The sequence below is a fragment of the Streptomyces sp. DSM 106670 genome (assembly GCF_055792845.1).
Map to the genome: position 1 here is coordinate 3,804,932 of NZ_CM147704.1, position 461,373 is coordinate 4,266,304.

The 461,373-nt window shown below is 71.2% G+C and carries 375 protein-coding genes, 17 tRNA genes, 3 rRNA genes, 1 other RNA gene, 3 pseudogenes and 2 riboswitches (2 of these 401 only partly in view); of the genes and pseudogenes, 201 read left to right on the plus strand and 198 right to left on the minus strand.

Annotated elements, in window-relative coordinates; translation table 11 throughout:
* The 4 genes in view from ACSMXR_RS16895 to ACSMXR_RS16910 are tightly spaced (at most 59 nt apart) and all read left to right on the plus strand, a layout consistent with a single transcriptional unit that may run on beyond the window.
* A protein-coding gene (locus ACSMXR_RS16895) for a hypothetical protein (RefSeq protein WP_473172240.1) crosses the window boundary here: on the plus strand, positions 1-985 show its 3' portion. The gene continues 392 nt to the left of window position 1, outside the view; 985 of the gene's 1,377 nt are visible here — the last part of the coding sequence; its start codon lies off the left edge, out of view; it ends in the stop codon at positions 983-985.
* The gene (locus ACSMXR_RS16900; protein ID WP_137235540.1) at positions 982-2,532 is read left to right on the plus strand and encodes an SCO6880 family protein; all 1,551 of its coding nucleotides are present in this window, start codon (positions 982-984) and stop codon (positions 2,530-2,532) included. Before ACSMXR_RS16895 ends, ACSMXR_RS16900 begins: the two co-directional genes overlap by 4 nt.
* Positions 2,533-2,591: 59 nt before the next feature.
* The gene (locus ACSMXR_RS16905; RefSeq protein WP_103512599.1) at positions 2,592-4,010 is read left to right on the plus strand and encodes an ATP-binding protein; all 1,419 of its coding nucleotides are present in this window, start codon (positions 2,592-2,594) and stop codon (positions 4,008-4,010) included.
* Position 4,011: 1 nt separating this feature from the next.
* Positions 4,012-5,574: a type IV secretory system conjugative DNA transfer family protein gene (locus ACSMXR_RS16910; RefSeq protein ID WP_473172241.1), complete on the plus strand. Its 1,563-nt coding sequence runs from the start codon at positions 4,012-4,014 to the stop codon at positions 5,572-5,574.
* A 93-nt stretch (positions 5,575-5,667) separates the two neighbouring features.
* Here the strand turns inward: ACSMXR_RS16910 and ACSMXR_RS16915 are convergent, their stop codons facing one another.
* A complete protein-coding gene (locus ACSMXR_RS16915) occupies positions 5,668-6,228 on the minus strand; it encodes a GNAT family N-acetyltransferase (RefSeq protein WP_473172242.1) in 561 nt (186 codons plus the stop codon).
* 153 nt (positions 6,229-6,381) lie between these two features.
* Between ACSMXR_RS16915 and ACSMXR_RS16920 the strand changes: the two genes are divergently transcribed.
* From ACSMXR_RS16920 to ACSMXR_RS16935, 4 genes are read left to right on the plus strand one after another with little or no spacing between them, the layout of a single operon-like run.
* Positions 6,382-7,329 carry an ABC transporter ATP-binding protein gene (locus ACSMXR_RS16920; protein ID WP_473172243.1) on the plus strand — a complete coding sequence of 316 codons (948 nt, stop codon included), beginning with the start codon at positions 6,382-6,384 and terminating at the stop codon, positions 7,327-7,329.
* Positions 7,326-8,138 (plus strand): ABC transporter permease, encoded by an 813-nt coding sequence (locus ACSMXR_RS16925; protein ID WP_473172244.1) that lies wholly within the window; start codon positions 7,326-7,328, stop codon positions 8,136-8,138. The genes ACSMXR_RS16920 and ACSMXR_RS16925 overlap by 4 nt, the downstream gene beginning before the upstream one ends.
* A 21-nt stretch (positions 8,139-8,159) precedes the next feature.
* Positions 8,160-9,467, plus strand: coding sequence for a sensor histidine kinase (locus ACSMXR_RS16930; RefSeq protein ID WP_473172245.1), 1,308 nt, complete (start codon positions 8,160-8,162; stop codon positions 9,465-9,467).
* Complete coding sequence (locus tag ACSMXR_RS16935; protein ID WP_473172246.1) at positions 9,464-10,129, plus strand: response regulator; 666 nt, start codon at positions 9,464-9,466, stop codon at positions 10,127-10,129. The genes ACSMXR_RS16930 and ACSMXR_RS16935 overlap by 4 nt, the downstream gene beginning before the upstream one ends.
* 69 nt (positions 10,130-10,198) lie before the next feature.
* Here the strand turns inward: ACSMXR_RS16935 and rrf are convergent.
* The 4 genes from rrf to ACSMXR_RS16955 all read right to left on the minus strand — a co-directional run bounded on the left by rrf (position 10,199) and on the right by ACSMXR_RS16955 (position 16,582).
* Positions 10,199-10,315 (minus strand): 5S ribosomal RNA (gene rrf, locus ACSMXR_RS16940).
* 78 nt (positions 10,316-10,393) lie between these two features.
* Positions 10,394-13,518: ribosomal RNA gene (locus ACSMXR_RS16945) — 23S ribosomal RNA — on the minus strand.
* Positions 13,519-13,816: 298 nt separating this feature from the next.
* Positions 13,817-15,342: ribosomal RNA gene (locus ACSMXR_RS16950) — 16S ribosomal RNA — on the minus strand.
* Together the 16S, 23S and 5S rRNA genes form the textbook arrangement of a ribosomal RNA operon.
* 682 nt (positions 15,343-16,024) lie before the next feature.
* Positions 16,025-16,582 (minus strand): MarR family winged helix-turn-helix transcriptional regulator, encoded by a 558-nt coding sequence (locus ACSMXR_RS16955; RefSeq protein ID WP_007456156.1) that lies wholly within the window; start codon positions 16,580-16,582, stop codon positions 16,025-16,027.
* A gap of 132 nt (positions 16,583-16,714) precedes the next feature.
* Between ACSMXR_RS16955 and ACSMXR_RS16960 the strand changes: the two genes are divergently transcribed.
* Positions 16,715-18,049, plus strand: coding sequence for an MFS transporter (locus ACSMXR_RS16960; RefSeq protein WP_137235439.1), 1,335 nt, complete (start codon positions 16,715-16,717; stop codon positions 18,047-18,049).
* Positions 18,050-18,087: 38 nt separating this feature from the next.
* On the opposite strand, the gene ACSMXR_RS16965 is transcribed toward ACSMXR_RS16960, so the two are convergent.
* Together ACSMXR_RS16965 and ACSMXR_RS16970 are read right to left on the minus strand one after the other, a co-directional pair.
* On the minus strand, positions 18,088-19,839 hold the full coding sequence (locus ACSMXR_RS16965) for an ATP-binding SpoIIE family protein phosphatase (protein WP_473172247.1): 1,752 nt from the start codon (positions 19,837-19,839) through the stop codon (positions 18,088-18,090).
* A 276-nt stretch (positions 19,840-20,115) separates the two neighbouring features.
* Entirely contained in the window at positions 20,116-21,564 is a 1,449-nt protein-coding gene (locus tag ACSMXR_RS16970) for an NAD(P)/FAD-dependent oxidoreductase (protein ID WP_218525807.1), read from the minus strand.
* 343 nt (positions 21,565-21,907) lie between these two features.
* Between ACSMXR_RS16970 and ACSMXR_RS16975 the strand changes: the two genes are divergently transcribed.
* Both ACSMXR_RS16975 and ACSMXR_RS16980 read left to right on the plus strand, forming a co-directional pair.
* Positions 21,908-22,843, plus strand: coding sequence for a TetR/AcrR family transcriptional regulator (locus ACSMXR_RS16975; RefSeq protein WP_137235436.1), 936 nt, complete (start codon positions 21,908-21,910; stop codon positions 22,841-22,843).
* A gap of 271 nt (positions 22,844-23,114) precedes the next feature.
* Entirely contained in the window at positions 23,115-25,103 is a 1,989-nt protein-coding gene (locus ACSMXR_RS16980; protein ID WP_473172248.1) for a sigma-70 family RNA polymerase sigma factor, read from the plus strand.
* Between the two features lie 25 nt (positions 25,104-25,128).
* Here ACSMXR_RS16980 and ACSMXR_RS16985 read toward each other — a convergent pair whose 3' ends face one another.
* Positions 25,129-27,240 carry an asparagine synthase-related protein gene (locus ACSMXR_RS16985; protein WP_137235434.1) on the minus strand — a complete coding sequence of 704 codons (2,112 nt, stop codon included), beginning with the start codon at positions 27,238-27,240 and terminating at the stop codon, positions 25,129-25,131.
* An 854-nt stretch (positions 27,241-28,094) separates the two neighbouring features.
* Between ACSMXR_RS16985 and ACSMXR_RS16990 the strand changes: the two genes are divergently transcribed.
* From ACSMXR_RS16990 to ACSMXR_RS17005, 4 genes are all read left to right on the plus strand, one after another.
* The gene (locus tag ACSMXR_RS16990) at positions 28,095-29,672 is read left to right on the plus strand and encodes a sporulation protein (RefSeq protein WP_137235433.1); all 1,578 of its coding nucleotides are present in this window, start codon (positions 28,095-28,097) and stop codon (positions 29,670-29,672) included.
* A gap of 123 nt (positions 29,673-29,795) precedes the next feature.
* Positions 29,796-31,052, plus strand: a complete 1,257-nt coding sequence (lhgO, locus tag ACSMXR_RS16995) for an L-2-hydroxyglutarate oxidase (RefSeq protein ID WP_473172249.1) — start codon at positions 29,796-29,798, stop codon at positions 31,050-31,052.
* Complete coding sequence (trmB, locus tag ACSMXR_RS17000) at positions 31,045-31,971, plus strand: tRNA (guanosine(46)-N7)-methyltransferase TrmB (protein ID WP_473172250.1); 927 nt, start codon at positions 31,045-31,047, stop codon at positions 31,969-31,971. Before lhgO ends, trmB begins: the two co-directional genes overlap by 8 nt.
* An 86-nt stretch (positions 31,972-32,057) precedes the next feature.
* Positions 32,058-33,509: a PrsW family intramembrane metalloprotease gene (locus ACSMXR_RS17005; protein ID WP_473172251.1), complete on the plus strand. Its 1,452-nt coding sequence runs from the start codon at positions 32,058-32,060 to the stop codon at positions 33,507-33,509.
* Between the two features lie 8 nt (positions 33,510-33,517).
* Here ACSMXR_RS17005 and ACSMXR_RS17010 read toward each other — a convergent pair whose 3' ends face one another.
* The 9 genes from ACSMXR_RS17010 to ACSMXR_RS17050 all read right to left on the minus strand — a co-directional run bounded on the left by ACSMXR_RS17010 (position 33,518) and on the right by ACSMXR_RS17050 (position 42,662).
* Positions 33,518-34,462, minus strand: a complete 945-nt coding sequence (locus ACSMXR_RS17010; protein ID WP_473172252.1) for an aldo/keto reductase — start codon at positions 34,460-34,462, stop codon at positions 33,518-33,520.
* Between the two features lie 188 nt (positions 34,463-34,650).
* On the minus strand, positions 34,651-35,685 hold the full coding sequence (locus ACSMXR_RS17015; protein WP_098024326.1) for a M23 family metallopeptidase: 1,035 nt from the start codon (positions 35,683-35,685) through the stop codon (positions 34,651-34,653).
* Positions 35,686-35,697: 12 nt separating this feature from the next.
* Positions 35,698-35,849: riboswitch (cyclic di-AMP (ydaO/yuaA leader) on the minus strand.
* 210 nt (positions 35,850-36,059) lie between these two features.
* Positions 36,060-37,283 carry a PP2C family protein-serine/threonine phosphatase gene (locus ACSMXR_RS17020; RefSeq protein WP_381792055.1) on the minus strand — a complete coding sequence of 408 codons (1,224 nt, stop codon included), beginning with the start codon at positions 37,281-37,283 and terminating at the stop codon, positions 36,060-36,062.
* A gap of 142 nt (positions 37,284-37,425) precedes the next feature.
* On the minus strand, positions 37,426-38,172 hold the full coding sequence (locus ACSMXR_RS17025; RefSeq protein WP_473172253.1) for a MerR family transcriptional regulator: 747 nt from the start codon (positions 38,170-38,172) through the stop codon (positions 37,426-37,428).
* A 107-nt stretch (positions 38,173-38,279) separates the two neighbouring features.
* Positions 38,280-38,353: transfer RNA gene (locus ACSMXR_RS17030), tRNA-Met, on the minus strand.
* 266 nt (positions 38,354-38,619) lie between these two features.
* Positions 38,620-38,693, minus strand: a tRNA-Lys gene (locus ACSMXR_RS17035).
* Positions 38,694-38,900: 207 nt separating this feature from the next.
* The gene (locus ACSMXR_RS17040) at positions 38,901-41,180 is read right to left on the minus strand and encodes a DEAD/DEAH box helicase (RefSeq protein ID WP_473172254.1); all 2,280 of its coding nucleotides are present in this window, start codon (positions 41,178-41,180) and stop codon (positions 38,901-38,903) included.
* Positions 41,181-41,419: 239 nt separating this feature from the next.
* The gene (locus tag ACSMXR_RS17045; RefSeq protein WP_137235425.1) at positions 41,420-41,992 is read right to left on the minus strand and encodes a hypothetical protein; all 573 of its coding nucleotides are present in this window, start codon (positions 41,990-41,992) and stop codon (positions 41,420-41,422) included.
* 319 nt (positions 41,993-42,311) lie between these two features.
* Complete coding sequence (locus ACSMXR_RS17050; protein WP_181010935.1) at positions 42,312-42,662, minus strand: metallopeptidase family protein; 351 nt, start codon at positions 42,660-42,662, stop codon at positions 42,312-42,314.
* A gap of 112 nt (positions 42,663-42,774) precedes the next feature.
* On the opposite strand from ACSMXR_RS17050, the gene ACSMXR_RS17055 reads away from it, so the two are divergent.
* The 4 genes from ACSMXR_RS17055 to ACSMXR_RS17070 all read left to right on the plus strand — a co-directional run bounded on the left by ACSMXR_RS17055 (position 42,775) and on the right by ACSMXR_RS17070 (position 44,763).
* Positions 42,775-44,394 carry a metallophosphoesterase family protein gene (locus ACSMXR_RS17055; RefSeq protein ID WP_473172255.1) on the plus strand — a complete coding sequence of 540 codons (1,620 nt, stop codon included), beginning with the start codon at positions 42,775-42,777 and terminating at the stop codon, positions 44,392-44,394.
* 80 nt (positions 44,395-44,474) lie between these two features.
* Positions 44,475-44,547 (plus strand) — tRNA-Glu (locus ACSMXR_RS17060).
* Positions 44,548-44,585: 38 nt separating this feature from the next.
* A tRNA-Asp gene (locus tag ACSMXR_RS17065) sits at positions 44,586-44,660 on the plus strand.
* A gap of 26 nt (positions 44,661-44,686) precedes the next feature.
* Positions 44,687-44,763, plus strand: a tRNA-Phe gene (locus tag ACSMXR_RS17070).
* 38 nt (positions 44,764-44,801) lie between these two features.
* Here ACSMXR_RS17070 and ACSMXR_RS17075 read toward each other — a convergent pair.
* From ACSMXR_RS17075 to ACSMXR_RS17085, 3 genes are all read right to left on the minus strand, one after another.
* Positions 44,802-45,680: a cytochrome c biogenesis CcdA family protein gene (locus ACSMXR_RS17075; protein ID WP_473172256.1), complete on the minus strand. Its 879-nt coding sequence runs from the start codon at positions 45,678-45,680 to the stop codon at positions 44,802-44,804.
* The gene (locus ACSMXR_RS17080) at positions 45,677-46,474 is read right to left on the minus strand and encodes a DsbA family protein (RefSeq protein WP_359148200.1); all 798 of its coding nucleotides are present in this window, start codon (positions 46,472-46,474) and stop codon (positions 45,677-45,679) included. Before ACSMXR_RS17080 ends, ACSMXR_RS17075 begins: the two co-directional genes overlap by 4 nt.
* A 63-nt stretch (positions 46,475-46,537) precedes the next feature.
* Positions 46,538-46,987, minus strand: coding sequence for a hypothetical protein (locus ACSMXR_RS17085; protein ID WP_137235421.1), 450 nt, complete (start codon positions 46,985-46,987; stop codon positions 46,538-46,540).
* Positions 46,988-47,118: 131 nt separating this feature from the next.
* Here ACSMXR_RS17085 and hrpA point away from each other — a divergent pair, with 131 nt between their 5' ends.
* From hrpA to ACSMXR_RS17100, 3 genes are all read left to right on the plus strand, one after another.
* The gene (gene hrpA / locus ACSMXR_RS17090; RefSeq protein ID WP_473172257.1) at positions 47,119-51,066 is read left to right on the plus strand and encodes an ATP-dependent RNA helicase HrpA; all 3,948 of its coding nucleotides are present in this window, start codon (positions 47,119-47,121) and stop codon (positions 51,064-51,066) included.
* A gap of 127 nt (positions 51,067-51,193) precedes the next feature.
* Positions 51,194-51,268 (plus strand) — tRNA-Asp (locus tag ACSMXR_RS17095).
* 218 nt (positions 51,269-51,486) lie between these two features.
* Positions 51,487-51,750: a DUF6274 family protein gene (locus tag ACSMXR_RS17100; protein WP_381792034.1), complete on the plus strand. Its 264-nt coding sequence runs from the start codon at positions 51,487-51,489 to the stop codon at positions 51,748-51,750.
* 582 nt (positions 51,751-52,332) lie between these two features.
* Here the strand turns inward: ACSMXR_RS17100 and bldC are convergent.
* Complete coding sequence (bldC, locus tag ACSMXR_RS17105; protein ID WP_003949541.1) at positions 52,333-52,539, minus strand: developmental transcriptional regulator BldC; 207 nt, start codon at positions 52,537-52,539, stop codon at positions 52,333-52,335.
* A gap of 635 nt (positions 52,540-53,174) precedes the next feature.
* On the minus strand, positions 53,175-54,020 hold the full coding sequence (locus tag ACSMXR_RS17110; RefSeq protein ID WP_473172258.1) for a DUF8083 family protein: 846 nt from the start codon (positions 54,018-54,020) through the stop codon (positions 53,175-53,177).
* Between the two features lie 175 nt (positions 54,021-54,195).
* Between ACSMXR_RS17110 and ACSMXR_RS17115 the strand changes: the two genes are divergently transcribed.
* Positions 54,196-55,287, plus strand: a complete 1,092-nt coding sequence (locus ACSMXR_RS17115; protein WP_364889300.1) for a Leu/Phe/Val dehydrogenase — start codon at positions 54,196-54,198, stop codon at positions 55,285-55,287.
* 282 nt (positions 55,288-55,569) lie between these two features.
* On the plus strand, positions 55,570-55,827 hold the full coding sequence (locus ACSMXR_RS17120; RefSeq protein ID WP_007447468.1) for a DUF3073 domain-containing protein: 258 nt from the start codon (positions 55,570-55,572) through the stop codon (positions 55,825-55,827).
* A gap of 142 nt (positions 55,828-55,969) precedes the next feature.
* Here ACSMXR_RS17120 and purM read toward each other — a convergent pair whose 3' ends face one another.
* The 9 genes from purM to purS form a co-directional block, all read right to left on the minus strand.
* Positions 55,970-57,043, minus strand: coding sequence for a phosphoribosylformylglycinamidine cyclo-ligase (gene purM / locus ACSMXR_RS17125; protein WP_218525795.1), 1,074 nt, complete (start codon positions 57,041-57,043; stop codon positions 55,970-55,972).
* Between the two features lie 60 nt (positions 57,044-57,103).
* A complete protein-coding gene (gene purF / locus ACSMXR_RS17130; RefSeq protein WP_030076797.1) occupies positions 57,104-58,630 on the minus strand; it encodes an amidophosphoribosyltransferase in 1,527 nt (508 codons plus the stop codon).
* A gap of 331 nt (positions 58,631-58,961) precedes the next feature.
* Complete coding sequence (locus tag ACSMXR_RS17135) at positions 58,962-59,816, minus strand: META domain-containing protein (protein WP_473172259.1); 855 nt, start codon at positions 59,814-59,816, stop codon at positions 58,962-58,964.
* Positions 59,817-59,925: 109 nt separating this feature from the next.
* Positions 59,926-60,723, minus strand: coding sequence for a maleylpyruvate isomerase family mycothiol-dependent enzyme (locus ACSMXR_RS17140; RefSeq protein WP_364889296.1), 798 nt, complete (start codon positions 60,721-60,723; stop codon positions 59,926-59,928).
* A gap of 37 nt (positions 60,724-60,760) precedes the next feature.
* A complete protein-coding gene (locus ACSMXR_RS17145; RefSeq protein ID WP_137235414.1) occupies positions 60,761-61,600 on the minus strand; it encodes a M23 family metallopeptidase in 840 nt (279 codons plus the stop codon).
* A 27-nt stretch (positions 61,601-61,627) separates the two neighbouring features.
* Positions 61,628-62,134, minus strand: coding sequence for an ArsR/SmtB family transcription factor (locus ACSMXR_RS17150; RefSeq protein WP_364889294.1), 507 nt, complete (start codon positions 62,132-62,134; stop codon positions 61,628-61,630).
* Between the two features lie 121 nt (positions 62,135-62,255).
* Positions 62,256-64,505 (minus strand): phosphoribosylformylglycinamidine synthase subunit PurL, encoded by a 2,250-nt coding sequence (gene purL / locus ACSMXR_RS17155; protein WP_218525790.1) that lies wholly within the window; start codon positions 64,503-64,505, stop codon positions 62,256-62,258.
* Positions 64,502-65,182, minus strand: coding sequence for a phosphoribosylformylglycinamidine synthase subunit PurQ (gene purQ / locus ACSMXR_RS17160; protein ID WP_103508874.1), 681 nt, complete (start codon positions 65,180-65,182; stop codon positions 64,502-64,504). Before purQ ends, purL begins: the two co-directional genes overlap by 4 nt.
* On the minus strand, positions 65,179-65,430 hold the full coding sequence (purS, locus tag ACSMXR_RS17165; protein WP_010056446.1) for a phosphoribosylformylglycinamidine synthase subunit PurS: 252 nt from the start codon (positions 65,428-65,430) through the stop codon (positions 65,179-65,181). The genes purQ and purS overlap by 4 nt, the downstream gene beginning before the upstream one ends.
* 420 nt (positions 65,431-65,850) lie before the next feature.
* On the opposite strand from purS, the gene ACSMXR_RS17170 reads away from it, so the two are divergent.
* The 8 genes from ACSMXR_RS17170 to ACSMXR_RS17205 all read left to right on the plus strand — a co-directional run bounded on the left by ACSMXR_RS17170 (position 65,851) and on the right by ACSMXR_RS17205 (position 70,741).
* Complete coding sequence (locus tag ACSMXR_RS17170; protein ID WP_086778324.1) at positions 65,851-66,186, plus strand: histone-like nucleoid-structuring protein Lsr2; 336 nt, start codon at positions 65,851-65,853, stop codon at positions 66,184-66,186.
* Positions 66,187-66,411: 225 nt separating this feature from the next.
* Positions 66,412-66,483: transfer RNA gene (locus ACSMXR_RS17175), tRNA-Gly, on the plus strand.
* A gap of 79 nt (positions 66,484-66,562) precedes the next feature.
* Positions 66,563-66,635, plus strand: a tRNA-Gly gene (locus ACSMXR_RS17180).
* Positions 66,636-66,764: 129 nt separating this feature from the next.
* Positions 66,765-67,844, plus strand: a complete 1,080-nt coding sequence (locus ACSMXR_RS17185) for an ABC transporter ATP-binding protein (RefSeq protein WP_473172260.1) — start codon at positions 66,765-66,767, stop codon at positions 67,842-67,844.
* Entirely contained in the window at positions 67,841-68,671 is an 831-nt protein-coding gene (locus ACSMXR_RS17190; protein ID WP_137235410.1) for an ABC transporter permease, read from the plus strand. The genes ACSMXR_RS17185 and ACSMXR_RS17190 overlap by 4 nt, the downstream gene beginning before the upstream one ends.
* 19 nt (positions 68,672-68,690) lie before the next feature.
* A complete protein-coding gene (locus tag ACSMXR_RS17195) occupies positions 68,691-70,028 on the plus strand; it encodes a sensor histidine kinase (RefSeq protein ID WP_473172261.1) in 1,338 nt (445 codons plus the stop codon).
* Positions 70,025-70,645, plus strand: a complete 621-nt coding sequence (locus ACSMXR_RS17200; protein WP_003968028.1) for a response regulator transcription factor — start codon at positions 70,025-70,027, stop codon at positions 70,643-70,645. Before ACSMXR_RS17195 ends, ACSMXR_RS17200 begins: the two co-directional genes overlap by 4 nt.
* Before the next feature lie 23 nt (positions 70,646-70,668).
* Positions 70,669-70,741, plus strand: a tRNA-Gly gene (locus ACSMXR_RS17205).
* A 57-nt stretch (positions 70,742-70,798) separates the two neighbouring features.
* On the opposite strand, the gene ACSMXR_RS17210 is transcribed toward ACSMXR_RS17205, so the two are convergent.
* The 6 genes from ACSMXR_RS17210 to ffs all read right to left on the minus strand — a co-directional run bounded on the left by ACSMXR_RS17210 (position 70,799) and on the right by ffs (position 79,559).
* On the minus strand, positions 70,799-71,713 hold the full coding sequence (locus tag ACSMXR_RS17210; protein WP_137235408.1) for a phosphoribosylaminoimidazolesuccinocarboxamide synthase: 915 nt from the start codon (positions 71,711-71,713) through the stop codon (positions 70,799-70,801).
* Between the two features lie 97 nt (positions 71,714-71,810).
* On the minus strand, positions 71,811-73,265 hold the full coding sequence (locus ACSMXR_RS17215; protein WP_137235407.1) for a N,N-dimethylformamidase beta subunit family domain-containing protein: 1,455 nt from the start codon (positions 73,263-73,265) through the stop codon (positions 71,811-71,813).
* 238 nt (positions 73,266-73,503) lie between these two features.
* Positions 73,504-75,234 carry a hypothetical protein gene (locus tag ACSMXR_RS17220; RefSeq protein ID WP_473172262.1) on the minus strand — a complete coding sequence of 577 codons (1,731 nt, stop codon included), beginning with the start codon at positions 75,232-75,234 and terminating at the stop codon, positions 73,504-73,506.
* Between the two features lie 326 nt (positions 75,235-75,560).
* Positions 75,561-76,811: a phosphoribosylamine--glycine ligase gene (gene purD, locus ACSMXR_RS17225; protein WP_381792013.1), complete on the minus strand. Its 1,251-nt coding sequence runs from the start codon at positions 76,809-76,811 to the stop codon at positions 75,561-75,563.
* 316 nt (positions 76,812-77,127) lie between these two features.
* A complete protein-coding gene (locus ACSMXR_RS17230) occupies positions 77,128-79,386 on the minus strand; it encodes a DNA polymerase III subunit gamma and tau (RefSeq protein ID WP_473172263.1) in 2,259 nt (752 codons plus the stop codon).
* 78 nt (positions 79,387-79,464) lie between these two features.
* An RNA gene (gene ffs / locus ACSMXR_RS17235) (signal recognition particle sRNA small type) lies at positions 79,465-79,559 on the minus strand.
* A 133-nt stretch (positions 79,560-79,692) separates the two neighbouring features.
* On the opposite strand from ffs, the gene ACSMXR_RS17240 reads away from it, so the two are divergent.
* Positions 79,693-79,780: transfer RNA gene (locus ACSMXR_RS17240), tRNA-Ser, on the plus strand.
* 117 nt (positions 79,781-79,897) lie between these two features.
* Here ACSMXR_RS17240 and ACSMXR_RS17245 read toward each other — a convergent pair.
* Positions 79,898-80,812: a helix-turn-helix domain-containing protein gene (locus tag ACSMXR_RS17245; RefSeq protein ID WP_473172264.1), complete on the minus strand. Its 915-nt coding sequence runs from the start codon at positions 80,810-80,812 to the stop codon at positions 79,898-79,900.
* On the minus strand, positions 80,809-81,606 hold the full coding sequence (locus tag ACSMXR_RS17250; RefSeq protein WP_381847201.1) for a peptidoglycan-binding protein: 798 nt from the start codon (positions 81,604-81,606) through the stop codon (positions 80,809-80,811). The genes ACSMXR_RS17245 and ACSMXR_RS17250 overlap by 4 nt, the downstream gene beginning before the upstream one ends.
* 371 nt (positions 81,607-81,977) lie before the next feature.
* Here ACSMXR_RS17250 and ACSMXR_RS17255 point away from each other — a divergent pair, with 371 nt between their 5' ends.
* Together ACSMXR_RS17255 and ACSMXR_RS17260 are read left to right on the plus strand one after the other, a co-directional pair.
* On the plus strand, positions 81,978-82,487 hold the full coding sequence (locus ACSMXR_RS17255) for a peptidoglycan-binding domain-containing protein (protein ID WP_381792001.1): 510 nt from the start codon (positions 81,978-81,980) through the stop codon (positions 82,485-82,487).
* A 136-nt stretch (positions 82,488-82,623) separates the two neighbouring features.
* Positions 82,624-83,265 (plus strand): hypothetical protein, encoded by a 642-nt coding sequence (locus ACSMXR_RS17260; RefSeq protein WP_473172265.1) that lies wholly within the window; start codon positions 82,624-82,626, stop codon positions 83,263-83,265.
* A gap of 364 nt (positions 83,266-83,629) precedes the next feature.
* On the opposite strand, the gene ACSMXR_RS17265 is transcribed toward ACSMXR_RS17260, so the two are convergent.
* On the minus strand, positions 83,630-84,811 hold the full coding sequence (locus ACSMXR_RS17265) for an aminotransferase class V-fold PLP-dependent enzyme (protein ID WP_473172392.1): 1,182 nt from the start codon (positions 84,809-84,811) through the stop codon (positions 83,630-83,632).
* A gap of 52 nt (positions 84,812-84,863) precedes the next feature.
* On the opposite strand from ACSMXR_RS17265, the gene ACSMXR_RS17270 reads away from it, so the two are divergent.
* Positions 84,864-86,282 (plus strand): aminotransferase-like domain-containing protein, encoded by a 1,419-nt coding sequence (locus tag ACSMXR_RS17270; RefSeq protein ID WP_473172266.1) that lies wholly within the window; start codon positions 84,864-84,866, stop codon positions 86,280-86,282.
* 131 nt (positions 86,283-86,413) lie between these two features.
* On the opposite strand, the gene ACSMXR_RS17275 is transcribed toward ACSMXR_RS17270, so the two are convergent.
* Positions 86,414-87,013 carry a TetR-like C-terminal domain-containing protein gene (locus tag ACSMXR_RS17275; RefSeq protein WP_473172267.1) on the minus strand — a complete coding sequence of 200 codons (600 nt, stop codon included), beginning with the start codon at positions 87,011-87,013 and terminating at the stop codon, positions 86,414-86,416.
* Positions 87,014-87,133: 120 nt separating this feature from the next.
* On the opposite strand from ACSMXR_RS17275, the gene ACSMXR_RS17280 reads away from it, so the two are divergent.
* Positions 87,134-88,474, plus strand: coding sequence for an alpha/beta fold hydrolase (locus tag ACSMXR_RS17280; RefSeq protein ID WP_473172268.1), 1,341 nt, complete (start codon positions 87,134-87,136; stop codon positions 88,472-88,474).
* 23 nt (positions 88,475-88,497) lie between these two features.
* On the opposite strand, the gene ACSMXR_RS17285 is transcribed toward ACSMXR_RS17280, so the two are convergent.
* A complete protein-coding gene (locus tag ACSMXR_RS17285) occupies positions 88,498-89,055 on the minus strand; it encodes a hypothetical protein (protein WP_381907593.1) in 558 nt (185 codons plus the stop codon).
* 169 nt (positions 89,056-89,224) lie between these two features.
* Between ACSMXR_RS17285 and ACSMXR_RS17290 the strand changes: the two genes are divergently transcribed.
* The 12 genes from ACSMXR_RS17290 to ACSMXR_RS17345 all read left to right on the plus strand — a co-directional run bounded on the left by ACSMXR_RS17290 (position 89,225) and on the right by ACSMXR_RS17345 (position 111,496).
* Positions 89,225-89,809 (plus strand): TetR/AcrR family transcriptional regulator, encoded by a 585-nt coding sequence (locus ACSMXR_RS17290; protein ID WP_218525748.1) that lies wholly within the window; start codon positions 89,225-89,227, stop codon positions 89,807-89,809.
* Positions 89,810-90,188: 379 nt separating this feature from the next.
* Complete coding sequence (locus ACSMXR_RS17295) at positions 90,189-92,024, plus strand: lysyl oxidase family protein (RefSeq protein ID WP_473172269.1); 1,836 nt, start codon at positions 90,189-90,191, stop codon at positions 92,022-92,024.
* A 430-nt stretch (positions 92,025-92,454) separates the two neighbouring features.
* On the plus strand, positions 92,455-93,165 hold the full coding sequence (locus ACSMXR_RS17300) for a Crp/Fnr family transcriptional regulator (RefSeq protein ID WP_473172270.1): 711 nt from the start codon (positions 92,455-92,457) through the stop codon (positions 93,163-93,165).
* Positions 93,166-93,261: 96 nt separating this feature from the next.
* On the plus strand, positions 93,262-94,092 hold the full coding sequence (locus tag ACSMXR_RS17305) for a hypothetical protein (RefSeq protein ID WP_473172271.1): 831 nt from the start codon (positions 93,262-93,264) through the stop codon (positions 94,090-94,092).
* Positions 94,093-94,094: 2 nt separating this feature from the next.
* Positions 94,095-96,797, plus strand: a complete 2,703-nt coding sequence (locus ACSMXR_RS17310) for a hypothetical protein (protein WP_473172272.1) — start codon at positions 94,095-94,097, stop codon at positions 96,795-96,797.
* Positions 96,790-97,911 carry a hypothetical protein gene (locus tag ACSMXR_RS17315; RefSeq protein ID WP_473172273.1) on the plus strand — a complete coding sequence of 374 codons (1,122 nt, stop codon included), beginning with the start codon at positions 96,790-96,792 and terminating at the stop codon, positions 97,909-97,911. The genes ACSMXR_RS17310 and ACSMXR_RS17315 overlap by 8 nt, the downstream gene beginning before the upstream one ends.
* Entirely contained in the window at positions 97,908-98,459 is a 552-nt protein-coding gene (locus tag ACSMXR_RS17320; RefSeq protein ID WP_381791968.1) for a Pycsar system effector family protein, read from the plus strand. Before ACSMXR_RS17315 ends, ACSMXR_RS17320 begins: the two co-directional genes overlap by 4 nt.
* Positions 98,460-98,598: 139 nt before the next feature.
* Complete coding sequence (locus ACSMXR_RS17325) at positions 98,599-100,869, plus strand: VWA domain-containing protein (protein ID WP_473172274.1); 2,271 nt, start codon at positions 98,599-98,601, stop codon at positions 100,867-100,869.
* A 49-nt stretch (positions 100,870-100,918) separates the two neighbouring features.
* Positions 100,919-104,728 (plus strand): tubulin-like doman-containing protein, encoded by a 3,810-nt coding sequence (locus ACSMXR_RS17330; protein WP_473172275.1) that lies wholly within the window; start codon positions 100,919-100,921, stop codon positions 104,726-104,728.
* A complete protein-coding gene (locus ACSMXR_RS17335; protein WP_473172276.1) occupies positions 104,725-107,472 on the plus strand; it encodes a hypothetical protein in 2,748 nt (915 codons plus the stop codon). Before ACSMXR_RS17330 ends, ACSMXR_RS17335 begins: the two co-directional genes overlap by 4 nt.
* Entirely contained in the window at positions 107,469-109,523 is a 2,055-nt protein-coding gene (locus ACSMXR_RS17340) for a protein kinase family protein (RefSeq protein ID WP_473172277.1), read from the plus strand. Before ACSMXR_RS17335 ends, ACSMXR_RS17340 begins: the two co-directional genes overlap by 4 nt.
* The gene (locus tag ACSMXR_RS17345) at positions 109,520-111,496 is read left to right on the plus strand and encodes a hypothetical protein (protein ID WP_473172278.1); all 1,977 of its coding nucleotides are present in this window, start codon (positions 109,520-109,522) and stop codon (positions 111,494-111,496) included. The genes ACSMXR_RS17340 and ACSMXR_RS17345 overlap by 4 nt, the downstream gene beginning before the upstream one ends.
* Here the strand turns inward: ACSMXR_RS17345 and ACSMXR_RS17350 are convergent.
* Together ACSMXR_RS17350 and cobN are read right to left on the minus strand one after the other, a co-directional pair.
* Positions 111,489-112,646 (minus strand): hypothetical protein, encoded by a 1,158-nt coding sequence (locus ACSMXR_RS17350; RefSeq protein ID WP_473172279.1) that lies wholly within the window; start codon positions 112,644-112,646, stop codon positions 111,489-111,491. The genes ACSMXR_RS17345 and ACSMXR_RS17350 overlap by 8 nt on opposite strands.
* Positions 112,647-112,728: 82 nt before the next feature.
* Positions 112,729-116,334 (minus strand): cobaltochelatase subunit CobN, encoded by a 3,606-nt coding sequence (gene cobN, locus ACSMXR_RS17355; protein WP_473172280.1) that lies wholly within the window; start codon positions 116,332-116,334, stop codon positions 112,729-112,731.
* A 117-nt stretch (positions 116,335-116,451) separates the two neighbouring features.
* A riboswitch (cobalamin riboswitch) is annotated at positions 116,452-116,531 on the minus strand.
* A gap of 456 nt (positions 116,532-116,987) precedes the next feature.
* On the opposite strand from cobN, the gene ACSMXR_RS17360 reads away from it, so the two are divergent.
* Genes ACSMXR_RS17360 through ACSMXR_RS17370 form a run of 3 tightly spaced genes read left to right on the plus strand, consistent with a single transcriptional unit; the run spans position 116,988 to position 120,554 of the window.
* Positions 116,988-118,352, plus strand: a complete 1,365-nt coding sequence (locus ACSMXR_RS17360; RefSeq protein WP_473172281.1) for a cobalamin biosynthesis protein CobG — start codon at positions 116,988-116,990, stop codon at positions 118,350-118,352.
* Between the two features lie 49 nt (positions 118,353-118,401).
* A complete protein-coding gene (locus ACSMXR_RS17365) occupies positions 118,402-119,028 on the plus strand; it encodes a precorrin-8X methylmutase (protein WP_137229202.1) in 627 nt (208 codons plus the stop codon).
* A 14-nt stretch (positions 119,029-119,042) separates the two neighbouring features.
* Positions 119,043-120,554: a precorrin-2 C(20)-methyltransferase gene (locus tag ACSMXR_RS17370; protein ID WP_218526539.1), complete on the plus strand. Its 1,512-nt coding sequence runs from the start codon at positions 119,043-119,045 to the stop codon at positions 120,552-120,554.
* Between the two features lie 11 nt (positions 120,555-120,565).
* On the opposite strand, the gene ACSMXR_RS17375 is transcribed toward ACSMXR_RS17370, so the two are convergent.
* Entirely contained in the window at positions 120,566-121,336 is a 771-nt protein-coding gene (locus ACSMXR_RS17375) for a cobalt-precorrin-6A reductase (protein WP_473172282.1), read from the minus strand.
* A gap of 17 nt (positions 121,337-121,353) precedes the next feature.
* On the opposite strand from ACSMXR_RS17375, the gene ACSMXR_RS17380 reads away from it, so the two are divergent.
* Together ACSMXR_RS17380 and ACSMXR_RS17385 are read left to right on the plus strand one after the other, a co-directional pair.
* Positions 121,354-122,466: a cobalt-precorrin-5B (C(1))-methyltransferase gene (locus ACSMXR_RS17380; protein ID WP_473172283.1), complete on the plus strand. Its 1,113-nt coding sequence runs from the start codon at positions 121,354-121,356 to the stop codon at positions 122,464-122,466.
* A gap of 84 nt (positions 122,467-122,550) precedes the next feature.
* A complete protein-coding gene (locus tag ACSMXR_RS17385; protein WP_473172284.1) occupies positions 122,551-123,120 on the plus strand; it encodes an HAD domain-containing protein in 570 nt (189 codons plus the stop codon).
* 44 nt (positions 123,121-123,164) lie between these two features.
* On the opposite strand, the gene ACSMXR_RS17390 is transcribed toward ACSMXR_RS17385, so the two are convergent.
* The 3 genes from ACSMXR_RS17390 to ACSMXR_RS17400 all read right to left on the minus strand — a co-directional run bounded on the left by ACSMXR_RS17390 (position 123,165) and on the right by ACSMXR_RS17400 (position 124,974).
* Entirely contained in the window at positions 123,165-123,617 is a 453-nt protein-coding gene (locus ACSMXR_RS17390; protein ID WP_473172285.1) for an NUDIX hydrolase, read from the minus strand.
* A 20-nt stretch (positions 123,618-123,637) separates the two neighbouring features.
* On the minus strand, positions 123,638-124,123 hold the full coding sequence (locus ACSMXR_RS17395) for a hypothetical protein (RefSeq protein ID WP_473172393.1): 486 nt from the start codon (positions 124,121-124,123) through the stop codon (positions 123,638-123,640).
* A gap of 206 nt (positions 124,124-124,329) precedes the next feature.
* Positions 124,330-124,974 (minus strand): dihydrofolate reductase family protein, encoded by a 645-nt coding sequence (locus ACSMXR_RS17400; RefSeq protein WP_137229216.1) that lies wholly within the window; start codon positions 124,972-124,974, stop codon positions 124,330-124,332.
* Between the two features lie 157 nt (positions 124,975-125,131).
* Between ACSMXR_RS17400 and ACSMXR_RS17405 the strand changes: the two genes are divergently transcribed.
* The 3 genes from ACSMXR_RS17405 to ACSMXR_RS17415 are packed head-to-tail and all read left to right on the plus strand — an operon-like array spanning position 125,132 to position 127,503.
* Positions 125,132-125,707 carry a flavoprotein gene (locus ACSMXR_RS17405; RefSeq protein WP_218525727.1) on the plus strand — a complete coding sequence of 192 codons (576 nt, stop codon included), beginning with the start codon at positions 125,132-125,134 and terminating at the stop codon, positions 125,705-125,707.
* A gap of 48 nt (positions 125,708-125,755) precedes the next feature.
* The gene (locus ACSMXR_RS17410) at positions 125,756-126,226 is read left to right on the plus strand and encodes a cation:proton antiporter regulatory subunit (RefSeq protein ID WP_030076978.1); all 471 of its coding nucleotides are present in this window, start codon (positions 125,756-125,758) and stop codon (positions 126,224-126,226) included.
* A 2-nt stretch (positions 126,227-126,228) separates the two neighbouring features.
* Entirely contained in the window at positions 126,229-127,503 is a 1,275-nt protein-coding gene (locus ACSMXR_RS17415) for a cation:proton antiporter (protein WP_473172286.1), read from the plus strand.
* A gap of 101 nt (positions 127,504-127,604) precedes the next feature.
* Here ACSMXR_RS17415 and hemC read toward each other — a convergent pair whose 3' ends face one another.
* Complete coding sequence (gene hemC / locus ACSMXR_RS17420) at positions 127,605-128,537, minus strand: hydroxymethylbilane synthase (protein ID WP_103513320.1); 933 nt, start codon at positions 128,535-128,537, stop codon at positions 127,605-127,607.
* 225 nt (positions 128,538-128,762) lie between these two features.
* Between hemC and ACSMXR_RS17425 the strand changes: the two genes are divergently transcribed.
* Positions 128,763-129,218, plus strand: a complete 456-nt coding sequence (locus tag ACSMXR_RS17425; RefSeq protein ID WP_006125865.1) for a tellurite resistance TerB family protein — start codon at positions 128,763-128,765, stop codon at positions 129,216-129,218.
* A 30-nt stretch (positions 129,219-129,248) separates the two neighbouring features.
* Here the strand turns inward: ACSMXR_RS17425 and ACSMXR_RS17430 are convergent, their stop codons facing one another.
* On the minus strand, positions 129,249-130,322 hold the full coding sequence (locus ACSMXR_RS17430; RefSeq protein ID WP_137229222.1) for a PucR family transcriptional regulator: 1,074 nt from the start codon (positions 130,320-130,322) through the stop codon (positions 129,249-129,251).
* A 432-nt stretch (positions 130,323-130,754) separates the two neighbouring features.
* On the opposite strand from ACSMXR_RS17430, the gene ACSMXR_RS17435 reads away from it, so the two are divergent.
* The 4 genes from ACSMXR_RS17435 to ACSMXR_RS17450 all read left to right on the plus strand — a co-directional run bounded on the left by ACSMXR_RS17435 (position 130,755) and on the right by ACSMXR_RS17450 (position 141,141).
* On the plus strand, positions 130,755-131,429 hold the full coding sequence (locus ACSMXR_RS17435) for a hypothetical protein (RefSeq protein ID WP_473172287.1): 675 nt from the start codon (positions 130,755-130,757) through the stop codon (positions 131,427-131,429).
* A 249-nt stretch (positions 131,430-131,678) separates the two neighbouring features.
* Complete coding sequence (locus ACSMXR_RS17440; RefSeq protein ID WP_473172288.1) at positions 131,679-133,790, plus strand: flotillin family protein; 2,112 nt, start codon at positions 131,679-131,681, stop codon at positions 133,788-133,790.
* Positions 133,791-134,096: 306 nt separating this feature from the next.
* Positions 134,097-139,097, plus strand: coding sequence for a DNA repair ATPase (locus ACSMXR_RS17445; RefSeq protein ID WP_473172289.1), 5,001 nt, complete (start codon positions 134,097-134,099; stop codon positions 139,095-139,097).
* A 40-nt stretch (positions 139,098-139,137) separates the two neighbouring features.
* Positions 139,138-141,141 (plus strand): NAD-binding protein, encoded by a 2,004-nt coding sequence (locus ACSMXR_RS17450; RefSeq protein WP_218525722.1) that lies wholly within the window; start codon positions 139,138-139,140, stop codon positions 141,139-141,141.
* A 35-nt stretch (positions 141,142-141,176) separates the two neighbouring features.
* Here ACSMXR_RS17450 and trpS read toward each other — a convergent pair whose 3' ends face one another.
* Both trpS and ACSMXR_RS17460 read right to left on the minus strand, forming a co-directional pair.
* Complete coding sequence (gene trpS, locus ACSMXR_RS17455) at positions 141,177-142,268, minus strand: tryptophan--tRNA ligase (protein WP_473172290.1); 1,092 nt, start codon at positions 142,266-142,268, stop codon at positions 141,177-141,179.
* Between the two features lie 289 nt (positions 142,269-142,557).
* Positions 142,558-142,698, minus strand: coding sequence for a DUF6126 family protein (locus tag ACSMXR_RS17460; protein ID WP_167396279.1), 141 nt, complete (start codon positions 142,696-142,698; stop codon positions 142,558-142,560).
* 153 nt (positions 142,699-142,851) lie between these two features.
* Between ACSMXR_RS17460 and ACSMXR_RS17465 the strand changes: the two genes are divergently transcribed.
* From ACSMXR_RS17465 to ACSMXR_RS17480, 4 genes are all read left to right on the plus strand, one after another.
* On the plus strand, positions 142,852-143,943 hold the full coding sequence (locus ACSMXR_RS17465; protein WP_473172291.1) for an LLM class flavin-dependent oxidoreductase: 1,092 nt from the start codon (positions 142,852-142,854) through the stop codon (positions 143,941-143,943).
* Between the two features lie 5 nt (positions 143,944-143,948).
* The gene (locus tag ACSMXR_RS17470; RefSeq protein WP_473172292.1) at positions 143,949-144,608 is read left to right on the plus strand and encodes an FMN reductase; all 660 of its coding nucleotides are present in this window, start codon (positions 143,949-143,951) and stop codon (positions 144,606-144,608) included.
* Between the two features lie 137 nt (positions 144,609-144,745).
* Positions 144,746-145,168 carry a universal stress protein gene (locus tag ACSMXR_RS17475; protein WP_137229238.1) on the plus strand — a complete coding sequence of 141 codons (423 nt, stop codon included), beginning with the start codon at positions 144,746-144,748 and terminating at the stop codon, positions 145,166-145,168.
* Positions 145,169-145,259: 91 nt separating this feature from the next.
* A complete protein-coding gene (locus ACSMXR_RS17480; protein WP_473172293.1) occupies positions 145,260-148,709 on the plus strand; it encodes an ATP-binding protein in 3,450 nt (1,149 codons plus the stop codon).
* Positions 148,710-148,736: 27 nt separating this feature from the next.
* On the opposite strand, the gene ACSMXR_RS17485 is transcribed toward ACSMXR_RS17480, so the two are convergent.
* From ACSMXR_RS17485 to ACSMXR_RS17505, 5 genes are all read right to left on the minus strand, one after another.
* Positions 148,737-150,011 carry a MerR family transcriptional regulator gene (locus tag ACSMXR_RS17485; RefSeq protein WP_473172294.1) on the minus strand — a complete coding sequence of 425 codons (1,275 nt, stop codon included), beginning with the start codon at positions 150,009-150,011 and terminating at the stop codon, positions 148,737-148,739.
* Positions 150,012-150,115: 104 nt separating this feature from the next.
* Positions 150,116-150,973 carry an ABC transporter permease gene (locus ACSMXR_RS17490; RefSeq protein ID WP_137229244.1) on the minus strand — a complete coding sequence of 286 codons (858 nt, stop codon included), beginning with the start codon at positions 150,971-150,973 and terminating at the stop codon, positions 150,116-150,118.
* Complete coding sequence (locus ACSMXR_RS17495; protein ID WP_137229246.1) at positions 150,970-151,941, minus strand: ATP-binding cassette domain-containing protein; 972 nt, start codon at positions 151,939-151,941, stop codon at positions 150,970-150,972. Before ACSMXR_RS17495 ends, ACSMXR_RS17490 begins: the two co-directional genes overlap by 4 nt.
* Before the next feature lie 57 nt (positions 151,942-151,998).
* Entirely contained in the window at positions 151,999-152,568 is a 570-nt protein-coding gene (locus tag ACSMXR_RS17500) for an NADPH-dependent FMN reductase (protein ID WP_218525714.1), read from the minus strand.
* Positions 152,569-152,701: 133 nt separating this feature from the next.
* The gene (locus tag ACSMXR_RS17505; protein ID WP_137229249.1) at positions 152,702-153,109 is read right to left on the minus strand and encodes a hypothetical protein; all 408 of its coding nucleotides are present in this window, start codon (positions 153,107-153,109) and stop codon (positions 152,702-152,704) included.
* Positions 153,110-153,240: 131 nt separating this feature from the next.
* On the opposite strand from ACSMXR_RS17505, the gene ACSMXR_RS17510 reads away from it, so the two are divergent.
* Positions 153,241-154,143, plus strand: a complete 903-nt coding sequence (locus ACSMXR_RS17510; protein ID WP_473172295.1) for a hypothetical protein — start codon at positions 153,241-153,243, stop codon at positions 154,141-154,143.
* Between the two features lie 92 nt (positions 154,144-154,235).
* A complete protein-coding gene (locus ACSMXR_RS17515) occupies positions 154,236-154,481 on the plus strand; it encodes a DUF2630 family protein (RefSeq protein WP_030077015.1) in 246 nt (81 codons plus the stop codon).
* A gap of 104 nt (positions 154,482-154,585) precedes the next feature.
* Here the strand turns inward: ACSMXR_RS17515 and ACSMXR_RS17520 are convergent, their stop codons facing one another.
* Entirely contained in the window at positions 154,586-154,987 is a 402-nt protein-coding gene (locus ACSMXR_RS17520) for an RNA-binding S4 domain-containing protein (protein WP_103507849.1), read from the minus strand.
* A gap of 78 nt (positions 154,988-155,065) precedes the next feature.
* Positions 155,066-157,135, minus strand: coding sequence for a PhoX family protein (locus ACSMXR_RS17525; protein WP_364889163.1), 2,070 nt, complete (start codon positions 157,133-157,135; stop codon positions 155,066-155,068).
* A gap of 293 nt (positions 157,136-157,428) precedes the next feature.
* On the opposite strand from ACSMXR_RS17525, the gene ACSMXR_RS17530 reads away from it, so the two are divergent.
* Positions 157,429-159,042: a VWA domain-containing protein gene (locus ACSMXR_RS17530; protein ID WP_473172296.1), complete on the plus strand. Its 1,614-nt coding sequence runs from the start codon at positions 157,429-157,431 to the stop codon at positions 159,040-159,042.
* On the opposite strand, the gene ACSMXR_RS17535 is transcribed toward ACSMXR_RS17530, so the two are convergent.
* Both ACSMXR_RS17535 and ACSMXR_RS17540 read right to left on the minus strand, forming a co-directional pair.
* Positions 158,976-160,301 (minus strand): sensor histidine kinase, encoded by a 1,326-nt coding sequence (locus ACSMXR_RS17535; RefSeq protein WP_218525711.1) that lies wholly within the window; start codon positions 160,299-160,301, stop codon positions 158,976-158,978. The genes ACSMXR_RS17530 and ACSMXR_RS17535 overlap by 67 nt on opposite strands.
* Complete coding sequence (locus ACSMXR_RS17540; protein WP_024263690.1) at positions 160,298-160,951, minus strand: response regulator transcription factor; 654 nt, start codon at positions 160,949-160,951, stop codon at positions 160,298-160,300. Before ACSMXR_RS17540 ends, ACSMXR_RS17535 begins: the two co-directional genes overlap by 4 nt.
* A gap of 183 nt (positions 160,952-161,134) precedes the next feature.
* Between ACSMXR_RS17540 and metG the strand changes: the two genes are divergently transcribed.
* On the plus strand, positions 161,135-162,748 hold the full coding sequence (metG, locus tag ACSMXR_RS17545) for a methionine--tRNA ligase (protein WP_473172297.1): 1,614 nt from the start codon (positions 161,135-161,137) through the stop codon (positions 162,746-162,748).
* An 84-nt stretch (positions 162,749-162,832) separates the two neighbouring features.
* On the opposite strand, the gene ACSMXR_RS17550 is transcribed toward metG, so the two are convergent.
* Together ACSMXR_RS17550 and aspS are read right to left on the minus strand one after the other, a co-directional pair.
* Complete coding sequence (locus tag ACSMXR_RS17550; protein WP_473172298.1) at positions 162,833-163,624, minus strand: L,D-transpeptidase family protein; 792 nt, start codon at positions 163,622-163,624, stop codon at positions 162,833-162,835.
* A gap of 256 nt (positions 163,625-163,880) precedes the next feature.
* On the minus strand, positions 163,881-165,677 hold the full coding sequence (gene aspS / locus ACSMXR_RS17555) for an aspartate--tRNA ligase (RefSeq protein WP_137229263.1): 1,797 nt from the start codon (positions 165,675-165,677) through the stop codon (positions 163,881-163,883).
* A 166-nt stretch (positions 165,678-165,843) separates the two neighbouring features.
* On the opposite strand from aspS, the gene ACSMXR_RS17560 reads away from it, so the two are divergent.
* The gene (locus ACSMXR_RS17560) at positions 165,844-167,955 is read left to right on the plus strand and encodes an ATP-binding SpoIIE family protein phosphatase (protein WP_137229265.1); all 2,112 of its coding nucleotides are present in this window, start codon (positions 165,844-165,846) and stop codon (positions 167,953-167,955) included.
* Between the two features lie 138 nt (positions 167,956-168,093).
* Here the strand turns inward: ACSMXR_RS17560 and ACSMXR_RS17565 are convergent, their stop codons facing one another.
* The 3 genes from ACSMXR_RS17565 to ACSMXR_RS17575 all read right to left on the minus strand — a co-directional run bounded on the left by ACSMXR_RS17565 (position 168,094) and on the right by ACSMXR_RS17575 (position 170,852).
* Positions 168,094-169,158: an AI-2E family transporter gene (locus ACSMXR_RS17565; RefSeq protein WP_381907536.1), complete on the minus strand. Its 1,065-nt coding sequence runs from the start codon at positions 169,156-169,158 to the stop codon at positions 168,094-168,096.
* A 91-nt stretch (positions 169,159-169,249) separates the two neighbouring features.
* The gene (locus tag ACSMXR_RS17570) at positions 169,250-170,206 is read right to left on the minus strand and encodes a pirin family protein (RefSeq protein WP_218525707.1); all 957 of its coding nucleotides are present in this window, start codon (positions 170,204-170,206) and stop codon (positions 169,250-169,252) included.
* 187 nt (positions 170,207-170,393) lie between these two features.
* Entirely contained in the window at positions 170,394-170,852 is a 459-nt protein-coding gene (locus ACSMXR_RS17575) for an SseB family protein (RefSeq protein ID WP_073822341.1), read from the minus strand.
* Between the two features lie 167 nt (positions 170,853-171,019).
* Between ACSMXR_RS17575 and ACSMXR_RS17580 the strand changes: the two genes are divergently transcribed.
* From ACSMXR_RS17580 to ACSMXR_RS17600, 5 genes are all read left to right on the plus strand, one after another.
* Positions 171,020-172,846, plus strand: coding sequence for an acyl-CoA dehydrogenase (locus ACSMXR_RS17580; protein WP_473172299.1), 1,827 nt, complete (start codon positions 171,020-171,022; stop codon positions 172,844-172,846).
* A gap of 140 nt (positions 172,847-172,986) precedes the next feature.
* On the plus strand, positions 172,987-174,285 hold the full coding sequence (locus tag ACSMXR_RS17585; protein ID WP_218525706.1) for a M18 family aminopeptidase: 1,299 nt from the start codon (positions 172,987-172,989) through the stop codon (positions 174,283-174,285).
* 100 nt (positions 174,286-174,385) lie between these two features.
* A complete protein-coding gene (locus ACSMXR_RS17590; RefSeq protein WP_103507836.1) occupies positions 174,386-174,607 on the plus strand; it encodes a DUF6458 family protein in 222 nt (73 codons plus the stop codon).
* A gap of 103 nt (positions 174,608-174,710) precedes the next feature.
* Positions 174,711-177,533, plus strand: a complete 2,823-nt coding sequence (locus tag ACSMXR_RS17595) for an AfsR/SARP family transcriptional regulator (RefSeq protein ID WP_473172300.1) — start codon at positions 174,711-174,713, stop codon at positions 177,531-177,533.
* A gap of 162 nt (positions 177,534-177,695) precedes the next feature.
* Positions 177,696-178,436, plus strand: coding sequence for a DUF4232 domain-containing protein (locus ACSMXR_RS17600; protein ID WP_473172301.1), 741 nt, complete (start codon positions 177,696-177,698; stop codon positions 178,434-178,436).
* Between the two features lie 12 nt (positions 178,437-178,448).
* On the opposite strand, the gene ACSMXR_RS17605 is transcribed toward ACSMXR_RS17600, so the two are convergent.
* Entirely contained in the window at positions 178,449-180,266 is a 1,818-nt protein-coding gene (locus ACSMXR_RS17605; protein WP_473172302.1) for an NHL domain-containing thioredoxin family protein, read from the minus strand.
* Between the two features lie 64 nt (positions 180,267-180,330).
* Between ACSMXR_RS17605 and ACSMXR_RS17610 the strand changes: the two genes are divergently transcribed.
* Positions 180,331-180,822 carry an LURP-one-related/scramblase family protein gene (locus ACSMXR_RS17610; protein ID WP_137229277.1) on the plus strand — a complete coding sequence of 164 codons (492 nt, stop codon included), beginning with the start codon at positions 180,331-180,333 and terminating at the stop codon, positions 180,820-180,822.
* An 85-nt stretch (positions 180,823-180,907) separates the two neighbouring features.
* Here the strand turns inward: ACSMXR_RS17610 and ACSMXR_RS17615 are convergent, their stop codons facing one another.
* Positions 180,908-181,708, minus strand: a complete 801-nt coding sequence (locus ACSMXR_RS17615; RefSeq protein WP_473172303.1) for a carbon-nitrogen family hydrolase — start codon at positions 181,706-181,708, stop codon at positions 180,908-180,910.
* A gap of 199 nt (positions 181,709-181,907) precedes the next feature.
* Here ACSMXR_RS17615 and ACSMXR_RS17620 point away from each other — a divergent pair, with 199 nt between their 5' ends.
* Positions 181,908-182,732 carry a maleylpyruvate isomerase family mycothiol-dependent enzyme gene (locus tag ACSMXR_RS17620; protein ID WP_473172304.1) on the plus strand — a complete coding sequence of 275 codons (825 nt, stop codon included), beginning with the start codon at positions 181,908-181,910 and terminating at the stop codon, positions 182,730-182,732.
* A 68-nt stretch (positions 182,733-182,800) separates the two neighbouring features.
* On the opposite strand, the gene ACSMXR_RS17625 is transcribed toward ACSMXR_RS17620, so the two are convergent.
* A complete protein-coding gene (locus tag ACSMXR_RS17625; RefSeq protein ID WP_030077060.1) occupies positions 182,801-184,108 on the minus strand; it encodes an MFS transporter in 1,308 nt (435 codons plus the stop codon).
* Complete coding sequence (locus ACSMXR_RS17630) at positions 184,105-184,788, minus strand: GntR family transcriptional regulator (RefSeq protein ID WP_137229282.1); 684 nt, start codon at positions 184,786-184,788, stop codon at positions 184,105-184,107. The genes ACSMXR_RS17625 and ACSMXR_RS17630 overlap by 4 nt, the downstream gene beginning before the upstream one ends.
* A 127-nt stretch (positions 184,789-184,915) precedes the next feature.
* Here ACSMXR_RS17630 and ACSMXR_RS17635 point away from each other — a divergent pair, with 127 nt between their 5' ends.
* The 3 genes from ACSMXR_RS17635 (at position 184,916) to ACSMXR_RS17645 (ending at position 186,944) form a co-directional block, all read left to right on the plus strand.
* The gene (locus ACSMXR_RS17635) at positions 184,916-185,251 is read left to right on the plus strand and encodes an ArsR/SmtB family transcription factor (protein WP_103507320.1); all 336 of its coding nucleotides are present in this window, start codon (positions 184,916-184,918) and stop codon (positions 185,249-185,251) included.
* On the plus strand, positions 185,251-185,913 hold the full coding sequence (locus ACSMXR_RS17640) for a cation efflux transmembrane domain-containing protein (RefSeq protein WP_218525699.1): 663 nt from the start codon (positions 185,251-185,253) through the stop codon (positions 185,911-185,913). The genes ACSMXR_RS17635 and ACSMXR_RS17640 overlap by 1 nt, the downstream gene beginning before the upstream one ends.
* A 131-nt stretch (positions 185,914-186,044) precedes the next feature.
* Entirely contained in the window at positions 186,045-186,944 is a 900-nt protein-coding gene (locus tag ACSMXR_RS17645; RefSeq protein ID WP_218525698.1) for a D-alanyl-D-alanine carboxypeptidase family protein, read from the plus strand.
* Between the two features lie 87 nt (positions 186,945-187,031).
* Here the strand turns inward: ACSMXR_RS17645 and ACSMXR_RS17650 are convergent, their stop codons facing one another.
* From ACSMXR_RS17650 to pdhA (ACSMXR_RS17660), 3 genes are read right to left on the minus strand one after another with little or no spacing between them, the layout of a single operon-like run.
* A complete protein-coding gene (locus ACSMXR_RS17650; RefSeq protein WP_137229289.1) occupies positions 187,032-188,483 on the minus strand; it encodes a dihydrolipoamide acetyltransferase family protein in 1,452 nt (483 codons plus the stop codon).
* Positions 188,484-188,494: 11 nt separating this feature from the next.
* A complete protein-coding gene (locus ACSMXR_RS17655; RefSeq protein WP_473172305.1) occupies positions 188,495-189,475 on the minus strand; it encodes an alpha-ketoacid dehydrogenase subunit beta in 981 nt (326 codons plus the stop codon).
* Between the two features lie 2 nt (positions 189,476-189,477).
* Positions 189,478-190,638 (minus strand): pyruvate dehydrogenase (acetyl-transferring) E1 component subunit alpha, encoded by a 1,161-nt coding sequence (gene pdhA, locus ACSMXR_RS17660; RefSeq protein WP_137229293.1) that lies wholly within the window; start codon positions 190,636-190,638, stop codon positions 189,478-189,480.
* 349 nt (positions 190,639-190,987) lie between these two features.
* Here pdhA (ACSMXR_RS17660) and ACSMXR_RS17665 point away from each other — a divergent pair, with 349 nt between their 5' ends.
* The 3 genes from ACSMXR_RS17665 (at position 190,988) to ACSMXR_RS17675 (ending at position 193,363) form a co-directional block, all read left to right on the plus strand.
* A complete protein-coding gene (locus tag ACSMXR_RS17665; protein WP_137229295.1) occupies positions 190,988-191,647 on the plus strand; it encodes a response regulator in 660 nt (219 codons plus the stop codon).
* Positions 191,648-191,750: 103 nt separating this feature from the next.
* On the plus strand, positions 191,751-192,194 hold the full coding sequence (locus ACSMXR_RS17670) for a pyridoxamine 5'-phosphate oxidase family protein (RefSeq protein WP_137229297.1): 444 nt from the start codon (positions 191,751-191,753) through the stop codon (positions 192,192-192,194).
* A 137-nt stretch (positions 192,195-192,331) separates the two neighbouring features.
* Positions 192,332-193,363 (plus strand): phosphotransferase, encoded by a 1,032-nt coding sequence (locus ACSMXR_RS17675; protein ID WP_376185522.1) that lies wholly within the window; start codon positions 192,332-192,334, stop codon positions 193,361-193,363.
* Positions 193,364-193,443: 80 nt separating this feature from the next.
* Here the strand turns inward: ACSMXR_RS17675 and ACSMXR_RS17680 are convergent, their stop codons facing one another.
* Positions 193,444-195,039 carry a protein kinase domain-containing protein gene (locus tag ACSMXR_RS17680; protein ID WP_137229299.1) on the minus strand — a complete coding sequence of 532 codons (1,596 nt, stop codon included), beginning with the start codon at positions 195,037-195,039 and terminating at the stop codon, positions 193,444-193,446.
* A 360-nt stretch (positions 195,040-195,399) separates the two neighbouring features.
* On the opposite strand from ACSMXR_RS17680, the gene ACSMXR_RS17685 reads away from it, so the two are divergent.
* The 6 genes from ACSMXR_RS17685 (at position 195,400) to ACSMXR_RS17710 (ending at position 203,013) form a co-directional block, all read left to right on the plus strand.
* Positions 195,400-197,034: a protein kinase domain-containing protein gene (locus tag ACSMXR_RS17685; protein WP_473172306.1), complete on the plus strand. Its 1,635-nt coding sequence runs from the start codon at positions 195,400-195,402 to the stop codon at positions 197,032-197,034.
* Positions 197,035-197,212: 178 nt separating this feature from the next.
* A complete protein-coding gene (locus tag ACSMXR_RS17690) occupies positions 197,213-197,950 on the plus strand; it encodes a hypothetical protein (RefSeq protein WP_137229303.1) in 738 nt (245 codons plus the stop codon).
* Between the two features lie 82 nt (positions 197,951-198,032).
* Entirely contained in the window at positions 198,033-198,656 is a 624-nt protein-coding gene (locus ACSMXR_RS17695; RefSeq protein WP_137229305.1) for a PadR family transcriptional regulator, read from the plus strand.
* 51 nt (positions 198,657-198,707) lie between these two features.
* The gene (locus ACSMXR_RS17700) at positions 198,708-199,490 is read left to right on the plus strand and encodes an ABC transporter ATP-binding protein (protein ID WP_137229306.1); all 783 of its coding nucleotides are present in this window, start codon (positions 198,708-198,710) and stop codon (positions 199,488-199,490) included.
* Positions 199,487-202,354 carry an FtsX-like permease family protein gene (locus ACSMXR_RS17705; RefSeq protein WP_473172307.1) on the plus strand — a complete coding sequence of 956 codons (2,868 nt, stop codon included), beginning with the start codon at positions 199,487-199,489 and terminating at the stop codon, positions 202,352-202,354. The genes ACSMXR_RS17700 and ACSMXR_RS17705 overlap by 4 nt, the downstream gene beginning before the upstream one ends.
* Before the next feature lie 110 nt (positions 202,355-202,464).
* Positions 202,465-203,013: a bacterial proteasome activator family protein gene (locus ACSMXR_RS17710; protein ID WP_073776059.1), complete on the plus strand. Its 549-nt coding sequence runs from the start codon at positions 202,465-202,467 to the stop codon at positions 203,011-203,013.
* A gap of 147 nt (positions 203,014-203,160) precedes the next feature.
* Here the strand turns inward: ACSMXR_RS17710 and ACSMXR_RS17715 are convergent, their stop codons facing one another.
* From ACSMXR_RS17715 to pdhA (ACSMXR_RS17745), 7 genes are all read right to left on the minus strand, one after another.
* Positions 203,161-204,153 (minus strand): NAD(P)H-quinone oxidoreductase, encoded by a 993-nt coding sequence (locus tag ACSMXR_RS17715; RefSeq protein ID WP_473172308.1) that lies wholly within the window; start codon positions 204,151-204,153, stop codon positions 203,161-203,163.
* A 31-nt stretch (positions 204,154-204,184) separates the two neighbouring features.
* Positions 204,185-205,321 carry a potassium channel family protein gene (locus ACSMXR_RS17720; RefSeq protein ID WP_137229312.1) on the minus strand — a complete coding sequence of 379 codons (1,137 nt, stop codon included), beginning with the start codon at positions 205,319-205,321 and terminating at the stop codon, positions 204,185-204,187.
* Positions 205,279-207,027 carry a molybdopterin molybdotransferase MoeA gene (locus ACSMXR_RS17725; protein ID WP_473172309.1) on the minus strand — a complete coding sequence of 583 codons (1,749 nt, stop codon included), beginning with the start codon at positions 207,025-207,027 and terminating at the stop codon, positions 205,279-205,281. The genes ACSMXR_RS17720 and ACSMXR_RS17725 overlap by 43 nt, the downstream gene beginning before the upstream one ends.
* Positions 207,024-207,944, minus strand: coding sequence for an NTP transferase domain-containing protein (locus ACSMXR_RS17730; RefSeq protein WP_473172310.1), 921 nt, complete (start codon positions 207,942-207,944; stop codon positions 207,024-207,026). Before ACSMXR_RS17730 ends, ACSMXR_RS17725 begins: the two co-directional genes overlap by 4 nt.
* A 100-nt stretch (positions 207,945-208,044) precedes the next feature.
* Positions 208,045-209,469 (minus strand): dihydrolipoamide acetyltransferase family protein, encoded by a 1,425-nt coding sequence (locus ACSMXR_RS17735; RefSeq protein WP_473172311.1) that lies wholly within the window; start codon positions 209,467-209,469, stop codon positions 208,045-208,047.
* A complete protein-coding gene (locus tag ACSMXR_RS17740) occupies positions 209,469-210,500 on the minus strand; it encodes an alpha-ketoacid dehydrogenase subunit beta (RefSeq protein WP_030626651.1) in 1,032 nt (343 codons plus the stop codon). Before ACSMXR_RS17740 ends, ACSMXR_RS17735 begins: the two co-directional genes overlap by 1 nt.
* On the minus strand, positions 210,497-211,657 hold the full coding sequence (gene pdhA / locus ACSMXR_RS17745) for a pyruvate dehydrogenase (acetyl-transferring) E1 component subunit alpha (RefSeq protein WP_218525687.1): 1,161 nt from the start codon (positions 211,655-211,657) through the stop codon (positions 210,497-210,499). Before pdhA (ACSMXR_RS17745) ends, ACSMXR_RS17740 begins: the two co-directional genes overlap by 4 nt.
* 276 nt (positions 211,658-211,933) lie before the next feature.
* On the opposite strand from pdhA (ACSMXR_RS17745), the gene ACSMXR_RS17750 reads away from it, so the two are divergent.
* Complete coding sequence (locus tag ACSMXR_RS17750; protein WP_473172394.1) at positions 211,934-212,527, plus strand: Lrp/AsnC family transcriptional regulator; 594 nt, start codon at positions 211,934-211,936, stop codon at positions 212,525-212,527.
* A gap of 33 nt (positions 212,528-212,560) precedes the next feature.
* Here ACSMXR_RS17750 and ACSMXR_RS17755 read toward each other — a convergent pair whose 3' ends face one another.
* Positions 212,561-213,157 (minus strand): TetR/AcrR family transcriptional regulator, encoded by a 597-nt coding sequence (locus ACSMXR_RS17755; protein WP_103511969.1) that lies wholly within the window; start codon positions 213,155-213,157, stop codon positions 212,561-212,563.
* Positions 213,158-213,313: 156 nt separating this feature from the next.
* Between ACSMXR_RS17755 and paaN the strand changes: the two genes are divergently transcribed.
* Entirely contained in the window at positions 213,314-215,014 is a 1,701-nt protein-coding gene (paaN, locus tag ACSMXR_RS17760) for a phenylacetic acid degradation protein PaaN (protein WP_137229322.1), read from the plus strand.
* Here paaN and ACSMXR_RS17765 read toward each other — a convergent pair whose 3' ends face one another.
* From ACSMXR_RS17765 to ACSMXR_RS17775, 3 genes are read right to left on the minus strand one after another with little or no spacing between them, the layout of a single operon-like run.
* A complete protein-coding gene (locus ACSMXR_RS17765; protein WP_473172312.1) occupies positions 215,015-215,734 on the minus strand; it encodes a TrmH family RNA methyltransferase in 720 nt (239 codons plus the stop codon).
* Positions 215,731-217,104, minus strand: a complete 1,374-nt coding sequence (locus ACSMXR_RS17770; RefSeq protein ID WP_473172313.1) for an HTTM domain-containing protein — start codon at positions 217,102-217,104, stop codon at positions 215,731-215,733. Before ACSMXR_RS17770 ends, ACSMXR_RS17765 begins: the two co-directional genes overlap by 4 nt.
* Positions 217,101-217,919, minus strand: a complete 819-nt coding sequence (locus ACSMXR_RS17775; RefSeq protein ID WP_473172395.1) for a DUF5819 family protein — start codon at positions 217,917-217,919, stop codon at positions 217,101-217,103. The genes ACSMXR_RS17770 and ACSMXR_RS17775 overlap by 4 nt, the downstream gene beginning before the upstream one ends.
* Before the next feature lie 115 nt (positions 217,920-218,034).
* On the opposite strand from ACSMXR_RS17775, the gene paaA reads away from it, so the two are divergent.
* The 6 genes from paaA to ACSMXR_RS17805 all read left to right on the plus strand — a co-directional run bounded on the left by paaA (position 218,035) and on the right by ACSMXR_RS17805 (position 223,004).
* Positions 218,035-219,144, plus strand: coding sequence for a 1,2-phenylacetyl-CoA epoxidase subunit PaaA (paaA, locus tag ACSMXR_RS17780; protein WP_473172314.1), 1,110 nt, complete (start codon positions 218,035-218,037; stop codon positions 219,142-219,144).
* Positions 219,141-219,431, plus strand: a complete 291-nt coding sequence (gene paaB / locus ACSMXR_RS17785) for a 1,2-phenylacetyl-CoA epoxidase subunit PaaB (protein WP_018489793.1) — start codon at positions 219,141-219,143, stop codon at positions 219,429-219,431. The genes paaA and paaB overlap by 4 nt, the downstream gene beginning before the upstream one ends.
* Positions 219,428-220,144: a 1,2-phenylacetyl-CoA epoxidase subunit PaaC gene (gene paaC / locus ACSMXR_RS17790; protein ID WP_473172315.1), complete on the plus strand. Its 717-nt coding sequence runs from the start codon at positions 219,428-219,430 to the stop codon at positions 220,142-220,144. Before paaB ends, paaC begins: the two co-directional genes overlap by 4 nt.
* A complete protein-coding gene (gene paaD, locus ACSMXR_RS17795) occupies positions 220,138-220,635 on the plus strand; it encodes a 1,2-phenylacetyl-CoA epoxidase subunit PaaD (RefSeq protein ID WP_030077129.1) in 498 nt (165 codons plus the stop codon). The genes paaC and paaD overlap by 7 nt, the downstream gene beginning before the upstream one ends.
* Positions 220,636-221,694, plus strand: coding sequence for a 2Fe-2S iron-sulfur cluster-binding protein (locus tag ACSMXR_RS17800; RefSeq protein WP_381791825.1), 1,059 nt, complete (start codon positions 220,636-220,638; stop codon positions 221,692-221,694).
* A 116-nt stretch (positions 221,695-221,810) separates the two neighbouring features.
* On the plus strand, positions 221,811-223,004 hold the full coding sequence (locus tag ACSMXR_RS17805) for an acyl-CoA dehydrogenase family protein (protein WP_473172396.1): 1,194 nt from the start codon (positions 221,811-221,813) through the stop codon (positions 223,002-223,004).
* Between the two features lie 21 nt (positions 223,005-223,025).
* Here ACSMXR_RS17805 and ACSMXR_RS17810 read toward each other — a convergent pair whose 3' ends face one another.
* The 4 genes from ACSMXR_RS17810 to ACSMXR_RS17825 form a co-directional block, all read right to left on the minus strand.
* Positions 223,026-223,370, minus strand: coding sequence for a rhodanese-like domain-containing protein (locus ACSMXR_RS17810; protein ID WP_010071374.1), 345 nt, complete (start codon positions 223,368-223,370; stop codon positions 223,026-223,028).
* Positions 223,371-223,472: 102 nt separating this feature from the next.
* Complete coding sequence (locus tag ACSMXR_RS17815; protein WP_473172316.1) at positions 223,473-224,438, minus strand: J domain-containing protein; 966 nt, start codon at positions 224,436-224,438, stop codon at positions 223,473-223,475.
* 81 nt (positions 224,439-224,519) lie between these two features.
* Positions 224,520-225,932: a DUF2252 domain-containing protein gene (locus tag ACSMXR_RS17820; protein WP_374202265.1), complete on the minus strand. Its 1,413-nt coding sequence runs from the start codon at positions 225,930-225,932 to the stop codon at positions 224,520-224,522.
* A 138-nt stretch (positions 225,933-226,070) separates the two neighbouring features.
* Positions 226,071-226,421: a winged helix-turn-helix transcriptional regulator gene (locus ACSMXR_RS17825; protein WP_137229338.1), complete on the minus strand. Its 351-nt coding sequence runs from the start codon at positions 226,419-226,421 to the stop codon at positions 226,071-226,073.
* 148 nt (positions 226,422-226,569) lie between these two features.
* Here ACSMXR_RS17825 and ACSMXR_RS17830 point away from each other — a divergent pair, with 148 nt between their 5' ends.
* Complete coding sequence (locus ACSMXR_RS17830) at positions 226,570-227,181, plus strand: FMN-dependent NADH-azoreductase (protein ID WP_137229340.1); 612 nt, start codon at positions 226,570-226,572, stop codon at positions 227,179-227,181.
* Positions 227,182-227,334: 153 nt separating this feature from the next.
* Here ACSMXR_RS17830 and ACSMXR_RS17835 read toward each other — a convergent pair whose 3' ends face one another.
* Entirely contained in the window at positions 227,335-228,147 is an 813-nt protein-coding gene (locus ACSMXR_RS17835) for a ScbR family autoregulator-binding transcription factor (RefSeq protein WP_364888304.1), read from the minus strand.
* A gap of 314 nt (positions 228,148-228,461) precedes the next feature.
* Positions 228,462-228,544: transfer RNA gene (locus tag ACSMXR_RS17840), tRNA-Leu, on the minus strand.
* 310 nt (positions 228,545-228,854) lie between these two features.
* Here ACSMXR_RS17840 and ACSMXR_RS17845 point away from each other — a divergent pair.
* The 6 genes from ACSMXR_RS17845 to pknB all read left to right on the plus strand — a co-directional run bounded on the left by ACSMXR_RS17845 (position 228,855) and on the right by pknB (position 236,892).
* The gene (locus ACSMXR_RS17845) at positions 228,855-229,709 is read left to right on the plus strand and encodes an FhaA domain-containing protein (RefSeq protein ID WP_137229344.1); all 855 of its coding nucleotides are present in this window, start codon (positions 228,855-228,857) and stop codon (positions 229,707-229,709) included.
* A gap of 10 nt (positions 229,710-229,719) precedes the next feature.
* Entirely contained in the window at positions 229,720-230,238 is a 519-nt protein-coding gene (locus ACSMXR_RS17850) for an FHA domain-containing protein FhaB/FipA (protein ID WP_006125955.1), read from the plus strand.
* Positions 230,239-230,367: 129 nt separating this feature from the next.
* Positions 230,368-231,867 carry a PP2C family protein-serine/threonine phosphatase gene (locus ACSMXR_RS17855; RefSeq protein ID WP_473172397.1) on the plus strand — a complete coding sequence of 500 codons (1,500 nt, stop codon included), beginning with the start codon at positions 230,368-230,370 and terminating at the stop codon, positions 231,865-231,867.
* Positions 231,868-231,889: 22 nt separating this feature from the next.
* Positions 231,890-233,290: an FtsW/RodA/SpoVE family cell cycle protein gene (locus tag ACSMXR_RS17860; RefSeq protein ID WP_376185426.1), complete on the plus strand. Its 1,401-nt coding sequence runs from the start codon at positions 231,890-231,892 to the stop codon at positions 233,288-233,290.
* A complete protein-coding gene (locus tag ACSMXR_RS17865) occupies positions 233,287-234,744 on the plus strand; it encodes a peptidoglycan D,D-transpeptidase FtsI family protein (protein WP_376185425.1) in 1,458 nt (485 codons plus the stop codon). The genes ACSMXR_RS17860 and ACSMXR_RS17865 overlap by 4 nt, the downstream gene beginning before the upstream one ends.
* Positions 234,745-234,915: 171 nt before the next feature.
* Positions 234,916-236,892: a Stk1 family PASTA domain-containing Ser/Thr kinase gene (gene pknB / locus ACSMXR_RS17870; protein WP_137229350.1), complete on the plus strand. Its 1,977-nt coding sequence runs from the start codon at positions 234,916-234,918 to the stop codon at positions 236,890-236,892.
* Positions 236,893-237,006: 114 nt separating this feature from the next.
* Here the strand turns inward: pknB and ACSMXR_RS17875 are convergent, their stop codons facing one another.
* From ACSMXR_RS17875 to ACSMXR_RS17900, 6 genes are all read right to left on the minus strand, one after another.
* Positions 237,007-237,741 (minus strand): class E sortase, encoded by a 735-nt coding sequence (locus ACSMXR_RS17875; protein WP_137229352.1) that lies wholly within the window; start codon positions 237,739-237,741, stop codon positions 237,007-237,009.
* Between the two features lie 25 nt (positions 237,742-237,766).
* Positions 237,767-239,188, minus strand: coding sequence for a class E sortase (locus ACSMXR_RS17880; protein WP_473172317.1), 1,422 nt, complete (start codon positions 239,186-239,188; stop codon positions 237,767-237,769).
* Entirely contained in the window at positions 239,185-239,823 is a 639-nt protein-coding gene (locus ACSMXR_RS17885; RefSeq protein WP_030077162.1) for an aminodeoxychorismate/anthranilate synthase component II, read from the minus strand. The genes ACSMXR_RS17880 and ACSMXR_RS17885 overlap by 4 nt, the downstream gene beginning before the upstream one ends.
* On the minus strand, positions 239,820-240,008 hold the full coding sequence (locus tag ACSMXR_RS17890; RefSeq protein WP_030077164.1) for a hypothetical protein: 189 nt from the start codon (positions 240,006-240,008) through the stop codon (positions 239,820-239,822). The genes ACSMXR_RS17885 and ACSMXR_RS17890 overlap by 4 nt, the downstream gene beginning before the upstream one ends.
* 89 nt (positions 240,009-240,097) lie before the next feature.
* Positions 240,098-240,832 carry a class E sortase gene (locus ACSMXR_RS17895; protein WP_473172318.1) on the minus strand — a complete coding sequence of 245 codons (735 nt, stop codon included), beginning with the start codon at positions 240,830-240,832 and terminating at the stop codon, positions 240,098-240,100.
* Between the two features lie 30 nt (positions 240,833-240,862).
* On the minus strand, positions 240,863-241,630 hold the full coding sequence (locus ACSMXR_RS17900; protein WP_170994420.1) for a DUF881 domain-containing protein: 768 nt from the start codon (positions 241,628-241,630) through the stop codon (positions 240,863-240,865).
* Between the two features lie 142 nt (positions 241,631-241,772).
* Here ACSMXR_RS17900 and crgA point away from each other — a divergent pair, with 142 nt between their 5' ends.
* Complete coding sequence (gene crgA, locus ACSMXR_RS17905) at positions 241,773-242,027, plus strand: cell division protein CrgA (RefSeq protein ID WP_003967902.1); 255 nt, start codon at positions 241,773-241,775, stop codon at positions 242,025-242,027.
* Positions 242,028-242,317: 290 nt separating this feature from the next.
* Here crgA and ACSMXR_RS17910 read toward each other — a convergent pair whose 3' ends face one another.
* Entirely contained in the window at positions 242,318-243,220 is a 903-nt protein-coding gene (locus ACSMXR_RS17910) for a rhomboid family intramembrane serine protease (RefSeq protein ID WP_137229358.1), read from the minus strand.
* A gap of 155 nt (positions 243,221-243,375) precedes the next feature.
* The gene (locus ACSMXR_RS17915) at positions 243,376-243,903 is read right to left on the minus strand and encodes a peptidylprolyl isomerase (RefSeq protein ID WP_030626686.1); all 528 of its coding nucleotides are present in this window, start codon (positions 243,901-243,903) and stop codon (positions 243,376-243,378) included.
* 281 nt (positions 243,904-244,184) lie between these two features.
* Here ACSMXR_RS17915 and ACSMXR_RS17920 point away from each other — a divergent pair, with 281 nt between their 5' ends.
* Positions 244,185-244,904 (plus strand): DUF5324 family protein, encoded by a 720-nt coding sequence (locus ACSMXR_RS17920; protein ID WP_137229360.1) that lies wholly within the window; start codon positions 244,185-244,187, stop codon positions 244,902-244,904.
* 163 nt (positions 244,905-245,067) lie between these two features.
* On the opposite strand, the gene ACSMXR_RS17925 is transcribed toward ACSMXR_RS17920, so the two are convergent.
* Complete coding sequence (locus ACSMXR_RS17925; protein WP_030077175.1) at positions 245,068-245,652, minus strand: TerD family protein; 585 nt, start codon at positions 245,650-245,652, stop codon at positions 245,068-245,070.
* Between the two features lie 235 nt (positions 245,653-245,887).
* Here ACSMXR_RS17925 and hemA point away from each other — a divergent pair, with 235 nt between their 5' ends.
* From hemA to ACSMXR_RS17975, 10 genes are all read left to right on the plus strand, one after another.
* Entirely contained in the window at positions 245,888-247,102 is a 1,215-nt protein-coding gene (hemA, locus tag ACSMXR_RS17930; protein WP_218525672.1) for a 5-aminolevulinate synthase, read from the plus strand.
* A 32-nt stretch (positions 247,103-247,134) separates the two neighbouring features.
* Positions 247,135-248,007, plus strand: coding sequence for a TauD/TfdA dioxygenase family protein (locus ACSMXR_RS17935; RefSeq protein WP_098023786.1), 873 nt, complete (start codon positions 247,135-247,137; stop codon positions 248,005-248,007).
* Positions 247,995-248,963: a 3-oxoacyl-ACP synthase III family protein gene (locus ACSMXR_RS17940; RefSeq protein WP_030077200.1), complete on the plus strand. Its 969-nt coding sequence runs from the start codon at positions 247,995-247,997 to the stop codon at positions 248,961-248,963. The genes ACSMXR_RS17935 and ACSMXR_RS17940 overlap by 13 nt, the downstream gene beginning before the upstream one ends.
* A 13-nt stretch (positions 248,964-248,976) precedes the next feature.
* On the plus strand, positions 248,977-250,203 hold the full coding sequence (locus ACSMXR_RS17945) for an ATP-grasp domain-containing protein (protein ID WP_473172319.1): 1,227 nt from the start codon (positions 248,977-248,979) through the stop codon (positions 250,201-250,203).
* A complete protein-coding gene (locus ACSMXR_RS17950) occupies positions 250,200-252,152 on the plus strand; it encodes a phenylacetate--CoA ligase family protein (protein ID WP_473172320.1) in 1,953 nt (650 codons plus the stop codon). The genes ACSMXR_RS17945 and ACSMXR_RS17950 overlap by 4 nt, the downstream gene beginning before the upstream one ends.
* Positions 252,149-253,555: a hypothetical protein gene (locus ACSMXR_RS17955; protein WP_473172321.1), complete on the plus strand. Its 1,407-nt coding sequence runs from the start codon at positions 252,149-252,151 to the stop codon at positions 253,553-253,555. The genes ACSMXR_RS17950 and ACSMXR_RS17955 overlap by 4 nt, the downstream gene beginning before the upstream one ends.
* Entirely contained in the window at positions 253,552-254,907 is a 1,356-nt protein-coding gene (locus ACSMXR_RS17960) for an MFS transporter (RefSeq protein WP_137229368.1), read from the plus strand. The genes ACSMXR_RS17955 and ACSMXR_RS17960 overlap by 4 nt, the downstream gene beginning before the upstream one ends.
* Positions 254,908-254,999: 92 nt before the next feature.
* A complete protein-coding gene (locus ACSMXR_RS17965; protein WP_473172322.1) occupies positions 255,000-255,641 on the plus strand; it encodes a hypothetical protein in 642 nt (213 codons plus the stop codon).
* 131 nt (positions 255,642-255,772) lie between these two features.
* Positions 255,773-255,952 (plus strand): hypothetical protein, encoded by a 180-nt coding sequence (locus tag ACSMXR_RS17970; protein ID WP_137229372.1) that lies wholly within the window; start codon positions 255,773-255,775, stop codon positions 255,950-255,952.
* Between the two features lie 141 nt (positions 255,953-256,093).
* Positions 256,094-259,237, plus strand: coding sequence for an AfsR/SARP family transcriptional regulator (locus tag ACSMXR_RS17975; RefSeq protein ID WP_381847072.1), 3,144 nt, complete (start codon positions 256,094-256,096; stop codon positions 259,235-259,237).
* A 49-nt stretch (positions 259,238-259,286) separates the two neighbouring features.
* Here ACSMXR_RS17975 and ACSMXR_RS17980 read toward each other — a convergent pair.
* Positions 259,287-259,359, minus strand: a tRNA-Ala gene (locus tag ACSMXR_RS17980).
* A 178-nt stretch (positions 259,360-259,537) separates the two neighbouring features.
* Here ACSMXR_RS17980 and ACSMXR_RS17985 point away from each other — a divergent pair.
* Together ACSMXR_RS17985 and ACSMXR_RS17990 are read left to right on the plus strand one after the other, a co-directional pair.
* Positions 259,538-260,086: a helix-turn-helix domain-containing protein gene (locus tag ACSMXR_RS17985; RefSeq protein WP_103509445.1), complete on the plus strand. Its 549-nt coding sequence runs from the start codon at positions 259,538-259,540 to the stop codon at positions 260,084-260,086.
* Between the two features lie 145 nt (positions 260,087-260,231).
* Complete coding sequence (locus tag ACSMXR_RS17990) at positions 260,232-261,584, plus strand: serine/threonine protein kinase (protein ID WP_473172323.1); 1,353 nt, start codon at positions 260,232-260,234, stop codon at positions 261,582-261,584.
* 55 nt (positions 261,585-261,639) lie between these two features.
* Here the strand turns inward: ACSMXR_RS17990 and ACSMXR_RS17995 are convergent, their stop codons facing one another.
* A complete protein-coding gene (locus ACSMXR_RS17995; RefSeq protein ID WP_381791791.1) occupies positions 261,640-262,983 on the minus strand; it encodes a hypothetical protein in 1,344 nt (447 codons plus the stop codon).
* Positions 262,984-263,243: 260 nt separating this feature from the next.
* Complete coding sequence (locus ACSMXR_RS18000) at positions 263,244-263,378, minus strand: DLW-39 family protein (RefSeq protein WP_003958712.1); 135 nt, start codon at positions 263,376-263,378, stop codon at positions 263,244-263,246.
* 291 nt (positions 263,379-263,669) lie between these two features.
* Here ACSMXR_RS18000 and ACSMXR_RS18005 point away from each other — a divergent pair, with 291 nt between their 5' ends.
* Positions 263,670-264,047, plus strand: coding sequence for a DUF6344 domain-containing protein (locus ACSMXR_RS18005; protein ID WP_030077222.1), 378 nt, complete (start codon positions 263,670-263,672; stop codon positions 264,045-264,047).
* Positions 264,048-264,119: 72 nt separating this feature from the next.
* On the opposite strand, the gene ACSMXR_RS18010 is transcribed toward ACSMXR_RS18005, so the two are convergent.
* The 10 genes from ACSMXR_RS18010 to dnaA all read right to left on the minus strand — a co-directional run bounded on the left by ACSMXR_RS18010 (position 264,120) and on the right by dnaA (position 277,767).
* The gene (locus ACSMXR_RS18010) at positions 264,120-264,473 is read right to left on the minus strand and encodes a hypothetical protein (RefSeq protein WP_381791788.1); all 354 of its coding nucleotides are present in this window, start codon (positions 264,471-264,473) and stop codon (positions 264,120-264,122) included.
* A 247-nt stretch (positions 264,474-264,720) separates the two neighbouring features.
* Positions 264,721-264,794, minus strand: a tRNA-Ile gene (locus tag ACSMXR_RS18015).
* 78 nt (positions 264,795-264,872) lie between these two features.
* On the minus strand, positions 264,873-265,493 hold the full coding sequence (locus ACSMXR_RS18020; protein WP_030077224.1) for a DUF3566 domain-containing protein: 621 nt from the start codon (positions 265,491-265,493) through the stop codon (positions 264,873-264,875).
* 93 nt (positions 265,494-265,586) lie between these two features.
* Positions 265,587-268,226, minus strand: a complete 2,640-nt coding sequence (gene gyrA / locus ACSMXR_RS18025; RefSeq protein ID WP_137229412.1) for a DNA gyrase subunit A — start codon at positions 268,224-268,226, stop codon at positions 265,587-265,589.
* 47 nt (positions 268,227-268,273) lie between these two features.
* Positions 268,274-270,343, minus strand: a complete 2,070-nt coding sequence (gyrB, locus tag ACSMXR_RS18030) for a DNA topoisomerase (ATP-hydrolyzing) subunit B (protein ID WP_137229414.1) — start codon at positions 270,341-270,343, stop codon at positions 268,274-268,276.
* A 471-nt stretch (positions 270,344-270,814) separates the two neighbouring features.
* The gene (locus ACSMXR_RS18035) at positions 270,815-271,318 is read right to left on the minus strand and encodes a DciA family protein (RefSeq protein ID WP_030077230.1); all 504 of its coding nucleotides are present in this window, start codon (positions 271,316-271,318) and stop codon (positions 270,815-270,817) included.
* 113 nt (positions 271,319-271,431) lie between these two features.
* Complete coding sequence (gene recF / locus ACSMXR_RS18040) at positions 271,432-272,562, minus strand: DNA replication/repair protein RecF (RefSeq protein WP_030077232.1); 1,131 nt, start codon at positions 272,560-272,562, stop codon at positions 271,432-271,434.
* Positions 272,563-272,635: 73 nt separating this feature from the next.
* Positions 272,636-273,514 carry a phosphogluconate dehydrogenase (NAD(+)-dependent, decarboxylating) gene (gene gnd, locus ACSMXR_RS18045; protein WP_103509458.1) on the minus strand — a complete coding sequence of 293 codons (879 nt, stop codon included), beginning with the start codon at positions 273,512-273,514 and terminating at the stop codon, positions 272,636-272,638.
* 160 nt (positions 273,515-273,674) lie between these two features.
* On the minus strand, positions 273,675-274,805 hold the full coding sequence (gene dnaN, locus ACSMXR_RS18050; protein WP_003967886.1) for a DNA polymerase III subunit beta: 1,131 nt from the start codon (positions 274,803-274,805) through the stop codon (positions 273,675-273,677).
* A 952-nt stretch (positions 274,806-275,757) separates the two neighbouring features.
* Entirely contained in the window at positions 275,758-277,767 is a 2,010-nt protein-coding gene (gene dnaA / locus ACSMXR_RS18055) for a chromosomal replication initiator protein DnaA (protein ID WP_473172324.1), read from the minus strand.
* Positions 277,768-278,040: 273 nt separating this feature from the next.
* Between dnaA and rpmH the strand changes: the two genes are divergently transcribed.
* The 9 genes from rpmH to ACSMXR_RS18100 all read left to right on the plus strand — a co-directional run bounded on the left by rpmH (position 278,041) and on the right by ACSMXR_RS18100 (position 284,896).
* The gene (gene rpmH / locus ACSMXR_RS18060) at positions 278,041-278,178 is read left to right on the plus strand and encodes a 50S ribosomal protein L34 (protein ID WP_003967884.1); all 138 of its coding nucleotides are present in this window, start codon (positions 278,041-278,043) and stop codon (positions 278,176-278,178) included.
* A gap of 19 nt (positions 278,179-278,197) precedes the next feature.
* The gene (gene rnpA / locus ACSMXR_RS18065; protein ID WP_078611057.1) at positions 278,198-278,569 is read left to right on the plus strand and encodes a ribonuclease P protein component; all 372 of its coding nucleotides are present in this window, start codon (positions 278,198-278,200) and stop codon (positions 278,567-278,569) included.
* Positions 278,566-278,925: a membrane protein insertion efficiency factor YidD gene (yidD, locus tag ACSMXR_RS18070; protein WP_006125986.1), complete on the plus strand. Its 360-nt coding sequence runs from the start codon at positions 278,566-278,568 to the stop codon at positions 278,923-278,925. The genes rnpA and yidD overlap by 4 nt, the downstream gene beginning before the upstream one ends.
* Before the next feature lie 3 nt (positions 278,926-278,928).
* Positions 278,929-280,194 carry a membrane protein insertase YidC gene (gene yidC / locus ACSMXR_RS18075; RefSeq protein ID WP_473172325.1) on the plus strand — a complete coding sequence of 422 codons (1,266 nt, stop codon included), beginning with the start codon at positions 278,929-278,931 and terminating at the stop codon, positions 280,192-280,194.
* Positions 280,195-280,208: 14 nt separating this feature from the next.
* On the plus strand, positions 280,209-280,724 hold the full coding sequence (locus tag ACSMXR_RS18080; protein WP_010060419.1) for a Jag family protein: 516 nt from the start codon (positions 280,209-280,211) through the stop codon (positions 280,722-280,724).
* A gap of 109 nt (positions 280,725-280,833) precedes the next feature.
* A complete protein-coding gene (gene rsmG, locus ACSMXR_RS18085) occupies positions 280,834-281,550 on the plus strand; it encodes a 16S rRNA (guanine(527)-N(7))-methyltransferase RsmG (RefSeq protein ID WP_030077245.1) in 717 nt (238 codons plus the stop codon).
* A 256-nt stretch (positions 281,551-281,806) separates the two neighbouring features.
* Positions 281,807-282,883: a ParA family protein gene (locus ACSMXR_RS18090; protein ID WP_078585112.1), complete on the plus strand. Its 1,077-nt coding sequence runs from the start codon at positions 281,807-281,809 to the stop codon at positions 282,881-282,883.
* Complete coding sequence (locus ACSMXR_RS18095) at positions 282,880-283,974, plus strand: ParB/RepB/Spo0J family partition protein (protein WP_381791780.1); 1,095 nt, start codon at positions 282,880-282,882, stop codon at positions 283,972-283,974. The genes ACSMXR_RS18090 and ACSMXR_RS18095 overlap by 4 nt, the downstream gene beginning before the upstream one ends.
* A 304-nt stretch (positions 283,975-284,278) precedes the next feature.
* Positions 284,279-284,896, plus strand: a complete 618-nt coding sequence (locus ACSMXR_RS18100; protein ID WP_473172326.1) for a GNAT family N-acetyltransferase — start codon at positions 284,279-284,281, stop codon at positions 284,894-284,896.
* A 97-nt stretch (positions 284,897-284,993) separates the two neighbouring features.
* On the opposite strand, the gene trxA is transcribed toward ACSMXR_RS18100, so the two are convergent.
* The 7 genes and pseudogenes from trxA to ACSMXR_RS18135 form a co-directional block, all read right to left on the minus strand.
* Entirely contained in the window at positions 284,994-285,326 is a 333-nt protein-coding gene (trxA, locus tag ACSMXR_RS18105; RefSeq protein ID WP_030077252.1) for a thioredoxin, read from the minus strand.
* Positions 285,327-285,373: 47 nt separating this feature from the next.
* Positions 285,374-286,345, minus strand: a complete 972-nt coding sequence (gene trxB, locus ACSMXR_RS18110; RefSeq protein ID WP_137229424.1) for a thioredoxin-disulfide reductase — start codon at positions 286,343-286,345, stop codon at positions 285,374-285,376.
* 125 nt (positions 286,346-286,470) lie between these two features.
* Positions 286,471-287,436, minus strand: coding sequence for a hypothetical protein (locus ACSMXR_RS18115; protein WP_473169406.1), 966 nt, complete (start codon positions 287,434-287,436; stop codon positions 286,471-286,473).
* Positions 287,433-288,149 carry an RNA polymerase sigma factor SigM gene (sigM, locus tag ACSMXR_RS18120; protein WP_473169407.1) on the minus strand — a complete coding sequence of 239 codons (717 nt, stop codon included), beginning with the start codon at positions 288,147-288,149 and terminating at the stop codon, positions 287,433-287,435. Before sigM ends, ACSMXR_RS18115 begins: the two co-directional genes overlap by 4 nt.
* A gap of 160 nt (positions 288,150-288,309) precedes the next feature.
* Positions 288,310-290,039, minus strand: a pseudogene (locus ACSMXR_RS18125) (protein kinase family protein).
* A 129-nt stretch (positions 290,040-290,168) separates the two neighbouring features.
* Positions 290,169-292,331, minus strand: coding sequence for a murein biosynthesis integral membrane protein MurJ (gene murJ / locus ACSMXR_RS18130; protein ID WP_376185870.1), 2,163 nt, complete (start codon positions 292,329-292,331; stop codon positions 290,169-290,171).
* A gap of 50 nt (positions 292,332-292,381) precedes the next feature.
* The gene (locus ACSMXR_RS18135) at positions 292,382-294,676 is read right to left on the minus strand and encodes a DUF6049 family protein (RefSeq protein ID WP_137229434.1); all 2,295 of its coding nucleotides are present in this window, start codon (positions 294,674-294,676) and stop codon (positions 292,382-292,384) included.
* Between the two features lie 180 nt (positions 294,677-294,856).
* Here ACSMXR_RS18135 and ACSMXR_RS18140 point away from each other — a divergent pair, with 180 nt between their 5' ends.
* The gene (locus tag ACSMXR_RS18140; protein ID WP_473169408.1) at positions 294,857-296,299 is read left to right on the plus strand and encodes a CCA tRNA nucleotidyltransferase; all 1,443 of its coding nucleotides are present in this window, start codon (positions 294,857-294,859) and stop codon (positions 296,297-296,299) included.
* Positions 296,300-296,398: 99 nt separating this feature from the next.
* Here ACSMXR_RS18140 and ACSMXR_RS18145 read toward each other — a convergent pair whose 3' ends face one another.
* The 3 genes from ACSMXR_RS18145 to ACSMXR_RS18155 all read right to left on the minus strand — a co-directional run bounded on the left by ACSMXR_RS18145 (position 296,399) and on the right by ACSMXR_RS18155 (position 299,642).
* Positions 296,399-297,667, minus strand: a complete 1,269-nt coding sequence (locus ACSMXR_RS18145; protein WP_473169409.1) for an MFS transporter — start codon at positions 297,665-297,667, stop codon at positions 296,399-296,401.
* Between the two features lie 125 nt (positions 297,668-297,792).
* Entirely contained in the window at positions 297,793-298,875 is a 1,083-nt protein-coding gene (locus ACSMXR_RS18150; RefSeq protein ID WP_137229440.1) for an inositol-3-phosphate synthase, read from the minus strand.
* A 59-nt stretch (positions 298,876-298,934) separates the two neighbouring features.
* Positions 298,935-299,642, minus strand: a complete 708-nt coding sequence (locus tag ACSMXR_RS18155) for a PadR family transcriptional regulator (RefSeq protein WP_473169410.1) — start codon at positions 299,640-299,642, stop codon at positions 298,935-298,937.
* A 400-nt stretch (positions 299,643-300,042) separates the two neighbouring features.
* Between ACSMXR_RS18155 and ACSMXR_RS18160 the strand changes: the two genes are divergently transcribed.
* Together ACSMXR_RS18160 and ACSMXR_RS18165 are read left to right on the plus strand one after the other, a co-directional pair.
* Entirely contained in the window at positions 300,043-302,802 is a 2,760-nt protein-coding gene (locus tag ACSMXR_RS18160) for a transglycosylase domain-containing protein (RefSeq protein WP_473169411.1), read from the plus strand.
* 146 nt (positions 302,803-302,948) lie between these two features.
* The gene (locus ACSMXR_RS18165) at positions 302,949-304,463 is read left to right on the plus strand and encodes a glycosyltransferase family 87 protein (RefSeq protein WP_170994423.1); all 1,515 of its coding nucleotides are present in this window, start codon (positions 302,949-302,951) and stop codon (positions 304,461-304,463) included.
* 39 nt (positions 304,464-304,502) lie between these two features.
* On the opposite strand, the gene ACSMXR_RS18170 is transcribed toward ACSMXR_RS18165, so the two are convergent.
* From ACSMXR_RS18170 to ACSMXR_RS18180, 3 genes are all read right to left on the minus strand, one after another.
* The gene (locus ACSMXR_RS18170) at positions 304,503-305,534 is read right to left on the minus strand and encodes an alanine racemase (RefSeq protein WP_473169412.1); all 1,032 of its coding nucleotides are present in this window, start codon (positions 305,532-305,534) and stop codon (positions 304,503-304,505) included.
* Between the two features lie 76 nt (positions 305,535-305,610).
* Complete coding sequence (locus ACSMXR_RS18175) at positions 305,611-306,729, minus strand: lipid II:glycine glycyltransferase FemX (protein WP_030077277.1); 1,119 nt, start codon at positions 306,727-306,729, stop codon at positions 305,611-305,613.
* A gap of 172 nt (positions 306,730-306,901) precedes the next feature.
* Positions 306,902-307,213: a hypothetical protein gene (locus ACSMXR_RS18180; protein ID WP_103508848.1), complete on the minus strand. Its 312-nt coding sequence runs from the start codon at positions 307,211-307,213 to the stop codon at positions 306,902-306,904.
* Between the two features lie 331 nt (positions 307,214-307,544).
* Between ACSMXR_RS18180 and rpsF the strand changes: the two genes are divergently transcribed.
* From rpsF to rplI, 4 genes are all read left to right on the plus strand, one after another.
* Positions 307,545-307,835, plus strand: coding sequence for a 30S ribosomal protein S6 (rpsF, locus tag ACSMXR_RS18185; protein WP_018957345.1), 291 nt, complete (start codon positions 307,545-307,547; stop codon positions 307,833-307,835).
* Between the two features lie 75 nt (positions 307,836-307,910).
* Positions 307,911-308,528, plus strand: coding sequence for a single-stranded DNA-binding protein (locus ACSMXR_RS18190; RefSeq protein ID WP_137229452.1), 618 nt, complete (start codon positions 307,911-307,913; stop codon positions 308,526-308,528).
* 43 nt (positions 308,529-308,571) lie between these two features.
* Complete coding sequence (gene rpsR, locus ACSMXR_RS18195; RefSeq protein WP_003967857.1) at positions 308,572-308,808, plus strand: 30S ribosomal protein S18; 237 nt, start codon at positions 308,572-308,574, stop codon at positions 308,806-308,808.
* Between the two features lie 18 nt (positions 308,809-308,826).
* Complete coding sequence (rplI, locus tag ACSMXR_RS18200) at positions 308,827-309,273, plus strand: 50S ribosomal protein L9 (protein WP_030707409.1); 447 nt, start codon at positions 308,827-308,829, stop codon at positions 309,271-309,273.
* 164 nt (positions 309,274-309,437) lie between these two features.
* Here rplI and ACSMXR_RS18205 read toward each other — a convergent pair whose 3' ends face one another.
* A complete protein-coding gene (locus ACSMXR_RS18205; RefSeq protein WP_137229454.1) occupies positions 309,438-310,775 on the minus strand; it encodes an MATE family efflux transporter in 1,338 nt (445 codons plus the stop codon).
* A 458-nt stretch (positions 310,776-311,233) separates the two neighbouring features.
* Here ACSMXR_RS18205 and dnaB point away from each other — a divergent pair, with 458 nt between their 5' ends.
* Positions 311,234-312,709: a replicative DNA helicase gene (gene dnaB, locus ACSMXR_RS18210; protein ID WP_026290418.1), complete on the plus strand. Its 1,476-nt coding sequence runs from the start codon at positions 311,234-311,236 to the stop codon at positions 312,707-312,709.
* A 54-nt stretch (positions 312,710-312,763) separates the two neighbouring features.
* On the opposite strand, the gene ACSMXR_RS18215 is transcribed toward dnaB, so the two are convergent.
* Positions 312,764-313,483 carry a dienelactone hydrolase family protein gene (locus tag ACSMXR_RS18215; RefSeq protein ID WP_473169413.1) on the minus strand — a complete coding sequence of 240 codons (720 nt, stop codon included), beginning with the start codon at positions 313,481-313,483 and terminating at the stop codon, positions 312,764-312,766.
* 157 nt (positions 313,484-313,640) lie between these two features.
* On the opposite strand from ACSMXR_RS18215, the gene ACSMXR_RS18220 reads away from it, so the two are divergent.
* The 3 genes from ACSMXR_RS18220 to ACSMXR_RS18230 all read left to right on the plus strand — a co-directional run bounded on the left by ACSMXR_RS18220 (position 313,641) and on the right by ACSMXR_RS18230 (position 316,428).
* Positions 313,641-314,123, plus strand: a complete 483-nt coding sequence (locus ACSMXR_RS18220) for a MarR family winged helix-turn-helix transcriptional regulator (protein WP_473169414.1) — start codon at positions 313,641-313,643, stop codon at positions 314,121-314,123.
* 32 nt (positions 314,124-314,155) lie between these two features.
* A complete protein-coding gene (locus ACSMXR_RS18225; protein WP_473169415.1) occupies positions 314,156-314,941 on the plus strand; it encodes an alpha/beta fold hydrolase in 786 nt (261 codons plus the stop codon).
* Positions 314,942-315,051: 110 nt separating this feature from the next.
* Positions 315,052-316,428, plus strand: a complete 1,377-nt coding sequence (locus ACSMXR_RS18230; protein WP_473169416.1) for a serine hydrolase domain-containing protein — start codon at positions 315,052-315,054, stop codon at positions 316,426-316,428.
* A 96-nt stretch (positions 316,429-316,524) separates the two neighbouring features.
* Here ACSMXR_RS18230 and ACSMXR_RS18235 read toward each other — a convergent pair whose 3' ends face one another.
* Together ACSMXR_RS18235 and ACSMXR_RS18240 are read right to left on the minus strand one after the other, a co-directional pair.
* Positions 316,525-316,977: a GNAT family N-acetyltransferase gene (locus ACSMXR_RS18235; protein ID WP_473169417.1), complete on the minus strand. Its 453-nt coding sequence runs from the start codon at positions 316,975-316,977 to the stop codon at positions 316,525-316,527.
* 53 nt (positions 316,978-317,030) lie between these two features.
* The gene (locus ACSMXR_RS18240; protein WP_103508842.1) at positions 317,031-317,489 is read right to left on the minus strand and encodes a MarR family winged helix-turn-helix transcriptional regulator; all 459 of its coding nucleotides are present in this window, start codon (positions 317,487-317,489) and stop codon (positions 317,031-317,033) included.
* A 139-nt stretch (positions 317,490-317,628) separates the two neighbouring features.
* Here ACSMXR_RS18240 and ACSMXR_RS18245 point away from each other — a divergent pair, with 139 nt between their 5' ends.
* Positions 317,629-318,840, plus strand: a complete 1,212-nt coding sequence (locus tag ACSMXR_RS18245) for an MFS transporter (protein ID WP_473169418.1) — start codon at positions 317,629-317,631, stop codon at positions 318,838-318,840.
* A 58-nt stretch (positions 318,841-318,898) separates the two neighbouring features.
* Here ACSMXR_RS18245 and ACSMXR_RS18250 read toward each other — a convergent pair whose 3' ends face one another.
* The 5 genes from ACSMXR_RS18250 to ACSMXR_RS18270 form a co-directional block, all read right to left on the minus strand.
* Positions 318,899-319,792 carry a GNAT family N-acetyltransferase gene (locus ACSMXR_RS18250; RefSeq protein ID WP_473169419.1) on the minus strand — a complete coding sequence of 298 codons (894 nt, stop codon included), beginning with the start codon at positions 319,790-319,792 and terminating at the stop codon, positions 318,899-318,901.
* A gap of 4 nt (positions 319,793-319,796) precedes the next feature.
* Positions 319,797-320,324 (minus strand): hypothetical protein, encoded by a 528-nt coding sequence (locus tag ACSMXR_RS18255; RefSeq protein ID WP_030077300.1) that lies wholly within the window; start codon positions 320,322-320,324, stop codon positions 319,797-319,799.
* 119 nt (positions 320,325-320,443) lie between these two features.
* Positions 320,444-320,923, minus strand: a complete 480-nt coding sequence (locus ACSMXR_RS18260; protein WP_010060465.1) for an NUDIX domain-containing protein — start codon at positions 320,921-320,923, stop codon at positions 320,444-320,446.
* Positions 320,924-320,967: 44 nt separating this feature from the next.
* A complete protein-coding gene (locus tag ACSMXR_RS18265; protein WP_473169420.1) occupies positions 320,968-322,092 on the minus strand; it encodes a cystathionine gamma-lyase in 1,125 nt (374 codons plus the stop codon).
* A 109-nt stretch (positions 322,093-322,201) separates the two neighbouring features.
* Positions 322,202-322,579, minus strand: a complete 378-nt coding sequence (locus tag ACSMXR_RS18270) for a phage holin family protein (protein ID WP_030077304.1) — start codon at positions 322,577-322,579, stop codon at positions 322,202-322,204.
* An 87-nt stretch (positions 322,580-322,666) separates the two neighbouring features.
* Here ACSMXR_RS18270 and ACSMXR_RS18275 point away from each other — a divergent pair, with 87 nt between their 5' ends.
* The 4 genes from ACSMXR_RS18275 (at position 322,667) to ACSMXR_RS18290 (ending at position 325,028) form a co-directional block, all read left to right on the plus strand.
* Positions 322,667-322,984, plus strand: a complete 318-nt coding sequence (locus ACSMXR_RS18275) for a cupin domain-containing protein (protein ID WP_030077305.1) — start codon at positions 322,667-322,669, stop codon at positions 322,982-322,984.
* Positions 322,985-323,129: 145 nt separating this feature from the next.
* On the plus strand, positions 323,130-323,342 hold the full coding sequence (locus ACSMXR_RS18280; RefSeq protein ID WP_030077306.1) for a DUF5326 family protein: 213 nt from the start codon (positions 323,130-323,132) through the stop codon (positions 323,340-323,342).
* 370 nt (positions 323,343-323,712) lie between these two features.
* The gene (locus ACSMXR_RS18285; RefSeq protein WP_473169421.1) at positions 323,713-324,489 is read left to right on the plus strand and encodes an IclR family transcriptional regulator; all 777 of its coding nucleotides are present in this window, start codon (positions 323,713-323,715) and stop codon (positions 324,487-324,489) included.
* 101 nt (positions 324,490-324,590) lie between these two features.
* A complete protein-coding gene (locus tag ACSMXR_RS18290) occupies positions 324,591-325,028 on the plus strand; it encodes an SsgA family sporulation/cell division regulator (RefSeq protein ID WP_030077310.1) in 438 nt (145 codons plus the stop codon).
* 54 nt (positions 325,029-325,082) lie between these two features.
* Here ACSMXR_RS18290 and ACSMXR_RS18295 read toward each other — a convergent pair whose 3' ends face one another.
* Positions 325,083-326,429 (minus strand): YibE/F family protein, encoded by a 1,347-nt coding sequence (locus ACSMXR_RS18295; RefSeq protein ID WP_473169422.1) that lies wholly within the window; start codon positions 326,427-326,429, stop codon positions 325,083-325,085.
* 196 nt (positions 326,430-326,625) lie between these two features.
* Here ACSMXR_RS18295 and thiC point away from each other — a divergent pair, with 196 nt between their 5' ends.
* Together thiC and ACSMXR_RS18305 are read left to right on the plus strand one after the other, a co-directional pair.
* Positions 326,626-328,416, plus strand: a complete 1,791-nt coding sequence (gene thiC / locus ACSMXR_RS18300) for a phosphomethylpyrimidine synthase ThiC (protein WP_137229471.1) — start codon at positions 326,626-326,628, stop codon at positions 328,414-328,416.
* A 319-nt stretch (positions 328,417-328,735) separates the two neighbouring features.
* Positions 328,736-329,092 (plus strand): DUF805 domain-containing protein, encoded by a 357-nt coding sequence (locus tag ACSMXR_RS18305; protein WP_137229473.1) that lies wholly within the window; start codon positions 328,736-328,738, stop codon positions 329,090-329,092.
* A 166-nt stretch (positions 329,093-329,258) separates the two neighbouring features.
* Here the strand turns inward: ACSMXR_RS18305 and ACSMXR_RS18310 are convergent, their stop codons facing one another.
* The 3 genes from ACSMXR_RS18310 to ACSMXR_RS18320 form a co-directional block, all read right to left on the minus strand.
* A complete protein-coding gene (locus ACSMXR_RS18310) occupies positions 329,259-330,089 on the minus strand; it encodes a hypothetical protein (protein ID WP_137229475.1) in 831 nt (276 codons plus the stop codon).
* A gap of 203 nt (positions 330,090-330,292) precedes the next feature.
* The gene (locus tag ACSMXR_RS18315) at positions 330,293-331,402 is read right to left on the minus strand and encodes a metallophosphoesterase (protein ID WP_374202290.1); all 1,110 of its coding nucleotides are present in this window, start codon (positions 331,400-331,402) and stop codon (positions 330,293-330,295) included.
* Between the two features lie 159 nt (positions 331,403-331,561).
* Complete coding sequence (locus ACSMXR_RS18320; protein ID WP_006126041.1) at positions 331,562-332,674, minus strand: LacI family DNA-binding transcriptional regulator; 1,113 nt, start codon at positions 332,672-332,674, stop codon at positions 331,562-331,564.
* Positions 332,675-333,079: 405 nt separating this feature from the next.
* Here ACSMXR_RS18320 and hisC point away from each other — a divergent pair, with 405 nt between their 5' ends.
* The 5 genes from hisC (at position 333,080) to ACSMXR_RS18345 (ending at position 342,393) form a co-directional block, all read left to right on the plus strand.
* Entirely contained in the window at positions 333,080-334,159 is a 1,080-nt protein-coding gene (hisC, locus tag ACSMXR_RS18325; protein ID WP_473169423.1) for a histidinol-phosphate transaminase, read from the plus strand.
* Positions 334,160-334,445: 286 nt separating this feature from the next.
* On the plus strand, positions 334,446-335,957 hold the full coding sequence (locus ACSMXR_RS18330; protein WP_030077325.1) for a cytochrome ubiquinol oxidase subunit I: 1,512 nt from the start codon (positions 334,446-334,448) through the stop codon (positions 335,955-335,957).
* 16 nt (positions 335,958-335,973) lie between these two features.
* Positions 335,974-336,975 carry a cytochrome d ubiquinol oxidase subunit II gene (gene cydB / locus ACSMXR_RS18335; RefSeq protein WP_359138756.1) on the plus strand — a complete coding sequence of 334 codons (1,002 nt, stop codon included), beginning with the start codon at positions 335,974-335,976 and terminating at the stop codon, positions 336,973-336,975.
* A gap of 85 nt (positions 336,976-337,060) precedes the next feature.
* On the plus strand, positions 337,061-340,585 hold the full coding sequence (gene cydD / locus ACSMXR_RS18340) for a thiol reductant ABC exporter subunit CydD (protein WP_473169424.1): 3,525 nt from the start codon (positions 337,061-337,063) through the stop codon (positions 340,583-340,585).
* Positions 340,586-340,686: 101 nt separating this feature from the next.
* Positions 340,687-342,393, plus strand: a complete 1,707-nt coding sequence (locus ACSMXR_RS18345) for a GAF domain-containing sensor histidine kinase (protein ID WP_473169425.1) — start codon at positions 340,687-340,689, stop codon at positions 342,391-342,393.
* Positions 342,394-342,442: 49 nt separating this feature from the next.
* On the opposite strand, the gene ACSMXR_RS18350 is transcribed toward ACSMXR_RS18345, so the two are convergent.
* A complete protein-coding gene (locus ACSMXR_RS18350; RefSeq protein WP_381791730.1) occupies positions 342,443-343,300 on the minus strand; it encodes an HAD family hydrolase in 858 nt (285 codons plus the stop codon).
* 149 nt (positions 343,301-343,449) lie between these two features.
* Here ACSMXR_RS18350 and ACSMXR_RS18355 point away from each other — a divergent pair, with 149 nt between their 5' ends.
* Entirely contained in the window at positions 343,450-344,352 is a 903-nt protein-coding gene (locus ACSMXR_RS18355; protein WP_030077335.1) for an LLM class flavin-dependent oxidoreductase, read from the plus strand.
* 27 nt (positions 344,353-344,379) lie between these two features.
* Here the strand turns inward: ACSMXR_RS18355 and ACSMXR_RS18360 are convergent, their stop codons facing one another.
* From ACSMXR_RS18360 to ACSMXR_RS18375, 4 genes are all read right to left on the minus strand, one after another.
* Entirely contained in the window at positions 344,380-344,946 is a 567-nt protein-coding gene (locus ACSMXR_RS18360) for an RNA 2'-phosphotransferase (protein ID WP_473169426.1), read from the minus strand.
* Positions 344,947-345,137: 191 nt separating this feature from the next.
* Positions 345,138-346,085, minus strand: coding sequence for a MerR family transcriptional regulator (locus ACSMXR_RS18365; RefSeq protein WP_473169427.1), 948 nt, complete (start codon positions 346,083-346,085; stop codon positions 345,138-345,140).
* The gene (locus ACSMXR_RS18370) at positions 346,082-347,854 is read right to left on the minus strand and encodes an SDR family oxidoreductase (protein WP_473169428.1); all 1,773 of its coding nucleotides are present in this window, start codon (positions 347,852-347,854) and stop codon (positions 346,082-346,084) included. The genes ACSMXR_RS18365 and ACSMXR_RS18370 overlap by 4 nt, the downstream gene beginning before the upstream one ends.
* Entirely contained in the window at positions 347,851-348,720 is an 870-nt protein-coding gene (locus tag ACSMXR_RS18375) for a M24 family metallopeptidase (protein WP_381792224.1), read from the minus strand. The genes ACSMXR_RS18370 and ACSMXR_RS18375 overlap by 4 nt, the downstream gene beginning before the upstream one ends.
* Positions 348,721-349,012: 292 nt before the next feature.
* Here ACSMXR_RS18375 and ACSMXR_RS18380 point away from each other — a divergent pair, with 292 nt between their 5' ends.
* The 5 genes from ACSMXR_RS18380 (at position 349,013) to ACSMXR_RS18400 (ending at position 353,631) form a co-directional block, all read left to right on the plus strand.
* On the plus strand, positions 349,013-350,053 hold the full coding sequence (locus ACSMXR_RS18380; RefSeq protein WP_364890827.1) for an ABC transporter ATP-binding protein: 1,041 nt from the start codon (positions 349,013-349,015) through the stop codon (positions 350,051-350,053).
* Positions 350,043-350,951: an ABC transporter permease gene (locus ACSMXR_RS18385; protein ID WP_030077346.1), complete on the plus strand. Its 909-nt coding sequence runs from the start codon at positions 350,043-350,045 to the stop codon at positions 350,949-350,951. The genes ACSMXR_RS18380 and ACSMXR_RS18385 overlap by 11 nt, the downstream gene beginning before the upstream one ends.
* A complete protein-coding gene (locus ACSMXR_RS18390) occupies positions 350,948-351,859 on the plus strand; it encodes an ABC transporter ATP-binding protein (protein ID WP_030077348.1) in 912 nt (303 codons plus the stop codon). Before ACSMXR_RS18385 ends, ACSMXR_RS18390 begins: the two co-directional genes overlap by 4 nt.
* A gap of 30 nt (positions 351,860-351,889) precedes the next feature.
* Positions 351,890-352,609 (plus strand): ABC transporter permease, encoded by a 720-nt coding sequence (locus ACSMXR_RS18395; RefSeq protein WP_218525615.1) that lies wholly within the window; start codon positions 351,890-351,892, stop codon positions 352,607-352,609.
* 317 nt (positions 352,610-352,926) lie between these two features.
* Positions 352,927-353,631 (plus strand): hypothetical protein, encoded by a 705-nt coding sequence (locus ACSMXR_RS18400; RefSeq protein WP_473169429.1) that lies wholly within the window; start codon positions 352,927-352,929, stop codon positions 353,629-353,631.
* A 67-nt stretch (positions 353,632-353,698) separates the two neighbouring features.
* Here the strand turns inward: ACSMXR_RS18400 and ACSMXR_RS18405 are convergent, their stop codons facing one another.
* From ACSMXR_RS18405 to ACSMXR_RS18445, 9 genes are all read right to left on the minus strand, one after another.
* Entirely contained in the window at positions 353,699-354,514 is an 816-nt protein-coding gene (locus ACSMXR_RS18405; protein WP_137229501.1) for an HAD family hydrolase, read from the minus strand.
* Positions 354,511-355,788, minus strand: a complete 1,278-nt coding sequence (serS, locus tag ACSMXR_RS18410; RefSeq protein ID WP_137229503.1) for a serine--tRNA ligase — start codon at positions 355,786-355,788, stop codon at positions 354,511-354,513. Before serS ends, ACSMXR_RS18405 begins: the two co-directional genes overlap by 4 nt.
* Before the next feature lie 634 nt (positions 355,789-356,422).
* Positions 356,423-357,358: a prephenate dehydratase gene (pheA, locus tag ACSMXR_RS18415; RefSeq protein WP_473169430.1), complete on the minus strand. Its 936-nt coding sequence runs from the start codon at positions 357,356-357,358 to the stop codon at positions 356,423-356,425.
* Between the two features lie 128 nt (positions 357,359-357,486).
* Complete coding sequence (gene efeB / locus ACSMXR_RS18420; protein ID WP_473169431.1) at positions 357,487-358,812, minus strand: iron uptake transporter deferrochelatase/peroxidase subunit; 1,326 nt, start codon at positions 358,810-358,812, stop codon at positions 357,487-357,489.
* A 5-nt stretch (positions 358,813-358,817) separates the two neighbouring features.
* Positions 358,818-360,746 (minus strand): copper resistance CopC/CopD family protein, encoded by a 1,929-nt coding sequence (locus tag ACSMXR_RS18425; protein WP_473169432.1) that lies wholly within the window; start codon positions 360,744-360,746, stop codon positions 358,818-358,820.
* A 12-nt stretch (positions 360,747-360,758) separates the two neighbouring features.
* On the minus strand, positions 360,759-361,220 hold the full coding sequence (locus ACSMXR_RS18430; protein ID WP_364890786.1) for a copper chaperone PCu(A)C: 462 nt from the start codon (positions 361,218-361,220) through the stop codon (positions 360,759-360,761).
* Positions 361,217-361,876, minus strand: coding sequence for an SCO family protein (locus tag ACSMXR_RS18435; protein ID WP_218525609.1), 660 nt, complete (start codon positions 361,874-361,876; stop codon positions 361,217-361,219). The genes ACSMXR_RS18430 and ACSMXR_RS18435 overlap by 4 nt, the downstream gene beginning before the upstream one ends.
* 44 nt (positions 361,877-361,920) lie before the next feature.
* Positions 361,921-362,667 (minus strand): YcnI family copper-binding membrane protein, encoded by a 747-nt coding sequence (locus ACSMXR_RS18440; RefSeq protein ID WP_473169433.1) that lies wholly within the window; start codon positions 362,665-362,667, stop codon positions 361,921-361,923.
* Between the two features lie 151 nt (positions 362,668-362,818).
* A complete protein-coding gene (locus tag ACSMXR_RS18445) occupies positions 362,819-363,685 on the minus strand; it encodes a hypothetical protein (RefSeq protein ID WP_473169434.1) in 867 nt (288 codons plus the stop codon).
* Positions 363,686-364,002: 317 nt separating this feature from the next.
* Between ACSMXR_RS18445 and ACSMXR_RS18450 the strand changes: the two genes are divergently transcribed.
* Positions 364,003-364,491, plus strand: coding sequence for an ATP-binding protein (locus tag ACSMXR_RS18450; RefSeq protein ID WP_086778177.1), 489 nt, complete (start codon positions 364,003-364,005; stop codon positions 364,489-364,491).
* A 49-nt stretch (positions 364,492-364,540) separates the two neighbouring features.
* On the opposite strand, the gene ACSMXR_RS18455 is transcribed toward ACSMXR_RS18450, so the two are convergent.
* Positions 364,541-366,022 carry an aminopeptidase P family protein gene (locus ACSMXR_RS18455; RefSeq protein ID WP_381846996.1) on the minus strand — a complete coding sequence of 494 codons (1,482 nt, stop codon included), beginning with the start codon at positions 366,020-366,022 and terminating at the stop codon, positions 364,541-364,543.
* 145 nt (positions 366,023-366,167) lie between these two features.
* Complete coding sequence (locus ACSMXR_RS18460; RefSeq protein ID WP_170994426.1) at positions 366,168-367,655, minus strand: PP2C family protein-serine/threonine phosphatase; 1,488 nt, start codon at positions 367,653-367,655, stop codon at positions 366,168-366,170.
* Between the two features lie 649 nt (positions 367,656-368,304).
* Here ACSMXR_RS18460 and ACSMXR_RS18465 point away from each other — a divergent pair.
* Both ACSMXR_RS18465 and ACSMXR_RS18470 read left to right on the plus strand, forming a co-directional pair.
* A complete protein-coding gene (locus ACSMXR_RS18465) occupies positions 368,305-369,048 on the plus strand; it encodes a bifunctional DNA primase/polymerase (protein WP_364890794.1) in 744 nt (247 codons plus the stop codon).
* A 417-nt stretch (positions 369,049-369,465) separates the two neighbouring features.
* Positions 369,466-369,861: a hypothetical protein gene (locus ACSMXR_RS18470; RefSeq protein ID WP_473169435.1), complete on the plus strand. Its 396-nt coding sequence runs from the start codon at positions 369,466-369,468 to the stop codon at positions 369,859-369,861.
* 252 nt (positions 369,862-370,113) lie between these two features.
* Here ACSMXR_RS18470 and ACSMXR_RS18475 read toward each other — a convergent pair whose 3' ends face one another.
* The 3 genes from ACSMXR_RS18475 to ACSMXR_RS18485 form a co-directional block, all read right to left on the minus strand.
* On the minus strand, positions 370,114-371,079 hold the full coding sequence (locus tag ACSMXR_RS18475; protein WP_473169436.1) for a DUF5926 family protein: 966 nt from the start codon (positions 371,077-371,079) through the stop codon (positions 370,114-370,116).
* A 116-nt stretch (positions 371,080-371,195) separates the two neighbouring features.
* Positions 371,196-371,858 (minus strand): ATP-binding protein, encoded by a 663-nt coding sequence (locus tag ACSMXR_RS18480; protein ID WP_218525603.1) that lies wholly within the window; start codon positions 371,856-371,858, stop codon positions 371,196-371,198.
* A gap of 84 nt (positions 371,859-371,942) precedes the next feature.
* Positions 371,943-372,785 (minus strand): glycerophosphodiester phosphodiesterase, encoded by an 843-nt coding sequence (locus ACSMXR_RS18485; protein WP_473172398.1) that lies wholly within the window; start codon positions 372,783-372,785, stop codon positions 371,943-371,945.
* A gap of 201 nt (positions 372,786-372,986) precedes the next feature.
* Between ACSMXR_RS18485 and ACSMXR_RS18490 the strand changes: the two genes are divergently transcribed.
* Positions 372,987-374,720 carry a S1C family serine protease gene (locus ACSMXR_RS18490; protein WP_473169437.1) on the plus strand — a complete coding sequence of 578 codons (1,734 nt, stop codon included), beginning with the start codon at positions 372,987-372,989 and terminating at the stop codon, positions 374,718-374,720.
* An 85-nt stretch (positions 374,721-374,805) separates the two neighbouring features.
* Positions 374,806-374,892, plus strand: a tRNA-Ser gene (locus ACSMXR_RS18495).
* 157 nt (positions 374,893-375,049) lie between these two features.
* On the opposite strand, the gene ACSMXR_RS18500 is transcribed toward ACSMXR_RS18495, so the two are convergent.
* The gene (locus tag ACSMXR_RS18500) at positions 375,050-375,490 is read right to left on the minus strand and encodes a hypothetical protein (protein ID WP_137229530.1); all 441 of its coding nucleotides are present in this window, start codon (positions 375,488-375,490) and stop codon (positions 375,050-375,052) included.
* A 138-nt stretch (positions 375,491-375,628) separates the two neighbouring features.
* On the opposite strand from ACSMXR_RS18500, the gene ACSMXR_RS18505 reads away from it, so the two are divergent.
* Positions 375,629-376,018, plus strand: a complete 390-nt coding sequence (locus ACSMXR_RS18505) for a hypothetical protein (RefSeq protein ID WP_473169438.1) — start codon at positions 375,629-375,631, stop codon at positions 376,016-376,018.
* Between the two features lie 64 nt (positions 376,019-376,082).
* Here ACSMXR_RS18505 and ACSMXR_RS18510 read toward each other — a convergent pair whose 3' ends face one another.
* Both ACSMXR_RS18510 and ACSMXR_RS18515 read right to left on the minus strand, forming a co-directional pair.
* On the minus strand, positions 376,083-377,168 hold the full coding sequence (locus ACSMXR_RS18510; RefSeq protein WP_473169439.1) for a hypothetical protein: 1,086 nt from the start codon (positions 377,166-377,168) through the stop codon (positions 376,083-376,085).
* Between the two features lie 117 nt (positions 377,169-377,285).
* Positions 377,286-378,206 carry a bifunctional DNA primase/polymerase gene (locus ACSMXR_RS18515; protein WP_381846943.1) on the minus strand — a complete coding sequence of 307 codons (921 nt, stop codon included), beginning with the start codon at positions 378,204-378,206 and terminating at the stop codon, positions 377,286-377,288.
* A gap of 335 nt (positions 378,207-378,541) precedes the next feature.
* Between ACSMXR_RS18515 and ACSMXR_RS18520 the strand changes: the two genes are divergently transcribed.
* From ACSMXR_RS18520 to ACSMXR_RS18555, 8 genes are all read left to right on the plus strand, one after another.
* Positions 378,542-378,856 (plus strand): hypothetical protein, encoded by a 315-nt coding sequence (locus ACSMXR_RS18520; RefSeq protein ID WP_473169440.1) that lies wholly within the window; start codon positions 378,542-378,544, stop codon positions 378,854-378,856.
* A gap of 274 nt (positions 378,857-379,130) precedes the next feature.
* On the plus strand, positions 379,131-380,303 hold the full coding sequence (locus tag ACSMXR_RS18525; RefSeq protein WP_473169441.1) for an acyl-CoA dehydrogenase family protein: 1,173 nt from the start codon (positions 379,131-379,133) through the stop codon (positions 380,301-380,303).
* Positions 380,300-381,253: a bifunctional MaoC family dehydratase N-terminal/OB-fold nucleic acid binding domain-containing protein gene (locus ACSMXR_RS18530; RefSeq protein ID WP_473169442.1), complete on the plus strand. Its 954-nt coding sequence runs from the start codon at positions 380,300-380,302 to the stop codon at positions 381,251-381,253. The genes ACSMXR_RS18525 and ACSMXR_RS18530 overlap by 4 nt, the downstream gene beginning before the upstream one ends.
* A gap of 1 nt (position 381,254) precedes the next feature.
* Entirely contained in the window at positions 381,255-382,301 is a 1,047-nt protein-coding gene (locus tag ACSMXR_RS18535; protein WP_473169443.1) for an acyl-CoA dehydrogenase family protein, read from the plus strand.
* Positions 382,298-382,735: a MaoC family dehydratase gene (locus ACSMXR_RS18540; RefSeq protein ID WP_473169444.1), complete on the plus strand. Its 438-nt coding sequence runs from the start codon at positions 382,298-382,300 to the stop codon at positions 382,733-382,735. The genes ACSMXR_RS18535 and ACSMXR_RS18540 overlap by 4 nt, the downstream gene beginning before the upstream one ends.
* Positions 382,732-383,898 carry a lipid-transfer protein gene (locus tag ACSMXR_RS18545; RefSeq protein ID WP_473169445.1) on the plus strand — a complete coding sequence of 389 codons (1,167 nt, stop codon included), beginning with the start codon at positions 382,732-382,734 and terminating at the stop codon, positions 383,896-383,898. Before ACSMXR_RS18540 ends, ACSMXR_RS18545 begins: the two co-directional genes overlap by 4 nt.
* A gap of 169 nt (positions 383,899-384,067) precedes the next feature.
* Positions 384,068-384,631 (plus strand): SigE family RNA polymerase sigma factor, encoded by a 564-nt coding sequence (locus ACSMXR_RS18550; RefSeq protein ID WP_030077401.1) that lies wholly within the window; start codon positions 384,068-384,070, stop codon positions 384,629-384,631.
* A gap of 143 nt (positions 384,632-384,774) precedes the next feature.
* Positions 384,775-386,427 (plus strand): long-chain fatty acid--CoA ligase, encoded by a 1,653-nt coding sequence (locus ACSMXR_RS18555; RefSeq protein ID WP_381846934.1) that lies wholly within the window; start codon positions 384,775-384,777, stop codon positions 386,425-386,427.
* A gap of 80 nt (positions 386,428-386,507) precedes the next feature.
* Here ACSMXR_RS18555 and ACSMXR_RS18560 read toward each other — a convergent pair whose 3' ends face one another.
* Together ACSMXR_RS18560 and ACSMXR_RS18565 are read right to left on the minus strand one after the other, a co-directional pair.
* On the minus strand, positions 386,508-390,701 hold the full coding sequence (locus ACSMXR_RS18560; RefSeq protein WP_473169446.1) for a hybrid sensor histidine kinase/response regulator: 4,194 nt from the start codon (positions 390,699-390,701) through the stop codon (positions 386,508-386,510).
* A 293-nt stretch (positions 390,702-390,994) separates the two neighbouring features.
* Positions 390,995-391,579 (minus strand): SSI family serine proteinase inhibitor, encoded by a 585-nt coding sequence (locus ACSMXR_RS18565; RefSeq protein ID WP_137229557.1) that lies wholly within the window; start codon positions 391,577-391,579, stop codon positions 390,995-390,997.
* Between the two features lie 328 nt (positions 391,580-391,907).
* Between ACSMXR_RS18565 and ACSMXR_RS18570 the strand changes: the two genes are divergently transcribed.
* A tRNA-Ser gene (locus ACSMXR_RS18570) sits at positions 391,908-391,998 on the plus strand.
* Positions 391,999-392,225: 227 nt separating this feature from the next.
* A tRNA-Arg gene (locus tag ACSMXR_RS18575) sits at positions 392,226-392,298 on the plus strand.
* 172 nt (positions 392,299-392,470) lie between these two features.
* Here ACSMXR_RS18575 and ACSMXR_RS18580 read toward each other — a convergent pair.
* On the minus strand, positions 392,471-393,004 hold the full coding sequence (locus ACSMXR_RS18580) for an NUDIX hydrolase (RefSeq protein WP_381791649.1): 534 nt from the start codon (positions 393,002-393,004) through the stop codon (positions 392,471-392,473).
* A 784-nt stretch (positions 393,005-393,788) separates the two neighbouring features.
* Between ACSMXR_RS18580 and ACSMXR_RS18585 the strand changes: the two genes are divergently transcribed.
* Complete coding sequence (locus ACSMXR_RS18585; protein WP_473169447.1) at positions 393,789-394,715, plus strand: hypothetical protein; 927 nt, start codon at positions 393,789-393,791, stop codon at positions 394,713-394,715.
* A gap of 368 nt (positions 394,716-395,083) precedes the next feature.
* Here ACSMXR_RS18585 and ACSMXR_RS18590 read toward each other — a convergent pair whose 3' ends face one another.
* On the minus strand, positions 395,084-395,656 hold the full coding sequence (locus tag ACSMXR_RS18590) for an ArsR/SmtB family transcription factor (RefSeq protein WP_381791643.1): 573 nt from the start codon (positions 395,654-395,656) through the stop codon (positions 395,084-395,086).
* Between the two features lie 196 nt (positions 395,657-395,852).
* On the opposite strand from ACSMXR_RS18590, the gene ACSMXR_RS18595 reads away from it, so the two are divergent.
* On the plus strand, positions 395,853-396,467 hold the full coding sequence (locus tag ACSMXR_RS18595) for a hypothetical protein (protein WP_473169448.1): 615 nt from the start codon (positions 395,853-395,855) through the stop codon (positions 396,465-396,467).
* A gap of 123 nt (positions 396,468-396,590) precedes the next feature.
* Positions 396,591-397,178 (plus strand): hypothetical protein, encoded by a 588-nt coding sequence (locus ACSMXR_RS18600; protein WP_473169449.1) that lies wholly within the window; start codon positions 396,591-396,593, stop codon positions 397,176-397,178.
* Here ACSMXR_RS18600 and ACSMXR_RS18605 read toward each other — a convergent pair.
* From ACSMXR_RS18605 to ACSMXR_RS18620, 4 genes are all read right to left on the minus strand, one after another.
* Positions 397,147-398,373 (minus strand): NAD(P)/FAD-dependent oxidoreductase, encoded by a 1,227-nt coding sequence (locus ACSMXR_RS18605; protein WP_381792218.1) that lies wholly within the window; start codon positions 398,371-398,373, stop codon positions 397,147-397,149. The two genes, ACSMXR_RS18600 and ACSMXR_RS18605, sit on opposite strands and share 32 nt — an antisense overlap.
* A gap of 93 nt (positions 398,374-398,466) precedes the next feature.
* The gene (gene sigJ, locus ACSMXR_RS18610; RefSeq protein ID WP_364886091.1) at positions 398,467-399,420 is read right to left on the minus strand and encodes an RNA polymerase sigma factor SigJ; all 954 of its coding nucleotides are present in this window, start codon (positions 399,418-399,420) and stop codon (positions 398,467-398,469) included.
* A gap of 27 nt (positions 399,421-399,447) precedes the next feature.
* Positions 399,448-401,739 carry a 2Fe-2S iron-sulfur cluster-binding protein gene (locus ACSMXR_RS18615; RefSeq protein ID WP_473169450.1) on the minus strand — a complete coding sequence of 764 codons (2,292 nt, stop codon included), beginning with the start codon at positions 401,737-401,739 and terminating at the stop codon, positions 399,448-399,450.
* Positions 401,740-401,839: 100 nt separating this feature from the next.
* The gene (locus ACSMXR_RS18620) at positions 401,840-402,604 is read right to left on the minus strand and encodes a siderophore-interacting protein (RefSeq protein ID WP_137229582.1); all 765 of its coding nucleotides are present in this window, start codon (positions 402,602-402,604) and stop codon (positions 401,840-401,842) included.
* Positions 402,605-402,750: 146 nt separating this feature from the next.
* On the opposite strand from ACSMXR_RS18620, the gene ACSMXR_RS18625 reads away from it, so the two are divergent.
* The 7 genes from ACSMXR_RS18625 to ACSMXR_RS18655 all read left to right on the plus strand — a co-directional run bounded on the left by ACSMXR_RS18625 (position 402,751) and on the right by ACSMXR_RS18655 (position 411,405).
* Positions 402,751-403,371: a TetR/AcrR family transcriptional regulator gene (locus ACSMXR_RS18625; RefSeq protein ID WP_137229584.1), complete on the plus strand. Its 621-nt coding sequence runs from the start codon at positions 402,751-402,753 to the stop codon at positions 403,369-403,371.
* A gap of 58 nt (positions 403,372-403,429) precedes the next feature.
* On the plus strand, positions 403,430-404,344 hold the full coding sequence (locus ACSMXR_RS18630) for a DUF2797 domain-containing protein (RefSeq protein WP_473169451.1): 915 nt from the start codon (positions 403,430-403,432) through the stop codon (positions 404,342-404,344).
* 23 nt (positions 404,345-404,367) lie between these two features.
* Positions 404,368-405,249, plus strand: a complete 882-nt coding sequence (locus tag ACSMXR_RS18635; protein ID WP_381907392.1) for an amidohydrolase family protein — start codon at positions 404,368-404,370, stop codon at positions 405,247-405,249.
* A gap of 146 nt (positions 405,250-405,395) precedes the next feature.
* Positions 405,396-406,142 carry a response regulator transcription factor gene (locus ACSMXR_RS18640; protein WP_086778419.1) on the plus strand — a complete coding sequence of 249 codons (747 nt, stop codon included), beginning with the start codon at positions 405,396-405,398 and terminating at the stop codon, positions 406,140-406,142.
* 10 nt (positions 406,143-406,152) lie between these two features.
* Positions 406,153-407,820, plus strand: a complete 1,668-nt coding sequence (locus ACSMXR_RS18645) for a sensor histidine kinase (RefSeq protein ID WP_473169452.1) — start codon at positions 406,153-406,155, stop codon at positions 407,818-407,820.
* Between the two features lie 25 nt (positions 407,821-407,845).
* Complete coding sequence (locus tag ACSMXR_RS18650; protein WP_473169453.1) at positions 407,846-409,186, plus strand: bifunctional glycosyltransferase family 2/GtrA family protein; 1,341 nt, start codon at positions 407,846-407,848, stop codon at positions 409,184-409,186.
* A complete protein-coding gene (locus tag ACSMXR_RS18655) occupies positions 409,183-411,405 on the plus strand; it encodes a glycosyltransferase family 39 protein (protein ID WP_473169454.1) in 2,223 nt (740 codons plus the stop codon). Before ACSMXR_RS18650 ends, ACSMXR_RS18655 begins: the two co-directional genes overlap by 4 nt.
* Before the next feature lie 25 nt (positions 411,406-411,430).
* Here the strand turns inward: ACSMXR_RS18655 and ACSMXR_RS18660 are convergent, their stop codons facing one another.
* Together ACSMXR_RS18660 and ACSMXR_RS18665 are read right to left on the minus strand one after the other, a co-directional pair.
* A complete protein-coding gene (locus ACSMXR_RS18660; protein WP_473169455.1) occupies positions 411,431-412,597 on the minus strand; it encodes a serine hydrolase domain-containing protein in 1,167 nt (388 codons plus the stop codon).
* 249 nt (positions 412,598-412,846) lie between these two features.
* Complete coding sequence (locus tag ACSMXR_RS18665) at positions 412,847-413,734, minus strand: endonuclease/exonuclease/phosphatase family protein (RefSeq protein WP_473169456.1); 888 nt, start codon at positions 413,732-413,734, stop codon at positions 412,847-412,849.
* Between the two features lie 235 nt (positions 413,735-413,969).
* Here ACSMXR_RS18665 and ACSMXR_RS18670 point away from each other — a divergent pair, with 235 nt between their 5' ends.
* Positions 413,970-415,625 (plus strand): MFS transporter, encoded by a 1,656-nt coding sequence (locus ACSMXR_RS18670; protein ID WP_473169457.1) that lies wholly within the window; start codon positions 413,970-413,972, stop codon positions 415,623-415,625.
* A gap of 102 nt (positions 415,626-415,727) precedes the next feature.
* Entirely contained in the window at positions 415,728-416,615 is an 888-nt protein-coding gene (locus ACSMXR_RS18675; protein ID WP_473169458.1) for a TetR/AcrR family transcriptional regulator C-terminal domain-containing protein, read from the plus strand.
* 16 nt (positions 416,616-416,631) lie between these two features.
* Here ACSMXR_RS18675 and ACSMXR_RS18680 read toward each other — a convergent pair whose 3' ends face one another.
* From ACSMXR_RS18680 to ACSMXR_RS18700, 5 genes are all read right to left on the minus strand, one after another.
* Positions 416,632-417,699: an NAD(P)-dependent oxidoreductase gene (locus tag ACSMXR_RS18680; protein ID WP_473169459.1), complete on the minus strand. Its 1,068-nt coding sequence runs from the start codon at positions 417,697-417,699 to the stop codon at positions 416,632-416,634.
* A 7-nt stretch (positions 417,700-417,706) separates the two neighbouring features.
* Positions 417,707-418,177 (minus strand): PPOX class F420-dependent oxidoreductase, encoded by a 471-nt coding sequence (locus tag ACSMXR_RS18685; protein ID WP_137229598.1) that lies wholly within the window; start codon positions 418,175-418,177, stop codon positions 417,707-417,709.
* Positions 418,178-418,253: 76 nt separating this feature from the next.
* Positions 418,254-419,072, minus strand: a complete 819-nt coding sequence (locus tag ACSMXR_RS18690) for a YceI family protein (protein WP_103510854.1) — start codon at positions 419,070-419,072, stop codon at positions 418,254-418,256.
* Positions 419,073-419,316: 244 nt separating this feature from the next.
* Positions 419,317-421,803 (minus strand): MFS transporter, encoded by a 2,487-nt coding sequence (locus tag ACSMXR_RS18695; protein WP_473172399.1) that lies wholly within the window; start codon positions 421,801-421,803, stop codon positions 419,317-419,319.
* A gap of 127 nt (positions 421,804-421,930) precedes the next feature.
* Positions 421,931-422,443 (minus strand): MarR family winged helix-turn-helix transcriptional regulator, encoded by a 513-nt coding sequence (locus ACSMXR_RS18700; RefSeq protein ID WP_030077454.1) that lies wholly within the window; start codon positions 422,441-422,443, stop codon positions 421,931-421,933.
* Positions 422,444-422,736: 293 nt separating this feature from the next.
* Here ACSMXR_RS18700 and ACSMXR_RS18705 point away from each other — a divergent pair, with 293 nt between their 5' ends.
* Positions 422,737-422,952 (plus strand): hypothetical protein, encoded by a 216-nt coding sequence (locus ACSMXR_RS18705; protein WP_030077455.1) that lies wholly within the window; start codon positions 422,737-422,739, stop codon positions 422,950-422,952.
* 245 nt (positions 422,953-423,197) lie between these two features.
* Here the strand turns inward: ACSMXR_RS18705 and ACSMXR_RS18710 are convergent, their stop codons facing one another.
* From ACSMXR_RS18710 to ACSMXR_RS18740, 7 genes are all read right to left on the minus strand, one after another.
* Complete coding sequence (locus ACSMXR_RS18710) at positions 423,198-424,082, minus strand: hypothetical protein (RefSeq protein ID WP_473169460.1); 885 nt, start codon at positions 424,080-424,082, stop codon at positions 423,198-423,200.
* Positions 424,083-424,173: 91 nt separating this feature from the next.
* Positions 424,174-425,040 carry an RNA polymerase sigma factor SigF gene (locus tag ACSMXR_RS18715; protein ID WP_018958648.1) on the minus strand — a complete coding sequence of 289 codons (867 nt, stop codon included), beginning with the start codon at positions 425,038-425,040 and terminating at the stop codon, positions 424,174-424,176.
* A gap of 234 nt (positions 425,041-425,274) precedes the next feature.
* Positions 425,275-426,129: an RNA polymerase sigma factor SigF gene (locus ACSMXR_RS18720; protein WP_376184979.1), complete on the minus strand. Its 855-nt coding sequence runs from the start codon at positions 426,127-426,129 to the stop codon at positions 425,275-425,277.
* Between the two features lie 235 nt (positions 426,130-426,364).
* Positions 426,365-426,658: a Dabb family protein gene (locus ACSMXR_RS18725; protein ID WP_015610041.1), complete on the minus strand. Its 294-nt coding sequence runs from the start codon at positions 426,656-426,658 to the stop codon at positions 426,365-426,367.
* A 10-nt stretch (positions 426,659-426,668) separates the two neighbouring features.
* Entirely contained in the window at positions 426,669-426,833 is a 165-nt protein-coding gene (locus ACSMXR_RS18730) for a hypothetical protein (protein ID WP_007446295.1), read from the minus strand.
* A 442-nt stretch (positions 426,834-427,275) separates the two neighbouring features.
* Positions 427,276-428,277: a phosphotransferase family protein gene (locus ACSMXR_RS18735; RefSeq protein WP_473169461.1), complete on the minus strand. Its 1,002-nt coding sequence runs from the start codon at positions 428,275-428,277 to the stop codon at positions 427,276-427,278.
* A gap of 70 nt (positions 428,278-428,347) precedes the next feature.
* Complete coding sequence (locus ACSMXR_RS18740; RefSeq protein WP_473169462.1) at positions 428,348-429,319, minus strand: MarR family transcriptional regulator; 972 nt, start codon at positions 429,317-429,319, stop codon at positions 428,348-428,350.
* A 496-nt stretch (positions 429,320-429,815) separates the two neighbouring features.
* Here ACSMXR_RS18740 and ACSMXR_RS18745 point away from each other — a divergent pair, with 496 nt between their 5' ends.
* On the plus strand, positions 429,816-430,478 hold the full coding sequence (locus tag ACSMXR_RS18745; RefSeq protein WP_473169463.1) for an HAD family hydrolase: 663 nt from the start codon (positions 429,816-429,818) through the stop codon (positions 430,476-430,478).
* A 13-nt stretch (positions 430,479-430,491) separates the two neighbouring features.
* Here the strand turns inward: ACSMXR_RS18745 and ACSMXR_RS18750 are convergent, their stop codons facing one another.
* Entirely contained in the window at positions 430,492-431,823 is a 1,332-nt protein-coding gene (locus tag ACSMXR_RS18750) for a hypothetical protein (protein ID WP_473169464.1), read from the minus strand.
* 35 nt (positions 431,824-431,858) lie between these two features.
* The gene (locus ACSMXR_RS18755) at positions 431,859-432,308 is read right to left on the minus strand and encodes a DNA-processing protein DprA (protein ID WP_073867347.1); all 450 of its coding nucleotides are present in this window, start codon (positions 432,306-432,308) and stop codon (positions 431,859-431,861) included.
* 63 nt (positions 432,309-432,371) lie between these two features.
* Here ACSMXR_RS18755 and ACSMXR_RS18760 point away from each other — a divergent pair, with 63 nt between their 5' ends.
* Both ACSMXR_RS18760 and ACSMXR_RS18765 read left to right on the plus strand, forming a co-directional pair.
* Positions 432,372-432,632, plus strand: coding sequence for a hypothetical protein (locus ACSMXR_RS18760; protein ID WP_364890636.1), 261 nt, complete (start codon positions 432,372-432,374; stop codon positions 432,630-432,632).
* Between the two features lie 802 nt (positions 432,633-433,434).
* Positions 433,435-434,537: pseudogene (locus ACSMXR_RS18765) on the plus strand (methyltransferase domain-containing protein).
* A gap of 87 nt (positions 434,538-434,624) precedes the next feature.
* Here ACSMXR_RS18765 and ACSMXR_RS18770 read toward each other — a convergent pair.
* Entirely contained in the window at positions 434,625-434,828 is a 204-nt protein-coding gene (locus ACSMXR_RS18770; RefSeq protein WP_473169465.1) for a hypothetical protein, read from the minus strand.
* Between the two features lie 791 nt (positions 434,829-435,619).
* Here ACSMXR_RS18770 and ACSMXR_RS18775 point away from each other — a divergent pair.
* The 3 genes and pseudogenes from ACSMXR_RS18775 to ACSMXR_RS18785 all read left to right on the plus strand — a co-directional run.
* The gene (locus tag ACSMXR_RS18775) at positions 435,620-436,891 is read left to right on the plus strand and encodes an AAA family ATPase (protein WP_473169466.1); all 1,272 of its coding nucleotides are present in this window, start codon (positions 435,620-435,622) and stop codon (positions 436,889-436,891) included.
* A 3-nt stretch (positions 436,892-436,894) separates the two neighbouring features.
* On the plus strand, positions 436,895-437,731 hold the full coding sequence (locus ACSMXR_RS18780; protein WP_473169467.1) for a hypothetical protein: 837 nt from the start codon (positions 436,895-436,897) through the stop codon (positions 437,729-437,731).
* 54 nt (positions 437,732-437,785) lie between these two features.
* Positions 437,786-438,153: pseudogene (locus ACSMXR_RS18785) on the plus strand (site-specific integrase); the annotation flags it as partial.
* A 76-nt stretch (positions 438,154-438,229) separates the two neighbouring features.
* Here ACSMXR_RS18785 and ACSMXR_RS18790 read toward each other — a convergent pair.
* From ACSMXR_RS18790 to ACSMXR_RS18810, 5 genes are all read right to left on the minus strand, one after another.
* Positions 438,230-438,943, minus strand: coding sequence for a DUF4145 domain-containing protein (locus tag ACSMXR_RS18790; protein ID WP_473169468.1), 714 nt, complete (start codon positions 438,941-438,943; stop codon positions 438,230-438,232).
* Positions 438,944-439,130: 187 nt separating this feature from the next.
* Positions 439,131-439,218, minus strand: a tRNA-Ser gene (locus ACSMXR_RS18795).
* Positions 439,219-439,285: 67 nt separating this feature from the next.
* A complete protein-coding gene (tadA, locus tag ACSMXR_RS18800) occupies positions 439,286-439,714 on the minus strand; it encodes a tRNA adenosine(34) deaminase TadA (RefSeq protein ID WP_364886127.1) in 429 nt (142 codons plus the stop codon).
* A gap of 163 nt (positions 439,715-439,877) precedes the next feature.
* Positions 439,878-440,432, minus strand: coding sequence for a tRNA adenosine deaminase-associated protein (locus ACSMXR_RS18805; protein ID WP_137230006.1), 555 nt, complete (start codon positions 440,430-440,432; stop codon positions 439,878-439,880).
* Between the two features lie 241 nt (positions 440,433-440,673).
* On the minus strand, positions 440,674-440,925 hold the full coding sequence (locus ACSMXR_RS18810) for a hypothetical protein (protein ID WP_137229632.1): 252 nt from the start codon (positions 440,923-440,925) through the stop codon (positions 440,674-440,676).
* A gap of 102 nt (positions 440,926-441,027) precedes the next feature.
* Here ACSMXR_RS18810 and upp point away from each other — a divergent pair, with 102 nt between their 5' ends.
* A complete protein-coding gene (upp, locus tag ACSMXR_RS18815) occupies positions 441,028-441,663 on the plus strand; it encodes a uracil phosphoribosyltransferase (RefSeq protein WP_030075862.1) in 636 nt (211 codons plus the stop codon).
* 124 nt (positions 441,664-441,787) lie between these two features.
* On the opposite strand, the gene ACSMXR_RS18820 is transcribed toward upp, so the two are convergent.
* The 4 genes from ACSMXR_RS18820 to ACSMXR_RS18835 form a co-directional block, all read right to left on the minus strand.
* Positions 441,788-442,396: a LytR C-terminal domain-containing protein gene (locus tag ACSMXR_RS18820; RefSeq protein WP_218526519.1), complete on the minus strand. Its 609-nt coding sequence runs from the start codon at positions 442,394-442,396 to the stop codon at positions 441,788-441,790.
* A 263-nt stretch (positions 442,397-442,659) separates the two neighbouring features.
* Positions 442,660-442,956, minus strand: coding sequence for a type II toxin-antitoxin system VapB family antitoxin (locus ACSMXR_RS18825; RefSeq protein ID WP_003967677.1), 297 nt, complete (start codon positions 442,954-442,956; stop codon positions 442,660-442,662).
* A 249-nt stretch (positions 442,957-443,205) separates the two neighbouring features.
* A complete protein-coding gene (locus ACSMXR_RS18830) occupies positions 443,206-444,738 on the minus strand; it encodes a M28 family metallopeptidase (protein WP_473169469.1) in 1,533 nt (510 codons plus the stop codon).
* A 159-nt stretch (positions 444,739-444,897) separates the two neighbouring features.
* Complete coding sequence (locus ACSMXR_RS18835; protein ID WP_473169470.1) at positions 444,898-445,542, minus strand: HhH-GPD-type base excision DNA repair protein; 645 nt, start codon at positions 445,540-445,542, stop codon at positions 444,898-444,900.
* A 306-nt stretch (positions 445,543-445,848) separates the two neighbouring features.
* Here ACSMXR_RS18835 and ACSMXR_RS18840 point away from each other — a divergent pair, with 306 nt between their 5' ends.
* Positions 445,849-446,724 (plus strand): eCIS core domain-containing protein, encoded by an 876-nt coding sequence (locus tag ACSMXR_RS18840; RefSeq protein WP_473169471.1) that lies wholly within the window; start codon positions 445,849-445,851, stop codon positions 446,722-446,724.
* Between the two features lie 92 nt (positions 446,725-446,816).
* Here ACSMXR_RS18840 and ACSMXR_RS18845 read toward each other — a convergent pair whose 3' ends face one another.
* Positions 446,817-448,157, minus strand: a complete 1,341-nt coding sequence (locus ACSMXR_RS18845) for a COG1470 family protein (protein WP_473169472.1) — start codon at positions 448,155-448,157, stop codon at positions 446,817-446,819.
* Between the two features lie 213 nt (positions 448,158-448,370).
* Between ACSMXR_RS18845 and ACSMXR_RS18850 the strand changes: the two genes are divergently transcribed.
* The 4 genes from ACSMXR_RS18850 (at position 448,371) to ACSMXR_RS18865 (ending at position 454,409) form a co-directional block, all read left to right on the plus strand.
* Positions 448,371-448,997 carry a helix-turn-helix transcriptional regulator gene (locus ACSMXR_RS18850; RefSeq protein ID WP_381791579.1) on the plus strand — a complete coding sequence of 209 codons (627 nt, stop codon included), beginning with the start codon at positions 448,371-448,373 and terminating at the stop codon, positions 448,995-448,997.
* A gap of 306 nt (positions 448,998-449,303) precedes the next feature.
* Positions 449,304-451,307: an HYR domain-containing protein gene (locus ACSMXR_RS18855; RefSeq protein ID WP_473172400.1), complete on the plus strand. Its 2,004-nt coding sequence runs from the start codon at positions 449,304-449,306 to the stop codon at positions 451,305-451,307.
* A 118-nt stretch (positions 451,308-451,425) separates the two neighbouring features.
* Positions 451,426-452,205, plus strand: a complete 780-nt coding sequence (locus tag ACSMXR_RS18860; protein WP_473169473.1) for a Pvc16 family protein — start codon at positions 451,426-451,428, stop codon at positions 452,203-452,205.
* Positions 452,202-454,409, plus strand: a complete 2,208-nt coding sequence (locus ACSMXR_RS18865) for an AAA family ATPase (RefSeq protein ID WP_473169474.1) — start codon at positions 452,202-452,204, stop codon at positions 454,407-454,409. The genes ACSMXR_RS18860 and ACSMXR_RS18865 overlap by 4 nt, the downstream gene beginning before the upstream one ends.
* Positions 454,410-454,556: 147 nt before the next feature.
* Here the strand turns inward: ACSMXR_RS18865 and ACSMXR_RS18870 are convergent, their stop codons facing one another.
* Both ACSMXR_RS18870 and ACSMXR_RS18875 read right to left on the minus strand, forming a co-directional pair.
* A complete protein-coding gene (locus tag ACSMXR_RS18870) occupies positions 454,557-455,207 on the minus strand; it encodes a hypothetical protein (protein ID WP_381846887.1) in 651 nt (216 codons plus the stop codon).
* 57 nt (positions 455,208-455,264) lie between these two features.
* Positions 455,265-458,951 carry a phage tail protein gene (locus ACSMXR_RS18875; RefSeq protein WP_473169475.1) on the minus strand — a complete coding sequence of 1,229 codons (3,687 nt, stop codon included), beginning with the start codon at positions 458,949-458,951 and terminating at the stop codon, positions 455,265-455,267.
* A 349-nt stretch (positions 458,952-459,300) separates the two neighbouring features.
* Between ACSMXR_RS18875 and ACSMXR_RS18880 the strand changes: the two genes are divergently transcribed.
* Positions 459,301-460,887 (plus strand): phage tail sheath family protein, encoded by a 1,587-nt coding sequence (locus ACSMXR_RS18880; protein ID WP_473169476.1) that lies wholly within the window; start codon positions 459,301-459,303, stop codon positions 460,885-460,887.
* Positions 460,888-461,012: 125 nt separating this feature from the next.
* On the plus strand, positions 461,013-461,373 hold the 5' portion of the coding sequence (locus ACSMXR_RS18885) for a phage tail protein (protein ID WP_030075899.1). The gene runs 83 nt beyond the window's last position; 361 of the gene's 444 nt are visible here — the first part of the coding sequence; the start codon lies at positions 461,013-461,015; the stop codon falls past the right edge of the window.

Consider the following 461,373-nt stretch of genomic DNA (forward strand, 5'->3'; position numbering starts at 1 on the left):
CTCCACCGTCCTCACCCTGGTCCTCTGGCTCCTCGCCGTGGCCAAGCGCGCCATCCGCGGCGTCCCCCTCACCACCGCGATCTCCGAGGCCGTCGGCTTCCTCTGGCTCACCGTCCTCGCCTCGGCCTTCACCCCGCTGATCCTCTACACGATCGTCTCCGCCACCGACGGCGTCACCGAGGTCATCTCCTCCGCCACCGGCGGCCAGACCGACGTCTTCTTCGGCTCGTTCGCCGAGGCCCTCAAGAAGGGCGAGGACATCGGCGGCGGACCGATCATGCTGATCGTCGTCTCGCTCGTCTCGATCCTCGCCGCCGGCATCCTGTGGCTGGAGCTCGTGATCCGCGCCGCCCTGCTCTACGTCGGCGCGCTCCTCGGCATCGTCGTCTACGCCGGCCTCGTCGACAAGAACATGTGGGGCCACGTCCGCCGCTGGGCCGGCATCATGATCGCGGTGATCATGGTCAAGCCGGTCATCGTCATCGTCCTCGGCCTCGCCGGAGCACTCTCCGCGGGCGACGGCCCCGACGCCTTCTCCGCCGTCGTCTCCGGCCTCTCCATCATCCTGCTCGCCATCTTCGCCTCCGCCATGATCTACCGCTTCGTCCCCGGCTTCGGCGACGAGATCCAGGGCGCCCGCACCAACCGCAAGCAGGCCACCGACGGCGCCCAGGCCGCCGCCCTGATCAGCTCCCCGGCCGCCCTCGTCTCCCAGGGCATCAAGACCCACAGCGGCCGCAACGACCAGAACAGCGGCGGAGGCGGAGGCGCCCGCCCCGCCAACCCGGCCAGCGGCGGCGTCGCCGCCCACAGCTCCCGTACCTCCGGCGGAGGCGGAGGCGGCGGATCCGTCCCCTCCGCCGCACCCTCCCCCCGCAGCGGGTCCGCACCCACCTCCGGGACCCCCCACAGCGGCCGCTCCCCCCGAGGCGGAGGCGGCTTCGGCACCACAGGTAACTCGAGCACAGGAGGTGGCGGGCGTTGACGACCCAGTCCCACACGATGGCGCCCCGCCGCACGTATCTCATCGGCCGCGCCCGGCCGAACGCGATCGTCGGCAAGAACCGCGAGACCGGCGAGATCGCCCTGATCATCGTCGGCGCGTTCCTCGGCATGATGAGCGGACTCCTCGTCCCGGTCCTCTCCCTGCGCATCGTCTGCCTCGTGGGCTTCCCCATGCTGGCCCTCGCCATCGTGTACGTCCCGTACAAGGGCCGGACCTTCTACAAGTGGTTCGAGATCAACCGCAGCTTCAAGCGCTCCCTGCGCCGCGGCACCGCCTACCGCTCCGGCGCCATGGAAGCGGGCGTCAGCGCCGACGGCCGTGAGGTCGAGATCGGCCCGCCCCCCGGCATCGGCCGGATCAGCTGGCTCGCCGCCCCCTTCGGCCCCGACGAGATCGCCGTACTCCTCCACGCCGACCGGCGCACCGTCACCGCCGCCATCGAGATCGAGGGCCCCGGCGTCGGCCTCCGCGACAGCGAGGACCAGGAAGCGCTCGTCGACCGCTTCGGCACCCTCCTCAAGCACGTGGCCAACGGCGACGGCTTCGTCACCCGCCTCCAGATGCTCGCCCGTACCCTCCCCGCCGACCCCGACGCCCACGCCAAGGACGTCGCCCAGCGCGGCGACAAGACGGCCCCCGGCTGGCTCCAGGACTCCTACGACCAGCTCCAGTCCATGGTCTCCACCTCCAGCGAGCAGCACCGCGCCTACCTCGTCGCCTGCATGCACTACAGCCGCGAACTGGCCGCCGAGGCCAACGCCATGGCCCGCGCCGCCCGCCCCCACGGCGGCCGCAAGCTCGACCGCGACGCCGGCCTCGCCGTCGTCATGGCCCGCGAGCTCACCGACATCTGCGCCCGCCTCGCCGAGGCCGACATCCGCGTCCGCCAGCCGCTCGGCCAGAGCCGCCTGGCCTCCCTCGTGCACTCCATGTACGACCCCGACCACCCCATCGACCACATCCAGGCCATGACCAAGCGCAACGCCTGGCCCGCCGAACTGGACGCCGTCGAGCCCACGTTCCTCCAGGCCAAGACCCGCGAGTCCACCACCCGCGCCCCCTGGTGCCACGCCACCGCCTGGGTGAAGGAATGGCCGATGACCCCCGTCGGCGTCAACTTCCTCGCCCCGCTCCTCGTCCACACCCCCGACGTCATCCGTACGGTCGCCGTCTGCATGGACCTCGAACCCACCGAGGTCGCCATCGAACGCATGCTGACCGAGAAGACCAACGACGACGCCGAGGCCAGCCGCCAGGCCAAGATGAACCGCACGGTCGACCCCCGCGACATCGCCGCCCACGGCCGGCTCGACCAGCGGGGTGAAGATCTCGCCAGCGGCGCGGCCGGAGTGAACCTGGTGGGGTACATCACGGTGTCGTCCCGTTCACCCGAGGCACTCGCCCGCGACAAGCGCACGATCCGCGCCTCGGCCGGCAAGTCGTACCTCAAGCTGGAATGGTGCGACCGCGAGCACCACCGGGCCTTCGTGAACACGCTCCCGTTCGCCACCGGCATCCGCCGCTGACACCGGCACCACCCGCAAGATCAACACAGCCACCCGCGACAAGAGAGGGCACCCACGCCATGCGAGACCCCCTGTCCGCATTGTCGGATGCCTTCACCTCCTTCCTCTTCGGCAAGGTGGAGACCACCCGCCTCCCCGTCCGTACGTCCACGGGCCAGGCCCAGGCCGTCTACCTCCCCACCGCCGCCCCCGGCCTCGGCGACAGCGGCGTGATCATCGGCCGCGAGGTCTACAGCGGCAAGGGCTACATCTACGACCCCTTCCAGCTGTACGGACAACAGCTCCCCGCCCCCCACTGGCTCGTCCTCGGCGAGTCCGGCAACGGCAAGTCCGCGCTGGAGAAGACGTACGTCCTGCGCCAGCTCCGCTTCCGCGACCGTCAGGTCGTCGTCTTGGACGCCCAGGGCGAGGACGGCGTCGGCGAATGGAACCTCATCGCCCAGGAGCTGGGCATAACCCCCATCCGCCTGGACCCCACCGCAGCGCTCAACGGCGGCATCCGCCTCAACCCCCTCGACCCCTCCATCACCACCACCGGCCAGCTCGCCCTGCTCCGGACGATCATCGAAGTCGCCATGGGCCACGGCCTCGACGAACGTTCCGGCTTCGCGCTCAAGGTCGCCCACGCCTACGTCACCGCGACCATCACCGACCGCCAGCCGGTCCTGATGGACATCGTGGAGCAACTGCGCCACCCGGAGCCCGAGTCCGCCGAGGCGATGAACGTCGACATAGACGATGTACGGGCCTGGGGCCTGGACGTCGCCCTCGTCCTGGACCGGCTCGTCGACGGTGACCTGCGCGGCATGTTCGACGGCCCGACCACCGTCGGCATCGACCTCGACGCACCCCTCATCGTCTTCGACCTCTCGCACATCGACCGCAACTCGATCGCGATGCCGATCCTCATGGCCATCGTGGGCGTCTGGCTGGAACACACCTGGATCAGGCCCGACCGCAAGAAGCGCATCTTCCTGGTCGAGGAGGCGTGGCACATCATCAACTCGCCCTTCGTCGCCCAGCTCTTCCAGCGCCTGCTGAAGTTCGGACGCCGCCTCGGCCTCTCCTTCGTCGCCGTCGTCCACCACCTCAGCGACGTGGTGGACGGAGCCGCGGCGAAGGAAGCGGCGGCCATCCTCAAGATGGCCTCCACCCGCACGATCTACGCCCAGAAGTCGGACGAGGCCAGAGCGACCGGCCGGGTCATCGGCCTGCCCCGCTGGGCCGTCGAGATCATCCCGACCCTCACCCCCGGCATCGCCGTCTGGGACGTCAACGGCAACGTCCAGGTCGTCAAACACCTGATCACCGAGGCCGAACGCCCCCTGGTCTTCACCGACCGCGCCATGACCGAGGGCTCGACGGACGACCTGCTCCCCGAGGACATCCGCGCCGCCGAACTGGAGGCGGAGCAACGGGCGGCCCGGATCGAGAACCAGCAACGGATCAACGAGTCGTCAGAGTCAACGGTGGCATGACATGGCACGCCGACCACCGCGGGGCCGGGACAACGGCCGCGCGCATCACGACGGTTACGACGGCCGACCCCAGGGCAGCGGCGGCATCCCGGACGGCCTGCTGATCGGCCTCCTGGCCCTCTTCCTCGCGGCCACCCTGGTCGCCTGGACGGCCACCGGCCTGGCCGGGCTCTTCTCCCACGGGGCCTGGCCGGACGGCGTGACATTCACCCGCTCCCCGCTCGCCCTGCGCGAACTGGCCACCGCCCCTCAGGACCTCCCCGCCGCCTGGCCGCAGACACCTCCGGCCCAGCTCTCCGGATACGGGCTGTTCTGGGGCCTGTTCATCGGCGGACTGATGGTGCTGGTGGTCCTCACGGTGTTCACGCTCGGAGTCGTGGCCCGTGGCCGGGCGGTACGGGAACGGCGCCGCGAGGAACGGTCGTTCACGCCACACAAGCCGACACCGCCCCCAGCACAAACAAAAGCCCCACAGGCACCGGCGCAAGCACCAGCACCGGCGACACCCGCAGCGACACCAGCACCACCACCAGCAACACCCCACCCCCCAGCCGCAACCCCGCCCGCGACCGAAGACACCCGCCCTCTCCCCGGAACAGGCGCGGCTCTCCTCCCCTCCCCCCGCACCCCTCTCCTCGTCTACGCCCCCGCCTCCGACCGGCGCCCCACCGTCGTCCAGGCGATCCACGACGCCGAAGGCCCCGCACTCGTCGTCACCTCGGACCCCACCGTCTGGGCCGAGACGAAGGACGCACGCGGCAAGCTCGGCCCGGTCCTCGTCTACGACCCGGGCCACCTCTGCGACACCCCGGCCCGCCTCCACTGGTCGCCCACCGCGGGCTGCGAGCTCCCCGACGTCGCCGCCGCACGCGCGGCCGCCCTGCTCGCCCCGGTACGCCCGCAGGCCCGGATCGACGCGGCGGTGGCCGACACGGCGCAGACGCTCCTTCAGTGCTGGCTGCACGCCGCCGCGGTGGACGGCCGCCCCTTCCGCCAGGTCCTGCGCTGGGCCTCCGGAGCCGGCGCCCACGAACCGGTACGCCTCCTCCGTACGCACCCCAAGGCCGCGTCCGGACTCGCCGGGCTGCTGGAGTCCGCGCTCACGGCCTATCCGGAACGGCGGGAAGTGGCCCAGGAACTGACGGTACGGGCGTTCGCCGCACTGTCCACGGTGCACATCCGCGAGGCCTGCACGGCGAACCGAGCGGATTCCCTCGCGCTGGAATCTTTTGCGGACGAAGGGGGAACGCTCTACCTGGTGGGCGAACCCATCGAGGATCCCCGTGCCCGCCCCGGCGCGATGCCCCTCCTCACCGCGCTCGCCGCAGACGTGGTCGAGCACGGCCGCCGCATGGCCGCACGGTCATCCGCCGGTCGGCTCGACCCACCAATGACGCTCGTCCTCGACGACGTCGCGGCCGTGGCCCCGCTGCCCCAGCTCCCGGAACTCCTGGCGACCGGCCAGACCCGGGGCATGCCCGCCCTGGTACTGCTCCGCTCCCGGGAACAGGGCCGCGCCCGCTGGCAGGAAGCCCTGCACGCCCCGGCCCCGGGCATCGGCTAGGCAAGCCCCACAGGCCCCGCCCCGAGCCCCGGCCGGGCAACACCCCCAGCACACCGCACCGAAACTCCCGCCAAGCCCCCGCCGCGCCTCCCCTTACGCCTCCCGCCCCAGGACGTACTCCAGCTCCTGCTCGCCCCGCCCGCCCGGGGCCGGAATCCGCTGCCCGGAGGGGACGAATCCGAACCGCCGGTAGAAGGCGGCGGCCCGAGGGTTCTTCTCGTGCACATGGAGGCGCACCCGCTCCATCCGGGGCGCGGACAGCGACCAGGCCCACGCGACGGCCTCGCGGAACAGCGCGTCCGTCACCCCGGTCCCCCGCACCTCGGGGCGGACGAACACACCGACCAGGTGCGCCTGATCCACCGCCGAAGCCTCCCCGAACCGCGTATCGTCCTCCGGGCTCTCGACGAGCACGGTCACCGTGCCCACCCACACCCCGTCCGGCGACTCCGCGACGAACTGCCGGACCCGGCCGCCCCCGTCCTCGGCCGCGGCGGCAGCGCGCTCCCGCCAGAAGACGTCCGGCCGTGCCACCGCCTCCTCGTACGACTCCAGGAACGCCACCGGCGCCGCCGGGTCCTTGAGAGCATCCAGCCGCAGCTGCCTGACCTGCGGCCATTCATCGGCCCGCACCGCACGCATCACATAGTCCATGCCCCGATCCTCACCCCCGCCCGCTCCACACTCAACCGACTAAGCCCACCGGCACCCCACCGGGACCCCCGTCGTACCCCGGTACTACGCCCCGGCCCACGTCCCACCCCCGGTCGGACGACCGCGCCCCGCCCGCTCCGTAGCGTCGACCGCATGATCACGGCACACGGACTCACCAAACGGTACGGCGACAGAACCGTCGTCCAGGACCTCGACTTCACCGTCCGCCCCGGCACGGTCACCGGCTTCCTCGGCCCCAACGGAGCCGGAAAGTCCACGACGATGCGCATGCTGCTCGGCCTCGACGCCCCGACCCGCGGCCGCTCCACCGTCAACGGCCGCTCCTACGCCACCCACCCCGCGCCCCTCACCCAGGTCGGCGCCCTGCTGGAGGCCCGCTCCGTCCACCCGGGCCGGTCCGCCCTCGACCACCTCATCGCCCTCGCCCACACCCACGGCATCCCGCGCCGCCGCGTCGAGGAGGTCATCGACCTCGCCGGGCTGACCGGCGCCGCCCGCCGAAGGGTCAAGGGCTTCTCGCTCGGCATGGGCCAACGACTCGGCATCGCCGCCGCACTCCTCGGCGACCCCGCGACCGTCATCCTGGACGAACCGGTCAACGGCCTGGACCCCGAAGGCGTCCTGTGGATCCGCACCCTCCTCACCTCCCTCGCCGCCGAAGGCCGTACGGTCCTCGTCTCCTCCCACCTGATGAGCGAGATGGCCCTCACCGCCGACCACCTGATCGTCATCGGCCGCGGCAAGCTCCTCGCCGACACCACCGTGGCCGAGCTGATCCGCTCGGCGGGCGGCCAGTCCGTCAAGGTCGTCACCCCACAGCCGGAGGAACTGAGCGCACACCTGGCGGCCCCGGACGTGACCATCACCGCCACCCCCGCCTCCACCACCGGCCCCCCGGCCCAGGAACTCCGCATCCGAGGCGCGGACGCCACACACATCGGGAGCATCGCCGCCACACACGCGATCACGCTGCACGAACTGACACCGCAGACCGTGTCGTTGGAGCAGGCGTTCATGGACCTCACCCAGGAATCGGTGGACCACCGCGCGCACCACCACCGCATCGGAGCAGCGGCATGACCACAACCCACCCCACACCACCACGGCCCTCGCCCTCGCCCTCGCCGTACCGCATCACCCCCACCCACGTCCTGCGCTCGGAATGGCACAAGCTCCGTTCCCTGCGCTCCACCTGGATCACCGTCATCTCGGCGGTCGTCATGGTCCTGGGCGTCGGGCTGATCATGGGCGGGACGTACACCTCCGGCGGCGGGGACTCCGACATCGACACGGTCGTCCTGACGCTGTACGGCAGCATGCTCGGCCAGCTGTGCCTGATCGTCCTGGGCATCCTGATGACCGCGGGCGAATACGCGACGGGCATGATCCGCTCCTCGCTCACCGCCGTACCCGCCCGGCTCCCCGTCCTGTGGGCCAAGGCCGCGGTGTTCGCCGCCACCGTCTTCACGGTCATGTTCGCGACGGCCCTGGTCACGTTCGCGGCGGCCCAGGCTTTCCTCCACGACACCGACCAGGCCGCCTCGTTCACCGACCCGGGCATCCTGCGCGCCCTGGCGGGCAACGCCGGCGCCCTCACCCTGATGGGCCTGATCGCGCTCGGCCTCGGCGCACTGCTGCGCTCCGTGCCCGGGGCGATCGGCGCGGTCATCGGCGGCGTCATGATCCTGCCGGAGGTCCTCGGGATGCTCCCGTACGACGCCGTCGAGCGCGCCATCATGTACTTTCCCACCCAGGCCACCGGCGCCCTGGGCTCGGCCACCCCCATCCCGGGCACCATCTCCCCGGGCCCCGCCCTGCTCGCCCTGTCGCTGTGGGCGGGCACGACGCTGGCAGCGGCAGCACTGGCGCTCAAGCGCCGCGACGTCTGACACCCGAGGAGAGGCGACCAGGTGACGTACCACCCCCGAGGCCCCGGCGGTACGACGACCGCTCCGCTCACCCGGATCATCCGCGACTCCCTGGACCGTCTCCGCGCCTTCGACCGACACCGGCCACGGGTCTGGGACGCCGCGGTGACCGCGTTCTGGGTCGTGGCGGCGGTGCTCGACTACACCTCCGGCGGCTGGCGGACCGTCGCGCACGACGACGTGACGGCCCCCGAGTTCCTGGTGCTCCTGATGAGCCTCGGCTTCTCGCTGCCCCTGCTGTGGCGCCGCACGCACCCGCTGGCCGTACTCCTCCTGATGGCACCGGTGTCGGTCGTCAACATCTGGACGGGGGCCGTGGTGCAGGCCGCCCTCCTCCAGCTGATCCCGGTCTTCCAGATCGTGCTGCGCTCGTCCCTCCGTACGGTCGGGGCGGCGGCCCTGCTGTTCGTCGTCCCGGTCCTGGCCGGCGGCATCCGCATCCCCGCCGGCTGGGGTCAGGAGGTGGTCTCGTACGTCTGGGGCCTGGTGTTCGTGGTGCTTCTGGGCATCGCGGTACGCACCCGGCGCGAGTACACGGAGGCCCTGGTCGAGCGCGCTCACCGGCTGGAACACGAACGCGACCAGCAGGCCCGGCTCGCCGCCGCCGCCGAACGCACCCGCATCGCACGGGAGATGCACGACATCATCGGCCACAACCTCTCCGTCATCACGGGCCTCGCGGACGGTGGCGCGTACGCGGCCCGGAAGAACCCGGAACGCGCGGGCCAGGCGCTGGAAGCCATCGGCACCACCAGCAGACAGGCCCTCTCCGAACTCCGCCGCCTCCTGGGCGTCCTGCGCGACGACCACCCCGACGCCGACCGCACCCCCCAGCCCACACTCGACGAACTGGCCCCCCTCATCGACCGCGTACGCCGGGCAGGCCTGACCGTCCACCTGGAACTGAACGGCGCCCCCCTGCGGGCGGCCCTCACCCCGGGCCGCCAACTCACCGTGTACCGCGTGGTCCAGGAAGCCCTGACCAACACCCTCAAACACGCCACCGGCCCCACGTCCGCGACGGTCACACTCACCTGCTCGCGCACACACCTGGACGCCCACATCACCGATACGGGCACCGGAACCGGCCCCGGCACGACAGCGGGCACGACAGCGGGCACGACCGCAGACGCGGCGGAAGCCCCCCTGCCGGCCCAGGGCATCATGGGCATCATGGGCATGCGGGAACGCGCCGCACTGTACGACGGCACCCTCGAAGCGGGCCCGCTGCCGGACCACGGCGGATGGCAGATACGGCTCCGACTTCCCCTGGAGGACACACACCCGTGACGACCGTAGTCATCGCGGACGACCAGCCGATGCAGCGCTTCGGCTTCCGCATGCTGCTGGAGAGCCAGGACGACATGACGGTCGTCGGCGAGGCGGGCAACGGCACCGAGGCCGTCAACCTGGTCGCCCGCCACCACCCGGACGTCGTGCTGATGGACATCCGGATGCCGGGCCTGGACGGCATCGAGGCGACCCGGCGCATCATCGCCTCGGGTGCCGGCACCCGCATCCTGATCGTCACGACCTTCGACCTCGACGCGTACGCCTACGACGGTCTGCGCGCCGGGGCCAGCGGCTTCCTGGTCAAGGACGCCCTGCCCGAGGAACTCCTCGCCGGCATACGTGCGGTGGCCGCCGGCGACGCGGTGGTCGCCCCGACCCTGACGCGCCGTCTCCTCGACGCGTACGTCCACCACCTCCCGGCCGTACCCGGCGCACCGACCGCGTCGGACCCACGCATCACCGCACTGACGGAACGGGAACGGGAAATCCTCACCCTCATCGGCCAGGGCTGGTCCAACACGGAAATCGCCACCCGCCTCCACCTCGCCGAGTCCACGGTGAAGACGCACGTGACCCGCATCCTCGCCAAAACAGGCGCAAGGGACCGCGTCCAGGCAGTGATCCTCGCCTACGACACCCGCCTGGTCACCCCCATGTGACAGTGCGTAAGGGCCCCGGAACGCAGAAAAGCCCCGCACCAAAAGGTGCGGGGCTTTCCCGGAAAAATTGTTCGGCGGCGTCCTACTCTCCCACAGGGTCCCCCCTGCAGTACCATCGGCGCTGAAAGGCTTAGCTTCCGGGTTCGGAATGTAACCGGGCGTTTCCCTAACGCAATGACCACCGAAACACTATGAAACTGTGAACACCGGACATAAACACGGCCGTTCGTTATTTCAGAACTAACACAGTGGACGCGAGCAACTGAGGACAAGCCCTCGGCCTATTAGTACCAGTCAGCTCCACCCGTTACCGGGCTTCCACATCTGGCCTATCAACCCAGTCGTCTACTGGGAGCCTTAACCCCTCAAGAGGGTGGGAATACTCATCTCGAAGCAGGCTTCCCGCTTAGATGCTTTCAGCGGTTATCCTTTCCGAACGTAGCCAACCAGCCATGCCCTTGGCAGGACAACTGGCACACCAGAGGTTCGTCCGTCCCGGTCCTCTCGTACTAGGGACAGCCCTTCTCAATATTCCTACGCGCACAGCGGATAGGGACCGAACTGTCTCACGACGTTCTAAACCCAGCTCGCGTACCGCTTTAATGGGCGAACAGCCCAACCCTTGGGACCGACTCCAGCCCCAGGATGCGACGAGCCGACATCGAGGTGCCAAACCATCCCGTCGATATGGACTCTTGGGGAAGATCAGCCTGTTATCCCCGGGGTACCTTTTATCCGTTGAGCGACAGCGCTTCCACAAGCCACTGCCGGATCACTAGTCCCGACTTTCGTCCCTGCTCGACCCGTCGGTCTCACAGTCAAGCTCCCTTGTGCACTTACACTCAACACCTGATTACCAACCAGGCTGAGGGAACCTTTGGGCGCCTCCGTTACTCTTTAGGAGGCAACCGCCCCAGTTAAACTACCCATCAGACACTGTCCCTGATCCGGATCACGGACCCAGGTTAGACATCCAGCACGACCAGAGTGGTATTTCAACGACGACTCCACAACCACTGGCGTGGCCGCTTCAAAGTCTCCCACCTATCCTACACAAGCCGAACCGAACACCAATATCAAACTATAGTAAAGGTCCCGGGGTCTTTCCGTCCTGCTGCGCGAAACGAGCATCTTTACTCGTAGTGCAATTTCACCGGGCCTATGGTTGAGACAGTCGAGAAGTCGTTACGCCATTCGTGCAGGTCGGAACTTACCCGACAAGGAATTTCGCTACCTTAGGATGGTTATAGTTACCACCGCCGTTTACTGGCGCTTAAGTTCTCAGCTTCGCCAACCCGAAAGTCAGCTAACCGGTCCCCTTAACGTTCCAGCACCGGGCAGGCGTCAGTCCGTATACATCGCCTTACGGCTTCGCACGGACCTGTGTTTTTAGTAAACAGTCGCTTCTCGCTGGTCTCTGCGGCCACCCCCAGCTCACCGAGTAAATCGGATCACCAGTGATGGCCCCCCTTCTCCCGAAGTTACGGGGGCATTTTGCCGAGTTCCTTAACCATAGTTCACCCGAACGCCTCGGTATTCTCTACCTGACCACCTGAGTCGGTTTAGGGTACGGGCCGCCATGAAACTCGCTAGAGGCTTTTCTCGACAGCATAGGATCATCCACTTCACCACAATCGGCTCGGCATCAGGTCTCACCCTTAACGTGTGACGGATTTACCTACCACACGGGCTACACCCTTACCCCGGGACAACCACCGCCCGGGCTGGACTACCTTCCTGCGTCACCCCATCGCTTACCTACTACAAGTCTGGTTCATCGGCTCCACCACTACCCTCAACTCCGAAGAGATCGGGCCGGCTTCACGGACTTAGCATCGCCTGATTCAGTACTGGGCGTTTCAAAGCGGGTACCGGAATATCAACCGGTTGTCCATCGACTACGCCTGTCGGCCTCGCCTTAGGTCCCGACTTACCCTGGGCAGATCAGCTTGACCCAGGAACCCTTAGTCAATCGGCGCACACGTTTCTCACGTGTGTATCGCTACTCATGCCTGCATTCTCACTCGTGAACCGTCCACAACTCGCTTCCGCGGCTGCTTCACCCGGCACACGACGCTCCCCTACCCATCCACACAGGCGTTGGCCCTATATGTGTGAATGACACGACTTCGGCGGTACGCTTGAGCCCCGCTACATTGTCGGCGCGGAATCACTTGACCAGTGAGCTATTACGCACTCTTTCAAGGGTGGCTGCTTCTAAGCCAACCTCCTGGTTGTCTCTGCGACTCCACATCCTTTCCCACTTAGCGTACGCTTAGGGGCCTTAGTCGATGCTCTGGGCTGTTTCCCTCTCGACCATGGAGCTTATCCCCCACAGTCTCACTGCCGCGCTCTCACTTACCGGCATTCGGAGTTTGGCTAAGGTCAGTAACCCGGTAGGGCCCATCGCCTATCCAGTGCTCTACCTCCGGCAAGAAACACACGACGCTGCACCTAAATGCATTTCGGGGAGAACCAGCTATCACGGAGTTTGATTGGCCTTTCACCCCTAACCACAGGTCATCCCCCAGGTTTTCAACCCTGGTGGGTTCGGTCCTCCACGAAGTCTTACCTCCGCTTCAACCTGCCCATGGCTAGATCACTCCGCTTCGGGTCTAGAGCGTGCAACTCAAACGCCCTATTCGGACTCGCTTTCGCTACGGCTTCCCCACACGGGTTAACCTCGCTACACACCGCTAACTCGCAGGCTCATTCTTCAAAAGGCACGCAGTCACGACTGACAGCACAAGTGCTGCCAGCGACGCTCCCACGGCTTGTAGGCACACGGTTTCAGGTACTATTTCACTCCGCTCCCGCGGTACTTTTCACCATTCCCTCACGGTACTATCCGCTATCGGTCACCAGGGAATATTTAGGCTTAGCGGGTGGTCCCGCCAGATTCACACGGGATTTCTCGGGCCCCGTGCTACTTGGGTGTCTCTCAAACGAGCCGTTAATGTTTCAGCTACGGGGGTCTTACCCTCTACGCCGGACCTTTCGCATGTCCTTCGCCTACATCAACGGTTTCTGACTCGTCTCACAGCCGGCAGACTATAAAAGAGAGATCCCACAACCCCGCATGCGCAACCCCTGCCGGGTATCACACGCATACGGTTTGGCCTCATCCAGTTTCGCTCGCCACTACTCCCGGAATCACGGTTGTTTTCTCTTCCTGAGGGTACTGAGATGTTTCACTTCCCCTCGTTCCCTCCACACTGCCTATGTGTTCAGCAGCGGGTGACAGCCCATGACGACTGCCGGGTTTCCCCATTCGGAAACCCCCGGATCAAAGCTTGGTTGACAGCTCCCCGGGGACTATCGTGGCCTCCCACGTCCTTCATCGGTTCCTGGTGCCAAGGCATCCACCGTGCGCCCTTAAAAACTTGGCCACAGATGCTCGCGTCCACTGTGCAGTTCTCAAACAACGACCAGCCACCCATCACCCCACCCACAACAGGCGAGTTCACTGGGACCGGATCAGAAGGACAGCCATTTCGGCCGCACCCTCAGACACCCAACAACGTGCCCGACACGATCAACCCGTTCCCGTTTTCCACGCCGAAGCAGTACTAACGAAACCGTGCTCACCGTGCCGAATAGTCAACGTTCCACCCATGAGCTGACCACCGTCGAACATTTGCCGACGTAGTGGCTCTGGATTCCTTACGGAATCTAGATGCTCCTTAGAAAGGAGGTGATCCAGCCGCACCTTCCGGTACGGCTACCTTGTTACGACTTCGTCCCAATCGCCAGTCCCACCTTCGACAGCTCCCTCCCACAAGGGGTTGGGCCACCGGCTTCGGGTGTTACCGACTTTCGTGACGTGACGGGCGGTGTGTACAAGGCCCGGGAACGTATTCACCGCAGCAATGCTGATCTGCGATTACTAGCAACTCCGACTTCATGGGGTCGAGTTGCAGACCCCAATCCGAACTGAGACCGGCTTTTTGAGATTCGCTCCGCCTCGCGGCATCGCAGCTCATTGTACCGGCCATTGTAGCACGTGTGCAGCCCAAGACATAAGGGGCATGATGACTTGACGTCGTCCCCACCTTCCTCCGAGTTGACCCCGGCAGTCTCCTGTGAGTCCCCATCACCCCGAAGGGCATGCTGGCAACACAGAACAAGGGTTGCGCTCGTTGCGGGACTTAACCCAACATCTCACGACACGAGCTGACGACAGCCATGCACCACCTGTATACCGACCACAAGGGGGGCACCATCTCTGATGCTTTCCGGTATATGTCAAGCCTTGGTAAGGTTCTTCGCGTTGCGTCGAATTAAGCCACATGCTCCGCTGCTTGTGCGGGCCCCCGTCAATTCCTTTGAGTTTTAGCCTTGCGGCCGTACTCCCCAGGCGGGGAACTTAATGCGTTAGCTGCGGCACCGACGACGTGGAATGTCGCCAACACCTAGTTCCCAACGTTTACGGCGTGGACTACCAGGGTATCTAATCCTGTTCGCTCCCCACGCTTTCGCTCCTCAGCGTCAGTAATGGCCCAGAGATCCGCCTTCGCCACCGGTGTTCCTCCTGATATCTGCGCATTTCACCGCTACACCAGGAATTCCGATCTCCCCTACCACACTCTAGCTAGCCCGTATCGAATGCAGACCCGGGGTTAAGCCCCGGGCTTTCACATCCGACGTGACAAGCCGCCTACGAGCTCTTTACGCCCAATAATTCCGGACAACGCTTGCGCCCTACGTATTACCGCGGCTGCTGGCACGTAGTTAGCCGGCGCTTCTTCTGCAGGTACCGTCACTTTCGCTTCTTCCCTGCTGAAAGAGGTTTACAACCCGAAGGCCGTCATCCCTCACGCGGCGTCGCTGCATCAGGCTTTCGCCCATTGTGCAATATTCCCCACTGCTGCCTCCCGTAGGAGTCTGGGCCGTGTCTCAGTCCCAGTGTGGCCGGTCGCCCTCTCAGGCCGGCTACCCGTCGTCGCCTTGGTAGGCCATTACCCCACCAACAAGCTGATAGGCCGCGGGCTCATCCTTCACCGCCGGAGCTTTTAACCCCATCCCATGCGGGACAGAGTGTTATCCGGTATTAGACCCCGTTTCCAGGGCTTGTCCCAGAGTGAAGGGCAGATTGCCCACGTGTTACTCACCCGTTCGCCACTAATCCACCCCGAAAGGCTTCATCGTTCGACTTGCATGTGTTAAGCACGCCGCCAGCGTTCGTCCTGAGCCAGGATCAAACTCTCCGTGAATGTTTACCCGTAATCGGGTGCACACATCACGAGAGCGGAACAACCGGTCGGAATAAGACCCGTTGTTCACAGCGTCCTCGCTGTGCTATTGCCTACCGCCACCCACAAGGAGCGGAACGGCAGGACTTTCAAAGGAACCACCAACCTGCCGAAGCAGGCCGGGGTATCAACATATCTGGCGTTGACTTTTGGCACGCTGTTGAGTTCTCAAGGAACGGACGCTTCCTTCGGTCCCGTTTCACCGGGGCCCTCCGGGCGCTTCCCTTCGTTCTTGCGTTTCCGACTCTATCAGACTCTTTCGTGTCCGATTCCCGGTCGAAGCGGGGTGCTTTCGAGGTTCTTCGCTTTCGCGTTTTCCCTTTCCGGCGAGTCCGACTCTATCAGATCCTTTCGGGCCTGATTCCCAGTCAGCGGGGCTTGTCTTCCCGGCTGTTGGGCCGTTCCGACGCTCAAACTCTAGCGGATTCTCCCGGCGGCTCATAATCGGGCCTTCGTCATGAATTCCGGCATGCCGAAATCATCCCGAGTGGGAGATCGTGCTGAAGTTTGGTTGCCGCGTTCGCGGCGGGATCGGCTGCCGCGGAACCGTTCCGGCTCCGTGACAACTCGGAGAACTTTACGGATCCACCAGGGGTGTGTCAACCCACCCCCGGTGGCCTCCTCGGGGCCTCCGGCGCGGCCGTCAGTCCAGGTCGGTGAGGCGGCCGCCGGCGTCCGGCTGGGCGTGTTCCACCCGGCGCAGGAGGCGGACCAGCAGTTCGCCGAGGACGCCGCGTTCGTCGCCGGACAGGTCCTGGAGGAGGTCCTCCTCGAAGTCGCTCGCCATGCGCATCGCCTCGAGCCACTTCGTACGGCCCTCGTCGGTCAGCTCGACGATGACGCGGACCCGGTTGTTCTCGTCGCGGTCCCGGGTGACCAGGCCCTCGCCGGCCATCCGGTCGATGCGGTGGGTCATGGCGGCCGGGGTGAGACCGAGGCGCTTCGCCAGTTCGCCGGGGCCCAGCCGGTAGGGGGCGCCCGCCAGGACCAGGGTCTTGAGGACCTCCCACTCGGCGTTGCTGATGCCGAGGGCGGCGACCTGCCTCCCGTACGCGACGTTCATCCGGCGGTTCAGGCGGCCCAGTGCGGAGACCACCTGTTCGACCTGCGGGTCGAGGTCGCGGAACTCGCGCTGGTAGGCGGCGATCTGTTCGTCGAGGCTCGGCTCGCTGGGGCCGGGCTCCTCGGTGCTCTCAGACATGGCGGGCAGTATGACACGCCCCCACCACCCTTGAAGTCCTTCAGGCTGTAGTTTTCACCTTCTAAGTTTAGTGCTAAAGTCTTCGAGTCTGATTTCTTCGAAACCTTGAGGTAGGTGAGTGTGACCAGGGAGATGGGCGCAGCGCTGCGACGGATCCAGCTGGGCAGCGCGCTGAGCGCGTTCGGGCTCGGGTTCACCGTTCCGTATCTGTACGTCTACGTGGCGCAGGTACGGGATCTGGGCGCCGGGACGGCGGGGGTCGTCCTGGCGGTCTTCGCGATGGCGGCGCTGGCCGTTCTGCCGTTCACCGGGCGGGCCATCGACCGGCGGGGCCCGTTGCCCGTGCTGGTGGTGGCCTCCGCTCTGGCCTCCGTGGGCGCCGCCGCCCTGGGGTTCGCGAGCAGCGTTCCGGCCGCCGTGCTGGCCGCCGCGGTCCTCGGTGCGGGGACCGCCGTCATGCAGCCGGCCCTCGCCACGATGCTCGTGTGGTGCTCCAGCACCGCGACCCGTACGCGCGCCTTCGCCATGCAGTTCTTCCTGCAGAACCTGGGGCTCGGCCTCGGCGGGCTCGTCGGCGGGCAGCTGGTGGACGTGGACCGTCCGGCGAGCTTCACGATGCTCTTCCTGATCGAGGCCGCGATGTTCGTGGTGCTCGGTGTCGTCGTGACCACCGTGCGCATGCCGCGTACGGCTTCGCTCGGCGGCGCCAGGCCGGCGGACGGGTCCGCCGCGAAGGGCGGCGGGCTGCGGGCGCTGCTGTCGCACCGGGCCATGGTGCAGCTGTGCGTGCTGGGGTTCGTGCTGTTCTTCGCCTGCTACGGGCAGTTCGAGTCCGGGCTCGCCGCGTACGGCACGGAGGCCGCCGGGATCGAGCCCTCCACCCTCGGCTTCGCGCTGGCCGCCAACACCGCGGTCATCGTCGTGGCGCAGTTCGTCGTGCTGCGGCTCGTGGAGCGCCGGCGGCGCAGCCGGGTCATCGCCGCGGTCGGCCTGATCTGGGCCTTCGCCTGGATCGTGGCGGGCTACGCCGGGCTCGGGCACGGCAGCCAGACCATGGCGACGGCCGCGTTCATCTCGACGTACGCGCTGTTCGGGCTGGGGGAGGCGATGCTGTCGCCGACCGTCGCCCCGCTGGTCGCCGATCTGGCGCCGGAGTCGATGGTCGGGCAGTACAACTCGGCGTTCGCCCTGTGCAAGCAGCTCGCGCTCGCGGTCGGTCCGGCCGTCGGCGGGCCGATGGGGGCGTCGCTGCACGGCCCGTACATCGTGACGTTCGTGCTGTTCTCGCTGGGCATCACGGTGCTCGCGCTGCGGCTGGGCCGTCGGCTCACCCCCGTACAGGATCAGCCGTCGCTGGCCGGCGTCCCCTCGCGGGTGGTGGCGGTGTCACTGCCCGAGGGGCCGGACGGCGCGGTGCCCGCCGGGAACACCGCACCCGCACCCGCCTCGGCTTCCGCCGGTCACTGACCGGACCCGACGAAGAACGTTCGCCCTGCCGCTCTGTTTCACCGCGGCAGGGCGAACTCGCACCAGACCGCCTTTCCGCCGCCCGGTGTGCGCCGGCTGCCCCATGAGGTGGCGATCGAGGCGATGATCGAGATGCCGCGTCCCGCCTCGTCCGCCGGTTCGGCCTGGCGGCGGCGCGGCAGGTGGTCGTCGCCGTCGGTGACCTCGATGATCAGCCGGCGGTCCGTACGGCGCAGCCCCAGGCGCATCGGCGGGGTGCCGTGCTGGAGGGAGTTCGCGACGAGCTCGCTGGTGGCGAGGACGCCCAGGTCGCGGAGTTCGACCGGGAAGCGCCAGGAGGTCAGGACCCCGGTGGCGAAGGCGCGGGCGCGCGGGGCGGCCTCGATGCCGCCGAGGAGATCGAGCGCGGCGTTGTGGAACAGCTCCGCGTTCGGTCCCGTACGGGCGGGGTGCTGGACCACCAGGACCGCCACGTCGTCGTCGTGCTCGGCGGTCACGCCCAGGGAGCGGATCAGCCGGTCGCACACCACCTGCGGTGATCCCTTGGCGCCGGAGAGGGCGCGGGCCAGGGAGGCGACGCCCTCGTCGATGTCCTCGCTGCGCCGTTCGACCAGGCCGTCCGTATAGAGGACCGCGGTGGAGCCGGGCGGCAGCGCGATGGTGCCCGAGGTGTGGACCCAGCCGCCGGTGCCGAGCGGGGGCCCGGTGGGGTCGGCGGCGCGGTGGACCGTGCCGTCCTCGTCGCAGACGAGGATCGGGAGGTGTCCGGCGGAGGCGTAGACGAGCTGCCCCTCGTTGGGATCATGGACGGCGTAGACGCAGGTGGCGATCTGGCTGGCGTCGATCTCGGCGGCGAGGATGTCCAGCAGCTGGATCACCTCGTGCGGCGGGAGGTCGAGCCGGGCGTAGGCGCGGACGGCGGTGCGGAGCTGGCCCATCACGGCGGCGGCCCGGACGCCGCGGCCCATCACATCGCCGATGACCAGGGCGGTGCGGCCCGCGCCGAGGGTGATGACGTCGTACCAGTCGCCGCCGACCGCGGCGTCGGTTCCGCCGGGCTGGTAGGTGGCGGCGATGCGGAGGTCGTCGGGCTGTTCCAGCTCCTGCGGGAGGAGGGAGCGCTGGAGGGTGACGGCCGTTTCGCGGTGGCGGCGCTCGCTGGTGCGCAGGCGTTCGGCGGCTTCGGCGTGGTCGGTGACGTCTGCCGCGTAGACGAGGACGCCGCCCTCCTTCTTGGCGTCCGCCTTGGCATCGCCCTTGTCGGGCCCCTTGTTCTCCTTGTCCTCCTTGTCCCCCTTCTCCTCCGCGCTGTCCCAGGCGGCGACCGGGGTGCAGGTCACGGTGTACGAGCCGCCCTCGGCGGTCCTGCGGGACTTGACCGTGCGCGCGGTGCCGCTGCGCAGGACCTGGTCGAGCAGGGGGAGCACGCTGAGCTGGGCGAGCTCGGGCAGGGCCTCGGCCGCGGGGACGCCGGACGGGCGGGGGCCGAACGCGGCCTCGTACGCGTCGTTGACGTAGGCGACGCGGTGGTCCGCGCCGTGCAGCAGCGCGACGGGGGCGGGGAGCCGGCCGAGGATCTCGCGGGCGGAGAGGTCGTCGAGGGCGGGCCCGGGCAGGGCCTCCGCCGGGGCGGGGCCGGAAGGCGCCGGGGAGGCGTCGTCCGGCTGGGCGGGCGAGCCCTCCGGCCGGGCGTACTCGGCTCGGGCCGCCGGCACGGCGCTGCGGTCGTCCCGCGCGGCGGCTCGGCGCTGCGTTCCGGGAAGGCGGGCGCTCCAACGCGTGAAGTTCACGGTATTTCTGGCCTCGTGTGTCGGTCTGGTCCGCTCGGGCGGGCTGCTTCTTCTGCCGTTTCTTCGGGCATGGTCGGGGCTCCGGGGGCCGTACCCCCGGGAAGGCGCAGCCGGGCCTCGTCGTGCTGGTGGTGCGTCGCCGCAGGTCACTGTCGGTCACTGCCCGCCGGGTCACTCTGTGCAGGCGTGGGCCCACCTATGGTCACACGTCCAGTGTGACCGACCGTACTGACAGTCGCCGCCCTGGCCGCCCGTCAGCTGTCCGCCGGATGTCCGTCAGCTGTCCGTCCGGCGGTCGTCCGGCGGTTCTTCCGGGCCCTTCGGGCGGGCGGGGCCGGGGATCCCCGGGGTGCCGGAGCCGCCTCCCGCCGCGAGTTCGAACTCGGCGCGGGGGTGTTCCAGCGAACCGAGCGAGACGATCTCGCGTTTGAAGAGTCCGGACAGGGTCCATTCGGCAAGGACGCGCGCCTTCCGGTTGAACGTCGGCACCCGGCTGAGGTGGTACGTACGGTGCATCAGCCAGGCGGGGTAGCCCTTGAGCTTGCGACCGTAGACGTGGGCGACGCCTTTGTGCAGCCCCAGGGAGGCGACCGATCCGGCGTACGCGTGCCGGTACTCCTTGAGCGGGCGGCCGTCGACCGTGGCGAGGACGTTGTCGGCGAGGACCTTCGCCTGGCGCACCGCGTGCTGGGCGTTGGGGGCGGTCTCGCGGCCCGGTTCGGAGGCGGTCAGATCGGGTACGGCGGCGGCGTCGCCGGCGGCCCAGGCGTGCGGGACACCCTCGACGCCGAGGGTGGCGGTACAGCGGAGCCGGCCGCGTTCGGTGAGGGGCAGGTCGGTGGCGGCCAGCAGCGGGGCCGGTTTGACGCCCGCGGTCCAGACGAGGGTGCGGGTGGGGAAGCGGGAGCCGTCGCTGAGGACGGCGACGCGGTCCTCGCAGGTGTCGAGGCGGGTGTCGAGGCGTACGTCGATGTTCCGGCCGCGCAGCTCGCCGATGGCGTACGTGCCCATGGCCTCGCCGACCTCGGGGAGGATGCGCCCGGAGGCCTCGACCAAGATCCATTTCAGGTCGGCCGGCTTGATGTTGTGGTAGTACCGCGCCGTGTAGCGGGCCATGTCCTCCAGTTCGGCCAGCGCCTCCACGCCCGCGTAGCCTCCGCCGACGAAGACGAAGGTGAGGGCGGCGTCGCGGATCGCCGGATCGCGGGTGGCGGAGGCGATGTCCATCTGTTCGATGACGTGGTTGCGCAGCCCGATGGCCTCCTCGACGGTCTTGAATCCGATGCCGAACTCGGCGAGGCCGGGGACCGGCAGGGTGCGCGACACGGATCCGGGGGCGATGACGATCTCGTCGTAGCCGATCTCCAGGGCTCCGGTGCCGTCCTCGCCGGTGGCGAGGGTGGTGACGGTCGCGGTCCGTTTGGTGTGGTCGACGCGCTGCGCCTCGCCGATGACGATCGTGCAGTCCTTGAGGACGCGGCGCAGCGGCACGACGACATGGCGGGGCGAGATCGAGCCGGCGGCCGCTTCGGGGAGGAAGGGCTGGTACGTCATGTACGGCTCGGGCGTGACGACCACGATCTCGGCGTCGCCGCTCCTCAGTCTCTGCTTCAACTTCCGTTGGAGACGCAGCGCTGTGTACATCCCGACGTAGCCGCCGCCGACGACGAGAATGCGCACACCTGGCCGGGTGCCGGGGGTCGTCCCCCGGGAATCTGGAGCCATCACCACCCCATGACGCAACGGAGTCAGTGGTTTGTCCACAGGCCCGGCAAATTGTGTGACCGGCGGATCCTCAACGGCACTCGGGGCCCGCGGGTGGCGGAAAATGACAGCAGTGCAGGTCAGGCACTACGAACGGGGTAAGCGGAAGGGCGATGTTCCGGCGTCGGTCGGATCTTGGTCCGATCGAGGGGCGCCCCATGCGGAACTACCCCCTTCTGAATTGACGCGGGCTCAACTATGTTCGTAACCCGTCGGGGTGTCGGGTGCGGATTTCGTTGTGCTCCGCTCCCCGTCTGAAACGGCGGGAAGTCTCCGGGGGGAGACGTCATAACCGGGGGAAGTTATGCATATTCAGGATACGCATGGCCAGGCTGCGCTCTCGCGCGCGTCCGAGGACCACGGGCGCCTCGGCTCCGTGGGTGCGCTCGGCGTCATGAGCTCGGCGGACGCCGTTCGCTCGGCGGCCGCGGTGAGTGCCGCGGCGCTGAATTCGGCCGGTGCCGGACAGGCCCCGAACGGGGCGACGACGGCGGGAACGGCGACGACGGGAGCCGCGGGCGCGCCGCGCTCGGCTCCGCTGCGCGTGGACGCGCAGCGCAATCTGGAGCACGTGCTGCGCGCGGCGCGCGAGGTGTTCGGAGAGCTGGGTTACGGCGCTCCGATGGAGGATGTGGCACGTCGTGCCCGCGTCGGCGTGGGCACCGTCTACCGACGGTTCCCGAGCAAGGACGTGCTGGTACGGCGGATAGCCGAGGAGGAGACCTCCCGGCTGACCGAGCAGGCGCGTACGGCGCTGGGGCAGGAGGAGAAGCCCTGGTCGGCGCTCTCCCGCTTCCTGCGGACGTCCGTGGCGTCGGGTGCGGGCAGGCTGCTGCCGCCGCAGGTGCTGCGGGTCGGGGTCGACGGGGAGGAGCCGGGCGCACCGGCGGCTTCCGGGGCGGCTTCGGCGTCGGGCGCGGTGGACGAGACGCGGGTTCCGCAGCAGCGGCAGGGAGTGGGCCAGGACGACTTCCGCGTCGTCGGCCAGCGCTCCGGCGGCGGCGACGGGCTCGACGGCCTCGGTGAGGACTCGGGCGCGGTCGAGCTGCTGGAGGTCGTGGGGCAACTGGTGGACCGGGCGCGGGACTCCGGTGAGCTGCGCCGGGATGTGACGGTGGCCGATGTGCTGCTGGTCATCGCGACGGCGGCTCCTTCGCTGCCGGACGCCGCTCAGCAGGCCGCGGCTTCGGCCCGGTTGCTGGACATCCTGCTGGAGGGGCTGCGGTCGCGGCCCGCGTGACGCGGCCGTCCGTCCGTGTCCGACCGTCCGCGTCCGTCTGCCCGGGTCCGTCCGTCTGTCGACGGGCGGGCGCGGGCGGGCGGTGACCGGGTGCCGGGAGACGGGAGACGAATCGACGGGGTCTCATTCCCCGAAAGAAGGTTCTCTAGTACTCATATTCGAGAAAACGCCCCGGATGAGTGGTTGGCGGGACTGAGATGCCAACGCGATTGAGCCATGTGGCAGTCTTGGCCGGTATTCGGGTCCAAGGGTGTATACGGGGGCTTCCGCGATGAGCGGTAACGAGCAGCAGGAAGAGCCGCTCGGCGAGATCGCTGCGGCCGACAGGGACACCAAGGCGGACGGGCTGTCCGCCGGGCAGGTGCCGACCCAGGCCGTACGCGGCTCGTCGGACGGTGAGGCCGAGGGCGGCACCGTCCTGCCCGGCCCGTGGCCCGCCGTCGCCGAGGAGGACGCCTCCGGCGGTGTCGGCGCGCCGGCGGTTCCGCAGCAGCGCGCGGGCCGCAGCGGGGCCCCCGAGGCCGGCCTCTCCGACGCCCGGCTGATCGAGGACATGCGGGCGGGCGACGACCAGGCCTACGAGGAGCTGTTCCGGCGGCACTCGGCCGCCGTGCTCCGTTACGCCCGCAGCTGCTGCCGGGACGCGCACACCGCCGACGACCTGACGGCCGAGGTGTTCGCGCGCACGCTCCAGGCCGTACGGGGCGGAAAGGGGCCGACGGAAGCGGTCCGGGCCTATCTGATGACCGCCGTCCGCCATGTCGCCGCCGCCTGGACCAAGAGCGCCAGGCGTGAGCATCTGGTCGACGACTTCGCGGTGTTCGCCGCCCAGGCCTCCCGCTCGTCCGAGGTCTCCGACGACGACACCCTCGAACTCGGCGCCGACGTCCTGGCGATGCACGAGGCCGAGCAGACGATGGCGATGCAGGCGTTCCGGAGCCTCCCGGAGCGCTGGCAGGCGGTCCTGTGGCACACCACGGTGGAGGAGGAGTCGCCGAGCGAGATCGCCCCGCTCTTCGGCCTCACCGCCAACGCCACCGCCGTCCTGGCCAGCCGCGCCCGCGAAGGGCTCAAGCAGGCGTATCTCCAGGCCCATGTCAGCCAGGCGCTGACCACCGGCGGGGACTGCGCGCAGTACGCCGACCGGCTCGGCGCCCACGCCCGGGGCGGACTGCGGACCCGGGCCGAACGGGGGCTGCGCAAGCACCTCGACGAATGCGCCAAGTGCCGGGTGGCCGCGGGCGAGCTGGACCATGTGAACGCCGGGATCCCGGCGCTGCTGCCCGTCGCGGTCATCGGCTGGTTCGCCGCCGGGTATTCGCTCAAGGCCGCGGGCATCGTGGCCGGCGGCGCGGCCGGGGCCGCCGGAGCGGGAGCCGCCGCGGCGGCCACCGGGTCCGGTTCCACCGGTGGCGCCGCCGGAGGCGCCGCTGCCTCCGAGGGGCTCGGCGCACCCGCCAAGGCCGGGATCGCCGCCGCCGTGGCGGTGGCCGCCGCGGCCGGTCTGGTGTGGGCGCTCGTCGGCGACGACCAGCCGAAGCCGGAGCCCAAGCCGGTCGCGAAGCCGCCGGCCGTGGCGCCCGCGGTGCCGACGCCGGAGCCTCCGCCGTCCCCGAAGCCGGCTCCGAAGCCGCCGGCCGCCCCCGCACCGCCCGCTCCCCCGGTGCCGTCCCCGTCCGAGCCGGCCCCGAAGCCCACGCCGACGCCGAGCCCCACGCCCTCCCCGGAGCCGCCGCCGAAGCCCGCGCCCCCGGCGCCGAGCCCGCCGCCGTCCCCGAAGCCGACGCCCAAGCCGCCGAAGCCCACACCGCCGCCGCCCGCCCCGGAGGTGTACCAGGTCAGCGAGCTGGCGTACTCCGTGTTCGGCGACCACACCGAGCCGGAAGTGGCGATGGGCCAGAGCAGTTGGATCTGGCAGCGGTCGAACGTGTCGATCGCCTCCACCCGTTACGCGCACGGGGTGACCGTGCACGCCCGCTCCTCGGTGACCATCGAGCTGAACCGGCCGTGCACCCGCTACGAGGCCATGGTCGGGGTGGACGATCTGACGCCGCTGCTCGGCGCGGTGCGCTTCTCGGTGTTCAACGGGAACGGCGCGCGGCTCTGGCGCTCCCCGGTGATGAAGAGCGGCGAGCCCGCCGTCCCGGTGAGCGTGAACATCGCCGGGCAGTCCTCGATCCGCCTCGTGGTGGAGCCGGAGACCCCGATGGGCGGCGTGGCCCTGGCGGACTGGGCGAATTCCCGGATCAGCTGCGCCTGAGGCGCCCGGCGGCGGTCTCTTCCGGTCAGGGTTGGAGCGTGCGCCGGGCGGGGATCACGCCGCCCGCGACCGCGCGCTGGCGCGGGGCGGCCGTGCCCGTCCAGCAGGTGCCGCGGCGGGTCACCAGGCGGCGCAGCCACAGTTCGGTGGAGGCCAGGTCCGCCAGGCCGTCCAGCGGCAGCGGCTCGCCCTCGGACGCGGCGCGCAGGGCCTTGCGGACCACCCGGGCCTCGACCAGTCCCGCGTCGGCCAGCAGCGGGGCGTCGAACAGGGCCATCAGCTCGGGCAGCGCGGTGCGCAGACCGGTCCGGGTGACGGCGGTGGAGGTGGCCTGGGAGGGCGCGCCCCAACCGGGCGGCAGATCGTGGATGCCCGCCCCGCCGAGCACCCGGCGCAGGATCGCGGCCCGTGCGCCGGGCTGGACGCGCAGCGACTCGGGCAGCGCGCGGGCCGCCCTGACCACCTGGTTGTCGAGGAACGGGGCGTGCAGGCGCTGGCTGCGGATCTCCGCGGCCTGCTCCAGGATCCGGTGGTCGGCGGCCCCCCGGGCGAGCGCGGCGCGGGCCCGGGCCTCCCCCGGACGCTGTACCGAGGTGGGCCGGATCGCCGCCTCCTGGAGGCGAACCGATACTTCGGCCAGCGCCTCCCCCGTCAGCCAGCGCGCCGCGGGCCCCGGGCGCGACCAGGCGAGGGCGGCGAGCGAGGCGTCGGCGGGGGTGGCGAGGTCGGGGGCGTAGCGGTTGGCGTCGGGGAGGAGCCCGGCGGCGGACTCCAGACCGGTGCGGTAGGACGTACGGGCCAGGCGGCGGGCGGCGCGGTAGACCGTCAGCGGGACGAACAGCGAGTGCGCCGTGGGACCTTCGGCCTTGGTCAGGGCGGCGACGGGGCGCAGGAGGTGGCGTCTGCGCCGGTCCATCAGGAGGTCGGCGAGACGGGCCGGGTGCGCGTCCAGGACCTGCCGGGCCCCGGCTCCGACGAGGTGGTCGGCGCTGCCCGCGGAGAGCCGGCGGCGGTGCCGGTCGGCCAGGACGAGCGAGGGCGCCGGTTCGTCGGTCAGGGTGACGGTCTCCAACCCGGCGTACGGCAGGGCCTCTTCGCCCGCCGCGACGACCACGTGGTGCAGGCGCGGGTTGGCGGCGATGGCGCGGGCCCGCTCCAGCTCGTCCTCGTTGCCGCGGGTGGTGAGGTCGTTGAAGGTGACGGCGAGCAGCCGCTCGCCGGCGCCGGTGCCGTGGCCGAGGAGGGTGCCGGGCAGTCCGGGCAGCCCGGAGGCGAGCAGGGCGAGGGTGGCCGAGGCGCTGCCGCCGGAGAGGTCGGCGCCGATGCCCGCCACCGGTCCGCCCCGGGCCGCACGCCGGTCGGCGGGGCCCATGCCGGGGACGGGCCCCGGGTCCTGCGGCAGGTTCTCCGGCGCGTGGCGCGGGGCCGTGAGCCGGGCGCGTACGGCTTCGACGAGCGCGTCCCGTACGCCCTCCACGGCGTGCACCGGGTCGGCCTGGGGTGCGGCGACGGCGAGCGAGGCGACGGCCTCGTACCCGGTGATCTCCCGCGAGCCCTCCCGCAGGATCAGCGCGTGGCCCGGCGGGACGCGCTTCACGCCGACGTAGGGCGTGCCGTCGCCGAGCGCCTCGGGGGTCTCCGGGCAGGCGAGCAGGGCGGCGAGGTGCCCGATGTCGAGCTGGGCCTCGATGAGGTCGGCGAGCGGCAGGGCGGCGGTGGCGTAGGCGGTGCCGTTGGCCCAGGGGGTGTGGAAGACCGGCCGGGCGCCGGCCAGGTCGCCCGCGACGGTGATGCGGCGGCCGATCTGCACGACGGCGGTGTAACTGCCGGGCCAGGCGGTGAGATGGCGCATCGCACCGCCGCGCGCGGCGAGGAGTCCGACGCGCAGCTGCTCGTCGGTGGCGCCGCAGCAGCCGAGGACCGCGAGGCGTGCGGTGGGCGCCCCTTCGGGGGTCGCGACGCCGATGACGCGGATCTCGTCGGGGCGCCAGTCACCGACCGCCCACAGCGGATCCGGGTCGCCCCACAGGAGTTGGGAGCCCACGGGGTGAACCGTGCGCCCCTCTCCGCCGTTTCCGACGGCGCCGACGGTGCCGAAGCTCGCGGCGATACTGCTCCATCCCACCAACCAACGCATCGCCGCCTCCACAGGCTGTGGACAAACGGCGCACGAGATGAGCGAGAACGCCGCTGCGGGACATGCTGCCACGACAATGCCGCAGGAGAGGGTGTACGGGCGGCGCACGCCGGAAGAGCATGCGCCCCTGGCAAAGGCCCGACGCGACCTTCACCGCGACGACAGCAACGGAAGTGCGGGTTCCGGGAGTTGCGGAGGTCGGGCCGCCCGGTCTCCGCGCCGCCCCGGCCCGTCCCCGTGACAGGGGAAGGGCCGGCGCCGCCCGGAAACAGCGGCGATATCCGGCCATAGTCGGACCGTTGGTCAGACCCTCACCGGACCGTCGCTATTCGGCCATTCTCTCGAAGCGCCACCACGCGCGCATACCGTGCCGCGCCCCCCTGGCGACCCCTCCACGCACAGTCCGGGAGGTGGGCCTCACCTCCCGGACCGGTCCGCCGCCCGCGGGGAATGGAGCGGCGGTTTCCCCCAGCCCACTGAGTCCAGTGCAGCGGGCCGACCCACGCGGTACCCAGCCAAGCGTCACGGCGACGGCCGGGCCAGAGCGCACGGCCGGGCGCACGGCCACACACCGGGAGCACGCCGCACCCCGGCCCGCGCACCCGCGCCCGGACGGCCCGCACCGCCCGCACGGACAACAATCCCGCCATCCGGACGTCTGCCCCTTAACGGTAGGGATAGGGAGAACTACGCTGTGTTTACTGGTGTTCTCGACAGGGGGGCATATTCCTCGGGGCTCGGCCACATGCGTGTGCAGGCGGAGTACGAGGGTTCGAACCTGGGGAGGCATCGGTACGAATGCCGCGCGCCGTCCTCGGTGACGCGGCGGCTGTCTGTGTGTCGAGGGGTGGCGCATGTCCAGGGAGCAACGCGGGCCGAACGAGAAGCTCGGCACGGTTCTCGCCCTCGCGGGAATCAGTAACGCCGGGCTCGCCCGGCGGGTCAACGACCTCGGAGCACAGCGCGGTCTGACACTTCGCTACGACAAGACCTCGGTGGCCCGGTGGGTCGCCAAGGGGATGGTGCCGCAGGGCGCGGCGCCGCATCTCATCGCGGCGGCGATCGGGGCCAAGCTCGGCCGGCCGGTCCCGCTGCACGAGATCGGCCTCGCCGACGCGGACCCGGCCCCGGAGGTCGGCCTCGCCTTCCCCCGGGACGTGGGCGAGGCGGTCCGGTCGGCGACCGAGCTGTACCGGCTGGATCTGGCCGGGCGGCGGGGCGGCGGCGGGATCTGGCAGTCCCTGGCGGGATCGTTCTCGGTGAGCGCGTACGCGACGCCCGCCTCCCGCTGGCTGATAACCCCCGCCGATCCGTCGGTGGCCCGGGACCCGACGGCGGCGCAGGCGGCGATCCTCGGGGCACGCGGCGGCGCACCCGACGGGCCGTCCGGTCCGGCGGCCCGCGGCACGCAGGGCGCACCGGACGCCCGGGGCGCACAGATCCTCCACACTCCCGGCGCGGCCGGCTCCGTCCCCGTACAGCCGGGCCCGGAGACGGCGGCGGACGCCTCGCCGCTGCGGGTCGGCCACAGCGATGTGTCGAAGCTGCGCGAGGCGGCCCAGGACGCCCGGCGGTGGGACTCCAAGTACGGCGGCGGCGACTGGCGTTCCTCCATGGTTCCCGAGTGCTTACGCGTCGACGCCGCACCTCTGCTCCTCGGCTCGTACACCGACGAGGTCGGCCGGGCCCTGTTCGGCGCGTCCGCCGAGCTGACCCGGCTGGCCGGCTGGATGGCCTTCGACACCGGCCAGCAGGAAGCCGCCCAGCGCTACTACATCCAGGCCCTGCGGCTGGCCCGCGCCGCCGCCGACGTACCGCTCGGCGGCTATGTCCTCGCCTCCATGTCCCTCCAGGCGACCTACCGCGGCTTCGCCGACGAAGGCGTCGACCTCGCCCAGGCCGCCGTCGAGCGCAACCGCGGCCTCGCCACCGCCCGCACCATGAGCTTCTTCCGTCTGGTGGAGGCCCGCGCCCATGCGAAGGCCGGCGACGCACCGGCCGCGGGGGCCGCGCTCAAGGGCGCCGAGAGCTGGCTGGAGCGGTCCCGGGCGGGCGACTCCGACCCGCCCTGGCTCGGTTTCTACGGCTACGACCGGTTCGCCGCCGACGCCGCCGAGTGCTACCGGGACCTGAAGGCCCCCCGCCAGGTGCGGCGCTTCACCGAGCAGGCGCTGTCCCGGCCGACCGAGGAGTTCGTCCGCAGCCACGGACTGCGGCTCGTCGTCTCCGCCGTCGCCGAGCTGGAGTCCGGCAATCTGGACGCGGCCTGCGCGGCGGGCACCCGGGCGGTGGAGGTCGCGGGCCGGATCTCCTCGGCCCGCACCACGGAGTACGTGCGCGATCTGCTGCACCGCCTGGAGCCGTACGGGGACGAGCCCCGCGTCGCCGAGCTGCGGGAGCGGGCCCGCCCGCTGCTGGTCACCCAGGCCTGAGAACCGGACACGGAAGCCGCCCGGCGGGCCCCCGCCGGGCGGAGTGTGCGCCACGCCCTGCCCATCTCGGGTTTGAGCCGGTTGTCAGTGGGTCAGTGCACTATCGGGGTGGGAGGTGGCGTGATGATGACGCACGCGGCGTACGACTGCGATGTGCTGGTGATCGGCGGCGGGATCGTCGGTCTGTCGACCGCGTATGCGCTCACCCGGGCGGCTCCGGGCACCCGGGTCACGGTCCTGGAGAAGGAACGCGGCCCCGCCCGCCATCAGACCGGCCGCAACAGCGGCGTGATCCACAGCGGCATCTACTACCGCCCCGGCTCCCTCAAGGCCCGGTACGCGCTGCGCGGCTCCGCCGAGCTCGCGGACTTCTGCGCCGAGCACTCCATCGCGCACGCCACCACCGGCAAGCTGATCGTCGCCACCGAGCGCTCCGAGCTGCCCCGGCTGCATGCCCTGGTGCAGCGCGGCCGCGAGCACGGACTGCCCGTGCGGGAGCTGGGCCCGGCCCAGATCGCGGAGTACGAACCGGAGGTCCGGGGCCTGGCGGCGATCCGGGTCGGCACGACGGGCGTCTGCGACTTCACCTCCGTGGCCACCCGCTTCGCGACCGAGGTCACCGCGGCGGGCGGCATCGTGCGGTACGGCGCGGAGGTCACCGCGATAGATCGGCGGCCCTGGGGCGTCGCGGTGCGCACGGCGGACGGCCTGGTCGTCCGGGCCCGGGTGCTGGTCAACTGCGCGGGGCTGCACTGCGACCGGGTGGCCCGCCTCGCCGGGGACGACCCGGGGGTGCGGATCGTGCCGTTCCGGGGCGAGTACTACGCGCTGGCCCGCCCCGAGCTGGTGCGCGGTCTGGTCTACCCGGTGCCGGACCCGGCGTTCCCCTTCCTCGGCGTCCACCTCACCCGGGGCTTCGACGGCTCCGTCCACGTCGGTCCGAACGCGGTGCCCGCCCTGGCCCGCGAGGGATACACCTGGCCACAGGTCCGCCCCGCCGAACTGCTGTCCACGCTGAGCTGGCCGGGCACCTGGCAGATCGCCCGCCGGCACTGGCGGTACGGGGCGGGCGAGGTGCACCGCTCGCTGTCCCGGTCCGCGTTCACCCGGGCCGTCCAGCGGCTGCTGCCCGCCGTCACCGAGGACGATCTGCGCCCGTCGCCCGCCGGGGTCCGGGCCCAGGCGGTGCTGAAGGACGGCACGCTGGTCGACGACTTCCTGATCCGCGAGGCCCCGCACACCGTGCATGTGCTCAACGCCCCGTCGCCGGCCGCGACGGCGTGCCTGCCCATCGGACGGGAGGTGGCGCGGCTCGCGCTGCGCCGGGCTCGGGAGACGGGGTGGAGGCCGCCCGCCGTAGAATCCGGTCATTGTGTCTGAGCAGCCCTTGAACCCCACGCCCGCCGGATCCCCCAACGCGACGCCGGCCGATACGACGCCGGCCGCCCCCGCGCGGACCGGCTCCACGGCGGCCGACGCGCACGCCGACGCGCACGCCGACGCTCTCGCCGACGCCTCCGCCGACGAAGCCGCCGCGCTGCGGGCCGCCTCCTTCGAGCGCGCGCGCCGGCTGCGCATGGAGCCCCGCTTCCCCGGCGGCCCCGCCGCCGACCCGGCCGGCTCGCACCACGAGCGCCGGATCCGCAGCTTCCAGCCGCGCCGCAGCCGGGTCACCACCGGCCAGCAGGAGTCCCTGGAGCGGCTGTGGCCGAAGTGGGGCCTGGACATCGACGGCAAGCGGGTCCTGGACCTGACCGAGCTGTTCGACGGGCTGCCCGTCGTCCTGGAGATCGGCTTCGGCATGGGCGAGGCCACCGCGCAGATGGCCGCCGACGACCCGGGCACCGGCATCCTCGCGGTCGACGTCCACACCCCCGGCCAGGGCAATCTGCTGGGCCTCGCGGACAGGGCGGGCTCGACCAACGTACGGGTGGCCAACGGCGACGCGGTCATCCTGCTGCGCGAGATGCTGGCCCCCGAGTCCCTCGACGGTCTGCGGGTCTACTTCCCCGACCCGTGGCCCAAGGCCCGCCACCACAAACGGCGGCTGATCCAGCCCGACTTCCTCGACCTCGTCGCCCCGGTCCTCAAGCCCGGCGCGATCGTCCACTGCGCGACCGACTGGGAGCCGTACGCCGAGCAGATGCTGGAGGTGCTCACCGCGCACCCCCGCTTCGCGAACACCGCGGCCGACGGCGGCTACGCCCCGCGCCCCGCGTTCCGGCCGCTCACCCGCTTCGAGGGGCAGGGCCTGGACAAGGGGCACATCGTCCACGACCTGCTGTTCGCCCGCGTCTGACACACGGCGGGGCACGACGGCGTACGGCCATGTCCTGGCCGGATGCGCCGTCGCCGGGTGTCGGTGCTCCTCGTTAGGGTCGAGAGGTGTCCGACCCTTCCGTGCGGTATCAGCAGGCGCGGCCCGCCGTCCCGGTCCTCCACGAGCAGCGGCTCGACGAGGTCCTGGGCGCCGCGCCGGAGCGTGGCCAGTGGCGTTACCGGCCGCGCCGCGTCGGCATGGTGTGGCGCAGCAAGGTGTTCCGCGCCGGCGCCGTGATCGTGGCGCTCGTGCTGTGCGGGCTGGTGATCCTGGCCCTCGTCCGCGAACAGACCGGACCGGAGGGGTTCCTCGTCGGTCTCGGCCTGGCGGTGCTGCCGGTGCCGCTCCTGATGGCCGCCTTCCGCTGGCTGGACCGGGTCGAGCCGGGCCCCTGGCGGAATCTGATCTTCTCCTTCGCCTGGGGCGCGTGCGCCGCCGCGCTCGTCGCGATCATCGCCAACTCCTTCGCGACGCGCTGGATAGCCACCGCGACGGCCGATCCGGCGGGCGCCGACACCCTGGGGGCGACGGTGATCGCCCCGGTCGTCGAGGAAAGCGCGAAGGCGGCGGCCGTGCTGCTGATCTTCCTGTTCCGCAGACGGGAGTTCGGCGGGGTGGTGGACGGGATCGTCGTCGCCGGGTTCACCGCGACGGGTTTCGCGTTCACCGAGAACATCCTCTATCTGGGCAACGCCTTCGGCGAGGACCAGCAGCTGGGCAGCTCCGGGTTCGCCTCGGTGACGGCGGGGACGTTCTTCGTACGGATCGTGATGTCGCCGTTCGCGCACCCCCTGTTCACGGTCCTCACCGGCCTCGGCTTCGGCTTCGCGGCCGTCAGCGCCCGCCGCCACCGGGTCCGCCGGATCGCCCTGCCGGTGCTGGGCCTGCTGCTGGCGATGGGGCTGCACGCCCTGTGGAACGGCTCGTCGGCCTTCGGCCCGTACGGCTTCTACGCGGTGTACGGCATCGTCATGGTCCCGGCGTTCGGCCTGGTGACCTGGCTGGCGATCTGGTCACGCCAGCGCGAGCTGCGCACCCTGGCGGCCGAGCTGCCCGCGTACGCCGCGGCCGGCTGGCTCACCCCCGCCGAGCCGACGGCGCTCTCCTCCATGCGGGCTCGGGGCATGGCCCGCGACCTGGCCCGCCACTGGCAGCAGGACCGCACCCGGGGCCGGGCGGCGGCCCGCGCGGTCGCGGAGTACGAGTCGTTCGCCACCTCCCTGGCCGGCCTGCGCCGCCGGGCCCGCCACGGCGCGGTGGGCCCGGACTTCGGCGCCCGCGAGCGGGAGCTGCTGCACCACCTCTGGCAGCGCCGCGACATCGCCGCCCCGGCCCTCACCCACGCGGCCCACCTCACACACCGCCCGAACGTCCACCACCACCGCCATCCGCCGACGCCGTACGGAAACGGGTACGGGTACGGGCAGGGACCGGGTTACAGACACGGCTACAGCGGCCCGGCCCCCCAGCCGTACGGCAGCGCACCGCCCACCACCCACCGACGCCCGTCGCAGTAGCGGTTCCGTCAGGCCGACGCCTCCGTGAGCAGCGCGACCTCCCGGTCCGTCAGCTGCAGGTCGGCGACCGCGACCAGGGCGGGGAGCTGTTCGACCGTACGGGCGGAGGCGATCGGGGCGGCGACGGTCGGCTGTGCGGCGAGCCAGGCGAGGGCGACCGTCGCGATCTCCGCGTTCCGTTCCCCGGCGACCTGGTCGAGGGCGGCCAGCACCCTGCGGCCCTGCACCGACTCCAGGTGGCCGCCCGCCTTCGCGGACCGGGCGCTCTCCACGGTCGTACCGGGGCGGTACTTGCCGGTGAGGAAGCCGGAGGCGAGCGCGTAGTACGGGACGGCGGCGAGGCCGGCGGCGGCCGCGGTGTCCTGGAGCTCGCCCTCGTAGGTGTCGCGGGAGACCAGGTTGTAGTGCGGCTGGAGCGCGACGTACCGGGCGAGGCCCTCGCGCTCGGAGAAGTCGAGGGAGGCCCGCAGCCGCGCGGGGCTGATGTTGGAGGCGGCGATGTGGCGCACCTTGCCGTCCTTCACCAGCTGGTCGAGGGCGGTGATGATCTCCTCGACCGGGACGGTCTCGTCGTCGAAGTGCGTGTAGTAGAGGTCGATGTGGTCGGTGCCGAGCCGGCGCAGCGAGGCCTCGGCCGCGCCCTTGACGGTGCCGGCGGACAGACCCCGGAAATCGGGGTGGGCGCCGGCCTTGGTGGCGACGACGACGTCGGACCGGTTGCCTCGGGAGGCGAGCCACCTGCCGATGACGGTCTCCGACTCGCCGCCCCGGTTGCCCTCGACCCAGGAGGAGTAGGCGTCGGCGGTGTCGATGAAGTTGCCGCCGGCCGCGACGTACGCGTCCAGGACCGCGAAGGACTGCTCCTCGTCCGCCGTCCAGCCGAAGACGTTGCCGCCGAGGGCGAGGGGGAAGACCTGGAGGCCGGAGGTGCCGAGAGTGCGCGCAGAAGTCATGTGAGGGTTCAACAGGCCGGGGCGGGGGCGGTATTCCGTCGCCGCGCGGACCGGAGCGTACCGGCCGGGCCGGCCGCCCCCGGACAGACCGGCAGCCCTGACGTCGGGGGGGTGTGCGTCAGGGCTGCCGGGGTTTCGGGGTGGGGTGACGACGAAGGACGTACGCCGTCAGCCGGAAGGCCCGGGTCTCAGACCGAGAGGCCCTTGCTGTTCAGCCAGGCCATCGGGTCCATCGCCGAACCGCCCGCCGTGCGGACCTCCATGTGGAGGTGCACACCGGTCACATTGCCGGTGGCGCCCATACGGCCGATGGTCTCGCCGGTGGTGACCTTCTGGCCGACCGAGACGTCGATCGAGGACTGGTGCGCGTACCAGATCTCCGTGCCGTCATCGAGCTGGAGCACCGTGCGGTAGCCGTACGAACCGGCCCAGCCGGCCGACGTGATCGTGCCGCCGTGCACGGCCTTGATCGGCGTACCGGCCGACCCGGCGAAGTCCAGACCGGTGTGCTGGCCCGAGGACCACAGGGCGCCGGACTGACCGTAGGTCGAGGTGATCGTGTACGAGGAGGTGGGCAGGGAGAAGCTGGCGGCGAGCTTCGCTAGACGCTCGGCCTCCTTCTTCTTCGCGGCCGCTTCCTCCTCGGCCTTCTTCTTCGCGGCGGCCTCGGCCTCGGCCTGGTCCTGCTGCTTCTTGGCCTCCTGCGCCGCCTTCTCGGCCGCGGCCTTCTCGGCGGCGGCCTTGGCCTCGGCGTCGGCGCTGGCCTGCTGCTGCTCGGCCTGCTGGAGGATCCGGGCGCGCAGGGCCTCGCCCGCGTCGGTGGCGCCCTCCTCGGCCTCGGCGGTGGTGAGGCCGGCGGTGGTGAGCGGCGCGGCCGCGGCGACCGGGGCGGGCTCGGCGGCGTCCGACATGAAGGACCCGACGCCGGGAAGGGACTTGGCGTCGGGGAGGTTGTCCGCGATGGAATCGGGAAGAGAGATGGAGACCGGGGCCTTGTCCTGCGCGGTGGCCATGCCACCCGCACCGACGGCCGCTATGACGCCGACCCCGAGGACGGTGGAGCTACGGGCCAGACCACGCTGCTTGGCTACGCGGTGCCTGCCGCGCACGGGCCGGATGGACTCCTCGGTGGGATTCCACTCCTCCCAGGACCGCTCCGCGTCACCGAAGGTGTCGGCACTGAAGGGTGACGGGGCCTCAGGGGCAGGCTTGTTGGACGCCACGTGGGCGCACTCCTTTCCTTCCTTCTCGCCTACCGGGTTAGCTGACGGGTTCGGAGCAGGAAGGTCTCCTACGGGCCCCTCCGTCTCTCACGAGACGCAGGCGTCCGATTCACCCCATGTAGGTGGTTCCCCGGTTCCCTTGCGGGATTCGGCGCTCGCGCGCGGTGTCGCCTCTGACGACGACTGGGACAACCGCGCTGCGTTATCGAACGTTAATAGACACCCGGGCCCGATTCCAAGCTGTTCCTGTTGATCATTAAGGGACACAGCAGGGATGTACGGGTCACAAGCGGGCGGAATCGGGCGACTTGACCGCGGCTCAGCCACACCCCTTTTTCTGACGGTGTGTCAAATGTTATGCGGAGCGGTGCCCTTCAGTTACGCACCGTGTCATCGCCCCGGCCCACGATCTTCACCGTCGTCCGGCGCACCGGCTGCCCCTCCGCCGGCCGGCCGACCGCGAGCAGCGCCATGTCGTCCGTGGTCCGCCCTCCGGTGTGCAGCCGTACGTCGTCGGTCAGCGCCGACAGCAGCTCCTCGGGGCCCGGGAAGATCCGGCCGCGCAGCCGGGCCGCCGGATCGTAGAAGACCCCGTTCGCGTCCCGGGCCTCCGACAGCCCGTCCGTGAACGCGAGGAGCGTCGCCCCGGCGGGCATCTCCCACTCGTCGGCCCGGTCCGGCCACACCCCCAGGTCCATCCCCAGCGGCAGCGCGGGCATCGAGGGCGCCAGCACCTCCAGGGCGCCGTCCGCGTGCAGGAGGATCGGCTCCGGGTGGCCGCGGTTGACGAGGCGCAGCGAGGCCGAACCGGGCGGGATCTCGGCCAGTACGGCGGTGATGAACCCCTCCATGACGTCCAGCCCGTACCGCCGCGTCCCCTCCCGGGCCAGCGCCCGCTCAAGACGCTGCGCCACGCCCTCCAGCGAGCGCTCCTGCTCGGCGGCCTCCCGGAACGCCCCGATGATCACCGCGACCGCCTCGACGGCGCCGAGCCCCTTGCCGCGTACGTCGCCGACCACCAGGCGTACGCCGTACGGGGTGTCCGCGACGGCGAACAGGTCGCCGCCCACGAACTCGTCCGCCTGCGCCGCCTCGTACCGCGCGGCCACCTGGAGCCCGCCGATCCGCTCGGCCGGCGTCGGCAGCACGGCCCGCATGGCGGTCTCCGCGATCACCCGGGCCGAGGCCAGCTGCTCGTTGCCGCGCCGCACGACGCCGTTGATGACGAGGGCCAGCGCCGCGGCGGTGAGCACGGTGATCATCTCGATGACCGGGACGACCTGGGTGGACGTCCCGTCGGAGAGCCGCATCGCGATGACGGAGATGACCGCGGCGATGCCCGTGCGGACGGTCCTGGAGCGCGAGAAGAACGGTGCGGCGATCAGCGGGGCCGCGACGAACAGCGGGACGGCGGTGAAGTTGGGCGGGGCCAGCGAGTCGAAGAGCAGCCCGCCGATGATCAGCAGGGCGGGCAGCATCCGGACGAACCGCCGGGAACCCCGGCCGCCCGGCGTCACATCGCCTCCCGGGGAGCCGAACACCGCACGGCCCACGGCGTCGATGCTCCCCGCCGTGCCGCTACGCCGTCCTTCGGCCATCCCCACCTGTGCACTCCTGCCCGGTCCACCCACGGCTGCGGACGGTACCGCGCCCCGTCCAGGCTTCCCGGAGCCGCGCCGAGCGGCGACTCCGCATCGGCCGAATAGGGGGAAGCGAACGGAGTGCCGGCCTTTCCGGGGGTCAGTCGGAGAGCCGGTGTTCCGCGTAGACCGTCAGTGCGTCCCGTACGAAGGCGGCGGTGCCGTCCCCGTAGCGATCGTAGTTCTTTCCGAAGCGCGGATCGGCGACATACATCTCACCGAGCCCGATCACGTACGCACGGCTGGGCTCCTTGGCCGAGGACAGCCAGGCGCAGTGCCGCCGGGCGATGTCCTGCGCCTCGGCCCCGTCGGCGGCGAGCCCGGCCTCCCTGGCCCGCCCCCAGTCGCGGGCGATGGCCTCGTGCTCGTCCTGGAACGCCTTCTTCTCCCGGTCCCCGAGCGAACGCCACCAGCGGTCGCCCTCCTCGTACGCGTCCCGGCCCCAGCGCTCGGTCACCTCCTGCTCGTGAGCGGTGTGGTCGAAGCCGTCGAACACCTCATCGGCCATGAGTTCCATCCCCTCCAGGGTCTTGTGGAGAGTGGTCCGCACCGAGGCGATCTGCCGCCCGATGCGCGCCTGCTCCTGTTCGAGCAGGCGCAGATGCGCCCGCAGCGCCACGGCCGTGTCCCGCTGCCCCTCCAGCACGTCCTTGATGGCGGGCAGCGAGAGCCCGAGCTCCCGCAGCAGCAGGACGCGCTGCAGCCGGACGAGGGCGTCCTGGTCGTAGTAGCGGTAGCCGTTGCTCCCGATCCGGCTCGGCGCGAGGAGACCGAGGTCCCCGTAGTGCCGGAGCGTGCGGCTCGTGGTGCCGGCCCGGCGGGCGATTTCCTGAATGGACCACTCCATGCCGGAAACGCTAGATCTTTACGCTGCGTCAAGGTCAAGCGTCCTCGGCCGGGCCCCGGAAACGACTCGGGCCCGGCACGCTGTGCGTGCCGGGCCCGGGCCTTCAGTAGCGGGGACAGGATTTGAACCTGCGACCTCTGGGTTATGAGCCCAGCGAGCTACCGAGCTGCTCCACCCCGCGTCGGTAAACCCAACTCTACGGCATCGGAGCGGCCGCTCCGACCACTTTTCCCGGGGGCCGCGTGACCCCGGTCGCATGCGCCGCCGCCGAGGCAGCCCCACCCGGACGGCGGGAAGCTCCGCCTGGACCTGCCGACCGGCCGTCAGGTCCAGGGCGTCAGGTCGGAGAAGGAGGACCGGGAACGGCAGAGGGCCTCGGCCGGCGGAAGCCGGTCGAGGCCCTTCTGACAACTCTCGGGGCGGAGGAGCCCTCCGCCCCGCGATCGGTAGGCCGTGTGGGACTCGAACCCACAACCAACGGATTAAAAGTCCGCTGCTCTGACCAATTGAGCTAACGGCCCTCGACTGATCACCCCACGAGCATAGCCCGCCCGGTCCCGGCATCCGATCCGGTATCGGTGTCGGGCCCGTCGCGGCTTCCGGAGAGCGGGCTTCCGGCTGCCCGGGACAGCAACAGGGCCCGTACGTCACCGAGTCGGTTCGGTGGCGTACGGGCCCTGCCGGTCTGTCAGGCGGACCTGCTCGGCCGGGTGTCGGCCGGGCGGGGGTCAGCCGTTGCGCTTCCAGCGCGGCTTGTCGTCGCGGCGGCCGAAGGAACCGGTGTTGGTGCCGGTGTTGGCGCCGCGGTGGTCGTCACGACGGCCGGTCGGGCGGTCGCCGCCGCCGGAGCGGAAGCCGCCGGAGGGGCGGTCGTCGCGACGGTCACGGTTGAACGGGCGGTCGCTGCCACCGGAGCGGAAGCCGCCGGAGGGGCGGTCGTCACGGCGGTCGCGGTTGAAGGACGGGCGGTCGTTGTCACGACGCTCGAACGGACGGCCACCACGGTCGTCGCGACGGTCGCCGCCACCGGAACGGAAGCCGCCGGAGGGGCGGTCGTCGCGGCGGTCGCGGTTGAAGGACGGGCGGTCGTTGTCACGACGCTCGAACGGACGGCCACCACGGTCGTCGCGACGGTCACCGCCACCGGAACGGAAGCCACCCGACGGGCGGTCGTCACGGCGCTCGCGGAACGACGGGCGGTCGTTGTCACGACGCTCGAAGGAACGGCCACCACGGTCGTCGCGACGGTCACCGCCACCGGAACGGAAGCCGCCGGAGGGGCGGTCATCGCGACGGTCGTTGCCGCGGTAGCCACCGCGGTTGTCGCGGCGCTCGTAGTTGCCCCGCTCGTCGCGACGCTGCTCGTCACGGGCGGCCGGCTGCTCGGGGACCGAGGCCGCGGCCACGAGGGCGGCCTCGGCCTCGGCGGCGACCTCGGCCACCGCGGCCTCGGGGTCGTCGCCCCGCTCGCGGGCGGCACGGGCGACCAGGCGGTCGGCCTCCTCGCGCAGCTCGACGGCGCGGCGCTGGACGCGCTCCAGCTGCTTCGTCAGGTCGGCGGCCTCGCGCTCGGCCTGCTTGGCGGCGTTGTTCGCGGAGTCGGCCTGGACCTCGGTGAGCGAACGGGCGCCGGTGATCTCGGCGACCTCCGGCTCGAAGACGCCCGCGCCCTGGACGATGTGGCGCGAGGCGTCGACGCCCGCGTCCTCCATCAGGCGGAAGATCTGGCGGCGCTGGTGCGGAAGCGCCAGCGAGACGACGACACCGGACTTGCCGGCGCGGGCGGTACGGCCCGAGCGGTGCAGGTAGTCCTTGTGGTCACCGGCCGGGTCCACGTTCAGGACCAGGTCGATGCCGTCGACGTGGATACCGCGGGCGGCGACGTCGGTCGCGACGAGCGCGTTGACGTAACCCTTCTTGAAGTCCTCCAGGACCCGCGTACGGGCGCCCTGGGTCATGCCGCCGTGCAGCGCGTCGGCCTTCACGCCCGACTCGATGAGCTGCTCGGCGATGCGGTCCGCGCCCAGCTGGGTGCGGACGAAGATGATGGTGCGGCCCTTGCGGGCGGCGATGGCGGCCGTGACCGGCGCCTTGTCCTTCGGCTTCACGACGAGGACGTGGTGCGACATGGTCGTGACGTTGCCCTGGGCGCTGTCGACCTCGTGCGTCACCGGGTTGGAGAGGTAACGCTTGACCAGCGTGCCGATCTCGTTCTCCATGGTGGCGGAGAAGAGCATCCGCTGACCGCCGGCCGGGACCTGGTCGAGCAGCTCGGTGACCTCGGGCAGGAAGCCCAGGTCCGACATCTGGTCGGCCTCGTCGAGCACGGCGACCTGGACGTCCTCCAGGGAGCAGGCGCCACGGTTGATGATGTCGCGCAGCCGGCCCGGGGTGGCGACGAGGACGTCGACACCGCGCTCCAGCGCGTAGATCTGGTTGCCCATCGACGTACCGCCGCAGACGACCTTCATCTTGAGGCCGAGCACATCGCCGTACGGCTGCAGCGCGTCCGCGACCTGCATCGCGAGCTCACGGGTCGGGGTGAGGATGACGGCGCGGGGCTTCTTCTTCTCGGTGCGTCCACCGGTCAGGGCGGCCAGGGTCGGCAGACCGAAGGAGAGCGTCTTGCCCGAGCCCGTACGGCCACGGCCGAGGATGTCCTTGCCGGCCAGGGCGTCCGGGATGGTCGCGGCCTGGATCGGGAAGGGCGTGGTCACACCGTTCTGCGCGAGCTTGCGGACGATGCCCTCGGGCAGGCCCAGGTCGCCGAAGGTGACGGTCGGCTCGGCGGGGGTCTCGGACGCCTCGGCCTCGGGAGCGTCAGCGGCCTCGGGGGCCTCGGTCTGCGTGTCCGCGTCGGCGATGAAGTCCGCGACGGACTTCTCGGCGACGGCGGGCTCCTCGACGACGGTCTTCTCGGCGGCCGGGGCGGTGGCGCCGGCGGGGGCCTCGGTCACAGCGGACTCGACGAGCTCGGCGAGCGCGGCGTTGTCGACGTTCTCGGGCATGACGGTGTGGTCAGAACTGGAAATTGACATGCGAAATGCGAAACCTTCCGGAGTCTCGGCACGCGCCCATAACTCCGTGATTCGCAATTTCGACCGCCTCAATGCGGTCCAGCCACGGCAAGGGAGAGTACGCGCCACACGGCGCTCTTCTGTGTCGGCGCCGGGCAATGGGATCAAACGATCTACCACCATACGCACTCTCACCCACATTGCGCAAACCAGCCGCCGCGAGCCCCCGGCTACACCGGCCCCACCTGCGGTGATGCCTCCGGGGTCCGCAAGGGCCCGGCACCCTCCGGTCCGCTCATCGCATGGGCCCGCAGCTGGGCGGCGGGCGAGGCCGAGGGGGGCGGCTCCGGCGGATCGGTGGGCTCCGGCTCGGGCTCCGGGTCCGGGTCGGGCGTCGGCGGGGCCGGCGGCTCCGGGGTGGTGGGCGGCGGCTCCCCCGGCCCCGGCGTCGAGGGGGTCGGCGAGGGCTGCGGGCCGCCCCGGGTGGGCACCGGAGCACCGGGCTCGGGGCGCGAGCCCTTGGGGGTGACCGACGGCACGGCACCGGAGGCGTCCGGGCTCGGGCTGCTCCCGGGGGCGCCCCGGTCCGAGTGCGGGTGGGCGTCCCCGCCGCGCCCCCCGGCCTGCTCGGATCCGGGAACCGTGTCCCCGGCCGGGTCGGCGGCGGAGCCCTTCGGACCGGCGGAGCGGGAGGGCCCGGGCCCTCCGGCGCCGTCCTCGCCGACGCTCATACAGCCGGTGGACGCGGCGATCGTCAGCGCGGTGACGGCGGCCCAGCGGACAGGGGCGGACAACTGGCGCACGAGTGGCACCTCCGGGGCGAGGGGTGGCGGAGCTGAGCGGCGAGCGCGGCGCCGGGGCCGCGCGGGGAGCACGAGCGAGCGGTACGGCGTCGTCGCACCGTGCCCAACTCCCCCGACCCCGCCGGAGACACGCCCGAAACGCCACGCGCCCGCGCGACGCCCGCCGGAGCGCCCCGCCGCCCACGGATCCGCCCCCGGTCCGGCCGGACCCTCGCCGCCACGGCCGCCGACCACACCGCCACGTGCCGCGCGACGCCCGGCCTGGCAGGCCGTCAAGCCGCCGGGGCCGCCCGGGAACGCGGCCGCGCCACAGGGAAGCTCACCCGTAGCCCAGGGCGTGCAGCCGTTCGTCGTCGATGCCGAAGTGGTGGGCGATCTCGTGGACCACGGTGATCTCGGTCTCCGCGACGACGTCCTCGTGCGACTCGCACATCCGCAGCGTCGGCCCCCGGTAGATGGTGATCCGGTCCGGCAGCACCCCGGCGTACCACTCACCGCGATCGGTGAGCGGGGTGCCCTCGTAGAGCCCGAGCAGGTCGGGATCGCCCGGGTCGGGTTCGTCCTCGACGAACACCGCCACGTTGTCCATCAGCCGCGTCAGCTCCGGCGGAATCCGGTCCAGAGCCTGGCTCACCAGCTCCTCGAACTGTTCCCGCGTCATCTCCAGCACCCCGCCATTGTCACGTACGGGGGCCGGGTGCGGGCAGATGGCGGCCGGCCCGGACTCATGACCGCGTCCGCCGCCCGGCATGGCGGAGGCCGTACCGGGGCATACGGGCCCAATGGTCCGCGTCCCGTTCCGTGCCGCAGCCGACCGCGTCCGGCACCGCCTCAGCCAGCTCGTCCGCCCGAAGCCCCGCCCCCGCACCGGCGCCGCGGCCCCCGGCGACCTGACGAGCCCCGCCCGCCGCCCGTACCTCCGCGCCCTCGGCATGCTCGCCGTGGTCGTGCTGGGGGCCTGGCTGGGACTGCTCGCCGTGGGCTCCATCCGTACTCCGGTCGGCCCCATGGACACCAACATGACCCTGCGCCCCTCCCTCACCGGCGGCAGCAAGATCAACGTGTCTCCGCTCGGGGCCCTGGAGCTGGACTCGCACACCGCGCCGCTCCGGCTGGACGTGGACGTGGACCGCCTCGACCCCGAACGCTCCCAGGCCCTGGTCGACCGGCCGGAACGGTTCTCCCACCTCCAGGACGAGGTCACCCGGGACGTCGCCGCCGGCACCCGGGAGCTGGCCGTACGCTCCTGCGTCGCCGTCGTCTCCGGCGCGACCGCGCTCGGCCTCGTCGTCTACCGCCGCCCCCGCCGCGCCCTGGCCGCCGGCGGGCTCGCCCTCACCCTGCTGGCCGCGTCCGGCGTCAGCGCCTACGCCACCTGGAACCCGAAGTCCGTCCTGGAGCCGAAATTCTCCGGGCTGCTCTCCAGCGCCCCGTCCCTGGTCGGCGACGCCCGCTCGATCGTCACCGAGTTCGACATCTACCAGCAGGAGCTGGCCCGCCTGGTCACCAACGTCACCAAGCTGTACGACGCGACCTCCACGCTCCCCGTCTACCAGCCCGACCCCGGCACCATCCGGGTCCTGCACGTCTCCGACATCCACCTCAACCCGGCCGCCTGGCACATCATCGCCTCGCTCGTCGAGCAGTACGAGATCGATGTCATCGTCGACTCCGGCGACACGATGGACCACGGTTCCGCCGCGGAGAACGGTTTCCTCGACCCGATCCGCGACCTCGGCGCGCCCTATGTGTGGGTGCGCGGCAACCACGACTCGCCCGTCACCCAGGCCTACCTGGAGAAGTTCAAGAACGTCCACGTCCTCGACGACGGCAGGGCGGTGAACGTCGGCGGGCTGCGGATCGCGGGCACCGGCGACGCCTCCTTCACCCCGGACCGGACCGCCCCGGTCGGCGGCAAGGCGGCCGCCCGGCTGGAGGGCGCGCGCCTGGCCTCCGCGCTGCGCGACCAGGAGAACGCCGGCACCCCCGTCGACATCGCCGTCGCCCATGACCCGAACACCGCCCGGGAGACCGACGGCAGGGTCCCGCTGGTGCTGTCCGGCCACCTCCACCGCCGGATCAACGAACAGCTGAAGCTCGGCACCCGGCTGAAGGTCGAGGGCTCCACGGGCGGCGGCGGGCTGCGCGCCGTGCAGAACGAGAAGCCGGAGAAGGTGCACGCCTCGGTGCTCTACATGGACCGCTCCACCCGCCGGCTCCAGGCCTGGGACGAGATCACGCTGGGCGGTCTCGGACTGACGACCGCCGAGGTCGGCCGCCATCTCCCGGAGGAGAACCTGAAGCCGGACTCCCCCACCTCACCCACCCCGTCCCCGACCTCCTCACCTGCCTCCTCGCCCTCCCCGACCCGCTCCCCGGCGCGCCCGACGCCCTCGCCGTAAACCGTTTTGGCGATAGCTCCACCCATCCCATATGCTTCTCACGTCCCCGACGCGCTGCAAAGCGAACCGGCGGGCCAATAGCCCTCATCGTCTAGTGGCCCAGGACGCCGCCCTTTCAAGGCGGTAGCACGGGTTCGAATCCCGTTGGGGGCACGTTTCACCATGTGCGAGACTTGTTTCGCACATCGCTTGGTCCTGTGGAGCAGTTTGGAGTGCTCGCCACCCTGTCAAGGTGGAGGCCGCGGGTTCAAATCCCGTCAGGACCGCTGCAGATCACTTCGGTGAGCTGCGTGGCTGGGTAGCTCAGTTGGTACGAGCGATCGCCTGAAAAGCGATAGGTCGCCGGTTCGATCCCGGCCCCAGCCACCACTCGAAGGCCCCGTCCGATGGACAGGGCCTTCGCCGTGTCACACCTTCTCGGTCTCCTCCTCCTGCTGCCCCTGCTGCCCCTTCCGCGGTACGTCGGCGTCGCGCCGGCGCCAGGCCCGTACGCCCAGGGCCGGCAGCACCACGAGCACCACCGCGACCAGCGCCACCCCGTCCGACACCCGCTCGCCGAGCCTCTGCGCCCACTGCTCCACCGCGAACGAGTCGTCGACCCCCAGCAGCCCGGGCAGCGCGGTCGTCCCGTCGTAGACGAGGAACAGCGCGCCGAGGCCGATGAAGAACAGCCCCGACAGCAGCGATGTGGTGTGCAGCTCGAACCGGCCGACCCGGACGGCCCGGCCGCGCAGCCAGGCCCGGCGGCCGAGGTCGAAGCGTTCCCAGAGCAGGGCGAGCAGGAACAGCGGTACGGCCATGCCGAGCGCGTACACCGCCAGCAGCAGCCCGCCGTAGACCGGGCTGCCGCTGACCGCCGCGACGGTCAGGACGCTGCCCAGGATCGGGCCCGCGCAGAATCCGGCCAGGCCGTAGACCGCGCCCAGCGCGTAGACGGAGAACGCGGTGGTCGGGCGGATCCGGCCGCTGAGGGCCGCGATGCGCCGGGAGGCGAAGCCGAGGCCCACGATCTGCGCGACGCCGAGCGCGATGATCAGCCAGCCCGCGCCGGTGACGAGCGCGTCGCGGTGGCCGTAGAACAGCCGCCCGGCGTACGAACCGGCCGCGCCGAGCGGCACGAGGGTGGTGGCGAGACCGGCGTAGAAGATGCCGGTGCGGGCCAGCAGGCGGGAGGCGGAGTCGATGGAGTACGCGAAGAAGGCCGGCAGCAGCAGCGCGCTGCACGGGCTGACCAGGGCGAGCAGCCCGCCGAGGAAGGCCGCGAAGTAGCCGATGTCCGCCGTCACTTGGCGGGCTCCCCGGCCTGGCCCGCGGCCCCCGTGGTCTTCGCCTGCTCGGCGGCGGCCTCGATGGCCCGGGTGAACGTCTCGTCCGGCTGGGCGCCCGCGATCGGCCGGCCGTTGATCAGGAACGACGGGGTGGACGTCGCGCCGATCCCGTACCCCTGCTCCTGGTCCTTCGCGACGGCGGCCCGGGCCGGCTCGCCGTCCAGGTCCTTCATGAACCGGCCCAGGTCCTTCACCCCGGCCTCCGCGGCGAGCGCCTTGACCCGGTCCTTGCCGAAGCCCTTCTCCTTCGCCCCCTCGGCGTAGGCGGCGCGGTGGAACTCCCAGAAGCGGTCCTGCTGCCCGGCGGCCCAGGCGGCGCGCGCGGCGTTCTCGGACTCCTCGCCGAAGATCGGGAAGTTGCGCCACTCGATGCGCAGCGTGCCGTCCTTCACGTACTTCTCGATCAGCTTCGGCTCGGTGTCCCGGGCGAACTTTCCGCAGTAGCCGCACTTGAAGTCGGCGTACTCGATCAGGACGACCGGGGCGTCCGCGCGGCCGGTGGCCAGCTTGTCGTCCGCGTCCCGGCGGGCGAGCTTCGCCAGCTCCGGGTAGACGCCCTCGTTCGGGTCGGCGGAGACCTCGGCGGCGGGGCCGGTGGCGGTGGTGTCCTTCGAGGTGTCGTCGGGGGCGGTGGCCTTGTACGAGGCGAAGCCGAGGAGACCGGCGGCGAGGACGACCGCCGCGCCGTAGACGAGGGGCTTCCTCGAAGCGGCTGTGGACGTCTTGGGCGTGGACTTCTTGGGCGTGGGCATGCGGACGCTCCGTGCTGTGTGCGGGAGGAGAAGGGGACGGGTGCGGGGCGGGGCGGGGCCCGCCTACACCCTCAGCACGGAGAGCTCGACCGGGGTCGGTGTGACGGGGACCGGGGCCCTGACCCGTATCCCCGGCGGCGGCTCGGCCGACAGCGCGCCCGTCGCGGCGGGCAGCCCCCACGGGGCGAGGCCCGGCGCGTGGTCGTACGCGGCCCGGGCCCGGGAGGGGACGGCGGGCTCGCCGTCGTGGTCCCGGAGCTTCCCGCAGCCGGGGACCGGGGTGCCCGCGTCGGCGGCTTCGGCGACCGGGGCCTGCGCGCGGGTCCGGGCCTGAGCCGGGGTCCGCACGGCGGATGCCGGGGCAGCGGTGGTCACCGGTGCGGTAGCGGAAGCCGCAGCGCCGAGGGCCCCGGGCACGGCGTCCGAGGACACCGCGCTCGCCGCCGGTCCGCACAGCAGCCCCACGACGACCGCGAGCAGCGCCGTCAGGCTCCACCACTGCGTACGGGACACGGGACCGGGCCTTTCTCGCGCGAGCGGCGGTGACGAGCGTTCGACTGCCCGAAATGGTACGTGCCGCGTGACGCAGCCCGCGCGAAATGAGGTCGCCACCGGCCGGGCCCGGGTGAGATCCTGGGATCCGTATGTCTACTTCCTTCGCCGATCTCCAGTCCCAGCTCGGACAGCTCTCGCTCCGTGACGCGAACCGGCTCGGCCGGCGTCTCGAAGGAGCGCGCCGCATCCGCAAGCCCGAGGCCCGCCAGTCCGTGCTGGACGAGATCGCGGCCGAGGCGGGCAAGGCGGCCGAACGGCTCGCGGCGCGCGCGGCCCGGCTGCCGGCCCTGTCGTACCCGGAAGAGCTGCCGGTCAGCCAGAAGAAGGACGAGATCCTGGAGGCGATACGCGACCACCAGGTCGTGATCGTCGCCGGTGAGACCGGGTCCGGGAAGACCACGCAGATCCCCAAGATCTGTATGGAGCTGGGGCGCGGCGTCCGGGGCATGATCGGGCACACCCAGCCCCGCCGGATCGCCGCCCGTACGGTCGCGGAGCGAGTCGCGGACGAGCTGAAGACGCCGCTGGGCGAGACGGTCGGCTGGAAGGTCCGCTTCACCGACCAGGTCAACCCGGAGTCGACGTATCTGAAGCTGATGACGGACGGCATCCTGCTCGCCGAGATCCAGACGGACCGCGAGCTGCTGGCGTACGACACGATCATCATCGACGAGGCCCACGAGCGGTCCCTCAACATCGACTTCCTGCTCGGCTATCTGGCCCGGCTGCTGCCGAAGCGCCCGGATCTGAAGGTCGTCATCACCTCGGCGACCATCGACCCGGAGCGGTTCGCGCGCCACTTCGGCGAGGCCCCGATCGTGGAGGTCAGCGGGCGTACGTATCCGGTCGAGGTGCGGTACCGGCCCCTGCTGGAGGATGACAGCGAGGACTCCGACCGGGACCAGATCACCGCGATCTGCGACGCCGTCGACGAGCTGGGCCACGAGGCCCCCGGCGACGTCCTGGTTTTCCTCTCCGGTGAGCGCGAGATCCGGGACACGGCGGACGCGCTGAACAAGCGGAACCTCAGACATACGGAGGTGCTCCCGCTCTACGCGCGCCTCTCGCACGCCGAGCAGCACCGCGTCTTCCAGCGCCACACCGGACGCCGTATCGTCCTCGCGACCAACGTGGCCGAAACCTCACTGACGGTCCCCGGCATCAAGTACGTGATCGACCCGGGCAACGCCCGGATCTCCCGCTACAGCCACCGCACCAAGGTCCAGCGGCTGCCGATCGAGCGGATCTCCCAGGCCAGCGCCAACCAGCGCAAGGGCCGCTGCGGCCGTACGTCGGACGGCATCTGCATCCGGCTGTACTCGGAGGACGACTTCGTCACCCGGCCGGAGTTCACCGACCCGGAGATCCTGCGGACCAACCTGGCCTCCGTCATCCTCCAGATGACCGCCGCCGGGCTCGGCGACATCGAGAAGTTCCCCTTCATCGACCCGCCGGACCACCGCAACATCCGCGACGGCATCCAGCTCCTCCAGGAGCTGGGGGCGCTCGATCAGGGCGAGAAGTCACCCCAGGAGGGGAAGAAGGGGCAGCGCCTCACCCCGCTCGGCCGCAAGCTCTCCCAGCTGCCCGTCGACCCGCGCCTGGCCCGCATGGTCATCGAGGCCGACAAGAACGGCTGTGCCCGTGAGGTCATGGTCATCGCCGCCGCGCTCTCCATCCAGGACCCGCGCGAGCGGCCCGCGGAGAAGCAGACCCAGGCCGACCAGAACCACGCCCGGTTCAAGGACGAGACGTCCGACTTCCTGGCGTATCTGAACCTCTGGGCCTATGTGCGCGAGCAGCAGAAGGAGCGCGGCTCGTCCTCGTTCCGCCGGATGTGCAAGCAGGAGTATCTGAACTTCCTGCGCATTCGCGAATGGCAGGACATCTACGCGCAGCTGCGTACGGTCGCGAAGCAGATGGGCATCACCGTCGAGGAGCCCAAGGCCGAGGCGTCGGTTCCCGAGCAGGCGGTGCACACCTCGCTGCTGGCCGGGCTGCTGTCGCACATCGGGCTGAAGGACACCGAGAAGAACGAGTACGTGGGCGCGCGCAACGCCAAGTTCGCGATCTTCCCGGGGTCGGCGCTGTTCAAGAAGCAGCCCCGGTTCGTGATGTCGGCGGAGCTGGTGGAGACCTCCCGGCTCTGGGCACGGGTCAACGCCAAGGTCGAGCCCGAGTGGATCGAGCCGCTGGCCCAGCACCTGGTGAAGCGCACCTACAGCGAGCCGCACTGGGAGAAGGACCAGGCGGCGGTGATGGCGTACGAGCGGGTCACCCTCTACGGCGTACCGATCGTCGCCCAGCGCAAGGTCAATTTCGGCCGGATCGACCAGGAGGCCTCGCGGGATCTGTTCATCCGCAACGCCCTGGTCGAGGGCGACTGGCGCACCCACCACCAGTTCTTCCACGACAACCGCAAACTCCTCGGCGAGGTCGAGGAGTTGGAGCACCGCGCCCGCCGCCGCGACATCCTCGTGGACGACGAGACGCTCTTCGACTTCTACGATCAGCGGATTCCCGAACACATCGTGTCCGGGGCGCACTTCGACTCGTGGTGGAAGAACAAGAAGCGCGAGGAGCCGGACGCGCTCGACTTCGAGCGCTCCATGCTGATCAACGAGAAGGCCGGGGCCGTCACCAAGGACGACTACCCGGACTCCTGGCGGCAGGGGAAGCTCAAGTTCAAGGTGACGTACCAGTTCGAGCCCGGCGCGGACGCGGACGGCGTGACCGTGCACGTACCGCTCCAGGTGCTCAACCAGGTGACGTCCGAGGGCTTCGACTGGCAGATCCCGGGGCTGCGCGAGGAGGTCGTCACCGAGCTGATCCGCTCGCTGCCGAAGCCGATCCGCCGGCACTACGTCCCCGCGCCGAACTACGCCGACACGTTCCTGGACCGGGCGGTCCCGCTCCAGGAGCCGCTGCCGCAGACGCTGGCGCGCGAGCTCCAGCGGATGGTCGGCGTGCCGGTCACCGCGGACGACTTCGACCTCTCCCGCGTCCCGGACCACCTCAAGATCACGTTCCGGATCGTCGACGAGCGGCGGCGCAAGGTCGCCGAGGACAAGGACCTGGAGGCGCTGAAGCTCCAGCTGCGGCCGAAGGCCCGGCAGGCGCTCTCCAAGGCGGCCGCGGCGACTGCGGGGCCGTCCGGCGAGTCCATCGAGCGCTCGGGCCTCACCGACTGGACGATCGGCACGCTGAACAAGGTCTTCGAGACCCGGCGGGCCGGGCAGCCGGTCAAGGCGTACCCCGCCCTCGTCGACCAGGGCGAGACCGTCGCCGTACGCCTCTTCGACACCGAGGCCGAGCAGCAGCAGGCGATGTGGCGCGGCACCCGGCGGCTGATCATGCTGAACATCCCGGTGAACCCGGCGAAGTTCGCCTCCGACCGGCTGAGCAATCAGCAGAAGCTGGCGCTGTCCCGTAATCCGCACGGTTCGGTGCAGGCCCTCTTCGAGGACTGCGCGACCGCCGCGGCCGACCGGCTGATCGCCGCGCACGGCGGGCCCGCGTGGGACGAGAAGGCGTTCCGGACGCTGTACGACAAGGTGCGCGCGGACCTGGTGGACCTGACCGTCCGCACGATCGACCAGGTGCAGCAGATCCTGGCCGCGTGGCAGGCCTGCGAGCGCCGGCTGAAGTCGACCAACAGCCTGGCGCTGGTGGCCAACGTCACCGACGTACGGGAACAGCTGGCCAGACTCGTACCGTCCGGTTTCGTTACGGCCACCGGGCTGCGGCGGCTGCCGGACCTGATGCGCTACCTCGTGGCGGCCGACCGGCGGCTCCAGCAGATGCCCACGGCCGTCCAGCGGGACACCACGCGGATGGAGAAGGTCCACGAGATGCAGGACGAGTACGCCTGGCTGCTCGAACAGTTCCCGCAGGGCAGGCCGGTGCCGCAGGAGGCGCTGGACGTCCGCTGGATGATCGAGGAGCTGCGGGTGAGCTACTTCGCCCACGCTCTGGGCACCGCGTTCCCCGTCTCGGACAAGCGGATCGTGAAGGCGATCGACGCGCTGGCGCCCTGACGCGGAGGCTCCGGCGGGGCCCGGAAGACGGTGACGGAGTCACCACCAGGAGTGAAGTCGACCTGGGCCTCCCACCTCCTGTACAGTCTGGTTTCGCAGCAAGCCGCAAGGCAAGCGGCGAAAACCTGGTCCTGTGGAGCAGTTTGGAGTGCTCGCCACCCTGTCAAGGTGGAGGCCGCGGGTTCAAATCCCGTCAGGACCGCAGTGGAAGAAAGCCCGGATCGTTTCGATCCGGGCTTTCTCGTGTCCTGCCCCGCGTCTTGACGGCTCCATCCGCCGCGGGTACCCCGTAGAAGCAGAGGCTGTCCCTGTTTCTCGGCGTTCCCCGGTGTTCCCCGGCGCTTGTCGGTGCTTCCCGACGCTCGTCGGCGCTCTCACGGCGGGGGACGGCCGGGCCGGGCCCACCGGGAGGTGGCTCGTATGTCCGCGTCCGCAGCACGACACGAGACCCGCGCGCTGCTGCGCGCCCATCTGGCGGCCGCTTCCGCCTATCGCCACCTCACCCGGCACTGCGCGGTCTGCCACCGCCTCCTGCGCCTCGCCATGGAGCCCGGAGCGGCCCCGGGAGCGGGAGAAGCGGCCGAGATGGCCCCGGACCGCTCCGACGCCGCCCAGGACGCCGCCGGGCGGCCGGACGGGAACGAGGACGAAAGACCCCCGACGACACGACCATCGGCCGGGTGACTCCGCGTTCCGACAGTGGCAGGCTCGGAGTTGGCAAGCGTCGGACAGTGTGACGGTAGTCACCGAAAGAGTTTTCAGACCGGGGGATTTTACGCCTCCCCTACAACTGGTGAATTTAATATGTGCAATTGCACGGGGCGGTGGACTCGCGAGGACCGTTCCGTCCGGGGCTGTCCCACCGCGTCCGGGACGCTCACCCACACTCCCGCACAGACCCGCTCACAGACCCACGAAGGCCCCCGCCGGCCCGCTGAAGCCGACCGACCGCCCGGTTCTGGCAACGGCCGCCGGCGAGACGGCAACGGCCCGGGAAGGCCCGAAGAGGCCCGTCCGGCGACGCGGAACCCGGGTGCGGAGCCCGGGCACAAAAAAAGATCGCGCTGGACCCGGCGGAGTCCAGCGCGATCGATACGACGGCACCCGTAGGACACAGGTATGACGCCCGTTGGGGCAGGCGTCCGTCGAGTGGAGCTATGGGTGGACGGCTGAGGTTGGGGGACCTGGCAGCTGCCCGATTGGTGATGCTGTGCTGCGGTGGTGCTGTACTGCTGTACTGCTGTGCTGCTGCGTGGCAGGGGTGTGTCAGGCCTCGCTGCGCTGCTGCGGAATACCCGCAAGCAGTGCGCGGACCTCTGCCTCGCGGTACCGGCGATGTCCACCGAGCGTGCGGATGGACGTGAGCTTGCCAGCCTTGGCCCAACGGGTGACCGTCTTCGGGTCCACGCGGAACATCGTGGCAACCTCAGCCGGGGTCAGCAGCGGCTCGGCATCAGGGGTGCGAGCGGTCATGAGCGGCCTCCTCGGGAGAACCGAACCTTCTCGGTTCTTTCCTCTAAATTCTGCACCTTGACCCGCGTTGCCCGAAATGGCGGACGCGGGCCGAGTCGGTTATAGGACGAACGGCTTGTCCTCGGCACTACAACTACACCATCCGTCCAGCCACGTCGGCCAAACCGATGGAATTGCCCTCCCAGGTGTTCATCAGCGACGGAAGCCGATGGACCATGCCATAGCGGACAGTCACGCCCCAGTGACGATCAGTCACAGAGCGATCAGGAGTCGTCAGACCCCCCATAGAGTGCAATGTCGAGCATTCTGCCCTTACTTGGACAGAAGGAGCCCTCCCCGGACTCCTTGTCCTATTTTGGCATGAGGGGTAGGGATAGGCGCAAGGGCCCCGTTAGTGCTGTCCATCACGCTTGAGGCAAAGGCCCGGTTCGGGACGTAGGTCCTGGGCCCAGCGGCGTACGCTTCCGCCTCACACATCACACGCGCCACACAGGACGCAGGTTCACGGCCCGTCAACTGATCGTCGAGCCCCCTCCGCCGCCCTCCGCCGAGGCGGCCGGCTTCCTCCTCCTTCCGGCTCCGAATGAAGGATGCCCCGGTTCCATCACCTTGATGCCACTGTGGGCCTTTTCACGTCAATTGGTGAACTGGAGGTCCCTGACCGCCCGCCAGCGCTCCGCGAGCCGCGCGTACGCCACCCCCGCACCCTCGCTGTCGCCGTCCCGCAGCGCGGTGAGCCCCTCCGCCACATCCGCCGCCGACCGGTCCCCGGCGAGCCGTTCCGCCGGCAGCGCGTGGACGAGGCCTCCGTAGTCCAGCTCGACCAGCGAGCGCGGATGGAACTCCTCCAGCCAGCGCCCCACGTCCACCAGGCCCTCGGTCAGCGGGCCTTCGGGAACGCTCTCGCGCAGGGTCCGCAGCGCCCGTGCCAGCCGGCGCCGGGCCTCGACCATCGGGGTGCGGTAGCGCAGGACCGGCGCGGCCCCGTCCTCGTCCGCCGCCGCGTACTCCCGCTCCTCGTCGTGGAAGAGGACGAACCAGCGCACCGGGACCTGCCACACCGTGGTCCGGATCCAGGGCCGGGCGTCCGGGTGGAGCCGCTGCCAGCGCTCGTGGTCCGCCGTCGCCTGGCCGCGCACCACCGCGGGCAGCAGGGCGTCGAGCACGTTGGCCGGAAACATGCCCCCCAGCTCCTCCAGTGCCAGCCAGCCCCGCAGCCTGGTCCGCCACGGGCAGACGCACACCACCCCGTCCAGCTCCGCCACGACCGCGTCGCCGCTCTCGTGCACGGGCACCCCGACCGGCGGCGTCGACGCCAAGTCGGCCAGCGAGCGGCGCAGTTCGTCCTGGGCCGTGGGGAGCTCCTCGCGCTGCGCGTAACGCGCCCAGTGGCTCCGCTCGGGCTCGGCGAATGCGGCGAGCGGCTCGTAGATCCGGAGGTAGGACGTGTAAGGGACGAGCACCGAAGACACCACCGACATGGAGCGCATCGTGTCATGGCTCCGCACCCCCGGAGGGTGATCCTTCGCGCAGGGGCAGATCCGCGCCGCCGGAGGACTTACGCTCTTGCCCATCGGACCGGCCGTGCCGGTCGGTCCGGGGTCCTCCCCACCCCTAGGAGGGCCTCCGCCGCTTCGTTCTTTGGGAGTCACCACAGTGACCGATGTGACTAGCGGGCACGTTGACGTACTGCAGACCCTGTTCCACTCGGATCAGGGGGGCCACGAGCAAGTCGTGATCTGCCAGGACCGTGCCAGCGGCCTCAAGGCCGTCATCGCCCTCCACTCCACCGCCCTGGGCCCGGCCCTCGGCGGCACCCGCTTCTACCCGTACGCCTCCGAGGCCGACGCCGTCGCCGACGCGCTGAACCTGTCGCGCGGGATGTCGTACAAGAACGCCCTCGCGGGCCTCGACCACGGTGGCGGCAAGGCCGTCATCATCGGCGACCCGGAGACGATCAAGAGCGAGGAACTCCTCCTCGCCTACGGCCGGTTCGTCGCCTCGCTCGGCGGCCGCTACGTCACCGCATGCGACGTCGGCACCTATGTCGCCGACATGGACGTCGTCGCCCGCGAGTGCCGCTGGACCACCGGCCGCTCCCCCGAGAACGGCGGCGCGGGCGACTCCTCGGTGCTCACCGCGTTCGGCGTCTTCCAGGGCATGCGGGCCTCGGCCCAGCACCTGTGGGGCGACCCGACGCTGCGCGGCCGCAAGGTCGGCGTGGCCGGCGTCGGCAAGGTCGGCCGCCACCTCGTCGAGCATCTGCTCTCCGACGGGGCCGAGGTCGTGATCACCGATGTCCGCGAGGAGTCGCTGCGCGCGATCACCGACCTGCACCCGGAGGTCACCGTGGCGGCGGACACCGACGCGCTGATCCGCACCGAGGGCCTGGACATCTACGCGCCGTGCGCACTCGGCGGCGCGCTGAACGACGACACCGTCCCCGTGCTCACCGCGAAGGTGGTGTGCGGCGCGGCCAACAACCAGCTCGCGCACCCGGGCGTGGAGAAGGACCTGGCCGACCGGTCGGTTCTCTACGCACCCGACTACGTGGTCAACGCCGGTGGCGTGATCCAGGTGGCCGACGAGCTGCACGGGTTCGACTTCGACCGGTGCAAGGCGAAGGCGACGAAGATCTTCGACACCACGCTGGAAATATTCGCACGTGCGAAGGCGGATGGGATTCCGCCGGCCGCGGCGGCCGACCGGCTCGCCGAACAGCGGATGGCGGAGGCGCGCTCCCGCTGACCGGGCGGCGCTCAGCGACCCGCCGGCCGACGAGACAAGACTCACGCCCGTCGGCGGGTCGTACCTCCACAAGAGGTTAAAATCGCAGTTGACCAGCGAGGACGGGGCTCCTCACTGGCCCTGTGCCGGGGACCGGAATGCGGGCGGCGTACCGTATGGCCACGGAAGCAGGTACCGTTAAAGCTCTACGGGCGCGGTCTCTCTGTCGAGAGTCCGTCCCGAAACATGAACGCGTGTCAAGACTCTGGGGCCGTCGAGCCCCGTCACCGAGGGGGTCGAGCCATGGGGCGCGGCCGGGCAAAGGCCAAGCAGACCAAGGTCGCCCGCCAGCTGAAGTACAGCAGCGGCGGGACTGACCTGTCGCGTCTGGCCAATGAGCTGGGCGCATCGCCTTCGAGTCAGCCACCGAACGCAGAGCCGTTCGAGGACGACGACGAGGAAGATGACCCGTACGCACAGTACGCGGATCGCTACAACCAGGACGATGACGAGGATCAGGACGATCAGTCCGGTCCATCGTCGCAGCGCCGCGGCGCTTGACCTCGCCTGACACATCAACCCGGTCCGGGCCTGCCCCGGGCCGGGTTCTGTGTGTCCAGAACCGGCCGTGCCCGGTGCGGCCCGGTGCCCGTTCCGTGCCCGGTGCGCCGGGCGGACCGCCCGGCGCACCACGGCGTACGGCTCAGCGTGCGTAGCTTCCGGTCAGCTCGGCGCCCGTGGTGTGGTCGCCGCGGTCGGTGATCTCACCGGCGACCCAGGAGTCGACCCCGCGGTCGGCCAGCGTGGTCAGTGCCGCGTCCACCGAGTCGGCAGGGACGATCGCGATCATGCCGACCCCCATGTTCAGCGTCTTCTCCAGCTCCAGCTGCTCGACCTGACCGGCCTTGCCGACCAGGTCGAAGACCGCGCCGGGCGTCCAGGTGGAGCGGTCCACGGTGGCGTGCAGGCCGTCCGGAACGACCCGGGCCAGGTTGTTCGCCAGGCCGCCGCCGGTGACGTGGCTGAAGCCGTGCACCTCGGTCGTCCGGGTGAGGGCCAGGCAGTCCAGGGAGTAGATCCGGGTGGGCTCCAGGAGCTCCTCGCCGAGCGTGCGGCCGAACTCCTCGACCTCGCGGTCCAGCGTCCAGCCGGCCCGGTCGAAGACCACGTGGCGGACGAGCGAGTACCCGTTGGAGTGAAGACCGGAGGACGCCATGGCGATGACCGCGTCACCCTTGCGGATACGGTCCGGGCCCAGCAGGCGGTCGGCCTCGACCACGCCCGTACCGGCTCCGGCGACGTCGAAGTCGTCCGGGCCGAGGAGACCCGGGTGCTCGGCGGTCTCGCCGCCGACCAGGGCGCAGCCGGCCAGGACACAGCCTTCGGCGATGCCCTTCACGATGGCCGCGACACGCTCGGGGTGCACCTTGCCGACGCAGATGTAGTCGGTCATGAACAGCGGCTCGGCGCCGCAGACGACGAGGTCGTCCACGACCATGCCGACGAGGTCGTGGCCGATGGTGTCGTACACGCCCATCTGACGCGCCAGGTCCACCTTGGTGCCCACACCGTCGGTGGCGGAGGCGAGGAGCGGACGCTCGTAACGCTTCAGCGCCGAGGCGTCGAAGAGACCGGCGAAGCCGCCGAGCCCGCCGAGGCCGGCGACCTCGGGGCGCTGGGTCTTCTTCACCCACTCCTTCATCAGCTCGACGGCACGGTCACCGGCTTCGATGTCGACGCCGGCCGCCGCGTAGGAAGCACCTGTTGTCTCAGACATGGCCTGGGATCTTTCGTGTGGAGATACGGGGCTGGTGGGGGATGCGGCGGCGCGTCCGGGTCACGGACGGCGCAGCGCGTCGGCCGCGGCGGTCGCCGCCGGGCCCGCCGCCAGCTCGGTCTCCAGCAGCTGCTTGCCGAGCAGCTCCGGGTCCGGGAGGTCCATGGGGTACTCACCGTCGAAGCAGGCGCGGCAGAGATTCGGCTTGTCGATCGTCGTCGCCTCGATCATCGAGTCGATCGAGATGTACGAGAGCGAGTCGGCGCCCATGGAGGTGCAGATCTCGTCGACGGTCATGCCGTTGGCGATCAGCTCGGCGCGGGTCGCGAAGTCGATCCCGAAGAAGCAGGGCCACTTCACCGGCGGCGAGGAGATCCGGATGTGGATCTCGGCCGCTCCGGCCTCGCGGAGCATCCGGACCAGGGCGCGCTGGGTGTTGCCGCGGACGATCGAGTCGTCGACGACCACCAGGCGCTTGCCCTTGATGACTTCCTTCAGCGGATTCAGCTTGAGCCGGATGCCGAGCTGGCGGATGGTCTGCGAGGGCTGGATGAAGGTCCGGCCGACGTAGGCGTTCTTCACCAGTCCGGCGCCGAACGGGATGCCGCTGGCCTCCGCGTACCCGATCGCGGCGGGGGTGCCGGATTCCGGGGTCGCTATGACGAGATCCGCCTCGACGGGGGCCTCGGCAGCCAGTTTCCGGCCCATTTCCACCCGGGAGAGGTAGACGTTCCGGCCGGCGATATCGGTGTCCGGACGGGCCAGGTAGACGTACTCGAAGACACAGCCCTTGGGCTTCGCTTCTGCGAATCGCGAGGTGCGCAGACCGTTCTCGTCGATGGCGACGAGCTCGCCCGGCTCGATCTCGCGTACGTAGCTGGCGCCGCAGATGTCGAGCGCGGCGGACTCCGAGGCGACGACCCAGCCGCGCTCCAGACGGCCGAGGACCAGCGGGCGGATGCCCTGCGGGTCACGGGCGGCGTAGAGCGTGTGCTCGTCCATGAAGACCAGCGAGAACGCGCCCTTGACGTCGGGGAGCACCTTGGCGGCGGCTTCCTCGATGGTCAGCGGCTTGTCGTCCTCGTCGCGCTGCCCGGCGAGCAGCGCGGTCACCAGGTCGGTGTCGTTGGTCGCGGCGACCTGGGTGGCGCGGCCGTCCTTGCGCGGGAGGTCGGCGACCATCTCCGCGAGCTGGGCGGTGTTGACCAGGTTCCCGTTGTGGCCGAGGGCGATCGAGCCGTGCGCGGTGGCACGGAACGTCGGCTGCGCGTTCTCCCACACCGAGGCGCCGGTGGTGGAGTAGCGGGCATGACCGACCGCGATATGGCCCTGGAGGGAACCCAGAGACGTTTCGTCGAAGACCTGCGAGACCAGTCCCATGTCCTTGAAGACCAGGATCTGGGACCCGTTGCTCACTGCGATGCCCGCGGATTCCTGTCCGCGGTGCTGCAGGGCATACAGTCCGAAATAGGTGAGCTTGGCGACCTCTTCACCCGGAGCCCAGACACCGAAGACGCCGCAAGCGTCCTGGGGGCCTTTCTCTCCGGGGAGCAGGTCGTGGTTGAGTCGTCCATCACCACGGGGCACGGCACCGAGTGTAGGCGAGATCGACCACTGGTCCGAATTGGGGACCGATGGGCAAACGCGCGGTGGAGCACGGGGAACGGGCCCGCCGGCCGCCCGGAGCGGGCGATTCGCGGGACTTCGGCCGGTGACCCTGCGTGATGGACGCGTCGGTGGGCCGGCCTTCGCCGGGGGAACGCGGGGCTCACTTTCGGGCCGAGAGGCCGGTTACCGGCCGGTAGGGATCATCGGCGGCGGACGGGCGGCCGTGGCGCTCGGTGAACGCGCCCCAGGCCCGGCCCGGCCGCCGGCCGAACGCCCGTTTCGTGGTGAGCCTCACACCGGGGAGCCGGGTTCAGCCGTGCTGGGAGCTGTTTTCGGCCCCGGGAGACGCGGCCGTGGCGCCGATCCCCTTGCCGCCCTCGGCGGTGACGGTGAGCGTGCCGCCCTTGATCGTGTACGTCGTCGAGCCCTTCAGGGCCGCGAGCACGGCGCGCTCCACCGCCATCTCCTGCTCCGGGCACATCCTGCGGGTGCCGGCCACCGGCCCGAACGTGATCGTGCCGTCCTTGACCGTCGCCTTCCCGCGGAAGGAGTTGCAGCCGGAGTGGCCCTGCACGGCGCCGTCCTCGGAGATGGTCAGATACGGCGTCCGCTCCTTCGGCAGATCCGCCGGCACGGTGGTGGCCGTCTGCCCGCTGAGCAGCGTGGTCACCGCCCACCGGGTGCCGACCAGGTCGGCGGGCTTCTCCTCGCTGAGGGCCATCGTGTCGCCTCCTTCGGTGGTGAGGGTCAGCCTGTCGCCGGAGAGCTTCGCGGTGTGCTCGCCGCCCATCGCGTCGATGGCGGCCTTCTCGAACTTCTCGACGTCCTCCTCGCACGCCATCTGCGTGGTGACGGGCTTGCCCAGGGTGATCCGGTCGCCCTTCACCCGGGCGTCCACGCTGATGTGGTTGCAGCCGAAGTGGGCCTTGGCCCGGCCCTTCGGGTCGATCTCCAGCCGGGAGCCCTCCGGGGCCTCGGTCTTCTTCCCGCCGACGGTCACGGAGTCGACGCGCCACGCCACCCCGGTGACCGGGACATCGCTCTGCACGGCGTCCCCGCCGTCGCCGGAGCCCTTGGCGGAGCCGGGACCCGACTCCGTACCGCAGGCGGCGAGGGCGAGGAGGGCCAGGACACTGACGCTGAGGGTCGTACGTTGTGTGCGCATGGCGATGTGACGGAACGGGGCCCCGATCCGGTTCCGCCGCCTCCGGTTCCGTCCGTTGCGCCGCCTCCGGTTCCGTCCGTTGCGCCGTGGGCCGGGCCGCCCGGACCTCTCAGGCCAGCAGCGGGAGCAGCGCGGCCAGGTCGGCCCGCTCGCCACTGGCGCTGACCTCGGCGTCCGCCAGGGCCCGCGCCCACTCCGTACGCCCGGTGGCGAGCCGGATCCAGGTGAGCGGTCCGGTCTCCACGACGTTGGGCGGGGTGCCCCGGGTGTGCTTGGGCCCGCCGATGCACTGGACCACCGCGAACGGCGGGACCCGCACCTCGACCGATCCGCCGGGCGCCCGGTCCGCGAGGGTGTCCGCCAGCAGCCGAGTGCAGGCGGCCAGGGCCTGCCGGTCGTACGGGATCTCCAGCCCGAGCGCCTCGTTCAGGTCGTCGGTGTGGACGATCAGCTCGACGGTCCGGGTGACCAGATAGTCGGTCAGCCGCATGGAGCCGACCAGGGTGGGCAGCAGCCGGTCGCCCGTGCCGGTGGCGGGGACGTCCGCGAGGAAGGCCGCCTCCACCTGCTCGTACAGCGCGAGGAGGTCGGGGCGGGCGGCCGCCGGGGCCGGGGCCTCGGGGTCCCTGACGAACGCCGCGACGGCCGGCGGCCACTCCAGGAGGGTGGTCGCGGGCTTGGGTCCCGGCGGCTCCGGCAGGGCCAGGTCCCGGCTGACCGAGCCGAGCCCCTGCGCGATGTGCGCGACCAGATCGCGCACCGTCCAGTCGCCGAGCCGGGTCGGCCGGGCGAGCTGGTCGGGCGTCAACGAGCGGACGGCGTCGCGGACATGGGCGTACTGGGCGAGGACCGCCGTCCGGGTCCTGAGGTGGTCGTAGGCGCGCGGGCGCTTCTTGGCCGGTGGCATGGGGCCGAGACTAACCGGCCCCACCGACATCGCCCGGTCAGGCCGGGGCGGCCTGCTCCTCGACCGTGAACGTCTCGCCGTTCGCGGGGACTCCGACGCCCCGCCAGGTGAACGGGATGCCCCGGGCCGAGTCCGGGTCCGGGCCGTCCATCAGGTGGAAGTGGAGGTGCGGTTCGGTGGTGTTGCCGGAGTTCCCCACGCGCCCGAGCCGCTGTCCGGCGCGGACCCGGTCCCCGGGCTTCACCTGGAGCGAGCCGCGCTGAAGGTGGGCGTAGACCGCGTACGTGCTGTCGCCGAGGTCGAGGATGACGTGGTTGCCGATGATCCGGTGCGCGCCGACGATGCTGCGCGCGTCCCCCTCGATCAGCATCAGATAGAGCAGCGCGGGCAGCGAGTTGCGGCTCAGGTGGTCGCGCTGGCCGTCGCTCGCGCGGACGACCGTGGCGTCGGCCACCGCGAACAGCGGGGCGCCGAACGCCGGGAAGTCGCGGTTGCGGCGGACGACCGGCCAGAACCAGCGGAACGCCGGCCGGGCGGAGGCCTCGCCCGCACCCGTCCCGGGCTCCGCCACGATGTCGATCGCGTACGTCTGTCCGTACACGTGCGTCCCATGGCTCGGCACCTTGTCCGCCGGGCTGTTCAGGGCGGACCAGCGGCCGGTCACGGGCGGGGCGACCTCGACCGGGGGCCGGCTCTCCAGGGTCTCCTTGGGGCCGGTGCGGCTCAGGACGAGGCCGATGACCACCGCCGCACCCGCGGGCACGAAGGTCAGGCCGAACGGCAGCAGCGGTTCGAAGAAGACCCCGGTGAGCACCAGCACCCCGAAGAGGAGCCAGCACATGCGGTGGAGCACCGCCAGGACTTTGCGGACGGACATGGTCGTTTCCCCCAGTTGTCTGCGGTTCTACGGCCGCGCCGCCGTCAGCACCACCAGCAGCGGCACGACCCGGGCGGGCGGCACCTCGTACTTGCCGCGCCCGGCGGCGTGCAGCCATCCCGCCCCGGTCAGCTGGCGCAGATGGTGGTAGATCTGGCCGGTGGTCCCGGCCCCGTCGAGCGCGGCCAGCTCGGCGGCCGTCCTCAGGCCGCCGAGGATCTCGCGGAGCAGGCGCAGCCGGACCGGGTGGCCCAGCGCGGCGAACGACTCGGCCGTGTCCGCCCAGTCGCCGTCGAACAGTGCCTCGGTGAAGGCGCCGTACTGCCATCCGTACTGCTCACCGGTGGGCAGCCGGACCGAGCCCGTGTAGAGCACCCCTCCGTCGGCCCCGGTCTCCCCGGCGTCGGCGAGCTGCTGTTTCAGCCCTTCCAGCGCCCAGAAGTCGCCGTCGCCCAGGCGGGGGGACTCGGGGTCCCGTCGCTCCAGCGCCGTGAGCCGCCGCTCCAGCTCGGCGACCCGCTGTTCCAGCTCCATGACACCAACCTTACGTAATTACGTAATTTCCATCAAGAGGTTCGAGAGGGTTCGGGGAAAGCCGAAACCCCTGCCCGGAGGACCCGGGCAGGGGCTTCAAAGGCGCCGGTCGGCGCGCGGCTCAGGCGAGCAGCGCGGGGATCGTCGCCTCGTGCGCCGTACGCAGCTCGCTCAGCGGGATGGAGAACTCGCCCTGGAGCTCGATCTCCTCGCCGTCCACGACACCGATCCGGGCGACGGGCAGACCGCGCGCCCCGCACATGTCGGTGAAGCGGAGCTCCTCGCTGCGCGGGATCGAGACGACCGCGCGTCCCGCCGACTCGGAGAAGAGGAACGTGAACGCGTCCAGGCCGTCCGGCACGACCAGCCGGGCGCCCTTCCCGCCGCGCAGGCAGGACTCGGTGACGGCCTGGATCAGACCGCCGTCGGACAGGTCGTGCGCGGCGTCGATCATGCCGTCGCGCGAGGCCGAGATGAGGATCTCGGCGAGCAGCTTCTCGCGGCCGAGGTCCACCTTGGGCGGCAGGCCGCCGAGGTGCTGGTGGACGACCTCGGACCAGGCCGAGCCGCCGAACTCCTCGGCCGTGTCGCCCAGCAGGTAGAGGAGCTGGCCCTCTTCCGCGAAGGCGACCGGCGTACGCCGGTTGACGTCGTCGATCACGCCGAGCACGGCCACGACCGGCGTCGGGTGGATCGCCGTCTCACCGGTCTGGTTGTAGAGCGAGACATTGCCGCCGGTGACCGGGGTGCCCAGCTCCAGGCAGCCGTCCGCGAGACCGCGGGTGGCCTCGGCGAACTGCCACATGACGTCCGGGTCCTCGGGCGAACCGAAGTTGAGGCAGTCCGAGATGGCCAGCGGCTTGGCGCCGGAGGCGGCGACGTTGCGGTACGACTCCGCCAGCGCGAGCTGCGCGCCGGTGTACGGGTCGAGCTTGGCGTACCGGCCGTTGCCGTCGGTCGCCATCGCCACGCCGAGGTTCGACTCGGCGTCGATGCGGACCATGCCCGCGTCCTCGGGCATCGCCAGGACGGTGTTGCCCTGCACGAAGCGGTCGTACTGGTCGGTGATCCACGCCTTGGAGGCCTGGTTCGGGGATGCGACCAGCTTGAGGACCTGCTCGCGCAGCTCGGCGGCGTTCGCCGGGCGGGCGAGCTTGCCCGCGTCGTCCGCCTGGAGCGCGTCCTGCCAGGACGGCCGGGCGAACGGACGGTGGTAGACCGGGCCGTCGTGGGCGACCGAGCGCGGCGGTACGTCCACGATCTGCTCGCCGTGCCAGAAGATCTCCAGCTGGGAGCCGTCGGTCACCTCACCGATGACGGTGGCGATGACGTCCCACTTCTCGCAGATCTCCAGGAAGCGGTCCACGTGCTGCGGCTCGACGATCGCGCACATGCGCTCCTGCGACTCGCTCATGAGGATTTCCTCGGGCGAGAGCGAGGAGTCACGCAGCGGCACGGTGTCCAGCTCGACGCGCATGCCGCCGGAACCTGCGGAGGCCAGCTCGCTGGTGGCGCAGGAGAGCCCGGCGCCGCCGAGGTCCTGGATGCCCGCGACGAGCTTCTCCTTGAAGATCTCCAGGGTGCACTCGATCAGGAGCTTCTCCTGGAACGGGTCGCCGACCTGGACGGCGGGGCGCTTGGCCGGGCCGGTGGACTCGAAGGTCTCGCTCGCCAGCACGGAGACGCCGCCGATGCCGTCGCCGCCGGTGCGGGCGCCGTACAGGATGACCTTGTTGCCGGGGCCCGAGGCCTGCGCGAGGTGGATGTCCTCGTGCTTCATCACGCCGATGCAGCCGGCGTTGACCAGCGGGTTGCCCTGGTAGCAGGCGTCGAAGACGACCTCGCCGCCGATGTTGGGCAGACCCAGGCAGTTGCCGTAGCCGCCGATGCCCGCGACGACGCCCGGCAGGACGCGCTTGGTGTCGGGGTGGTCGGCAGCGCCGAAGCGCAGCGGGTCGACGACCGCGATCGGGCGGGCGCCCATCGCGAGGATGTCGCGGACGATGCCGCCGATGCCGGTGGCCGCGCCCTGGTAGGGCTCGATGTACGAGGGGTGGTTGTGCGACTCGACCTTGAAGGTGACCGCGTACCCCTGGCCGACGTCGACGACGCCCGCGTTCTCGCCGATGCCGACGAGCATCGCGTCGTTCTGCGGGACCTTCTCGCCGAACTGCTTGAGGTGGACCTTGCTGCTCTTGTACGAGCAGTGCTCGGACCACATCACCGAGTACATGGCGAGCTCGGCGCCGGTGGGACGGCGGCCCAGGATCTCGCGGATCCGGGCGTACTCGTCCTCCTTGAGGCCGAGCTCCTTCCAGGGCTGCGCGGCGTCCGGGGTCTCGGCCGCGTGCTTGACCGTATCCAGGCTCATGCGTTGACCAGCTTCTTGATGATCGAGGTGAAGAACCCGAGGCCGTCGGTGCGGCCGGTGCCGATGAGCGGCTCCACGGCGTGCTCCGGGTGCGGCATCAGGCCGACGATGTTGCCCGCGGCGTTGGTGATGCCCGCGATGTCGCGGAGCGAGCCGTTGGGGTTGCCGTCCAGGTAGCGGAAGGCGACGCGGCCCTCGGCCTCCAGCTCGTCGAGCGTGTGCTCGTCGGCGGTGTACCGGCCGTCCATGTTCTTGAGCGGGACGCTGATCTCCTGGCCGGCGCTGTAGTCCGAGGTCCAGGCGGTCTCCGCGTTCTCCACCCGCAGCTTCTGGTCGCGGCAGATGAAGTGGAGGTGGTTGTTGCGCAGCATCGCGCCGGGCAGCAGGTGCGCCTCGGTCAGGATCTGGAAGCCGTTGCAGATGCCGAGGACCGGCATACCGGCCTTCGCCTGCTCGATGAGGGTTTCCATGACCGGCGAGAAGCGGGAGATGGCTCCGGCGCGGAGGTAGTCGCCGTAGGAGAAACCACCGGCCAGGACGACCGCGTCGACCTGGTGCAGGTCCTTGTCGCGGTGCCACAGGGATACGGGCTCGGCGCCCGCGATCCGGACGGCGCGCAGGGCGTCCTGATCGTCGAGGGTGCCGGGAAAAGTGACGACGCCGATACGGGTGGTCACTTCTCCTCCTCCACCTTCACGACGAAGTCCTCGATGACGGTGTTGGCGAGGAACGTCTCGGCCATCTCGTTAATACGGGCGAGGGCGGCGTCGTCCACCGGTCCCTCGACCTCCAGCTCGAAACGCTTTCCCTGACGAACGTCCGCGATTCCCTCGAAGCCGAGACGGGGCAGTGCACGCTGCACCGCCTGTCCCTGCGGGTCGAGGATCTCGGGCTTGAGCATGACGTCGACTACGACGCGTGCCACTGGCACTCCCGGTGTGGTGGTGTGGTGCGGCTGTCTCTCCGGGGGGTTCCCCAGACCCCCGCGGGTCCACTCAGCGTACCTGGCCAAAATTTCTACGCGGGTAGATATCGGGCGGCACGGACACGGTGAGCATGCGGCGCAGATCACGCCGAGATATCGGACACGACACCGCACGGAAAAGGTCTGGGAAAAACCCACCCGGATTGCACACGGATTGCACACGGACACGCGGATGTAATTGGCGGGGCTTCACAATGCGGTGTCCACCGCTGTACAAATGATTACCGGGGAAAGCAGTATTGCCCCGGGAACAACGGAACAGTCGACATCTCGTCGATCCACATCCGCCCGCCTGACAGCCGGAAGGCCGGCATCCGCGTACGCGACACGCGCCGGTGCCGTAGGAAAGGACCGATATCCGTGGCTCAGCGCGTAGTGGTGACGCTCTCCGACGACATCGACGGGGGAGCAGCGGCGGAAACGGTGACCTTCGCTCTGGACGGGAAGACGTACGAGATCGATCTCAATCCCGCCAACGCGAAGAAACTGCGGAAGACCCTGGCGCCCTACGTGGCCGCCGGCCGTAAGCAGACGAACGCCGGCAAGCACGGCAGGACGCCCACGGCCTACCACCACACCTCCCTCGCCCCGGACCCGGCGGCCGTCCGCGCCTGGGCCCGCTCGCACCGGATGGAGGTGCCGGCCCGGGGCCGCATCCCGAAGAAGGTCTACGAGGCGTTCGCGGCGGCTAGCTGAGCCGGGGCGGCGGGCGGCGGGCGGCGGGCGGCGGATCATGCGGCCGCCGCGTCCGGACGCTCCGTCAGGCGGCCCCGGGCGGCCCGCCGGACGACCTGCCGGCCGGGTCGGCGGGACCGCTCCGCGAGCTCCGCGGGGAGCCGACTTGCGCGACACCCCCGCAGGTCGGCTAGAGTCTGGAGCACGCCGAGGGGCGAGGCCGCAAAGCCGAATCCCACGCAGCGTGCGGGTGTAGTTCAGTAGTAGAACATCCCCCTTCCAGGGGGAAGGCGCAGTGTGCAATTCCTGTCACCCGCTCTGCACGACTCTTCGGACCACTCAAGTGGATCAGGTAGAGTGGTGCTCGCTCCACCGGTGAAAGCCGAGTGGCTGCACTGCGGACGTAGCTCAGTTGGTAGAGCGCAACCTTGCCAAGGTTGAGGTCGCCAGTTCGAACCTGGTCGTCCGCTCAGAGGCAAAGGCCCCGATCGTTTTCGATCGGGGCCTTTGGCGTTCTTCCGCCACCCCATGACGTTTGTCATGGACAGTGATGACAGCGCGCACTGCTCGCGGGCCGGTTCCGGCGGAAACCTTGAAGCATGACCAGCGACGACATTCTCAACGACCGACGCGACGGTGGAACGTTTCCGGTCACGGCCCCCACGGGCGCCGTGACCCCGGAGACGGTGATCGCGGTGGACGGGGTTCGCCGCAGCTACAAGGACGGCTTCGAGGCCGTCTCCGGCGTCTCCTTCTCCGTCGCCCGCGGCGAACTGTTCGCCCTGCTCGGGACGAACGGCGCGGGCAAGACCTCCACCGTGGAACTCCTCGAAGGACTGGCCCTCCCGACCTCCGGGACCATCAAGGTCCTCGGCCACGACCCGTACCGCGAACGCGCCGCCGTCCGCCCCCGTACCGGCGTCATGCTGCAGGAGGGCGGCTTCCCCTCCGACCTCACGGTCATGGAGACCGTGCGGATGTGGTCGGCGTGCACCACCGGCGCCCGCCCCGCCGCCGAGGCCCTGGCGATGGTCGGCATGACCGCACGGGCGAACGTGCGGGTCAAGCAGCTGTCCGGCGGCGAGAAGCGGCGTCTGGACCTGGCGCTGGCCCTCACCTCGCGGCCCGAGGTCCTCTTCCTGGACGAACCGACCACCGGGCTGGACGCCGAGGGGCGGCGCGACACCTGGGATCTGATCCGGGCGCTCCGTGAGTCCGGCACGACCGTCCTGCTGACCACGCACTATCTGGAGGAGGCCGAGTCCCTCGCGGACCGGCTGGCGATCATGCACCAGGGACAGATCGTGACGGCCGGGACGACCGCCGAGGTCACCGCCGCGCACCCGGCCCGGATCCGCTTCACCCTGCCCGACGGCGTACCGGCCGGGCACCTTCCCCTCTCGTTGCGGGCCGGCGCGGAGGGGCAGCGGGTGGAGATCCGTACCTCCACACTCCAGGAGTCCCTGCACGAACTGCTCGGCTGGGCACAGCAGTCGGGCGTGGAACTGCTCGGGCTCGACGCCCGCTCCGCTTCCCTGGAGGAGGCGTTCCTGCAGATCGCGAACACCCAGCTCCGCTCGCGGGCCGACGACCCGCGCAGGGCGGGGCCCCGGCACGGGTCCGCCGCCCCGCACCCGGACGGCAGCACTCCGAACGAGACGAAGAAGGTGACGGCATGACCACGCCCACCGCCCTCGCGGAGGGCCGCACGGCCCCCGGCCCGGGCCCCTCCCCCTCCGGTTGGTCCGCCTCCCTCCGGCGGCTGAACGCTCTCGCCCGCGCCGAACTGATCCTGCTGATCCGCAACCGGTCCGCGATCTTCGTGGCCCTGGTGCTGCCGATCGTGATGATCTTCTCGATCCGGGCCTCGCTCGAACAGATCGACCTCGCCGGCACCGGACTCTCCGTCGCGGGCGCCGCCCTCACCGGCGGCATCGGCATCGTGCTGGTCCAGGTCGTCTACATGAACCTCGTCACCGGCTACGTCACCCGGCGTGAGGAACTCGTCCTCAAGCGGCTGCGCACCGGCGAGGTCACCGACCGGGAGATCCTGATCTCCACGGCGCTGCCCTCCGTGGCGCTGGCGGTCATCCAGAGCGTGCTGCTCGTCGTGGCGGGCGCGATCGCCTTCGATCTGAGCGCGCCGAAGCGGCCGGAGCTGTTCCTGCTGGGACTGCTCGCGGGCTTCGTGATGATGTCGGCGCTCGCCGCCGCGACCTCCGCGGCGACCCGGACGGTCCAGACCTCGCAGATCACCACGCTGCCGCTGTTCTTCATCTCGCTCTTCGCCTCCGGGATCATCGTCCCGCTGGGCGTCTTCCCGGAGAAGCTGGCCGCCGTGTTCGAGCTGCTGCCGCTGACCGGCGTGATGACCCTCGTACGGCACGGCTGGCTCGGCGGCGTGGAGACCGGCGACCTGGTCACGGCCGCCGTGGCGGCGCTGGCCTGGACCGCCTTCGCGGTGTTTGCTGTGCGACGGTGGTTCCGCTGGGACCCGCGCGGCTGACGTGAAGGAGCTGAGGGGCGTGATCGGTCGGGTACGGGGCTGGCGGCGCGGCTGGCACGAGCGCAGCAAGCTCCAGCGCATCGACCTCTACACGCGGGTGACGCTCTACTCGGTCACCTGGTTCTTCGCGGTGTCCTGGGGCCTGCTGCCGCTCGGCGACGCTCTGGACAACGGGTCGGTGGCGGTGGCCCTCGCCGCCGCGTTCCTCGTCGCCAACATCACCCAGTCCGTGCTGAGCAACCGCAATCTCTCGGCCGCCTTCGACGACTACCGGGGGGCCGGCCCGTTCCCTCCCGGGCGGCTGCGGCTGCCCGTCGCGCTCCAGGTGGTGATGACCGGCGTACTCGTGGCGCTCGCGTCCGTGAACGGCGTCAAGGACCAGGGGCTGGTGCTGCTGGTCCTGGATCTGCCCGTGGCGTTCGCCATCCCGTACGTCCTGCTCATCCCGGTCCGGAGGTTCCTGGGTCTCAGCGCCGTCTACGCCGCGCTCGTCGTGGCCCTCCTGGCGGCCGTGGGCGTGCCGGGCGGGGCGCTGATCGGGGCGACCTCCTCCCTGGTCGTCGTCACCCTGCTGGTGCTCGTCTCGACCCGGCCGAGCGTCTGGAGCCTGTCCGTGATGTGGCAGGCGGAGGAGGCGCGGGACATGCAGGCGCGCCTCGCGGTGGCGGAGGAGCGGTTGCGGTTCGGCCGGGACATGCACGACGTGCTGGGCCGGAACCTGTCGGTGATCGCCCTGAAGAGCGAGCTGGCGGTGGAGCTGGCCCAGCGCGGGAACGCCGCGGCGGTGGACCAGATGGTCGAGGTGCAGCGGATCGCCCGGGCCTCGCAGCAGGAGGTCCGCGATGTCGTACGCGGCTACCGGGAGGCCGATCTGCCGACCGAACTCATGGGCGCGCGAGGTGTGTTGCAGGCCGCCGGGATCACCGTCACGGTCGAAGGGGCCGACGGCCCGGCGGGCATCGGGGCGCCGGCCGCCGTCCAGGCCGCGCTGGGCTGGGTGGTGCGCGAGACCGCGACGAACGTCCTGCGCCACGGCGACCCGCGCCACTGCTGGATCCGGCTCGCGCGGACGCGGGACGCGGTGGTCCTGGAGGTCGAGAACGACGGGGCCGGCGCGACGGATCCGCTCGGCGGTCCGGACGACGGCGGTGGTTCGGGCCTCGCCGGACTCCGCGAACGGCTCGGGGCGCTCGGCGGGACGCTCAGCGCCGGGGCCGCCGGGGAGGACCTCTTCCGGGTGACGGCGACGGTCCCGCTGACGGCCCCCCGCCCGGCGTCCTCCGCTGCCCCCTCCTTCTCCTCCCCCTCCACCCCCTCCTCTCCCGACACCGCTTCCGCTCCTCCGGAGGAACGATGACCACCGCGCAGCCCCTGCGGGTCCTGCTGGCCGACGACGAACACCTGATCCGGGGTGCGCTGGCCGCGCTGCTCGCCCTGGAGGAGGACCTCGTCGTGGTCGCGGAGGCGGCGAGCGGCCCCGAGGCGCTGGCGATGGCGCTGGCGCACCGGCCCGATGTCGCCGTCCTGGATCTCCAGATGCCGGGTGCGGACGGTGTGAAGGTCGCCACATCGCTGCGGACCGAACTGCCCCACTGCCGCACCATGATCGTGACCAGCCACGGCCGCCCCGGGCACCTCAAGCGGGCGCTGGCCGCCGGTGTACGGGGGTTCGTCCCGAAGACCGTCAGCGCCCGCCGGCTCGCCGAGATCATCCGTACCGTCCACGCCGGAAACCGTTACGTGGATCCGGAGTTGGCGGCCGACGCCATCTCCGCCGGGGACTCCCCGCTGACCGCCAGGGAGGCCGAGGTGCTCGAACTGGCCGCGGACGGGGCGCCGGTCGCGGAGATCGCGGAACGGGCCTCGCTGTCCCAGGGGACCGTACGCAACTACCTGTCGTCGGCCGCCACCAAGATCGGTGCGGAGAACCGGCACACGGCAGTGCGTCTCGCCCGCGAGCGGGGTTGGGTATAGTAGGCATCGCGCTTCGGCGCACTGCGGACGTAGCTCAGTTGGTAGAGCGCAACCTTGCCAAGGTTGAGGTCGCCAGTTCGAACCTGGTCGTCCGCTCCGGTAGGAGAAGGCCCCGGTCCTCGTGGACCGGGGCCTTCTGCGTATCCCCGTCGGCTACGACCAGTTGGTGCCGGTCAGCACCTCGTACGCCTCGATGTACTTGGCGCGGGTCGCGTCCACGATCTCCTGCGGCAGCGCCGGGGGCGGCTGCTCGCTCTTGCGGTCCCAGCCGGAGGCCGGCGAGGTCAGCCAGTCGCGCACGAACTGCTTGTCGAAGCTGGGCTGCGCGCGGCCGGGCTGCCAGGTGGCGGCGGGCCAGAAGCGGGAGGAGTCCGGGGTCAGCACCTCGTCGGCGATGATCAGCCGCTCGGTCCCGTCCTCGGTGGTCTCGAAGCCGAACTCGAACTTGGTGTCGGCCAGGATGATGCCGCGCTCGTGCGCGATGTCCCGGGCCCGGCGGTAGACGTCGAGCGTCGTGCGCCGCAGCTCGGCCGCCGTCTCCACACCGACGGAGCGGGCGATGTCCTCGTAACTGACGTTCTCGTCGTGCTCGCCGACGGCCGCCTTGGTGGCCGGGGTGAAGATCGGGCCGGGCAGCTCGGATCCGTTGACCAGACCCTCGGGAAGACCGATGCCGCAGACCGTACGGGTGGCGTCGTACTCGACCAGCCCGGAGCCGGTCAGATAGCCGCGGGCCACGCACTCGACCTCGACCATGCGCAGCGACGTACAGATGAGGGTGCGGCCCGCCCAGTCGGCCGGGGCGCCCGGGGGCAGCTCGGTGGAGATGACGTGGTTGGGCACCAGGTCGGCGAGCTGGTCGAACCACCAGAGCGAGAGCCGGGTGAGGACGCGGCCCTTGTCGGGGATCTCGGTGGGCAGGACCCAGTCGTACGCGGAGATACGGTCGCTGGCGACCATGACGAGGTCGCCCGCCTCGTTCCGGTACAGGTCACGCACCTTGCCGGTGTGCAGGTGGGTGAGGCCCGGAACCTCGACGGGCTCGGGCTTTTCTACAAAACCGGACACGGTGCCTCCGCGTAGATTGATCCAGGAGCGGTTCCGATTGTCCCGTACGCGGGACGCGGAGCGCGCGCCGGGCCCGGCCCCGATGCCGTCGCGCCGGTCAGTCGCGCTTGCAGATCCGGTCGAGGAGGTTGGCCGTGGCCCGCTGGATCCGGGGGTCCGTGTGGCCGGGGCGGTCCAGGGCCGGGGACCAGGCGAAGGTGCCGGAGGCGAAGACGAGTGCGCCGGAGGGGGCCTGGTAGAGCGAGGTCTCCTGGTGGCGGGTGGCTCCCTCGGAGTCCTCGTACGGGGAGTGGGCGAGCAGGATCCTGGTGTCGTGCTCGGGCAGGCTGGTGCGTGGGAAGTAGCGGTCGGCCTCACCGGCGACCAGGCCCGGGATCTCGTCGCCCTCGACCGCGCCCGTGGCGTCCCAGAGCCAGTGCTCGGCGTTGCGCACGACCAGCGGGCGGGGCTCGGGCACCCGGCCCGCGTACTGGATGCCCAGGAGCTGCTGCTCGGGCCGGTCCACTTCGCGCCACAGGGCGGACTTCCCGGGCCCCCGGCGTTTGCGGCAGGTCAGCAGCCGGTCCGCCTCGCCGGAGGCGGACGGGGCGAGGCCCACCTGCCAGTACATGGTGTTGGCGGAGAGGAAGACGAGCGAGGTGCCGGAGTCCCGGGCGCGCTCGGCGGCCCGGCGCATCGGCAGCGACCAGTACTCGTCGTGGCCGGGGAAGACCAGGCCCCGGTAGCGGCTGGGGTCGACGCGGCCCGCGTGCAGGTCGCGGGCGTCGGCGTAGGCGAGGTCGTAGCCGTACCGCTCGGCCCAGCGGATGAAGTCGTACGCGTGTCCCACGTGCAGCGGCAGGCCCGATCCGGCGTACGGGCGGTCGAAGGAGATCGTGACGGCGGCGTCCTCCTCGCCGAGCAGCCGCCCCCGCTCGTCCCACGCGTGGTAGAGGCTGGCGCCGGTGCGGCCGTCCTCCGGGTAGAGGTTGTACGCCTGCCAGGTGATGTCGGGCAGCAGGAGCAGCAGGTCGGCGGGGTGGTCGTGGCGGACGGTGAAGGGGATGTGCGAGCGGTAGCCGTCGGCGGTGGTCAGGACGGCCACATACGCGCCGACCGACCAGTAGCTCGGGATCTGGAGCCGCCAGGACATCCACCAGTGGTGGCAGGAGACGGTCCGGTCGGCGGCGAGCGGCGGGGGCTGGACGATGCCGGAGAGCCGCGGGCTCGTGGTGATCTTGGCCGCGCCGTCGCCGCCGTAATGACCGATCCGGTAGACGTCGACGGAGAACTGCTGGGGCGGGTCCACGGTGATGTGGAAGTCGATGGCCTCGCCGGGGGCCGCGGCGCCGGGCGAGACGAAGCCCTTGATCTGACGGTGCACGTCGTCGGCGGTACGGGTGCCGCCGCCGGTGGAGCGGGCGAGGTCGGCGTACCAGGGGACGACCTGGCCGGTGTCGTCGAAGTAGTTCTCACTGCCGCGCAGCCAGGGCAGCGGGCCCTGCCCGAAGGGATCGCTCACCGCGTGCGCGAGGGCACCCGACTCCCACCGGCGAATCTGCTCCGCCCCCATGTCGCGCCCCTCCCTCGGATCCCCCGGAGCCGGACGACTCCGTGGACCCTTCGGACAACTCTGGTGCGCCGAGTGTCAGCGCCGATCCCCAGCACATCACATAACGCATGCACCCCGTCACCCTTCGTCGCGAATTGACGGGAACGGAACCTTTCCTTCCGAATTCCGGACTCCGTGCTCGTGCTCCGTGCTGCGGGCGCCCCGGTACGGCTCGGGCGCTTCGGTACGGCTGCGCGGTTCACACCAGCCGGACCGGTTTGTCGGAGCGCACGCCCACCTCGGCGAGCCAGGACAGCAGCGGGTCCGGGTCGCCGTCCTCGACCAGGCTGAGGACCGGGGCCGCGAGGTCCGCCCGGCGTTCGCCGCCGACGAGCAGCGCGGGGCCGTCCAGCCAGTCCAGGCCGGGGGCCGCGCCCGCCGTGTCCACGGCCGCGCAGCAGACCATGGCGGCGACGTGGTCGGCGAGCAGCTCGGTGCCCGTACGCGGCGGCTGGAGCGGGAAGAGGGGCAGCGGTCCCGGCCCCCAGAGGTCGAGGGGGTCCTCGGCCGCGCCGGAGTCGGGGCCGGCCGGACCCGAACCGCCGTGCCCCTGACCGTCGTGCCCGGGGCCGCCGTGTCCCGGGCGCCCGGCCTCCTCGCGGGCGACCGCGGCGCCGATGCACGCCGCGAGCTCCTCGCCCGGACCGCCGGGCCCGCCGGGACCGGACAGATGCTCCATGACCCGGGCCAGGGTGGGGACGTCCGGGTCGCCGACGGCGGCCCGGGGGACGCCCAGGGTGTCCAGGACCCGGTGCAGCCGGGCCGCTTCCGTACGCCACTTCCGGTCGACGACCTCGTCGGGATACTGCTGCCAGTCCACCGGCGCCCAGTCCGGACCGCTCTCGGCGGGGCCGCCGTGGAAGAGCCGGGCGGCGAGCAGGGACGCCGCCTCGTCGGCCGCCCCGGGCTCCTCCAGCAGGTCGCACGCGGGCCGCTCGCCCAGGCGCAGGGCGAAGCCGTCGGCCAGCCGGTCCCGGCGGGAGAGCTCGGTGAGCGCGGAGACGACCCCGGCGTCCAGCCGGGAGGGCCAGCGGCCCATCCGCCAGGCGGGCAGCGCCACCCGGGTCAGCAGCCGGTCCCAGCCGGCATAGGCGAGGCCGACCTGTTCCTGGGCGGCGATGCGCAGCCCGTAGTCGACCGTCTGGGCCCGCATGGACGCGGCCGCGGCCACACAGCGCTCCATCTCGGCGGCATGGTCCCGGCAGGCCCGCAGCAGCAGCCGGGCGACCCAGCCGGCGAAGGCGAGCGGCGCCCCGCGCACCGCGCCCCGGCCGGGGGCGGCGGCATCGGCGATCGCCGCGTCCAGGCCGCGTACGAAACGGCGGGCGGCGGCTATGTCGGGGTGCGCGGACGGGCCGGTGCCCGCCACCACGGGGGCCAGGACCGCGCGGAGCTCGGCGACCCGCATCCACCACAGGAACGGCGAGCCGATGACCAGGACGGGTGCGGTGTCCCCGGCCCCGGACCCGGCCCCGGACCCGCCCTCCGCCGGGGTCCGCCGGCCCCGCCGGAGCGCGCGGTGGGTGCGGTCCTCCAGCCAGCTGTCGCAGTCCGGGGTCAGCGCTATGGCCGAGGGCGCGGGCACGTCGAGCCGGTCGGCCAGGTCCCGGACCAGGCGGTAGAGGTCGGGGGCCCCTTCCTCCGGCACGGGGACGGTCGGGCTCATGGCGGGCCGTGCCCGGGCCACGGAGACGGCGACCAGGACGGTCACCAGCAGCACGACGACCGCGACGCCGAGCACCGTCCAGCGCACGGCGTCCCAGGCCGGACCGGCCAGGTGGCCCTGCGCGCCCGCCGCGAACAGCACGACGGCGACGGCCGCGGGCAGGATCGCCACGGCCAGTGCCCTGCTGCGGATCCGCAGCAGGGAGAGCGCTCGGGCCTGTGCGGCCCGCGCACCCAGCTCCTCACCCACATCGATACCGGACACGGCCGGACGTCACCCCCTCTGCCCCTCGACGGTGTTGCTCACTCCCCCACTGTGGCACCCGTCACCGACATCGCAATGCCGGTGGGCCAAGTGCCGGAACGCTTGCGCCGCACCCTAGTTGGGGCTCCGGCGACCGTCATCCGGATGGCCCAGTCGTCACCCGATGGAATGGCTTTGGGTAAAGCTGCTGACGTGTTCGCGCCCATGGGCAAGCAGCCGGCCGGGGCGGGCGCGGACAGGGGGCAGCCCCTCACGCCTGCCGCGTACGCCGGTGGCGTACGGGGGCGGGCGGAGGGGCTGCGACGAAACCCTCGTACGTCGGCGGGTCAGCCCCGGGAGGCCTTGAGGGCGATGTCCGTACGGTGCTGGGAGCCGTCCAGGCGGATCCGGCCGAGCGCGGTGTAGGCGCGTTCCCGGGCCGCCGTGAGGTCCTTGCCGGTCGCGGTCACCGAGAGCACCCGGCCGCCCGCGCTGAGCACCGCGTCGCCCTCGGCGCGGGTCCCGGCGTGCAGGACGTACGCGTCGGGTCCATCCTGCGCCGCGACGTCCGCGAGCCCGTCGATCGGGTCGCCGGTGCGCGGGGTGTCCGGGTAGTTGTGCGAGGCGATGACCACGGTGACGGCCGCGTCGTCGCGCCAGTTCAGCGGCGGGAGGACGTCGAGGGTGCCGTTGGCGGAGGCGAGCAGGACGCCGGCGAGCGGGGTCTTCAGCCGGGCCAGCACGACCTGGGTCTCCGGGTCGCCGAAGCGGGCGTTGAACTCGATGACCCGCACACCGCGCGAGGTGATCGCGAGGCCCGCGTAGAGCAGCCCGGAGAAGGGCGTGCCCCGGCGGCGCAGCTCGTCGACGGTCGGCTGGAGGACGGTTTCGAGGACCTCGTCGACCAGCTTGGGGTCGGCCCACGGGAGCGGGGAGTAGGCGCCCATGCCGCCGGTGTTCGGGCCCTCGTCGCCGTCCAGGGCGCGCTTGAAGTCCTGGGCGGGCTGGAGCGGCAGCACGGTGGTGCCGTCGGTGATCGCGAAGAGGCTGACCTCGGGGCCGTCGAGGAACTCCTCGATGACCACGCGGTCGCAGGACAGCGCGTGGGCGCGGGCCACGGCCACGTCCTCGGTGACGACGACGCCCTTGCCCGCCGCGAGGCCGTCGTCCTTGACGACGTACGGGGCGCCGAAGGCGTCGAGGGCCTCGTCGATCTCCGCGGGGGTGGTGCAGACGTAGCTGCGGGCGGTGGGGACCCCGGCGCCTGCCATGACGTCCTTGGCGAACGCCTTGGAGCCTTCCAGCTGCGCGGCTTCACCGGACGGGCCGAAGCAGGGGATGCCGGCCGCGCGCACGGCGTCGGCGACCCCGGCGACGAGCGGCGCCTCCGGGCCGACGACCACCAGCCCGGCGCCCAGCTCGGTCGCGAGGCGCGCGACGGCGTCACCGTCGAGCGCGTCGACCGGGTGCAGTTCGGCCACCTCTGCGATGCCGGCGTTGCCGGGAGCGCAGTACAGAGCGGTGACATCGGGGTCGAGGGACAGAGAGCGGCACAGGGCGTGTTCGCGGGCGCCGCCGCCGATGACGAGGACCTTCACGGGGTGCAGCCTAGCCGCCGGGCGCGGGGAGCCCCGACGGCCGCCGGTCCGTGGACGGGCACCACGGCCTCACGGCCCATGCCGGTGATCGGGCCGCCCGCGGCCCGCCCACCGTCTCACCACCCGTCGGGGCCGGGCCGCCGCCGCCTCACGGCTCGTCGCTCCCGTCGGGGCCGGGCCGCCACGGCTCATCGCGTCGGGCCACCACGACCCGGCCACCGGCTCATGCGCCCGGCCACGGCCTCACGCGCCCAGGACCACCGCCTCACGTGGCGGCCCACCGGCTCACCGCCCGCCGGGGACCCCGACCACCACCTCACTGCTCGTTCGGGAACTCCTCGACCACGGTGGCGCCCAGCTCGCGGACGATCAGCTCGTGGCCGGAGAGGGCGGAGTCGACGAGATCCGGGTCGTCGGCCTCCGGGGTGTCGTCCTCGGGGGCGACGGATCGCGGCGGCTCCGCCCCGTACGAACTGTGGGAGGCCTCGGGGGCGGGCGCGGCCTCCCGGCCCTGCGGCGGCGCGGAGGAGGGCGGCGACTGCTGGGCGGACGGGGCGTGCCCCTGCTGCGGGGCGGAGGACTGCTGCGGCGGGGGCGCGTGCTGGGGCCGGGGCTCGTACGCGACCGGGGCCGCCGGTGCGGCCGGGGCGGGCTGGTACTGCGGGGCGGGGCGTCCGCCGCCTCCGCCGGACTGCGGGGGCGTCCCGCCGCCACCGGAGGGGTCGACGACCGCTTCGATGCGCCACTGGGCGTTGAAGCGCTCGACGAGGGCCTGCTTGAGGATCTCCTCGCTGCCGCTGCTCGCGAAGTTGTCGCGGGCGCCCGCGTTGAGGAAGCCGAGCTGGAGCGTCGTGCCGTCGAACCCGGCGACCTGGGCGTTCTGGCTGAGCAGGATCCAGGTGAAGCGGCGGCGGCTCTTGACCGCCTCCAGGATGTCGGGCCACATGTTCCGCACCTGGGCGGCGCCCTGGGCCATGCTCTGGCCGCCCTCGGGCGCGGCCGGGGCCGCGGGGGCCGCCGGGGCCTGGGCGACCGGGGCCGCGGGCGGCGGGGTGGCGGCGGGGGCCGGGCCGCTGCCGGGGGCGGACGCGGTGGGCCAGCCGCCGGGGCGACGGGCCTGGTCCCCGGCTCCGGCTCCTGCTCCGGCTCCTGCGGCGGCGGGCCAGGACCCGGGCCGCTGGGCGGGCTCGGGGGCGGGTGGAGCGGGGGCCTGGGCAGGGGCAGGCGGTGCGTAAGCGGCCGGAGCGGGCGTCACGGCCGGGGGCGCCTCGCCCCGTACGGCGGCACGGGCGACATCCGGACCGGCGGGGGCCACGGGGGCATGGGCCTGCGGGGCGTGCGCCTCGGGCCCCGGCACATACCCCATGGGAGCAGCGCCGGCGGGCGGAGCGGCGAACGAGGCGGCAGCGGCGGCCGAGGCCCCGCGCTCCAGCCGGTCGAGCCGGGCCTGCAGCGACCGCTCGTCGTCGTAGGCGGCGGGCAGCAGGACCCGGGCGCAGATCAGCTCCACCTGGAGGCGCGGCGAGGTGGCCCCGCGCATCTCGGTGAGCCCGTCGTTGACCAGGTCGGCGGCGCGGCTCAGCTCGGCGGCGCCGAAGACGGAGGCCTGGGCCTGCATGCGCTCGACAACATCGGCGGGGGCGTCGATGAGCCCCTTCTCCCCCGCGTCCGGCACGGCGGCGAGGATCACCAGATCACGCAGCCGCTCCAACAGGTCCGCCACGAACCTTCGCGGGTCGTTGCCGCCCTCGATGACCCGGTCCACGACCTCGAAGGCGGCGGCCCCGTCACCGGCGGCGAAGGCGTCGATGATCGAGTCGAGCAGCGAGCCGTCGGTGTACCCGAGGAGCGAGGTGGCCATGGCATACGTCACACCGTCGTCGCCCGCACCGGCCAGCAGCTGATCCATGACGGACATCGAGTCACGCACGGACCCGGCCCCGGCCCGCACGACGAGCGGCAGGACGCCGTCCTCGACGGGGCTGTTCTCCCGGCCGCACACATCGGCGAGATAGCTGCGGAGGGTCCCGGGAGGAACGAGCCGGAACGGATAGTGGTGCGTACGCGACCGGATCGTCCCGATGACCTTCTCGGGCTCGGTCGTCGCGAAGATGAACTTGAGGTGCTCCGGCGGCTCCTCGACCACCTTCAGCAGGGCGTTGAAGCCCGCCGGGGTGACCATGTGCGCCTCGTCGATGATGTAGATCTTGTAACGACTGGAGGCGGGCCCGAAGAACGCCTTCTCGCGCAGGTCACGGGCGTCGTCCACACCACCGTGCGAGGCGGCGTCGATCTCGATCACATCGATGGACCCCGGCCCGTTGCGCGCGAGGTCCCGGCAGGACTGGCACTCCCCGCAGGGCGTGGGCGTGGGCCCCTGCTCGCAGTTCAGACAGCGGGCGAGGATGCGCGCACTGGTCGTCTTTCCACAGCCGCGCGGCCCGCTGAACAGGTACGCGTGATTGACCCGGTTGTTCCGCAGGGCCTGCTGGAGCGGGTCAGTGACATGCTCCTGACCGATGACCTCGGCGAACGACTCGGGGCGGTAGCGGCGGTACAGCGCAAGGGACGACACATCTACGAGGTTATCGGGGCCGACTGACAACCGAACCCACGTCGCCCGCTCACCCGCCCGCTGAAGGCCCCCGGAAACGCAAGGGCCCCCCACGCACCCGCCAGAGCCGACCTACCCTTGCTGCCTTCCGGCCCTGGGGGAGTTCAGTCAGATAGCGCCACGTGAGGGGCTGACGCCCACCTTAGCGGATCCCCACCCCCTCCGGTCCACCCGCCCACCCCCACGGAACGACCTGCGGACCCTCTCCGGACGATCTCCGGGGAACGTGTTCGCGAGCACCCTCCAACGTCTTGTATTGTTTGCGGCGGAGGATTCGCCTAGTGGCCTAGGGCGCACGCTTGGAAAGCGTGTTGGGGGCAACCCCTCACGAGTTCGAATCTCGTATCCTCCGCCATTGCTCTCACCGGGCAATACGTCGAAGGCCCCCGCAGCTCGCTGCGGGGGCCTTCGACGTTCTTGCTCTCATCCGCAGTCTCGACGTGACTCTTCGGAACCCTCCGCTCCCCTGCCGTCAGGCTCGTTCGGAGCCCGGCTGCGCCGAGGGCGAGGGGGGCGCGGCGGAGGGCTCGGGCACCCGGGCCTCGAAGCACTCCTGCTCGCCGTCGGCCGAGGCCGGCCGGAAGCAGGCCCGGACGGTGCCGCCGACGGTGGCCTCCGTCATCCCGGTGTAGACGAAGGTCGCCGCGTCCTCCGCGTTCCCGATGCGCACGCTGTGGGTCGGGCCGTCCGCCGTGACGTCCACCTGGTCGCCGATCTCGGTCCCCCAGGTCCGTACCCAGCTCGCCCCGCACTTCTTACTGTGCCGCAGTTCGACATGGGCGCCGGTGGCGGTGCGGTGCGTGGCGAGGGTGTCGGGGCCGATGCCACAGATCAAGCGCATCGGATCCCGCCCTTCGCAGGCGGCCCCGTGGCACAGCGGAGCGAAGGAGAAGGGGACGGAGGAGGGGGACGGTTCGGCCCTGGACGCCTCGGAGTCCGGCAGCAGGAAGAGCAGCACGACGGCGACACCGCCGACGATCACGCTGTAGGCCGACGCCAGCACCACCAAGAGCCTGGAACGTCCGAGGCGTCGTCGAGGCCCTTCGGTCGTGGCGGCCTCCACGGGCTGCGGCGGCGGACCTTCTGCCGAAGAGTCCGTCGAAGAGTCTGTTGAAGAGGAGGGAGCGGGCTGGGGGGTGGCCACCGAGCGACCGCTCCAGCGTGACTCGGCGATCTCCCAGAGGGCCAGCGGCCGCCCCTGCGGTTGGTCCGCGAGACGGCACAGCTCCTGTACGGCCTGGCGTGGAGGCAGGGCCTTGCCGTTGAGGTAGCGCTCCCAGGAGGACTTGCTGTACGCCGTCCGCTCCGCCAGCGCGGCCAGGCTCAGCCCCGCACCGGCCCGCAGCTCCCGCAACGCCGCGACCAGCCGGGCGTGTTCCGGGGTCACGTCGGATCTGCCTGCCGCAGGGCATTCCAGGTCGGCGGGTCGATGACTCCGTTCACGATCAGCCCGTTCCTCTTCTGCAGGTGCTCGACCGCTCGCCGGGTCTTCGGTCCGAAAACACCGTCGATGTCCCCCGGAACGGTACCCGCCCGGCTCAGCAGACACTGGGCCTCGGCCACTTCGAGGCCCACCTGGGTGTTGGAGAGAAGCACATCCGCGGTCGGGCTCAGCCCCGCGTGCCAGCGGCCGTCGCGTCTCTCCAGGCGGCAGGTGTAGATGACCGGGACCAGAGTCGCCGACACGGTGGCCGGCGCGGTCGCGGCGGTGGCGTCGCGCTCGTGGGCGAGCTGGGTACGGGCCTCGGTGAGCCGCACGGCCAGCAGGAGGGCCGCAGAGGTGGAGAGGACGGTGACCACGGCCGCCGCGGTGAGCGCGGCGCGCAGGTGGCGCCCGTACGGCTGCCGCTTCCCGGAGACCCGCGCCGGAGGTTCGGGCAGGCTCTCGGGCGCCCGGGCGGCGGGCTGCCCTCCCTCCCCCCAGCGTTCGGTGGCGATCTCGTGAAGCGCCAGCAGGCGAACCGGATCCTCGCCGCAGACCCGGGACATCGCCGCCACGGCCTCCTGCGGTGGCAGGGACCTCCCGTTCAGGTACCTCTGCCACGACTTCGCGCTGTATCCGGTCCGTGCGGCCAGTTGCCGCGAGCTGAGTCCGCTGCGGTCCTTCAGCCCGCGCAGCCGGACGATCAGCTGACGGACGGGCGGGGGCAGTTCCGCGGGCAGTTCCTTCCAGCGGGGCACGCTTTTCCCATCACGTTCCGGACCGCAGGCGCGGCCTCCATACGTCGGTCTCATTCTGCATCAGCTGCCACGGGTGACGCAGGGAGGGAGCCCGTGCGACAGCCCGGCGGGCCTCCGCCCGGGTGCGGAACCGGCCGTCCCTCCGGTGCCGTTGATCCCGCCGCGGGGACTTGGCGGTCGGCATCTCCGCAGGCCAGAACGCGGGACGTCCCGGAACGAGGCCACTTCCGCGGCAGCTGTGGCCGACCGCCGGGCCGCGCCCGCATGCTCGGTGCGGAACCGGCCCTACCCCCACGTGTGCCGGCAAGGCGGCTCATACGCCGGCCCGACGTCTTCTCCGAAACGAAACCACGCACCAGAAGGGTTGAACCATGCAACGAGCATCCATGCCGCTCCGCACGCGGATCGGAGCGCTGGGGGCGCTGTCTCTCCTTGTCGCCGCCGGCCTGACGGCCAGCCCGGTGATGACTACACCGGCCCACGCCGCCTACGGGCCCTGCAACACCACCTCATGGCGTGACGTTCCCACGCTCGGCGGGAAGAACGACTACAAGATTCCGGCCCGTTCGGGCAATGGAATCTCCTGCTACCTGGGCTACCTCCAGGGTTCTTCCTCAGCGGTCGAGGCCCTTCAGCAGGCCATCACCATTTGCTACCCCGGCACCTGGGCCTCCGCGAGGATCCACAACTCCGGTGGTATCGACGGCGACTACGGCACCGGCACGGTCGAGGCGGTGAAGTGGCTGCAGATCAACAGGCTCAACCTCGCCGGCAGCGCGGACGGTGTCTACGGCCCCCAGACGCGGGCGAAGATGCGGTGGCCGCACTACTACGACCGCGGTGCGCTGCTGAACTCCTGCACCAACCCGTCCACGCTCTGACCCGACCGGCCGAGCCATTCCCGGTGACGTTGCCGGACGGGCCTCAGTTCTCGGAACTGCCATATGAGGCAGCCTTCATATCAGCGAGGAAACAGTGCACAAGCGACGGGTAATTTCTGCGGCCTCTCTGGCCGTCATGGGTTTCGCACTTTCGGCCTGCAACGGTGACGACGGCGAGTCGGCCGCGAAGGAGACTCCGGCCGCGTCCGCATCGGCGTCCGCTTCGGCCCCGGCCTCGTCCGAACCCAGCAGCGAGAGCCCGACCGACGACAGCGGCGACAGCGGCGACAGCGGCGACAGCGGTAACGGCGGAGAGGCCCCCGCGGGTGACGTCACCGCCCCGGGCACCAAGCTCAAGGTCGGCGACCGGGCCGTGGTGCCGTTCCGGTACACGAGCGACAAACAGGGCACCATCGCCGTCACCGTCACAGCCATCGAGAAGGGCGCCGAGTCCGACATGGCCGCCTTCGGCGACAAGGCGAAAGGCATGACGCCCTACTTCATCAAGATGAAGGTGGAGAACGTCGGCGGCACCGACCTCTCGTACGCCTCACTCAAGCTCGACGGCGTACTGGAAGGCGGCGCGGGCACCGGCGTCATCCTCATGGGCGACATCCCGGGCAAGTGCGACCGCGAAACCGCACCCCGCGACTTCACCACCAAGGGCGCCTCCTACGAAACCTGCTCGCTGGCCGCGACGAAGACCACACCCGTCACCGGCGCCGAATTCGACGAAGGCGACACCTACAGCGACAGCCCGGTCGTCTGGGCCAACTGAGGCAAGGTTCACGCCATGCGGTAGCCGGAGGGTGGCATCAGCGAGGTGCTCGCCGCGTACCGCGACGAGAGAGCGATGTTCAAAGACGGCGAGCCAACCCTGCCCGGTGGCGGCGCCGCAGTGTCGCCGCGTCCGCGCCCGCCTCGGCAGGCGGGGCAGCGCCACGATCACGCGCCGGCGGCCCCTGTTCGGGCCATACGTCGAAGGCCCCCGCAGCTCGTTGCGGGGGCCTTCGACGCGCATGGCCTGCACGGCTCTCCGGCGCTGCCCTCACCCGCCCCAAAAGATCATGTCCCCGCCCGGAAAGACCATGTCGGGCACCGGACCTCCCCGAACCCCGCGCTGACGGCCTCCGTCCCGGTCATCAGCGCCCCCGGCCCACGAGGTCCGCGACCGCGGCGGCGACGTGGTCCACCTCCTCCTCGGTGTTGTAGTAGTGCGGCGACAGGCGCAGGCACCATTCGACGTCCTTGTCCGTGAAGTCGAACTGCGCGAACTCGCGGAAGCTGAGGGCCGAGTTGATGCCGCGGGCGTCCATGGCCTCCTTGAACGGGTGCGGCTGCCAGCCCTCCACGCCGAAGGTGACCAGCGCGGCGAGGCGCGGGCCGCGGTCGAGTACGCGTACCCCGGGCAGGAGGCGGAGCCGGTCGCGGAGGCGGGCCGCAAGGGCCGGGGTGCGCTGTTCGATGGCCTCGATGCCGACCTTGCGGGCGTAGCGCGTCGCGGCTGCGCTGCCGAGCACCGTGGCGTAGGGGAACTCCCACTCCTCGAACCGGGCCGCCGTCCCGACCGGCTCGTAGTCGCCCGGCGCGGTCCAGCGGGCGCCGTGCATGTCGATGAACAGCGGTTCGTAGCCGGCGCGCAGGACGCGATCGGAGACGTACAGGAATCCGGATCCGCGGGGGCCGCGGATGAACTTGCGGCAGGTGGCGGTGAGCAGGTCGCAGCCGATCTCCTCCACGTCGATGACGAACTGGCCCACCGACTGGCAGGCGTCGACCAGGTAGAGCAGGTCCAGTTCGCGGCAGTGGCGGCCGATTTCGGCGACCGGCGAGACCAGGCCCGAGTTGGTCGGGACATGGGTGGCGGACACCAGGCGCGGGCGGAGGCTCCGCATCAGCGCGGCCATCGCCTCCACATCGACCCCGCCCTCGGGTGCGTCGGGCGCGTGGACGATGCGTACGCCGAAGCGCTTGCGCAGGGACAGGAAGGCGATCTGGTTGGAGATGAAGTCGTCGCGGGTGGTGAGGATGACGTCGTCGGCCTCGAACGGGATCGACGACAGGGCGTTGGCGTAGGCGTGGGTGGCGCTGCCCGCGAAGGCGATGTTGTCGGGCGTGGTGTTGATGAGGGCGGCGATCTCCGCGTAGAACGCACGGACTTCGCCGGCCCGGGCGGCCGACGCCTCGTAGCCGCCGATGCGTGCTTCGAGGTTCAGATGGCCGACCATCGCGTCGAGGACCGGGGCGGCCAGCAGTCCGCAGCCCGCGTTGTTGAAGTGGATGACCTGTCGACAGCCCGGGGTGTCCGACCGCAGGGCGGCCACGTCCAAGTGAAGTGCTTCCGGGGCGGGTTCGGTAGCGCTATTCTTGTTCCTCATGAATGACGGTAGCACTTCTGGGGAGTTGGCCGACAGCATCCGTACGCTGCTCTCCCGGCTTTCGCCCGGCGACCGGCTGCCGAGCAGCCGGGAGCTGATCAAGGAGTACCGCGTCGGCCCCGCGACCGTGGCGCGGGCCATCGCCGCGCTGGCCGCCGAGGGCGCGGTGGTGACCCGCCCCGGCAGCGGTACGTACGTGGCGCAGCGCACCCGGCCCCGCGACGAGGTCACTGCCGCCGACACGGCCTGGCAGACCGTCGCCCTCACCGACCGGGCCGTCGACACCCGCCTGATCGCCGAACCGCTCGGACCGCCGCCGGCCGGGACGATCGCCCTGGACGGCGGTTACGTGCACCGCTCCCTCCAGCCCACCCGGGCCCTGAGCGCGGCCCTGGCACGGGCGGCACGCCGGCCGGACGCCTGGGACCGCGCCCCGGTCGGCGGCCTGACGGCGCTGCGTACCGTGTTCGCCCGGATCGTCGGCGGCAGCGTGACAGCGGAGGACGTGCTGGTCACCGCGGGCGGGCAGAGCGCCCTGTCGATCGCGTTCCGGGCCGTCGCCGGGCCGGGCAGCCCGGTTCTGGTGGAGTCGCCCACCTATCCGCGGGCCCTGGCCGCCGCCCGCGCCGCAGGGCTGCGGCCGGTGCCGGTGCCGCTCGACGCCGACGGCGTACGGCCCGACCTGCTGGCCGACGCGTTCGCGATGACCGGCGCACGGCTGCTGTACTGCCAGCCGACGTACCAGAATCCGACCGGCACCGTGCTGGCCCCCGAACGGCGCAGCCAGATCCTCGATGTGGCGCGCGCTTCGGGCGCGTTCGTGATCGAGGACGATTTCGCGCGGCACCTGGGACACGGCGGACCGGTGCCCCCACCGCTGGTCGCCGACGACCCCGACGGCACGGTCGTCCACGTGACCTCACTCACCAAGCCCGCGGCGCCGAGCCTGCGGATCGGGGCGCTGGTGGCTCGCGGGCCGGTGATGGAGCGGATGCGGGCGGTGCGCCTGGTCGACGACTTCTTCGTCACCCGCCCGCTGCAGGAGGCCGCACTGGAGGTGCTCAGCTCGCCGTCCTGGGACCGGCACGTCCGGTCTCTCGGCGTGGCACTCCGGGAGCGGTGTGCCACGCTGGCCGCCGCGCTCGCCCGGGAAGTGCCCGGTGTGGCCTTGAACGCCGTGCCCGCGGGCGGGCTCCACCTGTGGGTCCGCCTGCCGGCCGGCGTGGACGACACCGTACTGACGAGCGCCGCGCGGCAACGCGGCGTCGCCGTGAGCGCCGGCAGCCGCTACTTCGCCACCGAGCCGACGGCGGCCCACCTGCGTATCGGGTTCGCCGCCGCCGACCACACCGAGCTGACCGAGGGTGCGCGTCGGCTGGGGGCCGCGCTCGCGGATCTCGGCCCCGGGCAGGGGTGAGACGAGGTGAGGTGAGGTGAGGCTCGGGGGAAGTGTCGGTCTCTGCGCGCCGGTTCGCATCCTCCGCCCTCGCTTCCCGTGCGGGCGGCCGCAGGCCGCGCAGCCGTCCGCCGGCCGTCCACCCCTGCCGTTCAGGAGTTCGCGGCGGACCCCGGACGCGGCGCCCAGCCGCGCAGCGTGGCGAGGATCGTCGACCGGAAGGCGCTGTCGGCCGTGCGGGCGTCGAAGGCTCCGGCGAGTTCGAGGGTCACCAGCCCGTGCAGGGACACCCAGATCGAGACGGCGATCTCCGCCGCTCCGCCGTCGAGGGCGGACTGTGCCACCGCGCGATCGATCGCCGAGACGAGCGGCGCGACCGGGTCACCGGCTCCGACCGGCCCTGACGGGTCGAAGGACTGCGCTCCGCCGAACAGCACCGCGTAGAGGTGGCTGTGCTCGCCGCCCCATCGCCGGTACGCGACGGCCAGCGCGTAGATGTCGGTGAGGGGATCCACCGAGGCCGGCACCGCGGTCAGGGTCCGGAAGAGACCGGCCACGGCTCGGTCGCGGACCGCTCCGATCAGGCCTTCCTTGCCGCCGAACAGGGAGTACACCGCCGCCGTCGACGTCTCGGCGGCCGTGGCCACGGCGCGGACGGTGACCGACTCCTGCGGGCGGGTGGCCAGCAGCTCGGTCGCGCACTCCACGAGTCGCTCCCTGACGGTCGCGTCGTTCGTCCTCGGCCTACCCACGACGCCTACTCATCACAACCACCCATCACGACCACCCATCACAAACTGCCCACGACGAGCAGCCTACCTCCTCTGATAACGTCGTTTTGAAACAGCGTTTGGAAACTTCGGAGGTTCGTCGTGCCCACGTCCGTCATACGTCTCGCCCATTCCACCGGCCGCTTACTGCAGGCCCTGGCCGCCGTCGTGACGCTGGTCGTCGTCTTTCTCGTGGCGCTCGTCCTCACGGACGGGGCGGGCTCGGGGCTCGGCGCCTGGCTGATGGCCCTCGGAGCCGGGACCGCCGTCGCCCTGTGGCGGGGCCGGCGTCGCACCCGGGCGGGGGCGGCGCGGCTCGTGCCGTTCGTACCGGTGGCCGTCGCGGCGGCGCTGACGGCGTCGGTCTGCGTCCCGACCGCGCCCACGGCCCGGCAACTCCCGCCCGACCTGCCGTTCGTGGCCACGCAGCACTGGGGCCTGGCCACCGGCAGCCGGGTCGCGGTGTACCACTACCCGCCCACGAACACCGGCCCCCGGCGCCCCGTACCGCTCGTCTATCTCCACGGCGGGCCGGTCCGCGGCATCTCGGTGCTCGACCACCGGTTCCTGCGGCTCCTGGCGGGCCGGGGCCACGACGTCTACGCCTACGAACAGGCGGGCGGCGGACGGAGCGGCCTGCTCCCCATGGGGCAGTACACGATCTCCCGATCGGTACGTGACCTCGCCGCCTTCGTCGACCGACTGGACCGGGGCCGGGTCGACGTCCTCGGGTTCTCCTCGGGCGGGGCCGTGCTCACGCGAGCCTTGGCCGACCCGCGTACCGCCGCACGCCTGAACCGGGCGGTCATCGCCGAGCCGGGACCGATGGACGGCCCCACCGCCCGTATCGCCGGGCACAAGGGCCGGCCGTCCGCACGCGGCCTCGCGCCGGCGCTGACCGGACCGCGGTCGACCCACATCCCGCGGTACGCCGTCGCGTTCGGCCTCATGCGGCTCGGGCTCCTCACCCCGGACACCGGGCTGATCGGGCAGGCCGAGGGCGCCAACGCGTTCACCGCCGCCGACCTGGGCGGCGACACCGCGGCCGGCTACTGCGCGCGCGACGCGCACCGCATCCCGGCCGAGGACACGGCGGAGAACTTCTCCTTCAACGCCGCCGCCAGCCTCCGCGTCCAGCAGACGATCAAGGACTCGCCCTCCGTCGCCCCGGGACTGCGGCGCTCCCGGACCCCGGCGATGCTGATGATCGCCGAGTGCTCCTCCCAGGTCCGCCAGTGGGCGACAGCCGTCCTCGCCGGCGCCCCCGCCGTCCGGCGCACGCAGTACATGCCCGGGGTCGGACACCACATGTGGAACGGGCTCGACGACAATGACGACCGGGCCGCCGCCGTCATCACCGCGTTCCTCCAGGACGAGCCCGCACCCCTGCCGGACCACCCGACCCGCGAGGAGATCCCCGCGTTCCTGCGCGACCACCGGTGAGGGGGCGCGAACCGGGCGGTACGTCACACCCGGCGCGCGCGGCCCAGGCGGAGGGCCGAGACCAGGAAGAAGACGCCGCCGAGGAACGCGTAACCGGCCAGGCTGGTCAGGGAGGCGCCGTCCTTGCCCGCCTGGGCGATGAACGAGGCTCCGGCGAGCGTGGAGATGCCGCCGCTGGCGATCATCGCCCACTGGCCGCCGAGTTGACGCCGGGCGGCGCCGACGACGAGCTGGACGATGCCCGCGGTGACCGCCCAGGCGCCCCAGATCCGCAGGACCGCGGGGATGCCGGAGGTGGCGGCGACGGCGAGGCCGATGCCGGTGAGGGCGCTGAGCGCGATGTTCACGTACAGGGCGCGCACCGGTCGGCCGTTCGCCCGGGCGGACCGGATGTCGACGACCGCGCAGGCCACGTCGAACAGGGGATAGATCACCAGCAGCGTGGCGGTGAGCGCACCCAGCGTGTCGGCGGTCGCGAACAGCAGGGCGGCCCACACGGCGGCGAAGGCGAAGCGCAGGAAGTACAGCTTGCGCAGGGCGGTGGGAACGCTGACGGGAGCGGTACCGACGAGGGTGTCCATGAAGGTTCCTTTCAGGAGGACCGCGTGGCTATCGGCCGGGCGGTCGGCCGGGCACCGGAGGCACTCCACTCAACGAGGGAGAACGTTCGGTCTCGCTCTCCATTCAAGGGAACGGGGTCGCCCCTGTCAAGACCGAACGTTCTCCCTCACAGTGCGGTAATCTGGCCGCATGAGTGAGGGCACGGGAAGGGCCAGTACGTCGGCGGCGCGGGCGCGGCTGCTCGACACGGCGACCAGAATCTTCTACGCGGAGGGCATCCACTCCGTCGGCGTCGACCGGATCATCGCGGAGGCGCAGGTCACCCGCGCCACGCTGTACCGCCACTTCACCGGCAAGGAAGAGCTCGTCCTCGCCTACCTCGACCAGGCCGACCGGGGCATCCGGGCGGGCATCGAGGCCGCGCGGGCGGGCGAGCCGTCGGCGGCCGACGCGGTCCGGGCGATCGGCAGGTTCATCACCGGAGGCATCCAGAGCCCCGGCTTCCGCGGCTGCGCCTTCCTCAACGCGGCGGCCGAATACCCCGACCCCGCCCACCCCATCCACCAGGCCGTCCTGGCCCACCGCCGGTGGTTCCTGGAGACCGTCACCGAACTACTGGCACAGGTCGGCGACGAGCCCGCCGAGGGAGCGGGCCGGCACCTCGTCATGCTCCGCGACGGCGCCATGGCCGCGGGCTGCCTCTCCGACCCGAAGCCGATCGCCGAGACCTTCCTCCTGGGCGTCGAGGGAATCCTGCGGGCGCGCGGGGCCTGAGGGCCACCCCAAGGCCCCGGGTCACCGGGAGCGCGGCGCCCCGGCGACGTACGGAACGAGCCGGTCCATCGCTCGCCCCCCCTGGCCGAAAAGCGTGCGATCAGCGTGCGGTTACGGCGTCCGGAAGAGCCGTCACGCTGTGGCCGCGCCGAGGATTCCGGGGGCCGCGCGGTGCTTCCGAAGGGGTTTCGGTGGGCTTCCGGGGCTCTGCGTATGACATGAGTTTTCGGACAACCCTGCGCCAGTCGGGGGACGGGAGACAACCCGAGCCACCCCGCGCCGCCTCTCACAGGCCGGACACAGCGTCGCCACAGGTGAGTTGGGGCCGTGCTGATCGTCCACGTTCCATCACGCACTCGGAAGTCCGGAAGTACGAGGAATGATGACCAGATCACAGCAGGGCCGCACACACCGCCTGACCCGTCCGTCGATCGCCATCGCCGCGGCCGTCGCCGTGACGGCGGGCGTCGTCGCCGCCGCGCCCGACGCGAAGACGGCGGAGCCGACGCCGAAGCTCGGCCTCGTCGCCGCGTCCACCTCGGTGACGCTCGACTCGTGGAAGGAGGATCCCGGCGTCTATCTGGACCTCGGGACGTATCTCACCTCCGAGAACGGCGCCTTCGAGCTCAAGGTGACCCGTAAGTCCTACAAGGACCCGGTGGTCGCGCAGCAGATTCTCCGGAACGGGAAGAAGACCACGACCAAGGCGCTTCCCGCCGGGCTGGTGAAGGACTTCTCCGGGCTGCCGGGCTTCGCGAAGATCGCGATCACCGACGCGGCGGGCAAGACCGTGCTCAGCAAGACCGAGGCCTTCTGCCCGAACAACGCCTCCGGGCGGATCCGGCCGGACGCCCCCGCCAACTCGAAGTATCCGCAGAGCTGTCCGGTGAACCCCTTCACCCTCGGCTCGGTGTGGGGCGTCGAGAACGGCTGGGCCTCCAACACCTACGCCGGGTACTACTCCGACCCGGTCCAGCTGGCCGCCGGTACCTACACCGCCAAGATCTCGGTGACGAAGAAGTACCGCGACCTGTTCGGTATCGCCAACAAGCCGCAGACCGTCAAGGTCGTGGTGCGCGAGCGCAGTTGGGAGGACGAGGGCGAGGGCGGCGGCGAGGGCCTGGCCGCCGAGCCTCGTAGCGCGGCACCGAAGTCCGGTGCCTCCGCGGCCTCCGCCTCCGGGCACGAAGGACACGGCGGGCACGGTGGGCACGCAGGGCACGGGCAGGTCGCCGACGCGCCCGCCGCGCCCTCCGCCCACGCCGGGCACGGCGCTCCCGCCCGTCCCGAGGCGCCCGCCACCCGGACGACCGGCGCCGCCCCCACGTTCAACGTCGGCCACGGCCCCTACCCGCCGGCCCCGCCCGCCCTGCCCTGGGCGCTGAAGAAGGAGTCGCTCCAGCGGCAGGCCTTCTCGGCCGCCAAGGTCGGCGACCGCGCCGGGCAGACCGACGGGTCGCGCCAGGCGCCCGGCGCGACGCCCAACGCCAAGCGGCCCACCGGCAAGGCGACCGTGCCCGACGTGCCCAAGCCGGACCTGCGCTCGCTGCCCGCGTACGGCATCACCGTCAGCGACGGTTACGAGGACGTGCCCGGCAAGGACTACCTCGCCTTCAGCGCCAACGTGTGGAACGCGGGCCCGGCCAAGCTCGTCGTGGACGGCTTCCGCTCCCCGGGCAAGGAGCTGATGGACGCGTACCAGTACTTCTACGACGCCGACGGCAAGCAGGTCGGCTACACCCCGACCGGCACCATGGAGTGGGACCCGCGCCCCGGCCACGAGCACTGGCACTTCACGGACTTCGCCAGCTACCGGCTGCTGAAGGCCGACAAGAAGGAGACCGTGCGCAGCGGCAAGGAGGCGTTCTGCCTGGCCAACACCGACGCGGTCGACTACACGGTGAAGAACGCCAACTGGCACCCGGACAACACCGATCTGTCCACCGCGTGCGGCCAGGAGAACTCGATCTCCGTCCGCGAGGTGCTCGACGTGGGCTCCGGTGACACCTACACCCAGGACCTGCCCGGCCAGTCCTTCGACATCACGGACCTGCCGAACGGCACGTACTACATCCAGGTCCTCGCCAACCCGGAGAACCGGCTCAAGGAGACCAACCACAACAACAACAGCGCCCTGCGCAAGGTCGTCCTCGGCGGCAAGAAGGGCGCCCGTACGGTGAAGGTTCCGGCCCACCACCTGGTCGACGCCAACTGACGTTCCTGTCACGAGCGTTGATCCGCGTATCGACGTACGTTCCACCGGCCCCGGGAAGGCTTTCGTCCACCTCCCCGGGGCCGGTGGCATGCGGGGAGCCAAACCCGAGTTCTCGCCAAGTCGCCCGTGCACCCGTAACCCCGGCCCCGTATCGGCGTGTCGCCACCGCCGTACCGCCGCCCCTCCACGATCTCCCCCGGTCAGGGACGCGGCCGGGAGGGGGCGCGGGCCGTGGTGTGCTGTGGAGGGTTTCCTTCCGCTATGCCCCTACGGGGAAGGGGTGTTTGGCGGGCACCGCCGCGACCAGGCAAGGCATCGGTTACCCATGCGTAGTGCATGTGTGGCGCAATTCACTCCTCTCAGGGGGTGGCTCTGGAAGCATCTACGCCAACGAGATCGGGCCATACATACCGCCGCGGGGGGAGTGGCCATGGGGCTGCTCGGCGATGAGCTGGCGTTCGGGCGGGCGCTGACCGCCCCGGAGTACGAGAGCGTCATGGCCCTGGGCCACCGCAAGGAGTACCCGGCCGACGCCCCGCTCCTGACCGAGGGCGACCGGACCGGCCATGTGGTCATCATGATCCGCGGCTGGGCGACCGTCTCCCGCACCACCGACCGGGGCGCCACCCGGCTGATACTGGGACTCCGCGGTCCGGGCGAACTGCTGGGCGAAATGGCCGCGTTGGACAATCATCCGCGCAGCGCCACCGTCCGGGCCCTCGGGACCGTCGAGGCGACCGTGATCGGCGGCGACGCGTTCCGCCGGTTCCTCGCCACCCATCCCCGGGTCAGCGGGCTGGTGATCCGGCAGCTGACCTTCCGGCTGCGCAGCGCCGACCAGGAGCGCTCCGCCCTCGCCTCGCTGACCGTCCTCCAGCGTCTGGCGAGCCGGCTCACCGAACTCTCCGGGGCCACCGCCCCGGGCCCCTACGCGCCGACCGTGCCGGGCCCCGGTCCCAGCGGCACCGTCGTCCACCTCGCCCAGGACGAACTGGCCGCCACCGTCGGGGCGACCCGGGAAGCGGTCGCCAAGGCACTGCGGCTGCTGCGCACCCAGAACATCGTGCGCACCGGCACCCGCATGGTGCAGATCCTCGACCCCGAACTCCTCGCCCTCCTCGCGGAGGGACACCGGGAGTAAAAGCTCTGCCCCGCCGTGTGTAAACGGCTACAGACGGCCTACGTCCCGGGCCGGAAGCTGTACGGGACGGCAAGCGGAGAGAGAGCGGAGCACGGGGTGGAACACGGGGTGGCGCACGAGGCGTTCGATGCCGGTGAGGCACGCTACGAGCTGGTCGTCAGCGTGGACGCCAGACGTTCCGGGCAGTACAACGACGCGGAGAAGCCGCGGATGCGGCAGCGGATCTACCGGGTCCTGGAGTCCGCGCTCGCCCAGGCCGGGGTGGTCCGGGACGCCGTCCACCTGGAGGACCGCGGGGACGGCGTGCTGATGTCGGTCCCCGGCCGGATCGCGGTGTCGCGGCTGCTCGGCCTGTGGATGGTGGAGGTCCACGAGAACCTCCGGGAGGAGAACGGCTCCCTGCTCGTGCCGCTCGGGCTGCGGGTGGCGATGCACGTCGGTCCCGTACGTCACGACAGCCGGGGCATCAGCGGGCGCGCGGTCGACCTGACGTGCCGGCTCGCCGACTCCTCCGTGGCCCGGGAGCTGCTGGACCGCGAACGGGCCGATCTGATCCTCGCCGTCTCCGACTCCCTCTACGCCGATGTGGTGCAGGCCGGGGGCAAGTTCATCGATCCCGCGCGCTTCGCCCCGGCGCGGCTCGCCCTGAAGGAGGGCGCCGTCACCGCCTGGTTCCACCTGCCGGGACGGCCCGCGCCGGACACCGGGTCGATCGGTCGCGCTGCCGTCTCCTCTGCGGAGCCCCCGCGTGGGTCCGTGGACGGCAGTGATGTGGACGGCGAGGAAGGGGGCGGCGAGGACGACGAGGACGGCGACGCGTCCGTCCGGTACACCGCGCGGGGCGACCTCTCCGTGCACCGGCACAACGTCTACCAGCAGCCCGTGCACATCGGCCGCGTCACCGACGCCGGCCGCCGGAAGGACTGAGCATGGCCGACGAAGCAGTGGCCGACGGCCCGGCCGAGCCCGCGCGTCCGCAGCCGAAGGACGACCGCTCGTCCGACGCACCGCCGCGCGGTGGGGGCCGGAAGGACGACAGGGCCAAGGACGCCCCGGGCGGCAAGGACGCACCCGGCTCCTCAGACACCCCCGACGGTCCCGACGCCCCCGATTCCGCCGACGACGAGGCCGCCGAGCGGGAGAAGGAGCGCGAGCGCGCCGCGGACCGCTTCAAGGATCTGACCCGCGATCCGCTCGCCGAGGAGGAGGGCGAGAAGGAGCCGACCGACCTCGCCGCCGCCGCGCGCGCCCGGCGGGCCGGGCAGAAGCAGTTCACCAGCGGCCGGGACGTCACCAGCTTCGACCGCTCGCGCATCGCGCACGCCCACATCGGCGACATCAACGTCTCGCTCGACTCCCGACGTTCCGGCCTCACGATGCGCGACGGCCCGGTACCCGAGGAGGAGTTGCGGCGGCTGCGGCGGGCCCACATCGAGCCGGCGGGGTACGTACGGCTGCGCCGGGCGCTGGAGTCGCGGCGGCTGCTGGTGCTCGGCGGGGCCCCCGGCACCGGCCGGACCAGCACCGCCCTGGCGCTCCTGGAGGAGGTCACCCGTAACGGCGAGGGCGCCGAGAACGGCGGCGAGCGGGTGCCTCGCCCCGCCGAGCGGGTACGTCGCGCCGCCCCGGAGGAAGGGGTGCGCAAGCTGGTCGACCAGGTGTCCGCCGGGGAGGGCGGCCACCTCCCCGGCACCGGGTATCTGCTGGAGCCCGCGCTCGACCGGCCGGGCACCCTGCCGCCCGACGAGACGGACCTGGACCAGTTGGCATCGGCGCTGGCCCAGCGGGGCTCGTACGCGGTCGTCGTGGTGAGCGTCGGCTCGGCGGCCAACCCGCTGCTGGCCGGGCGGTACGGGGCGATCTGCCCGCCCGCCCCCACCCGTGAACTGGTCGCCGTCCGGCTGCGCGAGCGGCTGGAGGAGGAACACGGCGACACGGAACGGGACGGGGGCGGAAGCGGGGGCTGGGGCACGAGCGAGGGCGGAAGCCGGGACGGAGGCGGAAGCGGGAGCGGGAGTGGGAGTGGGGACCGGAACGGAAGCGGAAGCGGGGACCGGGGCACGAGCGAGGGCGGAAGCCGGGACGGGGAAGCACGCGAGGGCCGGGACGGGGCGCTCTCCAGGCTGTTGGAGCGGGCTGCCGAGCTCCGTGAGGATCCCGAGGTCACCGAGGCCGTGGGGCTCGACGATCTGCGCCCCGCCGAGGCCGAGTTGTTCGCCTCGCTGCTGGCCGGGCATCTCCTGGGCACCGTCGACCGCGAGGAGCTGCTGTCCGGGTGCCGCGGACTCGCGGCCGTCCAGGCGTACGAGTGGTTCGCCGGGGTGGACCGGGCCCTGGCGGCCCCGCCCCCGGGCGACGGGCGGACGCCCGTGCGCTCCGGCACCGCCGCCCTGTTCCACCCGGTGGCGTTCCGGATCGCGCTCGCGGTACTCGGCGGCGCGACGCACAGCGCGGTGTCCGCCGCAGCCCACCTGCTGACCTGGGAACTGTCCGTACAGAGCGATCCGGACAGCACCCCGGCGCGCGCCCTGTTCTGCGACGACCCGGAATCCGACCTGGCGCTCTCGCGCGCCCGGCAGGTCGACGGCACCGTCGACGTGGCGGGCGCCGAGGTGAAGGGGCGGCTGGTCTACTACCGGGGCGCCGCGCTGCCCGCCGCCGTGCTGGCCGAGGTCTGGGACCGGCACTTCCCCGTCCGCCTCCCGGTCGTCCGCTGGCTGCGGCTGCTCGCCGACGACCCCCGGCCCGATGTGTCGATGCGGGCAGCGGTGGCCGCCGGAGAGCTGTCCGTACGGGACTTCGAGCACGGGTACACCGAGGTGGTCCGGCCGCTCGCCGAGGCGCCCACGCCGCGCCGCAGGGTGTTCGCCGCCGCCGCGCTGGACCAGGCCGCCGGTCACGCCTCGCACCGCAAGGCGGTGCGCAAGGTGGTCGACGACTGGTCGCGGTACGGCTCGGCCTCGCTGCGCTGGACGGCGGCGATGGCGCTCGGCTACGGGCGGTCCGCCGACTCGATGGACGACACCCTGGACACGCTGGCCCGGATCGGGATCCGCGACGACGGTGAACTGCTGGCCGTGGCCTCGCTGAACGTGGTCCGGCTGCTGCTGCTCCCGGAGTGCTCCGTCGTCCTGAAGAGGCTGGCCGACTGGACCGGGCACCGCGGCGAGGAGTACCAGGACCTCGCCCTGGTGACCATCGTCCGGCTGGCGCTGACCGATGTGGACGACGTCCTCGACGAGGACCCCGGCACCCCGCTGGCGGACCGGGGCGACTGGCCGCTGCTGCTGGCACTGGCCGCGACCCGGCCCGAACTGATCGGGCGGCTCGCCGACCTGTTCTGGACCGCGCTCAACACCGCACGGTCCCAGGGCGTGGCGCTCGACGCCCTGGAGCACATGCTGCGCTCCGCGACGCGCAAGAACGGCCGCGCGTGGACGCGGCCGGGGCTGGCCGCGCTGCTGCCCGCGCTGATCGCCGAGGAGCGCGACCAGCGGCGGCTGGACTGGCTGCTGCGCCGAATGATGAGGGATCAGGACCGTCCGCTCACCGCCGAAGCGGCACGCGCCCTGTGGCGGCTGGCCGTGACCGCGCGGCAGCGGCGGTCCGACGAGGAGGAGAGTCATGGCTGAGGAGAACGGCGTGGCCGGGAACGGCCCGGCCGAGGACGACGCTCCCGCGGCGTCGAGGCCCGCGGGCCCGTTCCTGCGGGAGTACACGCCGACGGGCTCGTTCCGGCAGGGCGGCGCCCGCACCACGTCGGTGCTGTTCTACCGGCGGGGCTACAGCGTGGCCGGCGTCTCCGGCGTCGAGCACTACGACAAGCCGCCGCTGGCCCGGCCGCACACCATCTGCGAGATCGCCGCCGGCACCTATGTCACCACCCTGCGGATGGAGTTGCCCGCCGCCGGCGGGGCGACGTTCTTCAAGGCGGAGGTGGACATCCACTGGACCGTCGAGGACCCGCACCTGGTGGCGGTGGAGGTGGTCACCGACATCGCCCAGCGGCTCACCGCGCCGACCCTGGAGCGGCTGCGGGAGATCTCCGCCCAGTACCCGGTGCACCAGGCGGAGCAGGCCAACACCGCCATCACCCGGACCTGCGTCTCCGGCCGGTGGAACGACCTCGGCGCCGACCTCGGGCTGCGGGTGCGGCTGTACGTACGGCTGCGGGTCGACGACCGGACGATCGGCCACACGGAGGCCGTCCGGGAGGAGGCGTCCGGGGCCGAGCTGAACATGATCCGCCAGCAGCGCTACCTGACGATGCTGCGCGGCGGTGAGCTGGAGCAGCTCAGCCACATGCTGGCCGCGGATCCCGAGGCGGCCAACAGCTTCCTGGAGAAGATCCGCCAGGAGGGCCGGCAGGACGAGAAGGACCGCGTCGACCGGCTCTTCGACATGGTCGCCAGCGGCCAGATCCCCTCCAGCGAGATGGACGCGCAGGCGCTCGCCTATCTCAACCGCGAACGCCTCAGCATCCAGGGCCCCGTGGGCAACCGGCTCGCCCGCAGGACCCAGCGGGAGCTGGAGCCCGCCCGCGACGAGCCGTTCACCCCCGACTGGGTGTCGGACGAGCCTCCGGTGCGACGGCCCCGGCCCGACCGGGACCAGCACCGGGATCGGGACCAGGACCGGAGCCGGGACCAGCGCCGGGACCGGGACTCCGGACCCGTGCCCGAACCGCCCGCGCCGCGCGCCCGTACCCGCGATGACGGCTGGGGCTGGGCGGAGGACGACGGATGAGCGCCGACGGCAGTACACGGACTTCCCCCGCCCCGACCGCGCCGGTGCCGGACGGGGGTCAGCACGGGCCGGACAGGGCGGGGGAACGCATCGCGGAACGGCTCCTGGTCACCGTCCGGGAGGACCTGGGCAGGGCCGACTCCAAGGCGGCGGTGCTGCTTTCGGGGGCGCTCGCCCTGCCCGCCTTCCTCATCGGACGGCACGGCTCCCCGGACTGGCAGGGCCCCGGCGACCTGGCGCTGGTCGTGGCCGGGCTGCTGTGGGTGATCGCGGTGGCCGCCCTGGTCCGCGCGCTCCTGCCGCGTACGGGCACGGTCCGCGACCAGGAAGGGGTGACGTACTTCGGGGACCTGCTGGCCCCGTTCGACTACGACGTGCTGACCGCCCGGATCAACGAGGCGGGCCGCGATCCGGTCGGCTGGCTGCTCGTCCAGGCCGTGGACGTCAGCGCCATCCTGTCCGCGAAATACCGGGCGATCCGCTGGGCGGTCGCCACGCTCGCCCCGTCGGCCGCGCTGGCTCTCGCCTGGAGCCTGGCCGCGCGCTGACCGAACCGCACGGGTGCGCCACGTCCAGAGGCGCACCACCGACGACTACGCACAGTGATCGAACACGTACACCAAGCTTCACGGCACCACGCAGACACGCAGACACGCAGACACGCAACGACAGTAAAAGGGGACGGTCGTGCGAACTGACCGAAGAAGAGGCCCGGCCGGCACCGGCCGGGCCGGGCGGGCGGCGCTGTCCGTCCTGGCCGGCGCGGCCGTGCTCATGTCTCTGACGGCACCGGCCGCCCCCGATCCGGAACCGGCCGCGGCCGCCGAGCCCGCCTTCGCCTCCGTCAACTACGCGGTGGCCGTGGACCAGTCCGCGAGCCTCGCGCCCGAGGACATCAAGGCGGAGAAGGCCGCCGCCGCCCGGATCGCGCTCGGCGACGTCTCGGCGACCTCGCACATCACCGTGTTCGGCTTCGCCGCCGCCGAGTCGGCCGACCAGCGGGCGGTGGACCCCGCCTGCCCCCGTACCCGGCTGGACGCGGCCGGGCGGGAGTCGATCGGGGGCTGTGTGGACAAGCTGCGCGGCCGCAAGAAGAGCGAGGGCACGGGGACGGACTTCCCGAGCGCGATACGCCAGGGCGTGCACGAACTGAGCTCGGGCACCGACCCGTCGGTCCCCCGGGTGCTGTTCCTGCTCACCGACGGGGAGATGGACGTCACCGGCAGCCCCCAGTACGGGGATCCGGCGCACCGCGAGGCGGAGGGCAAGCGGCAGCTGGAGCTGGAGCTGAAGAACGCCGCCGCCAAGAACGTACAGATCTGGCCGCTCGGCTTCGGTCCCGCACCGGACAAGGAGCAGCTCGACAGGATCGCCGCCGGCGGCTACCAGAAGGGCTGCGTCGACCTGCCGTCCGCCCGCCCCACCGCCCGTAAGGTCTCCGGGGCCAAGGACGTCGGGCCGGTGCTGGAGCGGATCTTCGCCGCCGCGCACTGCCTGCGCTACCAGCCGGGGCCGAGCAAGCGCCCGCCCGCCACACTGCCCATCACCATCTCGCCGCTGGCGACCGTCGGCTCCATCGTCGTCGACAAGGGCTCCCCCGAGGTGACCGTCACCTACACCGACCCGCTCGGCAACAAGGTGCCCACCACGGGGACGTTCCAGGACTCCACCTTCGAACTCGCGGGCGGCGGCAACACCGTGGAGGCGCTGAAGATCATCGACCCGGTGCCGGGCCGGTGGAAGGTCGATGTGAAGGCCCCCGAGGGCCACCGCTCGCTGCCCGTCGGCGTCAGCGTCCTGTGGCAGGGCGAGCTGCGCGGCTCCATCACGATGGACCCGCCCTCCCCGCAGGCCGGGCAGAAGGCGACCGTCACCATGCGGCTCCAGACCCGCGAGGGCTACGAGATCAAGGATCCGGCCGACTACGCCGGTCTGAAGGTCAGCAGCGAGCTCACCGGTGACGGCTTCGCGCCGCTGCCCCTGCGGCTCACCGACGACGGCAAGGGCCCCGACCCCACGAAGAGCGACGGCTCCTTCAGCGGTACGGTCACCGTCCCCGAGAGCGCCGACGGCGCCCTGAAGGTCAGTGGCACCCTCACCGCCTCCGGGCTGAGCGCCGACACCCGCAGCGAGGGCGGCCAGGTCGCCCCCGGCGCGCTGCCCGTCACCACGGCGCTCGGCCCGGTCCGCGGCGACGGTCACCCCGGGGACACCGTCACCGCGAACCTCTCCGTCACCAACACCACCGACGCCCCGCACACGCTGCGGCTCTCCCTCGCGGACGTCCGGGCCGGACTCCTCGGCGTGAGCCCCGCCGAGATCGTGGTGGAGCCCGGCGCGTCCACCACCCACGAGATCCGGCTCAGGATCGGCGACGCGAAGGCCTTCGAGGGGCGGCTCGACGACGGGCCGCTCGGCATCGGCGGCACGGTCACCGTCCAGGACGCCACCGACGACGACCGCACCCTGGTGCGCACCCCGCTCTCCGTCCAGGTCACCGCCGAACCCGGCCTGCTGGACCGCTACTGGTGGGTGCTGGTCGGCGCCGTCGCGCTGATCGTCGTCGGCGTCCTGCTGGCGCTGGCCTGGATCCGGCAGCGACGCCGCCGCCGCGACCCGTACGGGCTGATGCTCCATCTGATCTCCGAGGACGGCGACGTGCTCGGCGTCCACAAGGCCGGGCACGGCCAGAAGCAGTGGTACGCGTTCGACATCGCCGAGGCGCACAGCAACCCGCGCATCGAGCGGCGCACCCACGGCCAGTACGCCGTGCAGCGCAGCCCCGAGGGCGGTGCGGTACTGCGCAGGCGCGGTGGCGCCCGGACCCGGCTCACCGCGACCGGCCGGGTGGAACTCACCGACCGGCTGAGCCTCGCCCTCGGCGAGGACTCCGTACGCCCCACCGCCCCCGGCCGGCCCGATCCGGTGAGCACCGGCGGACACGACGACTACCTGTGACGCCCATCGACGTACCGGCCCCACCCCGGCCGGTAGCGGGAGGAACCCCATGAAGATCTTCCAGCCGATGCTCTTCGTCGGCCTGGGCGGGACCGGCGGCCTCGTCGGCGCCGAGCTGGAACGCCAGCTGCGCGTGGACCTGTGCGGCCCCGACGGCACCGCACTGCAGCACATCGGCGGCCTCGCCCCCTACCAACTGCCCGATTGCCTGCAGTTCGTGTACGCGGACTTCAGCGAGCCCGACCTCCAGCGGCTGCCCCAGTTCAACGTGGACTCCTCGCTGCGCGCGGCCTACGCCCGCACCTCGCGGGCCACCCACAACCTCCTGCCGAACTTCGACAGTTCGCCCGAGGTGACCCAGATGCTGCGGGCCAGCCTGCGCGACGAGGTCGCGGGCTGGCTGCCCCCGCGCGACGGCGAACCGCGCGTCACCCCGCTGCACAACGGCGCGGGCCAGCTCCCCACGGTCGGCCGCGCCGCGCTCTTCGCGACCCTGCGGCACTCCCTCCAGCCGGTCCTGGAACCCCTCATCCAGGCGATCGACGCCATCGCCAAGTCGGCGGGCGAGCTGAGCGAACTGGGCGGCGGCCGGGTCACCGGCTGCGACGTCTTCGTCGCGTTCTCGGTCGCGGGCGGCACCGGCGCCGGGATCTTCCTCGACTACCTCCACCTGATCAACCAGGCGTTCAAGATGCGCCGCTTCAACGGCGTGAAGATCTACCCGCTGGTCGTCATGCCGTCCTCGTTCCCCGCCGCCACCGGCGGCGGCCGCGAGGCGGAGCTCAACGCCGCCCGCTCGCTGGTCGACCTGTTCCGGCTGGTCGACGGGCAGAACGCGCCGACCGCCGGGGCGGAGATCGGCGATCTCGACCAGGAGACCGGCCTCGGCATCCGCTACCCGGGCACCACCCCGGTCCGGCTGCGCACCGGGATCCTGCCGACCGCGTTCCTCTTCAGTCCGACCGCGGGCATCCGCCAGGACGATCTGCGCCGCTCCATCGTCTCGCTGGTGATGTCGCTGATCGGCACCGAACTGGGCGACAGCCGCTCGCAGGGCCGGTCGATGGCCGGCGACGACGACTTCCAGACCTTCGCCGCCAGTTTCATCAACCGGGGTGTGCACCGCAGCGCCCTGTCCCCCACCGGTATCGGCCGCCAGGGCGTCTCCACCAGCCTGGTCGCCTCGATGACCGCGCCCATGGACCAGCTGGCCGATCTGGTGGCCGGGCGGCTGCTGCGGGTCGCGGTCACCGAACTGGTGGAACGCCCGCGCAACCCGGCGAAGGACGACGCGATGCCGCTGGTACGCCAGCTGTTCGCCGACTCCCAGCTCGAAGAGCTGTGGGAGCGCAAGCAGTTGCCCGTGGAGGACCCGCAGCCGCTGCCGCGCGGCGGCAAGGCGATCGAGGAGGCGCTCAACCACCGGATCGGGGACATGCAGCGGCTGCTGTCCGAACTCCAGGGCATCGCCGACCGCCAGGCCGCCTCGATGGCGGGCCGGTTCAGCCCGCGCCCGGCGATCGAGAAGCTGCTGCAGAGCGTCGACCCGTTCCTCGCCGAACGCCTCGTCCGGGGCGTCCCCGACAGCGAGGACGAGATCACCCGGCTCGGGTTCCTCGGCATGCTCACCGCCCGCGCCCGCTCCCCGAAGCGGCCGCCGGGCGTCACCGACCAGCCGCCCAAGACGCCCCGGATCAAGGGCCGGATCGCCGGAATGTCCCCGGCCCGCTGGGGCGACGACGACGTACGGGCGGCGCTCCAGGCGCAGGACAGCTGGTACCGCTGGCGCAGCCGGGCCGTGTGGCACGAGGCCTGGCGCGAGCAGCAGCAGCGCTGGCAGTCGCAGGCGGACACGGCGGGCACCGACCTCGGGCGGCTCGTCAACGCCTTCCGCAAGCAGGCCGACCAGGAGCGCAAGTCCGCCGAGCAGAAGGGCATGGAGCTGTACGCGGAGCGCACCGGCATCTCGTACCTGCTGCCGCCGCAGCGCAGCCTCAACCACTTCTACGAGGACGTCGTGGCCCGGCTCGTACGCCGCGAGGGGCTGCGGGAGAGCGACGACGAGGCGTCGCTGCTGCTGCGGCTCGTCGACGGGGACACCTGGCGGGACGTCCACGCGCGCAGCCATCGCAACCCCGACGGGGCGGTCGGCGCCGTCAAGGCCCGGCTGGAGGGGCGGATCACCCGGCTCTTCGCGGAGAGCGGGGCGCAGTTGGAGGAGCGGCCCCTGCTGCCCTCGATGAGCACCCTGCTGGCGGCCGCCGCCGGTGACGCCGACGCCACCGAGCAGGTCAGCAAGGAGGCGCTCGACCTGTTCAGCCGCAAGCTCGCCGGTCTGCTGCCGGTCGGCTTCACCCCGGAGGGCACCGGACCGCTGCGGGTCCTGGTCACCCATCCGCGGGTCCAGGCGGCGGAGGAGGTGCAGGAGTACCTCGCCAAGGCGCTGCGCCTGCCGTCCGACGCGAAGAACGCCGTCGAGTACCGGGGCGTGGAGAGCGACTCGATCACCGTGGTCCTCTTCCGCAGCGAGATGAGCCTCACCCAGGTGCCCGAGGCCCGCAAGGTGCTGCGCCAGTGGGCCAGGGCCAAGGACGACGAGCAGGCCCACGACGTCCTGCGCTGGCGGCAGCGCCTCGGCTTCGAGGACGACTGGATGGTCAGCAGCGAGGAGGACCGGCGCACGATCCTGCACCGCCTGCTGTGCTGCCTGTGGAACGGCCAGGTGGACGTACTGGAGGGCGATTCCTCCTCGCCCGCCCGGGTACGGCTGCGGCTCTTCCCGGAGAAGGGCGCGAGCGTCCCCGGCGTACGGCTGCGGCTCGGCGACTTCCCCGGCGGCATCTCCAGCTGGTCGGAACTGCTGCGCTCCTACGAACGCTGGACGGTCCTGGACGACGAGCGGACCGTCGAGGACTACTGCCGCAAGCTGATGAGCGCCCAGCCCCTCGGCCTCGCCCGGGCGGGCACCGACCCGCACCCGCTCTTCGTCGAACTGGTCGAACGCATCGCCCCGCGCCAGCTGGAGCTCCTGGAGGAGCGCCGGGAGCGCGACGGAGAGCGCGTGGACGGCTGGATCCGGCCGCTGTGGGAATTCTGGGCGGAGACCCTGCCCGCCGCCCTGGACACGGAGTTCGGCGACCAGCACGCGATCCAGCCCACCCTGCGCACCCTGCTGGAACACGCACGCGGCGGCACCCCGAAGCCCCGCCCCTCCCGCCCCGCCCCGGAACGCCGACGCGTCCCGGCGGACGACGAGGACTGGGGCACGACGGCCCCCGGCACCGACGAACACCCGGCCGCCGAGGAACGGCCCCGCGAGAGCAGCCTGCCCGCGCCGCGCTCGGCGCACCACTCCGTCCCGCACGAGACGTACGAGGCGTACGGGACGGAGGAGCGGTACGAGGGCGGCACGCGGCGCGCGGAGCCGAGGAACGGACGGGAGCGGTACGAGTCCCGGGAGGAGCGGTACGGGGAGCCCCGGAACGGGCGGGAGCGGTACGACTCCGGGGAGGAGCGGTACGGGGGCGGCTCCTCGCGCGGCGAGCGGGCGCGGGACGAAGGACGGCGGGACGAGCGGTTCACCGACGAACGCTTCACCGAGCCCCGGCCGTCCCGCGACGACCGGTTCGGCGACGAGCGTTTCACGGACTCCCGGCCCTCCGACGACGGCCGGTCCGACGACGACCGGTCCGGCGGCGAGCGGGCGCGGGACGAAGGGCGCCGGGATGACCGGTTCGGCGACGGTCCGGACGGGTTCGGGGGGCACGACCGGCCGCCGGTCCGCCGGCCGGCGGCGGACGGGTGGGACGCGGACGAGGACGCCGCCGGGCGCTCCGGCCGGAACGGGAGCGCACAGTGACACCTCTCGACGACACCACCGCCGTGGTCCGGCTCGACCTGCGCTCCGGGGCCGCGGCCCTGGCCACCGCGCAGGCCGTGCGCGACCGGGTGGCCGAACAGCTGGGCCGGGCCGGACTGCCGGAGCCCGACTACCCGTTGTTCCTGGTGACCGACACCCCGGCCGGTCTGACCGACCACCAGCTCCAGTACGAACTGCTCTCCGGCTACCGGGCGGTGGGCGAGACCAGGATCCTGGTGCTGCTGGTCGGCAGCTCCCCCGGTTCGTACGCCGGCGGCGAGGAGGCGTACCTCCCCGACCGCCGGCTGGTGCGGCCCACCACCCTGCGGGCCTCATCGACCGGCCTGGTGTGGGCCGGTGATCTGCGTTCCGCCCGGACCGCCCTGGACCGGCCGGAGCCGGACGACCCCGCGTCGCTGGCCGTCCTGGTGGACCTCCTGTCGGTCCCGGACGTCTTCGTCCGGGTCCTGGAGGACCTGCGGAAGCTGCCCGACTCCGTCGCCGCCCCCGGCGTCCGGCTGCTGGAGCAGGATCTGCCGGCGGAGGTCAGGGACCGGGCCTGGCGGGACGCGCTGACCCGGTTCGCGGGTGAGGACTCCGGGTCCGGCGACCCGGTCGACATCACCCCGGACGCCCGGCTGCCCGAACCGCTGCGCGCACTCGTGGCGGGACGGGACGCCCGCGGCCAGGGGCACCGGCGGCCGGACGGCCCGGTGAACCTCGCGCACCGGGCGTGCGCGGAGTCCCTGGACCGCGCGGACGAGGACCTCGTCGCGCTGCGGGCCTTCCCGGGCCTGCTGCACCCGGCCCGGCGCGAGGCCCTGGAGGCGGATCTGCACCAGGCCCGCGAGGACCTGGACGGGTTCCGCACCCTGGTGGAGCGGGCTCTCCAGGGCGGCGGCGGTGCGGCGGCGCCCACCGCGGAGGCCACCGCCCGGCTCGGCGCGCTCGGGCTGCGAGTGCCGTCGGCGGACAGCGCGGGGGAACGCGTCGGCGAGGGGCTGCGCGAACTGGCGGGCACGCTCCTCGGCGACGGGCTCGCGCTGCGTTCGGTGGCCCAGCACTTCACCGCGCTGGCCGGCCGGGTCGAGCCGGTGCCGGGCACCGCGCTGCTGCACCGGCTCGCCGACCACTCCGAGGAGTCGGTGAACCGGGGTTCCGCCACCGAGTACGCCGCACCGCCCCGCACCCCGGGCGGGGTGCTGCTCATGGCGGGCGCGGCGGGGCTGCTCGGCGGCCTGTGGCAGTGGCCCGCCGTCGCCGCGGCCCTGGTGGTGCCGGTGGTGTTCGTGCTGGTCGCGCTGGTGGGCGCGGGCCGGCTGCGCTCGGGCCGGCGCGCCGCCCGGTGGACGGCGGGCCCCCGGGTCGCCGCCGTCGCCGGTGCGGTGGCCGGGGCGGCGGTCGCGTACGCCGCCGACCCGCCGCTCTGGCTCGGCGGGGCCGGGCTGCTGGTCGGTCTCGGGCTCACCGCCGAGGCGGTCCGCAGGCTCTGGCGGGACGCGGCGGACTCCTGGGCCGCCGGGCGCGGCACGACGGCGCTGCGTACCGCGCTGGACGGGCTCGACGCCCTGCTGGCGGAGCTGGTCCGCGAGCACTGGGCGGCCGAGGAGCGGCTGTACTGCGCCGACGCCGCCCGCTCGGTGGCCGGGATGCTGCGGGCGACCGCGGCGGCCGCCGACGCCCAGGCCGCGCCGGAGCCCGTCGCCCCGGCCGGGGCGGGCGGTTCCGATCCGTACGGGGACGACGACTGGCTCTCCGCGCCCTCCGCGCTGGAGACCCTGGATTCCGGCGCCGCCGACGGGGGCGCGGACGACGGCGACTGGGCCGCCGCCTACGCCTGGGACAACAGCCCGCTCCAGAACGGCGAACGGGCCGACGACCGCACCGATGACCGGCCCACCGACCGGGACAGGGACGGGGACGGTTACGACGATCGATACGGCGATCGGTACGGGGACGGGTACGGGGAGGGCTCCGGCCCGTACGGGGCACCCGCCCCGGCCGCGTATCCCGCCGGTCCCGACGACGCCCCGTGGGCCGACGGCGGGAGCGACCGCGCACCGCGCTGGCTCGACCGGGAGATCGGCGAGGGCGGCCCGGACCTGGTCGCCACCCTCGCCGGGGACCTCCGCAACACCGCGATGGCCGCCATGGCCCCCTACTGGGGCGCCGTCGAACGCGGTCAGGCCGGGGCGCTCGCCGTCTCGCGGACCGAGGAACGGGTCCGTGAACTGCTGTCGGCCGCCCGTCACCACCTGTGGCGGTACGGGGTGCTGGCCCCGCCGCCGTACCCGGCCGACCACCGGGCCCGCACCACGGCCGCCGGGCTGCTGGGCACCGACTCGCTGCGGGTCGCCGAGCTGGTGGGGCGGGAGGCGGACCGGGGGGCCGTCGTGCAGCTGTCCTCGCCGGAACAGGGGGCGCTCCTCAGCCGTGACCCGGAGGCCGCCCGGTGGATCCGGTTCGCCCCGGCGACCCTCCAGGGCGAGGTCGAGGCGGCCTGGCGCAAGAGCGGTTCGCCGCCGGTCGAGGACGCGCTGTGGACCTCCTCCGGCCGGTACGCCGGGCTGATCCGGCTCACTCCGCTGCGGATGGGCGTGGTCGACACGGTCCTGCCCCGGCAGAGCACCGGCACCGCCCGGACGGGCACTTCCCGGACCGGCAACTCCCGGACCGGCGGCGGCGACACCGGCCGCGCCGAGACCACCGTCCACGCCGAGTTCAGGGAGGACGACCGGTGGTGAGCACCACGCCGCTGGGCCGGCCCGCGTCACCGGGGGCCCCGCGCCCCCACCTGGTCTTCACCGACCCCGCCGGGCGGCGGCGCACCGCCCCGGCCCGCTTCGGCCGGCCATCGCGCCGCGATCCGGCGCTGCCGCAGCAGATCCGCAACGGGCTGCTCGACGACCAGGGGCAGCAGTGCGTCCAGGTGTTCCTGTCGGCGGCCGACGCCGCCCACCCGGCGGCCCGGGCCCTGCTGGACACCGAGGCGGGCACCGCGCTCCACCTCGACCGGACCCTGGAGAACACCCCGTACGCCCATCTGTTCCCCACCGTCATCGGCTACGAACTGGACACCACCGAGCCGTTCCTGCTGTACGCCGCACCGCGCGGCACCGCCGCCGGGCGCACCCACGTGATGTCCGCGACCGACCAGCGGGTGTTCGCCCGGGACCTGACGCTGGCCCTGTGCCTGCTGGACGGCCAGGGCCTCGTGCCGCGCGGGATCTCCCCCGCGACCGTGCTCTGGGACGGTACGTCGGTACAGCTCTGGGGGCTTGAGGGCGTCGCCCGCGCCGGACGGCCCCGGACGCCGTGGGGACGGGCCCCGTTCGCCTCGCCCGAACAGCACCGGGGCGAGGGCCTCGTCGACTCCCGGGACGCCGTGTGGAGCGCCGCCCAGGTGCTCTACCAGCTGGTGACCGGCCACCCGGGCCCCGCCGACCGGGCCCCGGCCGACCTCGACCGGCACCGGGTGCTCGCCGGGACGCTGCCCCGCGCGTTCGCCCCCACGGCGGCCGGCCGGCCCACCCCCGGGGCGCTGTTGGAGCTGCTGGCCCCGGAGGAGGCGCGGCGGCTGAGGCCCGCGGCCGCGGGCGACGGAACCCGCCCGCACCAGGAGGCGTTCGCCCGGGCGCTGGACGCCAAACGGCGGGCGCCCGCCCCGGCCGAGGACGCTGCGGACGGGTCGTCCGACGACCGGGCGCCCGGCGAGGTGCTCTGCCCGTACTGCCTGGAGGGCATCCAACTCGACCTGAACAAGCTGTATGTGACGGACGACCAGATGCAGTACCGCGCGCTGGACCTGTCCCGGATCGGCAACCCGGTGCGGCGCGAGGACGTCATGCGGGGCGCGGTCCAGCAGTGCACGGCCGACCCGGACTTCCCCGAGCACCACATCCCGGTGCCCTACCTCACCCACGGCCGTCCGCTGACGGTCGCCATGATCGGCCAGTCCAGCACCGGCAAGAGCCATCTGCTGACCCAGATGATCGCCGAGATCACCGACGGCGGGCTGGAGCGGTACGGGGTGGGCTGGCAGTCCGTCAACCCGGAACAGCACAGCCGCTTCGTCCGCGAGCGGGTGCAGCCGCTGCGCAGCGGCAAGGTGCTCGACCACACCAGCGGGGTCGGTCTGGACGGCTTCGCCCGGTTCGTCGAATCGCTGCTGCTCACGGACGCGCGCGGACGGGTCCGCCCGGTCGCCTTCTTCGACCTCGGCGGCGAGGATCTGGTCCGCACCGACGGGGCGTTGCGCTTCCTGCTCGGCATCGACGCCCTGGTCTTCGTCGTCGACCCGGCGCTCGCGCTGCCGCTGCCCCAGCTCGACGAGGTGCGCAAGCGGTGGGGCACCGAGGTGGACCGGGACGGCGACGCGGCGTTCGGCACCGTGCTCGACCGGCTGCCGCGCACGGGCCCCTATCTGGAGACCCCGGCGGCGATGGTGCTCGGCAAGTCCGACCTGCTCCGGTTCCAGCCGCCGGTGGACCGCTGGCTGGGCGAGGGGCCGCCCGCCGCGATCGGCCCGGACCAGTTCCTGGAGGAGAGCGGGGACGTGTACGCGCTGCTGCGGCAGCACGCCGGGGCGGCCTGGCTGCGCCCCTTCGACGCGTTCCGTCGCTGCACCCTGCACATCGCCTCGGCCACCGGTGGCCAGGAGAGCCAGGGCCGCTACCCGGCGGGCACGGGCCCGCGCCGGGTGCTGGAACCCCTGGTGTCTCTGCTGGCGATGCACGGGATCATCGAGGCGCCCGGGAGCGCCGCACCATTCGGCGTGGGAAGGGAAGCGCAGTGAACGACGACGCCCTCGATCGGCGCCCGGCGAACGACCGCCTCGACCGCCTCGACCGACCCGACGGTTCCGACCGGTCCGACCATTCCGGCCGGCTCGATCAGGTGGTCTTCCGCTGGGACGGAAACCAGGGCCGCTCCAGTACGGGCATGGCGGCGGTGGCGCACTCCTGCTCCGCCGAGCGCGCGGAGGCCCTCCGCCGCGAACTGGGCCCGCTGCTCTGGGTTCCGGGCCCCGGCCCGGAACCCCGCCCGAGCAGCGTCCGCCTCCCGTCCCGGACCGGGGGAACCGTGCTCCTCCAGCGGTGGCCCACCCTCGACCGGGGCGGCCGGCCCAGCACGGCCTGCCACGCGGTTTTCGGCGACCCGGACACCCTGACGCCGCTGCGCTGCCTGGGCCTCAACGGCAACGCCTGGAGCGACCGCGCCGTCGCCAAGACCGTCTCGGGCGCGCTGCCACCGCTGGACGGGGCCGAACTGCGGGCGACGGCGACCGAACGACTGCGCGCGATGTCGGATCAACTCCCCACGGTGAAGAAGCCGTTGATGGTGGTCACCGCCGAGTGGCTGCGCGACCCCTCGCGGCGGCTCTCGCTCCTCGCCGAGGAGCACGAACTGCCCGGCTGGCCGCGCCGCAACGCCGCGCCCCTGCTCTATCTCGGGCTGCTCTCGGTGTTCGGCGACTGGTTCGGCACGGAGTGGAGCTACACGACGTACGACACGGTGGACACCCACCCGTTGCGCCTCACCTGTGTGCCGCGGTGGACGTCCCAGGCGGCGGGGGCCCGGTCCCTGGCCCGTATCCGGCTGCGGCTGCCCGCCGAGAGGGACGTCGAGATGGCCGCGGCGAAGGAGATGGTCGAGTACGTGCTCGACCGCCCCGACGCCCCTCCGGGCGTACCCCATTTGACCGGCGAACTCCTCTCCGGGGCCCGCATGTCCGGGCCGGAACGACGCGAAGCCCTGCGCCGGATGCTGAACACCCGGCACGCGCCGGCCCGTACGCCGGCCCCGGCGTACGAGGACAAGTACGAGGACAGGTACGAGGACAGGTACGAACGCGAGGACCGGGCGGCCCCCCGGGACATCGACCACCACCAGCAGGAGCGGCACCAGCAGGAACTCCTGCTCCTGCACGACGAACTGCTGGCCCACCAGGGCCCCGACACCGCCAGGTCCGCACGGCTGGCCGCCCGGCTCCAGAACCTCCGGGACTCCCAGCTGCTCCCCCTCCTCCGCTCCGAGCGGCTGCCCTGGGCCTCCCGCGAACTCGTCCTCGCTGAGCTGGGCCACTCCGACCGGCTGCGCACCCGGGACCCGGAGACCGAGCACGCGCTGTGCACCGAAGTGCTGCGGCACAACCTGTACTTCAGACCCGCCCGGCCCGAACCGGGCAGCCCGCCCACCGCCGAGATGCGCGAGCGTGCGGCCGATCTCTTCTCCTGGGCCGTCGCCCCGCTCGTACGGGACCCTCACCAGGCCCCCGATCTCCGGCCGCTGTTCAACATCTTCCTGAAGGACGGCCGCGGCAACGGCATGGAGTGGCTGCGCCGCGTCCTGGTCACGCCCCCGGGCGGCCGGGCACCGGACCTGCCCCCGGAGCTGTGGCAGCAGATCGTGACGGACCTCCTCACCCACCCGACCCCGGCACTCGCGCCCAAGCCCGTAACCACACCGGCACCGGCGCCCGCGCCTGCACAGCCCGCCGCCGCACCCGCCCCGGCGAAACCCCCGGTCCCGCTCCCGCCCTCGTACGCGGCGGCGTCGGCAGCCACGCCGCCCCTGCCACCCCCGGCGGTCCCTGCAGCCCCGGTGCCGCCACAGACGGCACAGACGGCACAGACAGCCTCGGGCGGGCACGCCCGGTCCTCGTCCGGCCTCTCCGACCTGCTCTACAAGACCTGGTTCGTGCCCACGTTCGCCGGGGTCGTCGGCGTCGGGATCCTCGGCATCCTGCTGATGATCGCCCTCAACTGACCACCGGCCGCCGGTCCACGATCCGGGCCGTGGCGTCCGCGTCCAGGTGGGCGGTGCCCTCGGCACCGGTCACCGTGACCCGGACCCGGGGGCCCGCCCCCGTACCCGCCCCCGTCCCCGGCGTCACGTCGATGCGCCAGGAGCTCGGGTCGCGTACGCCCAGGGTCGTGCGGGCCTCGCTGACCAGGGCGGGGAACAGTTCGTACGGGAGCATCCGGAGGTGCACCGTCCCGCCGGGCGGGCGGGCGGAGTCGCCGCGGATCTCCATGCGGCGTGCGTCGATGGTGATCGCGGTGACGTCCGACGTGCCCGCCCGGGCCTCCAGTTGTGTGGCCGTCTCCCGCATCCGGCCGAGGGCCAGCATCGCGGACGAGGGCCCGGAGACCGTGGTGGACACGGTGAACGTCCGGGAGGAGGACGTGGTGGACGACGGCTTCGGCGAGGCTCCCGTATCGCCGTCCCCGGACGTGAACAGCTCGGCCCGGAACAGCAGCACCACCAGCGCCGCGCCCGCCAGCAGCGCGAGGAGACCCAGCAGGCACCACGCGCCGCCCCCGTCGTCGGGGTCCTTGACCAGGGTGGATTCCGGGGCGGAGTCGATCTCCGCCTCCTCGGCCCGGCGGCTCCACTCCGGGGTCGGGCGGGTGACGATCCGCACCTCCCAGGGCTCGTCCGGGCGGTACTCCACCACCGCGATGCCGCGCGGCCGGTAGGCGGGGATGTCGACGAGGTTGATCTGCTGGCTGATCTTCACCCGGTACGCGGGCCGGCCGTCCTCCGGTTCCGGGGCCACGGTCAGCCGGAACTTCACCGGCACGTCCGCCATTTCGCCGCTGGTGGCGCGCAGGTCCTCGATCCGGGCGAGGGCGGTCCTGGTCACCGGCGGCTTCCGGCGGGCCGCCCGCCGCCGACCGCCGAGGAAGGCGAGGAGGATCAGCAGGACGAGGACGCCGCCCCCGGCGAGCAGGAGCGGCACCCGCTCCAGGATCGCGCCGACCACGAGGGCCGCGAGCGCCGCGCCGGTCACACCCGAAACGAGCAGCAGGCGGAGGACGGAACCCAGCGTCTCCGTCGCCGAACTCTCTTTCGCGGTCGGCCCGTTGATCTCATCGGCGCCCTGCTCGTCAGACGCCCGCCCCGTTGTCCCCATGACCGTGATTGTGCCGGTCGGAGACGATCCGGGGCAGGTGCCGGACGAAGAAAGGCCGTGCGGGCCGGCAGGGCGAGGAGTGTCAGTCCTCGCCCTCCAGGTTCCCCTCCGTCTCCAGGTACACCTGGCGCAGCGCGTCCAGCACCGCCGGGTCCGGCTTGGCCCACATGCCGCGCGACTCGGCCTCCAGGAGGCGTTCCGCGATGCCGTGCAGGGCCCAGGGGTTGGCCTCCTGGAGGAACTGCCGGTTCTCCGGGTCGAGTACGTACGTCTGGGTGAGCTTGTCGTACATCCAGTCGGCGACGACACCGGTCGTGGCGTCGTACCCGAAGAGATAGTCGACCGTGGCCGCCAGCTCGAACGCGCCCTTGTAGCCGTGGCGGCGCATCGCCTCGATCCACTTCGGGTTGACGACCCGGGCCCGGAAGACGCGGGACGTCTCCTCGACCAGCGTGCGCGTGCGGACGGTCTCGGGGCGGGTGGAGTCGCCGATGTACGCCTCCGGGGCCGTGCCCTTCAGCGCGCGCACGGTGGCGACCATGCCGCCGTGGTACTGGAAGTAGTCGTCGGAGTCCGCGATGTCGTGCTCGCGGGTGTCGGTGTTCTTCGCGGCGACCTCGATGCGCTTGTAGGCGCTCTCCATCTCCTCGCGGGCCGGGCGGCCGTCGAGCTCGCGGCCGTAGGCGTAACCGCCCCAGACCGTGTAGACCTCGGCGAGGTCGGCGTCGGTGCGCCAGTCGCGGGAGTCGATGAGCTGGAGGAGGCCCGCGCCGTACGTACCGGGCCGGGAGCCGAAGATCCTGGTCGTGGCCCGGCGTTCGTCGCCGTGCTCGGCCAGGTCCGCCTGGGTGTGCGCCCGTACGTAGTTCCGCTCGGCCGGCTCGTCGAGCGAGGCGGCCAGCCGTACGGCGTCGTCGAGCAGCCCCACCGTGTGCGGGAACGCGTCACGGAAGAAGCCCGAGATGCGCAGCGTGACGTCGATACGGGGACGGCCCAACTCCTCGTACGGGATGGGCTCCAGGCCCGTCACGCGGCGTGAGGCGTCGTCCCAGACGGGCCGGATGCCGAGCAGGGCGAAGGCTTCGGCGATGTCGTCGCCCGCCGTGCGCATCGCGCTGGTGCCCCAGAGGGAGAGGCCGACCGAGGTGGGCCAGTCGCCGTTGTCGGTGCGGTAGCGGGTGAGGAGCGATTCGGCGAGCGCCTGGCCGGTCTCCCAGGCGAGCTTGGAGGGCACGGCCTTCGGGTCGACGGAGTAGAAGTTGCGGCCGGTCGGCAGCACGTTGACCAGGCCGCGCAGCGGGGAGCCAGAGGGGCCCGCCGGGACGAAGCCGCCGTTCAACGCGTGGACCGCGTGGGTGAGTTCGTCCGTGGTCGCCGCCATGCGCGGGACGACCTCGGTGGCCGCGAAGGTGAGGATGTCCGCCACGGCGTCGGGCAGGCCTGCGGCCACGGTCGCCACCGCGGCCGGGTCCCAGTCGGCGTCGTCCATCGCCTGGACCAGGGCGCGGGCCTGCTCCTCGATCTCGTCGGCGGCGGTGCGGGTGGCGGCCGACTCGTCGAGGCCCAGCGCCTCGCGCAGCCCCGGCAGCGATGCCGTACCGCCCCAGATCTGGCGGGCGCGCAGCACGGCGAGGACCAGGTTGACCCGGTCGTTCCCGGCGGGCGGGTTGCCCAGGACGTGCAGGCCGTCGCGGATCTGGACGTCCTTGATCTCGCAGAGCCAGCCGTCGAGATGCATGATGAAGTCGTCGAAGCCCTCGTCCTCCGGGCGGTCCGCCACCCCGAGGTCGTGGTCGAGCTTCGCGGCCTGGATCAGCGTCCAGATCTGCGCCCGGATCGCGGGCAGCTTCGCCGGGTCCATCGCGGCGATCTGGGCGTGCTCGTCGAGGAGTTGCTCCAGGCGCGCGATGTCGCCGTAGCTGTCGGCGCGGGCCATCGGCGGGACGAGGTGGTCGATGAGAGTGGCGTGAACGCGGCGCTTCGCCTGCGTACCCTCGCCCGGGTCGTTCACCAGGAACGGGTAGACGAGCGGCAGATCACCGAGCGCGGCGTCCGGGCCGCAGGCGGCGGACAGACCGGCGTTCTTGCCGGGCAGCCACTCCAGGTTCCCGTGCTTGCCGAGGTGGATCATCGCGTCCGCGCCGAAGCCGTTGTCGTCGGCGGAGGCGGCGATCCAGCGGTAGGCGGCCAAGTAGTGGTGCGAGGGCGGCAGATCGGGGTCGTGGTAGATCGCGATCGGGTTCTCGCCGAAGCCGCGCGGCGGCTGGATGAGGATGAGGAGGTTGCCGCGCCGCAGGGCCGCGAGGACGATGTCGCCCTCCGGGTTGGCGGAGCGGTCCACGAACATCTCGCCGGGCGCCGGGCCCCAGTGCTCCTCCACGGACTCCCGCAGTTCCTGCGGAAGCTCGGCGAACCAGCGGCGGTAGTCGGCGGCCGGAATGCGGACCGGGTTCTTCGCCAACTGCTCCTCGGTCAGCCACTCCTGGTCGTGGCCGCCCGCGTCGATCAGCGCGTAGATCAGCTCGTCGCCGTCGCCGGAGACCAGGCCCGGGATGTCCTCCTCGGGCCCGAAGTCGTACCCCTCGGCGCGCAGCCGGCGCAGCAGCGCCACCGCGCTGGCGGGCGTGTCGAGACCGACCGCGTTGCCGATCCGGGAGTGCTTGGTCGGGTAGGCGGAGAGCACGAGCGCGATGCGCTTCTCCGCGTTGGGGATGGTGCGGAGCTTCGCGTGGCGCACGGCGATGCCGGCGACCCGGGCGGCGCGCTCGGCGTCGGGGACGTACGCCGGGAGGCCGTCCTCGTCGATCTCCTTGAAGGAGAAGGGAACGGTGATCAGGCGGCCGTCGAACTCCGGCACCGCGATCTGGGTGGCCGCGTCGAGCGGGGAGACGCCCTCGTCGTTCTCCTCCCAGGCGCTGCGCGGGCTGGTCAGGCAGAGCGCCTGGAGGATCGGCACGTCGAGCTGGGTCAGCGCGCCCGCGTCCCACGACTCGTCGTCACCGCCGGCCGATGCCTCGGCCGGCTTCGTGCCGCCCGCCGCGAGGACCGTGGTCACGATGGCGCCGGCGGTGCGCAACTCGTCGATGAGGTCGCTCTCCGGCGTACGGAGGGACGCGACGTACAGCGGGAGCGGCCGGGCCCCGGCATCCTCCACCGCCGTGCACAGCGCCTCCACGAACGCGGTGTTCCCGCTCATGTGGTGGGCGCGGTAGTAGAGGACGGCGACGGTCGGCGCACCCTCGGGCAGCTCACGGGCCGGGCGCTCCAGCGGGCCCCACGCGGGGGCCGGGGCGGGCGGCTCGAAGCCGTGGCCGGTCAGCAGCACGGTGTCGGAGAGGAACCGGCCCAGCTGCTCCAGGTTGGCGGGCCCGCCGTGCGCGAGGTAGGCGTGCGCCTCGGCGGCGATGCCGATCGGGACGGTGGACGCGGCCATCAGCTGGGCGTCCGGGGCCTGCTCACCGGTCAGCACGACGACCGGCCGCCCGGTGGCCAGCACGGCGTCGAGCCCTTCCTGCCAAGCCCGTACGCCGCCGAGGAGGCGTACGACGACGAGGTCGACGCCGTCCAGCAGCTCCGGCAGTCCGTCGAGGTCGACGCGGGAGGGGTTGGCGTAGCGGTAGCTGACGGGCCCCTCGGAAGCGCGGGCGCTCAGGAGGTCGGTGTCGGACGTCGACAGGAGCAGGATCATGCTGCGTCAGGCCTTCCTCGGGGTGTCCACGCCCCGGGCGGTGTCGGAGGGGTCTCCCCGCGTCCGGCGCGAAACCGGGCGCTGCGCCCGGCTCGTGAACCGGGCGCTCGGGGAAGGGAGTTCCTGACTCGCCCGGCCGGTGGTGGCGGCCGTGCTCACAGTGGCGGGACCGCGCCGGAATCTCACCGGGCTTCCTCCCCTGTCGCCGTCTGGCGATGGCGGCCTGAACGGACCACCGCCTGCATCCTAAGCGGCGGAGGAGGGGCGGGGCAGAGGGCGGGGGTGCGGTGGTGATCACTGTTTACGGGCGGGGCAGAGGGCGGGGTGCCTGTCGGCGGGACGGGGACGGCGGGCAGGGTCCGACGGGCCGGTGCGGTTCGGCCGTCGGCCGCTGTCCCGCAGGTCAGCGGTTCGGCCGTCCCGCAGGTCACGGGTCCGGCCGTCCCGCACGTCACGGGTCCGACCGCAGGCCGCTCTGTCGCGCAGCCCAATGGTCCGACCGCTGGCCGCTGGCCCGCAGGTCAGCGGTTCGGCCGTCCTGCAGGTCACGGGTCCGGCCGCAGGCCGCTGTCCCGCAGAGCAATGGTTCGCCCGCAGGCCGCTGTCCCGCAGGTCACAGGAGCGACCCCGTCTCCCGGAGCGGCCCGGTCGGTATGCTCGCCGCCATGCCCGATTCCGCCCCCTCGCCCCTTTCCGCGGGCGGCGTCTCCCCCCGCAGCGGCGGCGACGCCTGCCCGGGAACGCTGCGGCTGCACCGGGCGGACGACGGTGCGCTGGCCCGCGTACGCATCCCCGGCGGGGTGCTGAGCGCGGACCGGGCGGACGCGCTGCTCGCGGTGGCGGACCGGTTCGGGGACGGTGAGCTGCATCTCACCTCGCGGGGCAACGTCCAGCTGCGCGGCCTCGACGCGCGGTGCGGCGGTGAGCTCGCCGGGCTGCTCACGGCCGCCGGGCTCCTGCCCTCCGCCGCGCACGAGCGGGCCCGCAACATCGTGGCCTCGCCGCTCGCCGGACTGGACGGTTCGCCCGCGCTCGGCCCCTGGCTGACCGGGCTGGACGGCCTGGTGTGCGGATCGGCCGCCGCCGCGTCGCTCTCCGGCCGCTTCCTCTTCGCCCTTGACGACGGGCGGGGTGACGCGGACGCGCTGGGCGCGGACGTGACCCTGATCGCGGAGGGCGACAGCTGCCTCCTGCGGATCGGGGCCGGGGACGAGGTGTTCCGGATACCGGCCGGGGACGGCCCGCGCGCCGCGCTCCTGGCCGCCGAGGCGTTCCTCCGCGCCGCCCGGGACTCCGGCGCCTGGCGCGTGAAGGATCTGCCCGACGACGTACGGGCGAAGCTCGTCCACGCCATCGGGTCGGCGGCGGGTGATCCCGTGCACCGCCCCCGCCCCTGTACGGCGAAGACTCCGGACCCGGGCGCCGTCACCGGACCGCACGGCAACGCGACAGCGACAGCGACAGCGACAGCGACAGCGACAGCGACAGCAGCCACGGCCACCACCACCGCCGCCACCACCACCACGACCGCGATCTGTGTCGACGTACCGCTCGGACAGCTCACCCCCGCCCAGTGGCGGCTGCTGACCGACACGGCCCGGCGGTACGGGAACGAGCTGCGGCTGACCCCGTGGCGCGGCGTCGTCGTCCCCGGCCCCTTCGACGAGGGTGGCGCGGCGGAGGCGCTGCGCGCCCTGGCGGCGGCCGGGCTGATCACCACCCCCGAGTCCCCGTGGACCGGCGTCGGCGCCTGCATCGGCCACCCCGGCTGCGCGAAGGCGCTGTCCGACGTACGGGCCGAAGCGGGGGCCGCTGTCGGACCGGTCGGGCGGCTCCCTGTGTACTGGTCCGGGTGCGAACGCCGCTGCGGCCACCCCCACGGGGAGTGGATCGACGTGGTCGTCACGCCCGGCGGACACCGGATCTCGCATGTACGGGGCGAACGCCGGGACCCCCCGGCGACGGTCCGGAACGACCCGGCGGCACTCGCGGCGACGGTGGCCGCGGCCCGCGCCTGAGCACGCCCCCTCCCCACCTCCCATAACGGCAGAAGAAAGCGACAGCACTGTGCATCAGTACGAGAAGGACGGACCGGCGATCTACCGCCAGTCCTTCGCCACCATCCGCGCGGAGGCGGATCTGGCCGGGCTGCCCGCCGATGTGAGCCAGGTCGCCGTCCGGATGATCCACGCCTGCGGCATGGTCGACCTCGTACGCGACCTCGCCTTCTCGCCGAACGCCGTGGCCGACGCCCGCGCGGCCCTGCGCTCCGGCGCGCCGATCCTCTGCGATGTGGCGATGGTGGCCAGCGGGGTCACCCGCAAGCGGCTGCCCGCGGACAACGACGTGGTGTGCACGCTCTCCGACCCGTCCGTGCCGGAGCTGGCCGCGAAGATGGGCACGACCCGCAGCGCGGCGGCCCTGGAGCTGTGGCGGGACCGGATGGAGGGGGCGGTGGTCGCGGTGGGCAACGCCCCGACCGCGCTGTTCCGGCTGCTGGAGATGATCGAGGAGGGCGCCCCGCGCCCGGCCGCCGTGATCGGCGTCCCGGTCGGCTTCGTCGGCGCGATGGAGTCCAAGGAGGCCCTGGCCGAGCACCCGTCGGGCCTGGAGCACCTGATCATCCGGGGCCGGCGCGGCGGCAGCGCGATAGCGGCGGCGGCGCTCAACGCCATCGCGAGCGAGGAGGAGTAACAGTGACTTCTCCGGTGAAGGACACCCGTACCGGCAAGCTCTACGGCGTCGGACTCGGCCCCGGCGACCCGAACCTGATGACCCTGCGGGCCGTCCGGGCGATCGGCGAGGCGGACGTCGTCGCGTACCACAGCGCCCGCCACGGCCGCTCGATCGCCCGCTCCATCGCGGCGGCGCACCTGCGGCCCGATCACATCGAGGAGGCCCTGGTCTACCCCGTCACGACGGAGACCACGGACCACCCGGGCGGCTACCGGGGCGCGCTGGAGGAGTTCTACGAGAAGGCCGCGGCCCGCCTCGCGGCGCATCTGGACGCGGGCCTGACCGTCGCGGTCCTCGCCGAGGGCGACCCGATGTTCTACGGCTCCTACATGCACATGCACAAGCGCCTGGCGGACCGGTACCCCACCGAGGTCATCCCGGGCGTCACCTCCGTCAGCGCGGCGGCGGCCCGCCTCGGCACCCCCCTGGTCGAGGGCGAGGAGATCCTCACGATCCTCCCCGGCACCCTCCCCGAGGAGGAGCTGACGGCCCGTCTCGCCGCGACCGACACGGCGGTGGTGATGAAGCTGGGGCGGACGTTCCCGGCGGTGCGCGGGGCGTTCGAGGCGTCGGGGCGGCTGGCGGAGGCCCGGTACGTGGAGCGGGCGACGATGGCCGGGGAGCGCACGGGCGAGCTGGCGGACATCGACCCGGCGTCGGTGCCGTACTTCTCGGTGGCGGTGCTGCCGAGCCGGGTCGACGCACCGCGCCCCGCGCCTTCGGGCTCCGGAGAGGTGGTCGTGGTCGGCACCGGACCGGCGGGCCCGCTGTGGCTGACGCCTCAGACCCGGGGCGCGCTGGCGGCGGCGGACGACGTGGTCGGCTACACCACCTACCTGGACCGGGTGCCGGTCCGCCCGGGCCAGGCGCGGCACGGCTCGGACAACAAGGTGGAGTCCGAGCGCGCCGAGTTCGCGCTGGACCTGGCCCGGCGGGGCCGTCGCGTCGCGGTGGTCTCCGGCGGCGATCCCGGGGTCTTCGCCATGGCGACGGCGGTGCTGGAGGTGGCCGCGCAGGAGGAGTACGCGGACATCCCCGTACAGGTCCTGCCCGGGGTCACGGCGGCCAACGCGGCGGCGGCCCGTGCGGGTGCGCCGCTGGGCCACGACTACGCCACGATCTCCCTCTCGGACCGGCTCAAGCCGTGGGAGGTCATCGCGGAACGCCTGCGCGCGGCGGCCTCGGCCGACCTGGTCCTCGCCCTCTACAACCCGGGCTCCAAGTCCCGTACGTGGCAGGTCGGCAAGGCCCGCGATCTGCTCCTGGAGCACCGCTCCCCGGACACCCCGGTCGTCCTGGCCCGGGACGTGGGCGGCCCGACGGAGTCCGTACGCACGGTGCGGCTGGCCGACGTCGACCCGGCGGAGGTGGACATGCGGACGCTGCTGATCGTGGGCTCGTCGCAGACGCGCTGGGTACGGCGGGGCGATGCCGGAGCGGACCGGTCCATCGTCTGGACGCCGCGCCGCTACCCGGAGGCGTAGAGCTCGCGCCGCTACCCGGAGGCGTGGAGCCTCCGTACGACCCACTCCACGGCCTCGTCGGGCGTACGGGCCACCGGCACCCATTCCGGCACCGGTGGCCGCCGCACCACGACGACGGGAATCCCGGCCTCACGGGCGGCGGCGAGCTTGGGGGCGGTGGCGTCCCCGCCGCTGTCCTTGGTGACGAGGACGTCGACGCGATGACGCCGGATGATCTCCCGCTCTCCTTCCAGCGTGAACGGCCCCCGGTCGAGCAGCACCTCCATCCGGGCCGGGCAGGGCGGCTCGGGTGCGTCGACGGACCGCACGAGGAACCACAGATCGTCGAGTGCGGCTCCGGCGAAGGCGGCGAGCCCCATCCGCCCGGTGGTGAGGAAGACCCGCTTCCCCAGCCCGGGCAGCAGCTCGGCCGCCCCGGCGAGCGATCCGGCGGAGTGCCAGCGATCACCGTCCTGGGCGACCCAGCCGGGCCGGCGGAGGGCCAGGAGGGGAACATGGGCCTGCGCGGCGGCCTCGGCCGCGTTCCGGCTCATGGCGGCGGCGAAGGGGTGGGTGGCATCGACGAGAGCGTCCACACCGTGCTCACGCACCCAGGCGGCGAGCCCGTCGGGGCCCCCGAAGCCACCGATCCGCACCTCGCCGGGCGGCAGCCGCGGGGCGGAGACGCGTCCGGCGAGCGAGGTGGTGACCCGGACCCCCGAATCACGGGCGACCAGGTGCTCGGCCAAGCGGCGCGCCTCGGTCGTACCCCCCAGAACAAGAACATGCACAGGCGTCATCATCGGAACGGACTCTTCTCGTGAACGCTGCTGAGGCGCGGGGCGGTCGCAGTGCCCAACTCAAGCACACCGGTCTGCGCCCCGGCTGGACGACCGGCGCCTGTGCGACGGCGGCGACGACGGCCGCGTACACGGCACTGCTGACCGGCGACTTCCCGGACCCGGTGTCCATCACGCTGCCGAAGGGCCAGACCCCGGCCTTCGCGCTGGCGGTGGAGGAGCTGGCGGCCGGGCGGGCGAGCGCCGGGGTGGTGAAGGACGCGGGCGACGACCCGGACGTGACGCACGGGGCGCTCGTGCGGTCGACCGTACGGAAGCTGCCGCCAGGCTCCGGCGTGGTGTTCCGGGCCGGCCCGGGCGTCGGTACGGTGACGCTCCCCGGCCTGCCGCTGGACGTCGGGGAGCCCGCGGTGAACCCGGTCCCGCGCCGGCTGATGCGCGAGCACGTGGAGCGGGTGGCGGCGGAGCACGGTGACGCGGGGGACGTGGAGATCACGGTCTCGGTGGACCACGGCGAGGAGATCGCCCGCTCCACGTGGAACGGCCGCCTCGGCATCCTGGGCGGCCTGTCGATCCTGGGCACGACGGGCGTGGTCGTCCCCTACTCCTGCTCGGCCTGGATCGACTCGATCCGCCGGGGCGTGGACGTGGCACGGGCGGCGGGCCTGACCCATGTGGCGGGCTGCACGGGCTCGGCGTCGGAGAAGACGGTGACCACGGAGTACGGCCTGCCGGACATAGCCCTCCTGGACATGGGCGACTTCGCGGGCGCGGTCCTGAAATACGTACGCCGCCACCCGGTCAACCGCCTCACGATCTGCGGCGGCTTCGCCAAACTCTCCAAACTCGCGGCCGGCCACCTGGACCTCCACTCGGCCCGCTCCCAGGTGAACAAGCCCTTCCTCGCCGACCTGGCCCGAACGGGCGGCGCGAACGAGGACCTGGCTTCCCGGATCGCCACCGCCAACACGGGCCTGGAGGCCCTGCGCCTGTGCGAGGCGGCGGGCGTCCCCCTCGGCGACCTGGTGGCGACCCGCGCCCGCGACGAGGCCCTGGCGGTCCTGCGCGGCGCACCGGTCGCGGTGGACGTGATCTGCATCGACCGGGCGGGGGTGGTGGTGGGACGGGGGTAGGTGCCCCGGCACGAGAACGCTCCTCAGAACTACGCTGCCCCGGCAGAGCGGATACGGATACGGATGCTGCACCAGGGGGCGACGATGAACCGACCACTGCTGTTCCTCGATGTGGACGGCCCGCTCAACCCGTATGCGGCACAGCCAGAGCGACGCCCCGCCGGCTACATCACCCTCAGGGTGCCCGTGGAGACCGGGCCCTCAGGAGACCGTGCAGGTCTTCTGACCCCACGACGCCCGCTGCGGGTCTGGCTCAACCCGGAGCACGGGCCTGCCCTGCTGCGGCTCGGCTACGAGTTGTGCTGGGCCACCACCTGGATGAGCGAGGCCAACCGGTGGATCGCCCCGGCCCTCGGCCTCCCCGAACTCCCCTTCGTGGACTTCGGTGACGCCCTGTTCCAGGAACGCCCCGACGGAGTCCACTGGAAGACGGGCCCCTTGGTCGACCACGCAGCCGGCCGCCCTTTCGCCTGGGTGGACGACGAACAGAGCGACCTGGACCGTACGTACGTCGCCACGCACCATGAGGGCCCCGGGCTTCTCCACCACGTCAACCCCCGAGTCGGCCTGCGCGAGGACGACTTCCGCACGCTTACCGACTTCGCACTCGGCCTGGACCGCCCCGAGGGCCACGGAGTCCCCGAGTCGGGCTGAATACTCCGAGAGGCGGGACGCGATCCGCCTTCGGGGCTCATGCGTTACGCAAGCCTCCGGCCGTCGTGCGCGCGCACCTGCGGTGCACCGTCCAGCAGGGCATCGGTGACCCGGACCGCGTAGACCTCGGTCATACGGCCGGTCACCTCGTCAGGGGTCAGCCACTCCACTGCCGACGCCTCGTCCGTCACTTGCTCGTGGCCGCCTTCGACGCGGCAGCGGAAGACCAGGGCGACGATCCCTCGGGCGGTGTTCTTGTAGACCCCGGTCAGCCGGTCCACCTCGACCTTGACGCCGGTCTCCTCGAAGACCTCGCGACGTACGCCGTCCTCCGGGGCCTCGGCCAGTTCGAGCACGCCCCCGGGCGGCTCCCAGGTCCCGTTGTCGGCCCGCTTGATCGTGAGTACACGGCCGTCCTCACGGACGACGACACCGGCCACGGACACGGAGTGGAGCGGCGGGGACGGGGCTTCTTGTCGAATATTGCTCATGTACATGCAACCGCCACTCAACCCCCTCAGCCCGCCCCCGCCTCCGCCTTCGACAGCGCCTCCGTGATCATGCGGGTCGCGAAGTTCTGGTCGTCCGTCATGCGGTTGATGTGTTCCGCGAGCAGGAACGCCGTCGCCTCCAGCGCGGTCAGTTCCGCTTCCGTCCAGTCGCCGTACTGCTTGCGCCACAGGGTGGGGCTCAGGCCGGTGGCGGCCGCGATGGCCAGGCCGGCCATCGTGGGGACCGTCTCGGGCCGGACGCTTCTCGGCAGCATCTTCAGGGAGGTGACGAGGGTCGGCACCACGTACTCGATGACGTCCTTCTCGTGTGCCTCGTGGGCCTCCCGGAGCCACTTCATGTACAGGTAGACGAGTGTGCACGCCCCGTCCCGCACGTCGTCCAGACCCTCCGGGCCGAGTGACGTGAGGAGTTGCTGGACCAGCTGCTCCTGTTCGGGATCGGTCCCGCTCCTGCCCGTGTGGACGGTCCTGAGCCGGGAGTCGATCAGCATGAGCGCCGCGCCCACATCGCCGGCGGGAGCGTGTCGAGGTTCGAAGGGCGACAAGGCGGAAGTCCTTTTCGGGCCGGCTGCGGTGGGCAGCGCGCGGTGTCCGAGTGCGCTTCGTACCTGTGCGCACTCGGACGACTACGCAATCGACTCTCCCCGATCCGCTGCCGCGACGCCGGGCGTTTCGCGGATCCGGGCGGCCCTCGCCGTCACTTCCGCCAGAACAGGTGATGTGTCACGCCGCTCGGGCTGGGCACCGCCTCCAGGTGGTAGCGGTCCAGCAGTTCGTCCGGCGAGTCCCACAGGCGCAGGCCCGTGTCCAGCTTCACCGGGGAGACCGCCACGTGCAGGGTGTCGATCAGGCCGGCGTCGAGGAACTCGCGGATCGTGGTGACTCCGCCGCCGAGCCGGACGTCCTTGCCGCCCGCAGCTTCCTTCGCCCGGTCCAGCACCGTCGCCGGGTCGGCGTCGACGAAGTGGAACGTGGTGTCGGAGAGCGTGATCGACGGGCGCTCGTGGTGCGTCATGACGAACACCGGGGTGTGGAACGGGGGTTCCTCGCCCCACCAGCCCTGCCACTCGTGGTTCTCCCACGGGCCGCGCTGCGGGCCGAACTTGTTGCGGCCCATGATCTCCGCGCCGATGTTGTGGGCGAAGTCCCGTGTGAAGTAGTCGTCCAGGCCGCGACTCCCGCCGGGGTCCGTGCGGTTCGGCCAGCTCGCCGTAGCGCCCGCCCAGGAGAAGAGGCGCCCGGGGTCGACGTGGCCGAACGGCCGCTCCAGCGTCTGGTTCTCACCGGCGGCGATGCCGTCACTCGACACCGTGAAGTTCTGAACTCGCAGCAGTTGAGCCATGCCGTCCTCCTGTGTTCTGGCGCTCTCCATGGGTAGACCGGGGTCGCCGCCTCAACTCATCGGTGCCGGCCGCACCCGCAGCCCTCTCCCCCACTATCGCCCCCGGCCCGCCGTACGCTGCTGAGCCGCACCGCCTCAGCGATCAACAGGGGAGCCCATGAGCGAGCAGCCGGACCGTAAGCCGTTCCTGTACGTCGTCGTCTGCGCGGCCGGGGTCGCCCGGGAGGCCGACCGGCTGTTCGCCGCCGCGCTGGACGCCGGGTGGGACGTGGGCGTCGTCGCCACCCCGCAGGGGCTCGGGTTCCTCGACGCCGCGGCCGTCGAGGCGCGGACCGGGTATCCGATCCGGTCCGCCTGGCGCTCCCCCGGCGACCCGCGGCCGTTTCCGGACCCGGACGCGATCGTCGTCGCGCCCGCCACGTTCAACACGATCAACAAGTGGGCGGCCGGAATCTCGGACACCCTCGCCCTCGGCATCCTGTGCGAGGCGTACGGGCTCGGCGTCCCCACCGCCGTCCTCCCGGCCGTGAACTCCGTTCTCGCGAAGCACCCCGCCTACGCCGAGAGCCTGCGCAAGCTGCGTGACATGGGCGTGCTCGTCGGCTCCCGTACGTCCCAGCCGCCCGTCTCCGACTCCGACGGCGACCAGGAGCCCTTTCCCTGGGAAGAGGCCCTGGAGCTGCTGCGGCCCCTCGACGGCCGGGAGTCGCCCGATAAGGTAATGGCCGAATAAAGAGATCGCCAAGTGCGCGCACGCCGCCGCACGTCTCGGGAGGAAGCCATGGGAACCCGCCGTACATCACTGCCCGGAGTGGGTGCTCAGTACGACTTCACGACCGAGACGGGACAGCACATCTCGGTCGTCGTCCACCACGACGGACGCCGGTTCATCGGGTTCTACGAACAGGACGACCCTGATTCGTGCCAACTCTCCGTCCCCCTGACGACGACCGAGGCCACCGCGCTCGCGCACCTCATCGATCCGGCGCCCATCGACGCCGTACGGACCGAGGGCATCGACCTCGTCACCGAGCACATCCCGCTCGGATCCCGTTCCCCGTACGGCGGGCGGCTGCTGGGGGAGACGCGGGCGCGGACCCGGACCGGGGCGTCCATCGTGGCGGTGCTGCGCACCCACAGCGCGCACCCGTCGCCGGAACCGGATTTTCGACTGGCCATCGGGGACACACTCGTCGCCGTCGGTACGCGTGAGGGCGTCGACGCGCTCTCCGAGATCATTGCGGAGGGCTGACCGTGCATGACACGACTGCATTGCTGGTGGAGCTGGGGGCCGTCATCCTCGGGCTGGGGCTCGTCGGGCGGTTCGCGGGCCGGATAGGGCTCTCCCCCATCCCGCTCTACCTCCTCGCCGGGCTGGCGTTCGGGCACGGTGGGCTGATCCCGCTCGACGCGAGCGAGGAGTTCACCATGGTGGGCGCCGAGATCGGCGTCATCCTGCTCCTTCTGCTGCTGGGGCTCGAATACAGCGCCTCGGAGCTGGTCACCAGTCTGAAGACGCAGTATCCGTCCGGTGCCGTGGACTTCGTCCTCAACGCGACGCCCGGCGCCGTCGCCGCCCTGGTCCTCGGCTGGGGCCCGGTCGGCGCGGTCGCGCTCGCCGGTGTCACCTGGATCTCCTCCTCCGGCGTGATCGCGAAGGTGATGACCGATCTCGGGCGGCTCGGCAACCGCGAGACCCCCGTCATCCTCGGCGTCCTCGTCATGGAGGACCTGGCGATGGCGGTGTATCTGCCGCTGCTCACCGCCATGCTCGCCGGGGTCAGCCTGGCCGGCGGCAGCCTCGCGCTCGTCATCGCGCTCGGGGCCGTCGGGCTCGTCCTCTACCTGGCGCTCCGCCACGGCCGCCTGATCAGCCGCGCGGTCTCCTCCGACAACCCGGAGATGCTGCTCCTGGTCGTCCTCGGCCTCACTGTCCTGGTCGCCGGTGTCGCCCAGCAGCTCCAGGTGTCCGCGGCCGTCGGCGCGTTCCTCGTCGGCATCGCGCTCTCCGGCGAGGTCGCCGAGGGCGCCCGCAAGCTGCTCACGCCGCTGCGGGACCTGTTCGCCGCCGTGTTCTTCGTCTTCTTCGGGCTCTCCACGAACCCGGCCGACATCCCGCCGGTGCTGCTGCCCGCGGCCCTGCTGGCCATCGTCACCGTCTTCACCAAGATCGCCACCGGCTACTACGCGGCCCGCCGCGCCGGAGTCGGCTCGCGCGGTCGCTGGCGGGCGGGCGGCACCCTCGTGGCGCGCGGCGAGTTCTCCATCGTCATCGCCGGTCTGGCCGTGGCCACCGAGCCGCGCATCGGCCCCATCGCCACCGCGTACGTCCTGATCCTCGTCATCGTCGGCCCGCTCACCGCCCGGTGGACGCAGCCCATCGCCGCGAAGATCGAGGCCCGGCGCGGCGGCGGCAAGGACTCGGGCGACGCACTGGCGAAGGAGCCCGTCCCGAAGTCCGCGCCCGAGCGCCGGCTGCCCACGCACGACGACCTCACCCCCGAACCGGCGGGCGAGAAGCACGAGTAGGCGCGTCCGGCACTGACGTCGGTGCCGAAGCTCCTTGAGCGTGGTCGAGCCCCCGGACACCCACCCGGTGTCCGGGGGCTCCGTCGTCCGCACGGCGCCGCTCAGTGCGCGATGCCGTCGATCAGTTCCCGCGCCCCCTGCCGCAACAGCGCGACCGCGACGGACGTGCCCAGGGTGGCCGGGTCCAGCGGCCCCGCCCACTCGTGCGCGTTCAGCACGGTCTTGCCGTCGGGCGTGAACACCTTCGCCCGCAGCGAGAGATCGCCGTTCCGCTCGACCTGCGCGTACCCGGCGATCGGGCTGTTGCAGTGGCCCTGCAGCACATGGAGGAACATCCGCTCGGCGGTCGTCTCGCGGTACGCCGCCGGGTCGCCGAGGCCGCTCACGAGGTCGATCACGGCGTCGTCGCCCTCGCGGCACTGGAGCGCCAGAACCCCCGCGCCGATCGGCGGGCACATCACCTCGGGCGACAGGACCTCGGTGATCACGTCCGTACGGCCGATGCGCTCCAGACCGGACACCGCAAGCAGCAGCGCGTCGGCCTCGCCGCCGGCCAGCTTCTCCAGCCGGCGGTTGGCGTTGCCGCGCATCGGTACGCAGTCGAGGTGCGGGTGCGAGGCCGCGAGCTGCGCGGAGCGGCGTACGGACGAGGTGCCGATCCGGGTGCCGGACGGCAGCTCGTCCAGGGTCAGGCCGCCCGGGTGGATCAGCGCGTCGCGGATGTCGTCGCGCCGGAGGAAGGCGGCGAAGACCGTGCCCGCGGGCAGCGGGCGGTCCGCCGGGATGTCCTTGACGCAGTGCACCGCCAGGTCCGCCTCCCCGGCGAGGAGCGCCTGGTCGACCTCCTTGGTGAACGCGCCCTTGCCCTCGACGGCGCTGAGATCGCCCATCCACTTGTCGCCGGTCGTCCGGACCGGGACGACCTCGGTACGGATACCGGGGTGGGATTCGGCCAACTCGGCGCGTACGCGCTCCACCTGGGCGAGCGCCATCGGGGAGTCACGGGACACGATGCGGATCAGATCGGCGGGCATGGCGCCCACGATAGAGGGTCGGACCCGCGTTCCACGGATCGAACCCTCCGTCACCTCCGGTTCATGCAAAGGCTGTTGAGTATCGCTCAGCCGTACGAGACGACAATCGGCCGATGCGTGTCCGAACGCCGCGGAACGGCTCGTTCCCAACGCCCTGAGCAAGCCCGGCTGTTAATCTCTACACGTTTGTAGAGATGTTCGACGCAGGGAACGTAGGGAGACGTCATGGCTCTGTGGGATCGCATCAAGGAATCCGCGTCGTCGATGCAGACGCAGTTGGAGGCGAAGAAGAACGAGCTGAAGTCGGGTTCGTTCCGGGACGCGAGCATGGCCATGTGCGCCCTGGTCGCCGCCGCCGACGGTTCCGTCGACCCGGCCGAGCGCCAGCGCGTCGCGGCGCTCATCGCGTCCAACGACGTCCTGCGGAACTTCCCCGCGGACGACCTCCAGCGGCGCTTCAACGCGTACGTCGACCAGCTCACCGCCGACTTCGCCCTCGGCAAGGTCGGCGTGGTCCAGGAGATCGCCAAGGCGAAGAAGAAGCCGGCCGAGGCCCGGGCCGTGATCCAGATCGGCATCGTCATCGGCGGCGCCGACGGAGACTTCGACGCCACCGAGCAGGCCGTCGTGCGGGAGGCGTGCTTCGCGCTCGACCTGCCGCCGCACGAGTTCGACCTGTAGAGCGCGTAACACCGGGCCGGCCGGGGCGTGTCACAGCTCCTTGGCCGGCCAGTCCAGCAGCCGGGCCCCGATGACCGCCGTCTGCAGGCTGTAGCGGTGCATCGGGTCCGAGGGGTCGGACCCGGTCAGCTGGTGGATGCGCTCCAGGCGGTACGTCAACGCCCGTACGCTCAGCGCCAGTCGGCGGGCGGTCTCGGCGGCCACACAGCCCGCGTCGAAGTAGACCGCCAGCGTGTTCAGCAGCGGTTCCGCACCGCCCCTCGCCTTCTGGAGCGGGCCCAGCTCACTGCGCACCAGATCGGCCATCGCCTGCCGGTCCCGGGTCAGCACCGGGTAGACCATCAGGTCCGAGGCGTACAGCACGGGGTCGTCCATTCCCATCCGGTCCGCCAGATCGAGGGCTTCGAGCGCCTCGTCGTACGAGTGGACCACCCCGCCCGGGCCCTTGTGCGGACGGCCCACCGCGACCCGGCCACCGTCCGTCGCCGCGTGCGCCTGCTTGGCGAAGTAGCGCAGGACGTCGGGCTGGCTGCCCGGGGCGATGCAGACGATCCGGCCGTCCTTCGTCGTCAGCAGGATCTTCCGGCCGCTGAACCGGGTCAGCAGCGCCGTCTCCACACTGCGCGGCACCGCGTCCGTCTCGGTGTACGCCTCCGGGCCCGACGCCACCGCGACCGCGTGCGCACGGGAAAGCCGCAGGCCGAAGCGGGTCGCGCGCTCCGCGAGCCGGACCAGGTCGCTGCGCCCGTAGAGCAGGTCGTCGATGAATTCCCGGCGCGCCGCCTCCTCCCGCCGTACGGTGAGCCGCTGGGCGCGCTCGAAGCCCTCGGCGAACGCGTCGACCGCCTGTTCCACCGCGGCCAGGACGGCATCCGTCACGGCGGGGGAGTTTCCGGCAGCGGCGCGCGGCCAGGCCTCACGCGTCTGTGCCAGATGCATCGTCACCAGGGCGCGCAGCTGATGCCCGGCATCCGCCGCGGCACGGCCGAGGGCCCGGCGCGCCTCCAGTTCGTTACGTGTCAGGCGGCGGCCGGTGAGGGCGACTTCGCCCAGAATATGGGCATAATTGCCCAGCATTTCCTCGGGAATCCTTGGCTCGGCCACGCACTCTCCTTCAGCCTTGCAACAGTCCTGTCATTTCCCCAACGCACACGGGGCGGTGCCGGTGCCCGGCATTAGCAAAGCGTAAAGATTGCCGGGATCCGGCAATGCGCCGGGCCGAGTCCGGATGACAGGATCAGGTCAGCAACAACACGGGGGAAGCACACGGGGGAGCACGGGGAACGGGGGAACGGGAGCCCTTCACGGGTCTCGGATCCCGGATCGTCCACGGGGGATCGCGGACGGTTCGAGGTCGGTTCGAGATCCGGCGGAAGGGCCCCACCGGGGGAAACAACCCGGCCGCTGCGGCAGGCACCGACAGTGCCGCAGCGGCCGGGGGCCCCGGCGCCCGCCGGCCGCTCGCCGCCCCCGTGCCGGCATCAAGGAAGCGCACCGCCCCAGGGCCCGTGCGCAGGACGCAGGGGGGTGGGACCGATGGACGAATTCCTGAGCGCTGCACTCGAATTCCCCGCCGTCATCTTCGGCGCCGCTCTGATCGTCGTCATCTGCTTCTGGCTGCTGGTGCTGGCCGGGGCCGCCGGCCACGACTCCTTCGACGCGGACCTCGACACCGGCCCGGCCGGTCTCGGCGGTGTTCCGGTCTCCGTCTCCGTCTCCCTGCTGGTCGTCTTCTCCTGGTTCGGCAGCCTGTCCGGCACCGTTCTGCTGCGCCACAGCGAGACCGGCACCGCCACCCGCGCCGTGCTCGCGGTCGCCGTGCTCGCCGGTTCGCTGCTCCTCGCCTGGGCGGCCGTCCGCCTCCTCGTCCACCGCTTCCGCCGGTACTTCCCGGCGGAACCTCCGCCATCGAGGCTGGACTTCGTCGGGAGCGTCTGCACGATCCGCACCGGCTCCGTCACCGCGACGTTCGGCCAGGCCGAGGTCATGTCCCACGACGGATCGACGGCCATCGTGCAGGTCCGCCGGGCCGAGCCCTTCCCGCTCCCCGAACCGGGCGCGGAGGAGGCGCCGCTCGTCCTGGGCGGCTCCGGACTCCTCTACGCGTACGACGAGGACGGCGAGTTCTTCTGGGTCTCGCCCTACGACGCGGCGCTCGACCCCGGTCCGAACACCCGACCACAGCAGTTGCCGGGCGGGTCGGACAGCTGAACCGGCCGATCCGCCGGTCCGGTTGAACCGGGTGGTCCCGGGCGCTCGCCCGGCCGCCTGTCCGGTCCGGGTGAGCCGTCCGGACGCCCCGGGTCAGCGGGTCACCGGACCGGTCGGGTCAGGTCGCCCGGGCCGGCCGAGGCTCCGGACCGTCCTGACGTACGTACCCGCCGCCCGTCCCCGTAACGGCCGGCCACCCCTACTTCGCTTGTGCCACTTCCGTACCGACAAGCCGCCAAGGACTCTTCTATGGATGCCATCTCCTTGGGCATCGGCGTGCTCATCGCCGTTGTCCTGCTCATCGTCATCGCCATCGCCTTCGTCATCACCCGGCTGTTCCGCAAGGTCGAGCAGGGCAAGGCGCTGATCATCTCCAAGACCAAGAAGGTCGACGTCACCTTCACCGGAGCCGTCGTCCTGCCCGTGCTCCACAAGGCCGAGACGATGGACATCTCGGTGAAGACGATCGAAATCCGCCGCGCCGGGCGCGAGGGTCTGATCTGCCAGGACAACATCCGCGCCGACATCCAGATCACCTTCTTCGTCCGGGTCAACAAGACCGTCGAGGACGTCATCAAGGTCGCCCAGGCCATCGGTACGGGACGGGCGAGCGACAAGGACGCCATCCAGCAGTTCTTCTCCGCGAAGTTCTCCGAGGCGCTCAAGACCGTCGGCAAGCAGCTCGACTTCGTCGATCTGTACACCAAGCGCGAGGAGTTCCGGGACCGGATCATCCAGGTCATCGGTACCGACCTGAACGGCTACCACCTCGACGACGCCGCGATCGACTTCCTTGAGCAGACGCCGATGGCACAGCTCGACGGGGCCAACATCCTGGACGCCCAGGGCATCCGGAAGATCACCGAGCTGACCGCGATCGAGCACGTGCGCACCAACGAGTTCCAGCGCACCGAGCAGAAGGAGATCACCCGGCAGGACGTCGACGCCCGCGAGACGATCCTGGAGCTGGAGCGCCGGCAGGCCGAGGCGGAGATCAAGCAGCGCCGCGAGGTCGAGACGCTGCGGGCCCGCGAGGAGGCGGCCACCGCCCGGGTGCAGGAGGAGGAGCGGCTCGGTTCGCAGAGCGCGTTCATCAAGACCGAGGAGCAGCTCGGCATCCAGCGCGAGAACCAGGCGCGGGAGATCGCCGTCGCGCAGAAGAACCGCGAGCGCGTCATCGCCGTCGAGAGCGAGCGCATCGAGAAGGACCGGATGCTGGAGGTCATCGGGCGTGAGCGCGAGACCGAGCTGAACCGGATCGCCGCCACGAAGGAGGTCGAGGCCGAGCGCCGCGAGGTCGCCGACGTCATCCGGGAGCGGATCGCGGTGGACCGCACGGTCGCCGAGCAGGAGGAGTCGATCCTCACCCTGCGCGCCGTCGAGGACGCCGAGCGGGCCCGCAGGTCGGTCATCATCGCGGCCGAGGCGGAGGCCCAGGAGAAGCTGGTCAAGGACATCAAGGCGGCCGAGGCGGCGGAGGCGGCGTCCACGCACCTGGCGGCCGAGCAGCTCACGCTCGCCGAGGCGCGGCTGAAGACCGCGGACCTCGACGCGCAGGCCAAGCTGCGGCTGGCCGAGGGCATCCAGGCCGAGACGGCCGCGCCGGGGCTCGCCGCCGTACAGGTGCGCGACGCGGAGGCGGACGTCACCGAGAAGGCCGGTCTCGCGGAGGCCGAGGCGACGGCGGCCCGGCTCAAGGCCGAGGCGGAGGGCTCGCGGCTCAAGGCGCTCGCCGCGGCGGAGGGCACGCAGGCCCAGGCGTCGGCGGACGCGGCGGTCATCGGCGAGAAGCTGAAGGCGGAGGCCGCGGGGCTCACGGAGAAGGCGGCCGCGATGGCGGCGCTGGACGAGGCGTCGCGTACACACGAGGAGTACCGCCTGCGGCTCGACGCGGAGAAGGAGATCCGGCTGGCCGGCCTGGAGGTGCAGCGGCAGGTCGCCGAGGCGCAGGCGACGGTCCTGGCGACGGGTCTGGAGAACGCCGACATCGACATCGTCGGCGGGGAGTCCGTCTTCTTCGACCGGCTCGTGTCGTCGATCTCGCTCGGCAAGGCGGTGGACGGGTTCGTGGACAACTCGCAGACCGCGCAGGCGTTGGCGGGGCCGTGGCTGGACGGTTCGTCGTCCTTCACGGACGACCTGAGCCGGGTGCTGGGGTCGGTCTCCACGGGTGATGTGCAGAACCTGACGGTGTCGGCGCTGCTGATGCGGCTGATGGGGTCGTCGGGCGCGGCGTCGGGGCAGGTGGAGCAGTTGCTGGCAGCGGCGAAGGAGCTGGGGCTCGCGGATCTGCCGGTGTCTTCGGTGGCCGGTACGAAGGTGGCTCCCGCGGCGGTGTCTCTGAACGGGGCCAAGGGGTAGGACGGCCCGCTATCAGCCCGTCCGGCGTTTGAGGACGGAACCCTCGGCCGGGGGGCCGGAAGGTCTGCGTGTGCGTCCCACGGGGGTGGGCGCACCAGGCCTGGCCCACCCGGTCGGGGGCTTCGTCCTCAAGCGCCGGACGGGCTGGAGTTCGGGCTCGCCCCCGCACGTCGGGAAGCGGGCCCGCCAGCCCAAGGGTTCCGTCCTCAAACGCCGGACGGGCTGGATTTCCGGTTCCGCGCCACACGCCAAGAACGGGCCCACCCGGGCGGGCCGAGTCTGAAGATCACGTAGGGAGCCGTACGCATGGACAGCGACATCACCGCCACCGTCACCGCGCCTCAGGGCGGGGAGGCCGATGTGGATGCCGGTGCCTACGAGGTGCTGCGGCGGCGGCTCTCCGCGCAGGCCGGGGAGCTCGTGCGGCGGGCCGAGGCGCTCAACGTCCGGCGGACCGAGGAGTTCGGGTCGACCGGGCTGCGGCTGCTGGCCACCGAGCAGGTCCGCACCGAGCGGGCCTCCGTGCCGCGTGATCTCGTCGCCGTGGGCGGCCGGCTGCTGTTCGGGTTCGAGCGGGGGCCGGGAGCCCGTGGTGAGGCCGGGGTCGAGGACGTCCTCCTCGTACGGGACGCGGACGCGGAGGACGACGCTCCCGGAGCGGAAGGCACCCTCCTCGACGACGAGGGCTTCCGGCGCGAGTTCTCCTCCCTCCACCGCTACTTCCGCGACGCCCGCCTCCTCCGGCTGCGCCGCGTCAACGGCAAGCTGCTGGCCGTCTTCCGTACCGGCGAGAACGCCGAGGACATCCGGGTGCTGCGCTGGGCGCTCGGGGCGGACGGTTCGCCGGGGGCGTTCCTGGACGCGCAGGGCGAGCGCGATCATGTCTTTCCGCCGTCGCACGACTTCGAGTGGACCGTGGCGGGACGGGACGCCCACGTTCCGGGACGGCATCCGCACATCGCCGTCGGCAAGGGCGGCGGGCTCTTCGTCGACACGCTCGGCGGCACGCTCACCGTGAAGGTCACCGACGACACCGAGTCGCCGGACGGCATCTACGAGGAGCCCGTCGACGAGCCGTTGCAGTCGCTGGCCGACGCCGACGTCGAGTACGCCGAGGTCGGGCCGCTGGTGCTGCTGCGGGTCCGCCCGTACAAGGAGACGGACTGGCGGTATCTCGTCTTCAACTCGCTGCTCTCCAGCGTCCAGCGGCTCGACTCGATCGGGCCCGCGTGCCACCGGCTGCCCGAGGACCAGGGGATCATCTTCCCCGGCGGCTACTACCTCACCACCGGCACCGCGAAGACCTTCGACACCGCCGAGGAGCTGACCGAGCCGGTCTTCGAGGGCGCGGTCCGCTCGCCCAACGGCGAGGACGTGCTCTACGTCTTCCGCTCCCGCGACGGCCTGCGCAGCCTCCTCCTGCCCTACAACCTGATCCGCCAGGAGGTCGCCACTCCGCTCACCGGGCGCGGCCACGCGCTGCTGGACGACGGCACGCTGATCCTGCTCCGCGACAACCCGGACGGTCCGGCCCGGGTGCACCCGTTGCAGCGCTGGCAGACGCCGTACGTCTCCGACACCTACGCCGCCGCCCGGCCCGCCGGGACGGGTCCGCTCGCCCGGACCGGCAACGCCGACCTGGTGCGCGGGATTTCGGACTGCCTCGCGCTCGCGCACGGCGTTCGGGACATGACGCCGACGACCGCGGTCTACGGACAGCTCGCCGCCGACTGCGCCCGCGCCCAGGACCGCTACCACTGGCTGTCCGACCCCGAACTGGGTGCGCTGGCAGAGCCGTTGGGTGAGCTGCGGGCCACCGCACAGCAGGTGCTGGCCGAGTTCACCGCCGTACAGGAGCTGACCCGGCGGGCCGCCGACGCGCTGGAGGAGACCGCCGCGCGGATCACCGCGCTGGTGCGGCGGGTGCGGGGCGAGGTGCCCGGGTCGGCGTCCGTCTGGGTCGAGCGGCTGACCGAACTGCGGCAGGCGCACGGTCACTTGGCTACGGTCGGCGAGATGCGGTACGCCGATGTCGAGCGGATCGCCGAGCTGTCGGCCCGGACCGAGGACGACATCGCCTCCGCCGCCCAGCGGGCCGTGTCCTTCCTCGCCCGCGAGGACGCGTTCGACGGGTATCACGAGGACATCGCGGGGCTGGTGGCCGACGCGGGCGCGCTGGAGACCGTCCGGGACGCCTCCGCCGTGACCGACCGGCTGTCCGCGATGACGGAGGGCCTTGCCACCGTCACAGATGTGGTCGCCGGTCTCGACATCGGCGACGCCACGGTGCGTACGTCGATCCTGGAGCGGATCGCGGAGGTGCTGGGCGGGGCGAACCGGGCCCGCGCCACGCTGGACGCGCGCCGCCGGGAGCTGCTGTCGAAGGAGGGGCGGGCCGAGTTCGCCGCCGAGTTCGCGCTGCTCGGGCAGGCCGTCACGGGCGCGCTGGCCGCCGCCGATTCGCCGGAGGCCTGCGACGACCAACTGGCGCGGCTGTTGCTCCAGTTGGAGAACCTGGAGTCGCGGTTCGCGGAGTTCGACGACTTCCTCGCCGAGCTGGCCGAGCGCCGCACCGAGGTGTACGAGGCGTTCTCGGCGCGCAAGCAGACCCTCCAGGACGAGCGGGCGCGGCGCGCGGAGCGGCTGGCCGGGTCGGCGGACCGGGTGCTGGACACGATCGCCCGGCGGGTCGCCTCGCTGGAGGATCTCGACGCCGTCCACACCTACTTCGCCTCCGACCCGATGGTCGCCAAGGTCCGTCGGACCGCCGACGAGCTGCGGGAACTGGGCGACCCGGTACGGGCCGAGGAGCTGGACGGGCGGCTGAAGGCGGCCCGGCAGGAGGCGGGCCGCGCCCTGCGCGACCGCACCGAGCTGTACGCGGACGGCGGGTCCGTGATCAAGCTGGGCCGCCACCGCTTCGCGGTGAACACCCAGCCGTTCGACCTGACGCTGGTGCCGTCCGGGGACAGCCTCGCCTTCGCGCTGACCGGGACCGACTACCGGGCCCCGGTCACCGACCCGGAGTTCGCGGCGGCCCGGCCGTACTGGGAGCAGCTGCTCCCCTCGGAGAACGCCTCCGTCTACCGGGCCGAGCATCTGGCCGCCCGGCTCCTCGACGAGCACGGGGCCGGACACCTCGCCTCGCTCGCCGACGCCGAACTGGCCGCTCTCGTACGGGAGTCGGCTGCCGAGGCGTACGACGAGGGGTACACGCGGGGCGTCCACGACGAGGACGCCACCGCGATCCTGGCCGCCCTGCTGCGGCTGCAAACGGACGCCGGGCTGCTGCGCCACGAGCCGGCCGTCCGCGCGGCGGCCCAGCTCTTCTGGGCGTACGGCTCCGAGGAAGCACAGCGCACCTCCTGGACCAGGCGCGCGGTCTCGCTGGCCCGGGCCCGCGACACCTTCGGGCTCGCCCCGGCCATCGCGGTGCTCCAGGAGGAGTGGGCGTCGGCGATCGGCTCCCCGTCGCCCACCGCACCGGCCCACGCCGTCGCCGCGTACCTCTTCGAGGAGCTGACCACCGGGCCCTCCGGGTTCGTCGTGGGCTCCCCGATCCGGGCCTTCCTGGAAGCCTTCCACCGGGCGGCGGGCCCCGACGCGTACGCGGACGACCTCGCGGCCCTCGGCGACGACCTGGCCGCGCGCCGGCAGCTCGTGGAGGGCTGGCTCGCCCCGTACGCCGAGGCCACGGGGGCGGAGCTGGGCGACGGCGATCTGGCGGAGGCCGTGGCGGTGGAGCTCTGCCCGGAGCTGGAGCGGTACGCCTGCGACGCCCCGCTCACCGAGCGGCTTGAGGGCCTCCTCGGCGATCACCCGCGCATCGCGGGCGGCGGGGTCCTCACCGTACGGATCGACGAACTCCTCGCCCGTACGGCCGAGTTCCGCAACGACACCGTGCCCGGGTTCCGCGCCTACCAGCGGCTGCGCACCTCGCTGGTGACCGCCGAGCGCGGGCGGCTGCGGCTGGACGACCACCGGCCGCGCGTGATGTCGGCGTTCGTCCGCAACCGGCTGCTCGACGAGGTGTATCTGCCGCTGATCGGCGACAGCCTGGCCAAGCAGCTCGGCACCGCCGACGCCGACCGGCGCACCGACTCGCAGGGCATGCTGCTGCTCGTCTCGCCGCCCGGCTACGGCAAGACGACGCTGATGGAGTACGTCGCGGACCGGCTCGGCATGGTCCTCGTCAAGATCAGCGGTCCGAACCTGGGCCACGACGTGACCTCCCTCGACCCGGACCAGGCCCCGAGCGCCACCGCCCGGCAGGAGATCGAGAAGATCAACTTCGCCCTGGAGGCGGGCAACAACACGCTTCTCTACCTCGACGACATCCAGCACACCTCGCCCGAACTGCTGCAGAAGTTCATCCCGTTGTGCGACGCCACCCGCCGTATCGAGGGCGTGCGGGACGGCGAGCCGCGCAGCTACGACCTGCGGGGCAAGCGGTTCGCGGTGTGCATGGCGGGCAACCCGTACACCGAGTCCGGCGAGCAGTTCCGGATCCCGGACATGCTCGCCAACCGGGCCGACGTGTGGAACCTCGGCGAGGTCCTCAGCGGCCGGGACGACGTCTTCGCGCTGAGCTTCGTGGAGAACGCGCTGACCGCCAACCCGGTCCTCGCCCCGCTGGCCGCCCGCTCCCGGGACGATCTGGCGCTGCTGGTGCGGCTGGCGGGCGGCAGCGACCCGGCCGCGCGCGCGGAGCACCTGGAACACCCGTACAGTGCAGCCGAGTTGGACCGGATCCTGGCCGTGCTGCGCCATCTGCTCACGGCCCGGGACACCGTGCTCGCGGTGAACGCGGCGTACATCGCCTCGGCCGCGCAGACGGACGCCACGCGCACCGAGCCGCCGTTCCGGCTCCAGGGCTCCTACCGCAACATGAACAAGATCGCCGAGCGGATCGTGCCCGTCATGAACGACGACGAGCTGTCCGCCGTCGTCGAGGACCACTACGCGGGCGAGGCCCAGACGCTCACCACCGGCGCCGAGGCCAACCTGCTGAAGCTGGCCGCCCTGCGTGGCACGCTCACCGCCGGACAGGCCGAGCGGTGGGCGGCGATCACCGCCTCCTACGTCCGTACGCAGGCGCTCGGCGGTCCGGACGGCGACCCGATGACCCGGGCGGTGGCCGCGCTCGGACTGCTCGCGGACCGGATCGCGGCGGTCGAGACGGCGATCCAGCGGGCGGCGGACCCCCGGCACCTGCTGGCGGGCCCCCAAGGAGGGGCCAACGGCGGGGCGGTCAACGACCGGCCCGCACCCGGCCGTCGTGCGAAGATCACCAACACTCCACACTGATCGGGACCGATCGGGAAGACCGAGCCGGAAGGATCACGGCATGCTGGGTTTCGTGCCTCCACTTCCTCAGCAGCCGGGACGGCCGCCGTCCGCCGGCCACATGATCGTCTGCGGTGACGACGCCCTGGCGCGCCGGCTCGCCGTGGAGCTGCGCTTCGTCTACGGGGAGCGGGTCACGCTGCTCCTGCCGCCGGGCCGGGACGCGAACAGCCCGGAGACGCCGCTGACCCAACGGGGGCGGGCGGCCGCCCTGTTCGGCCGGATGTCGGCGGCGATGAACCGCGCGGGCAACGGCGGCGGGACCACCGGGGGCAGCGGCGACACCAACGCCGGGGTCGAGGCCGTCCGCATCATGGAGGCCCCCGAGCCCTCCGACGACGTACTGGAGGAGGCGGGCGTCGACCGGGCCGCCGCCCTCGCGCTCGTCTACGACGACGACGAGCGCAACATCCGTGCCGCCCTGACCGCCCGCCGCCTCAACCCCCGTCTGCGGCTGGTGATCCGGCTCTACAACCGCAAGCTCGGCCAGCATCTGGAGGAGCTGCTCGACCAGGCGGCGGCGGTCGCCATGCCCGGCATCGATCCGGCGCTGCTGGACGCCTCCACCACCGTCCTGTCCGACGCCGACACCGCGGCCCCGGCCCTCGCCGCGACCGCGCTGACCGGCAGCAGCAAGATCATCCAGGCCGAGGGGCTGCTCCTGCGCGCCGCCGAGCGTCCCCCGCCCCGCTCCGGCGAGCGGGCCGACCCCGGCCTGTGCACCCTCGCCCTGCTCTCCTCCACCACCAACGACCCGGCGGGCGCGGAGGGTTCGGACAGCAGCGGCGACGAGGCCCCGCAACTGCTGCCCGACGAGAGCGCCATCGCCGCCGCGACCGGCCGGGGCACGGTGGTCCTCGAAGCGGTCAGCCGGGCCGACCCGGACCGTCCGGCCACCCGCATGGGCGGCCGGGGCGCCCCGCTCTCCCAGGTCTTCTCCCGCAGGCTGCGCTGGTCGGCCCTCGGCGTGGCGCTCGCGGCCCTCGCCCTGGTGGTCGCCTCGCTCCTCACCACCGAGGACAGCCTGATCCACTCCACCTATCTGACCCTGCTCGACCTGCTCGGCATGAACGACCCGTCGGAGGACGGCACGACGGCCCGGAAGGTCATCCAGCTGCTCTCCGGCGTCGCCGGGCTGCTCCTGCTCCCACTGCTGCTCGCCGCCGTCCTGGAGGCGTTCGGCACCCTGCGCACCGCCTCCTCGCTGCGCCGGCCGCCGCGCGGTCTGTCGGGGCACGTGGTGCTGCTGGGGCTCGGCAAGATCGGTACGCGCGTCCTCGTACGGCTCCGCGAGCTCGACATCCCCGTGGTCGTCGTCGAGGAGGACCCCGAGGCCCGGGGCATTCCGCTGGCCCGCTCGATGCATGTGCCGACCGTCATCGGCGACGTCACCCAGGAAGGCGTCCTCGAAGCGGCCAAGATCCGCCGCGCCCGCGCCCTCCTCGCGCTGACCAGCATCGACACGACGAACCTGGAAGCGGCGCTGTACGCCCGCTCGGTGAAGCCGGACCTGAGGGTGGCGCTGCGGCTGTACGACGACGAGTTCGCCACCGCCGTCTACCGCACCCTGCGCACCGCGCACCCCCAGGCCCTGACCCGCTCCCGCTCGGTCTCCCATCTGGCCGCGCCGTCCTTCGCGGTCGCCATGATGGGCCGCCAGATCCTCGGCGCGGTCCCGGTCGAGCGCAAGGTCATGCTGTTTGCGGCCCTGGAGGTGGCGGGGCACCCGCAGTTGGAGGGCCACACGGTCGAGCAGGCGTTCCGGGCGGGCGCCTGGCGGGTCCTGGCCATCGACGCCACCCCGCCCGCCGACCGCAACCCGGACCTCGCCGCGATCCCGCCGTACGACCCGGAGGGCGACGCGACGCCGCCGCCCTCCGGCCTGGTCTGGGACCTGCACCCCGGATACGTCCTGCGCGCCCAGGACCGGGTGGTCATCGCCGCCACCCGCCGCGGCCTCGCGGAGCTGCTGCGACGGCAGCGGTCGGTGGTGCCGGGGCGGTAGAGGCTGGTCCACGGGCGGGCGGTTCGCGCGACCGACTACCGGAACGCGCCCATCGCCTCCCGCACCTCGTCCAGCGTCGCCTCCGCCAGCGCGTTCGCCCGCTCGTTGCCCGCCCGGAGCACCGACCGCACGTACGGCAGGTCCTTCGCGTACTCCGCCCGCCGGGCCCGGAAGGCGGCCAGGTGGCCGTTGACCGCGTCGGTCACCGTCCGCTTGAGAGCGGCGGCTCCGCCGTCGCCGATCTCCGCGGCGACCTCGTGCGGGTCCCGCTCCAGGCAGAGGGCGGCCAGCAGCACCAGCGAGGAGACGTTGGGGCGGGCGTCGGGGTCGTAGGTGATGTGCCGGTCGGCGTCCGTGGTCGCGCCCTTGATCAGGCGGGCCGTCTCGTCGGCGGTGGCGCCGAGCGGGACGGAGTTGGCCCGGCTCTTGCTCATCTTCGTGCCGTCCGTGCCGAGCAGCAGGGGCGCGGCGGAGAGCAGGGTCTCCGGTTCCGGGAAGACATCGCCGTACCGCTCGTTGAAGCGGCGGGCGATCGTCCGGGTGACTTCCAGGTGGGGCGCCTGGTCCCGCCCGACCGGTACGAGGTTGCCCTTGCAGGACAGGATGTCGGCGGCCTGGTGGACCGGGTAGGTGAGCATCAGCCCGCTGACCGTGGACTGCCGGGAGTGCGCGATCTCGTCCTTGACCGTGGGGTTCCGGTTCAGCTCCGCGACGGAGACCAGGCTGAGGAAGGGCAGCATGAGCTGGTTGAGCGCGGGGACGGCGCTGTGGCAGAAGACGGTGGACCGGGCGGGGTCGAGACCGAGGGCCAGATAGTCCAGGACCAGCCCGTCGGTGTACTCCCCCAGCCGGTCCGCGATGTCCCGGTCGGTGATGACCTGGTAGTCGGGGATGAGGACGACGACGTCCACGCCGAGGTTCTGGAGGCGCACCCGGTTGAGCAGCGATCCGAAGTAGTGGCCGAGGTGAAGGGCGCCGGTGGGGCGGTCCCCGGTGAGGACCCGGAAGCTGCCGGGGTCCCGGGCGATACGGCGCTCCAGCTCGGCGGAGGCGGCCGGGGCGGGTGCGGTGGCGGTGGGCGCTGTGGTGGTGGCGGTGGATGCGGGGGCGGGGGCGGTGCTGGTCATGGGATCGGGTCTCTCCTCGCGTGGATGGTGCGTGGAGGACGGCCCCGCCGGTGAGCGCCGCTGCGCTTCGTCTCCGTTTCCGCGCCGTACGAGATGCCGTACAAGGTGCCGTACGAGGGCAGCGAAAAGGGCCGTCCATGTCGAACGGCCCTGGTTCCGTGCAGATGCTGTGGCCGCTCCTATGAGGAGCGCCACCAGTTTCGGCACGGGACGGAGGTCATGGCTTCACTATAGAGGGGTCCGCTTCCCGCAGGAGGCTCTTCCTGCGCGGGCCGCTTCCTGCGGGGGTCTACTTCGGCGCGTGCCCGCCCACGTAGAAGAGGAGCCAGATGAATCCGGCGAACAGGTGCGTCGCGAAGACATAGACGAAGACGCGCAGGAACACTCCGCGCGCTTTCCACTCCTCGCTGTTGCTCTTCAGCTCGCTCACCGTTCCAGAGTACGCCCGCCCGGGAAGAGCTCCCGGCCGCGCGGAATAGGACGGAGAGGGGCCCCGTTGTAGGGTGTAGTTCAACGTTCAACCAAATCGGTCAGGGCCTCCGGATCCCCGGATCCCCGGCCGGGACTCAGGAAGGCGGACGCCATGCAGTTCGGGATCTTCACCGTCGGAGACGTCACGGCCGACCCGACCACCGGCCGGACCCCCACCGAGAACGAGCGGATCAAGGCGACCCTGGCCATCGCGCAGAAGGCCGAGGAGGTCGGTCTGGACGTCTTCGCGACCGGCGAGCACCACAACCCGCCGTTCGTCCCGTCCTCCCCGACGACGACCCTCGGCTACATCGCCGCCCGCACCGAGAAGCTGATCCTGTCCACCTCCACCACGCTGATCACCACCAACGACCCGGTGAAGATCGCCGAGGACTACGCCACCCTCCAGCACCTCGCGAACGGCCGCGTCGACCTGATGATGGGCCGGGGCAACACCGGACCGGTCTACCCGTGGTTCGGCAAGGACATCCGCCAGGGCATCCCGATGGCCATCGAGAACTACGCCCTGCTGCACAAGCTGTGGCGCGAGGACGTCGTGGACTGGGAGGGCAAGTTCCGTACGCCGCTCCAGTCCTTCACCGCCACCCCGCGCCCACTGGACGGCGTCCCGCCGTTCGTCTGGCACGGCTCCATCCGCTCGCCGGAGATCGCCGAGCAGGCCGCGTACTACGGCGACGGCTTCTTCCACAACAACATCTTCTGGCCCATGGAGCACACGAAGAAGATGGTCGACCTCTACCGGCGCCGCTACGCCCACTACGGGCACGGCACCGCCGAACAGGCCATCGTCGGGCTCGGCGGCCAGGTGTTCATGCGCAAGAACTCGCAGGACGCGGTACGGGAGTTCCGCCCGTACTTCGACAACGCGCCGGTCTACGGCCACGGCCCGTCCCTGGAGGACTTCACCCGCGAGACCCCGCTGACGGTGGGCTCCCCGCAGGAGGTCATCGAGCGGACGCTGACGTTCCGGGACGCGGTCGGCGACTACCAGCGCCAGCTGTTCCTGATGGACCACGCGGGGCTCCCGCTGAAGACAGTGCTGGAGCAGCTCGACATCCTCGGCGAGGAGGTCGTGCCCGTCCTGCGCAAGGAGTTCGCCAACCTGCGGCCGGCCGGTGTGCCGGAGTCCGCACCCGTCCACCCGGCGGTCGCCGCCGCCCGAGCCTCCGGAAAGGAGAGCTGACCCCGATGTTCGCCACCACCCCGCTGCGCATCGTCGCCGTATCGGCCGGGCTCAGCCAGCCGTCCTCCACCCGGCTGCTGGCCGACCGGCTGGCCGCCGCCACCCGTGAGCGCCTTGCGGCCGACCAGGACCGAGGCGTCGAGGTTCGCGTCATCGAGCTGCGCGATCTCGCCGTGGACATCGCGAACCACCTGGTCAGCGGCTTCCCCTCGGCCGGACTGCGGGAGGCGATCGACGCGGTGACGGAGGCCGACGGGCTGATCGCGGTGACGCCCGTCTTCACCGCCTCGTACAGCGGACTGTTCAAGTCGTTCTTCGACCTGATCGACCACACCGCGCTGACCGGCAAGCCCGTCGTGATCGCCGCGACGGGCGGCACGGCCCGGCACTCGCTGGTCCTGGAGCACGCGCTGCGCCCGCTCTTCGCCTATCTGCGGGCCGTCACCGTGCCCACCTCCGTCTACGCGGCGTCGGAGGACTGGGGCTCCTCGGGCGACGAGTACACCGAGGGCCTGCCGTCCCGGATCCGGCGCGCGGGCGGCGAGCTGGCCTCCGCGGTCCTGGGCCGTACGGTCTCCGGGGCCTCGCGGACCCTGGGTCTGGACGACGGGGAGGACGCGGTCGTCCCCTTCGAGCAGCAGCTCGCGGACCTGCGGCTGGACTGAGGGCGGGCTGGCGGTACAGGGGCGGGTCATGGCCCACGGGGCGGGTCATATCGACCCGCCCCGATTGCCCTATTTGATTACAGTGAGACAGGGCGCTGTACCGAGCGCGACCGAGCACGACCGAGCTGGAGGCAGATATGGGCAGGATCGTTGTGGGCGTCGACGGCTCCGATTCCTCGATCAAGGCACTGCACTGGGCCGTGCGCCAGGCCGAGCTGACCGGCGCCACGGTCGAGGCCGTGAACAGCTGGGAGTACCCCGCCACCAGCTGGGCGTCGATGATGCCGGGCATGCCGGAGGACTTCGACCCGCAGGCCCTGGCCACCGTCTCCCTCACCGAGGCGCTGGAGGAGGCCCTCGGCGCCGAGGGCGCCGCCGCGGTCAGCAAGATCGTGGTCATCGGCAATCCCGCCCAGGCCCTGCTGGACCGCGCCCGGGGCGCCGATCTGCTCGTCGTCGGGGCCCGCGGCCACACCGGTTTCAAGGCCACCCTGCTGGGCTCGGTCAGCCTCCATGTCACCCAGCACGCGCCGTGCCCGGTGACGGTGGTCCGCGACTGACGGTCGCGGAGGCTGTTGCGCGCGCGGCCCCGGGAACCAGCTCGCGGAGAAACGAGGGGCCGTTGTCAGTGGCTGCTCCTATCGTGTGGTCATGACCCCTGCTCTCTTCGGGCGCGACCACCCCGTCGGCGTACTCCGCTCGGAGATCGCCCGGGCCACGGACAGCCACGGCGGTCTCGTGCTGGTCACCGGCGAGGCCGGGATCGGCAAGAGCACTCTGGTCACCGACGCCGCGCACGAGGCGCGGCGGCGCGGGGCGCTGGTGGTCGGCGGTTCCTGCTGGGACTCCGACAACACCCCGGGCTACTGGCCCTGGGTGCAGGTCCTGCGCGGTCTGCGCCGGTCCGCCACGGCGACGGAATGGGCGGCGGCCCAGGAGGCGTCGGACGGCCGGCTCGCCGTGCTCCTCGGCGATCCGGTCAGATTCACCACGGGCGGCTCGGACGGCCCGGGGCCCAGCACACTGTCGGTCCCGGGAGCGGCGGCCGGAGGCCCGGGCACCGGTGCGGCCCAGGGCGGCGAGCCCGGCACGGCGACGGGCACGAGCCCACCGGGCGGCGGTTCACCCGGGCACGGCGCTCCGGGCGGCGGTTCGCCGGAGGGGCCCGAGGCCTTCGGGCTCTTCGACGCGGTGACCACGGCCCTCGTCACGGTCTCCCAGAGCCGGCCGCTGGTGGTCGTCCTGGACGATCTGCACAGCTCCGACCCGGCCTCGCTGCGGCTGCTCGAATTCGCCGCCCAGCACGCCTGGTTCGAGCGGCTGCTGTTGATCGGCACCTACCGGGACGTCGAGGTGGAGGCCCCCGGGCACCCGCTCCAGCAGCTGATCCTGCCGCTGGTCTCGCGCGCCGCCGCGACGCTCACGCTGACCGGCCTCGGCCGGGACGAGGTGGGCGCGCTGATGACGGTGACGACGGGCCGTGAGCCCGCACCGCAGCTGGTCGACGAGGTCCACCGGCGCACCGGCGGCAACCCCTTCTTCGTCGAGCAGACCGCCCGGCTCTGGCACAGCGGGGCCCCGGTCTCCACCATTCCGCCCGGTGTACGGGAAGCGGTCCGGCAGCGGCTCGCCCTGCTGCCCGAGCCGGTCGTCGCCCTGCTGACCAGCGCCGCCCTGCTCGGCCGGGAGTTCCGCCGGCAGGTCCTGGCCGTGGTGCACGGTTCGCCGGTGCCCCATGTGGAGCGGCTGCTGGAGTCGGCCGTCGTCGCCCGGGTCGTCGTTCCCCGCCCGTCCGGTCAGTACGCCTTCGCCCACGACCTGCTGCGCGAGACGCTGTACGCCTCGCTGGACGACGCCGGGGCCCGCGAGGCCCATGCCTCCGTCGTACGGGCCCTGGACGCGCACGGCGGCATCGGTGACGCGGTGGGGCCCGGCGAGCTGGCCCGGCACGCCCACCTCGCGGGCGGGGCGCTGGAGCGCGACCGCCGGATCGACCTGCTGCTGGCGGCCGCCCGGGACGCCTCGGGACGCCTGGCCGACGAGGAGGCCGTCGGCCACTACCGACGCGCCCTCGCGGTGGCCTCCGGCGAGGATCCCGACCTCCGGCGGGCCGCGCTGATCGGTCTCGACCTCGCCGAGCAGCTCCGGCACGCGGGGGAGAGCGCCGAGGCGCAGCGGCTGCTGGACGGGGCGGTCGCCCGCACCCGGGAGCTGGACGACCCGGAGCTGCTGGCCCGGGTGGCGATCACCCTCTACCGCGACGGCTCCATGGGCGGCGGCCGCGACGCCTCCACGAGGGACCTCCTCGTCGGGGCGCACCGCGGACTCACCGGCAAGGAGGGCCAGGAGAGCCTCTCCGACGACCGGCTCGCCCAGGAGCTGGCCATCAACATCATGGCGCTGGCCCGGAGCGGCTCGGACGACGAGGCGCTCGCCTTCTCGCTCTGGGCGCGCCACGACTCCGTGTGGGGCCTCGGCTCGGCGGTGGAGCGGATCGAGCTGACCGACGAGATGACCGTCATCGGCCGGCGCACCCGGCACCAGGACATGGAGCTGCACGCGACGTCGATGCGCTGGGTGGCGCTGCTGGAGCTGGGCGACCCGGCCTTCGTGGACCAGTACCGTACGTTCGTCCGGCTCGCCGAACAGAGCGAGCTGCCCCGGTTCGCCCTGGCCATCGCCGTCGACACCAGTCTGATCGCCTCCCTGCAGGGCCGGTTCGCCGAGGCGACCACCGCGCTCCGGGACGACGCGCTCGACCCGGAGAACAACGACCACGCGGCCTTCGGCTTCATGGGACACCACCTGCACTGGGCGCTGCATCTGCTGCAGGGGCACTTCGCCGAGGCCGAGGAGGTTCTCAGCAAACTTCCGGCCTCCGGGTACCCCTACCCCGGGCTGCTGGAGTCGGTCACGGCGGTGGAGCAGGGCGACGCGACGCCCGCGCTGCGCCTGATCGCCGAGCAGACGGACCGCGACGGCCCCTATCCGCGGGCGTTCATGCCGCTGTGGCTCCGGCTGCTGGCCCAGACGGCCGCGGTGACGGGCGACCGGCGCCTCGTCGCCCGCGCGGAGGACGAGCTGACCCCCTACACGGGCCAGTGGATCGTCTCGCTGTACGGGTGCGACATCGGCGGCCCCGTCGACCTCTGGCTCGGGATGCTCGCCGCCGCGCGCGACGACCAGGACGCGGCGGTGGCGGCGCTCACCGAGGCCGCCGCCTCCTCGGACCGCCTCGGCGCCCGCCCCTGGGCCGTACGCGCCCGGCTCGGCCTGGCCCGCGCCCTGCTCGCCCGCGCCGGTGCGGAGTCCGCCGGTGGCAGGAGTGGCGGCGGTGCGGAAGGTGGCGGTGTCGCGGAGGGTGGCGGTGACGTGGGGCGGGCTCGGCGGCTGCTCGGTGAAGTGGCGCGGGAGGCGGGCGAGTTGGAGCTGCGTCACCTGGAGGCCGAGGCCTCGGCCCTCCGTACGGCCCCGCCCACCGCTCCTCGCACCGTCGCCGCCTCCTCCGGCTCCGCCGCTTCCGCCACGGCCGGGACCGCCGCCTCCGCTCCCGCCACCGCCGAGTTCCGGCGGAACGGGCCGGTGTGGCAGCTGCGGTGGGACGGGGTGACCGTGCATGTCCCGGACGCCAAGGGGCTGCGGGACCTGCACAGTCTGCTGGGGCTGCCCGGCGCCGACGTCCCGGCGGTCCGGCTCCTCGCGCCCGAGGGCGGGGAGCTCGTCGTCGCCGCCGGGCAGCTCGGCGGCGACCCGGTGCTCGACGAGGAGGCCAAGCGCCGCTACAAGGAACGCCTGGCCCGGCTGGACGCCGAGATAGACCGAGCCGCCGCCCGGGACGACACCCGGCAGGTCGAGACGTACGACCGGGAGCGGCAGGCCCTTCTCGACGAGCTCCGCACCGCGGCGGGGCTCGGCGGCCGGACCCGGCGGCTGGGCGACCAGACCGAGCGGGCCCGCAAGACGGTCACCGCCCGGATCCGCGACACCCTGCGCAAGCTGGAGACCCTGCACCCCGCGCTGGCGGCCCATCTGAAGGCCTCCGTGACGACCGGGACCACCTGCGCCTACCGCCCCGAACACTCCCCCGACTGGCGCCTCTGACCCGAGCCGCCCCTTCTCCCGGTCCGGCTACTCCTCCCGTTTCTGCTCTTGCTCCCTCTCCTGTTCCTCGACGACGACGTCGGCGACGGCACACGCCACGTTGTCGGGCCCGCCCGCCTCGCGGGCCAGGCCGGCCAACCGGCGTACGGCCTCCTCCGGATCGTCCGCCGCGACGACCGCCGCCCTCAGGTCCGCCTCGTCCACCACCGCCGACAGGCCGTCCGAGCAGAGCAGATAGCGGTCCCCGGCCAGCACCTCCTGCAGGCGGACGTCGGGACGGGACGCCACCGCGACCTGGGCGGACCGCGCCTCGCCGACCAGGGCCTTCAGCAGCAGTGCGCGCTGCGGGTGGGAAGCGGCCTCCTCCCGGCTCAGCGAACCTTCGTCGATCATCGACTGGACCAGGCTGTGGTCGTGCGTGATCCGGAACAGCTCACCGCCCCGCAGCAGATACGCCCGCGAGTCCCCGATGTGGACGAGCCCGAGCCGCGACCCGGTCCACAGCATCGCGGTGAGCGTGGTCCCCGAACCGTCCGGGGCCGCACAGGACGCGACCGCATCCCGGACCGCCCGCGAGGCGGAATCCGCCGTGTCCTCCAGGGCGTTCAGCAGATCCGCGGCGGACGGCGCACCGTCCCCGGAGCCCCACGCGGAGGGCTTGAGCGCCTCGATCGCCGCCGCACTCGCCTCGGCCCCGCCCTCCCCGAAACCGTCGGCGACCGCCAGCAGCCGGGGCCCGGCGAACGCCGCGTCCTGGTTCGCCGTACGCACCGCCCCGGTATCGGTCAGCGCGGCGCACCGGATCGCGAGGGACCCCGCCCCCGCACTCCCGGTGCTCCCCGTACCGCCGGTGTTCCCCGTGGTGCCTGTGCTTCCCGTAGTTTCTGTGCTTCCCGTGTTCCCCGTGGTGCCCGGTATCCGCGCCATGGCCCTGCCTTCCGCTGACAGATGGTCGACGAGGTACATCGCCAGATCGCGCCGGGCCGCCGTCTCGGCCTCCACCCGCGCCCAGTAGGCCCGGATCTCCACCGCCGCGGCGCCCGCGTCGAGCGCGACGACCCGGCCGATCCGGCTCAGCGGCATGCCGATCCTGCGCAGCCACGCCACGAGCCGGGCCTCCTCCGCCTGCGCCGGGTCGTAGTACCGGTAGCCGTTCACCGGGTCGACCAGGGCGGGCCGGAGCAGGCCCAGCTCGTCGTAGCGCCGGAGCGCCTTGGCGGAGAGCCGGGACAGCCGGGCGAACTCCCCGATCGTCACCAGCTCCCCGCTCGCGGCGCCCACCGCGCGGCCTTCGCGTTCCACCCCGTACCTCCTCGTACCGGGCGCTTCCCGCCCGGCCCCACCGATGCTGGGGCTTCCCCCGCGGGGAAGGTCAAGGATGCCTGCGCGCGTGGGTCCGCCGTCGGTCACTTCCGGTTGTAGAGCCGCATCGTCACCACGCCGAAAACCGTCATGAGCACCCCGGCCCAGCCCAGCGACCAGACGATGTCGGCGGCCGGCCAGTTGCCCGCCATCAGCTCACGCACCGCCGTGGCCAGGTGGGTGACCGGGCTGTTGTTCACGAAAGCCTGGAGCCAGCCCGGCATCGTCTTCGGGTCGACGAAGACATTGCTGAGGAAGGTCAGCGGGAAGATCACCATCATGCTGACGCCCATCACCGACTTCTCGGAGCGCAGCAGCAGACCGAACATGGTCCAGATCCAGGAGAACCCGAACGAGAACACCACCAGCAGGGCGATGCCCGCCAGCACACCGAGCACACCGCCCTCCGGCCGGAACCCGATGATCATGCCGATGGTGAGCATCACCGCCGAGGCCAGCAGATAGCGCAGGACGTCGCCGAGCAGATAGCCGACCATCGGGGCGGGCCGCCAGATCGGCAGCGTGCGGAACCGGTCGAAGACGCCCTTGGCGATGTCCGTGTTCACCGCGACACCCGTGTACATCGTGATCATCACGACGCTCATCACCATGATGCCGGGCAGCAGGAACTGGATGTACTCCTCGGTGGAGCCGGCCAGCGCCCCTCCGAAGAGATACGTGTACATCAGGACCAGCATGATCGGGAAAGCCGTCACATCGAAGAGCTGATCCGGCACGTGCTTGATCTTCAGCATGGCGCGCCAGCCGAAGGTCACCGATGCCGACAGCGCGCTGGGCCTCGGCGGGCGCTCGTGGCCCACCAGGAGCGCCGAGAGGCGTTCCCGGTCCGGCGCGGCGAGCTCGACGCCCTCCAGCTCCGTCTTGGCGGTCGCGGTGCTCATGCCGCCACTCCCTTCTTGTCCGTGAGTGCGAGGAAGACCTCGTCGAGGCTGGGCTGTCCCAGCGAGAAGTTGTCGACCGTGATGCCGGACCGGGCCAGCTCGGCCAGGGCGCGCCCGGCCTGTTCCGCCGCGCCCTGCTCGGTCCGCTGGCCGTCGACCCGGGCGGTCAGCGCCACAGGGTCCGCGTCCAGCTGGACCTCCGCGTTCAGCGCGAGCGCCAGCACCCGCTGGGCCTCGGCCCGCTGGCCGGCGTCCCGCAGCCGCAGATGGACGGTGCCGGCGCCGACGGAGGCCTTGAGCTCGCCCTTGGTCCCCTCGGCGATGACCTTGCCGTGGTCGATCACCGCGATACGGGAGGCCAGCTGGTCGGCCTCGTCCAGATACTGGGTGGTCAGCAGCACCGTGGTGCCGAGGGCGACGACCGCCCGCACGATGTCCCACACCTGGTTGCGGCTGCGGGGGTCGAGTCCGGTGGTCGGCTCGTCCAGGAACAGCACGTCCGGGGTGTTCAGGATGGACGCGGCGATGTCGATGCGCCGCCGCATGCCTCCCGAGTAGTTCTTCACCTGCCTGCCCGCCGCTTCGCTCAGCCCGAAACCGTCGAGCAGCTGGGCCGCCCGGTCGCGGGCCGCCGGCTTGGAGTGCCCGAGCAGCCGGCCGAGCAGGACGAGGTTCTCCGAGCCGGTCAGGTCCTCGTCCACCGAGGCGTACTGCCCGGTCAGGCTGACCCGGCTGCGGACCGCGTCGGCGTCCTTCACGACGTCCTTGCCGAACACCCGGGCTGTGCCTCCGTCGGGGCGCAGCAGGGTCGCGAGCATGCGGACGGCGGTGGTCTTGCCGGCGCCGTTGGGTCCGAGGACGCCGTAGACGGTGCCGGTGGGGACGGCGAGGTCGATGCCGTCCACCGCGCGGTTGTCGCCGAAGACCTTCACCAGCCCCGTGGTCTCGATGGCCAGTTCAGTGCTCATGATCCATTCCTTGTGGGTCGTCGGTGGACGTCTGCGAGCTGCGGCGGGCCCGGCGGCTCACGAGACGTACGGGCGGACGGCGCGCGCCTCGCGCAGGGCCCAGCCCCACCAGCCGAGCTGGTCGAGCATCAGGCCCACGGACCGGTCCCGGCCGCTGTCGCCGGGGTGGCCCTCCAGCGGCTGCCGGAGGAAGTCGAGCGCGACCCCGTTCCTCAGGGTCACCGTGTGCAGCTCGGTGAAGACCGAGCGCAGCTGCTCCACGGCGTACAGCCCGGCGGAACCGTGTCCGTAGCTCACGAAGGCGACCGGCTTGGCCTGCCACTCCTCGTACGCGAAGTCGATGGCCTGCTTCAGCGAGGCGGGGAACGAGCGGTTGTACTCCGGGGTGACCACGACATAGGCCTCGGCCCTGGCGATCTCCCCGGTGAACTCCGTCATCTGCTCGGTCGCCCGCCCCGGGTAGTGCACGGGGAAGTCGAAATCGGCGAGATCCAGCACGGCGAGGTCCAGCTCGCTCCGGCCCCGGGCCCGCTCCATGAACCAGCGGCCGACCGCATCGCCGATGCGGCCCTCGCGGGTGCTGCCGATGATCACCGCGACCCGCAGCGGAACACCGTCCGTCGTCATCGCCCGCTCCTCCTCCCGCGTCCCGGGGCGCTTCGCTCCCTCACCTCTTGGGCGCCAGACGCGGGGGCGCGGCCGCCAGATCGAATCTGGCGGCCGCGCACGCGGTCACGGGAGCCCGGACGCCGGACGGGCCTCAGGTCTCCCGCGTGTAGAAGAGGTAGAACGAGACGACGAGGACACCCGCCCCGACCGCCAGGCCCAGCCCGGTCGACCGCAGCACGCTGGTGTCGGTGAGACTCACCAGGAAGCCGATCGCACACGCGGTCAGCGCGCCGTACGCGGCCGCCCGCAGCTCGCGCGGCAGGGAGTGCTGGATCCGGCCCAGCGCGAAGCAGAGAGCCGCCAGGGCGATACCGGAGACGAACCCGAGCAGGACCTGCCCGCCGGTGCTGGGGCCGCCGTCGCGGCGGATGAACGCCGCGTAGAACCCGTAGATCACACCGAGCACCAGAGGCAGGGCCCAGGCGAGCTGGGTGTGGTGGCGGGTTCGCGCATGCGCGCGGGCGCCCCTTCGGCCGGGCATGGCTGCGTGTGTGGCCATCGCGGACAGCTCCTTCCGTCGCCCCCGTCGCACGCCCCCGTTCCTCCAGAGCACACCCGCCCGCGCGACCCGGCAACTCGAATGGCGTACGGCCCGGAGCGGCCCGGCCCCGTACGGGATTCCCTGGAGGAGTGCGGACCTCTCCCTCGGCGACCTCGTCGATCTCGGCAGCCTCGGCGGCCTTCTCGGCACTCCTGCTCGTCCTGCTCGCCGTCCTCGTGCCGTTCGGCGCGCTCTCCGCCTGGGTCGACCTGGAGATCGACGACACCGACCGGTACGTCGCCGCCGTCTCCCCGCTCGCCTCGGACCCGGCGGTGCGGACCACCGTCGCGGACCTGGTCACCGAGGAGGCGATGCGGCAGATCGATCTCGGCCCGCTCCAGGACACGGTCCGGGAGTTCCTGCACGAGTCCGTACGGTCCTTCACCACCACCGAGGCCTTCCAGCAGGCCTGGGACACCGCGAACCGGGCCGCGCACCAGGCGGTGGAGGCCGCCCTGGACGGCGACAGCGGGGAGGCCGTGACGATCGACCTGGCCCCGGTGATCGAGCAGGTCAAACAGGACCTGGTCCGTGACGGGGTGCCGTTCGCGGATCGGATCCCGGTCGAGCGGACGGAGATCACCGTGCTCGGCCCCGGTCAGGCCGACGACCTCAGGGACTCGTTCCGGTGGCTTCGCTCCTGCAGCATCTGGCCGGCGGTCGCGACGCTGGTCCTGCTCGTCCTGGTGGTGGGCATCGCGACCGTACGGCGTGGGCTGCGGGCCGGGCTGTGGGCCACCGCGGTCGTGGGCGCCGGGTTCGTGCTCGGCGCGGTCCTGCTCCGGGTGCTGGTCGCGGTCGGCCGCAGCCGGGTGCTGGACGAGGTGCCGGGCAGCGACCGGGACACGGCCGCCGCGGTCTTCGACGCCCTGACCGACTCGCTGCGGACCACGGTGTGGGTGGTGCTGGCGGTCGGCGCGGTGCTGCTGGTGGGGGCGGTTACGGCGCGGGTGCTCCTGCGGAACAGGACGTCCTCGGCCGACGTGCGATGAGGCGGTGACCGGGTGAGAGTGGGATCCGTGGCCGTCACCGGTCGACGACCGCCACCGGGCCACCACCGCCACCACGACCCGAAAGAGGCGTCATGGCCGACCAAGACATCTTCGAGAACATCGACGAGCTGGTCTCCGAGGAGCGCGACCTGCGCGACCGCTCCGTGGCGAAGATGGGCCTGTCCACGGACGAGAAGGCCCGGCTGCGGGCGGTGGAGGTCCAGCTCGACCAGTGCTGGGACCTGCTGCGCCGACGGCGGGCGCTCAGCGAGTACGGCGAGGACCCCTCGACGGCGAAGGTCCGACCCGCCGACGAGGTGGAGGGCTACCAGAGCTGAACCGGAACGGAACCAGAACTGACCGGGCCGGCGGATCCACGGCCCGAAGCGTGCTGGTGGTGACCGCCGTCCGGTGTTTCACGTGAAACACCGGACGGTGCGTGTCAGCTCTCCGGCGGGCGCCCCTGAAGACGTTCCATCTCCCGGCGGTCGCGCTTGGTCGGACGGCCCGCGCCCCGGTCCCGTACCGGAACCTGGATCGCGATCTCGCGCGGCGGCGGGGGCGGGCTGTTGTCGACGAAGCACTCCACGGCCACCGGCGGGCCGACCCGCTTCTTCACGATCTTCGAGACGACGACCACCCGGTCCCGCCCCGCGTGCCGGAGCCGCACCTCGTCGCCGACCCGTACGGCCTGTGCGGGCTTGGCCCGCTCGCCGCCGACCTTCACATGTCCTGCCCGGCAGGCGGCGGCCGCCTGGGCACGGGTCTTCGTCAGCCGGACCGACCAGATCCACACGTCGACCCGGACGCTTCCCTCCGCCTGCGGCGCGTCACCGGAAACCATGGGTCCGACTGTAATGCGGACCGGGCGACGGGCGGGAGCCGATAAAGCCCCCGTCCGCCGCCCGCGTCCTGCCGGGACTCACACGCCGATGTCGCGCCCGTCCTTGCGCCAGACGGCGACGACCGAGGGACGGACGATCCTGCCCGGTCCGTCGGGCCAGACGCTCGCCGGCTTCTCCACGGAGGCCCCGTCGATCTCGCCCGGGTGCTGGACCGCGACCAGGACACGGCGGTCCTGGATGACCGGGCCACAGGTCTCTGCCCCGGTCGGGACGGTCAGGAACTGCTTCAGTTCACCGCGCCGGTCACCGTGGGTCGCCACGCCGAACAGCCCGTCGTGCGAGCCGAGCGCGTTGCCGTCCGTGGAGATCCACAGGTTGCCGTGGGCGTCGAACGCCACGTTGTCCGGGCAGGAGATGGGGCTGACCCGCTCCTTGGGGAAGCCGGAGAAGTACGTCGACGGGTCCTCCGGGTCGCCCGCCACGAGGAACAGCCGCCAGGCGAAGCCGTCGCCCGCCGGGTCGTCCCAGTTCTCCGCGAGCTCCAGGATCTGCCCGTGCTTGTTGCCGTTGCGCGGGTTCGCCTCGTCCGCCGCGGCCTTGCCCTCCTTGCCACGGTCCGAGTTGTTGGTGAGCGCCACATAGACCCGGCCGGTGCGCGGCGAGGGCTCGACGTCCTCGGGGCGGTCCATCTTGGTCGCGCCGACCTTGTCACCGGCGAGCCGCGTGTAGACGTACACCTCGTCGGCGGTCATGCCCGGCACGTGCGAGGTGGTGCCGGTGGCCAGCGGGATCCAGACGCCGCTGCCGTCGAACTCCCCGTCGTTCGGCAGCTTTCCGGTGCCGTCGATCTCGGTGACCGGCGAGTCGCCCGTCAACTTGGCGACGTACAGCGTGCCCTCGTCCAGCAGCGTCAGGTTGTGCTCGCGGGCGGCCCGCGAGTTGCCCTTCTTCATCCGCCTGCTGGAGACGAACTTGTAGAGGTAGTCGAACTTCTCGTCGTCGCCCATGTAGACGACCGGGCGGCCGTCGGAGGTGAGGCGGGGCTGCGCCGCCTCGTGCTTGAACCGGCCCAGCGCGGTCCGCTTGCGCGGGGTGGAGTCCGGGTCGTACGGGTCGAGTTCGACGACCCAGCCGAAGCGGTTGGCCTCGTTGGGCTCCTTCGCCAGGTCGAACCGCCGGTCGAACCGCTCCCACTTGCGCTCGGTGGCGCCGGTGCCGATCCCGTACCGCTTGTGCATGTCGGTGTTGCCGTTGGCGAAGTACTGGTTGAAGTTCTCCTCGCCGTGCAGCGTGGTGCCCCACGGAGTGGTGCCGCCCGCACAGTTGTTGAGGGTGCCGAGCACCTTGCGGCCCGTGCGGTCGGCGGACGTCCGCAGCAGCGGGCTGCCCGCCGCGGGGCCCGTCACCCGGAACTCGCTCGTCGCGGTCAGGCGGCGGTTCAGCGGGTGCCGGTTGACCGGGCCCAGCTTTCCGGTGCGGTGCTCCTCCTGGACGACGACCACGGAGAGTCCGTGCGCCGCCCAGGCGATCTCCACCTGTTCGCGGGTCGGGTTGGCCGGATCGTAGCCGCGGAACATGAGGATCTCGTCCGTGTACTCATGGTTCGCGACCATCACCTGCCGCCCGCGCTCACCGCGCAGCGGGAGCAGGGAGAGGAAGTCGTTGTTGTAGCCGAACTGGCCCGCCTGCGCCTTCGCCGTCTGCTTGTCCGGGTTGAAGGCGGGCGCGCCGCGCAGGATCGGCTCGCCCCAGCGGATCACCACGTTCTGGGCGTACCCGTCGGGGATCGTGACCTTGTCGTCCTTGTTGGGGGCGACCGGCGAGAACCGCAGGCCGCGCGCCCCGGACGGGGCCGGTTTATGGGGGTGGCCCGGTTTGTTCCCGTGTCCGGCGAGCGCGGCGGCCTCGGCCCGCGGGGCGCTCGGGCCGGTCAGGGCGGCGGCCCCGGCGGCGGAGGCGACGGTGACCACGGCGGCGGCGCGCATCATCGAGCGGCGCGACACGGCTCCGGCGATGATGTCGCCGGCGTACTCGTTGTCGCTGGTGTTGGGCGTCTCCTTGAAGCAGGCGTCGCCGCAGCGGAAGCGGCAGGTCAGCGCGGAACGCCCACCGGGATGCGAGCTGATGAACGGCAGCAGATTGCGCACGTGGATTCCCTCCGTCTGGTGTCGTGCGTGACGGTAGGTGCGCCTCCACGCGGTCCGAGGGACTCCCGGTGAACGGCGGGTGAAGTCCGGGCCACCGCTGTGCCCTTGGGGGTCGGCGGTGGACACCGTCGTGGACTCGGTCAGGGAACGGTTTCGGCTCGGTTGACGCAGCGGTGGGCCGCACCGGCGAACGGCCGGATCCGGCCGCTAACCTTACGTATCCGTCCTGGCCAGGGATGAATTCACCCAGGTCGGACATTCCCCGCACCCAACTCATGCGAAAGGCCTCGCTCATGGGCATTCGGAGCTTGCTGCGTAAGGTGTTCGGCCGCACGGAGCAGGACGAGCCGACCACGGCCACCGTCCCGCCCCAGGCCGAGCGCACTCAGCCCAAGGAGACGGAGCCGGAGACCACTTCGGCGGCCGAGCCCGCCGCGGAGCCGAAGGCGTCGATCCCGGCGCCCGCCTCGCCCGCGTCCTCCACCCCGTCCTCCGCCGACGCACCGTCCACGGCGTCCGCTTCCGCCGCCGCCGGCTCCACCGGCTCCGGCGACTCCACGGAGCGTGACGGTTCGAAGGCCACCGACCTGGTGGCGGAGGCCTTCGACAAGGCAGCCGCCACCGCCAAGCCCTCACCGACCGTCCCCGCGCAGGCGTCAGCCCCGGAGGAGACCGCGAAGGAGAGCGCGAAGGAGACCCCGAAGGCGGAGCAGCCCGCGGAGCCGGAGCCGGTGGCCGCCGAAGAGCCGGTGACCGCCGAGAAGCCCGCGCCCGCCGAAGAGCCGGTGGCCGTCGTGGAGCCGGTCGAGGCCGAGGAGCCCGTGTCGGCTCCGGAGCCGATCACGATCGACCTCGACCTCGACGAGACCCCGGAGTCGAAGACCGAGCCGGAGCCGAAGGCCAAGCCGGAGCCGGAGACCGAGCCGAAGACCGAGCCGGTTGCGGAGGCCGCACCGGCGGTGGCGGAGGTTCCGGAGACGGCTCCCGAGGCCGCACCGGAAACCGCTCCCGACGCGCCTCAGGCCACCTCTGAGACCCCCGAGCCCTCCGACGCCTCCGCGACCTCCGAGGCCCCCGAGGCCCCCAAGGCCCCCGAAGCCTCAGCGGCACCGGCGGTCGCGGAAGAGACCCCCGCGGCCCCCACCACCCCGGAGCCGGCCGCCGCCGAAGAAGCCCCCGAGGCCTCCACCGCCCCGGCCGCCGCCATCGCCCCCGGCAAGCCCGCCACCACCCTCGCGCGGGTCAAGTCGCAGGCTCCGCAGCTCGTCGCCCCGTACAAGGCGGCGCAGGCGGCGCTCAAGGCGCACGGGCTGACCGGGCTGCGCGCCCGCGTCTACCTGGTGCTCGACCGCTCCGGTTCGATGCGGCCGTTCTACAAGGACGGCAGCGCCCAGCACCTGGGCGACCGGACGCTCGCGCTCGCCGCGCACCTGGACGAGGACGCCACCGTGCCGGTCGTGTTCTTCTCGACCGACATCGACGGCACCGGATCCATCGAGCTCTCCGGCCACGAGGGCCGCGTCGACGAGCTGCACGCGGGCCTCGGCCGGCTGGGCCGGACGCACTACCACCGCGCGGTCGAGGAGATCGTCGCGCACTACGAGAAGTCGGAGGCCACCGGTCCGGCTCTCGTGATCTTCCAGACGGACGGCCCGCCGGACGCCAAGCAGGCCGCCCGGCAGGCCCTCACGGAGGCGGCGCGGCTGCCGCTGTTCTTCCAGTTCGTCGCCTTCGGCGAGCAGGACGCGAAGGGCTTCGACTTCCTGCGGAAGCTCGACGCCCCGAACACCGGCTTCTTCCACGCCGGCCCGGCGCCCCGCGAGATCGCGGACGCCGAGCTCTACCGGGAGATCCTGGCCGGGCTGCCGGCCTGGACCGCCGCGCGCGCGGCCGGCTCCGGGGCCTGATCGACCGGAAGCCGTACGGTCACGGCGAGACCGCCGCCCTCGGGGCCCGGTCTCGCCGTGACCGTTCCGCCGTGGGCCATCGTGATCGACCGGACGATCGACAGACCGAGGCCCGACCCCGGCCCCATCCGGTCCCGGCCCTCGCCCCGCCGGAACGGCTCGAAGAACCCCGCGATATCGGCCTCGGAGACCACCGGGCCGGTGTTGCGCACCAGCAGGGCCCCCTGCCCGCTCAGCGAGACCTCCACCGAGCCGCCCGGCACGTTGTACGTGACCGCGTTGGCCAGCAGGTTCGCCACCAGCTGGGCGAGCAGCAGCCGGTTGCCGCGCACGGAACAGGCGGCCGCCGTCACCTTCACCGCCGGCCCGCCGTCCGTCCTCCGGCTCTCCGGGCCGCCGATCGTGCCCCGTACCGCCGGATGCCGGGCCGTCTCCTCCCTGACCACGTGGTCGAGGCGGACCGACTCGCGCTCGTCCGTGGCCAGGCCCCGTTCGCTGCGGGCCAGCACGAGCAGCCCCTCGATGAGCCGCTCGCTGCGCCGGTTGGTGTCCAGCAGGGTCTGCCGGGTGCGGACGAGGTCCTCGGGGGACGGGTCGTCCAGGCCGACCTGGATCGCGGCGCGCTGGGTGGCCAGCGGGGTCCGCAGCTCGTGCGAGGCGTTCGCGATGAACCTCCGCTGGCTGTCGAACGCCTTCTCCAGCCGGCCCAGCAGCGCGTCCAGGGTCTCGCCCAGCTCCTTCAGCTCGTCGTCGGGGCCGCTGGACGCGATCCGCTCGTGCAGGGTCCGTTCGCTGAGCCTGCGGGCCTTCGCGGTCATCGCGTGGACCGGCCGCAGCACCCGGCCCGCTATCCACCAGCCCACCCCGACCGCGCCCGCCGTCATCACGAGCAGCGCGGCGAACGACCAGTTCATGAGCTGCTTGCCCGCCGCGTCGCTGACATGGTCGGTGATCTCGTAGACGGTGGGCGATTCCACGGAGCTACGGCTGATGACGGGGCCGTTCACCATGTGGCCGGGCGGTGCGACGACGTATCCGGGCGGTCCGATGACGTATCCGGGCGGTCCGACGGCCGCCGAGGAGGCGATGGCCCGCGCATCGGTCTCCGTACCGGCGCGGGAGGCCAGGTTGACGGTGGCCAGCAGGGCGGTGCCGAGCACCAGGAAGACACCGCCGTACACGAGGGCGATACGGGTCCGGATCGTCGTGTGCGGCAGCTTCGAGGCGTCCACCAGCCGCCGCAGGACCGTCCGCTTCACAGGGCGTACCCGACGCCCTGCACGGTGCGGATCAGCGCGGGCTCGCCGAGTTTGGCGCGGAGCTTGCTCATACAGACGCGGACGGCCCCGGTGAACGGGTCGGCGTTGGCGTCCCAGGCCCGCTCCAGCAGCTCTTCCGCGCTGACCGTGCCGCCGTCGGCCTCCAGGAGCAACTGCAGCACGGTGAACTCCTTCGGCGAGAGGTCCAGGTCCCGGCCGTCGCGGAGCGCGGAACGCCGTACGGTGTCGAGCCGGATGCCGTGCCGTTCCAGCTGGGGCGGTACGGGCCGGGCGCTGCGCCGGCGCAGGGCGCGTACCCGGGAGACCAGCTCGGGGAACTCGAACGGTTTGCTGACGTAGTCGTCGGCTCCCAGGTCGAGCCCGGCGACCCGGTCCTCCATGGCGCCGGAGGCGGTGAGCATCAGGATCCGGGTGCGGGAGCCGGAGGCGACCAGGCGGCGGGCCACGTCGTCGCCGTGCACCCGGGGGAGGTCGCGGTCGAGCACGACGACGTCGTAGTCGTGCAGGCCGAGGTAGGCGAGGGCCGCGTCGCCGCTGTACACCGTGTCGACCGCGAAGCCGGCCCGGCGCAGTCCGGTGGCGACCAGCTCCGCGAGGATCTCCTCGTCCTCGGCGACCAGTACCCGCATGGTGTTGTCCCCTGCCTCGTGCACGCTTGTCCGCTCCCTCCCAGGATGCGACTTTCCTTCGGGAACCATTACGGGAACGGATGTTTCGCAAAGCTCTCCACCGGAGGGCCTCGCTCCGCCCGCGTGCGGGGCCACCGTTTAACGATGTGAGTGGATCTTGATCGGGCCGTTAGGATTTCGACCATGGCGGCCACTGGATCCGAGAAGCAGGGGGCGACGGCGTACTACGTCTCGACCCCCATTTACTACGTCAACGACGCTCCTCACCTGGGCCACGCCTACACGACCGTCGCAGGCGACGTGCTCACGCGCTGGCACCGCCAGCGCGGCGAGAAGGTGTGGTACCTCACCGGCACGGACGAGCACGGTCAGAAGATCATGCGCACGGCCGAGGCGAACAACGTGACTCCGCAGGCTTGGGCGGACAAGCTCGTCGAGGAGGCGTGGAAGCCCCTCTGGGAGCATCTGAACATCGCCAACGACGACTTCATCCGGACGACGGAGAAACGGCACACCGACCGTGTGCAGGAGTTCGTGCAGGACCTGTACGACAAGGGCGAGATCTACAAGGGCGGGTACGAGGGCCCGTACTGCGTGGGCTGCGAGGAGTACAAGCTCCCCGGCGATCTGATCGACGGCGAGGGCGAGTTCGCCGGTCAGAAGCTCTGCCCGATCCACAAGAAGCCGGTGGAGCTCCTCAAGGAGGAGAACTACTTCTTCAAGCTCAGTGAGTACGGCCCGAAGCTGCTGGAGTTCTACGCGGCGAACCCGGACTTCATCCAGCCCGAGTCGGCGCGCAACGAGGTCGTGAACTTCGTCGAGCAGGGCCTGCAGGACCTGTCGATCTCGCGCTCGACGTTCGACTGGGGCGTCCCGGTGCCGTGGGACGACAAGCACGTCATCTACGTCTGGATCGACGCGCTGCTCAACTACGCGACGGCCGTGGGCTACGGCGCCAACCAGGAGAAGTTCGACGGTACGTTCCCGGCGAACGTGCACCTGATCGGCAAGGACATCCTCCGCTTCCACTCGGTGATCTGGCCCGCGATGCTGATGGCGCAGGGCCTGCCGCTGCCCGGCAAGGTCGTCGCCAACGGCTGGCTGATGGTCGGCGGCGAGAAGATGTCGAAGTCCAACCTGACCGGCATCAAGCCGCAGGACCTGACCTCGCACTTCGGCGTGGACGCGTACCGCTGGTACTTCCTGCGGGCCATCGCGTACGGCAGCGACGGCTCGTTCTCCTGGGAGGACTTCACCGCCCGCTACACCTCCGAGCTGGCCAACGACTACGGCAACCTCGCCTCGCGCGTGGCGGCCATGGTCGGCAAGTACTTCGGCGGCGCGCTGCCGGAGGCCACGGCCGTCGGCGACGCCGAGCGGGCCGTGCAGGAGGGCCTGGCGAAGGCCGTGGCGACCGCCGACCGGAAGATCGGCGAGGAGCTGGACTTCCAGTCCGGCATCCTGGCGGTCTTCGACTTCGTGAAGCAGGTCAACGGCTACATCACGGAGCAGGAGCCGTGGAAGGTGGCCAAGGACACCACTCCCGAGGGCCAGGCCCGCCTGGCGACGATCCTGTACACGGCCGCCGAGTCGCTGCGCGGGGTCGCGGTGCTGCTCAACTCGGTGATGCCGGAGACCTCACAGAAGCTCTGGGAGTCCCTGGGCGCCGAGGAGTCCCTGGGCGCGCTGGCCGACCAGAGGGTCCAGGACGCGGGCGCGTGGGGCGCCCTGCCCGCGGGCGCGACGGTGACGAAGGGCGCGGTGCTGTTCCCGCGCCTGGAGGAGAAGCCGGCGTAACGCCTCCGTACGTACGCCGGGAGCCCGGGACCGTGAACAGCGGTCCCGGGCTCCTTGCGTTCCTCCCCCACTCTCCGGGTTCCCTCACCGCCCCAGCGCCTCCCCGTCCCCCATCACGATCACCGGGCTCATCGCCGGGTCCAGGGTGCGCAGGAGTTCTTCCATGAGCTCCTCCGGGATGGAGACGCAGCCCTGGGTCGGGCCGCCGTGGTCGACGTGGATCCAGATGCCGCCGCCGCGTTCGAGGCCGAGCGGGCGGGTGCGGTCCAGGGGGCTGACGCCCTCCGTGCGGTTGTAGTTGATCGCGACGACGTAGTCGAAGGAGCCCTCCAGCGGCTCTCCGAAGAAGCCCTCGCCGTCCACCGCGAACCGGGGGTGTTCGTCGTACGGGAGCAGGGCCCCCGGGTCGGGGAGCCGGCCGCCGGCGTCGGTGAGGGTGTAGACGCCCGTGGGGGATCTGAGGTCGCCCGCCACATGGTGGTCGGTCCAGCCGGCCATGCCGTTGTGCGCCGGCCAGGGCCCCGCGACCGGCTGCCAGCCCTTCGCGGGGTCCTCGCGGCTGTAGAGGACCGCGCTGGACTGGTGGGAGTCGGCCCCCTCGCCGGTCACGACGAACGCCTGCCGGGCCTCGGCGGGGATCGCCGCGTGCGTCTGCGGTCCCAGGTCGGGGATCTCGGCGGGGCTCGGGGCGGGAGTCGGGGTGGGTGAGGCCCGGAGCGCGGACGCGGCGTCGGACTGCGGGCCCGCGGCGCCCTGGCCCGGGACGCCTTCGGGGGTCTTCGCGGGTGCGCCGTCGGAGCCGCAGCCGGTGAGCAGCAGGGCCAGGGCGAGGAGCGGTGCGGCGAGCAGGGCGGGCGGGCGGCGCGGGACGGACACGGTGGCGGGGCTCCTCGGGTGGCGGCGGACGGCGCGAGGCGGCGGGGCGCGGTGCGGGAGGGGTGTCTCGGTGCCAGTCTTTGCCGGCCCCGGCCCGGCCGAATCCGATCCGGGGCCATCCGGCTGTACCGCGTAGCCCGGCTGTCATCGGCTCCCGGCCGCGTGCAACGAAACAGCCCCCGATCGGGTGATCGGGGGCTGTTTCACGTGAAACATCCGCAGAGCGGGACCGTCCGGACCGTCGGCCCTGCGCGGACTACTTCTCCGCTGCGGGCTTCTCCGACGCGCCCTTCGCGGCGACCGGCTTGCGCAGCTGGATGTTCAGCTCGCGCAGCCGGGTCTCGTCCAGCTCGGTCGGGGCGCCCATCATCAGGTCCTGGGCGTTGCCGTTGAGCGGGAAGGCGATCGTCTCGCGGATGTTCGGCTCGTCGGCGAGCAGCATCACGATGCGGTCGACGCCCGGGGCGATGCCGCCGTGCGGCGGGGCGCCGAGGCGGAACGCGCGGAGCATGCCCGCGAACTCGTGCTCGACGGTCTCGCGGTCGTACCCGGCGATCTCGAAGGCCTTGAGCATCAGCTCGGGCTCGTGGTTACGGATGGCGCCCGAGGACAGCTCGATGCCGTTGCAGACGATGTCGTACTGCCAGGCGAGGATGTCCAGCGGGTCCTTCTCCTCCAGGTCGGCCAGACCGCCCTGGGGCATCGAGAAGGGGTTGTGCGAGAAGTCGATCTTGCCGGTCTCCTCGTCCTTCTCGTACATCGGGAAGTCGACGATCCAGCAGAACCGGAAGACGCCCTCCTCGAAGTGGCCGGCGCGCTTGGCGGCCTCGACCCGGACCGCCGACATGATCTTGGAGACCTCGTCGAACTCGCCCGCGCCGAAGAAGACCGCGTGGCCCGGGACCAGCGAGAGCCGCTCGGTGAGCGTCTTGACGTCGGTCTCGGTGAGGAACTTGGCGATCGGACCGGCCAGCGTGCCGTCCTCGCCCACCCGCACCCAGGCCAGGCCCTTGGCGCCGTGCTCGACGGCGTACTCACCGAGGCCGTCGAAGAACTTCCGGGACTGGCCCGCGGTGTCCGGGACGGGCAGCGCGCGGACGTGCTTGCCGGCGAACGCCTTGAACCCGGAGTCCGCGAAGACGTCCGAGATGTCGACGAGCTCCAGCTTGGCGCGCAGGTCCGGCTTGTCGTTGCCGTACTTCAGCATCGACTCGCGGAACGGGATGCGCGGGAACGGCGAGGTGACCTCGCGGCCGTTGCCGAACTCGGTGAAGAGCTCGGTCATCAGCTTCTCGATCGGCTGGAAGACGTCCTCCTGCTCGACGAAGGACATCTCGACGTCGAGCTGGTAGAACTCGCCCGGCGAACGGTCCGCACGGGCGTCCTCGTCGCGGAAGCAGGGCGCGATCTGGAAGTAGCGGTCGAAGCCCGAGATCATCAGCAGCTGCTTGAACTGCTGCGGGGCCTGCGGCAGCGCGTAGAACTTGCCGGGGTTCAGCCGGGACGGGACGACGAAGTCACGGGCGCCCTCGGGGGAGGTCGCGGTGAGGATCGGGGTCGCCATCTCGTTGAAGCCGAGGGCCACCATCTTGGAGCGGATGGAGGCGATCACGGCCGAGCGCAGCATGATGTTGCGGTGCATGCGCTCGCGGCGCAGGTCGAGGAAGCGGTACTCCAGGCGCCGCTCCTCGTTGACGCCGTCCTCGGTGTTGATCGTGAACGGCAGCGGGCCGGCCTCGCCGAGCACCTCGACCTCGGTGACCTCGATCTCGATCTCACCGGTCGGCAGCTCCGGGTTGACGTTGTCGGCGCCGCGCGCGGACACCTTGCCGTCGATCCGGACGACGGTCTCCTTGGTGAGCTTCGCCAGGGCCTCGTTGCCGGGGGTGCCGGGGCGGGCGACGAGCTGCACCAGACCGTAGTGGTCGCGCAGATCGATGAAGAGGATGCCACCCAGGTCTCGGCGATTGTGCAGCCAGCCGCTCAGCCGGACGTCGGTGCCGACGTCAGAGGCGCGGAGCTCGCCGCAGGTGTGGGACCTGTACCGATGCATCGTCGTTCATCCAGTCTTCGCGGTTAGGTGTGGATTGAGCTTCCCCAGGCTACCGCCCGGGGCCGGGCCTCTTCATTTCCCTTTGCGCCGCCGCTTCCTCCGGCGGCCGGGGCAGGTGGCGGCTCCTCGGTGGCGTCCGCCGAGCAGACCTTCCTAAAGTGGGGCAATGCGCACCGAGGAAGTCCTGGCCGCTATCGCGACGGGCCTGTGGCGCTGGGACAACGCAGCCGGCACGGTCACGCTCGACGCGGAGGCGGCCCGGCTGCTCGGCCTGCCGCCCGAGCCCGGCAGCTATCGCGAGGCGGCGGTGCGCTCCCGTTTCCACCCGGTCGACTGGAACGAGATCTACGGGGTGGTGAACCTCGCGGTCGCCGAAGGCAGCCTCGCCGAGGCGCGACTGCGGATCGTGGACGAGCGCGGGCAGGTCCTCCGTACCGTGCGCAGCCGCTCCAAGCCGGTCTTCCCGCCGGACCGGGAGGCCGGGAACTACGTCCTCATCGGCACGCTCCAGGAGGTCGCCGAGCCGCAGCCGGGCTCCACCGACTCCGCCCACACCCCGATCACCGGGGACTGGCGGCGGTCCCGGGAGGCGTTCCTGCTGGACGCCGGGCGTGCGCTGGCCGAGGCCCGGTCCACCGCGGAGGTGCTGCGGGTCGCCGGATCGCTGTCGATGCCCGGCTTCTCCCCGGACGGCCTCGCGGTCTTCGGCTCCGTCGGGGAGCGGCTGACGATCATCGGGCACCACGGGCACGCCATGGGGGACGAGGAGCCCTTCACGGACATGCCCCTGGAGACCGACTACCCGGCCGCCGAGGTCGTCCGCACCGGCCGCGCGATCTACCTCCCCTCCCCCGAGGAGTACCGCCGCCGCTACCCGGCCACCTGGCCGCTCGCCCGGCGCTTCGGGCGGCAGTCCTGGGCGTTCCTGCCGCTGGTCTCCTCCGGCCGCACGATGGGCGCCTGGATGGCCGGGTTCCGGCATCCGGTGGGGTTCTCCCCGGACGAGCGCGCGGTGCTCTCGACGGTCGCCCGGATGCTCGCGCAGGCGCTGGCCCGCGCCGGGGTGGCCGAGACGGAACGCGAGCTGTCGCTCGGGCTCCAGCGCTCGATGATGCCGACGCTGGGCCCGGACATCCCGGGGATGACGGTGGCCGCGCGATACGTGCCGACCGGCGGCGGGCTCCAGGTGGGCGGCGACTGGTACGACATGATCCCGCTGCCCAACGGCCGGATCGCCCTGGTCATCGGCGATGTCCAGGGCCACGATGTGCGGGCCGCCGGGCTGATGGGCCAGCTCCGTATCGCCCTGCGCGCCTACGCCTCCGAGGGGCACCGCCCGGACGCGGTGCTCTCCCGGGCCTCACGCTTCCTCTCCGGGCTCACCGACGCGTACGAGAGTGTGGAGGGCGACGCGGAACCGGCGGCGCCGCGCTTCGCGACCTGCCTGTACGCGGAGGTGGACCCGGAGGCCGGGACGCTGGACATCGCCCGTGCGGGCCACCCCGACCCGGTGGTGATCAGCGCCGACGGGACCGCGGTGATCCGGCAGACGGCGGGCGGGCTGCCGCTCGGGATCGAGACGGACTCCGACTACCCCACCACCCGGGTGGTCCTGGAACCCGGCGAGACGATCATGCTGTGCACGGACGGCCTCATCGAGACCGGCGGGCACGACATGGCCACCGGCTGGACCCGGCTGCGGCCCGTCCTGGAACGGCCCGTCGAGGACCTGGAGCAGCTGGCGGACGCCCTGGTCCAGGCCGTGCACGGGCCGACCTCGCACTACACGACGGGGCCGCTCGCGGACCGGCGGGAGGACGACATCGCGGTCCTGGTGCTGCGGCGGGAGAGCGCCCCGGCGCCGGAGACGCCGCCGCGCCGCAGCGTCCTGACCATCGCGCAGGCCGAGCCCGAGCGGATCTCGGTCGGCCGGCAGCTGGTGCGTGAGCTGCTGCACGACTGGAGCGATCCGGAGCAGGTCGACTCGGCGGTCCTGATGGTCTCCGAGATGGCCACCAATGTGCTCGTCCACACGGACGGGGACGCGCTTATGGTGGCGGAGGTCTCCGGTGAGCGGGGGGAGCGGCGGCTGCGCGTCGAGGTCGCCGACGCCAGTGACGAACTGCCGCACAAGCGGCGGCCGGGGGAGATGGCGTCCAGCGGGCGGGGGCTGGTGCTGATGGAGATGCTGGCGGATGTGTGGGGGGTGGATCCTCGGGGGGAGGGGAAGTCGATCTGGTTCGAGCTGTACGAGGCTGCTGGGGCGGGGGGTTCTTGAGCGGGGGCCCCGGGGGCCGGGGTTCCGCGTGCCCGGGCTCGAACCCGTGACGGTTCCGTCCTCAAGCGCCGGACGGGCTGGATCTGCCGGTCCCGTCCCACCTGGAGCGCGGGCCCCGCCGGCGCGAGGGTTTCGTCCTCAGGCGTCGGACGGGCTGGGGTCGCCGGGGTGGTTCTTGCGTAGTTCGCCCAGGACTCCGAAGGCCGCCGCGCACAGGGGGACGGCCAGGAGCATGCCCAGCAGGCCCGCCACGCTCGCGCCCGCCGTCAGCGCGATCATGATCATGGCGGGGTGCATCTGGACCGTACGGCTCTGGATCATCGGCTGGAGCACATGGCCCTCCAGCACCTGGACCGCGAGCACCACGCCCAGGGCCCACAGCGCGATCACGAACCCCCGGTCGGCCAGCGCGACCAGCACCGCCACCGCGCCGGAGAGGAACGCCCCGAGGTAGGGGATGTACGCGCCGACGAAGACCAGCGCGCCGAGCCCCACCGCCCCCGGGACGTCCAGGATCAGCAGGCCCACCGTGATGCACACGGCGTCGATCAGGGCGATGAACGTGGTGCCGCGCATGAAGCCCTCGACGGCCTCGAACGCCCGGCGCCCCATGGCCTCCACCAGGTCGCCGGTGCCGCGCGGGGCCACCGAGTGGGCCAGGCTCACGGCCCGGTCCGAGTCGCGCAGGAAGAAGAAGGTCAGCAGCAGGGCCAGCACGCTGGTCGCCACCAGCGAACCGATCAGGCTGATGCCGCTGAGCAGCCCGCCCGCCGCGCTCGCCCCGAACTTCTCCACCAGGTTCTTCGCGTTGTCGGCCAGGTCGTCGACGTCCGTGGCCCCGGCGATGTCCAGATGGTCGACGACCCACTGGCCGGCGTCCTTCAGCGAGGCGACGATCTGGTCGCCGGAGTCGACGAGGGCGGTGACCACGATGTATCCGGCGCCGCCGACCACCGCGACGAGGGCCGCGCAGGTCAGGCCCGCGGCCAGCGAACGGTTGAGGCGAAGCGCGATGAGCCAGCGGTGCACGGGGCCGAGCAGCGCGGTGCCGAGCAGGGCCAGCAGCACCGGGGTGACCGCGGTCTTGAGGGCGACGACCAGCCAGATCGCGACGGCGGCGACGCCCACGACGAGCAGGACGACTCCGCACCAGGCGGCCGCGCGGCGGGCGCTCTCGGGCAGGAGGGGCTTGGGTGCGGGCACCCTCCCACCCGATCACGGTGCGCGACGGCCGGCCCGTCCGCCGCCCCCGTACGGGTGACGGGGCGTCACCCGGCAGGAGCGGCGGGGCGGATCACATGCCGTGGACCGCCGGGACCGTGCCCAGGCGGCCGGCCTGGAAGTCCTCGAAGGCCTGCTTCAGCTCGGCCTGACTGTTCATCACGAACGGTCCGTAGTGCGCCATCGGCTCCCGGATCGGGCGGCCGCCGAGGAGGACGACCTCCAGGTCCGGGGTGTTGCCGTCCTGCCGCTCGTCGGCGCGGACGGTCAGCGAGCCGCCTGCGCCGAACACCGCGGTCTGGCCCATCGTGATGGGGCGGCGCTCCGCGCCGACCGTGCCGCGGCCGGCCAGGACGTACGCGAGACCGTTGAAGTCCTCGCGCCAGGGCAGGGTCACCTCGGCGCCGGGCCGGACGGTGGCGTGGATCATCGTGATCGGGGTGTGGGTGATGCCGGGGCCCTCGTGGCCGTCGAGCTCACCGGCGATGACCCGGAGCAGCGCGCCGCCGTCGGGGGAGGCCAGCAGCTGGACCTCGCCGCCGCGGATGTCCTGGTAGCGCGGGTTCATCATCTTGTCGGCCTTGGGCAGGTTCACCCAGAGCTGGAGGCCGTGGAAGAGCCCGCCGGACATGACGAGCGACTCCGGCGGGGCCTCGATGTGCAGCAGGCCCGAACCGGCGGTCATCCACTGGGTGTCGCCGTTCTCGATGGTGCCGCCGCCACCGTTGGAGTCCTGGTGGATGAAGGTCCCGTCGATCAGGTACGTGACGGTCTCGAAGCCGCGGTGCGGGTGCCAGGGGGTGCCCTTCGGCTCGCCCGCGGCGTACTCCACCTCACCCATCTGGTCCATCATGATGAACGGGTCGAGGTGCCGGTAGTTGATCCCGGCGAACGCGCGGCGCACCGGGAAGCCCTCGCCCTCGAATCCGCTCGGCGCGGTCGTGACGGCGAGCACGGGGCGGGCCGCGGCATCGCCGGAAGCGGCGACCTTGGGCAGGGTCAGCGGGTTGTCGACAGTCACTGCGGGCATGGAAGCCACCTCCGGGCGAGTGTTCTGGAATCAATTTAGTTGAATGGTGAACATCCTGCAAGGCGTCGCGCATTCCCGGCCCGCGCCGGAGGCGTCCCGACAGCGAGAAGGGCCCGTGCCCACTCCTGGCACGGACCCTCGCCCGAACGATGAAACAGCAGGCCGGCGGCTTGCTGAAGCCTCGGCCCTACCCGTACATCCGGCGCATCGCGAAGTCGACCATCTGCTCGACCGCCTTGGCGTCGAAGACCATCCGGTGATCACCCTCCATGTCCAGGACGAAGCCGTAGCCCGTCGGCAGCAGGTCGATCACCTCGGCCCCGGTGATCACGAAGTACTTCGACTCCTTGCCCGCGTACCGCCGCAGCTCCTTGAGCGTGGTGAACATCGGGATCACCGGCTGCTGCGTGTTGTGCAGCGCCAGGAAACCGGGGTTGTCACCGCGCGGGCAGTAGACCTTCGAGGTGGCGAAGATCTGCTGGAAGTCCTCGGCGGAGAGGGAGCCGGTGGTGAAGGCCCGTACCGCGTCGGCCAGGGAGGGCGGCGACGGTTCCGGATACAGCGGCTGCTCCCCGTAGCCGCCGCCCATCTGGCCCATCTGACCCATCTGCTGCTGAGCACCAGGGTTCTGGTCGTAGCCGTACATGCTGCAAAGAGTAATCGGACACATCTACGGCTTGAGGGGTTGCGCCTTATTACTGACGGGTAGCATCATCGGAGAGGTCAGCTGATAGACCCACGCCTGCCTGTCGCCCGACCCGCATCACTCCCCGGGGCGCTGTGCGCCACTGCTATTGATTACGGAGCCTTCCCATGGGGCACTACAAGTCGAATCTCCGCGACATCGAGTTCAACCTCTTCGAGGTCCTCGGGCGCGACAAGGTGTACGGCACCGGTCCGTTCGCTGAGATGGACGTCGACACCGCGAAGAGCATCCTGGACGAGCTCACCCGCCTCGCGGAGAACGAGCTCGCCGACTCCTACGCCGACGCCGACCGCAACCCGCCGGTCTTCGACCCGGAGACCAAGACCGCCCCGGTCCCGGCGAGCTTCAAGAAGTCGTACCAGGCCTTCATGGACTCCGAGTACTGGCGCCTGGGCCTCCCCGAGGAGATCGGCGGCACCACCTCGCCCCGCTCCCTGATCTGGGGCTACGCGGAGCTGCTGCTCGGCGCGAACCCGGCCGTGTGGATGTACTCCTCCGGCCCGGCCTTCGCCGGCATCCTCTTCGACGAGGGCAACGAGGAGCAGAAGAAGATCGCGGAGATCGCCGTCGAGAAGCAGTGGGGCTCGACGATGGTGCTGACCGAGCCGGACGCCGGCTCCGACGTCGGCGCCGGCCGGACGAAGGCCGTGCAGCAGGACGACGGCTCCTGGCACATCGAGGGTGTGAAGCGCTTCATCACCTCGGGCGAGCACGACATGTCCGAGAACATCATCCACTACGTGCTGGCCCGCCCCGAGGGCGCCGGACCCGGCACCAAGGGCCTCTCGCTCTTCATGGTCCCGAAGTTCCACTTCGACTGGACCACCGGCGAGCTGGGCGAGCGCAACGGCGTGTACGCGACGAACGTCGAGCACAAGATGGGCCTCAAGGCGTCCAACACCTGCGAGATGACGTTCGGCGACCAGCACCCCGCCAAGGGCTGGCTGATCGGCGACAAGCACGACGGCATCCGCCAGATGTTCCGCATCATCGAGTTCGCCCGCATGATGGTCGGCACGAAGGCCATCGCCGCCCTCTCCACGGGATACCTGAACGCCCTGGAGTACGCCAAGGAGCGCGTCCAGGGTCCGGACCTGGCGAACTTCATGGACAAGACGGCGCCCAAGGTCACCATCACGCACCACCCCGACGTGCGCCGCTCGCTCATGACGCAGAAAGCGTACGCCGAGGGCATGCGCTCCCTCGTGCTGTACACCGCCTCCGTCCAGGACGCGATCCAGGAGCTGGAGGCCGCGGGCGAGGACGCCAAGGCGCTGAACGGCCTCAACGACCTGCTGCTGCCGATCGTGAAGGGCTACGGCTCCGAGAAGTCCTACGAGCAGCTCGCGCAGTCGCTCCAGACCTTCGGCGGCTCCGGCTACCTCCAGGAGTACCCGGTCGAGCAGTACATCCGGGACGCCAAGATCGACACCCTCTACGAGGGCACCACGGCGATCCAGGGCCAGGACTTCTTCTTCCGGAAGATCGTCCGCGACCAGGGCGCCTCGCTCAACACGCTCTCCGAGGAGATCAAGAAGTTCCTCGCGGGCAACCAGGGCAACGAGGAGCTGGCCCCCGCGCTGGACTCGCTCGCCAAGGCCGCCGTGGACCTGGAGGCGATCGTCGGCACGATGATCACCGACCTCACCGCGACCGGCGAGGACGTCAAGAACATCTACAAGGTGGGCCTCAACACGACCCGCCTGCTGATGGCCTCCGGCGATGTCGTCGTCGGTTACCTGCTCCTCAAGGGCGCTGCCGTGGCGGCCGAGAAGCTGCCGACCGCCGCCGCCAAGGACGTCGCCTTCTACCAGGGCAAGATCGCCGCCGCGAAGTTCTTCGCCGCGAACGTCCTGCCGGGCGTCTCGACCGAGCGCGCGCTCGCCGAGTCGATCGACAACTCGCTGATGGAGCTGGACGAGGCCGCGTTCTAGGGAGACACCCCCGGAACCTCGCCCGACCTGCTCGGACCGTCGACAGCGCCGCCGCCCGGAATCCTCCGGGCGGCGGCGCTGTCGTGCCGGATGTCCGGTCACCGGATACCGGACCGCGCGTCCTCGTTACAGTGAAGAACATGAGTTCCCCTCTCCGGTTCGACCGCGCCCACACCGATGACCTGATGTCCTTCCTGGCGGCCAGCCCGTCCCCGTACCACGCGGTGGCGAACGCCGCCGCGCTGCTGGCGGAGGCCGGCTTCCGGCAGGTCGAGGAGACCGCCGCCTGGGACGCGTCGGCCGGCGGGAAGTACGTGCTGCGCGGCGGGGCGATCGTCGCCTGGTACGTGCCGGAGGGCGCCCAGGCGCACACCCCGTTCCGGATCGCCGGGGCGCACACCGACTCCCCCAACCTCCGGGTGAAGCCGCTGCCCGACACCGGGGCGCACGGCTGGCGCCAGATCGCCGTCGAGGTCTACGGCGGCACCCTGCTGAACACCTGGCTCGACCGGGACCTGGGCCTGGCCGGGCGGATCTCGCTGCGGGACGGCACCCACCGGCTGGTCAACATCGACCGGGCGCTGCTGCGGGTGCCGCAGCTGGCCGTGCACCTGGACCGGTCGGCCAACACCGAGGGGCTCAAGCTCGACCGGCAGAAGCACATGCAGCCGATCTGGGGGCTCGGCGATGTCGAGGAGGGCGACCTGATCCGCTTCGTCGCCGAGGAGGCGGGCGTCGACGCGGAGGACGTCACCGGCTGGGACCTGATGCCGCACGCCATCGAGCCGCCCTCCTACCTGGGCCGCGACCGGGAGCTGGTGGCCGGGCCCCGGATGGACAACCTCCTCTCGGTGCACGCCGCGACCGCCGCCCTGGCCGCCGTCTCCGCACTGCCCGACGCCGACCTCCCGTACATCCCGGTGCTCGCCGCCTTCGACCACGAGGAGAACGGCTCGCAGTCCGACACCGGGGCCGACGGGCCGCTGCTCGGATCGGTGCTGGAGCGCTCGGTGTTCGCACGCGGCGGCACGTACGAGGACCGCGCCCGCGCCTTCGCCGGCACGGTCTGTCTCTCCTCCGACACCGGCCACGCCGTGCACCCCAACTACGCGGAGCGGCACGACCCGACGCACCACCCGGTCGCCAACGGCGGGCCGATCCTCAAGGTCAACGTCAACATGCGGTACGCCACCGACGGCAGCGGCCGGGCCGTGTTCGCCGCGGCCTGCGAGAAGGCGGGCGTGCCGTGGCAGAGCTTCGTGTCCAACAACGCGATGCCCTGCGGCACCACGATCGGTCCGATCACCGCGGCCCGGCACGGCATCCAGACCGTGGACATCGGCGTGGCGATCCTCTCGATGCACAGCGCGCGTGAGCTGTGCGGCGCCGACGACCCGTATCTGCTGGCGAACGCTCTGGCCTCGTTCCTCGCGGGCTGATCCGCCGCCCAACCGCCGCCGCGCACATGCTTGTTGCCGGGCCGGGTACGCGAGTCGTACACCGGCCCGGATTCACCGGGCGGTCGAGGAGGCGGAATTCATGGGACTCGGAGGATGCATTCTCCTGATCGGCGGGGGCGCGATCCTGGCGTTCGCCACGGACTGGAAGCTGGACACCGTCAACGTGGACCTGGTCGGCTGGATCATGATGCTCGTCGGCCTCGTCGGGGTCTTCGTCTACATGAGCATCGCGCGCCGCCGCCGGATGGTCGTGCCGCCCACCACCACCGTCGTCCAGGACGACGAGCAGCGCTACCGCTGACGGCCCGCGGCGGCCCGGCGAGGACCCTGCGGGGGCCCGGATATTCTGGGGCGGATCCCGCGCCCCCACCGTGGGCGCGTCCCGCCCCGAAGAGGAGCCGTCCGTGGAGTTCCGGCTGCTCGGCACGGTCGCTGTCGAAACGCTCGCCGGACCGCTGCCCCTGGGCCCCGCCAAGCGACGCAGTCTGCTCGCCGCGCTGCTGCTGTCCGCCAACACCCCGGTCCCGGTCGGCCGGCTGACGGACTCCCTCTGGGACGACACCCCGCCGTCGCAGGCCCGTGGCGTCATCCAGGGTCATGTGTCGCGGCTGCGCGCCCTGCTGGTGGGCGCGGACGCGGAGGCGTACGGGGTCGAACTGGCCACCCTCGGCGACGCGTACGTCCTGCGGGTGCCCGAGACGCTGGTGGACGCGCAGCGGTTCGAGGAACTGCTGATGCTGGCGCGCGAACAGCGCACCTGGGCGGACACCGTGCTGATGCTGAAGGAGGCCCTGTCCCTCTGGCAGGGCCCGGCCCTCGGCGGGGCGTTCGCCGGTCCGCCGCTCCGGGCCGCCGCGCACTCCCTGGAGGAGTCGCGGCTGGCGACGGTCGAGCAGCTGGCCCGTGCGTACGGAGAGCTCGGCGAGCACCACCGGGCGGCGGCCCTGCTGGCGGCGGAGACCGCGGCGCATCCGCTGCGCGAGTCGCTGGCCGCGGAGCTGATGCTGGCGCTGTACCGGGCGGGGCGGCAGTCGGAGGCGCTGGACCGTTTCCACCGTACGAGACGGCTCCTCGCCGACGAGCTGGGCATCGACCCGGGACACGAACTCGCCGACGCGTACGCGCTGATCCTGCGGGGTGAGCCGGGGGCGGGGGCGCCGGGGCCGGGCGGTCCAGGGGCCGGCGGTCCGGGGGCGGGCGGTCCAGGGCCGGGCGACGTCGCGGCCCCGGAACCTGCCCCGGCCACGGCCACTGCCACTGCCCCTGCCGGGGCGATGCCCGTGCCGCACCCGACGAACGCCGGAGAACCGCTCCCCGTCGATCTGCTCCCCCGGGCGCCCCGTGGTTTCCACGGGCGGGCCGCCGAGCTGGCCGCGCTCACCCGGGCGGCGGCGGGCGAGGCGCCCGTCTGTCTGGTCACGGGACCGGCCGGGGTCGGCAAGACCGCGCTGGCGCTCCAGTGGGCGCACCGCAGCGGCGCGCTCTTCCCGGACGGACGCCTCTTCGCCGATCTGCGCGGGTTCAGCGAGGCCGGCGAGCCCGCGCTCATCGACGTCCTGCGGGAGTTCCTGCTCGCGCTCGGCGTCGCACCGCGCCGGATACCGGAGTCCGCCCCGGCGGCCGCCGCGCTCTTCCGCTCGCTGTCCGACCGGCGCAGGCTGCTGGTCGTCCTCGACAACGCCCGCGACTCCGCCACCGTCAGGGCGCTGCTGCCGGGCGGCAGCGACTGCGTCACGCTGGTCACCAGCCGGCACCGGCTGGAGGGGCTCATCGCCTCGGACGCCGCCCGGCCCGTACCGCTCGACACGCTGGAGGCCGACGACGGCACGGCCCTGCTCGCCGGGGTGCTGGGGGAGGAGCGGGTGCTCGCCGAACCGGTGGCGGCCCGCCGGCTCGCCGAGCTCTGCGGCGGGCTGCCGCTCGCGCTGCGCGTCACCGCCGCCCGGCTGGCGGGGCGGCCGCACTGGACGCTGGCCGCGCTCGCCGACGAACTGGCCGACGAGCGCGGCCGGCTGGCCTGTCTCGACGTGGACGACACCGGCGTCGCGGCCGCGCTGCGGCTGACCGTCCAGCATCTGCCGCCCGAGGCCGCCCACCAGTTCGCACGGCTCGGGCACCATCCCGGCGGCCATCTCGACCCGTACGCGGCCGCCGCGCTGGCGGGGACGGACCCGATCGCCGCTGCGGCGGCGCTGGAGCGCCTGGCCGCCGCCCACCTCGTCGCCGAGACCGCCCCGGGCCGGTGGATCCTCCACGACCTGGTGCGCCTGTACGCCCGGGGCCTCGACCCGGCATCGGCGCACGAGGCCCTCACCGGCGTGCTCGACCACTGCATCGCCACCGCGCTGGCCGCCGCCGACACCGCGGAGCCCGGCGGCGAGCCCTGCTTCGTGCTCCCGGACGGCTACCGCAAACCCGCCGCCGTACGGGACTTCGCCGACCGTGCGGAAGCGATGGGCTGGCTGGCGTCCGAGCGCGAGAACCTGGCGCTGGCCGCCGTGGCGGCGCGGGAGGCAGGTCTGGAGGACCGGGCCTGGCGGATCATCCTGCTCCAGTGGCCGCAGGTGGTGTGGCGGGTACGGGACAACTGGGCGCCGCTGCTGGAACTGGCCCTGGAGTCGGCCCGGGCCGGGAAGGACGCGTACGCCGAGTCGAGGGTGCTCACGCTGCTGGGCTGGGTGCTGACGGAGGAGGGCCGGACCACCGAGGCCGCCGCCGTGCTGGAGCGCTCACCGGTGCTCGCCCGGGAGGCCGGCGACCCGCTGGGCGAGGCGACCGCGCTGATCAACCTGGCCGTCGTCCAGGCCGAGCTGGGCGAGCTGCCGACCGCGCTGGAGAACTGCGCCCGCGCCGTGGAGCTGTGCCGCGAGGAGGAGGACCGGCACACCGAGATGCTCGGTCTCCAGCACCTGGCCCGGATGCGGCTCACCGCGCACCGCCCGCGGGAGGCGCTGGACTGTGCGCGGGCCGCGCTCGATCTGGGACCCGAGCACGAGGAGGCGGTACGCCGGTCGCTGCTGCTGGCGGTCTGCGGCGAGGCGCGGATCGCGCTGGGCGAGGAGGAGGACGGCATCCGGCTGCTGGACCGGGCCGCGCAGGAGGCGGAGAAGGCCGGTTACGACGACGGGGCCGTGCGGGCGCTGGAGGCGCTGCTGCGGGTGTCGGCGCGGACGGAGTACCGGCGGCGGTACGACGAGGCGCTGCGGCGGCTCGCCGACCAGGGCTGATCGTCTGACCTGCGGGTTCTCGCTGCCGCCCGGGACATCAGCCGTACGTCAGCGGGACGGCAGCGATACGTGAGCGACGGCGGGCAGAGTCGTTCCTGTCAGCAGTTCGCGGGCGGCGCCTCGACCGGGCGTGCGCCTCACCGTCTCCCCGGGGGAATCTCCGTGCGTATCTTCCGCAACCGCACCACCGCTCTGGCCGCCGCGACCACGGCCGCCCTCGCTCTCACCCTCACCGCCTGCGGCGACAACGGCTCCGGCACCCGTTCGGAGGGCGCGGCCGACAGCTCCGCGACCACCGCCGCGTCGACCGCCGGGTCCGGGAAGGACGCCGGGTCCGAGGAGGCCGCCGGATCCGGGAAGGCTGCCGACGACGCGGCGGAGACCGGCGCCAAGGGTTCCACCGGCACCGCTCAGCCCGCGGGCGCGGCCAAGAGCTCCGGCGGTTCCGGAAACGCCGGCGGCACGTCCGACCAGGCCGCCGGCGCCCTCTGCACGGCGAAGGGCCTGAACATCACCGCCGAGCGTCAGGACGGCCCGCCCTACACCCACCTCACGCTCTCCGCGAAGAACACCTCCGGCGCGAGCTGCGAGATGAAGGAGTACCCGCACATCCACTTCCTGGACAACGCGCGGGGCGTCGTCCCGCCCGTCGCCAAGAGCAAGCCGCAGGCCCCGGTGATCCTGGAGCCCGGCCAGTCCGCCTATGTCGCGGTGCGCATGTCCGAGGGCGGCCGGAAGGAGAACACCGAGACCGTGAAGGAGTTCACGGTCACGCTGAAGGCCAACGGCGGCGGCATGGCGGTCGTGAAGTCCCCCGCCGCCGAGGGCCTGTCCGTCAACCCGCAGAAGTGGGCCACCGGTTACTGGACCACCGAACTGCGCAACGGCGCCGACGAGTTCTGATCCGTCAAGCGGTCACGAGGGGCTGTCCATCCCGGCGAGCACCAGCGCCAGCCGGGATTCGCCCGCCGCCGTGACCCGGACCGGCACCCCCCAGTCCTGCTGGTGCACATGGCAGGCCGGGTACTCGTTGGCCGGGTCGTCGTCGCAGGACGCCGCCATCGCGGAGACGTGGAGCACGCCCTCGGTGGCCCCGTCCGCGAGGACCAGGTCGCGCCCGAGGTCGGTGCCCGGGCCGGAGCCCTCCGCCAGCAGCTCGGGCGGGGTCGCGGAGACCAGCAGCCGGGTCGAGGGCCCGTAGCGGGTGTCCAGCTTCTGTCCGGCGGGGGCCTGGAAGACCACGTCGAGGCGGAGGGTGCCCGGGGTGATCTCGGTGGCGGCCCGCTGGGTGCGGTGCGCCCGGTCCGCGACCCGTACCGCCTCCTCGGGCAGCCGGAGGCGGGTCAGCCGGTGGCGGGCCGACTCGACGACGACCAGGTCGCCGTCGACCAGCACCGCGTCGCTGGGCTCGCGGACATCGGTGGCCAGGGTGGTGACCTCGCCGGAGTCCGGGTCGTACCGGCGCAGGGCGTGGTTGTACGTGTCGCTGACGGCGACGGACCCGTCGGGCAGCGCGGTCACGCCGAGCGGGTGCTGCAGGAGCGCCTGTTCGGCGGCCCCGTCGCGGTGGCCGAAGTCGAAGAGGCCGGTGCCCACGGCGGTGTGCACCCGCGCCTCGCGGTCGACCCAGCGCAGCGCGGAGGTCTCGGAGTCGGCGACCCAGAGCCGCTCCCCGTCGGCGGAGACGGCGAGCCCGGACGGCTGGGCGAACCAGGCCTCGGCGGCCGGTCCGTCGACCAGGCCCTCGTTGGTGGTCCCGGCGGCCACGCGTACGGTCGCGCTCTCCGGGTCGTACGTCCAGAGCTGGTGCACGCCCGCCATGGCGATCCACAGCCGGTCGCCGAACCACGCGACGTCCCAGGGCGAGGAGAGGTCCACCTCGCGTGCCGGGCCGCTGGCCGGGGTCCCCTGCCACCACTGGCGGCCGGTGCCGGCGAGGGTGCTGGTCACCCCGGTCGTGAGGTCCAGGGCGCGGATGGCGTGGTTGACGGTGTCCGCGACGGCGATGCGGCCGTCGGGGAGCACGGCGAGCCCCTGCGGTTCGCTGAACCGGGCCTCGTCCGGACCTCCGTCGGCCAGCCCGCGGTCGCCCGTGCCGAAGTGGCGGCGTACGGTCTCGCCGTCCGCGTCCAGCTCGACCAGGCGGTGGCGGGTGGTGTCGGAGACCAGGAAGCCGCCGTCGGACAGGAGCAGCGCCTTGCCGGGGAAGCGGAGGTGCGTGGCGACGGGCTCGGGCGCGACGTAGGGGCCGTCACCGCGGCGGAGCGTGCCCTTGGCGGCGTGCTCGGCCTCCAGCTCCTCGACGAGCTTCTCGATGGCGTGCGCGTGGCCCTCGCCCGCATGCTGGGCGACGACATAGCCCTCGGGGTCGATCACGACGAGCGTCGGCCAGGCTCGTACGGCGTACTGCTTCCAGGTGGCCAGCTCGGGGTCGTCGAGGACGGGGTGGTGGACCTCGTAGCGCTCGACGGCGTCGACGACGGCCTGGTGCTCGGCCTCGTGGACGAACTTCGGCGAGTGGACCCCGATGATCACCACGGTGTCGCGGTGCTTCTCCTCCAGCTCGCGCAGCTCGTCCAGGACATGTAGACAGTTCACACAGCAGAAGGTCCAGAAGTCCAGGATGACGATGCGTCCTCGCAGGTCAGCGAGGGTGTACTGCTGGTCGCCTGTATTGAGCCAGCCGCCCTTGCCGATGAGTTCGGGGGCGCGGACGCGTGCACGTGTTGCCATGTCACCAGTCAACACCGTCCTGGCCTGCGCGCATTCCGCCGGGCCCCGGGGGAACCTGTGACGCATGAGACTTCTCGTACGTGAGCGGATGTTCGCCATCGGCGACGACTACTGGATCGAGGACGACGGGGGCCGCAAGGTCTTCCTGGTCGACGGCAAGGCGATGCGGCTGCGCGACACCTTCGAGCTGAAGGACGCCGACGGCCGGGTCCTGGTCGAACTGCGGCAGAAGCTGATCAGCCTGCGCGACACGATGCTCATCGAGCGGGGCGGCGAGGAGCTGGCGAAGGTCAAGCGCAAGCGGCTGTCGCTGCTCCGCAACCACTACCGGGTCACGCTGGTGGACGGGACGGAGCTGGACGTCAGCGGCAAGATCCTGGACCGCGAGTTCGCCATCGAGTACGACGGTGAGCTGCTGGCCCAGATCTCGCGCCGCTGGCTGACCATCCGGGACACGTACGGCATCGACGTCGTCCGGGACGACGCCGACACCGCGCTGCTCATCGCCGTGGCGATGTGCGTGATCGTGCTGGCGGAGAAGGAGAAGGAGGGCTGAGCCCGTTCCCACGGGCGGGGCCACGGGCGGGGCCGCGCGCGGGAGTTCGTTGTTTCACGTGAAACAGCGCACGTCCCTCAGTCCCTCAGGAGCTGAGGCGCGGCGGCGCGAGCCCCAGCCGACGGTCCTTCAGGGCCGGGAACTGGTCCCGGGTCGTGCGCACCTTCTCCGGGTCCAGCTCGACGGTCAGGATCTCCTCGTCCGCGCCCGCCTGGGCCAGCACCTCGCCCCAGGGGTCGATGACGCTGCTGTGCCCGGCCTGCTGGACGCCCGCGTGCGTGCCCGCCGTGCCGACGGCGAGGACGTACGCCTGGTTCTCCACGGCGCGGGCCTGCGCCAGGAGCGTCCAGTGGGCGCGCCGGCGCTCGGGCCAGCCCGCCGCCACCACCAGCGTTTCGGCGCCCGCGTCGACGAGCCCCCGGAACTGCTCCGGGAAGCGCAGGTCGTAGCAGGTGGCGAGGCCCAGGGTGGTGTCCGGCAGGGCGACGGTCACCAGCTCCTCGCCCGCGCCCATCATCACCGCCTCGCCCTGGTCGAAGCCGAAGCGGTGGATCTTGCGGTAGACGGCCGTGCGCTCGCCCTCGGGCGAGAAGACCAGGCTGGTGTTGTACAGGGTGCCGTCGTCCGCGCGTTCGACGAAGGATCCGGCGTGCAGCCAGACACCGGCCTCGGCGGCGGCCTTCGCCATCACCTCGTGCGTGGGCCCCTCCAGCGGCTCGGCCTCCGCCTCGAAGGCGGTGTAGGCGAACGCGCCGACCGGCCAGAGTTCAGGGAGGACCACCAGGTCAGCGCCCCGCCGGCCGACCACCAGGGAAGCCGCTCGCGCCCTGCGGGCCTCGACGGATTCGTCCGGGTCTACTGCGATCTGGATGAGGGAGGCGCGCACACTACCACCGTCCTGGCATTCAAGCCGTCAACACGGGCCTACGATCGTCACACGAAAGCACTGCCGGGGTGCCTGCTCGCAGCGTAACTTAGCGGTCGAACCTCCCACGCAGCCCGCCGACAGCGCCGTCAGAGCCGGCCCACCCGCCGGCACTCCCTGCTCTCCAGCCCATGCACCGCAGAACCGCACGAGGGGTCCCGTGACCGTCCATCCCAGCCTCCAGCCCTACACCGACGCCGCGACCCACTCCATCGAGGCGATAGCCGAGCTGGTGAAGCCCCTCGCCGAGAGCGAGTGGAACCGCCGTACGCCCTGCCCGGGGTGGTCGGTGCGCGACATCGTGTCGCACGTCATCGGCATGGAGTGCGAGATGCTCGGCGATCCGCGGCCGATCCACACCCTGCCGCGCGACCTCTACCACGTACAGAGCGACTTCGCCCGGTACATGGAGATGCAGGTCGACGTCCGGCGGCACCACACCTCCCCGGAGATCACCGCCGAGTTGGAGTACGTCCTCATCCGCCGGGCCCGCCAGATCCGCAACGAGTCGCGCAGCCCCGAGACCAAGGTCCGCGCGCCCCTGGGCGCCGAGCAGACCCTCGAAACGGCGCAGAACCGGCGGGCCTTCGACCTCTGGGTGCACGAGCAGGATCTGCGCACCACGCTCGGCCGGCCGGGCAACCTCGACTCCCCCGGCGCCCTGATCACCCGGGACATGCTGCTGGCCGGGCTGCCGAAGGTGGTCGCCAAGAGCGCGGGCGCGCCCGCCAACTCGGCGGTCGTCTTCGACGTGCACGGCCCGGTGGAGTTCCTGCGGACGGTCCGGGTCGACGCCGAGGGCCGCGGTTCGATCGACGGCGCGCCCTCGCTGGGCCCCGCTGTGACGCTGTCGCTGGACTGGGAGACGTACGTCCGCCTCGCCTGCGGCCGGGTCCGGCACGCGGCCGTCGCCGACCGGATCAAGGTCGAGGGCGACCAGGAGCTGGCCACGGCGATCCTGGACAACTTCGCCGTGACGCCGTGACGCCATGACGCCATGAACCCGTTACCGCTTAACTTCACGGGCACGTGCCCGCGCCCCGGGGTCGAGGGCTACGCGGGCACGTGCACGGCCTCGACGCGGCTGACCACGTGGTGGTCGCGTTCCCTGAGCGCCGCCCGGCGGCGCAGTCGCAGGATCTGGGCGACGCCGAGCGCCTCCAGGACGAAGACCGAGGCGAACGCGACGCGGTAGTTGTCGCCCGTGGCGTCCAGCAGGACCCCGACGGCGAACAGGGTGGTCATCGAGGCGACGAACCCGCCCATGTTGACGATGCCCGATGCGGTGCCCTGACGTTCGGGCGGGTTGGCCGGGCGGGCGAAGTCGAAGCCGACCATCGAGGCCGGACCGCAGGCTCCGAGCACCAGGCACAGGACGACCAGCAGCCACATCGGCGTGCGGTCGGCCGGGTAGAAGATCGCGGACGCCCAGAGCAGGGCCGTCGTCGCCACCGTGCCCAGCGCGATCGGGACGCGCGCCCCGTGGTGGCGGGCGATGATCTGCCCGTACACGAGCCCGACCACCATGTTGGACAGCACCACCAGGGTGAGCAGGGTGCCCGCCGTGCCCCGGCTCAGCCCCTGCGCCTCGACCAGGAACGGCATGCCCCACAGCAGCAGGAACACCATCGCCGGGAACTGGGTGGTGAAGTGCACCCACATCCCGAGCCGGGTCCCGGGCTCCCGCCAGGCGGCGGCGATCTGCCGGCGCACGTACACGGCCCCGGCGTGCTCGGCGGGCGGCGGCTCATGGCCCTCAGGGTGGTCCTTGAGGAACAGCAGGAGCAGCACCAGCACCACCACGCCCGCCAGCGAACTGCCGACGAACGTCGTGGTCCAGCCGTAGCTGTGCAGCGCCCGCGCGATGAACAGCGTCGAGACGAGGTTGCCCGCCATCCCGAACAGCGCCGCGACCTGGCCGATCAGCGGACCGCGCCGGGCCGGGAACCAGCGGCTGCCGAGCCGCAGCACGCTGATGAACGTCATCGCGTCGCCGCAGCCGAGCAGCGCGCGGGCCGCCAGCGCCATCCCGTACGACGGGGAGAGCGCGAAGCCGAGCTGCCCGACCGTGAACAGCACGACCCCGATGGTGAGGACCTTCTTGGTGCCGAGCCGGTCGACCATCAGCCCGACGGGTATCTGCATGCCCGCGTAGACGAGGAGCTGGAGGATGGAGAACGTGGAGAGCGCGGAGGCGTTGACGTCGAACCGGTCGGCGGCGTCGAGTCCGGCGACGCCCAGGCTCGTACGGAAGATGATCGCGACGAAGTAGACGGCGACCCCGATGCCCCAGACCCAGGCGGCACGCCGGCCGCCGGGCGGGTCACCGGGCAGGGAGAGCGTGGGGGCGGCCGAACTCACCGGTCCTCACCCCGCACCAGCACCCGCACCCGGCCGACATGGCGGCGCACGACCTGCGCGGCCAGCTCGGCGTCCCCGGCCCGGATCGCGTCCAGCAGCTCGCCGTGCTCGGTGACGTTGGCCTCAATCCTGCCGGGGTGGGCCTCCATCACCGCGACGCCCATCCGCAGCTGACGGTCGCGCAGCTGGTCGTAGAGGCGCGAGAGGATCTCGTTGCCCGCGTACTTCACGATCTCGGCGTGGAAACAGCGGTCCTTGACGGCCACCGCCGCGAGATCGCCGGCCTCCGCCAACTGCCGCTGCTCCTCCAGCAGCTGCTCCAGCCGCTCGATCAGCTGCGGCGACGCGGGCACCGCCTTGCGCGCGGCGAACTCCTCGACCAGCAGCCGGGTCTCCACCACGTCCTTGATCTCCTGCGCGGAGACGGCGAGGACGAGCGCGCCCTTCTTCGGGTACAGCTTGATCAGCCCCTCGACCTCCAGCCGCAGCAGCGCCTCGCGCACGGGCGTGCGGGAGACTCCGACCGCGTCCGCCAGGCCGCCTTCGGTGAGCAGCGTGCCGCCCTCGTAACGGCGGTCCAGGACCGCTTCCTTGATGTGCGTGTAGACGCGTTCGGCGGCGGGCGGGCGCTTGAGGGAGGAGGACGTGGACCGTACGGGGGCGGAGGGCGCGGCAGGCATGCGCACAGCATAGATACAACATGCACGCATGGGGACCGGCGTCCGGATTCTGGACCTCCGGAACGCCGCGGGAGATCAGCAACAGTTCATGCTTCCCTGAATTCAGGAAGAGCTGTACTGTCATCTCATGCTGACCGTCGCTTCCGACATCGAGGTGCTCGCGCGGTTCGGCCGCGCGCTCGCCGACCCGATCCGCTGCCGCCTGCTGCTCGCGCTCCGCGAGGCCCCGGCGTACCCCTCCGACCTCGCCGAGGCCCTCGGCATCTCGCGCACCCGGCTCTCCAACCACCTGGCCTGCCTGCGCGACTGCGGTCTGGTCGTCACCGTGCCGGACGGCCGCCGGACGCGTTACGAGCTGGCCGACGAACGTCTCGGCAGCGCGCTGGGCGACCTGCGCTCCGCGGTGCTGGCCGTCGAGACCGACCGCACCTGCCCGGACGCGGAGACGAAGGGCTGCTGCTGATGACCGTGCTCTCGCTCGGCCCTTCGCCGGCCCGCCGGGACGCGCTCGCCCGCCGGATACGGCTGCTGGTCGCGGCCACCATCGCCTACAACGTCGTCGAGGCGGTGGTCGCGCTCACCGCCGGAACGATCGCCTCCTCCAGCGCCCTGGTCGGCTTCGGCCTGGACTCCGTCATCGAGGTCTCCTCCGCCGCCGCGGTCGCCTGGCAGTTCTCCGCCCGCGAGCACGCGGTGCGCGAGAGGCGGGAGCGGACCGCCCTGCGGATCATCTCCGTATCGTTCTTCGCGCTCGCCGCGTACGTCGCCGTCGACGCGGTCCGGGCGCTGGCCGGGACCGGCGAGGCCGAACCGTCCCCGCTCGGCATCGTCATCGCCGCGCTCTCGCTCGCGGTCATGCCGTTCCTGTCGGCCGCCCAACGGCGGGCCGGCCGGGAGATCGGATCCGCCTCCGCCGTCGCCGACTCGAAGCAGACCCTGCTGTGCACGTACCTCTCCGCCGTCCTGCTCGTCGGACTGGTCCTCAACGCCACGCTCGGCTGGTCCTGGGCCGACCCGGTGGCCGCCCTCGCCATCGCCGTCATCGCGGTCAAGGAGGGGCGCGACGCCTGGCGGGGCAAGGGCTGCTGCGCCCCGGCGGCGGGCTCGGACGGCTGCGGGCACTGACCGGAGGGCGCCCCGGTCAAGCCCGCGCAAAATCACCCGTTCGGTAACACATCCATTGCCCCTTCCCAGGAGTCTCACCTGCGAGCGGCACCCTTATGTGGCCGCATATCAGGGGCATTTGGAGCGTTCAGTTGAAAATCGGCATCAAGCGCATCAATCGCGTCACCGTGACGGCCACCGTGACCCTCACCGCCGGTGCGGTGCTCGCGGGCAGCGCCTTCGCCTCCACGGCGCACGCCGCCGCACCGCCGGCTCCGAAGATCGTCGCCAAGGGCGGCTTCGTGATGAACGACGGCACCGGGAAGACCCTCTTCACCAAGTCCGCGGACACCCGCAGGGCCACCGGCTCCACCACGAAGATCATGACGGCGCTGGTCGTGCTGTCCCAGAAGAACGTGAACCTGAAGACCAAGGTCACGATCCAGAAGGCCTACAGCGACTACATCGTCTCGAAGAACGCCTCGTCCGCCCGGCTGATCGTCGGCGACAAGGTCACCGTGGGCCAGCTCCTCTACGGTCTGATGCTCCCCTCCGGCTGCGACGCCGCGTACGCCCTGGCCGACAAGTTCGGCTCCGGCAAGACCCGTGCGGCCCGCGTGAAGTCGTTCATCGGCAAGATGAACTCCACGGCGAAGAGCCTCAAGCTGAAGAACACCCGCTTCGACTCGTTCGACGGCATAGGGGGTGGCAACAACTACTCGACCCCCCGTGACCTGACGAAGATCGCCAGCAAGGCGATGAAGAACTCCACGTTCCGCTCCATCGTCAAGACCAAGTCGACGAAGCAGAAGGTGACCACGAAGAGCGGTGGATACCGCTACATGTCGTGGAGCAACACCAACAAGATGCTCAGCAGCTACAGCGGCGCCATCGGCGTCAAGACCGGCTCCGGCCCGACCGCCAAGTACTGCCTGGTCTTCGCGGCGACCCGCAAGGGCAAGACGGTCATCGGCACGGTGCTCACCTCGTCCTCCGAGGCGAACCGCACCGCCGACGCGAAGAAGCTGATGGACTACGGGTTCAAGAAGTAGCCCGCACGCGTTGTACGGAGAAGGGGCCCGGCCCGCACGAGGTGTGCGGGCCGGGCCCCTTCTGCGTAAAGGCCGCCGATAAACGCGTTACGCCCAGGTGATCAGGCGCTTCGGCTGCTCCAGGATCGCCGCCACATCGGCCAGCACCTTGGAGCCCAGCTCGCCGTCGACCAGGCGGTGGTCGAACGACAGGGCCAGCGTGGTGACCTGACGCGGCTTCACCTTGCCCTTGTGGACCCACGGCTGGAGCTTGATCGCGCCGACCGCCAGGATCGCGGACTCACCGGAGTTGAGGATCGGCGTACCGGTGTCGACGCCGAAGACGCCGACGTTGGTGATGGTCACCGTGCCGCCCGCCATCGCGGCCGGGGAGGTCTTGCCGTCCCGGGCCGTGGTGACCAGCTCGCCCAGGGCCGCCGCGAGCTGCGGCAGCGTCTTGTCGTGCGCGTCCTTGATGTTCGGCACGATCAGACCGCGCGGGGTGGCCGCCGCGATGCCCAGGTTCACGTAGTGCTTCTGCACGATCTCCTGGTTGGCCTCGTCCCAGGCGGCGTTGACCTCGGGGTTCCGCTTGATCGCGACGAGGAGGGCCTTGGCGATGACGAGGAGCGGGTTGACCCGCACCCCCGCCATGTCCTTGTCCTCCTTCAGCTCGGCCACGAGCTTCATCGTGCGCGTCACGTCGACCGTGATGAACTCGGTGACGTGCGGCGCGGTGAACGCGCTGCCGACCATCGCCTGCGCGATGGCCTTGCGCACGCCCTTGACCGGGATACGGGTCTCACGGGCGGAGTCGGAGACCACCGCCGGGGCCTCGGCGACCGCCGGTGCGGGGGCCGCCGGTACGGGAGCCGGGGCAGCCGCCGGAGCAGCGGCCGGAGCCGCCGCGGCGTGGACGTCCTCGCGGGTGATGATGCCGTCCTTGCCGGTCGGCACCACCGTCGCCAGGTCGATGCCCAGGTCCTTGGCCAGCTTGCGCACCGGGGGCTTGGCGAGCGGACGGCCGCCCTGGGCCGGCACCGCCGCGGCCGGGGCGGCGGGCGCCGCGGGCGCCGCGTGCCCGTTCAGCTCGGCCTGCACAGCAGCCGCGACGGCGGCGGCCTCCGGAGCGGCCGACGCCCCCTTGCGCGGGCGGCGCTTGGTGGAGCTCTCGGCGACGCCGTAGCCCACCAGGACCGGCGTACGGCCCTTCGGCTCGGCTTCCGCCTCGGGCTCGGCGGCCGGCTCCTGGACCGGAGCGGCGGCGGCCGGGGCGGGCGCGTCGCCGCTGCCCGGGGCCACGTCGATCGCGATGATCACCTGGCCGACGTCGACGGTCGTGCCCTCGGGGAAGCGCAGCTCGTGCACCACCCCGTCGAACGGGATCGGCAGCTCGACGGCCGCCTTCGCGGTCTCGACCTCGCACACGACCTGGCCGTCGGTGACGGTGTCGCCGGGCTGGACGAACCACTTGAGGATCTCGGCCTCGGTCAGTCCTTCACCCACGTCGGGCATCTTGAACTCACGGAAGCGAGCAGACGTTTCGGTCATCGTCGTCACGAACCCTCTCCTCAGAACGCCAGCGAGCGGTCGACGGCGTCGAGCACCCGGTCCAGACCGGGCAGATACTCGTCCTCCAGCCGGGCCGGCGGGTACGGGACGTGGTAACCGCCGACCCGCAGCACGGGCGCTTCGAGGTGGTAGAAGCAGCGTTCGGTGATCCGGGCGGCGATCTCCGCGCCGGAGCCGTAGAAGACGGGCGCCTCGTGGACGACCACGACCCGGCCGGTCTTCTCGGCCGACGTCTGGATGGCGTCGAAGTCGATCGGGGACATCGAGCGCAGGTCCAGGACCTCGATCGACTTGCCCTCCTCCTGGGCGGCCGCGGCCGCCTCCAGGCAGACCTTCACCATCGGCCCGTACGCGACGAGCGTGAGGTCGCCGCCCTCGCGGACGGTGACGGCCTTGTGCAGCGGGCCGGGGATGGACTCGGTGTCGACCTCGCCCTTGTCCCAGTAACGCCGCTTGGGCTCGAAGAAGATGATCGGGTCGTCGCTCTGGACGGCCTGCTGCATCATCCAGTAGGCGTCGCTCGCGTTGGACGGCGAGACCACCTTGAGGCCCGCGACATGCGCGAAGAGCGCCTCGGGGGACTCGCTGTGGTGCTCGACCGCGCCGATGCCGCCGCCGTACGGAATGCGCACGACGACCGGCAGCTTGACCTTGCCGAGCGCGCGGGCGTGCATCTTGGCGAGCTGCGTGACGATCTGGTCGTACGCGGGGAAGACGAAGCCGTCGAACTGGATCTCGACGACCGGGCGGTAGCCGCGCAGGGCCAGGCCGATCGCCGTGCCGACGATGCCGGACTCGGCGAGCGGGGTGTCGATCACCCGGTCCTCGCCGAAGTCCTTCTGGAGTCCGTCGGTGATCCGGAAGACGCCGCCGAGCTTGCCGACGTCCTCACCCATGATGAGGACCTTCGGGTCGTTGTCGAGGGCGAGGCGGAGCGACTCGTTGAGCGCTTTCGCGATGGACATCTTTTCCACGGCCATGGCTACTTGCCCTCCTCGGCAGAGTCGGCGAACGATGCCTGGTAGGCGGCGAACTGGGCCCGCTCCTCGTCCACGAGGGAGTTGCCGTCGGCGTAGCCGTGCTCGAACAGAGCCATCGGGTCCGGGTCGGGCATCGCGCGTACCGCTTCCCGTACCCGCTTGCCGAGGGTCTCGCTCTCCTCGTCCAGCGCGGTGAAGAAGGCCTCGTCCGCGAGCTTCTCCTTCTCCAGGTACGCGCGCAGCCGCAGGATCGGGTCCTTGGCCTCCCAGGCGGCCCGCTCCTCGTCGGCCCGGTACTTCGTCGGGTCGTCGGAGGTGGTGTGGGCGCCCATGCGGTACGTGAACGCCTCGACGAGGGTCGGGCCCTCGCCGCGGCGGGCGCGCTCCAGCGCGGAGCGGGTGACGGCGAGACAGGCGAGGACGTCGTTGCCGTCGACCCGGACGCCGGGGAAGCCGTACCCCTGGGCGCGCTGGTAGAGCGGCACGCGGGTCTGGCGCTCGGTGGGCTCGGAGATGGCCCACTGGTTGTTCTGGCAGAAGAACACGACCGGGGCGTTGTAGACCGCGGAGAAGGTGAACGACTCGGCGACGTCGCCCTGGCTGGAGGCGCCGTCACCGAAGTACGCGATCACGGCGGAGTCCGCGCCGTCCTTGGCGACGCCCATGGCGTAGCCGGTGGCGTGCAGCGTCTGCGAGCCGATGACGATCGTGTACAGGTGGAAGTTGTTGCTGTTCGGGTCCCAGCCGCCGTGGTTCACCCCGCGGAACATGCCCAGCAGATTGGTCGGGTCGACGCCGCGGCACCAGGCGACGCCGTGCTCCCGGTAGGTCGGGAAGACGTAGTCGTCGTCGCGCAGGGCCCGGCCGCTGCCGATCTGGGCGGCCTCCTGGCCGAGCAGCGAGGCCCACAGGCCCAGCTCGCCCTGACGCTGGAGGGCGGTCGCCTCGGCGTCGAAGCGGCGGGTGAGCACCATGTCGCGGAACAGGCCGCGCAGTTCGTCGGCGCTCAGATCGATGCTGTAGTCCGGGTGCTCGACGCGCTCGCCCTCGGGCGTCAGCAGCTGTACGAGCTGGGGCTCGGAACTCTGCGGCTTCTTCGCGGCGCTGGTCCGCTTACTGGCGCGTCGCGGTTTACGCGCGGCGGCAGTGCTCTCCACGGTCACGTGCGTGCTCCTCCGTCGGTCCGGCCCCCGGGGTCTGCCGGGAAACCAGTGCGGCTCGCCTGAATCCGACAGCCGTGCACGGGGTGGGTGCCGGTCGGCCGGGATCAGGCGTGACAGGTGCCCCGGCGAGCGCCCTGTCATAGGCACGTTACCCAGTGCATCGCATAACTGCGAAACCCTATCTGACCTGCGATTTTGCTTGGATTTCCAAGTAAATCGAAAAAATCGCGAAGCTCTGCTGGTCAGGGCACTGGAAACAGCCTTGCAGGCCGCCGGAACAACGGCACGTTATCCCGCGGATCAGCGCCAGGGAAGAGCGGAGGGGAAGCGAGTGTGTGAGACTGCGATCGTGCGCGAAGAAGGAAAAATCACGGTATTTCTGCTCGACGATCATGAGGTCGTCCGGCGTGGCGTCCATGAGCTGCTCGCCTCCGAACCGGACATCGAGGTGGTCGGCGAGGCCGGTACGGCGGCGGACGCCCTGGTGCGGATCCCGGCGACGCGTCCCGATGTGGCGGTGCTCGACGTGCGGCTGCCGGACGGCAGCGGGGTGGAGGTGTGCCGGGAGGTCCGTTCCCAGGACGAGAACATCAAATGCCTGATGCTCACCTCGTACGCCGATGACGAGGCGCTTTTCGACGCGATCATGGCGGGCGCCTCGGGATATGTGCTGAAGGCGATCCGCGGCAATGAACTGCTGAATGCGGTACGGGACGTGGCCGCCGGAAAATCGCTGCTGGACCCGGTGGCGACCGCCCGGGTGCTGGAGCGGCTGCGCGACGGCGGCAACGGCAAAGGCGACGACAAGCTCGCCGGCCTCACCGAGCAGGAGCGCAAGATCCTGGACCTGATCGGCGAGGGGCTGACCAACCGGGTCATCGGGGAGCGTCTGCACCTCGCCGAGAAGACCATCAAGAACTATGTCTCCAGCCTGCTGTCCAAGCTGGGCATGGAGCGCCGCTCGCAGGCGGCCGCGTATGTCGCACGGCTCCAGGCCGAGCGCCGCTGAGCCCCGCGCGGGCCGTCCCGCCCCCGCGCCGGGACTTTGGTCCCGCACCACCCGGGGCAGGCGACTCTTACGCGGCCCCTACGCCCGGGGGACAGTGGAAGCCATGTCCTTCGACTCCCACGGATCCCGCCACGCACGCCGCGCGGTCGGCACGGTCGAACGGGCCGAGCCGCTCGATCTGCTCGGCCGGGTCCCGTACGGCCGCCTCGCGACCAGCATGCGGGCCCTGCCGTTCCTGGCGGTGGCCCGGCACATCGTGTGCGACGGCCGCATCCTGCTGCGGATGCACAGCGGTTTCGGCCATCACGAGGCGTGCGACGGCAGCGTCGTCGCGTACGGGGCGGACAACTACAACGACGCGGCGTCCGGCGACGGCGGCAATCTGTGGTCGGTGCAGTTCACCGGCCCCGCCGAGATCGTGCACCCCCGCCCCGAGCAGGAGGAACTGTTCGGCGCGGCGCCCGTCTCCGTCAACGGGGAGCCCTATGCGCCGGCCTATCTGCGGGTCGATCCGCACTTCGTCACGGAACACACGCTGGATTTCTGAGACTTCGGCTCCGTGACGCCTTTAGCGCACCGGCGGGCGTGACCGCAAGTCCGCAAAGCGGCCACGCAGAGTGATCTAACATCTGGTAAGTGCCGCGCTCATATGTCACTCGTCCACCTGTTCCCCCGGTCGGCGAGGTGCTGCGCCGTTACCCGGGCGTGGGCGAGCCGCTCGCCTGCGAGCCGATCACCAAAGGCCTGCTGAACCACGGGTACCGCGTCTCCACCACGAGCGGTTCCTATTTCCTCAAGCACCATCTCGACAAGAAGCACCTGGACGACCCCAGCGGGGAACGCGCCGCGATCGTGCGCCAGCACCGCGCCACCCAGCGCCTGCAGTCGCTCGGCGTGCCCGTCGTCCCGCCGCTGACCGACACCCGGGGCGACACCGTCACCGTGATCGGCGAACGGTGTTACGCCCTCCACCCCTGGGTCAACGGCCTCCACCGGGTCGGCGCCCAGCTGACCCTCGCCCAGTCGCAGCGGCTCGGAACACTCCTGGGGACCGTGCACACCGGCCTGGAACAGGTGATGGCGCCGCGCGACGGCCCGCATCCGGCGAGAGAGCCCGCCCGGCCGGCACACCGCAGCCCGGACGCCGCCGACACCTTCGCGCTGATCGACGACCTGCTGGCCGCCGCGCGCGGGCAGGGCGGCCGGGACACCCCGCGCGACGCCTTCGACGAACTCGCCGTGCACCGGCTCGTGGAGCGCCGCGCCCTGCTCGAACAGCACGCCCACCGCCGCCCGCCCACCCCGGACGGACCGGCCACGGGGTGGGTGCACGGGGACTTCCACCCGCTGAACCTGCTCTACCGGGGCGCCGATCCGGTCGCGATCGTGGACTGGGACCGGCTGGACGTACAGCCGCGCGCCGAGGAGGCGGTACGGGCGGCGGCGATCTTCTTCGTCCGGCCGGCCGGGGAGCTGGACCTCGCGAAGGTCAGGGCGTACGCCCGCGCGTACCGGCGGGCCGCCGGGGCGGGGGCGGCGGAGCTGGCGGCGGCGGTGCACCGGGTGTGGTGGGAGCGGCTCAACGACTTCTGGATACTCCGCTGGCGCTACCGCCTCGACGACCGCAGGGCCGACCCGCAGTTCCCCGCGGTGTCGGCCCTGGCGGTGTGGTGGACGCGGGAGTACGAGGCGGTGTGCGCGGCCTTCACGGAGTGAATCGGTGCATCACCGCATGAGCCCGGCGCGCGCCACTGGGGCGCACGCCGGGCTCAGAGGTGATGCGGTGCGGTGGCGCGTTACCCCGCCGTGGCACCCACAGAGGTGTCTCCGGGCGTGGTGCCCGTACCGCCGTCGTCCCCGCCCGCGCCGCCGTCGTTCCCGCCGGCGCCGCCCGGGGTGCCGGGGTCGGTGCTCGGATCGGTCGGATCGCCGGTGGGCTCGCCGCTGCTGCCCTCGTTGGTGCTGCCGTCCGACGTGCCGCCGTCCGTGTCGGTCGGCGTCGGGGACGGGCTGAACGTGGGCTCGCTCGGCGTCGGGTCCGGGGTCCACGGAGGCGGATTGGGCTGGGTCTGGCCGCCGCTGGTGGTGTCCGGATCCTCCGGCTCGTCGCTCTCCTCCTCGGACGGCTCCTCCGAGGGCTCCTCCTCGGACTGGCTGACCGAGGTGGACGGGGTGACCGGCTTCTTCTTGTCGCCGCCGTCGTCCTGGGCCGCGTTGATGGCGAACGCGACGCCCGCGCCGATCGCGATCAGGGCCAGCAGGACGAAGAGCCACATCTTGCCGCGCCCGCCGGAGCGCCGCTGCCCGCCGCCACCGTCGTACCCGCCGTCGTCCGGGTTGTACGGCGGCAGGATCGGGCCCTGCGAGGTGTCTCCGTGCATCGGGTGGCCCATGGCGCGGGTGGAGCCGGTCATCCCGTGCGGCGGGGTCTGGCCGCCCTCGTGCAGCGTGACCGGGCCGGTGTTCCAGGTGCCCGTGTGACCGCCCTGCACCTGGAGCATCTGCAGGCTGTACTGGACGAGCCCGCGCATCTCCTCGGCGCTCTGGAACCGGTCGTCCGGGTCCTTCGCCAGCGAGCGCATCACCATCCCGTCCAGCTCCGGCGGCACCACGTCCGAGACCTCGGACGGCGGCACCGGGATGTCCTGGACGTGCTGGTAGACCACCGAGAGCGGGGTCTCGCCGGTGAACGGGGGCCGCAGCGCGAGCAGCTCGTAGAGCAGGCAGCCGGTGGCGTACAGGTCGGACCGGTGGTCGACGGCCTTGCCGAGCGCCTGCTCGGGGGAGAGGTACTGCGGGGTGCCCATGACCATGCCGGTCTGGGTCATCGTCGACTGCGCGCCGTGCAGCGCGCGGGCGATGCCGAAGTCCATCACCTTGACCGCGCCGGAGTCCGTGATGATCACGTTGGCGGGCTTGATGTCACGGTGCACGATGCCGTGCTGGTGCGAGTACGCCAGGGCTTCCAGCACACCCGAGACGATGATCAGCGCCTGCTCGGGCGGCGGGGCCTCGGCGGTCAGGAGGAGGTCGCGGATGGTGCGGCCCTCGACCAGCTCCATCACGATGTACGGCACGGTCTGGCCGCCCACGACGTCCTCGCCGGAGTCGTACACGGCGACGATCGCGTGGTGGTTGAGGCCCGCGACGGACTGTGCCTCGCGGGTGAAGCGGGCCTTGGAGACCGGGTCCTCGGCCAGGTCGGAGCGGAGCAGCTTCACCGCGACCGTCCGTCCGAGCCGGACGTCCTCCGCCGCGTAGACCTCCGCCATGCCGCCCCGGCCGAGCCGGTGGGTCATCCGGTAACGTCCGTCACCGACGACGCCCCCGACGCCCCAGGAGTCGGTGCCATCCGAAACTCCGCCGCCGTTTGCTTCGGAATCGGGTGCCATCAGTCCTCGCCGTCGTATCTGTCCGCGCGTCCGCGGGTTCTCACGGTGCCTTGCTGCACTTGCTGCATTGCCACGTCACGCTACAGCCTCCGCCGGACACCCCGGTTCCGCTGCGGCAGGATCATCGGACCGCCCGGCGCGTCCTACACCTGAATTTGATGCGTTTCCTGTAACGCTTCCGAGACGCTTCTTGTGCGTAGGGTCACGGAACGGGCACCCGGCTTGACGTGTCGGACCCCTGCGGCAGACTTGGCGCGTAATCGCGTTGTACGGGAACCGCGTCGCACGCCATCACGTCAGACAGAAACTGTCAGGCAGAACATCGCGTGCCACCGCGCGCCGCCGAGGGGGATGCAAGTCATGAGCCAGGACGGCGCACAGGGCCGCTATGCGGGCGGGGCGGTCGCGGGCGGCCGCTACCAGCTGCGCGACCTGCTCGGCGAGGGCGGGATGGCCTCCGTCTACCTGGCCTACGACTCCGCCCTGGACCGCCAGGTGGCGATCAAGACCCTGCACACCGAGCTCGGCCGCGAGCAGTCCTTCCGCGAGCGCTTCCGGCGCGAGGCGCAGGCCGTCGCCAAGCTCCAGCACACCAACATCGTCTCCGTCTTCGACACCGGCGAGGACGAGCTCGGCGGTGCGCTGATGCCGTACATCGTCATGGAGTACGTGGAGGGGCAGCCGCTGGGCTCGGTGCTGGCCGCCGACATCCGCGATCACGGCGCGATGCCGGCCGACAAGGCGCTCAAGGTGACGGCGGACGTGCTCGCCGCCCTGGAGACCAGCCACGAGATGGGTCTGGTCCACCGGGACATCAAGCCCGGCAACGTGATGATGACCAAGCGCGGCGTCGTCAAGGTGATGGACTTCGGCATCGCCCGCGCCATGCAGTCCGGCGTCACCTCGATGACCCAGACCGGCATGGTCGTCGGCACCCCGCAGTACCTCTCCCCCGAGCAGGCCCTGGGCCGCGGCGTCGACGCCCGCTCCGACCTGTACTCGGTCGGCATCATGCTCTTCCAGCTGCTCACCGGCCGGATCCCGTTCGACGCGGACTCGCCGCTGGCCATCGCGTACGCGCATGTGCAGGAGGAGCCGGTCGCGCCCTCCAGCATCAACCGGGCGGTCACCCCGGCGATGGACGCCCTCGTCGCCCGCGCCCTCAAGAAGAACCCGAACGAGCGCTTCCCGAGCGCCGCCGCGATGCGCGACGAGATCGCCCGGGTGCTGAACGCCTCCGGCGGCCAGACCGGCGCCCCGGTGATCGTGGCCGGCGGCGGGCCCGCCAACAGCGGTTCCGGTGTCGGTTCGGCGGTGTTCCCGCCGGTCGACCAGAGCACCCCGGCGCCGCACAGCGTGCAGACGCCGTACCAGCCGCATCCGCAGCACCAGCAGCACCAGCAGCCCGGCCCGTACAGCCAGCCGACCCCGGCGCCCACGCCGAGCTACGGCTACCCGCAGTCCGGCCAGGTCCAGGGTTACCCGACCCCGGGCCCCCTGTCGCACCAGACCCCGCCGCCGTACTCGATCAGCCCGCAGCACGCGACGGCCGTCGGCACCACCGACCGCGGCGGCTCGAAGCGGAACATGCCGGTCATCGTCGGCTCGATCGTCGTGGCCCTGCTGGCCGTCGGCGGTCTGATCACCGCGATCGCCCTCCAGGGCAAGGACGACGAGGCGGGCACGGGCACCGAGCAGGTGGAGGGCTACCGCCCGCCGGAGCGCAACCGCACGATGAAGGACACGGAGTGCTCCGGCGCGTCCGAGGACTCCAACGACCCGAAGAAGGTCCGCGCGCCCAGCTTCATCTACAAGGACATCCTGTCGGCGAAGGCGTGCGCCGCCGCCGCCGGCTGGACGATCAAGGAGATCGAGGAGCCGGGCAACACGTACGCCGACGGCCAGGTCGTCGGCCAGTTCCCGTCCTCCGGTGCGGCGGTCGACGAGCGCGGCGCCCACTTCGAGCTGAAGGTCTCCACCGGCAAGCCCTCCTGAATCTCCGCCGGTACGTCGGACACCGCCCGGCCGGGCGGTGTCCGAAGATGATCGTTACGGGTCCACGGATCTCGCCGGATCTTCGTCGTGGACCGGTGAGCGGACCGGTAATGAGCCCCTGACTTCCGGATACCGCGTCCGGGATGCCGGATACAGGGGCGCGTGTGACGCTGATCTCATGGCTCCAGGACTTCCGGCCGCATGGCCGTCGAGGTGTGCGGTCTGTCTGCTGGCGGCGGTCGGAGCGGCGCTGGGGCCGTCGGCGGGCTCCGCCCACGGTTCATCGGCCCCCGACGGTCCGCCGTCCATGACCGCCACGGCCCCCGGGGCGTCGAGCCCCGCCGCCACCGCGTCCGCCGCCCCGTCCTCCCCCGCCTCTCCGCCGCCCGTCCTGTCGGGCTCCACGTCCCCCTCGGCGTTTCCTTCCGCCCTGCCCCTGCCGTCCGGCGTTCCGGTCCCCGGAGCGTCGGGGACCGGTCCGGTCCCGTCCTCCCCGGCGGCGACCGGACGCGACGCGCAGGCCCCCGCCGGGCCCGGGGCCGAGGAGCCGGAACCCTCTTCCTCCGCTTCCGCTTCTCCCGATGTCTCCGGGTCGACCGCCCCATTGGCCGGGCGCGAGGCCGGGGCCGGGAAGGAGCGTCCCGGGCGTTCGCTGTCGCCGCTGGAGCAGGCGCGGGCCGAGGATCCCGTCGAGGAGGACGAGCCCGAGGAGGCCGAGGAGCCGGTGGTGGACGCCGTCGACCTGCCCGTTTCCCCTCCGCCGTCCAGTGCCTTCACCGATCCGGGGCAGCGGTCCGTGCAGGCGCTGGACGCCGCGGACGTACGCCGCGTGCAGCAGGTCTCGCTCGGTTCGGGCATCGCCCTGGTCGGTCTCGGGCTCGGCTTCCTCGCGTTCCGTATGCGCCGTACGAACTGAGCGTCGCGCCCCGCGGGTTTCGCCTCCTCCCGGCGGCCGTCGAGACTTGCCAGGACGAACATACTCGGTATACATACTCAGTATGTCCATTCGCCACGGCCTGCTGGCCCTGCTGGAGCGGGGCCCGCGTTACGGGTCCCGGCTCCGCACCGAGTTCGAGTCGCGCACCGGCTCCACCTGGCCCCTGAACGTCGGCCAGGTCTACACGACGCTCAGCCGCCTGGAACGCGACGGCATGATCGTCCAGGACGGTACGGACGACGCCGGGCACGACCTCTACGCGATCACCGACGACGGCCGCGCCGAGCTGCGCACCTGGTTCGAGACGCCCGTGGACCGCACCAGTCCGCCCCGCGACGAGCTGGCCATCAAGCTCGCCATGGCCGTCGGCGCGCCGGGCGTCGACATCCGCGCCGTCATCCAGTCCCAGCGCCACCACACGCTCCAGGCGATGCAGGACTACACCCGGCTCAAGGCCCAGGCCCTGGCCGACGTCCCGGCCAACCGGGACGAGGTCGCCTGGCTGCTCGTCGTGGAGCAGCTGATCTTCCAGGCGGAGGCCGAGGCCCGCTGGCTCGACCACTGCGAGTCCCGGCTCGTCCGCCTCGCCGAGGCCGCCGCCGTCGAGCCCGCCGACGAGCCCGGTCCCGCGGCCACCCGCGGCCCGGCCCGCTCACTGGCCGGCCGCACCCGCTCCCAGCGCTGACGCCGCCGCCCACACCTGACCCAGTCCGTTCCTAGGGGGGAACCACCCGTCATGCCCTCGTCCGCCACACCTCCGCCCCCGCCGTCCTCCGGGACGCCCGGCGGCAGCCCCGTACTCGAACTGCGGGCGCTGACCCGTACCCACGGCTCCGGCATCGCCGAGGTGCACGCCCTGCGCGGAATCCACCTCTCCGTCCACCCGGGTGAACTGGTCGCCGTGATGGGCCCCTCCGGCTCCGGCAAGTCCACCCTGCTGACCCTGGCCGGCGGGCTCGACACCGCCACCAGCGGCCAGGTGGTCATCGAGGGCCAGGACATCGCCGCCCTCGGCCCCAAGGGGATGGCCGCCCTGCGCCGCCGCAGCGTCGGTTACGTCTTCCAGGACTACAACCTCATCCCCGCCCTGACCGCCGCCGAGAACATCGCGCTGCCCCGCGAACTCGACGGCGTCTCCGTGCGCAAGGCCCGCAAGGAGGCCCTCGCCGCGCTGGCCGAGATGAAGCTGACCGAGATCGCCGACCGCTTCCCCGACGAGATGTCCGGCGGCCAGCAGCAGCGCGTCGCCATCGCCCGCGCCCTCGTCGGCGACCGGCGCCTCGTGCTGGCCGACGAGCCGACCGGAGCACTCGACTCCGAGACCGGCGAATCCGTCCTCGCCCTGCTGCGCACCCGCTGCGACCAGGGCGCGGCCGGCGTCATGGTCACCCATGAGCCCCGTTACGCGGCCTGGGCCGACCGGGTCGTCTTCCTCCGCGACGGCTCGATCGTCGACCAGACGCTCACCACCAAAGCCGACTCCCTCCTCTCCGCCGGAACCGCCGAGGCCGCCACGTGAACCCCCTCCCCGGTTGGCGCGCCGCCTTCCGCATAGCCCGGCGCGACGCCGCACGGGCCAAGGGCCGCAGCGCCCTGGTCGTCGCGATGATCGCGCTGCCGGTCCTCGGTGTGACCGCCGCCGACCTCACCTACCGCAGCGCCCTGCCCACCAGGGCCGAGGAGCTGACGGCCGATCTGGGCTCGGCCGACGCCCGGTTCACGGCCACGAGCCTGGGCCCGATGAAGCTTCAGCAGATGCCCGACGGCATCAACTGGAACCCGGCCGAGGGCACCACCGACCCCACGCCCGAGGAGCAGGCGAGGCCGGTCGACGTGACCGCGACCTTCCCCGAGGGCTCGCGTCACCTCACCGAGCGGAGCGTGCCCGCGTCGGTGACCACCCGCCACGGCATCACCGACACCGAGATCACCGAACTGCGCATCGGCGACCCGATGCTGCGCGGCCGGATCGAACTCACCGACGGAAGCTTCCCCCGGGCCGCCGACGAGATCGCGGCGACCGAGAAGTTCATCGAATCGTCCGGGCTGTCCGTCGGCGACCGCATCACCGTGCGCGGCCCCGACCAGACCTACACGCTCACCGGCGCCGTCGAACTCCCCGCCGACCTGCGGGCCGACTCCCTCTACGCGCTCCCCGGCTCGGTCATCGCCCCCTGGCAGAAGACCGCCGACGGCGACAAGAGCGTCCTGCCGCCCCAGGCGACCGACCCGAAGTGGCTGGTCCAGGTCCCGTCCGGAGCGGGCGTGACCTGGCAGGACGTCCTCGCCGCCAACGAGAAGGGCGTGGTGGTCACGTCCCGCCAGGTCGTCCTGGATCCGCCGCCGGACTCCGAGGTCCCGATGGCGTCCATGATGGGCGAGTCGTTCGACACGGAGACGGCGCTGACCGCGGCCGCTCTCACGGTGACCGCCATGGCCCTCCTGGAGATCGTGCTGCTGGCCGGTCCGGCGTTCGCCGTGGGCGCCCGCCGCTCGCGCCGCCAGCTGGGCCTGGTCGGTTCGTGCGGCGGCAGCCGGGGCCAGGTCCGGGCCGTGGTGCTCGCGGGCGGCGCGGTGCTCGGCGGGGTCGGCGCGGTGGCCGGGGTCGGCGCCGGGTTCGGCCTGACCGTCCTGTTCCGCCCGCTGATCGAGGACTACACGGGCAACCGCTTCGGCGAACTGACCGTACGGCCCTGGGAGATCCTCGGCATCGCCGTGCTCGGCCTGGTCACCGGTGTCCTCGCCGCGCTCGCCCCGGCGATCGTCGCGGGCCGCCAGTCGGTCCTGGAGTCGCTCACCGGCCGGCGCGGCATCCGCCGCAGCTCCCGGGTGCTGCCCGTCATCGGTGTCGTCGCGCTCGCGGTCGGCGTCGCGATCGCGGTCTACGGCGGGATCAGCGGCAGCACCAATCTCGTCGCCGGTGGATCCGTCCTCGCCGAACTGGGCGTCCTGTGCTGCATCCCGGTGATCGTCGGCCTCCTCGGCCGGCTCGGCCGACGGCTTCCGCTGACGCCCCGGATCGCGCTGCGCGACGCGGCCCGCAACCGCGGCCGTACCGCACCCGCCGTCGCCGCCGTGATGGCGGCCGTCGCGGGCAGCATCGCCATCGCCACGTACACCAGCAGCAACGCCGCCGAGCAGGAGTACGACTTCGTGCCCAACATGACGCCGGGCACCGTCGCGCTGATGGACTCCGGCGGCGGCAGCGGCGACACCGCCGATCTGGCGGTCTCCCGGGCCGCCGTCGAGCAGAACTTCCCGGTCGGCGGCGGGCGCGCCGACATCGGGCGGGTCTGGGCCGGCAGCGACTGCATGGACTACTACGAGGAGGACGGCGCCGGCTGCGGCACCCTCGAACTCGTCAAGCCCACCGGCAAGGGCCACTCCTGCCCGCTGAAGGGCAAGGGCGCCAAGGAGCTGGCCCTGCGGATCTCGGCCGACGAGCACAAGCGGCTGATGAACTCCCCGGCCTGCATGGACGAGAACTACACGATGATCGCGTTCGGCTCCGACGAGCACAAGATCGTCGTCGGGGGCGCGGACGTGCTCTCCACGTACGTGAAGCTCGACGACCCGGAGGCGGCGAAGGCCCTGGCCGAGGGCACGCCCGTCCTGCTGAACTCGGCGTACGCGAAGAACGGCGAGGTCACCCTCAAGGCCGCGCACATCTACAACGACCGCGACAAGAAGAACCGGGCCCTGCACCCCGGCAAGGCCCGCACCACCACGGAACAGCTGAAGGTGTACGTCGCGGAGGACCGTTTCGCGGCGACGCCGGGCATCCGGATGGTCATGCCGAAGCAGACCGCGCAGCGGCTCGGCCTGCACGTCGAGGACCACGGCAGCTTCTACCCGCTCACCCGCGAGGCCACGGACGCCGAGCACCAGGCCGCCTACTCGGCGCTCCTGCGGGCCGGTGACCACGGGTACCTCATGACCTCGAACGAGCGGTACCGCACGGAGGACGACACGATCCTGCTGATCCTCGCCCTCTTCGCCGGAGTGGTGACCCTGGGCGCCGCGGCCATCACGACCGGGCTGTCCAAGGCCGACGCGGAGGCCGACCTCACCACGCTCAGCGCGGTGGGCGCGCCCCCGGGCGTACGGCGTTCGCTGTCCGGCTTCCAGTGCCTGGTCGTCGCCCTGACCGGCGTGCTCCTGGGAACGGCGGCGGGGCTCGTGCCCGCGGTCGCCCTGCGCCTGACCGATCTGCGCGCGGCGCTGGAGGACATGCGCGAGGACCCGATGGAGTCGGCGTACACGCCGATCGTGATGCCGTGGGAGACCATCGGGCTGCTGGCCCTGGTCGTCCCGGTGCTCGCCGGGCTGCTGGCCGCCGCCCTCACCAGCTCCCGGCTGACGCTGGCCCGGCGCGCGGGCTGAACGCCCCTTCCGGCGCTCCCGGCAGGGATCCGGTGCCCCCGAGGACGGTGGATCATCCGTTTTCGGGGGCACCACCGTGGGGTACGGCATGTGTGCGAGACAATGGCGGCATGGAAATGCCGAGGAATGACCGGTCGCAGGAGCACCCGCAGGTCCTTGTCGTGGGCCAGGACGGAATGGCTATCGGCGGCGGTGCCAGTGACGACGAGTCGCGCGAGGTCCCGGTGACGGAAATGGTGGAACAGCCCGCGAAGGTCATGCGCATCGGCAGCATGATCAAGCAGCTTCTGGAAGAGGTCAGGGCGGCTCCTCTCGACGAGGCGAGCCGGGTCAGGCTCAAGGAGATCCACGCCAGCTCCGTGAAGGAGCTGGAGGACGGCCTGGCGCCCGAGCTGGTCGAGGAGCTGGAGCGGCTCTCGCTGCCGTTCACCGAGGAGTCGGTGCCCTCCGAGGCCGAGCTGCGGATCGCCCAGGCACAGCTCGTGGGCTGGCTGGAGGGGCTTTTCCATGGCATCCAGACGGCGCTGTTCGCCCAGCAGATGGCGGCCCGCGCCCAGCTGGAGCAGATGCGCCGGGCCCTGCCGCCCGGCATGGGCCATGAGGACGAGGAGGGCGGCGCGGACCCGCACGGCCCGATCCGTTCCGGCCCGTATCTGTAAACCCGTATCCGCCCCCGGAGACCGAGGACCGACCGCGAGGGGCCCGGCGGCACACCGTGCGGTGTGCCGCCGGGCCCCTTCGTCGTACGTGCGGGTGTCCTGTCCGCCGAGGTCGGGCGTCGTTACGGGGGCGGGCCCTGCTACGGGTCAGGCAGCGGCCGACGGTGCGGTCAGCAGGACCTTGCCGATGTGCGCGCTGGACTCCAGCACCCGGTGCGCCTCGGCCGCGTCCGCCATCGGCAGCGCCCGGTCCACCACGGGCCGGACCACCCCGTCGGCGATCAGCGGCCACACGTGCTCGCGTACGGCGGCGACGATGGCGGCCTTCTCGTGGAGCGGGCGGCCGCGCAGCGAGGTCGCGGTGACGGCGGCCCGCTTGGTCAGCAGGGCGCCGAGATTCAGCTCACCCTTGGCCCCGCCCTGGAGTCCGATGATCGCGAGGCGGCCGTTGACGGCGAGCGCCTGGACGTTCCGGTCGAGGTACTTGGCGCCGATGAGGTCCAGGATGACGTCGGCCCCCGCTCCGGCGGTGTTCTCGCGGATCTCCTCGACGAAGTCCTGCTCGCGGTAGTTGATGAGGATGTCCGCCCCCAGCTCGGCGCACCGCGCGAGCTTCTCCGGGCTGCCCGCCGTGACCGCGACCCGGGCGCCGACCGCCTTGGCCAGCTGGATCGCCATCGTGCCGATGCCGCTGGAGCCGCCGTGGACCAGGAAGGTCTCGCCGGGGCGGAGGTGGGAAATCATGAACACGTTCGACCAGACTGTCGCGGTGACCTCGGGCAGCGCCGCGGCCTCCACCAGGTCGACGCCCTCCGGTACGGGCAGGAGCTGGCCCACCGGAACGGCGACCTTCTCCGCGTAACCGCCGCCCGCCAGCAGCGCGCACACGGCGTCGCCGACCGCCCAGCCGGTCACCCCGGGGCCGAGTGCGAGGATGCGGCCCGCGCACTCCAGGCCGGGGTAGGGGGACGCGCCGGGCGGCGGGTTGTAGAAGCCCTGCCGCTGGAGCACATCGGCGCGGTTCACGGCACTGGCGACGACCTCGACGAGGACCTCGCCGTCGCCGGGTACGGGATCGGGCACCTCGGCCCACACGAGCGCCTCGGGGCCGCCGGGTTCAGGAATCGTGATCGCATGCATGGCCGCGAGGCTACTCCGGCCGAGCGTGCGTTCAGGGGCGCGGCGGCGCCGAGTTGTACGGCACGGAGGGCGTGCTGGGGCTCTTGCGGACGATGGTGATGACCCGGTCCGTCAGCTGCAACGGGCTGGCCTGCGGGTCGTCGTAGCCGAGCAGCCGGTGCCCGCGCAGCACACTGACGACGAGGTCCTCCGTCTCCCGTACGTTCTTGCCCACCTCGGCCTTTATGACCGGCCGTTCCACCAGGTCGAGTCCGCTGCCCTGCTGGATCAGGTCCTCCATCACCGTGCCCGCGCTGGGGCTGAGGACGGAGAGGCCGAGCAGCCGGCCGGCGGCGCTGGCGCTGGTGATGACGGCGTCGGCGCCGGACTGCCGGAGGAGAGGCGCGTTCTCCTCCTCGCGCACCGCCGCCACGATCTTCGCCCCGCGGTTCAGCTGGCGCGCGGTCAGGGCCACCAGCACGGCGGTGTCGTCGCGCTGGGTGGCGATGATGACCTGACGGGCCTTCTGGAGCTCGGCGCGGAGCAGGACATCGCTGCGGGTGGCGTCGCCGAGGACACCGGTGAAGCCCTCGGCGTTGGCCGCCTCGATCACCTTGGAGGCCGGATCGACGATGACGATCTGATCCTTCGACAGGCCGGTTGCGCAGAGGGTCAGAATCGCCGAGCGGCCCTTCGTACCGAAACCGACGACGACGGTGTGGTCACGCAAGTTGGATCTCCAACGCTTCAGCCGGAAGTCCTCCCGGGTCCGTTCCGTGAGGACTTCGAGAGTGGTACCGACCAGGATGATCAGGAACATCACGCGCAGCGGTGTCACGAGCACCACATTGATCAGCCGTGCTCCGTCGCTGTACGGCGTGATGTCGCCGTACCCGGTGGTGGAGAGGGTGACCGTCGCGTAGTAGACCGCGTCGAGCAGGTCGACCTTGCCGTCGGCGTTGTCGTTGTAGCCGCTGCGGTCGAGCCAGACGATCAGCACGGTCGCGGCCAGCACGAGCAGCGCCATCAGCAGGCGTTTGCCGACCTGGCGGGCCGGGCCGTCGATGACCCGGCGGGGCAGCATCACCCGGGTCGGCACGACCAGTTCGTCGGCTCGCCTGGCCATCGCATCGTGGCCGGGAAGTTTCACGTGAAACACCCTTCCGTCCACGGCGTCGCCGGGGCCCATGGCAGATCCAGAATCTCCACCTCGGTGCCGGACCGTACCCCGCCCGGCGGCACGACGGCCAACCCGTCCGCCGCGGCGATGCCCCGCAGCATGGCGGGCCCGTTGTAGCGGAGCGGTGCGACATGGTCCCGGCCGCCCGCCCGGCCCGCGCGGTGCACCACGGGGACGAGCCGGGTGTCGTGCGGATGCCCGTGCACCTCGGCATGGACGAGGGCCCGGTACGCGTCCTGGGCGGGGCGGCCCGCGATGCCCGCGAGCAGCGGTTCAGCGAGCGTCAGCAGCCCGGATACGGCCGCGAGCGGATTGCCCGGCAGCCCGACCAGATACGGCCCCTCCGGCGGCCCCTCCGCCTGGCCCTTCATCTGTCCGGGGGCCGGCATTCGCGCCAGCAGCATGGGGTGGCCGGGGCGGACCGCGACCCCGTCCACCAGCAGTTCGGCCCCGAGGGCGTCGAGGACCGGGTGCACATGGTCGACCGGGCCGGAGGCGGTGCCGCCGGTGGTGACGATCAGGTCGGCGGTGGAGGAGGCGAGGGCATCGCGCAGCGCTCCGGCGTCGTCCCCGAGGCGGACGGGCCCGGCGACCTCGGCGCCCAGGGCCCGCAGCCAGGGGCCGAGCATGGGGCCCAGCGCGTCACGGATCAGCCCGTCGTGCGGCAGACCGGCGGCGAGCAGTTCGTCGCCGAGGACGAGGATGTCGACGCGCGGACGGGGCACGGCGGGCACCGCGTCGTACCCGGCGGCCGCGGCGAGGCCGAGCACGGCGGGGGTCACGACCGTCCCGGCGGGAACGAGCTGCTCGCCCGAACGGCACTCCTGGCCGCGGGGCCTGATGTCCTGTCCGGTGACCACGGACCGCCGCGCGTGCAGCAGCCCCTTGGCCTCGTCGGGGTGCGCGTGCTCGCTGCGGATGACCGCCGTGGTGTCGGGCGGTACGCGAGCGCCGGTGGCGATCCGTACGGCGGTGCCGTCGGGCAGCGGGGTGTCCGGGCCCCGTCCGGCGAGGAGCCCCGCCCCGGCCTCGTACGCCCAGGGCCCCGGTCCGGCGACCGCCCAGCCGTCCATGGCCGAGGTGTCGAAGGACGGCAGGTCGGTGAGCGCGCCGAGCGGCTCGGCCAGCACATGGCCCAGCGCCCGGTCGAGCGGCAGCCGGATCGTCGCGGGCGGCCCGGTCCGCCCGGCCCTGGTGGCGACCGCCCGGGCCCGGTCCCAGGACAGCGGCGGGGCCTTCGGCGTGGCCGTCTCGGCGGTCGGCGTGGGTGCTTCGGAGGAGGACCGGTCGGGACGGGGTCGCTGATCGCTTCCGGACGCCTGGGCGGCGGCACGGGAACCGGTCGAACGGCCGCCTGCACGTGGGCCGTTGTCGGACGGGGAGCCGCCGGCTCGGGAGCTGCCGGGCGGGGCGCTCCTGTCCGGGCCGTTTCCGGCCGGGGCGCTCCCGTCCGGGCCGTTGCCGGTCGGGGTGCTGCTGCCCGGGCTACCGCTCGGGCCGCTGCTCACGTCACCGGCGGAGGCGCCGGGAGCGCTGGGCGTGCCGGGGCTGCCGGAAGCGCCGGGGGTGCCGCGACCGCGGCTCGGGCGCAGGGTCGTCCCGCCGACCAGGGCGAGCGCCTGCTCGACGGCCCGCTCCTCCTCCTCGCGTGCGAGGTCGCGGCCGTCGCCGCCGTCGCCGCCGGGCTCACGGTGCGGCCCGTCGGGGCCGGTCATGGTGTCCCGGTCCCCTCGCGGCCCGCGTCGGGCTTCGCCCCGCCCGCCGCATCGCCTCCCGCGCTCGCCGCCGTCTCCGCCTCCCAGCGCAGAGCGAGGGCGGTGGCCTTGCGAGCGGCCTCCGCGACCGCCGCGGCGGCCTCGTCGGGCCCCGCGCCGGCGCTCGCCCTGGCCGCCGCGTACCCGACCAGGAAGGTCGTGAGCGGAGCAGCGGGCCGGGCGACTCCGTGCGCGGCGTCACGGGCGAGGTCGAGCAGGACACCGGTGTCGACGTCGAGGTCGATACCCAGTTCGTTCTTGACCGAGGTGATCCATTCGTCCAGCACGGCCCCATGCTCCCTGATCCGGGCTCTGGCGGCAGCGATGTCGTCCCAAGTGTCGCAGTCGAACGCGGCGTCGGGGCCCGCCTCGACCCGGGCGAGGTCCAGCTCCGCCGTCAGGAGCCGGAGCGGCAGCCCGGCGAGGCTTCCGTGCTCGGTGGCGATCAGGGCCAGCTCCCGGCGGAGCGGCTCGGCGCGATAGGCGGCCACGAGCGGCTGGTCGCGCCCGTCGGGGTCGGTGCACAGGGCCCCTTCCCGGCCGGTCTCTCCGGCGGCGGCGAGCAGGGCGTCGACCGTCCCCGGGCCGAGAAACGGAAGGTCGGCGGAGAGCACGAGCACGCGCTCCGCCGTCGTCAGCCGCAGACCCGCGCCCAGCGCCGCCAACGGGCCGCCGCCCTCGGGCACTTCCCGGGTCCAGACGACCGGCCGGGCGGTGGCCCGACGACCGCCCACCACGACGGTCCGGGCCGCGCCGGCGCAGGCCGCGAGGACCCGGTCGAGCAGCGCCCGGCCGCCCACCCGGACTCCTGGCTTGTCGGCGCCGCCGAGCCGCTTCGCGGCCCCGCCGGCAAGGACGATCACGTCATAGGCGGTCATACGTCGAGTATGGGCGGCGCCCCGGAGCGACGCCCCCGCCGGGGTGGGTGGAAGACCCGCACCCGGCGGGGGCGCGTCGGTGACGACGCCGGATGTACGGCTACAGGGTGCGCAGCAGCACCGCCGGCTGCTCCACGCAGTCCGCCACATACCGGAGGAAGCCGCCCGCCGTTCCGCCGTCGCACACCCGGTGGTCGAAGGTGAGGGACAGCTGGACGACCTGACGTACGGCCAGTTCGCCCCGGTGCACCCAGGGCTTGGGCATGATCCGGCCGACGCCGAGCATCGCCGCTTCCGGGTGGTTGATGATCGGCGTCGAACCGTCGACCCCGAACACCCCGTAGTTGTTCAGCGTGAACGTGCCCCCGGTCAGCTGGGCCGGGCTCAGCTTCCCGGTCCGCGCCAGCTCGGTCAGCCGGGCGATCTCGGCCCCGATCGACTCGGCGTTACGGGTGTGCGCGTCCCGGACGACCGGAACGACGAGGCCCCGCTCGGTCTGGGCCGCGAACCCGAGGTGCACGCCGGGCAGCCGGACGATCTCCCGGGCCGCCGTGTCCACGGTGGCGTTGAGCTCGGGGAACCGGGCCAGCGCCGCCGTGCAGATCCGCGCCAGCAGGGCCAGGACCGACACCTTGGGTCCGGCGGACGGGCCCGTGGCGGCGTTCATCGCGGCCCGGACCGCCATCAGTTCGGTGGCGTCGGCGTCGACCCAGCAGGTGGCGTCCGGGATCTCGGTCCGGCTGCGCGACAGCTTGTCGGCGACCGCTCCGCGCACCCCGCGCAGCGGGATCCGCTCGGCGTCCGAAGCGGCGGCCACGCCGTTCGGGGCCGCGACCACGGCCGCCACCGGCGTCTGGACCCGGGCCGTCGCCGCCGCGGTCTCCTCCACCGTCCGGATCGCCCGGTCGACGTCGGCGCGCAGGATCAGCCCGTCCGGACCCGAACCCGCCAGCCGCCGCAGATCGATGTCGTGCTGCCGGGCCAGTCGGCGTACCAGCGGAGAGACCACCGGCACGGGGCCCTCATGCACCGGGGCTTCGGCAACCAGAACCTCGGCCACCGGGGCCGCGACCACCGGAGCGACGGAGACCGGAGCATCGGCCACCGCCCGGTCGAGCCGGTCCGGGCGAATACGCCGACGGCGTGCCGCCGGTGCGCCGGTCCCGTACCCCACGAGCACGTTCCCCGAGCCGCCCGAGGACTCCGTGCCGGAGCCGGAGGAGGGGGAGGAGGGGAGGGAAGAGGAAGGGGAGGGGGCGGAGCCGGAAGACCCCTCCGCCGCTCCGACGGCGACCGTCAGCAGCGGTGCGCCGACGGGAAGTTCCGTGCCCTCCTCGCCGAACCGCGCGGTCACCACACCCCCGTAGGGGCAGGGCACCTCCACCATGGCCTTGGCCGTCTCGACCTCGACGACGGGCTGGTCGATGGCGACGACGTCGCCGACCTCCACCAGCCAGCGGACGATCTCCGCCTCGGTCAGTCCCTCACCGAGGTCCGGCAGCTTGAATTCCAGCACCTGGGCCATCAGCTGTCCGCCTCCCACTGCAGCCGGGCCACCGCGTCGAGCACCCGGTCCACTCCCGGCAGATGGTGCCGCTCCAGCATGGGCGGCGGATAGGGGATGTCGAACCCGGCCACCCGCAGCACCGGGGCCTCCAGATGGTGGAAGCACCGCTCGGTGATCCGGGCCGCGATCTCACCGCCGGGGCCTCCGAAGCCGGGGGATTCATGGACGACGACCGCGCGCCCGGTGCGCCGCACCGAAGCGGCCACCGTCTCGTCGTCGAACGGCACCAGCGAACGCAGGTCCACCACTTCGAGGTCCCAGCCCTCGGCGACCGCCGCTTCGGCAGCCTCCATACAGACCGGCAGCGAGGGCCCGTACGTGATCAGCGTGGCGCTGCGGCCGGAGCGGCGCACCACCGCCCTGCCGATCGGCTCGACCGCGGCGGGGGCCTCGGGCGACCAGTCGGCCTTGGACCAGTAGAGCCGCTTCGGCTCCAGGAACACCACCGGGTCGTCCGAGGCGATCGACTGCCGCAGCAGCCCGTACGCGTCCTCGACCGTGGCCGGGGTGACGACGTGCAGACCGGGGGTGGCCATGTAGTACGCCTCGGAGGAGTCGCTGTGGTGCTCGACCCCGCCGATGCCGCCGCCGTACGGCACCCGCACGGTGATGGGCAGCGGCATGGCCCCGCCGGTGCGGTTGCGCATCTTGGCGACATGGCTCATCAGCTGCTCGAACGCCGGATAGGCGAACGCGTCGAACTGCATCTCCACCACGGGCCGCAGCCCGTACATCGCCATGCCGACGGCCGCGCCGAGGATGCCCGCCTCGGCCAGCGGGGTGTCGGTGCAGCGGTCGTCGCCGAACTCCTTCGCCAGCCCGTCGGTGATCCGGAAGACCCCGCCGAGCGTGCCCACGTCCTCACCGAGCACATGGACCGTGGGGTCCTCGGCCATCGAGTCGCGCAGCGCCCGCCCGAGGGCCTGCGCCATCGTCGCCGGTTTCGCCTTCGCCGTACGTCCGCCGGCCGTCGCTGCCGCGGTGGTCATCGTCCTGCCTCCGCGCTGTGCTCGTCGTGGTCCTGCTCGGCGTCCAGCTCGGCGCGCAGAGCCTCGGCCTGCTCCCGGAGCTGGCTGGTCTGCTCGGCGTAGACATGGGTGAAGAGGTCCATCGGGGTCAGCTCCGGATCGGCGTTCATCCGGTCGCGCAGGGCGGCGGCCATGCGTTCGGCGGCCTCCTTCGCCTGCTCGATGCCCGCGTCGTCCAGCAGCCCGCGCTCCGTCAGCTCGCGCTCCAGGAGCCGTACCGGGTCGTGCGCCTTCCAGGCCTCGACCTCGCTGTCGACCCGGTAGCGGGTGGCGTCGTCGGCGTTGGTGTGGGCTTCCATGCGGTAGGTGACCGCCTCGACCAGCGTCGGGCCCTCGCCACGCCGGGCCCGGGCCACGGCCTCGCTCAGCACCTGGTGCACCGCGGCGGCGTCGTTGCCGTCGACGAGGCGGCCCGGCATTCCGTATCCGACGGCCTTGTGGGCCAGGGAGGGGGCGGCGGTCTGCTTGGCCAGCGGAACGGAGATCGCGAAGCCGTTGTTCTGGACGAAGAAGACGACCGGGGCCTTCCAGACGGCCGCGAAGTTCAGCGCCTCGTGGAAGTCGCCCTCGCTGGTGCCGCCGTCGCCGACCATGGCGAGCGCCACCACGTCGTCGCCCTTGAGCCGGGCGGCGTGCGCCAGCCCCACGGCGTGCGGGAGCTGGGTGGCGAGCGGGGTGCACAGCGGGGCGATGCGGTGCTCGCGCGGGTCGTAGCCGGTGTGCCGGTCGCCGCGCAGCAGGGTCAGCGCCTCGACCGGGTCCAGACCGCGCGCGACGGCGGCCAGCGTGTCGCGGTAGCTGGGGAAGAGCCAGTCGCGCTCCTCCAGGACCAGGGCGGCGGCGATCTCGCACGCCTCCTGGCCGGTGCTCGACGGGTAGACCGCCAGTCGGCCCTGCTTCGTCAGCGCGGTCGCCTGGGCGTTGTAGCGGCGCCCGCGGACCAGCTCGGCGTGGAGCCGCAGCAACAGCTCGGGGTCGACGTCGGCGACCGCGTCCGTACCGAGCACCCGGTAGGGCTCCGGGTCCGGGAGCAGCGGGGCGGGGTCGGTGATCGGCTTCCAGGCCGGGGGCGGCGTGGGCCGGTAGGCGGCCGCGCCGGGCAGCTCTTGGACCGTCATGAGAAGCACCTCCTGGCATCGAGGGAGATCGAGGGGTGTCGATCGGCGGTTTCGGGTCGATCGGCGGTGTCGATGGGTGTCGATGGTGTCGATCGGGAGCGAGACATCGAGGGCTGGGCGAGGCACGGGTGTGGTGTGCCTCACCTACCGATTGTTCGGTCGCGGGCGCATTTTGGCTACAGGCGCCGCCAGCCTGTGGACAAACGGTTCTCCACAGCCTGGGATGGGTACAGGTCGTCCACGACAGGGAGGCGCGGGCCGATGGCAGCTGAACAAATGGCCGACAAGGGCGAGGAGCAGGGCCAGACCCGCCCGGCCTCGCCCACCGCGACGCCGCCCGGCGCGGCACCGTCGGCCGCCGCCCCCGCCGGCCCCGCGCCGGAACCGGCCGCTGTTCCGCCCGCCCGGCCGCTGGACGCCATCGACCGCGACATCCTGCGGATCCTCCAGACGGACGGCCGCGCCTCGATACGGTCCGTGGCCGAACGGGTCCACGTCTCGCGCGCCAACGCCTACGCCCGGATCAACCGGCTCGTCGAGGACGGGGTGATCCGTGGCTTCGGCGCCCGGGTCGACCACGAGCGGGCGGGCCAGGGGGCATCCGCGTACATCACGCTCAAGATCGTGCAGAACTCCTGGCGCACCGTGCGCGAACAGCTCCAGGCGCTGCCCGGGGCCACGCACATCGCGCTGGTCAGCGGCGACTTCGACGTACTGCTGCTGGTGCACACGCCGGACAACCGGGCACTGCGCGAACTGGTCCTCACCCGGATCCAGTCCATCCCCGAGGTGCTCTCCACGCGCACCCTGCTGGTGTTCGAGGAGACGGACCTCGGCCCGCGCCCGGACCGGCCGGCCGAACTCGCCTGATCTCACCTACGGGCAGGGTGACGGGCGGCGGGCTCAGCGGCCGTTCGCCCGCATCCCCTCGAAGGCCAGCTGGACGACCGTGTCCGCGAGCTGTTCCTCGCCCGGGAAACCGCCCGGCTGCGGCCGGTACCACTCGACCAGCGAGTTCACCATGCCGAACAGCAGCCGGGTCGCCAGCCGTATGTCCACGTCCGCCCGGAGATCGCCCTCGGCGACCGCCGCCTGGAGCAGCTCGGAGACCCGCTGGTCGAACTCGCGGCGGCGCTCCAGCGCCCAGCGCTCCGTCTTCGTGTTGCCGCGCACCCGCAGCAGCAGGGTGACGTAGGGGACCTCGGCCATCAGCACGTCGACGGTCCGGCGCGTGACGTACTCGACCCGCTCGACCGCGCGCCCGCGCTGCGCCCCCGGCTCGTCGAGGATCGCGAAGAGTCCGTCGAGCGCCCGGCTCACGGCCCGGCGCAGCAGCTCCTCCTTGCCCGCCACATGGTGGTAGATGGAGGATTTCGAGATGCCCGCCGCCCGGGAGAGATGCTCCATGGACGTGCCGTCGTAGCCGCGCTCGTTGAACACACGGACGGCGACGGTGAGCAGGGTCTCCGGTGTGTACGTGTCCCGCTTGGCCGTGGTCATGTGCGCGATCCTCCCCCATGAGGGATCAGCCCCGCACAGGCGGGGACCATCGAAGTTGTCCACAGGTTTCCCGGGGCCCCTTGTCCCGACCGATCGTTCGGTTACTCTAACTCCGTCCGTACGTCCCCGCCCGGCTCGATGAGGAGTTGGTCCGCCATGGCCGCCGCGCTCACCCCCCAGCAGCTGTCCGAGACCCACCGGCCCACGCTCGACCAGGCCCTCGACGTGATCAGTACCCGCGCGTACTGGTCACCGCACCCCGAGCACCCGAAGGCGTACGGCGAGGGCGGCGCCCCGGGCAGCCTGGGAGCGGCCGAGGGCAAGGCCGCCTTCGACGCGCTGCTGAACACCCGGTTCGACCTGGGGCAGCCCGGCACCGACGGCTGGACCGGCGGCGAGGTCTCGCCGTACGGACCGGAGCTCGGCGTCGAGTATCCGCACGCCGACCTGGACGTCCTGCTGCCGGCGATGCGGGCCGGCACGGGCGCCTGGCGGGCGGCGGGACCGGAGATCCGGGCCCTGGTCTGTCTGGAGATCCTGTCGCGGATCAGCGCCCGCACCCACGAGCTGGCCCACGCGGTGATGCACACGAGCGGCCAGGCCTTCATGATGGCGTTCCAGGCGGGCGGCCCGCACGCCCAGGACCGCGGCCTGGAGGCCGTGGCGTACGCCTACCGTGAGCAGGTCCGCACCCCGGAGACCGCCGACTGGTCCAAGCCCCAGGGCAAGCGCGATCCGCTGAAGCTGCACAAGTCGTTCATCACGTCGGGTCGCGGCGTCGCGCTGGTCATCGGCTGCAACACCTTCCCCACGTGGAACGGCTATCCGGGCCTCTTCGCCTCGCTCGCCACGGGCAACCCGGTGCTGGTCAAGCCGCACCCCCGCGCCGTGCTGCCGCTGGCCCTCACGGTGTCCATCGCCCGCGAGGTGCTGAGCGAGGCGGGCTTCGACCCGAATCTGGTCGCGCTGGCCGCTGAGCGGCCCGGCGAGGGCATCGCCAAGACCCTCGCGGTCCGCCCCGAGATCCGGATCATCGACTACACCGGATCCACCGCCTTCGGCGACTGGCTGGAGGAGAACGCCCGCCAGGCCCAGGTCTACACCGAGAAGGCCGGCGTCAACACGATCGTCGTCGACTCCACCGACGACTACCGGGGCATGCTCGCCAACCTGGCGTTCTCGCTCTCGCTGTACAGCGGCCAGATGTGCACCACCCCGCAGAACCTGCTGATCCCCCGGGACGGCATCGCCACCGACGACGGCGCCAAGTCCTACGACGACGTGGTCGCCGACCTCGCGGCCGCCGTCACCGGGCTGCTCGGCGACGACGCCCGCGCGGCCGCCCTGCTCGGCGCGCTGGTCAACCCGGACGTCAGGGGCCGGGTGGAGGCGGCGGGAGAGCTCGGCGAGGTGGCACTGGCCTCGCGGACGGTCGCGAACGCCGAATTCCCCGACGCGGTCGTCCGTACGCCGGTCGTCGTGAAGCTCGACGGCACCAAGCCCGACGACGGCGCGGCGTACCTCTCGGAGTGCTTCGGGCCGGTCTCCTTCGCCGTCGCCGTCGAGTCGACGTCCGCCGCCCTGGACCTGCTCCGCCGCACGATCCGCGACAAGGGGGCGATGACGGTCGGCGCCTACACCACCTCCCCCGAGGTGGAGCGGGCGATCGAGGACGTCTGCCTGGACGAGTCGGCCCAGCTCTCGCTGAACCTGACCGGTGGGGTCTACGTCAACCAGACCGCCGCCTTCTCCGACTTCCACGGCTCCGGCGGCAACCCCGCCGCGAACGCGGCGCTGTGCGACGGGGCCTTCGTCGCCAACCGCTTCCGGGTGGTGGAGGTCCGCCGCCAGGCGTGACTAGCGGGTCTCTCGCGGGTCCGGGACGTCGGCGTAGCGCTGCACCCACGCGTGCATCGCGATGGCCGCGGCGGCGCCGGCGTTGATGGACCGGGTCGAGCCGAACTGCGCGATCGAGCACACCATCGTGGCGTGCTTCCGCGCCTCCTCGGTCAGGCCCGGGCCCTCCTGCCCGAACAGCAGGACGCACCGGCGCGGCAGCTCGGTGCGCTCCAGCGGTACGGCGCCGGGGAGGTTGTCGATCCCGATGATCGGCAGCCCCTCGGCCGCCGCCCAGGCGGTCAGGTCCGCCGTGTCGGGGTGGTGGCGCACATGCTGATAGCGGTCGGTGACCATGGCGCCGCGCCGGTTCCAGCGGCGGCGGCCCACGATGTGGATCTCCTTGGCGAGGAAGGCGTTGGCGGTCCGCACCACCGAGCCGATGTTGAAGTCGTGGCCCCAGTTCTCCACGGCCACATGGAAGTCGTGCCGCCGCAGGTCGAGATCGGCGACGATCGCCTCCCGCGTCCAGTAGCGGTAGGCGTCGCCGACGTTGCGCCGGTCGCCCTGGGCCAGCAGCTCGGGGTCGTAGCGCTCGCCCTCGGGCCAGGGCAGCGGGTGCGGCCCGACGCCGATCGTCTGACCGTAGCCGTCGTCGTACTGGAGAGGCTCCGTGGCGAGGGGCTCTGTCAGGAGAGGCTCCGCCGGGGGCTGCTGGGTTCTGCCGGTCTCACTGCTCACCCGACGAGAGTATGGCCCCCGCCGCCGCCCTGGAGCCGGGGCTCCTCCGTACCGCCGGGACCGTCCTTCGCCGGACCGGCCGCCGACCGGCCATCGGACCCGTCGTCGGCACCGGACCGCCCGGGCTTCCCCGGCATACGGGACCGGCCGGGCAGCCCGGCGAGCAGCCGGCGCCTGCCGGTCCCGGCGCGGGCGCCCAGCCATACGAGGAAGGCCGTCGGCAGGAACACCGCGTCGGCCGCGATCATCGCCATGGAGAAGAACGGCAGCCCGAGCAGCAGGGCGATCCCCGCGTGCTCGCAGATCATCGCGACCAGCAGGACGTTCTTGACCCGCCGGTTGAACAGCGTGAACGGAAAGGCGACCTGGACGATGACCGTGCCGTACGTCAGCACCATCACCATCAGCCCGCTGGCGCCCAGGATGTCCGACAGAGCGGGCCACGGGGTGAAGTAGTCGAGGTTCAGCGGGTAGTAGAGCGCTGTGCCGTCCTGCCAGCGCGAGCCCTGGATCTTGTACCAGCCGGCGGTCGCGTAGATCAGACAGACCTCGGCCATGATCACGGCGAGCGTGGCGTTGTGCGCGAGGTTGGCCAGGACGTCGAGCAGGGTGCGGGGCTCGCTCTGCGGCAGATAGCGGTTCACGGCCCACCAGGCGGCGGCGGAGAGCCAGATCACCCAGAGCAGGGTCGGCAGCCACCAGGTGCCGCCGAGCCCGCCCATCAGCGTGGCCGTCACGAGGACGGGACCGAGGAGCACCCAGAACACCGGGCCCACGATGTCCCGCAGCGGCGGCAGACCGGCCGCCGCGCGCTGCGCGTCGCGCGCCGCACGACGGGCGTCCAGCGACCAGACCTGGGCGCAGCGCGTCAGCACCAGGTAGATCGCCATGAGGTGGACGACGTTGTCGCCGCCGTCGCCCATGAAGATGCTGCGGTTCTGCACCGAGAGCACGCCGACCATGAAGAGGACGGACATGGTCCGGGTCCGCCAGCCGAGCATCAGCGCCGCCGCGGACAGCAGGGTGAGGACGTACACCGCCTCGAACCAGACCGTGCTGTCGGTCCACATGAGGACGGAGAAGGCCTCGTTGCCGTTAATCAGCTGACGGGCCAGGTCCCAGTGCCACGGGCTGTCCGGGCCGTACAGCTCATGGCGGTGCGGCAGCTCGCGCAGCAGGAAGAAGAGATAGGTGGCGGCGAAGCCGATCCGGACGACGGCGCTCTGGTACGGGCCGAGGGCCGAGGCGGTGACGCGCTGAAGGGCGCGGGCCGGTCCGCTGCCTGGCACGCCGGAGCGGGGGCCACCGGGGCGGGGGGTCGTGGGCTGCTGAGCCGCGTCCTGCGGGGTCGCGGGCGGGGGGACGGTCACCGGTTCTCCTCCACACCGTGCGCCGCTTCGCGCTGGTCGGCTTCGCGCTCGGGAAGATCGTCCGGGGTCACGGTCCACCAGGGGAGTACGCGGTGGACGGGCCGGGTGCTGATCTTCTCGTTGCTCCACGGGGGCGGGGCGATGGAGCTGGTGGCGGAGCGGAGCTGGATGCGTTCGATCGTGCCGCCGTAGTCACGCTCGCTCAGCCGCAGCATCGCGATGCGCCGCACGTAGCGCTCGGAGAGATCGCCGCGCAGGCCGTTGGGGCGGTTCTCGCTGTCGTGGGAGTTGACGTAGAAGTCCCAGCCCCGGCGGAGCTCGTTCTGGGCCACATGGCTGGGGAAGAGGCTGCCGCGTATCGCTTCGCCGTCCTCATGGGTGAGGTTCATCCACCTCGTGGTGTGGCGGCCGTCGGCCCCCACCACATCGGCCCGCACATGGACAGCGACGTTCTGCTGGAGCGGGTTGGGCGCGAAGAGCTTCCAGTTCTGCTCGAACTCCGGGTAGATCCAGCGGTCGATCGACTTCCCGTGCTGCTTGGTCAGCGTGTTGGACGGGGCGACGTGCAGGAACACCATGGCCACCTGGGTGCAGGCGAGCAGCCCGATCAGGGACAGCGCCAGGGCCGCGACCACCTGGTAGGGGAAGGAGAGTCCCGCTATGCCCCGGCCGGTCTCCGAGGGCTCCGCCACCGGTGCCGAGGGCGTCGGCGGTATGCCTTCGGGGGTGTTTCGCGCTTCCGCCGGCCGGTTCAACGCCTGCGGCCAGGCGTCCTTCCCCCCGCCCGCAGAGCTCCTGTCGTGGTCCGAATCCATCCCGCCCCGCTCACCGTCGATCACCACTCAGTTATCCACAGGGTTGACACCCTACGGGCCTCCGACTCACCATTGAAGTCAAGGAACCGAACGATCGGTCGGTAGGGAGCCCGGGATGGCGGCAGTGACTGCGGACCAGACGACGCAGAAGACGCTCGGCACGGCGGATGCGGTGGACGCGGCGGACGCGGACCGCCTCGCGGCCTTCGACGCGACGGTGGCGGCGGACGAGCGGATCGAGCCGCGGGACTGGATGCCCGACGCCTACCGCGCGACGCTGGTCCGCCAGATGGCCCAGCACGCCCACTCCGAGATCATCGGCATGCAGCCCGAGGCCAACTGGATCACCCGGGCGCCCTCGCTGCGCCGCAAGGCGATCCTCATGGCCAAGGTGCAGGACGAGGCGGGCCACGGCCTGTATCTCTACAGCGCCGCCGAGACCCTGGGCACCAGCCGCGAGGAGCTGCTCGACAAGCTGCACGCGGGCCGCCAGCGCTATTCGTCGATCTTCAACTACCCCACGCTGACCTGGGCCGACGTCGGCGCGATCGGCTGGCTGGTGGACGGGGCGGCGATCACCAACCAGGTGCCGCTCTGCCGCTGCTCCTACGGCCCGTACGCCCGCGCGATGGTCCGCATCTGCAAGGAGGAGTCCTTCCACCAGCGCCAGGGGTACGAGCTGCTGCTCGCCCTCAGCCGTGGCACCGAGGCCCAGCACGCCATGGCCCAGGACGCGGTGAACCGCTGGTGGTGGCCCTCCCTGATGATGTTCGGCCCGCCCGACGACGCCTCCTCGCACTCCGAGCAGTCCATGGCCTGGAAGATCAAGCGGCACTCCAACGACGAGCTGCGCCGGCGCTTCGTGGACATCTGCGTGCCCCAGGCCGAGGCGCTGGGCCTGGAGCTCCCGGACCCCGACATCCGGTGGAACGAGGAGCTGGGCCGGCACGACTTCGGCGCGATCGACTGGGCCGAGTTCCAGGCGGTCCTCAAGGGCAACGGCCCCTGCAACGAACAGCGCATCACCCAGCGGCGCACGGCCCACGAGGAAGGCGCCTGGGTCCGGGACGCGGCAGCCGCGTACGCCGCCAAGCACGCCCCGGCCGGAGCACCCGCCGCCTCGCGGGCACAGACACCGGCACCGGCACCGGCATCGGCATCGGCATCGGCATCGGCATCGGCACAGAACAGCGCGTCCGCGCAGCATGTGGAGGAGACGGCATGAGCAGCTCGACCGACTGGCCCCTGTGGGAGGTGTTCGTGCGCTCGCGGCGCGGACTGTCCCACACCCATGCGGGCAGCCTGCACGCGCCGGACGCCGAGATGGCCCTGCGCAACGCCCGTGACCTCTACACCCGCCGCTCGGAGGGCGTCTCGATCTGGGTGGTCCCGTCCACCGAGATCACCGCGTCCTCCCCCGACGAGAAGGACTCCTTCTTCGAGCCGGCCGCCGACAAGCCCTACCGCCACCCGACGTTCTACGAGATCCCGGACGGGGTGAAGCACCTGTGAGCGCCGCACTCGCCCTCGGCGACGACGCGCTGGTGCTCTCGCACCGGCTGGGGGAGTGGGCCGGTCACGCCCCCGTCCTGGAGGAGGAGGTGGCGCTCGCCAACATCGCCCTGGACCTGCTGGGACAGGCGCGGGTGCTGCTCTCCCTCGTCGGCGACGAGGACGAGCTCGCCTACCTCCGCGAGGAGCGCGCCTTCCGCAACCTCCAGCTGGTCGAGCAGCCGAACGGGGACTTCGCCCACACCATCGCCCGGCAGCTCTACTTCTCGGTGTACCAGCACCTGCTGTACGAGCGTCTCGCGGCCGGGGACGGCGAGTTCGGCGGCCTGGCGACCAAGGCCGTCAAGGAGGTGGCCTACCACCGTGACCACGCCGAGCAGTGGGTCCTGCGGCTCGGCGACGGCACCGAGGAGAGCCTCCGCCGGATGCAGAGCGGCCTGGACGCGCTGTGGCGGTTCACCGGCGAGATGTTCCAGCCGGTCGAAGGGCTCGACGCCCCGGACTCCGGTGTCGACTGGCAGGCCCTGCAGAGCGGTTGGCTCGACGCCGTCACCGAGGTCGTCGAGCGGGCCGGTCTGACCCTCCCCGCGGGCCCGCGGTCCGGGGGCTGGGCGGCGGGCGCGGGCCGGCAGGGTCTGCACACCGAGCCGTTCGGCCGCATGCTCGCCGAGATGCAGCATCTGCACCGCAGTCATCCGGGGGCGTCATGGTGACCGACACCCTGCTGGAGGCGGAGCTGCGCGGCCTCGCCGGTTCCGTGCCGGACCCCGAGCTCCCGGTGCTGACCCTGGCGGAGCTCGGCGTCCTGCGGGACGTGCGGGTGGACGGCCCCGGCCGGGTGACCGTGCACCTCACCCCGACCTACACCGGCTGCCCGGCGATCGAGGCGATGTCCGCCGACATCGAGCGGGTGCTGCACGACCACGGCGTGCCCGAGGTCTCCGTGGTCACGGTCCTGGCGCCGGCCTGGTCGACGGACGACATCAGCGCCGAAGGCCGTCGCAAGCTCGCCGAGTTCGGCATAGCCCCGCCGCGCGCCCACAGCGCGGACGGCGGCCCCGTGCCGCTGACGCTCTCGGTGCGCTGCCCGCACTGCGGCTCCACGGACACGGAACTGCTCAGCCGGTTCTCCTCCACGGCGTGCAAGGCCCTGCGCCGCTGCGTCGCCTGCCGCGAACCGTTCGACCACTTCAAGGAGTTGTAGATGTTCCATCCGCTCCGGGTCAGCGCGATCGAACGGATCACGGACGACGCGGTGGCCGTCACCTTCGCCGTGCCCGCCGAGCTGCGCGAGACCTTCCGCCACACCCCCGGCCAGCATCTGAACGTGCGCTTCACCGTGGACGGCCAGGAGATCCGCCGCTCCTACTCGATCTGCGCACCCGCCACCGAGCAGCCCGGCGAACCGGTGCTGCGCGTGGGCATCCGCGGGGTCGAGGGCGGGGCGTTCTCCACGTACGCCCTGAAGGAACTGGCGGTCGGGGACCAGGTGGAGGCCATGCCTCCGATGGGCCGCTTCGTCCTGAAGCCGCGCCCGGGCCTGTTCGCCGCGGTGGTCGGCGGCAGCGGCATCACCCCGGTGCTGTCGATGGCGGCCACCCTGCTCGGCCGTGAGCCGGCCGCCCGGTTCTGTCTGATCCGCAGCGACCGCACGGCGGCCTCGACGATGTTCCTCGACGAGGTGGCCGACCTCAAGGACCGCTATCCGGACCGCTTCCAGCTGGTCACCGCGCTCTCCCGGGAGGAGCAGTCGGCCGGGCTCCCCTCCGGGCGGCTCGACGCCGAACGGCTCACCGGTCTGCTGCCCGCCGTGCTCCCGGTGCCGGAGGTGGACGGCTGGTTCCTGTGCGGACCGCTCGGCCTCGTACGGGGCACGGAAAAGGCCCTGAAAGCGCTCGGCGTCGACCGTTCGCGGGTCCACCAGGAGATCTTCCACGTCGACGAAGGCCCCACCGATGTGACGGTGGTCAAGGTCGCCGCACCGTCCGACGCCCTGCTGACGGCCACCCTCCACGGCCGTTCGGGCAGCTGGCCGGTGCAGGACTCCGAATCCCTGCTGGAGACGGTGCTGCGCAGCCGTGCGGACGCTCCGTACGCCTGCAAGGGAGGGGTGTGCGGGACCTGCCGGGCCTTCCTCGTATCGGGCGAGGTCCGGATGGAGCGCAACTTCGCGCTGGAGCCGGAGGAGACCGGGGCGGGCTTCGTGCTGGCCTGCCAGTCGCATCCGCTCACCCCGGAGGTGGAGCTCGACTTCGACCGCTGAGGCGGCTAAGGCAGCTGACGCAGCCCTCGGGCCGCCGCACACTGTTCCCTTCCCGTAGAACCTGTTCTATCTTGACGACCCGTCAGGTCGTCGATGGTCAACGGGAGGCCGGGACAGTGGACTTCACCTTCACCGAGGAACAGCAGGCGGCCGTCGAGGCGGCCAGGGCCGTCTTCTCGGACGTCGCACCCGACCGCGCGCCCAGCCCCGCCCTGACCCCGAGGGCGGTGGCGGAAGACATCGACCGACAGCTCTGGCACGAGCTGGCGCGCACGGACCTGCTCGGGCTCACGCTGTCGCCGGAGCACGGGGGCGCGGGCCTGGACCCGATCGCGCTCTGCCTGGTCCTGCGGGAGTCGGCCAAGGTGCTGGCCAGGGTCCCGTTGCTGGAGAGCTGTGCGGTGGCGATGGCCATCGAACGGTACGGCGACCGCACCCTAGCGGCGGAGCTGCTGCCCCGGGCCGGGCGGGGCGAACTGATCCTGACCGTCGGCGCCAACGGGCGCAGCGGCCACGATCCGGCCGAACTCGCCGTCTCCGCACGGCCGTACGGCGAGGAGGACGGGGCCGCCGGCAGCAAGGGCGACGGGGAGACCGACGGCCCGGCCGACGGCTCCGGCTGGGTGCTCGACGGGGTGCAGTCCGCGGTTCCCTGGGCCCAGGTGGCCGACTGGATCGCCGTGCCCGCGCACACCGCCGGGGGCAGGACGGTCCTCGCCCTCGTGCCCCGTACCCGCGCCGGCGTCACCCTGGCGGACCAGGTCTCCACCAGCGGTGAACGACTGGCCGAGGTCCGGCTCGACGCGGTCCGTGTGGCGGCCCGCGAGCTAATCGACGCGGCGGACTGCTGGGAGTGGCTGCGGTCCCTGCTCACCACGGGAACCTGCGCGCTCGCGCTCGGGCTGGGCGAGCGGGTGCTCGCGATGACCGCCGAATACACCGGCAGGCGCGAGCAGTTCGGGTTCCCGGTCGCCACGTTCCAGGCGGTGGCGGTCCAGGCCGCCGACCGGTACATCGATCTGCGGGCGATGGAGGCGACGCTCTGGCAGGCCGCCTGGCGGATCTCCACCGACGCCGGGGGCCCGCTGCCCGCCGCGGGCGATGTCGCCGTGGCGAAGATCTGGGCATCCGACGGCGTCCGCCGCGTCGTGCAGACCGCCCAGCATCTGCACGGTGGCTTCGGCGCGGACACCGACTACCCGCTGCACCGCTTCCACGCCTGGGCGAAACAGATCGAGCTCTCCCTCGGGCCGGCCGCGGCCCATGAGGAGGCGCTGGGCGACCTGCTGGCCGCCCATCCGCTCGGCTGAACCCGCGGGGCCGCGCCGCCCTCAGAGGACGAAGGCGGGCGTCCCGTTGTCCGTGACCATCGGGCGCCCGGCGCCGTCCCAGGCCTGCATGCCGCCGTCGATGTTCACGGCGTCGATGCCCTGCTGGACCAGGTACTGGGTGACCTGGGCCGACCGGCCGCCGACCCGGCACATCACATGCACGCGCCGGCCGTCCTCGGCGGCCTCCGTCAGCTCACCGAACCGGCCCACGAAGTCGCTCATCGGGATGTGCAGCGCACCCTCGACGTGACCGGCCGCCCACTCGTCGTTCTCACGGACGTCCAGGACGAAGCCGTCCGACGGCACCGCCGCGGCGTCCACCGAGGGCAGCGGGGCGAAATTCATGGGTCATGCCTTCTCTCGTGCGATCTTGAGCTTGCCGTCCTGGGGCGCGGACCGGGACCTCGTACCGAGGGCCTCGTGTCCACGCGGCGGTCATCCGGAACGCTACTGCACCAGCTCCGCGAGCTCGGCCTCACGCCGGGACACCTCGCCGAGCAGCTGCTCCGCGATGTCCTCCAGCAACTGGTCCGGGTCGTCCGGCGCCATCCGCAGCATCGAGCCGATCGCGCCCTCCTCCAGCTCCTTGGCGAGCACCGTCAGCAGCTCCTTGCGCCGGCTGAGCCACTCCAGCCGGGCGTAGAGCTCCTCGCTCTCGCTCAGCGGCGTCAGGGGCTGCACCGGGCCGGCCTCCCACTCCGCCACGAGCTCCTTGAGCAGCTCGACGTCGCCCCGCCCGTAGGCGGCGTTCACCCGGGCGATGAACTCGTCGCGGCGCTGCCGCTCCGGCTCGTCCTGGGCGAGGTCCGGGTGCGCCTTGCGGGCCAGCTCCCGGTAGAGCCTGCGGGCCTCCTCGCTCGGCCTGACCCGCTTCGGCGGCCGGACCGGCTGTTCGGTGAGCATGGCCGCGGCCTCGGGGGACAGCCCGTCGGTGTCCATCCAGTCGTGGAACAGCTCGTCGACCCCGGGCATCGGCATGACGACGGCCCGCGCCTCGCGCGCTTTGCGCTCGTCCTCCGGATCCCCGGTCCTGGCCGCCCGCGCCTCGGCGATCAGCGCGTCCAGCTCGTCGAGGCGGGTGTACATCGGGCCGAGCTTCTGGTGGTGCAGCCGGGAGAAGTTCTCGACCTCCACCCGGAAGGTCTCCACCGCGATCTCGAACTCGATCAGCGCCTGCTCGGCGACCTGCACCGCCCTGGCCAGCCGCGCCTCGGGCCGCGGCGCGGCGTCCTCGGCGCCGGCCCGCTCCCCCGCGGCGGCGTCCGCGGCCCCGGGGTCACCCGGCGCCCCCGGGACGTCCTGCGCCTCCGGGGCGGGCCCGGGCTCGTCCGTCCGGCCGCTGTCCTGCCGGTCGTTGTCCTGCCGGTCTTCATCGTTCCGGGTGGTCGGCACCCCGGCGGCTTCGTCGCTCACCCGTCCAGCGTATGGCCACGGCCGGGCGGCCCGGCACACATGGTGGGCCCCGGCCCCTGGGCCCACCGCCTCACGGTCCCGTCACACACCGAACTCGGCGGCCAGCCTGCCCGCCTTGATCGCCCGCACCAGTTCGGCGTGATCCGCCTCCGTACGGTCGGCGTACGTCACCGCGAACGCGGCCACCGCATCGTCGAGTTCGTCGTTCTTGCCGCAGTAGCCCGCCAGCAGCCGGGGATCGGCGCTGTGCGCGTGCGCCCGGGCGAGCAGCGCACCGGTCATCCGCCCGTAGTCGTCCACCTGGTCGGCGGCGAGCGCGGCGGGGTCCACGCTGCCCTTGCGGTTACGGAACTGCCGGACCTGGAACTGCCTGCCGTCGACGTCCGCCCAGCCGAGCAGGATGTCGCTGACGACCTGCATCCGCTTCTGTCCGAGCACCACCCGGCGGCCCTCGTGCGCCACCTCCGGCACATCGAAACCGACCGCGGGCAGATAGGGCGCGAGCACCGAGGGACGCGCCTCCTTCACCTGGAGGACCAGCGGCTCGCCCCGGTGGTCGAGCAGCAGCACCACGTACGACCGGGTGCCCACGCTGCCGGTGCCGACCACCCGGAACGCCACGTCGTGGATCGCGTACCGGGCCAGCAGCGGCACCCGGTCCTCGGAGACGGTGGAGAGATATCCGGCGAGCCCGGCGGCCACCGCCGCGGCCTCGGCGTCCGGCACCCGGCGCAGCACGGGCCGGGCGTCGACGAAGCGCCGGCCGCCGTCCGGACACTCCTCGGTGGAACGGGCGGCGAAGCGGGCGCTGGTGTTGTTACGGGCCTTCTCCGAGACCCGTTCCAGGGTGCCGACCAGGTCACGCGCGTCCGTGTGCGAGACGAGTTCCTCGTCCGCGATGGCGTTCCAGGCGTCCAGGGCGGGCAGCCGGGCCAGCAGCCGCATCGTGCGCCGGTAGGCGCCGACGGCGTCGTACGCGCCCCGGCGGCAGGTGTCCTCGTCGGCGCCGGCGGCCCGGCCGGCCAGCACCAGGGAGGTGGCGAGCCGCTTGAGGTCCCATTCCCAGGGCCCGAAGACGGTCTCGTCGAAGTCGTTGAGATCGATGACCAGGCTGCCCCGGGCATCGCCGTAGAGGCCGAAGTTGGCCGCGTGCGCGTCGCCGCAGAGCTGGGCGCCGACACCGGTGACCGGGCTGCCCATCAGGTCGTGGGCCATCAGTCCGGCCGCACCCCGCAGGAAGGCGAACGGCGTCGCCGCCATCCGGCCCACCCGTATCGGCGTCAGCCCGGGCACCCGGCCCCGGTTCGACTCCTCGACCGCCCGCACCGCGTCCGGCCGGCCCTGCGGCAGGACCAGCGAGGCGTGCGAGGACCTCGGCACCCGGTCGCGGAGCGCCTTGCCCGCCGCCTTCGGTGAACTCGTGGCCCCGCGCCGGGCGAACCCGGGCACGACCGGAATGCGCGGACCCGGCTCCTCGGCACGCTGTTCAGGCATCGTCGTCCCGGTTACGCCCATGGAGCGTCGCCTCCCCCACCCTCGTACACACTCGTCGGCTGCCCGGCTGTCCGCACGGCCAGCGGCCCTGCCCAGCAGCGGCCGAGCACGACGGTACCGCCGATTCGGCAGCCGGTATCAGCAGCCGGTACCGGGGTCCGGCGCCAGATAGGTGTCCGCCCACTGCCCGAGCTCCTTGAGCGCGGGCTCCATCGCGGCGCCGGCCTCGGTGAGCCGGTACGCGACGCGCAGCGGCGGACCTTCGTCGACCTCGCGGATCACCAGCCCGGCCGCGCCGAGTTCGGTCAGCCGGTCCGAGAGCATGCGCTCGCTGATTCCGGGAATCGCCCGGCGCAGCTCGGCGAAGTGGACCGGTCGCTGCAGCAGCACCGAGACGATCGGGCCGGTCCAGCGCTTGCCGAACAACTCGAAGACGCGACTGATCCCCACATCGACCCGCCGACAGGCCTGTTCGTTGTGATCCGCCATACGCCCAGAGTACTGCGCCGCCGTGGGTGGCTTACTAAAAATAAGTAGCTATGCTATTAGTAGTTACGTACGGAATGGATCCGCTCGGACGCCCGCGAGGTCACGTCGACCCGCCCGCGCCCTCCTTCCCCTCTCTGTGGAGATCACCATGGCCACGCTTCTGCACCTCGACTCCGCCGTCTTCCCCCAGGGCTCCGCCTCCCGCGACATCACGGCGGCGTTCGTCGACGCCTGGCGCGAGCAGCACCCGGACGGCACCGTCGTCCATCGCGACCTCGCCTCCGATCCGCTGCCCCACCTGGACGCCGGCGCCACGGCCGCGGGCGCCGACGACCCGCTGCGCCGGGAGCTCGCCGACGAGCTGGCCGCGGCGGACGCCGTCCTGATCGGCGCACCGATGTACAACTTCACGATCCCGTCCACCCTCAAGGCCTGGCTCGACCAGGTGATCATCGTCGGGCACAACGCGGGACCGGACTCCCCCGTCGCCGGGACCCCGGTGACCGTCGTCGCCAGCCGGGGCGGTTCGTATGCTCCGGGCACCCCGCGCGAGAGCTTTGAATTTGTCCAGAATTACCTGGAGAAGGTGTTCGCGGGCATGTTCTCCATCGAGGTGGACTTCATCGTTCCGGAGCTGACCCTCGCCCACTCGCAGCCGTCGATGGCCGAACTGGTCCCGCTCGCCGAGGCCTCCCGCGCCAAGGCGCTCGACGACGCCCGGGAGAAGGCGAAGGCCCTCGCCACCCGCCTCGCCGCCTGAGCGGAACAGCAGAACGGCAGCACGGCAGACCCCGAAAACGCAGACAGGGCCGCGGAGCTTCTACGAGCTCCGCGGCCCTGCCGCATGATGAATCGGGCGTTTCACGTGAAACATCGCAACCCCGAGCATGATTCAGGCTCTCCCGAGCGCGGTTCAGGCAGCCCCTCCGGCCGCCACCCTCGCACCCGCGCCCGCCGACTCCTCGTCGGCCTCGTCGGCCCCCTGCCCGGCCCTCGTACCGCGACCGGCTCCACCGCCGCCCCGCGGACCGGCCTCGCCCGGCAGGGAGCCCGCGTCCTTGGCCTCCGCGGCGATCCTGGCCTCCTGCTCCTCGCGCTCGGCCTTCTCGCGCGCCTGGGCCGCCAGATCCACCCGGCCCTCCGGCTTGATGTGGGCGATGACACCGGGGTGCGCGATCGACGGCAGGATGTGGCGCCACATCTGCGCCACCTGCTCGCGCAGATCGGCGCGACCGGTGTCGGCCTCCGAGACCAGCTGGATACCGGTGAACGAGGCGACGATGATTTTGGCCGACACCATCGGGTCGATCTGCGGGAACACCTCGCCGCGTTCCTGGCCCAGCTCCAGCATCCGGGCCGTCGCGTCGATCCAGTCGCCCCACGGGTGCGGCCCGCCGAGGAAGACACCCTCGATGGAGAGCCTCGTACCGGCCCGGGCCATCGCGTTGTGGCGCAGGGCGAAGGCGAACTGCTGGCCGCCGTCCACCAGGGACTGGAGCGGCGATCCCTCCTGCTCGAACTCGACCGTGGAGGTCTGCTCGTCCATGATCGCCTGCGCGATGGCCTCCTTGGAGGCGAAGTGGAAGTACAGGGCCCCCTTGGTGACCTTGGCGCGGCGGAGAATCTCCGAGATGGCGGCACGCTCGTAGCCGTAGTCGTCGAAGACACTCGCCGCGGCGTCCACGATCGACCGCCACGTCTGGACCGCGCGAGCCTGCTTCGCCATTTCCTGCCTCCGGGACGTTCTGTGCGCTCAGCCCTTCACCGCCGAGCCGCCGTCGATCCAACCTCTGCGGCCAGCGTAAGCACGTGCGCCGTTGCATCGGCCATCGGTCTGTCCGGAAACCGCGCCCGCACCCCGGTGGATCACCGCCTGCGGACGACCGCCGCCGCCGCTTCCCACCCGCCTGTTTCCTACCCGCTTGTCCGTACCCCGGCCGTCCGGTGAAAACACGGAACAACGAAGAACCCCCGCTCCGGATCTCTCCGAAGCGGGGGTTCTCTCGAATCAACTTCAGCAGCTGCGGGCAACTGCCGTTGTGCGCGAGGGGGGATTTGAACCCCCACGTCCCTAAGGACACTGGCACCTGAAGCCAGCGCGTCTGCCGTTCCGCCACTCGCGCAAGTGGTGTTTCAGACCCTCACCTTGTGGGGCGAGCGCCTGGCGACAAACGGAAGATTAGCACGCTGGACAGGGTGGATTCACATCCGTTGTTTCGCCGGCTCGGGGAAGGGAAGCGGGAACCCCGAACCATCGCCCCCACTCCTCCAGAGTGCGTCCCGGGTGCGGGACACTGTGAGGAAGCCACCTCTACGATCCGTGTGAGGGGTGACACTCATCCACAGGCCAGACAAGGGGAACCAGCCGATTTCCCGACGCGTGGATACGATCAGTAAGCAGTACAGGGACGATGACAACGGAGGAGGTGCCCCATGGGGGTCATGAAGCGTTTCGAGCAGCGCCTCGAGGGGCTGGTCAACGGCACCTTCGCCAAGGTCTTCAAGTCCGAGGTGCAGCCCGTCGAGATCGCCGGCGCCCTCCAGCGCGAGTGCGACAACAACGCGACGATCTGGAACCGCGAGCGGACCGTCGTCCCGAACGACTTCATCGTCGAGCTCAGCACACCCGACTACGAGCGGCTCAGCCCGTACTCCGGTCAGCTGGGCGACGAGCTCTCCGGCCTGGTGCGCGACTACGCCAAGCAGCAGCGCTACACCTTCATGGGACCGATCAAGGTCCACCTGGAGAAGGCCGACGACCTCGACACCGGGCTCTACCGGGTCCGCAGCCGCACTCTGGCGTCGAGTTCGTCACAGCACGACCCGTCGGGTCCGCCCCAGCCCGCGCCCGGACGGCCCGCCGCCCCGCAGGCTCCCGGCGGCTACGGCTACCCCCCGAGCGCCGCCCCGCCGATGCCCGCGGCCCCGCCGCCCGGCGCCGGACGGCCCTCGGCCCCCACGAACGACCGGCGCCCGCCGGCCACGCCCGGCCCCGTGCCGGACGCCCGGACGCGGCGCTGGATCGAGATCAACGGCACCCGCCATCAGATTTCCCGCCCGACGTTGGTGATGGGACGATCCACCGACGCCGACGTGCGGATCGACGACCCCGGCGTATCGCGCCGGCACTGTGAGATCCGGACCGGAACGCCCTCGACGATCCAGGATCTCGGGTCTACCAACGGCATCGTGGTAGACGGGCAGCACACCACCCGCGCTACGCTCCGCGACGGCTCGCGGATCGTCGTGGGCAGCACCACCATCGTTTACCGGCAAGCCGAAGGGTGAAGCGGGGGCAATGTCAGAGCTGACCCTGACGGTCATGCGGCTAGGTTTCCTGGCTGTTCTGTGGCTGTTCGTCATCGTGGCCGTACAGGTCATCCGCAGCGACCTGTTCGGAACGCGCGTCACGCAGCGCGGCTCACGCCGCACTGCCGCCGACACGCGCCCCCAGCAGGGCCGCCAACAACAACAAGCGGCGCCGCCCCAGCAGCGCCAGCAGTCCGGCCGGCAGCGCCGCGGGGCGCCCACGAAGCTGGTCGTGTCCGAGGGCACGCTCACGGGCACCACGGTCGCGCTCCAGGGCCAGACCATCACCCTGGGCCGGGCCCACGATTCAACGATCGTGCTGGACGACGACTACGCGTCCAGCAGGCATGCCAGGATCTACCCGGACCGTGACGGCCAGTGGATCGTCGAGGATCTCGGGTCCACCAACGGCACGTATCTGGAACGGACCCGGCTCACCACCCCGACACCAGTTCCGCTGGGCGCGCCGATCCGTATCGGCAAGACCGTCATCGAGCTGCGGAAGTAGTACGACAATGAGCGAGCGGAGCGAGCGAGCCGCGGCGGTCCCGATGACGGACGCTGCCCGGTTCCCGACCGGAGGGTGGGCAGTGTGGCTCGAGACAGGCTGTACCCCGAGCCGACGGGCGAGGTGCGCATGAGTCTGTCGCTGCGCTTCGCCGCCGGGTCGCACAAGGGCATGATCCGGGAGGGCAACGAGGACTCCGGCTATGCCGGACCCCGGCTGCTCGCCATCGCCGACGGCATGGGCGGTCAGGCGGCCGGTGAGGTCGCCAGCTCCGAGGTGATCTCCACGCTCGTCCCGCTCGACGACGACGTACCGGGATCCGATCTCCTGACCTCGCTCGGCACCGCCGTGCAGCAGGCGAACGACCAGCTGCGCGTCATGGTCGAGGAGGACCCCCAGCTGGAGGGCATGGGCACCACGCTCACCGCCCTGCTCTGGACCGGCCAGCGCCTCGGCCTGGTGCACGTCGGCGACTCCCGCGCGTATCTGCTGCGCGACGGCGTCCTGACGCAGATCACCCAGGACCACACCTGGGTGCAGCGCCTCGTCGACGAGGGCCGGATCACCGAGGAAGAGGCCACCACCCACCCGCAGCGCTCCCTGCTGATGCGCGCGCTGGGCAGCGGCGACCATGTCGAGCCGGACCTCTCCATCCGCGAGGTCCGCGCCGGCGACCGCTATCTGATCTGCTCCGACGGCCTCTCCGGCGTGGTCTCGCACCAGACGATGGAGGAGACCCTCGCCAGCTACCAGGGCCCGCAGGAGACCATCCAGGAGCTGATCCAGCTCGCTCTGCGCGGCGGCGGCCCCGACAACATCACCTGCATCGTGGCCGACGTCCTGGACGTCGACAGCAACGACACCCTGGCCGGTCAGCTCAACGACACCCCGGTCGTCGTCGGCGCGGTCGCGGAGAACCAGGCCCAGCTGGGCGACGGCGGGGCCATGCAGACGCCCGCCGGCCGCGCGGCCGGCCTCGGCCGCCCCGTTCCCCCGCCCGCCGGCGGCTTCGGCCCGCCCGGCAGCGGCGACGTCGGCTACGGCGGCATGCCGGACGGCTCCTACGACGCCTATACGGACGACGACTTCGTCAAACCGCGCGGCGGTCGTAAATGGCTGAAGCGTTCCGTCTACATCGTGCTGGCGCTGGCCGTGATCGGCGGCGGTCTGTACGGCGGCTACCGCTGGACGCAGACGCAGTACTACGTCGGCGCGAAGGACGAGAACGTCGCGCTGTTCCGGGGCATCAGCCAGGACCTCGCCTGGGTCTCGCTCTCGAAGGTCGAGAAGAACCACCCCGAGATCGAGCTCAAGTACCTGCCGCCGTACCAGCGCAAGCAGGTCGAGTCGACCATCGCCGAGGGCAACATCACCGACGCCCGCAAGAAGATCGCCGAGCTCGCCGCCCAGGCCTCCGCCTGCAAGAAGGACGCGCAGCGCCGCGCGGCCGACGCCGAGAACCGGGCCCGCACGGGCGAGGGCGAGGCCGGCGGCACCGCCGGGGCCCCCGCCACCAGGACTTCCGCCACGTCCTCCGCCAAGGGGACCAAGTCGACCACCGCTCCCACTCCCGGCCCCAGCCTCTCGGAGGAAGAGAAGAAGCTGGTCCCGCAGTGCGGTAAGCAGTAAGCCGTAGGGGGCCTTCAGCACCATGAGCGTTGTCACCAACACGACCACCATCGGCGCGATCGACGCGCCGAGCCGCCGCAACACCGAGCTGGCGCTCGTCGTCTTCGCCGTCGCCATCTCGGTGTTCGCCTACGCCAACGTGGGCCTCGCGCTCAACGGCGAGCTGCCCGCGGGCATGCTCGGCTACGGGGCGGGGCTCGCGCTGCTCGGCGGGGTCGCCCACCTTGTGGTGCGCAGGTTCGCCAAGTACGCCGATCCGCTGCTCCTGCCCCTTGCCACCCTGCTCAACGGTCTGGGCCTGGCGCTGATCTGGCGTCTTGACCAGTCGGAACGACTGGCGCGGCTCCCCAGCTTCGCGCCCGCCGCCTCGAAGCAGCTGATCTTCTCGGCGATGGGCGTCGCCCTGTTCATCGGGGTGCTGCTCCTGCTGAAGGACCACCGCATCCTCCAGCGCTACACCTACATCTCCATGGTGGTGGCGCTGATTCTGCTGATCCTGCCGATGTTCTTCCCCGCGCAGTTCGGTGCGAAGATCTGGATCACCATCCCCGGTATCGGCTCGATCCAGCCCGGCGAGTTCGCGAAGATCGTCATCGCGGTCTTCTTCTCCGGCTACCTGATGGTGAAGCGCGACGCCCTCGCTCTGGCCAGCCGACGCTTCATGGGCATGTACCTGCCCCGCGGCCGGGACCTCGGCCCGATCCTGGTCATCTGGGCGATGTCGATCCTGATCCTCGTCTTCGAGACCGACCTCGGCACCTCACTCCTCTTCTTCGGCATGTTCGTCGTCATGCTCTACGTGGCGACCGAGCGCACCAGTTGGATCGTCTTCGGCCTGGCCATGTCTGCCGTGGGCGCGGTCGGCGTGGCCTCGTTCGAGCCGCATGTGCAGGACCGTGTGACCGCCTGGCTCGATCCCTTCGCGGGCTGGGGCACTCACGCCGCCAGTGAGCAGATGGCCCAGGTACTGATGTCCTTCGGCTCCGGCGGCACGCTCGGGACCGGCCTCGGCCAGGGCAACTCCGACCTCATCCTCTTCGCGGCCAACACCGACTTCATCCTCGCCACCGTGGGCGAGGAGCTGGGGCTCGCCGGAGTGATGGCGTTCCTCCTGCTGTACGGGCTGATCGTCGAGCGCGGTGTGCGCACCGCCCTGGCCGCCCGCGACCCGTTCGGCAAGCTGCTGGCCATCGGGCTCTCCGGCGCCTTCGCCATCCAGGTGTTCGTGGTCGCCGGCGGTGTCATGGGCCTCATCCCGCTCACCGGTATGACGATGCCGTTCCTGGCTGCCGGTGGTTCGTCCGTCATCGCCAACTGGGCGCTGATCGGCATCCTGATCCGCATCAGCGACACCGCACGCCGTCCTGCCCCGGCGCCCGCCCCGTCGACCGACGCCGAGATGACGCAGGTGGTCCGCCCGTGAACAAGCCCCTGCGCCGCGTCGCGATCTTCTGCGGCATTCTCATGCTCGCCCTGCTCGTCCGGGACAACTGGATCCAGTACGTCCGCGCCGACGAGCTGACCAACCGCGACGAGAACCGCCGTATCCGCATCGAGCGGTACGCCCACGAGCGCGGCGACATCATCGTGGACGGCAAGGCGGTCACCGGGTCCGTCGAGACCGACGGCAGCGACTTCAAGTACAAGCGCGTCTGGAAGGACGGGCCCCTCTGGGCCCCCGTGACCGGCTACTCCTCGCAGGCCTTCGACTCCTCGCAGCTGGAGAACCTCGAGGACGGCATCCTCACCGGCAACGACGACCAGCTGTTCTTCAACCGCACGCTCTCCATGTTCACCGGGGACAAGAAGCAGGGCGGCAACGTCGTCACCACCCTGAGCAGCGACGCCCAGAAGGCCGCCTTCAAGGGGCTCGGCGACAAGAAGGGCGCGGTCGTCGCCCTCGATCCGAAGAGCGGCGCCATCCTGGCGCTGGCGAGCACCCCCTCGTACGACCCCTCGGTCTTCGCGGGCAACTCCGACAAGGACTCCAAGGCGCGGCAGAAGCTCCTGAAGGACAAGGACAAGCCGATGCTCAACCGGGCATTGCGCGAGACCTACCCGCCGGGCTCCACGTTCAAGGTCGTCACCGCCGCGGCCGCCCTGGAGAACGGGCTCTACGACGACATCGACGCCAAGACCGAGTCCCCGCTGCCCTGGACGCTTCCGCAGTCCACCACGCCGCTCAGCAACGAGGGCAACATCCCCTGCGAGGACGCCTCGCTGCGGGAGGCGCTGCGCTGGTCGTGCAACACCGTCTTCGGCAAGATGAGCGACGACCTCGGCAACAAGAAGATGATCGAGCAGACGGACAAGTTCGGCTTCAACAAGGAAGTCTTCACGCCCGTCCGCGCCGACGCGAGCATCTACCCCGAGGACAACAGGCCGCAGAACGCGATGGCCGGCATCGGTCAGGCGTCCAACCGGACCACCCCGCTCCAGATGGCCATGGTGGCCTCCGCCATCGCCAACGACGGCAAGCTGATGGAGCCGTACATGGTCGCCCAGCGCCAGGCTCCCGACCTCGACCCCGTCTACACGCACGAGCCCAAGGAGCTCAGCCGCGCGCTCTCCGGCGAGAACGCCCAGAAGGTCCAGCAGATGATGGAGACCGTCGTCAAGGACGGCACGGGAACCAACGCGCAGATCCCCGGCGTCACAGTGGGCGGCAAGACCGGTACCGCACAGCACGGTCTGAACAACAGCGAGAAGCCGTACGCCTGGTTCATCTCGTACGCGAAGACCGACAACGGCTCACCGGTCGCCGTCGCCGTCGTGGTCGAGGACGGCAACGCCAACCGGGACGACATCTCCGGTGGCGGGCTGGCCGCCCCCATCGCGCGCGACGTGATGAAGGCAGTCATCGACGCCAAGAAGTGAGACCTGTCACGGCGGTCGCCCGTCATACCGGACATCGGATACCGGTCGGATATCGGCTGACGGGTGCGGGCTGATCACGTCACCCGTGCCCGGTAGCGTATGCGCGAACAGCGCACCGCCGCGGACCACACACGGGTGCGGTCGGGACTGACGGAGAGGGCTGGAACAGTTATGGAAGAGCCGCGTCGCCTCGGCGGCCGGTACGAGCTGGGCTCGGTGCTCGGCCGTGGTGGCATGGCCGAGGTATACCTCGCGCACGACACCCGGCTCGGCCGCACCGTAGCTGTGAAGACGCTCCGGGCCGATCTGGCCCGTGACCCGTCGTTCCAGGCCCGGTTCCGCCGTGAGGCCCAGTCGGCCGCCTCGCTCAACCACCCCGCGATCGTCGCCGTGTACGACACCGGCGAGGACTACGTCGACGGGGTCTCCATCCCGTACATCGTGATGGAGTACGTCGACGGGTCGACGCTGCGGGAACTGCTGCACTCCGGTCGCAGGCTGCTCCCCGAGCGCACGCTGGAGATGACGGTCGGCATCCTCCAGGCCCTGGAGTACTCGCACCGCGCCCAGATCGTCCACCGCGACATCAAACCGGCGAACGTCATGCTGACGCGCACCGGCCAGGTCAAGGTCATGGACTTCGGCATCGCCCGTGCCATGGGCGACTCCGGCATGACGATGACGCAGACCGCCGCGGTCATCGGCACCGCCCAGTACCTCTCCCCGGAGCAGGCCAAGGGCGAGCAGGTCGACGCGCGCTCCGACCTGTACTCCACCGGCTGCCTGCTGTACGAGCTGCTCGCCGTGCGGCCCCCGTTCGTCGGGGACTCGCCCGTCGCGGTGGCCTACCAGCACGTCCGGGAGGAGCCGCAGCCGCCGAGCAACTTCGACCCCGAGATCACGCCCGAGATGGACGCGATCGTGTTGAAGGCGCTCACCAAGGACCCGGACTACCGCTACCAGTCCGCCGACGAGATGCGGGCCGACATCGAGGCCTGCCTCGACGGCCAGCCGGTCGCGGCCACGGCGGCGATGGGCGCAGCGGGGTACGGGGGCTACGACGGCTACAACAGCGACCAGCCCACCGCCGCCCTGCGCCCGACCGATCCGAACAACGCCCAGACCTCGATGCTGCCCCCGGTCAACCCGGAGGACGGCGGCTACGGCTACGACGACCGCCAGGGCCGCCGGCGCCAGCAGAAGAAGAGCAACACCTCGACGATCCTGCTGGTCGTCGCGGGCATCCTGGTGCTCATCGGCGCGATCCTGATCGGCCGGGTGATCTTCACCCCGAGCGGCGACGACGGCAAGATCAAGGCCCCGAACCTGGTCGGCTCCACGCTCGACGGCGCGGAGAGACTCGCGGGCAATGCCGGCGTCACCGTGAAGGTCGGGTCCGAGGAACCGTGCGAGGCCCAGGAGAAGGGCGAGATCTGCTCGCAGGATCCGACGGCCGACGCGATGATGGACAAGGACGGCACCGTCACGGTCGTCGTCTCCACCGGAGCGCCGAAGACCGAGGTTCCCAACGTCCTGGAGAAGTCCGAGGACGGCGCCCGCCAGGTCCTGGAGGACAAGGGCTTCACGGTCAACGTCACCACGGAGGAGTCCGAGGCGACCGAGGGCACCGTGATCAAGCAGGACCCCAAGGGCGGCGCGAAGGCCGACGAGGGGGCCGAGATCACCATCACCGTGGCCAAGCAGGCGACCGACCCGATGCCCGACGTGCGCACCCGTCAGTACGACGCCGCCGTGGCCCAGCTCAACCAGCTCGGGTTCACCAACGTCTCGCGGACGGACGTGGACTCGGACAAGCCGGCCGGAGAGGTGGTCGAGCAGACCCCCGCGGGCCCGAGCAAGCAGGCCAAGGACGTGCAGATCGTCCTGAAGGTCTCCAAGGGCCCGGCGCAGCCGGAGCAGGTACAGATCCCCGGTGACATCGCGGGCAAGTCGTACCAGGACGCGAAGGGCCAGCTCGAAGGGCTCGGCTTCGTGGTGCAGCTCGCCCCGGGCTCGGTCGACAAGCCGGACGCCAAGGTGATCACCAGCAACCCGGGGCCGAACACCCAGGCGGACAAGGGCAGCACGGTCATGCTCGTGACCATCGAGAACGGCGGGGGCGGCCTCTTCGGAGGCCCGGGCGGCTGAGCGCCCGCGCACCCCGCGGCGTACGACGAAGGGCCCCGGTCACCATCATGGTGACCGGGGCCCTTCCCGTGTGCCCATGTGCCCGAGCGTCCGCGGGCGCTCGGCGCAGTTCGATCAGCGCAGTTCGACCGGCTGGGTACGGTCCTTGTCGACCTTCTCCGTACGCTCCAGCTCGCCCCACACGATGTACCGGTACTTCGAGGTGTAGACCGGGGTGCAGGTCGTCAGCGTGATGTAGCGGCCGGGCTTCTTGACGCCCGACTCCTCCGGGACCGGCTGGATCACGTCGACGTTGAACTTCGAGGTCTCGGGGAGCGTCTTGTAGACCTTGTAGACGTACCAGGTGTCCTTGGTCTCGAAGACGACCGGATCGCCGTTCTTCAGCTTGTGGATGTTGTGGAACTTCGCGCCGTGGCCGTCGCGGTGCGCGGCCAGCGTGAAGTTGCCCTCGTCGTCCCAGGGGAGGCCCGACTCGACGGGGTCGGTGTAGTAGCCCGCGATGCCGTTGTTGAGGGTCTTGGGGTCGGTGCCCTTCTTGACCAGCACCTCGCCGTTCTTCATGGCGGGTACGTGCAGGAAGCCGATGCCGTCCTTGGTGTCCAGGGCGCCCGGCCCGTCCGCCCACTTGCTGCGGACCGTGTCGCCCTGCTTGTCGGCCTCGCGGTCGGCGAGCACGTTGGTCCACCACAGGGAGTAGGCGACGAACAGCGCGAGCACCAGGCCCGCGGTGATCAGCAGTTCGCCGAAGACGCTGACGGCCGTCGCGACGGGGTGACGGCCGCGTCGGCGTGCCTTCGGCGGGGACGCGGACGTGTCGGTCCGCTCGTCGTGCTCGGTCCTCGCTGCCACCGCACCGTCCCTGTCGTGAGGATGTTCAGCCGAGGAGCGCGTCGGGCTTCCCCTCGCTGCGCGGCCGTTCGTCGACCATCTTGCCCCAGACGATCAGCCGGTAGGTACTCGTGAATTCCGGGGTGCAGGTGGTCAGCGTGAGGTATTTGCCCGGCCCCTCGAACCCCGAACCGACCGGGACCGGCTCGATCACGGAGATGTTGGAGGGCGAGGTCTGCGGAAGGATGCTGGCCATCTCGTACGTGTAGTACGCGTCCTGCGTCTCGACCACGATCGGGTCGCCGGGGGTGAGCTTGTTGATGTAGCGGAACGGCTCGCCGTGGGTGTTGCGGTGACCGGCCACCGCGAAGTTGCCCTGTTTGTCGGAGGGCATCGCCGTCTTGAGCTTGCCCTCGCCGTAGTGGCCGATCATTCCCCGGTCGAGGACCTTCTCCTTGTCGATGCCCTCGGCGATCGGGGCCACGACGTCCAGCTTGGGGATGTGCATGATCGCGAAGCCCTGGCCGGGCGCGAACACCCCGGGCTTCCGGTCGCCGTTGGCCCATTCGTCCTGGATCCGGTTGGTCTCCTTGCCGGCGATCTGCTCGGCCCGGATGTTGGTCCACCAGAGCTGGTAGGTGACGAACAGCAGCATCAGGACGCCCAGCGAGATGAACACCTCGCCGACCACCCGGCTGGCGACGACCGCCGGGCTGTCCTTCGCCGCCTTGGCCGCGCGCCTGGCCTCCATCCGGGACATCGGGGCGGCGGCCGGGGCGGTCCGCTCCACGGCCGGTCCCGGGCGTCTTCGTCCGCGCCCCTTGGCCGCCCGCCGTCGCTCGGCCCGTCCGCCGGAGGGCGGCGGCACGGCGGCCGGGGCAGGGGCGGATGGCAGGTCCGGGTCTTCCGCGCCGGACTCGTGCTCCCGGGCAGGCTCGTAGGCGGCGTCGGGCTCGTATGCCACGTCGGGCTCGTATGCCACGTCGGGCTCGAACGGGGCCGCGGGCTCGGCCGGGACGCGGGGGATGACTTCGGTACGCGGTTCGGCGGAGAAGCCCGGGGCCGGAGCCCGTTCCTCGGCCGGGGCCGCCGGGGGTACCGGCGCCGCCGCTGCCTCAGCTATTCGTACAGACGGCTCCTGGGGGCCGTACCAGTCGCGTTGGTACCCGGCGGGGTCGTACCACTCGTTCGGCGCTCCCTGGGGCTGCTGAGGCCCTTGGTGGGGTGCGTGGCCGGAAGCGGGGCCCGGGTCCAGGACCGGGGCAGGGCCCGGATCGGCCGGAGCCGGTCCGGCCGCCGGGATGTTGTCCGCCCGGAACCACGGTGAGCCGTGCCCGCCGGGCAGCGGATCGTTGAGCGGATCCGCGAGGCCGTCCACCGCCGCCACGAACGCGCCGTCGGCCCCGTACGCCCCCTGCGGGTGAGGGCCCTCCGGTCCGGCGTCGGGCCCGGGGCGGCCCGCGGTCACGCGGCGGCCTTGCCCACCACCGGCGCGAGCCCCGCCGACCGCGCGACGGCCCCCTGGTCCCCGCACTGCTCCAGCCAGTTGGCGAGCATCAGATGGCCGTACTCGGTGAGCACCGACTCGGGGTGGAACTGCACGCCCTCCACCGCCCGGTCACGGTGGCGCAGCCCCATGATGATGCCGTCCGCCGTGCGGGCGGTGACCTCCAGCTCCGGGGGCAGCGCGCCGGGTTCGGCGGCGAGCGAGTGGTAGCGCGTCGCGGTGAAGGGCGACGGCAGTCCGGCGAAGACGCCCTTGCCCTCGTGGGTCACGGGGGAGGTCTTGCCGTGCAGCAGTTCGGGGGCCCGGTCGACGACGCCGCCGTACGCGACCGCCATCGACTGCATGCCCAGGCAGACGCCGAAGACCGGGACGCCGGTGTCCGCGCAGTGGCGCACCATCTCGACGCAGACGCCGGCCTGCTCGGGCGTGCCGGGGCCGGGCGAGAGCAGGACGCCGTCGAAGCCGTCCTGGGCGTGCGCGGTGGTCACCTCGTCGTTGCGCAGCACCTCGCACTCGGCGCCGAGTTGGTAGAGGTACTGGACGAGGTTGAAGACAAAGCTGTCGTAGTTGTCCACGACGAGAATGCGTGCGCTCATCGGTCGGCTCCTGCTCCACCGGCGCTCGCGCCGTCGACGGTCACATCACCGAACGGAAGCAGCGGCTCCGCCCACGGGAACACGTACTGGAACAGCGCGTAGACGACCGCCAGAACCAGCACGAGCGCGATGATGCTCCGCACCCATGCGTTGCCCGGCAGATGCCGCCAGATCCAGCCGTACATGCTGACCCCTCCATTCGGTACCCGCACCAGACTAGAGGGCCGCGGCCGGGGAGTGGGTCAGCTGGGGAAAAGCTCCGGCCGGGCAGGACTCATCCGGAAAGCTCCGGCGGTCTGCCGTCGCTCACCGGCCGCGTCGCGTCCAGATGCGCCCAGGCGATCAGCCGGTGGCTGCTGCCCCATTCCGGCTCGCACGTGGTGAGCGTCAGATAGCGCCCGGCGCCCTCGAAGCCGGAGCCACGGGGCACCGGGTCGACGACGGCGGTGTCGGTGGGCACGGTCCGGTACGGCTTCTTCGCGACGCGGTACGTGAACCAGGTCGTGCCGTCGTTGACGATCACCACGTCCCCGGGACGCAGTTCCGGGAAGTCCTTGAACGGGTCGCCGTACGTCCGCCGGTGGCCGGCCACCGCGAAGTTGCCCGTGTCACCGGGGCGGGCCGTTCCGCGGTAGTGCCCGAGCCCCTTCTGCAAGGTCGTGGCCTCGGTGTTCTCCAGGACCGGCCACTCCCAGCCGGAGCCGAGGCGGGGGATGTGCAGCGTCGCGAAGGGCTTTCCGTCGCGGTACGGGGCCGGGGCCGCCGGAGCGGAGGGCTCGGCGGACGGATCGGTGGAGGGCTCGTCGGACGGCTCGGTGGTGGCGGGCGGTGGGGCCGGTGTCACCGGCTGCCGGGCCCACTGGCTCCGGAGCGAGTCGATCTCGCCCTCGGCCGCGTCGGCCGCCTTCACCCCCGTCCACAGCAGGAGATAGGCGACGAAGAGCACGATCAGGGCGCCGACGGTGATGCAGAGTTCGCTGAAGGTTCTGACGACGAGTCGCACCGACACCGGACGGCCTCCCCGGGGCTCAGCTCGGGCTCACTCCACAGGCTGTGCGTAGTGGAGATCCACTGTGCCCGAGTACCCGGGAAGAGTCACCGCCTCGTTCTCGTCGACTTTCCAGCCCAGCCCGTACGCCTTCACGTACAGCAGGTAGTTCTGGATCGCGGTGGAGTCGTTGAGGGCCCGCTTGAGCCTGCCCGGGTCGCCGACCGCGGTGACCTTGTACGGCGGGGAGTAGACGCGGCCCTGGAGGATCAGGGTGTTGCCCACGCAGCGGACCGCGCTGGTGGAGATCAGCCGCTGGTCCATCACCTGGATTCCGCGGGCCCCGCCCTGCCAGAGCGCGTTCACCACGGCCTGCAGATCCTGCTGGTGGATGACCAGGTCGTTGGGCTGGGGCTCGGGGTAGCCGGGGTTGGCGGTGGCGTCCGGGGGCGCGTCGTTGAGGGTCACGCTGACCGCGTCGCCGCTGATCTTCGTGGTGCCGGCCGCCTTCTCCAGGGCCTTCAGCCGGGCGTCCTCGGCCTTGGTGGAGCCGTCGTCGCGCTGGGCGAGCGCGTCGATGTCCGCACGCACGGCGGCGGCGGAGTCGTTCAGCTCGCCGTTCTTCTCGCTGCGCTCCCTGATCAGGTCGGAGAGCTTGAGCAGCGAGGAGTCGCTGCGCAGATTGGTGCCCTTGGCGGTGTTGGCGCTGGTGACGAAGATGAGTCCGGCCAGGGCGAAAACCGCAGCGGTGAGCCCCCGGACCGCCCACACGGAGGTGCGCCGGGCCGGGCCTTCGGGGGAGTCGGCAGAATTGCTCAACGTACCCTTATCTCATCAGGCGCCAGGGAAGCACTACGCTAACGGACGCTCGGGGGGAGCAGCATTCCCCCTGACACCCCGCCCCCGGCGCCCGCCACAGATCCCTGCGCGGTCACGCAGCGCATCGACAGGAGAGTCCCTCGTGCCGAAGTCACGTATCCGCAAGAAGGCCGACTTCACGCCGCCCCCGGCGAAGCAGGCAACGGCTATCAAGCTGACCAACCGCAGCTGGGTCGCTCCGGTGATGCTGGCCCTGTTCCTCATCGGGCTGGCCTGGATCGTGGTGTTCTACGTGACCGAAGGCGATCTGCCGGTCGACGCCCTGGGCAACTGGAACATCGTGGTCGGCTTCGGCTTCATCGCCGGCGGCTTCGCCGTGTCGACGCAGTGGAAGTGACGGACCGCTTCCCCGCCTCCGCGCAAGCCTTGCCCTGAGTTACCCACAGAGTTATCCACAGCTGGGGGAAAAGGTCAGACGATCTGTGGATAACCTCCACTCAAGTTGACGCCGGTGTGACTGCAGCCTCCCTCATCGAGGGGGGCTGCACCCCGTTGTCCGGGCGGAAAGACCCAGCTCAGCGACTACGGGAACGCATGTTCCTCTTGCCATGCACAAGATTCTGCGCACACTGTGGACAACTTCGGTCCGCCTGGGGGTGGAGGGCCCCGTTCCGCACAGGATCCGGGTCAGGTGAGCGTCATCGTCCGGGCGACGATCATCCCGACCGTCGCCAGCAGGACGAGCGCGCACGTCCCCGCCTGCACCGCCGTACGCCGCTCACGCGGGGCGTGGACCATGCCGACGGCGATGGCGACACCCGCGATCAGTCCGCCGACGTGCGCCTCCCAGGCGATACCGCCCCAGGTGAAGGTGAAGACCATGTTGATCGCCAGCAGCACCAGCACCGGACGCATGTCGTAGTTCATCCGGCGCATCAGGACGGCGGTGGCGCCGAAGAGGCCGTAGACCGCGCCGGACGCACCCAGCGAAGGCTGGTTGGGCGCGGCGATCAGATAGGTGAGGGCGCTGCCCGCGAGGCCGGACAGCAGATAGAGGGCGAGATAGCGGGAGCGGCCGAGCGCGGCCTCCAGCTGTCCGCCGAGCCACCACAGCCCCAGCATGTTGAACCCGATGTGCACCACTTCCTGGTGCAGGAACATCGAGGTCACCAGGCGGTACCACTGGCCCTCGGCGACGCCTTCGATGGATCCCGGCGGCGGGCTCGGGTCCCAGGCCCGCCCGAGCAGCGTCAGATCGTTCACCAGCTCGGGACGGATGCTGACCAGGAGGAAGACCGCGAGATTGATGCCGAGCAGGATCTTGGTGACCAGGCGCGGATCGGCGGCCACCGACCCGCCCGCCAGGGTGCGCGGCCGGGAGGCCGCCGGGTGGTGCCCGGTGCCCGAACCCTGGCGTACGCAGTCGGGGCACTGGAAGCCGACCGAGGCGCTGACCATGCACTCGGGGCAGATCGGCCGCTCGCAGCGCGTGCAGCTGATGCCGGTCCCGCGGTCGGGATGGCGGTAGCAGGTCGGCGTCGGCACACCGCTTCCCGCGGCGGCCCGGTCCCCCGGCGGCTGCTGCTCCATCGGTCCTGGCCTGCCTCTCGGTCCTCGTCACTCGGGCGGCGCGGACAGAGCCGCCCCGCTGGTCCGCTCGGTAACAAGTACGGACGGGCGGGGCGGTTGGTTCCCGCGCCCGACGCCCCGGGGGTCTCCCGCGAGGCCGGGCGGGCGGCGGTCGGTCAGCGGGTCTCGACGACCACGGACTCGATCACCACGTCCTGCAGCGGACGGTCGGTGCGCGGATTGGTCGGGGTGGCCGCGATGGCGTCGACGACCTTGCGGCCGGCCTCGCCCGCCACCTCGCCGAAGATGGTGTGCTTGCCGGTCAGCCAGGCGGTGGGGGACACGGTCAGGAAGAACTGCGAGCCGTTCGTCCCCGGGCCCGCGTTCGCCATGGCCAGCAGATACGGCTGGGTGAAGCCCAGCTCCGGGTGGAACTCGTCGGCGAACTTGTAGCCGGGACCGCCGGTGCCGTTGCCCAGCGGATCGCCGCCCTGGATCATGAAACCGCTGATGACGCGGTGGAAGACGGTGCCGTCGTACAGCCGGTCCGTGGTCTTCTCGCCGGTCTCCGGGTTGACCCACTCGCGCTGTCCGGTGGCCAGCTCGACGAAGTTCCTGACCGTCTTGGGGGCGTGGTTCGGCAGGAGCCGGATCTCGATGTCGCCCTGACTGGTCTTCAAGGTGGCGTAAAGCTGCTCGGCCACGATCTGCCTTCCTTCGTCCTTCGCCCGCCGTCGAATCCTTCGCCGACGTCCGCCGATCCTCCCACGGACCGGGAAATGTACGGCCGGATGCCGGGCGAAACGGCGCGTTCACCGCCGAACCGTGGCATTGTCGTCGGCACACTTCGCATGAACCGTTTTGACCGCAAATGACGATCATGACCCGGATGCCCGCCCCGCATGCCGGGCATGGCCACAACAGGCATGATTTCGAACTGGGCGGACAGGCGGAGTACCTACCCGCCACCAAGGAGGAGGATCTCGTGACCCGCATCGACAGCGTGCGCGCCGCAACCGACTCGGCGAAGGACAGCGCGCAGCACGCCGCGGAAGTGGTGGCGCCCTACGCCGACACGGCCAAGGAGCAGGCGGCCCACTACGCGCACGAGGCGCGCGTACGGCTCGCACCGAAGGTGACGAAGGCGGCCCAGCAGGCCCGTGTCCAGTACGCGTCCCATCTCGCACCGCGCCTCGAACAGGCCCGTTCGCATGTGCCGCCCCGGGTCGACGAGGCCGCGCACCGCGCCGCGGTCTCCACCCGTAAGGCCGCACGGAGCGCCGCCGACTACACCGCGCCCCGCGTCGAGCACGCCCGGGCGGTGGCCCTGCCCGTCGCCGAGCAGGCGTCGGCCCGCAGCGCGGCGGCCCTGGCGGCGCTGCGTACCCAGGTGACCGCCAAGGAGATCCAGAAGCTGGCCAGGAAGCACCAGCGGCGGGCCAAGGCCGGCCGGGCCGCGAAGGGCTTCCTGGTGCTGGGCGTGCTGGCGGGCGGCGCCTATGCCGCCTGGCGCTGGTGGGACAAGCAGGCCAACCCGGACTGGCTGGTCGAGCCGCCCGTCGCCACCGAGGTGGGCGACGAGCGTTCGCCGCTGAGCTCGGTCGACGGCAGCAGCCGGGCCGACCTCGACCCGGAGGTCAAGGCCAAGCAGGACGAGGCCGAGTCGGGCGGGGGGAACACCCCGGGCCTCGACGACCGGCCCTGATCCCGGCTCCCGGTACCCGGTACCCCGGAAAGAACGAACGCGGCTGCGGTGACCACTCCGGTGGTCACCGCAGCCGCGTGTGCGTCAGCCGTGTGTCCGGCCGGCCGGCCGGCTCCGCCACGACGGCGGCGCCAGGGCTTCGGCCCCCGGCGACGACCGGTGACTATCGGCTCACGGCGAAGCGCATCAGGGCCTGCTCGTCGCCCTGCTTGATCTTCCCGGTCTCGTTGATCACCTGGAGCTTCCAGCCCGCGCCCTCGCGGATCGCCTTGGCGACGGCGACGCCGTTGTCCTGGGTGAGCATGCTCGGCCAGATGTCGGCGACCTGCTGCGTGCTGCCGCCCGTCGCGTCGTACACCTTGAAGCTGATGTTGCGCGCGTTCTTGAACGCGCTGCGCTTCTTGTACGCGGCGGCGATGAAGACGATCGACGTGATGTTCGAAGGAATCTTGGCGAACTCGACGGTCACCGTCTCGTCGTCGCCGTCCCCGTGACCCGTCTGGTTGTCGCCGCTGTGCACCAGTGAGCCGTTGCCCAGCGGGTCCAGGGAGTCCAGCCCGGCCAGCCGCACCGGGTCCCCGCCCTGCAGCGCGATCGCGATCAGGTCGAGGTCCGTGCCGGCCTTCTGCTTGATCTTCCCCATCAGACCGCCGCTGCTGCCGACGGTCGGGTCCCAGGACGCCCCGATGGACAGGTGCGTCACCCCGCCCAGGTCCGCCGGGCCGTCTTCCTTCGTCAACGTGATCATGCCTGAGTCCTTCGGTGGCTCGACTGTTTACGTATGAGTGTGCCTGGTGCCCCCGGTACGCGATGCCCGGAGGCGGTCTGTCTGGAAACGACTCCTGGCGCCGAGACGTTCCATGGCCCTCCGCGACCGGGGTACCGGCGGGGGAAGCAGACGGGACCGAGCGGGGAAGCGGCCCCTGCACGCTGTTTTTCAACGCCCCGGAGGACAGACCCGGGAGGAACAGCGAAGGGAAACCATGGCCGCGTCATCGCTCGTCGCCCGCTCCCCATCCGCTTTCAGCGGGCTCGGTGCCGAGCTCGAAAAGCTCCGGAGCACCGGGCTCTACCGGGAGTTCACCCCCTGCTCCTACATCGCCCACGACCGCGGGCACGCCATGCACGACGGCCGCCGTATCCAGGTCTGGTGCACCAACGACTACCTGGGGATGAGCCAGCACCCCGAGGTGATGGAGGCACAGATCACCTCCACCGTCCAGCACGGCGTCGGCAACGGCGGCTCCCGCAACATCGCCGGGACCAGCGAGACGCACGCCCGGCTGGAGCGGGAGCTGGCCGAGTGGCACGGCAAGGAACGCGCGCTGGTCTTCAACAGCGGGTACGTCGCCAACTTCGAGACGCTGAGCGTTCTGCTGAAGGCGCTGCCGGACACCGTGGTCCTCTCCGACGAGCTGAACCACCGGTCGCTGATCGAGGGCATCCGCGCGACCAAGAACACCCGGCACGTGTTCGCCCACAGCGACCTGGCCGCCCTGGAGGAGCTGCTCGCCGGCTACCCCCTGGAACGGCCCAAGCTGATCGTCTTCGAGTCCGTGTACTCGATGGACGGGGACATCGCGCCCATCAGCGAGATCTGCGACCTCGCGGAGCGCTACAACGCCCTCACCTATCTGGACGAGACCCACGCCATCGGGGTCAACGGACCGACCGGGGCGGGCATCTGCGAGGAGATCGGCGACCACCGCGCGACCTTCGTGCAGGGGGTGTTCGGCAAGGCCGTGGGCACCACCGGAGGCTATGTGGCCGGGCCGGACGACGCCCTGGACTACGTACGCTCGCACGCCCCCGGATTCATCTTCACCACCACCATCCCGCGGTCCAGCCTGGACGCCACCGTGCGCAGCCTGGACATCATCGGCGGTGACACCGGCCGGCTGCTGCGGAAGACGCTGCGGGAGAACGCCGACCGCATGCGCGCCGAACTGGCCCGGCGGGACATCGACTTCATCGCGGCCCCGACCCATCTCGTGCCCATCATCGTGCCGGGCGGCGACCGGGTGAAACAGGTCTCGCGACGACTTCTCGACGAGTTCGACATCTACGTCCAGCCCGTCAACTACCCCTCCGTGCCCAAGGGAAGCGAACGCTTCCGGGTCACGGTCCAGCCCTTCAGGACCCCCGAGCAGATCGAGGGCTTCGCCGAGGCGATGCACACCTGCCTCACCACCACGTGAAACCGCTGTCCGAGGAGAGGAACACCTTCACCATGTCTACGACCACCCCTGTACAGGTCGAGCAGCTCACGCCGTTCATCGGCTCGGTGATGCTCGGCGTCACCTACGACGACCTGAAGCGCGACGAGGTGTGGCAGACCCTCGTCGACATCGTCCACCAGCGTGAGCTGGTGGTGGTGCGGGGCCTGCGCATCACCCCCGAGCAGCAGGTCGAGCTCGCGGGCCGGCTGGGCACGCCGAAGCCCTTCCTGATGGCGAAGTACCGCCACCCCGAGTTCCCGGAGATCATGATCTCCTCCAACGCCACCCGCGCCAAGAAGCCGATCGGCGTGGCCCGCGTGGGCAACTTCTGGCACCAGGACTCCACGTACCAGCAGAACCCGGCCCCGTACACGATGCTGCACGGGGTGCAGGTGCCCAGCACCAGCGGCCACACGCTGTACGCCAGCGCCTGCGACGTGTACGACCGGCTGCCCGAGGAGTGGAAGCAGCGGATCGCCGACCGCACCGCGCTGCACACCGTGAACAAGCGGCAGCGCATCGGCAGCGAGCATGTCGGCCTGTCCATCGCCGAGTTCCGGGCGCTCGTCGACCAGGAGTACCCGAAGGTCGAGCACCCGCTGGTGAAGCGCGACCCGGCCAGCGGACGCCAGTACCTCTACGGCGCCCCGGAGTACATGGACTCCGTCGTCGGGTTCGACGCCAACGAGAACGCGGAGTTCTTCGCGCTGCTGGACAGCCTCATCCAGGACCCCGAGCGGGTCTACACGCACCGCTGGACCACCGACGACCTGGTGGTCTGGAAGACGGAGACGACCTACCACGCGGCCACCGCGGTGGCGCCGGACGCCGTCCGCACCGTGCACCGGGTGAGCATCGATGCGGCCGAGCCGTGGGAGGCATAGTCGACTTCGCGGTGAGCTTCCCGTCCGCGACGGCCGACATCCACGCGATGCACCGCGCCTCGGGTGTCCCCGTCGCGGACATCGCCCGGATCACCCACACCGAGAGCTTCCCGGTGCTGGGCGACGGCGAGCCGGCCTGGGAGCTGGCGGTGCGGGCCGCCCGTACGGTGCTGGACCGTACGGCGGCCCCGCCGCACCGCGTCCGGCAGGTCCTCTACGCCGGATCCGGGGCCTGGGACCGGCCCTTCTGGTCGCCGGCCGCCAAGGTCGCCGACCGGCTGGGCATCGGCGAGGCGCACTGCTTCGAGGTGGCGAACTTCTGCAACGCCGGGGCGGCGGCCCTGTGGCTGGCCGCCCAGAACCCGGCGCTCGGGCCCGGGGAGTACGCACTCGTGCTGGTCGGCGACCGGCTCAGCACGATGGTGGACTACGCGGATCCGGCGTCCAAGGGCCTGTTCAACTTCGGTGACGCGGCCGCCGCGATCCTGCTGGCGGCCGACGGCGACGCCGCCACCTCCTTCCGGGTCCTGCACTCCGCGATGCGCACGGACCCCAGCTGGTCCGACTACTACCACGGCGAGAGCCGGAACGACCGGGTCGTCATCCGGCGCGGCCCGCACCGCTCCGGCCTGGCGGACGCCTATGTCCGCACCTTCACGGAGCTCGTCCGGCAGACCCTGAAGGAACTGGGCCGGGACATCGACGACGTCGGCCGGCTGCTGATCAACCAGGGCGACCGGAGCATGCACGAACGGCTGCTGAACGAGCTGGGCATCCCGGCCTCGCGCAGCGTCTTCAACTACCACCGGTTCGGCCACATGGGCGGGGCCGATCCCTTCATCGCCCTGCGCGACCTCAGCGACGACGGACTTCTGAGCTCCGGCGAACTGATCCTGCTGGCCACCAGCGGCATGGGTTTCAGCTGGGGGATCACCGCCCTCGAATACCAAGGATGAGAGCCGTGCGCCCATGACTACGCCCTTGAAGATTCTTGTCATCCATCAGGTTCCGTACCAGAAGATCTCGTACGACCGGGGCATCGACCACGCCGTGCACCACGTCACCTACATCGGACGCGCCACGGCGATGGAGAACCTCCCCGACACCCTGCGGTGCGAGCGCGTCGTGCTCGGCGACGACGAGGACCTGGTCGCCGGGATCACCGCGCGCACCGGCCCGGCCGACGGCTTCGACAAGGTGCTGGCCCTGTCCGAGTTCGGGATCCTCGAAGCCACCCGGGTCCGGCTCCACCTGGGGCTTCCCGGCCCCTCCGAGGAGCAGATCCGGCTGGTGCGGGACAAGGTCCTGATGAAGGAGGCCCTGCGCGGTTCCGGCATCCGGCTGCCGCGCTTCGTGGACGCGCCGCCGTCCTGCGGCCCGCTGCCGTGGCAGGGCCGGACCGTGGTCAAGCCCCGGCAGGGCGCGTCCAGCGAGAACGTGATGATCTTCGACAGCGCCCGTGAGGCCCTCGGCGCGTACCGCAGGCTGCCCGAGCCGCACGACTACCAGATCGAGGAGTACGTCGAGGGCGAGCTCCACCACGCCGACGGGCTCGTCACGGACGGCGTCCTGACCGATCTGGTGGTCAGCCGTTACGTCAACAAGCCCGCCGAGTACCTCGACGGCAGCCCGCTCGGATCGCACCAGATCCACCGCACCGAGGAGCACTGGGCGTTCACCTCCCGGGTCGTCGAGGCGCTCGGCATCACCGAGGGCTGCGTCCATCTGGAGTTCTTCACCACGGCCGACGGCGAGACGGTCTTCCTGGAGATCGCCAACCGGGTCGGCGGCGGCGGCATCGTCACCATGCACCACCGCCACACCGGGGTGCATCTGCCCACCCACGAGATCGCCCTGCGGCTGGGGCTTCCCCGGCCCGCGCCGGACGCCGCGTCCGGGCTCCACCACGGCTGGGTGGCGCTGCCCGGACACCATCTGCCGGCCGGCAGCACGGTCCGCGTCGAGATCCCCGACGAGCTGCGCGCCGATCCGTGCGTGGACCGGATCCACCTGCTCGACCCCGAACTGCCGCTCCCCGACCACGTCACCTACCAGGAATGGGAGGTTCCGGTGTTCATCGAGGCCTCGCACACCGACCCGGAGAAGCTCGGCGCCTTCCTGCGCACCTGCGCCCGGCGCATCACCCTGCACCACACCGCGCACCAGGAAACGGCCCGGGCGGAGGCGACCCTGTGAGGCACTACCCCACCGACCTGCTGCTCGCCGTCGAAGAGGCGGCGGCCCCGCTGACCGCACTGCTGCGGCGCGAGAAGCTCGACGGTCTCGTCCCCCTGCTGGACGGCGCACCGCTCGCCGAGGCGCTCGACGAACTGCTCGGCGGGCTCAGCCAGTACCCCTGGCAGCCCCTCGCCGACACCAACGACGTGTACGAACTCCGGCCCGCCGGGGCGGTCGCCCTCGACGACCACCGGCCCGGCAACACCCTGCGCGGACTGCTGTACGCCTGGGCCACCGGCAACACCGTGGTGATCCGCAGCAGCCGCCCCGCCCTGTGGCAGGAGGTGCTGGAGACCCTGCGCGGCACCGGTCTGCCGCTGCCCGAAGGACGGGTCACCGGTCCGGACGCCCCGGCCGACGCCCTGCCGGTCACCGTGCCCGACCTGGTGCCCGTGCCCGGCGACCGGCCGCTTCCGGCGTGGTGGGACGAGCAGCTGTACGCCCCGTCCCGTACCCCGGGCGAACCGGCCATCGGGATCGCGGTCCCGGCCGCCGGCGACGGCCTCCCGGCGCCCGTCAGCGCCCTCGACGCCCGCGACGACTGGACGCGGGGCCTGCTGCGCCGGGTGTATCTGCCCGGCACCACGCTGGCCGCCGTCCGCAACGCCGACCCCGAGCGCACCGGGCGGCTCGACGCCAAGCTGCGCTATCTCCTCGGCACGGCCCGCCGCGCCCCGTACTACCGCGACCTGCCCCGGGTGCGCGGCACCGCGGAGCTGGACCGGCTCCCGATGCTCACCAAGGACCTGCTCGAAGCGCACTCCCTGCCGCGCTCCGCCGACCTGTCCAGCGGCGCCCGCCCCAGCGGGGAGGTGCTGCGCAGCGGCGCCACCAGCGGCGAGCCCCGCTATGTCGTCTTCTCCCGCACCGACTGGGAGAACATGGTCCGCGAGGCGCTGCCCGTCCTGCGGGAGCTGGGCGTGCGCAACGGCGACCGGGTCGTCAACACCCTGATCGGCGGCAGCATGTACGGCGGGCTGCTGACCAGCGCGAGCGAGCTGACCCGGCTGCCGGTGGAGGCGTACTCCACCGGCCAGCAGATCACCGTCGACCTGCTGCTGAAGCTGGTCGACCACTTCGACGCCAACGTCCTGCTGGGCCAGCCCGCGCTGATCCTGCCGCTGCTGCGCGACGCGAAGAAGCAGCACCCGGGGCTGCGCATCGAGACGGTCATCTACGGCGGCACGGCGATGACCGAGTCCGACAAGAAGTGGCTCCGAACCGAGCTCGGCACCCGGAAGATCACCAGCATCCTCGCGGCCAACGACGGTGCCCAGCTCGGCTACCAGTGCGGTGAACTGGGCGGCACGCTGCACCACCTCAACGACGACTACAACCTCATCGAGGTCGTCGACGACGAGGGCCGGCCGCTGCCCGACGGCGAGAGCGGGGAACTGCTCGTCACCAGCCTGCAGAAGTTCGAGGGCCCGCTGATCCGCTACCGGATCGGGGACGTCGGACGGATCGTCGAACGGGACTGCGCCTGCGGCGTCTCGGGCCGCACCCTGGAGTATCTGGGCCGCTCCGACGGCCTGCTCCGGTTCAAGTCCTGCACGGTCCACCACCACGAGGTCCTCGCGGCCCTGGAGACCTTCCGGGTCTCGCAGCTCCAGCTCGAACTGGACACCCGGGAGCACCGGGAGACGCTGATCCTGCGCACCGAGTCGCCGGAGCCGCTGGACGCGGCCCGCGTGCGCGCCCATCTGACCAGCACGCTCCCGGCCCTGAGCGACGAGCAGCTGTACGACGACAGCCTGTCCGCCTTCGAGCTGGTCGTCGAGTGCCTGGCCGAGGGGGAGCTGCCCCGCAACCCGGTCAGCGCCAAGATCCGCCCGGTCATCGACCGCCGCGTGGCACAGCCCAGCCCCAGCCCCTCCCCCTCCCGACGACGGACGCCGCAAGGATGATGACGACCATCGCGACCACCCAGACACCGGCCCGCATCACGGAGCTCCTGGACCGGGAACTCGCCCGCGCCGGCAGCGAACTGGCCCGGATCGACCTGAACGGCGGCCGGTTCGAGCGGCTGCACACCTTCGGCGTCCCCCGCCTCTCCAGGCCCCTGCTGCTGGGGGCCGGCGAGACACGCGCGCTCGGCGAGGACCTGATGGTCCTGGTCGGCCTGCTCACCACCGCGCATCTGCGGCTCTTCGACGGCGACCCCCGGCGGCTCGCCGCGGAGCTCGGCATTCCCGAGGTCCAGGCCCGGCTGATGTGCCGCCCCCGGACCCGGCCCGCGCCGCCCTTCGGGCGCATCGACGCCTACCACGACGGCGAGTCGCTGAAGGTCCTGGAGGTGAACGCCTCCAGCGACGCGGGCGGCGCCCACTGGGTGAGCGAGATCCCGGAGGCGTTGCGGGAGTTCCCGCACTTCCGGGAGTTCGCCGGCACGCACGGCCTGCGGCACACGGACACCGTGGGCATGCTGGCCGACGCGCTGCGGGAGGTGGCCACACCGGTGACGTCCGGCCACGACCCGGTGGTGGCGGTCCTCGAAGGTCCGGGCGGGCTCGCGGAGTACGGCGACGCGTGGCGCCCGCTGACGGAGGCGCTGCGGCTGCGGGATCTCGACTGCCACCTCGGCGAGATCACCGACGTGACCTTCCGCGACGGCCGGGTACTGCTCGGGGACGTACCGGTGGACGTGGTATTCCGGGTGTTCTCGCTGGACCAGGTCACCGCGGACGCCGAGAACACGGAGAAGACCGAACGCCTCCTGGAGGCCCACGAGGACGGCCGGGTGGCCCTGTGGATCACCCCGCAGGCCGGCGACAACAAACGCTTCCTCGCCCATCTCTCCGACCCCCGGCTGCGCGGCCACCTCAGCGACGAGGAGCGGCGCGTCGTGGACCGCAGGCTGCCCTGGACCCGCGCCCTGCCCGACGAGGCGGCCCTGGACGGGGACCGGGAGCTGGCCGAGCAGCTGCGCGACGAGCGCGAGCGCCTCATCCTCAAGCCCGACACCGGCTTCGGCGGCCAGGGCATCGTCCGGGGCTGGGAGACCGACGACGACGCGTGGTGGCGGGCGCTGCGCGCGGCGGCGGCCGGAGGAGCGGTGGTGCAGCGGCGCGTCGTGCCCCGCGCCGAGCGGCTGTACGACCCCGCCACCGGGCGCACCGCGGACTGGGAGGCCTGTTGGGGGATGTTCTACCTGCCCTCCGGCTACGCGGGCGGCGGCGGCCGGCTCATACCCGTGGGCGCCCCCTCCGACATCCCTCTGGAACAGCGGCGCGTCGCCGGCCTGTTCCTCTGCCCCGACGACGCGACGGGCGCGCCGGCCGCGACCGTCGCGGGAGGTGCCACCCGATGACGTCCGACGTGCTCGACCCTTCTCCCCCCACGAAGAAGCAGCGCCACCGGCTGGGCCGCGACTACGGCTTCCAGGTGTCGGCCTACTCGGTCCAGACGCTGGGCGAAGGCGTCATCATCGCGACGCTGCCGCTGCTCGCCAGCAAGATCACTGAGGATCCCCGGCTGATCTCCTGGGTGAGCGTGGCCCATGAGCTGCCCTGGCTGCTGCTGGCCCTGCCCTGCGGCGTGCTGGTGGACCGCTTCGACCGCCGGAGGCTGATGCTCCGCACCCAGGCCGCCCAGGGCGGGCTGCTGTTCTGCTTCGCGATGCTGGCGTCCTTCGGGTTCGTCCAGCTGTGGATGGTGTATTTGCTGGCGTTCCTGCTGTGCACCGGCGACATCCTGTTCACCGGCGCCAGCCGGGCGATGATCCCCAATCTGGTGCCGCGCAGCCGGCTGGAGACCGCCAACGGGCGGATCGTGACCGCCGAGACGATCGGCAAGCAGTTCGCCGGACCGCCGCTGGGCACCGCGCTGTTCGCCTTCGCCCTGCCGCTGCCGCTGTGGTTCAACGCGATCACCTACCTGGCCTCGCTGCTGCTCCTGATGCGGATCAACGGCGCGAACGGCCGGTTCCAGCCGGAGCGCCCGGACCTGGAGGAGGGCCGGGAGCGGCCGAAGCTGCTGGCCGAGGCGACGGAGGGGCTGCGCTATGTGATGCGGCACCGGGTGCTCGGCGTGATCGTGGCGATGGCCGCCGTCTCCAACTTCGGTGCGCTGATGGCCCTGTCGATCCAGGTGCTCTTCGCCCAGCAGGTCCTGGGCGTCGGGGACATGGGGTACGGACTGCTGCTGGCCGCCATGGCGACCGGCGGGGTGGCGGGCGCGCTCGTCAGCGAGCGGATCGTCCGGTGGCTCGGGGCCCGGAAGGTGGCCGTCACCGTCTCGCTCGGCAGCTCGCTCAGCCTGATGGCGATCGGGCTGATCGGCCGTCAGCCCTGGGTGGTCGTGCTGCTGTTCTGCGTCTGGTCCGCCGGTCTCGCGGTGTGGAACGTGATGGCGGCTTCCGTCAGCCAGCGCCTCACCCCGGACGACCTGCGCGGCAGGGTCAGCGCCGGTTCGCGCATGGTCTGCTTCGGGGCGCTGCCGCTGGGGGCCTTCGTCGGCGGGTTCGTCGCCGCCGAGTTCGGCCTGGCCGCGCCCTGGATCGCCGGGGGCGCCGTCCACCTCGCCGCCACGATCCTGCTGGCCCCCGCCATCCTGCGCTGGCCGGACGAGGCCGTCGGCGCCGTACCGGAGGAGGAGGCCGGGGAGCCGGACCCGGCGGCGCACGAGGCGCCGGAGGCCGGGTCGGGGAGCGGACAGCCGTGATCCCGTGTCAGAACTCCGGACCGCTCATGGAAGCCGTACGGTCCCAGCGGCGCGGTCACCCCGACGCACCCGCGCGCGAGGGGGAGTTCAGCGTGAGCACGCTCTCCCTGGACGGCCGGCACCTCACCCTGGGCGTCACGGCACGGCGGCCCGCCGGGTACGTCCATCCGGCGCCGCTGCCCGATCCCGACCGGGCCGCCGCCGAGGAGCAGTCGCACGCCCTGCTGCGACGGGCGGGCCACCGCACGGGGCCGGTACATGTCGAGTTCGTGAACACATCCGGCGGGCCCGTGCCGGTACGGGCCGGGCCCGGGCACGGCGGCGCCAGGATCCCGTTCCTGATCGAACTCTCCCGGGGCGTCGTGCTGTCCCGGGACGGGAACGGCGGTCCGTGGCACGGCGAGCCCGCCCGGCTGCCGCCCCCGTACCGCTGTGCGGAGATCGGCTTCTTCCGGGTGCCGGCGGGCCGGCTGTGGTCCGTCGCGGGGCTCGACAGCATCAGCGTCCTGCCGTACGTGCACGCGGTGCGCTTTCCGTTCGGGACCGGTGCGGTGGTGCCGCCGGCGGCCGAGGACGGCGCCACGGCCGACACCGGACACGGCTATGTGGTGGTCACCGGCGGCTCGCAGCGGGAGACCGCCCGGCGGGTGGGCCATGTCCGGACGCTGCTCCGCACGGACGTACGCCCTGGCAGGGAGCCCGGCGCCGGGGAGGCGGGGCGGCCGCGGAGCTGACCTGACCTGACCTCCGGAGCGCCGGCCGGTCGTCATGTGACGCCGGGTGCCGAGACGGGAACGGAACGGGAACGGCGCCCGGCAGTCTTCCTCCTGCGAAGCACGACCGACACCCACAGGGGGAACAGAAAATGCGCGGTACCACCGGATTCGCAGGGCTCGTAGCACTCGCCGCGGCAGCGGTGCTCATCTGGGGCGGCGCCGCCCCGTTCGGCGCGGAGGCGACGGACACCTCGTCGGCGTCCTCGGCCCAGGCGGCCCCGGCGGCCGGTGACGACGGCAAGCTGGAGGACAACAAGGGCAACGGCTGAGCCGGCCGGCCCCCGAGTGCGCCCCCTCGTGCGCCCCTCGTACGCCCCGATCCGACTCGGGCGAGGCGTGGTTGACACAACTCCGGTGCGGATCGATCCTCACGTTGGATGGTACGTATCTGCGGGGGGCAGCACATCACCATGGGCGAAAGAGCACGCACGGGGACGCTCACGAAGCCGACTTTCCAGATCCTCGGCGCCCTGAAGGGGTGGCAGGGCGAGCATCCGCTACGGCTGGGCGGGCGGCTGCGCGAACGCACGCTGACGATGCTGCTGCTGGAGGCCAACCGCGTCATCCCGGTGCACCGGCTGGTGGACGCCGGCTGGGACGACGCGCCACCCAGCAGCGCCGCCCACCAGGTACGCAAGGCCATAGCGGAGCTGCGGCAGAACATCCCGTACGGCCCCGAGACCATCGTCACCGACGGACCCGGCTACCGGGCCTGCGTCACCCCGGAACAGGTCGACCTCGGCCGGTATCTGACCCTGCTGGGGCAGGCCCGGGAGGCGAAGGCGCGCGGCGAGTCCGCGACCACCGCCGACCGCCTCCACCAGGCCCTCGAACTCTGGCGCGGCCCCGTCCTGGCGGGCGAGGGCGGGCCGGTGATCAACGGTGCTTCGGCGGCCCTGGAGGAGCAGCATCTCGGCGCCACGGAGCAGCTGTTCGAGCTGCGGCTGGACGCCGGCAAGGACGCCGAGATCATCGGCGCGCTGCGCACCCTCGTCCAGCGGCACCCGCTGCGCGAGACCCTGCGCCGCCAGCTGATGCTGGCGCTGTACCGCACCGGTCAGCAGGCGGAGGCGCTGGAGGAGTACGGGCGGGCCCGGACGCTGCTGGCCGAGGAGTTCGGCATCGACCCCAGCGCCGAACTGTCCGGCCTGTACGAGCGCATACTGCGGCAGAGCCCCGACCTCGCCCCGCTCCGCCACCCGGCGGCCGTGCCGCCCGCGCCCGCGCCGGAGGAACCGGCGGGGACGACCGGACCGACGGGAGAGCGGGGCGCGCCGGGCACCCCGGGCCACACCGCACACACCGGCTATACGAGATCGGCGGGGCCGGCGGCCGTGGAGGCCGACGAGCCCAACACCCTGCCCTACGGCCTGCAGGACTTCTCCGGACGGGCCACCGAACTCGACTGGATCCGGGACGCCGCGGAGCGCACCCGGGGGCAGTCGGCCCATATCGTCGCCATCGACGGCATGGGCGGCAGCGGCAAGACCGCACTGGCGGCGCGCGCGGCCTGGCAGCTCGCCGAGTGGTATCCGGACGGTCAACTGTTCATCGATCTGCGGGGGTTCACCCCGGGGCAGGAGCCGCTCTCCCCGTCGGCCGCCCATGAGGCGCTGCTGGCCATGGCCGGGGTGTCGGGCACGGAGCTGCCGGCGACCGCCGCGGGCCGGGCCGCGCTCTGGCAGTCGGTCACCCGGCGGCGCAGACTCGTCGTCGTCCTCGACAACGCCGCCGACTCCGAGCAGGTCCGCTCCCTCATACCGTCCTCGCCGCACTGCCTCACCCTGATCACCAGCCGCCCCCGCCTGGTCGACCTGGACGCCGTCGAGTGGCTCTCCCTCGACGTGCTGCCCGAGCAGGACGGCATAGAGCTGATCAGACGGATCGTCGGGGCCGGGCGGGTCGACCGCGAGCCGGACGCCGTGATCGAACTCGTACGGCTGTGCGGCCGCCTTCCGCTGGCGATCCGCATCGCCGCGGGACGGCTCCGCAACCGCACCAACTGGACGGTGCGGCGGCTGGTGGAACGGCTCAACGACGACGCGCGGCGGCTGGCCGAGCTCAGCTCCGGCGGCCGGAGCGTGGCCGGGGTGCTGCGGCTGTCGTACGACTCCATGCCGCCGGAACAGCGCACGGGTCTGCGGCTGCTGAGCCTGCACCCGGGCCGGGTGATCGGGACCGAGGACGCGGCGGCGCTGCTGGGCACCGGCACCGAGGACGCCGAGCAGCTGATGGAAGCCCTCACCGACGCGCATCTGCTCCAGGAGAACCGGCCGGGCTGGTACACCCTCCACGATCTCGTCCGCAGTTTCGCGGGCGGCCTGTCCGACGAGTCCACCGCGCCGGAGGACGCCGCGGCGACCCGGCGGCTGCTCGACCACTACGTCCACACGGCGGAACGGGCCAACGCCACCCTCTTCCCGGAGCGGGTGCCGTACGGCGACTTCCTGCCTCCGGGCCGTTCGCTGCACCCCGGCTTCGGCAGCAGGGACGACGCGCTGGCCTGGCTGGACCTGCACCGCGACGACCTGCTCGCCGCGGTGGAGGTCGCCCACGCGCACGGGCTGCCGCGCCATGCGGCCACCCTGCCGCGCGAGCTGGGTTTCCACTCCGACATCAGGAACTACCCGCGCATGGCCTGCACCGCCTACCGCAGGGCGGTCGACGCCTCACGGCAGCTGGAGGACGTCGCCCTGCTGCGGCTCAACCTCACCAACCTGGCCATGCACCTGTGGCCGCTGGGGCGCTTCCGGGAGAGCGTGGCCTGCCTGGAGGAGGCCAGGGTCCTCGCGCGCGAGCTCCGCGACGAACGCGCGGAGGCGGCGTGCCTGGGCGGTCTGGGGCAGAACTACAACAGCCTCGGAGACTTCCCCGCCGCGCTCCGCCACACCGAGGAGGCGGCCCGGATGGAGGCCCGGCTCGGCCTGGTCCGGGGCCTCGCCTCGTCGCTGAACATCCTCAGCTCCGTCCGCCTGCGCACCGGCCGTTTCATCGAGGCCGCGGAGGCGGCCGAGGAGTCCATCAAGATCTTCGAGTCGACCGGAGAGACCCACAACTCCGCGCTCGGCCTCACCCACCTGGCGCTCGCCCGCACCGCACTGGGCGACCCGGCGGAGGCGGCGCACCTCCTCACGGCGGCCCAGGACCTCTGCGAGCAGGTGCACAGCCCCGCCAACACGGCGTTCGTCCTGGCCTGCTCCGCCGATGTCATGACCCTGCTCGACCGGGCGGACACGGCCCTCACCCTGATCGACCGCGCCCGCGCCCTGGTGCAACAGGCGGATGTGGCCGTACGCCAGGCGGCGGTGATGAACGCCGCGGGCCGGGTCCACCGCGCCCTGGGCGAACCGGCCGAAGCCCTCCGACACCACCGGCAGGCCCGGGACCTCTCGGCCGGCATCGGCTTCCGCTTCGAGGAGGCACTCGCCCTGGACGGCATGGCCAAGGCCCACGCACAGTCGCGGGAACCCACCGAGGCGGCCGACTGCCGGCACCGGGCGGACGCACTGTTCACGTCCATGGGCGTACCGGAGGGCTCCCGCACGCTGTTCTGAAAAGAACCCCCTGACCGCATTTCTGCAGGTCAGGGGGTTCTGTTTGCTGTGGAGCCTAGGAGATTCGAACTCCTGACATCTGCCTTGCAAAGGCAGCGCTCTACCAACTGAGCTAAGGCCCCGGGCCATGACGAACGATGGCAACGTCCAGCACATCCGCGCCAGGGCTACCGTCGCAGACCAGAGTACCGGGTGACCCCCGTAATCCTGCAAAAGGATAGGGACTCCCCGGGAACGACCACGCTCCGTAAGATGCTCGCAAGGTTCGCAGCAGCGAAGCCGCAGCGATGGGGAGACGCCATGGACGCAGCGCAACAAGAGGCGACGGCAAGAGCCAGAGAGCTTCAACGCAGTTGGTACGGGGAGCCGTTGGGGGCGCTCTTCCGAAGGCTGATCGATGATCTCGGTCTGAATCAGGCCCGGCTGGCCGCTGTTCTCGGGCTCTCCGCCCCGATGCTCTCCCAGCTGATGAGCGGCCAGCGGGCCAAGATCGGCAACCCCGCGGTGGTCCAGCGCGTCCAGGCCCTCCAGGAGCTGGCGAGCCAGGTGGCCGACGGCAGCGTCAGCGCGGGCGAGGCCACCGAGCGCATGGAGGAGATCAAGAAGTCGCAGGGCGGCTCCGTCCTGACCTCCACCGGCCAGACCACCTCCACCGGGGGCGCCCCCACCGTCCGCCGTGTGGTCCGCGAGATCCAGTCCCTGCTGCGGTCGGTCGCGGCCGCCGGCGACATCATCGATGCCGCGGACGCCCTCGCCCCGACCCACCCGGAGCTGGCAGAGTTCCTCAAGGTGTACGGAGCGGGACGCACCGCGGACGCGGTCGCGCACTACGAGGGGCACCAGAGCTAGCGAGCGGCTCCGGAGCACGACGGAACGACGACGGAGCCAGGGCACGCGCACCGCGCAGCGCCCTGGTACCGGCAGGACACGGGGGCCGGACACGGGCCGCGGCGGACGCCGCGGCACCACAGGAACGGGGAGCGGGCGCAGCACAATGGGTGAGGTCTTCGCCGGTCGGTACGAGCTGATCGATCCGATCGGACGCGGTGGGGTCGGCGCCGTCTGGCGGGCCTGGGACCACCGCCGCCGCAGGTACGTCGCGGCCAAGGTGCTCCAGCAGAGCGACGCGCACACGCTGCTGCGCTTCGTCCGCGAGCAGGCCCTGCGCATCGAGCACCCGCATGTGCTGGCACCGGCCAGCTGGGCCGCCGACGACGACAAGGTCCTGTTCACCATGGACCTGGTGAGCGGCGGATCGCTCGCCCATGTCATAGGCGACTACGGCCCGTTGCCCCCGCGCTTCGTCTGCCTGCTGCTGGACCAGCTGCTCTCCGGGCTGTCCACGGTGCACGCCGAAGGGGTGGTGCACCGCGACATCAAGCCCGCCAACATCCTGATGGAGGCGACCGGAACGGGCCGCCCGCATCTGCGCCTCTCCGACTTCGGCATCTCGATGCGCAAGGGCGAACCCCGGCTGACCGAGACCAACTACGTGGTCGGCACGCCCGGTTACTTCGCTCCCGAGCAGATGATGGGCGCCGAGCCCGACTTCCCCGCCGACCTCTTCGCGGTCGGCCTGGTCGCGCTCTACCTCCTCCAGGGCCAGAAGCCCGACTCCCAGGCGCTGGTCGAGCACTTCGCCGAGCACGGCACCCCGGGCGCCCCCAACGGCATTCCCGAGCCGCTGTGGCAGGTTCTCGCCGGGCTGCTCCAGCCCGATCCGCACGCCCGGTTCCGGACCGCGACGGGCGCGCGCAAGGCCCTGACCGCGGCGGTCGAGATGCTGCCCGAAGCCGGCCCGGACGACGAGCCGGTGGAGGTGTTCGACCAGATCGGGCCGCTGCCCGCGGGCTTCGGCCCCGACGGCCCGGTCACCGCCCCCCAGCAGCCCGCCGGCACCGTACCCGGCCCCGCGAACGGCGCCGCTCCACAGACCTCCGGCGTACAGCCCTCGGCACCGCCCCCGGTCTCCATGTCGGAGACGGGCAGCTTCCACCTCGCGCCCCCGCCCGCGGCCGCACCGCAGCAGCAACAGCCGTACGCCCAGCCGGGGTTCCAGCAGCCGCCGCCCGCCGCCCCGTTCACGACGGACGCGCCGCCCCCGTACGCCGTCGGCGCACCGCACTCCTCCCAGGCGCCGACCTCCGGCGTACCCGACCCCGCGTCCACCCGCGCCTACACCGCGCAGCAGCACCCGCCGGTACCGTCCCCACCGGTGCAGCACGCCGCGCCCCACGCCCCCGTACGGCAGACGCGTCCGGGACCGCCCCCGAAGGTGGCGGTCCCGGTGCTGGTGGTGGCGCTGATCTGCTTCGCGGTCGGCATCTGGGCCCTGACCCAGATCTGACGGGTACGGGTCCGGGCCCCCGGCCGAACGGCGGCAGCGGGTCCGGCAGCCCGAACTACCAGCCCTGCGGCGGCCGGTGCCCCCCACCGGCCGGGTGCCCGGCGGCCGGATGACCGGCCGCCGCACGACGGCGGGCCAGCAGCGTCCAGACGCCCAGCCCGAGCACCAGCACGGACCCCGTGCCGATCCCGGCCGCGGCGACCACCGTCATCGGGCCGCTCCGCGCGGCCTGGCGGGCGTTCTTCCCGTCTCGGGCCACCTCCCGGTCCTGGTCGGTGACGCCGAAGACCCCGGCGTCGCCCTCGTACGGGGACTCCTCGGCCTTGTTCTTCACCTGGACCGACAGTTCGAACGGGATGGGCTCGGTGCCGTAGGACTCCTTCAGCTTCGGGCTGAGGGAGACCGACAGGTAGTACCAGCCCGCGAAGCGCATGGCGCCGACCTGGCTCGATGCGTCGAACCGGTTGCGGTAGGCCACCGGCGGCAGGGGCCGCAGGGACGCGGACGCGGGCCCTCCGGAGTACGACAGCGTGGCGTCGGAGACGGGCCCCTGGACGGGGTTGGTCAGCGACAGGGTGAGCGCGTTGCCCACGAACTCCTTCTTGCCGCCCGCGCTGTTGGAGAGCCCGGCGGTGGCGTAGATCTGCTGGCCCCAGTCCACCGGCACCCGGTAGAAGCGGGTCTGCCCCGGCGCGACGGTGTCCTGCCAGCGGCCGTTCTCCAGGCTGGTGGCCTCGGAGTACCCGGCCCCGCCGGACCGCTTCTGCTGCTGACCGGTCAGAGGCTGCGGCGAGGCCGACGGCCAGCTGTCGGGCCCCTCGGTCGGCAGGGCGGAGCCGCTCCTCACCTGCGGCTCCTGCAGGAAGCGCAGCTCCAGGTCCCAGGCGTCGGTGTCGGCGGCCGACTTGGTCTCGCGCTCGACGAGGACGTCGTAGGGGCCGCTGTCCTGGCAGGTGCTGCTGCCTTCCTTGATGGCCCGGTGGGCGTACGCGGAGACGGGCCGGGCGTACGCGCCCGACCCGAAGTTCGCCCGCCCCGAGCTGCACTGGCTGTCGTCGGTCTCCCGGAGGCTGACGGTGATGCCGTCGCCGTAGGCGACCGGACCGCTGTCGCCGGGCACCGCGACCGCCGAGACATAGGCGGCGGAGACGTCGTCCAGGGTGACCCGGTAGTACAGCTTCTCGCCCGGCCTGATCGTGCTGCGGTACGGGACGCCCTCGTCGAGCTCGGACGCCTCGACGTTCGCCGTCGCCCCCTGCACGTTCTTCGCGTCGGGGTCGAACGCGTACGCCCCGGGGCCTGCCGCGTGCGCCTGCCCCGGCAGGACCGCCGCCGCGCACAGCGCCGCGAGTACCGCGGCCACCGCCCGCCCCCTGTTGCGCTGCCGCTGCCTCTTCACGCGCTTCCCCTCGTCGTCCTCACGCGCCGATGCCCGTCGACCGCCCGGCCGCCATGCCGGTCCATCCTGCCCCGCCCGCACCGCTGCTGTCTCCGGCCGCAGCCGGATTGCCCTTCTTGTCCGCGTTCCGGGCCCCGCCGGCGCGCTCAGGTCACTTCACTCGCGCAACGCGGACAGAAGAACCGCGCCGGCGAACGGACCCCGGACAGCACGAAGCCCCGGCCGCTCAGCGACCGGGGCCCGTAACAGACTGTGCCGTCTCACACACCCGAACCTGCGGGCACGGAGTCGGTAGCCTCCGTCCACAGATCCTGCTCGGCGCGATCCGCCTGGATCTGGCGGTACACGAGGAGCCCGCCGATGGCGGCCAGTGCGACCAGGAGAAGCTTCTTCACCGCGCTACCTCGTCTTTCCTTGGCGTAGGGGCCTTCTGCCGCCGACTATACACACCGGCCGATACCGATCGGTGACCTGCCCGGAACCCAAAAGCAGCCCCTTCCCGGCACCCCGAACGACCTCCCGGCGACCCGTTCCGACCCCTCACGAGGGGCTGTCCACTCCGGTTGCACCATACGAGTGGTGTTAATCCGAAGATCGGCGCAGAGCGGGCGTCGCTCCTCGAAATCGCGGCCCGGATCCACATGATCGGAGAAGTCAGCAACCGGACCGTCCGAAAGCGAGGGGCCATGAGCACCTTCCAGCCCAAGAACATCTGGACCGCCTTCATCACCGCCTTCTTCGCCCTCCTGGCGTCGCTGGGCCTCGCCACCGCCACGGCGAGCGCCACGAACGCCACGAACGCCGCCGCGCAGCCGAGCGCCACGACCCACGAGCACACGGGTGCCACCGCGGCAACCCCGCTCGCCCCCTCGGTCCGATGGACCCTTCCGCGTGACCGGGCCCTGCCGCCCACGATGAAGCAGCGCATCCGGGCCGAGGCCCACGGCTCCTCCCCGGCCACCCGCCACCTGTCACTCGACCCCGCCGACACCGCCCGCACCACCGGCCAGACCGGCTCCCACTCCACAGCCCCGGAAGGCGACTCCCCGGCGCCACCCCCCTGATCCCGCCGCCACCGCACTTCCGGGGCCCCTGGTCCGGTTCACACCGGCCGGGGGCCCTTTCCGTGTGCCGGACTACGGCTTCAGCGTGTGCTTGTTCGCCGTACTGCAGTTGCAGTCCTTGTGCTCCGAGGCCACGATCTTGTACACGGGGCTGATCCTCTTCGCGGTCGAGTTGCTGTCAGCCCAGGTACCCCATTTGCTGCTGCCTTCCACCTTGATCCGCACCCAGGCGTGGCCGGCGCAACTGCCACCGGACTTCGTGGTGGTCGCCTCGTGCGCCGAGACCTTGGCGACGTACTTGGTGTCCTTGGCGCAGTCGCGGTACCACGTCTTACCGGCGGCGGACGCGGGTCCGGCACTGAGCACCACCACGCTCATCGCCACGGCGGCCGCACCGACCCCGTACCTCACTCGGCTCAACTTCATGGATCTCTCCCCGTCTCCGACGCCAGGGTCCATCCCCTCGCGCCTCGTTGAGTCCGAGCATCCTTGACCTGGGCATTACCAACCAGGCTCTTCGAGTGGAGCGCAAAAGCCCAGGTCATCAGGGAGGAATCAAACGCTCCCCATGCATTCCGCGGCCGGAGACGTTCACAGGGCCACGCCCCACCACCAAAACGCCGAGAGGGCCTTCCCGCTCGGGGAAGGCCCTCTCAACATCTGCTACGCACTGTGGGGCTAACAGGATTTGAACCTGTGGCCTCATCCTTATCAGGGATGCGCTCTAACCAACTGAGCTATAGCCCCGCCGCGCTGTACTGCTCCGCGCTGACTTCAGAAGATTAGCGCACGTCGGGGCCAGTCCCAAAATCGATACCCGGCGCCCTACTCGTCCTCGGCCAGCGTGAGCTCGACGCCGCCCACGAAGCCCGCCGACAGGTTGTAGATGAAGGCGCCCAGCGTCGCCAGCGCGGTGGCCAGCACCACGTCGATCACGGCGATGACCGAGGTGAAGATGAGCACGCGCGGCAGCGACAGGAACGACTGCAGATCGAAGCCGTTGCTCTCGTTCGAGCCGGTGGCCTCGCTGATCGTGCCGCCGACGGTCTCGAAGACGCCCATCGCGTCCATGACCATCCACAGCACCGCCGACGCCACCACCGTGCAGATGCCCAGCGCGATGGACAGCAGGAAGCTGACCTTCATCACCGACCACGGGTCGGCCTTGGCCACCCGCAGACGGGCCTTGCGGGTACGCGGAGTGGTCCGCGCCCCCGTGCGCGGCTTGCGCGTCGCCTGGGCGCCGCCCACGCCCTGCGCACCGCCCAGCGTGCCGCCGCCCGGCTGTCCGGGGCGCTGGCCGCCCTGGGTGCCGCCGCCGGGCGCCTGATACGCCTGGGGCGGGTGGTACGGCCCCGACGGCCCCGGTGCGGGCTCACGCTCGCCGGGCAGCGGCCCGGTCGCGTAACCCTCGTACTGGGGCTGAGGCCCTCGTGTGTCCGTCACAGTGCCCCCTTGGGAGTCCGTGGCAGGGCCACGGGCGCCGTTCGCACCGGCTCCGGAAGCGGCCGAACCTGCGCCCGTGGCTCCACTCACGCTCTACTCCTCGTGCTCCCCGGTCGAAGGCTCCGTGCCCTCGACAGTGCCCTCTGCCACGCCCTCGGCGTGGGCCTCGGACGGTTCGCCTTCGACGTCATCGGCCCCATCGACCTCTTCCGCCTCACGACCGGCCTCGGCATTGCGCGCGATGCCGACGACGGCGTCGCGCTTGCCCAGATTGATCAGTTGGACGCCCATGGTGTCACGGCCCGTCTCCCTGACTTCATTGACTCGCGTACGAATCACACCACCGCCGAGCGTGATGGCGAGAATCTCGTCGGTCTCCTCGACCACCAGCGCACCGACGAGCGATCCGCGGTCCTCCACGATCTTGGCGGCCTTGATGCCGAGGCCGCCGCGACCCTGGACGCGGTACTCGTCGACGGCGGTCCGCTTCGCGTACCCGCCGTCGGTAGCGGTGAAGACGAACGTACCGGGCCGGACGACATTCATCGAGAGGAGTTCGTCGCCCTCGCGGAAACTCATCCCCTTCACACCCGAGGTGGCACGGCCCATCGGGCGCAGCGCGTCGTCCGTCGCGGTGAACCGGATCGACTGGGCCTTCTTGCTGATGAGCAGCAGATCGTCCTCGGCCGACACCAGCTCGGCGCCGATCAGCTCGTCGTCGCCGCCCTCCGGCATCTCGCGGAGGTTGATCGCGATGACACCGCCGGAGCGGGGCGAGTCGTAGTCCTTGAGCGCGGTCTTCTTCACCAGACCGCCCTTCGTCGCCAGGATCAGGTACGGCACGGCCTCGTAGTCGCGGATCGCCAGGATCTGGGCGATCTTCTCGTCCGGCTGGAACGCCAGCAGGTTGGCGACGTGCTGGCCGCGCGCGTCCCGGCCGGCGTCCGGGAGCTCGTACGCCTTGGCGCGGTAGACCCGGCCCTTGTTCGTGAAGAACAGCAGCCAGTGGTGCGTGGTCGAGACGAAGAAGTGGTCGACGATGTCGTCTTCCCGCAGCTTCGTGCCGCGCACGCCCTTGCCGCCGCGCTTCTGCGAGCGGTAGTCGTCCGTCTTCGTGCGCTTCACATAGCCGCTGCGGGAGATCGTGACGACGATGTCCTCCTCGGCGATCAGGTCCTCGATGGACATGTCACCGTCGAAGGGCACCAGCTGGGAACGCCGGTCGTCGCCGAACTTCTCGACGATCGCCGCCAGCTCCTCGCTCACGATGGAGCGCTGCTTGGCGGGCGAGGCCAGGATCTCGTTGTACTCGTTGATCTTCGCCTGGAGCTCGTCGTGCTCGGCGGTGATCTTCTGGTGCTCCAGCGCGGCCAGCCGGCGCAGCTGCATCTCCAGGATCGCGTTGGCCTGGAGCTCGTCGATCTCCAGCAGGCCCATCAGGCCCTCGCGCGCGATCTCCACCGTGTTGGAACGCCGGATGAGGGCGATGACCTCGTCGATGGCGTTCAGGGCCTTGAGGAGGCCGCGCAGGATGTGCGCCCGCTCCTCGGCCTTGCGCAGCCGGAACCGCGTACGCCGGACGATGACCTCGATCTGGTGCGTCACCCAGTGGCGGATGAACGCGTCGATCGACAACGTGCGCGGCACCCCGTCGACCAGGGCCAGCATGTTGGCGCCGAAGTTCGTCTGGAGGTCGGTGTGCTTGTACAGGTTGTTCAGGACGACCTTGGCGACCGCGTCCCGCTTGAGGACGACGACCAGGCGCTGCCCCGTACGCGAGGAGGTCTCGTCGCGGACGTCCGCGATGCCGCCGACCTTGCCGTCCTTGACCAGGTCGGCGATCTTCTGCGCGAGGTTGTCGGGGTTGGTCTGGAACGGCAGCTCCGTGACGACCAGGCACTGGCGGCCCTGGATCTCCTCGACCGCGACGACCGCGCGCATCGTGATGGAGCCGCGGCCGGTGCGGTACGCCTCCTCGATGCCCTTGCGGCCCACGACCAGCGCGCCGGTCGGGAAGTCGGGGCCCTTGATGCGCTCGATCAGCGCGTCCAGCAGCTCCTCGTGGGAGGCGTCGGGGTGCTCCAGATACCACTGGGCGCCCGCCGCGACCTCGCGGAGGTTGTGCGGCGGGATGTTGGTCGCCATGCCGACCGCGATCCCCGCGGAGCCGTTGACCAGCAGGTTCGGGAAGCGCGCCGGCAGGACCGTCGGCTCCTGGTTGCGGCCGTCGTAGTTGTCCTGGAAGTCGACGGTCTCCTCGTCGATGTCCCGGACCATCTCCATGGACAGCGGCATCATCTTGCACTCGGTGTACCGCATGGCGGCGGCCGGGTCGTTGCCCGGGGAACCGAAGTTGCCGTTGGAGTCCACCAGCGGCATCCGCAGCGACCACGGCTGCGCGAGGCGCACCAGGGCGTCGTAGATGGAGGAGTCGCCGTGCGGGTGGTACGTACCCATGACGTCACCGACGACGCGGGCGCACTTGTAGAACCCCTTCTCGGGGCGGTAGCCGCCGTCGTACATCGCGTACAGCACCCGGCGGTGGACGGGCTTGAGGCCGTCCCGTACGTCGGGCAGCGCACGCGAGACGATGACGGACATCGCGTAGTCGAGGTAGGAGCGCTGCATCTCCGTCTCGAGCCCGACGGGCTCGACACGCATGCCCACACCGGGGACGGTCTCTTCCTCGGGCGTCACGGGTTCAGGTGTCACAGGGGTGTTCTCGTCGGCCATTGCTGGTCAAAGTCCTTTCGAGCTGCGGCGTCGCTGGTACGGCCGACTCAGATGTCGAGGAAGCGGACGTCCTTGGCGTTGCGCTGGATGAACGAGCGCCGTGCCTCGACGTCCTCACCCATGAGCACCGAGAACAGGTCGTCGGCCTGCGCCGCGTCGTCCAGCGTGACCTGGCCGAGGACCCGGTGGTCGACGTCCATGGTCGTGACGCGCAGCTCTTCGGCGTTCATCTCGCCGAGACCCTTGAAGCGCTGGATCGAGTCTTCCTTGATCCGCTTGCCGTTCTGCTTGCCGAGCGCCACGAGCGCGTCGCGCTCCCGGTCCGAGTACGCGTACTCGAAGTCGTCCCGGCCCCACTTGATCTTGTACAGCGGCGGGCGCGAGAGGTAGACGTGCCCCGCCTCCACCAGCGGCCGCATGAAGCGGAAGAGGAAGGTCAGCAGCAGGGTGTTGATGTGCTGACCGTCGACGTCGGCGTCCGCCATCAGAATGATCTTGTGATAGCGGAGCTTCTCGATGTCGAAGTCCTCGTGGACCCCGGTGCCGAACGCCGAGATCAGCGCCTGGACCTCGGTGTTCTGGAGGATCTTGTCGATCCGGGCCTTCTCGACGTTCAGGATCTTGCCTCGGATGGGCAGGATCGCCTGGTACATCGGGTTACGGCCGGACTTCGCCGAACCACCGGCGGAGTCACCCTCGACGATGAAGATCTCGCACTTGGTGGGGTCGTTCGACTGGCAGTCGCTGAGCTTGCCCGGCAGCGAGGCGCTCTCCAGGAGCCCCTTGCGCCGCGTCAGGTCGCGCGCCTTGCGGGCCGCCACACGGGCGGTCGAGGCGGCGATGCCCTTGCGGATGATGTCGGCGGCCTCGTTGGGATTCCGGTCGAACCAGTCCGTCAGCTGCTCGTGGACGACCTTCTGCACGAAGGTCTTGGCCTCCGTGTTGCCCAGCTTGGTCTTCGTCTGGCCCTCGAACTGCGGCTCGCCCAGCTTCACCGAGATGATCGCGGTGAGGCCCTCGCGGACGTCCTCGCCGGTGAGGTTGTCGTCCTTCTCGCGGAGCAGCTTCTTGTCGCGCGCGTACCGGTTGACCAGCGAGGTCAGCGCCGCGCGGAAGCCCTCCTCGTGCGTACCGCCCTCGTGCGTGTGGATCGCGTTGGCGAAGGAGTAGACGCCTTCGGTGTACTGCGTGTTCCACTGCATGGCGATCTCGGCCGAGAGCAGACGGTCCTTGTCCTCGGCCTCGATGTCGATCACCGACTGGTGAATGACGTCGCCCTTGCGGGAGTTGAGGTACTTCACGAAATCGACGATGCCGTTTTCGTAGTGGTACGTGACCGAGCGGGCGGTCTCCTCCTCGGCGGGCTCGGCCGCGTCCGCGCTGTCCGCGCCCGCCGTGGCCTTCGCCGACTCGCGCTCGTCGGTGAGCTTGAGCGTGAGGCCCTTGTTGAGGAACGCCATCTCCTGGAAGCGGCGCGAGAGGGTCTCGAAGCTGTACTCGGTGGTCTCGAAGATGTCCCCGTCGGCCCAGAAGGTGACCGAGGTGCCGGTCTCGTCCGTGGCCTCGTGCTGGGCCAGCGGGGCGGTCGGGACACCGAGCTTGTAGTCCTGGGTCCAGCGGAAGCCGTCGGTCTTGACCTCGACGGCGACCCGGGTGGACAGGGCGTTGACGACGGAGACGCCGACGCCGTGCAGACCGCCGGAGACGGCGTAACCGCCGCCGCCGAACTTGCCGCCCGCGTGCAGGACGGTGAGCACGACCTCGACGGCCGGCTTGCCCTCGGACGGCACGATGCCGACCGGGATGCCACGTCCGTTGTCGATCACGCGCACCCCGCCGTCGGGCAGGATCGTGACGTCGATGGTGTCCGCGTGGCCGGCCATCGCCTCGTCGACCGAGTTGTCGACGACCTCCTGCACCAGGTGGTGCAGGCCGCGCTCACCGGTCGAGCCGATGTACATGCCAGGTCGCTTGCGGACCGCGTCCAGCCCTTCCAGCACGGTGATCGCGCTGGCGTCGTACGAGGCAGCGGCCTCGCCCGGCGCACCGGCTGTGGACGGAATGTTCTCGTTGGGGTTGCCGGAATCGGCCACGAAGCGCCCTTTCTGGCACAGCACAGGCCGTTCTCCGGGCAGGCGGGAGCGGCTGCGTCGTTCGGCTTGTATCGACGACTCCCGCCTCAGCGGCGGGATTACTCACCAGTCTACCGGTAGCGCCGACATGATTGGGGGTTTGCCGGTACCTGAGTCCGGCTGTGCCGCCCTGAATGAGCGGCTGACGACTCCCCATATTCAGGAAGGGGCTCCAAGAGGCCCTGACGGGCTTTGAGCGCTTCGGCCTGTCAACCTCCCGCTACGGTGAGGGACGCTCCGGCCGTACCGTCCGGTTTCCTGGGGCGCGAACCATGACGAACCCGACGCAAAGATCGCCCAGTACACGACAATTTTACGCCGAACGTGCAGCTCAGCCTTGGCGAGCGGTGATCGGTACGGAAGCGGCGGAGAAACGGGAAACCCGACCGCGGGACCCACGTCGGCCCGCCGGCGTCCGGTGGCGGCCGGGAAACGTCCGGCGGCCGGCCCGGAGCCTCAGCCGTAGGTGTCGCCCGGACCCTTGCTGCCGGGCGCCCGCAACGGCCCGTACCGGCGCTCCGGACCGCCGGGACCGACCACTTTGATCAGCCGTACGGTGCCCTGGCCCAGATCCGCGTTGAGCCGGGCCACCAACTGAGGGGCCAGCAGCCGCAACTGCGTCGCCCACGCCGTCGAGTCACAGCTCACGGTCAGCACCCGGGCGTCCGGATCGTCGTCGTACCGCAGCGGTACGCAGTGCTTCGCCAGATCGTCGCCGACGATCTGCGGCCACCGCCCCATCACTCCGCCGACCGCCGCGGGCGTCTCCCAGCCCCGCTCGGTGATCAGCCGGTTGATCGCGGAACCCAGCGCCAGCGGATCCCGGCCGTCCGACCGGGCCCCCGAGCGCAGCCCGCCGCCCCGCCGGGCCTGCTTCTTCTGCTGCGCCGCCGCGCCCCGCGCCCTGGCCTGCTCCTTCGCCGCCCGCAACGCGACCCGGGCCAGATCGACCCCGGTCACCTCGGGCGGCTTCGAACCACCGGAAGCCGACCCGGAAGCCGCTCCGGACGCTGCCGGATCCGGCAGCGCGTCCCCCGCGCCGCCCGGCCCGTCCGCGCCCTTGCCCCGGCCGGTCATACGCGCTCCACCTCGCCCGCCGTCACCGCGTACCGCGTCCCCGCCAGCACGCCCGGAACGTCCTCCGCCACCGCGGCCGTCACGAGCACCTGCTCGCCCGGGGCCACCAGCTCCGCCAGCCGCTCCCGGCGGCGGGCGTCCAGCTCGGCGAAGACGTCGTCCAGGACCAGCACCGGCTCGTTGCCCTCGGAACGCAGCAGCTCGTAACTGGCCAGCCGCAGCGCCAGCGCGTAACTCCAGGACTCGCCGTGACTCGCGTACCCCTTCGCCGGCATGCCCCGCAGCCCGAGCAGCAGATCGTCGCGGTGCGGACCGACCAGCGTCACGCCCCGCTCGATCTCCTGCTTGCGGACCCCCACCAGCGCCGCGATCAGCTGCTCGTACAGCTCATCGCGGGTGCGCTCGGGACCCACGTCCTCGCCGACCGAGCTGCGGTACTCCAGCGCCACCGGCCCGCCGCCCGGCGCGACGTCCCCGTACGCCTTGTCGGCCAGCGGCTGGAGCGTGGCGATCAGATCGAGCCGCTGCGCGAGCAGCTCGGCGCCCACCCGGGCCAGGTGCTGGTCCCAGACGTCGAGCGTGGACATGTCCATCGAGCGGCCACCGTGCCGACGGGCCATCGCTGCGGACTTCAGCAGGGTGTTGCGCTGCTTGAGCACCCGCTCGTAGTCGGAGCGGACCCCGGCCATCCGGGGCGACCGCGCGGTGATCAGCTCATCCAGGAACCGACGCCGCTCGCCCGGGTCGCCCTTGACCAGCGCCAGATCCTCCGGCGCGAACAGCACCGTCCGTACGATGCCGAGCACATCACGCGGTCTGACCTGCGAGGACCGGTTGATCCGGGCCCGGTTGGCGCGGCCCGGGTTCAGCTCCAGCTCGATCAGCTGGGAGCGCTCGCCCTGGGTCACGGCCGCGCGGATCACCGCCCGCTCGGCGCCCATCCGCACCAGCGGGGCGTCCGAGGAGACCCGGTGGCTGCCGAGGGTGGCGAGATAGCCGACGGCCTCGACGAGATTGGTCTTGCCCTGCCCGTTGGGCCCCACGAACGCGGTGACGCCCGGGTCGAGAGGGACCTCGACCCGGGCGTACGAGCGGAAGTCGGCCAGCGAGAGATGGGTGACATGCATGTGCGCCGACCTCCCGGGCCTTTCCGTTCCGCTGTGCCGTGCTGGTGCCGCTTCTCTCGGTTCCGCGGCGGGACTACTTCTTGTTCTCGACCGCGTGCCCGCCGAACTGGTTGCGCAGCGCGGCGATCATCTTCATCTGCGGCGAGTCGTCCTGGCGCGAGGCGAACCGCGCGAACAGCGACGCCGTGATCGCGGGCAGCGGCACCGCGTTGTCGATCGCGGCCTCCACCGTCCAGCGGCCCTCGCCCGAGTCGGCGGCGAAGCCCCGGAGCTTGTCCAGGTGCTCGTCGTCGTCGAGTGCGTTGACCGCGAGGTCGAGCAGCCAGGAACGGATGACCGTGCCCTCCTGCCAGGAGCGGAAGACCTCGCGCACATCGGTGACGGAGTCGACCTTCTCCAGCAGCTCCCAGCCCTCGGCGTAGGCCTGCATCATGGCGTACTCGATGCCGTTGTGGACCATCTTCGCGAAGTGGCCGGCGCCGACCTTGCCCGCGTGCACGGAACCGAAGTCGCCCTCGGGCTTCAGTGCGTCGAAGATCGGCTGGACCTTCGCCACGTTCTCCTCGGTGCCGCCGTACATCAGGGCGTAGCCGTTCTCCAGGCCCCAGACGCCACCGGAGACGCCGCAGTCGACGAAGCCGATGTCCTTGATGCCCAGCTCGACGGCGTGCTTCTCGTCGTCGGTCCAGCGCGAGTTCCCGCCGTCGACCACGACGTCGCCGGGCGAGAGCAGCGCGGCCAGCTCGTCGATCGTGGACTGGGTCGCGGCACCGGCCGGGACCATGACCCAGACGACCCGCGGGCCCTTCAGCTTGCCCACAAGCTCTTCGAGACTGTGGACATCGGCGACATCCGGGTTGCGGTCGTAACCGATGACGGTGTGGCCTGCGCGGCGGATGCGCTCGCGCATGTTGCCGCCCATCTTGCCGAGGCCGACGAGACCGAGCTCCATCAGAGATTCCTTAAGCGTCGTGGCGATAAGCGTCGGGGCAGGTGCGCCCGGGACCGAGCCTACGCCCGGCCGGGGACAGCACGGCGGGCCCGCTCCGCGCCGAGCGGGCCCGCCGGAAACTGCCGCGAATACGTCCCCCGGGCGGCCGGGGGAACCGGGCTCAGCCGGAGAGCCGCACCGGCATGATCAGGTACTTGTACGCGTCGTCCGCCTCGGCGTCGACGGCCGGGCGGCCGCTGAGCAGGGCGGGCTTGGTGGACGTGGTGAACGAGAGCTGGGCGACCGGGGAGTCGATCGCGCTCAGACCGTCCAGCAGGAACGTCGGGTTGAAGGCGATCGAGATGTCGTCGCCCTCCAGCACCGCGTCGACACGCTCCACAGCCTGTGCGTCGTCGCTGGAACCGGCTTCCAGGATGAGGACGCCCTGCTCGAAGCTGAGGCGTACGGGGGTGTTGCGCTCGGCGACCAGGGCCACACGCTTGACGGCCTCGACGAAGGGGGCCGTCTCGATCACCGCGACGGAGTTGAACTCGGTCGGGAAGAGCGTGCGGTACTTCGGCAGGTCGCCCTCGAGGAGGCGGGTGGTCGTGCGGCGGCCGGCGCCCTCGAAACCGATCAGGCCCTCGCCCGCGCCGGAGCCGGAGAGCGCCAGGGTGACCGTGTCGCCGCTGGTGAGCGCCTTGGCGGTGTCCAGGAGCGTCTTCGCGGGCACCAGGGCGACCGCCGAGGCGTCCGCGTTCTCCGGCTTCCACAGGAACTCGCGGACCGCGAAGCGGTAGCGGTCGGTGGAGGCGAGGGTGACGGTGTCGCCCTCGATCTCGATCCGCACACCGGTGAGCACCGGCAGCGTGTCGTCGCGGCCGGCGGCGATGGCGACCTGCGCGGCGGCGGAGGCGAAGACCTCACCGGGGACGGTGCCCGTGGCGGTCGGCATCTGCGGCAGCGCGGGGTACTCCTCCACAGGCAGTGTGTGGAGGGTGAAGCGGGAGGAGCCGCAGACGACCGTGGCCCGCACACCGTCGGTGGAGATCTCCACCGGGCGGTTGGGCAGGGCGCGGCAGATGTCGGCGAGCAGCCGGCCGGAGACGAGCACCGTGCCGTCCTCGTCGATCTCCGCGTCGACGGAGACCCTGGCGGAGACCTCGTAGTCGAAGCTGGAGAAGCTGAGAGCCCCGTCCTCGGCCTTCAGCAGAAGGCCCGCGAGAACGGGCGCCGGCGGACGGGCCGGGAGGCTGCGGGCCACCCAGGCCACCGCCTCCGCGAGTACATCGCGCTCCACCCGGATCTTCACCGGAACCGCCTCCTGCTGTTGCTCGCTCGCCCTGCTGGCCTTCGTCGTCTGGACCGGAGTCCGCTGCCGAGACGGCGGAGGCTCCGGGGTCCAGTCTGACGTACGGCACCGACAGCCGTTGCTGCTCGGGGTCAAGTCGGGCCAAGAGGTTCGCGGCGGTCGACGGTCGAGTTGTACACAGGCCCCACTTCGAAGCGGATTCCTGGCTAACTCTGGGTGGTAGTAGTAGTAGGCCTTGTGGATACCGTGGATAACGTCGTTTGCGCAGGTCAGCGACTGTTTTTTGTCCACCGGTCCTGTGGGTGGCGCCCGTGGACAACCGGGGCTTTCTGTGGACGGGCGGAAGTTCTGCACACCCGATGCACAGGAGGGGCCCACTTCTCCCCAGGCCTGTCCCCAGCTTTACCCACGTTCCCCACAGCCCAACCCAGCACCTTGGTGTGACGCCTTTCACTCCAGGCGGTGAGAGCGTGTGTTGCGTTGCCGAACAGTGGACAGAGGTGTGGAGAAGCAGGGAGAAGCTGGGGACAACAGAGCTCAGCCTGTGGGCCGCCGGTGGACAACATCGACGACCCCCTGTGGACGAAAAGTCTGTCCACAGGCTGTGGATCACGGTTGACCACAAATCCCCAACCATGTGACCTGGCCTGATGGAGTATCGGCAGCGAGCCCTGTGGACGCAATATGGACAACTTCCCGGTCCCCAGGCTGTGGACGGAAGATTTCCCTCACATCTGTGGAGAAGGGCCTCTGAGCAGCCCGTATTCGAACAGCACAGGTCCGGCAGGGCGTTCGCCGAGGGTTCCCGGAACCCGCTCACAGGGCCCGGGAACGCGAAAAAGCGCCCGCCCCGGACTGTGGAGGTCCGTGACAGGCGCCCGTGAGCATCGCTCCAGGAGAAGCTCAGAAGCTCAGAAGCCCAGCAAGCCCGGGAAAGCCCGGGAAGCCGGCGTCAGCCGTTCTTGATGCGGTTGGTCAGCTCGGTGACCTGGTTGTAGATGGACCGCCGCTCCGCCATCAGCGCCCGGATCTTCCGGTCCGCGTGCATCACCGTCGTATGGTCGCGGCCGCCGAACTGCGCACCGATCTTCGGCAGCGAGAGGTCGGTCAGCTCGCGGCACAGATACATGGCGATCTGGCGCGCCGTCACCAGCACCCGGCTGCGCGAGGATCCGCAGAGGTCGTCCACGGTGAGGCCGAAGTAGTCCGCGGTCGCCGCCATGATGGCCGGCGCGGTGATCTCCGGGGCCGACTCCTCACCGCCCGGGATCAGGTCCTTCAGCACGATCTCGGTCAGCCCGAGGTCCACCGGCTGCCGGTTCAGCGAGGCGAAGGCCGTCACCCGGATCAGGGCGCCCTCCAGCTCGCGGATGTTGCGCGAGATTCGCGAGGCGATGAACTCCAGGACCTCCGGCGGGGCGTTGAGCTGCTCCTGCACCGCCTTCTTGCGGAGGATCGCGATCCGGGTCTCCAGCTCGGGCGGCTGGACATCGGTGGTCAGGCCCCACTCGAAGCGGTTGCGCAGCCGGTCCTCCAGCGTCACCAGTTGCTTGGGCGGCCGGTCCGAGGAGAGCACGATCTGTTTGTTCGCGTTGTGCAGCGTATTGAAGGTGTGGAAGAACTCCTCCTGCGTCGACTCCTTGCTCGCCAGGAACTGGATGTCGTCGACCAGCAGGATGTCCACGTCGCGGTAGCGCTTGCGGAAGGTGTCGCCCTTGCCGTCGCGGATCGAGTTGATGAACTCGTTGGTGAACTCCTCCGAGCTCACGTACCGCACCCGGGTGCCCGGGTAGAGGCTCCGCGCGTAGTGCCCGATGGCGTGCAGCAGATGGGTCTTGCCGAGCCCCGACTCCCCGTAGATGAAGAGGGGGTTGTACGCCTTCGCGGGCGCCTCGGCGACGGCGACGGCCGCGGCGTGCGCGAACCGGTTGGACGCCCCGATGACGAAGGTGTCGAAGAGGTACTTCGGGTTCAGCCGGGCGTGCGGTTCGCCGGGGCCCGGCGCGGGGGCCGGCTGGGCGCCCATCGGGCCGGGGACCGAGCCGCCGGTCCGTCCGGGGCCGTGACCGCCCGGGCCGCTCTGACGGTGCTGCGGCTGCTGGTCCTGCCGGTCGGGACGCTGCTGCTCGTACCCCTGGTGCTCGGGCGGCTGCGAGCGGTAGTCGTGCTGCGGCTGCTGGGGACGCCCGGTGCCGTACGGCTCGCGCCACTGCTCGGCGGGCTGCTCCCGGTACTGCTCGCTCTCGCGGTACGGCTCGTTCTCCCGCTCCCGGTACGACTCGCTGTCGCGGTAGGGCTCGCCGGAGGGCTGCTCGCGGTCCTGGTAGCCGCCGTGCCGGGGCTGCTGCCAGGAGAGGTCCTCCTGGGTACGCGGCCAGGCGCCGGGCTCCGGGCGCTGCTGCTGGTAGTCGGGGTAGGCGGGCCGGGCCGTCGGCATCCCGTCGTCGGAGGGCCGGTGACCGTATCCGTCGTACCCGTCGTTGCGCTGGGCGTCCTCACGCGGCTGCGACGGGTAGCGGTGGCCCTGCTGGCTCTGGTGCGACTGGTGCATCGGAGGCGCCGGCGGAGCGGGCTGTTCGCCCGCCGAGTCGTCGACGGTGATGGCGATCCGGATGGGGCGGCCGCACTCGCGGGTCAGCGTCTCGCTGAGGAGCGGCGCGAGCCGGCCCTCCAGGACGTGCTTGCCCCATTCATTGGGGACGGCCAGCAGTGCGGTGTCGGCGACGAGTGCCAGCGGCTGGCAGCGCTCGATCCACTGCTTGTCCTTCGGCTCGATGCCCTGCTGGCCCTCCCCGAGGAGTTGTTCCAGCACTCGCGGCCACACTGCGGCAAGATCGGCAGGTACGTCAGCCACAAGGCACGCTCTCTCGCATGTCCCACGAATGTGTGGTTCTCGGGACGGGATGGGTCGGGTCGGGTGAGGCCCGGCAGTCGGGAAGGAAAAGAACCGGAGTTCAGCCACGGTAGTCAGGCCGACCCGCGCGGTTCAAGTTGTTGTCCACAGGCTGTGCACAATGGGGGGTCACGCGGAGCCGGTTTGACCGGATGGCGTAGCCGCGCGTACCGTGACCAGGTCGAGTTGTCGATGGCTGCTGCCGCCTGCCTCCGATGGGCAAAGATCACGATCTGTGATTGTGAAGCGGTGCACTAAGGCGTTTACGCGAGTTCCTCGTGGGCGCACGGTGACAGCCAGGCGATGTCCCGCCAAGACACGAATCATTTCTGGAGCCCCCGAGTGAGCAAGCGCACCTTCCAGCCGAACAACCGCCGTCGCGCCAAGACCCACGGCTTCCGTCTGCGCATGCGTACCCGTGCCGGCCGTGCGATTCTCGCGAACCGCCGCGGCAAGGGCCGCAGCAGCCTGTCCGCCTGATCGCTTACAGGTCCATGACGTGCTGCCTACCGAGAATCGGCTGAGGCGGCGCGAGGACTTCGCGATCGCGGTACGACGAGGACGCCGAGCCGGGCGTCCGCTACTCGTCGTCCATCTACGCAGCGGTGAAACGGACCCGCACGTGACGGGGGAGACTCTTCCCGCGCCGCGTGCGGGTTTCGTTGTCAGCAAGGCCGTGGGGGGCGCCGTCGTGCGTACCGCGGTGAAGCGGAAGCTTCGCCACCTGGTCCGCGACCGGCTGGCTCAGCTGCCCCCCGGTAGCCTTGTTGTCGTACGGGCGCTGCCCGGTGCGGGCGACGCCGACCATGCACAGCTGGCCCGAGACCTGGACGCCGCCCTGCAGCGGCTGCTGGGAGGGGGCGCGCGATGAAGTACCCGCTGCTTGCTCTCATCAAGCTGTACCAGTGGACGATCAGTCCACTCCTCGGGCCTGTCTGCCGTTATTACCCGTCGTGTTCCCACTATGGATATACGTCGATCGACAGGCACGGAGCCATCAAGGGAACAGCGCTGACAGCCTGGCGCATCCTGCGGTGCAATCCGTGGTCACCCGGCGGCGTGGATCATGTTCCGCCACGCAAGCGTCCGCGGTGGCACGAGCTGCTGCGCAATGCCCTGCGCGGCGAAAAGGGCGGGGAGTCCGCCGCTGATGTGCCGTCCGGGGGGTCGGTCTCCGAACCTCCGAGCCCGGCCGCAGAGACCTCGCCCAATGCTCAAGGAGCCTGATTAGTGGACACGATTGCCAGTCTGTTCAGCTTTATCACCACGCCTGTCTCATGGGTCATCGTTCAGTTCCACAAGGTCTATGGGGCGCTCTTCGGTGACGACTCCGGCTGGGCCTGGGGTCTGTCGATCGTGTCCCTTGTGGTGCTGATCCGGATCTGCCTGATCCCGCTCTTCGTGAAGCAGATCAAGTCGACCCGCAACATGCAGGTGCTCCAGCCGAAGATGAAGGCGATCCAGGAGCGCTACAAGAACGACAAGCAGCGTCAGTCCGAAGAGATGATGAAGCTGTACAAGGAGACGGGTACCAACCCGCTCTCCTCGTGTCTTCCCATCCTGGCGCAGTCCCCGTTCTTCTTCGCCCTGTATCACGTGCTGTCTTCCATCGCCTCGGGCAAGAAGATCGGCGCGATCAACCAGGACCTGCTGGACAGCGCGCGTCAGGCGCACATCTTCGGCGCCCCGCTGGCCGCGAAGTTCACGGACAGTGTCGAGAAGGTCACCTCGCTCGACGCGTCCCTGACGGACGTCCGGATCGTCACCGCGATCATGATCGTGCTGATGTCGGCCTCGCAGTTCTTCACCCAGCGCCAGCTGATGACGAAGAACGTCGACCTGACGGTGAAGACCCCGTACATGCAGCAGCAGAAGATGCTGATGTACATCTTCCCGGTCATCTTCGCCGTGATGGGCATCAACTTCCCCGTCGGTGTCCTCGTCTACTGGCTGACCACCAACGTCTGGACCATGGGTCAGCAGATGTACGTGATCAACCAGAACCCGACTCCGGGCAGCAAGGCGCAGGACGCCTACCTCCAGCGACTCCTCAAGAGCGTGACCTCCCACGGCGAGGTGCGCGGCCGCACCCGGCGCAAGATGGTCAAGGCGATCGTCGCCAAGGGGACGGACCGCAACGACATCGAGCGCAAGTTCGTCACCGGTCTCGGCAAGCTGGGTCTCGCGCCCCAGGAGGACGGCTCGGTGGTGAAGAGCGAGACCGCCACGGCCGATGCCGAGGGCGGCCACGCGCCCAAGCGCCAGCAGCCCAAGCGCCAGACCAAGGCGAAGCGCCAGACGACCGGTCACGCGACTGCGGGAGCCAAGGACACGGAGTCCGAGGCAGCCGGTTCCAAGACCTCGCTCGAGAAGCAGGACGCACCGCAGGACGACAAGCCGAAGTCGGCGGGCAAGCCCGCCTCCGGCTCCTCACGCCAAGCCAAGTCCGGACAGCGCAAGGGCCCGCAGCGGCCCAAGCACCCGTCCAAGAAGTAAGAAGGAGTCCATCCGTGACGGAAGGCACCACTTCCACGGCCGCCGCTGAGGCCGGCAGCGACACCCTGACCCGCCTGGAGCAGGAGGGCGAGATCGCGGCCGACTACCTTGAGGGACTGCTCGACATCGCCGACCTCGACGGCGACATCGACATGGACGTCGAGGCGGACCGGGCCGCGGTGTCGATCATCAGCGAATCGGCGCGCGACCTTCAGAAGCTCGTGGGCCGCGACGGTGAGGTCCTGGAGGCGCTCCAGGAGCTGACGCGGCTGGCCGTCCACCGGGAGACCGGCGACCGCAGCCGTCTGATGCTGGACATCGGCGGCTTCCGGGCCAAGAAGCGCGCGGTCCTCGCGGAGCTGGGTGCCAAGGCCGCGAACGAGGTCAAGAGCACGGGCGAGCCGGTGAAGCTGGACCCGATGACGCCGTTCGAGCGCAAGGTCGTGCACGACGCGATCGCCGCGGCCGGTCTCCGGAGCGAGTCGGAGGGCGAGGAGCCGCAGCGCTTCGTCGTCGTTCTCCCGGCCTGACCGGATCCTTGTACTGTCGGCCCCGTCTGTTCGCAGGCGGGGCCGATCTTTGTCAGCCTGATAGTCAGCCACCCACAGTGCGCTAGTGCGGTATGGAAGGACGGTCCCCGTGACGGAGGCAGCAGAGCTCCCCCAGGCACCTGCGGAGGCGCAGGCGGTGTTCGGAGAGCTCTTCCCGGAGGCTGTCCGGTACGCGGAGCTTCTTGCGGATGCCGGGGTCAAGCGAGGCCTGATCGGGCCGCGTGAGGTCCCCCGGCTGTGGGAGCGGCACCTGCTGAACTGCGCGGTGCTCTCCGAGGTCGTGCCCGAAGGCGTCACCGTCTGCGATGTGGGCTCGGGCGCGGGTCTGCCCGGTATCCCGCTGGCGCTGGTACGCCCCGATCTCAAGATCACCCTGCTGGAGCCGCTGCTGCGGCGGACGAACTTCCTCCAGGAGGTCGTCGATCTGCTCGGCCTGGACCATGTGACGGTCGTACGCGGCCGGGCCGAGGAAGTCCTCGGGACGCTTCAGCCCGTCCAGGTGGTGACCGCCCGTGCGGTGGCACCGCTGGACCGGCTGGCGGGCTGGGGCGTGCCCCTGCTGAAGCCGTACGGGGAGATGCTGGCGCTCAAGGGCGACACCGCCGAGGAGGAGCTCAACGGCGCCAGGGCCGCGCTCAGCAAGCTCGGTGTGCTGGAGACCGAGGTGCTCCATGTCGGCGAAGGCGTGGTCGATCCGCTCTCCACCGTGGTCCGTGTCGTGGTGGGCGAGAGCCCGGGCGGTGTGAGGTTCGCCGCAAAGAGGGCCAAGGCCGCTCGCACGGGGCGCACGCGCAGGCGTCGCTGAGGAGCGCCGAGAAACGGCGCCGCCGTCCGGTCGGGCGCTCCGGACGGTCGGCGTGCGGAGTGTCGTGGCCTGGTAGTTGCTCCGCAGGGGCATCGTGTTTCACGTGAAACGTCGCTCTCTGCTGCAGGGAATCATCGGCCGTGGTCGTGCGGCAGCCACGCCGCGCGACCGCAAGCCCGGACGGGTTGCCGAGTTGTCCACACGCACGGATTCATCCACAGAACAGCGGGCCTCGCTGGTTCACGACCCCGAAAGCATGGCAGGCTCTGTTCATTGCGAGCCTGAAGTCGAGGAGAGTGAATCCTTGCGGTCCGACGCCAACATCGCGGGACCGATGACCGACCCGGTCCCCGGTCCCCGAACCGAGTCCGTGGGTGAGGGTGTTTCACGTGAAACACCGCCGCCGATGGACGACACACCCATCGGCCGTGCCGCTCAGCTGGCGGTCGAGGCCCTCGGCCGCGCCGGCGAAGGGCTGCCCCGTCCTGACCGCACCCGCGTCATGGTGGTGGCCAACCAGAAGGGCGGGGTCGGCAAGACGACCACGACGGTCAACCTTGCCGCCTCGCTGGCCCTGCACGGTGCGCGCGTTCTGGTGGTCGACCTCGACCCGCAGGGCAACGCCTCCACGGCTCTGGGCATCGATCACCATGCCGATGTTCCCTCGATCTACGACGTCCTGGTGGAGAGCCGGCCGCTCTCCGAGGTGGTCCAGCCCGTACCGGACGTCGAGGGTCTCTTCTGTGCGCCCGCCACCATCGATCTCGCCGGTGCGGAGATCGAGCTGGTCTCGCTGGTGGCACGGGAGAGCCGACTCCAGCGGGCCATCCAGGCGTACGAGCAGCCGCTGGACTACATCCTCATCGACTGCCCGCCCTCGCTCGGCCTGCTGACGGTGAACGCGCTGGTGGCCGGTGCCGAGGTGCTGATCCCCATTCAGTGCGAGTACTACGCGCTGGAAGGCCTGGGGCAGCTTCTGCGCAACGTCGACCTGGTGCGGGGCCATCTGAACCCGGATCTGCATGTCTCGACGATCCTGTTGACGATGTACGACGGCCGGACGAGGCTCGCCTCCCAGGTCGCCGAGGAGGTCCGTACCCACTTCGGCAAGGAAGTGCTGCGGACGAGCATCCCGCGGTCGGTGCGCATCTCGGAGGCGCCGAGCTACGGGCAGACCGTGCTGACCTACGACCCGGGGTCCAGTGGTTCGCTCTCGTACCTCGAAGCCGCCCGGGAGATCGCCCTGCGGGGCGTCGGAGTGCATTACGAGGCTCAGCACGCCCACACGAGCAGTCAGAACAGCCAGCAGAACGTTTCGGAGGGCATTCAGTGAGTGAGCGTCGTAGAGGGCTGGGGCGTGGGCTCGGTGCGCTGATCCCCGCCGCTCCCCAGGAGAAGCAGGTGTCGGCGCCCGGAGGCGGCCCGGCCGCGTCCGGTGCGGGTCCGGTGCTGACGGCGGAGCGGGGGGTGGCCGCGGCGAAGGTGACCGCGCTGCCGTCCGTCCCGGTGGTGCCGGAGCCGGCGTCCGCCCCGGAGGACCGGTCCGAGCAGGAGACCGGAACGTCCGGCGCGTACTTCGCCGAGCTGCCGATCGGGGAGATCACCCCGAACCCCCGCCAGCCCCGTGAGGTCTTCGACGAGGACGCGCTGGCCGAGCTGGTCGTCTCCATCAAGGAGGTCGGCCTTCTCCAGCCGGTCGTCGTCCGGAAGGTGGGCCCGGGCAACTACGAGCTCATCATGGGTGAGCGTCGGTGGAGGGCCTGCCGTGAGGCGGGTCTGGAGCGGATTCCCACGATCGTCCGTGCCACGGACGACGAGAAGCTGCTGCTGGACGCGCTGCTGGAGAACCTTCACCGGGCTCAGCTGAACCCGCTGGAGGAGGCGGCTGCGTACGACCAGCTGCTCAAGGACTTCAAGTGCACCCATGACCAGCTGGCCGACCGGATCGGCCGCTCCCGTCCGCAGGTGACGAACACGCTGAGGCTCCTGCGGCTCTCGCCGCCGGTGCAGCGCCGGGTCGCCGCGGGTGTTCTCTCGGCCGGCCACGCGCGTGCGCTGCTGTCCGTGGACGACTCCGAGGAGCAGGACCGGCTGGCTCACCGCATCGTGGCCGAGGGGCTTTCGGTGCGTGCGGTCGAGGAGATCGTGACGCTGATGGGCTCGCGCCCCGCGAGCTCTCCGAAGTCCAAGGGACCGAGGGCCGGCGGCCGTCTGTCCCCCGCCCTGACGGACCTGGCGACGCGTCTGTCGGACCGCTTCGAGACCCGGGTGAAGGTCGACCTGGGGCAGAAGAAGGGCAAGATCGTCGTCGAGTTCGCCTCGATGGAGGATCTGGACCGGATCCTCGGCAGCCTCGCCCCGGGCGAGGGCCGGGTGCTGGAGCGTCGGCTCGCCGAGACGTCCGAGGAGGACGACGAGGGCTGAGCGGCGGGACCCGTGGAAGGGCGGGCCGTGGTTCCGGTGCTTACCGGAACACGGTCCGCCCTTTGCTCTCTCTCGGTGTCCGCATCACCTCTGGGTGGATACGATGCGTTCTGGGACGGCGCATCCACGGTGATCGACCTCAGAGGAGGGCGGAGGCCTTGCGAAGAGTGAGCCGCAGTCGGCTCGTCACGGTCGGTCTCGGCCTGGGCGCCGTCGGGGGATTCGTCGGCAGTCTGTTCCAGGAGCGGAGCGCGCTGGCAGCCGCACGTGATGCGGCGGGCGAAGGAAATGAGGGATCGCCGTCATGGGGCGTCGGCTCGTACCACTCACCCTGGACAACCTTCCGGATCTCCCCGAGCGCTGCCGCTCGTGTGTCTTCTGGGAGCTTGACCCGGTCAGTGGGGAAGCCGCGGTAAAGGCGGGCAAGCCGGAGCTGGAGAAGGAAGCCTGGCTCTCCGCGGTTCTGCTGGAATGGGGGTCCTGCGGCCGGGTGGTCTATGTGGATGACGTTCCGGTCGGCTTCGTGCTTTACGCCCCGCCCGCGTACGTCCCCCGCTCGACGGCTTTTCCGACCAGTCCGGTCTCCCCCGATGCCGTCCAGCTGATCACCGGGCTGATCGTTCCCGAGTACCAGGGGCAGGGGCTGGGCCGTGTCATGGTGCAGACGGTGGCCAAGGACGTGCTGCGCAGGGGCTTCAAGGCGATCGAGGCGTTCGGAGACGCGCGCTCCGAGCAGGCGACATGCGTACTTCCCGCGGATCATCTGCTGGCCGTCGGCTTCAAGACCGTGCGGCCGCATCCCGTGTATCCACGGCTGAGGCTGAATCTGCGGACGACGCTCTCCTGGAAGGAAGACGTGGAGATGGCGCTCGACCGGCTTCTGGGGGCGGTCCAGAAGGAACCGGTGCTGCGGCCGCTGTGAGGCCGGGGCGCTGTCGGCCGTGATGCGAAACGGGCCCACCCCCTCAAGGGGTGGGCCCGTTTCACGTGAAACATTGCGCCGGGGCGCTGCCGCGCGGTCAGGCGCTGATGAAGCCTTCGAGGTCGCGGAGGATCGCGGCCTTCGGCTTGGCGCCGACGATGGTCTTGGCGACCTCGCCGCCCTGGTACACGTTCAGGGTCGGGATGGACATCACGCCGTACTTGGCGGCGGTGGCCGGGTTCTCGTCGATGTTGAGCTTGACGATCTCGATCTGGTCGCCGTGCTCTGCCGCGATGGCCTCCAGCGAGGGGGCGATCTGGCGGCACGGGCCGCACCAGGCTGCCCAGAAGTCCACCAGAACGGGCTTGTCGCTCTTGAGGACTACGTCGTCGAAGTTGTCGTCCGTAACGTGCTTCAGGTCGCCGGCCACGGCGGCCTCCTTAGTCTTCTCGGGGTGGTGGGGTGTGGTGAGGAGGTTCAGACGGCCGGGGTCTTCTCCGGCTCGGCGGACTCGGCGTCGGCCAGGGCCGCGAGGAAGCGCTCGGCGTCCAGGGCGGCGGAGCAGCCGGTGCCCGCTGCCGTGATGGCCTGACGGTAGGTGTGGTCGACCACGTCTCCGGCGCCGAACACGCCGGCCAGGTTGGTGCGGGTCGAGGGTGCCTCGACCTTCAGGTAGCCCTCGTCGTCGAGCTCCAGCTGGCCCTTGAAGAGCTCGGTGCGCGGGTCGTGGCCGACGGCGATGAACAGTCCGGTCACGGGGAGCTCGGACGTCTCGCCGGTCTTGGTGTTGCGCAGGGTCAGACCGGAGAGCTTCTGGTCGCCCTTGACCTCGGCGACCTCGCTGTCCCAGGCGAACTTGATCTTCGGGTCGGCGAAGGCGCGGTCCTGCATGGCCTTGGAGGCACGCAGGGTGTCACGGCGGTGGACGATGGTGACCGACTTGGCGAAGCGGGAGAGGAAGGTCGCCTCCTCCATCGCGGTGTCGCCGCCGCCGATCACGGCGATGTCGTGGTCCTTGAAGAAGAAGCCGTCGCAGGTGGCGCACCAGGAGACGCCGCGTCCGGAGAGGGCGTCCTCGTTGGGCAGTCCGAGCTTGCGGTGCTGGGAGCCGGTCGTGACGATGACCGACTTGGCGCGGTGGACGGTGCCCGCAGTGTCGGTGACGGTCTTGATGTCACCGGTGAGGTCGACCGCGATCACGTCGTCGGGGATCAGCTCGGCGCCGAAGCGCTCGGCCTGGGCCCGCATGTTGTCCATGAGCTCGGGGCCCATGATGCCGTCCTGGAAACCGGGGAAGTTCTCCACGTCGGTGGTGTTCATCAGCGCACCGCCGGCCGTGACGGCGCCCTCGAAGACCAACGGGTTCAGCGAGGCGCGGGCGGTGTACAGCGCGGCGGTGTACCCGGCCGGTCCGGAGCCGATGATGATCACATTACGGACGTCGCTCACGGGTTTCTTCCTCGTTTCTGCAGACTGCCTAACTGCCTACGGGGTCGGTCAACGACTCTCACCCCACCCAACGGATCCTACGGCTGATGCATTCCCGAACGTGCCGCGGCGGCCGCGTACGGTCTTCAGGGGCGTTTGTAGGCGCGGGTGAGCAGCAGCTGCCCGGTGGACTCCGGGGCGGCGTCCACGCAGGCAGCGGCCACGAGGTAGGCCTGTACGCGCGAGGGGTCGCTCGTGTGCGGGAAGACGACGAGATAGGTGTCCGCCCCCTTGTACGTCCCCTCGTCGAGGGCGAGGGCCGGTGTGGTGCGGCCGGTGGCCTGCTGCACACATGGGGGAACAGCGACGGTGGGGGCCTTGAAGGGGCCCCTGGAGGCCTCGGCGTCGGGGGTGAGGGCCTCGCTCGTCGACTTGGTGTCCGAGCCCGGCGGCACCTTCTTCACACCGGGGCTCTCCGTGCTCGCCCCGTCGCCGAGGAGGTCCTGCACCTGGGCTTCGAGCGTGCCGTCGTCGTAGGTGCGTGCGCGACCGTCCGCGGCGCTGACTCCGCTGTCGGCCGAGGTCTTGGCGGCATCGCCGGAGGGGGCGACGGACTGGAGGAGGAAGACGCCCATCCCGATGACCGCCGCGCCGAACGCGGTGCCGAGGACCACGGCGCGCCGACGACGGCGGGCCGGGCGGCGGCCCGGTCCGGTGGCAGCCGAGGACCGGCCCGCGGGGCGGTCCGGTCCGGTGCCGCCGGCGCCCACGGAAGCGGGCCCGGGTGTCGCGGTGTCGCTTGTGGTGTCTTCGGTGGTCGTTGTTTCACGTGAAACAACGACCGGCTCGTCCACGGGAGCGGTGGAGCGGGCCTCCGCCGCGAGCGCCGCGTCGATGCGGGCGGCGATGTCGTCGGGCATCGGCTCGGGTGCGGGCATCGTTCCGAGCAGCCCGCGGATCTCCTCCAGGGAGTCCCGCACCTCCGAGCAGAGGTCGCAGCCCGCGACGTGCTGCTGGACCTCCGCCGTTCGGGAAGGGGAGAGCAGCCCCTCGGTGAGATCGGAGATCTCGGAGACCTCCGGGTGCTGAGCCGTGTCGGCCGTGGATGTCACGGGCGCCCACCTCCTCCCTTCGTAGCGGCAGGATCGCTTGCTCCTGCGTCTCTGGGGCCTGACGCAGATGGGACGGATGCTCCGGGCGTCCGGTTCCTTCCGGTGGCGTCCTTGTCCCCGTCGGGGGGCTGAGCTCCGGTTCCCGCGCGCAGATGGCGGACCAGGGGGGCCAGTCTCGCCCGGCCCCGGGCGCATCTGCTCTTCACGGTGCCGGTCGGCACCTCCAGGATGCTGGCCGCTTCCGCGACGGGGTAGCCCTGCATGTCGACGAGGACGAGGGCTGCCCGCTGCTCGGCGGGCAGCGTGGCCAGAGCTTCCTGGAGCTGGCGGTGGAGGTCCTGCCGCACGGCGGGGGCCTCGGCCGATTCGTGGGGTTCCAGGAGCTGGTCGAGGCGTTCGGCGTCGTCCACCGGGGACGTCTTGCGGGAGGCGGCCTTGCGGACCCGGTCGAGGCAGGCGTTGACGGTGATCCGGTGCAGCCAGGTGGTGACGGCGGACTGGCCGCGGAAGGTGTGGGCGGCGCGGAAGGCGGAGATCAGGGCGTCCTGCACGGCGTCGGCCGCTTCCTCCCTGTCCCCCAGGGTGCGCAGGGCCACGGCCCAGAGCCGGTCGCGGTGGCGGCGTACGAGTTCACCGAAGGCGTCGGGGTCGCCCGCCACATGCCGGGCGAGCAGCTCCGAGTCGCTCGGCGCCTCGGGTGGAACGGAATCCACCGTGCTCCCCCTCCGAACCGGATCCGATGTCATGGACGAACCGCGCCCGGTGAAGCGGTGCGACGGGGAGAAGCCTGCCGTCACGGGTGTGACGGCCGCAACCCTCGGCGTCGCGGTCGCTCGGTGGGAACGGTCCGCCCCACAGTATCGGGGCGGTGGATCAGCCGAGGACGGAGATCTCGCTGATGCCGCCCCGGTAGCCGCCCGTTCCGTCCGACGGGAGCTCCGTGACGTGGATCAGGACGTAGCGGGTGCGGACGGGCTTGTCGAGCTTCTCCTGCAGCTTCGAACCCGCCACGGTCCGTTTGACGATCGGCTGGTCGAAGTCGGCCGTCGTGGACGGGGACGAGGCGTCCGGCGACGCGGCGAGCACGGTCGTCGTCTGCCCCTTCCGGTACATGGACACGTCGACGCCGGAGACGTCCCGTACCTTGCCGAGGTCGACGATGATTCCGCTGCCCTGCTTGCGCTGGGGGAGGTTGCCGAAGTTGGCGAAGGTCTCGTACCGCGGGGTGACCCAGGCGGTGCCGGTATCGCCGTCAATGGTGTTCGGCACGTCCCGCTGCTTGATGCCGGAGCCGTCGGGCATGAACTCCGTGGCCCCCGCGATGTCCAGGGGTTCGGCGGACGGCGCGGGCTTGTCGTCCTTGTTCTTGTCGTCCTCGTTCGGCTCGGAGACGCCGGTGTCGTCGGAGCCCTTGGTCCGGTCGAGCAGCGCCTCCGCGAGCTGCCAGCTGCCGAGGCCCAGCGCGGCGATGAGGAGCGCCGAGACGGTCCACTTGAGCACGCGGCCGGTACGGCTCTGCAGGGGGGCCGGAGGGACCGGCATGACGGGCTGGGTGACCGCGGACGGATGGGAGGACGGGCGCCCGTACGTGCCCTGCTGATAGGTCGTGCGCTGGTACGCCGGAGGCGCGGTGAACGTGGGCTCCGGGGGAAGGATGCGCGGCATGGCCGCGACAGCCTTGGCCAGCTCGTCCGGGGTGGTGCAGGGCGGTTCCTGCCGGGAGGCGGTGGCGCCGTCGTTGGCGAGCGCCCGCATGGCGAGCTCGGAGAGGCCGCGGTGGACGCCGGCCCGGACCTGGTCCGGGGCGATGAGTCCCATGCCCTTGGGCAGCCCGGAGAGCCCGTGGGCGTCGCTTCCGTACGGCCAGCGGTGGGTCAGCGCGGCGTACAGCAGGGCGCCGATGGCCTCGGTGTCCGTACGGAGGGGGCGTTCGGCGGTGATGCCGCGCAGGGCGGCGTTCACGGCGAGGCCGCGGATGCGGTACTGCCCGGTGGAGCTGCGCAGGACCGCGCCGGGGGTGAGACGCAGATGGGACAGGCCTTCGCGGTGGGCGGCGGCCATCGCCTGGGAGAGCTGGCTGACGAGCTGGTAGGCGTCGTGGGCCTCCATCGGCCCGGCGGCCAGCAGAGCGGTGAGCTCGGTGGCGTCCGGCAGCCATTCGTGGACCACGTAGACGAGGTCGTTCTCCTCGACGGCGTCCAGGACCTGGACGAAGCGGGGTCGCCGAGCAGGGCCGAGGAGCGGGCGGCGGCCAGCACCGAGCGGGCCCGCGGGTGGTCGGCGGGCAGCAGATGGACGCCCACCGCCCGGCGGAGCTTCTCGTCGACCGCGCGCCAGCTGCTGAAGCCGTCCAGACGGGTGACGCACTCCTCCAGCCGGTAGCGCCCGGCGAGTTTGTGACCGCTGTGCAGGTCGGGCGATGCCGGAACGGCCTCGGAACGCTCCTGCCCACCGCCCGTGTTCTCGGTGTCCTCGGAGCTCGCGCCCTTGGTGTCCTCGGCTTGCGCCGTCCCGTCGGTCGTGGCCTCGTCCGCCTTGGCGGTCAGCGGCTCGTCGCCGCTGTTGTCGGCCACGTCGACGGCGGCCGTGCTACGTTCCGCCACCGTCGTTCCTGCCTCCCCATCCGTTGCGCGATGCCAGCCAGCTCTGCACAGTCACGCCAATTGTGCCCACACTCCAGCGCTATGCACGACACGCGGAGTGCGGAGATGGTTGTGCGGGCGGGTGCTCATTCAGCGTCCGAGCCGTCCACGGACCATGCCGACCAGGCCGTTGACCTCTTCGATGCGCATCTTCTTCGCCGCGACGAAGAAGATGCCCAGGAGGAGGATGCCGCCGCAGATCAGTGCGGCCAGCGAGCCGAGAGCGCCGGTGCCGACGAATTCCAGGATCCCGAATCCGACGGCGCCGCCGACCAGGGCGGCGGGCACCGCGGCCATGCAGAGGCGGGCGTAGGTCCGGACGATGTGCGCGCCGTCCAGGTCGCCGCCCAGCCGCTTGCTCAGCCGGCGCCAGGCGACGCCGACGCCGACCGCGTAGGCCAGCCCGTAGGAGAAGGCCATGCCGACGACGGCCCAGCGGGCGGGCAGGACGACGTAACAGAGCGCGGAGGCGGCGGCGTTGACGGCGGCCACGATGACGGTGTTGTAAAAGGGGGTCCGGGTGTCCTCGTAGGCGTAGAACCCGCGGAGCACCACGTACTGCACGGAGTACGGGATCAGACCGAGGGCGAAGGCCATGAGGATGAAGCCCATGGATCGGGCCGCCTCGGCGCCGCTGGAGGCGTACAGCAGGGTGCACATCGGCAGGCCGAGGGCGAGGAAGGTGAAGGCCACCGGCACGATGGCGACGGCCGAGTTGCGCAGCCCCTGCGAGATGTCGTCGCGGACCGCACCGGGGTCGTTGTCGTGGGCGGCGCGGGAGATGCGGGGCAGCAGCGCGGCCATGACGGAGACGGTGATGATGGCCTGCGGCATGCCCCAGATCAGCTGGGCGTTGGAGTAGGCGAGGAACCCGGTGCCGTCCTTGCCGGAGAGCTTGCCCGCCGCGGTGGCGAGCTGGGTGACGACCAGGACGCCCGCCTGGTTGGCCAGGACGAACAGCACGGTCCACTTGGCCAGCTTGACGGTCTTGCCGAGCCCGTGGCCCTTCCAGTCGAACCGGGGACGGAAGCGGAAGCCCGTCTCGCGGAGGTACGGGATCATCGCCAGTGACTGGACGACGAGGCCGAGCAGGGTGCCGATGCCGAGCAGCCGGATGCCCTCCGGCGGGATGGTGTCGACGCCCATCCGCGATTCGGCGGAGGTGCCGTAGACCCAGATGAACAGCCCGAACGTGATGATCATGACGATGTTGTTCAGGACCGGGGTCCACATCATCGCGCCGAACTTGCCGCGGGCGTTGAGGATCTGACCCATCACCACATGCACACCCATGAAGAAGATGGTGGGCAGGCAGTACCGGGCGAAGGTGACGGCCACGCTGTTGGCGGCGACGTCGTCGGCGATCGTGTTGGACATCAGCTGGATCAGCACCGGCGCCACGAGGACCGCGGCGGCGACGATCAGGCCGAGGGCGACCATCACCAGGGTCAGGAGCCGGTTGGCGAAGGCCTCGCCGCCGTCCTCGTCGTCCTTCATGGCGCGGACGAGCTGGGGGACGAAGACCGAGTTCAGGCCGCCGCCGACGGTGAGGATGTAGATCATCGTCGGCAGGGTGTACGCGATGGTGAAGCTGTCGCCGAGCATCGCGGCGCCGAGCGCGGCGGTGATCACCAGGGACCGGACGAAGCCGGTCAGCCGGGAGACGAGGGTGCCGGCGGCCATGACCGCGCTGGACTTGAGGAGCCCGGAGACCTTGCCGCCGCCGCCTTTTGCGGGCGCGGGTGCCGGGGCCGGTTCGGGCTGGGGCGGTACCGGAGGCTTGCCCGAGCCTTCCTGGTCCCGGAAGAGGTGGGCGAAGGCGTCCGGCTCCTGCCGGTCGTCCGAGGCCTGGGTGACGAGGGCGTCGACGCCGACGAACTGCGTGGTCGCCGGGCGGTCCCCGTACGGCAGGTGCCGGGAGGGCCCCGCCGGCTCGGGGGGCGGGGTCTGGGCCCAGATGCGCGGGTCGGGGGCGTACGGGGCGGCGGGCGGCTGCTGGTAGAGCGGCGCCGGCTCCTGGTAGGTGCCGGGAGGCGGCGGAGGGTGCGCGGCACGGTCGTAGAGCGCCTCGCCCACCGGGTCCTGGGCGGCCAGGTCCTGCGCTCGGTAGGGGTCGTCCTCGTAGGCGTGCTGGAGGTACGGGTCCGGCGGCACGGGGCCGTCCTGGCCCGCGCCCGGAGGAACCGGAGGCCCGCCCGGAGACGCTGCTCCGCCCGCGCCCTGCCCGCGGTCACCGTCGTACGGCGCGTTCATCGAAACCCCTACCTCATCGTCCCCGGCCGACCGGCCACGACAGACATCGCTCAACGGTCCACTTTCTCACCCGTTCCCGACGGGGCCCCGCTTTCCGGACCGGTGTCCGGAGTCGGGTCACTCGGCTGCTCGGGTTCGTCGCCGTTGCCGTTCGCCGTGTCGCTTGCCACGGCGCGCTTGCGGTGGCTGTACATCCTGATGCCCGCCAGCACCAGGAGCAGCAGTCCGCCGGCGATCACGAGCAGCACGGTGGGCGTGACCTCGGAGACCTTCACGGTGAAGGTCATCTCTTCGCCGTACTGGGTGCCGTCCTCGGTGTACAGCCGTGCGGTCACCTGGGCCCGGCCGTTGGCGCTGGTCGCCGTGTCGAACTTCACCGACTGGCTGTGCCCGCCGGCGATGCTGACCGGCAGTTCGGCCATGGATCCGTCGTCGTTGAACTTGAGCCGGATGTTGTCCGAGGTCAGCTTGAGAACGAGCCGGTCCACGCCCTGCACCAGCTTGTTCTGCACGGTGACCGGGATCGTCGCGCTGCGTCCGGAGAGGGTGACGTCGGACTTCTTGATGAGCTGCACCTCGGAGGTGAGGCTCTGCAGATAGTCGCGGACCGCGTCCCGGTACCGCTGCGCCTCCAGTGCCTGGCCGCGCCAGGATGTCGACATCGAACGGTTGACGGCGTTGCCGAAGGGCGTCACCACGCGCTCGGGCTGGGTCAGGATCGTCTCGAAGCTGTCGAGCGAGCTCTGGGTGGTGCGGATGTCCTGGAAGGCCTGTGTCGGCAGTTCCTGGGCGCGGAGCTTCTTCGGGTAGGCGGCGGCCCGGGGGACCTTGGCGGTGGCCTTCGGGTCGGGCTTCACCTCGGCGGCGGAGACGAGGTCGAGGGGCTGCGTCCAGCGGTTGCCCGACAGGCCCTCCAGGGCGCGGGCCATCGTCTGGGCCTGTGCGGCGGTGGGCATCCGCGGCGGGGCCACGACGATACTGCGCTCGTTGTCGGGCGCCTGCTCGGTCAGCGCGAGGGTCTGGGCGAGGAACCGCTGGACCGCGAGGGTGGCGGCGCCCGCCCTCGACATGTCGCCGTCGAACAGGGTCGACAGCCGGGCGTCCGCGACGACGGCGGTGGTGCCGCCGCCGATCGGCCGCGCCGAGGTCGGCGTGTAGGGAAGCCCCGCGGTCTCCCGGAAGCTGTCGCTGCGGGCGATCACGTTGTGGGCGCCCGCCGAGGTCGCCACATCGACGATGGAGGAGTCCACCGCGCCGTTCACGGGCCAGGCGAAGTCGGTGGACGGCTTCACATGGAGGATGGTCTCCACCGTGGTCGCGGCCACCGCCGAGGCGTTCTGCAGATGGCTGAGCGTTCCGGAGACGTTCTTGCCGCGGTGCGCGATGGAGGCCAGGTCCGGGTCGGCGAACGGCAGGGCGATCACCTTGCCGTCCTCCACCACCTTCTCCAGGGCGGTGAGCCACTGCTTGGCGACGTTCTGGTTCTTGCCCGGGACGGTCGTGTCACCCGACTCGACCTCGTACTTCCCGGCCATCGCCGCGACGCTCGCCAGGAGGTCCGGGTCGACGACCCAGGTGACGGGGAGCCGGCTGCCCAGGGACACCATCTGCTCCAGCCGGCCGCCGGGCGCCAGCTCCTTGGCCAGGTCGTCGTTGGCGAAGACGGGGGTCTGCTGCTCGTCCGAGCGGGTCTCCGCCGTGACATGGGGAGAAGCGATCAGCGGCCAGAGGAAGGTGAGCTTCGTCCGGCTGTCGCTCGCCTCGGGCTGCCAGGGCAGGAACGAGCGCTCGATGCCCAGCACCTGCTCGTAGGGGGCGGTGGTCGTCCGGCCGGAGACCGAGACGCCGAGCTGATAGACGCCCGGGTCGTCCAGGCCCAGCTTGTCGACGGGCACGGTGAGCGTGAAGTCCTGGCTGATCCCCTTGGCGAGCTTGGGGAACTTCACCGTGTACTTGTCCCCGACGGTGACCGGGTCGGCGCCGGGAAGGTACCCGGAGCGCTTGGCGGCGTCGTCGACCTCTCCCCGGCCGGAGAGCCGGGGGCCGACCCGCAGATCGACCTCGGCGCTGCTGATCGTCTCCTTGCCCTTGTTGGTGAGCGTTCCGGAGACGGTCAGGGTGTCGTCCTCCGTGGGAACGCTCGGGGAGAGCGTGTCCAGGGACACATCGACCGTACGGGAGCCTGTGGGGGCCTTGGCGGGCTCGGCGGCCGGGGCGGCACCGGCGGCCGGAACGGCCAGGAGACCGGCCAGCAGCGGTGCTCCCAGCACCGCGGAGGCCGTGCGCCGGAGCCACCGGCGGGCAGGGGACGGACGCGTCCCCCGGAAGTCTGCCGCCTCGGCCACGCGCCTACCCGTCCCTCTTCGTCGTCAGATGCTGTCGATCGTTCGGTCCTGCGTCCCCGCATGGTAACGAGGTGCGGCGGGCCGAAGTGCTGGGGTCCGTCGCACATGATCGCCGGTGTGCCGCAGGGTCCCCGTAAACGATGACGCCGCGGGCGGTCGGGGCACGTACCCTTTTCTGTTGTGCCGAACGCCAACGAAGAGAACGCCAGTGCCCTGAGCCAGGTGCAGCACCGCGCGGTGAGTGAGCTGCTGCGGGTGTCCCCGGTCGCCGACGACCTCGCCCGTCGATTCCAGGAGGCCGGATTCGGCCTCGCGCTGGTCGGCGGCTCGGTCCGCGACGCGCTGCTGGGCAGGCTCGGGAACGACCTGGACTTCACCACCGATGCCCGCCCCGACGATGTGCTCAAGATCGTCCGCCCCTGGGCCGACTCGGTGTGGGAGGTCGGGATCGCCTTCGGCACCGTCGGCTCCCAGAAGGACGGCTACCAGATCGAGGTCACGACCTACCGGTCGGAGGCGTACGACCGGACCTCGCGCAAGCCGGAGGTCTCCTACGGCGACTCCATCGAGGACGACCTCGTGCGCCGCGACTTCACGGTCAACGCCATGGCCGTGGCCCTGCCGCAGAAGGAGTTCGTCGATCCGTACGGCGGCCTGAAGGACCTCGCCGAGCGGGTGCTGCGCACGCCGGGCACGCCCGAGGAGTCCTTCTCCGACGACCCGCTGCGCATGCTGCGCGCGGCCCGCTTCGCCGCGCAGCTCGACTTCGAGGTCGCCCCCGAGGTCGTCACCGCCATGACGGAGATGTCCGAGCGGATCGGGATCGTCTCCGCCGAGCGGGTCCGCGACGAACTCAACAAGCTGCTGCTCTCCCAGCACCCGCGCAAGGGTCTGGGACTCCTGGTCGACACGGGGCTGGCCGAGCATGTGCTGCCCGAGCTTCCCGCGCTGCGCCTGGAGAGTGACGAGCATCACCGCCACAAGGACGTCTACGAGCACTCGCTGACCGTCCTGGAGCAGGCCATCGATCTGGAGGAGAACGGCCCCGACCTCGTACTGCGTCTCGCCGCGCTGCTCCACGACATCGGCAAGCCGAGGACCCGCCGCTTCGAGAAGGACGGCAGGGTCTCCTTCCACCATCACGAGGTGGTGGGCGCGAAGATGACGAAGAAGCGCATGACCGAGCTCAAGTACTCCAACGAGCTGGTCAAGGATGTGTCGAAGCTGGTGGAGCTGCATCTGCGCTTCCACGGGTACGGCGACGGCGAGTGGACCGACTCCGCGGTGCGCCGGTACGTGCGCGACGCGGGGCCGCTGCTGGAGCGTCTCCACAAGCTCACCCGGTCGGACTGCACGACTCGGAACAAGCGCAAGGCGAACGCGCTCTCCCGCACCTACGACGGGCTGGAGGAGCGCATCGCCCTGCTGCAGGAGCAGGAGGAGCTCGACTCGATCCGCCCCGACCTGGACGGCAACGAGATCATGCAGATCCTGGAGGTCGGCCCCGGGCCGGTGATCGGCAAGGCGTACGGCTTCCTGCTGGAGCTGCGCCTGGAGCACGGGCCCATGGAACGGGACGCCGCGGTGGCGGCGCTCAAGGAGTGGTGGGCGCGGCAGGACTGAGTCCGACGGGGTGATGTTTCACGTGAAACATCACCGGCCGGATGTGGCGAGGGGCGTTGTTTCACGTGAAACAACGCCCCTCGCCACATCCACGAGCGGCTACCGGCGGGCATCGGTGCGCCGCCAGCGGAACATCGTCACCGCCACCACCGCGTACAGCACCGCCACGACCGCCACGACGGAGACCGATCTGCCGTCCGGCGGGAGCATCAGGGCCGCCACTCCCGCGGCGCTCACGAACGCGACGTTGAAGAGCACGTCGTAGAGCGAGAAGACCCGGCCGCGGAAGGAGTCGTCGACCGAGGTCTGTACGACCGTGTCGGTCGCGATCTTCGACCCCTGGGTCACGACGCCGAGCACGAACGCGGCGATCAGCATCGGGACGGGGGCGAAGGAGAGGCCCAGGGCGGGCACCAGGACGGCCGCGGCCCCGGCGCAGCCCACGATCCACCCGTACCGGCCGAGGAGCCCCACGGCCCACGGGGTGAGGACGGCGGCGACGAAGAACCCCGCGCCGGACACCCCGACCGCCAGGCCGAGCAGGGCCAGCCCGTCGGATTCGGTGTCCGACCAGGCATAGCGGCACAGCATGAGCACCATCACGGTGAGAGCGCCGTAGCAGAAGCGGATCACGGTCATCGCGGCCAGTGCCCGGGCCGCGTGGCTGCGCTGTGCCAGATGCCGCAGCCCGGCGACGAGCCCGCGCGCGGTGACGGCCAGAGCCGCCCGCAGCCGCAGGGGGCTCCCGTCGGTGTCCGGCCCCAGCAGGGCCCGGGGCAGGCTCAGGGACGCCAGCGCGGACAGCAGGTAGAGCATCGACCCCAGCAGCACGACCGCCGCGTCGGACTCGTCGGCCACCAGTCGCACGACGAAGGCGAGTCCGCCTCCCGCGGTCGCCGCCAGGGTGCCGGCGGTCGGGGAGAGGGAGTTGGCGACGACGAGGCGTTCGGTGTCGACCACCCGGGGCAGGGCGGCGGAGAGGCCGGCCAGCACGAAACGGTTGACGGCGGTGACGCAGAGGGCCGAGGCGTAGAAGAGCCAGTCGGGCACCGAGGCGAGGATCAGGAGCGCCGTGGAGCAGGCCAGGGCTGCCCGCAGGAGGTTTCCGTAGAGGAAGACCTGACGTCGGGGCCAGCGGTCCAGCAGCACCCCCGCGAACGGGCCGATCAGGGAGTAGGGCAGCAGGAGCACGGCCATCGCGGAGGCGATGGCGGCGGCCGATGTCTGCTTCTCCGGGGAGAAGACGACATACGTGGCGAGGGCGACCTGGTAGACGCCGTCGGCGGACTGCGACAGGAGCCGCACGGTGAGCAGGCGGCGGAAGTTCCGCAGGCGCAGCAGGGTGCGCAGATCACGCGCGACAGACATGGGAGCAAGCGTCACACACGTCGGGGGTCCACGGGCGGATTGCCCGGGGACCCCCGACGTGCGGCAGGAAGAGGTGAGCGTCTCCGCTCAGCACTCCGGTGTGGCTGTCGGCCGAGAAGGCCGGTTCAGCGCTCGGTCTCGCCCTTGATGAACTTCTCGACGTTCTCGCGGGCCTCGTCGTCGAAGTACTGCACGGGCGGGCTCTTCATGAAGTAGCTCGAAGCCGAGAGGATCGGGCCGCCGATGCCGCGGTCCTTGGCGATCTTCGCGGCGCGGACGGCGTCGATGATGACACCGGCCGAGTTCGGGGAGTCCCACACCTCGAGCTTGTACTCCAGGTTCAGCGGAACGTCGCCGAACGCGCGGCCCTCGAGGCGCACGTACGCCCACTTGCGGTCGTCCAGCCAGGCCACGTAGTCCGAGGGGCCGATGTGGACGTTGTCCGCACCGAGCTCACGGTCACGGATCTGCGAGGTGACGGCCTGCGTCTTCGAGATCTTCTTGGACTCCAGGCGCTCCCGCTCGAGCATGTTCTTGAAGTCCATGTTGCCGCCGACGTTCAGCTGCATCGTGCGGTCCAGGATGACACCGCGGTCCTCGAAGAGCTTCGCCATCACGCGGTGCGTGATGGTGGCGCCCACCTGGGACTTGATGTCGTCGCCGACGATCGGGACACCGGCCTCGGTGAACTTGTCCGCCCACTCCTTGGTGCCGGCGATGAAGACCGGGAGAGCGTTGACGAACGCGACCTTGGCGTCGATGGCGCACTGCGCGTAGAACTTCGCAGCGACCTCGGAACCGACGGGCAGGTAGCAGACGAGAACGTCGACCTGCTTGTCCTTGAGGACCTGGACGATGTCGACCGGGGCGTCCGCGGACTCCTCGATCGTCTCGCGGTAGTACTTGCCGAGACCGTCGTGGGTGTGGCCGCGCTGGACGGTCACGCCCGTGTTCGGCACGTCCGCGATCTTGATGGTGTTGTTCTCGCTGGCGCCGATGGCGTCCGCGAGGTCGAGGCCGACCTTCTTCGCGTCGACGTCGAAGGCGGCGACGAACTCGACGTCGCTGACGTGGTAATCGCCGAACTGGACGTGCATCAGACCGGGCACCTTGCCGGCCGGATCGGCGTCCTTGTAGTACTCGACGCCCTGCACCAGCGAGGCGGCGCAGTTGCCCACGCCTACGATGGCTACGCGAACCGAACCCATTCCGGTTGCTCCCTGTGTAATCGGTGTTTCCGATGAAGTCGCCGCGGAGTGCGATGACTTCACTTGGCGGTGTCGTCGGACGGATCCGGCGGGGTGTTGTCCCGATGCCGGGGCAGGCCGCCCGTCTCTCCAGGTGTGTCCTGCTGAGCGGAGCCTTCGGGTGAGGATCGTCGCCGATCCCGTCCCGACCGCTCGCTCTCGATGAGCTCGTTCAGCCAGCGCACTTCGCGCTCCACGGACTCCATGCCGTGTCGCTGCAGCTCAAGCGTGTAGTCGTCGAGTCGTTCGCGGGTGCGGGCGAGAGAGGCGCGCATCTTCTCCAGGCGCTCCTCCAGCCGGCTGCGCCGGCCTTCCAGAACCCGCATCCGCACATCGCGCTCGGTCTGGCCGAAGAAGGCGAAGCGCGCTGCGAAGTGCTCGTCCTCCCAGGAGTCCGGACCGGTGTGCGACAGCAGCTCCTCGAAGTGCTCCTTACCTTCTGCCGTCAACCGGTAGACGATCTTCGCCCGGCGTCCCGTCAGTGAGGAGGAGGAAGCGGCCGCGCGTCCGGTGACCGGCGCGGTGTCCGCCGCGTCACTGGCGGGCTCCTCGATCAACCAGCCGCTGGCGACCAGCGTCTTGAGGCAGGGGTAGAGGGTTCCGTAGCTGAAAGCACGGAAGATCCCCAGCGAAGTGTTGAGGCGTTTGCGCAGCTCATAGCCGTGCATCGGCGATTCGCGGAGCAGGCCGAGAACGGCGAACTCGAGGATGCCGGAGCGTCGGCTCACCGGTGCCTCCTCCTTCTCCCGCTGCTTCTGTCGGCACGGTCCACCGGAATCACCGGCGTACTTATGCCGTGCTGATGTATCGACTCGATACATCAGCACGATAGATCGCTCCGACCTGTTCGACAAGGGTGACCTTCGTGAACGGCGTCACATCGACGATTCCCAGGGTTCGACTTGCGTTGTTTGGGGTGAAGTTCGGCCCTAGGCGGGTTTTGACCGTGCGTAGTCTGTGCGGCATGCAGACCACCGGGAACCGCGAGGCGCTCTCGCGCGTCAGTCTTCGCGGACTGCCGGATGCGCTGCGGATGAGCCTTCCGCAGTGGCTTGTCCGTAATTCGGGGGGACCGGATCTCAACTGCCGCTTCCAGGCGCTCTCGCCTGCCCGAGGAGTAGTCGTTCCATGAGCGAGCACCGTCGCAAATCGCCTCAGTCACAGGGTGGCGGGCGGGCCGCGGCCAGACGAGCCGCCCAGCAGTCGACCGGACGCCGAGCAGTCCCGTCACGCAGAGCAACTTCGGCATCACCTTCCGAATCGCCTTACGAGTCGCACGGTGGTGAGGAGCGTCAGTACGGCAGTCGCGCCGAGGCCCGCCGAGCGGCCCAGCGTGGCGGCCGACGCCGTGGCGCCGACGCCGGGGGCGCGGGCGGCGGTGGCGGCCGACGACGCGGTGGCGGCGGAGGTTCGGACGGACCGGGGGGCCGGGGGCGTGACAACGGCGGCCCCGGCAAGAAGCGCTTCATCGACTACCCACGCCACGGCAAGTACGGGTTCCGCCGCTGGGTGCCCTCGTGGAAGCTGGTGTCGGGGCTCTGTCTGGGGTTCCTCGGTGTGCTGATGGGTGTGGGGGGCGTCTCGTACGCCCTCGTGACCATGCCGAAGGAAAACGAGGCGGCAACTGCCCAGAACAACGTCTACTACTGGGCCGACGGCACGCAGATGGTGGCGACCGGTGGTGCGGTCAACCGCCAGGAGCTCAAGTACGAGCAGATCCCCGAAGCGATGCGCAACGCCGTGATCTCGGCCGAGAACAAGAGCTTCGATTCGGACCGCGGCATCGACCCGATGGGTATCGGGCGCGCGCTGTTCAACATGGCCACGGGCGGTGAGACCCAGGGCGGCTCGACCATCACCCAGCAGTACGTCAAGAACTCCCGGCTCTCCCAGGACCAGACACTCACCCGTAAGTTCAAGGAACTCTTCATCACGCTCAAGGTCGGCGGTGAGATGAAGAAGGAAGACGTGATGAAGGGCTACCTCAACGTCTCCTACTACGGACGCGGTGCCTCCGGTCTGCAGGCGGCGGCCCGCACGTACTACAACAAGGACGCCGGCGAGCTGAACGCGAGCGAGTGCGCTTTCCTGGCCACCTTGCTCAAGGGTGCGAGCTACTACGACCCGGCCGGCGCGATCGACATCGACAAGGCCAACGCGACCCCGGCGAAGAACACCAAGCGGGCCAAGGAACGCTGGGCGTGGATCCTCGACGAGCAGGTCAAGGACGGGCGCATGTCGGCGGCGGACCGCGCCAAGTACACGAAGTTCCCGGATCCGCTGCCGCCGAAGAAGGACGCCAAGCTGGGCGGTCAGACCGGCTACCTGGTGGATCTCGCCAAGAAGTACTTCCTCGCCAACAACGACCAGGGCATCGACGCCAAGCAGCTCGAACTGGGCGGCTTCGAGATCCACACCACCTTCCAGAAGAAGCGGGTGCAGGAGCTCGAAAAGGCGGTGAACAAGGTCTACAAGGCCAAGATCCGGCCCAAGGAGCGTCCCGAGACGGACACGCACGTCGAGTTCGGCGGTGCCTCCGTGGACGCGAAGACCGGCGCCATCATCGCCACGTACGGCGGTCAGGACGCCACCACGCACTTCACGAACAACGCGGACGCCACGGGTGCCCAGGTCGGTTCGACGTGGAAGCCGTTCGTGCTGGCCGCGGCCATGCAGTACGGCGTGCGCGATCCGTCCGGCGGTAAGGAACAGAGCGAATCCCAGCGCACCCAGGTCTCGCAGGAGAGCATCTACAACGGCGACAACCTGCTGCGGATCAAGGACTACACGGGCAAGATCTGGCTGAATCAGGACAACGAGGAATGGCGTCAGACCAACGACGGCGGCAAGGACTACGGTGAGATCGACCTGCGGACGGCCATGGAGCAGTCCGCCAACTCCCCGTTCGTGCAGCTCGGCATGGACGTCGGGACGGACAAGGTCAAGGATGTCGCCGTCGCCTCCGGTCTGAAGGACGACACCTTCATGGCCGACGCGACCGTTCCCTCGTTCTCCATCGGCACCTCCTCGCCCAGCGCCATCCGCATGGCGGGCTCCTACGCCACCTTCGCCACGAGCGGCCAGCAGAACGACACGTACTCGGTGACCGAGGTGAAGAAGGGGGGCGAGACCGTCTTCAAGCACCAGAAGAGGACCAAGCGCGCCTTCAGCACCGACATCGCCGACAACGTCACGGACGTGCTGAAGAACGTCGTGGAGAACGGGACGGGCACGCCCGCCCAGCTGGAGGGCCGTGAGGTCGCGGGCAAGACCGGTACGACGGACGGCAACCGGTCCGCCTGGTTCGTCGGGTACACCCCGCAGGTCTCGACCGCCATCAGCATGTTCCGGCTCGACGACGACGAGACGAACAAGGAACGTGAGTTCCTGAAGATGTTCGGCACGGGTGGCGAGGAGAAGATCCACGGAGCCTCGTTCCCGGCCTCCATCTGGCACGACTACATGTCCGAGGCGATGAAGGGCAAGAAGGCCATCGCCTTCCCGGAGCCGAAGGACCTGGGCGATGTCGTGTGGGGCGGTGGCGCGGTCAGCCCGAGCCCGACGCCCAGTCCCACGCCTTCGGAGACGGCCTCGGAGGAGCCGAGTCCGACCCCGACGCCGACCCAGACCACTCCGAGCCCGACGCCGACGCCGACCAAGTCCTGCGGATTCTTCGACCCGAACTGCCAGGAGTCCAACGGCGGGGGCCAGAACGCCGGGGCCGACGGCGGAGGCCAGAACGGCGGGGCCGACGGCGGCGGGGACAACGGCGGAGCCGACGGCGGGGGCGACAACTCCGGAGCCACCGACGGCAGTGACAACGGCGGCGCCCAGGGAGCCAACGGCAACCAGGGCGGAACCGGATCGATCTGGGGCACCTCCGGATAGCCGGACCGGTCGAGCACAGTGACGAGGGCCGTCGCACCATGTGGGTGCGACGGCCCTCGTCGCGTTCCCGGCGGTCCACGGCGTTCCGGTCGCCCCGCCGTGTCCCCGGGGCGGTCCTTGCCCCGGGCACAGCCCCGTACGGCAGGATGTGCGGCATGCCAAGCCCCAGCGCAGAAGACACGAGCGTGCACCAGGAGCGGCCCGTCGTGCGGCCCACCGATCAGGACGAGGTCGCGGCGGCCGGCAGCGAGCTGTTCGGCGGCCGGGTGGGACGCTGGGCGCGGCTCGGCGACGGTCCGCTCACGCCGGTGCGCGTCGTCGCGCTGGTCATGATCGGGATGTTCGCCCTCGGCATGGTGCAGAAGATCCCCTGTTACGAATGGGCCTGGTTCCGCGGGGCCACCTCGCAGTACACGCACGCCTGCTACTCCGACATTCCGCACCTCTTCCTGGGGCGCGGGTTCGCCGACGGCCTGGTGCCGTACTTCGACCGGCTGAGCGGCGACATGCAGTACCTGGAGTACCCCGTGCTGACCGGGGTGTTCATGCAGGTGGCGGCCTGGCTGACGCTGACGCCCGACAGCGACCCCATCCAGCAGCGCGAGCAGATGTACTGGATGGTCAACGCGGGCATGCTGATGATCTGTGCGGTCGTCATCGCCGTGTGCACCGTCCGTACGCACCGCCGCCGCCCCTGGGACGGTCTCCTGGTCGCGCTGGCCCCCGCGTTCGTCCTCACCGCGACCATCAACTGGGACCTGCTGGCCGTCGCTCTGACGGCCGCGGCGATGCTCATGTGGTCCCGGGGCCGGGTGCTCGCGTTCGGCATCCTCATCGGCCTGGCGACGGCCGCCAAGCTCTACCCCGTCCTGCTGCTCGGCCCGCTCCTGGTGCTCTGCTGGCGGGCGGGCCGGTGGCGCGAGTTCGGTACGGCCCTGCTGGGCGCGGGGTCCGCCTGGCTGGTGGTGAACCTGCCGGTGATGATCTTCGCGCCCGAAGGGTGGCGGAAGTTCTACACCTTCAGCCAGGAGCGGCCCATCGACTTCGGCTCGTTCTGGCTGATCATCACCCAGCGCACCGGCAAGCCCATCGACGTGGAGACGGTCAACACCGCGTCGGTCGTCCTGATGGTGGTGTTCTGCGCGGGCATCGCGGGCCTGGCGCTGTCCGCGGCGCGCCGGCCGCGCTTCGCCCAGCTGGCGTTCCTGGTGGTGGCCGCGTTCATCCTGACGAACAAGGTCTACTCACCGCAGTACGTGCTGTGGCTGATCCCGCTGGCCGTCCTGGCCCGGCCGCGCTGGCGCGACTTCCTCATCTGGCAGGCCTGCGAGGTCATGTACTTCCTCGGGATCTGGTTCTACCTCGCGTACACCAGCGGCGGGGACAAGCACCAGGGGCTGCCGCAGGAGGGCTACCAGGTCGCGATCGCCCTGCACCTGCTGGGCACGCTGTACCTGTGCGCGCTGATCGTCCGGGACATCCTCCAGCCGGAGAAGGACCCGGTGCGCAGGGACGGGTCGGACGATCCGTCGGGTGGAGTCCTCGACGGGGCTCCGGACACGTTCGTGCTGGCGCCCGAGGCCCGGCCGTCCGGGCACACGGCGCCGGCGGTCACGGGACCTCAGGTGGAGTGGGGCGCGACGCCCACCCGGGACGGCTGACGGGCCCGGCGCGGCCGCTCAGGGCCGCGCCCGGGCGGCTCAGCGGTCGACGAGCCGGTCGTACTGGGTGGTCGTGTGGCGCAGATGGGCGACCAGCTCGTCACCGACCCGGGGCTCCTGGGTGTCCGAGGGCACGAACAGGATCGACACCTGCATGTGCGGCGGCTCGGCGAACCACCGCTGCTTGCCCGCCCAGACGAACGGCGACAGATTGCGGTTGACCGTGGCCAGGCCCGCGCGGGCGACGCCCTTGGCCCGCGGCATCACGCCGTGCAGCGCCTTGGGCGCCTCCAGGCCGACCCCGTGGGACGTACCGCCGGCCACGACGACCAGCCAGCCGTCGGACGCGGTCTTCTGCTGGCGGTAGCCGAAGCGGTCGCCCTTGACGACGGGGGTGACGTCCAGGACGGCTCCCCGGTACTCGGTGGCCTCGTGGTCGCCGAGCCAGAGCCGGGTGCCGATACGGGCCCGGAAGCGGGTCTGCGGGAACTGCTGCTGGAGCCGGGCCAGCTCCTCGGCGCGCAGATGGCTGACGAACATGGTGTGCAGCGGCAGCCGGGCCGCGCGCAGCCGGTCCATCCAGCCGATGACCTCCTCGACGGCGTCGGAGCCGTCGGTGCGGTCCAGCGGCAGATGCAGGGCGAAGCCTTCGAGCCGTACGTCCTCGATCGCCGCGTGCAGCTGCCCGAGCTCCTCCTCCTTGACGCCGTGGCGCTTCATCGAGCTCATGCACTCGATGACGACCCGGGCGCCGACCAGGGCGTGCACCCCGTCGACGGAGGAGACGGACCGGATGACGCGGTCCGGCAGCGGTACGGGCTCCTCACCGCGCCGGAACGGGGTCAGGACGAGCAGGTCGCCGCTGAACCAGTCCTTGATCCGGGCCGCCTCGTAGGTCGTCCCGACGGCGAGGGTGTCGGACCCGAAGCGGATCGTCTCGTCGGCGAGGCGCTCGTGGCCGAAGCCGTAGCCGTTGCCCTTGCAGACGGGTACGAGACCGGGGAACTGGTCGATCACGGACTTCTGGTGCGCCCGCCAGCGCGCTGTGTCGACGTAGAGGGAGAGCGCCATGGCGGCCCGGAACCTTTCTGGTGGCTGCGGTGGATCAGGGAACGAACGGGGGTGTCGCGAGAGGTGGTGAAGCCGGTCAGCGGCGCGACATATAGATGTCGAGCGCCTTGTGGAGCAGCTTGTTGAGCGGGAAGTCCCACTCGCCGACGTACTCGACGGCCTCGCCGCCGGTGCCGACCTTGAACTGGATCAGGCCGAAGAGGTGGTCGGTCTCGTCCAGCGAGTCGCTGATCCCGCGCAGGTCGTAGACGGTCGCGCCCATCGCGTAGCTGTCGCGCAGCATGCGCCACTGCATCGCGTTCGACGGCCGGACCTCGCGTCCGATGTTGTCGGAGGCGCCGTAGGAGTACCAGACGTGTCCGCCGACGACGAGCATCGTGGCGGCGGAGAGGTTCACGCCGTTGTGGCGGGCGAAGTAGAGCCGCATCCGGTTGGGGTCCTCGGAGTTGAGGACGGTCCACATGCGCTGGAAGTACGAGAGCGGGCGCGGCCGGAAGTGGTCGCGCACGGCGGTGATCTCGTAGAGCCGCTGCCATTCGGCCAGGTCCTCGTAGCCGCCCTGGACGACCTCGACGCCGGCCTTGTCGGCCTTCTTGATGTTGCGGCGCCACAGCTGGTTGAAGCCCTTGAGGACGTCCTCCAGCGAGCGGTTGGCCAGCGGCACCTGGAAGACGTAGCGGGGCTGTACGTCACCGAATCCGGCGCCGCCGTCCTCGCCCTGCTGCCAGCCCATCTTCCGCAGCCGGTCCGCGACCTCGAAGGCGCGCGGCTCGATGTGCGTGGCCTCGACGTCGCGCAGGCGCTTCACGTCCGGGTCCTGGATGCCGGACTTGATGGCCGCGGAGTCCCAGCGGCGGATGACCACCGGCGGGCCCATCTTCACGGAGAAGGCGCCCTGCTGCTTGAGGTGGGCGAGCATCGGCTGGAGCCAGTCGTCCAGGTTCGGTGCGTACCAGTTGATGACCGGGCCCTCGGGGAGGTACGCCAGGTAACGCTTGATCTTGGGCAGCTGGCGGTACAGGACGAGGCCGGCGCCGACGATCTCGCCGTTCTTGTCGAACCAGCCCAGGTTCTCCGAGCGCCATTCGGTCTTCACATCAGCCCACGCCGGGACCTGGCAGTGACTGGCCGAGGGCAGGCTCTGGATGTACGCCAGATGCTGCTCTCGGCTGATGGTCCTCAGGGTCAGGCTCATGCGGGGCGCTCCTCGGCAGGTGTGTCCCCATCGGTCAGGGGCTCCGGCTCTCGCGCCGAAGCCTACTGTGACCGAGGGCCGCCCGGCCTTGCCCCGGGGGGCAGGAACGTACGACGGACCGGCGCGGGCGCCCGGGCGCCCGCGCCGGTCCGTGCTCCGGCCGGTGGTCCGGTCAGGTGATCACGCCGCCGAAGAGGCCGCCGTGGGCCATGCCGAGGAAGAAGCCGACGGCGGACGCACCGAGTCCGATGACCAGGCCGAACCGCTCGCCGGTCGTCTTGGAGACGTACATCCCGTATCCACCGGTCAGGATGCCGACCAGCCCGGCCCACGAGCTGATCAGGTGCAGGTGGTGGAACATCGCCGTCACGAAGGCGAGGGCGCCCAGCACGAGGGTCACGGCGAGCAGGGTGTCCTGGAGCGGGTGCGGCTTGCCGTCCGTCGCGAAGAGCGAGCCGGTGGCGGGGCGAATGGTCTGTGCCATGGAGTACCTCCTGGCCGGACGGATGGGCGGTGGATCCAGCGCCTCCCGCACCGCGGCGGGTGTAGCGCCTCTCACACCGCATCTGTCTCGATTGTGCCCTCTGAGCTCCTGATTTCAACCGGAAGCCGGTCTACGGGTAGTCTGTACGGTCTGCACCGGTGTCTGCCCAGGCCAGCACGGCGAGCCTCTACCCAAACCCCCACTCCGGGATCGTTCGGGAGCGGATTGTCAGTGCCGGATGTTTTCCTCGGGAACGCCGTTGCGACACGCATCACGACCCTCCTGCCACGGAACGACCGTGGCCGCTGAGTCCAAAGGAGGTGGGTTCCACATGCGTCACTACGAGGTGATGGTCATCCTCGACCCCGATCTCGAGGAGCGAGCAGTCTCCCCGCTGATCGAGAACTTCCTCTCCGTCGTCCGTGAGGGCGACGGAAAGGTGGAGAAGGTCGACACCTGGGGCCGTCGTCGGCTCGCCTACGAGATCAAGAAGAAGCCCGAGGGCATCTACTCGGTCATCGACCTGCAGGCCGAGCCTGCGGTCGTCAAGGAGCTCGACCGCCAGATGAACCTGAACGAGTCGGTCCTCCGGACCAAGGTCCTCCGTCCCGAGATCCACTGAGCATCTAGCTCAGCGGTTTTCGGGTCCGAGTAGCAGCAAGCAGCCAGAAGCAATCCCCGCCGAGAGGTTCACCCAATGGCAGGCGAGACCGTCATCACGGTCGTCGGCAATCTCGTCGACGACCCCGAGCTGCGCTTCACCCCGTCCGGTGCGGCGGTCGCGAAGTTCCGTGTCGCGTCCACTCCCCGCATCTTCGACCGGCAGACCAACGAGTGGAAGGACGGCGAAGGCCTGTTCCTCACCTGCTCGGTCTGGCGTCAGGCGGCGGAGAACGTCGCGGAGTCGCTCCAGCGAGGCATGCGCGTCGTCGTGCAGGGCCGGCTGAAGCAGCGGTCCTACGAGGACCGTGAGGGCGTCAAGCGCACGGTCTACGAGCTGGACGTCGAGGAAGTCGGCCCCAGCCTCAAGAACGCCACGGCCAAGGTCACCAAGACCACCGGTCGCGGTGGTCAGGGCGGCCAGGGTGGATACGGCGGCGGCCAGCAGGGCGGCGGCAACTGGGGCGGCGGTCCCGGTGGCGGTGGCCAGCAGGGCGGCGGCGGTGCACCCGCCGACGACCCGTGGGCGACCGGCGCGCCGGCAGGCGGCCAGGGCGGCGGGGCACAGCAGGGCGGCGGAGGCGGCTGGGGCGGAAGCTCCGGCGGTTCCGGCGGCTCCTCTGGCGGCGGCTACTCGGACGAGCCTCCCTTCTAGGGCTGCTCGTACCCCCACTTCTTGATCACACAGGAGAAACACCATGGCGAAGCCGCCTGTGCGCAAGCCTAAGAAGAAGGTCTGCGCGTTCTGCAAGGACAAGACCCAGTACGTGGACTACAAGGACACGAACATGCTGCGGAAGTTCATTTCCGACCGTGGCAAGATCCGTGCCCGCCGCGTCACCGGCAACTGCACGCAGCACCAGCGTGACGTCGCCACGGCTGTCAAGAACAGCCGTGAGATGGCGCTGCTGCCCTACACGTCCACCGCGCGATAAGGGAAGGGTGACAACAGCATGAAGATCATCCTCACCCACGAGGTCTCCGGCCTCGGCACCGCCGGCGATGTCGTCGACGTCAAGGACGGGTACGCCCGCAACTACCTGGTTCCGCGTGGCTTTGCCATCCGCTGGACCAAGGGTGGCGAGAAGGACGTGGCGCAGATCCGCCGCGCCCGCAAGATCCACGAGATCGCGACGATCGAGCAGGCCAACGAGATCAAGGCCAAGCTCGAGGGCGTGAAGGTCCGTCTGGCTGTTCGCTCCGGCGACGCCGGCCGTCTCTTCGGCTCGGTCACCCCGGCCGACGTCGCTTCGGCGATCAAGGCCGCCGGTGGTCCCGACGTCGACAAGCGTCGCGTCGAGCTCGGCTCGCCGATCAAGACGCTCGGCGGACACCAGGTGTCCGTCCGTCTGCACCCCGAGGTCGCAGCGAAGCTCGGCGTCGAGGTCGTTGCTGCCTAAGGGCAGAGCTCAGCTGAGTCAGTGAAGGGCCGCACCCAATGGGTGCGGCCCTTCGCCGTGTTCCGGGGGCCGTGGTGTTTCACGTGAAACACCACGGACGTTTCACGTGAAACGGTCGGCCTGTTTCACGTGAAACAAGCCGCCCGCGCCGTGAAGCGTACGGATCAGCGCGTGGCGCCGGTGACGATCCACCGGCCCGATCGAGTGCGCAGCCAGAGCGTGATGAGGCGGACGGCCATCATCAGCGTCATCGCCCACCAGAGCGCGGTGAGCCCGCCGCCGAGTGTGGGCACCAGGAGCGCGACGGGAGCGAAGACGGCGAGCGTCACCAGCATCGCCCAGGCGAGATAGCGTCCGTCGCCGGCTCCCATCAGGACGCCGTCCAGGACGAAGACCACTCCGGCGATCGGCTGGGAGACCGCCACCACCAGGAGTGCGGGGAGCAGGGTGTCCTTCACCGAGGGGTCGCTCGTGAAGAGCGGGATGAACAGCGGCCGGGCGAGCACGATGAGGACGCCGAGCACGATGCCGCAGCCGATGCCCCACTCGACCATGCGGCGGCAGGCCTCGCGTGCGCCCTTCTCGTCGTTCGCTCCCAGATAGCGGCCGATGATCGCCTGCCCCGCGATGGCGATGGCGTCGAGCGCGAAGGCGGTCAGACTCCAGAGGGAGAGGATGATCTGGTGCGCGGCGATGTCGACGTCACCGAGCCGGGCGGCGACGGCGGTGGCGATCATCAGTACGGCGCGCAGGGACAGGGTCCGGACCAGCAGGGGGACGCCGGCCCGTGCGCTCGCCCTGATGCCGGCCGCGTCGGGGCGCAGGGAGGCGCCGTGCCTCCGGGCTCCGCGGACCACCACGACGAGGTAGACGGCGGCCATACCGACCTGGGCGATCACCGTTCCCCACGCGGATCCGGCGATGCCGAGCCCGGCACCGTAGACGAGGGTCACATTGAGGACGGCGTTCGCCGTGAAACCGCCGATGGCGACGTACAGCGGGGTGCGGGTGTCCTGGAGGCCGCGCAGTACGCCGGTGGCGGCGAGCACGACGAGCATGGCCGGGATGCCGAGGATGGAGATCCTCAGATACGTGATGGCGTACGGGGCCGCGGTGTCGGACGCGCCGAAGACGTCGACGAGCCAGGGGGCCGTCGGTACCGCGAGGGCGACGACGGCGACTCCGAGCAGCAGGGCGAGCCAGATGCCGTCCATGCCCTGCCGGATGGCGGCGGGCAGATCGCCCGCCCCGACGCGACGGGCGACGGCCGCCGTGGTCGCGTAGGCGAGGAAGACGAAGATGCTCACGGCGGTCATCAGAAGGGCCGCGGCGATGCCGAGCCCGGCCAGTTGCGGGGTGCCGAGGTGGCCGACGACGGCGCTGTCGACCATCACGAACAGGGGCTCGGCGACGAGCGCGCCGAAGGCCGGCACGGCGAGGGCGAAGATCTCGCGGTCGTGGCGTCGGCGGCCGTTCTTCGAGGTCGCGGGGGCCTTGGTCATGGGGGTCAATCTAATCTTCCACAGGTAAGAGATGCAATCGCTTCTTGGTCCTTACTTCTGTCCGGGCGGCGCCTTCCCTCCCGCGCTGTTTGTGGTGATCTTGAAATGAGGGCGAAAGTTTTTCTCCCCCACAGTCGGTGGATGGAGAAGGTGCAGGTCAGAGTGGTTACGCCGAGGTAGCTATGAGTTTGTCCACAGTGCTGTCCCCCGGTCCGTGCACAGGTTCGGCGGGGTTCTCCACAGCATCTGGTCCGTCGTCCACATGCCCTGTGGATAACCAGATTGGCTGACGGTGCGGAGGGGCCTACCGTAGTGCGGCGCCCGCACTCCGTTCCGGCACCGGAATCCACCGAACCAGACGCGCCGGAAGTGGAGTCGGGCGACCTGTTTGTCGGTGCCGTGCCGTAAGAAAGAGTGGCACGGCTAGGTCCGCGATGCGGACGGGAGGAGGCGGCCCGGTGAGCATTCCCGAGCCTTTGGACGACCCCTGGACCGAGACCGGTCCCGGGGACCGTCTGCCTGTCTCCCGCCAGCGTCGCGGGGACCGCAAGGGGCGTGAGGACCGCCACGACCGGGGTTCGGACGAGGCCTGGGAAGGCGGTTCCCCCGGGTTCGAGCGGGTGCCGCCGCAGGATCTCGACGCCGAGCAGTCGGTCCTCGGCGGCATGCTGCTGTCCAAGGACGCCATCGCGGACGTCGTGGAGATCATCAAGGGGCACGACTTCTACCGCCCCGCCCACGAGACCGTCTACACGGCGATCCTCGACCTCTACGCCAAGGGCGAGCCGGCCGACCCGATCACCGTCGCCGCCGAGCTGGTCAAGCGCGGGGAGATCACCAAGGTCGGCGGAGCGCCGTATCTGCACACCCTGGTGCAGTCCGTCCCCACTGCGGCCAACGCCTCGTACTACGCGGAGATCGTCCACGAGCGGGCGGTGCTCCGACGGCTGGTCGAGGCAGGCACGAAGATCACGCAGATGGGATACGCGGCCGACGGGGACGTCGACGAGATCGTCAACTCCGCGCAGGCCGAGATCTACGCGGTCACCGAGCAGCGCACCAGCGAGGACTACCTCCCGCTGGGCGACATCATGGAGGGCGCGCTCGACGAGATCGAGGCCATCGGCTCGCGCAGCGGCGAGATGACCGGTGTGCCGACGGGTTTCACGGACCTCGACGCCCTGACCAACGGCATGCACCCCGGCCAGATGATCGTCATCGCGGCCCGTCCCGCCATGGGCAAGTCCACGCTGGCGCTGGACTTCGCGCGTGCCGCGTCGATCAAGAACAACCTGCCCAGCGTCATCTTCTCCCTCGAAATGGGCCGCAACGAGATCGCGATGCGTCTGCTGTCGGCCGAGGCGCGGGTGGCCCTGCACCACATGCGGTCCGGCACGATGACGGACGAGGACTGGACGCGGCTCGCGCGCCGGATGCCCGAGGTCTCCGCCGCCCCGCTCTACATCGACGACTCCCCCAACCTGTCGATGATGGAGATCCGCGCGAAGTGCCGCCGGCTCAAGCAGCGCAACGACATCAAGCTCGTGATCATCGACTATCTGCAGCTGATGCAGGCCGGTGGCTCGAAGCGGTCCGAGAGCCGCCAGCAGGAGGTCTCGGACATGTCCCGAAACCTGAAGCTGCTGGCCAAGGAGCTTGAGGTGCCGGTGATCGCGCTCTCGCAGCTGAACCGTGGCCCCGAGCAGCGCACGGACAAGAAGCCGATGGTGTCCGACCTGCGTGAGTCCGGCTCCATCGAGCAGGACGCCGACATGGTCATCCTGCTCCACCGCGAGGACGCGTACGAGAAGGAGTCACCGCGCGCGGGCGAGGCCGACATCATCGTCGGCAAGCACCGTAACGGTCCGACGGCCACCATCACCGTGGCCTTCCAGGGGCACTACTCCCGCTTCGTGGACATGGCGCAGACCTGACCGACGCAGGCGCGCGCCCGTCGCACGGGCCTGCGCCGGACGCGCCCGGAGCCGTCAGCCGTGCGGCAGGGTGCGGGCGAGGAGGGCAAGCAGCCGGTCCCAGTGGCGGCGCAGTCCGGCCGGGGCGAAGGCGTCGGTGTCGGACATGGTGAAGCCGTGGACGGTGTCCGGGTAGATCTCGGAGGTGTAGTCGATGCCCGCCGCGTCCAGGGACCGGTTGAGCTCGCCGAGCGCCTCGGGCGTGATGTCCGTGGCGGCGTGGCCGAAGTGGACCTCGGCGTTGAGGCGCCGCAGGCTGTCGGGCCCGTCGGCGGCGACGGGGGCGTGGAACGCTGCGAGGGCGGCCACCTGTCCGGGACGGGCCGCGGCGGTGCGGGTCGCCAGGAGGCCGCCGATGCAGTAGCCGGTCACCGCGACCGGTCCGGCCGCCACTTCGGGCTGATCCGTGAGGAAGCCGAGGTAGGCGTCGGCGTCCCGCAGGACGCGTTCGGTGGTGTGCGCCTCGATCAGGGGCATCAGCCGGCCGATGAGCGCGGGCCGGTCCTCTTCCCCGATGTGCTCGGGAAGGTCGACGACCGGTGTCGGCCCGTTGCGGTAGAAGAAGTTGGGGACGAGCACGTAGTACCCGTGCCCGGCCAGTTCCCGGGCCATCTCCCGCACGACGGGCCGGATACCGAAGGCGTCCGGGTACATCAGGACCCCCGGATGCCGCTCGCCGTGGTCGGGACGGGCGGCGAAGGCGTCGGCCAGGCCGTCCGCGGTGGGGATCTGCACGGTCTTGGTGGGAATGGCGGATCTTCCTTCCTGGGAGTTCGCCGGTCCGGCGTCTGTGCCGCGAACGTTTATCGGGTTAACGTTAGTGACACCAACGGTTTCGGCGCGAGCGAACGTACAGCGTCGGTCGGCCCTGCGCAAGGAGTGAGCAGACGGCATGGGCGGAGCCGAGAACGTAGGCGTTCCCGAGGACGGCACCGCCCGGACGCCCGAAAGGCTGCGTCGGCGGCCGAGCCGAATGCTGTCGCAGCTGACCGTGCGGTCGGACCGGCTGATCGGCGACGGGCTGGTTCGGGTCGACGCGCGCAAGTGGCACTACGCGGTGCTCGCCTCGCTGGAGGAGTACGGGCCGGGCAGCCAGGCCGAGTTGAGCAAGCGTTCCGGTATCCACCGGAGCGACATGGTCGGCGTGCTCAACGAGCTGGCCGAGCGCGGCCTCGTCGAGCGGGTGCCCGATCCCGAGGACCGCCGCCGCAACGTCATCACGCTCTCCGCCCTCGGCCGCCGACGCCTGAGCCTGCTGGACGAGGCCCTGGACGGTCTGGAGGGCGAACTGCTCGCGCCGCTGAGCCCGTCCGAACGCGACCAGCTCGTCCGGTTGCTCACCCGCCTGCTGGACCACCACACCGGGGCCTCCTGACCACGCGTCGAGGAGCGCTCATACTGGCGGCCATGACCAGGAGGACTCCGCCCGAGCCGGAACGCCGCGCGGTGTACGTGTCCGGGCGGCGGCTTTCCTTCCTCGACTTCGGTGGCCCGGGCCGTCCGCTGCTGGCCCTGCACGGGCACTTCGCGGACGGGCGTACGTTCACGCGGCTCGCCGGTGAACTGGGCGATGCCGGGCGGGTCGTCGCCCTCGACCAGCGGGGGCACGGCCATTCCGACCGGTCCGCCGACTACTCCCGTACCGGCTATGTCGAGGACGCCGCGGCCGTGCTGGAGCACCTGGGGATCGTCGGCGCGGTCGTGCTCGGCCACTCCCTCGGGGGCGTCAACGCCTACCAGCTGGCGGCGCGGCACCCGGGGCTGGTGGACGCGCTGGTCGTCGAGGACATCGGCGCCCAGGTCGACGACGACCTGTCCTTCGCGCTGTCCTGGCCGTACCGCGTACCGACACGCTCCGCGCTGCTGCACGGGCTCGGGCCGTCGGCGCCGTACCTCGTGGACGCCGTGCGCGAGTATCCGGACGGCTGGGGTCTCGCCTTCGACGCGCGGGACATGAACGCCTCGCAGCGGCTCCTCAACGGGGATCACTGGGACGACTGGCTGGCCGGCGACGGCCCGGCCCTGCTCGTCCGCGGCAGCCGCAGTACGGTCCTGAGCGCCGAGCACGCGAGGAGCATGGCGGCACGGCGTCCTCGTACCCGGCTCGTGGAGCTGCCGGCCGGGCACACCGTCCATGGGACCGTCCCGGTGGAGTTCGCCGGGGCCGTCAGAGGGTTTCTCGGCTCGCTGTGAAGGCGCCGGGCGCCCACCGATGCGCGGTGCCCGGCGCTCAGGGCGCGGAAGACCTCGACTCCGGGTAAAAGGGTTCGTCAAGGGGCGTGCCGTCAGGTAGGGGTTGGACCATGACTTCCATCGACGAAGAGCTGCTTCCCACCACCCGGCGTGCCCTGGTGCACCGTATCGCCGTCGCGCAGCGGGACGGCCGTGCGCCGTCCGTCGTGGCCGCGGTGCGGCGCCAGGGGCGTACGGCCTGGAGCGGGGCGCGTACGTGCGTCGAGGGGCATGCTCCCGACGCCGATACGCAGTACCGGATCGGGTCGATCACCAAGACGTTCACGGCCGTTCTGGTGCTGCGGCTGCGGGACGAGGGCCTGATCGACCTGGACGATCCCCTGGAGAAGCACCTTCCCGGCACGGGCGCGGGCGGGGTGACCGTCTATCAGCTGCTGGGCCACACCGCGGGGCTGGGCGCCGAGACACCCGCGCCCTGGTGGGAGCGGACGCCCGGCAGCCTGCGGCCCGAGCTCGCCGATGTGCTGGGGGACCGGCCGCAGATGCATCCGGCCGGGCACCGCCATCACTACTCCAACCCGGGTTACACCCTGCTCGGTTCGCTGGTCGAAGCCGTACGGGGAGTCTCCTGGGAGGAGGCGCTGCGCCGCGAGGTCCTGGAACCGCTGGGTCTGCACCGGACGACGGCCGGGCCGGTGGCGCCGCACGCGGGCGGCTGGGCCGTCCACCCCTGGGCCGACGTCATGCTGAGCGAGCCCTCCGAGGACCTCGGGATCATGGCGCCCGCCGGGCAGCTCTGGTCCACCACGGCGGACCTGCTGCGGTTCGCCGCCTTCCTGACCGAGGGCGACGACCGGGTCCTGTCGGCCTCCTCCGTGCGGGAGATGCGGACACCGGCCGCACCGGTCGAGACGGGTGGCAGCGGGTACGGTCTCGGGCTCCAGATCGTCGGGGGCGAAGGGCGCGTGCTCTTCGGGCATTCGGGATCGCTTCCCGGGTTCGTCGCCGGCCTCTGGGTCTGCGCGGAGGAGGATGTGGCGGCGGTGGTCCTCGCGAACGCCACCTCCGGGCTGCCCGCGGCGACGGTGGCCGCCGAACTGCTGGGGATCGTCGTCGAGGCCGAGCCGCGGATCCCGGACCCCTGGCGTCCGCTGCCCGAGGTGGACGGCGAACTGCTCGCGCTGACCGGGATCTGGCACTGGGGCACCAGCACGTTCACGCTGACGCTCACGGGGGACCGGGGGCTGCAGCTCACGCCGCTGGGCGGCAAGGGGCGCGGTGCGGCCTTCACCTATCGGCCGGACGGCACCTGGACGGGCCAGAACGACTACTACGCGGGGGAGACGCTGCGCGTCGTCCGCCGGGCCGACGGTTCGGTGGACCACCTCGACCTCGGCTCGTTCGTCTTCACTCGGGAGCCCTACGAGGCCGGGGCGGCGGTGCCCGGCGGTGTGGACGCGGAGGGCTGGCGCGGGCTCGGCGGCTGAGTTACGGGCCGGGGAGGGGGCGAGCGGCTTCGGCCGATGGTGCGTACCTGGGAGCGGGTGGGTGTTTCACGTGAAACACCCACCGGCCCGCCCTCGTCAGAGCGCCAGCTTGAAGCCCACATGGCTGGCCGTGAAGCCGAGCCGCTCGTAGAAGCGGTGTGCGTCCTCGCGGGTGACATCCGAGGTCAGCTGTACCAACTGGCAGTTCTGGCGGCGGGATTCGTCCACCGCCCACTGGATGAGCTGGGTGCCGAGGCCGCTGCCGCGCTCGTCGCCATGGATACGGACGCCCTCGATGATCGAGCGGGTCGCGCCACGGCGGGACAGCCCCGGGACGATGGTCAGCTGCAGGGTGCCGACGACCCGGTCCTCGCGAACGGCGACGACCACATGCTGGTTCGGGTCGTCGGCCAGCCGCTGGAGCGCTTCCCGGTACGAGGTGAGGTCGTCCGGGGACTCGCGCTGTGCGCCCAGAGGGTCGTCGGCGAGCATCGCGACCACCGCGGCCAGGTCGTCCGGGGCGACGGGGCGTATTTCGAGATCACTCATGATCGGCATCCTAGGCGGACGGTCCCGGGTGGCGTCCCGTCGATCGGGGCCGGTCAGACCGGAACCTTCAGCTCCTCGACCGCCCTGACCAGAGGGGCGAGCTCCGGGTTCTCCGCCGCTTCGTCCAAGGCCGTCCGCAAGGCGCCGTCGTTCGTCGGCCGGGCGGCCTCCAGCAGTGTGAGCCCGGCCTCGGTGACGTCGGTGTAGATGCCCCGGCGGTCGGTGTCGCACAGATAGCGGGTCAGCAGCCCACGGTCCTCGAGCCGAGTGACGAGCCGGGTGGTGGCGCTCTGGCTGAGGACGACGGCGTCGGCGACCTGCTTCATCTGCAGATGCCCGCCGGTGCCGTTGTGCTGTCGGCTCAACACGTCGAGCAGTGAGTACTCGCGTGCGCTCAGCCCGTGGCCGGCCTGGAGGGCCCGCTCGATCCGGGCCTCGATCTTCCCGTGGAGCAGCGAGAGCGCGCACCAGCTCTGGGCGATGGCGGTCAGGGCGGGGTCGGTCGCTGTCATGTCTCTCTCCTCCGGGCGGGAGCTGCGTGACTCCAGGATAGAGGACGTCTGCAATAGCCCGCGCTTGCAATTAACCAGCGTCTGCAATTATTGTGGACGCTCGTAAGGCGCAGACGCAATATTCAGAGAAGGTGAACCCATGCCGCTCGCGCTCCTCGCTCTCGCCATCGGGGCATTCGGGATCGGAACGACCGAGTTCGTGATCATGGGGTTGCTCCCCGAGGTCGCCGGTGACTTCCAGGTCTCGATCCCGACCGCAGGCTTCCTGGTGACCGGCTACGCGCTCGGTGTGGTCATCGGCGCCCCGCTGATGACGCTGCTCGGCACCCGCGTCACCCGTAAGCGCATGCTGATGCTCCTCATGGGGCTGTTCATCGTGGGCAACGTGGTGTCCGCGCTCGCCCCCGTCTTCGGCGTCATGCTCGCCGGACGGGTGATCGCCTCCCTCGCCCACGGTGCGTTCTTCGGCATCGGCTCGGTGGTCGCGGCCGACCTGGTCGCCCCGCAGAAGAAGGCCGGGGCCATCGCGATGATGTTCACCGGGCTCACCGTCGCCAACGTCGTCGGCGTTCCGCTCGGCACGTATCTCGGACAGACCGCGGGCTGGCGGACCACGTTCCTCGTCGTCGCCGCTCTCGGCGTCGTGGGCCTGCTCGGCGTCGCCAGGCTCGTCCCGGACCAGCCCAGGCCGGAGGGCGTACGCATCCGCCACGAGCTGGCCGCGTTCCGCAACGTCCAGGTCCTGCTGGCGATGGCCATGACCGTCCTGGGCTTCGGCGGAGTCTTCGCCGCGATCACCTACATCACCCCGATGATGACCGAGGTCGCCGGCTACTCCGCCTCGTCCGTCACCTGGCTGCTGGTCCTCTTCGGCCTCGGCATGGTGGGCGGCAACCTGATCGGCGGCAAGCTCGCCGACCGCCACCTGATGCCCCTGCTGTACGTCTCGCTCGGCGCGCTCGCCGTGGTCCTCGGCCTGTTCACCGTGACCGCCCACGACAAGTTCGCCGCGGCCGTCAGCATCGTCCTGATCGGCGCCCTGGGCTTCGCGACCGTACCGCCGCTGCAGAAGCGGGTCCTCGACCAGGCGTCGGGTGCGCCGACGCTGGCCTCCGCCGTCAACATCGGGGCCTTCAACCTCGGCAACGCCCTCTCCGCCTGGCTCGGCGGCCTCGTGATCGCGGCCGGTCTCGGCTACACCGCCCCCAACTGGGTCGGCGCCGTGCTCGCGGCGTCCGCACTGGCCCTGGCCGTGCGCTCCAGCCTGCTGGAGCGCCGGGACACCGGCAGGGGCCGGATCGTCGCCGGGAGCAGCCCCGAACCCGCAGCCGCCGAGCCGGCCCGGCACTGAGCCCCGGGCACCGCGCAACAGCCGCACCACCCCCCGAGGGCGGTGCGGCTGTTCCGTGTCAGCCCGTCGCGACGGTGAGCGGAGAGAACCTGCGCGCGCCGTCGCCCGGCAGGTCCGAGAGGCCGTACGTCATCACGGTGGTCCAGGAGAGAGGCTCAAGACCGTGCTCGGTCAGCCAGCCGAGCAGTTCCTTGTGCCGGCCGTCGATGTCGGCGCGCAGTGGCCGGTCCGTCGTCCCGGCCAGGGCGGAGACCAGAGCCTGTGCGGTGGCCGTGTCCCGTGCCACCAGCGGCCCGACCACCGCGGCGTGTCCGCTCGGCCAGAGCGCCGCGTAACCGACCAGCTCGCCGTGGTCCTCGGCGACCTGGAGCCGGTCGGAGAAGGCGGGCAGCCGGGCGAGGAGATGCGTCCGGTCGGCGCCGAACACGGGGAGGTCGAGCCGGACCATCGCCTGCAGATCGTCCGCAGCCGCCGGGCGGGTGGTCACGGACGCGCGGGAGGGAGCGGCCGAGGGGGAGCCGTCGGGACGGGGAGCCCCGAAGCGGCCACCGACGCGTTCGGCCCGGCCCACGGGGGAGAAGCCGAGGCCTTCGTAGAGCGGACGTCCCTGCTCGGTGGCGTACAGCGCGAGCGGGCTGTCCCCCACCGCGTCCATCACGTGCCGCATGAGCCGCCGGGCGAGCCCCTGACGTCCGTAGCGCCCGGCGACGAGCAGCATGCCCACCGCGGTGAGGTCGGATCCGTACGGCGTGGTCAGGCAGGTTGCGGCCAGGCCCTTGCCGTCCGGGGCGTCGATCCCGTACCCGGTGCCGGCCGAGAGGAGCAGCCCCCACCGGTGTTCGTCGCGCGGCCAGCCGCGGTCCTCGCAGAGATCGGCGCAGGAGACCAGATCTCCCCGGTTCAGGCGCCGGATCGGCAGGTCGACGAGGGAGCGGGGTGATGGGCTGTGCATGGGGTCAGGCTGTCTGACGGGGAGATGGCGCGTCCACCGATTTCGCGGAACTGGCCGAGATCCGCAGCCGCCTGCCGCGCCGGGTGAGCCCCCAGGGCTTCAGCACCGAGATCGCGGTGATGAAGAGATAGGTGGCCGTGGCCACCGACGGCGCGATCACGAGGTTGATGTCGACCACCTCGTCGGCGACCGCCGCGTCGATTCCGGGGCGCAGGGAGAAGATCGACAGTCCGGTGGTGATCAGGGTCAGCCAGAATTTGATCCACACCCAGCGGTGCCGGGCCAGACCCCACGGCGTGCCCAGCGCCAGCACCAGGCCGCTCACCAGGGAGAGCAGCGCCACCGGGACCACCAGCCAGTCACCGAAGACCTTCATGGCCCGGGTGGCGGCACTCGCGGTGGCCGGGTCTCCGGTGAGGAAGGCGGTGAGGCCGAGCGTCAGCAGACCGACGGTCAGACCGAGCCAGCTGACGGAGACGGCGACATGGGCGACGAGGACCCCTCGGCGTACGGGGCGCTTGAGTGGTTTCACGTGAAACACGATGCCGAGCCGGACGCCCCGGGTCGTCCGGCACCGGGAGTATCCACGCGTACCGGCCGGGGAGTACGCGCCCCGGCCGGTACGAGGGCGCTCGCCCGGGGTGGCGGAGGTCAGCCCAGGTCGGGGGCGTGCATCGCCCGTACGCCTTCGATGTTGCCGTCCAGGTAGTGCCGCAGGGACAGCGGTACGAGGTGCACGGCCGCGATCCCGACCCGGCTGAACGGCACCCGGACGATCTCGTACTCCCCGGTGGGCTCGTCGATCTCCGGTCCGTGCCGCAGCGAGACGTCCATCGACGCCAGTCGGCAGACGAAGAAGTGCTGGACCTTCACCCCCGTCACGCCGCCGTCCGCGATGTGCTCCACGGTGTCGACGAAGCACGGGACCACGTCGACGATCTTGGCGCCGAGCTCCTCGTCGACCTCGCGGTGCAGCGCGTCGACGACGGTGGCGTCCTCCGGCTCGACCCCGCCGCCGGGCGTGAGCCAGTACGGATCGACTCCCGGCTTCGTGCGCTTGATCAGGATGAGATCGTCGCCGTCGAGCAGGACGGCGCGTGCGGTGCGCTTGACCACTGGACGTTCGGTCATGGCAAGAGAGTGGCCCGTGGAGGGCCGTCTGAAACTCCTCCGGCCTACCGGACCGCCGTGTCCAGCGCCTGTTCGACGTCGGCGAGCAGGTCCTCGGGGTCCTCCGCGCCGACCGAGAAGCGGATGAAGCCCTCCGCCACGGCGTCGCCGCCCCAGCGGCCCCGGCGCTCCGCGGTGGACCGGACGCCGCCGAAGCTCGTCGCGTCGTCGACCAGGCGCAGCGCGGAGAGGAAGAGCTCCGCGGTCTCCCGGTCGGCCAGCTCGAAGGAGACCACGGAGCCGAAGCGCCGCATCTGGCGGGCGGCGACGGCGTACGACGGGTCGGTGGGCAGGCCCGGGTACCGCAGGCCGGTGACCTCCGCACGCTTGGCCAGCGCCTCGGCGAGGGCGAGCGCGGTGGTGCACTGCCGGTCGATGCGCAGCTGGAGGGTGGACAGCGAGCGGTGGGCGAGCCAGGCCTCCATCGGCCCGGGGATCGCCCCGACGACCTTGCGCCAGCGCCGTACGTCCGCCGTCAGCCGGGGGTCGCGGCAGGTCACATGGCCGAGCAGGATGTCGCCGTGCCCGGTCATGCCCTTGGTGTCGCTGGCGACCGAGAAGTCGGCGCCCAGCGCCAGCGGGCGCTGGCCGATCGGGGTGGCCAGGGTGTTGTCGACGGCGACCAGGGCGCCCGCCGCGTGCGCGGCCTCCACCAGCCGCGGGATGTCGCAGACGTCCAGGCCCGGGTTGGACGGGCTCTCGATCCACAGCAGCTTCGCGCCGGTCAGCAGGGCCAGCTGGGCGTCGCCGCCGGTCGGCGCGGTCCGGACCTCGACCCCGTACGCCGACAACTGCTCCCGTACGAGCGGCAGCGCCTGGTAGCCGTCGTCGGGCAGGACGACGGCGTCGCCCGAGCGGACCTGGGACAGCAGCACCGCGGTGATCGCCGCCATGCCCGAGGCGAACACCGTCGTGCCCACCTCCTCACCGGGAGCCTCCAGCTCGCCGATGGCCCGTTCCAGGTGGGTCCAGGTCGGGTTGGTCTCCCGGCCGTAGGTGTAGGGGCCCACCGGGGCGCCGGAGAGATGGAAGTGCGCGGCGAAGACCGGGCCGGGCAGGGTCGGTTCGAACTGCTCCGGTTCAGGAAGCCCGGCGCGTACCGCACGCGTTCCGTCGCCCATGGTGCTCATGCTGCTCCTTCACTGCATTCCCCGGCTGGTGGATCCGCTGGTGGACCGGTGTCCTCCGCACTCTCTCAGAGGCCCCGGAGCGGACCTCCGCCAGATCCCGGTACCGGCATCAGTCCTCGTCGGGCAGGACGACATTGAGCGCCCAGGACACGACCGAGATGATCAGCCCGCCGAGCACCGCCGTCCAGAACCCCTCGACGTGGAAGCTGAGGTCGAACACGCCGGCCAGCCAGGAGGTCAGCAGCAGCATCAGGGCGTTGACCACCAGCGTGATCAACCCCAGCGTCAGGATGAACAAGGGGAACGTCAGCAGCTGGACCACCGGCTTCACCAGGAAGTTCACCAGGCCGAAGATCAGCGCGACGAGGATCAGGGTGAGGACCTTGCGGCCGGTGCTGCCGCCCTCCAGCGTGATGTTGCCGATCAGCCAGATGGCAACGGCCAGCGCACCCGCGTTGGCGATCGTCTTGACTACGAAATTCTTCATGTGTCTGATCGTGGCAGACATGATCGGTGGTGGACACCGGCAGTACGGATACAGCCGACAGCGTGGGCACAAGGGGCGGGACGGGCCATGAAGGCATTCAGACTGGACGAGCTGGAGGCGGAGCGCGCCGCCAACGACGGCGCCTATCTGCAGTTCGTGCGGGAGCGCAATATGTCCGTCGGTCTGTACGCCCTGGACGCGGGCGAACTCGATCCACAACAGCCCCACCAGCAGGACGAGGTCTACTTCGTCGTCAGCGGGCGGGCGGCGATCACGGTGGGGATGGAGACGACGCAGGTCGGCAGGGGAAGCGTGGTCTATGTGCCCGCGGGGGTGGCCCACAAGTTCCACCACATCACCGAGGACCTGAGGGTCATGGTCGTCTTCTCGCCGCCGGAGGGCTGAGGCCGCCGGCCCCGGAGGGCCCGTTCTCGGGGATCCCTAGGGGCTGGATCAGGGGTCTTCAAGGGCTGCCGACCGCCCACCGGGGGCCCTCGCGCCTTTAGCATCGAGGCAAGGACTTCACAGAGACGAGGTAGAGGCGATGGCCGTGCGGGAGATATTCGCGGGAATGCCCTGGTGGGTGAAGTGGATCGCGGTGCCCGTCATTGCGATCTTCGTGTTCGGCGGTCTGATCGCCAGCGTGGTCGGCTTCGTGATCAGCCTGCTCTTCAAGGTGCTGGTCTTCGTCGTCGTGGTCGGCGGTCTGATCTTCGTCGTCCGCAAGTTCATGTCGTCGTCGTCCTCGCGTGGTGACTGGTAGAACACGGATCCCGGGCCGGCGCGGGGGCCGGCCCGGTTCCGAAGGGCGTGGCGCGGTCAGCGTCCCGGGAGCATTAGCCCAGCAGAGCTAAGTCCCGGAAGAAACCACCCGTCTGCCGCAGGCGGCCGATACAGTGGCACATCGCTGCCGCCATCCGGAATGTGACCTTCCGTCACCACATCGATCGCCTGATCGGTCCTGGGTACGACAGTCCGGTCGTTGGCCTCCGATCGCCGGCGCCCGGACCGGTCCTCGCCGGTCACGGGTCACCGGATCTCCGGTCCCCTCCGGCCCTCAGGATCGCGGCAGGCCCGTGGGGGCGGCCCCCACGGGAGGGCCGACGGCCCGTCACCATGCCTGGGGGTGACCTTTGACCACGGCATCGAGCACCGCTGTCCCGACGTTGATCGGTTCGGTTCAGCGGGCGTTGAGGCTGCTGGAGGCTGTGGGCGCCCATCGGGACGGGGCTCCCGCCAAGCAACTGGCACGTGAGGCGGGGCTTCCGCTGCCGACCGCCTACCACCTGCTGCGGACCCTCACCCACGAGGGCTATCTCCGCCGCGAGAACGGTGTCTTCCTCTTCGGCGCGGCCGCCGAGAACCTGACCGCCGCCCCCGGCGTACGGAGCCGCCCGCGTCCCCTGTCCGTCGCCGACTCCCTCGGCCACTGGCGCGACGCCATCGGCGCCCCGGTGTACTGCGCCGTCTACTGCGACGGCGAGATCGAGCTGATCGCGGTCGCGGACGCCCCCGACACCCCGGCGGTGGAGGAGTGGGCCTCCTTCCGGGAGACCGCCCACGCGCACGCCATCGGCCAGTGCCTGCTCGCCCAGCTCGACGAGCGGGCCCGCGAGGACCACCTCGACCGGCACCCGGTGCGCCCTCTCACCCGTTACTCAGTGCGAGATCGCGCCACACTTCTGGAGCGGCTGCGCACCCTCCGACGAGGTGAACCCGTCATCGAACGCCAGGAGTACGCACTGGGGACCGTGTGCGCCGCGATTCCCGTCACGGCCGGTGCCACCATTGCGGCGATGGCCATTTCCGTACCCCTGGAGCGCGAAGATCGGTTGCTGCCCGCAGTCGAACAGCTACGTGGCGAAGTCGCCAGCCTCTTGCGTTCGTTCGTGTTCTCTATCAGTATCTGAAAAATCACTCCTTGTGATCTGCTATCGCGTGCACCACGATGGCGTCAATAGGGCCATGGGGGATCATTCCTGGCCAGTTTCATCTACTGCGGGGTTGAACGATGCGCGAGTCGGTTCAAGCAGAGGTCATGATGAGCTTCCTCGTCTCCGAGGAGCTCTCGTTCCGTATTCCGGTGGAGCTCCGGTACGAGGTCGGCGATCCGTACGCCATCCGGATGACGTTCCACCTGCCCGGCGACGCCCCTGTGACCTGGGCGTTCGGCCGCGAACTCCTGCTGGACGGGCTCAACAGCCCGAGCGGCGACGGCGATGTACACATCGGCCCGACCGAGCCCGAGGGCCTCGGCGATGTGCACATCCGGCTCCAGGTCGGCGCGGACCGTGCGCTGTTCCGGGCGGGTACGGCGCCACTGGTGGCGTTTCTCGACCGGACGGACAAGCTCGTGCCGCTCGGTCAGGAGCACACGCAGGGTGACTTCGACGGGAATCTGGAGGACGCGCTCGGCCGCATCCTCGCCGAGGAGCAGAACGCCGGCTGACCGGGTGGATACAGCCGACGGTCCGTCATTCTGTCCTGCGCCGCAGGCCCGTCATCACTTCTTGCGCCGACGGCCCCGGCCGCTCCGCGCGGGCGCGGCCGCAGCCGTCTGCGCGCCGCCGGACCCCGGGCGGTCCGCGGAGACGACCAGCGCGGCGAGCACCGTGGTCACCGGCACCGAGGCGACCAGGCCGATCGACCCGACCAGCGTGCGGACGATCTCCTCGGCGACCAGCTCGCTGTTGGCCACCGTCCCCACACTGCTCTGGGCGATGGAGAAGAGCAGCAGCAGCGGCAGCGCCGCGCCCGCGTACGCCAGCACCAGGGTGTTGACCACCGAGGCGATGTGGTCCCTCCCGATACGGATACCTGCCCGGTACAGCCCCTTCCAACCCATCTCCGGGTCCGCCTGGTGCAGTTCCCAGACGGCGGAGGTCTGGGTGACCGTCACATCGTCGAGCACCCCGAGCGAACCGATGATGACGCCGGCCAGCAGCAGACCGCTCATGTCGATGTCCGGGTAGAGACCGTGGATGAGGCCGGTGTTGTCGTCGGTGTTGCCGCTGAGGCTCGCCCAGCCGATGAACAGGGAGCCCAGCAGCCCGATCAGCAGCAGCGAGATCAGCGTGCCGACGACCGCGACCGAGGTACGGGCCGTCACCCCGTGGCAGAGATAGAGCGCCGCCAGCATGATCGCGCTGGCCCCGATCACCGCCACGACCAGCGGATTCGAGCCCTGCAGGATGGCCGGCAGGATGAACAGCGTCAGCACGACGAACGACACCGCCAGCGCCACCAGGGCCATCAGCCCGCGGAACCGGCCCACCACGACCACGGCCAGCGCGAAGATCCCGGCCAGCAGCGCCATCGGGATCTTCCGGTCCACGTCGGTCACGGAGTACTGGAGGTCGCGCGGCGCGTCGGGCGCGTACGCCACGACCACGCCCTGACCCTCCTTCAGCTGCCGGGGCGCGTCCGGCTGGACCACCTCGACGAACCTGCGGCCCTTGTCGTCGCCGCTGGTCACTTCGATGGTGGCCTTCGCGCACTCCCCCTCCTGCTCGTTGACGGCCTCCCGGCCCGAGGGCGTGGAGGTGTCGCCGGTCGGGGGCACCTGCGCGGCGTTGACGTCCGCGCAGTCGACCTTGACCACCTGGACGACCTTGCCGTCCTGGGTCTGCCGGTCGAAGCCGACGCCGGTGCGCTCGTGGTCGGGCACGCCGCCGGGCCAGAAGGCGATCAGGCCGACGACGACCGCCGTCGCGAACGGGATCAGCACGGCGGCGATGACCTTGCGCAGGTGTTGGGAGACCGGCGCGGCGGGCCCGTGGCTGTGCGTGTGGCCGTGGCTGTGGCCCTGGGGCGGCGGCTGGGGTGCGGGGTCGCTTTGGGGGGAGGTCACGGGGCGATCATCGCAAGAACGGGAGGGCCCTCTGGTCAGCTCGCCGGAAAGGACGCTAGCGTGGAGGCACCTTTGCACACGCGGGAGCTCGGAGCACCGGGCTGAGAGGGCGCTGATCGCCGTACATCCGTACGGGACACGCTGCGCCGACCGCCGAACCTGTTACCGGGTAATGCCGGCGTAGGGAGTAGGTCTCATGACCACATCGGACGCACGCACGCCTGCCTCGAAACAGATCGCCGAGAACCAGGGCGACGAGGCCGGGAAGTCCATCGGCTGGCACAAGGGGTACGTCCAGGGCTCGCGCCCGGACCTCCGGGTGCCGGTCCGACAGGTGCACCTCACCAACGGCAAGGACGTGACGCTGTACGACACGTCGGGGCCGTACACCGATCCCGGCATCGACACCGATGTCCGCCGCGGCCTCGCGCCCCTGCGGGAGAACTGGATCATCGCCCGCGGTGACACCGCGGAGTACGCGGGCCGTCCGGTCCGCCCCGAGGACGACGGGCTCAAGCACACCTCGCCGCGCGGCGGACTGCGCAACCTCGACGCCGTGTTCCCCGGCCGGCCGCGCCAGCCGCGCCGCAGCCGCGACGGACGTCCCGTCACCCAGCTCGCGTACGCCCGCCGGGGGGAGATCACCCCGGAGATGGAGTACGTGGCGATCCGGGAGAACGTCGAGGCCGAGGTCGTCCGTGAGGAGATCGCGGAGGGCCGGGCCGTACTGCCGGCCAACGTCAACCACCCCGAGATCGAGCCGATGATCATCGGCAAGCGGTTCCTGGTGAAGGTCAACGCCAACATCGGCAACTCGGCCGTCACCTCCTCCATCGAGGAGGAGGTGGACAAGATGACCTGGGCGACGAAGTGGGGCGCCGACACGGTCATGGACCTGTCCACCGGCCGCAACATCCACACCACCCGGGAATGGGTGCTGCGCAACTCCCCCGTGCCGATCGGCACCGTCCCGCTCTACCAGGCCCTGGAGAAGGTCGACGGCCGGGCCGAGGAGCTGACCTGGGAGATCTACAAGGACACCGTCATCGAGCAGGCCGAGCAGGGCGTGGACTACATGACGGTGCACGCCGGTGTGCGCCTGCCGTACGTCCCGCTGACGGCCCGTCGCAAGACCGGCATCGTCTCGCGCGGCGGCTCGATCATGGCGGCGTGGTGTCTGGCGCACCACAAGGAGTCGTTCCTCTACGAGCACTTCGAGGAGCTCTGCGAGATCCTCGCGACGTACGACGTCACCTACTCGCTGGGTGACGGACTGCGTCCCGGGTCGATCGCGGACGCCAACGACGAGGCGCAGTTCGCGGAGCTGCGCACGCTGGGCGAGCTGAACACGATCGCCAAGCGGTTCGGCGTGCAGACCATGATCGAGGGCCCCGGGCATGTCCCGATGCACAAGATCAAGGAGAACATCGACCTCCAGCAGGAGATCTGCGAGGAGGCGCCGTTCTACACGCTCGGCCCGCTGACCACGGACGTCGCCCCGGCGTACGACCACATCACCTCGGGCATCGGCGCCGCGATGATCGCCTGGTGGGGCACGGCGATGCTCTGCTACGTCACGCCCAAGGAGCACCTGGGGCTGCCCAACCGGGACGACGTGAAGACCGGCGTGATCACCTACAAGATCGCCGCCCACGCGGCCGACCTGGCCAAGGGGCACCCGGGCGCGCAGGAGTGGGACGACGCGCTGTCCGACGCGCGGTTCGAGTTCCGGTGGGAGGACCAGTTCAATCTGGCCCTCGACCCGGACACGGCGCGGGAGTTCCACGACGAGACGCTGCCCGCGGAGCCCGCGAAGACGGCGCACTTCTGCTCGATGTGCGGGCCGAAGTTCTGCTCGATGAAGATCTCCCAGGACATCCGGCGTCAGCACGGCGGTTCGCAGGAGGAGATCGAGGAGGGCATGGCCGAGAAGTCGAAGGAGTTCGCGGCCGCGGGCAACCGGGTCTACCTGCCCATCGCCGACTGACCTGATCCGGCACCCTGGCAGATCAGGTGGGCCCGGCGGCCGAGTCCGGTACGCCGGGCCCACCGCCGTCGGGTCCGCCTTCGCGGGGCCGCCTCCGCCCGTTCCGCGCCGTACGAGTAACTACAGCTGGTTCGTGGCTGTTTGGCAGGATTAACCGCCTTGTTAAGCGACAGTATGGACACAGTCGTGTGGCAGCTGGATGTACGTTTGGCCGTCGGCTCACCTGCGCTTGACCCTTTCCTTATCCGTGGCTTACTTTCCGGCTTGCTTGGCTGAAATTGGTGCGCCCTCGGAACGGGGGCCCGGGGAGGGAAACACAGTGAACTGGTACCTGGACGTACTCAAGAACTACGCAGGCTTCAGCGGACGCGCGCGCCGCAAGGAGTACTGGATGTTCGTGCTCTTCAACTTCATCATCGGCGTCGTGCTGTCGGTCATCGGCTCGGCGATAGACACGCAGATCCCGTACTACCTCTACCTCCTCGCGGTCCTCGTCCCGTCGCTGGCGGTCCTGGTGCGCCGGCTGCACGACACCGGCCGCTCCGGCTGGTGGTTCTTCATCGCGTTCGTCCCGCTGGTCGGCTTCATCATCCTGATCGTCTTCCTCGCCTCGGAGGGCAAGCCGGAGACGAACCAGTACGGCGTCAACCCGAAGCTGGCTCCGCAGGCCATCTGATCCACCGCTCCGGTCCGCCCGGAGCGTCTCCCCGGGCCGGGCGCGGCACTTGCCGCCCCGGCCCGCGGTGCGTCCGGAGCCGGAAGCGCGGCCGGACCCCGGCGGAGGGCGCGCAAGCGGAGCCGGTACCGAACCGCAAGCGGAAGGCGGTCCGGGCCACGGCCCGTCACTCCGGGCGGTGTTCGGGGCCGCCGAAGTCCGGGCTGGTGAAATCGGGGCTGGTGAAGGTCGGCCGGGGGCCGGCCGCCGGTCCGTCGTCCGGGCCCGAGAAGTCCGGCCTGCTGTAGCCCATCTTCGGGATGCGGTTGGGCGAACGGTGCGGGGTCCGCGCGGCGGGTCCCGCGGTGGGGTCGGCCAGGGCGTCCCGGAGGAACGGCAGGATGCCGCGCTCCAGCAGGGCGTGGCGCCAGGCCTCCCGGGCGCGTGCGACCTCCTCCGGAAGCTCCTGTTCCTCGTCCTCGGCGGCCAGGGACGTCGTGCTGTTGCGGAGTGCGGTGACGAGCAGTCCGACGGCCGCGACCAGGATCGCGGCGGCGGCGACCGCCGCGAAGAACCACCCGGCGGCGACCATCGAGTCGCCGAAGGCCACCGAGGGGCTGACCGCCTTCAGCAGATAGCCGACCAGCAGGAAGATGACGGCCGCGGTACCGGCCAGCAGCGGGGTCAGGACCGTGACGACCGCGCCTATGCCGGCCCCCGCTCCGGCCGCCGTGCTCTGCGGCCCGTCCACGGCCGGGATCCCGTCGGCCGCTTCGGCGGCCGTCGCCCGGCGCAGTTCGTCCCGGGCCTCGACGTAGTGCTCGTACTCGGTGGCCGCGGCCGCGGTGATCAGCGCCGTGGCGCTCAGCGCCATGGTGCGCAGCTGTTCGGTGTTGAGCCGGTCACCGACGCCCTCCAGGTCCGGACGTTCATGAGCGTGGCGCAGTGCGTCGCCCAGGATCCGCTCGTACTCGGGTCCGTCCTCGGCCAGCAGGTGCGGAGCGCTTGTCATCTGCATCCCCCGATGCTCCGTCGGTGCCCGGCTGCCCGCGTGGACCGGGCGATCGGGCGGAAACGGAGGAGAGCCTGCCACTGATACGCCGATGGTAGAGCGCTCACGGCAGGGGGTGACAGTGTGTTTCCAGAATTGGGCCCGGTGACGGGTCCGGTGATCGGCGAGGTCGGCGCAGGCGGAACCTGAAGCGCCTTCCCCGTCGACGGTCAGGCATGCAGGGGGAGTTGAACCACCAGCAGCTTTCCGGCCATGGTCACTCCGCCGTCCATGGCGATGGCGAGGCCGTCCGCGTACACATGCGGGCCGTTGATCACGGGGCCCGACGCGTCCTCGCCGTCCTCCGTGCCGACCTCCCCCAGGAGATACGGAATAGGGCTGTGACCATGGACGACGCGCTGTCCGCCGTACGTCGCCATCAGCTCGCGCACCGCGTCGGCGCCGCCCTCGTCCCGGAAGGCGAACCGCTTGGTCAGCTTGCGGAAGAGGTCCCAGCACTCGTCGGCGTCGTTACGCGTGAGAATGGCCGTGATCGTGTCGTTGACGTCCTCGATGGTGGACCCGTAGTCGAGGTAGGCCGTCGTGTCGGAATGCATCAGCAGATGCCCGTCCTCCTCGACGACCGCGTCGAGCCGGGACATCCACTGGAGGTGGACGTCCTGGAGGCGCTCCATGTCGGTCTTCTGGCCGCCGTTGAGCAGCCAGGCGGCCTGGAAGGTGGCGGTGCCGGCCCCGGAGTTGACGGGGGTGTCGGCGAACCGCTTGGCGCCGAGCAGCAGCAGCTCGTGGTTGCCCATCAGGGCCTTGCAGTAGCCGCCGGCCGCCGCCGCCTCGGCGGAGAGCCGCATGACGAGGTCGATGACCCCGATGCCGTCCGGACCGCGGTCGGTGAAGTCGCCGAGGAACCACAGCCGGGCGTTGCCCGCGGCCCAGTTCCCGTCGGCGTCGATGAGGCCCTGCTCGCCGAGGGCGGCCAGCAGTTCGTCCAGATAGCCGTGGACGTCGCCGACGACGAAGAGCGGGCCGAGACCGTCCTCGGGCACCGGGGCCGGCTCGGCGACGGTCTGCACCTGGACCGTGTCGCCGCGCCGGATGACCGGGAGGTCCCGCTCGGTCGGTGTGTAGCCCTCCGGCCGCTCGTCGCCCACGACGGCGTTGCCGGGATGCGGCGCACGGGGCGGCACCGAGGAAGGAGGTGCCACCTGTGCCTGTGGTGGCACGGGTGTCTGCGCATACGGCGGAACCCGGAAGTCACGCAACGTCGCCGTCCGCACCACGGGTTCCTGACCGGCCCCCTGAGTCATCGACCCCTCCACCACCGTCGCGCCGCCGTACACCTGACGGGCCCTGCCTGGTAGAGGTGGTCCGCGGTGTCGTGCGCCCATCATAGGAATGCGGATCGATCTGTGTGACGCACCAGGGGTGGTGAATCCGGGCGCACGCACGGTTCACCGGCCGATTGGTCCGAAAAGAGCCGATCAATCCCCGCTGGGGGAGCGCGGCGCGCTGACCGTGGTGCGTGGTGGACGGCGTTGCGAGGAGGTCCGGACGATGAGCTCCGTCGGTATGACCTGCTCCACAGGACCGTCGTGCTCGACTCCTTCGATGGCATCGATGAGGAGCTGGACGACGGCCGTGCCGATGCGGCGCGGCTTCAGCGAGAGCGTCGTGATGGGCGGCTCGGTGGCCGCGTACACGGTGGACTCGCTGCAGCAGACCAGCAGCAGGTCCTCGGGGACCCGCAGTCCGTAGCGGCGGGCCGCCGCGAGGAGATCGGTGCCGTTGGGGTCGAAGAGCCCGTAGACCGCGTCGGGGCGGTCCGGGCGGGCGAGCAGCCGGTCGGCGGCGACCGCCCCCGCGCAGGGGTCGTGGGCCGGGTAGGACTCGTAGACGGGATCCTGGCCGACCCGCTCGCACCAGTGGAGGTAGGCGGTGGTGGACAGCCGGGTGTACGTGTCGGTGGTGTTGCCGGTCAGCAGGCCGATACGGCGGGCTCCGGCGGCGGCGAGATGGTCGAGGAGGTCGAGTACCGCGGCCCGGTGGTCGTTGTCGACCCAGGCGGTGACGGGGAGCGTCCCGGCCGGGCGGCCGTCCGAGACGACCGGCAGGCCCTGGCGGACGAGTTCGGTGACGACCGGGTCCTGGTCGGAGGGGTCGATGACGACGGTCCCGTCGAGCGCGACGTTCGACCAGACGTCGTGCCGGGAGGTGGCGGGGAGGATGACGAGGGCGTAGCCGCGGGCGAGCGCCGCGGAGGTCGCGGCTCTCGCCATCTCCGCGAAGTACGCGAATTCGGTGAAGGTGAAAGGTTCATTCCCGTACGTGGTCACGGTCAGGCCGATCAGCCCCGACTTGCCCGTACGGAGGGTTCGGGCCGCGGCGGACGGGCGGTAGCCCAGGCGCTCGGCGACCTCGCGGACATGGCGGCGGGTGGCGTCCGGGAGCCTGCCCTTGCCGTTGAGCGCGTCGGAGACGGTCGTGATCGAGACTCCGGCCGCGGCGGCCACATCACGGATCCCCGCCCGTCCCGGCCGGCCGCTGCGCCGGGGTGTCTCCGTCCGGCTCACCTGGTGCTTCCCTGCTGCTGTCATGGCGAGCCGATAGTAGGGCTCCGAGGGGTGGTCGGTCCGGTCGCATATGCGCACGTTGACAGGCACGTTTCTGCAAGGTCACTGTCTATCAGATTCCTTTGAATACAAGGGAGTTGGGTGCTCTTGCATGCGTGTTTCAGGTGCTGGCGGGTGGCAGCCTGCCGAATGTGCGATGTCTCGAAGAGGTCTCAACTCACCACTTCGGGGGACGCGCGCCACGGCGTGAGCCACCGGCGCGCGCCGGACCGGGCTGCGCTCCCCCGGGCGGAGGCCCCGGACCGCCCCCGTGCGAGGTCCCATTCCCGGGCACTGCGGTCGATTTCCCGCTCGGGCCATTCGCAGCGGGGCCCAATCCTCATAAGGTGTGCAGTATTGCTGTGAACGGACGGTCGAGGAGGACCTGCGGTGAGCGAGACGAGCCCCAAGCTGCGCGCCGAGCTGGACGGCGTTCCCGCCTATGTGCCGGGGAAGCCGGCGGCGGCCGGTGGACCGGTCGCGTACAAGCTGTCCTCCAACGAGAATCCCTATCCGCCGCTGCCGGGTGTCCTGGAGTCGGCGCTCGCCGCCGCGGGGAACTTCAACCGCTACCCGGACATGGCGTGCACCGGCCTGATGAACGAGCTGGCCGACCGTTTCGGTGTGCCGCTCTCGCACATCGCCACCGGAACGGGCTCCGTGGGTGTGGCCCAGCAGCTGCTCCAGGCCACCTCGGGCCCCGGCGGCGAGGTCATCTACGCCTGGCGGTCCTTCGAGGCGTACCCGATCATCACCCAGGTCAGCGGCGCGACCTCGGTCAAGGTCCCGCTGACCGACGGCGATGTGCACGACCTCGACGCGATGGCGGACGCGATCACCGACCGGACCCGGCTGATCTTCGTCTGCAACCCCAACAACCCCACCGGCACGGTGGTGCGCCGGGCCGAGCTGGAACGGTTCCTCGACCGGGTGCCCGGCGATGTGCTGGTCGTGCTTGACGAGGCGTACAAGGAGTTCATCCGCGACGCCGAGGTGCCGGACGGCATCGAGATCTACCGGGACCGGCCCAATGTGGCGGTGCTGCGGACCTTCTCCAAGGCGTACGGTCTGGCCGGGCTGCGGGTCGGCTTCGCGGTGGCCCACGAGCCGGTGGCCGCCGCGCTGCGCAAGACCGCCGTCCCCTTCGGTGTGAGCCAGCTCGCCCAGGACGCGGCGGTGGCCTCGCTCCGCGCCGAGGACGAGCTGCTGGGCCGGGTCGGCTCGCTGGTGGCCGAGCGCACCCGGGTGAGCGCGGAGCTGGTGCGCCAGGGCTGGACGGTGCCGGAGTCGCACGCGAACTTCGTCTGGCTGCGGCTCGGTGAGCGTACCCTCGACTTCGCGGCGGCCTGTGAGCGGGCCGGCGTGGTCGTGCGGCCGTTCGCGGGCGAGGGCGTGCGGGTCTCGATCGGCGAGGACGAGGGCAACGACCTGTTCCTGAAGGCGGCGGAGGCGTTCCGCGCGGAGCTGTAGCCGCCGGGCGCGCGAGGCGGTTCCTCGCGCGCGGCGGCACCGTACGGCCGGGTGGCCCCGGACCTCGATCGACGAGGTCCGGGGCCTTTCGCGTGGGCGGCGGGGGCCGAGCACACGGACCGGGGCCGAAAAGGGGTACCCCCGGCGAAGGCTCCGAAAGTGTGTGCGCCATAATTGCTTGTGAATGTGAACGCGTTCACAAGCGTGCCCTGCTTCCTCCCGTAATCGGTGGGATCAAAGGGGCATAGTGCCGGTGTGACCACGGCGATGTAAGGAGACTGACGACGTGGACCTAGCTCTGGCGCCGGAGACCCTGGCGCGATGGCAGTTCGGCATTACCACCGTCTACCACTTCCTCTTCGTCCCCCTGACGATCTCGCTCGCCGCGCTCACCGCCGGCCTGCAGACCGCCTGGGTGCGGACGGAGAACGAGAAGTACCTCAGGGCGACCAAGTTCTGGGGCAAGCTGTTCCTGATCAACATCGCCATGGGCGTCGTCACGGGCATCGTCCAGGAGTTCCAGTTCGGCATGAACTGGTCCGACTACTCGCGCTTCGTCGGCGACATCTTCGGCGCTCCGCTCGCCTTCGAGGCGCTGATCGCCTTCTTCTTCGAGTCCACCTTCATCGGGCTGTGGATCTTCGGCTGGGACAAGCTGCCGAAGAAGATCCACCTCGCCTGCATGTGGATGGTCTCGATCGGCACGATCCTCTCCGCCTACTTCATCCTGGCGGCCAACTCCTGGATGCAGCACCCGGTCGGCTACCGGATCAACGAGGAGCGCGGCCGCGCCGAGCTCACCGACTTCTGGCGGGTGCTCACCCAGGACACCGCGGTCACCCAGTTCTTCCACACCATCACGGCCGCGTTCCTGGTCGGCGGAGCCTTCATGGTCGGCATCGCCGCGTTCCACCTGGCGCGCAAGAAGCACATCCCGGTGATGCGGACCTCGCTGCGGCTGGGGCTGATCACCGTGGTGGTCGCCGGACTGCTCACCGCCGTCAGCGGCGACAGCCTCGCCAAGGTCATGTTCCGGCAGCAGCCGATGAAGATGGCCGCCGCCGAGGCGCTGTGGGACGGTCAGGAGCGGGCGCCGTTCTCGATCTTCGCGTACGGGGATGTCAGCAAGGGCCACAACTCCGTGGAGATCTCGCTCCCCGGGATACTGTCCTTCCTCGCCAACAACGACCCGAACTCCTATGTCCCCGGCATCAACGACATCAACAAGCAGTCGCAGGAGAAGTACGGGCCCGGCGACTACCGCCCCAACATCCCGGTCGCGTTCTGGAGCTTCCGCTGGATGATCGGCTTCGGGATGGCCTCCTTCGGCCTCGGCCTGCTGGGGCTCTGGCTGACCCGGAAGAAGTTCCTGCTGCCACCGGCGCTGCGGACCGGTGAGGACGAGGTGCCGCATCTGGTCCTGTTCCGGAACAAGGCGCTGAGCCCGAGGCTCACCAAGCTCTACTGGCTCGTCGCGCTCTGGACGCTGCTCTTCCCGCTGATCGCCAACTCCTGGGGCTGGATCTTCACCGAGATGGGCCGCCAGCCCTGGGTGGTCTACGGGGTGCTCCAGACCCGTGCCGGGGTCTCCCCCGGGGTCTCGCAGGGCGAGGTGCTCACCTCGATGATCGTCTTCACCCTGCTCTACGCGGTGCTCGCCGTGATCGAGGTGAAGCTGCTCGTGAAGTACATCAAGGCCGGGCCGCCGGAACTCACCGAGGACGACCTGAACCCGCCCACGAAGATCGGCGGCCACGACGAAGACGACGCCGACCGGCCGATGGCCTTCTCGTACTGAGCACAGGAGCTGAGAGATGGAACTCCACGACGTCTGGTTCGTGCTCATCGCCGTCCTCTGGACCGGCTACTTCTTCCTGGAGGGATTCGACTTCGGCATCGGGGTCCTCACCAAGCTGCTGGCCCGCGACCGCAAGGAGCGCCGGGTCCTGATCAACACGATCGGGCCCGTCTGGGACGGCAACGAGGTCTGGCTGCTCACCGCCGGCGGCGCGACCTTCGCCGCCTTCCCCGAGTGGTACGCCACCCTCTTCTCCGGCTTCTATCTGCCGCTGCTGATCATCCTGTTCTGCCTGATCGTGCGGGGCGTCGCCTTCGAGTACCGCGCCAAGCGGTCCGAGGAGCGGTGGCAGACGAACTGGGAGACCGCGATCTTCTGGACCTCGCTGATCCCCGCGGTGCTGTGGGGCGTGGCGTTCGGGAACATCGTGCGGGGCGTGAAGATCGACGCCGACATGGAGTACGTCGGCAACTTCTGGGACCTCCTCAACCCGTACGCGATCCTCGGCGGCCTGGTCACGCTCACCCTCTTCACCTTCCACGGGGCGGTGTTCGCCGGTCTCAAGACGGCGGGCGACATCCGGGTCCGGGCCCGCGCCCTGGCGCTGAAGCTCGGTCCGGTCACCGCGGTGCTCGCGCTGGGCTTCCTGCTCTGGACCCAGGCCGAGAACGGGGACGGCTGGAGCCTGGGCGCCCTGATCGTGGCGGTGGTGGCGCTCCTGGCCGCGATCGGGGCCATCGCCAAGGGCCGTGAGGGCTGGTCGTTCGCGTTCTCGGGCGTGACGATCGCGGCGGCGGTCGCGATGCTCTTCCTGACGCTCTTTCCGAACGTCATGCCGTCCTCGCTGAACGACGCCTGGAACCTCACGGTCACCAACGCCTCGTCCAGCCCGTACACGCTCAAGATCATGACCTGGTGCGCGGGCATCGCCACGCCCATCGTGCTGCTCTACCAGAGCTGGACCTACTGGGTCTTCCGCAAGCGCATCGGCACCCAGCACATCGCCGACGCGCACTGAATCCGGTCAGCTGCCGCGGGCCTCGCGGCTCGCGGCAGCTCTCGATCCCGCAGAGCTCACCGACCCCGCCGGGGGGATGTTTCACGTGAAACCGATCGATCCGCGTCTGCTCCACCACGCACGGGCCACCCGCCTCTTCCTGGCGGCCGTGGTGGCTCTCGGCCTGGTCGGCGCCCTGTTGGTGATCGCCCAGGCGATGCTCATCGCCGAGATCGTGGTGGGCGGTTTCGAGGACGGGCTCACGGTCACCGCGCTGCGTACCCCTCTCCTGCTGCTGGCCGCCGTCGCGCTCGGGCGGGCCCTGGTCGCCTGGCTCACCGAGCTGGCGGCCCATCGCGCCAGCGCGGCCGTCAAGTCCGAACTGCGCGGCCGGCTTCTGGAGCGGGCCGCGCTGCTGGGCTCCGACTGGCTGAGCGGACAGCGCACCGGTTCGCTCGTCGCGCTGGCGACCCGGGGCATCGACGCGCTCGACGACTACTTCGCCCGCTACCTCCCGCAGCTCGGCCTCGCGGTCGTCGTGCCGGTGGCGGTGCTCGCCCGGATCGTCACCGAGGACTGGGTGTCGGCGGCGATCATCGTCGTCACGCTGCCGCTCATCCCGCTGTTCATGATCCTGATCGGCTGGGCCACCCAGTCCCGGATGGACCGTCAGTGGCAGCTGCTGTCCCGGCTCTCCGGGCACTTCCTGGACGTCGTCGCCGGGCTGCCGACCCTGAAGGTCTTCGGGCGGGCCAAGGCCCAGGCCGCGTCGATCCGCACCATCACCTCCGACTACCGCCGGGCCACCCTGCGCACCCTGCGGATCGCCTTCCTCTCCTCCTTCGCCCTGGAGCTGCTGGCGACCCTGTCGGTGGCGCTCGTCGCCGTCACGATCGGCATGCGCCTCGTCCACGGCGAACTCGACCTCTACACCGGTCTGGTGGTCCTGATCCTGGCCCCGGAGGCGTATCTGCCGATCCGCCAGGTCGGGGCGCAGTACCACGCGGCGGCCGAGGGCCTCTCGGCCGCCGAGGAGATCTTCGCGGTCCTGGAGACCGAACCCCGCGCCCCGGGCGCCGAGGACGTCCCGGACGCGCTGCGCCTGGAGCTGGCGGACGTGACCGTACGCCACGAGGGCCGCGCCGAACCGTCGTTGGACGCCGCGTCGCTCACCGTGGAGCCGGGGGAGACCGTCGCCCTGGTCGGCCCGAGCGGGGTCGGCAAGTCCACCCTGCTGAACGTGGTCCTCGGGTTCGCCGTACCCGACGAGGGGCGCGTCCGGGTCGGGGGCCGGGACCTCGCGGAGCTTGACCCGGACCGCTGGCGGAGCCGGATCGCCTGGGTCCCCCAGCGGCCCCACCTCTTCGCGGACACGATCGCCGAGAACGTCCGCCTCGCCCGGCCCGACGCCGACGACGAGGCGGTCCTCACGGCGCTGCGGGACGCGGGCGCGTACGACTTCGTCGCGGCACTGCCCGACGGGATGGGGACGGCGCTCGGCGAGGACGGCGCCGGGCTCTCCGCGGGCCAGCGCCAGCGCCTCGCCCTGGCCCGGGCGTTCCTCGCCGACCGGCCGGTCCTGCTGCTGGACGAGCCGACCGCGAGCCTGGACGGCGAGAGCGAGGCGGGCATCGTCGACGCCGTACGGCGGCTGGCCACCGGACGGACCGTGCTGCTGGTCGTCCACCGCCCGGCGCTGCTGGCGGTGGCCGACCGGGTGGTGACGCTGGAGCCGCGTACGGGAGCCCCCGCGGAGCCGTACGCGAAGGCACTCGCGGGCGCCGCGGCCCCGGGCCCCGCCGTGCCCGAGCCTCTAGCCGGGGGTGAACTCCCGGACGCGCGAAGGGCGGAGGCCCTCGACCCCCTCGGGACGACCGAAAGCCGCTCCGGACGGGTGCTCGCCCGGGTCCGTGCGTCCGCCGGGGCGCAGCGCGGCCGGCTGACCCTGGCCCTGCTGCTGGGCAGCCTGGCCGTCGGGTCGGCGGTGGGGCTCATGGCGGTCTCCGGCTGGCTGATCTCCCGCGCCTCCGAACAGCCGCCGGTGATGTATCTGATGATGGCCGTCACCGCGACCCGCGCCTTCGGCATCGGCCGGGCGGTCTTCCGCTACGCCGAGCGGCTCGTCTCGCACGACGCCGTGCTGAAGCTCCTCGCCGACCTGCGGGTCTCCGTCTACCGGGGCCTCGAACGCATCGCCCCGGCCGGACTGCGCACCACCCGGCGCGGCGATCTGCTGTCCCGGCTCGTCGCCGATGTGGACACGCTCCAGGACTACTGGCTGCGCTGGCTGCTGCCCGCCGGCACGGCCCTCGTGGTGGGCACCGCGGCCGCCGGGTTCACCGGCTGGCTCCTCCCGGAGGCGGGCGTGATCCTGGCCGTCGGGCTGCTGGTCGCCGGGGTCGGCGTGCCGCTCGTCAGCGGCGCCTGCGCCCGCCGTACGGAGCGTCAGCTCGCGCCCGCCCGCGCCGCCCTGGCCACCCGGGTCGCCGACCTCCTCGGCTCCACCGCCGAGCTGACCGTCGCGGGAGCGCTGCCCGCCCGGCAGGCGCGGCTGCGCACGGCCGACCGGCTGCTGACCCGGATCGCCTCCCGCGCGGCCGCGGCGACGGCGCTCGGCGGCGGTCTGTCCGCCCTGGTCTGCGGGCTCACCGTGGTGGCCGTCGCGGCCGTCGCCGTCCCCGCCGTGCACGACGGCCGGCTGTCCGGTGTCGCGCTCGCCGTGGTGGTGCTGACCCCGCTGGCCGCCTTCGAGGCCGTCACCGGGCTGCCGCTCGCCGTGCAGTACCGCCGGCGCGTCGCCCGGAGCGCGGAGCGGGTCTTCGAGGTGCTGGACGCCCCCGTGCCCGTACGCGAGCCCGAGAGCCCCGCCGAGGAGCCCGCCTCGCCCTTCCCGCTGGAGGTACGGGGGCTGAGCGCCCGCTACCCGGGTGCGGCGCGGGACGCCCTGTCCTCGCTCGACCTGACGCTGACGCCCGGACGGCGCATCGCGGTCGTGGGCCCTTCCGGTTCGGGCAAGACGACGCTCGCCCAGGTCCTCCTGCGCTTCCTGGACGCCTCCTCGGGGACGTACCGGCTCGGCGGCGTCGAGGCGTCCGCGCTGGAGTCGGACACGGTCCGGCGCTCGGTGGGGCTGTGCGCCCAGGACGCGCACGTCTTCGACAGCACGATCCGCGAGAATCTGCGCCTGGCCCGGCCCGGGGCGACCGACCCCGAACTGCGCGACGCGCTCTCCCGGGCCCGGCTGCTGGAGTGGGTGGCGGCCCTGCCGCAGGGGCTCGACACCCCGGTGGGCGAGCACGGCGCACGGCTCTCCGGCGGCCAGCGCCAGCGCCTCGCCCTGGCCCGCGCGCTGCTCGCCGACTTCCCCGTCCTCGTCCTGGACGAGCCGGCCGAACACCTCGACCTGCCGACCGCCGACGCCCTCACCGCCGATCTGCTGGACGCGACCCGCGGCCGTGCGACGGTCCTGATCACCCACCGGCTGACCGGCCTGGAGGCGGTCGACGAGGTGCTGGTGCTGGACGCGGGCCGGGTCGTGCAGCGCGGACCGTACGCCGAACTCGCCGCCGAGGACGGGCCGCTGCGCCGGATGCTGGAGCGTGAGAGGGAGACGGTGGGGGCGGGGGTGTGAGGCCGTGGGCGACGCGAACCGGGCCCCTCACGGCGGCGTTCTCCGGTCATCGCACGCATTCTCGACTTTCGCCCCCTATCGCCACTAACTAGGCTCGGGCCATGGCAGAGCCCGATCCGAAGGACTCCCTCGACGCCGCCACCCGGGCCACCCGCAGCCTCCAGGGGCTGTCCACCGAGCTGACCGCGCGGGTGCCGCAGCTCCTGGAGGCGATGCGTTCGGTCGGCGCGGGGCTGGAACTGCACTCCACCCTGGACCGGATCTGCGAGACGGCCGCCGAGCTCGCCCACGCCCGGTACGCCGCGATCGGCGTCGTCGACGAGCTGGGCGAGGGCCTCTCGGACTTCGTCACGTACGGCGTTCCGCAGGAGGTGGCCGAGGCGATCGGGCGGCGGCCCGACGGACACCGGGGCCTGCTCGGCGCGCTGATCCACGATCCCGACCCGGTCCGCCTGGCCGACCTGTCCACCGATCCCAGGTCCGCCGGATTCCCGGCCGGGCACCCTCGGATGCGCAGCTTCCTGGGGGTGCCCATCCGGGTCCAGGGGGAGATCTTCGGCAACCTCTATCTGACCGAGAAGCGGCACGGCGCGGAGTTCAGCGACTACGACCTCCACATGGTCCGGGTGCTCGCCACGGAGGCCGGGATCGCCATCGGCAACGCCCGGCTGTACGAGGCGGCGCGGCAGCGGGAGCACTGGATCGACGGTTCGGTCGCGGTGACCACGGCGCTCCTGTCGGGCGGGGACGCGGACGAGGCGCTGTCCGTGGTCGCCGAACAGGCCCGCCGGCTCGCCGACTCCGCCGCCGGGATCGTGCTGCTGACCACCGGGGAGGGCGGTCTGGAGATCGTCGCCGTGTCGTCCGACGACCCCTCGTCCTCGCTCGGCGTGATCATTCCGCCCCGGAGCGCGGTGGTGGCCAAACTGCTCGCGGGCGAGGCGGTGTTCATCGACGACTCGGCCACCGACAGTCGGATGATCACCAGACTGGCCGACCGGTTCGGCCCCAGCATGATGCTGCCGCTGCACAGCGGCGGCCGGGTGCTCGGCGCGCTGGCCACCCCCCGGTCCCGGGGCGCGCGCCCGTTCACGGAGAGCGAGCGGACGCTCGCCACCCAGTTCGCCTCCCAGGCGGCGCTCGCGCTGATGATGGCCGAGGCGCAGCGGGACCGGGAGCGGCTCGCGGTGTACGAGGACCGCGACCGGATCGCCCGCGACCTCCACGACCTGGTCATCCAGCGGCTGTTCGCCACCGGGATGATGCTGGAGAGCGCCCAGCGCCGGTCGGTGGTGCCCGAGGTGCGGACCGGGGTCGGCCGGGCGGTCGACGAGCTGGACGTGACGATCCAGGAGATCCGTACGGCCATCTTCGCGCTCCAGCAGGAACCGGCCGAGGCCCCGTCGGGGCTGCGCACCCGCGTCCTGCGGGAGATCAACATGGCGGCCTTCCCGCTCGGCTTCAAGCCCTCGCACCGCTTCCTGGGGCCGGTGGACTCGCTCGTCGGCGAGCTGACCGGCAAGAACCTGGTCGCCGCGTTGCGCGAGGCCCTTTCCAACGCGTTCCGGCACGCGGGGGCGTCGCTGATCGATGTGGTCGTCGACGCGACGGTGACCCTGCCCGATGGGCGGGCGGCGGTGCGTCTCTCGGTCGCCGACGACGGGGTGGGCATCCCGGAGGGCGGCCGGCGCAGCGGACTGCGCAACCTGGCCCGCCGAGCCGAGTCGCTGGGCGGGTCGAGCCGGATTGAACCGGGGATCGGGGAGGGGGGCCGCGGTACGACGGTGGTGTGGGAGGCGCCGTTGTGAGGACGGCGTTCCTCGGCCCGGTCTGCCGAAAGGTTTCAGCAGAGTCGTTTCAGCGGGGTTCTGTTCGGCCGGCGAGGATCCGCTCGATGACGAGGGCCACCCCGTCCTCCTCGTTGGTGGCGGTCCGGCCCGAGGCGGCGGCCACCGCGTCCGGATGGGCGTTGCCCATCGCGAAGGAGGCCCCGGCCCAGCGGAGCATCTCGATGTCGTTGGGCATGTCGCCGAAGGCGACCACCTCGGCGGGCGCGATGCCGCGCTCGGCACAGCAGGCGGCGAGCGTGGTGGCCTTGGAGACGCCGAGCCCGCTGACCTCCAGGAGCGCGGAGGGGCTGGACCGGGTGAAGGCGGCCCGGTCGCCGGCGGCGGTGCGGGCCAGGCCGAGGAAGGCGTCGGGCGCCAGCTCGGTGTGGTGGGCCAGCAGCTTGAGCACCGGCGCGCCGACGCCCGGGGCGTCCTCGTGCAGCAGCTTCTCGGCGACGGCCACCGTGGCGCCCGGGTCCAGATGGAAGGGCGGGTAGGCCGGTTCGTAGTTGATGCCGGTGGTCATCTCGACGGCGAAGGAGGTGCCGGGGGCCGCCTCGCGCAGGGTGCGCACGACGTGCAGGGCGGCGTCGCGCTCCAGCGGCCGCACGGAGAGCAGGTCGCCGTCGGTCCGCAGATCGGTGACCACGGCGCCGTTGGCGCAGATCGCCGTTCCATGGCTCTGGACGTGGTCGCGTACGACGTCCATCCAGCGGGCCGGCCTGCCGGTGACGAAGAAGACCTCGATCCCGGCCTCCTCGGCCGCCGCGAGGGCCGCGACCGTACGCGCGGACAGCGTCTTGTCGTCGCGCAGCAGGGTGCCGTCGAGGTCGGTGGCGATCAGCCGGGTCACGGCGGGAAGAGGCGCATCGGTCACTGAGGTCACCGGGTCATTCTCGCCCACGAAGGCGCACGGGCGTGCGGAGGGGCGCACATCTGAGTGCGTACGCCCCTGAGCTGCGGAACATTCCTCCGGCATATGTCACAGGTCATCGGGGCGTCGACGGGCCCGCGCACGGCCGTAGGCTCGTGGGCATGAGCCTGCGTCTGAGCACCGTGATCCTGCCCGTCCACCGCTGGCACGAGGGCGGTCGTGACCGCTGGCAGCGCGCGGAGGAGCTGGGCTTCCACACCGCCTACACCTATGACCACCTGTCCTGGCGGAGCTTCCGGGACGGTCCGTGGTTCGGGGCGCTGCCCACGCTCACGGCCGCGGCGACGGCCACCGAACGCCTGCGTCTCGGCACCCTCGTGACCTCGCCGAACTTCCGCCACCCGGTGACGCTGGCCAAGGAGCTGATCTCCCTGGACGACATCTCGGGCGGCCGGATCACCCTCGGCATCGGCGCCGGGGGCAACGGCTTCGACGCCACCGCGCTGGGCCAGGAGGCCTGGACCCCGCGCGAACGGGCCGACCGTTTCGCGGAGTTCGTGCCGCTCCTGGACCGGCTGCTCACCGAGGGCGCGGTGACCGAGCGCGGGACGCACTACGCCGCGGAGGAGGCCCGCAACATCCCCGGCTGCGTCCAGCGCCCCCGGCTGCCCTTCGCGGTCGCCGCGACCGGGCCGCGCGGTCTGCGGCTGGCCGCCCGCCACGGGCAGGCCTGGGTCACCACCGGCGACCCCAAGCTGTACGAGAACGGCACCCCGGAGGAGTCACGGGCCGCGCTGCGGGCGCAGAACGAGAAGTTCACGGCGGCCTGTGCGGAGATCGGCCGGGACGCCGCCGAGCCGGACCGGATCCTGCTGACCGGCTTCACGCCGGACCGCACCGCCCCGCTGGAGTCCGTGGACGCCTTCGTCGACTTCGCGGGGCGCCATGCGGAGCTGGGCTTCACCGAGATCGTCGTCCACGCCCCGATCCCGGACTCCGACTTCGACGTGGACCCGAAGGTCTTCGAGCGCATCGCGACCGAGGCGCCCGCTCAACTGGCGTGATCCGTACGATCGCTGCCGCTGTGGCCCTCAGCCGCGCAGGAGCAGGAACTGGGGCGGTACGGCGTCGGCGAGCCAGACCCCGTTGGCGCTGACCCGGAAGACATGGCCGGCGCGGTGCATCGCGCCCGCGTCCACGGTGAGGACGAGGGGGCGGCCGCGGCGGGCGCCGACCCGGGTGGCCGTCTCCCGGTCGGGCGACAGGTGGACGTGGTGGCGGGCCATGGGGCGCAGGCCCTCGGCCCGGATCGCGTCCAGCACCCGGGCGACCGTGCCGTGGTAGAGGTGCGCGGGCGGCTCGGCCGGCGGCAGGTCCAGGTCGACGGTGACGGTGTGGCCCTGGTTGGCGCGGATACGGTCTGCCGTGGCGCCGCCCGCCACGCCGCCCTCGATGGTGAAGCGGCGCTTGTCGTTGGCGGCGACGACGTGGTCGAGCTCGGCGCGGGAGAAGGCGAACCCGTGCCGGGCCGCGGCGCGCAGCAGCTCCTCCACCGGCACCCAGCCGTTCTCGTCGAGGGTGAGGCCGATGCGTTCCGGCTGGTGCCGCAGATGCTTCGAGAGGTACTTGGACACCTTGACGGTGCGACGTTCGTCCATGGCGTCAGAGTGCCCGTGGCGAGCTGATCGGTGCATCCGTATTTCGCCTCGTCACCTCTTCGGCTCTTCGGCTTTTCAGCTCCTCGTTCTTCTGCGATTCCTCGGTTCTTCTCCTTCAACAGGTTTGATCCACAGCCAACTTGAGTTATCCACAGGGTATTTGGCGGTTCTGTGGACAACGACCATGAGATTTAGGGGCTTTCGCCAATTTTGCCCTCTTTGGCGTGAGTTGCCGCGAGGTGGTCCAACGTGCGTGCCTGCACCTCGCGTTCGGTGGCCGCCGTGATGAACTCCGCCAGCCGGTCCGCGCCAACCAGATCCTGTACGGCCTGGGTTGTCCGGGCCGGCAGCAGCACGGGGCGGGTCGCGTCCTCGGTGATCGTGCTCTCCTCCGCGCCGAGGTGGTGGTGCAGATGGCGGGTGGCGAACGTCCGCATGGCACGGGCCAGTTCGGCGTCCACGGTCTGCTGGGCGAGGGGCCTCAGCCGGCGCACCAGGGCGGCCGCCTCGGCCGCGTCCGCGTCGGTGGGCGGCAGATGGCCGAGATAGCGGGCGAAGACGTGCTCGGTGGTGAACTCCAGGAAACGGGACGCTATATGTTCCACGTGGCCGCGAAGCTCCCGCAGATGACCCGAGATTGCCGTCAGCGGCACCCCGGCCGCGTACAACTCCACGGCGACCGCCAGCTCTTGCGGGCTGGGGACGAGGAACTCGTCGTCCCGGCCCGGCACGCGCTCCAGCACGCCGAGCTCCACCGCCTCGGCGATGGCCTCGTCGTCCTGCCGGCCGCCGAACCGCGCGTCCAGCTCCCGGCGGCTGATCCGGTCGGCCTCCTCGTCCGTCCACGGGCCGTGCACCTCCGCGACGAGCCCGAGCACCCCGCCGAGCCCCCGCCCCGCGTCCCACGCCTCCAGCAACTCCTTGATGCTGGCCAGGGTGTAGCCCCGGTCGAGCAGGTCCGCGATCTGCCGCAGCCGGGCCAGATGGGTCTCCCGGTACACATTGGCCCGCCCGCGCCGCTCCGGCGTCGGGAGCAGTCCCCGGTCCTGGTAGGCGCGGATCGTGCGCACCGTGGCCCCGCTGGCGTGGGCCAGGTCCTCGATGCGGTACTCGGCGGCCGCGGCCCCGGCGCCGGTCACAGCGGAGGCTTCAGCCGGGCGACGGACCGCAGGGCCCCGGGGCTCAGCCGGGACAGCAGCCTGGCCCCGCGCGCCTCCGGGGTCACCGGCACCACGGCCTGGTTGCGCACGACCGCCCGCAGGATCGCGTCGGCCACCTTCTCCGGCGGGTAGTTGCGGCGTCCGTAGAGCCGGCTCGTCCGCTTCTGCAGCCGCTCCTCCTCCGCCGCGTCGGCCCCCGCGAAACGTGTGGTGGCGGTGATGTTGGTGTTGACGATGCCGGGGCATATCGCGCTCACCCCGATCGACTTCTCCGCCAGCTCGGCCCGCAGACACTCGCTGAGCATCAGCACGGCCGCCTTCGACGTGCTGTACGCGGGCAGCGCGCGGGAGGGCTGGAAGGCCGCGGCCGAGGCCGTGTTGACGATGTGACCGCCCTGGCCGCGGTCCGCCATCTGCTTGCCGAAGATCCGGCAGCCGTGGATGACGCCCCACAGATTGACGTCGAGGACCTTCTTCCACTCCTCGCTGGTGGTCTCCAGGAAGGAGCCGGAGAGCCCGATCCCGGCGTTGTTGACCAGGACGTCGACGATGCCGTACTCGGCGGCGACCCGGGCGGCGAGCTTCTCCATCGCCGCCTCGTCGCTGACGTCGACCGCCTCGCCCCAGGCCGCGGGCGCCCCGATCAGCCGGGCCATCTCGGCGGTCCGGGCGGCCCCTTCCGCGTCGCGGTCCACGGCCACGATCCGGGCGCCCGCCTCGGCGAACGCGAACGCCGTGGCCCGCCCGATCCCCGAGGCCGCGCCCGTCACCAGGACCAGCTGACCGCCGAACCGCTGCGCATAGGGGCTCTTGGCCGCCGGCTGCTGCACGGGCGTGCCGTCCCGCCCGGCGGACTCGTTGGCGGTGACGAACTCGTCGATCCAGGAGGCCAGCTGGTCCGGGCGGGTGCGGGGCACCCAGTGCTTGGCCGGGATCGAGCGGCGTACCAGCGCGGGGACCCAGTCCTCAAGACCGTCGTAGAGCCGCTCCGAGAGGAAGGAGTCCCCGGTCGGCGTGATCAGCTGGACCGGTGCGTGGGCGTAGGCGTCCGCGCGGGGCCTGCTGAGGCGGGCGCGGACGTTGTCGCGGTAGAGCCAGGCCCCGTGCGCCGCGTCGTTCGGCAGGGAGGCGGTGGGGTAGTCGCCCGCGGGCACCTTCTCCAGCCGCTCCAGGATCCGGGGCCACCGCTTGCCGAGCGGGCCGCGCCAGGCGAGCTCCGGCAGGACCGGCGTATGGAGCATGTACACATACCAGGACTTGGCTCCCTGGCCGAGGAGTTGGCCGACCCTGCGCGGGGTGGGGCGGGACATCCGGCGTTTGATCCAGTGCCCGAAGTGGTCCAGGGACGGACCGGACATCGAGGTGAAGGAGGCGATCCTGCCCTCGGTCCGGCCGACCGTGACGAACTCCCAGGCCTGCACGGACCCCCAGTCATGACCGACCACGTGCACCGGCCGGTCCGGGCTGACCGTGTCGATCACGGCCAGGAAGTCGTCGGTCAGCTTCTCCAGGGTGAAGCCGCCGCGCAGCGGTTTCGGGGCGGTGGACCTGCCGTGGCCCCGCACGTCGTACAGCACCACGTGCCACTGCTCGGCCAGCCGGACGGCGACGTCCGACCAGACCTCCTTGCTGTCCGGATAGCCGTGGACCAGCACCACGGTCGGCCGGCCCGCGTCGCCCAGCTCGGCGACGCACAGCTCGACGCCCCCCGTGACCACGCGTCGCTCACGTGCTTGGGACAGATTCACGCCGCCACCTTCTCCTCGGCCCAGCGCCGCACGTGCGGCAGATCGTCGTCCAGCCAGAAGGCGCTCTGCTCGGGGTCCTTGGAGTCGGTGACGACCAGGATCTCCTCGAACTTCGCGCCCGTACCCCGGAATCCGAGGTGGGGTTCGACCGCCCACAGGCCCGGCTGCGGGGGGTGGTCGGAGAAGCGGTAGGGGCTCCACAGCGGCGACCAGCCGTCCCGGTGACCGTGCAGGGCGTCGCTCAGCAGTCCCTTGAGGGACTGGGTGCCGAAGCCGAACACCTGGGGCGACCAACGGCGTTCGGCGACGCGGTCGACCTTGTGGGCGATCACGCCGAAGGGGTAGGCCCGGTGTCTGTTCGCGTATCCCTGTGCGGTCATGAGGCGTTCGACGTTCTCGTAGATCTCGCGCAAGGAGCGACGCTCGCGCACCTCCCGCAGGATCAGCGCGCGGTGGGCCTCCAGGTCGGCCAGTAGCTTGTCGTGCAGCGGATTGAGTCCGAGGCATCCCGAATACCCGACATCGGCGGTGAACCCCTTGTACACCGGGGCCATGTCGAGGATGAACGGCATCCCCGGCTCCAGCTTCCGGTCGGTCGGGAAGAACTGCAGCGGCACCTTGAACCCGGCGAACGCCGTACGGTCGCCGAACCAGGCGAACGGCAGGTGGAACCAGTCGCGCACACCGCGCTCGCGCAGCCACACGCGCTGCATCCGGGCCGCCTCGCGCTCGGTCACCCCCGACCGCAGCTGACCGGCGACCGCCTCCGCGCAGGCGTAGGCCAGGCGCTGGACTTCTCTGAACCCCCGCAGTTCCCGGGCGAGATCGCCCCGCACCGCCGAGGTCGTGCCGGTCAGGCCCGCCATGCCAGTCGTTCCCGTCATGCCACCGTCCGTTCCCTGCCGTGTGCGGTACGTGCCCGTAACGTGACACTGATGAATGTGACAATGTCCGGCGGCTGCGTCAAGGGGTGTGCACGGCCTGTGGACAACGGCCTGTGGACAACACCGGCTCCGCGGCGGGTCCACGGCGCCTCCCCCTACGGGCGTGTACGTCTGTAGTCTGACGCGGATCCAGCCGTCAGGGCTGACGACCTCTGTGGTCCGCGCCACTAACGTCATTTCCGTGACAGCCGTAATCGCTACCGAAGCCCTGAGCATGCGGTTCCCCCGGGTGACCGCGCTTGACCGGCTCACGTTGGACATCGGACCGGGTGTGACCGGTCTGGTGGGTTCCAACGGAGCCGGCAAGTCCACACTGATCAAGATCCTGCTGGGTCTCTCCCCCGCCACCGAGGGCCGGGCCGCAGTGCTCGGGCTCGACGTCGCGACCAGCGGCGCCGCCATCCGGGAACGGGTGGGGTACATGCCCGAGCACGACTGCCTGCCGCCCGACGTCTCGGCCACCGAGTTTGTCGTGCACATGGCTCGCATGTCGGGGCTGCCGCCCACGGCGGCCCGCGAGCGCACGGCCGACACCCTGCGCCACGTCGGCCTCTACGAGGAGCGCTACCGCCCGATCGGCGGCTACTCGACCGGCATGAAGCAGCGGGTGAAGCTGGCCCAGGCCCTCGTCCACGACCCCCAGCTGGTCCTGCTCGACGAGCCGACCAACGGTCTGGACCCGGTCGGCCGCGACGAGATGCTCGGTCTGATCCGCCGGATCCACACCGACTTCGGCATCTCCGTGCTGGTGACCTCGCACCTGCTGGGCGAGCTGGAACGCACCTGCGACCACGTCGTCGTCATCGACGGCGGCACGCTCCTGCGCTCCAGCTCCACCAGTGACTTCACCCAGACCACCGCGACCCTCGCGGTCGAGGTGACCGACAGCGACACCCACCCCGACGGCACCGGCGCACTGCGCAAGGTCCTCACCGACGCCGGGGTCACGCTCATCGGCCTCGACGGGATCGACACCCAGGGGCTGCCGGGCGCGGGCCACATCCTGCTGATCGAGGCGGTGGGCGAGGAGACGTACGACCTGGTGCGCGACAGCGTCGCCGGGCTCGGGCTCGGCCTGGTCCGCATGGAACAGCGCCGCCACCACATCGCCGAGGTCTTCCGTACCGAACAGGGCGCGGCGCACGCCGCCGTCCCGGCCGCCGCCGGCTCCGTACAACAGGCCGCGCAACAGGCCGTACCGCAGCCCGCGCAGCAGGTCGTCCAGCAGAAGGGAAGCGGTCGCGATGAGCGCTGAGACCAAGGCCGCGGCCGGGCGCGACGCCTCCCGGATCCACAACATCGGCTACCGCTCCTACGACGGACCGCGGCTCGGCCGGGCCTACGCCCGCCGCTCCCTGTTCTCGCAGACCCTGCGGGGCTCCTTCGGACTGGGGCGTTCCGCCAAGTCCAAGGTGCTGCCCATGCTGCTGTTCGGCGTGATGGCGCTGGTCGCGGCGATCCTGGTGGCGGTCTCGATGGCCGCGCCGGACGCCACCAAGCTGGTGGTCAAGTACACCTCGTACGCGATCTACCTCCAGGCCGTCATCGGCCTGTTCATCGCCGCCCAGGCGCCGCAGGCGGTCTCCAGGGACCTCCGCTTCAAGACCGTCCCGCTGTACTTCTCGCGGCCCATCGAACGCGCCGACTACGTGCTCGCGAAGTTCGCCGCCACCGCGACCGCGCTCTTCATCCTCACCGGCGCACCGCTGCTCATCCTCTATGTGGGTTCGCTGCTCGCGAAGTTCGACTTCGCCGACCAGACCATGTGGTTCGGCCAGGGACTGGTGTCGGTGGCGCTGCTGTCCGTGCTGTTCGCCGGGCTCGGCCTCGTGATGGCCGCCCTGACCCCGCGGCGCGGCTTCGGCGTCGCCGCGGTGATCGCCCTCCTGACCATCACCTACGGCGCCGTCTCCACGATTCAGGCCATCGCCTGGGAGACCGGGTCGGAAGGGGCCGTGCAGTGGCTCGGCCTGTTCTCGCCGATCACGCTGATCGACGGCATCCAGACCGCGTTCCTCGGCGCGACCTCCGCCTTCCCCGGAGGGGAAGGCCCGGGGGCCGGCACCGGTGTGGTCTACCTGTTCGTTGTTCTCGCGCTCGTCGCCGGCTCGTACGCCGTCCTGATGCGCCGTTACCGGAGGGCCGGGCTGTGACCACCATCGAGATCGACCACACCTCCCGCTGGTTCGGCAATGTGGTCGCCGTCAACGACGTCTCCATGACCGTGGGGCCCGGCGTCACCGGACTCCTCGGCCCGAACGGCGCCGGAAAGTCCACTCTCATCAACATGATGGGCGGATTCCTCGCCCCCTCGACGGGGAAGGTCACGCTCGACGGACGGCCGATCTGGCGCAACGAGGCCGTCTACAAGGAGATCGGCATCGTCCCGGAGCGGGAGGGGATGTACGACTTCCTCACCGGCAAGGAATTCGTCGTCGCCAACGCCGAACTCCAGGGTCTGGGCGGGGCCGAGGCGCAGAAGGCGCTCGCCACGGTGCAGATGGAGTACGCGCAGGACCGCAAGATCTCCACGTACAGCAAGGGCATGCGCCAGCGCGTGAAGATGGCGTCCGCGCTGGTCCACGAGCCCTCGGTGCTGCTGCTTGACGAGCCGTTCAACGGCATGGACCCGCGCCAGCGGATGCAGCTGATGGAGCTGCTGCGGCGGATGGGGGCCGAGGGGCGCACGGTTCTGTTCTCCTCCCACATCCTCGAAGAGGTCGAGCAGCTGGCCTCGCACATCGAGGTGATCGTGGCGGGCCGTCACGCCGCGTCCGGCGACTTCCGGAAGATCCGCCGGCTGATGAAGGACCGGCCGCACCGCTATCTGGTGCGCTCCAGCGACGACCGGGCCCTGGCGGCCGCGCTCATCGCCGACCCGTCCACGGCCGGCATCGAGGTCGACCTGACCGAGAAGGCGCTGCGCATCCAGGCCGTCGACTTCGGGCGGTTCACCGAACTGCTCCCGAAGGTGGCCCGTGAGCAGGGCATCCGGCTGCTCACCGTCTCACCGTCCGACGAGTCCCTCGAATCGGTCTTTTCCTATCTCGTAGCGGCCTGAGTAGTGGCCTGAAAGGAGCTGTGCACCGTCATGTACGACCCCACAGTCGCCCGGCTCACCTACCGGGCCCTGCTCGGCCGGCGCCGGGCCGCCATCCTGTTCGTCCTGCCCGCGCTGCTGCTGGTCATCGCCGCGGCCGTGCGCATGTTCGCCGGGGCCGATGACCAGGTCGCGGCCAATGTCCTCGGAGGGTTCGCCATCGCCACGATGGTCCCGCTGATCGGCGTGATCGCCGGGACCGGCGCGATCGGTCCCGAGATCGACGACGGCTCGATCGTCTACCTGCTGGCCAAGCCGGTGAAGCGGCCCACGATCATCTTCACCAAGCTGATCGTGGCCATCGCGGTGACCATGGTGTTCTCCGCCCTGCCGACGCTGCTCGCGGGCCTGATCCTCAACGGCAACGGCCAGCAGATCGCCGTCGCCTACACGATCGCGGCCCTGGTCGCCTCGATCGCGTACAGCGCCCTGTTCCTGCTGCTCGGCACGGTCAGCCGGCACGCGGTCGTCCTCGGCCTGGTCTACGCCCTGGTCTGGGAGGCCCTCTTCGGCAGCCTGGTGGCCGGTGCGCGGACGCTCAGCGTCCAGCAGTGGTCGCTCGCGGTCGCCCAGAAGGTCGCGGGCGAGGGCGCGGTGACCTCGGAGGTCGGCCTGCCGCTCGCCACGGTGCTGTTGGTCGCGGTCACGGTCGCCGCCACCTGGTACGCGGGCCAGAAGCTGCGCACGCTGAAGCTGGCGGGCGAGGAGTGAGGCTTCCGGGCTGAGCGCCTGAGGCCTGAGTGCCCGTACGCCCGACGACCCCCGCCCTTCCTGAAGAGGGCGGGGGTCGTCGTATGAGCGGACAGGTGTGCGCGTAACCGTACGTTTATCGGGTCGTTGGGCAGGGTGCGTGGAGGCAACTGGAATCCGTGGCGTCGTAGCGATCGTGAAATCGGGGAGTGCCGGCACCGGGTGAGGCTCAGCCCACCGGACCGGTCATCGAGTGAGTGGCAACCGTGAGCGTCCTCCACCCCTGAAGCCCGGGGTGTGGGCCGTCCTCGTCATCCCCTCGTACGAAAGGCACACCCATGCCCACGGAAGTCGCCCTGCTCGAATCGCGCGCGCTGCGCGGCGAGCGGATGGGGCGCGTCGATGTCCTCGACAAGGTGAAGAGCCTTGTCATGCTCCCGGACGGAATTCACGTTCGCACAGAGGACGTGGCTCGTTACTTCGAAGTATCCACAGAGGTCGTGAAGAAGGTGACGCAGCGGCACCGGGCGGAGGTCGAGGAGAACGGCCTCGTCGTGCTGCGCGGCTCTGATCTGCGGCTTTTCCAGAGGGACATGTTGTCTCTATGGGAGAGGGAGGGGCGGGGAAGTTATCCACAGGCGGCCACGCAGCTGACCCTCTACACCCGCCGGACCGTCCTCAACATCGCCCTGCTTCTTCGCGACAGCGACATCGCCCGCTGCGTGCGCACCTACCTCCTCGACGCCGAGGAGGAGCTGCGCACGCAGTACGCCTCCCTCGACCAGCGCGTCACGCGCATCGAGAGCTGCCTCACCGGCGTCGGCAGTGCGCTGCAGGAGCTGGGGCCGGTGCTGCTGCGGATGTCGGAGCGGCTCGACAGCCTCGACCGGAAGGTGGAGATGACGCACCAGGTGGTCGGGGCGATGAGCCTGCGGCTGACGGACGTCCAGCAGGACGTCGTGCGCCTGGACGGGCGGATGGACGCCTTCGCCGGGCAGCTGAAGGATCTGCGCCGCCGTAACGGGTCGCGCGGGCAGCGCTGAGCGAAGCGGCCCCGGCACCGTGGGTACGGTGCCGGGGCCGCTGTCGCGCTGTCGGGTGCCGGGCGTCCTACCGCACGGGCGCCGTGCGGAGCAGTTCCTCCAGCACCACCGCGATGCCGTCGTCCTCGTTGGACGCCGTGATCTCGTGGGCGACGGCCTTCAGGTCGTCGTGGGCGTTGGCCATGGCGACGCCGTGGTGGGCCCAGCCGAACATCGGGATGTCGTTCGGCATGTCACCGAAGGCGATCGTGTCGGCGGCCTTCACACCGAGCCGGCGGGCCGCCAGCGAAAGGCCGGTCGCCTTGCTCAGGCCCAGCGGCAGGATCTCGACCACGCCGGCCCCGGCCATGACCACGTCGACCAGGCTGCCGACGGCCGACCGCGCCGCGAACGCCAGCGCGTCGTCGTCCAGTTCCGGATGCTGTATGTAGACCTTGTTGAGCGGGGCGGTCCACATCTCGGAGGCGTCGTCCACGAAGAGGTACGGCAGCGGCCCCTCCTGCACCCGGTAGCCGGGCCCCACCAGCACCTCGCCCTCCAGCCCGTCGCGGCTGGCCGCCAGGTGCAGCGGGCCCACCTCCGCCTCGATCTTGGAGAGCGCGAGACCGGCGAGCTGCCGGTCCAGGGTCAGCGAGGTCAGCAGCTTGCGCTCGCCCGCGTGGTAGACCTGCGCGCCCTGACCGCAGACCGCGAGCCCCTCGTAACCGAGATCGTCCAGGATGTGCCGGGTCCAGGGGACCGCGCGTCCGGTGACGATGATGTGCGCGGCGCCGGCCGCCGTGGCGGCGGCCAGTGCCTCGCGGGTGCGCTCGGAGACCGTGTCGTCCTCGCGCAGCAGCGTGCCGTCGAGGTCGGTCGCGACGAGCTTGTAGGGGAAGGTCACTTGGCGACCGGTTCCAGGACCTCGCGTCCGCCCAGGTACGGACGGAGCATCTCGGGCACCCGGACCGAACCGTCGGGGAGCTGGTGGTTCTCCAGGATCGCCACGATCGTGCGCGGTACGGCGCAGAGCGTGCCGTTCAGCGTGGCCAGCGGCTGGACCTTCTTGCCCTCGCGCATCCGGACGGACAGGCGGCGGGCCTGGAAGCCGTCGCAGTTGGACGCGGAGGTCAGCTCGCGGTACTTGCCCTGCGTCGGGATCCACGCCTCGCAGTCGAACTTCCGCGAGGCGGAGGCGCCGAGGTCACCGGTGGCGACGTCGATCACCTGGAAGGGCAGTTCGAGGGCGGTGAGCCACTGCTTCTCCCACTCCAGGAGCCTGCGGTGCTCGGCCTCGGCGTCCGCCGGGTCGACGTACGAGAACATCTCCACCTTGTCGAACTGGTGGACGCGGAAGATGCCGCGGGTGTCCTTGCCGTACGTGCCGGCCTCGCGGCGGAAGCACGGGGAGAACCCGGCGTACCGCAGGGGCAGCTTGCCGGCGTCGATGATCTCGTCCATGTGGTACGCGGCGAGGGGGACCTCGGAGGTGCCGACCAGGTAGTAGTCGTCCTTCTCCAGGTGGTACACGTTCTCCGACGCCTGGCCGAGGAAGCCGGTGCCCTCCATGGCGCGCGGGCGGACCAGCGCGGGGGTCAGCATCGGGACGAAGCCGGCCTCGGTGGCCTGGGCGATCGCCGCGTTGACGAGGGCGAGCTCCAGGAGCGCGCCGACGCCCGTGAGGTAGTAGAACCGCGAGCCGGAGACCTTGGCCCCGCGCTCCATGTCGATGGCGCCGAGCGCCTCGCCGAGCTCCAGGTGGTCCTTGGGCTCGAAGCCCTCGGCGCCGAAGTCCCGGATGGTGCCGTGGGTCTCCAGGACGACGAAGTCCTCCTCGCCCCCGACCGGCACGTCCTCGTGGACGATGTTGCCGAGCTGGAGCAGCAGCCGCTTGGCGTCCGCGTCGGCCTCGTCCTGGGCGGCGTCGGCCGCCTTGACGTCGGCCTTGAGCTGTTCGGCCTTCTTGAGGAGCTCGGTGCGCTCCTCGGGGGTGGCCTTGGGGATCAGCTTGCCGAGCGACTTCTGCTCGGCGCGGAGTTCGTCGAAGCGGACGCCGGACGACCTGCGCAGCTCGTCGGCGGAGAGCAGGGCGTCGACGAGGTCGACGTCCTCTCCACGGGCGCGCTGGGAGGCGCGAACACGGTCGGGGTCCTCACGAAGCAGGCGAAGGTCAATCACCCCCCCAGGCTACCGGTGCGCGGTTCTCGCACTCGAACCGATATTGCCGAGCGTGTCACTATGACCGAATTGCCGGAATTGATATTTCTGAGGGGGAATCATGGACGGCGGCGGTGCCGGAGTGGGGGAAGGGCCGTCAATAACGGTGGTTAACTCCCCTGAACAGGGCAGAAGGTGCGGCTTGCCTTGACGTACCGGCCTTGACCGGGGCGGGAGTTGGCGGCGCGTGGGTCGCCGTTGTCCACAGGGAGGGCGATGTCGGAATAGTTATCCACAGGCTGTGTGGAAGTTCTGTGGATGCCGGAGGGCATTGTTCCGGAAGTCGGGCGAAGGCCCACGGAATCTCCGCCCAAACCCGTTCCGCGCACTCATTCGGGTGGGAATTCGCCGCTTCAAAGAGTTGATCAAGGTAATTGAGGTGACACGCGACGACTCGCGCCGTCTCGCGGCTCTGTGGACGGCTCTGGGGTGACTGGATTGATTTGTCGACGATGTCGCATTGCGGTGTCGACTTGTCCCCAGGGCGAGCCCCCTCCCTGTGGATAACTCTCCGGAGTGCGTGACTATCTGTAGATCGCACCGCTGCGGAGCGCGCAAGAAGTCGCCCCGGAGCCCGGCTGCCGGAGGACTTCCGTCAGATCCGGCCGTCCTGGCTGCGCGCCAGCCAGTCGGAGGCTTCGGTGAACGCGGCGTCCGATGTGCCCGCCCGCAGCGGCCGCACCTCGTCCGGGGAGACGCCCGCCCGCGGGTACGAACCGAGGAACCGCACCTTCGGGCTGATCCGCCTCAGCCCCATCAGGGCCTCCCCGACCCGCCGGTCCGCGATGTGCCCCTCCGCGTCCACGGCGAAGCAGTAGTTGCCGATGCCCTCGCCGGTCGGGCGGGACTGGATCAGCATCAGGTTGACGCCGCGCACCGCGAACTCCTGGAGCAGCTCCAGCAGCGCGCCGGGGTGGTCGTCGCCGAGCCAGATCACCACGGAGGTCTTGTCCGCGCCGGTCGGTGCGGAGGGCCGGGCCGGTCGGCCCACCAGGACGAAGCGGGTCTGGGCGTTCTCCGCGTCATGGATCTCCGTCACCAGCGGCTCCAGGCCGTAGGTGGCGGCGGCGAACTCACCGGCGAACGCGGCGTCGTACCGCCCCTCCTGGACCAGCCGGGCCCCGTCCGCGTTGGACGCCGCCGACTCCCACAGGGCGCCCGGCAGGTTCTCCGCCATCCAGTTGCGCACCTGCGGCTGGGCAGCCGGGTGCGCGGTGACCGTCTTGATGTCCGACAGCTTGGTCCCGGGCCGTACCAGCAGCGCGAAGGTGATGGAGAGCAGCACCTCGCGGTAGATCATCAGCGGTTCCCCGCCGGCCAGCTCGTCCAGCGTCGCGGTGATGCCGCCCTCGACGGAGTTCTCGATCGGCACGAGCGCCGCCGCCGCCTCGCCGTTGCGTACGGCGTCCAGGGCGGCCGGCACGGACACCATCGGGACGAGTTCCCGGGTGGCGGCTTCCGGGAGCGTACGGAGGGCGACCTCGGTGAAGGTGCCTTCGGGGCCGAGATAGGCGTAGCGCGTGGCTGACATACGGTCACCCTAATGCGCCTCGCGAGGCCCGCCGCGCTGTCTCAGAATGCGGGCCCGCACCTCCCGGAGGCCCCGAACGTCTCCGGCAGCCGCGGCCCACGTGCGCGCGGCCCCACGCACACGCCGCCCTACGACTCCAGCAGCCGCTGTCCGACGTACTCGCCCTCCGCCGCCCCGCCCGGGACCGCGAACACCCCGCTCGCCTCGTGCCGGAGGAACGGTGACAGCGCGTCGCCCCGGTCGAGCTTCCGCTGCACCGGTACGAAGCCCCGGAACGGGTCCGCCTGCCAGCAGATGAACAGCAGCCCGGCGTCCGGGGTGCCGTCCTCCGCGATGCCGTCGTGGTACGAGAACGGGCGGCGCAGCATGGCGGCCCCGCCGTTCTTCTCGGGCGAGGAGATCCGGGCGTGGGCGTTGTCGGGGATCACGAGCCGGCCGTCCGGGCCCGCCTTGTCGAGGTCCATCTCCGTGGTCTCGGTGCCCCCGCTCAGCGGCGCCCCGTCCGCCTTGCGCCGCCCGATGACCCGCTCCTGGCGCTCCACCGGAAGCTTCTCCCAGTCGTCCAGGAGCATTCGGATCCGGCGGACGACGGCGTACGAACCGCCCTCCATCCACTCCTGCGGCTTCCCGGGGGAGGCGGGGACGAACACGCGCCGGTCGAAGTCCTCGTCGGCGGGCTTCGGGTTGCCGGTCCCGTCGATCTGGCCCATCAGGTTGCGGGCGGTCATCGGCCGGGCGGTGGTGCCGGGGGTGCGGTTGAAGCCGTTCATCTGCCATCGCACCCGTGCCGTGCCCGCGGCCTCCTTCTGGAGGGCCCGCAGCGCGTGGAAGGCGACCAGCGCGTCGTCCGCGCCGATCTGCGCCCACAGATCGCCGTTGGACCGCTTGGCGTCGAGGGCGTCGGCGGAGAACGCGGGCAGCGGGTCCAGCGCCGCGGGCAGCCGGTCGGTCAGCCCCGTGCGCGCGAAGAACGTACGGCCGAAGCCGAAGGTGACGGTAAGGGAGGACGGCCCGGCGTCGAGGGCGATCCCGGTGTCGTGCCCGGGGCCGTCCGGGCCGCCCGCCGCCGGGCGGCCCGCCATCAGCTCCTTCGCCACCGCGGACCAGCGCCGCAGCAGCGCCGCCGCCTCCTTGCGCCCCGCGCCCGCCACCAGGTCGAAGGCGACGAGATGGCCCCGGGCCTGAAGCGGAGTGGTGATCCCCGGTTGATGTTTCCCGTGAAACATCGCCTCGGTCGCCCCGACGGTCGTCAGCGCGGCCGGCTCCTCGGGGCGGGTGGCGGCGTACCCGGCGGCCCCGCCCCCGGCTCCCAGCACCAGCCCGGTGGCGCCCGCCGCGCCCGCGGTGCCCAGCAGCCGCCGCCGCGATACGCCGGAGGCGGCGGCACCGTCGCCGCCACCCGGGGCGACGGTCGTGGCGGTCCCGTCCGGGGCCTGCTTCCTGGTCTTGCTCACCGTGCTCAGCCGATCTTCGCGTTCTTGTCGATGGTGACCTGGTCGATGTCCGACGTCCGTACCGTCACGTCGATCTTCCAGTCCCCGGCCATCGGAATCTGTACCCCGCTCGCCGACCAGTGCCCCTCCGCCAGCCGGTCCGGGACGACCGGCAGCGGGCCGATGTCCTTCGACTCCAGGGTCAGGGCCAGCTTCAGCTCGGGGACGTCCATCGGCTTGCCGTCGCTGCCGTCGATCCACACGTGCAGATCGTTGGAGCCGGTGCCGCCGGGTTCGATGTCGATCCGGACGGTGCCCTTGCCGTTCTGGCCGCCGGTGTCGAACGGCATGCTCAGGTTGACCGGTCCCCCGGCGGCGGGAGCGCTCGCGGACGGGGCGCCGCCCGCGGCCTCCTCCTCCGTACGGCCCGGTTCGGTGGACGTCAGCATGGTGGTGACGGCCAGCAGGACGACGGCGACGGCGGCCTCGGCCAGCACCGAGCGGCGCAGTCCGGAGCGCTCCGGGTCGGCGTCCCGTATCCGCTTCTTCTTCGTCGCGGTCACGACGGCCCGCTGCCGGGCCAGTTGCGCGGCGCGCTCGGGGTCGACGTCGGCCGGGGCGCCTTCGGGCTCGGGCTCGGACTCGGATTCGGGCTCCTCCTCGGAAGCTTCTTCCGAAGCCGCCGCCGGGTCCGTCAGCCGACCCGTCCAGCGCCGCGAGAACCAGGCGACCGCGAGCAGGACGCCGATCAGCGCCACCTTGAGGATCAGCAGCTGCCCGTAGCGGGTACCGGTCAGCGCCGACCAGGTGCCGACCTGCCGCCAGGACTGGTAGATGCCGGTCGCCGCCAGGACCACGACGCTGGTGAACGCGACCGCGGAGAAGCGTCGTACGGCGGCGCTCCCGATGTCCGGGGTTCGGTACAGCGCCACCAGCAGCGAGGCGAGTCCGCCGAGCCAGGCGGCGACGGCCAGCAGATGCGCCACGTCCACCGGCATGGCGATCGACGTCTGGATGCCGGTCGAGGCGTGTTCGGACATCGCCCAGGTGGCGGCGATGCCCGCCGCGACCACGCCGCCGCCGACGGCGAGGCCGAAGGTGAGGTCCTTCTTCTCGCGCTCGTCCTCGCGCCGGGCGTACGTGCCGAACAGCACGGCGATGAAGAGCGCGGCGGCGCCCAGCAGCAGGAGGCGGGAGACGAGGGCGGCGCCGGGCTTGGTGTCCAGGACGGACTGGAGTCCGGCGAGGTCGAAGGCGTCGGCGAACTTCCCGCTGCTGGTGTACGGATGGCGCAGCAGCAGCATGGCGAGGGTCGCCGCGGTCAGCGTGAGCCAGCCGCGCACCACGAGCCGCTGCATCGGCAGGGCGGCCGCGCCGCGCTGCCAGCAGATCAGGACGAACGCGCTGCCGCCGACGAGCAGGACGAATCCGGCGTACGCGGCGTAGCGTGCGATGTCGTAGACGACGCCGACCGGGCCGCCGCCCGCCTCCTGGGTGGGCACCGCGACCGTGGTCTCGGACGGGGCGCCGATGGAGAACGTGAAGGCGCCGGAGATCGGATGGCTGTCGGCCGAGACGGCCTGCCAGGCGACCGTGTAGGTGCCGTCCGGCAGACCGGAGTGGAGCGCGACGCCGTAGCGGACGGTGCCGCCCTCGGAGAGGTCCTTCGGCTCGGCCTCGGTGTCGGCGCGCTTGCCGCTGGGGTCGAGGACCCGGATGGAGTCGTCGCCCACGGCGATGGCCTCGGAGAAGCTGAGGGTGACCTCCTTGGGCGCGGTGTCCACCACCGCCCCGTCCTGCGGGTCGCTCCCGGTGAGGGCGGCGTGCGCGGACGCCGGGCCCGCGCCGGCCAGCAGCAGCCCGAACACCAGGCTGAGCAGCGCGGCGAGGAGCGCGGCGGCGGCGACGGGCCGTCGTATCGGGGACGGTCCGGCGTACGGGGCGGTGGCAGACATCGCTTCAGTCCCTCACTGCTTCTTCGGGTTGTGGGTGGTTTCCTTCACCGGCAGGTCGACCGTGATGGGGTCGGCCTTCTCGAAGTGCAGCTCGACGGAGACCTTCTCGCCCTGCTTGGGCTTCTGTTTGAGTTTCATGAACATGATGTGGTTGCCACCGCGTTCGAGATCGAGCTCGCCGTTCGCGGGCACCTCGAACGAGGAGACCTCGCGCATCTTCTGGTTCTTCGTCTCGTGGATCGTGACGTCGTCGGAGAGCGGACTGGTCACCGAGGTGAGCCGGTCCCCGGTCCCGCCGCTGTTCTGTACGACGAGGAATCCGGCGGCCATGTCGCTGACCGGCTGGGGCATGAACGCGCCGGTGACCTTCAGCTCCGGCTCGCCGCCCGACCCGCTGTCCGACGAGCATCCGGCCAGCGTCAGTCCCGTGGTGAGGGCGAGGACGCCGGCGAGAGCCGTGCGGCGGCGGTTCACGGGGTCTCCCCCTTGATCAGCTTGGGGAGGTCCTTGGTGTACTCCTCGGCGGTGGTGTCCTCGCCGTAGAGCACATACCCCTCGTCCGTCTTCGGGGAGAAGGCGATGACCTGGGCGCCGTGCATCGAGACGACCGTGCCGTCCTTCTCCTTCTTCGGCGCGTCGATGCCGATGCCGATCTGCCGCGCCCCGGCCTGGATGGTCGGGAAGTCGCCGGTGAGGCCGGTGAAGGTGGGGTCCTGGGCGGAGAGCCACTTGCCGAGCGAGGCGGGGGTGTCGCGCTCGGGGTCGGTGGTGACGAAGACGACCTGGAGCTTGTCCTGGTCGGCCTTGGGCAGCTCCCGCTTGGCGAGGGAGATGTTGCTCATGGTCAGCGGGCAGACGTCGGGGCAGTTGGTGTAGCCGAAGTAGATGAGCGTCGGCTTGCCCTTGGTCACCTCGCGGAGGTCGTACTCCTTGCCGTGGGTGTCGGTGAGGACGAGGTTCGGCTTGGTGAACGGCTGGTCGAGGACGGTCGCGGCCTTGTCCTGCGGCGCGGCGCTGACGTCGGCGACGGCCGAGGAGCCCGCCTTGTCGTCACCGGAGCCGCAGGCGGAGAGGGCCAGTGCGGCCGCGGCGGCGAACGCCACGGCCGTCACTGCTTTTCTGTTGCGCATGAAGGAGATGTCCTGAACGTGGTGCGGGTGAGGGATCCGGCCGGTCAGGCCGAGCGGCGGCGTCCGGCGAGCACGCCGAACGCGACACCGGCGACACCGATGACGATGCCGATGATGCCCAGGGTGCGGGCGGTGGTGTCGCTGGAGGAGGAGGACGCGGCGGTGCTGGTCTCCTTGGCCAAGGCCTCGGTGTCGGCGGCCTTGTGGTCGTCGGCCTCCTTGGCGTCGTCGGCCGCGCCGCCGTGGTGGTCGTCGGAGGCGGCGGTCAGCTTCAGGACCGGGGCCGGGCTGTCGGGCTCTTCGCCGCCCGCCGTGGGCTCCTCGATCCAGCGGACGACTTCCTTGTTGTCGTACGTCTGGATCGCCTTGAAGACGAGCTGGTCGGCGTCCTCGGGAAGCGCGCCGACGGAGACCGGGAACTGCTGGAAGTAGCCGGGGGCGATCTCGCTGTCGTCAGCGGTCCAGGTCACCTTGGAGACGGCCTCGGTGATCTTCTTGCCGTGCACCTCGAGCGGCTTGTCGAGCTTGCTCTTGTCGATCGTGATCTTCCAGCCCGGAACGGCCTGCGGGGTGACGGAGGAGAGCGGGTGGTCGGCCGGGAAGTTCACTTCGAGCTTCACCGTCGAGGCCTGGTCGCGCTCGTTGGGGACCTTGAAGTTGAGCGTGGCGTATCCGCCCTTGGCGGCCTCGCCCACCGGCTGGACGCTGACGTGGGCGGCGGCCGGGCCGGCGATCAGCAGGACGGTGGACGCGGCGACGCCGCCGGCGAGGGCGATACGGGAAAGCTTCATGGCAGGAATCTCCACAGGGAAACGGAACACGGTGGTCCGGCGCGCGGATGCGCGGCGGCATCACGACACCTCGCGGTGCGGTTCCGCGCGGGGAGTCCACGTGCACGGCAAGGTGCGCGAACGGCCCGCGAGGCCCGGTGGAGGCGTCGCGTCAGGCTGCGAGGGCGTACGGGGCCGGCGGCCCGCGCCTGATCACCAGGTGCTGCAGAGGATCTCCGGCGGCCGGTACGGGCACGTCGTCGGAGTGCCGGGGAACGCGCGGCCCGGCCAGGAGCTGCTCGCGTGCCCCTGCCCGCAGCGCGCGGACGAGGGCGAGCGCGGCCCGCAGGGACCGCAGCCGGGCCCCGGCCGCCAGCGCCTGGGCGCTGTGGGCGGAGAGCCGGGCCAGCCCGAAGAGGGCGATCTCGCCGCGTCGCAGCAGCCAGCCGGTGGCGAGCGCGACGAGGACGTGGGCCAGGAACATCGGCAGGCTCGGCAGCATCGCGGAGACCGCGGCGCAGACCTGCGCGATGCCGGAGGCGCCGTCCGTGGCCGCCGTCGCGGCGGTCGCCGCTCCGGCTCCGCCGCCCGCCGCGAGATGGTCGTGGGACCTCGCGAGCGTCGACGGGTCGATGCCCGCGGAGGAGACGATGCGATGGGCGTCGGCCGCGTTCAGCCCCGTCGGCGCCTCACCGCACACGAGGCCGGCGGCGAACCGGATGAGCGGGTTGTCGCCGCCCGTGGCCATGGAGCCGGCGGCCGGGGTCCTGCCGTGGCTGCCGTACGCGAAGAGCACGTGCAGGAGGATCTGTCCGCCGGCCAGCGCGCCCACGATCCCCGGAAGGGAACGTTCCCGTCCGGCGAGGACGGCGGCGACGGCGAGGACGCCGAGGAATCCGGCGAGCAGGGTCCACGCGGGGACGGCCGTTCCGGCGGCGAACGCGTGCCCGGCCGCGGACAGCACGACGCAGACCGCGGTGAACACCGCGGCCCTCATGAGCCGCAGACCGGCTCCGGCGCGTGCGAGAGGCGTGGACATGGCCGGGACATCATCGCACTGCACCCCCCTCGTCCGTACGGCAGGTCCGGAAGATCAGGCTCCGTCCCCAACCGTGCTTGTTGCGCCTGTTCGCGGGGGATGTAACGGACCGGGGGCGCACACACCGCACCGGCCGGACGCGCCCCCCGGGCCACCGGGACGCGCCCCCGGCGACCTGCGGCCGGACGGGTCCATACACCGGGCGGCCGAATATCCACATCCGCCGAATGAGGGCTCTCCCACCCGATCCGTGCTTACGAAGTGCCGAGGGCGGCAATACGTATCGATACGTCGAGCCGCAGCCAGGAGGCTGAAAGATGAGCATCTGGTGGTCTCTCCATTTGCGGCGCGAAGCTGCGAGCGTGCCGCTCGCCCGTCGTTTTCTGCTCGGCACCATGGAAACCGCGGGGGTGGATCCGGACATCTCCTTCGACCTGTCGGTCGCGCTCAGCGAGGCCTGTGCGAACGCCGTCGAACACGGCGGCGACCGGACGGCTCTCGGGGAGCCCGGGGATTCCGGGTACGGACGTCCTGCCGCGGACTCCGGGCAGTACCGGGTCACGGCCTATCTGGACGGCGAGAAATGCCGTATCGAGGTCAGCGACTCGGGGCCGGGCTTTCCCGCCCGGCGCGCGCTTCGCCCCGCCGCGCATTCCCCGCAGAACGAAGCCGAGAGCGGCCGGGGTCTCGACCTCATCCAGCAGCTCTCCGACCACGTCCAGTTCGGCAACCGGCCGGGCCGCGGCGCGGTGGTGAGCTTCGACAAGGTCCTGAAATGGCGCGAGGGCGCGCTGCTCACGGTGTAGTGAGCGGCGCGCCCTCGGCGCTGTGGCACGTGCGGAAACGCGTCCGGTGTCAGCCCTTGAGCCGGGCCATCCAGGCCTCGACCTCGTCCGCCCGGCGGGGCAGCGTGTCGGAGAGGTTCCGGTTGCCGTCCTCCGTGACGAGGATGTCGTCCTCGATCCGGACGCCGATGCCCCGGTACTCCTCGGGCACGGTCAGGTCGTCGGCCTGGAAGTAGAGACCGGGCTCGACCGTCAGGCAGACGCCCGGCTCCAGCGTGCCGTTGACGTACGTCTCGGTGCGCGCGGCGGCGCAGTCGTGGACGTCCATGCCGAGCATGTGGCCGGTGCCGTGCAGGGTCCAGCGGCGCTGGAGGCCCAGCTCCAGCACCTTGTCCACGGACAGGTCGCCGAGCAGACCCCACTCGACGAGCTTCTCGGCGAGCACGCGCTGCGCGGCGTCGTGGAAGTCGCGGTAGTCGGCGCCGGGCTTCACGGCGGCGATGCCCGCCTCCTGGGCCTCGTACACCGCGTCGTAGATCTTGCGCTGGAGCGGCGAGAACGTGCCGTTGATCGGCAGGGTGCGCGTCACGTCGGCGGTGTAGAGGTCGTTGGTCTCCACGCCGGCGTCCAGGAGCAGCAGCTCGCCCGCGCGGACGGCGCCGTCGTTGCGGACCCAGTGCAGGGTGGTGGCGTGCGGACCGGCGGCGCAGATCGAGCCGTAGCCGATGTCGTTGCCCTCGATGCGGGCGCGCAGGAAGAACGTGCCCTCGATGAAGCGCTCGCTGGTCGCCTCGGCCTTGTCGAGGCTCTTCACGACGTCCTCGAAGCCGCGCGCGGTGGCGTCGCACGCCTTCTGCAGCTCGGCGATCTCGAAGGCGTCCTTCACGAGGCGGGCCTCGGAGAGGTGGACGCGCAGCTCCTCGTCGCGCTCCGCGGTCACCTTGTCGGTGAGGGCGGCCTCGATGGAGGCGTCGTGGCCGCGCACGTTACGGACCGGGCCGGTGGCCTCGGTCAGCGCGGCGGCCAGCTCGCGGACGTCCTTCGCGGGGATGCCCAGCAGCTGCTCGGCCTCGGTGAGGGAGTTGCGGCGGCCCACCCACAGCTCGCCCTGGCCGTCGAGCCAGAACTCGCCGTTCTCCCGGTTGGAGCGCGGCAGCAGGTAGAGGGTGGCCTCGTGGCCGGTGTCGCCGGTCGGCTCCAGGACGAGCACGCCGTCCTGGGTCTGGTCACCGGTGAGGTACGCGTACTCGGTGGAGGCGCGGAAGGCGTACTCGGTGTCGTTGGAGCGGGTCTTCAGGTTGCCCGCGGGAATGACCAGGCGCTCGCCGGGGAAGCGGGCGGAGAGCGCGGCGCGCCGGGCGGCGGTGTGCTCGGCCTGGGCGATCGGCTGGAGGTCGTGCAGTTCCGTGTCGGCCCAGCCCGACTTCATGTTGTCGGCGAGCTCGTCGGAGACGGCCGGGTACAGGCCGTTCTTCCGCTGCTTGACCGGTTCCGCCGTTTCGTTCTCTTCGGTCTCCTGCTCCGGGTTCTCCGGAATGAGCTCCTCAGACACGATTTGTCTCTCCTTGATACGACACTGGACCATCACCCATCGTACGGGCGTACGGAAGGGGGCCCAGGGCCGAAGGACCTGTTACCGGAGAGAGCTCTCGACACCGGTGGAGGCGGGCGGTCGAGGGGGTGGCCGAGCCGGTCGGTCAGTCGAAGTGGGCGGCGAGGATCACGACATCCTCGGCGGAATCGGTCCGGTCGAGGCCGTCGGGGAGCATCGTGCGCAGGACGTGGTCGGCGACGGCCGCCGGATCGTGCCGGCCCGTCTTCGGTACGGAAGCGGCGGCGGAGTGCAGCCGGGCGAAGGCGCGGTCCATCGGGTCCCCGGTGCGGCGCAGCAGCCCGTCCGTGTAGAGCAGCACCGTTTCTCCGGGCGCGGGGCTGAACTCCACGCTCGGCGCCTCCCAGCAGGCGAGCATCCCCAGCGGTGCGGAGAGCGTGGTCTCGACGAACTCGCAGCGACGCTCGCCCAGCACCAGCGGCGGGGTGTGCCCGGCCCCGGCCAGCACGACCTTGCGGGCGGCGGGCTCGCAGTAGGCGAACAGGGCGGTCGCGGTCCGCGCGGGTTCGGTGAGCCGCAGCAGCAGTTCCAGGTCGGAGAGTACGGCGACGGGGTCCTCGCCCTCCATCACGGCGTACGCCCGCAGGCTGGCGCGCAGCCGGCCCATGGCGGCCATGGCGCTCGGTCCGGATCCGCCGACGGAGCCGACGGCGAGGCCGAGCGTGCGGTCGGGCAGCGGCAGCGCGTCGTACCAGTCGCCGCCGCCCCGGGGGCCGGTGCGGTGCCGGGCGGCGAGCTGGACGCCGGAGATCCGGGGCAGCCGGCTGGGCAGCAGTTCCTCGGCGACGGCGGCGACGTCCGCGCGGGCCCGCTCCAGCTCGATCAGCCGGGCCAGGTGCTCGGTGGCGTAGCGGGCGTAGAGGCCGGCGAGGTGGCGCTGTTTCTGTGCGGGCTCGGCCGGTTCGTCGTAGAGCCAGACGGCCGCGCCGAGACGGCCGGCCGCCTCGGAGGAGAGCGGGAGGGCGTAGCTCGCGGCGTAACCGAGCCGGACGGCGACCTCGCGGTGCCGGGGGTCCAGGTCCTGCTCGCCGAGCAGGTCGGGGCTGGCGACCCCGTCGGCGGTGCCCGGCGCGCCGTCGAGAACGCGGCCGAGGGCGGTGGCCGCGCGGGGCACGGTCTCGATGTGCCCGAGTTCGGCGTGGGAGAGGCCGAGGCCGAGGGTGGCGGAAGGGCCTTCGCCGTGCGCCGGTTCCAGAACGAGGAGTCCGCGGCGGGCGCCGACGAGGGCGGCTCCGGCGCGCAGCAGTTCGTTCAGGGCATCGTCGAGGGTGCTCGTACCGGCCAGCCGCTCGGTGAGTTCGTGGAGGGTGGTGAGGTCCGAGACCCAGCCCGCCAGCCGGTCCTGGATGAAGGCTCCGGGCGGTCCCGGGACCTCCGTCAGAGGAGCGGGAGTGTGCGTTGAAACCGGATCCTCTGGATCGATTCCAGCCACTTTCGGCAGGTGTGGGGCGCTCATGGCAGCCAGCTTTCCGACCGGTGTGATTCGTCGAATAGCATCGCAAACCCCCATGTGATTCTGCGCCACTATCAATGCATCCACATGTACACGCACAAGTAACCCGATGTCCAGCATTGTCCCTTCGGGAGCCGGGCGATTCGTGCCCTCCCAGTGTCGGTTAACTTGGCCAAAAAATGCACCCTATGGACGCTATTTGCGATCGACTGGGGCTGCTCAACAGGGGTACCTCCGGGGTCAAGTCGCCGGAGGAGCGTCATTCCGGGCATGCTGGGTACGTAAACGGTGATGCGCGGGTGCGGTTGTGATCGCCAAGGAACCCGGCAGCGGGTTCCGGCGTCCTTACCCGTGAAGGTGACGCCCCGCCCCGGACGGCGGGGTTCCCACCGGGGACGGCGGGCGAGGCAGATGCCACCCTCGCCCAGTGACCGCCGGCCCGGCTCGACCCGCTCGGTTCGACCCGCACGACTCCGCCAGGGCAGCACGACCCGCTCGGTCAGTTCGATCCGCTCGGTCCGTTCGGCCCCGTTCGGTTCGACTCCGCTCGACTCTGCTCGATTCGGCTCTGTTCCACCCCAGATCGGTTCTTGATCGGTTCTATTCGGATCGGTTCCACTCGGCTCGGCTCGGCTCACGCTCGGTATCGACGGCACGCCCGTACCGCAGAACTGATGAGCACGTACGCACAGCGAAGAGATACGCACGTGGTGTCACGCACGCGTGCTGTCATGTGGACTCGGCGTTCAACGGAAAGGAACGAGCGCTCATGCGCGAGATCCTCGGAAGGCGACGCAGGCTCCGGCTCCGGCGCAAGGAGGGGACCGCCCGGCTCGACGCGGCCCTGACCTGCGCCACCGTATGGCAATGGCCCGTGGTCCCCGGAGTGGGGACGGCGCGGGCCACCCCGGACGGCGAGAGCGGCGGCCTCGGCTGCGCCTGCCCCGAACCCGACTGCGCCGTACCGGGCGCACATCCCTTCGAGCCCGGCCTGCTGGCGGCCACCACGGACGAGCGCATGGTGCGCTGGTGGTGGGCCAACCGCCCCGCCGCGCCCGTGATGCTGGCGACCGGCGGCCGGGCGCCCTGCGCGGTGAGCCTGCCCGCCGTGGCCGCCGCCAGAGCGCTCAGCGCCCTCGACGTCCTCGGCATGCGGCTCGGCCCCGTGGTGGCGACGCCCACCCGGTGGTCGCTGCTGGTGGCCCCGTACTCCCTGGAACGGCTCGGCGAACTGCTGTACGCGAAGGACTGGGTGCCCAGCTCGCTCCGCTTCCACGGCGAGGGCGGCTACCTCGTCCTGCCGCCGTCCCGCACCGGCGCGGGCCAGGTCCGCTGGGAACGGCCCCCCGCACCGCTCGGCGCCTCCGCCGCCGCCCCGGTGTCCCGAGGGCGGACGAAGGGCGAAGCTCCGGCGGCCGCGGCGCCCTGGCTCCCGGACGTCGAAGCGGTCCTGGACGCCCTGGTCGAGGCGAGCACCGGCGCCCCGGGCGGCGGCAGCCGGCTCGCCCACTGACGCCTCGGGACCGGAAGGGCAGGTGTCCGGCTCACTCGAACGGGTGTGAGCCGGACCGGATCCGCGGTAAACGGGTGCCGGGCGGCCCGGCGGCGCGCATTCCGCCGATATCGTCGCCCCGTCCTCAGGAATTCCGCGCAGTCGCCAGGTGGGGCCACCATGAATCTCCGCATGATCGGTCTCACGGCAGCCGTGGTGTTCGGATGTCTCGTCCCGCTGGTCGCTTCCGCGGATCCCGCCGTCGACCCGGCCTTTGACCCGACCTTTGCCCCGGCCTTTGATCCATCCGCTGCACCGGCCGACGCGAAATCTTCTGGCGGATCGCCAGAAATGCTTAGGCCAAAGGTTTCTGATGGGCTATCCGGCGAAGGTGCTGCCGACGCGCATTCTTCGACCTTGCCGAAATCGCCGTCGAGAATGAGCGCGGAAGCCGGTTCCCCGCCCGATTTTGACCGTACGGGCGCGGTGGCGCGGTGCGGACCCGAGCTGGTCGCACCGGAGGGCGTCGAGGCGCAGACCTGTGTGATGACCCAGGACGGCGAGAGCTGGGCACGTACGTACTACCGGAACGCGACCGGTGAGGAACTCCGGTCCGTCCTCACGCTGATGGGCCCGGCCGGACGGACCGTGCAGCTGCACTGCGCGCCGACCGCGCACGACGAGCCCGGCGTCTGCGAGACGCCGCGCATCCCCTCCTCGGGCGCGTCCCGGTCCACCACGGCGGTCGCGGAGTTCCTGGGCGCGGGGCCGGTGGACGAGGCGCCGCTGCTGCTGCGCGCCGGATCCGAGCGCGCACCGGGCGCCGAGGACTGACCGGGGCGGGTCAAGAGGGATGCGAGAGGGGCGTACGGTCGCCGCGCCCGGGAGTGTCACAGGGCGGGCCGCAGCCGGAAACGAGGACGCCCGGTCGCTGGCGACGGGGGATGCACCAGCGACCGGGCTTCTAGAACCGTAACAAGAGATCTGCCGTTCGCAAATTCGATCTCGCCTGTAGGGACGCCGATTTACTTACGAGTACGGCGAGTTGTGACGCGGGTCACCGTCTGCGGCGCCCGGTCGTCACTGTCAGCTGAGGGTCACCTGGCGGTTGGTGAGACCGCCCCGGGCGCGGCGTTCCTCGGCGGTGAGCGGGGCGTCGGACGCGAGCGCCGTCGCCAGTCGCTCGGCGAACGCGACGGCGGGCTTCTCGCACGCCTCGGCGCCCATCGAGCTCGGCAGGTCCCAGACGGGGACGACGAGCCCGTGCGCCCGGAACGAGCCGACCAGCCGGGTGTCGTCGCCGAGCGAGGACGTGCCCGCGGCGTGCAGCCGGGCGAGCGCGTCGAGGAGCTGCTCCTCGGGGTGCGGCATGACCCAGCGCAGGTGGTTCTTCTCCGGGGTCTCGCACCAGTACGCGGCGTCGACGCCGGACAGCAGGGTCGTCGGGATCGCGGCGGCGTTCGCGCGCTCCAGCGATGCGGACACCTCCGGCGTGGCGTTCTCCGCGTCCGGCACCCAGAACTCGAACCCGGAGTGCACGTCCGGCTCGAAAGCGGCGTCCGGGGCGAGGACGTCCTGGAGGCGCGGACCGTCGGCCGGTACGCGGCGGGCGGCGACCGGGGAGCCGGGCTCGGCCTCCAGGGCGCGCTGGAGGGTGTCCGCGAGGTCGCGGCTGAGGTCACCGGAGGAGGTGTCGTTCTGCAGGGCGAGCAGGACGGAACCGTCGTCGCGGCGCAGCGCGGGCCAGGCCATCGGCAGGACCGTGGCGAGCGTCACCGACGGAACTCCCTCGGGCAGCCCGTTCTTGAGGGTCAGCTCGACCGTGGCGGCGGGCACCAGCTCGCGCAGCGCGACCCAGTCGCACTCGCCCGCGAGTCCCTCGAAGGGGCGGTGCACGAGCTCGGTCACGGCCTGGGCGGCGGCGCGTCCGTGACACGCCTTGTAACGACGGCCCGATCCGCACGGGCAGGGCTCACGGGCCCCGACGACCGGGATCTCACCGTCCTTGAGCTGCTGCTTCCCGGCCTTGGACTGAGGGCGCTTCTTGGCCATGGTGGGCATTCTCCCGATTGCGACAGTGCGGACTCGGCGCGAGCCTAGCCGCCCGGGGAGCCCTGCCCCGCCCACGTACGCGCGGAGCCCCGTGCGCTCCGGCTGTGCGGCGGCTCTCAGCCCACGTCGTCGAAGGCCTCGGAGAAGTCCAGGCCCTCGAACCCGGTGAGCCCGCCGACCCCGTTCGCACGCACGCCGTTCGCGTCGGAGCCGTTTCCCTTGCTGCTGCCGTTGCCGCCGATGCCGGGCGGCTTCTTCGCGGAGACCAGGGCCCAGACGGTGACTTCGCCGGAGGAGTCGTCCCGTACGCCCCACTCCTGGGCCAGGGCGCTGATGATGTTGAGCCCCCGGCCGCCGCGTGCCGTCACCGAAGGAGTGGACGGAACCGGTCGGGTCGGGCCGCCGCCGTCCGTGACCTCCACGGTGAGCGCGCCGCCGGTGTCCACCCGCCAGGCGGCGCGGATGTCCCCGTCGCCGACGTCGGTCTGCCGGCCGAGCGGCCTGCCGTGCCGACAGGCGTTGCTGAGAAGTTCGGAAAGGATCAGAACAGCGTCGTCGACGACCGCGTCCGACACCCCGTTGCCGCGCAACTGCTCACGCATCCGGTGTCGTGCCTGCCCCACGCCGGCAGGGCCATGAGGAATGGCCATGCTCGACGACGCGGGCACCTCTTGTGCCACCACCAACGCCACCCCCGAGACCTCCTTTGCCCCACGCCACGGGTTGGATGCCCCACGGGGCTGGACCGGAAACCGGCCAATGCGCTGCCGGTGACGCACTCGTAACGATCGGACGCGCAGCGAATGCGCCGGTGCACACCCCGTAACGGCCGAGGTCGGAGGCCTGGCGGGTCCCTATCCGTACTAAATACGGCCGAGTTGGGACAGAACCTGCTTGGGGCGGTTGGTGATGATCGCCTCGACGCCGAGTTCGGCGCACAGCTCGACGTCGGCCGGTTCGTTCACGGTCCACACGTGCACCCGGTGCCCGGCCCGGTGCAGCCGTTCGATGTATCCGGGGTGGCTGCGCACGATCCGCATGCCGGGCCCCGCGATCCGGGCCCCGGCGGGCAGTCGCCCGTCGCGCATCCGGGGCGAGACGAACTGCATCAGATAGACCGTGGGCAGCGTGGGCGCGGCCGCCTGGACGCGGTGGAGGGAGCGGGCGGAGAAGCTCATGACGCGGATGGGCGAGGGGGAGGGGTCGTCGGCGGCCGGATCGGCCAGCCCGAAGCGGTTCAGCAGCTGCAGCAACCGCTCCTCGACCTGTCCGGCCCAGCGGGTGGGGTGCTTCGTCTCGATGGCCAGCTGCAGCTGCCGCCCGGTGGCCCGTACCTCGGTGAAGAGCTCCAGCAGCCGTTCCAGGGTGAGTACGGAGGTGAGCTCGCCCGGCACCGGATCCCAGTCGGGCGACTCCTCGCGGTCCTTCCAGGAGCCGAAGTCGAGGGCGGCGAGGTCGGCGAGCTCCAGGGCCGACACGGCGCCGCGCCCGTTGGACGTACGGTTCACCCGCCGGTCGTGGACGCAGACGAGATGGCCGTCGGCGGTGAGCCGGACATCGCATTCCAGCGCGTCGGCACCGTCCTCGATCGCCTTGCGATAGGCGGCCAGGGTGTGCTCGGGGGCGTCGTCGGAGGCCCCGCGGTGGGCGATGACCTGGATGGAGGTGTGCGCGCTGCGCTGCCGTGCGTGGGTCACCCGCGCCATGGTGTCACCGCCGCGGGGGTGGCTGAGCACATGTCACCCTGGAGGTCTGTTTTGTCGGATGTAAAGATTGGTGTGCGGATGCACAGGTCCTGCTTACAGTGGCCCGACGTGTTGTGGGAAAAGCTGACCGTAGACACGTGCACAGCGGATTTCTTGCCGAACGCCGACTGGATGCCGAGTGGAACCGAGGAGTAAAGAGCTGTGAGCACCGAGAACGAGGGCAACGAGGACCACGCGGTACCGGCCGTGCCGTCCGTTCCGTCAGCACCTCCCGTGCCGGCCGACACTCCTGAACCGGCGGCCGGCGGAGCCACGCCGCCGCCGGCGGCCCCGGCCGCAGCCCAGGACGCCACGCACGGGACGGCACCCGAGCCGACGCCCGACCCCGCGCAGGACACCGCACGCCTTCCCGTGCACGAGACCGGCGCGCCGGAGACCACCCCGCACGCTCCCGGCGCGGGCGCCCCGGCGCACGCCGAAGCGCCGCGCCACAACCCCACGCACCAGGGCGCTCCGGCCGCCCCCGCCTCTCCGGCCGCGCCCGCGTACGCCCAGGGCGCGCACCCGACGCCGCCGCAGCCGCCCCAGCACTCCCCGTACGGTGCGGCACCCGAGTACGGCGCGACGTCCGAACTCCCCGCGGGCGCCGCCTCCTGGCCGCCGCCCCCGCCCGCGGTCCCGTCGTACGCCGGCGGGGACGCCGGTCACGCGTCCGGTCACGCGTCCGGCGGTATCGGCAACGGCAGTGGCCACGGCCCGGTCTGGGGCGCTCCGGTCCCGCCCGGCACGGACCCCGCGGGCGGCAAGAACGGCAGGAGCCGGGCCGGCGGTCTGGTGGCGGCCGTGGCCGTGGCCGCGCTCGTGGCGGGCGGCATCGGCGGCGCCCTCGGCTACTGGGCGGCCGACCGCAACGACAACGGCTCCTCCGGCAACTCGACGACCATCTCGGCGTCGGACACCCCGAGGGACCTGAAGCGCCCGGCGGGCACGGTGGCCGGAGTCGCGGCGAAGGCGCTCCCCAGCGTGGTCACCATCGACGCGCAGGGCGGCGACGGCGAGGGCGGCACGGGCACCGGCTTCGTGTACGACAAGGAAGGCCACATCCTCACCAACAACCACGTGGTGGCCTCCGCCGCGGAGTCCGGCGAACTGTCGGCGACCTTCTCCGACGGCAAGAAGTACGCCGCCGAGGTGGTCGGCCGGGCGCAGGGCTACGACGTGGCGGTCCTGAAGCTGAAGAACCCGCCCGCGGGCCTGACGCCCCTCCCGCTCGGCAACTCGGAGAGCGTGGCGGTCGGCGACTCGACGATCGCGATCGGCGCGCCGTTCGGCCTGTCCAACACGGTCACCACGGGCATCATCAGCGCGAAGAACCGCCCGGTGGCCTCCGGGGACGGCCAGAGCAACAAGAACTCCTACATGAGCGCCCTGCAGACCGACGCCTCGATCAACCCGGGCAACTCCGGCGGCCCGCTGCTGGACGCGACGGGCGCGGTCATCGGCATCAACTCCGCGATCCAGTCGACCGGCGGCGGCCTCGGCCAGTCCCAGGCCGGCTCCATCGGCCTCGGCTTCGCGATCCCGATCAACCAGGCCAAGAACGTCGCCGAGCAGCTGATCAAGACCGGCAAGCCGGTCTACCCGGTGATCGGCGCGACGGTGACGATGGAGGAGAAGACGGGCGGCGCGGCCATCTCCGCCGAGGGCGCGGGCGGCACCCCCGCCGTCACCCCGGACGGCCCGGCGGCCAAGGCGGGCCTCAAGGCGGGCGACGTGATCACGAAGTTCAACGACACCGTGATCGACAGCGGCCCGACCCTGATCGGCGAGATCTGGACCCGCAAGCCGGGCGAGAAGGTCACCCTGACGTACGAGCGCGACGGCAAGACGGCCACGGCCGAAGTCACCCTGGGCCAGCGCGAGGGCGACAGCTGACCGGCTAGGCTGTCCCACGCGTCGACCGGCCCCACCCGGGCCTGACGGCCCATCGGCTTGCACAGCGACCGGACCGCCGACGCGGGGTGGGTTGCCCGAGCGGCCTAAGGGAACGGTCTTGAAAACCGTCGTGGCAGCGATGTCACCGTGGGTTCAAATCCCACACCCACCGCAGATGAACGGCCCCCGACCAGCAGCTTCGGTCGGGGGCCGTTCCTTGTCGGGCTTTCCGCACCGAGCACCGAGCACGGCTGGTCCCGTGGTGCCCGTGCGATGGTGGCCCACCGGGCGAGAGCCTGCTCGATCACGCCAGGTCGGACAGATCGGCGCTACCAGGCCGGACGTGGGTCCTGGCGTTCCGGTGACAAGCCCGCGGGCACGCTGTTGCCCGTGTCCGTTCGCCACAGGTAGCCCGGGCTCGGTACGAACTCGTCGGTGGGAGGGGCCGGGGAGTGGAAGCGCTGGGTGCGTGGGAGTGGCACCTCGACGAGTCTGCCGTCATGGATCATCCACAGCCCGAAGCAGTCGTCCTCCTCGTCGTGGATCAGCACCTGCACCCGGCCCGGGTCGGGCCAGGGAAGCGATTCGAGGTGTTCCAGGAGTCCGGAGCGCGGTTCCATCCGGTTGAACTCGATGACCCATCCGCCGACGAACAGGTCGAGGGGTTCGAAGTGGCCTCGCCAGCTCCGCGCATCGTCGGGGCGGGTCAGGGGTTCCATGACCTCGTCCGCGTACGTTGCCAAGACGATGACCTGCGCGATTCTGCTCATGCCCGGAGTATCGCCGCGGAGTACGTGCCGGCGGCATCTCTTTTTTGGGTGGTGGCGGGGCGGTTCGGCTGTGACGAGCGGGTGGCCACACGCGAACCGTGATGCTTCATGTGGGATTTCGGCCTTAGCGTGGACGGCATGTTCGATCGTCTGGAGATCAGTGTGTTGCCGCCGAAGCAACGGTTCGCGGCCAGTCTGCGGGTCCTGGTCAATGGCGAGGACGTGGTGGCGCAGGCGGTCGGTGAAAGTGGTCGGGGGCCGCTCGTCGCCGATGTGTTGCCGGGCGAGGGCCCCGGTCCGTTGTGGGCCACGGGCGAGGCCCGGCGGGTGGAGTTGGGGGCGCCGGAGTGTTCGGGAGGCTGCTGCGGGTTTCTGACCGTGGTCGTTCAGCGTCTCGGGGACATCGTGCAGTGGTCCGGCTGGGAGGTCCCGTACGGGGAGGTCGCTCCGCCGACGTTCCACTTCGATGCTGATCGGTACGACGCGGAGCTGGCTCGCGTGGTGAGGTCGACCGGGGCGGCTCGGTGACGCGTACGGCCGGGGCGGTGGGCGGCCAGGTGACCGGTGGGGTTCGAGTGGTGAGCGGCCCGGGTTACTCCGCCCGGACCGGTCCGAGTGCGCCTAGGACGGCGGGTGCGTCCTTCCTCCGTGTGATGACGAGGACCGGTATGCCGTTGTCCTCGCATTCCAGGACCACCGCCCGGCCGTCGTAGTCGGGGCGGCCCGCCGGGTCCGTCAGGTAGGGCGGGCGGAGGCGGAGCGGGGTCAGGGTGCGGGCGGCGGTCCTGCGGTGGAAGACGCCGGTGGGGTCGGGGGTCGTGGCCAGGAGGCCGGGGCCCGCGATCAGGTAGCCGGCGCCGCTCGCGTACGGGACCTCGCCCATGATCAGGCCGGGGAAGCACAGTTCCTCGGTGAGCACGGACGGCTCCAGCGTGATCGTGTCGTCGCCGCCGCGGTCGCGCCGCCGCAGGAACGGGACGGCCAGGGCGCAGAGCGCCAGGACCACCACGGTGGCCAGACCGGTGAGTTGCAGGGCCTCGGTGATGCTGTCGGTCAGCCAGGGAGCCAGCGCGCCGAACAGGATCAGGCACATCCCGCCGGTGAAGATGAGGCTGACCTGCCAGGGGAACGCCTTGAGTGAACGTCTGCCGATCCAGGCCGTGGCGACCGCGGACGTCAGGAGCAGCGCCCCGAAGATGCCGACGACCAGACCGACGACGAGAGGAATACGGAAGGCGCCGCGCGGGTCCGCGTTCGTGTAGTGGCGGTCGGATCCGAGGTCGGCATACCGGATCTGGCCCTGCCAGTACGTGACCTCGACGGTCGCTCCCGGGCGGGCGGCCGGGGTGAGGTCCGGGTTGCCTTCGATCCGGGTGCGGGTGGACGTTCCGTCGGCCTCGGTGATGTACAGCCAGTACGACGGTGTCTTGCGCATCGTCTCCTGCTCGGTGCGGTCGATCACCGCCTTGACCGTGCGCAGGCAGTCGGAAGCGCCGCTTCCGTCGGCGGTCGTGCACTCGGACGCTGTGGTGAACGCGCGCTCGTCGTCGCGTGCGCCCGGCGCGGTCAGAAGCAGCAGCCAGGCCGCCACCAGCGAGAACAAGATGCCGACTGCCAGGTAGGCGCGCGTCGGCCCACGGTGCGCAGAGGCGGTCTTGTTGCTCGGTGTCGTCGTCACCTCTGCATTCTGGGGCGGTGAGCGCGGCAGCGATATGCGTGATGTCCGCATGCTTGGGGGGTGGTTTCTGCCGGGAGTCGGCAGTGGAGTCGCAGCCTCCCGTTTCTGCTCCGAGTCTCAGGCCGCGCCGTCCGCCTCCCCGTCCCGCCCCGACGTCAGCCGTGCCGCCGAGGCGATCGCGGCGCGGGCCTCGTGTTCCGGCAGCCCGGTGCGGACGGCGGCGGCGGTGAGCGCGTCCGCCAGGGCGTCGCCGAAGCCGTGTTCGTACGCGCGGCAGGCCGCCCAGAACAGGCGGGTGTTGCGCTGGCCCTCGTGCGCGGCGAGCACGAACTGGATCAGGCCCTCGCCCCGGCGGGCCTGGGTGGGGGCGGTGGCCGCGTCCCCGGCGGTCGTGGTCGCGGTGGAGGGCGCGCGGCGTGGCTGCGTCAGGAGGCGGAGCAGGGCGCGGGGGCACGGGGCCGGGGTGAGGTGGGCGGTGCCGGGGGCCAGGCGGTAGCGGCCGTGCGCGGTGACCGAGCCGGGGCCGACCAGATAGCCGCCGCTGCCGCGGATGTCGATGCCCGGGGCGAGGCGGCCGGCGGAGTTGGGGACCGTCGCGTCGGCGGGGCCGGTCAGCCAGAGGTGCCGGCCGCCGCTCGGGGTGAGCACCGTGACCGTCGGCGGGATGGTGAACAGGTGCTGGAGGGCCAGCTGCCGGAGCGCGCCCGCCGCGTCGCTGCCGTACGCGGGGTCCACGTCCAGGTCGATGCCGATGAGGCGCTGCGGGGCGCGTCCGCAGGCGATGCCGTAGCCGGTGGCCCGGGGCGCGGCGGCGAAGAGGGCCCGGACGGCCGCAGGGTCGGTGGTGGCGTCGTGCACCCCGTGCCCCGGCAGCCCGCACTCGCCGCGGCAGTGCGTGGGCTGCCGCCGGCCCCGGTGCGGCGAGCGCAGGGCGGGGAGCTTGGTGGCGGAGAGGGGGAAGACGGGGAGGCCGCGCCCGGCGGCGGCCAGGGCGTGGGCGAGGGCCAGGGTGGGGGTCTGCCGGTCGATGGTGGCCATGGCTCTATTTTCGTACATGCGTTCGAAGAAAGGAAGAGGGGAGGTGAGGGGGGCGGGTGGAGGCGTGCGGGGGAGTCGGGTGGCGGAACGCTTCTTCCCGGGTGCCCCAACGGGTCGCCCCGGCCGCCTCGCCGTCCTGGACCTTCGTACGGCATGGGAGGTTTATCGGCTCTTCGTCATACGTGAGGGGGAATGGGGCGGAGATGAGGGGTTCGCCGGGGATGTGCTGGGCAACTCTGGTCTCGCGACGTTGTGAACAGCACCGGGGTGGTCGGCCAACTCCCCCGGGACCAGCCGAATATGAAGCCGCAATTCCGTTTCCTGGAGGAAATGACATGGCAAGTACCCGTACCGCTCGTGCCCTCGCCGCTGTCGCCGCTCTGCCTCTGACCGTCGCGCTCTGCGGCGGGGTCGCCATGGCGGACAACGGCTCCTTCGCGAACGACGGATCGAACGCGGCGGTGGCGACGGTCGGCGGCAGCGGTGTCGGCGGCAACAACTCCGGCAACTCGGCCACGACCCAGCAGCAGGCCGTCGGCGTCGGTGCGTCGAACCAGAACACGTCCGCCCAGGTGAGCAATTCGGCCTTCGTGCCGATCGACCAGTCGGACCACAGTGTCGCGGTGAACTTCACGCCCTTCTTCTGGTGATGCGCCCCAGGTGACGCGGCCGTCGGGACCTCCCGGGGGGTGGGTTCCGGCGGACTGAACAGCAGCCCGCACGAAGGCACTTCGGTGTCCTCGTGCGGGCTGCCGTCGTCTTGACAGGGCGCCCGTTTCTGACGGACAGTCAGAAACGTCGGTCATGCGCGGCAGTGGCAGCAGCAGTGGCAGTGGCGACAGCGGCAGCAGTCGCAGTCGCAGTCGCAGCCGCAGTGGCCGCAGTGGCCGGATCCGTAAGGCAAGCAGCCCTGGAGGCCCCTCCGTGCATCTCGCTCCGACCGCACGCCAACAGCGCCTCCGTGCCGAACTCCGTTCGTACTTCAGCGCGTTGCTGTCCGATACGGCGTACGCCGGGCAGAGCACCGACCCGGGCGAACAGCGGCGGCTGCTCCGCCGTATCGGCGCCGACGGTCTGCTCGGTCTCGGCTGGCCCGAGGAGTACGGCGGCCGGGGGCGGGGCCCCGACGAGCAGTTCGTCTTCTTCGACGAGGCGTACCGGGCGGGCGCCCCGGTCTCCATGGTCACGCTCAACACCGTCGGCCCGACGCTCATGGCGTACGGGACCGAGGAGCAGAAGGCGTACTTCCTGCCCCGCATCCTCGCCGGCGACCTCGTCTTCGCGATCGGCTACAGCGAGCCCGAGGCCGGTACGGACCTGGCGGCGCTGCGGACCCGCGCCGTGCGGGACGGCGACGACTGGGTCATCGACGGCCAGAAGATCTTCACCAGCAACGCCCAGCAGGCGGACTGGATCTGGCTCGCCTGCCGTACGGACCCCGAGGCCCCCAAGCACCGGGGCATCTCGATCGTCCTGGTGCCCACCGACGACCCCGGCTTCTCCTGGACGCCGATCGAGACCGTGGGCGGGCTGACCACGACGGCCACCTACTACGACGGTGTACGCGTCCCCGCCACCAACCTCGTCGGCGCCGAGAACGAGGGCTGGAAGCTCATCACCAGCCAGCTCAACCACGAACGCGTGGCCCTGGCCGCCATCGGCATGCAGGCCGAGGACTTCTACGAGGAGGCCCTCGCCCACACCCGTACCCCCGACCCCCTGACCGGGCGCCGCCGGATCGACGAGCCATGGGTGCGCGCCCGGCTCGCGGAGGCGTACGCCCGGCTCGCGGCGACGCGCCTGCTGAACTGGCGGCTGGTCGACGCCGTGGGCGCCGGCGCACCGGCCCCCGGAGAGGCCAGCGGGGTGAAGTTCGCGGGCACCGAGAGCGCCGTCGAGGTCTACCGGATGTGTCAGGAGGCCGTCGGCGAGACCGCCCTGCTCCGGGCCGGTTCCCCCGGCTGTTTCGGCCCGGACGGCGAGCTGGAGCGGATGAACCGCGCCGCGCAGATCAACACCTTCGGTGGCGGTGTCGGCGAGGTGCAGCGCGAGATCGTCGCGACGGCCCGGCTCGGGATGACCCGGGGCAGGCGATGAACGAGCGGGAGCAGGGAGCGCCGGGGCCGGAGAGCGACGAGCTGTACGAACGGCTCCGCGTTTACGAAGGCCGTGCCGCCGCCACCGCCGGGCGCGGCAAGGACCCGGTCAACGAGCCGATGATCCGGCACTGGTGCGAGGCGATGGGCGACACCTCGGCCGCCTACCGGGGCCCGGACGCCGTCGCCCCGCCGACCATGCTCCAGGCCTGGACGATGGTCGGGCTGACCGGCCACACCGACCATCGCTCCGCCGCGTACGACGAGATGTTCGCGCTGCTCGACGGCGCCGGCTACACCTCGGTCGTCGCGACCGACTGCGAACAGGAGTACCTGCGACCGCTCCGCCCCGGCGACCGGATCACCTTCGACACGGTCATCGAGTCCGTCTCCCCGCGCAAGACGACCAAGCTCGGCACCGGCTACTTCGTCACCACCCGCACGGACGTGCACGCCGACGGGGAACCGGCCGGGACGCACCGCTTCCGCATCCTCAAGTACCGCCCCGCGCACCGGGACAAGAGCTCCGAACCGGCACGCCGGCCCCGGCCCGTGATCAACCGCGACAACGCCGGTTTCTGGGCCGGGGTCGCCGAGCACCGGCTCCTCATCCAGCGCTGCGCCGACTGCGCGACCCTTCGACTGCCCTGGCTGCCCGGCTGCAACGCCTGCGGTGGCGCGGAGTGGGACACGGTCGATGCGGGCGGGGACGGCACGGTTTTCAGCCATGTCGTGATGCATCACCCGCCGTTCCCCGCCTTCGCCCCGGACGGCGAGGGCGGACCGTACGCCGTCGCGCTGATCGAGCTGGCCGAGGGTGTCCGCATCGTCAGCAACGTGATCGGTGTGCCGTACGACAAGGTCCGCGTCGGCATGCCCGTACAGCTGGAGTTCCTTGCCACGGACCCCGACCTGGAACTGCCCGTCTTCCGGGCGAGCGAAGGCGGTTGAGATGGACTTCACCCCGAGCGAGGAGCAGTCGGCGGCGCGGGGGCTGGCCGCGCGGATCTTCGGCGATCTGTCCACGCACGAGCGGCTGACGGCGGCCGGTTCGGGCACGGACGCGGAGCTGTGGAAGGAGCTGTGTGCGGCGGGGCTGCCCGGCGCGGTCGAGGAGATCGGGCTGCTCGGCCTCGTGCTGCTCCTGGAGGAGCAGGGCCGGACCACCGCCCAGGTCCCGTTCGCGGCCACCTGTGTGTACGGGCTGCTCGCGGTCGCCGAGCACGGTACGGACGGGCAGCGCGAGCGCCTGCTGCCCGGACTGCGCGACGGTACGGAGGTGGCGGCGGGCGCTTTCCCGGCGCGGGGCGGCGTACACCTCGCGGACGGTGCGCTGTACGGGGTGGTGCCCTGGGCGCCCTGGCTGCGCGACGCCACCCAGGTGCTGGTGGCGGACGCGGAGCGCGGTCTGTGGATCGTCCGGACCGGCGAGCCGGGCGTCACCGTGGTGCCGGTGGAGACGACCGCACCCTGGTCCGCGGGGCGGCTGGTTCTCGACGGCGTACGCGGGGAGAGGCTGGGGAACGGGCAGCCGGGGGCGTACACGGCGGTCCTCGCCACTGCCCGTACCGCCTTCGCGGGTCTTCAGGCCGGGGTGTGCGCCGGCTCGCTCGCGCGCGCGGTCCAGCACACCGTCACCCGCGAGCAGTTCGGGCGTCCGCTCTCCACCAACCAGGGCGTCCTGCTCCGCGCCGCCGACGCCCATATGGACACCGAGGCGATCCGGGTCACCGCGTACGAGGCGGCCTGGCGGCACGACGCACACGAGGCGTACGAAGTACAGGCGCTGACCGCCGCCTGGTGGGGATCGGAGGCGGGCAAGCGGGTCGTCCACGCGGGCCAGCATCTGCACGGCGGCACCGGCGCCGACCTCGACCACCCGGTCCACCGGCACTTCCTGTGGGGCCGCCAGCTCGACGCGTATCTCGGCTGCGGCAGCGAAGTCCTGGAGGAGCTGGGCCTGTTGCTGGCGGCCGGACCCCGGGAGGAGGCGTCGTGACGCACGCGCACACCTACCGCGTCGGCGACGAGCTGCCGCCCCTGGAGATCCCGGTGACCCGGACCCTGATCGTCGCCGGGGCCATCGCCTCGCGCGACTACCAGGACGTGCACCACGACGCGGAACTGGCCCGGGAGAAGGGCTCCCCCGACATCTTCATGAACATCCTCACCACCAACGGGCTCGTCGGCCGTTACCTCACCGACCACTTCGGCCCCACCGCCGTCCTCCGCAAGGTCGCGATCCGGCTCGGCGCTCCCAACTACCCGGGCGATGTGCTGCGGTTGACCGGACGGATCACCGTCGTAACCGACGCGGGAGCCGGAGAGGCCGCCGAGGCGACCGTCCAGGTCATCGGCGACAACGGCATCGGCCGCCACGTCACCGGAACGGTCGCCGTGGCCCTCCCACGGAAAGGCGGAGGCGGAACATGAGTATCCGCAGGGCCGACACGCTCGGCGGAAAGGCGGCGATCGTCGGCATCGGGGCCACCGAGTTCTCCAAGGACTCCGGCCGCAGCGAACTCAAGCTGGCCGTCGAGGCCGTCCGCGCCGCGCTCGACGACGCGGGCCTCACGTCCGCCGACGTCGACGGGCTGGTCACCTTCACCATGGACACCAGCCCGGAGATCACCGTCGCCCAGGCGGCCGGCATCGGCGAGCTGTCGTTCTTCTCCCGGATCCACTACGGCGGCGGCGCGGCCTGCGCCACCGTGCAGCAGGCCGCCCTCGCGGTGGCGAGCGGTATCGCGGACGTCGTCGTCTGCTACCGCGCCTTCAACGAACGCTCCGGCCGCCGCTTCGGCTCCGGCGTCCAGCGGCGCGAGCCGACCGCCGAGGGCACGGCGCTCGGCTGGAACCTGCCGTACGGGCTGCTCACCCCGGCCTCCTGGGTGGCGATGGCGGCCCAGCGCTATCTGCACGCGTACGGCCTCGGCCCGGAGGTCTTCGGGCACGTGGCGGTGGTCGACCGGCGGCACGCGGCGCGGAACCCGGCGGCGTACTTCCACGGGAAACCGATCACGCTCGCCGACCACGCCGCCTCCCGCTGGATCGTGGAGCCGCTGCGGCTGCTGGACTGCTGCCAGGAGACGGACGGCGGTCAGGCCCTCGTCGTCACCAGCGTGGAGCGCGCCCGCGACCTGCCCCGGCCGCCCGCCGTGGTCGTCGCGGCGGCCCAGGGCGCGGGCCGGTCGCAGGAGCAGATGACGAGCTTCTACCGGGACGGGCTGACGGGCCTGCCGGAGACCGCCGTGGTCGCCCGGCAGCTCTGGCGCAGCTCCGGACTGACCCCGGCCGACATCGATGTGGGCATCCTCTACGACCATTTCACCCCGTTCGTCCTGATGCAGCTGGAGGAGTTCGGTTTCTGCGGGCCGGGGGAGGCGGGCGACTTCGTCGCGGCGGACGCCCTGCCCCTGAACACCCATGGGGGTCAATTGGGGGAGGCGTACCTCCATGGGATGAACGGCATCGCGGAGGCCGTCCGGCAGATCCGGGGGACCTCGGTGAACCAGGTGGCGGGGGCGGTGAGGTCGCTGGTCACGGCCGGTACGGGCGTACCGACCTCGGGCCTGGTCCTCGGCGCGGACGGCTGAACGGCGGCCTCCGGCCCCGGGGGCTCCCGGGGCCGGACCCTGACGGCCCGGCCGAGGCCCGTCCACCTTCAGGAGGTGCAGGGTGTACGCCCCCTACAACCTGAGGCGGACGGCGCTTCGGGACCTGGGGGCGATCCCCTCGGCGGCGCCCGCTCCTAGCGTTGAGTACATGACCACGCCAGTCTGCACAGGCGCCTCCAGGGCGGCCTCTGCCACCGCCGCCGGCCACCCCCACACGCCCTACGCGTCGTTCTCCTCGTACGTCCGGGCCCGGGGACCGGTCCTGCTGCGTACCGCGCGCTCGCTCACCGCGAACCCGTGCGACGCGGAGGACCTGCTGCAGACCGCGCTCGCCAAGACGTACGTCGCGTGGGAGCGGATCGAGGACCACCGGGCGCTGGACGGCTATGTGCGCCGGGCCCTGCTGAACACCCGCACCTCGCAGTGGCGCAAGCGCAAGGTCGACGAGTTCGCCTGCGAGGAGCTGCCCGAGCGGGAGGCCTTCCCGGCGCCGGACCCGGCCGAGCAGCAGTCGCTGCACGACGCGATGTGGCGCGCGGTGCTCAAGCTCCCGGACCGCCAGCGCGCGATGGTCGTCCTGCGGTACTACGAGGACCTGAGCGAGGCCCAGACGGCCGAGGTGCTCGGCGTGTCGATCGGTACGGTCAAGAGCGCCGTCTCCCGCGCCCTCGGCAAACTCCGCGAGGACCCGGAGCTGACCCCGGTCCGCTGATCGGGGTCGCCGGGCACACTCCGCCACACTCCGCCACACGGCCCCCGGTCAGGAATTTTCTCCCGCGAGTAGTGACATACCGCGTGGTATGTGCGCAGAATCAGCGGAACCTTACTGCCGCGTAGCGCCCCCGGGAGGACGCCGTGCTGAGCACCATGCAGGACGTACCGCTGACTGTCACCCGCATCCTGCACCACGGGATGACGATCCATGGGAAGTCGCAGGTCACGACCTGGACCGGCGAACCCGAGCCGCACCGCATCACCTTCGCCGAGATCGGGGCGCGCGCCACTCGGCTGGCCAACGCGCTGCGCGACGAGCTGGGCGTCGACGGCGACCAGCGGGTCGCGACGCTCATGTGGAACAACTCCGCCCACGTCGAGGCCTACCTCGCCATCCCCTCCATGGGGGCCGTGCTCCACACCCTCAACCTCCGGCTGCCGCCCGAGCAGCTCGCCTGGATCGTCAACCACGCGGACGACAAGGTGGTGATCGTCAACGGTTCGCTGCTGCCGCTCCTCGTACCGCTGCTGCCCCACCTGCCGAGCATCGAGCACGTCGTCGTGTCCGGGCCGGGGGACCGCTCCGGGCTGGCCGGCGTCGCGCCGCGCGTGCACGACTACGAGGAACTGATCGCGGACCGGCCCACCACCTTCGACTGGCCGGAGCTGGACGAACGCCAGGCCGCGGCCATGTGCTACACCTCCGGCACCACCGGCGACCCCAAGGGCGTCGTCTACTCGCACCGCTCGATCTATCTGCACTCGATGCAGGTCAACATGACCGAGTCGATGGGACTGACCGACAAGGACACCACCCTCGTCGTCGTGCCCCAGTTCCATGTGAATGCCTGGGGCCTGCCGCACGCCACGTTCATGAGCGGCGTGAACATGCTGATGCCGGACCGCTTCCTGCAGCCCGCCCCGCTCGCCGAGATGATCGAGCGCGAGCGCCCGACGCACGCGGCCGCGGTCCCCACCATCTGGCAGGGCCTGCTCGCCGAGGTCACCGCCAACCCGCGCGACCTCACCTCCATGGCCAACGTGACCATCGGCGGCGCGGCCTGTCCGCCCTCGCTGATGGAGGCGTACGACAAGCTCGGCGTCCGGCTCTGTCACGCCTGGGGCATGACGGAGACCTCACCGCTGGGCACCATGGCCCACCCGCCCGCCGGACTGAGCGCCGAGGAGCAGTGGCCCTACCGGGTCACCCAGGGCCGCTTCCCCGCCGGCGTCGAGGCGCGGCTGGTCGGCCCCGCCGGCGAGCACCTTCCGTGGGACGGCGAGTCGGCCGGTGAGCTGGAGGTCCGGGGCCCCTGGATCGCCGCCGCCTACTACGGCGGGGCCGATGGCGAGCATCTGCGCCCCGAGGACAAGTTCAGCGAGGACGGCTGGCTGAAGACCGGCGACGTCGGCGTGATCAGCACCGACGGCTTCCTGACCCTCACGGACCGGGCCAAGGACGTCATCAAGTCGGGCGGCGAGTGGATCTCCAGCGTGGAGCTGGAGAACGCGCTGATGGCCCACCCGGACGTCGCGGAGGCGGCCGTCGTCGCCGTACCGGACGAGAAGTGGGGCGAGCGTCCGCTCGCGACCGTCGTCCTCAAGGAGGGCGCCGACGGTGTCGACTACGAGGCGCTGAAGGCGTTCCTCGCCGAGTCGGGCATCGCCAAGTGGCAGCTGCCGGAGCGCTGGTCGGTGATCGCCGCCGTGCCGAAGACGAGCGTCGGCAAGTTCGACAAGAAGGTGATCCGGAAGCAGTACGCGGAGGGCGAGCTGGACGTCACCCAGCTCTGAGATCCGGTCCGCTGGTTTCACGTGAAACAGGGCGGGGGCGGTACGGGAATCCCGTACCGCCCCCGCCCTGTCGGGCGTGGCTAGTTGGTGCCGATCTTCGCCAGCAGGTCGACGATCCGCGACTGGACCTCGTCGCTGGTCGACCGTTCCGCCAGGAAGAGAACGGTTTCGCCCGATCCGAGCCGCGGCAGCTCCGCATGGTCCATCCCGGCCGAGGTGTAGACGACCAGCGGGGTGCGGTTCAGCTGCCCGTTGGCCCGCAGCCAGTCGATGATCCCGGCGCGCCGACGGCGTACCTGCATCAGGTCCATCACCACGAGGTTCGGCCGCATCCGGCCCGCCAGATCGACGGCCTCGCTGTCCGTCGCGGCGCGTGCGACCTGCATGCCGCGCCGCTCCAGGGTCTGCGTCAGCGCCACCGCGATCTCCTCGTGCTCCTCGATCAGGAGCACCCGCGAGGGATGCTGTTCGCTGTCGCGCGGGGCCAGCGCCTTGAGCAGGACGGCCGGGTCGGCTCCGTACGCCGCTTCCCGGGTCGCCTGCCCGAGACCAGCGGTGACCAGCACCGGAACCTCGGCCGCGACGGCCGCCTGGCGCAGCGACTGCAACGCGGTACGGGTGATGGGCCCGGTCAGCGGGTCGACGAAGAGCGCGGCGGGGAACGCGGCGATCTGGGCGTCGACCTCCTCGCGGGAGTTCACGATCACCGGGCGGTAGCCCCGGTCGCTGAGCGCTTGCTGGGTCGGTACGTCGGGGGCGGGCCAGACCAGCAGTCGGCGCGGGTTGTCCAGCGGCTCGGGCGGCAGTTCGTCGTCGACCGGGTGCGGATGCGGCCGGTTGGCGACCTCGACCGCGCCGCCGGGCCCGTCCAGCGGCTCGGGCCCCTCGGCGCCCTCGTCGGGCGCCCCTATGGCGTACGCGCGCCCCTCCGCGACGGGCGGCGCGAGCAGCTGCCCCTCGCCGTAGGCAGCGCCGGGCCCGCCCTGCGCCGGGGCCTGGCCCTGGCTCTGGCCCTGGGCCTGCCTCGGGTCCTGGCTCTGGGTCTGTTGTTGCTGCTGCGGGCCGGGAGCGGGTGCGGGCGCGGGGCTCGTCGGTTGGGCCGGGCCCGGGCGGTCCTGCTGGGGCGCGACCTGCTGGCCGCCGGCGGTCCGCGCCGGGGCGCGGTCGCCCTCCGGCGGGGCGGCGAGCTTACGACGCCGTCCTGCGCCGCCGAGACTCTGGTGCGGCTGGTTCTGCTGGTGCGCGAGGTGCTGGGCGAACGGCACGCCCTGGCCCAGCGTCCGCACGCTGAAGGCCCTGCCCTGCGTGGAGTCGGGGTTGCCGCCGTCCGCCATCGGCTCCTCGGCGGGCAACGGCTGCCGCCGCGCGTCGGGGGCGTCGGCGGGGTGCGGCACCGGATCGGCGACGGCCGCGACGCCGGTGGTGTGGGCGGTGTCTCCGGTGCCGGTGTGCTCGGTGTCGGGGTGTGCGGTGCCGGGGTGCCCGGCGTCGGTGTGCCCGGTGTCGGTGTGCGTGGGGTTGCCCCAGGAGGCGTTCTCCGGCGCGGGGCCCGGAGCCTGCGGGAAGCCGCCGTTGCCGTACGGGTCGGGCGCGTGCGGTGCTTCGGGCGCGGCCGGGAAGCCCTGCCCGGAGGTTCCGTCGGCCTGCGTGCCGGTGTGCACCGGGGCGACGGGGTGCGCCTGCGGAGGCGTGTGACCGGCCTCCGGTGCGGTACGCGCGTGGTGCCCGCTCGCCTCGTCACCGGGGCCCACGGGGGCGTCGGGAGTGAGCGGCGCCCGGTCGGCGTCGGCCGGAGGCAGGGCGAAGGCGGTCCGCGGACCGGCGTCGGCGGCGGTGCGCTCCTGGGCGGCGGCCAGCGCACGCCGGGCCCGCCGCCCACCGGGCTGCTGACTGCCGGACTGCGGGGCCGACTCCGGCCCCGGGTGGCCGCCGTTGCCGGAGGCGAGGGCGGGAAGGGCGAGGTTCTCACCGTCGCGCCGGGCCCGCCGTCCGGTGGGCGGAACGGGCTGCTGCGGGTCCACCGGGACGCCCTGGGGCGGCACGGTCGGCCCGAGCTGCGGACGACCGCCGCCCTGGGCGTTCTCGGCCGCGGTGACGACCGACCCCTCCGAAGGCGCGGCGGACGGCGCGGCAGAAGGCGCGGAAGTCAGGGCCAGCGCCTGCCGCTGCGGTTGCCGGGGCTGCTCCTGTACGGCGGCGGCGGTCCCGGCGTCCACCGGAACCGCGCCCTGGACCGGGGCAGGGGCCGCCTCGGCCGGGCTGGGACGGCCGCGCCGCCGCCCGGAACCCTCGCCCTGCTGGGCGGGGATCAGTTCGGGGGCCTGCTGCTCCTCGGGCGCGGCCGGTCCACGGCGCGCCCGCCGCCGCCCGGTCGGCTCGGCGGCCGGGCGGTCCTCGGAGGCGGCAGCGGGGACAGCGGCCGGGGCGGCGGGCTCGCCGCCGCCCGTACCCTCCGGCGTACCACCGGGGCTGTCCAGGAACGCGTCGGTGGAGGACCTGCGGGCCCGGCGCCGGCCGCCGCTGGTGACGCCCGGCGCGCCGAGGCCCCCGGGTGTGGCGGACGCGGCGGGTGCGGGCTCCGGCAGCGGGGCGTTGCCGTCGGTCTCCGGGGGCGCGATCGTGCCGGCGGCGGCGCCGATGGGCAGGTCGAGGACGTACGCGCTGCCGCTCATGCCCGGCATCTCGTGCGTCTGGAGAACTCCGCCGTGCGCCCGGACGATGCCGCGCACGATCGGCTCGTGCACCGGGTCGCCCCCGGCGAACGGCCCGCGCACCTCGATCCGTACGACGTCACCGCGCTGGGCGGCGGCCACGACCACGGTGGAGTCGACATAGCCGCCGCCGGGCACGGCCCGGGTCTTGCCGGTCGAGTCGACACCGCAGACGTCCGCGACGAGGTGGGCGATGGCGGTGGCCAGCTGACGCGCGTCGACCTCGGCCTCGATCGGCGGGGCGTGCACGGCGAACTGGGCGCGACCGGGTCCGATCAGCTCGACCGCCCCGTCGATCCCGCCGGTCACGATCCCCTCGATCATGGCGGGGGCCTTGTGCAGCCCCTCCACGCCGGTGTCGAGGCGCTGGTAGCCCAGGACGTTGTCGACGAGGGTGGTCATCCGGGCGTACCCGGCGGCGAGGTGGTGCAGGATCTGGTTGGCCTCCGGCCACAGCTGGCCGGCCGGGTCGGCGGCGAGGGTGGACAGCTCGCCGCGCAGCTCCTCCAGCGGCCCGCGCAGCGAACCGCCGAGGACAGCGGTGAGCTGGGAGTGCTGGGCGCCCAGGGAGGCGAGCAGCTCGGCCTGGCCCTCGATCTCGGCGGCGTACCGCTCGGTCCGGTCGGCGATCTCGGCGGCGTGGGCCTCCTTGAGGGCCTCCAGCTCGGCCGCGTGCGCCTCCTTGAGCGCGGTGACCTCGGCGGAGTGGCTCGTGGTCAGCTCGGCGACGACGTTCTTGTGCTGCGCCGACAGCTCCTCGTACGGGCGGCGGTCGGTGAACGTCATCACCGCGCCGACGAGCTGGTCCCCGTCCCGTACCGGCGCGGTCGTGAGATCCACCGGGACCTGCGCGCCGCTCTTGGACCACAGCACCTGCCCGCGCACCCGGTGCTTGCGCCCCGACCTGAGGGTGTCGGCGAGCGGGGAGTCCTCGTACGGGAACGGCTCGCCCTCCGCCCGCGAGTGCAGGATCAGCGGGTGCAGCTCCTGGCCGCCGAGGTCGCTGGCCCGGAAGCCGAGGATCTGCGCGGCGGCGGGGTTGACGAGGACGACGCGCCCGTCGGTGTCCGTGCCGACGACGCCCTCGGAGGCGGCCCGCAGGATCATCTCGGTCTGGCGCTGCGAACGGGCCAGCTCCGCCTCGGTGTCGACGGTGCCGGAGAGATCCCGTACGACGATCATGAGGAGCTCGTCGCCGGTGTAGCTGGAGTGGATGTCGTTGTACGCGGCCTGCCCGCTGTCGAGGCTCGCGCTGGTGACCTCGACGGGGTACTCGTTGCCGTCGGTGCGCCGCGCGGTCATCCGCGTCGGCTTGGTCCTGCCCTGTTCGTCCGCAGCCTCGGGCCGGCGCATCGAACCCGGGATCAGCTTGGAGTCGAACTCCGGCAGCAGATCGAGCAGTCCGCGACCGACGAGCGCGGTGCCCGGGGTCTCGAACATTTCGAGGGCGATGGCGTTGGCGTTCACGACCGTGCCGTTGCAATTGACGAGCAGGAGCCCGTCAGGAAGGGCATCGAGTATGGCTGCGAGGCGAGCAGTGCCTCGGGATGGCCTGCTGCTCACGACGACGCTTCCTCCCTGATTACCGCACCTTGCCGACAGCGGGCCCCATCTTGCCCCTCGGGCCGCAGACTGTCACTGGAGGAGTCTAAGGGCAGGGGAGGCTCCGGGGGCGGCGGATGAGGGGGAGCTCTCACCAAGGTTCTGTGCGTGCGGTGTACGCCGCGAGCCCGTGACGTGAGCGTCCGCGCACCCTGTGACGTGCGCGGACGCGCGGCGCGACGCTCCGACCCGGCCACCGGAAAAGCCCCGTGGCCGTTCGCCGGAGCGAACGCCTTTACGTCCTGACCGACGGACTATCGAACATCCGGGAGCACCGGCACGAGGCTGTTCCAGCGGGCGATCTCGCAGCCGTCGCGGCGGCTGGCGGTGGTGTCCACGGCCCGGCCCTCCCAGGTGCCGACGATGCGCGCGGTGGCGTCGCCGCCGTGGATCATCGTGCACATCGTGCCCTCGGGGGTCTCCCGGAACAGCTCCTGCCGCCCGGCCCGGGTGGCGCCGGCCTCCGCCAGCCGGTCACAGGCGGCCTGCCCCCGCGGGTGGCTGCCCCCGGTGGGCCCGCACTCCAGCTCGAAGGTGCCGTCGGCCCCGGCGACCCCGGTGTTCTCGACGCTCACGGTGAGCCGCGTACGTACGTCACCGCCCCCGGTCCCCTCCCCGCCCTCCTCGCCGTTCCCGCCGTCCAGGAACCCGGGCAGCGGGAGGGGCATGGGCAGCGGCCCGAGGGCGGGCCGGGCGGCGGCGAACGGCCCGGTGGTGGGCACGGCGGAGGGCACCGGACCGGAGGACGCGGGCCCGGAGGCGGTGGCGACGGACACCGGCACGGCGGTGGCGAGCGCGGCGAGCGAGACGACGGCGGTGAGGGCGAGACGGCGCAGCATGCGGAAGCTCCAGGATCTCTGCAGCACGGTCGGCCACGGGCGGCGGTCACGGACGATCACGGACCCGCCCCGGCACCACGGCTGACGGACGACTGACGGGCAACGACGACTGACGACCGGCGACGAGGACTGACGGAGCCGCCGCCGGACGGAGACCCGGGGCCCCCACCCCTCTCTAACGCGCACCACGCCCGGACGTTGCGCCACCACGCCGAACTGCTTTGCCCTGGCCCCCGAGGGCCTAGTAACGTTGGCGGCGATTGGTGACACGACGCTCGACTGTGTCATCATCTGCACGCACCACTCGCGTCCGCGCGAGGTGTGTGGAGGAGGCGTCGCCTAGTCCGGTCTATGGCGCCGCACTGCTAATGCGGTTTGGGTCTTAAAGCCCATCGAGGGTTCAAATCCCTCCGCCTCCGCTCCACCCCGAAGCCCCGTGCCCCTGGCACGGGGCTTCGGCCGTTCCGGGACACGCCCGGGCACGGAGGGCGCGCCGGGGCTGGTTCGGAGGCTCGCCCGAGACGGGCCGCAAGACACTGTTTCCGCAGCTCAGCAGCGGTGGGGCTAATGGATTTCGCGTCACGGCGCAGGTCATGTAATGTTGTTCTCGCAACGCCGACCGGGAAGAAAAAGCCCGGAACGCCAAGCACTCGTAGCTTAACGGATAGAGCATCTGACTACGGATCAGAAGGTTGCAGGTTCGAATCCTGCCGAGTGCACATCAGGCCAGAGGCCCCCAGGAGAAATCCTGGGGGCCTCTGGCGTTGCCCGTACAGCAGCGAAGTACAGCAACCGTGTCAGCCGGTGTCGGGTCTGAGAGGGCGCACGACCGCCGGCAACCCGCCACGGCGACGTTCGAGCCCCGGCTCCATGAAGTGCTGCCCCGCCAGGTCAGCGGATCGCCTCGTCCATGAGGACGTAGAGCAGCCCGACGAGGGAGCCGCTGCTGACGATCTCGCGCCGGTCGATCATGCCGCGCACGTCGGCCAGCGGGATCCACTCGATCCGGTCCGACTCGTTCTTCTCGGTCGGCGGGCCCTCGTACGTCGCCGCGTCGGCGCGGAAGATGTGGTGCTGGGAGTCGGTGATGCCGTTGGCCGGCTCGGCGTAGATCAGGGTCTTGACCGGGCCGGGCCGCCAGCCGGTCTCCTCCAGCACCTCACGGGCCGCCGCTTCCGCCGGGCTCTCGCCCTCCTCGACCAGCCCCATGGGCAGCTCCCACGCCCAGGCGTCCGTGATGAAGCGATGCCGCCACATCATCAGCACCTCACGCCGCTCGTTGACGACGGCGGCCACGGCCAGGTGCCGGAGCTTGACGACGTGGTGCTCCCAGCGGTTCCCGTCAGGCGTCTCGACGTCGGTGAGCCACAGGTTCACCCAGGTGTTCTCGTAGATCGGCCGTTCCCCGTGGATCTTCCACCGCATCGCCGAAGCCTCTCTCGATCGGCGTTCAGCATCGCAGAGTTGCGGAGACGGGCACCGGGATTCCGGGCGAGTTCGCGTCATGCTGACGCACACGGGTTATGTATATAACAAGACATTTGTCGGAGACTTGCGCTGCGTTGGCGTCCTTCGCTCGACCGGCGTGGTGCCGACTGGAGTTGGGAGATGTAGCACCATGCGTAGAGCGAGTCCTGCCGTGGGCTTTGAGGTGATCGAGTGAGCCTCTGAGCGTGGCGTCTGGCTCAACGCGTGAGCGTTGAGCCAGTTGTTACAGGTTTCTTTACCTCATTCAAGAGGATGCCTCCGGCGGGGCGCTCAGACTCCGGGATGGGAGGGGCGCCGTTCGCGAGTGTCGGCCGGAGCGGGGCGAGCGTCGTGGGGCTCCTATCCCGACCGCCTTAGACCCAGGCAGAGCCGAGCGGTCGCGGCCCAGGGCGTCAAGGTCGTTCGTACAGTGGCGTGCTCCACCTTGACGCCCTGAACCACGACCGCTCCACGGTGTGTGGGTCGAAGGCGGACGGGATGGGAGCCGGGGCGAGTGGTGGGTGAGAGTCATGCCCGATCGGAAACTTGCGGATAAAACGGGCACAGATCCAGGCGGATGATCTTGGGTGCTTCGTCCCTAGCTAGTGCGGTTCACGAGACTTCAGAAAATTCGTGTTTAAGCGAGGTGCGACGTGGAGATAACAGCGCAAACAGGGGATCTTGGGGCGAGTTGAGTCCCTCGTCCTCCCTGACGCGGCGCTCCATAGGGGGAAACGTGCGTGTGACAGAACACTTCAGCATCGGTGCTCCGGTTGATTTCGTTGATGTGCATGTGGACCGGGACAACAGGCTGTACGTAGACCCCTCGGCGATCCGTTTCTGGGCGAAGACTGGTGATGCTTGGGCAGGTGAGGCATATGCTTCGATCTGTGAATTCTTCGATAAATTCCTGGAGCGTATGCTGTCTTCTTCGGTGTCTAAGAATAGGAGTGCCAGAGAAATGCTCTGGCAGTTCCATGAGCCCTGGGAGACGCGGCTGGGTATGTCGGCCGTGGGTTTCAGTGGGTCCGGGGCAAGCGAAGAGCTCGGGGATACCATCTGGGATTCCCTGCAAAGTAACCCTCTGTGTACTTTGAGGGTTCCGATCCTAAAGCGACTTGAAGACATTCCACTGTTCGTTCCCAAAATTGCCGATGATCGCGTCTCCGATCTGACAACGCGACTAATTTTTCAAGATCTGGCTAAATTCACCAGAGCTCAAATGGAGCTGCATCCGTCTCTTAATTCTTTGGCAAGCGATTCAGAGTTTCAGGTGTGGGACGCAGAATCTGGATCTTGGTCCAAGGAGGCAATCAATCTTCCGCACGTGAAAATCGATGGAGATAGCGAAAGGCGTCCCCTTCTGCTCGTTCCGAAGATAGCCGTGCATCGCAATCTGCGCATGGGACCCCGTAAATACTGGGAGGTTGAGATCTTGGGGTCAATCCAAGGCGACTTGACCGCATACATTGGAGGGAAAGCGGTGGCCCCCTCTAAGAAAGATCTCAAGGGGCGTGACGAGTACCGGCACAAGAGGTCGCTTAACGTTAAGCGGACTCATGAAATCTGGACCCGCGATAATTTCAATCTGCTCGAAGCGTATCGCGAGAGGGTCGACTCGAAGTATGAGCCGCTCTCAGATGACGAGATCGAACAGAAGCTTGGGTAAAGCCAGGTCAGGGGCCCACCACAATGCTTGACCGCTGAGCCCCGCCCGGCCGGCTCGAGCGGGCTGTCCCCATCCCAACGGGCCGGTACTGAGGGAGCAGTAACCGACCGAAGCGGGCTGAGGGGAAGATTGCAGCGGATGTACAGCAGCGGCTTACCGCAACCACAGCAACTGCCCCCAGCCGCCATCGCCTCTCTGGGGTCGAGTAGATGCCGCTTTGGCCGTCACTGACCGATCCGGCTAGAGCTACGGATCAGAAGGTTGCAGGTTCGAATCCTGCCGAGTGCACATCAGGCGAGAGGCCTCCAGGAGAAATCCTGGGGGCCTCTCGCGTTGCCCGTGCCGCTCGGGTGCTGAGCGGCTGACGGTCAGTCGGCGGGGAGGCCGAACCAGCGGAGGAGTACCGGGCGTGCGTCGGCGGGGGCGTCCTCGGGGCCGCGGGCGTAGCGGGCGAGCAGGGTCAGGTAGTCGTCGTGGAACGCGTCCAGCTCGTCCTTCGTGAGGTGGGCGAGGCTGCGGGAGCCTCGCATCCAGCCTTCCGAGTCCGCTTGTCCGGCGGTGAACTGGCGGGCGAGCTCGACGTCCTCCTCCATCCTCATCCGGTCCAGCTCGGCCGACATGGCGCGCTCGGCCTCCGTCAGTTCACCCTGCGGCGGTCTGCGGATGTCGAGCCCGCGTACTCCGCGCCACCAGCGCTCCCGCCCGGTTGAGCGCTCGGGGATGTCCTCGATGAGGCCGCTGCGCTCCAGCATGCGCAGGTGGTAGCTGAGCGTCCCGGTGTTCTCGCCGAGGGCGGTGGCCAGCGTGGTCGAGGTGGCCGGGCCCGCTGTGCCGAGGTGGCGCAGGATGCGCAGGCGCAGGGGGTGCGAGAGGGCCTTCAGCACCTCGGGGCTCTCGACCGTGTGGCGCTCCACGGCTTCCGTTCTCCGCTCTTCCGTCATGGCGGCAGTCTAGCCAGGTGGCAGCGAATTCTCTGCAGATCTTCCTCTGCAGAGAAACCTCTGCAATACTGAGTGCATGACGCCGAATCGAGTGACCTTGAATCGCGCGGTCCGCCGCTTCGCATGTGCTGCTGCGGGGGCCCTGCTTGCCGGACTCGCCCTGGGCGCCGTGCCGGCGCATGGAGCCGAACGGGCGGTGGATCTGCCCGCGTTCGACTTCTCCGCCTGCCCGGCCGCCGATGAGCTGCCCGCGGGGGCGGACCCCGGGACCTGGCGCTGCGAGGTCATGCACGCCACGGGGCATCTGCGCATGGGTGCCGTCGACGAGCTGCTCACCGAGCCCATGAAGATCACCTTCGCGGAAGGCCGTGTGGACGGTGAGTTCCGCCAGGTCTTCGGGGAGATGACCGCCGCGCCGATCCGGGTGGGAGGCACCCCGCTGATCCTGACTCCGCAGTACGGCGGGTATTCGGACTTCCTGTCCGACGACACCCGGCGCGGCGAGTTCGACATCACGTTCGCCCTGGGCTCGGCGCACGGGCTGGTGGGCCGGCCGTTGGCGGGATGCTCGGTGGGCAGCGATGAGGACGCGGTCCACCTGGTGCTCAAGGACACCGTGCCCACCCGGGTGATATCCGGCGACCCGCTGGTCCTCGCCTTCGGTGCCCGGGACGCGGAGTTCTCCGCGCCGCGCACCAGTGGCTGTGGCCCCCTGGGGCGTGTGCTCGACCGAGCCCTGGGCCTGCCGTCCGCCGCGGGGGCGAACGCCTTCGACATGGATGTCACGGTGGCCATCCGGTCCTACGTTTAGAGCTGTTGGGGCATCGGCTCTCCTCGGCCGGAGACCCTGGGTGAGATGCCGCGTGACCTCTCGCGAATTCCCCGTGCGGGTGGTGAGCCGGTCGCCATGCGGCTCTCGTTAGGATCCGCGCTCATGGATAGCAAGGGTGGGGAAGCCTTCGTGTCCGACGTGGGCACGGACATCGGCACCGGCACGGGAGCGGACGCGGTGTTCGTCTACCGGCCGACCGTTGCGGACTTCGAAGAGGCGCTTCGTGCGCGCGCGTTGCGGACGGGGGCGGGGCGGGTGCAGGCGCTGACGGGGCCGGTGGTGTCTGTCGGTGCTCTCGCCGGGTTCGGTCTGGTCGTCGGTATGTCGGCGCCGGTGCTGGTCGTCGCCCTGGTGGTCCTCGCGGCCGTCGTCTCCTGGGGCACCCTGCGGTCTCTGCGCACCCAGGCCCGCCGGATGTTCAGCATCGTGGAGCCGTACGGGGAGTGCCGCATGGTGGCTGATGAGCGCGGCGCGGTCAGTACCGGCGAGCGGGTGTCCTTCACTGTCGAGTGGGCGGTGCACCGGGAGTATCTGGAGACCGCCCGTCTCTTCGTACTGCTCGGCGGTGAACGCTCGGCCGGTGTCGCGGTGCTGCCGAAGCGGGGCGCCCAGGGCCCTGAGGGCGTGGAGCGCCTCAGGGCGATCCTGGACCGGAACCTCAAGCCGCTTCGGCGGCAGCGGCTGCCGTAGTGCTCGCCAGGGCCGGCTCGCTCGTGGTCCTGCGGCGGCGGGCCGGCAGGCCCAGGGTCGGGTTCGCGACGCCCCAGGCCGCGCCCTTGCAGACCAGTTCCTTGTAGAAGGCGGCCAGGCGGCCGGTGAGGGCTGCGCTGACGGCTCGGTCGTCGGCGGTGACGTACTGGATCAGGCCCTCCTTGCGGCCGAGGGAGATGCACTGGTTGAAGTAGCGGGCCGAGATGGTCGGGAGCTTGCCGCCGGTGAGGCGGGCCGCGATGGCGTCGGCGGCCTGCCAGGCGGTGGGGACGCCCGAGGCGCACGACATGCGCAGCGGCTTGTCGCCGGGGCCCGCGACCAGGGCCGCGTCGCCGATGGCGTACACGTCCGGGTGGGAGGCCGAGCGCATGGTGGCGTCGACCACGATCTGGCCCGTGTCGCCGGTTTCCAGGGTCGTGGCCCGGGCGATGGGGTGGACCGAGAAGCCCGTCGTCCAGATGGTGACCGCGGCCGGGACGTCGCCCTCGGCGGTGGTGACGCGGTCGGCCTCCACGGCGGTGGCGGCGGTGTGTTCGTGCACGGTGATCTTCAGGCCGGTGAAGACCTTCCGCAGGTGCCGGGCGCCCTTGGGGGAGAGCCAGTCGCCCAGTGCGCCCCGGGCGATCAGGGCCACGTCGAGGTCCGGGCGGGTCTCGGCGATCTCCGTCGCGGCCTCCACGCCGGTGAGGCCGCCGCCGACGACGACCACGGGTTCGCCGGGGCCGAGGGCGGCCAGGCGCTCGCGCAGTCGCAGGGCTCCGGGCCGGCCGGCGATGTCATGGGCGTGCTCGGCTGCGCCCGGCACGGCGTGGGTGTTCCACGCGCTGCCGAGGGCGTACACGAGGGTGTCGTACTCCAGGTCCTCCGGCTCGCCCGCTCCGTCCGGGGCGGTGACGGACACCGTCCTGCGGTCGACGTCGACGCCCGTGACCTTGGCGAGGCGCAGTCGGACGCCCGTGCCGGCGAACATCTCGCGGTAGGGCCGGGGGCGGAGGTCCTGGCCCGCCGCCAGCTGGTGCATCCGGACGCGTTCGACGAAGTCCGGTTCGGCGTCGACGAGGGTGATGGAGACGTCCTCGCTGCGCAGCCGCCTGGCGAGGCGCCCGGCGGCAGTCGCTCCGGTGTATCCGGCTCCGATGACGATGACGCGGTGCTGCTGGATGTTCTGCCGCATGTTCTGCATGTCCCTGCACTCCTGTCTCGCGCGGTTTCGCCCCTTGAACCGGGCAGGCCGCCGATTGCTGACAGGTGGAGTGTGTGATGTGAGTCACATGTGCTGGTCGATGGTGAGGAGAGGGGTCCCGTGGTCCGTGGCCGCCCACTGCCGTGTCGCGCGTTCGAGCTTGTCGGGGTTGACCTGGCTGCGGAACGCGGCGATGCCGTCCGGGGTGAACTCCAGGCAGACCACCCCGATGACCCGGCCGTCGACGAGGACCACCAGGGCGGGCAGCCCGTTGGCGGACGAGACGTGGATCTCCGCGGTGCCGCCGAGGAGCCGGCGGGCGGCCTGGTTGGGGGTGAACAGGCTCCGCATGAACTTCGCGACGGCCACGGCCCCCTCGAACGCCTTCGCACGGGCCGGCACCTTCCCGCCGCCGTCGCCGATCGCGACGGCGTCCGCGGTGAGCAGCTGCACGAGAGGTTCGGTCCGGCCGCTGGTGGCGGCCGTGAGGAACTCCTCGACGATCCGCCGGGCGGCGGCCTCGTCGATCTCGGTACGGGTCCGGCCCTCGGCGATGTGCTTCTTGGCGCGGTGGAACAGCTGCTGGCTCGCGGACTCCGTGGTGTCGAGGATCTCGGCGATCTTCCCGTGCGGGTACGCGAACGCCTCCCGCAGCACGTACACCACCCGCTCGTTGGGCGACAGCCGCTCCATGAGGGCGAGGACGGCGTACGAGACCGATTCGCGCTGTTCGACGGTGTCGGCGGGGCCGAGCATCGGGTCCCCGGCGAGCAGCGGCTCGGGCAGCCACTGGCCGACATAGGTCTCGCGCCGGGCGCGCGCCGAGGTCAGCTGGTTGAGGCAGAGGTTGGTGAGGACCTTCGTCAGCCACGCCTCGGGCACCTGAATGCGGTCGATGTCGGCGGCCTGCCAGCGCAGGAAGGTGTCCTGTACGGCGTCCTCGGCATCGCTCGCGGAGCCGAGGAGACGGTAGGCGATGGCCTTCAGCCGGGGCATGGAAGCCTCGAACAGGTCCATCTGGTTCCCGGTCAGCGCCATGGTTCGCATCTTAGACAGACGTACCTCTCAGCACTCCCGTCGCCCGTCGGAGGCCGTCGGACCGGCGAGGTCGAGGGTCACCCCGGACAGCGGGCAGCTGACGCAGGCCAGCACTTGGCCCTCGGCCTTCTGCTCGGGGGTGAGGCAGGTGTGTTCGGGTTGCGTGACCTCGCCGTCGCGCAGGCGCAGCACGCAGGAGCCGCAGGTGCCGACCGTGCAGGAGTACGGCAGGGGCAGCCCTGCGGCGAGACCGGCGTCGAGCAGGGTCTGGCCGGGTTCGACCACGGCGGTTCCGACGAGGCCCCCGCCGTTCTCGACGCGCATCTCCTGGGGCGCAGCGGCGCCGGTGGGCGCGTCGGTGCCGGTGGTGAAGCGTTCCTGGTGCGTGAACTCGTCCGGCACCCCGAGCCGTCGCTGGACTTCCCGGACGCTGTCCATGAGTGCTTCGGGACCGCAGACGTAGTGGTGCGCGCTCTCGGAGAGGGGGAGGCCACTCACCCACCGGTGGATGCTTTCGGCGTCGAGCCTTCCGTCACGGCAGGTGAGGACGTGTGTGACGGTCAGCCGGCCGGGATGGTCCTTCTCCATACGGCTCAACTCGTCGCCGAAGATGATCTCTTCGGGGCTGCGGCTGCTGTAGAGCAGGTCGATCCGGCCGGTCGTCGCGGGATCGGACAGCCGGGTGCGCAGCATGCTCATGAGGGGCGTGATGCCACTGCCTGCGGCGATGAGCACCGTCTGTCCGGGCTCCTGCTCCTGCTCCTGCTCTTGGGCGTGGAAGGTGCCGGAGGGGCCGCGGACCGCGAGACGGTCCCCGGGGCGCAGGCCGTGGTGGACGTGGGTGGAGAAGCGTCCACGCTCCACCTTCTTGACCGTGACCTCCAGCCGGGTCGTGCCGGGCACCGAGGAAGCCGAGTAGGCGCGCCGGACCTGGTGGCCCTCCACGTCCATGACCAGGGTGAAGAACTGCCCGGGGCGGAAGTCGAACGGCCTTGCCTCGCCGGTCGCGTCCTCCAGGACCAGTGTTCGGGTGGTGGGCGTCTCCTGGCGTATCTCGCGTATGCGCACCGAACGCAGTGGCGGCAGCGGGCCTTCCACCATGTCGCTGTGGGGCGCCTCGCCGCTGTCCGCCGGGACGGGGGCCCGGACGTCTGCGTAGCCTTCCTTGCGCAGTCCGGATACGTAGGCGCGGTCGATGGCCTTCCGCACCAGCCGGCTCACGCCGGGGATGGCGGTGACGGCGGTGACCAGCTTGATCAGCCATGCCGACGCGCGCCCGAAGCCGGTGGAGTCGGTGGAGTCTGCGGAGCCGGCGGCCAGGTGGGCGCTTCCCACGGCCATCATGTCGGGCGCCTGAGCCCGACCGGTCTGTCCGTGACCCGTCCGTCCGTGACCCGTCCGTCCGCGACCGGCCCGTCCTTCCGGTGTCCAGAGGCGTGCACCGGCCACCGCCTCGTTGCCGCACACCTCCGCGTACTCCACGTCGATGAGCACGGCGAGGTGCGGGGGCACTCCGCGCAGCGCCATCGTCTCCAGCAGCGCGGCGTCATCGGTGATCGCGCCCCACCCACGGACGTGCAGCACGCCGCTGCGGCCGGGGACGAGCGCGGCGAGCGAAAGCCGGTCGTCCCGCAGCAGGTTGTGCAGGCTGTCGGCGCGCTTGTTGCCCTTGCGGTCGGCCAGGACCAGGGTGCGGCCGTCCAGGATGCCCGCCACCGTCTCCCGCTCCCCGCGCGGGCTGGTGTCGCCGCCGCCGTCCGTGTCCCAGGTGGAGAGGGCCAGGAAGGGCGAGGCGGTGAGGAAGTCGCGCACGCCGGGTCCGGTCAACGGGCCCTCGCCCGGCACCGGTTCGGCCGCCCGGGGCCGGTCGGGCGGCGGCTCCCACAGGCCCGAGCGGATGACGGCCTGCGCGCAGTGCACGTACGCCTCGGTGATGTCCACGGCCGTCTCCCCGCTTCTGAGGGCGGCCGCGGTGCCGTTGACGCGCAGCACCTCGCCCACCCCGGGCAGCAGGAAGAACAGCGAGACCGGACCGCGCGCGAGCGCCGGCCCGGGAACGGCGAAGGAGAACCGCTTCGGGGAGTGGACGCGGGCGAACCCGGGGGCGCCGCCGACGAAGGTGGTCCGGGCGGCGCCGTCCGTGCCCCGGTAGCCGAACGCCGCGACCGGGCTGTGGGCCAGGACCTCGCGGCAGCCCGCGTCGAGGAAGCCGATCTGCTTGCGCATGATCAGGGCGGCCGGGCGGCCGACGACCGCCTCGACCTCGGCCACGGAGGAGAGCCGGTGCCAGGAGTCCGGCCGGAGGGAGTGCTGCTGCATGAGGGTCCTTTCAGCCGGGGGTGGATCAACCGGGGCTGACCAACCGGTGGCTGACCAACCGGGGGTGGATCACCCGGGGGGCTGACCAACCGGGGGTGGATCACCCGGGGGCGGACCGGCCCTGTCGCCAGTAGCCGTAGAACGCGATGTCCTGCTTGGGTACGGCGCGGTCGTCGACCAGGTGCCGCCGGACGCCGGTGGCCAGGCGGGACTCGCCGGCCACCCAGGCGTACAGGGGGCCTTCGGGCAGTTCGGCGGCGCGGACCGCCTCCAGCGCGCGCGTTCCGGGCCGCAGGCTCGCGTCGTCCCGGCTGAGCCAGTGGATGCGTACCCCGGCCCGCGTGGCGACGGACCGGACGTCGGCCGCGGTCGCCACCTCCACGAAGACTTCGGTGGGCGGCGGGTCCTGATCGTTCTCCAGGATCGACAGGACGGCCGGCAGCGCGCTCTCGTCGGCCACCAGCAGCCGGCCGCGGGCGTGTTCGGGCAGCCGGTACATGGTCCCGAGGTCGAAGATCCCGGCCGGGTCGCCCGGCCGGACCCGGCGCACCCACGAGGACATGGCCGAGTCGCCGTGCAGGGCGAACTCGATGTCGATCTCCTGCTCCGCGGGCCGGAGCCGCCGGACGGTGAGGTTCCGCACCCATGGGCGGACCGCCTTGGGCATCAGCATGACCTGGACCATCCATGCCTCGTTCGAGGCGGTCGGCATCCTCAGCCCGCTCTGCCCTTCCCGGGGGAAGAAGAGCCGGACGGCCTGGTCGCCACCGCCCGCCACGAGGTCCCGCACCCCGGGCCCGCCGAGGGTGACGCAGGCGGAGCCGGGGGTGAGCAGCTCGCGCCGCCGGACCTCCAGCGTGATCATCTTCCGCTCCCGAGGAAGGCTCACCCGGGGGATCACGGCCGTGCACCTACTGCTTGGCTTCTCTTGTTTCCGCAGTTCATGGCACTATTCTGAGTAAAAGCTCACCTCTTGGCTACTCGCTTTCGCCGCCCGGGAAGGATCAACGGATGTCCTCCTCCGAACGCCGTCTCGCCCCACGTCGCAAGCCTCGGCAGGTGCGCGCCGAACTGACGCGGGAGCGCATCCTCGCCGCCGCTGCTCACGTTTTCGCCGAGTACGGCTACGCCGCCGGCACCACCAACCGCATCGCCGAACACGCCCGGATGTCCATCGGTTCGCTGTATCAGTACTTCCCGAACAAGGATTCGATCCTTGCGGAGCTGCTGGTCCGGCACATCGACCGTGGTTCCTGGGCCGGAGCCCAGGCGCTGGACCTGTCCCCGGGCACCCTGGAGGAGACCGTGCGCGCCCTGGTGCGCGATGCGATCGACCACCATCGGGACGACCCGCAACTGCTGCGCATCATGATCGAGGAAGCGCCGGTCTCCGGTGAGCTGCTCGAAGCGATGGAGCGGCACGGCAGGGAGCGGGTGGCTCAGGTGCGTGATGTGCTCGTCCGGCATCCGGATGTCCGCGTGGGGGATCTCGACATGGCGGCAGAACTCATCGTGGGAACGGTGGAGTTGAACACCCACAAGTTCATGGCCACGCCGCGGCCCGGCCAGGTGGAGAGGCTGGAGGCGGAGCTGGTCGCCATGGTCACGCGATACCTGAGCGGCGATCGATGACGGCGATGACGGCGATGACGGCGATGACGGTGATGACGGTGATCGATGACGGCGATCGATGACGGGGAACGGAGTCCGGGTGTCCGGTGGTGGGTGGCGGTGTGCCGGGGTGCGGTGGCCCGGGGAGGTGCCCGAGCTGGGGTGGAGCAGGGGCCGTGAACGGCGGGTGAGTGTGCTCGCGTACGGGGCCGGGCTCGGGTTCCGGGCTCTCGGGGAGCGGCACTGTGTGGGGGCCCGGGGCCATGTGTGCCCGCTCGGGGCCGTGGTGCCCGGGCGCTCCACCGGCGGGCGGTGCGCCGAGTGTGCGCGGCTGGACCGGGCGCATTCGGTGGCCGCCGACACGATGGCGGACGACCCCCGGACGTACCGCGTGTACCTCGCGTGGTTCGGGCCCGGCCTGGTCAAGGTCGGCATCACCGGCGAGGAGCGCGGCGCGGCCCGGCTGCGGGAGCAGGGGGCCGTGGTCTTCAGCTGGCTGGGGCGCGGGCCCCTCATGGCGGCCCGGCGGACCGAGGAGGTGCTGCGGGCGGCCCTCGGGGTGCCCGACCGGATCCCGTACGCCAGGAAGCGTGTCGAGCGCGGGCGCCTCCCCGACGCGGACGAGCGGGCCGCCGAGGTGACCGAGCTGTACGGGCGGGCGGCGGAGCTCGAAGGGCGCGGCTGGCCCGAGTCGTTGGAGCGGCTGCCCCTCGAAGTCGTCGACCAGGCAGGGATCTTCGGGCTCGACCGTGCGGACGCGCCCGGCCGGTCGGTGCGGGAGCTGGTGGACGGTGGTGTCGTCGCGGGGCGGCTCGTCGCGGCGGCCGGGCCCGATCTGCACCTCGCCGTGGACGGTGCGGGCGTAGGAGCGGGCGTGGTCGTGCTGGATACGCGGCTGATCACCGGGTGGCAGCTGACGGCGGTGACCGAGAGCGATGTCCGTGTCCCCCTCATCGACATCGGCGGCGGCGGTGTGCAGGGTGGGTTGTTCTGAACGACCGGCGGAAGGGCCTGTGCATGGAAACGGGAAGCGATGACGTGGTGCGGTTCTGGGAGCGGCTCGGGCTGCCCGGGATCATCGACGTGCACACCCACTTCATGCCGGAGCAGGTCCTGCGCAAGGTCTGGGCCTACTTCGACTCCGCCGGGCCGCTCACCGGGCTCGAATGGCCGATCACCTACCGGTACGAGGAGGACGCGCGGCTGGCCGTGCTGCGGTCCTTCGGGGTGCTGCGCTTCACCGCCATGCTCTATCCGCACAAGCCCGGCATGGCCCGCTGGCTGAACGGCTGGGCCGCCGGCTTCGCCGCCCGGACGCCCGACTGCCTGCACACCGCGACCCTCTTCCCGGAGGAGGGCGTGGAGACGTATGTGAAGGAGGCCGTGGAGGGCGGGGCCCGGGTGTTCAAGTCGCACCTCCAGGTGGGCGCGTACGACGCCAATGATCCGTTGCTGGAGCCTGCGTGGGGGCTGCTCGCGGAGGCAGGGGTTCCGGTGGTGATGCACTGCGGGTCGGGGCCGGCGCCGGGGCGGTTCACCGGGCCCGAACCGGTCGGGCGGCTGCTGGCGCGGCACCCCCGGCTGCGGCTGATCGTGGCGCACATGGGGATGCCGGAGTACGCGGAGTTCCTGGCGCTGGCGGAGGCGTACCCGGAGGTCCGGCTCGACACGACGATGGCGTTCACCGACTTCAGCGAGGGGTTCAGCCCGTTTCCGGCGGCGGAGCGGGGGCGGCTCGCCGATCTCGGGGACCGGATCCTGCTGGGCACGGACTTCCCGAACATTCCGTACCCGTACCTCCACCAGCTGGAGGCGCTGGAGCGGCTCGGGCTGGGCGAGGAGTGGTTGCGGGCGGTCTGCCACGGGAACGCCGCCGCGTTGTTCCCCGCCCGTACGTGATGAGACCCGTAGGTGACGAAACCCGTACGTGACGAGACCCGTACGTGATGAGCCCCGTACGTGATGAGCCCGCACGGACCGCTTTCTCAGGCAATTCACAGAAACGGGTCAGGCTTCTCTCACGGGTGCCTCACAGAGTGGTTCCCATGACGATGACGACCTCGCCCCAGGGGCGTACCGAACTGCTCAGGCCGGACCGTACCCCCGTGCGGGTCCTGGTCGTGGACGACGAGGCTCCGCTCACCGAGCTGCTCTCGATGGCCCTGCGGTACGAGGGGTGGGAGGTGCGCAGCGCCGGGGACGGGGCCGGGGCGGTCCGGGCCGCCCGGGACTTCCGGCCCGACGCGGTGGTCCTGGACGTGATGCTTCCGGACATGGACGGGCTGTCCGTGCTGGGCCGGCTGCGCCGCGAGTACGCCGATGTGCCGGTCCTCTTCCTGACCGCCCGCGACGCCGTCGAGGACCGGATCGCCGGGCTCACCGCGGGCGGCGACGACTATGTCACCAAGCCGTTCAGCCTGGAGGAGGTCGTGGCCCGGCTGCGCGGGCTCATCCGCCGCTCGGGCTCGGCCGTCGCCGCCGGGCGGAGCGAGTCCACGCTCGTCGTCGGGGACCTGGTCCTGGACGAGGACAGCCACGAGGTGAGCCGGGGCGGGGACGCGATCCATGTGACGGCCACCGAGTTCGAGCTGCTGCGCTTCCTGATGCGTAATCCGCGCCGGGTCCTCAGCAAGGCGCAGATCCTCGACCGGGTCTGGAACTACGACTTCGGCGGCCAGGCCAACGTCGTCGAGCTCTACATCTCGTACCTCCGCAAGAAGATCGATGCCGGGCGCACGCCGATGATCCACACCCGGCGCGGCGCGGGGTATCTGATCAAGCCCGGTGAGTAGGGGCCCCGCCGTGAAGGTGTCACGCCGGCCCTGGACGCTGCGGACCCGGCTCGTCGTGTCGGCCGTCTCGCTGATCGCCGTCGTCGCCGCCGTCATCGGGTCCGTCACCGCCATCGCCTTCCACAGCTACATGTACGGCAAGCTCGACGACCAGCTGCACTCCGTCGCCGAGCGGGCCGAACGGCCGCCCGGGCCCGCGCCGGTGCCCGACGCGTTGCGCGAGACCGGTCCGCTCGGCTTCGTCGGCGGCGGCGGGCAGCCGCTCGGCACGTTCGGGGCGCTCGTCGGCGACGACGGGTCCGTCGGCGTGTCTAAGGTCGTCGAGGACAGCGGGCTGCGCGCCCAGGAGAGCGCGAAGCCGCTGACCGAGGAGCAGCGGCAGGCGTTGGAGGAGGCCGCACCGGAGACCGGTGAGGGCACCACGAGCGTCGATCTGCCGGGGCTCGGCGGCTACCGGGTGGAGGCCGCGACCACCACCGACGGTCACACCGTCCTCGTCGGCATCCCCAGCGCCGAGGTGAGCGGCGCGCTGACCACCCTGATCGTCGTCGAGGTCTGTGTCACCGCCGCCGGGCTGCTCGCCGCCTCGATCGCGGGCACCGTCCTCGTCGGGGTCGCCCTGCGCCCGTTGCGCCGGGTCGCCGCCACGGCCACCCGGGTCTCCGAACTCCCCCTGCACAGCGGCGAGGTGGCCCCCCTCGAACGCGTACCCGAAGCCGAGGCCGACCCGCGTACCGAGGTCGGGCAGGTGGGCGCGGCGCTCAACCGGATGCTGGGGCACGTCGGTTCGGCGCTCGCGGCCCGGCAGGAGAGCGAGACGCGGGTCCGGCAGTTCGTCGCCGACGCCAGCCATGAGCTGCGCACCCCGCTGGCCTCGATCCGGGGTTACGCCGAGCTGACCCGGCGCGCCACCGGCGGGCGGGAAGCGCCGGAGCCGGATCCGGTCACCCGGCACGCGCTCGGGCGGATCGAGTCCGAGGCGGACCGGATGACGGGCCTGGTGGAGGATCTGCTGCTGCTGGCCCGGCTGGACGCCGGGCGGCCGCTCTCGTACAGCACCACCGATCTGCTGCCGCTGGTCGTGGACGCGGTGAGTGACGCCCGGGTGGCGGACACAGGAGGGCCGGGTGCGGGAGGGCCGGACAGGGGAGGGCCGGACAGGGGAGGGCCGGATGCGGGAGGCCCTGATGCGGGACGGCCGGATGCGGATGCCCTGCACCGCTGGCGTCTTGAGCTGCCCGACGAGCCCGTGACCGTACGCGCCGATCCCGACCGGCTCCGGCAGGTGCTGGTCAACCTGCTGGCCAACGCCCGGACGCACACCCCGCCGGGGACCACCGTCACCGTCTCCGTGACGCCGGCCGTGTCCGCCGGAGGGCCGGTCGCGCTGGCGGTGCGGGACGACGGGCCCGGTATCCCGGCGGAGCTGCTGCCGCACGTCTTCGAACGGTTCGCCCGGGGCGACGTCTCCCGCTCGCGCGGAGCCGGTACGGGTGGGGCGACCGGGTCCACCGGGCTCGGCCTCGCCATCGTGCAGGCCGTCGTCGCGGCGCACGGCGGGCGGGTGGCGGTGGAGTCCGGGCCGGGGCGCACGGTGTTCGTGATCGAGCTGCCGGCTGAGGAACCAGCGATCCGTACGGACTCACAGGTCAGGGACAGGCTCACCACACCGGTGTGACAGCGCGGTTGGCGAATGTCGGAGCATGACCACCGACAGCAGCCTCCGGAGCGGCCCCGGCGCGACCGGCCGCAGTGGCGGGGACGGCGCAGAGCACGGCGCGGAGCACGGCCTCCTGCCGGTCCGGGAGCACCTCCCGGCCCGGCAGACGGCCGCCGTGCCCGACGTCCCCGTGCTCGATGTCGTCGTCCCCGTCTACAACGAGGAGAAGGACCTCCGCACCTGCGTCCTGCGCCTCCACGGCCATCTCGCGCGGACCTTCCCGTACCCCTTCCGCATCACCGTCGCCGACAACGCCAGCACCGACGCCACCCCCGCCGTCGCCGCCTCGCTCGCCGCGGAGCTGCCCGGGGTGCGGAGCGTACGGCTGGAGGAAAAGGGGCGCGGGCGGGCGCTGCGGACCGTGTGGTCGGCCTCCGAGGCCCCCGTCCTCGCCTATATGGACGTCGACCTCTCCACCGACCTCAACGCCCTTCTCCCGCTGGTCGCCCCGCTGATCTCCGGCCACTCCGACCTGGCCATCGGCTCGCGGCTGGCGCGGAGTTCGCGGGTGGTGCGCGGGCCGAAGCGGGAGTTCATCTCGCGCGCCTACAACCTGATCCTGCGCTCGTCCCTCGCCGCCGGTTTCAGCGACGCCCAGTGCGGGTTCAAGGCGATCCGGCGCGAGGTGGCCGAGCGGCTGCTGCCGATGGTGGAGGACAGCGGCTGGTTCTTCGACACCGAACTGCTGGTCCTCGCCGAGCGGGCCGGGCTGCGCATCCACGAGGTGCCCGTCGACTGGGTCGACGACCCCGACTCGACCGTCCACATCGTGCGGACGGCCACCGACGACCTGAAAGGCGTGTGGCGGGTGGGGCGGGCGCTGGCCGTCGGCGCGCTGCCGCTGGACCGGCTGGCCCGGCCCTTCGGGGACGATCCGCGCGACCGGGCGCTGACCGGGGTGCCGCGCGGACTGGCCCGCCAGCTCGTCGGGTTCTGTGTCGTCGGAGCCCTGTCCACCCTCTTCTACCTGGCCCTCTACTCCCTCTTCCGGCTCGGCGTCGGCCCGCAGATCGCCAACGGCGGTGCGCTGCTCGTCTCCGCCGTCGCCAACACGGCCGCCAACCGGAGGCTCACCTTCGGCGTACGCGGCCGGGGCGGGGCCGTCCGCCATCAGGCCCAGGGCCTGGTCGTCTTCGCGATCGGCCTCGCGCTGACCAGCGGCTCGCTCGGGGCGCTCGGCGCGGCCTCCGGATCGCCCTCGCACTCCACGGAGCTGGCCGTACTGATCACCGCCAACCTCGCGGCCACCGTGCTGCGCTTCCTGCTCCTGCGCGCCTGGGTCTTCCCGGCCCGCGCCTGCCCCGAACCCGAGGATCTCCGATGACCACGGCCACGACCACGATCACCACCTCCGCCCCGCCTCCGGAACCCGATCGCGGTTCCGGCCCGAGCCCTCGGTGGGCGCGGCCGGCGCTGTACGGGCTGCTGCTGGCCGTCGGGCTCGCGTACTTCTACAACCTCAGCGCCTCCGGTTACGCCAACTCCTTCTACTCCGCGGCCGTCCAGGCGGGCAGCCAGAGCTGGAAGGCCCTCTTCTTCGGCTCGCTGGACTCCGCGAACGCCATCACCGTCGACAAGCCGCCCGCCGCGCTCTGGCCGATGGCCCTGTCGGTGAGGCTGTTCGGGCTCAACTCCTGGGCGATCCTGGCCCCTCAGGTTCTCATGGCGCTCGCCACGGCGGCCGTGCTGAACTCCGCCGTACGCCGTCGCTTCGGGCCGGTCGCCGGGCTGATCGCGGTCGGCGTGTTCGCGCTGACGCCCGTCGCCGCGCTGATGTTCCGCTTCAACAACCCGGACGCGCTGCTCGCCCTGCTGATGACCGTCACCGTGTGGTGCGTGCTGCGGGCCCTGGAGCGGGGCCGGACGAAGTGGCTGCTCTGGGCGGGCGCGGCGGTCGGGTTCGCGTTCCTGACCAAGACCCTCCAGGCGTTCCTGATCCTGCCGCCGCTGGCCGTGCTGTACGCGGTGTGCGCCCCCGTTCCCGTACGGAAGCGGCTCGGCCAACTCGCGCTGTCCGCCCTGACGATGGTCGTCGCAGGTGGCTGGTGGGTCGCGATCGTGGAGCTGATGCCAGCGTCTTCGCGGCCGTACGTCGGCGGCTCGCAGAACAACTCCTTCCTGGAGCTCACCTTCGGCTACAACGGGCTCGGCCGGATCAACGGCGAGGAGACCGGCAGCGTCGGCGGCGGTGGTCGCGGGGGCGGGGGCGGCGGTGGCTGGGGCGAGACCGGCATCGGGCGGATGTTCAACTCCGAGGTGGGCGGCCAGATCGCCTGGCTGCTCCCCGCCGCGCTGATCCTGCTGGTGGCCGGTCTCTGGCTGACCCGGAAGGCGGCCCGGACCGACTCCGCGCGGGCGGCGTTCGTCGCCTGGGGCGGTGCGCTGATCATGACCGTCGTGGTGTTCAGCTTCATGGCCGGGATCTTCCACCAGTACTACACGGTGGCCCTCGCCCCGTACATCGCGGCGCTCGTCGCCATGGGCGTCACGGTGCTGTGGGAGGAGCGGAGCGCGTGGTGGCCGCGTGCGGTGCTCGCGTGCACGGTCCTCGCGACGGCGCTCTGGGCGTACGTCCTGCTGGGCCGCACCCCGGACTACCTGCCGTGGCTGCGGTGGGCGGTGCTCGCGGGCGGGATCGTGGGCGCGCTCGGGCTGCTGGTCGTCGGGCGAGTCGGCGGGCGGGGCCTGGCCCTCGCCGTGGTGGCGCTGAGCTGCGCGGCGTCGCTGGCGGGGCCGACGGCGTACACCGTCTCCACCTTGAACAGCGGCCACCAGGGGTCGATCGTGACGGCCGGTCCTTCCGCGGGCGGGTTCGGCATGGGCGGGCCCGGAGGCGGCGGTGGCCGGGGCGGTCCCGGTGGCCCCGGCGGCGGTGACGGCGGACAGCGCGGGGGCATGCAACAGCCGACCGGGCAGGGACAGTTCCCGGGGCAGGGCACCTCTCCCGGGCAGGGCCAAGGTCAAGGTCAGAGCCAGGGTCAGGGCCAGGGCCAGGGGAATCAGCAGGGCAATGCGCCGGGCGGCATGCCCACTGCGCCTGGCGGAACCGGCACCGGCAACGGAACCGGCACCGGCAACGGCTTCGGCGAAGGCATGAGGGGTGGCGGCGGCGGAGGCGGCATGGGCGGCCTGCTCAACGGCGCGACCGTCGACGCCGAGGCGAAGGCACTCCTGACGAAGGGCGCGGACGACTACACCTGGGTCGCCGCAGCCGTCGGCGCGCAGAACGCGGCCAGCTACCAACTCGCCACCGGCGAACCGGTGATGGCGATCGGCGGCTTCAACGGCAGCGACCCGTCACCGACGCTGGCCCAGTTCAAGAAGTACGTGGCGGAAGGAAAGATCCACTACTTCGTCTCGGGCGGCGGAATGGGCGGCGGAATGGGCGGAGGCACGGGCGGCGAAGGCGGAGGCGGCATGGGCGGCGGCCCCGGGGGCTCCTCCGGCATCTCCTCCCAGATCTCCTCCTGGGTGACGGAGAACTTCACCGAGGTCACCGTCGGCAGCGCCACGTTCTACGACCTGACGCAGCCGGTGAGTTGACGGCCGGGGACGTGCGCGGCCGGGCTCAGAACCCGGCCGCGTACGTCCAGAAGTCCCGCATCACCCGCGGTGTGGTGGGCCCGGACATCGCCATCTGGGTCAGCAGGACGGCGACCGTGCCCGTGGCCGGGATGATGTGGGCCGTGGTGCCGGTGCCGCCGACCCAGCCGTAGCGGCCGAGGACGTTCCACGGGGCGGCGATCTCGACGTCCACCGCGCCGCCGAACCCCCAGCCCTGGCCCTCCGTGAACAGCCCGCTCGCGGCGCGCTGCTCCGGGGTCAGGTGGTCGGTGATCATCTGGCGGACCGACTCGCCGGCCAGCACCCGGTCGCCGTCGTCGTTCAGGCCCCCGGCGAGCAGCATCCGGCCGAAGGCGTACCAGTCGTCGACGGTCGAGACCAGGCCCCCGGCGCCGGACGGGAAGGCGGGCGGGCTGCTCCACTGCCCGTCCGGGGCGTCGGCGAGCACCGGATCGCCTGTGCCGTCCGCCCCGGCCCGGTAGGAGCTCGTGAACCGGTCCAGCGCGGCGGGCTCCACCCAGAACCCGGTGTCCTTCATGCCGAGGGGTTCGAAGATCCGCTCCGCCAGATACGCGGGCAGCGGGCGGTCGGCGACCCGGGCGATGAGGACCCCGAGGATGTCGGAACACGTGTTGTAGAGCCAGCCGTCGCCCGGCTGGTGCAGCAGCGGGACACGGGACAGCGCGGCCATCCAGGCGTCCGGCGCGAGGCCGGCCTGCGGCTCCGGCGGCCCCTGGCTCAGCTCCGCGAACAGCGGGGCGACGGCCGGGAGCGAGAAGTCCGACGGGAAGCCGTAGCCGGCGCGGAAGGTCAGCAGGTCCAGCAGGGTGATCGGGCGGACCGCCGACACCACGTCGTCGACCGGGCTTTCGGGCGTCCGGACGACCAGCGGCGAGGCCAGCTCGGGCAGCCAGGCCGCGACCGGGTCGGCGGGGGCGATCAGGCCGTCCTCGACGAGCGTCATTGCGGCCGCCGCCACGACGGGTTTGGTGATCGAGGCGATGCGGAAGATCGAGTCCCGCCGCATCGGCGCGGACCCGGCGAGTCCGGTCGTACCGGCCGACACCACCTCTGTCCGTTTGCCCCGGGCGACCAGCGCCACCGCGCCCGGCATCGACCCTTCGGCGATGTGGGTGTCCAGCAGTTCGTGCAGGGTGGTGGAGGTGGTCATGGTCGTCGTCGTCCTTCGTCCGGTACCGCGTGTTCTCTCGGAGCTCTGGGCCCGCCCTCGGGCAGGAAGACGCACTCCGGCCGTAAAAGGAGGCTTTCAGGCTCAAAATGCCGAAGCCGCCGAAGCCGCCGAAGCCGCCGAAGCCGCCGAAGCCGCCGAAGCCGCCGAAGCCCCCGGGCTGCCGGAGCCGCCCAGGCCGACCAGGTCGCCCGAGCTGCCGAAGGTGAAGACTTCCGGACGGCTCCGGACTCATCGGCCGCGTCCCCTCCCGCGTACCAACAGGTCCGCCACCACTGCCCGGTGGTCCGAGGCGACGCTCTCCGGCACCCACGCCCTCCGCACCCCGGCTCCGTCCTTCGACACCGCCACGAAGTCGATCCGCTTGACCGGGTCCTCCGCCGGGAAGGTGGGCGCACCCGGGTCCGCGTCGGTCAGCTCCCGCCACAGCGGGGCCAGTTCGGGGGCGGCGGGCTCCGCGTTGAAGTCGCCGAGCAGGATCCGCGGGCCCCGGTCCTCGGCCATGATCCGCCGGGTGTCGGCGACCTGGGCGACGCGGACGGCGGGGTCCGGGCGGTAGTCGAGGTGGGTCACGTACACATGCACGGGCAGCCCCCGCACCTGTACGACGACCTCGCCGAACCCCGGGGCGGGGGCCGGGACCGGGTTCGGGTCCTGGGTCGAGAGGCGGGTGATCTCGTGGTTCTCGGCGCTCACGATCCGGTGCCGGGAGAGCACGGCGACCCCGTACTCCGCGCGGGGCCCGCCCGGTTCGGCCGGGTCCAGGCTGTAGATCGGCGCGAAGGAGACATGCATACGCAGCCGGCGCGCCAGCTCTCCCGCGAGATCCCGCCACTCACTGCGGGCGCCCCAGTGCCGGTCGACCTCCTGAAGGCCGATCACATCGGCGTCCAGGGAACGGAGTTCGGCGGTCTGGCGGTCGAGGTCGAAGACGCCGTCCATGCCCGCCCCGGCGTGGATGTTGTACGTGGCGACCCGCAGCGGCAGACCCGCGCCGGACCCGCCCGAGGGGGAGCGATGGGCCGACGCGGCGGCTGCGGGCGGTGCGAGGAGTGCGCCCAAGAGCGAGGCGGCGAGGAGTAGTTGAGGGAATCGAGCGGAACGGCGACGCAGAGACATGGCCCTCCAAACGGCCGAACGGCCGAAAATCACGCACTTTGTCAGGTCAGCGTCGAGAACCGTACCGCCGGGCCGCCCTCCGGGTCCCGGCGGCGCGACGGGCCCGACCCCACGGAAATCGACTTGTACGCCGTACAGGGCTGCCTTACGGTGTACAACACATAGTCCTGTACGCCGTACAGCCACCGGTCGCGCGATCACGCTCCGGTCGACCCATGGAGCCCAAGGAGCCCGCATGACGGCGCCCGCCGCAGAGCGAAACGACCTCTCCCCCCAGGGACATCCGCAACGCTGGCTGATCCTCGGCGTCATCTGCCTGGCCCAGCTCACGGTGCTGCTCGACAACACCGTCCTCAACGTCGCGATCCCCTCCCTCACCACGGAGCTGAACGCCTCCACCGCCGATGTGCAGTGGATGATCAACGCCTACTCGCTCGTCCAGGCGGGCCTGCTGCTCACCGCGGGCAGCTCGGCCGACCGCTACGGGCGGAAGAAGATGCTGATGGTGGGCCTCGCCCTGTTCGGCGTCGGCTCGCTGGTGGCCGGGCTCGCCCAGTCCTCCGGCCAGCTCATCGCGGCCCGCGCCGGGATGGGCATCGGCGGCGCGCTGCTGCTCACCACCACGCTCGCCGTCGTGGTCCAGATCTTCGACGAGACCGAGCGGGTCAAGGCGATCGGCATCTGGTCCACCGTCGCCTCCCTCGGTTTCGCGGCGGGCCCGCTGTTCGGCGGGTTCGTCCTCGACCACTTCTGGTGGGGCGCGATCTTCCTCATCAACATCCCGGTCGCCCTGATCGGCCTGATCGCCGTCGCCCGGCTCGTACCGGAGTCCAGGGTCGTGCAGGGCGACCGGCCCGACCTGCTGGGCGCGCTGCTCTCCACGATCGGTATGACCGCCGTGGTCTTCGCGATCATCTCCGGGCCCGAGCACGGCTGGACGTCCGGCCGGGTGCTGCTGACGGCGTTCATCGGCGCCGCCGTGCTGACCGGGTTCGTGCTGTGGGAGCTGCACATCCCGTACCCGATGCTCGACATGCACTTCTTCCGGAACCAGAAGTTCGTCGGTGCGGTGGCGGGCGCGCTCCTGGTCGCCTTCGGGATGACCGGCTCGCTCTTCCTGCTCACCCAGCACCTCCAGTTCGTGCTCGGGTACGGGCCGTTGGAGGCGGGGCTGCGGACGGCCCCGATGGCGCTGACCGTGGTCGTCCTCAACCTGGCGGGACTGGGCGCCCGCATGGTGCGGAAGGCCGGGACGCCCGCCGTCATCGCGGTGGGGATGAGCTGCCTGGCGGCCGGGCTCGCCGCCATCGCGCTGCTCGGGCGGCACGGGTACGGCGGGATGCTGCTCGGCCTGCTCGTGATGGGGGTGGGGATCGCGCTGGCGATGCCCGCGATGGCCAACGCCATCATGAGCGCCATCCCGCCGGAGAAGGCCGGGGTGGGCGCGGGGGTCAACGGCACGCTCGCGGAGTTCGGCAACGGGCTCGGGGTCGCGGTGCTCGGCGCCGTGCTGAACGCCCGCTTCTCCGCGCTCGTACCGGCCGCCGTCGGCGCCACCTCGCTGCCCGCGGCCCTGGCCGCCGCGGACGGGCCCGCCGCCCGGGAGCAGATCAAGGACGCCTTCTCCTCGGGCCTTGAGGTCAGCCAACTGGTGGGCGCGGTCGCGGTGCTGGCGGGCGGTCTGCTCGCCGCGTTCCTGCTGCGCCGGGCCGAGCGGGTGGAGGCGGCGGCCGGGGTGGCCGGGACGGGTTCCGGTACGCCGGCCGCCGGGGCGGAGAGCCCCGCCCCCGCCGAGCAGGGCGTCGCCGCCGAGCGGGACGACCCTTCTGAGCAGGGCGATCGGCTGAAGAAGGCCGGGGACCGGGCAGACTCGACGGGACCGGCGGCATAGCATCGGACGGGACGCGCGTACCGGACCGTAGGCGTCCGGTACGCCGCCCTTCCGGCAGGACGGCTCGGTGGGCCGGTCCGAGATTGACGAGGAGAGTGCGCCATGGTGTCCGCGTCCGGTTCCGGTTCCGGTACCGAGCCTGAGTCCGAGTCAGCATCCGGGCCTGAGGCGTCCGGGCCCGATTCCGAGTCGGCGTCCGGGGCCAAGTCGACTTCCGGGGCCGACCGCGCGCCCGACACCGTACGGACCAGTGTGTGGCTGGACCGGCGGACGCCTTCGCGCTCCCGCAGGTCGGAGTCCCCGGCGGGCCTGGACCGCAACCGCATCACCGAGGCGTCGGTACGGCTGCTGGACGCCGACGGCCTCGCCAAGTTCTCCATGCGCCGGCTCGCCGCCGAACTGGACGTCACCGCGATGTCCCTCTACTGGTACGTCGACACCAAGGACGACCTCCTGGAGCTGGCGCTCGATTCCGTCTACGCCGAGATCGCCCCGCCCCGCGAGGCCGACGACTGGCGGGACCGGCTGCGGGACCTGGCCCGCAGCTACCGCGAACTCCTCGTCCGCCACATCTGGATCTCGCCGCTGGCCGGGACGTTCCTCAACATCGGCCCGAACTCCATGCTGTTCTCGTACGCCGTCCAGGACATCGTCCGGGCCACCGGCCTGCCTCTGGAGCGGCAGACGGGCGCGCTCTCGGCGGTCTTCCAGTTCGTGTACGGATTCGGCACCGTCGAGGGCCACTTCAAGGCGCGCTGCGACGCGACCGGGCTCACGCAGGACGAGTACCACCAGCGGGCGATGGGCACGATCAGGGCCCAGCCGCACATGCGGGAGATCGCCGTGTACTCCGACGACATCATGGCGGCCCGGGGCGGCGACACCGTCGAGGAGATGCGCGAGCGGGACTTCGTCTTCGCGCTGGACCTGCTGATCGCGGGCATCGAGACGATGAGCGCCCGGACCGGCACCGGCACCCCTTCACCGTGAACCGGCCCCCGCACGTTCAGTAGCCGCGCCCCACGTCCACCGTCAGCGCGGGCCGCCGGCCCGCCGTCACGGCCTTCCAGCAGGCGGCGAAGTCCACGGCCACGTCCTCGTCGGCGGTGATGCCCGAGGAGTGCGAGGTGATGACCGTACGGGGCAGCCTCCACACCGGGTCGTCGGGCGCGGCCGGTTCCGTCGGCAGCACGTCCAGGACCGCCCGCCGCACCCGGCCGTCCCGCAGCGCGCCCTCCAGCGCCCCCATGTCCACGGTCGCGCCCCGCCCCACGTTGACGAACGTCGCCCCGCGCACCGCCGCGAACCGGGCGGCCCCGAAGAAGCCCTCGGTGGCCGGGGTCAACGGCAGCGTGGAGATCACCCAGCGGGCCTCGGCCAGCGCCCCGCCGTCCTCACCGGCCCCGACGACCAGATCGAAGCCCGGCACCACCCGTCCGGAGCCCGGCGCCACCGAGGCGGAGTCCGGCGCCACCCGCCCGGAGTCCGGCGCCTCCGAAGCGGAGCCCAACACCACCCGTCCGGAGTCCGGCGGCGGCCCGGACCGTGTCGTGCGGGCGACGCCCACCGTGCGTACCCCGCAAGCCCCCAGCAGCCGCCCCACGGCCGCGCCGATGCGGCCGGTCCCGTAGATCAGCGCGGTCTGCCCGGCGATGAGCTCCGTGGGCAGGCGCTCCCAGTGCGCGCGGGCGTGCTGGGCGGTGAACTCCGGTACGGCCTGGCACTCGGCGAGCATCCAGCCCAGGACGTACTGGGCCATCCGCTCGCCCATCCGGCCCACGGTCCTGGTCAGCAGCGCCGGGGCGGGCCAGGGACCGGCGGAGAGCAGCGGGTCCGTGCCCGCGTTGACGCTGTGGAACCAGAGCAGCCGGTCCGTCCGCAGCGCGTCGGGCAGCGTCTCGCCCACGCATAGAAGCGGTACGCCGGACGGCGACGGCGGGACGTCCGTCAGGGGTTCCGCCGCGCGGCCGGCGACCCGCTCCAGCTCCTGGACCAGGCCGCCGTCCAGCGAGGGCGCGACCAGCAGCCGGGCCCGCGCGAGTTCGTCGGGCGGGGGCAGCGGCGTCGTGGTCATCGCGGGGTCAGTTCCCCGGGGCCAGGCGGGCCGGGAAGCCGCCGGTGGCGACGGGGCCCCAGCGCTCCGGGGTGACCCGGATGATCGACTTGCCCTGCTTCACCATCGCCGCCCGGTACTCGTCCCAGTCCGGATGCTCGCCCGAGATGTTCCGGAAGTACTCGACGAGCGGCTCGACGGAGTCCGGGGCGTCGATGACCTCCGCCGTACCGTCGATCTGCACCCACGGCCCGTCCCACTCGTCCGACAGCACGATCACGCTGACCCGTTCGTCGCGCCGGGCGTTGCGGGTCTTGGCGCGTTCGGGGTACGTCGACATGACGATCCGCCCCGAGTCGTCCACGCCGCAGGTCAGCGGGGAGCCCTGGGGGCGGCCGTCGGCCCGGGCGGTGAGCAGGACCGCCCGGTGCCGGGGGCGTACGAACGCCAGCAACTCGTCGAGCTCCACGGCGGTGTTGGTCGCGATGTTCGGTGCCATGCCCACCACCCTACGACCGGGCCGAACCGCCGGCCGGGCAGCGCCTTGCGCGACCGGGCGCGAGGCGGGCCGGGGTTCACGGCACGGGCAGCGCCTCGCCCTGCACCGCCTGGATGTCCAGCTCCACGCGCAGGGTCGTGCCGATCGCGGAGATGCCCGCCTGGACGACCTGGTTGTAGTTCATCGCGAAGTCGTCGCGGCGCAGTTCGGCGGTGGCGTGGAAGGCCGCGCGCACCCCGCCCCACGGGTCGGGCCCGGTGCCGAGGTAGCTGAGGTCCAGGTCGACGGGGCGGGAGACGCCGTGCATCGTCAGCTCGCCGTGCACGGTCCAGCGGTCGGGCCCGGCCGGGGCGAGGCCGGTGGAGCTGTAGGCGATCTCCGGGTACCGGTCCACGTCCAGGAAGTCGGGCGAGCGCAGATGCTTGTCCCGCATGCCGTTGCCGGTGTCGATGCTGGCCGCCCTGATCACCGCGTCGACCCGGGAGCTCCCGATCTCCTCGGCGATCTCGATCCGGCCGCCGAAGTCGGTGAAGCGGCCGTGCACGCTGGAGATCCCCAGGTGCTGGGCGACCGCGCCGACCGAGGAGTGCGCGGGATCCAGCGACCAGGCGCCCGGCGGCGGCAGCTCCACCCCGCCCTGGCGGGCCAGCACGATCTGGCCGCCCTCGATCCGGCCGCTCGCGGTGACGAGGGCGGTGGAGGCGGCGGGGGCGTACCCGACCGCCGTGACGATCACCGTGTACGCGCCGGCCGCCAGGGATCCGTCCGTGCGGACCGCCCCGTCCTCGTCGGCCGCGGCCCGCAGCACCTGGGCGCCGGTCATGTCGGTGACCGTCACGACGGCGTGCTGGACCGCCCAGCCGTCCCGCGTCCGTACCTGTGCGCGAAGTCCCATCCGTACCTCTCCTAGAAGCCCTGGCTCGATGACCCGTCCGGCCGTGCCGTCGGGAAATGAGTCGGGCCCCGGGGCGGACACGGCAGGCCGTCCCCTGCCCGCCGTACCCGCCTCCGGGGCCCATTCCACCCGGTCGTGACAGCCTCTCCGCTGGAAGTGCCGTCCGACCAGGGGTCTTCGCGATCCCTTCACGTGCGTACGCGCATCCCTATAGGTGCACGTGCGTCCGCGTCCGAGGGATCAATCACTCACCCGGGTGGGCGAGTTCGATGTCGTGCCCGTCGACTCCCGTACCGCTGACGGTGAGGGAGCCCGCCACCGGCGGGTAGCCGGTCGCGATGACGGTGTACTCGCCCGTGTCCAGGTCGGTGAAGGCGTACGCCCCGTCCTGGCCGGTCGTCGCGGTGGCGACCACGTTGCCCGCCGCGTCGATCAGCGTGACCCGGGCGTCGGTCAGCGGGCTCCGGGCGGACCCGGCCCGCACGACGCCCTGGACCAGCGCACCGGACCGCAGCGCGACCTCGACGCGGGTGACGCCCTGGCCGCCGATCTCCACCGGCAGCGCCAGCGGACGGAAGCCGGCCGCGTTGACCGCGACGGTCACGGAGCCCGGGATCAGCTCGCCGAAGGCGAACTCACCGGTCGGGCCGGACGTGCCGGTGGCCAGTACGTCGCCCCGGACGTCGGTCACGATGACCATCGCGCCGTCGACCGGAGTGCCGGACCCTTCGGCCCTGACGGTTCCGGCCAGCCCGCTCGTACCGGACAGCAGGATGTCGAAGGCCAGCGGCTCCTCGCCGACGACCACCGTGGACGCCTGCGGCTGGTAGCCGTCGGCGGAGGCGATCAGCACATAGCTGCCGGAGCCGGGGGCGTCGAGGGTGTAGCCGCCGTCGGACCGGGCGACCGAACGCCCGAGCTGACGGCCGCCCAGCGAGATCAGCGTGACGGCCGCACGGGCGACCGGAGCGCCTTCCGCGCCGCGCACCACACCGTGCACGGGAGTGCCCTGGACGGTGTCGAGCACGTTCTCGTACGAGCCACCGTCACCGGCACCGGCACCGCCGCCCTCGGCGTGGGCATCGGCCTCGGCCGTGTCGACCGAGGTGACCCCGGCCGCGCCCTCGGAGACCAGCCCGGCCGCGCCGACGGCGGCGGGCACGGGGGCCTCGGCCGCCTCGACGGCCGCCGGAGCGTCGGCCGGGGTGTCGGCCAGGGTGTCGTTCCCGGCGCTGGTCTTCAGCGCGACCTCCTTGATGAAGATCGTCACGATGAAGGCGATCAGCGCGCACGGAGCGGCGTACAGGAAGACGTCGCCGACGCCGTGCCCGTACGCGGCCTCCATGACCACGCGGAACGGCTCGGGCAGCTTGTCCAGATCGGGGATGCCCCCGCCGCCGGTGCCGCCGTGGCCGAGCTTGGCGCCCTCGGGACCGAGGGCGGCGAGGCCGTCCTTGACGTACTGCGTGACGCGGTTGCCGAGCACGGCGCCCAGCGCCGAGACGCCGATCGCACCGCCGAGGGACCGGAAGAAGGTGACGACGGAGCTCGCGGAACCGAGGTCCTCGGGAGCGACCTGGTTCTGCGTGGCGAGGACCAGGTTCTGCATCATCATGCCGATGCCGAGGCCCATGACGAACATGAAGATCGCGACGTGCCAGTACGGGGTGTCGTACCGGATCGTGCCCAGCAGCCCCAGCCCGGCCGTGACCAGGAAGCCGCCGCTGACCAGCCACGCCTTCCAGCGGCCCGTCTTGGTGATGACCTGGCCGGAGACGGTCGAGGAGAGGAAGAGCCCCGCGATCATCGGGATGGTCATGACGCCGGACATCGTCGGCGACTTGCCGCGCGCCAGCTGGAAGTACTGGCTGAAGAAGACGGTGCCCGCGAACATCGCGATGCCGACGAACAGCGAGGCGATCGAGGCCAGCGTGATGGTGCGGTTACGGAAGAGGCGCAGCGGAATGATCGGTTCGGCGGCGCGCGACTCGATGAGGACGAAGATCAGGCCGAGCAGGGCGGAGCCCGCGACCATCACGTACGTCTGCCACGACAGCCAGTCGTACTTGTCGCCCGCGAAGGTCACCCAGACCAGCAGCAGCGAGACGGCGGCGCTGATGAAGAACGCGCCGGACCAGTCGACCTTGACGCCCTCGCGCTTGACGACCGGGAGCTTCAGGGTCTTCTGGAGCACGATCAGCGCGATGATCGCGAAGGGCACGCCGACGTAGAAGCACCAGCGCCAGCCCATCCAGCTGGTGTCGGTGATGACGCCGCCGAGCAGCGGACCGCCGACGGTGGCGACGGCGAAGACCGCGCCCAGGTAGCCGCTGTAGCGGCCGCGCTCGCGCGGGGCGATCATCGCGGCCATGACGATCTGCGCGAGGGCGGAGAGCCCGCCGACGCCGATGCCCTGGACGACCCGGCAGGCGATGAGCATGCCGCTGCTGGTCGACATACCGGCGACGACCGAGCCCAGGACGTAGATGATCAGGGCTATCTGGACCAGCAGCTTCTTGCTGAAGAGGTCCGAGAGCTTGCCCCAGAGCGGGGTGGTGGCGGTCATGGCCAGCAGCGAGGCCGTCACGACCCAGGTGTAGGCGCTCTGGCCGCCGCCGAGGTCGGAGATGATCTCGGGCAGGGCGTTGGAGACGACCGTCGACGACAGGATCGCGACGAACATGCCGAGCAGCAGCCCGGTCAGCGCCTCCATGATCTGCCGGTGTGTCATCGGCGTGCCGTCGGAGGCGCCGGAGGCGTTGCCGCCGCCGTGCCCTCCGTGCTTGGCGTGGCCGCCCCGCACACCGGTGGGTGTGGTCGTAGCCATTGAGTTCCTTATCCGTGCGTATTTGCTTCTGTTACACAGGTGTACGGGTGTGAGCCTCGTCGCCGAGGCGGGTCCTGCACTCGCCGGTGTGACGTCCGGGGGCGCAGCCGCCGGATCCGCGACAGGCGAAGCTGTCGCGCAGCCGGGACAGCAGCGCGATGAGCCGGCCGACGTCCTCGTCGGACCAGTCCTGGAGGTTGTGGGCGAACATCTCGGTGGTCCGCCGGGTCAGCTCGCCGAGCTGCTCGTGCCCGCCGGGGGTCAGCCGCAGGATGCGGGACCGCTTGTCCGCCGGGTCCGGAGACCGTTCGATCCAGCCGCGATCGGCCACATGGGCCACGTGCCGACTGGTCACCGACATGTCCACGGACAGCAGCTCGGCGAGCCGGCTGATCCGCATCTCGCCGTGCCGGTCCAGGAGGGTCAGTACGGCGGCGGATCCCGCGGGACATTCGGGGGGCAGGGCTCGGGCGAGCCCTCTTTTGACGGCCCCGACGGCACTGAGCTGCCGGGCCAGTTCCTCGTAACTACTCCGTGCGGCCACGGGAACCCCCAGCACACTCACGACTATGTTGTTGCTTAGGGCAACGATAGAAGCCGTTGGTTGCTGCAGGCAAACGAAAACGGCCTTGCAGAAGTAAAGGAACGCAAAAGCCTCCGTAGGGTCGAGGTCAAGCGCGTTCTCCGCCGACTCCACGCACGTTCTCCGGGCGCTCTCCGGACGATCTTCGGGCGGTTGCCGGGCGATTCCCGGGTGGGCCGCCGCAGGTGGAGCGGGGTGCTCCGGGTGGCCCCGGGGGTTGGGCCGGGGGCCCGAGTTCGCTAGGGTCCTGCCCCATGGCACACAACCCCCACGCCCCTCAGCCGGGCCCCGAGGGCAACCACGACCCGGCGGGCAGCACGCAGATGTTCCGCGCCTTCGTCGACGAGGGCGAGCCGCAGCGTCGGCAGCAGCCCGCGGCGACCTCGTCCGGGCCGAGAGTCGGGGTGATCGCGGCGGTGATCGCGGTCGTCGTCGTCCTCGGCGCGGTGGCCTGGCTCGCACTGGGCTGACCGGCTCGCACCGAGCTGATCACGGCATCACGCAGGACTTCACGCAGGACATCACGCACGACCGCACGATCCGGCCGCACGGGGGACGGACGGCGGGGCCATGACCGACCGGCTCCCGCTCCGCCCCGGGCGGCCTTCGTGCGTCTCGGGGCGGCTTCAGCGGGCTGTACGGGTTCGGCGGAATCCGGGCCTGAGGCCCTCCGGATTCCGCGGGTCTGCCCGGATCACTCCCACGTCTGTCCGGATCACTCCCACGCGGCGGAGACGTCCTGGGTCTCGACGCGCATGCCCAGCGGGACCCGCCAGGACTCCACGCAGACGGTGTACGTCTTCGAGCGCGTCGAACCCGCGGCGATCGGGGCGGGCAGGGGCTGGGACGAGGTGATGGTCGCCCAGTCGACGCCGAGGGCGCCGATGATGTGCGTGGCGAAGGTGACGGTCCCCGAACGCACCGGGGAGCCGCCGGTGTTGCGGAACTCCACGGTCACCTTCTCGCACCACCGCTTGTCCGCCGCCGCACGCTCCGGGGCGCTCAGCGTCAGCGCGGCCGGGGTCGCGGGCGGGGCGGGAGGTTCCGGGCTGCCGGAGGACCCGCCGCCGCCGGGCTTCGGAGGCGTGGAGGGCTCGGTGGGCGTGGACGGCTTGGAGGGCGTCGAGGGCTTCGCCCCCGCCCCACCGGATGAACCTGACGAGCCGGGAGAGCCGGGAGAGCCGGATGTACCAGGAGAACCGGCCGCACCGGCGCCCCCTCGACCGCCGGCCGCCCCCGTACGCTCCCCACCGCTCCCGCTCCCGCTCCCGCTCCCGCCACCGGCCCCGGGGCCGCCCTTGGAGCCCGGCGAGGCGTTCGCACCGGAGGGAGGTGCCGAAGAAGGGGACGTATCGTCCCCACCCCTCGCCGCACCCCCGCCGCTCTCGTCGAGGGGCGTGAGCGTCACCTCGCCCGAAGGCCGCCCGTCCCCGCCCGAGGGGCTGTCCGAGCCTTCGGCGGCCGCGCCCACGGCCACGTAGCCGTCGCCCGGTCCGCTGCCGCAGCCGGACAGCAGGCCGGTGCCCAGGCACAGCGCGACCGCCGAGGCGGCGATGGCGCTGCCTCGGCGGCCGGTGGATCCGCATGTCTGACGTCGCATCGCGTCAGTGTGTCTGACGCACCGTCACATATGAAGCCTCGTGAACCGCTTTTCCGGCTGGGCCGGCTCACTCGGCCTTCCGGCGTCCGGCTCAGTCGGCGATGAGACCTTCCCTGAGCTGGGCGAGCGTGCGGGTGAGCAGCCGGGAGACGTGCATCTGGGAGATGCCGACCTCCTCGCCGATCTGCGACTGCGTCATGTTCGCGAAGAACCGCAGCATGATGATCTGGCGCTCGCGCGGGGCGAGCTTGGCCAGCAGCGGCTTCAGCGACTCGCGGTACTCGACGCCTTCCAGCGCCGAGTCCTCGTACCCGAGGCGGTCGGCGAGCGAGCCCTCGCCGCCGTCGTCCTCGGGCGAGGGGGAGTCCAGCGAGGAGGCGGTGTAGGCGTTACCGACGGCGAGACCGTCGACCACGTCCTCCTCGGAGACCCCGAGCGCGCGGGCCAGCTCCGGCACGGTCGGCGAACGGTCGAGCTTCTGCGCGAGCTCGTCGCTGGTCTTGGTCAGCGCGAGCCGCAGCTCCTGGAGACGGCGGGGGACCCGCACGGACCAGGAGGTGTCGCGGAAGAAGCGTTTGATCTCGCCGACGACGGTGGGCATCGCGAACGTCGGGAACTCGACGCCGCGTTCGCAGTCGAACCGGTCGATCGCCTTGATCAGGCCGATCGTGCCGACCTGGACGATGTCCTCCATCGGTTCGTTGCGGCTGCGGAACCGCGCCGCGGCGTACCGCACCAGCGGGAGGTTCAGTTCGATCAGTGTGTCCCGCACGTAGGTCCGCTCCGGACTGTCCGTTCCCTCGGGCCCCGAGGCGGGGCCGAGCGCGGCGAGCCGCAGGAACAGGGAGCGGGACAGCGTGCGGGTGTCGATGGCTTCCGGCGAGCTGGTGAGCACGGCGGGTGCCGGCACGCTCTTCGTGAGCGTGAGCACCTTCGAGCTGCCCTGTTCTTCGGACATGCCACCCCCTTGAGGTCGCGGACGGTCGCGGTGGCCGCGACCATCGGAGGAACGCAGCCTCCACCTGAATACCGGAGGCGGGGCTGCGGCAAACGCGCTTCGAGCAGAATGTCACATGTCGGCAACACGCTGTAGTGACATGTCGACAAGTCAGCGCCGAATCCGCCCTGGAAACAGGGGGTGTAGCCCTTTTATGCCGTCAGAACTGCTCTGTGGACGGTCTACCCGTTCCGGTTACGCCTCGATCCTGTTTGCGGATCTCAGTCGGGCGAAGCTTCGGGCGAGGAGCCTTGACACATGCATCTGGGAGACGCCGAGTTCGGCGCTGATCTGAGACTGGGTCAAGTTGCTGTAGTAGCGCAGGAGGAGGATGCGCTGCTCGCGCTCGGGAAGCTGGACGAGGAGGTGGCGTACGAGATCGCGGTGCTCGACACCGGCGAGCGCGGGGTCCTCGTAGCCGAGCCGGTCGAGCAGTCCGGGCAGCCCGTCGCCCTCCTGGGCGGCCTCCAGCGAGGTCGCGTGGTACGAGCGCCCGGCCTCGATGCAGGCGAGCACCTCGTCCTCGGAGATCTTGAGTCGCTCGGCGATCTCGGCGGTGGTGGGGGAGCGGCCGTGGGCGGTCGTCAGGTCCTCGGTGGCGCCGGTGACCTGGACCCAGAGTTCGTGCAGTCGGCGGGGGACGTGGACGGTGCGCACGTTGTCGCGAAAGTAACGTTTGATCTCGCCGACGACGGTGGGCATCGCGAAGGTCGGGAACTGGACCCCGCGTTCCGGATCGAACCGGTCGATGGCGTTGATCAGACCGATCGTGCCGACCTGGACGACGTCCTCCATCGGCTCGTTGCGGCTGCGGAACCGCGCGGCGGCGTAGCGCACGAGGGGGAGGTTCGCCTCGATGAGGGCGTCCCGGACCCGGCCGTGCTCCGGAGTGCCCGGCTCCAGGTTCTTGAGCTGGCCGAAGAGGACCTGGGTGAGCGCTCTGGTGTCGGCGCCGCGGGCCCTGGCGGGCCGAGCCGAGGGGTCCGGGGTCTCGGTCTGGATGTCCTCGGTCCGGACGGTCTCGACGGTCTGGACGGTCTGGGGAGGCACTTGAGGCGCTGTACTGGCCGGCACGGTGACGCCACCCCTTTGCGGTCAACTACGGTCAACTCATCCGTCAAAAGCGGTCATAGCATCACAAGACATGTCCACTGTGTGCAAGCACCGCATAGTGCCGTGTTGACGGCATAAGGGTTTAAAAGGAACAAGGAAACCCCCCGCCGGAACGGCGAGGGGTTGGGCGGAACCGGTACGGGGAACGGGTGGCCGGTCTCCGCGAGGGAGGTCAGAAGGGGTAGTCGGCGATCACCCAAGTGGCGAATTCACGCCACTGCCCCGCGGCGGCCTGGTGGGCGGGGTGCTCGATGTACCGCTTGAGGGCGTCCTCGTCGGCGACGGCGGAGTTGATGGCGTAGTCGTACGCGATCGGCCGGTCGGTGATGTTCCAGGCGCACTCCCAGAACTCCAGCTCGGGGACCTGCCCCGCCAGCTCCCGGAAGGCCCGGTCCCCGGCGACGACCCGCGGGTCGTCCCGCTCGACGCCCTCGTTCAGCTTGAAGAGGACCAGGTGGCGGATCATCGTGGGTCTCCTACTTCACCAGTTCTGACATGAAGTCACCGACGCTCTGCGCGGCGGTGGAAATGCCCTCGAACCCTACCTGGACCAGCTCGGCGGCCCGCTGCGGAGACATGATGATCGTGTACAGCACGAAGACCACCAATATGTAGATGATGATCGTCTTTGCCTTGGCCACAATCCTTGCCTCCCCATCGACCCCACGTGCGATCGGGCGATTGTATCCGCACGAATGGTCGTATCCGGTGGCCGTTCGCTGGCCGTTCCCTGACCCTTCCTGATCACTGACGCACTCTTTAAGGACCTACGACCCCGGCATCGGGGTCTTTCGCCGGACCTCAGAGCCCTCACCCCGCGGCACGATGGATACCGAGCCCAACGGGACCAGGCAGGACCCGAAGGGCCCGGAACAGGGCCTCCCTGTGGGGCCACCGCCGCGCGATACCCCCTGACCGCGGCGGGCCGGCCAGCAGGCCCTGTTCTCACCGGGGGAAGCGGCTTGTCCCCCCGATGCCGCTTCCCCCGACCTGACCGGAGCGCCCGGCCGCCCGTACATCCTCTGTACGGCGGCCGGGCGCTCTGCTGTGCGCAGGGCGTCGGCGGGGACACCGCGGCAGCGTTCAGGCGTAACGCTCGAAGAGGGCCTGGACGTACCCCTCCAGCCGCTGAGCGAGCAGGTCGGCGGTCAGATCGACGCGACCCACTTCCCGCCAGGGAACAGCGACCTTCTCCCCGTCCGGGGCGAAACCCAGTGCGTCCAGCAGCCGCCAGTAGAGATGGTCGGAGGGGTCCCCGGCCAAGATCCCTCCGGCGGCGACGTACCGATCGGCGAACCGCATCCCCGCCGGAACCCCGTGCAGCAGCGCGAGGGCCGTCGAGCAGTGCGCCACGTCCAGATCGGCGGGCCCCCAGGAGGTCTCCACCCAGTCCACGACCCCACTGATCCGAAGGTCGTCACCGTCACGGTCACCGTCGCCGGTGCCGGAGAAGAGGACGTTCCCCGGATGAAAATCCCGATGCAGAAAGCACCCTTCATACTCCGGAGGCTCGCGGCGGATGACATCGACGGCCCGCCGCCAGAGCTCGGGCCGGGCGGTGGCCGGGGGCAGGACCACCCGCTCGGGAGAGGCCCAGGCCTGATAGGTCCGAGGGCGCTGATGCGCGGCCACGGGCAGCCGATGAATACGCACGAGCTGCCGCGCCAGCAGGTCGGCACGGTCATCGGCACCACGATCGTCGAGGCGCAGGGTCCCCGGCAGCAGGGACATCAGCAGGGAGGGGTGATCGCAGTGCTCGGCCGCCGCATCCACGGCCACGAGGGTGGCGGCAGGTACGTCCGTATCACGGAGGAGACGCAGGATGTCGGCCTCCCGGTTCAACAAACCCTCCGCGTGCCGAACGTAGAAGGGCTTGACGAAGGACCGCAGAACGAGCGAACGCGCCCCACCCGGCCCACCGAGATCCAGCCGCCGCATCTCCGACGTCCAACCACCACGCAACGGCACGACCTGCTCGATGCGCTCGGCCTCGGACAGCCCGTTCTTCGCCACCCAGGACCGCGTGGCACCCCAGCTCGGACGGTGACCACGATCCACACCGCTGCTCTCGGCCCCCTCACCCATGGAGTGCAGGCTAGCCGCGTCCCGTCGGGCGGGTCCCGAGTCCTTGCCGGCGAACTCGAATGGGACCAACTCAGACCGATTTCAGCAGGTCGCGGAGGTTGGTCATGCGTGCTCTGACGTCGGCGGCCTCGGCGGCTTCGGTGGGTGGGGTGTCGGGGTGGTGGGCTGTGCGGCAGGGTCGGCAGAGCCCGTCGGGAAGGGCTTCGGGCTGGCCGGGCCGACCACAGTCGGTGCACTCCATGAGGATGCGGCGGGTGGGAGCGGGGCTTCCGGGTGAGGGGTTCTCGTTGATGGGCAGCCGGGGCGGCATCTTGTCGGTGAGACGACGCCGGAGGAGGCCGAGTGGTGAGTCGACCTGGGCGGGGAGCCCTGCGGTGAGGGCGCTGGTGAGGTAGCCGACGCTGACGCCCCGGTCGAGCCATTCGGTTGCCAGCGCTTCGAGGGCGGTGCAGTCGTCGGCGGAGAGGGCGAGCCGGTGGTCGTTGCGGCCGAGGCGGGCGAGGGCGAGGTAGGCGGGCCCGGCTTCGACGGCACGGGGCTTCGCGGGAGCGGTGTCCGGTGCCTGTTCCGGGGTGCGTTGCTGCGGTACGCCGGTGGCTTCGGGGGCCTGTTCCGTACGGGATTCTTCCGGTGCGGGCGGCGGGGGAGTGGCCTCGGGGGCCGGGATGTCCGGCGCGGAACTCGCGGCCGAGCTGCTGTTCTCGGTGGCGAGGTAGGTGTTCCACCACTCGTTGTCGCGTGCGGTGCGGGACCAGAAGGAGCGGAAGACCCAGCGGGTTTCGTCGCGCGCGTTGGTGACGGAGCACCGTACGCGGCGGAGGTGCCCGGCGACGGAGAGGGCATTCAGGGCGGTGGAGATGGCTTGCTGCCCGTAGAGGGGGAGCTGTTTGGCCAGCTGCTTGACGCTCATCGCGGCACCGTCGGGAAGGTGGTCGACGAACCCGGCGACGTACCGCTCACGCGTCGGCAGGAGGGCGAAATCCTCTCGGGTGCGAGGGAGTTGTTGCGGTGCGGAGCGCTTGCCGTACCCGGGATTGGCCATCGGGTACGCGGCGGAGAGTGCGGGGGCAGGCAGGGCGGAGCTAATGTGCTGTGTAGCCACGGGATCGTCTTTCTTAAGGGTGCGATCTTGCGGTGAGACCCCGGCCTGGTGTGGCAACACCGCGTCGGGGTCGATTAGTTCTCGCACCGTAAGCGGCGGTCACGCTGCGCCGCAAGCTGTCACGATTAGTCATACTTCCTGGCCGTGACGGGGTGGGGAGGGAGGGAAGATTTCCCCCAACCCCCTTCTTCTACCTACCGGTTAAAGAAGGCGCTCGAACCTCGGGTCTCGCACCTCGACGCCCGAATCCCGGGTCTCAAGCTTCGGGCCGGGCCCCCGTTCACGTACCCCCGGAAGAGTGAGTCGGCCGTCCCGAAGCCCGAGTCTCGAGGCTCGGGACCCGAGCTTCGGGGGAAGAGCAGAGGTGCCACGGCTTTGCTGCGCACGAGGGCGCCTTTCCCCTCACGAACGCGCGGCCGCCGCCTACGATCGCAGCATGATTCGTGCTGTCGTGTTCGATGTCGGTGAGTGCCTGGTCGACGAAACCCGTGAGTACGGGACCTGGGCCGACTGGCTCGGGGTTCCTCGGCACACCTTTGCCGCGCAGTTCGGAGCGGTGATCGCTCAGGGCAAGGACTACCGCGAGACGTTTCAGGTGTTCCGACCGGGGTTCGATCTCCATGCCGAGCGAGAGGCCCGTGCTGCCGCCGGGCAACCTGAGCACTTCGACGACTCGGATCTGTACCCGGACGTACGCGACTCTCTCAAGGCGCTGCGTGCGGACGGCTTGTGGCTCGGAATCGCGGGCAACCAGACGACGCGTGCGGGCGGCATTCTGCGAGGCTTGTTCGCTCGGGATGTCGATCTGATCGGTACGTCCGACGACTGGGGCGCGTCGAAGCCCGACCCGGAGTTCTTCGTACGGGTCGCGGAAGTCGTCCCGGCCGAGCCCGAGGAGATCCTTTACGTCGGTGACCGAGTCGACAACGATCTGCGGCCGGCCGTCGCGGCGGGTATGCGTACCGCGCTCGTACACCGAGGGCCATGGGCCACGATTCAGTGGGAGACGGAAGAAGCGAGGAGGCTCCCCACCTTCCGAGCGGAGAGCCTTCTCGAACTGTCGCCACTGATCGGACAGTTCAACGAGCGAGAGCGCTGACGTACGCCTTTCGTCACGCCCCCAGCACGTCCATCAAGTGATCGTCCAGGTCGGCGATGAAGTCCTCCCGACGCCACGGCCGTAGCTCAACCCGGGCCCGGCGCAACCGGATCGCGGGTACGCGGCCGCCGGTCGCCACCGCCGCGAGCACACACTCGTGCAGCAGCTCGGCGGCCGACCGAGGATCCCCCATCCTGATGCGGGCAAGGGCCTGGTCGGTTCTCACGATCGCGCGTTGCACCTGCTCCCGGGGAGCGGTCAGCGTGGCCGCCGAATCAGCGAACCGGTCGTGGGCAACCGAGGGGTCACCGACGTACAGCTGGCACACCCCCTCGAACCCACGAAGGTGCCCCGCCGAGAAGGTGCTGCCCGAGGGATCGTCACCGCGTCGGCCCTCGATGTCGTACCAGGCCAGCCCGAGCGCCGCTTGCGCCTGGCGCTCCGCCCCTGCCCGCGCCGCGATCTCGGCCTGGAGCGCGTGTGCCCGCGCTCGCACCTGGACGCTGTCGCCCGAGCCGGCCGCACGCACCGCCTGGTCGACGAGCCGCTGGGCATCGGCGAGGTGGGGTGATGAGTAGAGGGTCACGAGTGCGTGACTCATGTGGACGGATGCCCGCAGCCACGCATTGCCGAGTTGTCCGGCCTGGTCGGTGGCTTCGGCGTACAGAGCTTGCGAGGCGCTGTCGTCCCGGTTCTCGAAGGCCAGTCGACCGGCCAGGGAGCAGGCCGCGACGGCGACCGCCCGGACATGACCGGCCACCGGTTCGGGAAGAAGCCCTGCCTGCAGGCGGCGGCATGCGTCGATCACGGGTGCGAGCAGGAGTTGCAGGCGCACCATCGGCACGGAGCCCACCTGGGCGTTGACGTCGGCCACGACCGCGGCGAGCCCGGCCGAGGTCTCCTCGGTCGCCCGGCTCGGGTCGACCAGCGCGGCCGACAGGTCGGCCTGCACGTGCGTGGAGAGCAGGGCGAGCATGCCGCCGGTGTCCGTCGCCGTACGGATGAGAGCGGTACGCAGCTGGTCGACACGGGTCTCGCTCTCGCCGAGGTCGAGCAGCGCGCCGAGCAGCTCAGCCAGGTCGGACCCGGCTCCTACGGCCGTCTGCCCCGCCGGGGTGCGGGCGTAGAGGTGAGCGAGGAGCAGCTGATACCGCTCGTCGGGCAGCGTCGGAGTCGCCGACTCCCAGCGGGCCACGGAGCGTTGGACGCTCGCCACGGCGGGCAGACGCGGCTGATGCAGAGCGTCGGCGATCTGCGAGAGCGCCCGCGCGACTGCGGCCAGGGAGAAACCACGGCTGTGCCGTAAGCGTTTCAGCGTCGCCGCCCCCGCGGCCCGGTTGCCCATGTCGCCATGGTGACGCAGCTCGTGTCCGTGCGTGGCTACACCGGCACGATCAGTCGCGGCTTTCCCTGCTCGGCGGTGTAGTCGATCGTCTGCCACGTACCGGTCGACGGCTCCGTGGCGTGAGGGAAACCGATGGTCATCGACGTACGGTCGACCATCCACCGGTTACGCGCGTGGTAGGCCGGGGCCTGCAGTTCGGCCGCCCCGAGTTCCACGACCTCCTTGATGCGGCCCCTCGAACGAGCGACGGCCTCCTGCGCCTCGGCCGGCTGCCGACCCATGGTGCCCGGCGCGACGATCGTGATGGCCGCCGCTGTCCGGTCGGCGAGCCAGAGCAGGGCGAGCGAGTCGATACCCGCAGCACCGCCGATGTAGAAGTGTGCCGCCGGAGCGAAGGGGCCAAGGTATTGCTCGAACAGGTCGGCGTACTCGGCGGGGGTCTTGTGGCCCGTCCGGCGCGTGCCGGTGATCGCGACCGTCCTCATGATCAACTCCGTGTCATAGGTTGTCATATCCCCTGCAGCAGCGTCAGTTGAGACCGTCAAGGCATGAACGCCACCGACCTGCAACGACTGGCCGGGCACCTGCGCAATCACGGATTGCGGGTCGTCGCCCTCGAACCCGAACTGCGCCTGCACGTCACGAGCCCGTTGAACGGACTCCTTACCCAGGAGATTGTCGCCGAGGGCGGACGGTACGTCACAGGGCTCTTCCACGAGATTGGCGAGCGGGGTCGCGAGAAGGACTGCGCCGAACGTATCGCGCGCCTGCTCGCTGTTTCGGGGCCTACGACAGCGGGGGCACGGTGACCGTGAACGGAGTAAGGGAGAAGCCACGGCAGCAGAGCGGTGAGAAGGCGTACCGAACCTGGCTCGGCCACACCCAGCGCTGCGCCACCTGTCGTGCCGGAGTCTCCTGTCCGACAGCTGTGCGGTTGGGTCGTGCTTGGCGGGAGGCGCGGCGCGGATGAGGTGTTTCGCGGAGGGGGTCGCGCACGAGGTGCCGTCGGAGGACGAGACGGGTGCCTATTGTCCGGAGCATGGGGTGACGCTGTTGTGGCGTGGTGATCCGATCACTGCCGCCGATGTGTCTGGAGGGTCGGTTGTTGCTCTGGACGCGTTGTCGGAGGGTGCGGAGGGTCCGTGCAGCGTTGTCTGCCGTAGTGCGTTGGTGACGGACCTGGCCGGGGTGCATTCCCTGTGCCGCTTGCCGGAGTGCACCTGCCCGTGCCACGTGTTGACCCCTGCTTTCCGGGATGCCTGATGACCTTCGACCTGTCGGACACGGATGTCCGTACGTGTGAGGCGTGCTGGCGCGCACCGGTGACCGCCGTCCGGCGCACTGTCCATGGCCGGGATCTGTTGTGCCGGGCGTGTGCCGAGGGTGGCTGTCCTCGCCGGGTTGATGTCTTTCCGCCGTACGGGATCTACCGACTGCACCACCGTGTCGACCAGTCAGCTTCACCGATCAGAGGAGATGGACGATGACCAGCACCCCCGTACCCGTCGAGGCCGGCAAGCATGGAGGGCCGCCGTCGGACAAACCGTGGACGCCACCCCCGGAGCCGAAGCCGTCGCCGGACGGCAGCCGGCCCCAGTTCGCCCCGCAGCCATGAGCACCGCACGGGAGGTACCTACGTACCCGGACCTTGTGCAGGATCTCGCCGATCGGGGCTTGCTCACCGGTCGTTGGCGGCGGGTGTTCGATGCTGTGCCGCGTAGTGGGTTCGTCCCGGCCGATGTGTGGCGGCAGCTCCCGGACCGGTGCGAGCCGGTGGTGGGGACGGACGCGTGGCTGGCGTTGGTGAACAGCGACGAGCCGGTCGTCACACAACTCGACGACGAGGACGAGGACGGACCCGGCATCGCGACGTCGTCGAACTCGATGCCCTCGATGGTCGCCCGCATGCTCGGCCTGCTCGAAGTTCAGGACGGTCAGCGGGTGTTGGAGATCGGGACCGGCACCGGGTACGTCGCTGCTCTGCTGTGTGAGCGGCTCGGTGATGACCTGGTCCACAGCGTCGAGCTGGACCCGGTCGTGGCCCGGCAAGCGGAAGAAGCTCTCGCCCAGGCCGGGTACCGGCCGCATCTGCGGGTCGGCGACGGCGAGCAGCCCTGGCCCGGCCTGGGCCCGGTCGACCGTCTCATCGCCACCTGCGCGTTGCGGTACATCCCGTACACACTGCTCCGACAGGTCCGGCGCGGCGGGATCGTTGTCGCTCCGCTGGCCCGGGAGTTCTGGTCCGGAGCCCTGGTCCAGCTCCACGTCCAGGACGACGGCACCGCGACCGGCCCGTTCCGCAGCGGAGCCACGTACATGCCGATGAGAGCGCATCGCGTGCCCGATCTCCACGACGTACACGGGAAAGGGCGGGCGCGTGCCGCAGGTCTGGACCCCGCCCGCCTCCTCGACCTCGGGTCGCCCTCTACGCCGGGGCCCGGCTCCCCGGCGTACGCCTCATCCACCAGAACACCGACAACGGCGTCCAAGTGTGGGCGACCCGCGAGGACGGAGCCGCCGCGACAGCCGCCACCGGAGAGGAAGTGTGGCAGTACGGGCCCGGATTCCTCTGGGAAGAGATCGAACAGACCTGGTGGGAGTACGAAACGGAAGGCCGACCCGACACCGAACAATTCGGGCTGACCATCACCAACCGAGGCCAACAGGTATGGCTGCGGGATCCGAGCGAGGCTATCCAGCCCGTCAGGGCGTGACCCGCGTAGGGCTCATCGCGCAGGCACTGGGCCCCTACTTGATGCGCAGACGTGCCGGCCCTGTGGTGGAGCACAACACCGGTCAGGTCAGACGCGTACCCACTTCACCGGGCTGTTGCGGTCCATGGACGCCGCGTGGCAGAGCTTCGGGATGTGAGAACCGTCGGTGGAGGCGACCTTCATCGGACCGTCGGAGCAGGCAGCCGTGGCGACGACGAGCGCGTCCACGACGTTTTCGTGACCGTCCAGGCCGGCGTCCTCCAGCAGTTTTGCCGCATGATCGGCGATCATCAACGTACCAAGCTACGGGTGACGCGAGCGTGCAACGCCATTGGGAAACCGGCAGTAGGGCGGCTGGACGACGAGGCCGTGAAGGTGCTCGTAACGGTCGGCCGCGGCTGAGGCTGAGGGCAAAGCGAAGGGCCCGGCTCATCGAGCCGGGCCCTTCGTAAACAGCGGTAGCTGTGGGGTTTGAATCGACGCTGACGGGTTACTCCACACTCGCTTTCGAGGTCTGTTCATGCTGGTGAGAGCATTCTCCGGGCTCGTGCGAACCCGTTCGCAGCCGTCCGTCGGCGTTGCTCTCGGTCAACCACGGACGGCCCTGAACGGGGCTGAATGAGACGGAAGCTGAGACGGCCCGGCGCTCGCGTCCATCGGTGCCGACGCAACTTTGGTCCGGGTTGCTGCCAACCGCACCCGTCGACGGGCAGCAACGACGACGGGGCGCCCCCTGACCAGGCTCCCGGGTGCCTCGCTCTCAGCCGCGCTGCCACGCCGGTGACCAGGGCAAGCCCCGCCAGCAAGCCGTGCTTGCTTCTCTAACGACGACAGGATCAAGGTGCGGAGAGAAGGTGACACGCGTTTCTCGTTTTAGGAGCGAGCCAGTCACCTACGGTGTACATTTTGAGCCGGGAGGTGCCGTAACATAATTAATTTGCAGCTAGGAATGAATTACGAGCGACGCGCTTGGCAGCCTCAACCTAAAACGAAAGACTTTAATGGAGAATAATCACTCTTTCGCCGAGACGCACTTCTCTAATGACGGAGATGGGGTATCCGACAAGGGTTTCGGGCGCCTCGTGCACTACTCAATCAGAGGGCTTTTCGATTCGTTTAACCATACGTTTCATCTTGAGCGAGCCGAGCCGACGCTCCTGACCGGAGTTAATGGCACCGGAAAATCGACAGTTCTTCGAACCATTGAAATGGTCAGTTTGGGCAATTGGGTCGAGCTGTCAAAGATCCGCTTTGACAAAATAAACCTACATTTCGAACATGCCGAGATTGAGTTGATGGGAGGGCAGAGCAGTCTCACTATTCGAATGAGAACTAGAAACTCAGAGGTCGGAGAGTGGACCTTCACCGACTCAAGGATTGGCCCGGATGATGACTTGCGGACCCTACGAAATATGATTGTCCACCGCCGCCTCTCCGATGAAGCTATGGACTGGGCAGCAAGGAATCTTAGCCACGACCTATCCGAAATCTTTCACGTCCCTGAAAAACAGGAGCGCCCTGGTTGGCTCAGTGATATCCCACAATCCTTCCCGGCGCTTTTGATTTCTGACCGAAGGCTGACTGCAAACTCTCGCAGGATGCGGGTGAAAAAGCGTGGGTCTGGCGAGACGGCTGACGTTTTGTCGGCTATCGAATCAGCATTTGCCAATATCGATGATGAGGTGCAAAGATACCGGTCGCTTTACGCGACAAATTCACAAAAGATGGACCGAGATTTCCCGCGCCGGGTGCTTTCGGCTATGCGCGATAGGGAATCCGAAGTAAATCACAGGTGGAGCAGGTCGATTAATCGGGACTTCGCAAGACTCGACAAGCTGCAGAGCGGACTGTCTGCCACAGGTCTAGTGGATTCCGCCGATGTCGAATATCCGCTCTCGGACATGAGAATGGACACTGAAGCGGCACTTCCGGTGATTTCTACTTACTTGAAGGATACCATTAGCAAGCTCGCGACCTTCGAGCCTCTGAGGGAGCGACTTGAGCCGTTCGTTGCCTTCTTGCGTCGACATTACAGGAATAAAGAAGTCGGAATCCGGGATGGGCATCTTCGCATCAAGTCGAAGTTGAGTGGTGAGGAAATTCCTCCAACTCATCTATCTAGCGGTGAGCAGCAGATCCTTATTCTTGCGCATAAGGTCCTATTCGAGACAGCGCCCGGGACGCTTGTCATGATCGATGAGCCTGAGCTGTCACTTCACGTCCTATGGCAGTCAACTTTCATCGACGATCTAACGGAAATGTCTGCTGTAACAGGCTGCCAGTTCTTGTTGGCAACTCATTCACCCACTTTGATTGCAGGCAGAAATGACCTCCGACGCTCTCTCGATGGGTGAGGAATGCCCGAGTATCAATCAGCAGAAGGCCTGCTCGCCGATGCCGAGCTGCGTGCAGAAGGTCTCGGGGCGAACTTGGGACTTCTCGTAGTTGAGGGGCCCGACGATAAACGCCTTTTCGCAAGACATGCGTTGGACGTTGCCCAAGTCCTACCGGCGGGCGGCAGGAGGCTTCTGCTTAGTGCATATGAAAAGTCCTCAGTGGAGCAGAGATCAAAGATCGTATTCGTTACAGATTGCGATTACGAGGTTCGGCGTGGAAATCTCAAGGGGGGGCAAGGCCTGATTATTACAACGCTCACAGATCTGGAGAGCGATTTGCTGAACATAGGACTATTGGATTCCTTGGTTACCGAAATAGTGCCACGTGCGCTTGATTCGGAAGAGTCTAGGAAAGGAATCAGCGCTCAAGTTCGCCGAAGGGCGGAGGCAATAGCTCTGCCGCTAGGCAGGATACGCATGGCTGCCCAGCCGCTCGGGGTCGAACTGAAGCTTGATGAATTGAAGCTGCATAAATACAGAAACTCGCGTTCCGGTCAAGTGGACATCCAAAAGCTAGTAGATGCGTTGCATACAAAAGTAGCCGAGCAGTTGAGCTTGATCCAGTGGCGTCAGTTGGTAGAGGAAACGCCGACAGATAGAGGAATGTGTCACGGAAAGGATCTGTTGAGGGCTGTTGCTGTCGTCTTCAAGGACGATTTCAAGGCAGGAACCGTGACGGCTGACCAGTTGGCGCGCGCCCTGAGGTTGAGTGCAAATCAGGGACACTTAGACGACTGGGATGTGGTTCGAAGGCTCCGAGAGTGGCAGCGGAAGAATGGCAGATCAATCCTGCGATAAGCTGGCCGGCCACCCTCACCGCAAATACGTCCTTGCGATATCAAAGGTATGGATCAGGAAGCCGAGCGCCTGGAGGCTGGCGGCAAGCGGGCGGATGAGGGATGGCTGTTCGCCACCCCGGACGGACGGGGCACCTCGACGCACCGACTACGACGGCTGGAAGGAGCAACTGGCCACCGCCGGTTAGGGACGACCGATTGCACGACGCCAGCCACACCGCCGCAACCGTCCTGCTGATCCTCGGTGTCTCCGAGAGGGCTGTCATGGGGCTCATGGGGCGGTACACCACCGCCGTGGCGGCGCGGTATCAGCACATGGTCGACACCGTGCGCGCGGACGTGGCTCGGCAGGTCGGTGGACTCATCTGGAATCTGCCGGGGGAGAGGCTCGACGGCGGCGATAGAGAGGATGAACCATTGTAAGGGCGGGTCGACCGGGGCCCTGACCCCACGTAGCGGCTCCCCCCGGGGGGCAGACTCTGCACCTGCCCCCGGCGAGCTACACCGGCGGTTGTTTGGCTGCTGTGCGACGTGCGGCGCGTTGTGCCGCCATTTTCGCCCGCTGGGCCGGTTGGACGTACAGCACCAGCACGGCCTCATGGATGAGTTCGGCAATATCTGCGATCTCCTCAGCCGAGTAGGCCAAGGCGTCATGTGCCGCGTCGTTACCGACAAATCGGGCTTCATGGAAAGCGTCCACGATCTCCTGCGGTACGCCAAGATCCTTAAGGGCGGTGATGCGATCAACGAGCCGCTTGCCGCTCGCTCCCCGCTCCTTGACGATCTGCTCGACGGTCGCTCGATAGGCGATGCCAGCGAGACGGTACGCTCTGGCGGCTTCGGCCAGTGCGCCTTCAGCGAAGACCTCGCGGGCAGTCTCTGGAGCCTCGGATGCTAGCTCGCGCGGGGTCTTCTTCGGCCAGACCTGCTCTAGGTCCCTCGTGGTGATGTGCTCTACGTGGCGATTGGCATGGGCCTTGTGCCACTGGCGGTCGGCGAGGCGCAGGAAGACGCTCTCTTTCTTGCACCAGTGGCAAATTAGGACCATGAGGTACCGAGCAACCCTGGACTCTCCGTTCGTCTCCCGGGTGCCCTCAAGTTCTTGGTGCGAGGTGCAGGTGAGCGTCGCTTGATGGGCGCAGTGCGGGCACCGCCCAGCGACAGTGTTCCCCGCTGGGTCTTCGCCATCAAGTTGCATGAACTGGCTCGTCACTCGACGACCGTATCCTGCCGTTCTGGCCTCTAGGTACTGCTTTTGTGAACGCGCCTCATCCCAAAATCGGACCGAGTTGCCTCCTGAGAGGCTGTCCAGAGGCCCCGCGGTTGGCCGAATGAGACGGAAACTGAGACGGAGACACAAGGGGCCCGGTTCGATGTGAACCGGGCCCCTCATCTACCAGCGGTAGCGGTGGGATTTGAACCCACGGTGACGGGTTACGCCACACTCGCTTTCGAGGCGAGCTCCTTCGGCCGCTCGGACACGCTACCGAGAGAGAGCTTAGACCATCCCGGGGCGTGGACAGAAATCGGTTCTCCGAAGCCTGGTCTCACCTGGTCAGAGCGTGCGGAAGAACGCCGTCAGCTGCTCCGCGCACTCCGGCTCCAGCACGCCCGCGATCACCTCCGGGCGGTGGTTCAGGCGGCGGTCGCGGATCACGTCCCAGAGGGAGCCCGCCGCGCCGGCCTTCTCGTCGCGGGCGCCGTAGACGACGCGGGCCACGCGGGACTGGACCAGGGCGCCCGCGCACATCGTGCAGGGCTCCAGGGTGACCACCAGCGTGCAGTCGGTCAGGCGCCACTCGCCCACCGCCTCGGCCGCTCGGCGCAGGGCCAGGATCTCGGCGTGCGCGGTCGGGTCGCCGGTGGCCTCGCGTTCGTTGTGGGCGGCGGCGAGCTCGGTTCCGTCGGGGCCCAGAACGACGGCGCCGACCGGCACATCGCCGGCCGACGCCGCCTGCGCGGCCTCGGCCAGGGCGCGGCGCATCGGTGTCTGCCAGGGGTCGCGTACGGGGTCGGGCTCGGGTGCGCGTACAGGACCCGGGACGGGCTCGGGTGAGGGGTTCGGCGGTCGTGCGATCACCCGCGGACCCTAACGGACGGGACAGGTGGAGGGAGGAAGGAAGGAGGGGCGTCCGTAATGGTCCGGCCTAGCGGACCGACTCCAGGACCTCCGCCGCTCCCACGGCCTCCGCGATCTCCGCGAGTGCGTCGGTCTGCAGGGTGAGCAGCTCCTTCTCGGACATCCCGAGGTCGGCGAGGACCCCGAGCTCACCGATCGGCCCCGCCGGAACGGCGTCCGGGTCGGGGGCGTCGTCGTCCTGGTCGACGGCCGCGGGGGCGGGCCGTTCCGGTTCGCCGTCCTCCGTGCCGTCGAGGTCGACGAGCTGTTCCAGGGCGGCGATCTCGTCCTCGGCCCCTGGTTCGCGGCCGAGCATTTCGTCGGTGAGCAGGATCTCCCCGTACGAGGAGCGGGCGGCGGCGGACGCGTCCGAGACGTAGATTCGGGGGTCCTCCTCACCGTCCACCCGGACGACGCCGAACCAGGCGTCCTCCTGCTCGATGTAGACCAGGACCGTGTCCTCGTCCACCGAGGCCTCCCGGGCCAGATCCGTCAGATCGGACAGGGTCTCCACATCGTCGAGCTCTGTATCGCTCGCTTCCCACCCGTCTTCGGTGCGCGCGAGCAGTGCGGCGAAGTACACCGTGACTCTCCCACTGGTCATAGGCGAATCGGTCCGACGGGAGGGCGAACGGTGATCCGTCCGTCCTGAGCCCCGCCCAATCGGCATCGTGGCAGAAACAAGCGCCGTGCGAGACCTCTTCGACCGTTGCGTCGGCCATCAGTTCCAGGAGTGCCTGGTCGGCCCTCTCCCTGACGCGCCGATCGGCGAGGGGGTGCGCCGGTGGTACGGGAGGGGGCGCGGGAAGGCTCGTGGTACGGCCTCACCAGCGGAAAGTGCGCATCCGCATCTGCTGCCGCATCCGGGCGGCGCGGGCCCGGCGCGGCTGCACCCGGTCGCGCAGCTGCTTGGCCTCGTGGAGCTCGCGGAGGAACTGGGCGCGTCGGCGGCGGCGGGCCGCGTCACTCTCCTGCGCGTCCTCGACGTCGCTCGCCGCACCCACCACGCCCTCGGCGTCGCGTCCGTCGCGCGGCCCGCCAGAGGCCTGGTTGCGCCGCAGTTCCCCGTCAGCCATCGACACACCACCCCAGTGCTGGGTCCGTATGCCCCCACCTTCCCCCCGAACAGGTGGTTGATGCCAGCGCAGAGTGCCGGACGGCACGGTTACTGTTGACGCATGCGGATCCACGTCGTCGACCACCCGCTGGTGGCGCACAAACTCACCACGCTGCGCGACAAGCGCACCGACTCCCCGACCTTCCGGCGGCTCGCCGACGAGCTGGTCACCCTCCTCGCCTACGAGGCCACCAGGGATGTGCGCACCGAGCAGGTCGACATCGAGACCCCGGTGACGCCCACGACGGGCGTCAAGCTCTCGCACCCCCGGCCCCTCGTCGTTCCGATCCTGCGGGCCGGTCTGGGCATGCTGGACGGCATGGTGCGGCTGCTGCCGACCGCCGAAGTGGGCTTCCTCGGCATGATCCGCAACGAGGAGACGCTCCAGGCGGAGACGTACGCGACCCGGATGCCCGAGGACCTCTCCGGCCGCCAGGTGTACGTCCTGGACCCGATGCTGGCCACCGGCGGCACCCTCGTCGCGGCCATCCGCGAGCTGATCAAGCGCGGCGCCGACGATGTCACCGCCGTCGTCCTTCTCGCGGCGCCCGAGGGCGTCGAGGTGATGGAGCGCGAGCTGGCCGGCACCCCGGTCACCGTCGTCACCGCCTCCGTCGACGAGCGGCTCAACGAGAACGGCTACATCGTGCCGGGCCTCGGCGACGCGGGCGACCGGATGTACGGCACGGCCGAGTAGGGCTGCCCCCCCGCGCGATGTACGCGCCCCGCCCCGGCACCGTACGAGCTGAGACCGTACGGAGCCGGGGCGGGGCGCTTTCGTGTGCGGGGCGGCGGGGGCCGGCCGACGGGCCGCCCGGCTTTCAGCAGGTGGGGGAAGGCGCCGGGGCCGGCTTCGTCAGGGCCGTCATCGCCGCGGTGGCCTCCTGCGGGGTGCTGAACGCCTTGAACTTCGCCCCGAGGATCAGATCGACCTCGCCCGTCTTCCGGGTGTCGGTCTTCTGCACCGTGCCCGCCAGCTGGGTGCCGAGCACCGTGAAGCTGCCGTTCTTCGCGGCCGGTGCGCCGAGCAGCACGCCCGCGCCCGGCACCTTCTTGTCGTACTCCTTCGACGCGTTGCCCACCTCGCCGATGGTGAAACCGCGCTTCTTGAGCTCCTCGGCGGCGGCCTTGGCCAGCCCGCTGCGCGTCGTCGCGTTGTAGACGTTGACCTTGATCGCGGCCGGTTTCGGCAGCGCCTTGACGGGGGCCGCCGACGGCTTCGGGGCCGATGTCGGGCAGTCGCGCTTGTGGTCGGCCGCGCTGGCGCTCTTGTCGCCGCCGGTGAAGACGTCGATGAGCTGCAGGGTGCCCCAGCCGGCCAGGCCGAGGGCGACGACGGCGCCGATGCCGGCGAGGACCAGCCTGCCGCGGTGCCGGGGGCGGCGCATGCGGGGGTAGGTGTCGCCCGTGATGCGGTACTTTCCGCCCATGCCGGGGGGAGTGAGCATGCTCATGGACGCAGCGTAGTGCGACCCGGTGATGATGCGTACTAAATGATCAACGTATGGCACCCGGATGAGCGTGAAAGCACCCGAAAGCCCGAATCCGGGTCTCGGTGGGATGCGGAACTCCGGCGAACCGCCGTCGGTCAGCGGTCGGACCGCCGTCGTTGCCCGTCGGAACCCCGGTGGGGTGTGGGGCGCCTCGCGGTGGAGCGGGCTGGTGGCGGCCCGGGGTGGCCGGGGCGGCGGTGTCAGCCCAGGTCGAGGACGCGGGCGTGCAGCACCTGGCGCTGCTGGAGCGCGGCGCGGACCGCCCGGTGCAGCCCGTCCTCCAGGTAGAGGTCGCCCTGCCACTTCACGACGTGCGCGAACAGGTCGCCGTAGAACGTGGAGTCCTCGGCGAGGAGGGTCTCCAGGTCCAGCTGGCCCTTGGTGGTCACGAGCTGGTCCAGGCGAACCGGACGCGGCGCGACATCCGCCCACTGGCGGGTGGATTCCCGGCCGTGGTCGGGGTACGGCTTACCATTTCCGATGCGCTTGAAGATCACACGGAAAGCCTACCGGGCAAGGGCCACCGGGCGCAGCCACGGAACCTCACCGTGATGCGCGCGCACGGCGGCGCAAAGGTCGTATAGCGCCGAATAGAGCGGGATACCGGGACAGGGACGTCAGGGACGTCAGGGGCGTCAGGCGGATATCCCGGAGCCCGGCACGGATTCCGTACCGGGCCCCAGGGGCGGTCGTCGGCTGCCGCGCGGCTCTGTCGTTGCCGCGCGACGGCTACCGCGCGACTCCGGCTAAAGCGCGACTCGGCCGTGGCCCTCGCGCAGGCCGCCTCCGCTGCCTCCGTTGCCGGGCGTCCCGGTGCCGGTGTCAGGGTCGACCGGGCGGGTCAGCGAGCGCAGGTCGTGGGCGTACGTCCCGACGGCGTTGGCGATCACGTCGATGTTGGTGTCGAAGTGGCCCATGTCGATGTTGTCCAGGTCGTCGCAGGCCGCGTGGTAGCAGGGGTCGTACGCGATCCCCGCCTCGCCGCCGTACACCTCGGCCTGGGCCGCCGTCTTGATGCCCTCCGCCCCGGTGTCCGTACCGCCGGAGGGGATGCCGGCCTCGATGAACGGGCCGTAGTCCGAGCGACCGGTGAAGTCCGTGCCCTCGTGCGGCTTGCCCTTGCCGTCGAGGAACTCGTTGATGTCACGCTCCAGTTGGGCCGAGCCCTCGGGGCCGGGGCCCTCGCCGACCTCGTCGGAGTTGTCGCCGTCGAAGACGAACTGGACGCCGTTCGGCGAGGCGATCATGTCGAAGTTCAGATAGAGCTGGATCTGCTCGCGCTGCTTCTCGGAGAGCGCCTCGACGTACTTCTCCGAGCCGATCAGACCGTTCTCCTCGGCCGACCACCAGGCGAACCGCACCTTGTTGGCGGGGTTGCTCTTCGACTTCGCCAGTTGCAGGGCGACTTCGAGCAGACCGGCGGATCCGGAGCCGTTGTCGTTGATGCCGGGGCCCTCGGTCACCGAGTCCAGGTGGGCGCCGAGCATCACGGTCTTCGCCGCATTGCCGCCGGGCGTCTCGGCGATGACGTTGCGGGTGGGGCGGTCCTCCTGGAACTCGCGGATCTCGAAGGAGACCGTCACCTCGCCGCCCGCGAGGTCGGCGACGAGTTTCTCGCCCTCCTCCTGGGTGAGCCCGCCGGTCGGGATCCTGCCCGCGGCGACCTCGCCGAGCGTGCCGGACAGGACGCCCTCGACGTTGTTGTAGATGACCGCCCCGGCCGCGCCCGCCTCGGCGGCTGCCGCCTGCTTCTCGGCGAAGGAGCAGGCGCCGCGCTTGATCAGCGCGATCTTGCCGGTGAAGTTCGCGGAGGCGTAGTCGGAGACCTCGCAGCCCGGGGTCGCGTCGTCGGGTACGGCGACGAGCTCTGCCCTCAGACCGCCCACCTTCGTCGACGGCGTGTACGTCATGGCCTTGATCGTGACGTCGCGCGGCGTCGACGTCACCACGGAGAGCTTTTCGGCCAGCGTCTCCGTGTAGATGAAGCGGAAGCTCTCGTACGAGACCTTGTACCCGGCCCGCTGCAGCTGGCGGTAGACGTACGCCGCCGACGCGTCGTGGCCCAGCGAGCCGGCGGCGCGGTGGCCTTCGGTGGAGTCGGCTATCGCCTGGAACTGCCGGAGGTGGCGGTGGGCCTCGCGCGCGGACGCGTTCCTCACCAACTCCCGTGACAGCTTCGCCGCTTCCTTGCCGGGGTCGTGCGGTGCGGGGCGTCCGGGGTGCGGGGACGCGGCCAGGAGGAGCGGTGTGGCCAGAGCGGTGGCGGCCACGACAGCCATGGCTCTGCGACGTGTTGCGTGCACAGGAGTCCTTCCGGTCCGAAAACGGCTGAACGAATGTGCTGCGAAAGCTAGCGAGTGGCGTGACGCCTGTGAACCGGTGTGGCTGGTTCTGATCGGTCGAACGGGGGCGTCGGCCTGTTCCTGCGCATGTACGCGTCACTTCTTCCGCGCGGTTCCGGGCTTCTTCGCCGTTTTGGCCGACTTCGCCTTCTTGGCTGCCGCCTTGGCCTCCTGCTTGTACGCGCGCACCTCGACGAGCGACTCCGGGCCCGTGATGTCGGCGACCGACCGATGCGATCCGGCCTCCCCGTACGGGCCCGCCGCCTCCCGCCATCCCGTCGGCCGTACGCCGAGCTGTTTGCCGAGCAGCGCCAGGAAGATCCTGGCCTTCTGCTCGCCGAAGCCGGGCAGTGCCTTGAGCCGTTCCAGCAGCTCGTCGCCGGTCGTGGCGGTCCGCCACACCGCGCTCGCGTCGCCGTCGTACTCCGCCACCAGGTACTGGCACAGCTGCTGCACCCGCTGGGCCATGGAGCCGGGGTAGCGGTGCAGGGCCGGTTTGGCGGTGAACAGTTCGGTGAAGGCGTCCGGGTCGTAGGCAGCGATCCGGCCCGCGTCCAGGTCGTCGGTGCCCATCCGTTCCGCGAGGGTGTACGGGCCGGTGAACGCCCACTCCATCGGCACCTGTTGGTCCAGCAGCATGCCGACCAGAGCGGCCAGCGGGCTGCGGCCGAGGAGCTCGTCGGCCTCCGGATTCTGGGCGATCCGCAGGGTGATGTCCTTGCCGCTGTCGCTCGGGGTCATGCTGCCGATCATCGCGAGCCCGGCGGACGACGGCGACCGGGGCTGGGCCGATGGCCTCTTCCCTGTCGGCCGAAGGGAGTAAGGAGGAGCGGGGCGCCGTGGTGTGCGCGCCCGTCCGTGCCGTCGCGCTGCCCGATGAGGCAGTTCCGGATGCCCCTGCCCGGCCGGGGCGCGGGCTGGACGGTCCGGGGGCCGCGCCGTAATCGTGGAATGCCGAGGACAGTGAGATCAGAGATCAGAGATCAGAGATCAGAGGCCGGAGGTCAGCGGTCAGCGGTAGCGGTAGCGGTCAGGGGAGACGTGAGCATGGACGCGCACGACATCGAGCAGGAGCAGCACGAACACCACGACCATCACGGACATGATGCGCGGGAGCAGGCCCACCAGCGCGATGAGCAGCATGGGGAAGCCGCTGACCGGACGCCCGGCGAGCAGGCCCACCACGTCTTCCGGGCGGCCGCCGCGGGCCGGGCCGATGTGGTCGGGGCGGCCGGGATGGGGCTGATCCAGCGGACGGCCGGCAACGGCGCCCTCGGGGCGATGGTCCAGCGCGCCCGGGCAGGGGCCGCGGAGCCCGCCGCCGCCGAGCAGGCGGAAGAGGCCGAGGCGCAGCGGTCGCCGGTGCACGGCGTGATCTCCTCCGGCGGCTCGCCCCTGGACACCGACACCCGTACGGACATGGAGAGCCGGATGGGCGCGGACTTCTCCGACGTACGCGTCCACCACGACTCCGCCGCGCACGAGTCGGCGAAGGGCGTCGGCGCGCACGCGTACACCGTCGGCAACAACGTGGTGTTCCAGCGCGACGCCTACGACCCCGGATCGCCGCAGGGCCGCACCACGCTGGCCCATGAGCTGACCCATGTGATCCAGCAGCGCAACGGTCCGGTGGAGGGCACCGAGGCCCCGGGCGGCATCCGGGTCAGCGACCCCTCGGACCGCTTCGAGCGCGAAGCCGTCGCGAACGCCGACCGGGTGCTGGCCGATCCCGCGCCGGAGACCGTTGCCCCGGCCGCCGCCTCCACGGCTGCGTCCGCGCCCGCCACCGCCTCCGCGCCCGCCGTGCAGCGGGAGGCCACGGAGGACGAGGACGAGCAACCCGCCGACGTACAGGGGTCGTTCGTGCAGCGGGCGGCGGAGAAGAAGCCGGAGGAGGAAGAAGAGGAGACGCCTCCGGCCTGACACACCCCCGGGCCTGACGCCTTCGGCCTGGTACCCCCGGTCCGGCCCGGTCCCGGTCCCGGTCCCGGCCCCGGTCCGGCACCCCCGGTGTGTCAGCCCGCCGTGTCCGGGCGCATAGTCCCGCCCAGGAACATCGAGGTCGAGCACCGTGCGGGGGCCGGGGCGCCCACCGGCTTGCCGACCCGTCGGCAGTCGATCGTTATCGTGACCTTGCCGCCCGCGGGCACCAGGATCGGGGTCACGAAGTGGTAGTCGGAGTCGCGGAAGTTCTCCAGCCCGAGGCTCAGGACCCGGGTGTCCTCGCCGGCCGTGACGGTGACCGTGCCCGCGTCGCCCTGCGGGTTCTGCACCACGATGTCGGTGAGCTGGAAGGTGTGGCCGGCCGGTACCTCCAGGGCCGTCCCGGTGTTCGGGCCGCCCCCCACCGCGTCCTGCACCCGGGCCTGCGCGCTGGTCGGAGCACCCGCCGCCGCGTCGCCGCCGGTGCCGCCCGGGGCGGACGCACCCGGTGACGGGGTGGGCCCGGCCGAGCCGCCGCCCGTGCCCGCGCCGGAGGAGTCGCCGCCCCCGGAACCGGCACCGCCCTGTTCGCCCTCCTCCGGGGCCTTGCTCTTGTCGGCCGCGGCGGCTGACCGCACGGCCTCGGGAGTGACCGCCTCCCGGGCCGCGGACTTCACCGCCGGGCGCAGCAGCGCGTACCAGAGGCCCACCAGGACCAGGATCAGCAGAGCCGCGGTGAGCAGCGCCCGGGGCAGCCAGCGCGGCAGGATGGGTTCCTGCTGGTAGGAGCCGTCCACCAGCACCGGGGGCGGTGGTTCCGCGCCCTCCGGCGATTGCGGGGCGGCGAACACCTGGAAGGCGTGCGTCACCGGCGTACCGCGCCACATCCGCTTCGCCGGGCGGACCCGCAGCTTCGCGAACTCCGCGTGCCCCGGCTCGATCCGGAGCTCGGACGCGGCGAACACCACCCGCGCCTGTTCCGTACCGGGCTGGGCTCCCAGCCGTACGGTCACCGGGGTGTTGCCCCGGTTGTCGACGGCGAACTGGTGCCGCCCGCTCCGCGAGCCGTTCGAGCTGCGCGGGACCAGCTCGGCGGTCGTCTCGGTGAACGGCAGGACCGTCACCCGGCCCTCGGGCACCACCGTGTCGCCCTGGTCGCCGGTCGGCTTCACCCGGATCCCGAACGTCGTCTCGCCCGCGGGGACCGTCGCGTCGCGCGGCGGGCGCAGGACCAGCGAGACGGTCCCGGAGTCGCCGGGGTACAGCGAGAGGACCGCGGGCTCCACCGCCGACCAGGCGGCACACGCGCCGACCACCTCGAAGCGGTATTCCTCGACGGTCCGGCCGGAGTTGAGAATCTGCAGGGGAAGGGTCGTCTCCTCGCCCGGTGCGACGGTGACGGACGACGCGTCGAGGCTTGCCGTAAGACTCATACGCCGGACCGTAGAACCGGGCCGGGGGGCGGGCACCGGTCACGGAGGAACACTTTCGGGCAGATCTGATGCCCGCAGCAACCTTTCAGTTTCCTCGCGAGTAAGAACGGGAATCTTCAGACCGCCTCACAACGGATGGGGCGGACGAATACAGCTGTGGAGCTTGTGCATGCTGTGTGACGCTTCCGGCTGGTGCCCAGGGGGAGCATTCGCATGGAGCGCGTCACTGTCGTTTTACGTGCGCAGGACCCGATTTCCCAGGCCGGAGTGGCCAGTCAGCTACGAGCCCGTCCCGAGGTCACGGTCGTCGACCGGGACGACGGCGAGGCCGCGCCGCAGGTCGTGGTCATGGTGGTGGACGCGGTGGACGACGAGGTCCTGCGCGTTCTGCGCAACATCCAGCGCACCAGCACCTGCCGCACGGTGCTGGTGACCACGGACATCGACGAACAGAAGCTGGTGAGCGCCGCGGAATGCGGGGTCGCGGGGGTCGTGCGGCGCTCGGATTCGACGCCGGACCATCTGGTGCAGGTCATCGGCACGGTGGCGCGCGGCGAGGGGCACCTCCCCTCCGACCTGCTCGGACGCCTCCTCGAAGAGGTCGGCAGGCTCCAGGGGCAGGTGCTCGGTCCGCGCGGTCTGCACTTCACCGGCCTGGCCGCGCGCGAGGTGGACGTGCTGCGGCTGGTCGCCGAGGGGTACGACACCGCGGACATCGCGACGAAGCTGGCGTACTCCGAGCGCACGATCAAGAACGTGCTGCACTCGGTGATGACCCGTCTGCAGCTGCGCAACCGCTCGCACGCGGTGGCGTACGCGATGCGGCAGGGCCTTATCTGACGGCCCGTTCGGCTGCCGCTCTGATGACCCTGATGGTCCTGCTGGCCCTGCTGGCCCTGCTGACCGGCTGAATGGCGGCGGCTTAGCGAACGGCGTTGCACCATCGGGCAGTTCGGCCTTCCCGTGGAAGTGGCTCGCCTCTCTCTGTACGGGGGCGGGCGGCGCGCGACGGTGGTTCCCGGGTACCGGGCAGGACGCGGGGAGGGGAACGCTGTGCGGTGGTTTCAGCCAGGGGCCGGGCCGGGAGTGCGGGCGGGCAGGAGCACCGGGGCGCGTCGCCGGTCGGCCGCGTGCGTCCTTCTGCTGCTGGCCGCCGGGCTCGCCCCCGCGTCGGGCGTGAGCGGTGTGGCGTCCGCCGTGCCCGCGGCGGTGCCGGAGCCGTGGGTCACCCCGGCGACGCTGGAGGAGACGCTGGACCCGGGCGGTTCGACGGGCGTGGACAAGCAGGTGCGGACCCCGGCGATCCCGCCCCGGCCGGATGTGGTGCTGCTGGTGGACGGTACGGCGAGCATGGCCGACCCGATCGCCAGCGTCCGGGAGAACCTGCCCGCCATCACCGGCAAGATCCTGGACGAGCAGCCCGACTCCCGGTTCGCGGTCGCCACGTTCGGCGATCAGGAGGGCGATGTCGACGCGGGATTCCAGGTCTTCACGGAGCTGACGGACGACCTGGTGAAGGTCCAGGAGGGCGTCGACCAGCTGAAGACCGACCTCGGTGGCGCCAGCCGGGGCCCTTCGGAGGACTGGATCAACGGGCTGTGGCAGATCGCCGACGGCGCGGGCGGCAAGACGGTGTTCCGCGAGGGCGCGAGCCCGGTCGTGGTGCTCGTCGGGGACGCCTCCAGCCACTCGCCCAGCAACGGCCACACCATCGACGACACGATCTTCGCCCTCCAGGACAAGGGCGTCCGGGTCATCGGCGTCGATGTGGAGAGCACGATCGGCGACGGCCTCAACGGCAACGGCGACGCCGGAAACCCGGACTACGTCGAGGATCCGCCCACCACGCCGGGCCAGGCCACCCGCATCATCGAGGCCACCGGCGGCCGGCTGCTCGAAGGGATCGACGGGGACCGGGTCGCCGAGGCGATCGTCGACGGCTTCGACAACCTCCCCACCTCCGTCGGCCACCGCCTGGAGGCCTGCGACCCGCATCTGACGGTCGCCCTCGACCCGCCCACCCGGCAGCTCACCAGCGGTGAGACGGCGCACTTCGCCGAGACGGTCGACGTCTCGGAGGACGCCCCGCAGGGCACGACGCTGACCTGCACGGTGCAGTTCCTGCTCGGTACGCAGGCGCCCGGGACGGACACGATCGGGCCCGCCGCCGCGGCCGACCCCGACTTCCAGCAGCAGATCAGCATCACCGTGAACGACATCGACGTCCCGGTCGTCACCGTGGACGACCGTACGGCCAGGGCGCCCGACGACGACGGCGCACGGATCTCGTACACGGCCACGGCGACGGACCCGCAGGACGGGGAGCTGCCGGTGACCTGCGCCCCGCCGTCCGGATCGCTCTTCCCGGTCGGCACGACGACGGTCACCTGCACGGCCACGGACTCGGCGGGCAACACGGGGGCGGACACGGCACGGTTCGAGGTCCTGGAACCCGTCGTCCCGCCGGACCCGCCCACTCCGCCGCCGCCCCCGCCTCCGGCCTCGGATCTCGCGGTACGGGCCGATGTCAGCCCGGACCGTACGTACGTGGGCCGGCCGGCGCTCGCCCGGTTCACGATCACCAACGCGGGCCCGGACACGGCGACCGGAGTCGTCCTCGGGGCGAGCTGGCCGAGGACGGCCGAGGCGAAGGACCGCAGCCTGCCCGGTCTGAGCCGGTGCACGGCGGCCCGGCCCTGCACGATCCCCGCCGGGGGCCGGGTCGAGGTGACGCAGACGGCGACCTACCGGACCGCGGTCACCGGTGACGTACGGGCCACGGTGCGCGGCACCCTGCCCGACCGGCGCGCGACGAACAACCAGGACATGGACCGGCTGAGGGTCCTCAAGCCCTCGCTCACGGTCACCCCGCAGGTGGCGAAGCCGGGGCAGCCGGTACTGGCCCGGGGCAAGGACTATCCGCCGGGCGAGACCGTACGTTTCACGTGGAACATCGGCATCACCGCGGACCGGTCCGGTGTACGGGTCGGCCGGGACGGCACCTTCGAGGTGCAGGTGCTGGTCCTGCGGAAGGACACGCTGGGCCCGCGCGTCCTGCGGGCGGAGGCCCGCGATCTGCCGCGCCTGCGGAAGCCGGTGCTGGTCGTGCAACGCAACCTGCAGCCGCCGGACTTCGCGGGCCGGTCGTGAGTACTCCGTTCCTGCGGCTCGGTCGGCCGCTCGCGAGTGCTTCGTTCCCTCGGCTTCGTCGGCCGCTCATGAGCCTGCTCCTCATGAGCCTGCTCTTCGCGTCGGAGGCGGTCACCGGATGATCCATGAAGTGGACGACGTCCTGCGGGCCCTCATCCGGGCCGAGGTGCTGGAGGGCCGCCAGATCGCGGTGGTCTTCGACGCCCCGACCCGGGAGTGGGCGGCCAAGGTCAACGCCCCGATGGTCAACCTCTACCTCTACGACATCCGCGAGGACATGCGGCGGCGGGAGCGCGGCCTGCACAACGAGTACGACGAGCGCGGGGCGATCGTCGCGCGCCGCCGCCCGCCTCGCTTCTTCAAGCTGTCATACCTGATCACGGCGTGGACGAAGCGCCCGGAGGACGAACACCGCCTGCTCTCCTCGCTCCTGGCGTGCCTGCTGCGGTACGAGGCGCTGCCGCCGGAGCGGCTGGCGGGCTCGCTGGCCGAGGTCGGGGCCGCCGTCCCGATGTCGATCGCGCTGCCGCCGCCGGAGGACCGGTCGTTCGCCGATGTGTGGAGCGCGCTCGGCGGCGAACTGAAGCCCTCGCTGGACCTGGTGATCAGCGTTCCGGTGACCGCCTCGCCGGTCTACGAGGCGGGCCCGCCGGTGGGCGACGAGGGGTTGCGGGCGGAGTTCGGGGACATGCCGGAGCCGGGGCCCGGGGAGGGGGCGGGCGCGGATACGGGCGCGACGGAGGCGCAGCCGGGCCGGCCTGGTCTGCCGGTGTACGGGTCGCGTCCTGGCCGCCCGGTACGGGAACCGGCGGCGCGGGGCGGTGAGCGCGGCGGGCGGGCGGTGTCGTTGCGCATCACGGAGCGGCGGGGGACACCGCCTGAGGAAGGGGACGCATGACGGCGCGGGACGCCGTCTGCCCGGACCTCCGCCATCTGCTCGCGCGGGCGGCGGCCGTGGAGCGGCGCATCCGGCACGCGGTGGAGCTGCGGCGGAGCTCGGACCCGGACCCGGACGACGACTTCCGGGGCCTGTATCTGACGGACGAGAGCATTGCGCGGCTGCTGGACGATGAGGGGGCGCGGGGGTTTCCGGCGGTGGACGGTTCCTCGGCCGGAGACGCGGTGGAGGGGCCCCTGGCCGAGGGCGCGCCCGACGGGCTCCCCGTCGAGGATGAGGATTCTCGACTGGCGGCCCTGGCGCGGGAGTTCGGCCTCACCGCGCTCGACACGGAGATCCTGCTCATCGCGCTCGTACCGGATCTGGACGACCGCTTCGAGGCGTTCTACGGCTATCTGAACGACGACGTGTCCCGGCGCCGCCCGTCCATCGGGCTGGCCCTGGGCCTGTGCGGTACGGCCCTCTCCGATCCGGCGGCCCGTGCCCGGCTGGCGGCGGGGGCGCCGCTGCGGGCGGGCGGCCTGCTGCTGGCGGAGGACCTGAACCGCCCGTTCCTGAGCCGTGCGCTGCGGGTGCCGGACCGGGTGGCCGCGCATCTGCTGGGCGACGACACCCCGGACCCGCGGTTGGCGGACCTGCTGGCCCCGTGGCAGGCGGTGCCCGGGGTGGGCGATCCGGCCCCGCTCGCCGGGGTCCTGGCCGAGGGCGTTGCGCTGGCCTACCTGAGCGAGGACCAGGGCGGTGCGGGTACGGCGCTGGCGGCGTCGGCGCTGACGATGGCGGGCCGGCGGGTGCTGGGCCTGGACCTGGCCCGGCTGGCGGAGGACCCGTCGCCCGCCGAGGCGGTACGGGCGCTGGTGCGGGAGGCGCGCCTGACCGGGGCGGGCCTGGTGTGCGCGCCGCTGGACGCGGTGGCCCGGGAGCGCCCGGGCCTGCTCAGGCTCCTCACGGCGACCCCGGTCCCGACGGTGTTGGTGGGCCGGGCGCCCTGGGACGCGTCGTGGTCGGCCGCCCCGCCACTGCTGCTGCACGCGCCCCGGGTGGAGCCGTCGGCGCGGGGGGCGCTGTGGCGTGAGGCGTACGAGCAGGTGGCCGGGGCCGGGGCCGGGTTCACGTCCGGGGCCGGGGCCGAGCACACGTCTGGGCACACGCCCGGGGCCGGGGCTGAGGCCGGAGCTGGGCACACGCCCGTGGCCTCCACCCCGCTGCTCCCGCCCGCCATCGCTCCGGACCACCTGCTGGCTCCCTTCCTCCTCACCCCGGAACAGATCACCGGAGCCGCCCGCTCCGCCGCCCAGGCGGCCCGACTGGCGGGCGGCGAACTCACCGCGGACCACGTACGCCGTGGGGCCCGCGCCCAGAACGCGGCGGGCCTGGACCGCCTGGCCCGCCGCATCGAACCCACGGTGACCTGGGCCGACCTGGTCCTCCCGCCGGACACCCACACCCAGCTCCGCGAACTCACGGCCCGCGCGCGGCACCGGGACCGGGTGCTGGGGGAATGGGGCATGCGGCCGGGCGGGGGCAGGGGCAGGGGAGTCTCGGCCCTGTTCGCGGGCGACTCAGGCACGGGCAAGACCATGTCGGCGGAGGTGATCGCGGCGGACCTGGGGCTGGACCTGTACACGGTCGATCTGGCGACGGTGATCGACAAGTACGTGGGCGAGACGGAGAAGAACCTGGAGCGGATCTTCACGGAGGCGGCCGGGGTGAACGGGGTGCTGCTCTTCGACGAGGCGGACGCGATCTTCGGGAAGCGCTCGGACGTGAAGGACGCGCACGACCGTTACGCCAACGTGGAGAGCGCGTACCTCCTCCAGCGCATGGAGTCCTTCGACGGCCTGGCTATTCTCGCCACCAACCTCCGCGCCAACCTGGACGACGCCTTCACCCGCCGCCTGGACCTGGTCATCGACTTCCCGGTCCCGGACCCCGAACAACGCCTCCTCCTCTGGGACCGCTGCCTGGGCCCGACCCTCCCGCGCGGCACGGACCTGGACCTGCCGTTCTGCGCCGAGAACTTCGAGCTGGCGGGCGGCAACATCCGCTCGATCGCGGTGACTTCGGCGTACCTGGCGGCGGAGGCGGGGGGCGCGGTGACGATGGAGACGGTGATCCACGCGATCCAGCGGGAGTACCAGAAACTGGGCCGACTGACGCTGGCTTCGGAGTTCGGGCCGTATTTGGATTGGGTGCAGAGCTGAGACCCGCGTCGGCATAAGTCCTGGACTTCACGCGGTGGAGCGAATCTCCGCTTCGATCTTCGTCCATGAGCGTTTTTTCGAGTTGCCCTCCTGGGGGCAGCGATAGCGAATATTCCGCAACCAGCAGGTTGTTCAAGAATCCTTTTATTAGGCGAGCCTGTCATGCAGGCGCGCCCTCAGATCGCTGTAGTCATTGTTCGGGAAAACGTCACTTAGGAATTCGATTGCCCTTCTCAATCCGGAGGTGATTTCATTAGAATGGTAATAATCGGCTGGGGTGTCGGTGAACAAGTATTGCCAGTAGTAGGCACCGCGAGTCAAGAGGAGGTTATTCAGATACTCCTGGTAGTCGATTTCCATCCTGGTGCTTCCATGGTTCATGTGGAAGTACCATATTTCTGGTTCATCGGTACCATCCCTCAGTCTGAGGGCGGCAAAGGTTCCGACGCCTCCGCGAGGCTGGCTGTCGAAGATGCGGAAATCGGAGTAGAGTGCTGCTTCTTTCTCCGAACTCCGGGAAGAGGCTAGGTCTGCGGGGCGTCCCCCGATAATTGCGTTGAGGAGATGCACTAGGTAGAACTCGCCGCCAACGGCGCTATTCTCGCTGGCGCCTCGCCAGTGAATTCCCAACCTGCTGAATCGGTGAAAAGATGCCTTGAATTTCGGATCAAGCGACACCCCATGCGACTCCTTCAGGAGAGCGAGAGCTTCATCGGGAGTTCCTAAGTATTCGGCTAGCGGCCCCTTCTCGTAGCCCAGTATGTTAATGTTCTCGCAGTTCTTCAGTTCCTCGAACATGCTGATCAGCTTCGTTTCGTTTTCCAATCTCACTGTTCGCCTCGGCTTTCGGTCGAGTCAGTCCCAGCGGATGAGCCCTTGGGTTTCCAAGGTGGTGAACTTGCTCGCAAAGTCAGGCCACCTGAGCGTCAGGTCTGTGATATCGGCGTAGGGCTGACCTGCCTTGATAGCTTTTCCGATACGCTTACTTGCGGCGTCATCCGGTAGTCCGAGCCGCTTCCTGACAGCTGTGGCGCCCTCTATGTTTATTCGCAGACGATCCTCGGTCGGCGGGTCCTGCTTGTCGGAAAAGTTTCCACTCGCGGCCTTCTCCTTCCATTGCCCTTGGGTTCTTTCGTATCCTCCCCACTCGACACCGATGGTATCGGGGAATGAGTCGTCCGGGAACTGACCGGTCGGGCTTGCGTGAAAGGTCAACTTGTCGATTCGATACCAGATCATCTTTTCTTCGGATTTTAATGCACGTTTTGCTGGGTTTTCTGAGGCGTAAAGAAATAGCGGGTTGTTCGTGAAGCCTCGCGCCGGGACCAGATTGGAGTCGGTTGCGTGCCCTCCCAGGAAGTCGGGTAGTAAATGCATTTTTACCCAGGCGGTTTTATTGCTACCCTTGTTGAGTCCTTTCGAATCGATGTGATCCCAGCCCGGTAGATTCCCGTCGTGGTCGCCGGAGGGGGTGCCTTTAAGGCCATGGTTGATGTAGTGTGCAGTGAATTTGGTGGCGCGAACATCATTGATGAATGGCGGGAGTACGGGGGCCGGTAGTGGTGCTTCCGATCCAGGTGCATGGTGAGACAAGGATTCTGCGAGGCTGTCCAGCAGGTTGACCAGGAGTGAAAGTTGTCGTTGGCGGTCGCTGCCGGAAGCTGCGCTCAGCGATGTCTGAGATTTCTTGACCTCGGCATGTTTTGCGGCTGCATCGCCGTGTGCCTTTTTCTGCTTGTCGCGCTGGGCAGGATCCACTTCGTCACCTATGTCTGTACTCCACCGTTCAAGAAATTTATGTACGGGCATAGGGGAGCTGCGGATCATAAGTGTTGACTGTGGACGGTCGCTGGCGAAGGAAAGTAGGTGGCCTTCTCCCTCGTCCGTGGTGAATGTCTTTTTTGGGAGGGTGATTGATTCCTGGTTTTTCCCTCTCTCTGCCTCTTTGCGTTTACCTTTATTCCTTCTTTTGAGCTTGCTCCAGAGGGCCCTGCCCTTCTTCGCTATGAAGTCGACGATCTTGTCGATGGCGCGGGTGACGGGTCGTGATACCGACTGGAAGACCGACTTGACCTTGTTGGCCAGGCCGCCGATGCCCAGGAGGGCGGCCAGGAAGCCGATCAGGAGGGGGACGCTCGTGGCGAGGGCGGCTTCGATGAGTTTGGGGACGCCGGCCTGGCCGCCGTTGGCTATGGCGATGACCGCGTCCAGGACCGCGTTGACGAAGTCCACGATCTGGGCGCCCTGCGTCACGATGAACGTGACGATGTCGATGATTCCCTTGACCGCGCGGACGAAGGCCGAGGCGGGGTTGAGCAGGGAGATGATCCAGGTGATGCCCGCGATGAGGACCGTCGGGATCAGGTAGGTCGTCAGCTTGCCGAGGATCGTGGCTTTGAGGTCGCCCGCTTCTGCCTGGATTTCCTTGACGGCGCCGGCCGGTCCTTCGGCGGCGAGGTTCTTCGCTACCGGGACCGAGGTCTCCACCGCCGACATCGCTTCGTCGGGTACGCCTTTGCGGGTGACGCGGGTGCGGATGTTGTCCCAAGTGAGGCCGAGCATCGAGCCGATGAGCTGGATGATGCCCTTGAGGTCGAAACGGGCTGGCAGGTCCAGGCCCGCCTTCACCGCTGTGCCCAGCAGCCAGGAGACGACGCCGGTCTTCAGGTGGTCGGCGATGTTCGTGATGAACAGGTTCAGGCCCGCGCCGACCGCCTTCACCAGGTTGCCCAGGAAGCCGATCGGGTCCTTGATGATCTTCATGATCGCGGAGGCGGCCTTGGCGAGGATGCCGAGAAGCAGGTTCTTCAGCTCGTTGATCGTCTTGATGGCCCCGACGATCGCGTCCTTCGCCTTGTCGATCAGGCCCCGGTTGGCCTCCTGGAGCTTCTTGATCTCCTCGTCGATCTTGTTGAGCGCCGCTGTGTACTTCTGGGCCAGGTCCTGGACCAGCTGTTCCGACTTCTCGTTGACCGTCGCTTCCAGGTCGTCGAATTTGCCTGCGAAGTCCTTCGCCGCGTCCTGGCCGAACTGGCGCAGGTCGGCGGGGAGTTTGTCTACCTCCGCCTTCAACTCCGTGCGGCCCTTGGCTATCCGGGCCTTCGCCTTGCCCAGCTCGGCGCCGATGATGTCGGCCACCGAGGAGATGACCGTCTGCATCTTCGAGACGTAGAGCTTGCGGGACTCCTGGTAGAGGTCGTCCGCCTCCTTCGGTAGGCCGGCGAACTTGTCCTTGACCCAGCGGCCCTTGCCCATGAGGCCCGAGTACCGCTTGTCCTTGTACTTCTTCATCCGGCTCTTGTGGTCCGCCGTGAACGCGTCCCGCGCCGACTTCTCGCCCGCCGTGAACGCCGAGTCCACCTTCTTGTCCAGGCCGGACAGGGTGTCCTCGACGTCCTTCTTCGTGCCGTCGTAGACCTTCTGGAGCTTCGCCGTGACCTCGGCGCGCTTCTTCTCGTCCTTCGACTTCGTGTCGTTCTTGCCGCCGTCGACCTGCTTGCCGGCGGTGGCGCGGGTCGCGGTGAGGGCCGACATCGCCTGGGCGCCGGAGGCCGCCGCGTTCTGCTTGGCGGTGGAGAGCTGCTGGTCCTCCGCCGCCTTCCCCTTCGCGGGGGCCTTTGCCGCGTCCGCCTCGGAGGTCTTCTTCGCCGACAGCGCCTCGTTGAACTCCGGCTCGTTGCCCTTGGCCAGCTGCTCCTCGGTGACCTCGGCGTCCGCCATCGCCTTGTCGTTCTCGGCCGGCCCCTCGGAGAAGTCCGTCACCGCCGCGGGCTGCTTCTCCGGGACCGCGTCCGTGGCGGACGGTGCGCCCGGGTTGCCCGGAGCCTGGTCGGGGGTGAGCGGGGTGACGTCCTTGTCCTTGGCGGCCGAGGTGTCTGGCGGGGCCTTCGTCGCCGTGTCGATGTCCTTGGCGGAGGACTCCTTGCCGTCGGTGACCTTGCCGTCTACCTCCGCCTTGACCTGGTCCGCCTTGCCGGACTTGGAGAACTTGTCCGCCTCGTCGAGGTTCTTGGGCGCCTGTGCGTCGATCGCCTTGTTGACCGCGTCGATGAACGCCTTCTTGTTGAACTCCCCGGGCTTCGCCGCGTTCATCTTCTCGGCGTTCGCCGCCTTGCCCTGGGCCTCCTTGTCGTCCGGCGGGGCCACGGCCGCGTCCTGCGACGCCTTCGACTCCGCCGCCGCCGGGGCGTGCGCCGCGAGCCGGGTCTTCTTCGCCGCCACATCCGTCTTCACGTTGCGGAAGCGCGGCGACTGGGCCGGGGACGGCTTGACCGGTGCGGTGTACCGCTGGGCCACCAGCCGCGACACCGCACCGTTCCCGGCCAGCCGCTGCAGCCGCTGGATGGAGCGGCGGTCGGGGACCCGGGATGCCGGGGAGGTGGCCGTCTGCTCCGTTCGTGCGGCGTCCGAGCTCGAGCCATCGCGTTCCGCGACGGGTACGGCGTCGCGTTCCGGGACGGCTACGGCGTCGAGGTCCGGGGCGCGTACCGCCTCGTGGCGGGGCTGGGGCGTGGCGGAAGGCTTCTCCGGAACCGCCTTCATCCGCCCTCCCCGCCCCTCCCCGCTTCTCCGCTCCCGCCGGCCGGAGGCCGCACAGATCGCGGGCCCGCCCGGATGTGGTGCATGCGTGGTGGCTGCCACCGTGCCGGGGAATCCCGTGGCGTACGCAGCGCGCGCGGTCCGCGTACGGGGCAGGGCGGGGCGGCACCCGTGGCGCGGTCGCGTTGCCTCATCGGGCAGCCCTCCGTGCGCGGCAGGGCGGCCGACCGTCCGTTCCCGGTGATCGCTGCCGTGGCGAGAATGGCCCGCGTCACCCGGTCGAGCGTCGAGCAGTGTGCCGAGCAGCGTTGTGCCCAGCAGTGCGCCCAGGAGTGTGTCGAGGAGAGGCCCTATGCCGTCGTACCTGTCCCCCGGCGTCTACGTCGAAGAGGTCGAGTCCGGATCCCGGCCGATCGAAGGGGTGGGCACCTCGGTCGCCGCCTTCGTCGGCTTCGCCCAGAAGGGCCCCTTCGACGAGCCGACGCTGATCACGAACTGGAGCCAGTTCGTCGCCACCTTCGGCGACTTCGTCGACGGCACCTACCTCGCGTCCGCCGTCTACGGTTTCTTCGCCAACGGTGGCGGGGTCTGTTACGTCGTACGCATCGGCGACGGCACGGTGGCGGCGGGCGGCCAGGAGGGCCAGGACGACCAGGACGGCGAGGGCGCCTCAGGGAAAGGCCGGGAGGCCGGGGAACTGCCCGTCGGCGCCGAGGTCCGGGTCGGCCCGTACGCCGTACGCCCCCGGCCCGGCGTCAGCGGCGAGATCAGTGTGGAGGTCGCGCCGGTGGAGGGCGACGATCCGCCCGCCGACGTCTTCCGCTTCCTCGTGAAGCGCGACGGCCAGGTCGTCGAGACGTACCCCTCCGTCACCACCAAGCGCAGCAAGGACAACGTCGCCACCCGCGTCAACGCCAAGTCCGAGCTGATCGAGGTACGGGAGTCGGGGCGTGGCGCCGCACCCGCCCCGCCCGAGCCGCAGACGGTGACCCTCGCCCCGGCGGCCCCCGCCGCCGGCGGTTCCGGTGCGATGGCCCCCGAGGTGTACGTCGGTGACGCCGACCGGCGTACGGGGATCGGCGGCCTCGAAGCGGTCGACGAGGTCACCATGATCGCCGTGCCCGACCTGATGAGCGCGTACGAACGCGGGCTTCTGGACCTGGAGTCGGTCGTCGCCGTCCAGCAAGGGCTCATCTCGCACTGCGAGTTGATGGGCGACCGGGTGGCCATCCTCGACCCGCCGCCCGGCCTCACCCCGCAGCAGATACGCGGCTGGCGCACCGGGCAGGCCAACTTCGACTCCAAGTACGCCACGCTCTACTACCCGTGGATCAGCGTCGCCGACCCCGCGTCGGGCCGCGCCACCCTCGTACCGCCCAGCGGGCACATCGCCGGGGTGTGGGCGCGCAACGACGACACGCGCGGGGTGCACAAGGCCCCGGCGAACGAGGTCGTCCGGGGGGCCGTCGCACTGGCGACCCAGCTCACCAAGGGCGAGCACGACCTGCTCAACCCGATCGGGCTGAACTGCATCCGGTCCTTCCCCGGGCGGGGCATCCGGGTGTGGGGCGCGCGCACGCTCGCCTCCGACCCGGCCTGGCGCTATCTGAACGTCCGGCGGCTCTTCAACTACCTGGAGGAGTCGATCCTGGCCGGTACGCAGTGGGTCGTCTTCGAGCCCAACGACGACGCCCTGTGGGCGCGTGTCCGGCGCACGGTCTCGGCGTTCCTGGTCAACGAGTGGCGCAAGGGTTCGCTGTTCGGGCTGACCCCCGAGGAGGCGTTCTACGTGAAGTGCGACCGCGAGACGAACCCGCCGGAGAGCATCGACGCGGGACAGGTCATCTGCGAGATCGGGGTCGCCCCCGTCAAACCGGCCGAGTTCGTCGTGTTCCGGCTCTCCCAGCTGACCGGCGGCAGCGGCGGTGTCGACGAATGACCGGCCGCCCAGAACGCGTTGACCGTCGGCCCGGCCATCGGGCATCCGCCGTTGACCGTCTTCCGCCGGTCCCCGGTCCCCGGCCGTTGACAGCCCGTTCCTGAGCCTGGCGTAAGGAGTCTGCTGTGCCACTTCCCGATCTCGACAGTTCCGTCGGGCATTCCTTCGGCCTCGAATTCGACAGCGTCATCATCAAGCAGATCACCGAGGTCAGTGGTCTGAAGATGGAGCAGGACGTCATCGAGCTGAAGCAGAACACCGCCGACGGCAAGTACGCCATCAAGAAGCTGCCCGGCCGCCCCAAGGCCGGCGAGGTCACGGTGACGCGCGGCCTCACCGAGGACAACAGCTTCGAGCGGTGGATCAAGGACTCGCGGTTCGGCCGGATGACGAACGCCCGTCGCAACGGCGCGGTCATCGTCTACGACTACGAGGGCATGCCGATCAAGCGCTACAAGCTCATCAACGCCTGGCCGAAGTCCCTGG

Excerpts from the sequence above, each read along its gene's own strand:
- aspS (WP_137229263.1), bottom strand. The coding sequence starts at position 165,677 with ATGCATCGGTACAGGTCCCACACCTGCGGCGAGCTCCGCGCCTCTGAC.
- ACSMXR_RS17850 (WP_006125955.1), top strand. The coding sequence starts at position 229,720 with ATGTCAGAGCTGACCCTGACGGTCATGCGGCTAGGTTTCCTGGCTGTT.
- ACSMXR_RS18745 (WP_473169463.1), top strand. The coding sequence starts at position 429,816 with ATGATTCGTGCTGTCGTGTTCGATGTCGGTGAGTGCCTGGTCGACGAA.
- ACSMXR_RS17140 (WP_364889296.1), bottom strand. The coding sequence starts at position 60,723 with ATGCCACCGGCCAAGAAGCGCCCGCGCGCCTACGACCACCTCAGGACC.
- ACSMXR_RS17350 (WP_473172279.1), bottom strand. The coding sequence starts at position 112,646 with ATGGGGACAACGGGGCGGGCGTCTGACGAGCAGGGCGCCGATGAGATC.
- ACSMXR_RS17755 (WP_103511969.1), bottom strand. The coding sequence starts at position 213,157 with ATGACCACGGCCAAGCGGGACACGTACACACCGGAGACCCTGCTCACC.
- ACSMXR_RS16960 (WP_137235439.1), top strand. The coding sequence starts at position 16,715 with ATGGGCGCAGCGCTGCGACGGATCCAGCTGGGCAGCGCGCTGAGCGCG.
- bldC (WP_003949541.1), bottom strand. The coding sequence starts at position 52,539 with ATGACCGCTCGCACCCCTGATGCCGAGCCGCTGCTGACCCCGGCTGAG.
- ACSMXR_RS17100 (WP_381792034.1), top strand. The coding sequence starts at position 51,487 with ATGTCCGCGTCCGCAGCACGACACGAGACCCGCGCGCTGCTGCGCGCC.
- ACSMXR_RS17400 (WP_137229216.1), bottom strand. The coding sequence starts at position 124,974 with ATGGCTCAACTGCTGCGAGTTCAGAACTTCACGGTGTCGAGTGACGGC.
- ACSMXR_RS18275 (WP_030077305.1), top strand. The coding sequence starts at position 322,667 with ATGAAGGCATTCAGACTGGACGAGCTGGAGGCGGAGCGCGCCGCCAAC.
- ACSMXR_RS17255 (WP_381792001.1), top strand. The coding sequence starts at position 81,978 with ATGCAACGAGCATCCATGCCGCTCCGCACGCGGATCGGAGCGCTGGGG.
- rpsF (WP_018957345.1), top strand. The coding sequence starts at position 307,545 with ATGCGTCACTACGAGGTGATGGTCATCCTCGACCCCGATCTCGAGGAG.
- ACSMXR_RS17495 (WP_137229246.1), bottom strand. The coding sequence starts at position 151,941 with ATGAGCACTGAACTGGCCATCGAGACCACGGGGCTGGTGAAGGTCTTC.
- ACSMXR_RS18360 (WP_473169426.1), bottom strand. The coding sequence starts at position 344,946 with ATGGACGAACGTCGCACCGTCAAGGTGTCCAAGTACCTCTCGAAGCAT.
- ACSMXR_RS17435 (WP_473172287.1), top strand. The coding sequence starts at position 130,755 with ATGGACGAATTCCTGAGCGCTGCACTCGAATTCCCCGCCGTCATCTTC.
- ACSMXR_RS18780 (WP_473169467.1), top strand. The coding sequence starts at position 436,895 with ATGCCCGAGTATCAATCAGCAGAAGGCCTGCTCGCCGATGCCGAGCTG.
- ACSMXR_RS17975 (WP_381847072.1), top strand. The coding sequence starts at position 256,094 with ATGGGCGAAAGAGCACGCACGGGGACGCTCACGAAGCCGACTTTCCAG.
- ACSMXR_RS16910 (WP_473172241.1), top strand. The coding sequence starts at position 4,012 with ATGGCACGCCGACCACCGCGGGGCCGGGACAACGGCCGCGCGCATCAC.
- ACSMXR_RS17055 (WP_473172255.1), top strand. The coding sequence starts at position 42,775 with ATGGTCCGCGTCCCGTTCCGTGCCGCAGCCGACCGCGTCCGGCACCGC.
- ACSMXR_RS17735 (WP_473172311.1), bottom strand. The coding sequence starts at position 209,469 with ATGGCCCAGGTGCTGGAATTCAAGCTGCCGGACCTCGGTGAGGGACTG.
- ACSMXR_RS17855 (WP_473172397.1), top strand. The coding sequence starts at position 230,368 with ATGAGTCTGTCGCTGCGCTTCGCCGCCGGGTCGCACAAGGGCATGATC.
- ACSMXR_RS17530 (WP_473172296.1), top strand. The coding sequence starts at position 157,429 with ATGGGCATTCGGAGCTTGCTGCGTAAGGTGTTCGGCCGCACGGAGCAG.
- ACSMXR_RS18145 (WP_473169409.1), bottom strand. The coding sequence starts at position 297,667 with ATGTCTGTCGCGCGTGATCTGCGCACCCTGCTGCGCCTGCGGAACTTC.
- ACSMXR_RS17315 (WP_473172273.1), top strand. The coding sequence starts at position 96,790 with ATGGCTGAGGAGAACGGCGTGGCCGGGAACGGCCCGGCCGAGGACGAC.
- ACSMXR_RS17390 (WP_473172285.1), bottom strand. The coding sequence starts at position 123,617 with ATGTACATGAGCAATATTCGACAAGAAGCCCCGTCCCCGCCGCTCCAC.
- ACSMXR_RS17475 (WP_137229238.1), top strand. The coding sequence starts at position 144,746 with ATGGGCAGGATCGTTGTGGGCGTCGACGGCTCCGATTCCTCGATCAAG.
- ACSMXR_RS17150 (WP_364889294.1), bottom strand. The coding sequence starts at position 62,134 with ATGGAGCTGGAACAGCGGGTCGCCGAGCTGGAGCGGCGGCTCACGGCG.
- ACSMXR_RS18005 (WP_030077222.1), top strand. The coding sequence starts at position 263,670 with ATGAGCACCTTCCAGCCCAAGAACATCTGGACCGCCTTCATCACCGCC.
- ACSMXR_RS18395 (WP_218525615.1), top strand. The coding sequence starts at position 351,890 with ATGTACGACCCCACAGTCGCCCGGCTCACCTACCGGGCCCTGCTCGGC.
- ACSMXR_RS16925 (WP_473172244.1), top strand. The coding sequence starts at position 7,326 with ATGACCACAACCCACCCCACACCACCACGGCCCTCGCCCTCGCCCTCG.
- ACSMXR_RS18725 (WP_015610041.1), bottom strand. The coding sequence starts at position 426,658 with ATGATCCGCCACCTGGTCCTCTTCAAGCTGAACGAGGGCGTCGAGCGG.
- ACSMXR_RS18175 (WP_030077277.1), bottom strand. The coding sequence starts at position 306,729 with ATGAGCCTGACCCTGAGGACCATCAGCCGAGAGCAGCATCTGGCGTAC.
- ACSMXR_RS18445 (WP_473169434.1), bottom strand. The coding sequence starts at position 363,685 with ATGTCCACGCCTCTCGCACGCGCCGGAGCCGGTCTGCGGCTCATGAGG.
- ACSMXR_RS17680 (WP_137229299.1), bottom strand. The coding sequence starts at position 195,039 with ATGGCACCCGATTCCGAAGCAAACGGCGGCGGAGTTTCGGATGGCACC.
- gyrA (WP_137229412.1), bottom strand. The coding sequence starts at position 268,226 with ATGGCCGACGAGAACACCCCTGTGACACCTGAACCCGTGACGCCCGAG.
- ACSMXR_RS18180 (WP_103508848.1), bottom strand. The coding sequence starts at position 307,213 with ATGGCACAGACCATTCGCCCCGCCACCGGCTCGCTCTTCGCGACGGAC.
- ACSMXR_RS17750 (WP_473172394.1), top strand. The coding sequence starts at position 211,934 with ATGGCCGACAAGGGCGAGGAGCAGGGCCAGACCCGCCCGGCCTCGCCC.
- gnd (WP_103509458.1), bottom strand. The coding sequence starts at position 273,514 with ATGGAGCTCGGTCTCGTCGGCCTCGGCAAGATGGGCGGCAACATGCGC.
- ACSMXR_RS18100 (WP_473172326.1), top strand. The coding sequence starts at position 284,279 with ATGGGGCGTCGGCTCGTACCACTCACCCTGGACAACCTTCCGGATCTC.
- ACSMXR_RS18680 (WP_473169459.1), bottom strand. The coding sequence starts at position 417,699 with ATGACCACGACGCCGCTGCCCCCGCCCGACGAACTCGCGCGGGCCCGG.
- ACSMXR_RS18345 (WP_473169425.1), top strand. The coding sequence starts at position 340,687 with ATGGCAGAGCCCGATCCGAAGGACTCCCTCGACGCCGCCACCCGGGCC.
- ACSMXR_RS17635 (WP_103507320.1), top strand. The coding sequence starts at position 184,916 with ATGCTGACCGTCGCTTCCGACATCGAGGTGCTCGCGCGGTTCGGCCGC.
- ACSMXR_RS18375 (WP_381792224.1), bottom strand. The coding sequence starts at position 348,720 with ATGGCGGGCCTGACCGGCACGACCTCGGCGGTGCGGGGCGATCTCGCC.
- ACSMXR_RS18840 (WP_473169471.1), top strand. The coding sequence starts at position 445,849 with ATGGACGCGCACGACATCGAGCAGGAGCAGCACGAACACCACGACCAT.
- ACSMXR_RS17560 (WP_137229265.1), top strand. The coding sequence starts at position 165,844 with ATGCGCACCGAGGAAGTCCTGGCCGCTATCGCGACGGGCCTGTGGCGC.
- upp (WP_030075862.1), top strand. The coding sequence starts at position 441,028 with ATGCGGATCCACGTCGTCGACCACCCGCTGGTGGCGCACAAACTCACC.
- ACSMXR_RS17810 (WP_010071374.1), bottom strand. The coding sequence starts at position 223,370 with ATGAATTTCGCCCCGCTGCCCTCGGTGGACGCCGCGGCGGTGCCGTCG.
- ACSMXR_RS18260 (WP_010060465.1), bottom strand. The coding sequence starts at position 320,923 with ATGACCGAACGTCCAGTGGTCAAGCGCACCGCACGCGCCGTCCTGCTC.
- ACSMXR_RS18565 (WP_137229557.1), bottom strand. The coding sequence starts at position 391,579 with ATGCTGCGCCGTCTCGCCCTCACCGCCGTCGTCTCGCTCGCCGCGCTC.
- ACSMXR_RS18850 (WP_381791579.1), top strand. The coding sequence starts at position 448,371 with ATGGAGCGCGTCACTGTCGTTTTACGTGCGCAGGACCCGATTTCCCAG.
- ACSMXR_RS18240 (WP_103508842.1), bottom strand. The coding sequence starts at position 317,489 with ATGACAGCGACCGACCCCGCCCTGACCGCCATCGCCCAGAGCTGGTGC.
- ACSMXR_RS18545 (WP_473169445.1), top strand. The coding sequence starts at position 382,732 with ATGAGTATCCGCAGGGCCGACACGCTCGGCGGAAAGGCGGCGATCGTC.
- ACSMXR_RS16905 (WP_103512599.1), top strand. The coding sequence starts at position 2,592 with ATGCGAGACCCCCTGTCCGCATTGTCGGATGCCTTCACCTCCTTCCTC.
- ACSMXR_RS18320 (WP_006126041.1), bottom strand. The coding sequence starts at position 332,674 with ATGACAGCAGCAGGGAAGCACCAGGTGAGCCGGACGGAGACACCCCGG.
- ACSMXR_RS17925 (WP_030077175.1), bottom strand. The coding sequence starts at position 245,652 with ATGATCACGTTGACGAAGGAAGACGGCCCGGCGGACCTGGGCGGGGTG.
- ACSMXR_RS18750 (WP_473169464.1), bottom strand. The coding sequence starts at position 431,823 with ATGGGCAACCGGGCCGCGGGGGCGGCGACGCTGAAACGCTTACGGCAC.
- ACSMXR_RS18150 (WP_137229440.1), bottom strand. The coding sequence starts at position 298,875 with ATGGGTTCGGTTCGCGTAGCCATCGTAGGCGTGGGCAACTGCGCCGCC.
- trpS (WP_473172290.1), bottom strand. The coding sequence starts at position 142,268 with ATGACCAGCACCGCCCCCGCCCCCGCATCCACCGCCACCACCACAGCG.
- ACSMXR_RS17690 (WP_137229303.1), top strand. The coding sequence starts at position 197,213 with ATGGCTCCAGGACTTCCGGCCGCATGGCCGTCGAGGTGTGCGGTCTGT.
- ACSMXR_RS17570 (WP_218525707.1), bottom strand. The coding sequence starts at position 170,206 with ATGCCCGCAGTGACTGTCGACAACCCGCTGACCCTGCCCAAGGTCGCC.
- ACSMXR_RS18665 (WP_473169456.1), bottom strand. The coding sequence starts at position 413,734 with ATGTCTCTGCGTCGCCGTTCCGCTCGATTCCCTCAACTACTCCTCGCC.
- ACSMXR_RS16975 (WP_137235436.1), top strand. The coding sequence starts at position 21,908 with ATGCATATTCAGGATACGCATGGCCAGGCTGCGCTCTCGCGCGCGTCC.
- ACSMXR_RS17450 (WP_218525722.1), top strand. The coding sequence starts at position 139,138 with ATGCTGGGTTTCGTGCCTCCACTTCCTCAGCAGCCGGGACGGCCGCCG.
- ACSMXR_RS16990 (WP_137235433.1), top strand. The coding sequence starts at position 28,095 with ATGTCCAGGGAGCAACGCGGGCCGAACGAGAAGCTCGGCACGGTTCTC.
- ACSMXR_RS17385 (WP_473172284.1), top strand. The coding sequence starts at position 122,551 with ATGAACCGACCACTGCTGTTCCTCGATGTGGACGGCCCGCTCAACCCG.
- ACSMXR_RS18675 (WP_473169458.1), top strand. The coding sequence starts at position 415,728 with ATGGTGTCCGCGTCCGGTTCCGGTTCCGGTACCGAGCCTGAGTCCGAG.
- ACSMXR_RS18635 (WP_381907392.1), top strand. The coding sequence starts at position 404,368 with ATGGAAACGGGAAGCGATGACGTGGTGCGGTTCTGGGAGCGGCTCGGG.
- ACSMXR_RS17410 (WP_030076978.1), top strand. The coding sequence starts at position 125,756 with ATGGGAACCCGCCGTACATCACTGCCCGGAGTGGGTGCTCAGTACGAC.
- ACSMXR_RS18630 (WP_473169451.1), top strand. The coding sequence starts at position 403,430 with ATGACGGGGAACGGAGTCCGGGTGTCCGGTGGTGGGTGGCGGTGTGCC.
- ACSMXR_RS18695 (WP_473172399.1), bottom strand. The coding sequence starts at position 421,803 with ATGACACACCGGCAGATCATGGAGGCGCTGACCGGGCTGCTGCTCGGC.
- ACSMXR_RS17010 (WP_473172252.1), bottom strand. The coding sequence starts at position 34,462 with ATGACTTCTGCGCGCACTCTCGGCACCTCCGGCCTCCAGGTCTTCCCC.
- hemA (WP_218525672.1), top strand. The coding sequence starts at position 245,888 with ATGGCCGCGTCATCGCTCGTCGCCCGCTCCCCATCCGCTTTCAGCGGG.
- ACSMXR_RS18470 (WP_473169435.1), top strand. The coding sequence starts at position 369,466 with ATGAGCGCGGAAGCCGGTTCCCCGCCCGATTTTGACCGTACGGGCGCG.
- ACSMXR_RS17845 (WP_137229344.1), top strand. The coding sequence starts at position 228,855 with ATGGGGGTCATGAAGCGTTTCGAGCAGCGCCTCGAGGGGCTGGTCAAC.
- ACSMXR_RS17190 (WP_137235410.1), top strand. The coding sequence starts at position 67,841 with ATGACCACGCCCACCGCCCTCGCGGAGGGCCGCACGGCCCCCGGCCCG.
- ACSMXR_RS18580 (WP_381791649.1), bottom strand. The coding sequence starts at position 393,004 with ATGCGGTGGAAGATCCACGGGGAACGGCCGATCTACGAGAACACCTGG.
- ACSMXR_RS18515 (WP_381846943.1), bottom strand. The coding sequence starts at position 378,206 with ATGGCCACCATCGACCGGCAGACCCCCACCCTGGCCCTCGCCCACGCC.
- ACSMXR_RS18165 (WP_170994423.1), top strand. The coding sequence starts at position 302,949 with ATGTGCGGCATGCCAAGCCCCAGCGCAGAAGACACGAGCGTGCACCAG.
- ACSMXR_RS17120 (WP_007447468.1), top strand. The coding sequence starts at position 55,570 with ATGGGGCGCGGCCGGGCAAAGGCCAAGCAGACCAAGGTCGCCCGCCAG.
- ACSMXR_RS18710 (WP_473169460.1), bottom strand. The coding sequence starts at position 424,082 with ATGCGACGTCAGACATGCGGATCCACCGGCCGCCGAGGCAGCGCCATC.
- ACSMXR_RS17320 (WP_381791968.1), top strand. The coding sequence starts at position 97,908 with ATGAGCGCCGACGGCAGTACACGGACTTCCCCCGCCCCGACCGCGCCG.
- ACSMXR_RS16920 (WP_473172243.1), top strand. The coding sequence starts at position 6,382 with ATGATCACGGCACACGGACTCACCAAACGGTACGGCGACAGAACCGTC.
- ACSMXR_RS18685 (WP_137229598.1), bottom strand. The coding sequence starts at position 418,177 with ATGGCACCGAACATCGCGACCAACACCGCCGTGGAGCTCGACGAGTTG.
- ACSMXR_RS17825 (WP_137229338.1), bottom strand. The coding sequence starts at position 226,421 with ATGGCGGATCACAACGAACAGGCCTGTCGGCGGGTCGATGTGGGGATC.
- ACSMXR_RS18465 (WP_364890794.1), top strand. The coding sequence starts at position 368,305 with ATGCGCGAGATCCTCGGAAGGCGACGCAGGCTCCGGCTCCGGCGCAAG.
- ACSMXR_RS18475 (WP_473169436.1), bottom strand. The coding sequence starts at position 371,079 with ATGGCCAAGAAGCGCCCTCAGTCCAAGGCCGGGAAGCAGCAGCTCAAG.
- ACSMXR_RS18625 (WP_137229584.1), top strand. The coding sequence starts at position 402,751 with ATGTCCTCCTCCGAACGCCGTCTCGCCCCACGTCGCAAGCCTCGGCAG.
- thiC (WP_137229471.1), top strand. The coding sequence starts at position 326,626 with ATGACCACATCGGACGCACGCACGCCTGCCTCGAAACAGATCGCCGAG.
- ACSMXR_RS18705 (WP_030077455.1), top strand. The coding sequence starts at position 422,737 with ATGGCACACAACCCCCACGCCCCTCAGCCGGGCCCCGAGGGCAACCAC.
- ACSMXR_RS17270 (WP_473172266.1), top strand. The coding sequence starts at position 84,864 with ATGAATGACGGTAGCACTTCTGGGGAGTTGGCCGACAGCATCCGTACG.
- ACSMXR_RS17955 (WP_473172321.1), top strand. The coding sequence starts at position 252,149 with ATGATGACGACCATCGCGACCACCCAGACACCGGCCCGCATCACGGAG.
- ACSMXR_RS17445 (WP_473172289.1), top strand. The coding sequence starts at position 134,097 with ATGGACAGCGACATCACCGCCACCGTCACCGCGCCTCAGGGCGGGGAG.
- ACSMXR_RS17715 (WP_473172308.1), bottom strand. The coding sequence starts at position 204,153 with ATGCATGCGATCACGATTCCTGAACCCGGCGGCCCCGAGGCGCTCGTG.
- ACSMXR_RS18755 (WP_073867347.1), bottom strand. The coding sequence starts at position 432,308 with ATGAGGACGGTCGCGATCACCGGCACGCGCCGGACGGGCCACAAGACC.
- ACSMXR_RS17200 (WP_003968028.1), top strand. The coding sequence starts at position 70,025 with ATGACCACCGCGCAGCCCCTGCGGGTCCTGCTGGCCGACGACGAACAC.
- ACSMXR_RS17585 (WP_218525706.1), top strand. The coding sequence starts at position 172,987 with ATGAGTTCCCCTCTCCGGTTCGACCGCGCCCACACCGATGACCTGATG.
- ACSMXR_RS18690 (WP_103510854.1), bottom strand. The coding sequence starts at position 419,072 with ATGGGACTTCGCGCACAGGTACGGACGCGGGACGGCTGGGCGGTCCAG.
- ACSMXR_RS18845 (WP_473169472.1), bottom strand. The coding sequence starts at position 448,157 with ATGAGTCTTACGGCAAGCCTCGACGCGTCGTCCGTCACCGTCGCACCG.
- ACSMXR_RS17800 (WP_381791825.1), top strand. The coding sequence starts at position 220,636 with ATGTTCCATCCGCTCCGGGTCAGCGCGATCGAACGGATCACGGACGAC.
- ACSMXR_RS18245 (WP_473169418.1), top strand. The coding sequence starts at position 317,629 with ATGCCGCTCGCGCTCCTCGCTCTCGCCATCGGGGCATTCGGGATCGGA.
- ACSMXR_RS17300 (WP_473172270.1), top strand. The coding sequence starts at position 92,455 with ATGGGGCTGCTCGGCGATGAGCTGGCGTTCGGGCGGGCGCTGACCGCC.
- ACSMXR_RS18715 (WP_018958648.1), bottom strand. The coding sequence starts at position 425,040 with ATGTCCGAAGAACAGGGCAGCTCGAAGGTGCTCACGCTCACGAAGAGC.
- ACSMXR_RS17465 (WP_473172291.1), top strand. The coding sequence starts at position 142,852 with ATGCAGTTCGGGATCTTCACCGTCGGAGACGTCACGGCCGACCCGACC.
- ACSMXR_RS18505 (WP_473169438.1), top strand. The coding sequence starts at position 375,629 with ATGTTCGATCGTCTGGAGATCAGTGTGTTGCCGCCGAAGCAACGGTTC.
- paaA (WP_473172314.1), top strand. The coding sequence starts at position 218,035 with ATGGCGGCAGTGACTGCGGACCAGACGACGCAGAAGACGCTCGGCACG.
- ACSMXR_RS16980 (WP_473172248.1), top strand. The coding sequence starts at position 23,115 with ATGAGCGGTAACGAGCAGCAGGAAGAGCCGCTCGGCGAGATCGCTGCG.
- ACSMXR_RS18520 (WP_473169440.1), top strand. The coding sequence starts at position 378,542 with ATGGCAAGTACCCGTACCGCTCGTGCCCTCGCCGCTGTCGCCGCTCTG.
- ACSMXR_RS17670 (WP_137229297.1), top strand. The coding sequence starts at position 191,751 with ATGTCCTTCGACTCCCACGGATCCCGCCACGCACGCCGCGCGGTCGGC.
- ACSMXR_RS18230 (WP_473169416.1), top strand. The coding sequence starts at position 315,052 with ATGACTTCCATCGACGAAGAGCTGCTTCCCACCACCCGGCGTGCCCTG.
- paaB (WP_018489793.1), top strand. The coding sequence starts at position 219,141 with ATGAGCAGCTCGACCGACTGGCCCCTGTGGGAGGTGTTCGTGCGCTCG.
- ACSMXR_RS17540 (WP_024263690.1), bottom strand. The coding sequence starts at position 160,951 with ATGCGGGTACTGGTCGCCGAGGACGAGGAGATCCTCGCGGAGCTGGTC.
- ACSMXR_RS17830 (WP_137229340.1), top strand. The coding sequence starts at position 226,570 with ATGGCCACGCTTCTGCACCTCGACTCCGCCGTCTTCCCCCAGGGCTCC.
- ACSMXR_RS17425 (WP_006125865.1), top strand. The coding sequence starts at position 128,763 with ATGGCTCTGTGGGATCGCATCAAGGAATCCGCGTCGTCGATGCAGACG.
- ACSMXR_RS18875 (WP_473169475.1), bottom strand. The coding sequence starts at position 458,951 with ATGAAGGCGGTTCCGGAGAAGCCTTCCGCCACGCCCCAGCCCCGCCAC.
- ACSMXR_RS17990 (WP_473172323.1), top strand. The coding sequence starts at position 260,232 with ATGGGTGAGGTCTTCGCCGGTCGGTACGAGCTGATCGATCCGATCGGA.
- ACSMXR_RS18010 (WP_381791788.1), bottom strand. The coding sequence starts at position 264,473 with ATGAAGTTGAGCCGAGTGAGGTACGGGGTCGGTGCGGCCGCCGTGGCG.
- ACSMXR_RS17640 (WP_218525699.1), top strand. The coding sequence starts at position 185,251 with ATGACCGTGCTCTCGCTCGGCCCTTCGCCGGCCCGCCGGGACGCGCTC.
- ACSMXR_RS17145 (WP_137235414.1), bottom strand. The coding sequence starts at position 61,600 with ATGTCCGTCCGCAAAGTCCTGGCGGTGCTCCACCGCATGTGCTGGCTC.
- ACSMXR_RS18435 (WP_218525609.1), bottom strand. The coding sequence starts at position 361,876 with ATGCGCAACAGAAAAGCAGTGACGGCCGTGGCGTTCGCCGCCGCGGCC.
- ACSMXR_RS18620 (WP_137229582.1), bottom strand. The coding sequence starts at position 402,604 with ATGATCACGCTGGAGGTCCGGCGGCGCGAGCTGCTCACCCCCGGCTCC.
- ACSMXR_RS18440 (WP_473169433.1), bottom strand. The coding sequence starts at position 362,667 with ATGAAGCTTTCCCGTATCGCCCTCGCCGGCGGCGTCGCCGCGTCCACC.
- ACSMXR_RS18380 (WP_364890827.1), top strand. The coding sequence starts at position 349,013 with ATGCGGTTCCCCCGGGTGACCGCGCTTGACCGGCTCACGTTGGACATC.
- ACSMXR_RS18500 (WP_137229530.1), bottom strand. The coding sequence starts at position 375,490 with ATGAGCAGAATCGCGCAGGTCATCGTCTTGGCAACGTACGCGGACGAG.
- ACSMXR_RS17405 (WP_218525727.1), top strand. The coding sequence starts at position 125,132 with ATGAGCGAGCAGCCGGACCGTAAGCCGTTCCTGTACGTCGTCGTCTGC.
- ACSMXR_RS18460 (WP_170994426.1), bottom strand. The coding sequence starts at position 367,655 with ATGCTGGACATCGGGTTACTTGTGCGTGTACATGTGGATGCATTGATA.
- ACSMXR_RS18485 (WP_473172398.1), bottom strand. The coding sequence starts at position 372,785 with ATGGCGCGGGTGACCCACGCACGGCAGCGCAGCGCGCACACCTCCATC.
- ACSMXR_RS18640 (WP_086778419.1), top strand. The coding sequence starts at position 405,396 with ATGACGATGACGACCTCGCCCCAGGGGCGTACCGAACTGCTCAGGCCG.
- ACSMXR_RS18550 (WP_030077401.1), top strand. The coding sequence starts at position 384,068 with ATGACCACGCCAGTCTGCACAGGCGCCTCCAGGGCGGCCTCTGCCACC.
- ACSMXR_RS17710 (WP_073776059.1), top strand. The coding sequence starts at position 202,465 with ATGGAAATGCCGAGGAATGACCGGTCGCAGGAGCACCCGCAGGTCCTT.
- rplI (WP_030707409.1), top strand. The coding sequence starts at position 308,827 with ATGAAGATCATCCTCACCCACGAGGTCTCCGGCCTCGGCACCGCCGGC.
- ACSMXR_RS17520 (WP_103507849.1), bottom strand. The coding sequence starts at position 154,987 with ATGGTTTCCGGTGACGCGCCGCAGGCGGAGGGAAGCGTCCGGGTCGAC.
- ACSMXR_RS17580 (WP_473172299.1), top strand. The coding sequence starts at position 171,020 with ATGGGGCACTACAAGTCGAATCTCCGCGACATCGAGTTCAACCTCTTC.
- ACSMXR_RS17260 (WP_473172265.1), top strand. The coding sequence starts at position 82,624 with ATGGGTTTCGCACTTTCGGCCTGCAACGGTGACGACGGCGAGTCGGCC.
- paaD (WP_030077129.1), top strand. The coding sequence starts at position 220,138 with ATGGTGACCGACACCCTGCTGGAGGCGGAGCTGCGCGGCCTCGCCGGT.
- tadA (WP_364886127.1), bottom strand. The coding sequence starts at position 439,714 with ATGCGCCGCGCCCTGGCCGAGGCCGCGCAGGCGGCGTCGGCCGGCGAT.
- ACSMXR_RS17295 (WP_473172269.1), top strand. The coding sequence starts at position 90,189 with ATGATGACCAGATCACAGCAGGGCCGCACACACCGCCTGACCCGTCCG.
- ACSMXR_RS18615 (WP_473169450.1), bottom strand. The coding sequence starts at position 401,739 with ATGCAGCAGCACTCCCTCCGGCCGGACTCCTGGCACCGGCTCTCCTCC.
- ACSMXR_RS17290 (WP_218525748.1), top strand. The coding sequence starts at position 89,225 with ATGAGTGAGGGCACGGGAAGGGCCAGTACGTCGGCGGCGCGGGCGCGG.
- ACSMXR_RS18235 (WP_473169417.1), bottom strand. The coding sequence starts at position 316,977 with ATGAGTGATCTCGAAATACGCCCCGTCGCCCCGGACGACCTGGCCGCG.
- ACSMXR_RS17630 (WP_137229282.1), bottom strand. The coding sequence starts at position 184,788 with ATGCCTGCCGCGCCCTCCGCCCCCGTACGGTCCACGTCCTCCTCCCTC.
- ACSMXR_RS18810 (WP_137229632.1), bottom strand. The coding sequence starts at position 440,925 with ATGGCTGACGGGGAACTGCGGCGCAACCAGGCCTCTGGCGGGCCGCGC.
- ACSMXR_RS18290 (WP_030077310.1), top strand. The coding sequence starts at position 324,591 with ATGCGCGAGTCGGTTCAAGCAGAGGTCATGATGAGCTTCCTCGTCTCC.
- ACSMXR_RS18270 (WP_030077304.1), bottom strand. The coding sequence starts at position 322,579 with ATGAAGAATTTCGTAGTCAAGACGATCGCCAACGCGGGTGCGCTGGCC.
- hrpA (WP_473172257.1), top strand. The coding sequence starts at position 47,119 with ATGTCTACTTCCTTCGCCGATCTCCAGTCCCAGCTCGGACAGCTCTCG.
- ACSMXR_RS17685 (WP_473172306.1), top strand. The coding sequence starts at position 195,400 with ATGAGCCAGGACGGCGCACAGGGCCGCTATGCGGGCGGGGCGGTCGCG.
- ACSMXR_RS16970 (WP_218525807.1), bottom strand. The coding sequence starts at position 21,564 with ATGGCTCCAGATTCCCGGGGGACGACCCCCGGCACCCGGCCAGGTGTG.
- ACSMXR_RS18735 (WP_473169461.1), bottom strand. The coding sequence starts at position 428,277 with ATGGGTGAGGGGGCCGAGAGCAGCGGTGTGGATCGTGGTCACCGTCCG.
- ACSMXR_RS17910 (WP_137229358.1), bottom strand. The coding sequence starts at position 243,220 with ATGGAGCAGCAGCCGCCGGGGGACCGGGCCGCCGCGGGAAGCGGTGTG.
- ACSMXR_RS17885 (WP_030077162.1), bottom strand. The coding sequence starts at position 239,823 with ATGAGCGCACGCATTCTCGTCGTGGACAACTACGACAGCTTTGTCTTC.
- ACSMXR_RS18265 (WP_473169420.1), bottom strand. The coding sequence starts at position 322,092 with ATGAGCACCATGGGCGACGGAACGCGTGCGGTACGCGCCGGGCTTCCT.
- ACSMXR_RS17330 (WP_473172275.1), top strand. The coding sequence starts at position 100,919 with ATGAAGATCTTCCAGCCGATGCTCTTCGTCGGCCTGGGCGGGACCGGC.
- ACSMXR_RS16955 (WP_007456156.1), bottom strand. The coding sequence starts at position 16,582 with ATGTCTGAGAGCACCGAGGAGCCCGGCCCCAGCGAGCCGAGCCTCGAC.
- ACSMXR_RS18450 (WP_086778177.1), top strand. The coding sequence starts at position 364,003 with ATGAGCATCTGGTGGTCTCTCCATTTGCGGCGCGAAGCTGCGAGCGTG.
- ACSMXR_RS18590 (WP_381791643.1), bottom strand. The coding sequence starts at position 395,656 with ATGACGGAAGAGCGGAGAACGGAAGCCGTGGAGCGCCACACGGTCGAG.
- ACSMXR_RS17720 (WP_137229312.1), bottom strand. The coding sequence starts at position 205,321 with ATGGGCCCCGGCGACGCCGTGGACGGAAGGGTGTTTCACGTGAAACTT.
- ACSMXR_RS18605 (WP_381792218.1), bottom strand. The coding sequence starts at position 398,373 with ATGCGGCAGAACATCCAGCAGCACCGCGTCATCGTCATCGGAGCCGGA.
- purL (WP_218525790.1), bottom strand. The coding sequence starts at position 64,505 with ATGAGCCTGGATACGGTCAAGCACGCGGCCGAGACCCCGGACGCCGCG.
- cydB (WP_359138756.1), top strand. The coding sequence starts at position 335,974 with ATGGAACTCCACGACGTCTGGTTCGTGCTCATCGCCGTCCTCTGGACC.
- ACSMXR_RS18820 (WP_218526519.1), bottom strand. The coding sequence starts at position 442,396 with ATGGGCGGAAAGTACCGCATCACGGGCGACACCTACCCCCGCATGCGC.
- ACSMXR_RS18655 (WP_473169454.1), top strand. The coding sequence starts at position 409,183 with ATGACCACGGCCACGACCACGATCACCACCTCCGCCCCGCCTCCGGAA.
- cobN (WP_473172280.1), bottom strand. The coding sequence starts at position 116,334 with ATGATCCTGCTCCTGTCGACGTCCGACACCGACCTCCTGAGCGCCCGC.
- ACSMXR_RS18880 (WP_473169476.1), top strand. The coding sequence starts at position 459,301 with ATGCCGTCGTACCTGTCCCCCGGCGTCTACGTCGAAGAGGTCGAGTCC.
- ACSMXR_RS18650 (WP_473169453.1), top strand. The coding sequence starts at position 407,846 with ATGACCACCGACAGCAGCCTCCGGAGCGGCCCCGGCGCGACCGGCCGC.
- ACSMXR_RS18310 (WP_137229475.1), bottom strand. The coding sequence starts at position 330,089 with ATGCAGATGACAAGCGCTCCGCACCTGCTGGCCGAGGACGGACCCGAG.
- ACSMXR_RS17730 (WP_473172310.1), bottom strand. The coding sequence starts at position 207,944 with ATGACCGCCTATGACGTGATCGTCCTTGCCGGCGGGGCCGCGAAGCGG.
- ACSMXR_RS17960 (WP_137229368.1), top strand. The coding sequence starts at position 253,552 with ATGACGTCCGACGTGCTCGACCCTTCTCCCCCCACGAAGAAGCAGCGC.
- ACSMXR_RS16915 (WP_473172242.1), bottom strand. The coding sequence starts at position 6,228 with ATGGACTATGTGATGCGTGCGGTGCGGGCCGATGAATGGCCGCAGGTC.
- pdhA (WP_218525687.1), bottom strand. The coding sequence starts at position 211,657 with ATGACGGTCCAAGAGCTGCCCGGCGCGGCCGCCTACCGGCCCACGCCG.
- ACSMXR_RS17605 (WP_473172302.1), bottom strand. The coding sequence starts at position 180,266 with ATGGCAACACGTGCACGCGTCCGCGCCCCCGAACTCATCGGCAAGGGC.
- ACSMXR_RS17740 (WP_030626651.1), bottom strand. The coding sequence starts at position 210,500 with ATGACCACCGCGGCAGCGACGGCCGGCGGACGTACGGCGAAGGCGAAA.
- ACSMXR_RS17725 (WP_473172309.1), bottom strand. The coding sequence starts at position 207,027 with ATGACCGGCCCCGACGGGCCGCACCGTGAGCCCGGCGGCGACGGCGGC.
- ACSMXR_RS18740 (WP_473169462.1), bottom strand. The coding sequence starts at position 429,319 with ATGGCCAATCCCGGGTACGGCAAGCGCTCCGCACCGCAACAACTCCCT.
- ACSMXR_RS17135 (WP_473172259.1), bottom strand. The coding sequence starts at position 59,816 with ATGCGCACACAACGTACGACCCTCAGCGTCAGTGTCCTGGCCCTCCTC.
- ACSMXR_RS18250 (WP_473169419.1), bottom strand. The coding sequence starts at position 319,792 with ATGCACAGCCCATCACCCCGCTCCCTCGTCGACCTGCCGATCCGGCGC.
- ACSMXR_RS18385 (WP_030077346.1), top strand. The coding sequence starts at position 350,043 with ATGAGCGCTGAGACCAAGGCCGCGGCCGGGCGCGACGCCTCCCGGATC.
- ACSMXR_RS18660 (WP_473169455.1), bottom strand. The coding sequence starts at position 412,597 with ATGACCACCTCCACCACCCTGCACGAACTGCTGGACACCCACATCGCC.
- purM (WP_218525795.1), bottom strand. The coding sequence starts at position 57,043 with ATGTCTGAGACAACAGGTGCTTCCTACGCGGCGGCCGGCGTCGACATC.
- ACSMXR_RS16985 (WP_137235434.1), bottom strand. The coding sequence starts at position 27,240 with ATGCGTTGGTTGGTGGGATGGAGCAGTATCGCCGCGAGCTTCGGCACC.
- lhgO (WP_473172249.1), top strand. The coding sequence starts at position 29,796 with ATGATGACGCACGCGGCGTACGACTGCGATGTGCTGGTGATCGGCGGC.
- ACSMXR_RS18355 (WP_030077335.1), top strand. The coding sequence starts at position 343,450 with ATGAGCCTGCGTCTGAGCACCGTGATCCTGCCCGTCCACCGCTGGCAC.
- ACSMXR_RS18205 (WP_137229454.1), bottom strand. The coding sequence starts at position 310,775 with ATGACCAAGGCCCCCGCGACCTCGAAGAACGGCCGCCGACGCCACGAC.
- paaN (WP_137229322.1), top strand. The coding sequence starts at position 213,314 with ATGGCCGCCGCGCTCACCCCCCAGCAGCTGTCCGAGACCCACCGGCCC.
- ACSMXR_RS17440 (WP_473172288.1), top strand. The coding sequence starts at position 131,679 with ATGGATGCCATCTCCTTGGGCATCGGCGTGCTCATCGCCGTTGTCCTG.
- ACSMXR_RS17185 (WP_473172260.1), top strand. The coding sequence starts at position 66,765 with ATGACCAGCGACGACATTCTCAACGACCGACGCGACGGTGGAACGTTT.
- ACSMXR_RS18870 (WP_381846887.1), bottom strand. The coding sequence starts at position 455,207 with ATGTTCGAGGAACTGAAGAACTGCGAGAACATTAACATACTGGGCTAC.
- murJ (WP_376185870.1), bottom strand. The coding sequence starts at position 292,331 with ATGAACGCGCCGTACGACGGTGACCGCGGGCAGGGCGCGGGCGGAGCA.
- ACSMXR_RS18170 (WP_473169412.1), bottom strand. The coding sequence starts at position 305,534 with ATGGCGCTCTCCCTCTACGTCGACACAGCGCGCTGGCGGGCGCACCAG.
- ACSMXR_RS17610 (WP_137229277.1), top strand. The coding sequence starts at position 180,331 with ATGAGACTTCTCGTACGTGAGCGGATGTTCGCCATCGGCGACGACTAC.
- ACSMXR_RS18760 (WP_364890636.1), top strand. The coding sequence starts at position 432,372 with ATGAACGCCACCGACCTGCAACGACTGGCCGGGCACCTGCGCAATCAC.
- ACSMXR_RS17515 (WP_030077015.1), top strand. The coding sequence starts at position 154,236 with ATGGCCGACCAAGACATCTTCGAGAACATCGACGAGCTGGTCTCCGAG.
- ACSMXR_RS17080 (WP_359148200.1), bottom strand. The coding sequence starts at position 46,474 with ATGCCCACGCCCAAGAAGTCCACGCCCAAGACGTCCACAGCCGCTTCG.
- ACSMXR_RS17700 (WP_137229306.1), top strand. The coding sequence starts at position 198,708 with ATGCCCTCGTCCGCCACACCTCCGCCCCCGCCGTCCTCCGGGACGCCC.
- ACSMXR_RS18160 (WP_473169411.1), top strand. The coding sequence starts at position 300,043 with ATGAGCGAGCACCGTCGCAAATCGCCTCAGTCACAGGGTGGCGGGCGG.
- ACSMXR_RS18535 (WP_473169443.1), top strand. The coding sequence starts at position 381,255 with ATGGACTTCACCCCGAGCGAGGAGCAGTCGGCGGCGCGGGGGCTGGCC.
- ACSMXR_RS17575 (WP_073822341.1), bottom strand. The coding sequence starts at position 170,852 with ATGTACGGCTACGACCAGAACCCTGGTGCTCAGCAGCAGATGGGTCAG.
- pknB (WP_137229350.1), top strand. The coding sequence starts at position 234,916 with ATGGAAGAGCCGCGTCGCCTCGGCGGCCGGTACGAGCTGGGCTCGGTG.
- ACSMXR_RS18400 (WP_473169429.1), top strand. The coding sequence starts at position 352,927 with ATGCCCACGGAAGTCGCCCTGCTCGAATCGCGCGCGCTGCGCGGCGAG.
- ACSMXR_RS18425 (WP_473169432.1), bottom strand. The coding sequence starts at position 360,746 with ATGTCTGCCACCGCCCCGTACGCCGGACCGTCCCCGATACGACGGCCC.
- ACSMXR_RS17970 (WP_137229372.1), top strand. The coding sequence starts at position 255,773 with ATGCGCGGTACCACCGGATTCGCAGGGCTCGTAGCACTCGCCGCGGCA.
- ACSMXR_RS17310 (WP_473172272.1), top strand. The coding sequence starts at position 94,095 with ATGGCCGACGAAGCAGTGGCCGACGGCCCGGCCGAGCCCGCGCGTCCG.
- ACSMXR_RS17110 (WP_473172258.1), bottom strand. The coding sequence starts at position 54,020 with ATGTCGGTGGTGTCTTCGGTGCTCGTCCCTTACACGTCCTACCTCCGG.
- ACSMXR_RS17935 (WP_098023786.1), top strand. The coding sequence starts at position 247,135 with ATGTCTACGACCACCCCTGTACAGGTCGAGCAGCTCACGCCGTTCATC.
- pheA (WP_473169430.1), bottom strand. The coding sequence starts at position 357,358 with ATGTCAGCCACGCGCTACGCCTATCTCGGCCCCGAAGGCACCTTCACC.
- ACSMXR_RS17285 (WP_381907593.1), bottom strand. The coding sequence starts at position 89,055 with ATGGACACCCTCGTCGGTACCGCTCCCGTCAGCGTTCCCACCGCCCTG.
- ACSMXR_RS17985 (WP_103509445.1), top strand. The coding sequence starts at position 259,538 with ATGGACGCAGCGCAACAAGAGGCGACGGCAAGAGCCAGAGAGCTTCAA.
- ACSMXR_RS18835 (WP_473169470.1), bottom strand. The coding sequence starts at position 445,542 with ATGACCCCGAGCGACAGCGGCAAGGACATCACCCTGCGGATCGCCCAG.
- ACSMXR_RS17360 (WP_473172281.1), top strand. The coding sequence starts at position 116,988 with ATGCTCGCCGCCATGCCCGATTCCGCCCCCTCGCCCCTTTCCGCGGGC.
- ACSMXR_RS17860 (WP_376185426.1), top strand. The coding sequence starts at position 231,890 with ATGAGCGTTGTCACCAACACGACCACCATCGGCGCGATCGACGCGCCG.
- ACSMXR_RS18225 (WP_473169415.1), top strand. The coding sequence starts at position 314,156 with ATGACCAGGAGGACTCCGCCCGAGCCGGAACGCCGCGCGGTGTACGTG.
- ACSMXR_RS18830 (WP_473169469.1), bottom strand. The coding sequence starts at position 444,738 with ATGGCTGTCGTGGCCGCCACCGCTCTGGCCACACCGCTCCTCCTGGCC.
- recF (WP_030077232.1), bottom strand. The coding sequence starts at position 272,562 with ATGCATGTCACCCATCTCTCGCTGGCCGACTTCCGCTCGTACGCCCGG.
- ACSMXR_RS17020 (WP_381792055.1), bottom strand. The coding sequence starts at position 37,283 with ATGGCCGAAGGACGGCGTAGCGGCACGGCGGGGAGCATCGACGCCGTG.
- ACSMXR_RS18220 (WP_473169414.1), top strand. The coding sequence starts at position 313,641 with ATGGGCGGAGCCGAGAACGTAGGCGTTCCCGAGGACGGCACCGCCCGG.
- ACSMXR_RS17775 (WP_473172395.1), bottom strand. The coding sequence starts at position 217,919 with ATGGATTCGGACCACGACAGGAGCTCTGCGGGCGGGGGGAAGGACGCC.
- ACSMXR_RS17695 (WP_137229305.1), top strand. The coding sequence starts at position 198,033 with ATGTCCATTCGCCACGGCCTGCTGGCCCTGCTGGAGCGGGGCCCGCGT.
- ACSMXR_RS17215 (WP_137235407.1), bottom strand. The coding sequence starts at position 73,265 with ATGGGGGCGGAGCAGATTCGCCGGTGGGAGTCGGGTGCCCTCGCGCAC.
- ACSMXR_RS17820 (WP_374202265.1), bottom strand. The coding sequence starts at position 225,932 with ATGCCTGAACAGCGTGCCGAGGAGCCGGGTCCGCGCATTCCGGTCGTG.
- ACSMXR_RS18190 (WP_137229452.1), top strand. The coding sequence starts at position 307,911 with ATGGCAGGCGAGACCGTCATCACGGTCGTCGGCAATCTCGTCGACGAC.
- sigJ (WP_364886091.1), bottom strand. The coding sequence starts at position 399,420 with ATGGCGCTGACCGGGAACCAGATGGACCTGTTCGAGGCTTCCATGCCC.
- ACSMXR_RS18600 (WP_473169449.1), top strand. The coding sequence starts at position 396,591 with ATGGATAGCAAGGGTGGGGAAGCCTTCGTGTCCGACGTGGGCACGGAC.
- ACSMXR_RS17395 (WP_473172393.1), bottom strand. The coding sequence starts at position 124,123 with ATGCTGATCGACTCCCGGCTCAGGACCGTCCACACGGGCAGGAGCGGG.
- ACSMXR_RS18670 (WP_473169457.1), top strand. The coding sequence starts at position 413,970 with ATGACGGCGCCCGCCGCAGAGCGAAACGACCTCTCCCCCCAGGGACAT.
- ACSMXR_RS18865 (WP_473169474.1), top strand. The coding sequence starts at position 452,202 with ATGACGGCGCGGGACGCCGTCTGCCCGGACCTCCGCCATCTGCTCGCG.
- ACSMXR_RS17040 (WP_473172254.1), bottom strand. The coding sequence starts at position 41,180 with ATGCCCGAGAACGTCGACAACGCCGCGCTCGCCGAGCTCGTCGAGTCC.
- metG (WP_473172297.1), top strand. The coding sequence starts at position 161,135 with ATGGCGGCCACTGGATCCGAGAAGCAGGGGGCGACGGCGTACTACGTC.
- ACSMXR_RS17500 (WP_218525714.1), bottom strand. The coding sequence starts at position 152,568 with ATGACGACGGACGGTGTTCCGCTGCGGGTCGCGGTGATCATCGGCAGC.
- ACSMXR_RS18770 (WP_473169465.1), bottom strand. The coding sequence starts at position 434,828 with ATGATCGCCGATCATGCGGCAAAACTGCTGGAGGACGCCGGCCTGGAC.
- ACSMXR_RS17655 (WP_473172305.1), bottom strand. The coding sequence starts at position 189,475 with ATGGCCGTGGAAAAGATGTCCATCGCGAAAGCGCTCAACGAGTCGCTC.
- ACSMXR_RS17470 (WP_473172292.1), top strand. The coding sequence starts at position 143,949 with ATGTTCGCCACCACCCCGCTGCGCATCGTCGCCGTATCGGCCGGGCTC.
- ACSMXR_RS17375 (WP_473172282.1), bottom strand. The coding sequence starts at position 121,336 with ATGATGACGCCTGTGCATGTTCTTGTTCTGGGGGGTACGACCGAGGCG.
- ACSMXR_RS17890 (WP_030077164.1), bottom strand. The coding sequence starts at position 240,008 with ATGTACGGCTGGATCTGGCGGCATCTGCCGGGCAACGCATGGGTGCGG.
- ACSMXR_RS18530 (WP_473169442.1), top strand. The coding sequence starts at position 380,300 with ATGAACGAGCGGGAGCAGGGAGCGCCGGGGCCGGAGAGCGACGAGCTG.
- yidD (WP_006125986.1), top strand. The coding sequence starts at position 278,566 with ATGAAGTACCCGCTGCTTGCTCTCATCAAGCTGTACCAGTGGACGATC.
- ACSMXR_RS18090 (WP_078585112.1), top strand. The coding sequence starts at position 281,807 with ATGGCAGGCTCTGTTCATTGCGAGCCTGAAGTCGAGGAGAGTGAATCC.
- ACSMXR_RS17945 (WP_473172319.1), top strand. The coding sequence starts at position 248,977 with ATGACTACGCCCTTGAAGATTCTTGTCATCCATCAGGTTCCGTACCAG.
- ACSMXR_RS17505 (WP_137229249.1), bottom strand. The coding sequence starts at position 153,109 with ATGGCCACACACGCAGCCATGCCCGGCCGAAGGGGCGCCCGCGCGCAT.
- hemC (WP_103513320.1), bottom strand. The coding sequence starts at position 128,537 with ATGCCCGCCGATCTGATCCGCATCGTGTCCCGTGACTCCCCGATGGCG.
- ACSMXR_RS17490 (WP_137229244.1), bottom strand. The coding sequence starts at position 150,973 with ATGAGCACCGCGACCGCCAAGACGGAGCTGGAGGGCGTCGAGCTCGCC.
- ACSMXR_RS17480 (WP_473172293.1), top strand. The coding sequence starts at position 145,260 with ATGACCCCTGCTCTCTTCGGGCGCGACCACCCCGTCGGCGTACTCCGC.
- ACSMXR_RS17590 (WP_103507836.1), top strand. The coding sequence starts at position 174,386 with ATGGGACTCGGAGGATGCATTCTCCTGATCGGCGGGGGCGCGATCCTG.
- ACSMXR_RS18860 (WP_473169473.1), top strand. The coding sequence starts at position 451,426 with ATGATCCATGAAGTGGACGACGTCCTGCGGGCCCTCATCCGGGCCGAG.
- ACSMXR_RS17835 (WP_364888304.1), bottom strand. The coding sequence starts at position 228,147 with ATGGCGAAGCAGGCTCGCGCGGTCCAGACGTGGCGGTCGATCGTGGAC.
- rpsR (WP_003967857.1), top strand. The coding sequence starts at position 308,572 with ATGGCGAAGCCGCCTGTGCGCAAGCCTAAGAAGAAGGTCTGCGCGTTC.
- ACSMXR_RS17025 (WP_473172253.1), bottom strand. The coding sequence starts at position 38,172 with ATGGAGTGGTCCATTCAGGAAATCGCCCGCCGGGCCGGCACCACGAGC.